Annotated in this window: 275 protein-coding genes, 1 tRNA gene, 4 pseudogenes and 2 riboswitches (1 of these 282 running past the window's edge); of the genes and pseudogenes, 178 read left to right on the top strand and 102 right to left on the bottom strand. The window is 70.9% G+C overall.

What is annotated here, in order from left to right; translation table 11 throughout:
• Positions 1–270: 270 nt before the first annotated feature.
• Positions 271–343 (top strand) — tRNA-Thr (locus ACFYQ6_RS16235).
• A 65-nt stretch (positions 344–408) separates the two neighbouring features.
• On the opposite strand, the gene ACFYQ6_RS16230 is transcribed toward ACFYQ6_RS16235, so the two are convergent.
• Complete coding sequence (locus tag ACFYQ6_RS16230) at positions 409–888, bottom strand: hypothetical protein (protein ID WP_361586308.1); 480 nt, start codon at positions 886–888, stop codon at positions 409–411.
• A 118-nt stretch (positions 889–1,006) separates the two neighbouring features.
• Positions 1,007–3,634, bottom strand: coding sequence for a SpoIIE family protein phosphatase (locus ACFYQ6_RS16225; protein WP_361586310.1), 2,628 nt, complete (start codon positions 3,632–3,634; stop codon positions 1,007–1,009).
• A 401-nt stretch (positions 3,635–4,035) separates the two neighbouring features.
• Here ACFYQ6_RS16225 and ACFYQ6_RS16220 point away from each other — a divergent pair, with 401 nt between their 5' ends.
• The 11 genes from ACFYQ6_RS16220 (at position 4,036) to ACFYQ6_RS16170 (ending at position 19,271) form a co-directional block, all read left to right on the top strand.
• Positions 4,036–9,468 (top strand): HAMP domain-containing protein, encoded by a 5,433-nt coding sequence (locus tag ACFYQ6_RS16220; RefSeq protein WP_361586313.1) that lies wholly within the window; start codon positions 4,036–4,038, stop codon positions 9,466–9,468.
• 245 nt (positions 9,469–9,713) lie between these two features.
• Positions 9,714–10,394: a response regulator gene (locus ACFYQ6_RS16215; protein WP_356742984.1), complete on the top strand. Its 681-nt coding sequence runs from the start codon at positions 9,714–9,716 to the stop codon at positions 10,392–10,394.
• A 123-nt stretch (positions 10,395–10,517) separates the two neighbouring features.
• Positions 10,518–13,289, top strand: a complete 2,772-nt coding sequence (locus ACFYQ6_RS16210; RefSeq protein WP_361586316.1) for a DNA translocase FtsK — start codon at positions 10,518–10,520, stop codon at positions 13,287–13,289.
• A gap of 212 nt (positions 13,290–13,501) precedes the next feature.
• Positions 13,502–14,302, top strand: coding sequence for a RodZ domain-containing protein (locus ACFYQ6_RS16205; RefSeq protein WP_361586319.1), 801 nt, complete (start codon positions 13,502–13,504; stop codon positions 14,300–14,302).
• Between the two features lie 155 nt (positions 14,303–14,457).
• Complete coding sequence (rimO, locus tag ACFYQ6_RS16200; protein WP_361586321.1) at positions 14,458–15,936, top strand: 30S ribosomal protein S12 methylthiotransferase RimO; 1,479 nt, start codon at positions 14,458–14,460, stop codon at positions 15,934–15,936.
• Entirely contained in the window at positions 15,933–16,763 is an 831-nt protein-coding gene (gene pgsA / locus ACFYQ6_RS16195) for a CDP-diacylglycerol--glycerol-3-phosphate 3-phosphatidyltransferase (protein WP_361586323.1), read from the top strand. Before rimO ends, pgsA begins: the two co-directional genes overlap by 4 nt.
• Positions 16,763–17,272: a CinA family protein gene (locus tag ACFYQ6_RS16190; protein WP_388763418.1), complete on the top strand. Its 510-nt coding sequence runs from the start codon at positions 16,763–16,765 to the stop codon at positions 17,270–17,272. The genes pgsA and ACFYQ6_RS16190 overlap by 1 nt, the downstream gene beginning before the upstream one ends.
• A gap of 109 nt (positions 17,273–17,381) precedes the next feature.
• Positions 17,382–17,765, top strand: a complete 384-nt coding sequence (locus ACFYQ6_RS16185; protein ID WP_388763416.1) for a helix-turn-helix domain-containing protein — start codon at positions 17,382–17,384, stop codon at positions 17,763–17,765.
• Positions 17,766–17,989: 224 nt separating this feature from the next.
• Positions 17,990–18,460 (top strand): DNA starvation/stationary phase protection protein, encoded by a 471-nt coding sequence (locus tag ACFYQ6_RS16180; RefSeq protein WP_361586328.1) that lies wholly within the window; start codon positions 17,990–17,992, stop codon positions 18,458–18,460.
• 84 nt (positions 18,461–18,544) lie between these two features.
• A complete protein-coding gene (locus ACFYQ6_RS16175) occupies positions 18,545–18,736 on the top strand; it encodes a CsbD family protein (RefSeq protein ID WP_361586331.1) in 192 nt (63 codons plus the stop codon).
• Between the two features lie 307 nt (positions 18,737–19,043).
• Positions 19,044–19,271, top strand: a complete 228-nt coding sequence (locus ACFYQ6_RS16170) for a hypothetical protein (protein ID WP_361586334.1) — start codon at positions 19,044–19,046, stop codon at positions 19,269–19,271.
• A gap of 40 nt (positions 19,272–19,311) precedes the next feature.
• Here the strand turns inward: ACFYQ6_RS16170 and ACFYQ6_RS16165 are convergent, their stop codons facing one another.
• Positions 19,312–20,118 carry a DNA-formamidopyrimidine glycosylase family protein gene (locus ACFYQ6_RS16165; protein ID WP_361586337.1) on the bottom strand — a complete coding sequence of 269 codons (807 nt, stop codon included), beginning with the start codon at positions 20,116–20,118 and terminating at the stop codon, positions 19,312–19,314.
• A 254-nt stretch (positions 20,119–20,372) separates the two neighbouring features.
• Positions 20,373–25,076: a DEAD/DEAH box helicase gene (locus ACFYQ6_RS16160; protein ID WP_388763413.1), complete on the bottom strand. Its 4,704-nt coding sequence runs from the start codon at positions 25,074–25,076 to the stop codon at positions 20,373–20,375.
• A 103-nt stretch (positions 25,077–25,179) separates the two neighbouring features.
• Between ACFYQ6_RS16160 and ACFYQ6_RS16155 the strand changes: the two genes are divergently transcribed.
• The 3 genes from ACFYQ6_RS16155 to ACFYQ6_RS16145 are packed head-to-tail and all read left to right on the top strand — an operon-like array spanning position 25,180 to position 27,132.
• Positions 25,180–26,040 (top strand): AraC family transcriptional regulator, encoded by an 861-nt coding sequence (locus ACFYQ6_RS16155; protein ID WP_361586341.1) that lies wholly within the window; start codon positions 25,180–25,182, stop codon positions 26,038–26,040.
• A gap of 10 nt (positions 26,041–26,050) precedes the next feature.
• Positions 26,051–26,830 carry an AzlC family ABC transporter permease gene (locus ACFYQ6_RS16150; protein ID WP_388763411.1) on the top strand — a complete coding sequence of 260 codons (780 nt, stop codon included), beginning with the start codon at positions 26,051–26,053 and terminating at the stop codon, positions 26,828–26,830.
• Positions 26,827–27,132 (top strand): AzlD domain-containing protein, encoded by a 306-nt coding sequence (locus ACFYQ6_RS16145; RefSeq protein WP_388763409.1) that lies wholly within the window; start codon positions 26,827–26,829, stop codon positions 27,130–27,132. The genes ACFYQ6_RS16150 and ACFYQ6_RS16145 overlap by 4 nt, the downstream gene beginning before the upstream one ends.
• A 33-nt stretch (positions 27,133–27,165) precedes the next feature.
• Here ACFYQ6_RS16145 and ACFYQ6_RS16140 read toward each other — a convergent pair whose 3' ends face one another.
• Entirely contained in the window at positions 27,166–28,080 is a 915-nt protein-coding gene (locus ACFYQ6_RS16140; RefSeq protein WP_361586349.1) for a hypothetical protein, read from the bottom strand.
• Between the two features lie 79 nt (positions 28,081–28,159).
• Here ACFYQ6_RS16140 and ACFYQ6_RS16135 point away from each other — a divergent pair, with 79 nt between their 5' ends.
• Together ACFYQ6_RS16135 and ACFYQ6_RS16130 are read left to right on the top strand one after the other, a co-directional pair.
• Positions 28,160–28,354, top strand: coding sequence for a DUF3046 domain-containing protein (locus ACFYQ6_RS16135; protein WP_356743012.1), 195 nt, complete (start codon positions 28,160–28,162; stop codon positions 28,352–28,354).
• Between the two features lie 222 nt (positions 28,355–28,576).
• The gene (locus ACFYQ6_RS16130) at positions 28,577–29,698 is read left to right on the top strand and encodes an AI-2E family transporter (RefSeq protein WP_361586367.1); all 1,122 of its coding nucleotides are present in this window, start codon (positions 28,577–28,579) and stop codon (positions 29,696–29,698) included.
• Between the two features lie 13 nt (positions 29,699–29,711).
• Here ACFYQ6_RS16130 and ACFYQ6_RS16125 read toward each other — a convergent pair whose 3' ends face one another.
• A complete protein-coding gene (locus ACFYQ6_RS16125; protein ID WP_361586352.1) occupies positions 29,712–30,629 on the bottom strand; it encodes an SDR family oxidoreductase in 918 nt (305 codons plus the stop codon).
• Between the two features lie 265 nt (positions 30,630–30,894).
• On the opposite strand from ACFYQ6_RS16125, the gene recA reads away from it, so the two are divergent.
• Together recA and recX are read left to right on the top strand one after the other, a co-directional pair.
• Positions 30,895–32,022: a recombinase RecA gene (gene recA / locus ACFYQ6_RS16120; RefSeq protein ID WP_361586354.1), complete on the top strand. Its 1,128-nt coding sequence runs from the start codon at positions 30,895–30,897 to the stop codon at positions 32,020–32,022.
• A gap of 3 nt (positions 32,023–32,025) precedes the next feature.
• A complete protein-coding gene (gene recX / locus ACFYQ6_RS16115) occupies positions 32,026–32,721 on the top strand; it encodes a recombination regulator RecX (protein ID WP_388763407.1) in 696 nt (231 codons plus the stop codon).
• Positions 32,722–33,202: 481 nt separating this feature from the next.
• Here recX and ACFYQ6_RS16110 read toward each other — a convergent pair whose 3' ends face one another.
• The 9 genes from ACFYQ6_RS16110 to ACFYQ6_RS16070 all read right to left on the bottom strand — a co-directional run bounded on the left by ACFYQ6_RS16110 (position 33,203) and on the right by ACFYQ6_RS16070 (position 40,775).
• Positions 33,203–34,033: a hypothetical protein gene (locus ACFYQ6_RS16110; protein ID WP_361586359.1), complete on the bottom strand. Its 831-nt coding sequence runs from the start codon at positions 34,031–34,033 to the stop codon at positions 33,203–33,205.
• A gap of 256 nt (positions 34,034–34,289) precedes the next feature.
• Positions 34,290–34,688: a rhodanese-like domain-containing protein gene (locus ACFYQ6_RS16105; RefSeq protein ID WP_388763437.1), complete on the bottom strand. Its 399-nt coding sequence runs from the start codon at positions 34,686–34,688 to the stop codon at positions 34,290–34,292.
• Positions 34,689–34,693: 5 nt separating this feature from the next.
• Positions 34,694–35,383 (bottom strand): cysteine dioxygenase, encoded by a 690-nt coding sequence (locus ACFYQ6_RS16100; protein ID WP_388763405.1) that lies wholly within the window; start codon positions 35,381–35,383, stop codon positions 34,694–34,696.
• 74 nt (positions 35,384–35,457) lie between these two features.
• Positions 35,458–35,544, bottom strand: coding sequence for a putative leader peptide (locus ACFYQ6_RS16095; protein WP_311605579.1), 87 nt, complete (start codon positions 35,542–35,544; stop codon positions 35,458–35,460).
• Positions 35,545–35,576: 32 nt separating this feature from the next.
• Positions 35,577–37,211 carry an FAD-dependent monooxygenase gene (locus ACFYQ6_RS16090; RefSeq protein WP_361586365.1) on the bottom strand — a complete coding sequence of 545 codons (1,635 nt, stop codon included), beginning with the start codon at positions 37,209–37,211 and terminating at the stop codon, positions 35,577–35,579.
• 189 nt (positions 37,212–37,400) lie between these two features.
• Complete coding sequence (locus tag ACFYQ6_RS16085; RefSeq protein ID WP_361585049.1) at positions 37,401–38,315, bottom strand: amino acid ABC transporter permease; 915 nt, start codon at positions 38,313–38,315, stop codon at positions 37,401–37,403.
• A complete protein-coding gene (locus tag ACFYQ6_RS16080) occupies positions 38,312–38,980 on the bottom strand; it encodes an amino acid ABC transporter permease (protein ID WP_361585198.1) in 669 nt (222 codons plus the stop codon). The genes ACFYQ6_RS16085 and ACFYQ6_RS16080 overlap by 4 nt, the downstream gene beginning before the upstream one ends.
• 101 nt (positions 38,981–39,081) lie before the next feature.
• A complete protein-coding gene (locus ACFYQ6_RS16075) occupies positions 39,082–39,924 on the bottom strand; it encodes a glutamate ABC transporter substrate-binding protein (protein WP_361585052.1) in 843 nt (280 codons plus the stop codon).
• A 65-nt stretch (positions 39,925–39,989) separates the two neighbouring features.
• Positions 39,990–40,775, bottom strand: a complete 786-nt coding sequence (locus tag ACFYQ6_RS16070; RefSeq protein WP_356743022.1) for an amino acid ABC transporter ATP-binding protein — start codon at positions 40,773–40,775, stop codon at positions 39,990–39,992.
• Between the two features lie 348 nt (positions 40,776–41,123).
• On the opposite strand from ACFYQ6_RS16070, the gene ACFYQ6_RS16065 reads away from it, so the two are divergent.
• Both ACFYQ6_RS16065 and ACFYQ6_RS16060 read left to right on the top strand, forming a co-directional pair.
• Positions 41,124–41,816 (top strand): response regulator transcription factor, encoded by a 693-nt coding sequence (locus tag ACFYQ6_RS16065; protein WP_361585055.1) that lies wholly within the window; start codon positions 41,124–41,126, stop codon positions 41,814–41,816.
• 15 nt (positions 41,817–41,831) lie between these two features.
• Positions 41,832–43,226, top strand: coding sequence for a HAMP domain-containing sensor histidine kinase (locus ACFYQ6_RS16060; RefSeq protein WP_361585058.1), 1,395 nt, complete (start codon positions 41,832–41,834; stop codon positions 43,224–43,226).
• A 22-nt stretch (positions 43,227–43,248) separates the two neighbouring features.
• Here the strand turns inward: ACFYQ6_RS16060 and ACFYQ6_RS16055 are convergent, their stop codons facing one another.
• Complete coding sequence (locus tag ACFYQ6_RS16055) at positions 43,249–44,247, bottom strand: TAXI family TRAP transporter solute-binding subunit (RefSeq protein WP_361585060.1); 999 nt, start codon at positions 44,245–44,247, stop codon at positions 43,249–43,251.
• A gap of 99 nt (positions 44,248–44,346) precedes the next feature.
• Here ACFYQ6_RS16055 and miaB point away from each other — a divergent pair, with 99 nt between their 5' ends.
• Together miaB and ACFYQ6_RS16045 are read left to right on the top strand one after the other, a co-directional pair.
• Positions 44,347–45,867 carry a tRNA (N6-isopentenyl adenosine(37)-C2)-methylthiotransferase MiaB gene (gene miaB, locus ACFYQ6_RS16050; protein ID WP_361585063.1) on the top strand — a complete coding sequence of 507 codons (1,521 nt, stop codon included), beginning with the start codon at positions 44,347–44,349 and terminating at the stop codon, positions 45,865–45,867.
• Positions 45,868–45,881: 14 nt separating this feature from the next.
• Positions 45,882–46,601, top strand: a complete 720-nt coding sequence (locus ACFYQ6_RS16045; RefSeq protein WP_361585066.1) for a class III extradiol dioxygenase subunit B-like domain-containing protein — start codon at positions 45,882–45,884, stop codon at positions 46,599–46,601.
• 91 nt (positions 46,602–46,692) lie between these two features.
• Here ACFYQ6_RS16045 and ACFYQ6_RS16040 read toward each other — a convergent pair whose 3' ends face one another.
• The gene (locus ACFYQ6_RS16040) at positions 46,693–46,938 is read right to left on the bottom strand and encodes an antitoxin (RefSeq protein ID WP_388763400.1); all 246 of its coding nucleotides are present in this window, start codon (positions 46,936–46,938) and stop codon (positions 46,693–46,695) included.
• A 139-nt stretch (positions 46,939–47,077) separates the two neighbouring features.
• Here ACFYQ6_RS16040 and miaA point away from each other — a divergent pair, with 139 nt between their 5' ends.
• From miaA to hflX, 6 genes are all read left to right on the top strand, one after another.
• On the top strand, positions 47,078–48,016 hold the full coding sequence (gene miaA, locus ACFYQ6_RS16035) for a tRNA (adenosine(37)-N6)-dimethylallyltransferase MiaA (protein ID WP_361585072.1): 939 nt from the start codon (positions 47,078–47,080) through the stop codon (positions 48,014–48,016).
• Between the two features lie 107 nt (positions 48,017–48,123).
• Positions 48,124–48,561, top strand: coding sequence for a hypothetical protein (locus tag ACFYQ6_RS16030; RefSeq protein ID WP_388763435.1), 438 nt, complete (start codon positions 48,124–48,126; stop codon positions 48,559–48,561).
• 57 nt (positions 48,562–48,618) lie between these two features.
• A complete protein-coding gene (dapF, locus tag ACFYQ6_RS16025) occupies positions 48,619–49,491 on the top strand; it encodes a diaminopimelate epimerase (protein ID WP_361585075.1) in 873 nt (290 codons plus the stop codon).
• A 140-nt stretch (positions 49,492–49,631) separates the two neighbouring features.
• A complete protein-coding gene (locus ACFYQ6_RS16020) occupies positions 49,632–51,779 on the top strand; it encodes an HD domain-containing protein (RefSeq protein WP_361585078.1) in 2,148 nt (715 codons plus the stop codon).
• A gap of 99 nt (positions 51,780–51,878) precedes the next feature.
• A complete protein-coding gene (locus ACFYQ6_RS16015; protein WP_361585081.1) occupies positions 51,879–53,369 on the top strand; it encodes a M1 family metallopeptidase in 1,491 nt (496 codons plus the stop codon).
• Between the two features lie 133 nt (positions 53,370–53,502).
• On the top strand, positions 53,503–55,023 hold the full coding sequence (gene hflX, locus ACFYQ6_RS16010; RefSeq protein ID WP_361585084.1) for a GTPase HflX: 1,521 nt from the start codon (positions 53,503–53,505) through the stop codon (positions 55,021–55,023).
• Between the two features lie 149 nt (positions 55,024–55,172).
• Here the strand turns inward: hflX and ACFYQ6_RS16005 are convergent, their stop codons facing one another.
• Complete coding sequence (locus ACFYQ6_RS16005) at positions 55,173–56,393, bottom strand: hypothetical protein (RefSeq protein ID WP_361585086.1); 1,221 nt, start codon at positions 56,391–56,393, stop codon at positions 55,173–55,175.
• 337 nt (positions 56,394–56,730) lie between these two features.
• Between ACFYQ6_RS16005 and ACFYQ6_RS16000 the strand changes: the two genes are divergently transcribed.
• Genes ACFYQ6_RS16000 through ACFYQ6_RS15980 form a run of 5 tightly spaced genes read left to right on the top strand, consistent with a single transcriptional unit; the run spans position 56,731 to position 64,802 of the window.
• A complete protein-coding gene (locus ACFYQ6_RS16000; RefSeq protein WP_361585089.1) occupies positions 56,731–58,122 on the top strand; it encodes a diaminobutyrate--2-oxoglutarate transaminase family protein in 1,392 nt (463 codons plus the stop codon).
• 28 nt (positions 58,123–58,150) lie between these two features.
• A complete protein-coding gene (locus tag ACFYQ6_RS15995) occupies positions 58,151–60,052 on the top strand; it encodes an IucA/IucC family protein (protein ID WP_361585092.1) in 1,902 nt (633 codons plus the stop codon).
• 39 nt (positions 60,053–60,091) lie between these two features.
• Positions 60,092–60,817, top strand: a complete 726-nt coding sequence (locus ACFYQ6_RS15990; RefSeq protein WP_388763395.1) for a GNAT family N-acetyltransferase — start codon at positions 60,092–60,094, stop codon at positions 60,815–60,817.
• A gap of 60 nt (positions 60,818–60,877) precedes the next feature.
• Entirely contained in the window at positions 60,878–62,785 is a 1,908-nt protein-coding gene (locus tag ACFYQ6_RS15985) for an IucA/IucC family protein (RefSeq protein WP_388763392.1), read from the top strand.
• A gap of 49 nt (positions 62,786–62,834) precedes the next feature.
• Positions 62,835–64,802: an ATP-dependent DNA helicase gene (locus ACFYQ6_RS15980; protein ID WP_361585100.1), complete on the top strand. Its 1,968-nt coding sequence runs from the start codon at positions 62,835–62,837 to the stop codon at positions 64,800–64,802.
• A gap of 225 nt (positions 64,803–65,027) precedes the next feature.
• Here the strand turns inward: ACFYQ6_RS15980 and lexA are convergent, their stop codons facing one another.
• A complete protein-coding gene (lexA, locus tag ACFYQ6_RS15975) occupies positions 65,028–65,825 on the bottom strand; it encodes a transcriptional repressor LexA (RefSeq protein ID WP_356743058.1) in 798 nt (265 codons plus the stop codon).
• A 536-nt stretch (positions 65,826–66,361) separates the two neighbouring features.
• Here lexA and nrdR point away from each other — a divergent pair.
• A complete protein-coding gene (nrdR, locus tag ACFYQ6_RS15970) occupies positions 66,362–66,877 on the top strand; it encodes a transcriptional regulator NrdR (RefSeq protein ID WP_361585104.1) in 516 nt (171 codons plus the stop codon).
• A 155-nt stretch (positions 66,878–67,032) separates the two neighbouring features.
• Complete coding sequence (locus ACFYQ6_RS15965) at positions 67,033–69,942, top strand: vitamin B12-dependent ribonucleotide reductase (protein WP_361585107.1); 2,910 nt, start codon at positions 67,033–67,035, stop codon at positions 69,940–69,942.
• 765 nt (positions 69,943–70,707) lie between these two features.
• Here the strand turns inward: ACFYQ6_RS15965 and ACFYQ6_RS15960 are convergent.
• A complete protein-coding gene (locus ACFYQ6_RS15960; protein WP_388763389.1) occupies positions 70,708–71,238 on the bottom strand; it encodes a TerD family protein in 531 nt (176 codons plus the stop codon).
• A 193-nt stretch (positions 71,239–71,431) separates the two neighbouring features.
• Between ACFYQ6_RS15960 and ACFYQ6_RS15955 the strand changes: the two genes are divergently transcribed.
• From ACFYQ6_RS15955 to ACFYQ6_RS15930, 6 genes are all read left to right on the top strand, one after another.
• The gene (locus ACFYQ6_RS15955) at positions 71,432–72,037 is read left to right on the top strand and encodes a YdbC family protein (protein ID WP_361585113.1); all 606 of its coding nucleotides are present in this window, start codon (positions 71,432–71,434) and stop codon (positions 72,035–72,037) included.
• A gap of 131 nt (positions 72,038–72,168) precedes the next feature.
• Positions 72,169–72,828 carry a histidine phosphatase family protein gene (locus tag ACFYQ6_RS15950; protein ID WP_361585116.1) on the top strand — a complete coding sequence of 220 codons (660 nt, stop codon included), beginning with the start codon at positions 72,169–72,171 and terminating at the stop codon, positions 72,826–72,828.
• Between the two features lie 12 nt (positions 72,829–72,840).
• Complete coding sequence (locus ACFYQ6_RS15945) at positions 72,841–73,755, top strand: ADP-ribosylglycohydrolase family protein (RefSeq protein ID WP_361585119.1); 915 nt, start codon at positions 72,841–72,843, stop codon at positions 73,753–73,755.
• 515 nt (positions 73,756–74,270) lie between these two features.
• Positions 74,271–76,184 (top strand): DUF4153 domain-containing protein, encoded by a 1,914-nt coding sequence (locus ACFYQ6_RS15940; protein ID WP_388763386.1) that lies wholly within the window; start codon positions 74,271–74,273, stop codon positions 76,182–76,184.
• Between the two features lie 709 nt (positions 76,185–76,893).
• Positions 76,894–77,604, top strand: coding sequence for a ribonuclease HII (locus tag ACFYQ6_RS15935; RefSeq protein WP_361585124.1), 711 nt, complete (start codon positions 76,894–76,896; stop codon positions 77,602–77,604).
• A gap of 57 nt (positions 77,605–77,661) precedes the next feature.
• Complete coding sequence (locus ACFYQ6_RS15930; RefSeq protein WP_388763384.1) at positions 77,662–78,318, top strand: hypothetical protein; 657 nt, start codon at positions 77,662–77,664, stop codon at positions 78,316–78,318.
• A gap of 57 nt (positions 78,319–78,375) precedes the next feature.
• Here the strand turns inward: ACFYQ6_RS15930 and ACFYQ6_RS15925 are convergent, their stop codons facing one another.
• Both ACFYQ6_RS15925 and ACFYQ6_RS15920 read right to left on the bottom strand, forming a co-directional pair.
• A complete protein-coding gene (locus ACFYQ6_RS15925; protein WP_361585126.1) occupies positions 78,376–79,008 on the bottom strand; it encodes a hypothetical protein in 633 nt (210 codons plus the stop codon).
• A gap of 216 nt (positions 79,009–79,224) precedes the next feature.
• Complete coding sequence (locus ACFYQ6_RS15920) at positions 79,225–81,396, bottom strand: RecQ family ATP-dependent DNA helicase (RefSeq protein WP_388763382.1); 2,172 nt, start codon at positions 81,394–81,396, stop codon at positions 79,225–79,227.
• Between the two features lie 110 nt (positions 81,397–81,506).
• On the opposite strand from ACFYQ6_RS15920, the gene ACFYQ6_RS15915 reads away from it, so the two are divergent.
• The 6 genes from ACFYQ6_RS15915 to ACFYQ6_RS15890 all read left to right on the top strand — a co-directional run bounded on the left by ACFYQ6_RS15915 (position 81,507) and on the right by ACFYQ6_RS15890 (position 89,728).
• The gene (locus tag ACFYQ6_RS15915) at positions 81,507–82,919 is read left to right on the top strand and encodes a DUF4192 domain-containing protein (RefSeq protein ID WP_361585130.1); all 1,413 of its coding nucleotides are present in this window, start codon (positions 81,507–81,509) and stop codon (positions 82,917–82,919) included.
• A 158-nt stretch (positions 82,920–83,077) separates the two neighbouring features.
• The gene (locus ACFYQ6_RS15910) at positions 83,078–83,842 is read left to right on the top strand and encodes an NUDIX domain-containing protein (protein WP_361585133.1); all 765 of its coding nucleotides are present in this window, start codon (positions 83,078–83,080) and stop codon (positions 83,840–83,842) included.
• A 250-nt stretch (positions 83,843–84,092) separates the two neighbouring features.
• Positions 84,093–85,853 (top strand): ATP-binding cassette domain-containing protein, encoded by a 1,761-nt coding sequence (locus ACFYQ6_RS15905; protein WP_388763379.1) that lies wholly within the window; start codon positions 84,093–84,095, stop codon positions 85,851–85,853.
• Positions 85,854–86,034: 181 nt separating this feature from the next.
• Positions 86,035–86,898: a FadR/GntR family transcriptional regulator gene (locus ACFYQ6_RS15900; RefSeq protein WP_361585207.1), complete on the top strand. Its 864-nt coding sequence runs from the start codon at positions 86,035–86,037 to the stop codon at positions 86,896–86,898.
• A gap of 323 nt (positions 86,899–87,221) precedes the next feature.
• On the top strand, positions 87,222–88,769 hold the full coding sequence (locus ACFYQ6_RS15895) for an RNA polymerase sigma factor (RefSeq protein ID WP_356743080.1): 1,548 nt from the start codon (positions 87,222–87,224) through the stop codon (positions 88,767–88,769).
• 128 nt (positions 88,770–88,897) lie between these two features.
• Positions 88,898–89,728 (top strand): S1 family peptidase, encoded by an 831-nt coding sequence (locus ACFYQ6_RS15890; RefSeq protein ID WP_388763376.1) that lies wholly within the window; start codon positions 88,898–88,900, stop codon positions 89,726–89,728.
• Positions 89,729–89,833: 105 nt separating this feature from the next.
• Here ACFYQ6_RS15890 and ACFYQ6_RS15885 read toward each other — a convergent pair whose 3' ends face one another.
• The gene (locus ACFYQ6_RS15885; protein ID WP_014048767.1) at positions 89,834–90,064 is read right to left on the bottom strand and encodes a hypothetical protein; all 231 of its coding nucleotides are present in this window, start codon (positions 90,062–90,064) and stop codon (positions 89,834–89,836) included.
• A 432-nt stretch (positions 90,065–90,496) separates the two neighbouring features.
• On the opposite strand from ACFYQ6_RS15885, the gene ACFYQ6_RS15880 reads away from it, so the two are divergent.
• From ACFYQ6_RS15880 to ACFYQ6_RS15855, 6 genes and pseudogenes are all read left to right on the top strand, one after another.
• Positions 90,497–92,623 (top strand): type IIA DNA topoisomerase subunit B, encoded by a 2,127-nt coding sequence (locus ACFYQ6_RS15880; RefSeq protein ID WP_388763374.1) that lies wholly within the window; start codon positions 90,497–90,499, stop codon positions 92,621–92,623.
• A gap of 145 nt (positions 92,624–92,768) precedes the next feature.
• Positions 92,769–93,284 carry a DUF1453 domain-containing protein gene (locus ACFYQ6_RS15875; protein WP_388763372.1) on the top strand — a complete coding sequence of 172 codons (516 nt, stop codon included), beginning with the start codon at positions 92,769–92,771 and terminating at the stop codon, positions 93,282–93,284.
• Entirely contained in the window at positions 93,281–94,444 is a 1,164-nt protein-coding gene (locus tag ACFYQ6_RS15870; protein ID WP_388763370.1) for a sensor histidine kinase, read from the top strand. The genes ACFYQ6_RS15875 and ACFYQ6_RS15870 overlap by 4 nt, the downstream gene beginning before the upstream one ends.
• Positions 94,441–94,545, top strand: a pseudogene (locus tag ACFYQ6_RS15865) (DNA-binding response regulator); the annotation flags it as partial. The gene ACFYQ6_RS15870 and the pseudogene ACFYQ6_RS15865, both read left to right, overlap by 4 nt.
• A 142-nt stretch (positions 94,546–94,687) precedes the next feature.
• Positions 94,688–95,161 carry a DUF485 domain-containing protein gene (locus ACFYQ6_RS15860; RefSeq protein WP_388763366.1) on the top strand — a complete coding sequence of 158 codons (474 nt, stop codon included), beginning with the start codon at positions 94,688–94,690 and terminating at the stop codon, positions 95,159–95,161.
• Entirely contained in the window at positions 95,158–96,750 is a 1,593-nt protein-coding gene (locus ACFYQ6_RS15855; RefSeq protein WP_361585154.1) for a cation acetate symporter, read from the top strand. Before ACFYQ6_RS15860 ends, ACFYQ6_RS15855 begins: the two co-directional genes overlap by 4 nt.
• Before the next feature lie 15 nt (positions 96,751–96,765).
• Here the strand turns inward: ACFYQ6_RS15855 and ACFYQ6_RS15850 are convergent, their stop codons facing one another.
• Both ACFYQ6_RS15850 and ACFYQ6_RS15845 read right to left on the bottom strand, forming a co-directional pair.
• Positions 96,766–97,443 carry a response regulator gene (locus ACFYQ6_RS15850; RefSeq protein ID WP_361585156.1) on the bottom strand — a complete coding sequence of 226 codons (678 nt, stop codon included), beginning with the start codon at positions 97,441–97,443 and terminating at the stop codon, positions 96,766–96,768.
• Positions 97,440–99,404 (bottom strand): ATP-binding protein, encoded by a 1,965-nt coding sequence (locus ACFYQ6_RS15845; RefSeq protein WP_388763363.1) that lies wholly within the window; start codon positions 99,402–99,404, stop codon positions 97,440–97,442. Before ACFYQ6_RS15845 ends, ACFYQ6_RS15850 begins: the two co-directional genes overlap by 4 nt.
• Before the next feature lie 469 nt (positions 99,405–99,873).
• On the opposite strand from ACFYQ6_RS15845, the gene ACFYQ6_RS15840 reads away from it, so the two are divergent.
• Positions 99,874–100,881, top strand: a complete 1,008-nt coding sequence (locus tag ACFYQ6_RS15840; protein ID WP_361585162.1) for a LacI family DNA-binding transcriptional regulator — start codon at positions 99,874–99,876, stop codon at positions 100,879–100,881.
• A 75-nt stretch (positions 100,882–100,956) separates the two neighbouring features.
• Here the strand turns inward: ACFYQ6_RS15840 and ACFYQ6_RS15835 are convergent, their stop codons facing one another.
• Positions 100,957–102,357, bottom strand: a complete 1,401-nt coding sequence (locus ACFYQ6_RS15835) for a citrate/2-methylcitrate synthase (protein ID WP_388763433.1) — start codon at positions 102,355–102,357, stop codon at positions 100,957–100,959.
• Between the two features lie 245 nt (positions 102,358–102,602).
• On the opposite strand from ACFYQ6_RS15835, the gene ACFYQ6_RS15830 reads away from it, so the two are divergent.
• Entirely contained in the window at positions 102,603–103,766 is a 1,164-nt protein-coding gene (locus ACFYQ6_RS15830) for a citrate synthase/methylcitrate synthase (RefSeq protein WP_361585167.1), read from the top strand.
• Between the two features lie 21 nt (positions 103,767–103,787).
• Positions 103,788–104,942: a CobW family GTP-binding protein gene (locus tag ACFYQ6_RS15825; RefSeq protein WP_388763360.1), complete on the top strand. Its 1,155-nt coding sequence runs from the start codon at positions 103,788–103,790 to the stop codon at positions 104,940–104,942.
• 213 nt (positions 104,943–105,155) lie between these two features.
• Here ACFYQ6_RS15825 and ACFYQ6_RS15820 read toward each other — a convergent pair whose 3' ends face one another.
• Complete coding sequence (locus ACFYQ6_RS15820; protein ID WP_388763358.1) at positions 105,156–107,606, bottom strand: DNA topoisomerase (ATP-hydrolyzing) subunit A; 2,451 nt, start codon at positions 107,604–107,606, stop codon at positions 105,156–105,158.
• Between the two features lie 246 nt (positions 107,607–107,852).
• On the opposite strand from ACFYQ6_RS15820, the gene ACFYQ6_RS15815 reads away from it, so the two are divergent.
• The 4 genes from ACFYQ6_RS15815 (at position 107,853) to ACFYQ6_RS15800 (ending at position 112,757) form a co-directional block, all read left to right on the top strand.
• Positions 107,853–109,205, top strand: a complete 1,353-nt coding sequence (locus ACFYQ6_RS15815; protein ID WP_361585176.1) for a pitrilysin family protein — start codon at positions 107,853–107,855, stop codon at positions 109,203–109,205.
• A gap of 26 nt (positions 109,206–109,231) precedes the next feature.
• Complete coding sequence (locus ACFYQ6_RS15810; RefSeq protein WP_388763431.1) at positions 109,232–110,614, top strand: M16 family metallopeptidase; 1,383 nt, start codon at positions 109,232–109,234, stop codon at positions 110,612–110,614.
• A 209-nt stretch (positions 110,615–110,823) separates the two neighbouring features.
• Positions 110,824–110,995: riboswitch (cyclic di-AMP (ydaO/yuaA leader) on the top strand.
• A 13-nt stretch (positions 110,996–111,008) separates the two neighbouring features.
• Positions 111,009–111,803, top strand: a complete 795-nt coding sequence (locus tag ACFYQ6_RS15805; protein ID WP_361585178.1) for a M23 family metallopeptidase — start codon at positions 111,009–111,011, stop codon at positions 111,801–111,803.
• A gap of 255 nt (positions 111,804–112,058) precedes the next feature.
• Positions 112,059–112,757, top strand: coding sequence for a GntR family transcriptional regulator (locus ACFYQ6_RS15800; protein ID WP_388763355.1), 699 nt, complete (start codon positions 112,059–112,061; stop codon positions 112,755–112,757).
• A gap of 165 nt (positions 112,758–112,922) precedes the next feature.
• On the opposite strand, the gene ACFYQ6_RS15795 is transcribed toward ACFYQ6_RS15800, so the two are convergent.
• Positions 112,923–113,204 carry an HPr family phosphocarrier protein gene (locus ACFYQ6_RS15795; RefSeq protein ID WP_356743106.1) on the bottom strand — a complete coding sequence of 94 codons (282 nt, stop codon included), beginning with the start codon at positions 113,202–113,204 and terminating at the stop codon, positions 112,923–112,925.
• A gap of 164 nt (positions 113,205–113,368) precedes the next feature.
• On the opposite strand from ACFYQ6_RS15795, the gene ACFYQ6_RS15790 reads away from it, so the two are divergent.
• The 7 genes from ACFYQ6_RS15790 (at position 113,369) to ACFYQ6_RS15760 (ending at position 123,096) form a co-directional block, all read left to right on the top strand.
• The gene (locus ACFYQ6_RS15790) at positions 113,369–116,347 is read left to right on the top strand and encodes a GNAT family N-acetyltransferase (protein WP_388763352.1); all 2,979 of its coding nucleotides are present in this window, start codon (positions 113,369–113,371) and stop codon (positions 116,345–116,347) included.
• Between the two features lie 106 nt (positions 116,348–116,453).
• Positions 116,454–117,050 (top strand): DUF5998 family protein, encoded by a 597-nt coding sequence (locus ACFYQ6_RS15785; RefSeq protein WP_356743110.1) that lies wholly within the window; start codon positions 116,454–116,456, stop codon positions 117,048–117,050.
• Positions 117,050–118,240, top strand: coding sequence for an alkaline phosphatase family protein (locus ACFYQ6_RS15780; protein ID WP_388763350.1), 1,191 nt, complete (start codon positions 117,050–117,052; stop codon positions 118,238–118,240). Before ACFYQ6_RS15785 ends, ACFYQ6_RS15780 begins: the two co-directional genes overlap by 1 nt.
• Positions 118,241–118,298: 58 nt before the next feature.
• On the top strand, positions 118,299–118,949 hold the full coding sequence (locus ACFYQ6_RS15775; RefSeq protein ID WP_361585191.1) for a thymidine kinase: 651 nt from the start codon (positions 118,299–118,301) through the stop codon (positions 118,947–118,949).
• A gap of 90 nt (positions 118,950–119,039) precedes the next feature.
• Positions 119,040–120,302, top strand: a complete 1,263-nt coding sequence (locus ACFYQ6_RS15770) for a DUF6357 family protein (protein ID WP_388763348.1) — start codon at positions 119,040–119,042, stop codon at positions 120,300–120,302.
• Positions 120,303–120,682: 380 nt separating this feature from the next.
• Entirely contained in the window at positions 120,683–121,126 is a 444-nt protein-coding gene (locus tag ACFYQ6_RS15765; protein WP_361585195.1) for an SRPBCC family protein, read from the top strand.
• Positions 121,127–121,302: 176 nt separating this feature from the next.
• Positions 121,303–123,096 carry an ABC transporter ATP-binding protein gene (locus ACFYQ6_RS15760; RefSeq protein WP_361575807.1) on the top strand — a complete coding sequence of 598 codons (1,794 nt, stop codon included), beginning with the start codon at positions 121,303–121,305 and terminating at the stop codon, positions 123,094–123,096.
• A gap of 173 nt (positions 123,097–123,269) precedes the next feature.
• On the opposite strand, the gene ACFYQ6_RS15755 is transcribed toward ACFYQ6_RS15760, so the two are convergent.
• Positions 123,270–124,046, bottom strand: coding sequence for a VOC family protein (locus ACFYQ6_RS15755; RefSeq protein WP_361575810.1), 777 nt, complete (start codon positions 124,044–124,046; stop codon positions 123,270–123,272).
• A gap of 240 nt (positions 124,047–124,286) precedes the next feature.
• Between ACFYQ6_RS15755 and ACFYQ6_RS15750 the strand changes: the two genes are divergently transcribed.
• A complete protein-coding gene (locus ACFYQ6_RS15750) occupies positions 124,287–125,114 on the top strand; it encodes a sulfurtransferase (RefSeq protein ID WP_388763345.1) in 828 nt (275 codons plus the stop codon).
• 161 nt (positions 125,115–125,275) lie between these two features.
• Here the strand turns inward: ACFYQ6_RS15750 and sepH are convergent, their stop codons facing one another.
• A complete protein-coding gene (sepH, locus tag ACFYQ6_RS15745; protein ID WP_361575816.1) occupies positions 125,276–126,340 on the bottom strand; it encodes a septation protein SepH in 1,065 nt (354 codons plus the stop codon).
• A gap of 493 nt (positions 126,341–126,833) precedes the next feature.
• On the opposite strand from sepH, the gene ACFYQ6_RS15740 reads away from it, so the two are divergent.
• Entirely contained in the window at positions 126,834–127,880 is a 1,047-nt protein-coding gene (locus tag ACFYQ6_RS15740; RefSeq protein WP_388763343.1) for a hypothetical protein, read from the top strand.
• A 78-nt stretch (positions 127,881–127,958) separates the two neighbouring features.
• Here the strand turns inward: ACFYQ6_RS15740 and ACFYQ6_RS15735 are convergent, their stop codons facing one another.
• Together ACFYQ6_RS15735 and ACFYQ6_RS15730 are read right to left on the bottom strand one after the other, a co-directional pair.
• Positions 127,959–129,278 carry a D-arabinono-1,4-lactone oxidase gene (locus ACFYQ6_RS15735; RefSeq protein ID WP_361575822.1) on the bottom strand — a complete coding sequence of 440 codons (1,320 nt, stop codon included), beginning with the start codon at positions 129,276–129,278 and terminating at the stop codon, positions 127,959–127,961.
• A complete protein-coding gene (locus ACFYQ6_RS15730) occupies positions 129,238–130,482 on the bottom strand; it encodes an MFS transporter (protein WP_388763341.1) in 1,245 nt (414 codons plus the stop codon). Before ACFYQ6_RS15730 ends, ACFYQ6_RS15735 begins: the two co-directional genes overlap by 41 nt.
• Before the next feature lie 127 nt (positions 130,483–130,609).
• Between ACFYQ6_RS15730 and ACFYQ6_RS15725 the strand changes: the two genes are divergently transcribed.
• Both ACFYQ6_RS15725 and ACFYQ6_RS15720 read left to right on the top strand, forming a co-directional pair.
• Complete coding sequence (locus tag ACFYQ6_RS15725) at positions 130,610–131,734, top strand: ferrochelatase (RefSeq protein WP_361575828.1); 1,125 nt, start codon at positions 130,610–130,612, stop codon at positions 131,732–131,734.
• 119 nt (positions 131,735–131,853) lie between these two features.
• Positions 131,854–132,654 carry an inositol monophosphatase family protein gene (locus ACFYQ6_RS15720; protein WP_361575831.1) on the top strand — a complete coding sequence of 267 codons (801 nt, stop codon included), beginning with the start codon at positions 131,854–131,856 and terminating at the stop codon, positions 132,652–132,654.
• Positions 132,655–132,754: 100 nt separating this feature from the next.
• On the opposite strand, the gene ACFYQ6_RS15715 is transcribed toward ACFYQ6_RS15720, so the two are convergent.
• The gene (locus ACFYQ6_RS15715; protein WP_167359495.1) at positions 132,755–132,928 is read right to left on the bottom strand and encodes a hypothetical protein; all 174 of its coding nucleotides are present in this window, start codon (positions 132,926–132,928) and stop codon (positions 132,755–132,757) included.
• A 359-nt stretch (positions 132,929–133,287) separates the two neighbouring features.
• Here ACFYQ6_RS15715 and ACFYQ6_RS15710 point away from each other — a divergent pair, with 359 nt between their 5' ends.
• The 4 genes from ACFYQ6_RS15710 (at position 133,288) to ACFYQ6_RS15695 (ending at position 136,860) form a co-directional block, all read left to right on the top strand.
• Positions 133,288–133,941, top strand: a complete 654-nt coding sequence (locus tag ACFYQ6_RS15710; RefSeq protein ID WP_014153613.1) for a response regulator transcription factor — start codon at positions 133,288–133,290, stop codon at positions 133,939–133,941.
• A 7-nt stretch (positions 133,942–133,948) separates the two neighbouring features.
• Complete coding sequence (locus ACFYQ6_RS15705) at positions 133,949–135,190, top strand: sensor histidine kinase (protein ID WP_388763338.1); 1,242 nt, start codon at positions 133,949–133,951, stop codon at positions 135,188–135,190.
• A gap of 404 nt (positions 135,191–135,594) precedes the next feature.
• Positions 135,595–135,891: a DUF4193 domain-containing protein gene (locus ACFYQ6_RS15700; RefSeq protein ID WP_003965732.1), complete on the top strand. Its 297-nt coding sequence runs from the start codon at positions 135,595–135,597 to the stop codon at positions 135,889–135,891.
• A 12-nt stretch (positions 135,892–135,903) separates the two neighbouring features.
• Positions 135,904–136,860, top strand: a complete 957-nt coding sequence (locus tag ACFYQ6_RS15695; RefSeq protein ID WP_388763336.1) for a hypothetical protein — start codon at positions 135,904–135,906, stop codon at positions 136,858–136,860.
• Between the two features lie 4 nt (positions 136,861–136,864).
• Here ACFYQ6_RS15695 and ACFYQ6_RS15690 read toward each other — a convergent pair whose 3' ends face one another.
• A complete protein-coding gene (locus ACFYQ6_RS15690) occupies positions 136,865–137,320 on the bottom strand; it encodes a DUF3093 domain-containing protein (protein WP_388763334.1) in 456 nt (151 codons plus the stop codon).
• Between the two features lie 58 nt (positions 137,321–137,378).
• On the opposite strand from ACFYQ6_RS15690, the gene ACFYQ6_RS15685 reads away from it, so the two are divergent.
• From ACFYQ6_RS15685 to ACFYQ6_RS15650, 8 genes are all read left to right on the top strand, one after another.
• Positions 137,379–137,963 carry a PaaI family thioesterase gene (locus ACFYQ6_RS15685; protein ID WP_388763332.1) on the top strand — a complete coding sequence of 195 codons (585 nt, stop codon included), beginning with the start codon at positions 137,379–137,381 and terminating at the stop codon, positions 137,961–137,963.
• Positions 137,960–138,490 (top strand): dUTP diphosphatase, encoded by a 531-nt coding sequence (gene dut, locus ACFYQ6_RS15680; RefSeq protein ID WP_388763330.1) that lies wholly within the window; start codon positions 137,960–137,962, stop codon positions 138,488–138,490. The genes ACFYQ6_RS15685 and dut overlap by 4 nt, the downstream gene beginning before the upstream one ends.
• A 1-nt stretch (position 138,491) precedes the next feature.
• Positions 138,492–139,262 (top strand): DUF3710 domain-containing protein, encoded by a 771-nt coding sequence (locus ACFYQ6_RS15675; RefSeq protein ID WP_145808643.1) that lies wholly within the window; start codon positions 138,492–138,494, stop codon positions 139,260–139,262.
• A 281-nt stretch (positions 139,263–139,543) separates the two neighbouring features.
• The gene (locus ACFYQ6_RS15670) at positions 139,544–140,278 is read left to right on the top strand and encodes an ABC transporter ATP-binding protein (RefSeq protein WP_361575851.1); all 735 of its coding nucleotides are present in this window, start codon (positions 139,544–139,546) and stop codon (positions 140,276–140,278) included.
• A 158-nt stretch (positions 140,279–140,436) separates the two neighbouring features.
• The gene (locus ACFYQ6_RS15665) at positions 140,437–142,980 is read left to right on the top strand and encodes a sensor histidine kinase KdpD (protein WP_361575854.1); all 2,544 of its coding nucleotides are present in this window, start codon (positions 140,437–140,439) and stop codon (positions 142,978–142,980) included.
• 55 nt (positions 142,981–143,035) lie between these two features.
• Positions 143,036–143,743 (top strand): response regulator, encoded by a 708-nt coding sequence (locus ACFYQ6_RS15660; protein ID WP_356743149.1) that lies wholly within the window; start codon positions 143,036–143,038, stop codon positions 143,741–143,743.
• 95 nt (positions 143,744–143,838) lie between these two features.
• Entirely contained in the window at positions 143,839–144,255 is a 417-nt protein-coding gene (locus ACFYQ6_RS15655; RefSeq protein ID WP_361575857.1) for an OB-fold nucleic acid binding domain-containing protein, read from the top strand.
• 3 nt (positions 144,256–144,258) lie between these two features.
• Complete coding sequence (locus ACFYQ6_RS15650) at positions 144,259–145,029, top strand: DUF3159 domain-containing protein (protein ID WP_361575860.1); 771 nt, start codon at positions 144,259–144,261, stop codon at positions 145,027–145,029.
• A gap of 73 nt (positions 145,030–145,102) precedes the next feature.
• On the opposite strand, the gene ACFYQ6_RS15645 is transcribed toward ACFYQ6_RS15650, so the two are convergent.
• Together ACFYQ6_RS15645 and ACFYQ6_RS15640 are read right to left on the bottom strand one after the other, a co-directional pair.
• Complete coding sequence (locus ACFYQ6_RS15645) at positions 145,103–145,780, bottom strand: TrkA family potassium uptake protein (protein ID WP_356743155.1); 678 nt, start codon at positions 145,778–145,780, stop codon at positions 145,103–145,105.
• Positions 145,780–146,448 carry a TrkA family potassium uptake protein gene (locus tag ACFYQ6_RS15640; protein ID WP_073748169.1) on the bottom strand — a complete coding sequence of 223 codons (669 nt, stop codon included), beginning with the start codon at positions 146,446–146,448 and terminating at the stop codon, positions 145,780–145,782. Before ACFYQ6_RS15640 ends, ACFYQ6_RS15645 begins: the two co-directional genes overlap by 1 nt.
• 391 nt (positions 146,449–146,839) lie before the next feature.
• Between ACFYQ6_RS15640 and ACFYQ6_RS15635 the strand changes: the two genes are divergently transcribed.
• From ACFYQ6_RS15635 to ACFYQ6_RS15615, 5 genes are all read left to right on the top strand, one after another.
• The gene (locus tag ACFYQ6_RS15635; protein ID WP_361575864.1) at positions 146,840–148,891 is read left to right on the top strand and encodes an APC family permease; all 2,052 of its coding nucleotides are present in this window, start codon (positions 146,840–146,842) and stop codon (positions 148,889–148,891) included.
• Positions 148,892–149,064: 173 nt separating this feature from the next.
• Positions 149,065–150,453, top strand: coding sequence for a class I SAM-dependent RNA methyltransferase (locus tag ACFYQ6_RS15630; protein WP_388763326.1), 1,389 nt, complete (start codon positions 149,065–149,067; stop codon positions 150,451–150,453).
• Between the two features lie 1,227 nt (positions 150,454–151,680).
• Entirely contained in the window at positions 151,681–155,898 is a 4,218-nt protein-coding gene (locus ACFYQ6_RS15625) for a LamG-like jellyroll fold domain-containing protein (RefSeq protein WP_388763324.1), read from the top strand.
• Positions 155,899–156,012: 114 nt separating this feature from the next.
• Entirely contained in the window at positions 156,013–162,942 is a 6,930-nt protein-coding gene (locus tag ACFYQ6_RS15620) for a polymorphic toxin-type HINT domain-containing protein (RefSeq protein ID WP_388763322.1), read from the top strand.
• On the top strand, positions 162,939–163,481 hold the full coding sequence (locus tag ACFYQ6_RS15615; protein ID WP_361575876.1) for an SMI1/KNR4 family protein: 543 nt from the start codon (positions 162,939–162,941) through the stop codon (positions 163,479–163,481). The genes ACFYQ6_RS15620 and ACFYQ6_RS15615 overlap by 4 nt, the downstream gene beginning before the upstream one ends.
• Positions 163,482–163,571: 90 nt before the next feature.
• Here ACFYQ6_RS15615 and ACFYQ6_RS15610 read toward each other — a convergent pair.
• Positions 163,572–163,934, bottom strand: a pseudogene (locus ACFYQ6_RS15610) (IS30 family transposase); the annotation flags it as partial.
• 1,356 nt (positions 163,935–165,290) lie between these two features.
• Complete coding sequence (locus ACFYQ6_RS15605) at positions 165,291–165,500, bottom strand: hypothetical protein (protein WP_388763320.1); 210 nt, start codon at positions 165,498–165,500, stop codon at positions 165,291–165,293.
• Positions 165,501–165,641: 141 nt separating this feature from the next.
• Here ACFYQ6_RS15605 and ACFYQ6_RS15600 point away from each other — a divergent pair, with 141 nt between their 5' ends.
• The 6 genes from ACFYQ6_RS15600 to ACFYQ6_RS15575 all read left to right on the top strand — a co-directional run bounded on the left by ACFYQ6_RS15600 (position 165,642) and on the right by ACFYQ6_RS15575 (position 172,167).
• Entirely contained in the window at positions 165,642–166,505 is an 864-nt protein-coding gene (locus ACFYQ6_RS15600; protein ID WP_388763319.1) for a polyphosphate polymerase domain-containing protein, read from the top strand.
• A complete protein-coding gene (locus tag ACFYQ6_RS15595) occupies positions 166,502–167,179 on the top strand; it encodes a DUF4956 domain-containing protein (RefSeq protein ID WP_037830460.1) in 678 nt (225 codons plus the stop codon). The genes ACFYQ6_RS15600 and ACFYQ6_RS15595 overlap by 4 nt, the downstream gene beginning before the upstream one ends.
• Complete coding sequence (locus ACFYQ6_RS15590; RefSeq protein ID WP_388763318.1) at positions 167,179–169,017, top strand: CotH kinase family protein; 1,839 nt, start codon at positions 167,179–167,181, stop codon at positions 169,015–169,017. The genes ACFYQ6_RS15595 and ACFYQ6_RS15590 overlap by 1 nt, the downstream gene beginning before the upstream one ends.
• Positions 169,018–169,120: 103 nt before the next feature.
• A complete protein-coding gene (locus tag ACFYQ6_RS15585) occupies positions 169,121–169,870 on the top strand; it encodes a response regulator transcription factor (RefSeq protein ID WP_361575883.1) in 750 nt (249 codons plus the stop codon).
• Positions 169,867–171,378, top strand: a complete 1,512-nt coding sequence (locus tag ACFYQ6_RS15580) for a sensor histidine kinase (protein ID WP_388763316.1) — start codon at positions 169,867–169,869, stop codon at positions 171,376–171,378. The genes ACFYQ6_RS15585 and ACFYQ6_RS15580 overlap by 4 nt, the downstream gene beginning before the upstream one ends.
• A gap of 12 nt (positions 171,379–171,390) precedes the next feature.
• The gene (locus ACFYQ6_RS15575) at positions 171,391–172,167 is read left to right on the top strand and encodes a fumarylacetoacetate hydrolase family protein (protein WP_361575889.1); all 777 of its coding nucleotides are present in this window, start codon (positions 171,391–171,393) and stop codon (positions 172,165–172,167) included.
• A 556-nt stretch (positions 172,168–172,723) separates the two neighbouring features.
• Here the strand turns inward: ACFYQ6_RS15575 and ACFYQ6_RS15570 are convergent.
• The 4 genes from ACFYQ6_RS15570 to ACFYQ6_RS15555 form a co-directional block, all read right to left on the bottom strand.
• Complete coding sequence (locus tag ACFYQ6_RS15570) at positions 172,724–172,942, bottom strand: hypothetical protein (RefSeq protein WP_388763314.1); 219 nt, start codon at positions 172,940–172,942, stop codon at positions 172,724–172,726.
• A 233-nt stretch (positions 172,943–173,175) separates the two neighbouring features.
• Positions 173,176–174,060, bottom strand: a complete 885-nt coding sequence (locus ACFYQ6_RS15565; RefSeq protein ID WP_388763312.1) for a carbohydrate ABC transporter permease — start codon at positions 174,058–174,060, stop codon at positions 173,176–173,178.
• A complete protein-coding gene (locus ACFYQ6_RS15560; protein ID WP_361575898.1) occupies positions 174,057–175,031 on the bottom strand; it encodes a sugar ABC transporter permease in 975 nt (324 codons plus the stop codon). Before ACFYQ6_RS15560 ends, ACFYQ6_RS15565 begins: the two co-directional genes overlap by 4 nt.
• A 93-nt stretch (positions 175,032–175,124) precedes the next feature.
• Positions 175,125–176,444, bottom strand: a complete 1,320-nt coding sequence (locus ACFYQ6_RS15555) for an ABC transporter substrate-binding protein (protein WP_388763310.1) — start codon at positions 176,442–176,444, stop codon at positions 175,125–175,127.
• A 267-nt stretch (positions 176,445–176,711) separates the two neighbouring features.
• Between ACFYQ6_RS15555 and ACFYQ6_RS15550 the strand changes: the two genes are divergently transcribed.
• On the top strand, positions 176,712–179,111 hold the full coding sequence (locus tag ACFYQ6_RS15550; RefSeq protein WP_361575904.1) for a glycoside hydrolase family 2 protein: 2,400 nt from the start codon (positions 176,712–176,714) through the stop codon (positions 179,109–179,111).
• On the top strand, positions 179,108–180,136 hold the full coding sequence (locus ACFYQ6_RS15545; protein WP_361575907.1) for a LacI family DNA-binding transcriptional regulator: 1,029 nt from the start codon (positions 179,108–179,110) through the stop codon (positions 180,134–180,136). The genes ACFYQ6_RS15550 and ACFYQ6_RS15545 overlap by 4 nt, the downstream gene beginning before the upstream one ends.
• A gap of 237 nt (positions 180,137–180,373) precedes the next feature.
• Here ACFYQ6_RS15545 and ACFYQ6_RS15540 read toward each other — a convergent pair.
• From ACFYQ6_RS15540 to ACFYQ6_RS15520, 5 genes and pseudogenes are all read right to left on the bottom strand, one after another.
• A pseudogene (locus ACFYQ6_RS15540) lies at positions 180,374–180,553 on the bottom strand (IS5/IS1182 family transposase); the annotation flags it as partial.
• A gap of 220 nt (positions 180,554–180,773) precedes the next feature.
• A complete protein-coding gene (locus ACFYQ6_RS15535) occupies positions 180,774–181,277 on the bottom strand; it encodes a hypothetical protein (RefSeq protein ID WP_388763307.1) in 504 nt (167 codons plus the stop codon).
• Positions 181,278–181,566: 289 nt separating this feature from the next.
• Positions 181,567–182,760 (bottom strand): mannose-6-phosphate isomerase, class I, encoded by a 1,194-nt coding sequence (gene manA, locus ACFYQ6_RS15530; RefSeq protein WP_388763306.1) that lies wholly within the window; start codon positions 182,758–182,760, stop codon positions 181,567–181,569.
• A 102-nt stretch (positions 182,761–182,862) separates the two neighbouring features.
• Positions 182,863–183,828: an ROK family protein gene (locus tag ACFYQ6_RS15525; protein ID WP_388763304.1), complete on the bottom strand. Its 966-nt coding sequence runs from the start codon at positions 183,826–183,828 to the stop codon at positions 182,863–182,865.
• Positions 183,829–184,077: 249 nt separating this feature from the next.
• The gene (locus tag ACFYQ6_RS15520) at positions 184,078–184,377 is read right to left on the bottom strand and encodes a cellulose binding domain-containing protein (protein ID WP_361575919.1); all 300 of its coding nucleotides are present in this window, start codon (positions 184,375–184,377) and stop codon (positions 184,078–184,080) included.
• Between the two features lie 979 nt (positions 184,378–185,356).
• Here ACFYQ6_RS15520 and ACFYQ6_RS15515 point away from each other — a divergent pair.
• Positions 185,357–186,478 (top strand): cellulase family glycosylhydrolase, encoded by a 1,122-nt coding sequence (locus tag ACFYQ6_RS15515; protein ID WP_388763303.1) that lies wholly within the window; start codon positions 185,357–185,359, stop codon positions 186,476–186,478.
• A gap of 776 nt (positions 186,479–187,254) precedes the next feature.
• Here the strand turns inward: ACFYQ6_RS15515 and ACFYQ6_RS15510 are convergent.
• The 7 genes from ACFYQ6_RS15510 to ACFYQ6_RS15480 form a co-directional block, all read right to left on the bottom strand.
• Positions 187,255–187,680, bottom strand: coding sequence for an SsgA family sporulation/cell division regulator (locus ACFYQ6_RS15510; protein WP_361575925.1), 426 nt, complete (start codon positions 187,678–187,680; stop codon positions 187,255–187,257).
• Positions 187,681–187,803: 123 nt separating this feature from the next.
• Positions 187,804–188,829, bottom strand: coding sequence for a helix-turn-helix domain-containing protein (locus tag ACFYQ6_RS15505; RefSeq protein ID WP_361575928.1), 1,026 nt, complete (start codon positions 188,827–188,829; stop codon positions 187,804–187,806).
• A 207-nt stretch (positions 188,830–189,036) separates the two neighbouring features.
• Positions 189,037–190,290: an extracellular solute-binding protein gene (locus ACFYQ6_RS15500; RefSeq protein ID WP_388763301.1), complete on the bottom strand. Its 1,254-nt coding sequence runs from the start codon at positions 190,288–190,290 to the stop codon at positions 189,037–189,039.
• An 87-nt stretch (positions 190,291–190,377) separates the two neighbouring features.
• A complete protein-coding gene (locus tag ACFYQ6_RS15495) occupies positions 190,378–191,178 on the bottom strand; it encodes an alpha/beta fold hydrolase (RefSeq protein ID WP_388763299.1) in 801 nt (266 codons plus the stop codon).
• A gap of 102 nt (positions 191,179–191,280) precedes the next feature.
• Positions 191,281–194,031 carry an AAA family ATPase gene (locus ACFYQ6_RS15490; RefSeq protein ID WP_388763297.1) on the bottom strand — a complete coding sequence of 917 codons (2,751 nt, stop codon included), beginning with the start codon at positions 194,029–194,031 and terminating at the stop codon, positions 191,281–191,283.
• Positions 194,032–194,412: 381 nt separating this feature from the next.
• A complete protein-coding gene (locus tag ACFYQ6_RS15485; protein WP_388763295.1) occupies positions 194,413–195,405 on the bottom strand; it encodes an alpha/beta hydrolase in 993 nt (330 codons plus the stop codon).
• A 72-nt stretch (positions 195,406–195,477) separates the two neighbouring features.
• Positions 195,478–196,494, bottom strand: coding sequence for a helix-turn-helix domain-containing protein (locus tag ACFYQ6_RS15480; RefSeq protein WP_388763429.1), 1,017 nt, complete (start codon positions 196,492–196,494; stop codon positions 195,478–195,480).
• A 684-nt stretch (positions 196,495–197,178) separates the two neighbouring features.
• Here ACFYQ6_RS15480 and ACFYQ6_RS15475 point away from each other — a divergent pair.
• Positions 197,179–197,904, top strand: a complete 726-nt coding sequence (locus ACFYQ6_RS15475; RefSeq protein WP_361575943.1) for a GPR1/FUN34/YaaH family transporter — start codon at positions 197,179–197,181, stop codon at positions 197,902–197,904.
• A 251-nt stretch (positions 197,905–198,155) separates the two neighbouring features.
• Here the strand turns inward: ACFYQ6_RS15475 and ACFYQ6_RS15470 are convergent, their stop codons facing one another.
• From ACFYQ6_RS15470 to ACFYQ6_RS15460, 3 genes are all read right to left on the bottom strand, one after another.
• The gene (locus ACFYQ6_RS15470; protein ID WP_361575946.1) at positions 198,156–198,764 is read right to left on the bottom strand and encodes an FMN reductase; all 609 of its coding nucleotides are present in this window, start codon (positions 198,762–198,764) and stop codon (positions 198,156–198,158) included.
• The gene (locus ACFYQ6_RS15465) at positions 198,761–199,855 is read right to left on the bottom strand and encodes an LLM class flavin-dependent oxidoreductase (RefSeq protein ID WP_361575949.1); all 1,095 of its coding nucleotides are present in this window, start codon (positions 199,853–199,855) and stop codon (positions 198,761–198,763) included. Before ACFYQ6_RS15465 ends, ACFYQ6_RS15470 begins: the two co-directional genes overlap by 4 nt.
• Positions 199,856–200,096: 241 nt before the next feature.
• Complete coding sequence (locus ACFYQ6_RS15460; RefSeq protein ID WP_361575952.1) at positions 200,097–200,675, bottom strand: DNA starvation/stationary phase protection protein; 579 nt, start codon at positions 200,673–200,675, stop codon at positions 200,097–200,099.
• A gap of 594 nt (positions 200,676–201,269) precedes the next feature.
• On the opposite strand from ACFYQ6_RS15460, the gene ACFYQ6_RS15455 reads away from it, so the two are divergent.
• The 5 genes from ACFYQ6_RS15455 to ACFYQ6_RS15435 all read left to right on the top strand — a co-directional run bounded on the left by ACFYQ6_RS15455 (position 201,270) and on the right by ACFYQ6_RS15435 (position 207,871).
• Positions 201,270–203,144, top strand: coding sequence for an amidohydrolase (locus tag ACFYQ6_RS15455; protein ID WP_361575955.1), 1,875 nt, complete (start codon positions 201,270–201,272; stop codon positions 203,142–203,144).
• A gap of 126 nt (positions 203,145–203,270) precedes the next feature.
• Complete coding sequence (locus tag ACFYQ6_RS15450; protein ID WP_361575958.1) at positions 203,271–203,933, top strand: hydrolase; 663 nt, start codon at positions 203,271–203,273, stop codon at positions 203,931–203,933.
• Between the two features lie 45 nt (positions 203,934–203,978).
• A complete protein-coding gene (locus ACFYQ6_RS15445) occupies positions 203,979–204,503 on the top strand; it encodes a DoxX family protein (RefSeq protein ID WP_388763292.1) in 525 nt (174 codons plus the stop codon).
• A gap of 429 nt (positions 204,504–204,932) precedes the next feature.
• A complete protein-coding gene (locus tag ACFYQ6_RS15440) occupies positions 204,933–206,600 on the top strand; it encodes an MFS transporter (RefSeq protein WP_361575964.1) in 1,668 nt (555 codons plus the stop codon).
• A 434-nt stretch (positions 206,601–207,034) separates the two neighbouring features.
• Positions 207,035–207,871: an alpha/beta fold hydrolase gene (locus tag ACFYQ6_RS15435; RefSeq protein ID WP_388763290.1), complete on the top strand. Its 837-nt coding sequence runs from the start codon at positions 207,035–207,037 to the stop codon at positions 207,869–207,871.
• A 629-nt stretch (positions 207,872–208,500) separates the two neighbouring features.
• On the opposite strand, the gene ACFYQ6_RS15430 is transcribed toward ACFYQ6_RS15435, so the two are convergent.
• The 4 genes from ACFYQ6_RS15430 to ACFYQ6_RS15415 form a co-directional block, all read right to left on the bottom strand.
• Positions 208,501–209,223: an alpha/beta hydrolase gene (locus ACFYQ6_RS15430; protein WP_361575970.1), complete on the bottom strand. Its 723-nt coding sequence runs from the start codon at positions 209,221–209,223 to the stop codon at positions 208,501–208,503.
• A gap of 44 nt (positions 209,224–209,267) precedes the next feature.
• On the bottom strand, positions 209,268–210,239 hold the full coding sequence (locus ACFYQ6_RS15425; protein WP_388763288.1) for an alpha/beta hydrolase: 972 nt from the start codon (positions 210,237–210,239) through the stop codon (positions 209,268–209,270).
• A 387-nt stretch (positions 210,240–210,626) separates the two neighbouring features.
• The gene (locus ACFYQ6_RS15420; RefSeq protein WP_388763287.1) at positions 210,627–212,972 is read right to left on the bottom strand and encodes an ATP-binding protein; all 2,346 of its coding nucleotides are present in this window, start codon (positions 212,970–212,972) and stop codon (positions 210,627–210,629) included.
• Positions 212,973–213,376: 404 nt separating this feature from the next.
• Positions 213,377–213,736, bottom strand: a complete 360-nt coding sequence (locus ACFYQ6_RS15415; protein ID WP_361575979.1) for a hypothetical protein — start codon at positions 213,734–213,736, stop codon at positions 213,377–213,379.
• A gap of 894 nt (positions 213,737–214,630) precedes the next feature.
• On the opposite strand from ACFYQ6_RS15415, the gene ACFYQ6_RS15410 reads away from it, so the two are divergent.
• Positions 214,631–214,969 (top strand): MerR family transcriptional regulator, encoded by a 339-nt coding sequence (locus ACFYQ6_RS15410; protein WP_388763285.1) that lies wholly within the window; start codon positions 214,631–214,633, stop codon positions 214,967–214,969.
• 175 nt (positions 214,970–215,144) lie between these two features.
• Here the strand turns inward: ACFYQ6_RS15410 and ACFYQ6_RS15405 are convergent, their stop codons facing one another.
• Positions 215,145–216,464: an amidohydrolase family protein gene (locus tag ACFYQ6_RS15405; RefSeq protein ID WP_388763283.1), complete on the bottom strand. Its 1,320-nt coding sequence runs from the start codon at positions 216,462–216,464 to the stop codon at positions 215,145–215,147.
• Positions 216,465–216,807: 343 nt separating this feature from the next.
• Here ACFYQ6_RS15405 and ACFYQ6_RS15400 point away from each other — a divergent pair, with 343 nt between their 5' ends.
• The 3 genes from ACFYQ6_RS15400 to ACFYQ6_RS15390 all read left to right on the top strand — a co-directional run bounded on the left by ACFYQ6_RS15400 (position 216,808) and on the right by ACFYQ6_RS15390 (position 218,607).
• The gene (locus ACFYQ6_RS15400) at positions 216,808–217,128 is read left to right on the top strand and encodes a hypothetical protein (RefSeq protein ID WP_388763281.1); all 321 of its coding nucleotides are present in this window, start codon (positions 216,808–216,810) and stop codon (positions 217,126–217,128) included.
• A 142-nt stretch (positions 217,129–217,270) separates the two neighbouring features.
• A complete protein-coding gene (locus ACFYQ6_RS15395; protein ID WP_388763280.1) occupies positions 217,271–217,900 on the top strand; it encodes an RNA polymerase sigma factor in 630 nt (209 codons plus the stop codon).
• Positions 217,897–218,607: a hypothetical protein gene (locus tag ACFYQ6_RS15390; protein ID WP_388763278.1), complete on the top strand. Its 711-nt coding sequence runs from the start codon at positions 217,897–217,899 to the stop codon at positions 218,605–218,607. Before ACFYQ6_RS15395 ends, ACFYQ6_RS15390 begins: the two co-directional genes overlap by 4 nt.
• A 26-nt stretch (positions 218,608–218,633) precedes the next feature.
• Here the strand turns inward: ACFYQ6_RS15390 and lepB are convergent, their stop codons facing one another.
• Positions 218,634–219,290, bottom strand: a complete 657-nt coding sequence (gene lepB, locus ACFYQ6_RS15385; protein WP_361575994.1) for a signal peptidase I — start codon at positions 219,288–219,290, stop codon at positions 218,634–218,636.
• A gap of 649 nt (positions 219,291–219,939) precedes the next feature.
• On the opposite strand from lepB, the gene ACFYQ6_RS15380 reads away from it, so the two are divergent.
• On the top strand, positions 219,940–221,169 hold the full coding sequence (locus tag ACFYQ6_RS15380) for a cation:proton antiporter (protein WP_388763276.1): 1,230 nt from the start codon (positions 219,940–219,942) through the stop codon (positions 221,167–221,169).
• 91 nt (positions 221,170–221,260) lie between these two features.
• On the opposite strand, the gene ACFYQ6_RS15375 is transcribed toward ACFYQ6_RS15380, so the two are convergent.
• Genes ACFYQ6_RS15375 through fxsT form a run of 3 tightly spaced genes read right to left on the bottom strand, consistent with a single transcriptional unit; the run spans position 221,261 to position 229,100 of the window.
• Positions 221,261–222,295: a hypothetical protein gene (locus ACFYQ6_RS15375; protein ID WP_361576000.1), complete on the bottom strand. Its 1,035-nt coding sequence runs from the start codon at positions 222,293–222,295 to the stop codon at positions 221,261–221,263.
• Positions 222,292–223,563 carry a CHAT domain-containing protein gene (locus ACFYQ6_RS15370; protein ID WP_388763273.1) on the bottom strand — a complete coding sequence of 424 codons (1,272 nt, stop codon included), beginning with the start codon at positions 223,561–223,563 and terminating at the stop codon, positions 222,292–222,294. The genes ACFYQ6_RS15375 and ACFYQ6_RS15370 overlap by 4 nt, the downstream gene beginning before the upstream one ends.
• A gap of 5 nt (positions 223,564–223,568) precedes the next feature.
• Positions 223,569–229,100 (bottom strand): FxSxx-COOH system tetratricopeptide repeat protein, encoded by a 5,532-nt coding sequence (gene fxsT / locus ACFYQ6_RS15365; RefSeq protein WP_388763271.1) that lies wholly within the window; start codon positions 229,098–229,100, stop codon positions 223,569–223,571.
• A 491-nt stretch (positions 229,101–229,591) separates the two neighbouring features.
• On the opposite strand from fxsT, the gene ACFYQ6_RS15360 reads away from it, so the two are divergent.
• Positions 229,592–230,158 (top strand): GNAT family protein, encoded by a 567-nt coding sequence (locus ACFYQ6_RS15360; RefSeq protein ID WP_361576009.1) that lies wholly within the window; start codon positions 229,592–229,594, stop codon positions 230,156–230,158.
• Positions 230,159–230,186: 28 nt separating this feature from the next.
• On the opposite strand, the gene ACFYQ6_RS15355 is transcribed toward ACFYQ6_RS15360, so the two are convergent.
• The 3 genes from ACFYQ6_RS15355 to ACFYQ6_RS15345 form a co-directional block, all read right to left on the bottom strand.
• Positions 230,187–231,515, bottom strand: coding sequence for a VWA-like domain-containing protein (locus ACFYQ6_RS15355; protein ID WP_388763269.1), 1,329 nt, complete (start codon positions 231,513–231,515; stop codon positions 230,187–230,189).
• On the bottom strand, positions 231,512–232,852 hold the full coding sequence (locus ACFYQ6_RS15350) for a MoxR family ATPase (protein ID WP_361576015.1): 1,341 nt from the start codon (positions 232,850–232,852) through the stop codon (positions 231,512–231,514). The genes ACFYQ6_RS15355 and ACFYQ6_RS15350 overlap by 4 nt, the downstream gene beginning before the upstream one ends.
• Positions 232,853–232,984: 132 nt before the next feature.
• Positions 232,985–234,415, bottom strand: a complete 1,431-nt coding sequence (locus tag ACFYQ6_RS15345) for a hypothetical protein (RefSeq protein WP_388763267.1) — start codon at positions 234,413–234,415, stop codon at positions 232,985–232,987.
• 286 nt (positions 234,416–234,701) lie between these two features.
• Here ACFYQ6_RS15345 and ACFYQ6_RS15340 point away from each other — a divergent pair, with 286 nt between their 5' ends.
• From ACFYQ6_RS15340 to helR, 3 genes are all read left to right on the top strand, one after another.
• Positions 234,702–235,439: an SDR family oxidoreductase gene (locus ACFYQ6_RS15340; protein ID WP_388763265.1), complete on the top strand. Its 738-nt coding sequence runs from the start codon at positions 234,702–234,704 to the stop codon at positions 235,437–235,439.
• Positions 235,440–235,651: 212 nt separating this feature from the next.
• The gene (locus tag ACFYQ6_RS15335; protein ID WP_388763263.1) at positions 235,652–236,899 is read left to right on the top strand and encodes a glycosyltransferase; all 1,248 of its coding nucleotides are present in this window, start codon (positions 235,652–235,654) and stop codon (positions 236,897–236,899) included.
• A 215-nt stretch (positions 236,900–237,114) separates the two neighbouring features.
• Complete coding sequence (gene helR, locus ACFYQ6_RS15330; RefSeq protein WP_361576027.1) at positions 237,115–239,286, top strand: RNA polymerase recycling motor ATPase HelR; 2,172 nt, start codon at positions 237,115–237,117, stop codon at positions 239,284–239,286.
• Between the two features lie 86 nt (positions 239,287–239,372).
• Here the strand turns inward: helR and ACFYQ6_RS15325 are convergent, their stop codons facing one another.
• Positions 239,373–240,443, bottom strand: coding sequence for a glycoside hydrolase family 43 protein (locus ACFYQ6_RS15325; protein WP_388763261.1), 1,071 nt, complete (start codon positions 240,441–240,443; stop codon positions 239,373–239,375).
• Between the two features lie 896 nt (positions 240,444–241,339).
• Here ACFYQ6_RS15325 and ACFYQ6_RS15320 point away from each other — a divergent pair.
• Positions 241,340–242,911 (top strand): polysaccharide lyase family 1 protein, encoded by a 1,572-nt coding sequence (locus ACFYQ6_RS15320; protein ID WP_388763260.1) that lies wholly within the window; start codon positions 241,340–241,342, stop codon positions 242,909–242,911.
• Between the two features lie 350 nt (positions 242,912–243,261).
• Positions 243,262–244,482 carry a cysteine desulfurase-like protein gene (locus tag ACFYQ6_RS15315; protein ID WP_388763258.1) on the top strand — a complete coding sequence of 407 codons (1,221 nt, stop codon included), beginning with the start codon at positions 243,262–243,264 and terminating at the stop codon, positions 244,480–244,482.
• Between the two features lie 78 nt (positions 244,483–244,560).
• On the opposite strand, the gene ACFYQ6_RS15310 is transcribed toward ACFYQ6_RS15315, so the two are convergent.
• Positions 244,561–245,349 (bottom strand): IclR family transcriptional regulator, encoded by a 789-nt coding sequence (locus ACFYQ6_RS15310; protein ID WP_388763256.1) that lies wholly within the window; start codon positions 245,347–245,349, stop codon positions 244,561–244,563.
• A 106-nt stretch (positions 245,350–245,455) separates the two neighbouring features.
• Between ACFYQ6_RS15310 and ACFYQ6_RS15305 the strand changes: the two genes are divergently transcribed.
• The 3 genes from ACFYQ6_RS15305 to ACFYQ6_RS15295 all read left to right on the top strand — a co-directional run bounded on the left by ACFYQ6_RS15305 (position 245,456) and on the right by ACFYQ6_RS15295 (position 249,249).
• The gene (locus ACFYQ6_RS15305; protein ID WP_361576042.1) at positions 245,456–246,418 is read left to right on the top strand and encodes a 5-dehydro-4-deoxyglucarate dehydratase; all 963 of its coding nucleotides are present in this window, start codon (positions 245,456–245,458) and stop codon (positions 246,416–246,418) included.
• Between the two features lie 116 nt (positions 246,419–246,534).
• Positions 246,535–247,872 (top strand): gluconate:H+ symporter, encoded by a 1,338-nt coding sequence (locus tag ACFYQ6_RS15300; RefSeq protein WP_361576045.1) that lies wholly within the window; start codon positions 246,535–246,537, stop codon positions 247,870–247,872.
• A 48-nt stretch (positions 247,873–247,920) separates the two neighbouring features.
• On the top strand, positions 247,921–249,249 hold the full coding sequence (locus ACFYQ6_RS15295) for an enolase C-terminal domain-like protein (protein WP_361576048.1): 1,329 nt from the start codon (positions 247,921–247,923) through the stop codon (positions 249,247–249,249).
• A 250-nt stretch (positions 249,250–249,499) separates the two neighbouring features.
• Here the strand turns inward: ACFYQ6_RS15295 and ACFYQ6_RS15290 are convergent, their stop codons facing one another.
• Positions 249,500–250,477 carry a hypothetical protein gene (locus ACFYQ6_RS15290; protein ID WP_361576051.1) on the bottom strand — a complete coding sequence of 326 codons (978 nt, stop codon included), beginning with the start codon at positions 250,475–250,477 and terminating at the stop codon, positions 249,500–249,502.
• A 184-nt stretch (positions 250,478–250,661) separates the two neighbouring features.
• Here ACFYQ6_RS15290 and ACFYQ6_RS15285 point away from each other — a divergent pair, with 184 nt between their 5' ends.
• Both ACFYQ6_RS15285 and ACFYQ6_RS15280 read left to right on the top strand, forming a co-directional pair.
• Positions 250,662–252,935 carry a heavy metal translocating P-type ATPase gene (locus ACFYQ6_RS15285; RefSeq protein WP_388763427.1) on the top strand — a complete coding sequence of 758 codons (2,274 nt, stop codon included), beginning with the start codon at positions 250,662–250,664 and terminating at the stop codon, positions 252,933–252,935.
• 74 nt (positions 252,936–253,009) lie between these two features.
• Positions 253,010–253,462: an NAD(P)H-dependent oxidoreductase gene (locus ACFYQ6_RS15280; RefSeq protein ID WP_361576054.1), complete on the top strand. Its 453-nt coding sequence runs from the start codon at positions 253,010–253,012 to the stop codon at positions 253,460–253,462.
• Positions 253,463–253,591: 129 nt separating this feature from the next.
• Here the strand turns inward: ACFYQ6_RS15280 and ACFYQ6_RS15275 are convergent, their stop codons facing one another.
• The 4 genes from ACFYQ6_RS15275 to ACFYQ6_RS15260 all read right to left on the bottom strand — a co-directional run bounded on the left by ACFYQ6_RS15275 (position 253,592) and on the right by ACFYQ6_RS15260 (position 257,230).
• Positions 253,592–255,535 carry an ABC transporter permease gene (locus tag ACFYQ6_RS15275; RefSeq protein WP_388763253.1) on the bottom strand — a complete coding sequence of 648 codons (1,944 nt, stop codon included), beginning with the start codon at positions 255,533–255,535 and terminating at the stop codon, positions 253,592–253,594.
• A gap of 25 nt (positions 255,536–255,560) precedes the next feature.
• Entirely contained in the window at positions 255,561–256,340 is a 780-nt protein-coding gene (modA, locus tag ACFYQ6_RS15270) for a molybdate ABC transporter substrate-binding protein (RefSeq protein WP_388763251.1), read from the bottom strand.
• Positions 256,341–256,392: 52 nt separating this feature from the next.
• Entirely contained in the window at positions 256,393–256,788 is a 396-nt protein-coding gene (locus ACFYQ6_RS15265; RefSeq protein ID WP_388763250.1) for a molybdopterin-binding protein, read from the bottom strand.
• Between the two features lie 211 nt (positions 256,789–256,999).
• Positions 257,000–257,230: a hypothetical protein gene (locus ACFYQ6_RS15260; protein ID WP_361576066.1), complete on the bottom strand. Its 231-nt coding sequence runs from the start codon at positions 257,228–257,230 to the stop codon at positions 257,000–257,002.
• A gap of 358 nt (positions 257,231–257,588) precedes the next feature.
• A riboswitch (cyclic di-AMP (ydaO/yuaA leader) is annotated at positions 257,589–257,774 on the top strand.
• A gap of 5 nt (positions 257,775–257,779) precedes the next feature.
• Between ACFYQ6_RS15260 and ACFYQ6_RS15255 the strand changes: the two genes are divergently transcribed.
• Positions 257,780–258,625, top strand: coding sequence for a transglycosylase SLT domain-containing protein (locus ACFYQ6_RS15255; RefSeq protein WP_388763248.1), 846 nt, complete (start codon positions 257,780–257,782; stop codon positions 258,623–258,625).
• A 215-nt stretch (positions 258,626–258,840) separates the two neighbouring features.
• On the top strand, positions 258,841–259,407 hold the full coding sequence (locus ACFYQ6_RS15250) for a hypothetical protein (protein WP_361576072.1): 567 nt from the start codon (positions 258,841–258,843) through the stop codon (positions 259,405–259,407).
• 66 nt (positions 259,408–259,473) lie between these two features.
• Here the strand turns inward: ACFYQ6_RS15250 and ACFYQ6_RS15245 are convergent, their stop codons facing one another.
• On the bottom strand, positions 259,474–260,373 hold the full coding sequence (locus tag ACFYQ6_RS15245) for an SIS domain-containing protein (protein WP_388763246.1): 900 nt from the start codon (positions 260,371–260,373) through the stop codon (positions 259,474–259,476).
• A gap of 415 nt (positions 260,374–260,788) precedes the next feature.
• On the opposite strand from ACFYQ6_RS15245, the gene ACFYQ6_RS15240 reads away from it, so the two are divergent.
• The 17 genes from ACFYQ6_RS15240 to ACFYQ6_RS15160 all read left to right on the top strand — a co-directional run bounded on the left by ACFYQ6_RS15240 (position 260,789) and on the right by ACFYQ6_RS15160 (position 279,662).
• Positions 260,789–261,781: an MBL fold metallo-hydrolase gene (locus ACFYQ6_RS15240; protein WP_361576078.1), complete on the top strand. Its 993-nt coding sequence runs from the start codon at positions 260,789–260,791 to the stop codon at positions 261,779–261,781.
• Between the two features lie 81 nt (positions 261,782–261,862).
• Positions 261,863–263,332 (top strand): ATP-binding protein, encoded by a 1,470-nt coding sequence (locus ACFYQ6_RS15235; RefSeq protein ID WP_388763244.1) that lies wholly within the window; start codon positions 261,863–261,865, stop codon positions 263,330–263,332.
• Entirely contained in the window at positions 263,329–263,751 is a 423-nt protein-coding gene (locus tag ACFYQ6_RS15230; RefSeq protein ID WP_361576084.1) for a roadblock/LC7 domain-containing protein, read from the top strand. Before ACFYQ6_RS15235 ends, ACFYQ6_RS15230 begins: the two co-directional genes overlap by 4 nt.
• On the top strand, positions 263,748–264,101 hold the full coding sequence (locus ACFYQ6_RS15225; RefSeq protein ID WP_356743275.1) for a DUF742 domain-containing protein: 354 nt from the start codon (positions 263,748–263,750) through the stop codon (positions 264,099–264,101). Before ACFYQ6_RS15230 ends, ACFYQ6_RS15225 begins: the two co-directional genes overlap by 4 nt.
• Positions 264,079–264,693 carry an ATP/GTP-binding protein gene (locus ACFYQ6_RS15220; RefSeq protein ID WP_388763241.1) on the top strand — a complete coding sequence of 205 codons (615 nt, stop codon included), beginning with the start codon at positions 264,079–264,081 and terminating at the stop codon, positions 264,691–264,693. The genes ACFYQ6_RS15225 and ACFYQ6_RS15220 overlap by 23 nt, the downstream gene beginning before the upstream one ends.
• Complete coding sequence (locus ACFYQ6_RS15215; protein ID WP_361576092.1) at positions 264,690–265,997, top strand: cytochrome P450; 1,308 nt, start codon at positions 264,690–264,692, stop codon at positions 265,995–265,997. Before ACFYQ6_RS15220 ends, ACFYQ6_RS15215 begins: the two co-directional genes overlap by 4 nt.
• A gap of 75 nt (positions 265,998–266,072) precedes the next feature.
• Positions 266,073–266,480: a cell division protein SepF gene (locus ACFYQ6_RS15210; protein ID WP_361576095.1), complete on the top strand. Its 408-nt coding sequence runs from the start codon at positions 266,073–266,075 to the stop codon at positions 266,478–266,480.
• Between the two features lie 7 nt (positions 266,481–266,487).
• Positions 266,488–267,717, top strand: coding sequence for an AAA family ATPase (locus ACFYQ6_RS15205; protein ID WP_388763239.1), 1,230 nt, complete (start codon positions 266,488–266,490; stop codon positions 267,715–267,717).
• On the top strand, positions 267,714–268,073 hold the full coding sequence (locus ACFYQ6_RS15200; RefSeq protein WP_361576101.1) for a nucleotide pyrophosphohydrolase: 360 nt from the start codon (positions 267,714–267,716) through the stop codon (positions 268,071–268,073). The genes ACFYQ6_RS15205 and ACFYQ6_RS15200 overlap by 4 nt, the downstream gene beginning before the upstream one ends.
• Positions 268,074–268,208: 135 nt before the next feature.
• Positions 268,209–268,733 carry a DUF6099 family protein gene (locus ACFYQ6_RS15195; RefSeq protein WP_361576104.1) on the top strand — a complete coding sequence of 175 codons (525 nt, stop codon included), beginning with the start codon at positions 268,209–268,211 and terminating at the stop codon, positions 268,731–268,733.
• A gap of 90 nt (positions 268,734–268,823) precedes the next feature.
• On the top strand, positions 268,824–269,747 hold the full coding sequence (locus ACFYQ6_RS15190) for an LLM class F420-dependent oxidoreductase (protein WP_361576107.1): 924 nt from the start codon (positions 268,824–268,826) through the stop codon (positions 269,745–269,747).
• 267 nt (positions 269,748–270,014) lie between these two features.
• Entirely contained in the window at positions 270,015–270,950 is a 936-nt protein-coding gene (mmuM, locus tag ACFYQ6_RS15185; protein WP_361576110.1) for a homocysteine S-methyltransferase, read from the top strand.
• A 576-nt stretch (positions 270,951–271,526) separates the two neighbouring features.
• Positions 271,527–273,002: a 3' terminal RNA ribose 2'-O-methyltransferase Hen1 gene (locus ACFYQ6_RS15180; protein WP_361576113.1), complete on the top strand. Its 1,476-nt coding sequence runs from the start codon at positions 271,527–271,529 to the stop codon at positions 273,000–273,002.
• The gene (locus tag ACFYQ6_RS15175; protein WP_388763237.1) at positions 272,999–275,542 is read left to right on the top strand and encodes a polynucleotide kinase-phosphatase; all 2,544 of its coding nucleotides are present in this window, start codon (positions 272,999–273,001) and stop codon (positions 275,540–275,542) included. The genes ACFYQ6_RS15180 and ACFYQ6_RS15175 overlap by 4 nt, the downstream gene beginning before the upstream one ends.
• Before the next feature lie 66 nt (positions 275,543–275,608).
• A complete protein-coding gene (locus ACFYQ6_RS15170; RefSeq protein ID WP_361576119.1) occupies positions 275,609–276,841 on the top strand; it encodes an arginine deiminase in 1,233 nt (410 codons plus the stop codon).
• A gap of 144 nt (positions 276,842–276,985) precedes the next feature.
• The gene (gene argF, locus ACFYQ6_RS15165; RefSeq protein ID WP_361576121.1) at positions 276,986–278,002 is read left to right on the top strand and encodes an ornithine carbamoyltransferase; all 1,017 of its coding nucleotides are present in this window, start codon (positions 276,986–276,988) and stop codon (positions 278,000–278,002) included.
• 172 nt (positions 278,003–278,174) lie between these two features.
• Positions 278,175–279,662, top strand: a complete 1,488-nt coding sequence (locus tag ACFYQ6_RS15160; protein WP_388763235.1) for an amino acid permease — start codon at positions 278,175–278,177, stop codon at positions 279,660–279,662.
• Here the strand turns inward: ACFYQ6_RS15160 and ACFYQ6_RS15155 are convergent.
• The 3 genes from ACFYQ6_RS15155 to ACFYQ6_RS15145 form a co-directional block, all read right to left on the bottom strand.
• On the bottom strand, positions 279,610–280,068 hold the full coding sequence (locus ACFYQ6_RS15155) for an ATP-binding protein (protein WP_361576126.1): 459 nt from the start codon (positions 280,066–280,068) through the stop codon (positions 279,610–279,612). The two genes, ACFYQ6_RS15160 and ACFYQ6_RS15155, sit on opposite strands and share 53 nt — an antisense overlap.
• A gap of 538 nt (positions 280,069–280,606) precedes the next feature.
• Positions 280,607–281,065 carry a hypothetical protein gene (locus ACFYQ6_RS15150; RefSeq protein ID WP_361576129.1) on the bottom strand — a complete coding sequence of 153 codons (459 nt, stop codon included), beginning with the start codon at positions 281,063–281,065 and terminating at the stop codon, positions 280,607–280,609.
• Positions 281,062–281,883: a GNAT family N-acetyltransferase gene (locus tag ACFYQ6_RS15145; RefSeq protein WP_388763232.1), complete on the bottom strand. Its 822-nt coding sequence runs from the start codon at positions 281,881–281,883 to the stop codon at positions 281,062–281,064. The genes ACFYQ6_RS15150 and ACFYQ6_RS15145 overlap by 4 nt, the downstream gene beginning before the upstream one ends.
• A gap of 367 nt (positions 281,884–282,250) precedes the next feature.
• Between ACFYQ6_RS15145 and ACFYQ6_RS15140 the strand changes: the two genes are divergently transcribed.
• Positions 282,251–282,652: a RidA family protein gene (locus tag ACFYQ6_RS15140; RefSeq protein ID WP_388763230.1), complete on the top strand. Its 402-nt coding sequence runs from the start codon at positions 282,251–282,253 to the stop codon at positions 282,650–282,652.
• 58 nt (positions 282,653–282,710) lie between these two features.
• Here ACFYQ6_RS15140 and ACFYQ6_RS15135 read toward each other — a convergent pair whose 3' ends face one another.
• From ACFYQ6_RS15135 to ACFYQ6_RS15115, 5 genes are read right to left on the bottom strand one after another with little or no spacing between them, the layout of a single operon-like run.
• Positions 282,711–283,844 (bottom strand): FAD-dependent monooxygenase, encoded by a 1,134-nt coding sequence (locus ACFYQ6_RS15135; protein ID WP_361576138.1) that lies wholly within the window; start codon positions 283,842–283,844, stop codon positions 282,711–282,713.
• Between the two features lie 39 nt (positions 283,845–283,883).
• Positions 283,884–284,453 carry an ATP/GTP-binding protein gene (locus ACFYQ6_RS15130; RefSeq protein ID WP_361576141.1) on the bottom strand — a complete coding sequence of 190 codons (570 nt, stop codon included), beginning with the start codon at positions 284,451–284,453 and terminating at the stop codon, positions 283,884–283,886.
• Positions 284,454–284,459: 6 nt separating this feature from the next.
• Positions 284,460–284,816: a DUF742 domain-containing protein gene (locus tag ACFYQ6_RS15125; RefSeq protein ID WP_361576475.1), complete on the bottom strand. Its 357-nt coding sequence runs from the start codon at positions 284,814–284,816 to the stop codon at positions 284,460–284,462.
• Positions 284,817–284,863: 47 nt separating this feature from the next.
• A complete protein-coding gene (locus ACFYQ6_RS15120; protein ID WP_145808438.1) occupies positions 284,864–285,301 on the bottom strand; it encodes a roadblock/LC7 domain-containing protein in 438 nt (145 codons plus the stop codon).
• Positions 285,298–288,168 carry a nitrate- and nitrite sensing domain-containing protein gene (locus ACFYQ6_RS15115; RefSeq protein WP_388763228.1) on the bottom strand — a complete coding sequence of 957 codons (2,871 nt, stop codon included), beginning with the start codon at positions 288,166–288,168 and terminating at the stop codon, positions 285,298–285,300. The genes ACFYQ6_RS15120 and ACFYQ6_RS15115 overlap by 4 nt, the downstream gene beginning before the upstream one ends.
• An 844-nt stretch (positions 288,169–289,012) precedes the next feature.
• On the opposite strand from ACFYQ6_RS15115, the gene ACFYQ6_RS15110 reads away from it, so the two are divergent.
• The 7 genes from ACFYQ6_RS15110 (at position 289,013) to ACFYQ6_RS15080 (ending at position 296,374) form a co-directional block, all read left to right on the top strand.
• On the top strand, positions 289,013–291,925 hold the full coding sequence (locus ACFYQ6_RS15110) for a Na+/H+ antiporter subunit A (protein ID WP_388763226.1): 2,913 nt from the start codon (positions 289,013–289,015) through the stop codon (positions 291,923–291,925).
• Entirely contained in the window at positions 291,922–292,515 is a 594-nt protein-coding gene (locus ACFYQ6_RS15105; RefSeq protein ID WP_361576151.1) for a Na(+)/H(+) antiporter subunit C, read from the top strand. The genes ACFYQ6_RS15110 and ACFYQ6_RS15105 overlap by 4 nt, the downstream gene beginning before the upstream one ends.
• On the top strand, positions 292,512–294,161 hold the full coding sequence (locus ACFYQ6_RS15100; RefSeq protein ID WP_361576154.1) for a Na+/H+ antiporter subunit D: 1,650 nt from the start codon (positions 292,512–292,514) through the stop codon (positions 294,159–294,161). The genes ACFYQ6_RS15105 and ACFYQ6_RS15100 overlap by 4 nt, the downstream gene beginning before the upstream one ends.
• Entirely contained in the window at positions 294,158–294,790 is a 633-nt protein-coding gene (locus ACFYQ6_RS15095) for a Na+/H+ antiporter subunit E (protein ID WP_361576157.1), read from the top strand. Before ACFYQ6_RS15100 ends, ACFYQ6_RS15095 begins: the two co-directional genes overlap by 4 nt.
• Positions 294,787–295,110 (top strand): monovalent cation/H+ antiporter complex subunit F, encoded by a 324-nt coding sequence (locus ACFYQ6_RS15090; protein WP_361576160.1) that lies wholly within the window; start codon positions 294,787–294,789, stop codon positions 295,108–295,110. The genes ACFYQ6_RS15095 and ACFYQ6_RS15090 overlap by 4 nt, the downstream gene beginning before the upstream one ends.
• Positions 295,107–295,520 (top strand): monovalent cation/H(+) antiporter subunit G, encoded by a 414-nt coding sequence (gene mnhG, locus ACFYQ6_RS15085; protein WP_361576163.1) that lies wholly within the window; start codon positions 295,107–295,109, stop codon positions 295,518–295,520. The genes ACFYQ6_RS15090 and mnhG overlap by 4 nt, the downstream gene beginning before the upstream one ends.
• Positions 295,521–295,642: 122 nt before the next feature.
• Complete coding sequence (locus ACFYQ6_RS15080) at positions 295,643–296,374, top strand: CDP-alcohol phosphatidyltransferase family protein (RefSeq protein ID WP_388763223.1); 732 nt, start codon at positions 295,643–295,645, stop codon at positions 296,372–296,374.
• Here ACFYQ6_RS15080 and ACFYQ6_RS15075 read toward each other — a convergent pair.
• Positions 296,343–296,792, bottom strand: a complete 450-nt coding sequence (locus ACFYQ6_RS15075) for an adenylyltransferase/cytidyltransferase family protein (protein ID WP_361576169.1) — start codon at positions 296,790–296,792, stop codon at positions 296,343–296,345. The two genes, ACFYQ6_RS15080 and ACFYQ6_RS15075, sit on opposite strands and share 32 nt — an antisense overlap.
• 166 nt (positions 296,793–296,958) lie before the next feature.
• On the opposite strand from ACFYQ6_RS15075, the gene ACFYQ6_RS15070 reads away from it, so the two are divergent.
• Genes ACFYQ6_RS15070 through ACFYQ6_RS15060 form a run of 3 tightly spaced genes read left to right on the top strand, consistent with a single transcriptional unit; the run spans position 296,959 to position 301,207 of the window.
• Positions 296,959–298,278 (top strand): glycosyltransferase, encoded by a 1,320-nt coding sequence (locus tag ACFYQ6_RS15070; RefSeq protein ID WP_388763425.1) that lies wholly within the window; start codon positions 296,959–296,961, stop codon positions 298,276–298,278.
• Positions 298,275–299,966 carry a lipopolysaccharide biosynthesis protein gene (locus ACFYQ6_RS15065; protein ID WP_361576175.1) on the top strand — a complete coding sequence of 564 codons (1,692 nt, stop codon included), beginning with the start codon at positions 298,275–298,277 and terminating at the stop codon, positions 299,964–299,966. The genes ACFYQ6_RS15070 and ACFYQ6_RS15065 overlap by 4 nt, the downstream gene beginning before the upstream one ends.
• Positions 299,963–301,207, top strand: coding sequence for a hypothetical protein (locus tag ACFYQ6_RS15060; RefSeq protein ID WP_361576178.1), 1,245 nt, complete (start codon positions 299,963–299,965; stop codon positions 301,205–301,207). Before ACFYQ6_RS15065 ends, ACFYQ6_RS15060 begins: the two co-directional genes overlap by 4 nt.
• On the opposite strand, the gene ACFYQ6_RS15055 is transcribed toward ACFYQ6_RS15060, so the two are convergent.
• Complete coding sequence (locus ACFYQ6_RS15055) at positions 301,176–302,690, bottom strand: hypothetical protein (RefSeq protein WP_388763220.1); 1,515 nt, start codon at positions 302,688–302,690, stop codon at positions 301,176–301,178. The genes ACFYQ6_RS15060 and ACFYQ6_RS15055 overlap by 32 nt on opposite strands.
• 133 nt (positions 302,691–302,823) lie before the next feature.
• Here ACFYQ6_RS15055 and ACFYQ6_RS15050 point away from each other — a divergent pair, with 133 nt between their 5' ends.
• Positions 302,824–303,984: a glycosyltransferase gene (locus ACFYQ6_RS15050; RefSeq protein WP_361576181.1), complete on the top strand. Its 1,161-nt coding sequence runs from the start codon at positions 302,824–302,826 to the stop codon at positions 303,982–303,984.
• A gap of 1 nt (position 303,985) precedes the next feature.
• Here ACFYQ6_RS15050 and ACFYQ6_RS15045 read toward each other — a convergent pair whose 3' ends face one another.
• The 5 genes from ACFYQ6_RS15045 to gmd are packed head-to-tail and all read right to left on the bottom strand — an operon-like array spanning position 303,986 to position 311,559.
• Complete coding sequence (locus tag ACFYQ6_RS15045; protein ID WP_361576184.1) at positions 303,986–304,813, bottom strand: glycosyltransferase family 2 protein; 828 nt, start codon at positions 304,811–304,813, stop codon at positions 303,986–303,988.
• Positions 304,810–305,514, bottom strand: coding sequence for a hypothetical protein (locus ACFYQ6_RS15040; protein ID WP_361576187.1), 705 nt, complete (start codon positions 305,512–305,514; stop codon positions 304,810–304,812). The genes ACFYQ6_RS15045 and ACFYQ6_RS15040 overlap by 4 nt, the downstream gene beginning before the upstream one ends.
• Positions 305,511–307,766, bottom strand: coding sequence for a LamG-like jellyroll fold domain-containing protein (locus ACFYQ6_RS15035; protein ID WP_388763218.1), 2,256 nt, complete (start codon positions 307,764–307,766; stop codon positions 305,511–305,513). The genes ACFYQ6_RS15040 and ACFYQ6_RS15035 overlap by 4 nt, the downstream gene beginning before the upstream one ends.
• Complete coding sequence (locus ACFYQ6_RS15030; protein WP_361576193.1) at positions 307,763–310,549, bottom strand: LamG-like jellyroll fold domain-containing protein; 2,787 nt, start codon at positions 310,547–310,549, stop codon at positions 307,763–307,765. The genes ACFYQ6_RS15035 and ACFYQ6_RS15030 overlap by 4 nt, the downstream gene beginning before the upstream one ends.
• Positions 310,546–311,559: a GDP-mannose 4,6-dehydratase gene (gene gmd / locus ACFYQ6_RS15025; RefSeq protein ID WP_361576196.1), complete on the bottom strand. Its 1,014-nt coding sequence runs from the start codon at positions 311,557–311,559 to the stop codon at positions 310,546–310,548. The genes ACFYQ6_RS15030 and gmd overlap by 4 nt, the downstream gene beginning before the upstream one ends.
• Positions 311,560–311,672: 113 nt before the next feature.
• Here gmd and ACFYQ6_RS15020 point away from each other — a divergent pair, with 113 nt between their 5' ends.
• Entirely contained in the window at positions 311,673–312,656 is a 984-nt protein-coding gene (locus tag ACFYQ6_RS15020; protein WP_361576199.1) for a GDP-L-fucose synthase, read from the top strand.
• Between the two features lie 84 nt (positions 312,657–312,740).
• On the opposite strand, the gene ACFYQ6_RS15015 is transcribed toward ACFYQ6_RS15020, so the two are convergent.
• Positions 312,741–314,279, bottom strand: a complete 1,539-nt coding sequence (locus ACFYQ6_RS15015; protein WP_388763215.1) for a sugar transferase — start codon at positions 314,277–314,279, stop codon at positions 312,741–312,743.
• 202 nt (positions 314,280–314,481) lie between these two features.
• On the opposite strand from ACFYQ6_RS15015, the gene ACFYQ6_RS15010 reads away from it, so the two are divergent.
• Positions 314,482–314,859 (top strand): ankyrin repeat domain-containing protein, encoded by a 378-nt coding sequence (locus tag ACFYQ6_RS15010; RefSeq protein WP_361576205.1) that lies wholly within the window; start codon positions 314,482–314,484, stop codon positions 314,857–314,859.
• 216 nt (positions 314,860–315,075) lie between these two features.
• On the opposite strand, the gene ACFYQ6_RS15005 is transcribed toward ACFYQ6_RS15010, so the two are convergent.
• Positions 315,076–316,545 (bottom strand): catalase, encoded by a 1,470-nt coding sequence (locus tag ACFYQ6_RS15005; protein WP_361576481.1) that lies wholly within the window; start codon positions 316,543–316,545, stop codon positions 315,076–315,078.
• Positions 316,538–317,017 carry a Fur family transcriptional regulator gene (locus ACFYQ6_RS15000; protein WP_361576484.1) on the bottom strand — a complete coding sequence of 160 codons (480 nt, stop codon included), beginning with the start codon at positions 317,015–317,017 and terminating at the stop codon, positions 316,538–316,540. The genes ACFYQ6_RS15005 and ACFYQ6_RS15000 overlap by 8 nt, the downstream gene beginning before the upstream one ends.
• A gap of 161 nt (positions 317,018–317,178) precedes the next feature.
• Here ACFYQ6_RS15000 and ACFYQ6_RS14995 point away from each other — a divergent pair, with 161 nt between their 5' ends.
• Together ACFYQ6_RS14995 and ACFYQ6_RS14990 are read left to right on the top strand one after the other, a co-directional pair.
• Complete coding sequence (locus ACFYQ6_RS14995; RefSeq protein ID WP_388763213.1) at positions 317,179–318,660, top strand: AlkA N-terminal domain-containing protein; 1,482 nt, start codon at positions 317,179–317,181, stop codon at positions 318,658–318,660.
• An 18-nt stretch (positions 318,661–318,678) separates the two neighbouring features.
• Positions 318,679–319,182: a methylated-DNA--[protein]-cysteine S-methyltransferase gene (locus ACFYQ6_RS14990; RefSeq protein WP_361576211.1), complete on the top strand. Its 504-nt coding sequence runs from the start codon at positions 318,679–318,681 to the stop codon at positions 319,180–319,182.
• A gap of 235 nt (positions 319,183–319,417) precedes the next feature.
• Here ACFYQ6_RS14990 and ACFYQ6_RS14985 read toward each other — a convergent pair whose 3' ends face one another.
• Positions 319,418–319,600, bottom strand: a complete 183-nt coding sequence (locus ACFYQ6_RS14985; RefSeq protein WP_388763211.1) for a hypothetical protein — start codon at positions 319,598–319,600, stop codon at positions 319,418–319,420.
• A 412-nt stretch (positions 319,601–320,012) separates the two neighbouring features.
• Between ACFYQ6_RS14985 and ACFYQ6_RS14980 the strand changes: the two genes are divergently transcribed.
• The 8 genes and pseudogenes from ACFYQ6_RS14980 (at position 320,013) to ACFYQ6_RS14945 (ending at position 330,048) form a co-directional block, all read left to right on the top strand.
• A complete protein-coding gene (locus ACFYQ6_RS14980) occupies positions 320,013–320,771 on the top strand; it encodes a hypothetical protein (protein WP_361576217.1) in 759 nt (252 codons plus the stop codon).
• Positions 320,772–320,779: 8 nt separating this feature from the next.
• Positions 320,780–320,875, top strand: a pseudogene (locus ACFYQ6_RS14975) (IS5/IS1182 family transposase); the annotation flags it as partial.
• 433 nt (positions 320,876–321,308) lie between these two features.
• Positions 321,309–321,827, top strand: a complete 519-nt coding sequence (locus ACFYQ6_RS14970) for a hypothetical protein (RefSeq protein WP_356743360.1) — start codon at positions 321,309–321,311, stop codon at positions 321,825–321,827.
• On the top strand, positions 321,827–323,221 hold the full coding sequence (locus tag ACFYQ6_RS14965) for a hypothetical protein (RefSeq protein ID WP_388763209.1): 1,395 nt from the start codon (positions 321,827–321,829) through the stop codon (positions 323,219–323,221). Before ACFYQ6_RS14970 ends, ACFYQ6_RS14965 begins: the two co-directional genes overlap by 1 nt.
• Complete coding sequence (locus ACFYQ6_RS14960) at positions 323,218–324,891, top strand: VWA domain-containing protein (RefSeq protein WP_388763207.1); 1,674 nt, start codon at positions 323,218–323,220, stop codon at positions 324,889–324,891. The genes ACFYQ6_RS14965 and ACFYQ6_RS14960 overlap by 4 nt, the downstream gene beginning before the upstream one ends.
• 52 nt (positions 324,892–324,943) lie before the next feature.
• A complete protein-coding gene (locus ACFYQ6_RS14955) occupies positions 324,944–326,056 on the top strand; it encodes an AAA family ATPase (protein WP_325745069.1) in 1,113 nt (370 codons plus the stop codon).
• A complete protein-coding gene (locus ACFYQ6_RS14950; protein WP_388763204.1) occupies positions 326,053–328,854 on the top strand; it encodes a hypothetical protein in 2,802 nt (933 codons plus the stop codon). Before ACFYQ6_RS14955 ends, ACFYQ6_RS14950 begins: the two co-directional genes overlap by 4 nt.
• Positions 328,855–329,448: 594 nt before the next feature.
• Positions 329,449–330,048, top strand: coding sequence for a DUF6058 family natural product biosynthesis protein (locus tag ACFYQ6_RS14945; protein WP_361576231.1), 600 nt, complete (start codon positions 329,449–329,451; stop codon positions 330,046–330,048).
• Between the two features lie 251 nt (positions 330,049–330,299).
• Here the strand turns inward: ACFYQ6_RS14945 and ACFYQ6_RS14940 are convergent, their stop codons facing one another.
• Positions 330,300–330,905, bottom strand: coding sequence for a DUF4396 domain-containing protein (locus tag ACFYQ6_RS14940; protein ID WP_388763202.1), 606 nt, complete (start codon positions 330,903–330,905; stop codon positions 330,300–330,302).
• 407 nt (positions 330,906–331,312) lie between these two features.
• Entirely contained in the window at positions 331,313–332,689 is a 1,377-nt protein-coding gene (locus ACFYQ6_RS14935; RefSeq protein WP_388763200.1) for an acetamidase/formamidase family protein, read from the bottom strand.
• Positions 332,690–333,168: 479 nt separating this feature from the next.
• Between ACFYQ6_RS14935 and ACFYQ6_RS14930 the strand changes: the two genes are divergently transcribed.
• From ACFYQ6_RS14930 to lysA, 3 genes are all read left to right on the top strand, one after another.
• The gene (locus ACFYQ6_RS14930) at positions 333,169–333,813 is read left to right on the top strand and encodes a class I SAM-dependent methyltransferase (protein ID WP_361576240.1); all 645 of its coding nucleotides are present in this window, start codon (positions 333,169–333,171) and stop codon (positions 333,811–333,813) included.
• A gap of 260 nt (positions 333,814–334,073) precedes the next feature.
• Positions 334,074–334,484, top strand: a complete 411-nt coding sequence (locus ACFYQ6_RS14925) for an SAV_915 family protein (RefSeq protein WP_388763198.1) — start codon at positions 334,074–334,076, stop codon at positions 334,482–334,484.
• Between the two features lie 9 nt (positions 334,485–334,493).
• Positions 334,494–335,861: a diaminopimelate decarboxylase gene (lysA, locus tag ACFYQ6_RS14920; protein WP_361576246.1), complete on the top strand. Its 1,368-nt coding sequence runs from the start codon at positions 334,494–334,496 to the stop codon at positions 335,859–335,861.
• Positions 335,862–336,015: 154 nt separating this feature from the next.
• Here lysA and ACFYQ6_RS14915 read toward each other — a convergent pair whose 3' ends face one another.
• Positions 336,016–336,360 carry a hypothetical protein gene (locus ACFYQ6_RS14915; protein WP_388763196.1) on the bottom strand — a complete coding sequence of 115 codons (345 nt, stop codon included), beginning with the start codon at positions 336,358–336,360 and terminating at the stop codon, positions 336,016–336,018.
• 659 nt (positions 336,361–337,019) lie between these two features.
• The gene (locus tag ACFYQ6_RS14910) at positions 337,020–337,586 is read right to left on the bottom strand and encodes an RNA polymerase sigma factor (RefSeq protein ID WP_361576252.1); all 567 of its coding nucleotides are present in this window, start codon (positions 337,584–337,586) and stop codon (positions 337,020–337,022) included.
• A 269-nt stretch (positions 337,587–337,855) separates the two neighbouring features.
• Between ACFYQ6_RS14910 and ACFYQ6_RS14905 the strand changes: the two genes are divergently transcribed.
• The 3 genes from ACFYQ6_RS14905 (at position 337,856) to ACFYQ6_RS14895 (ending at position 340,947) form a co-directional block, all read left to right on the top strand.
• Positions 337,856–338,506: a hypothetical protein gene (locus ACFYQ6_RS14905; protein ID WP_388763194.1), complete on the top strand. Its 651-nt coding sequence runs from the start codon at positions 337,856–337,858 to the stop codon at positions 338,504–338,506.
• Positions 338,507–338,935: 429 nt separating this feature from the next.
• Entirely contained in the window at positions 338,936–339,958 is a 1,023-nt protein-coding gene (locus ACFYQ6_RS14900) for an acetylxylan esterase (protein WP_361576258.1), read from the top strand.
• Between the two features lie 200 nt (positions 339,959–340,158).
• Positions 340,159–340,947 carry an IclR family transcriptional regulator gene (locus ACFYQ6_RS14895; protein ID WP_361576261.1) on the top strand — a complete coding sequence of 263 codons (789 nt, stop codon included), beginning with the start codon at positions 340,159–340,161 and terminating at the stop codon, positions 340,945–340,947.
• A gap of 62 nt (positions 340,948–341,009) precedes the next feature.
• Here ACFYQ6_RS14895 and ACFYQ6_RS14890 read toward each other — a convergent pair whose 3' ends face one another.
• Positions 341,010–343,298, bottom strand: a complete 2,289-nt coding sequence (locus ACFYQ6_RS14890; protein WP_361576264.1) for an FAD-dependent oxidoreductase — start codon at positions 343,296–343,298, stop codon at positions 341,010–341,012.
• Positions 343,299–343,638: 340 nt separating this feature from the next.
• On the opposite strand from ACFYQ6_RS14890, the gene ACFYQ6_RS14885 reads away from it, so the two are divergent.
• From ACFYQ6_RS14885 to ACFYQ6_RS14870, 4 genes are all read left to right on the top strand, one after another.
• Positions 343,639–344,565: a sugar ABC transporter permease gene (locus tag ACFYQ6_RS14885; protein WP_361576267.1), complete on the top strand. Its 927-nt coding sequence runs from the start codon at positions 343,639–343,641 to the stop codon at positions 344,563–344,565.
• Positions 344,565–345,485, top strand: a complete 921-nt coding sequence (locus tag ACFYQ6_RS14880; RefSeq protein ID WP_361576270.1) for a carbohydrate ABC transporter permease — start codon at positions 344,565–344,567, stop codon at positions 345,483–345,485. The genes ACFYQ6_RS14885 and ACFYQ6_RS14880 overlap by 1 nt, the downstream gene beginning before the upstream one ends.
• 61 nt (positions 345,486–345,546) lie before the next feature.
• On the top strand, positions 345,547–346,848 hold the full coding sequence (locus ACFYQ6_RS14875) for an extracellular solute-binding protein (protein WP_361576273.1): 1,302 nt from the start codon (positions 345,547–345,549) through the stop codon (positions 346,846–346,848).
• A 155-nt stretch (positions 346,849–347,003) separates the two neighbouring features.
• On the top strand, positions 347,004–348,308 hold the full coding sequence (locus ACFYQ6_RS14870; RefSeq protein ID WP_388763192.1) for a BNR-4 repeat-containing protein: 1,305 nt from the start codon (positions 347,004–347,006) through the stop codon (positions 348,306–348,308).
• Positions 348,309–348,637: 329 nt separating this feature from the next.
• Here ACFYQ6_RS14870 and ACFYQ6_RS14865 read toward each other — a convergent pair whose 3' ends face one another.
• Positions 348,638–349,777: an aromatic ring-hydroxylating dioxygenase subunit alpha gene (locus ACFYQ6_RS14865; protein WP_361576279.1), complete on the bottom strand. Its 1,140-nt coding sequence runs from the start codon at positions 349,775–349,777 to the stop codon at positions 348,638–348,640.
• A 164-nt stretch (positions 349,778–349,941) separates the two neighbouring features.
• On the opposite strand from ACFYQ6_RS14865, the gene ACFYQ6_RS14860 reads away from it, so the two are divergent.
• The 5 genes from ACFYQ6_RS14860 to ACFYQ6_RS14840 all read left to right on the top strand — a co-directional run.
• The gene (locus ACFYQ6_RS14860) at positions 349,942–350,655 is read left to right on the top strand and encodes a class I SAM-dependent methyltransferase (protein WP_388763189.1); all 714 of its coding nucleotides are present in this window, start codon (positions 349,942–349,944) and stop codon (positions 350,653–350,655) included.
• A 109-nt stretch (positions 350,656–350,764) separates the two neighbouring features.
• The gene (locus ACFYQ6_RS14855; RefSeq protein WP_388763187.1) at positions 350,765–351,913 is read left to right on the top strand and encodes a nucleotide disphospho-sugar-binding domain-containing protein; all 1,149 of its coding nucleotides are present in this window, start codon (positions 350,765–350,767) and stop codon (positions 351,911–351,913) included.
• A 63-nt stretch (positions 351,914–351,976) separates the two neighbouring features.
• Positions 351,977–352,786, top strand: a complete 810-nt coding sequence (locus ACFYQ6_RS14850) for a phytanoyl-CoA dioxygenase family protein (RefSeq protein ID WP_361576288.1) — start codon at positions 351,977–351,979, stop codon at positions 352,784–352,786.
• Positions 352,783–353,940 carry a hypothetical protein gene (locus tag ACFYQ6_RS14845; protein WP_388763185.1) on the top strand — a complete coding sequence of 386 codons (1,158 nt, stop codon included), beginning with the start codon at positions 352,783–352,785 and terminating at the stop codon, positions 353,938–353,940. Before ACFYQ6_RS14850 ends, ACFYQ6_RS14845 begins: the two co-directional genes overlap by 4 nt.
• Positions 353,937–354,191 carry the 5' portion of an activator-dependent family glycosyltransferase gene (locus tag ACFYQ6_RS14840; protein ID WP_388763183.1) on the top strand. Its footprint extends 1,026 nt past the window's final position, so 255 of the gene's 1,281 nt are visible here — the first part of the coding sequence; it begins with the start codon at positions 353,937–353,939; the stop codon falls past the right edge of the window. Before ACFYQ6_RS14845 ends, ACFYQ6_RS14840 begins: the two co-directional genes overlap by 4 nt.

Raw genomic sequence — 354,191 nt, 5'->3', positions numbered from 1 at the left:
CTGCAGGGGGGACCCTGTGGGAGAGTAGGACGCCGCCGAACAATTATTCCGGGAAAGCCCCGTGCCCTTGTGGCACGGGGCTTTTCTGCGTTCCACGGCCAGGCTCGACGGCAGTCGGCCGGCGTGCCCAACGCCCGCCCGGCACACCGGCGTTGGGCCGCCCCGGTGTCCGGACGGGCGGTGGGTACGACGCGGACAGAAGGCCGCACCGATGGTTATGAGCACCCCTGAGTTCGGGGTATGCTTTACCTCGTTGCCGCAAGGCAGCAGGCCCCAATAGCTCAGTCGGTAGAGCGTCTCCATGGTAAGGAGAAGGTCTGCGGTTCGATTCCGCATTGGGGCTCAGCACAGAGAAAGGCCCCCGCCGGCGGCGGGGGCCTTTCTGATATTCAGGGCACGGCAGACCGGCTACGAGGCCGTCTCCTGCTCTTCGGCAGGCATGAGCGACAGCACGTCGTCCGTGGTGCTGCCGTCCGTCCTCCGGCCGAAAGAGGCGGCAAGGACGGAGGGCAGGTCCGCCGCAGGGACCCTGGCGCGCAGCTGCTCCAGGACGCCCGCAAACTCCTCGTCACCTATCGCGCCCAGATACTCCTGCCGCAGCCCGTGGACGACCTCGACGATTTCGGGGCGCAGCCGCATCCAGTAGCGGGACGTGCGGATCTCCGCCTCCACGTGGTCCATGAACCGGCGCATCACCCGACAGGGGATGTCCACATGAGGTCCTGGCGAGTCGAAGCACACGGTGGGTTCACGCGCCGGGTCCTCGTCGGGGACGATCGCGGTCACCAGCGTTCGTCCGAGGCCGGTGTGCTCCAGTTCGACGTACCAGGCGTCGTCGGGCACCGAGTAGATCGAGGTGATCGAGTAGCCGCTGTCGGGGATCGCCATGGCGGCATGATGTCAGCCCGCACGGATACCGGGCTGCTCGATTTCCGTACTGGAGGAGGGCAGGAGCTGGAAGGGGAGGCAGCGGGTGCCGGGGCCCGTGCGGACCCCGGCACAGCCCCTAGAAGTTCTGCGGCTCCGGTACACGCATGGCAAGGATGGCCATGTCGTCGGAAGCGGGCTCCGCGGCGAAGCGCTCGACCGCCCGCAGGATGCGCCCCGCCACCGCGCCTGCGGTCAGGCCCGTACACACGGCCAGGACGTCGGCCAGGCCGTCGTCGCCCAGCATGCGGCTGCCCTCGCGCCGTTCGGTGACGCCGTCCGTCACGCACAGGAGGACGTCGCCCGGGTCCAGGGTGACCTCCTGCTCGTACAGTTCGAGGTCCTCGATGACGCCGAGCAGCGGCTGGGGCTCGGCCGCCGCCTCCACCGATCCGTCCTGGCGCAGCCGCAGCGGGAGGGGGTGTCCCGCGCAGACGACCTTCAGGAGGGCGCTGCCGTCCTCCTGGGGCCACAACTCCCCGTAGAGCAGGGTGAGGAAGCGGCTGCGGGCCCCCTCGTCCAGGATCGCGGCGTTGAGCCGCTCGAGCACCGCCGGGCCGCCGAATCCCTCGCGAGCCAGCAGGCGCAGCGCGTGCCTGGCGAGGCCTGTGACGGCCGCGGCCTCCGGGCCCGTACCGCACACGTCACCGATGGCGAAGCCGTAGGCACCGTCGCGGATGGGGAAGACGTCGTAGAAGTCGCCGCCCACCTCGTTGCCCTCGCCCGCCGCGCGGTAGATGACCTCGATCTCGACGTTCGGCACGTCGGGCAGTCCCGGCGGCAGCAGGCTGCGCTGGAGGGACTGGCTGATGGCCATGCGCTCCGAGTACAGACGGGCGTTGTCGAGCGCCAGAGCGGCACGACGGGACAGGTCCTCGGCGAGCTCCAGGATTTCCTGGCGGAAGTGCTCGTCGGACGGCTTGCCGAGCGTGAGCATGCCGATCACGCGATTTCTCGCCACCAGGGGGAGCACCACGGTCTCACCGCCCACGGCGGCAGCGGTGGCCAGCGTGGTGCGGGCTGCCGCCCCCATGCTCAGTGGCGCGTCCCTGCCCAGGGTGCGCTTGGAGGTGCGCAGCGCGGCCTGCTGGCCGGCCTCCGTCGGCGCGGGCCAGAGACGTGCGCCGGGTGCCGGGACGGGGTCCGGCGGGTCGATGGAGGAGAGCAGGGCCTTCAGGCCGTCGATGCGCTCCTCGTCCTCGTGCAGCACGTAGGAGAGGTACGGCTCCGACGACTGGTCCGCGATCGTGTAGACGGCGCACCAGGTGGCCAGCGTGGGCACGGTCATCTGTGCCATCAGTGCCAGGGTCTGGTCCCTGTCCAGCGTGCCGGCCAGCAGGTCGGACGCCTCGACGAGGAAGGAGAGGGAGCCACGGCGCAGACGCTCCAGCTCGCCGAGTCTCGCGGACTCCACGGCGAGTGCGATGCGGTCCGCGGCGAACTGAAGGCGCAGCGCCTCCTCGTTGGAGTACCGCCCGGCCGCTTCGGCCGCGACCCCGAGCGAACCCGTGAGACGCCCCTCGACCTTGAGGGGGACCGTCACGACCGAACGCATCCCGGTGTCGCTGAGCAGCGGCACGGCTCCCGGTACGACGGTGAGGTCCTCGTGGACGGCCGGCATGCGGGCGGAGCCGTAGCGGCCCGTACCGGCCTCGACGGGCACCCGGGCGAAGCGCTGGCGGGCCGAGGGAAGACCGGTCGTCGCCCTGACCTCCAGCTCCGTCTCGTCGTCGGTGGCCAGCAGCAGGAAGGCGGCGTCCGCGTCCAGCATGTCCCGGGCCCGTTCGACCGTGCGCTGCAGCAGCCCGTCGAGGTCGTCCGGAGCGGGAGAGCCGATGAAGATCTCGAAGGGGTCCGCGCTGCGGTTCTCGGCCGTGGCGTCCGAGACGGGGGCGCGGACCGGTGTCTGGAGCACGGCGCGCTCGTCGTCACGTACGAGGAGACAGACGGTGGAGGGCTCGCCCTCGGTGTCTCTGACTCTGAGGTGCGAGGCGTACACCGGGATCACCCGGCCGTCGGCACCGCGGAGTCCGTAGCTGCCCTCCCAGCGGGAGAGTCGCAGGGCGTCGGCGATGCCTGTGCTGGTGCCCGGGGTGTGCGGCCATGCCACGAAGTCGGTGAACTGCTTGCCGTCGACCTGCTCCGGGGCGTGACCGAAGAGAAAGGCGGCGTCGTCGTTCCACGCGACGATCGAGCCGGAACCGTCGATCTGCACGACGGCCACCCGCACCCGCTGGTCCGCCACGGGGAGAAGGGCCGTCGGCAGGACCGGGCTCGCCGAGCGGATGCCCACAGGGCGCTCGGGAAGATCGAGCTGGAACCACACGTGCTTGTGGGTGGGGGTGTACTCGACGCCCCAGCGCGTGGCCAGAGCGGCGCAGAGCAGCAGTCCGCGCCCGCCCTCCCGGTCCGGGCTGCCGAAGTCGAGCCCGGAGCTCTGGAGCGGGACCTCCCGCTCCGGGTAGTGGTCGGCGACCTCTACGCGTACCCCGTCCTCGGTGCGCAGGCAGAGCACATCGGCGGCCGTACCCGCGTGCACGACCGCGTTGGTCACGAGTTCACTCGTCAGAACGACGGCGTCGTCGACGACGTCGGTGTACCCCCACCCCTGAAGGGTGTCTCGTACGAATGCGCGGGCGGTCGCGACCGAGCGTCCGACCGGATCGAAGGTGGCAGCCGCGCGCGCGGTGATCACAGCACTCCCCATATGGTGTCTCGTCGCTTCCCCGAGTCCTGTGCCCGTTTCTCGCCGCTTCGATTCGCCTGCCAGGCTAGACGCTCGCCGGTTGTCCCGTGCACACGAGGGCAGACTTGGGCGGGCAGGCCTACCGCGGGCGTACGCCGGGCGCACAAATGTGGAGCCCACGGTGAGGGAAATGGGACGACCATGAGATCTTCCTCGTCCTCCCGTTCCGGCCTGGTACGTTTCAACGATTTGACGACCGCATAGTCACCCGTCGACGGTGTGCTGTGGCGGTGAGCCAAAGTGGAAGTGGGCAAGCTTCCGACAACGGCCCGAGCGATACGGTCAACCCCTGCGGGAGGGACACGGTGGAGTCTGGCGTGGCGGCGCGGGGTTCAGGAACGCGCACAAAAGGCGGGCAGTCCGTGAAAAAGCAGCGCAATGGCACCATCGACGTGGACGCGGCAGCCCTGAACAGACTGCTCTCGGCTCTCGTGGCGATGCGTGACGGAAACTTCCGCAGGCGGCTGACCGTCTCCGGCGACGGCCCACTCACGGAGATCGCCGCGGTCTTCAACGAGGTGGCCGACCGCAATCTCCACCTCACGGGCGAGCTCGCCCGGGTCCGGCGAGTGGTCGGACGCGAGGGCAAGCTCACCGAGCGCCTGGAGACCGGTGCCTGTGAGGGCTCCTGGGCCGCCGCGATCGACGCGTCGAACGAACTCGTCGACGATCTCGCACGACCCGTCTCCGAGGTCGGGCGGGTACTCTCCGCCGTCGCCGACGGCGATCTCGAGCAGCGCATGGAGCTGCGGACCCACGCGCCGGACGAGACCGTACGTCCGCTGCGCGGAGAGTTCCTGAAGGTCGCCCGGACGGTCAACAACCTGGTCGACCAGCTGTCGGCGTTCACCGAGCAGGTGACGCGGGTAGCGGTCGAGGTCGGCACCGAGGGCAAGCTCGGAGGTCAGGCCCAGGTGCGCGGCATGTCCGGGTCGTGGAAGGACCTCACCGACTCCGTCAACACCATGGCGTACCGGCTGACCGCACAGGTGCGTGACATCGCCCTGGTGACGACGGCGGTCGCCAAGGGAGACCTGTCGCGCAAGGTCACCGTCCATGTGGCCGGCGAGATGCTCCAGCTCAAGAACACCGTCAACACGATGGTCGACCAGCTGTCGTCGTTCTCCTCCGAGGTCACCCGGGTCGCCCGTGAGGTGGGCACCGAGGGTGAGCTGGGCGGACAGGCGACGGTGCCCGGGGTGGCCGGGGTCTGGAAGGACCTCACCGACTCCGTCAACACGATGGCGGGCAACCTCACCTCCCAGGTGCGCGGCATCGCCGAGGTGACGACGGCGGTCGCCAACGGTGACCTGTCCCAGAAGGTCACGGTGAGCGCCCGCGGCGAGGTCGCCCAGCTCGCCGAGACGATCAACCAGATGACCGAGACGCTGCGCACCTTCGCGGACGAGGTCACACGCGTGGCCAGCGAGGTCGGCGGCGAGGGCCTGCTCGGCGGGCAGGCCCAGGTACCGGGTGCGGCGGGTACCTGGAAGGACCTCACCGACTCGGTGAACACGGTCTTCCGGAACCTGACGACCCAGGTGCGGGACATCGCCCAGGTGACCACGGCGGTGGCCAGCGGTGACATGACGCAGAAGGTCACGGTCGACGTGGCCGGCGAGATGCTGGAGCTGAAGAACACCGTCAACACGATGGTGGACCAGCTCCAGGCCTTCGGCTCGGAGGTGACCAGGGTCGCCCGGGAGGTCGGCGTCGAGGGCCGCCTCGGCGGCCAGGCGGAGGTGCCGGGTGCGGCGGGCACCTGGAAGGACCTCACCGACTCGGTGAACACCGCCTTCCGCAACCTCACGGGTCAGGTGCGTGACATCGCGCAGGTGACGACGGCGGTCGCCAACGGTGACCTGTCCCAGAAGGTCACGGTGGACGTGGCCGGCGAGATGCTGGAGCTGAAGAACACCGTCAACACGATGGTGGCCCAGCTGTCCAACTTCGCCGACCAGGTGACGCGCATGGCCCGTGACGTGGGCACGGAGGGCCGCCTCGGCGGCCAGGCGCGCGTCGACGGAGTCTCCGGTACGTGGAAGGAGCTCACCGACTCCGTCAACTTCATGGCCGGCAACCTCACCTCCCAGGTGCGCCAGATCGCCCAGGTGACGACGGCGGTGGCGCGGGGCGACCTGTCGCAGAAGATCGACGTGGACGCCCGCGGCGAGATCCTCGAGCTGAAGAACACCATCAACACGATGGTCGACCAGCTCTCCGCCTTCGCCGACCAGGTGACGAGGGTCGCCCGCGAGGTGGGCACGGACGGCCGCCTCGGTGGTCAGGCGCAGGTGCCCGGTGTGGCAGGCGTATGGCGCGATCTGACCGACTCGGTGAACGGCATGGCCGGGAACCTCACCGCTCAGGTCCGCAACATCGCGCAGGTCGCCACGGCGGTGGCGCGGGGTGACCTGTCGCAGAAGATCGACGTGGACGCCCGGGGCGAGATCCTCGAGCTGAAGAACACCCTGAACACGATGGTCGACCAGCTGTCGAACTTCGCCGAACAGGTCACCCGGGTCGCCCGCGAGGTGGGCACGGAGGGCATCCTCGGCGGTCAGGCGGAGGTGCAGGGCGTCTCCGGTACGTGGAAGGACCTCACGCACTCCGTCAACGGCATGGCGAACAACCTCACCCTTCAGGTACGCAACATCGCCGAGGTGACCACCGCCGTCGCCAAGGGCGATCTCTCCAAGAAGATCACCGTCGACGCCAAGGGCGAGATCCTCGAACTGGTGACGACGGTCAACACGATGGTCGACCAGCTCCTCAACTTCGCCGACGAGGTGACGAGGGTCGCCCGTGAGGTGGGCACCGAGGGCATCCTCGGTGGGCAGGCCAGGGTCCGGGGCGCGACGGGCATCTGGAAGGACCTCAGCGACAACGTCAACCTGATGGCCAACAACCTGACCAGCCAGGTGCGCAACATCTCCCGGGTGTCGTCCGCCGTCGCCAACGGCGACCTGACGAAGAAGGTGACGGTCGAGGCACGTGGCGAGGTCGCCGAACTCGCCGACACCGTCAACACGATGGTGACGACCCTGTCCTCGTTCGCCGACGAGGTCACGCGCGTGGCCCGCGAGGTGGGCACCGAGGGCGAACTGGGCGGTCAGGCGCGGGTACCAGGCGTCTCGGGCACCTGGAAGGACCTGACCGAGTCCGTGAACTCGATGGCCTCCAACCTGACCGGTCAGGTGCGGCAGATCGCCACGGTCACCACGGCCATCGCGAAGGGTGATCTCACCAAGAAGATCGACATCGATGCCCAGGGCGAGATCCTGGAGCTGAAGAACACCATCAACACGATGGTCGACCAGCTCTCCTCGTTCGCCGAGCAGGTGACCCGGGTGGCCCGTGAGGTGGGCACCGAGGGCCAGCTGGGCGGTCAGGCGCGGGTCCGGGACGTCGACGGCACGTGGCGCGACCTCACCGAGTCGGTGAACGAGATGGCGGGGAACCTGACCCGTCAGGTGCGCGCCATCGCGGCCGTGGCCACCGCGGTGACCCGAGGCGATCTCAACCTCAAGATCGACGTCGACGCGGCCGGCGAGATCCAGGTGCTGCAGGACAACATCAACACGATGATCGCCAACCTGCGCGACACCACCCTCGCGAACAAGGAGCAGGACTGGCTGAAGGGCAACCTCGCCCGGATCTCCGGCCTGATGCAGGGCCGCCGCGACCTGGACGACGTCGCCTCGCTGATCATGAGCGAGCTGACCCCCGTCGTCTCGGCCCAGCACGGCGCGTTCTTCCTCGCCATGAGCACGGGGGACACCGACGAGGTCGGCTCGGACAACGGCAACGAGGGCTCCTACGAACTGCGTATGCGCGGCAGTTACGGATACTCCGCGGGTTCGATGCCGACCTCGTTCCGGCCCGGCGAGACGCTCATCGGTACGGCGGCCGAGGAGAAGCGGACGATCCAGGTGGACAACGTTCCGCCGGGTTATCTGAAGATCTCCTCCGGCCTGGGCGAGGCGCCGCCGGCGCACGTGATCGTGTTGCCGGTGCTCTTCGAGGGCCAGGTGCTCGGTGTCATCGAGCTGGCCTCGTTCCAGCCGTTCACCCACATCCAGCGGGACTTCCTCAACCAGCTCGCCGAGATGATCGCGACGAGCGTCAACACCATCAGCGTCAACACGAAGACCGAGAAGCTCCTCGAGCAGTCCCAGGAGCTGACCGAACAGCTCAGGGACCGCTCGCAGGAGCTCGAGAACCGGCAGAAGGCGCTGCAGGCCTCCAACGCCGAGCTGGAGGAGAAGGCGGAGCTGCTGGCGCAGCAGAACCGCGACATCGAGGTGAAGAACACCGAGATCGAGGAGGCGCGGCAGGTCCTGGAGGAGCGCGCCGAGCAGCTCGCCGTCTCGATGCGCTACAAGTCCGAGTTCCTGGCGAACATGTCCCACGAGCTGCGCACCCCGCTCAACTCGCTGCTCATCCTCGCCAAGCTGCTCGCCGACAACGCCGAGGGCAACCTATCGCCGAAGCAGGTGGAGTTCGCCGAGACGATCCACGGAGCCGGCTCCGACCTGCTCCAGCTGATCAACGACATCCTCGACCTGTCGAAGGTCGAGGCGGGCAAGATGGACGTCAGCCCCACCCGGATCGCGCTCGTGCAGCTGGTCGACTACGTGGAGGCGACGTTCCGGCCGCTCACCGCGGAGAAGGGGCTCGACTTCTCCGTGCGGGTCTCCCCGGAGCTGCCCGCCACGCTGCACACCGACGAGCAGAGGCTGCTGCAGGTCCTGCGCAACCTCCTGTCCAACGCGGTGAAGTTCACCGACAGCGGGGCCGTTCAGCTGGTGATCCGGCCGGCGGGCGCGGACGTGCCGAACTCCATCAGGGAACACCTGCTGGAGGCGGGCTCGCTGCGTGACGCCGACGGGGACCTGATCGCCTTCTCGGTCACCGACACCGGGATCGGCATCGCGTCCAGCAAGATGCTGGTGATCTTCGAGGCGTTCAAGCAGGCGGACGGCACGACCAGCCGCAAGTACGGCGGCACGGGTCTCGGCCTCTCCATCAGCCGCGAGATCGCACGGCTGCTGGGCGGGGAGATCCACGCGGCGAGCGAACCGGGGCGTGGCTCGACGTTCACGCTGTACCTCCCCCTGCACCCCAGCGAACTGCCGCCCCAGGGCTACCCGCAGATGGGACCCGGGCCGATCGAGGCCCACGCGCAGTCCGCCGAAGGGGCCCCGCACCTGGAGGCGTCGCCGCGCGAGGGGACCGAGCCGCCCCTGGGCGACCCGGCCAACTCCGCCGGGGTGTTCAGGCGCCGTCGCAAGGCCCTGGGCGCAGCGGCGCGCCGCCCGGCCCTGCCCGACGGCGGGTCCGGCGCGCAGTCCGCGGCGCCGGAGGAGTGGGTGCAGAGCGCGCAGGAGGAGCAGGAGCCCCGCAGGACGTTCCGCTTCCACGGGGAGAAGGTGCTGATCGTCGACGACGACATCCGCAACGTATTCGCCCTCACCAGCGTGCTGGAGCAGCACGGTCTGTCGGTGCTGTACGCGGAGAACGGGCGTGAGGGCATCGAAGTCCTCGAGCAGCACGACGATGTGACGATCGTTCTGATGGACATCATGATGCCGGAGATGGACGGCTACGCCACGACGACGGCGATCCGCAGGATGCCGCAGTTCGCCGGACTGCCGATCGTCGCGCTGACCGCCAAGGCCATGAAGGGCGATCGCGAGAAGGCGATCGACTGCGGAGCCTCCGACTACGTGACGAAGCCGGTCGATTCCGATCATCTGCTGTCGGTGATGGAAAAGTGGATGCGCGGAGAGTGATCAGGCGGTCGGCGTCCCGGTCCGGAATCCGTCGGCTCCCTCCCGCCGGAAGGGTGTGAGGGAGCGATTTCGGGGAACCTTCTGGACCTCGACCGCGTTTTCGCTCTGTGCACAGTGACATCGCGGTGACAGGGTGTGGTGACGGGCGGGGTGCGGCTACCATGACCGGCACAAGGACGGACGGCGTAAGGGAGTCGTCCCCTGGGGCGGCACCCGGTGCGATTCCGGGGCGAGGAGGACGGGCCATGGTGCAGAAGGCCAAGATCCTCCTGGTCGATGACCGGCCGGAGAATCTGCTGGCGCTGGAGGCCATCCTCTCTGCGCTCGATCAGACACTGGTACGGGCATCGTCAGGGGAGGAGGCGCTCAAAGCGCTGCTCACGGACGATTTCGCGGTCATTCTGCTGGACGTACAGATGCCCGGTATGGATGGGTTCGAGACGGCCGCGCACATCAAGCGGCGGGAGCGGACCCGGGACATCCCGATCATCTTCCTCACCGCGATCAACCACGGCCCGCATCACACCTTCCGGGGTTACGCGGCGGGCGCGGTGGACTACATCTCGAAGCCCTTCGACCCCTGGGTGCTGCGCGCCAAGGTCTCGGTCTTCGTCGAGCTGTACATGAAGAACTGCCAGCTGCGGGAACAGGCCGCGCTGCTCCGCCTCCAGCTGGAGGGCGGCGCCCATCACGGCGTCGACGAGAAGGAGCCCGCCGGTCTCCTCGCCGAGCTCTCCGCGCGGCTCGCCGCCGTCGAGGAGCAGGCGGAGGCGCTTTCCAAGCAGTTGGACGACGAATCCGCGGACGCCGCCGCAGTGGCTACCGCCGCCCATCTCGAACGCAAGCTCACCGGACTGCGCCGGGCGCTCGACGCGCTGGAGCCAGGTGCCGGCGGCTCCACGACCGCGCTGCCCACACAGGGCTGACCCTGCGCCACGGGCCGGAGCGGTTGAGCGTGCGTCAGTTCGGCGCCCCCGCAAGGGCGACACGGACGGGTGATGCCGTGGGCACACGTGTCCACCGGCGTCGGCACCGGTAACCTCAGTCACATGGCCTCACGTACGTCCGGCAAGGGTTCCCTGGGCACGGCGGGCACCGCGAAGCGCTCCGGCCGTACCCAGGGACCGGCGAAGAAAGCCGCGCCCGCCAAGAAGGCGGCGGCGAAGAAGACCGTGCCCGTCAAGAAGGCACCCGCGAAGAAGGCGGCTGCGAAGAGGCCCGCGCCCAAACCCGCGCCGTCGCCCACCGGAGGCGTGTACCGGCTCGTCCGCGCGCTCTGGCTGGGCACGGCGCACGGTGTCGGGGCGGTCTTCCGCTCCATAGGGCGCGGAGCCAAGGGACTTGACCCCGCCCACCGCAAGGACGGCCTCGCCCTGCTGCTCCTCGGTCTCGCGCTGATCGTGGCGGCGGGAACCTGGTCACATCTGCAGGGCCCCGTCGGCGATCTCGTCGAGATGCTCGTCACCGGGGCGTTCGGCCGGCTCGATCTGCTGCTCCCGATACTGCTGGGCGCCGTCGCCGTGCGGCTGATCCTCTATCCGGAGAAGCCGGAGGCCAACGGACGTATCGTCATCGGCCTGTCCGCCCTCGTCATCGGAGTGCTCGGCCAGGTCCACATCGCCTGCGGATCGCCCGGCCGCGAGGACGGCACCGGCGCCATGCAGGACGCCGGAGGCCTGATCGGCTGGGGGGCCTCCCAGCCCCTGGTGTTCATGATGGGCGAGGTCCTCGCCGTCCCGCTCCTGCTGTTGCTGACCGTCTTCGGACTGCTCGTCGTCACCGCCACCCCGGTCAACGCCATCCCCCGGCGGCTGCGGCAGCTCGGCGTGCGGCTCGGCATCGTCGACCCCGTGTACGTGCCCGGGGACGACGAGGACGACGACGAGCGGTACGAGGAGCAGTGGCGCGACGCCCTGCCCGAGGGTCCGGGGCGCTCCCCGTCGCGCCGCTCCGCCGCGGACGGCGTCCATGACCCCGACCGGGCCGAAAGTGAGGCGCTGGCCAAGCGGCGCCGGCCGCGCAGGGCCTCCGCCCAGCCCGCGATGAACCGGAGCATGGACGCGGTGGACGTGGCGGCCGCGGCGGCTGCCGCGCTCGACGGCGCTGTGCTCAACGGCATGCCTCCCTCGCCGGTGGTCGCCGACCTGACGCAGGGCGTCTCCACCGAAAGGGAGCGGACCGCCACCCCGGTCCCCGGCGCCAGGGCGGGGGAGAAGTCCCCTGCCGGTGACGGTGGAACGGAGAGGACGGCGACGCCCTCGGCGGGAGTGCCCGACCTGACCAAGCCGGCCCCCGAGCGTTCGCAGTCTCTTCCCGCCCGTGCCGAGCAGCTCCAGCTCGCAGGCGACATCACCTACGCGCTGCCCTCGCTCGACCTGCTGGAGCGCGGCGGCCCCGGCAAGACGCGCAGCGCCGCCAACGACGCCGTGGTGGCCTCGCTGACCAACGTCTTCACGGAGTTCAAGGTCGATGCCGCCGTCACGGGCTTCACCCGTGGTCCGACGGTCACCCGCTACGAGGTGGAGCTCGGCCCCGCGGTCAAGGTCGAGCGGATCACCGCCCTCACCAAGAACATCGCCTACGCCGTCGCCAGCCCGGACGTCCGGATCATCTCCCCGATCCCGGGCAAGTCCGCCGTCGGCATCGAGATCCCCAACTCCGACCGCGAGATGGTCAATCTCGGCGACGTGCTGCGCCTCGCCGACGCTGCCGAGGACGACCACCCGATGCTGGTCGCGCTCGGCAAGAACGTCGAGGGCGGCTACGAGATGGCCAACCTGGCGAACATGCCGCACGTGCTGGTCGCCGGTGCGACCGGCTCCGGAAAGTCCTCCTGCATCAACTGCCTGATCACCTCGATCATGGTGCGGGCCACCCCGGACGACGTGCGGATGGTGCTCGTCGACCCGAAGCGGGTCGAGCTCACCGCGTACGAGGGCATCCCGCACCTGATCACGCCGATCATCACCAACCCGAAGAAGGCCGCCGAGGCGCTGCAGTGGGTCGTACGGGAGATGGACCTGCGCTACGACGACCTCGCGGCGTACGGCTTCCGGCACATCGACGACTTCAACCACGCCGTGCGCAACGGCAAGGTCAAGGCCCCGGAGGGCAGTGAGCGGGAGCTCTCGCCGTACCCGTACCTGCTGGTCATCGTCGACGAGCTGGCGGACCTGATGATGGTGGCGCCGCGTGACGTCGAGGACTCCATCGTGCGCATCACCCAGCTGGCGCGCGCCGCGGGCATTCATCTGGTCCTCGCCACACAGCGGCCGTCGGTGGACGTCGTGACCGGGCTGATCAAGGCCAACGTGCCGTCACGGCTGGCCTTCGCCACCTCGTCGCTCGCCGACAGCCGGGTCATCCTCGATCAGCCCGGTGCCGAAAAGCTCATCGGTAAGGGTGACGGGCTGTTCCTGCCGATGGGGGCGAACAAGCCCACCCGTATGCAGGGCGCCTTCGTCACCGAGAACGAGGTCGCGGCTGTCGTCCAGCACTGCAAGGATCAGATGGCGCCGGTCTTCCGCGACGACGTGACGGTCGGCACGAAGCAGAAGAAGGAGATCGACGAGGACATCGGCGACGACCTCGATCTGCTCTGCCAGGCGGCCGAGCTGGTCGTCTCCACCCAGTTCGGCTCGACGTCCATGCTCCAGCGCAAGCTGCGAGTCGGCTTCGCCAAGGCGGGCCGGCTGATGGACCTGATGGAGTCCCGCAACATCGTGGGGCCGAGTGAGGGATCCAAGGCCCGCGACGTCCTGGTGAAGCCGGACGAGCTCGACGGCGTGTTGGCCGTCATTCGTGGGGAAACCGCTTCGTAAGAGTTTTGCGGGCAACCGTTTCGCCCGGTCGTACGTCAAGTTGAAGGGAGGAGCAGGGGATGATCGGTCCAGTGCTTCGTCCCCCGCTCTGCCCGAGGGGCTGTCCGGCGAACCCGATGGCGTACAAAGTCGTCGCTCCCGGTTGCCCCACCCTTTCGTCCCACCCCTAGACTGAACATCCAGCAGGTGGCTCACGCTCGAAAGGCGCCCCCGTGTCCATCGGCAACTCCCCCGAAGACGACCGGCCTTCGATCGGTCGCGCGCTTCAGCAGGCTCGAATCGCCGCAGGTCTGACGGTCGAGGAAGTCAGCAGCTCCACCCGGGTGCGCATCCCCATCGTGCACGCGATCGAGGAGGACGACTTCTCCCGCTGCGGCGGCGACGTGTACGCACGCGGCCACATCCGCATGCTCGCCCGCGCCGTCCGGCTCGACCCCGATCCCATGATCGCGGAGTTCGACGCCGAGCACGGCGGACGTCCCGCACCCACGCCCGCGGCGCCGCTGTTCGAGGCGGAGCGGATCCGCTCCGAGCCCCGTCGGCCCAACTGGACCGCGGCCATGGTCGCGGCGATCGTCGTCGTGGTCGGCTTCGTCGGCTTCACCCTCTTCAGCGGCGAGGACGAGGGTTCGGGCGCGGCACAGGTCGCCGAAGGCTCGACCCCCGACAAGCCCACGTCCGAACCGACCACGTCCAAGCCCGCCGACCCCAAGCCGGCACCGTCCGAGAGCGCCATCGCCGCGGCACCCCGCGACAAGGTGACGGTCAGGCTCAGCGCCACCGAGGGCAAGAGCTGGATCTCCGCCAAGGACCACAACGGGCGGCTGCTCTTCGACGGGCTGCTGCTCGAAGGCGACTCCAAGACCTTCCAGGACAAGGAGCGGATCGACCTCGTCCTCGGCGACGCGGGCGCGATCGACCTCTTCGTGAACGGCAAGAAGGTCGACGACCAGTTCGAGCCGGGTCAGGTCGAGCGGCTCTCGTACACCAAGGGTGACCCCGAGGTCGGCTGACCCTCCTCGCACGTCACGCCTGACGGTGAGTGCCCGGCAGTTCCGCTGCCGGGCACTCACCGTTTCGCTTGTCCTGCGGCACCGCCCCGGTCACTCCCCGTAGCGGTGAACCCTGCACGGTGGGGCGAGTGCCCGGACAAAGTAGTCTTGAGCCCATGCCCGAACGCCGTACCGTCGCCCTTGTCACTCTCGGCTGCGCCCGTAACGAGGTGGACTCGGAGGAGCTTGCAGGCCGCTTGGCAGCGGACGGCTGGGAGCTCGTCGAGAACGCCACGGACGCGGACGTCGCCGTCGTCAACACCTGCGGCTTCGTCGAAGCCGCCAAGAAGGACTCCGTCGACGCCCTGCTCGAAGCCAACGATCTGAAGGATCACGGCAGAACCCAGGCCGTCGTGGCCGTCGGCTGCATGGCCGAGCGCTACGGCAAGGACCTCGCCGAGGCGCTGCCGGAAGCCGACGGAGTCCTCGGATTCGACGACTACGCCGACATCTCCGACCGCCTCCAGACCATCCTCAACGGTGGCATCCACGCCTCCCACACCCCGCGCGACCGGCGCAAGCTGCTGCCGATCAGCCCGGCCGAGCGCCAGGACGCGGCCGTCGCGCTGCCCGGCCACGCCCAGGAGATCGCGCCCGCACCGGCGGATCTGCCGGAGGGTGTCGCGCCCGTCTCCGGGCCGAGGGCTCCGCTGCGCCGGAGGCTGGGGACCAGCCCCGTCGCCTCCGTGAAGCTCGCCTCGGGCTGCGACCGACGCTGTTCCTTCTGCGCCATCCCGTCCTTCCGCGGCTCCTTCATCTCCCGGCGGCCCTCGGACGTCCTGGGCGAGACCCGCTGGCTCGCCGAGCAGGGCGTCAAGGAGGTCATGCTCGTCTCCGAGAACAACACCTCGTACGGCAAGGACCTCGGGGACATCCGGCTGCTGGAGACCCTGCTGCCGGAGCTGGCGGAGGTCGACGGGATCGAGCGGATCCGCGTCAGCTACCTCCAGCCCGCGGAGATGCGGCCCGGCCTCATCGACGTACTGACCTCGACGCCCAAGGTCGCCCCCTACTTCGACCTGTCCTTCCAGCACTCCGCCCCCGGGGTCCTGCGCGCGATGCGGCGTTTCGGCGACACGGACCGCTTCCTGGAGCTCCTGGACACCATTCGGGGCAAGGCGCCGCAGGCCGGTGCCCGGTCGAACTTCATCGTGGGATTCCCCGGTGAGACGGAGGCCGACCTCGCCGAACTGGAACGCTTCCTGACCGGCGCGCGCCTGGACGCCATCGGCGTCTTCGGGTACTCCGACGAGGAGGGCACCGAGGCGGTCGGCTACGAGAACAAACTGGACGCCGACGTCATCGCCGAGCGCCTGGCGCACATCTCGCAGCTCGCCGAGGAGCTGACCTCGCAGCGGGCGGAGGAGCGGGTCGGCGAGACCCTCCAGGTCCTCGTCGAGTCCGTGGAGTCCGAGGAGGACGGGCCCGTCGCAGTGGGCCGCGCCGCGCACCAGGCACCGGAAACGGACGGCCAGGTCGTCTTCACCGCACGCGAAGGGCTCGTTCCGGGCCTTATGGTCGAAGCGAAGGCAGTGGGCTCCGAGGGAGTGGACCTCGTGGCCGAACACCACGAGCTTGCGGAGGCAGCCAGATGACGGGAGCCCAGGCATCCGCGGCAGGGGGCTCCGGCGCTACGCCGACGCCCCGTGGCGGCAAGCTGGGCACGGCGGCCGTCAACCAGGCCGGCCTGTGGAACATCGCGAACATCCTCACGATGGTGCGGCTGCTGCTGGTCCCGTGCTTCGTCGTGCTGCTCCTGCACGACGGCGGCTACGACCCGGTCTGGCGGGCCTTCGCCTGGGCGGCCTTCGCCGTCGCGATGATCACCGATGTCTTCGACGGCCATCTGGCACGCACGTACAACCTGGTCACCGACTTCGGGAAGATCGCCGACCCGATCGCCGACAAGGCGATCATGGGTGCGGCGCTGATCTGCCTGTCCTCGCTGGGGGACCTGCCGTGGTGGATCACGGGCGTGATCCTGTTCCGCGAGCTCGGCATCACGCTCATGCGTTTCTGGGTCATCCGGCACTCGGTGATCCCGGCCAGCCGCGGCGGGAAGATGAAGACTCTGGCCCAGGGCATCGCCGTGGGCATGTACGTCCTGGCGCTGACAGGCCCCCTGGCCACCCTGCGCTTCTGGGTGATGATGGCCGCCGTCGTGCTGACGGTCGTCACCGGTCTCGACTACGTGCGCCAGGCCGTCGTCCTGCGCCGCATGGGGCTCGCGGCGGAGCGGGCAGCCGCCCTGGAGGCCGTCGCGGCGGTGGCGGACGTGAAGGACACCGTCGGCGGACAGTGTGTCGCGGACGCGGCGGGCGGCGGCATGGAGCCGGTCGTGGACCCGGTGGCGGGCGTCCGGGGTGGTTCGGAAGCGGCACCCGTGGCGGGCGTCAGGGGCGCCTCGGAGGCCGAGCGGTGATGTCAGGGGCGGCCGAGGTGCTGCGGCGCCTCCAGGAGCGCGGTGAGACGCTCGCCGTCGCCGAGTCCCTCACCGGCGGCCTGGTGGCCGCGGAGCTCACGTCCGTAGCCGGAGCCTCGCGGTCCTTCCGCGGGTCCGTCACGGCGTACGCAACGTCTCTGAAGCGGGACGTGCTGGGCGTCGACGGCGCGCTCCTGGCCGAGCGCGGAGCCGTGGACCCTGATGTCGCCGGGGCGATGGCCGCCGGCGTGCGCCGGGTCCTGGGCGCCGACTGGGGGGTCTCGACCACGGGAGTCGCGGGGCCCGACGCTCAGGACGGCAAGCCGGTCGGAACGGTCTTCGTGGCTGTCTCCGGACCGGGCGGCGTGCAGAATGTCGCCGAGCTGAGGTTGAACGGCGGGCGTGCGGACATCCGTAAAAAGAGCGTACGGAGTCTGCTGGAACTGCTCTCGGGCGAACTCGGCGAAAATGCGAGGGCACAGGATACGGAACAGAACGGGGGGAATTGATGTTTGCAGCCCTGAGTGAACACGACATCGCTCCCCGCACGGCCGCAGCGCGAGGCGGTACGGTGGGGCGTGAAGGATGCGGCTACGCGGTCCGAGGAGGGAGCCACCGATGATTCTGCTCCGTCGCCTGCTTGGTGACGTGCTGCGTCGGCAGCGCCAGCGCCAAGGCCGTACTCTGCGCGAAGTCTCCTCGTCCGCCCGAGTCTCGCTCGGCTATCTCTCCGAGGTGGAGCGGGGGCAGAAGGAGGCATCCTCCGAGCTGCTCTCCGCCATTTGCGACGCGCTGGACGTACGGATGTCCGAGCTCATGCGTGAAGTGAGCGATGAACTGTCGTTGGCCGAGCTGGCCGAGTCGGCAGCAGCCAGTGATGCGGTGCCTGTACCGGTACGCCCGAGGCTCAATTCCGTCTCCGTTGCGTCGGTCGCCGGCGTACCGACGGGACGGGTGACCATCAAGGCGCCCGCGGAAGCGGTGGATGTCGTCGCCGCCTGACCGCACGGTTTGTGGTGAAGGAAGCCCCGGCCGGACCCCCTCGGGGGCCGGCCGGGGCTTTTGCGTATGTGGTGTGTGCGAGGCGTGTAGCCGGGCAGGCGAAGTTCAGGCCGGGTGGAAGTCCTTACCGGGAACCCATCCGAATGACTGTTTTGCGTCATTTGTGCCATCGTGGACGGGTGGTAGGCCCGAACAGCTGAGCAGCTATCCGATCGGAGAATTGCATGTCTGTCGTGAAGAGCGCGTTGACCGAAGACGATCGCAAGGTCGTCGGAGACGCACTGCAGGGTGCGCTGGTCGACCTGATCGACCTTTCCCTGGCGGCCAAGCAGGTCCACTGGAATGTCGTCGGCCCGCGGTTCCGGTCAGTCCATCTGCAGCTCGACGAGGTCGTCGACACGGCGCGGCAGCACTCCGACACGGTCGCGGAGCGGGCTTCTGCGGTGGGCGTCAACCCGGACGGGCGGTCCAAGACCCTCGCCAGGACCACGGCGATCGATTCCGTGCCCGACGGCTGGATCAAGGACGTCGACGCGGTGAAGGCGCTGGTCGAGGCGCTGCGCGTGGTCATCGACCGGATGAGGGAGCGGATCGAGGCGACCGCGGACCCGGATCCCGTCAGCCAGGACATCCTGATCACCCTGACGGCTGACCTCGAGAAGCACGCCTGGATGTTCCAGGCCGAGAGCGCCTGACGCGACCCAGCGGGTGTCCCGCCGGAGCGGATCTCCGGAAGAGGACCCGGTCCAGATACCTGGCAACCAGTGAGGGAGTTCGAGATGACTGACGACAAGGCCAAGGACAAGATCAAGGGCAAGGCGAAGGAAGCGGCCGGCAAGCTCACCGGAGACCGCCGCAAGGAGGCCGAGGGCAAGGCCGACCAGGCGAAGGCCAAGGCCGAGGAGACCATGGGCAGCGCCGGTGAGCGCGCCAAGGGCGTGAAGGACTCCATGAAGGACGACCGGAGCTGAACGACCGGCCGTTCTGCCGGGCGCTCGCGCCTGGTGTCCGCCCGTGTGCCCCCGCCGACGCTTTCGGCGGGGGCACAGGCCTGTGCCGGTGGAGTACGCGCCGGCTGCTGTCCTTGCCGGGCGCGGAGCGGATGCAGTCGGTGACGGCCCGGGGGAGACTGCGAGGAAGGGCCGGGTGCCCTTCCCGACGGAATTCCCGGGAGCGCGCGTTCTGGCGGTCCGCTCCCACCGTGCACGCCGGTGGTGCGTCGATGCGCCCTCCCGCCGGGAGATCGTGCCGTACTAACGTCGGCCGGAGGAGGCAGCCATGGTGCGGCGATGTATACCGGCGCTCGTACTCGGCGGCCTGTGGTGGTGGGCCGTGATGCGGCTGCTCCTGGAGCCGGAACACGCGGGACTGGTCGAGGGCGCGGTCGCTGCCGGGGGATGGGGGCTGAGCCTCCTGCCCGTGCACGTGACAGCCGCCGCCCGGGCCGCGCGGGCCGAACCCGCTGTCGACGAGCCGGGCCCCGACCGGACGGACATATCCACCTGACCTCTCTCGACGGACGGGGCGGGCAAGGTCGAGGGCTGCTTCAGGCGGTGGGCCCGGACTGGCAGTGCGGGCACCAGTAGGCGGGACGGCCGTCGCGGTCCGCCACCCGGATGGGCGTACGGCACCGCAGGCAGGGCCGGCGAGCTCTGCCGTAGACGAACATCCGTTCACGCCCGTGGGCGCGGCGCATGGCCTCGGTGGTGCCGGTGGTGGTCCGCACAGGACGGAAGCGGTTGGCCTCCAGCAGCTGCTTGGCGGTGCTGACCAGGCGGGTCGCGAGGAGCGGAGGCAGTTCGCCCACGGGCACCCAGGGCGTCACCCGGGCCATGAAGCAGAGTTCGCACATGTAGACATTGCCGATGCCCGCCAGGTTGCGCTGGTCCAGCAGTGCTTCCCCCACGGGGCGTGCCGGGTCGGCGAGCAGATTACGCAGAGCGGTCTCCGGATCCCAGCCGGGCCCGAGTAGATCGGGGCCGAGATGACCTACTGCCTGTTCCTCGTCCTCGGTGCGGAGCAGCTCCAAGACGGGCAGCCGGTATCCGACCGCAGTGTGCTCGGCGGTGGCGAGGACGGCGCGGATCTGATGGGCCGCGCCGCCCCTCCAGCGCTCGCCGGGATCGTAGATGCGCCAGGCGCCCTCCATCCGCAGATGGCTGTGGAGCGTCAGGCCGCCCTCGAAACGGGTCAGCAGATGCTTGCCGCGTGCGGTCGCTTCCAGAACCGTCCGGCCTGTCAGATCGGCCGTGGCGAACCTCGGAACCCGCAGATCGGAGACGGTCAGCACCTGACCCGCGAGCGCCGCGTGGAGGCGAGCGGCGGTCTGGAGGACGGTGTCACCTTCGGGCATGCCTCCATCATGCGCGGAAGGAGCCGCCCGTGTCCGTCACCGGGACCGCGTGGTGGACGGTCCGGGACTCCGGTGCGGGGTCGTGCACCCGTGCACTCCCGCCGCCTGCTGTTTGTCGCCGTGTGCCGTGTGCCTTTTGTTGTGATGCCGTCTGCCGTCTGCCGTCTGCCAGTGGCTGCCGGGGCCCGGTGTGGGTGCGCCCGCGCAGGCAGGAATGCGACGCCTCTCCGCGTCCTCGCGCCTCCGGCAGTCCGTCAGGCGCGCAGCCGCAGACCGCGCGGAGTGGCCAGGAAGCCGGCTTCTTCCAAAGTGCGGCCCAGCGGGGAGGTGAGGGAGGAGGCGCCGTTGGTGCGCTCCACGGTGACCGTGCCGAGCGTCCCCGCGCGGGCGGCCGACGCGAGTGCCTCCGCCGCCGCACGGAGCGCTGGGTCGGCGGGGTCGGTGGGCCAGGCGAGAAGAGACTTGCCGCCACGCTCCATGTAGAGCGTCAGCTCGCCGTCGACGAGTACCACCAGTGCGCCTGCCTTCCGGCCCGGCTTGTGCCCCGCGCCGTCCGGTGACTCGGGCCAGGGCAGGGCAGCGCCGTACGCGTTGGCGGGGTCGGCCGCCGCGAGGACCAGGGCGCGGGAGACCGTGCCGGGGTCGGCGCGGTCGCGCGCCGTCGAGGCGGCCCTGAGCCGGTCCACGGCACCGTCCATCGCGAACTGGGCAGCGCCCAGCCCTTCGACGACGTAACCACGGCGAGCCTGTCCACTGTCCTCGAACGCGGCGAGGATTCGGTAGACCGCGGAGAATCCGCCCTCGACACCCTCGGCCTGGACCGCACCGCGCGTCACCACGCCATGGCGGTCCAGGAGGGTCCGGGCCAGGGCGTGGGCCCGGTGGGTCGGCTCCGGCTCGGCCTGGGGCAGCAGCGACCAGCGCCCCGAGACCGTGGGCGGACCCGTGCGGGAGGCGGGACGTGCCGCCGCGGTCAAGGACCCGTAACGGCCGCGCGGCACATTGCGTTTCGCCCGGTGCGCCGTGGAACCGGCCGTGCGCCCCGAACCGAGGAGCGAACGCAGCGGGGCGAGGGTGTCGTTGGTGAGCAGTCCGGCCCAGACCAGATCCCAGAGGGCGTCCGCCAGTTGTGGATCGGTGCAGTCGGGATGAGTGGTGGCACGGACCTGATCGGCGATCTGACGGAAGAAGAGGCCGTACCCCCCGGCGAGGACGGTGAGCAACGACTCGTGCAGGGCGCTCTGTTCCAGCGGCAGAGGCGGTGGGAGGAGCAGCGGAGCACTGTCGGCGAGGTAGACCGAGAGCCAGCCGTCCTTCCCGGGCAGGGCGCCCGCGCCGGCCCAGACGACCTCGCCGGTGGTCGTGAGCTCGTCGAGCATGGCGGGGGTGTAGCCCATGACGCGGCTCGGGAGGATCAGCTTCTCCAGTGCGGACGCCGGGACTGGTGCGCCCTGCAACTGCTCGATGGCGCGGGCCAGCCCGTCGATCCCGCGCAGGCTGTTGTCGCCGATGTGCTGCCACTGGGGGAGGAAGCCGGCCAGGGCGGCGGGCGGGACCGGCTCCAGCTCCTGACGCAGCGCGGCGAGCGAACGGCGGCGCAGCCGTCGCAGAACCGTGGCGTCGCACCATTCCTGTCCGATGCCGGCCGGATGGAATTCACCCTGGACGACACGACCCGACGCGGCGAGCCTCTGCAGGGCCCCGTCCGTGACGGCGGTGCCGAGACCGAAGCGATGCGCGGCCTGGGTGGTCGTGAACGGGCCGTGCGTACGGGCATAGCGGGCGAGCAGGTCGCCGAGCGGATCCTTGACCGGCTCGGTGAAGGCCTCGGGGACCCCCACGGGAAGCGCGGTGCCGAGCGCGTCGCGCAGTCGCCCGGCGTCCTCCACGGCCGCCCAGTGCGCCGACCCGCCGATGCGGACCTGGATGGCCCGCCGGGCCGTCGCCAGCTCCGGGGCCCAGGTCTGTTCCGCACCGCGCTCCGCCAGCTCGGCGTCTGTGAGCGGTCCGAGGACACGCAGCAGATCGGCGACGCCCTCCGCGTCCTTGATCTTCCTGTCGTCGGTCAGCCACTGCAGCTCCCGCTCCAGTTCACCGAGGACATCGGCGTCGAGCAGCTCGCGCAGCTCCGCCTGGCCGAGCAGCTCGGCCAGCAGGTGGGAGTCGAGCGACAGAGCGGCCGCTCGCCGCTCGGCGAGCGGCGAGTCGCCCTCGTACAGGAACTGGGCGACATAGCCGAAGAGGAGCGAGCGGGCGAACGGTGACGGTTCAGGGGTGGTCACCTCGACCAGGCGGACGCGGCGCGCTTCCAGATCCCCCATCAGTTCCGTCAGGCCCGGGACGTCGAAGACGTCCTGGAGGCATTCCCGGACGGCTTCCAGGACGATCGGGAACGAGCCGAACTCGGAGGCGACCTGGAGGAGCTGGGACGCGCGCTGGCGCTGCTGCCAGAGGGGCGTGCGCTTTCCCGGGCTGCGCCGCGGCAGCAGAAGGGCGCGCGCCGCGCACTCGCGGAACCGGGAGGCGAACAGGGCGGAGCCGCCGACCTGTTCGGTGACGGCCTGCGCGATCTCGCCCTTGTCGAAGACCACATCGGCAGCGCTCACGGGGGGCTGCTCGCTGTCGTAGCCGGCGGCAGGGAAGACAGGAGCCGAGGTGCCGCCCGCGGACGCACCGCCCGGGTCCGCCTGGACCGGATCGAAGTCGAGCAGGTCGAGGCCCATCAGATCTGCGTCGGGCAGCCGCAGCACGATGCCGTCGTCCGCGTGCATCACCTGGGCGTCCATGCCGTAACGCTCGGCGAGCCGAGCGGACAGGGCGAGCGCCCAGGGGGCGTGGACCTGCGCGCCGAACGGCGAGTGCACGACCACCCGCCAGTCGCCCAGCTCGTCCCGGAACCTCTCGACGAGGACGGTCCGGTCGTCGGGCACATGGCCACAGGCTCTGCGCTGTTCGTCGAGGTACGCCAGGATGTTGTCCGCAGCCCAGGCGTCGAGCCCCGCGGCGAGCAGCCGGAGCCTCGCGTCCTCGGCGGGCAGCCCCCCGATCTCACGGAGGAACGCTCCCAGCGCACGGCCCAGCTCCAGCGGGCGCCCCAGCTGGTCGCCCTTCCAGAACGGCAGCCGGCCCGGGACCCCGGGGGCGGGAGAGACCAGGACCCGGTCCCGGGTGATGTCCTCGATCCGCCAGGACGTGGTCCCCAGCGTGAAGACGTCCCCCACCCTGGACTCGTACACCATCTCCTCGTCCAGCTCGCCGACGCGGCCGCCGCCCTTCTTCGGGTCGGCGCCCGCCAGGAAGACGCCGAAGAGCCCGCGGTCGGGAATGGTGCCGCCCGAGGTGACGGCGAGCCGCTGGGCGCCGGGGCGGCCCGTGACCGTACCGGAGACGCGGTCCCACACCACCCGGGGGCGCAGCTCCGCGAAAGCGTCCGACGGATAGCGCCCGGCGAGCATGTCGAGCACGGCGGTGAAGGCGGACTCCGGCAGCGAGGCGAAGGGCGCGGCACGGCGGGCCAAGGCCAGCAGGTCGTCCGCCTGCCAGCTGTCGAGCGCCACCATGGCGACGATCTGCTGGGCCAGCACGTCCAGGGGGTTGGAAGGGATCCGCAGGGCCTCGATGGCACCCTCACGCATCCGCTCGGTGACGACCGCCGCCTGCACCAGGTCGCCGCGGTACTTCGGGAAGACGACACCGGTGGACACGGCGCCGACCTGGTGCCCCGCGCGGCCGACCCGCTGCAGTCCCGAGGCGACGGACGGCGGCGACTCGACCTGGATCACCAGGTCGACCGCGCCCATGTCGATGCCCAGCTCCAGACTGGAGGTGGCCACCACGGCGGGCAGCCGCCCCGCCTTGAGGTCCTCCTCGACCTGCGAGCGCTGTTCCTTGGACACCGAACCGTGGTGCGCGCGGGCGAGGAGCGCCGGGGCCCCCTTGGCGGCCCCTGACTGCGCCATGATCTCGGCGGGCGAATGGGCCTCCGGCAAGGGGGTGCCACCCGCGGCCTGTTCCTCGAACGCGGTGCCGGTCGCCCGCTCGTAGGCGATCTCGTTCAGCCGGTTGCACAGGCGTTCCGCCAGCCGCCGGGAGTTGGCGAAGACGATCGTGGAGCGGTGGGACTGGACGAGATCGGCGATCCGCTCCTCGACATGGGGCCAGATCGACGGCTTCTCGGCCTGGCCGCTCTCGCCCTCCGTGGCCGGGGACCCGCCCAGCTCGCCGAGATCCTCGACCGGCACGACGACCGAGAGGTCGAACTCCTTCGCCGACGGAGGCTGGACGATCTCCACCTTCCGCTGCGGCGACAGGAACCGCGCGACCTCGTCGACCGGGCGGACCGTCGCCGACAGCCCGATACGCCGCGCGGGCCGCGGCAGCAACTCGTCAAGACGCTCCAGCGACACGGCGAGATGAGCCCCGCGCTTGGTGCCGGCCACGGCGTGCACCTCGTCCACGATCACCGTCTCGATCCCCGCCAGCGCGTCACGGGCGGAGGAGGTGAGCATCAGGAACAGCGACTCGGGTGTGGTGATGAGGATGTCCGGAGGCCTCGTCGCCATGGAACGGCGCTCCGCCGCAGGGGTGTCCCCGGAGCGGATGCCCACCCGCACCTCCGGCTCGGGCAGGCCGAGGCGCACCGACTCCTGACGAATCCCGGTCAGCGGCGAACGCAGATTGCGCTCCACGTCGACCGCCAGAGCCTTCATCGGCGACACGTACAGCACACGGCAGCGCTTCTTGGCCTCGGCGGGCGGCGGGACGGCCGCCAGCCGGTCCAGGGAGGCGAGGAAGGCCGCGAGCGTCTTGCCCGAACCGGTCGGGGCGACGACCAGCACGTCCGACCCCTCGCCGATGGCCCGCCACGCACCCTCCTGCGCCGCCGTGGGCGCGTCGAAGGCGCCCGCGAACCATCCGCGGGTCGCGGGCGAGAACGAATCGAGTGCGGAACCGGCCATGCCCCCCATCGTGCACCCAGGGACTGACAACGGCCGGGAACGTGCCCGGCTGCCCACCTGTCCGGACTGCGGTCACCCGCCCGGACCTGCGAGAATGTCGAGTATGACGGCGGGCGCGGAACGCGAGTGGGCGAGGTACTGGCAGTACGCGGAGCTGCCCGACCTCGACCTGCTCCGCGCACGCTACGTCCGCCACACCTTCCCCCGGCACAGTCACGAGGGCTTCGTCTTCGGCACGATCACCAGCGGCGTCGAGGACGTCGGACTCCCCGGCGGCACCGTGCACGCGGGCCCCGGCACCGTGGTCATGATCAACCCCGAGGTACCGCACACCGCCCGCGCCGGAGTGCCCGAGGGATGGGTGTACGCCACGCTCTATCCCTCGGCCCAGGTGATCAACGACATCGCGGCGGACCTGACGAGCCTGCGCGGTACGGTCGGCTTCGCCGAGACCGGCGTACGGGACCCGCACGCCGCCGGGCTGATCACCGAGGTCCACCGGGCCGCCGAGGAGGGCAACGCCCTGGCGGCCGACAGCGTCCTGCGTGTCCTGGTCGCCCGCCTGCTCGACCGCCACGGCAGCGTGTTGCCGACCAGGACGCCCCACTCCGCCGGTGCCCGCGCCGCGGCACGCGCCCGGGCCGTACTGGAGGAGCGGATGGACCGGCCCCCCACCCTGGCGACGCTCGCCGCCGAGCTGGGCACCAGTCCGTTCGCCCTGCTGCGGGCCTTCAAGAAGCAGTACGGAATGCCTCCGCACACCTGGCTCACCGACGCCCGGGTGCGCCGTGCCCGGCGCATGCTCGACGCCGGAACCGCGCCCGCCGCAGCCGCCACCGCCGTCGGCTTCACCGACCAGCCCCATCTCAACCGTCACTTCACCCGGATCGTCGGGGTGCCTCCGGGCGCCTACCAGCGCGACCGTGCAAGAACGTACAAGACCGGCCCGGCCCCCTCCCCGTAGCGTTCCGGGCGTGGCAGAACAGACAGCACCCCCTCAGGGCACCGGCGTCCCCGACGCGCGGGTCACCGGCCCGGACAAGCCGGACTCCGCGGTCGTCCGGGACGCACTCGGCGTGGGCATAGCCGTGGGTCTCTCCGGCTTCGCCTTCGGAGTGACCTCGGCAGGCTCCGGACTGACCCTCCTCCAGACCTGCGCGCTGAGCCTCTTCGTCTTCACCGGCGCCTCCCAGTTCGCCCTGGTGGGAGCTCTCGCCGCCGGGGGCAACCCCTACACCGCCGCGGCCGGGGCGTTCTTCCTGGGCATCCGCAACGCGTTCTACGGACTCAGGCTCTCCCAGCTCCTCGCGCTGCCGCGCTCACTGCGCCCCCTCGCGGCCCAGTGGGTCATCGACGAGACCACGGCCGTCACCCTGCCCCAGCCCACCCGCCGTGCCGCACGCATCGGTTTCACCGTCACCGGGTTCACCCTCTACGTCCTGTGGAACCTGACCACACTGGCCGGCGCGCTCGGGGCCGAGGCGCTCGGCGACACCGGTGCCTGGGGGCTGGACGCCGCCGGTCCCGCGGTCTTCCTCGCCCTGCTCGCGCCGATGCTCCGCAGCGGCACGGAGCGCGTGACGGCCGGACTGGCGGTTCTGCTGCTCCTCGGCCTCCTGCCGGTGCTGCCGGCGGGCGCGCCCGTACTCGTGTCCGCGCTGGCGGCTCCCGTCGTCCTCTTCCTGCGGGGCCGGGGCAAGGACCCTGACGAGACGCGCCCCGAAGCCCCCACGACACCCCGGGAAGCGCGATGAACATCTGGATCGCCATCGGGCTCACCGCGGCCGGCTGCTATCTCGCGAAGCTCCTGGGACTGCTGGTGCCCGCGGGAGTGCTGGAACGCCCTCTCGTGCAGGGGCTCGCCGCGCTCCTGCCGGTGGCGCTGCTCGCGGCCCTCACCGCCCAGCAGACCTTCGGCGACGGGCAGCACCTGGTGCTGGACGCCAGAGCGGCCGGGCTCGCTGCCGCGGCCGTCGCCCTCATGCTGCGGGCCCCGTTCCTGGTCGTCGTCGGCTCCGCCGTCGTGGTCACGGCGGTGCTGCGCGCCGTGCTGTGAGAACAGTCCGGGCTGCGGGCTCCGGCCTTCGGGTCAGCTGATGTCGCGCCCGTACGCCCGCAGTGTCTGCAGCGCCTTCAGCGTCACGATCGGACGCCCTTCCAGGGCCGTCCCGGGCGCCCACTGACGCCAGTTGACCGGCCAGCCTCCGTCCGCCTGCTGCTCGGCCGCCAGATGGTCGAGGGAGCGCTCCAGCTCGGCCTCGCTGAACCAGCGACGGGCGAGGGAGCCGGGGGTCCTGGCGTAGTCGTAAGGGAAGTGGTGCTCGCCGGGGGCGTAACCGGGCGCCACGGGGTAGTCGGCGCGGTGCCTCGGATCCAGCACCACCAGCCGCTGGTCACGGACCAGCTGCCCCAGCCGTTCGGCGGCGGCCTCGGCACGGGCCCGGTCGGGGACGCCGTCCAGGAAGGCGACGGCCGCCTCGATCTCGTACGGATGGGACCGGACCAGTGAGTCGACGGCGGCCCAGCAGAAGTCGGTGGCCCTGAACAGCCAGGCGTGCCACACCTCGTTGCGGTGGAGCAGCCCCACCACCGGGCCCGTCGCCAGCAGTTCGGCGGGCGGGTCGTCCACCACGGGGACGAAGGGCGCCGCGGGGTAGCCGCGTTGCGAGGGGTGCAGCGCGGGCAGAGCGCCTTCCTTGGTCGACACGTCGGTGAGGTAGCGGCAGACCCGCTCCACACGCGGGCCACCGCAACGACCGATCGAGTCGAGGACGCTCAGCGCGTGAGCGGTGTGCAGCGGCTGGCTCACGGGCCCCCGGAGATCGGGTTCGAGCGCATGGCCGTAGCCCCCGTCGTCGTTCAGATAGGCGGCGAGCGCGGTTTCGACGGGATCCGCACCACCTTCCAGGAAGAGATGGGCGAACCGCCGCTGTTCGAGGACACGTGCGGTGAGCCAGACGAACTGCTCGGCGCGGGCGAGGGCATGTGCTCCGGTTCCAGCCATGGACAGACCGTAGAGGGGAAAGCGCCCTCCGCAGTGGGCTCCCGGCCCGGCTGCACCCGTAGAGCGGGATACTGGGGGCATGCGGTTGACGATTTTCTGGGAACGGATGGCAGAGCACTTCGGCGAGGCGTACGCGGATTCCTTCGCGCGCGACCACGTCATGTCCGAGCTCGGCGGCCGCACGGTGCACGAGGCCCTGGCCGCGGGGTGGGAGGCCAAGGACGTGTGGCGGGGCGTCTGCACGGCGGTCGGTGTACCGCCCGACAAGCGCTGACGGGCCCGGAAGGATGACGGGCGCCGAACGGGCTGACGCCGGGGCCGCCGGCCCCCGTACGGCCATCTCGGCGCCACCTGCCGGTGCCGGGCTGTCACAGCGGTGAGCGAGACTTGTCCCGTGGCACCGACAGACGAGACCGCCCAGACCCAGCCGCCCGCCTCACCACCCGTCCCGCCGGCCGCTCCACCCGGTCCGCCACCCGGCGCCGGCCCCGCACGCATGCCCGCCTGGCTGCCCCGCGCCATGGTCATGGCCCTCGCGCTCTACGGGTGTTTCCGGCTGGGCAGCTGGGCCTTCGACCAGCTCATCGGGCTGCTGACCAACATCCTGATCGCCTTCTTCCTGGCGCTGGCGATCGAACCCGCCGTCGGCCGCATGGCCGGACGTGGGATGCGGCGGGGACTCGCCACCTTCCTGGTCTTCCTCGGTGTGCTCGTCGCCGGGGTCGGTTTCGTCGTCCTGCTCGGCTCGATGCTCGCGGGGCAGATCGTCGACATGGTCGAGGAATTCCCCAAGTACCTCGACTCGGTGATCAACTGGGTCAACCAGACCTTCCGCACCGAGCTCTCCCGGGTCGAGGTGCAGGACAGCCTGCTGCACTCGGACTGGCTCCAGCGCTATGTGCAGAACAGCGCGACCGGCGTGCTCGACGTCTCCACGACGGTGCTGGGCGGGCTCTTCAGGCTGTTGACGATCTTCCTGTTCTCGTTCTACTTCGCGGCCGACGGCCCCCGGCTGCGCAGGGCGCTGTGCTCCGTGCTGCCGCCCGCCCGGCAGGCGGAGGTCCTGCGCGCATGGGAGATCGCCGTCGACAAGACGGGCGGCTACATCTACTCACGCGGGCTCATGGCACTGATCTCCGGAGGCGCCCACTACATCCTGCTGGTGGTCCTGGGCGTGCCCTACGCACCGGCGCTCGCGGTCTGGGTGGGCCTCGTCTCGCAGTTCATCCCCACGATCGGCACCTACCTCGCCGGTGCGCTGCCCATGCTGATCGCCTTCACCGTCGATCCCTGGTACGCGCTGTGGGTTCTCGGTTTCGTGGTGGTCTACCAGCAGTTCGAGAACTACGTGCTCCAGCCCAAACTGACGTCCAAGACGGTCGACATCCACCCGGCGGTCGCCTTCGGGTCGGTGGTCGCCGGCACCGCGCTCATGGGTGCCGTCGGGGCGCTGGTGGCCATCCCGGCGGTGGCGACGCTCCAGGCGTTCCTGGGCGCGTACGTGAAGCGCTACGCGGTGACGGACGACCCGAGGGTGCAGGGCGGCCACCGCTCGCGCCGGGGCGAGCCGGTGCTGTCGAGGATCCGCCGGGCGGTGCGCGACCGGACCCGGCGGTGAGGCGTGCCCGTCGTCACCGGTATCCGGTGACATCGGCCGGGAGGCCCCGGTCCTGGACCTCCACGAGGTATCTCCAGGCGTCCGGGCTGCTGCCGTCGAGATCGGTGAACCCGTAGACCCGCGCGAGTTGTCCGCTCGACAGCGACATACCGTTCCAGCGCGCCGCACCGGGGTCGCCCGCGAGGGCGGCCACGGCCCGTCCCACGTACGCCGGCGACTCGGAGATGGCGAAGTGGGGTGACCGGGCGATTGCGTCGCGCCAGTTCGCCTCCGTGACCCTGTGGGCCTGGAGCATGGCCTCGGACCGCAGCCAGCCCGGAGTGAGCGCCACGGCGGTGGCCCCGTGCGGCTCCAGCTCGTGTGCCAGCGCGAAAGCCATCCGGTTCACCGACGCCTTCGCCAGGTCGTAGAAGAAGGACACCCGGTAGTGGCCGGCGTTGTACTCGTCGGTACCGTCCGTCATCTCGACGACCAGGCCGCCCGGCGTCTCGATGAGAAGCGGAATCGCGAAGTGGCTGGTGATCGCATGGGTGTCCACGGCCAGGCGCAACGTGCGCAGACCGACGTCCAGGGTGGATTCCCACACCGGCCTGTCCCACTCGATCTCGGCGCCCCAGATGTCGTTCACGAGCACGTGCAGCGCCCCCTGCTCACTGCGGATGCGTGCCACCAGCGCGCTGACCTGTGAGGGAACGAGGTGGTCCACCTGTACGGCGACTCCGCGGCCACCCGCCTCGTCGACGAGCGCCGCGGTCTCCTCGATGGTCTCGGGCCGGTCCATCTCCGACCGCTCGGAGCCGCTCGTGCGTCCCGTCACATACACGGTGGCCCCGGCTGCTCCCAGCTGGACCGCGATTCCCCGGCCCGCGCCGCGGGTGCCTCCGGCCACCAGGGCGACTCTTCCTGCCAGGATGCGCGTGTTTGTCCCCATACGGCCTGAATTTAACAGGGCGGCTGCGGGTCTTCGGCGCGCTCGTCGCCGACCGGTGCGAGCCACTACCCTCGGCCGTGTCGGCCCGGCGTGGTGCGCTTGACACTAAAATCGAACATCCATTCTCATGGGATTCCGGCCGGGTTTTCCCGGGCCCGGCCGTGGAGTTGTCCACAGGCCGGGGGGACGTCGAGGCCCATTGTCAGTGGCAGGGGTTAGCGTCTGTGACGTGAAGCGATCGACTCAAGCAAATCGGGTGGAACCCATGGCAGGAACCGACCGCGAGAAGGCGCTGGACGCCGCACTCGCACAGATTGAACGGCAATTCGGCAAGGGCGCGGTGATGCGCCTCGGTGAGCGGCCGAACGAGCCGATCGAGGTGATCCCCACAGGGTCCACCGCGCTCGACGTCGCACTCGGCGTCGGTGGTCTGCCGCGCGGCCGCGTGGTGGAGGTGTACGGACCGGAGTCCTCCGGTAAGACGACGCTGACGCTGCACGCCGTGGCCAACGCGCAGAAGCTCGGCGGCTCGGTGGCCTTCATCGACGCGGAGCACGCTCTCGACCCCGAGTACGCGAAGAAGCTCGGCGTCGACATCGACAGCCTCATCCTCTCCCAGCCCGACAACGGTGAGCAGGCGCTCGAGATCGTGGACATGCTGGTCCGGTCCGGCGCGCTGGACCTGATCGTCATCGACTCCGTCGCGGCCCTGGTGCCCCGTGCGGAGATCGAGGGCGAGATGGGCGACTCGCACGTGGGTCTGCAGGCCCGTCTGATGAGCCAGGCGCTCCGCAAGATCACCAGTGCGCTCAACCAGTCCAAGACCACCGCGATCTTCATCAACCAGCTCCGCGAGAAGATCGGCGTGATGTTCGGCTCCCCGGAGACCACGACCGGTGGCCGGGCGCTGAAGTTCTACGCCTCGGTGCGTCTGGACATCCGCCGGATCGAGACGCTCAAGGACGGCACCGACGCAGTCGGTAACCGCACACGCGTCAAGGTCGTCAAGAACAAGGTCGCGCCGCCGTTCAAGCAGGCCGAGTTCGACATCCTCTACGGCCAGGGCATCAGCCGTGAGGGCGGCCTGATCGACATGGGCGTGGAACACGGCTTCGTCCGTAAGGCCGGTGCCTGGTACACCTACGAGGGTGACCAGCTCGGCCAGGGCAAGGAGAACTCCCGCAACTTCCTCAAGGACAATCCCGACCTCGCCAACGAGATCGAGAAGAAGATCCTCGACAAGCTCGGCGTAGGGGTCCGTGCGGAGGACGCGGCTGAGCCCGCCGCCGACGCTGCGGCTGCCGCAGGTGCTCCGGCCGACGGTGCCGCGAAGTCGGTGCCTGCTCCCGCGAGCAAGGCCAAGACCACCAAGGCCGCGGCGGCCAAGAGCTAGGCCGTGACGCGTCGCACGGAGTGGCCGGACGCCGATGATGCCGGTGCGGGTTCCGGCCCGGAGTTCGCCGCGGAGCCGTCCGGGGACGCAGCGGAGCCCGGCCGGGGGGCCGGGTTCGGCGAGGGGGCGGGCCGTCGTTCCCGCTCCCGCTCCAGAAGCAGCGGTTCCCCCTCCTCGTCGAGGGCCGAGAAGGGGGAACCGCGAGATTCGGTCGAGCAGGCGCGCAACATCTGCCTGCGGCTGCTGACCGGGACTCCGCGGACCCGGAAGCAACTGGCGGACGCACTGCGCAAGCGAGAGATCCCCGACGAGGCGGCGGAGGAGGTCCTGTCGAGGTTCGAGGATGTCGGGCTGATCGACGACGCCGCGTTCGCGGACGCATGGGTCGAGTCCCGGCACCACGGCAGAGGGCTTGCCCGTCGCGCTCTCGTACGGGAGCTGCGTACCAAGGGGGTGGACTCCGCGGTGATCGACGAGGCGGTCGGGCAGCTCGATTCCGAACAGGAGGAGGAGACCGCAAGGGAACTTGTCGCCCGGAAGCTCCGCTCCACCCGGGGGCTGGACCGCGACAAGCGCCTGCGCCGGCTCGCCGGCATGCTCGCCCGCAAGGGGTACGGGGAGGGGATGGCCCTGCGCGTGGTGCGTCAGGCGCTCGAGGCTGAGGGGGAGGACACGGAGGGGCTGGACGAACCGTTCTGATGCGGGCGGGAGCGGGCGACCGGATGGGGGACGGGGGCTGGATCGAGGGGCGCAAGGGGCGCAAGGGGCGCGAGGGGTGCGAGGGGTGCGAGGGGGAAGGGCAGCCGGGACCGGACCGACGGACCGACGGGGAGGCCGGCGCGGTGCTGACGCGGGCGGGTGACAGCGCCGTGCCGTGCGCACGGGAGGTCGGGGGACCGTAGCCGACTGGGTGCACGGGGCGGACGGGGCGGGTTGTCGGATGACGCGTGAGCGACGGCGCGGCCCGCAGCGGCACGGGTCGTGACGGTGGCGGAGGGGGCTACCGTCACAACCGGTGGGCGCCATGACTGCCTGCCTGCGACGCTTGATGGGCGCCATGACTGTGGAGGATGCCCAGTGAGCGCCGTGACGCGCCGCGACTGCCTGAGATGCCCGGTGCGCGCCGTGAGTACCTGCGATCCCGGGTGCGCGCCGTGAGCACCTGAGATTTCCGGTGGGCTCAGTGGCCTGCCTGAGCTGCCCGGTGGATCGTGGCGTCGAGCAGGGCCAGAGCCTCAGCGGCCGTGCGGCCGGGCTGGCGGTTCCAGGGGCCGATCAGGCCGGTCCATCCTTGGGAGCGCAGCTCGGTGATGAGCCAGGCGCCGGCGCGGTCCACCGTGTCGAGGGACCCGTAGCCGAGCCGGTGTGCGGTCAGCATGGCCCCGCACAGACAGCGCGCACCGCGGGCGTTTCGCAGGCGGTACGGGGTGTTCTGCCAGCCCCACTCGGTGAGGATCCGCCGTGCGTGGCCGAGATGGGTGGACGGGGACACATCGGGCTGTCCGATGCGGCGCCACGCGTGAAGTCGTTCGGGCAGCACGGCGCCGAGACGTCCGGGCAGGGGCCGTTCCCCAGGGGCCGGAGCGGGCAGCGCCCGCAGGGACTCGTCGATCAGCTGGTCGACGGGCACGGACAGCAGGCCCCGCCAGTCGGCCTGAGGTACTGGCCTCGCCCCACCGCCCCGCGCCGCCGTGACGGGAGGCGGGCCGGAGGGCGCGAGCAGTGCGGACGGCGGGCCGGCAGGCGCCGCCGCAACGGGAGGCGGGCACGCAGGCTCAGACTCCGCGAGCTCAGGATTCGCGAGCCCCGGCTCCGCCAGCTTCGGATACGCGAGCTCAGGATCCGCGAGCTCCGGATCGAGCGGCACGGGTGGCGGGTCCGCTCCCTCTGGGCCCGCAGGCTCCGGGGCGGTGCGGTCCCAGCCTGTGACGATGCGTTGCCAGGCCTCCGTCGCGTGCAGGCGGGAGACTTGTGCGTCGAGCTGGTCCGGGGTGAGCTGAGAGGTTTCCATCGGCGCGACATCTCCGTACATTCCGGTCCTCAGTGATGAGGCGAATGTCCGTCGCGCGCGGCGATTGCTCCACCGGGGAGCAGCGTTCGGGTGTGTCAGGTGCGCATTCGGGCTGCCGAAGGCGGGGGAGGCCGACGGAAGCCGCGACCACGTGCAGCCCGGTATCGGGTCGACCGGTACCGGGACGATCGGTGCCGGGGCGATCGGTACCAGGTCGACCGGTACCGGGCTGCACGGGGGAAGCCGTGCACTGCTGTCAGGGAGTGACCGGGAGCCCGGCGGCGCGCCAGGCCTGGAAGCCGCCGGTCAGATCGGTGGTCCGGTGGAGCCCCAGCTGGTGCAGGGAGGCGACCGCGAGACTCGACGCGTAGCCCTCGTTGCAGATCACCACGATCCGCAGATCGTGGCTCACCGCCTGGGGGGCGCGGTGACTGCCCTGGGGGTCGAGTCGCCACTCCAGCTCGTTGCGCTCGACGACCAGCGCCCCGGGAATCACGCCGTCCTGCTCACGGAGAGCCGCGTAACGGATGTCGACGAGCAGGGCGCCCTCCGCGGCCTCGGCGGCGGCCTGTTCGGGGCAGATGCGCTCGTAACCTTCCCGGACCCGTTCCAGCAGTTCGTCAATGCCTGACGGCCTCGGCCGGTTCTCTTCCACGGAGCTCACTGCCAGTCCTCGGGGCGCTCGGTCTGCTCCAGGCGCAGCACCGCACCCGTGCGGCTGTACCTGCGGATCTGCGGAAGCGGCGGGTAGTAGGCGTGCACCGACACAGCGTGCTCGCGCCCGGACTCGTTGAGCACCTCGTGCACGTGGTGCCGCCCGAACGCCCTGCCCTGTCCGGTCGCCAGCAGCCGGGTCCGGTCGACGCCCTCGCTCAGCTCAAGGGTCTTCCAGCCGTCCGTGGGGAGCCGGGCGGCCAGCGAGTGTTCCCTGAGGGCGCCGGCGGCGACGGTGAACGCTCCCGTCGACTCCGCGTGGTCGTGCCAGCCCGTGCCCGTGCCGGGCGGCCAGCTGATCAGCCACGCCTCGCTCCCGCCGGGGCCGTCCAGCCGGAGCCAGGTACGCCCCTCCGGGTCGAGCGGCAGCGAGGAGACGAGCGCGGTGTCCTGCGCGGTCCGGCGGACGAAGTCGAGCAGCTCCGCGGCGGTAGGTGCCGGAGCACCGGCGCCGCCCTCCGGAGCACCGGCGCCGCCCTCCGGGGCGACGGCGCTGCTCGTGCCGCCGGAGTCGGAAGCGGGGCCGCCGACCGCCGCAGTGGCGTCCGGGGCAGCGGCGACCAGGGGAGCGCTCGCGGGCGCGTCCACGCCGGCGGTGGACGCGGGTGTGGCGGAGGAAGGAGAGGGTGCAGACACAGGGGCCGTCCTGAGAAGTTCGCAAGGAAGCACGGTCGCGCGGAGAACAGCACGACGTGCCGGAGGTCAGCGATTCAGCAGGACGGGCGACACACGCAGCCCGCATAGCGGACGAGGTCCATATGGACCCTCCGCCACAGGCGCACATCGGTGTCGGTCATGATCTGGAGTACACCATGCGCGCCTGTGGCGGTCAATTGACGTCCGCGGTCCGGTCGGAGCGCGTAGTGGTGCGGGCCGCGTCCGCGTGCGCCGGGCCCGTACCACCCCCGCGCACGGCGTCGGCCGCGGCGAAGAGTTCCGCCGGCCGCACGCCGCTGAAGGCGGCCACGAGGTGCCCGTCCGGCCTGACCAGCAGAACCGTGTGGGCCGTGGCTCCGGGGTAGCTCTCGGTCACCAGCAGCTCGGCCTTCACGGGCAGGGCGTCCACCGCGTCGACGAGCCGGGGCATGACACCCGCGGTCAGCCAGTGCCTCCGGTCCCACACCCCGGTGCCCGGTGCCACCAGGATCACCAGCAGGTGCCCCTGGTCCAGCCGCTCACGCAGCCGGACCGCCGTCCCGTCGGGCGCGGTCACCCGCACGTCGGCGACCGGCGCACCAGGTGCCGTACCCACCGCGACGTGGCCCTCGGCGGGTTGAGGCGAAAGAGGGGAGTGCGTGTACGAAGGGGGCGCGCCCAGAGGGCCGCACCCCAGGTGCCCGTCTGCCAGCAGGGTGTCGTGCCCGCGCGCGCTGCCGGGCACGAGCGTCCGGAGGCCCGGACCGCCCCGCAGTATCGGCAGCGACTGGTCGGCCGCCCGGAGCCTGGCGGCGACCGCGGCCCGGCGCTCGGCCTGGTAGCTGTCGAGCAGCAGCTCGCCGGCGTCCTGATGCCAGGCCCGGGCCAGCTTCCAGGCCAGGTTCTCGGCGTCCCGCAGCCCTTCGTCCAGCCCCTGGGTTCCGAGCGCACCCAGCAGATGCGCGGCGTCCCCGGCCAGGAAGGCGCGCTTGGACCGCCAGCGCCGGGCCAGCCGGTGGTGCAGCGTGTAGACGCCGGTGTCCAGCAGCTCGTAGGCGGGTGTCTCACCGCACCAGCCCGCGAGCGTGTCGCGGATCCGGGTGATCAGGGCGTCGGGGGTGACGAGTTCGCCGCGTGGCGGAAGGAGCCAGTCCAGCCGCCAGACGTTGCCCGGCAGCGGCCGCGCGGTGACCTCCGCGCCCCCGGAACGCCACGGCGGAGCCCGGTGCAGCACGGCCTCGCCGGGCCAGGGCAGCTCGGCGCGGAGCGCGGCGACGGCGTGCCGTTCCACCGCCGTACGGCCGGGAAACCTGATGTCCAGCAACTTGCGCACGGTGGAGCGAGCCCCGTCGCAGCCCACGAGGTAGCTTCCGCGCCACCACGTCGAACCGGGCTCCCGGGTGTGCACCGTGACCCCGTGATCGTCCTGCTCCAGGGTGTCGATCCTGCTGAGCGGCACCATGCTGACCAGATCCCGCGCTGCGACCGCGGCACGCAGCCCCCGGGTCAGCGCGTGCTGGGGAAGGTGTACGGGGGAGGGGAGCGGGACGGTGCCCTGCCCCTCGCCCAGCGGAACGGCCCGCACCAGTTGCTTGCGGCGGACCGATCGCCAGCCGGTCCAGCGCAGCCCCTCGTGGGGCAGGGCCGAGCAGCCGAGACGTTCCATCAGGTCCGCGGTGTCCTCGCGCAGGACCACGGTGCGGGCGGGGCGTAGCTCGTCGTTGCCCGGCCCCTCGTCGAGCACGACGGACGGGACGCCCTGGGCGGCGAGGGCGAGCGACAGCGACAGGCCGACCGGCCCGGCGCCGACGATGATCACCGGGTCCACGGGGTGAACCCTCCGGCGCCGTTCGTCGAGGTCGAGAGGGAGGAGGGGGTTGCGGCGGCGGTGGTTCGGGGCGGGATCACAGAACGTATGCAACCTACTGGCGGTGCATGCGTCAAGTGACCAGGGAACGTGGCGGGGGGCGCGGCGTGAGCGCCGCGCCCCCCGGGTGGAGACGGTGTGGACTTCCCGTCAGACCTTGTCCACGTCACCGGACTTGACCGGCGGGGCTTCGATCGTCTGCAGGCCACCGCCGGGCGCGGCACCGACGACGGCACCCGTGCCCTTCTTGGCCCGTCGCAGCCTGCGCTCCAGCCAGCTCGCGAAGGAGGTCAGCGCGAAGTTCAGCGCGATGTAGATCAGCGCGATGATCGTGAAGCACGCGATGGTGTTCGCGCCGTAGTTCGCGCTCATCGGACGGACCGAGGCCAGCAGCTCGGGGAACGTGAGCACGGCGCCGCCGAGGGCGGTGTCCTTCACGATGACCACGATCTGGCTGACGATGGCGGGCAGCATCGCGGTGACCGACTGAGGCAGCAGCACATACCGCATGGTCTGGCCCTTGCGCATGCCGATGGCCTTCGCGGCGTCGGTCTGCCCGTGCGGAAGGGAGAGGATTCCGGCGCGCACGATCTCGGCGAGCACCGAGGCGTTGTACAGCACCAGTCCCGTGACGACCGCGTACAGCAGGCGCTGGTCGGTGGCGATGTCGGTGAACTCCGCGTACGCGGCGTTCGCCGTGATCATCAGGATCAGGACGGGGATGGCGCGGAAGAACTCCACGACGACGCCGGCGGGCATGCGTACCCAGCGGTGGTCGGAGAGCCGGCCGATGCCGAACAGCGCCCCGAGCGGCAGGGCGATGAGCAGGGCGAAGAACGCCGCCTTGAGCGTGTTCTGGAAGCCGGGCCAGATGTACGTCTCCCACGGCTGAGGGCTCGTGAAGAACGGCTCCCACTTGACCCAGTCGAGCTGGTGCTTCTCGTCGAGACTGGTGTAGACCCACCACGCCACCGCGGCGAGGACCGCGACGAAGACGACGGTGTACAGGATGTTGCGCTGCTTGGCGCGGGGCCCCTGCGCGTCGAAGAGGACGGACGTCGTCATCGCTTCACCGCCACCTTCTTGCTCACCCAGCCGAGCAGAAGCCCGGTCGGGAGGGTGAGGCAGACGAATCCGAACGCGAAGACGGCGGATATGAGGATCAGTTGGGCTTCGGCTTCGATCATGTCCTTCATGAGGTACGCCGCTTCGACCACGCCGATCGCCGCAGCGACCGTGGTGTTCTTGGTCAGCGCGATCAGCACGTTGGCCAGCGGGTTCACGACCGAACGGAAGGCCTGCGGGAGAATGATCAGTCGCAGGACCTGGGTGAAGTTCAGCCCGAGCGCACGTGCCGCCTCGGCCTGCCCGGTCGGCACCGTGTTGATGCCCGACCGCAGCGCTTCGCACACGAAGGCGGCGGTGTAGAGGGCGAGCGCGAGTACGGCCAGCCGGAAGTTGATGACCTCGAAGTTGCCGCCGCCACCGAGCTCGACCTGCATGGTCTGGAAGAGGCCCAGCGAGGCGAAGACGATGATCACGGTCAGAGGGATGTTGCGGACGATGTTCACATAAGCGGTACCGAAACCGCGCATCAGGGGGACCGGGCCGACCCGCATACCGGCCAGCAGCGTTCCCCATATGAGGGAACCGAGGGCGGAGTAGACGGTGAGCTTCACCGTCACCCAGAAGGCCCCCAGTAGGTCGTAACCTTCAAGAAAGTCGAACACGATCTCCCGTGCTTCCACGTGTGGGGAGGGCTCGGTGCGCCGCCGCCTCTGCGGCGGCGCACCTCGTCAGCCCGTCTTCGGACCGCCTGTGAGCGGGAGACCTACTTGACGACGTCGCCGATCTTCGGCGCGGCCTCGTTCTTGTAGTTGGCGGGGCCGAAGTTGGTCTCGACCGCCTTGTCCCAGGAGCCGTCCGAGACCATCTTGGTCAGCGCGGCGTCGATCTTCTTCTTGAGGTCGGCGTCGCCCTTCTTCAGGCCGATGCCGTAGTTCTCGTTGGTCATCTTGAAGCCGGCCAGCTTGAACTTGCCCTTGTGGACGTCCTGCGCCGCGTAACCGGCGAGGATGGAGTCGTCCGTCGTCAGGGCGTCGATGGCCTTGTTCTCCAGGCCGGTGAGGCACTCGGAGTAGCCGCCGTAGTTCTGCAGCTGGGCCTTCGGGGCCAGCTTCTCCTTGACGTTCTTCGCGGAGGTCGAACCGGTGACGGAGCAGAGGCGCTTGTTGTTGAGGTCCTCGGGCGACTTGATGGTCTTGTCGTCGGCGCGGACGAGGACGTCCTGGTGCGCGAGGAGGTACGGACCCGCGAAGTCGACCTTCTGCAGGCGCTCGTCGTTGATGGAGTACGTCGCGGCGATGAACTTCACGTCGCCGCGCTCGATCGCGGTCTCGCGGTCCGCGCTCTTCGTCTCGACGAACTCGATGTTCTTCGCCTCGTAGCCGAGCTCCTTGGCGACGTACGTCGCGACGTCCACGTCGAAGCCGGTGAACTTGCCGTCCGGCGTCTTCAGGCCGAGACCGGGCTGGTCGATCTTGATGCCGATGGTGATCTTGTCGCCACCACCGGAACCCGCGGCGTCGTCCTTCTCGTCGGAACCACAGGCGGTGGCGGTGAGGGCGAGGGCGAGCACGGCGGCCGAGGCGGCGGTGACCTTGCGAAGCTGCATGATGGGATTCCCCTGGGTTGGAACGATGTGAGTGATCAGCTGGTCCTGAGCCCAGCCGTGCGGGATCAGTGGTGAAGGATCTTCGACAGGAAGTCCTTCGCCCGGTCGCTGCGCGGGGCGCTGAAGAACTGGTCCGGCGTGGCCTCTTCGACGATCTTTCCGTCGGCCATGAAGACGACCCGGTTGGCCGCCGAGCGGGCGAAGCCCATCTCGTGGGTGACGACGACCATCGTCATCCCCTCCCGGGCCAGCTGCTGCATGACCTCCAGGACCTCGTTGATCATCTCCGGGTCGAGCGCCGACGTGGGCTCGTCGAAGAGCATGACCTTGGGGTCCATGGCCAGCGCGCGGGCGATCGCCACACGCTGCTGCTGACCGCCGGAGAGCTGCGCCGGGTACTTGTCGGCCTGCACCCCGACGCCCACGCGGTCGAGCAGCGCCCTGGCCTTCTCCTCGGCCAGCTTCTTGTCCGTCCTGCGGACCTTGACCTGGCCCAGCATCACGTTCTCGAGCACCGTCTTGTGCGCGAAGAGATTGAACGACTGGAAGACCATGCCGACATCGGCACGCAGCCTGGCGAGCTCCTTGCCCTCCTGGGGAAGCGGCTTGCCGTCGATCGAGATCGCGCCCGAGTCGATCGTCTCCAAGCGGTTGATCGTGCGGCACAGCGTGGACTTCCCGGACCCGGAGGGCCCGATGACTACGACGACCTCGCCACTGGCGATGGTCAGGTCGATGTCCTGGAGCACATGCAGCGCGCCGAAGTGCTTGTTGACGTTGCTCAGTACGACAAGGTCGTCACCCGCGGGCGCGGCATCCTCGGCGGCCTTGTTCACTGAAACTCCGCTCATCGGCTTCTTGCTCCGTCCTCCTCGGTTAGGGAAGGACCCTAGTGACGCAGTGCGATCAGCGTCATTACATCTGAGCGGAAATTGAGCATAACGATCCGGCCGCAACCGGACACACCGTGTGAACGGGACGCCACGGGCTGCTCGGAGGGGTACCGGGTGGGTAACGGAAACCTGGTGGTAACGGGCCGGGGCTTGACTGTCGTACCCGTCATCGGCGTGGATGCCTGGTGCGGGATGACGTGAATCGTCGGCGTACGGGAAGATTCGCCGGGCTGAACACGGTGTACGGTCACGCACGGTTCGCGGACCGCGTGAGGACCTACGAGAACGAGGCGGAGAGGGGGACCCATGAGACTGCTGCTCGTCGAGGACGACGACCACGTCGCGGCGGCCCTGTCCGCCGTGCTCGCACGGCACGGCTTCCAGGTCGTCCACGCCCGCAGCGGCGAGGAGGCCCTGCAGGCGCTGCTGCCTGCCGAGCGTGAACCCTTCGGAGTCGTGCTCCTCGACCTCGGGCTGCCCGACCAGGACGGCTACGAGGTGTGCGGGAAGATCCGCAAGCGCTCGGCGATCCCCGTGATCATGGTGACCGCCCGGTCCGACGTCCGCTCGCGGATCCACGGCCTCAACCTCGGCGCCGACGACTACGTCGTGAAGCCCTACGACACCGGTGAGCTCCTGGCCCGCATCCACGCGGTCGCCCGGCGCAGGCCGTCCGCTGAGGACACCGGCCCGACCCCGCTCGCCGCCCTGCTGCTCGGCCCCGTCCGGATCGAACTGCCCACCCGCAGGGTCAGCGTCGGGGATCACGAGGTCCAGCTCACCCGCAAGGAATTCGATCTGCTCGCGCTGCTCGCCCAGCGCCCCGGTGTCGTGTTCCGCCGCGAGCAGATCATCAGCGAGGTGTGGCGGACCAGCTGGGAGGGAACGGGCCGCACCCTCGAGGTGCACGTGGCGTCGCTGCGCTCCAAGCTCAGGCTGCCCGCCCTGATCGAGACCGTACGGGGCGTCGGCTACCGGCTCGTCCCGCCGCCGGCCTGAGGACGTACGTACCCGGTGCGCACCCGCCTGCTTCCCCTGCTCCTCATCCTGATGGCCGCCGTGCTGCTGGCCCTCGGCTTCCCGCTGGCCGTGCGGGTGGCCGCCGCCGAACAGCAGCGGGTCGTCATCGACCGCATCGACGACACGGCGCGCTTCGGCGCACTGGCCCAGTTCGTCAGCGAACCCGTCGGGGGGACCGACGACCGCCATCGGACCCTGCAGACCGAACTCGAGGCCTACGACTCGGTGTACGGAATCCGTGCCGGGATCTTCTACCGGGACGACCGCGCCCTCGCCAAGGCCCCCGCCACCTGGTCCCTGCCCGCCGAGGGCGAGGGGCGCGAGGCGTTCCAGGAAGCACTGCTCGGCCGCCGCTCGCACGATCCACCGCAGGTCTGGCCCTGGCAGAGCGACCGCATAGCCGTCGCCTCCCCGGTCGTACGCGACGGCGACGTGGTCGCCGTCGTGGTGACCGACTCACCCACCGGGGACATGCGGTCCCGCATACTCCGCGGCTGGCTGCTCATCGCCCTCGGCGAGGCCCTGGCGCTGCTCGTGGCCGTGGGAGCCGCCTTCCGCCTCACCGGATGGGTACTGCTGCCCGTACGCATCCTGGACGCGGCGACCCACGACATCGCCAGCGGGCGCATGAGGTCCCGCGTCGTGGCATCCGGCGGGCCCCCGGAACTGCGCCGGCTCGCACGCTCCTTCAACGAGATGGCGGACAACGTCGAGCAGGTGCTGGAGCAGCAGCGCGCCTTCGTCGCCGACGCCTCGCACCAGTTGCGCAACCCGCTGGCCGCGCTGCTCCTGCGCATCGAGCTGCTCGCCCTCGAACTCCCCGAGGGCAACGAGGAGATCGCCTCCGTGCGCACGGAGGGCAAGCGCCTCGCCCAGGTCCTCGACGACCTGCTGGACCTGGCACTGGCCGAACACGCCGCGGCGGATCTCCAGCTCACGGACATCGGCGCGCTCACCGGTGAACGCGTCGCCTCATGGAGGCCGCTGGCCGAGGAGAAGGGCGTACGGATGACGCTGGACGGGACCCCCGCGGTGACCGGCTGGGCCGATCCGATCGCCCTGTCCAGCGCCTTGGACGCCGTCATCGACAACGCGCTGAAGTTCACCCCGGCAGGGGAGGAGGTCCGAGTCACGGCGGGTACGGACGGCACCACCGCCACGATCGTCGTCGCCGACCGCGGGCCCGGGCTGACCGAACAGGAGCTGGAGCGCGTCGGTGACCGGTTCTGGCGCAGCGGCCGGCACCAGAACGTCAAGGGGTCGGGGCTGGGACTCTCGATCTCGCGCGCCCTGCTCGCCGCGGGCGGCGGATCGATCGGCTACTCCACGCACGAACCGCACGGCTTGCGCGTCACGGTCACCGTGCCGCGCAACCCCCCGCACGCGTGAGCCGGGCCGCAGCGGCGGTCGGTCAGGGCTTGGCCGAGCGGTAGTAGCGCTTGGCGCCCTCGTGCAGCGGCAGCGGATCGGTGTAGATCGCCGTCCGCAGATCCACCAGCTGCGCCGAGTGCACCTCACGCCCGATCTTGTCGCGGCTGTCTATCACGGTGCGGGTGAACGCCTCCGTGGTCAGCGCGTCGGTGCGGTCGGTGGTGATGAGCAGGTTGGAGACCGCGACCGTCTGCACGGCCTGCCCCTGCTGGGCGTCGTGGTAGGCGTCGGCCGGCATCACGGCCGAGCGGTAGTAGCGGGTGGACCCGCCGGCCGCCTGGAGCTTGCTGATCACCGGGTCCTCCAGCGGGATCAGCCGGATCGCGAACTTCTCCGACAGATCCTGGACCGCGGCGGTGGGCAGCCCGCCGGACCAGAAGAACGCGTCCAGCCGGCCGTCGGCCAGCCTCTTCGGCATCGTGTCGATCCCGGCATGGACGGGGGCGATGTCCGCCGCCGGATCGAGCCCCGCCGCCTTCATCAGCCGGTCCGCGACGAGCAGGACCCCGGAACCCTTCTGCCCCACGCCCACCCGCTTGCCGCGCAGATCGGCGATCCGGCGCACGTCGGAGCCCCTGGGCACGACCAGCTGGACGTAGTCGTCGTACAGCCGGACACAGCCCCGCAGCCGCTCGGCGCCCGGCTTCCCGCTCTGCAGATACGTGGCGACGGCGTCGGCGGTGGCTATCGTGAAGTCCGCCTTGCCCGTCGCGACCCGCTCGACGTTCTGCTGGGAGCCCTCGCTGTTCTGCAGCTCTATCGACACCTTGGGCATGTCCTTGGCGAGCGCGCGTTCCAGCCGCTGGCCGTAGCGCTGGTAGACCCCGCTGCGCACGCCCGTGGAGAACGTGAGCGAACCGCTCGGCTCGTCCTCGCCGATCGGGAGGACCCACCACAGCAGCAGTCCGAGCACGACGGCGACGGCGGCGCCTCCCCGAAGGGTGCGTCGCCGGCCGAACCGGGACAGTGCGTGCAGCATGGCGCGATCCTGCCAGCCCGTGCCCCCTCCTGGCCAGGCCGGATCATGGCCACGGGCTCCGGCGGAGGGACAGGCGCCGTCACCGCCTACCCTTGTCCCATGACCAGCGGCAACCGGAGCGAAGCAGTGGACGTCCAGAAGAGCTACGAGGTACGCACTTACGGGTGCCAGATGAACGTCCACGACTCCGAACGCTTGTCGGGGCTGCTGGAGGGCGCCGGATACGTGCGCGCCCCCGAGGGCTCCGACGGCGACGCCGACGTGGTCGTCTTCAACACCTGTGCGGTGCGTGAGAACGCCGACAACAAGCTCTACGGCAACCTCGGCCGCCTCGCCCCGATGAAGACGAAGCGCCCCGGGATGCAGATCGCCGTCGGGGGCTGCCTGGCCCAGAAGGACCGCGACACCATCGTCGCGCGCGCTCCGTGGGTGGACGTCGTCTTCGGAACGCACAACATCGGCAAGCTGCCGGTGCTCCTGGAGCGCGCCAGGGTCCAGGAGGAGGCGCAGGTCGAGATCGCCGAATCCCTGGAGGCGTTCCCCTCCACGCTCCCCACCCGCCGCGAGTCCGCCTACGCGGCCTGGGTCTCGATCTCCGTGGGCTGCAACAACACCTGTACGTTCTGCATCGTCCCGGCCCTGCGGGGCAAGGAGAAGGACCGCCGCACCGGCGACATCCTCGCCGAGATCGAGGCGCTCGTCGCCGAGGGCGTCAGCGAGATCACGCTGCTCGGCCAGAACGTGAACGCCTACGGCTCCGACATCGGCGACCGCGAGGCGTTCTCCAAGCTGCTGCGCGCCTGCGGCACCATCGAGGGCCTGGAGCGCGTCCGCTTCACCTCGCCCCACCCCCGTGACTTCACCGACGACGTGATCGCCGCCATGGCCGAGACGCCGAACGTCATGCCCCAGCTGCACATGCCGATGCAGTCCGGTTCGGACACGATCCTCAAGGCCATGCGCCGGTCGTACCGCCAGGAGCGGTTCCTGGGGATCATCGACAAGGTGCGCGCCGCGATGCCGGACGCCGCCATCTCCACCGACATCATCGTGGGCTTCCCCGGCGAGACCGAGGAGGACTTCGAGCAGACCATGCACGCGGTGCGCGAGGCGCGCTTCGCGAACGCCTTCACCTTCCAGTACTCCAAGCGCCCCGGGACCCCCGCGGCCGACATGGAGGGACAGATCCCCAAGGAGGTCGTCCAGGAGCGCTACATGCGCCTGTCCGCCCTCCAGGAGGAGATCTCCTGGGAGGAGAACAAGAAGCAGGTCGGACGCGTGCTGGACGTCATGGTCGCCGAGGGCGAGGGCCGCAAGGACGGCGCGACGCACCGGCTGTCCGGCCGGGCTCCCGACAACCGGCTCGTCCACTTCACCAAGCCGTCCCAGGACGTACGGCCCGGGGACGTGGTGACCGTCGAGATCACCTACGCCGCCCCCCACCACCTCCTCGCCGAGGGTGCGCCCCTGGGCGTCCGGAACACCCGCTCGGGAGACGCCTGGGCGAAGCGCACCGCGGCTCCCGCCGCCCGGCCCGCCGGAGTCATGCTCGGCCTGCCCGGCATCGGCGCCCCCGCCCCGCTCGCCGCAGCCGCCACCCCGGGGTGCGGCTGCGACTGAGTACGCTGACCGGCATGCTTGCCGCCGCCGCCGTCTGTCCCTGCCCGCCGCTCCTGGTCCCGGAGGTCGCCGAGGGCGCCGGGCCCGAGCTCGACGCGGCGAGAGCCGCGTGCCTCGACGCCCTGGGTGTGCTCGCAGCGGCGGAACCGGATCTGCTCATCGTGACCGGGCCCGCCGGGCCGGAGGGACGCGGTCCGTTCCCCCGGGGTTCGGCGGGCTCCTTCGCCGGATTCGGTGTCGGCCGCACCGTGCGGCTGGGGGACACCCCCGCCGGTTCCCCCGCACCGGAGCGCGCGCTGCCGGCGTCCCTCGCCGTCGGGGCCTGGCTCCTGGAGCACGCCCGGTGGACCGCCGCCCCCGTCGAAGGGCTCGGAGTGGGTGAGGCGCTGGCCCTCGACCGGTGCCTGACGGCCGGAGCGGACCTGGCGGCCAGGGCGGAGCGCGTGGCCCTGCTCGTCATGGGTGACGGCAGCGCCTGCCGCACGGTCAAGGCACCCGGATATCTCGACGAGCGGGCGGTGGACTTCGACACGGCGGCGGCCCGTGCGCTGGGCAGCGCCGACCTGCCCGCGCTGAAGGCCCTGGACGAGTCGCTCGCGTACGAACTGAAGGCGTCGGGCCGGGCGCCCTGGCAGGTCCTCGCGGGCGCGGCCGAGGGCGCCGGCCTCGACGGGAAGCTGCTGTACGAGGAGGCCCCCTACGGCGTGGGATACATGGTCGCCGCCTGGTCCTGAGCCCGCACGGGGACGACCGGGCCACCGGGAAACGGATGAGGGCCGTGGAGCGGTGATCGCTCCACGGCCCTCGACTCCGTCGGTGCCCGGGTCAGGACGCGGGCGGCGGCGGTGGCGTGCCGCCCTCGTTCCTGTGCCCCAGGCGGTCGACCGCGTCCTTGGCCTTCTGCGTGCCGGACACGATCTTGTCGCTGTACTTTCCCTTGGTCTTTTGGTCGACCGTGCGTGCGGCCTTGTCGAGGCCCTGGTCGATCTTGCCCCCGTGCTGCTGCGCGAGGTCGCCGACCTTCTCCTTGGCCGGGGCCAGCTTGGCCTTCAGGTTGTCCAGGAAACCCATGGGTCACCTTCCGTGCTGGGGGACTGTCGTCACATTTTACTCGCCACAGGGCAAACGTGCGTGACTCGCCGTGTCCGCGCGCGTGGGAGGAGTGTGCGGTCCGGTCGGGAGGGGTGTCGAAGTGCGGGAGACTGTGCGGGTGAGAAGAGCAGCTGCCGCCCCCCGCGTGATCACCGTCGTCGGTCCCACCGCGGCCGGAAAGTCCGATCTGGGGGTCTTTCTCGCCCAGCGGCTCGGCGGCGAGGTCGTCAACGCCGACTCCATGCAGCTCTACCGCGGCATGGACATCGGCACGGCGAAGCTGTCCCTCCCCGAGCGTGACGGCGTCCCGCACCACCTGCTGGACATCTGGGACGTGACCGAGGCCGCGAGCGTCGCCGAGTACCAGCGCCTGGCCCGTGCGGAGATCGACCGGCTGCTGGCGGAGGGGCGGACGCCGGTCCTGGTGGGCGGTTCCGGCCTCTACGTGAAGGGCGCCATCGACGCACTGGAGTTCCCGGGCACGGACCCCGGCGTGCGCGCCAGGCTCGAACAGGAACTGACCGAACAGGGCTCAGGCGCCCTGCACTCCCGGCTCGCGGCCGCGGACCCCGAGGCGGCCCGCGCGATCCTGCCCAGCAACGGGCGCCGCATCGTCCGGGCCCTGGAGGTCATCGAGATCACCGGAAAGCCCTTCACGGCCAACCTGCCGGGCGAGGAACCCGTCTACGACGCCGTGCAGATCGGGGTGGACGTCGAGCGGCCCGAACTCGACGAGCGGATCAGCACCCGGGTGGACCGGATGTGGGAGGCCGGGCTCGTGGACGAGGTGCGCGCGCTGGAGGCCGAAGGGCTGCGCGAGGGCCGTACCGCCTCGCGCGCGCTCGGCTACCAGCAGGTGCTGGCGGCGCTCGCGGGGGAGTGCACGCAGGACGAGGCGCGCGCCGAGACCGTACGGGCCACCAAACGCTTCGCGCGCCGTCAGGACTCGTGGTTCCGGCGCGACCCGCGCGTCCGGTGGCTGAGTGGTGCCGAGGAACAGCGTGCGGAACTCCCGCACCGGGCGCTGGCGTTGGTCGAACGAGCGGTTACAGCCTGATCACGTGATGGCATCGGGAAGCTCCGCCCGTCATTTCGGCGGCCGGGACCGTGCCATCATCGAGCATCGATCGACCAGTGGAGTCCGAGTTGGGAGGGCGCGTGGCGATGGAGGCCGGCCCTCGCGACACAGACCGAGACGCACCGGATGTGCGGCACGAGGCAGGACGTCTGAGCCCTGACGGGCCCGACGAGCACGACGTGGCCCCCGAGGTCGAGGTCGAGCTCCGTCCCGCCCGCCGCATGCGCATCTGGCAGATCGCGCCGATCGTGGTGCTGGCCGCTGTCGGCTCCCTGATGTTCGCCTTCCCGCTCGCTTTCGAGTTCGGCGACGGCGGTGCCGTCGTGGCGATGCTGGGACTCCTGATCAGCTCCTGCGCCGCCGGCTGGGGCATGATGGCCGCCCGCCGGGTGGGGCACACCTGGCCCGGCTTCACGGACAAGGAGACGGGCGGACGCCCCGACTGGCGCGTGATCACGCTGTACGTGATCCTCTGCGCGGTGCTCGTCGCCCTGGCCGTCTGGCGCGTGGCGCGCCTGCGCTGATGCGCCGGTGCGGGGCCGGACCGGCGGACCACCGGCGGAGCCTCGTACAGTTGCCTCGTGAGCACTTCGCAGATCGCCTTCCTCAAGGGTCATGGAACCGAGAACGACTTCGTGATCGTTCCCGACCCCGACAACGCCCTCGACCTGCCGGTCTCCGTCGTCGCCCGGCTCTGTGACCGCCGCGCGGGCATCGGCGGCGACGGCCTGCTGCACGTCGTGCGGTCGGCGGCGCACCCCGAGGCGCGGGACATGGCCGACGAGGCCGAGTGGTTCATGGACTACCGCAACGCGGACGGCTCCGTCGCCGAGATGTGCGGAAACGGCGTGCGCGTCTTCGCCCACTACCTGCAGCGCGCCGGGCTCGTCGCCGAAGGCGATCTGGCCGTTGCCACCCGGGGCGGCGTCAAGCGGGCGCACCTCGCGAAGGACGGCGACATCACGGTGTCCATGGGGCGGGCCGCGCTGCCCGAGGACGGTGTCACCGTCTCGGTGGACGGCCGCAGCTGGGACGCCCGTAACGTGAACATGGGCAATCCGCACGCGGTCGCGTTCGTCGAGGACCTGGACCACGCCGGTGACCTCCTCTCCGTACCGCCGTTCAGCCCGCCGTCCGTCTACCCCGACGGCGTCAACATCGAGTTCGTGGCGGACCGGGGCCCACGGCATGTCGCGATGCGTGTCCACGAGCGTGGCTCCGGCGAGACCCGCTCCTGCGGCACGGGCGCCTGCGCCGTGGCCGTCGCCGCCGCACGCAGGGACGGCCTGGACCCGGCGCTGACCGGCACTCCCGCGACGTACACCGTGGACCTCCCCGGCGGCACCCTGGTGATCACCGAACATCCGGACGGTGGGATCGACATGACCGGGCCCGCCGTGATCGTCGCCGAAGGCGTGATCGACTCCTCCTGGCTCGAAACGATGATCGGTTAGAGCTTCGCTCGAATGGGTGATCCGTTTCACGCTGGGCGAGAGCTGGACTGCGCCACGTGGTGGGGTCGATAGCATCAAGCACCGGCCCGGGGGTGTATCCGCACCTCTCCACCGCCGGTCGACGTTGCCGGAGGTGCCCCATGAGCGCAGAGGCCACCAATCCAGGTGCTCCCCTTCGCAAGCGCGGTCGTCCACGGATCGATCTGCGCAGGCTGGGCCGTGTCGCCCTGCTCGGGCCGGTCTCCCGTGACCGGCTGCCCGATGCCATCGGGCACGTCGCGGAGGCCCACCGGGCACACCATCCGGACGCCGACCTGACCATCCTGCACAGGGCCTACGTCCTGGCCGAGTCCTCCCATCGCGGCCAGATGCGCAAGAGCGGCGAGCCCTACATCACCCATCCGCTCGCGGTGACCCTGATCCTCGCCGAACTCGGCGCGGAGACGACCACCCTGACCGCCTCCCTCCTCCACGACACGGTCGAGGACACGGATGTGACGCTGGATCAGGTGCGGGAGGAGTTCGGCGACGAGGTCTGCTACCTCGTGGACGGCGTCACCAAGCTCGAGAAGGTCGACTACGGAGCCGCCGCCGAGCCGGAGACCTTCCGCAAGATGCTGGTCGCCACCGGCAACGACGTGCGGGTGATGTCCATCAAGCTGGCCGACCGGCTGCACAACATGCGCACCCTCGGCGTCATGCGTCCCGAGAAGCAGGCCAGGATCGCCAAGGTCACGCACGACGTACTCATTCCGCTCGCCGAACGCCTCGGGGTGCAGGCGCTCAAGACCGAGCTGGAGGACCTCGTCTTCGCGATCCTCCAGCCGCAGGAGTACGAGCGGACCCAGGCCCTGATCGCCGCGTGGGCCGACGCGCAGGATCCGCTCACGGACATCGCCGACAGTGTCAGGACGACCCTCCGCGAAGCCGGTATCAGCGCCGAAGTCCTCATCAGACCCCGGCACTTCGTCTCGGTCCACCGGGTGAGGGCCAAACGGGGCGAGATGCGCGGCACTGACTTCGGCCGGCTCCTGGTGCTCGTCGGCGACGACGCCGACTGCTACGCGGTCCTGGGCGAACTGCACACCTGTTTCACACCGGTGATCTCCGAGTTCAAGGACTTCATCGCGGCTCCCAAGTTCAACCTCTACCAGTCGCTGCACACCGCCGTCGTCGGCCCCGAGGGCGCGGTGGCCGAAGTCCTCATCCGTACGCACCGGATGCACAAGGTCGCCGAGGCCGGTGTCGTCGCCCTCGGCAATCCCTACACCCAGGACGGCAGCACCGCCGCGCACCAGGCGGAACCCTCCGACGGCGAGCGGGCCGACCCGACCAGGCCCGGATGGCTCTCCCGGCTCCTGGACTGGCAGGAGTCCGCCACCGACTCCGACACCTTCTGGACCACCCTGCGCGCCGATCTCGCACAGGACCGGGAGATCACCGTCTTCCGGACCGACGGAGGGACGCTCGGGCTGCCCGCCGGCGCCAGCTGCGTGGACGCCGCCTACGCGCAGTACGGCGACGAGGCGCACACCTGCATCGGTGCCCGCGTCAACGGGCGGCTGGCCACGCTGAGCACCGTGCTGAACGACGGTGACACCGTGCAGCTGCTGCTCGCCCAGGACAGTTCGTCCGGCCCCTCCCCGGAGTGGCTCGACCATGCCCGTACCCCGGCCGCCCGGATCGCGATCACCGCGTGGCTCGACGCCCATCCGGCCACCGCGCAGGGGCCCCACGGAAACCGCCCCGCGACCCCGAGGCCGCCGAGCCAGCCGGCCGACGAGGCGGCGAACGACCGCGCAAGGGCGGGCGGCCGGCCCCCCAGTGTGGTCGTCGACGCCCCGGGCGCACAGGTCCGGCTCGCCGGCTGCTGCACCCCGGTGCCGCCCGACGTCATCGTCGGATTCACGGTCCGCGGCGGGGCCGTCACCGTCCACCGCGAGGAATGCCCGGCGGTCGGGCGCATGCGCGCGCTCGGCAGGGCCGCCGTCGGGGCCCGGTGGAACGACCCGGGCGAGTGGAGCGCCACCACCGACTACCGGGTCACCCTGGTCGCCGAGTCCTTCGGGCGCCCCCGGCTGCTCGCCGACCTCACCGAGGCCATCGCCACCGCGGAGGCGGCCATCGTCGCCGCGACCGTCGAACCGCCCAGCGAGCAGCGCGTCCGGCACACCTACACGCTGCAACTGCCGGACGCCGCCGGACTGCCCGGGCTCATGCGGGCGATGCGCGACGTGCCAGGGGTCTACGACGTCAGCAGGGCGCAGCAGCCCGCCGCGACGGGCTGAGCCCGCCCCGCCGCTTCTTGCCGGTCCCCGGGCACCCCGTTCGGGTGGTGCGGCGCGCGCCACCACGGTGTGGACGGTGTGCGCTGGTAGCCGTAGTCCATGCCGCTCACCTCCCGCCGACTGCGTGCCGCTCTCCTCGCCACCGCATCGGTCACCCTCGTCGCCGCCACCCTGCCCGCACCCGAACCGCTCGGCATCGGCGACCGTCTCTTCCCGCACCTCGGCAACCCCGGCTACGACGTGCTCGCCTACGACGTCTCGTTCACCTACAAGGGCAGCAACAGCAAGCCGCTCGACGCGATCACCACCATCGACGCGCGGACCACGGCACCCCTGCGGCGCATCAACCTCGACTTCGCCCGGGGCACCGTCCGCTCCGTCGAAGTCGACGGACTGGACGCGGAGTTCGCCTCGGTGGGGGAGGACCTGGTCGTCGACGCCCCCGCCCGGCTCCCGGCCGGCGCGCCCGTGCGGATCACCGTCCGGCACACGAGCGACCCCTCGGGGGACGAGGCCAACGGGGGCTGGGTCCGGACCTCGGACGGGCTCGCGATGGCCAACCAGGCCGACGCCGCGCACCGGGTGTTCCCGGGCAACGACCACCCCGCCGACAAGGCGTACTTCACCTTCCGGGTGACCGCACCGAAGGACCTCACGGTCGCGGCCGGCGGCCTCCTCGCGGGAAAGCGCGACGCGGGGGGTGCGACCACCTGGACCTACCGGACCCATCACCCCATGGCGACCGAGCTGGCCCAGGTGTCCATCGGCCGCTCCGCCGTCCTGCGGCGCACGGGGCCCGGCCGGCTGCCCGTACGCGACGTCGTGCCCGCCGCCGACCGCGCGAAGCTGGAGCCCTGGCTGCGCAAGACCCCGGGGCAGCTCGCGTGGATGGAGGAGCAGGTCGGGTCCTACCCCTTCGAGACGTACGGGCTCCTGGTCGCGGACACCGAGACGGGCTTCGAGCTGGAGACACAGACGCTCTCCCTCTTCGAACGCTCCATGTTCACCGGAACCGGTCACCCCGAGTGGTACGTCGAGTCGGTCATGGTGCACGAGCTCGCCCACCAGTGGTTCGGCAACAGCGTCTCCCCGATGTCCTGGTCCGACCTGTGGCTCAACGAGGGACACGCCACCTGGTACGAGGCGCTCTACGCGGAGCAGCACGCCCGCAAGCCCATGGAGCGGCGGATGCGGGAGGCCTACGCGCGCTCCGACGCCTGGCGCGCCGCCGGAGGCCCTCCGGCCCGTCCCCGGGTACCGTCGCCCGACCACAAGATCAGCCTGTTCAGGCCGGTGGTCTACGACGGCAGCGCCCTCGTCCTCTACGCGCTGCGCGAGGAGATCGGAGCGGCCGCGTTCGACCGCCTGGAGCGGACCTGGGTGCGTGCGTACAGGGACACGTCGGCGACGACCCGGCAGTTCACGACCCTGGCGTCGAGGATCGCGGGCCGGGACCTGACGGCGTTCTTCGATGGCTGGCTGTACGGGACGAAGACCCCGCCGATGCCGGGGCACCCGGACTGGCGCAGCGGGACGCCCCGCGCCGCGACGGCCCCGCAGAGCCCGGCCCGCGCACCGAAACCGGAGTGACGGGGCGGGCGGGGACATGCCACTATCGACGCGTCGGCACGGCGGCCGGCCGGTGGCTCCCACCCTCGGGAATCATCTGGCGGCGTCACACGTTGTGACTGGCGTAACGGACTTCTATCGACGTAAGGATCCAATGACCTCCTCTTCTTCCCTTCCCCAGGACGCGCAGGACGCGCAGAGCGCCACGGAAGTCAACTCCGAGAGCCTCACCGAGAGCCTTCGGGCCGACGCCCTGATGGAAGAGGACGTCGCCTGGAGCCACGAGATCGACGGCGAGCGGGACGGCGACCAGCTCGACCGTTCCGAGCGCGCGGCCCTGCGCCGTGTGGCAGGACTCTCCACAGAACTCGAGGACGTCACCGAGGTCGAGTACCGGCAGCTGCGCCTGGAGCGCGTGGTGCTCGTCGGTGTCTGGACCTCCGGGACGGTCCACGACGCGGAGATCTCCCTCGCGGAGCTCGCGGCGCTCGCCGAGACCGCGGGTGCCCAGGTGCTGGACGCGGTGTTCCAGCGTCGTGACAAGCCCGACCCGGCCACCTACATCGGCTCGGGCAAGGCGCTGGAGCTGCGCGACATCGTTCTCGAATCCGGGGCCGACACCGTCGTCTGCGACGGTGAGCTCAGCCCCGGCCAGCTGATCCATCTGGAGGACGTCGTCAAGGTCAAGGTGGTCGACAGGACCGCACTGATCCTCGACATCTTCGCCCAGCACGCCAAGTCCCGTGAGGGCAAGGCACAGGTCTCGCTGGCACAGATGCAGTACATGCTGCCGCGGCTGCGCGGCTGGGGTCAGTCGCTCTCCCGGCAGATGGGCGGTGGCGGTTCCAGCGGCGGTGGCGGCATGGCGACCCGTGGCCCCGGTGAGACCAAGATCGAGACGGACCGGCGGCGGATCCGCGAGAAGATGGCGAAGATGCGCCGGGAGATCGCGGAGATGAAGACCGGCCGCGAGATCAAGCGCCAGGAGCGCAAGCGCAACAGGGTGCCCTCGGTCGCGATCGCCGGATACACCAACGCGGGCAAGTCCTCACTGCTCAACCGCCTCACCGGTGCGGGCGTCCTCGTGGAGAACGCCCTGTTCGCCACCCTGGACCCGACCGTGCGCCGGGCCGAGACCCCGAGCGGCCGGATCTACACCCTGGCCGACACCGTCGGCTTCGTCCGCCACCTCCCGCACCACCTGGTCGAGGCGTTCCGCTCCACCATGGAGGAGGTCGGTGACTCCGACCTGATCCTGCACGTGGTGGACGGCTCGCACCCGGTGCCCGAGGAGCAGCTCGCCGCGGTGCGGCAGGTGATCCGCGAGGTCGGCGCCGTGGACGTCCGCGAGGTCGTCGTGATCAACAAGGCGGACGCGGCGGACCCGCTCGTGCTCCAGCGCCTGCTGCGCACGGAGAAGTACGCCATCGCGGTGTCGGCGCGGACCGGCGCCGGGATCGACGAACTGCTCGCGCTCATCGACGCCGAGCTGCCGCGGCCGTCCGTCGAGATCGAGGCCCTCGTTCCCTACATCCAGGGCGGGCTCGTCTCCCGGGTGCACGCCGAGGGCGAGGTCATCTCCGAGGAGCACACCCCGGAGGGCACGCTGCTCAAGGCGCGGGTCCACGAGGAGCTGGCGGCGGAACTCGCCGTGTTCGTGCCGGTGGCGCACTGACGCAGGACCGCTCTGCACGGCGAAGGCCGGGCTTCCCCTCGCGAGGGGAAGCCCGGCCTTCGCCGTGGGTCCTGCCGGCAGGTGCGCGCGAGGACGAGCCGGGCCCCCGCTCGGCTTCGGCCGTGCGGGGGCCCGACGTGCGTGCGGTCCTACCGACCCGCGTACTTCTTGCTGACGGCCTCGTAGATCCCCTTGGCCTCGTCACCGAGCCTGGGCCCTGCCAGCCAGCCCGCCGTCACCGGGCCGATGGACGTGTTGGAGACGAGTGCGGGCTTTCCGTCCTGTCCCTTCGCCACCCAGCCACCGCCGGAGGAACCGCCGGTCATCGTGCACCCCACGCGGTACATCGTCGGCTGGTTCTCGAAGACGGTGAGGCGGCCCGGCTTGTCGGTGCAGCTGAACGCCTTCTGGCCGTCGTACGGCGGGGCCGCCGGGTAACCGGTGGCCTTCATGCTGTCGATCTCCGGCACGGCCGGGGCGTTGAACTCGACCGGAAGGGCCGAACCGACCGTCTCCTCGAGGGACTTGCCCGTGGAGCCCTTCTCCGGGGCGACCTGCAGGACGGCGAAGTCGTAAGGAGCGCCCTGGCCGCCGGTCGAGGCACCCTGGTCGATCCACTGCTGCGAGGTCTGCGCCCACTGGCCCCACCACACACCGTACGGAGCGATCTCCTCCTTGGAGGCGCTCTCCAGTTCGGCCGTCGAGAGGTTGCTGTCGTTGTACGACGGCACGAAGGCGATGTTGCGGTACCAGCCGCCGTTCTTGCCCGCGTGCACACAGTGCCCGGCGGTCCACACCATGTTGGACTTGCCCGGGTGTGCCGGGTCCTGCACCACGGTCGCCGAGCAGACCATCGATCCCTCGGGGCCGTCGAAGAGAAGCTTCCCTGACTCGGGGGTGTCCTCGTGGTAGGGCGAGTTCAGCGCCGCCGCCTCGACCGCGTCCGGGGTCGGGTCCGTCACGCCGTTGTCACCGGAGATGTCGGGAGCGACCGGGTTCTCCGGGGGCTTGTCCGCCTCCCGCATCCGGTCGGGGTCCCAGAGGTCCTCGATGATCGGGTTGACGTAGTCCTTGGCCTCCCGCAGCCAGGTGTCCTTGTCCCAGTTCTTCCACTCGCCGTCCCGCCACTTGTCGAGATCGATCCCGTGCTCCTTGAGCCGCTCCTTCAGATCGTCCGGGATGACGACCTTCCCGTCGGAGGACTGGCCGGCGGAGCTGCTGGGCTCGCTGATCGCCCCGTCCTCCTCCGGTCCGCAGGCCGTGGCGGTGAGCGTCAGCACAGCGGCGAGGGCTGCCGCGGCGAACACCCGGGGAGCCCGGCGGGCGCTCCTCCCCCGGAGTGCGGTGTCGATCGGGCGGATGGGTCGCATCTGGTGATCCCCCTGGGACTTCGTCACTGACTTCGGTACTGCACCGCGGACTTGGAGCCGGCCTCGCCCTCCGGTGAACCGCGGCGGCTCCCGAGGACGTCGGAGCGACGGCTCCCGTCCCGGGTGCGGCACCCACTATGCCGGTGCCGTGGGGGACGGTGCGCGGCAGGGCCACGGTTCCGCGCGCGCAAGGATCTTCCGATTTACCCGTGATCTCCCGCCTTCCACGTCGTTGGTACGTACGGGGGACACCAGGACGGCGTTCATCCGCGCGGTCCGGCCCCGTGGGGCCGCATCGATGTGCAACGCAACTGTTACAGCAGGAGGACCGACAGCCGTGGCCGTGACCGAACCAGCTCCGGTGGCACTCCCCGCTGTGCACGAGGGCATTCTGAGGCGGCAGGCGCAGCGGGAATCGTCCGCCCGCACCTACGCGCGGTCCCTGCCGATCGTCCCCGTACGCGCGCGGGGCATGACCATCGAGGGCGCGGACGGGCGGCGTTATCTCGACTGCCTGTCGGGGGCGGGCACTCTGGCGCTCGGCCACAACCACCCGGTGGTGCTCGAAGCCGTGCGGAAGGTGCTCGACTCCGGGGCGCCGCTGCATGTCCTCGACCTCGCCACACCCGTCAAGGACGCGTTCACGACCGAGCTCTTCGCCACCCTGCCGCGTGAGCTCGCCGACGACGCCAGGATCCAGTTCTGCGGACCGGCGGGGACGGACGCCGTCGAGGCCGCGTTCAAACTGGTCCGCGCGGCCAGCGGGCGCAGCGAACTCCTCGCCTTCACCGGCGCCTATCACGGCATGACCGCCGGGGCACTGGCCGCATCGGGCGGTGCCCCGGACGTGCGGGTGACGAGGCTGCCCTTCCCGCAGAGCTACCGCTGCCCCTTCGGCGCCGGCGGCGAGCGGGGCGCCGACATCGCCGCGCGCTGGACCGAGCATCTCCTGGACGACCCCAAGGGCGGGGTCCCCGCCCCGGCCGCCATGATCGTGGAGCCCGTCCAGGGCGAGGGCGGGGTGAATCCGGCTCCGGACGGCTGGCTGCGCAGGATGCGGGAGATCACCCGGGAGCGTTCCATCGCGCTGATCGCCGACGAGGTGCAGACCGGGGTCGGCAGGACCGGCACGTTCTGGGCCGTCGAGCACAGCGGTGTCGTGCCCGACGTGATGGTGCTCTCGAAAGCCATCGGTGGCTCGCTGCCCCTCGCGGTGATCGTCTACCGCTCGGGGCTCGACCTCTGGCAACCGGGCGCCCACGCGGGCACCTTCCGGGGGAACCAGCTCGCCATGGCGGCCGGTGCCGCGACCCTCGCGTACGTGCGGGAGAACCAGCTCGCCGAACGCGCGGGGACACTGGGCGCGCGCATGCTCGCCCGTCTCCAGGCGCTGAGCTCGGACCATCCGTCCATCGGCGACGTACGGGGTCGCGGTCTGATGATCGGTATCGAGCTCGTCGACCCCGAATCCGAGCCGCTCACCGTGACCACCGAGAACGGCTCGGCGCCGCCGCCGAATCCCGGCCTCGCCGCGGCAGTTCAGCAGGAATGCCTGCGCCGTGGTCTCATCGTCGAACTCGGCGGACGCCACAATGCCGTGGTCCGGTTGCTCCCTCCCCTCACTCTCACCGACGAGCAGGCGACGGCGGTCGTCGACCGTCTCGCCGACGCGCTGAGAGCGGCGGAGCGGACTCCGCACCACCGGGCCGCTGCCGGGCCGACCCGCTGATCCCGGACCCCTCACAAGGAAGACCGCCGTGAACCCCACCCCCGCGCCCGAGGGCGACGGCCCTGTCACCAGCCAGCAGCGAGGACAGGACCTGCCGGACGGCGCCCTCGCCGTCGAGTCGACGACCGTGCCGCGGCAGAAGGCCGGTCCGCACGGAACCCCGCGTGCCGGACTGGACACCGTCACGGCGCTCCTGCCGGGCCACACCGCGCCGGACCCGCTGGACCATCCCGACCCGCTCCGTGCGGCCGACTCGGCCGGCACCGAGAATCTGCTGCGCTGCTGGGCCAGGGAGCACGACCTGCCCCGGCCGCAGGGGAGCACCCTGCGCGTTCCGCTCCCCGCGAGTGGCACCGCCCTGCTCGTACCGGTCTCCCACTGGTCCGCGACCGGATGGCACCGCTTCGGCACACCGGCCCTGGAGAACGCGCCGGCCGGCGCCCCGGGCGTGGACGCCGTCACCGTGGCCGCCCTCCTCGGCCGCGAGAGCGGGCGCGACGCCGGAACCGACCTGGTCGCCAGGGTGGCCGACTCCGTCCGGCACACGGCGGCCTTCATCGCGGAGCGGCGCCGTACGCCCACCGCGCTGTCCGAGGCCGACCTCTTCCTCACAGCCGAGCAGTCCCTGGTCCTCGGCCACCCCCTGCACCCCACACCCAAGAGCCGTGAGGGACTCACCGAGACCGAATCGCTGCTCTACTCACCCGAGTTGCGCGGCTCCTTCCCCCTCCACTGGATGGCCGTGGACCGTTCGGTGCTGGCCACGGAGTCGTCCTGGACGAAGGCCGGACGCACGGTCCCCGCGGAGGCACTGCTCGCCCCCCACACCGAAGGGCTGAGCCTCCCCGACGGCACCGCCGCCCTCCCGCTCCACCCCTGGCAGGCGGCGGAGGTGCTGCGCCGTCCCGAGGTCGCCGCGATGTGCGAGAAGGGACTTCTCCACGACCTCGGCCCGTACGGCGAGCGCTGGCATCCCACCTCCTCCGTGCGCACCGTCCACAGGCCCGGGTCCGACCTCATGCTGAAGCTCTCCCTGGGCGTACGCATCACCAACTCCCGCCGGGAGAACCTCCGCAAGGAACTCCACCGCGGAGCCGAGGTCCACCGGCTGCTGCGCACCGGGCTCGCCGAGCGGTGGCAGCGGGAACACCCCGGCTTCGACATCGTCCGGGACCCCGCCTGGCTTGCCGTCGACGGCACGGACGGCAGCCCCGTCCCCGGCCTCGACGTGATGCTGCGCCACAACCCCTTCGGCCCGGCGGACGACGCGGTGTGCATCGCCGGGCTCACCGCACCCCGGCCCTGGCCGGGCAGGCCCGGCACGCACTCGCGGCTCGCCGACACGATCTCCTCGCTGGCCGCCCGGACCGGCAGGACGACCGGAGCGGTCTGCGCCGAGTGGTTCCTCCGCTACCTCGACCGAGTGGTCCTGCCCGTGCTCTGGCTCGACGCCCACGCGGGCGTCGCCCTGGAAGCCCATCAGCAGAACACCCTGGTCATCCTCGACCCGGACGGCTGGCCCGTCGGCGGCAGGTACCGCGACAACCAGGGGTACTACTTCCGGGAATCCCACCGCGCCGCACTCGAGCAGCGGCTCCCGGGCATCGGCGCCGTCAGCGACACCTTCGTCTCGGACGCCGTCACCGACGAGCGCTTCGCCTACTACCTGGGCATCAACAACGTCTTCGGGCTCATCGGAGCCTTCGGTTCGCAGCGGCTGGCCGACGAGCGGCTGCTCCTGGCCGCGCTCCGCCGGTTCCTCGAAGGCGCGGTGGCGCTGGGCTCCCCACTGCCCGAGTATCTCCTCGGGACACCTCAACTGCGCTGCAAGGCCAACCTGCTGACGCGGCTGCACGGCCTCGACGAACTGGTCGGACCGGTGGACACCCAGTCCGTGTACGTCACCATCGCCAACCCCCTGCGCAGCTGAGAGACACGGCCGCCCGACCCACGAGAGGAGAGCGTCACGGTGCACCAGGCCGACGCGCACACCGAGGCCGCAGCCGACGCCGTCCCGGCGGACGGCGCGGGCACCGAGGACACCCTGGAGCTGCGGCTCACCGAGGAGCTCCTCGCCGTGCTCGGCCCCGAACGCGCGTCGCCCGGAGCACCGCCCGACGCCTCCGCCCTCGTGGGCAGCCCGGGTGACTGGAGCCCGGTGACGACCCCGGCGGGCGTCTTCCAGCTGGTTCCCGTGGAGCTCGCACGCGATCTCGCGGTGGTCAGCCGCTGGATGAACGACCCGGCCGTCGCGGCCTTCTGGGAGCTCGCCGGCCCCGAGTCGGTCACCGCCGACCACCTCCGCGCCCAGCTCGCAGGGGACGGCCGCAGCGTCCCCTGCCTCGGAGTGCTCGGCGGAAGGCCGATGAGCTACTGGGAGATCTACCGGGCGGACCTGGACCCACTGGCCCGTCATTACCCCGCCCGGCCGCACGACACCGGCATCCACCTCCTCATCGGCGGGGTGACCAACCGGGGGAGAGGCATCGGCTCCGTACTGCTCCGGGCGGTCTCCGGCCTCGTGCTCGACAACCGCCCGCTCTGCGCCCGTGTGGTCGCGGAGCCGGACCTGCGCAACACCCCGTCGGTCTCCGCGTTCCTGAGCGCCGGCTTCCGCTTCTGCGCGGAAGTGGAACTCCCCGACAAGCGAGCCGCCCTGATGATCCGAGACCGAGCCCACCGAGACCACCTGTGAACGATTCGCCGCACCGCACAGCCCGCTCGAACCCCATCGGTCCCACCCGGAGGAGTCCCCGTGCCGACATATCCTGCGAGCCAGCACCAGGCAGCGCCTCGAACGCCGCTCGAGACGCCTGAACTCGACCGGGCCGTCTGGGACCGGGCCGCGGCCAGGCTCCTCGCGAAGATGCTCGGTGAGTTCGCCTACGAGGAGGTCATCGAGCCCGAGCTCCAGTCCCGTACCGAGCCCGGTCCTGAAGTCCTGCCCGGCCCTCCTCCCGGGGCCGCACCCAGGACGGAGAGTCGTGGGGGAACGGCCGGTGCGTACACCCTGCCGCTGGACGACGGCGGCGTCCTGAGCTTCCGCGCCAGGCGCGGTGTCTACGGCAGCTGGCGCGTCGACCCCCTGTCGATCCGCGAGGTCACCGCCGGGACCGGCGGTGACGGCACGCCCTTCGGGGACCCGCTGCGCTTCCTCGCCCGGGGCCGGCGCCTGCTCGGTCTCGACGGTGCCACCCTCGGCCACCTCATCCGCGAGCTCACCGCCACCCTCACCGCCGACGCGCGCCTCGACCACGACGCGCTCAGCGCCGCACAGCTCGCCGAACTCCCGTACGCGGAACTCGAGGGCCACCAGACGGGCCACCCCTGGCTGGTGGCGAACAAGGGACGGCTGGGCTTCTCGGCCGCCGACGCCGCCCGCTACACCCCCGAAGCGCGTACCGCCACCACACTGCCCTGGATCGCCGTCAGCACGCGCATAGCGGGCTACCGCGGCGTGCACAGGCTCTCCGCACCCGGGGACCTCTACGACCGGGAACTGGACCCGCACGTCCGGGCATCCTTCGACACGATCCTGCGTGGCCGGGAACTCGTCCCCGAGGACTACCTGTTCCTCCCCGTGCACCCGTGGCAGTGGGACGAATGGATCGTGCCGCTCTTCGCCCCGGCCATCGCCGCCGGCGACATCGTGCCGCTGCACGCCGACGGCGACCTCCGGCTCCCGCAGCAGTCCATCCGCACCTTCACCAACGTCGGCAGGCCCGACCGGCACACCGTCAAGCTGCCCCTGTCGATCCTCAACACCCTCGTCTGGCGTGGCCTGCCGACCGAACGCACGCTCGCGGCACCGGCCGTCACCGCGTGGGTCCAGGGTCTGTGCGACGGCGATCCGTTCCTCCGCGACACCTGCGGCGTCATCCTGCTCGGCGAGGTCGCGTCCGTGACCGTCGAGCATCCGCTCTACGACCACCTCCCCGAGTCGCCGTACCAGTTCAAGGAGATCCTCGGTGCGATCTGGCGGGAGCCGCTCCAGCCGCGGCTCGCCCCCGGCGAACGCGCCCGCACGCTGGCCTCGCTGCTGCACACCGATCCCGACGGGCGTGCCTTCACCGCCGAGCTCGTCGCACGCTCCGGACTGACCCCGGTCACCTGGCTGACGAGGCTCTTCGCGGCCCTGCTGCCACCGCTGCTGCACTTCCTCTACCGCTACGGCACCGTGTTCTCCCCCCACGGCGAGAACGCCATCGTGGTCTTCGACGAGAACGACGTGCCGGTGCGCCTGGCGATCAAGGACTTCGTGGACGACGTGAACGTCAGCGGCCGGCCGCTGCCCGAGCACGGCACCATGCCGGAGGACGTCCGGGCCGTCCTGCTCACGGAGGACCCCTCCTTCCTCACCCAGTTCATCCACTCCGGTCTCTTCGTGGGGGTCTTCCGCTATCTGTCCCCGCTCTGCGAGGAGCAACTCGACGTCCCGGAGGGTGAATTCTGGTCACTCGTCCGTGCGGAGATCCTCCGGCACCACGGGCGCTTCCCGGAGCTCAAGGAGCGTTTCGAGATCTTCGACATGCTGACTCCGACGATCGAGCGTCTCTGCCTGAACCGCAACCGTCTGCACCTGGACGGTTACCGTGACCGGCCGGAACGCCCGCACGCCGCCGTCCACGGCCTCGTGCCCAATCCGCTGCACCCCTCCGCCTGAGTCCGGAGCGCGTACCGATGTCAGTGGGGCGCCGTAGGGTGGACGGGCTATGACGAAGCCATCTCTCCCCGACCTCCTCCACGCCGCCGTCACCGCTGTCGGCGGTACGGAGCGGCCCGGCCAGGTGTCCATGGCCGAGGCCGTCGCCGAGGCCGTCGACGACAACGCCCACCTGCTCGTGCAGGCCGGTACCGGCACCGGTAAGTCCCTCGGCTACCTGGTGCCGGCGCTGGCCCACGGCGAGCGCGTCGTCGTCGCCACGGCGACGCTCGCCCTCCAGCGCCAGCTGGTGGAGCGGGACCTCCCGCGCACGGTCGACGCGCTGCACCCGCTGCTGCGCCGCCGCCCGCAGTTCGCGATGCTGAAGGGCCGGTCGAACTACCTCTGCCTGCACCGGCTCCACGAGGGCGTGCCGCAGGACGAGGAGGAGGGGCTCTTCGACCAGTTCGAGGCCGCCGCGCCGTCGAGCAAGCTCGGCCAGGACCTGCTGCGTCTGCGCGACTGGTCGGACGACACGGAGACCGGCGACCGGGACGACCTGACCCCGGGCGTCTCGGACCGGGCCTGGGCCCAGGTCTCGGTCTCCTCGCGCGAGTGCATCGGCGCCACCAAGTGTGCGTACGGAGCCGAGTGCTTCGCGGAGACGGCACGGGAGCGGGCCAAGCTCGCGGACGTGGTCGTCACGAACCACGCCCTGCTCGCGATCGACGCGATCGAGGGCGCCCCGGTGCTTCCGAAGCACGAGGTGCTCATCGTCGACGAGGCGCACGAGCTGGTCTCGCGGGTGACCGGTGTGGCCACGGGAGAGCTCACTCCCGGCCAGGTGAACCGCGCGGTGCGCCGGGCGGCCAAGCTGGTCAACGAGAAGGCGGCCGACGCCCTGATGACCGCGTCGGAGGGGTTCGAGCGGGTCATGGAGCTGGCGCTCCCGGGCCGGCTGGAGGAGGTGCCGGAGGATCTCGGCTACGCCCTGATGGCGCTGCGTGACGCCGCGCGCACGGTGATCTCCGCCCTCGGCGGCACCCGGGACAAGTCCGTCCAGGACGAGGACGCGGTGCGCAAGCAGGCCATGGCGTCGGTGGAGTCGATCCACAGCGTGGCCGAGCGCATCACCCAGGGCTCCGAGTACGACGTCGTGTGGTACGAGCGCCACGACCGCTTCGGCGCGTCCGTGCGGGTGGCCCCGCTCTCGGTCTCCGGGCTGCTGCGGGAGAAGCTCTTCGCCGAGCGGTCGGTGGTCCTGACCTCGGCCACCCTGAAGCTCGGCGGCGACTTCAACGGCGTGGGGGCGTCGCTGGGACTCGCGCCCGAGGGCACCGCGGGGGACGACATCCCCCAGTGGAAGGGGCTCGACGTCGGCTCTCCGTTCGACTACCCGAAGCAGGGCATCCTGTACGTCGCACGGCACCTGGCCACGCCCGGCCGTGAGGGGTCCCGCACCGACATGCTCGACGAACTGGCCGAGCTGGTGGAGGCCGCCGGCGGCCGCACCCTCGGGCTGTTCTCCTCGATGAGGGCGGCCCAGGCCGCCGCGGAGGAGCTGCGCGGCCGACAGGACAAGCCGATCCTGCTCCAGGGCGAGGAGACGCTCGGGGAGCTGATCAAGAACTTCGCCGCCGATCCGGAGACCTGCCTGTTCGGGACGCTCTCGCTCTGGCAGGGCGTCGATGTACCGGGTCCGAGCTGCCAGCTCGTGGTCATGGACCGGATTCCGTTCCCGCGGCCGGACGACCCGCTGATGAGCGCGCGCCAGAAAGCGGTCGAGGAGGCGGGTGGCAACGGCTTCATGGCGGTCGCGGCCACCCATGCCGCACTGCTGATGGCGCAGGGCGCCGGTCGCCTCGTCCGCGCCATGGGGGACAAGGGCGTGGTGGCCGTGCTCGACCCCCGTCTCGCCAATGCCCGGTACGGGAGCTATCTCCGGGCCTCGCTGCCCGATTTCTGGTACACCACGGACCGTAATCAGGCGCGCCGCTCGCTTGCGGCCATCGACGCGGCGGCCAAGGCGGCTGAGTGAGGGCGGGACAGGCGACGGGATGAGTGCCGGGGCAGCCGCGTAGCCAGCGCGGTCCAGGCGCAGCGAGCGCGGGCCAGGCGGCGCGGTAATTGCGGTGCGGGCCGCTCCCCGATCCCCGGAGCCGGTGGCACGGTCTCACCTGGTGCGCTCAGGCCGGGGAGGCGGACATGCCAGGGCCCCGGGACCGGCGCAGGGATCCCGGGGCCCAGTCCGGACCGGCGGAGCTCACACCCGCCGCAGCACCGCCACGACCTTGCCCAGGATGGTGGCCTCGTCGCCGGGAATCGGCTGGTACGCGGAGTTGTGCGGCAGCAGCCACACATGGCCGTCCTCGCGCTTGAAGCGCTTCACGGTGGCCTCGCCGTCCAGCATGGCCGCGACGATGTCGCCGTTCTCCGCGACGGGCTGACGACGGACGGTCACCCAGTCGCCGTCCATGATCGCGGCCTCGATCATCGAATCACCGACGACCTTCAGCACGAAGAGCTCGCCGTCACCGACGAGCTGGCGGGGAAGCGGGAAGACGTCCTCGACGGACTCCTCGGCAAGGATGGGCCCACCGGCCGCGATACGGCCGACCAACGGCACGTACGACGCGGCCGGCTTCCCCGTGGTGTCGGTCGGCTGGGTGCTCGGCTGGTCCGAGCCCCGGACCTCGTACGCGCGGGGGCGGTGCGGGTCACGGCGCAGGAAGCCCTTGCGCTCCAGAGCCATCAGCTGGTGTGCGACGGACGAGGTGCTGGACAGTCCCACCGCCTGGCCGATCTCGCGCATCGACGGGGGATAGCCACGCCTCTGCACGGAATCCCGGATCACCTCGATCACGCGCCGCTGCCTGTCGGTGAGCCCCGAGCTGTCCGCCCGGATTCCTGGAGGGCGGCCGGGCAGGGAGCGCGCGGGTCGCGCGGACTCTGGGCCCTCCGCGTTCATGACTGACTCATTCATGGCATGCACCGGCTCAAGTCGGCTCTGGGGGCGGTGGTCCTGGGCGGTGATGGTGGCACTGTCTGCGGTGGTGGTCACGTCGGCGGCCCCTCTCGAATGGTCTCCCTAGTTAGGCAACGGTAGTAGCTTTCGAAAGGTTGCGCCAAACACACGTTCGAGTGAAAAACAAATAAAGGGCTGCCGCGCGCCTGCTGCGGGGTGTATGAGCTGCTGCGGCCGACTGGCGGGCCCGCTTCGGCTCGGGGGTCCACGCTAGCGTTCCCCTGGCCTGTTCCCGTGCGCGGGGGGTGTGTCCCGAGGGCGTGGCGGAGTGCCGTCCGGGGCGTCGTGGCGGTCTGTGGGCGGGGGGTCCGTGGACTCGGCGCCCGCGCGTTTCCCGTACCCTCGTGCCGGGCCGTAGGCTGCCTCCCGACCCCGCGAAGAGCGCGACACGCGCGGGGGTGTTAGGTGGGGGCAAACCCTAGATGTAGTGGTTGGATCGTCACGGCCACCCACAAGTAGTGGTCCCCGGTCCATCAAGGTCGAGTTCATCGCCTATGCTTGTGGCTGTCCTCGAGGGCCTGTTCCGGGCCCCGGAGGGCTATTCGGACGTGCCGTGAAGGAGGGTTGGAGACATGCACTGCCCCTTCTGCAGGCACCCCGACAGCCGGGTCGTCGACAGTCGCACCACGGACGACGGGACGTCGATCCGGCGACGCCGCCAGTGCCCCGACTGCTCCCGTCGCTTCACGACGGTGGAGACCTGCTCGCTGATGGTGGTCAAGCGCAGCGGCGTGACCGAGCCCTTCAGCCGTACCAAGGTCATCTCGGGCGTCCGCAAGGCGTGCCAGGGCCGCCCGGTCACGGAGGACGCGCTCGCGAAGCTCGGCCAGCGGGTCGAGGAGGCGGTGCGTGCGACGGGCAGCGCCGAGCTGACGACGCACGATGTGGGCCTGGCCATACTCGGCCCCCTGCAGGAGCTCGACCTCGTCGCGTACCTGCGCTTCGCATCCGTGTACCGGGCGTTCAACTCGCTCGAAGACTTCGAGACAGCTATCGCGGAGCTGCGCGAACAGCGGCCCCGCGCCGAGCAATGCGGGAACGGCGAGCCCTTGGAGGCTCCCGCTCCCGCCGCTGTCGCCGCTGATTGATCACCGGGCCGGCCGGCAGGGTGGGAGAGCCGGCGGCGAGCGGCACCAGACCTGCTCCCGGGCGCTGTGCGTGGCGTCCGGAGCATAAGAAACAGACTGTGCCCTGGGAAGAACTGGGCACTTCAGGGCGTTTTTGCCCACATATGGGAGGCGGCATGACAGAGACGGCGAGCGGCCCGGCACGAGGTTCCCGTACCAAGGGAGCCAAGTCGACTGCGACCAAGCAGGGCCTGCGCATCGAGCGCATCCACACGACCCCTGGCGTGCACCCGTACGACGAGGTCGCGTGGGAGCGCCGTGACGTCGTCATGACCAACTGGCGCGACGGCTCGATCAACTTCGAGCAGCGTGGCGTCGAGTTCCCCGACTTCTGGTCGGTGAACGCGGTCAACATCGTCACCAGCAAGTACTTCCGGGGTGCTGTCGGCACGCCGCAGCGCGAGACCGGGCTGCGGCAGCTGATCGACCGGATCGTGAAGACGTACCGGAAGGCCGGCGAGGACTACAACTACTTCGCTTCCCCCGCCGACGCCGAGATCTTCGAGCACGAGCTGGCCTACGCCCTCCTGCACCAGATCTTCAGCTTCAACTCGCCGGTCTGGTTCAACGTCGGCACGCCCCAGCCGCAGCAGGTCTCGGCCTGCTTCATCCTGGCCGTCGACGACTCCATGGAGTCCATCCTCGACTGGTACAAGGAAGAGGGGATGATCTTCAAGGGCGGCTCCGGTGCCGGCCTGAACCTCTCCCGCATCCGCTCGTCCAAGGAACTGCTCTCCTCCGGCGGCAACGCCTCCGGCCCGGTCTCCTTCATGCGGGGCGCCGACGCGTCCGCAGGAACGATCAAGTCCGGTGGCGCCACCCGCCGCGCGGCCAAGATGGTCATCCTCGACGTCGACCACCCCGACATCGAGAACTTCATCGAGACCAAGGTGAAGGAGGAGGAGAAGATCCGCGCCCTGCGTGACGCGGGCTTCGACATGGACCTGGGCGGCGACGACATCACGTCCGTCCAGTACCAGAACGCCAACAACTCGGTCCGCGTGAACGACGAGTTCATGAAGGCCGTCGAGTCCGGCGGAAAGTTCGGGCTGCGCGCCCGGATGACCGGTGACGTCATCGAAGAGGTCGAGGCCAAGTCCCTCTTCCGCAAGATGGCGGAGGCCGCCTGGGCGTGTGCCGACCCGGGCATCCAGTACGACGACACGATCAACCACTGGCACACCTGCCCGGAGTCCGGCCGGATCAACGGCTCGAACCCCTGCAGCGAGTACATGCACCTGGACAACACCTCGTGCAACCTGGCCTCGCTGAACCTGATGAAGTTCCTGAAGGACGACGGCGAGGGCCACCAGTCCTTCGAGGTCGAGCGCTTCGCCAAGGTCGTCGAGCTGGTCATCACCGCGATGGACATCTCGATCTGCTTCGCGGACTTCCCGACCCAGAAGATCGGCGAGAACACCCGCGCCTACCGTCAGCTGGGCATCGGTTACGCCAACCTCGGCGCCCTCCTGATGGCGACCGGCCACGCGTACGACAGCGACGGCGGCCGCGCGCTCGCCGGAGCCATCACCTCGCTGATGACCGGCACGTCCTACCGCCGCTCCGCCGAGCTGGCCGCGGTCGTCGGCGCGTACGACGGCTACGCCCGCAACGCAGAGCCGCACCAGCGCGTCATGAAGCAGCACTCCGACGCGAACGCCGTGGCCGTCCACGTGGACGACCTGGATTCGCCGATCTGGGCCGCCGCCACGGAGGCCTGGCAGGACGTGATCCGCCTCGGCGCGAAGAACGGCTTCCGTAACGCGCAGGCGTCGGTCATCGCCCCGACCGGCACCATCGGTCTCGCGATGTCCTGCGACACCACCGGCCTCGAGCCGGACCTCGCGCTGGTCAAGTTCAAGAAGCTCGTCGGCGGCGGCTCGATGCAGATCGTCAACGGCACGGTTCCGCAGGCGCTGCGCCGCCTCGGCTACCAGCCGGAGCAGATCGAGGCGATCGTCGCCCACATCGCCGACCACGGCAATGTGATCGACGCCCCCGGCCTGAAGACCGAGCACTACGAGGTCTTCGACTGCGCGATGGGCGAGCGTTCGATCTCGGCCATGGGTCACGTGCGGATGATGGCGGCGATCCAGCCGTGGATCTCGGGCGCCCTCTCCAAGACGGTCAACCTGCCGGAGACGGCGACCGTCGAGGACGTCGAGGAGGTCTACTTCGAGGCCTGGAAGATGGGCGTCAAGGCGCTCGCCATCTACCGCGACAACTGCAAGGTCGGCCAGCCCCTCTCCGCCAAGACCAAGGAGAAGGAGAAGGAGGCGGTCACCGCCAAGGCCGAGGACACCATCCGTACGGCCGTCGAGAAGGTCGTCGAGTACCGCCCGGTCCGCAAGCGCCTGCCCAAGGGCCGTCCCGGCATCACCACCTCCTTCACGGTGGGCGGGGCCGAGGGTTACATGACCGCCAACTCGTACCCGGACGACGGTCTCGGCGAGGTCTTCCTGAAGATGTCCAAGCAGGGCTCCACCCTCGCGGGCATGATGGACGCCTTCTCGATCGCCGTCTCGGTCGGTCTGCAGTACGGCGTGCCGCTGGAGACCTACGTCTCCAAGTTCACCAACATGCGCTTCGAGCCGGCCGGTATGACGGACGACCCGGACGTGCGGATGGCGCAGTCGATCGTCGACTACATCTTCCGCCGCCTGGCGCTCGACTTCCTGCCCTTCGAGACGCGTTCGGCGCTCGGCATCCACTCGGCCGAGGAGCGTCAGCGCCACCTCGACACCGGTTCGTACGAGCCGGCGTTCGGCGAGGACGACCTCGACACGGAGAGCCTGGCGCAGTCCGCGCCCGTGCACGTCGAGCCGCTGAAGGCGGTCGCCTCGCCCGAGGAGACCGCTGCCGAGAAGCCGGCCCCCAGGGCCGCGCACACCTCGGCCGAGCTGGTCGAGATGCAGCTCGGCATCAGCGCGGACGCCCCGCTCTGCTTCTCGTGCGGTACGAAGATGCAGCGCGCCGGATCCTGCTACATCTGCGAGGGCTGCGGCTCGACCAGCGGTTGCAGCTGACACCGGGCGGATCACGTCCGGTGCGGGTGTGAGCACCTGCCACCGACGCGCTGATCCGCACACGGAGAGGGTGCCGGCCACGGGCCGGTGCCCTCTCCTGCGTCCCGGGCCTCGGAGTTCCAGGCGCCGCGTGACGGCTTCGACCGGCCCCCTCCCCGGAGAGTGCTCCCCGGGGAGGGGAGCGTCGGCGAGCGACCGGGACGTTGCGCGAGCGCCGGACACGCCCGCGCGCGACGGGGGGATCGTGCGCGAAGAATTGGCGCGCCACGGGGCCGGGACAGGCCGGATCATCGGCTGGTGACTGACGAGAAGAGTTGTCTCACCCTCCGTGTCGTCGTCCCCCAGCGGTCCCAGACGGGGGAGCCCGTGCAGGTCAGGCCGCTGGTCGACGGTCTGGACATCCTGGACGACGCGTTCACCGGGGGCCGCGCGAGGACCCCGCGTACCTCCTGTCGCCGGACAGCCCCCTGGTCGCCGGCGCCGATCCGCGTGAGGTGCGGCTGGCGCAGGCGAAGAGACTTGCCGAACAGGTCCTGGCGGGCGATCCCCGCAGGGTGGCCGAGGTCTGCGGCGGATCACCGGACTTCCCCCGCAGCTCGGTCAGGCCGCGGGCCACGAGGGCGCGAACGCCGGCCCGCGACGACCGCGCGGACGCGGACGGGGCGGCCTCGCCCCGTCGGCTCGCCACCCGGCGGGCGTACTGGTGCCCGGGCGCACCGGAACGGGGAGCCGCCCGGCGTCACGCGCCTCGTCGCCCGCCGCGTGTCAGTCGGCGCTGCTGCCCATCGTGGCGGCGAACGAACCTGGGTCGCCGTCGAAACCGCGCACGGCCGCGCGGAAGCCCCAGGAGCCCGAGGCATCTCGTACGAACTCGGCGACCACCGCGGCGGTGGCGGTGGCCACGGCGGAGAAGTCGTCCTCCGCCAGGCTGGTGTAGCCCTCCCGGATCTGTACGGCGGTGTGCTCTATCTGACCGAAGGTCTTGTGACCGTCCCGCTGCTGGATGGCGACGCCGACGACGACCCTGGCGTACGCGTCCGACAGCCGGTCGAGTTCGAGCGTCATGACCTCGTCGAAGCCGTAACCCTGCCCCGTCCGGCTGTCCCGGTTCAGCGTGATCGTCCCGTCCGGGGACCTGCTGTCGAAGTGGACGAGGTAGGCAGGGCTGCCGTACGGCGCGTCCGCCCTGTAGGTGGCCGCGATGATGTCGAGGTCGTTGGCGGGCTCACCGGCAGGGCTCGGATCCCACTTGACCCGCACTTCCACCTTCTCGATGTCCTTGTTGGGAGTGCTCACCGGACGTGCCTCCTCGCTGCCGGGCCGACTGGCCGCTTCCACCCTCAGATCATGTCCGTAACTGTCGGTGATTCCAACCGCGTTGGTGTCCGCCGTCGTTTTCGGGCCACGGCATGGCCGGGGTTGAGCGGTCATCCGCTGCCGACCGCCCTGAGCGTGACCCGCGCCACGCCGGGCGCCGTACGATGGCGCAGTGCTGGTCAAGTGGATTCGCTGCACCGTGGTGGACCGCCGCGGTTTCGAGCGGGGGCAGCGGAAGTGGGCGGGGCTGCTCGACGAGCCCGGATTCCGGGGGCAGGGCGGCGGATGGAGCCGAGGGCAGCCCGATGTGGCCCACGTGTTCGCCTTCTGGGAGAACCGGGTGTTCTACGACTCCTTCATGGCCAGTGGACACGACCGGCTGGCCGCCGGGCAGTCCGGCTTGTGCAAGGACATGCGGGTCAAGCTCTTCGAATACCGCTTCGACGTGAAGACGGGATTCGAGCCCCACTTCACCGACGCGGACGTGGTGAGAGTGGCGCACAGCCGCGTGTACGAGGATCGCGTGGACCACTTCGCCCTCATGCAGCAGAGGGTGTGGAACCCGGCCATGGCCGGCTCCCCGGGAATGCTGCGCGGAGTGTTCGGGGAGGCGCCGGGGCACGAGTTCCTGGTGCTGTCGATGTGGCAGTCGAGCGCGGAGCGGGGCAAGTACCGGCCCGAGAGTATCGCCCGGCTCTCGGCGCGCGCGGAGACCGAGAGGGACGTCGAGACACTCACGGGCGACGTGGTCCAGCTGGAACCGTCGTGGACCGTCTGACACACGCCCCTGCCACCGTCCCCGCGGGGGCGCCTGCCCGCCGCCCGCGGACCGCAGTTCTCTCGGTCACATGCACCCGATGGAGTCCGCACAATTGCTCGATCCGGCCGTACGCCATCTAGGGTCGGTACATGGCACGACCGCAACGCATCGTTCTCGTCCGGCACGGTGAGTCCGAGGGAAATGTCGACGACACGGTCTACGAACGCGAGCCCGACCACGCGCTGAGGCTCACGGCGAAGGGCTTGCGCCAGGCAGAGGAGACGGGCGCCCTGCTGCGCGAGCAGTTCGGGGACGAACGGGTCAGCGTGTACATCTCGCCCTACCGGCGGACCCACGAGACGTTCAGGGCCTTCGGCCTCGATCTTGCGCGCGTCCGGGTCAGGGAGGAGCCCCGGCTGCGGGAGCAGGACTGGGGCAACTGGCAGGACCGGGACGACGTCAGACTGCAGAAGGCCTATCGGGACGCCTACGGCCACTTCTTCTACCGCTTCGCCCAGGGTGAGTCGGGGGCGGACGTGTACGACAGGGTCGACGCGTTCCTGGAGAGCCTCCACCGCAGCTTCGAGGCCGCCGACCATCCGGAGAACGTCCTGCTGGTCACCCACGGCCTCACGATGAGGCTCTTCTGCATGCGGTGGTTCCACTGGTCGGTGGCGGAGTTCGAATCGCTCTCCAACCCTGGAAACGGCGAATCCAGGACCCTGCTGCTCGGCGGGAACGGCCGCTACACACTCGACCGGCCCTTCGAGCGGTGGCGGACCCCTGAGCCGTACGGCATCACCGGATAGAGTGGCAGGGCCATGACCGCTGACTCCGCTTCCGACCGGCGCTTCGAACGCGCTCTGGCCAGCCTGCGTGGACTGTCCGTGGGCGATGCCCTGGGCTCCCAGTTCTTCGTACCGGCCAATTACCCGCTGCTCAAGGACCGGGCTCTGCCGCCCGGCGCCTGGCAGTGGACCGACGACACCGAGATGGCCTGCTCCGTGCTCGCCGTGCTGGCCACGCACGAGCGCGTCGACCAGGACGCCCTCGCGCAGTCCTTCGCCCACCACCACGACTTCGACCGCGGCTACGGGCCCGCCGTGAACCGGCTGCTCAGGCTGGTGAGGGAGGGCGGCGACTGGCGTGAGCTGGCGTCCGCGCTCTTCCAGGGCCAGGGCTCCTGGGGAAACGGCTCGGCGATGCGCATCGCACCGCTGGGCGCCTGGTACGCCCACGACCCGGAGCAGGCCACGCATCAGGCCGAGATCTCCTCCTACACCACCCACCAGCACCGCGAAGCGGTCGTCGGGGCCATGGCCGTCGCGGCAGCCGCGGCCCTCGTCGCCGCGCCCGAAGGACCGCCCACGCCGGAGGACCTGCTCGACGGCGTCGTCGCGCTCGTCCCGCGCAGCGCGGTCGGGGCCGGCCTGCGCCGTGCGCGCGACATGCTGGACTACCGGGACGCGGGGACGGTTGCCGCGGTGCTCGGCAACGGCCGTCGTACGAGCGCGCACGACACCGTGCCGTTCGCCCTCTGGTCGGCCGCCCGGAGTCTCGGCGACTTCGAGGAGGCCTTCTGGGTGACGGCGCAGGCGGGCGGTGACGTGGACACCACCTGCGCGATCGTCGGCGGCATCGTTGCCTCCGGTCCGGGTGGCGCCCCTCCTGCGGACTGGTTGGGACGCACGGAGGGACTGCCCGGCTGGGTCCCGCTCGCTCGGGCGAGTCGCTGACGTACGACGGGCGGCGCCGCCCCAGGAGCGACCGGCGGCCGATCGGCTGGCACCGGTCGTTCGGCGGGCCGGTTCTTCCTGACGCACCCGGTCGTTCGACGGGCGCCGGTTCTTCCTGAGGCGCGGGTCGTTCGATGGGCGCCTGTCGTGGCGGCGCGGAGGTGCCGGGCCTTCTCGGTGCGGAGGCTGTGCAACGGGTGCGGCCTCGATCTTGGCTCGGACCGGCGTCGGTGACGTTGCTGCTGATGGGGCGGTGCTGGGCAGGGCCTGGCTGTAGTGCTTTCCGGCCCTGGGGAGGGCCTCCGCTCCGCCGACGGGCGCCCGTTGCACTGCTTTGTCATGTCTACTGTCACGGTCCTGCCACAGGGGCCGCCCCGACCGGCCGAAGAGCCCGGAGCGGACTTACGCTTCGGCCACGCCGCCCTCAGCGATCTTGGTGGGTGTGCGCCTAAAGACTCCGGGGCCGGCGCGCCGCGATGTGGCCGCGCGAGCGGACCCGGGTGGGGAGGGGTCCCATGTCCGATCAGCAGCCCGAGGCTTCCGCGCCCAAGGCGTCCGAGCCCGAGGCTTCCACGCCCGAGGCGTCCGCGTCTGAGGTGTCTGTGCCCAAGGCGTCCGTGCCTGAAGCGTCCGAGCCCGAGGCCGCCGAGGCGCCTGGGTCCGAGCGCAAGGAGTCGTCCGGGTCCGTCGACGCCGGGGTGGGTACGCCCGTGGGTATGCCCAGCAGCTCGCCCGGGTCCGGGGGAGAGGCCGCTCCTGAGAATGCCGGCCGGGCGAAGGCACGGAGCGCGTCCGCGCAGGCGCCTGCCTCGTCCGTGCCGCCGCAGGACCCCGGCCCGGACGTGCCCAAGGTGCCCGCCTACCTCCAGGCACCGCCCCCGCCGGACGTCTGGCAGCGACGGGCACAGCAGCAACCGCCCAGCCTGCTGTCCCGGCTGCGGCCCCCCGCCCCGTCGTCGATCGACGCCGCGACGCTCTGGTCGGTGCTCGCCACGGCGCTGCTCAGCGGGCTGCTGCTCGGCGACGGCCTGGGAGTGAACCTTCTGATCGTGGCCGTGCCGGCCGCTCTCGCGGCGTACTTCGCCGCGAGAGCGGCGGGGCGCGGACTGCGCCCCTGGACCGCTGTATGGGCGGTGGGCGGCCTCGCGCTCCTGGCGATCCCGGCTCTTCGCGACGCGGGCTGGCCGGTGTTCCTCGCCGTCGTGTCCGCGCTGGCCCTCGGCTCGCTCGCCCTCCACGGCAGCCGTAGCTGGCCGGGAGTGTTGCTCGGATCGGTGGGACTGTTCCCCTCGATCGCGGCGGGCTTGCGCTGGGGATGGCGTGGAGTGCGCGCCCGTGCGGACGACTCCAAGGGCCGGGTGCGCACCGTGGTGCGCACCTCGGCGGTGGCAGTCGTACTGCTCGTCGTCTTCGGCACCCTCTTCGCCAGCGCGGACGCCGCCTTCGCCGATCTGCTGGGCAGCCTGACCCCCGATGTGTCGGTCGGCGACAGCCCGTGGCGTGTCCTCCTCTTCGTGCTGGGGCTCGTCGGAGCACTCGCGGCCGCCTACACCGCTGCCGCCCCGGTGCGGTGGGACCGCATCAGCGTCCGGCCGGGCAAGGCCAGAAGCCGGGCGGAGTGGGCCCTGCCGCTGATCGTGCTCAACCTGCTCTTCGCGGCGTTCATCGCACTTCAGCTCGTCGTGCTCCTCGGCGGGTACGACAAGGTGCTGGAGGAGACGGGCCTTACGCCCAGCGCCTACGCCCGCCAGGGCTTCTGGCAGCTCCTCTGGGCCACCGTACTGACCCTGCTCGTCATCGCCCTCGCTCTGCGCTGGGCACCGCGCGGCGGACCCCGTGACCGCACACTGGTCCGGAGCGTGCTCGGCGTCCTGTGCGTACTCACACTGGTGGTCGTGGCCTCCGCGCTGCGCCGCATGGACCTGTACGTGGACGCGTTCGGGCTGACCAGGCTGCGGATCTCGGTGGCGGCCGTGGAACTCTGGCTCGGTGTGGTCCTCGTGCTCATCCTCGCGGCGGGTGTCTTCGGTGCGCGGATGCTGCCCCGTGCCGTCGCGGTCAGCGCGGCCGCGGGAGTGCTTGCCTTCGGGCTGGTGTCGCCCGACGGGCAGATCGCAGAGCAGAACGTCCAGCGGTACCGGAGCGACAGGACCATCGACATCCAGTACCTCAAGGGGCTCTCGGCCGATGCCGTACCCGCTCTGAACGAGTTGCCGGAGCCATTGCGGTCCTGTGCGCTGAAGAACTTCCAGCGTGACTTCGCCGTGGAGGACGCTCCCTGGTACTCCTCCAGCTGGGGCGAGACCCGAGCCAGGGACATCCTGGAGAAGAACCCGCTGCATGAGGACGGGACCGACTGCTACGGCGTCGGACGGGAGGCCGACGAGCGCGACGGCTACGAGGAGGAGGACTCCTACGACCCGTACTGAGTCCTCCCGTCCATGACGCGACGCGCGGTGCCCCGGCTCTTTCGCCGTTCCGGCCTCGGCGCCCGTCCGCGGCCGGACTCCGCCATCCGTTCCCGTTCCGCCCCCGACGCCCGGCCGTTGCAGGCTCCGGCATCCGTCACCGTTCCCGCCCCGGCGGCCCGGCTTCGGCCCCCGAATGTCTGCCCGCTTGCCGCGCTTCGGGGAAGGGCCGTGGTGAGAGCCGATGGCGGCCGTCCGGTAACTCCCCGGCGTTCCATGCAAGTCGGCCGAGGAGGGGCCGAGTGCGCAGAGCTGGGTTCACAAGTGCGACGCGCGTGAGGCGGAACGTGTGCAGACGGTGCCGCGGAGGGAGCGCTTCAGGCGCCGCGGCCGAACGTGCCGTGCTGTGTCCGGTCAGAGGCGGCGCCGGTCGGCGGCCGTTCGACGGGGGCGGGTGCTGATGGGGGCCGGCCCGCCGCGACAGCTCGCGGGCCAGCCCTCGCGGGGGTGACGTGCCGTACCGGGGTGTGCGACAGCGAATCGTGGGACTCCGGAATGGCCGGGGCCGACCTGTCGGCTCACGGTGGCCTGCGGCTGCCTCCCGAGTCGTCGGCACGCCCCGTCGGACCCGGGCCCGCCAGGTCCCGGATACGACGGGAAGAGCCCTCGGTCGCCGGACGGTGCCCCGGGGTGTTCTTGCCGTGCCCATCGGCGTAACCTGGCAGGCGCCATGCCGTACGAACCACCCACGCACACCGTCGAGCGCTCACTGCGCGCTACCTCCGGTGCCAGAACCGTCGCCGGTGTCGACGAGGTCGGACGCGGAGCGTGGGCCGGCCCCGTCACCGTGTGCGCGGCCGTCACCGGTCTCCGCAGACCTCCCGAGGGCCTGACCGACTCCAAGCTGATCAGCCCCAAGCGCCGGGCGGAACTCGCCCCGCTGCTCGAGAAGTGGGTCACGGCCTACGGTCTGGGGCACGCCTCACCGCTGGAGATCGACGATCTCGGCATGACGGCGGCTCTCCGTCTGGCGGCGGTCAGGGCACTCGACGCACTGCCCGTGCGTCCCGACGCCGTGATTCTCGACGGGAAGCACGACTACCTCGGAGCGCCCTGGAAGGTCCGTACGGTGATCAAAGGTGACCAGTCCTGTATCGCCGTCGCTGCGGCCTCGGTCATAGCCAAGGTCCACAGGGACACCATGATGGCCGAACTGGGCGCCGACACAGGGCAGTACGAAGACTTCGCCTTCGGCGCGAACGCGGGTTATCCGTCACCGGTGCACCGGGCCGCGCTGGAGGAACAGGGGCCCACGCCCCACCACCGCCTCAGCTGGTCCTACCTCGACGCGCTGCCCCGGTGGCAGCACCTGAAGAAGGTCCGATTCTCCGCCGAGGCGGCCGCACTGGAAAGCGGGGGCCAGCTCGGCTTCGACTTCTGATCGCACAGGCGCATCCACCCGCCGGCGTACGAGCCGGCCGTGACAGACAACCTATTCATGCCTCTCATCCCCGAGGAGCCTCAGATTCCCGAGAGCGCCCAGGGTCCCCGCGTAACTCCGGCCGCCGGCCGCACCGCGCCGACCCCCCGTCCCGTACCTGGCCCGCGTTCCGCGGCCACGCCGCGTCCCGGAAACCCGGGCCGAGGCCCCGCGCGCCCCGCGCCCCCGGCGCAGCGCCCGCATCCCGCGCCCCCGGTGCCCGCCGCTCCGGTGCCGGCCGCCGCCAAGGCGCCGACCGCCCGGCAGCTGCCGGACGCCGGCGCCGCAGCACAGTTCCAGCTGATCCCGGCCCCCGTGGGCGGTGCGGTCGACGCGGCCGACGAGGCCGTCGACCTGCTGCTCGACTCCGGACGCGCCCCCGGCGACATCCTGGTGCTCACCACCGGCGAGCAGCACCCCTGGGCCGCGCACGAACTCTCCTTCGGGGAGGCCGCGTACTGGGCCCAGCACGACGCGGGCGACGACGTCTTCTTCGCCCGCACGGCGAACGCCGACCGCTGTGCCTCGCGTTCCGTGATCGTCGTCGCGGTCAACGGCGACCTCGACGAGACGTCGGCCCGCGCACTGTCCGACGTGCGTGAGCGCGCCGGCGCGCTGCTGATCGTCTGCGGCGACCCGCAGAAGGTCAACTCGGCGCTCGGCGCAGGCGTCTGAGCTGTGTTTCGCGTGGGTCCCGGCCGTCCATGAGGACGCTCGGGGCCCACGTCTGCTTCAGCGTGCGGCGGTCCGCCTCAGGGCGTCCGCCGCGCCGCCACCGGTCCGCAACGGAACCGGATCGTGGTCGGCCGAGGTGTCGGCCAGAGCCGAAGGCCTGGACGACAGCGTGGGGCTGCGCCCGCCCCTGCCCTCGCCGAGGACCTGCCAGCCGCCGTGCGTCAGGGTGATGTAGGCCCCGCACCGGAGGCCGTGCAGTGTGCAGGCGTCCCGCAGCCCCCACATCCAGGCACCGTCCTCCTCGGTCCAGCGCTCGTCGCCCTCACGGCAGTAGAGAAGGACGGCTGTACGCACCGGGGTGCGGCGGCGCAGGTCGTGCGGGATCACCCTGCGCAAATGCGCCAGCAGGGCATTGCGGAACTCCCATCCGTCCGTGGACACCGTGGCTCGCCGGGCGAACGACGCGCTGGCCGTCAGGCGTTCCTCATGGTCGAGGACGGCGACGACAGCGGTGGCGGGTGTCGGACGGTGTCGGGCATGGAGACCGCTGACGACTTCACGTGGGCTGCGGAGCAGTGGTATCCCGGCCGCCGCCCACTCGGCCGGTTCGAGCATCCTGGCTACGTGGTTGACGGAGCCGGCGGATGCCGACAGCGATGTGGCTGCGGACGGAGCGAATCCGAAGGTCACGGTCCTCCCTTCGCTACGCGCCCACGGTGCGGGCAGGGTCGAGTGAGGGCGCGCCGCGGCACAGCCCTTCCGGGCCCGCGAAAAGACCGTGCGGGGAGCGACTCCAATTCTTCCTGTCGTACCGGCGGGCGGCAACGAGCAATTGATGCGGCTGACGGGAATCGGACGGAATGGTACGGATATCCCTGCCCGTTCGGCGCCGGACGAAGCCACCCGTCATGCCTGGACGGCAAGGACCAGCGGAAACACCCCCTCCGCTCCGGCGCGGCGCAGCAGACGTGCGGCGACGGCGAGAGTCCACCCGGTGTCGGAGAGATCGTCCACGAGCAGCACGGGACCTCTCGCGGCGGCGAGCGCCTCCGCCAGGGCGGGTTCGACGACGAGTGCCTCGTGCAGCGCTTTCACCCTCTGCGCGCTGTTGGTCTGCGACATCCGCAGGTCCTCGCTGCCGGGCGTGTAGCTGACCGTGCCCAGCAGGGGCATCCGGCCGATCTCCGCGATACGGCTGCCGAGCGACCGGACCAGCTGCGGCCTTCGGCGCGAGGCGACCGTGACGACCCCCACCGGCCTCGGGGCGGCGTCCGGGGCGCCCGACGCCCAGCCGCCGGGCCCCTTCGCCCAGTCGCTCACGACGGTGACCACGGCGCTCGTCACGTCGTCGGGAACAGGGGCGTCCGGGGCCTGCGGCGCCAGGAGCGGACGGAGTCTGTTGCCCCAGCCGATGTCCGAGAGGCGGCCGAGCGCCCGGCCCGGTAGGGCGATCTCGCCCGCAGGGATACGGCCCTTGAGGTCGACCCCCACAGCGGACAGGCCCGTGGGCCACATCTTGCGCGGCTCCACCTCGACACCCGGCCTGCCGAGCTCGCCCCGTGCCCCGTCGAGAGCCGCGGTGGAGACCTTGTCGTCGAACCGCGGACCGGCGCAGTTGTCACAGCGCCCGCACGCGGTGGCCTCCTCGTCGTCCAGCTGGCGCCGGAGGAACTCCATGCGGCACCCGGTCCCCGACGCGTAGTCACGCATGGCCTGTTGCTCGGAGGCACGCTGCCGCGCGACCCACGCGTAGCGCTCGGAGTCGTAGACCCAGGGTTCACCCGTGGAGATCCAGCCGCCCTTCACCCGCTTCACCGCACCGTCGACGTCCAGCACCTTGAGCATCGTCTCGAGACGGGTGCGCCGCAGATCCACCAGCGGTTCCATGGCGGGCAGTGAGAGGGGCCGACTCGCCTGCGCCAGGACGTCCAGGGTGCGGCGCACCTGCTCCTCCGGAGGGAACGCCACGGAGGCGAAGTACTGCCAGATGGCTTCGTCCTCCTTGCCCGGGAGCAGCAGTACCTCCGCATGGTCCACTCCACGCCCCGCGCGGCCGACCTGCTGGTAGTAGGCGATGGGGGACGACGGCGAACCCAGATGCACGACGAAGCCGAGATCGGGTTTGTCGAATCCCATACCGAGCGCCGACGTCGCCACGAGAGCCTTGACCCTGTTGGCCAGCAGATCGTCCTCGGCCTGCTGGCGGTCCGCGTTCTCGGTCCTGCCGGTGTAGGACGCGACCGGATAGCCGCACTGGCGGAGATAGGCGGTGATCTCCTCGGCCGCCGCGACCGTGAGCGTGTAGATGATGCCCGACCCGGGGAGTTCCCCGAGGTGATCGCCCAGCCAGGCCAGCCGGTGCGCCGCGTTGGGCAGTTGCAGCACGCTCAGACTGAGGCTCTCGCGGTCCAGCGCGCCCCGCAGGACCAGCGCGTCCGTGCCCGCACCCGTGCCGAGCTGCTCCGCGACGTCCGCTGTCACGCGCGCGTTGGCGGTAGCCGTCGTGGCGAGCACCGGCACGCCGGCGGGCAGATCGGCGAGCATGGTCCGCAGCCGACGGTAATCCGGCCGGAAATCATGCCCCCAGTCGGAGATGCAGTGGGCCTCGTCGACCACGAGCAGCCCTGTCGCAGCGGCCAGCTGAGGCAGCACCTGATCCCGGAAGTCCGGGTTGTTGAGCCGCTCCGGACTGACCAGGAGCACGTCCACCTCTCCCGCCGCCACCTCCGCCTGCACGGTTTCCCACTCCTCGGTGTTGGAGGAGTTGATCGTGCGTGCGCTGATACCGGCCCTCGCCGCCGCCGCCACCTGGTTGCGCATCAGCGCCAGCAGTGGCGAGACGATCACCGTCGGCCCGCTTCCCCGCGCACGCAGCAGCGAGGTCGCGACGAAGTACACCGCCGACTTGCCCCAGCCCGTCCGCTGGACGACCAGCGCCCTGCGCTTGTCCGCGACGAGAGCCTCGATGGCCCGCCACTGGTCCTCGCGCAGCCGGGCGGCGCCCGTGGCGTCCCCGACCAGGCGGGCGAGTACGGAGTCGGCCGAGGCCCTGAGCTCTGCGCGGTCTGCGTTGGTCATGCCCCCATGCAACCTGATGCCTGCGACAACTGCGAACGGCCCTGCTGTCCCTGTGGACAAAGTTATCCACAGGGGTCGCGGAAATCGGCGTCTCGCGGGACGGTCATGCCATGAACAACCACCACGAATCGATCGGCTCGTCCGACACACAGCAGATCACCCTGCGCGGTCCCGCCGAGCTCGCCGACGCGCTCCCGTACCTGATGGGGTTCCATCCGAACGACAGTGTGGTCATGGTGGCCCTGCACGGCGGGCGGGGCCGTTTCGGCGGGCGCCTCAGGATGGGGATTCCGAGTGCGCCCGGCGAGTGGGCGCCGGTGGCCGACCAGCTTGCGCAGTGCCTCGTCGCCGGCAGCGAGAAGCGTGAGGCCCGTCCCGACGCCATCGTCGTGTTTCTGTGCCAGGACCCGGTCGAGGGGGAGAGCGCCTCGCAGACCATGGAGCGGCTCAGGCCGTTCGCACAGCTCCTGCGCACCGCGTGCGGGGCGCTCGACGTTCCCGTACTCGAGGCGCTCTGCATCTCCGACGGCCGGTACTGGTCCTACTGCTGTCCCGATGCGCGCTGCTGCCCGGTCGAGGGGAACCCGTTGGCCCTGCCGGGCACCACGGTGATGGCAGCGGCGGCCGCGTACGCCGGGGTCCGGGTCCGCGGGACGCTCCGGGACATGGAGGCGCGGCTCGCACCGGGGGAGCCGGCGGAGGCGCAGGAGCAGGAACGGGCGCTGGACTCTGCGGGAGCCGTACTGGTGTCCCGCATCCTCGACGTCCACGGGCGGGGCGAGGTGTCGAGCGAGACCCTGGCGCTCGCCCGTGTCCTCATGGGGCGCCTCGAAGGCGCCCCGTCCGCCGGCGCCGCCGGACCGGACGAGGCCGACGACGCCCTGATCACCCCGGAGGAGGCCGCGGCAGTGATCCTCGGCCTCCAGGACCGGGAGACCAGGGACAGGGCCGCCGAATGGATGGAAGGCCGCGAGGCCGAAACGGCGCTGAGGCTGTGGCGGGTGCTCGCCCGGCGGTGTGTCGGCCCGTACGTGGAACACTCCGCCGCTCCGCTCACACTGGCGGGCTGGGTCTCGTGGTCCACCGGCGACGAGGCCGCCGCCAGGGTGGCGCTGGGGCTCGCCCTTCGGGCCGACCCGCACTACACGTTCGCGCAACTGCTGCATCAGGCGTGCAACCAGGGCCTGGACCCGGAGACACTGCGTCGCTGCCTGCGCGAGGAGCGCGGCTCGCGCGAAGCAGGGGAGGGACACGGAAGCGGCACTCGGGAGCCCGCTGTTCGGCGGCAGGAGCCCGCCACAGGGAAGCAGGAGCCCGGTGCCGGGCGGCAGGCGGGCACCCCCGGGCATACGGAGACGGGAAGGGGTCGGCCACCGGCGCGCCTCCGGGCCGCGAAGCGGCCGCGGCGGGCCACGGCCCGTCCCGCCCGTGCCGAGGCCCCTCGGCCGCGCTCTGCCACGACCAGGCGCCGGGCACGGGAGACCCGGCGCCGTGGGCATCGGACCGCCGAGAACAACGGCTGAGGACGGGCTTCCGCCGGTCGGAGGCGGCCCGGGGGCCGTGGGGCGGCCTGGCGTGCGGAGGTCAGGCCCGGGCGTCACACGGCGAACCGGCGTCGCGCGCCAGGAACCAACATCGCGAAGGGCGTGTTTATCGTCAGGAAGACGACTATGATTTCGGCATGCCGCCCTACGACCCGTCGACCTTCCCGCCCTTCGCCGTCACCGTCGACCTGGTTGTCCTCACGGTGCGCCGTCACGCACTCTGTGCACTGGTGGTGCGCCGTGGTGAATCGCCGTTCCAGGGCCGGTGGGCACTGCCCGGCGGTTTCGTCAGGACCGACGAGGACCTCGGTGCGGCGGCAGCGCGCGAACTGGTCGAGGAGACCGGCCTCTGCGCCCACGACCCGGCCGCCCCCGCTGTGGGCAACGGCGCTCACCTCGAACAACTGGCGACCTACGGAGACCCCGGCCGCGATCCCAGGATGCGGGTCGTCAGCGTCGCGCACCTCGCGCTGGCGCCCGACCTTCCGGCCCCGCGAGCGGGTGGTGACGCGAACAGCGCGCGCTGGGCCCCGGTCGGAGACCTGCTCGGGCCCGGGGGTGACTTCGGGCGTGACGGCGAGCAGTCCGCGCCTCTGGCCTTCGACCACGCGAGGATCCTCGACGACGGGGTGGAGCGAGCCCGCTCGAAGATCGAGTACTCCTCGCTGGCCACGGCTTTCTGTCCACCGGAGTTCACCGTCGGCGAGCTGCGGAGGGTCTACGAGGCTGTGTGGGGAGTGGTCCTGGACCCCAGGAACTTCCACCGCAAGGTGACGGGCACGCCCGGCTTCCTCGTTCCGTCCGGCGGCACGACCACGCGGCAGGGTGGCCGCCCTGCTCAGCTCTTCCGGGCCGGTGCGGCCACGGTGCTGAACCCCCCGATGCTGCGACCGGAAGTCTGACCCCTGGTCCACGGGCCGGCAGTTCCGAACGCCGTCGCGAATCGGGCCGGCGTCGCAGACCGCACGGGGACAGGTCCAGGCTGCCGACCCGGCTGCGTCGGGCCGGGAGAGCGGGCGCCCCGCGCCCTTCGCCGTCGAACCCACGGAACGCCCCAGAGGCATCGGTGCACCAAAAGTCTGAAATGTCGCGTTATCTTGCTGGGGTACTCCACCCTGCCGCCGAGCGGTCACACCCTCTGCGAGAGAAGCGATGCTCCAGGCCATCGGACTCACCAGCGTTCCCCGTCGCGACGCACTGCCCGCCGTTGACGACCTGACCTTCGAAGCTCCGTCCGGCAGCGTCACGGTGCTGCTCGGCGCTCCCGGCTCCGGGAAGAGCACCGCCCTTCGTCTGATGCTCGAACTCGAGGCCGGAAGGGGCGTCACCTATTTCCGGGGCCGCCCGTTGCACCGCATCGGGCACCCCGCCCGCGAGGTCGGGGTGCTGCTCGGAGACGTGCCTGGCCATCCCGCTCGCACAGCCCGGGGGCAGCTCCGCATGCTCTGTGCGGCGGCGGGGGTCCCCGCGTCGCGAGCCGACGAGCTGCTCGAGGTCGTCGGCCTCGCGGGCCTCGGCGATCAGCGCATCGGGACTCTCTCGGCGGGCATGGACCGGCGGCTCGGCCTCGCCTCGGCGTTGCTCGGCGATCCTCACACGCTCGTCCTGGACGAGCCTGCCGAAGGCCTCTCGCCGCGCGAGAGGAGCTGGCTCCACGGGCTGCTCCGGGCACACGCGGCCGAGGGCGGAACCGTGCTGCACACGACCAGTGACCCCAAGGAGGCCGCCCGGGCGGCCGACCGTGTGGTGACCATCGACGACGGGCGCCTAGTCGCCGATCAGGGCGTCGCCGACTTCTCCCGTACGCGCCTGCGGCCCCGTGTCGCGGTGCGGACCCCGCATGCCGCACGCCTGGCCGCCGTGATGAACCGGGAGGCGCGCGCTGCCCGGCGGTCCGTCGAGGTGGTCGCGGAGGACGGAAGCCGGCTGTCGGTGTACGGCAGCAGTTGTGCCGAGGTCGGTGACACGGCGTACCGGCACGGGGTCCCGGTGCATCAACTCGCGGACGAGACCGGGGACGCCGGGCCGGTCGCACCGCCGGGTCGAGCGACGGCGGGCGGTCACGTGAGGCCGGTTCCGTCCGGGCCCGCGTCGGCAGTGGCGATCTCGGAGCTTCCCCCTCCCATTCCCGTGCGCCCGGCCCGTGGCCCGCTGCGGCCCTTGCGGTACGAACTGCGCCGGCTCTTCGGGGTGCGGACAACCGCCGTGATCATGATGGCGGTTGTGCTTGTGTCGGCAGGTCTCTCCGTGGTGCTGGCGCGCTCGGGCCGGACGCCGTTGCCCGATCTGCTGGTCGCCTGGCCGGACCTGCTGCCCCTGCCGCCCGCCGCCTTCGCCGCCGGGCTGCTGGGCGCGCTCTCCTTCGGTGACGAGTTCCGCTACCCGGCACTGGCCGCCGGGCGCGGGACGGTTCCCCGCCGACTCGGTCTTCTCCTCGCCAAGCTGGTCGTGTCGGCAGGCGTCGCGCTCTCGCTCGCTCTGTTCTGTGTACTGGCGGACGCCGAAGCTCTCCGGCTCGTCTACGGCGCGGACTTGGTGTCGATCCCCGCGAATGTCGCGCAACTGGCGCTCAGTTGGGCCGGCCTTTCCGTCGGCTGCGCCTGGGCGGGGCTCCTGGCGGCCGGCGTCTTCCGTCTCACGGGTGCCGGAGTCGCCGCGGTGCTGGCGGTGCCGGTGCTCGTCGTACCACTGGTGCAGAAGCTCCTCGCTGTTCCGGCCGCCCGTTCGATCGCAGGGCTGCCGGGACGGCTGCGTGAACTCACCTGGCTGCAGTGGCCGAGCGAGACGGACCGGTGGGTCATGGCCGTCGTGAGGGTCCTGGGGCAGCCCGTGGGACTGGCGCTGTCCCTTTCCCTCGGTGCTCTGATCTGCGCGTATGCCGTCACCAGCCTGCGCGGCAGGGCGCGTTGGTGACGCAGGGAACCGGAGCCCATGACCGTCGGCGGTCAACTCACCCGATAACGAGCGATTTCCGCACATAGGGCGTCAATTGCAAGGCGGGTGCCGATCACCCTTTCGTGTGCTTTTCAGCAAAGACCTCAAGGGGTGGCTGAGCCGCGCCGAAAAAGACTCCGTGAGTACCCTTGCGCACACCATGATGACCGCCGCCCGCTCCGCCGACTCCGGCCTCGCCGGGCCGGGCGAACTCGACCGCTACCCCTACACGGAGGCGCCGGCCGGCGAGCGTGCCGCGCTGCGTTCCTGGGGCGGTGCCGAATCCGACTTGGGACGGGCGAGCCGGCGCGGAGCCAGCCGAGGCCGTGGACTGCATGGCCAACTGGTCCAGCAGCTCGGCCAGATGATCGTTTCCGGTGACCTCGGTGCGGACCGGCCGCTCGTCCCCGAGGAGATCGGGCAGCGATTCGAGGTGTCCCGCACCGTTGTGAGGGAGTCCCTGCGCGTTCTCGAGGCCAAGGGCCTGGTCAGCGCCCGGCCCAACGTGGGCACCCGCGTCCGGCCGGTGAGCGACTGGAATCTGCTGGACCCCGACATCATCGAATGGCGGGCTTTCGGGCCGCAGCGGGAGGATCAGCGCCGGGAGCTGGACGAGCTTCGCTGGACCATCGAGCCGCTGGCCGCCCGGCTGGCAGCCGGACATGGCCGGGAGGACATTCAGCAGCGCCTCGGCGACATGATCGAGATCATGGGCCACGCGATGGGGCAGGGGGACGCCATCACGTTCTCCCGGGCCGACGCGGAGTTCCACTCACTGCTGATCCAGGCGGCGGGCAACCGCATGCTCGAACACCTCTCCGGCATCGTGTCGGCTGCCCTGCACGTCTCGGGTGGGCCCGTCACGGCCTGCGACCGCCCGGCGGAGACGTCGCTCGGCCACCATGCGCGGATCGTCGAGGCCCTGGCATCGGGCGACGCCGCAGGCGCCGAAGCCGCCATGCGGCAGCTGCTGCTCGGCCACCTGGACGGAGAACGGGTGGTTCCCGCCCCCCGCGAGCACTGAAGCACCACAAACCGGGGTATGCGGACCGTGTGCCGCCGGGCCTCCCGGTTCGGCGGCATAGTTGTACGGAGATGTGACCTCTGGTTCGGTTTGTCGCGAATGAGGTGTGACTGGGGCCACGCGAATTGGGCGTAACACTCCTCGAAACAGTGCGATGACCTAAGAGGTGACCGCCGCGGAAGGAATACAGCAGCCACGTAGTGCGCTGTGCAGTTCTGAGGCCAAGCCCGCGCCGTCGGCAACATCCCCAGCCGCCGGTCGTCGGTTCCAGCCCCCTCCAGGGCCGGACCGGAAGCCGTTTCCATCGTTCCGAGAGGTTGTTCGTGTCGGCCAGCACATCCCGTACGCTCCCGCCGGAGATCGCCGAGTCCGAGTCTGTGATGGCGCTCATCGAGCGGGGAAAGGCTGATGGGCAGATCGCCGGCGATGACGTGCGTCGGGCCTTCGAGGCTGACCAGATTCCGCCAACCCAGTGGAAGAACGTTCTGCGCAGCCTCAACCAGATCCTCGAGGAAGAGGGTGTGACGCTGATGGTCAGTGCCGCGGAGTCGCCTAAGCGCGCCCGCAAGAGCGTCGCAGCGAAGAGCCCGGTCAAGCGCACCGCCACCAAGACCGTCGCGGCCAAGACAGCCGTGACCCGTACCGTCGCGGCCTCCGCCGCCCCGGCGGCAGAGAGCGCGGATGTGGCGGCCGACGACGCTGCCGTCGCCGCTCCTGCGAAGAAGACGGCAGCCAAGAAGACGGTTGCCAAGAAGACCGCCGCGAAGAAGACGGCGGCCAAGAAGACCGCCGCGAAGAAGTCCGGCAAGCAGGACGACGAGCTGCTCGACGGTGACGAGGCTGTCGAGGAAGTCAAGGCCGGCAAGGGCGAGGAAGAGGAGGGCGAGGGCGAGAACAAGGGCTTCGTCCTCTCCGACGACGACGAGGACGACGCGCCTGCGCAGCAGGTCGCCGTCGCCGGCGCCACCGCCGACCCGGTCAAGGACTACCTGAAGCAGATCGGCAAGGTTCCCCTCCTCAACGCCGAGCAGGAGGTCGAGCTCGCCAAGCGCATCGAGGCCGGCCTGTTCGCCGAGGACAAGCTCGCCAACGCCGACAAGCTCGCGCCGAAGCTCAAGCGCGAGCTGGAGATCATCGCCGAGGACGGCCGCCGGGCCAAGAACCACCTGCTGGAGGCCAACCTCCGCCTCGTGGTCTCGCTGGCCAAGCGCTACACCGGCCGCGGCATGCTCTTCCTGGACCTCATCCAGGAGGGCAACCTCGGTCTGATCCGCGCGGTGGAGAAGTTCGACTACACCAAGGGCTACAAGTTCTCCACGTACGCCACCTGGTGGATTCGTCAGGCCATCACCCGCGCCATGGCCGACCAGGCTCGCACCATCCGTATTCCGGTGCACATGGTCGAGGTCATCAACAAGCTCGCGCGCGTGCAGCGCCAGATGCTCCAGGACCTGGGCCGTGAGCCCACGCCGGAGGAGCTGGCCAAGGAGCTCGACATGACCCCTGAGAAGGTCATCGAGGTCCAGAAGTACGGCCGCGAGCCCATTTCCCTCCACACCCCGCTGGGTGAGGACGGGGACAGCGAGTTCGGTGACCTGATCGAGGACTCCGAGGCGGTCGTGCCGGCGGACGCCGTGAGCTTCACGCTGCTCCAGGAGCAGCTGCACTCGGTGCTCGACACGCTCTCCGAGCGCGAGGCGGGCGTGGTCTCGATGCGCTTCGGTCTCACCGACGGACAGCCGAAGACGCTCGACGAGATCGGCAAGGTCTACGGCGTGACGCGCGAGCGCATCCGTCAGATCGAGTCGAAGACGATGTCGAAGCTGCGCCACCCGTCGCGTTCGCAGGTGCTGCGCGACTACCTCGACTAGATCGAGGACAGACATGGGCGGGGCCCGGAACCACTTCAGGTTCCGGGCCCCGCCCATGTCCGCATGCGGCTCGCACCGGCTCGGATGACGCTGAGTAGGCAATGCTCACCTCGGCGTCAGGAGTCCCCATGCCCCGCCTTCTCGTACGCGCCCTTCCCGCCGCATTCCTGCTGGCGGCTGCGGCGGGCGCGATACCGATCGGCCCCTCGCACCGTGCCGCCGCGGACAGCATCATCGTCGGTGGGAAGCCCGTCTCCGTCGCGGACAGCCCGTGGGCAGTGGCTCTGTCGAGCCGTGACCGGTTCGGAGGAACCCGCGGCGGTCAGTTCTGCGGCGGAGTCGCTGTCGGGCCCACCAAGGTGCTGACGGCCGCACACTGCCTGAGGGAGGAGGTGCTGGGCGCACCCGTCCCGGAGATCCGCGATCTGAGGGTCATTGCCGGACGGGACGAATTGAGCGGTCCGGGTGGCCGGGAGATCTCCGTGCGTTCGGCGTGGGTCAACCCTGGCTACGACCCGCACACCAATGCCGCGGATCTCGCCGTACTCACTCTGGCACAGTCGCTGCCGGCAGGGAGCGTGGTACCGATGGCGGGAGCCGGTAGTGCGGCCTACGAGCCGGGCACGAAGGCCACGGTGTACGGCTGGGGGGACACGACGGGCTACGGCGCCTACTCGTCCGGGCTGCGTGCCGCCGCGGTGCGCGTACTCCCGGACGCCGACTGCACGCGGGCGTACCCGGGCGGCTCACAGGGCCTGTACGACGCGTCGTCCATGCTCTGCGCCGGCGACCCCGCCGGGGGGCGTGATGCGTGCCAGGGGGACAGCGGAGGCCCGCTGGTGGCCCGTGGGCGCCTTGTGGGCCTCGTCTCGTGGGGCAGCGGCTGCGGAAGCCCAGGAAGCCCCGGTGTGTACACCCGCATCTCCGCGGCGATCCGGTGGATGGCCGACCGGAACTGACCGCGGACGGGCCGAAGGGTATGAGAACGGGCGGCTTTCCCTGCTGGGAGGCCGCCCGTCGGCCGGTCCGGGACCGTACCCATGGCTCGTCGTGGATGCGAGGTGTCAGTGTTCCTCGTCGGCAGCACTGGCCTGGGCGGCAGTGAGCCGATCCGTCTCATCCTGTATTTCCGCGGCGATCTTCTTGAGTTCCGGCTCGAACTTGCGCCCATGGTGGGCGCAGAAGAGCAGTTCACCGCCGCTGATCAGGACGACGCGCAGATAGGCCTGGGCGCCGCAACGGTCACAGCGGTCTGCTGCGGTCAGCGGGCTCGCGGGGGTCAGAACAGTAGTCACGTCGCCTCTTCTCTAGCTCGACGAGCTGTCGTACCAGGGTCAACATCCAACCAGGCCGAAAACGTTCCCGCTCGTGGCATTTCTTCGAAACTTCTTCTGGGGATGGCTGTCTGTTGCCGGTTGGCGGCGAATGTGCCGTATTGCGTAGCGCTACGGTTTCGCGTTGCTTGTGTGGGCCGGTCCGCCGGCTGGCTTGCCGGTTGTTCATGAGGACGTGCCCGGAGCCTAAATGGTTCATGCCTCGAAGGGAACGTGATGTGCACGTCACTCCAACGAATGATCGAACGCGTATGCGAGGCTGCACTAGCATGATGATTCCCCCTGGGTGGCGTTACAACCGCTCTACCAGGCCTCGGTAGGCTCTCAGCGGCTACCGAGGCCGAGCCCGTTACCCACTGGGCCCCAAATGAAATTCAGCGAGGAGCGAACCGCGTGACCGCCGATTCCGTGCCGTCCACTGCGCTGCTGACCGGAGCAGGCGGCGCAGACAGGGACAGCTCCAACTACACCGCGCGGCACCTTCTCGTCCTCGAGGGGCTCGAAGCGGTGCGCAAGCGCCCCGGAATGTACATCGGGTCCACGGACAGCCGTGGGCTCATGCACTGCCTCTGGGAGATCATCGACAACTCCGTCGACGAGGCCCTCGGCGGCTACTGCGACAGCATCGAGGTCATCCTCCACGACGACGGTTCCGTGGAGGTGCGGGACAACGGCCGGGGCATCCCGGTCGACGTGGAGCCCAAGACCGGGCTCTCCGGCATCGAGGTCGTCATGACCAAGCTGCACGCCGGCGGAAAGTTCGGTGGCGGCTCCTACGCGGCGTCCGGCGGCCTGCACGGCGTGGGTGCCTCGGTCGTGAACGCACTCTCGGCCCGGCTGGACGTCGAGGTCGACCGCAACAGCGCGACCCACTCCATCAGTTTCCGGCGTGGCGTCCCGGGCATGTTCACCGAACAGGGTCCGGACAGCCCGTTCGACCCCGCCAACGGGCTCCGCAAGGGGAAGCGGGTCCCGAAGACGCGTACGGGTACCCGGGTGAGGTACTGGGCGGACCGCCAGATCTTCCTCAAGGACGCCAAGCTCAGCCTGGAGACGCTCTACCAGCGGGCCCGCCAGACCGCCTTCCTCGTCCCCGGCCTCACCATCGTCGTGCGTGACGAACGGGGCATCGACGGTGAGGGCAAGACGGAGGAGACGTTCCGCTTCGACGGCGGGATCAGCGAGTTCTGTGAGTACCTCGCTCAGGACAAGGCCGTCTGTGACGTCCAGCGGCTGAGCGGGACGGGCACGTTCAAGGAGACCGTGCCGGTCCTGGACGACCGGGGCCACATGACGGCCACCGAGGTCACCCGCGAGCTGGGTGTCGACATCGCCCTGCGCTGGGGCACCGGCTACGACACCAACGTCAAGTCCTTCGTCAACATCATCGCCACCCCCAAGGGCGGCACCCACGTGAGCGGCTTCGAGCGCTCCCTCACGAGGACGGTCAACGAGGTCCTGCGCTCCGCCAAGCTGCTGCGCGTCGCCGAGGACGACATCGTCAAGGACGACGCGCTGGAGGGCCTGACCGCGGTCGTCACGGTGCGGCTCGCGGAGCCGCAGTTCGAGGGCCAGACCAAGGAAGTGCTGGGCACCTCGGCGGCCAACCGCATCGTGGCCAACGTCGTAGCCAAGGAGCTCAAGGCGTTCCTGACCTCCACGAAGCGTGACGCGAAGGCTCAGGCCAGGGCGGTGCTGGACAAGGCGGTCGCGGCGGCCCGCACCCGCATCGCCGCCCGTCAGCACAAGGACGCGCAGCGTCGCAAGACCGCGCTCGAGTCCTCGTCGCTGCCCGCGAAGCTCGCTGACTGCCGCAGCGACGACGTGGACCGCAGCGAGCTCTTCATCGTCGAGGGCGACTCGGCGCTCGGTACCGCGAAGCTCGCCCGCAACAGTGAGTTCCAGGCGCTGCTGCCGATCCGCGGGAAGATCCTCAACGTCCAGAAGTCGTCCGTCTCGGACATGCTCAAGAACGCGGAATGCGGCGCCATCATCCAGGTCATAGGAGCGGGCTCGGGGCGCACCTTCGACATCGACGCCGCGCGCTACGGCAAGGTCATCATGATGACCGACGCCGACGTCGACGGTTCGCACATCCGCACGCTGCTGCTCACGCTCTTCCAGCGGTACATGCGGCCGATGGTCGAGGCGGGGCGGGTCTTCGCGGCCGTGCCCCCGCTGCACCGGATCGAGCTCGTCCAGCCCAAGAAGGGGCAGGACAAGTACATCTACACCTACTCCGACAACGAGCTGCGTCAGACCCTGCTGGAGCTCCAGCGCAAGAACGTCCGCTTCAAGGACTCGATCCAGCGCTACAAGGGCCTCGGCGAGATGGACGCGGACCAGCTCGCGGAGACGACCATGGACCCCCGGCACCGCACCCTGAGGCGTATCAACATCGGCGATCTGGAGTCCTCCGAGCAGATCTTCGACCTGCTGATGGGCAACGAGGTCGCCCCCCGCAAGGAGTTCATCACCAGCTCCGCCGCCACGCTGGACCGCTCACGCATCGACGTCTGACGCTCTCCACCCGTGGGTGGAGAGCCTTCTCCACCCACGGTCAACCCGCGAGCCGATCCCTTGATCCCCTGGCATCCGTAGCGTCGAAGACATCGAATCTTCGCGCCAATCGGAGGCTGCAAAGTCAGGGCTCTTCAACGTTCTGGTGATCGTTGCTGTGGTCGCGCTCGCCGTCACACGCCAGTTCTCGGCCCGTCGGATCCGAGACGAGAAGCGGTGGTGGTTGCTGCCGACGGTCCTGCTGCTCGTCGCCCTACGCAATGACGAAGTCGTCGATCCGCGTCATGAGGCCTTGTCCGCGGTGCTGCTCGTGGCCGGAATTCTGGCGGGGCTGGTCACCGGTGCCGGGTGGGGCTGGACCTCCCGGGTGTGGCGGCAGCCCGACGCCTCGGTGTGGAGCCGGGGCACGAAGGCCACCGTCTTCGTCTGGGTGGGCGGGATCGGTGTCCGGGGGTTGCTGGGAGGGGGCGCCTTCCTGCTCGGCGTACATCAAGGGCCCGCTGCTCTGCTCCTGTCACTCGCGGCGATGCTGCTCGCCCGCAGCGGTGTGCTGGTGCTGCGAGCTCGCAGCATGAGTGAGCAGCACACAGTGCCTGCCGGCGCTCCGGCGACCGGCATACCGTGGGGGGCCGGGCAGGCCGTGGCGAAGGGCCGCGCGTGAACGGGAGTACGTGGACGAGCTGGCCGTCCCGGGAGGCTCTGACCAGAGCACCCCAGGGCAGGACCCGGGCCGCGATCGCACGGTTCGTATGGGCCGCTGTGCTCGCCGGCCTCCTCTGGAACGCTTTCGCGGACGGAAGGTTCGCGCTCTGGCAGGTAGCGATCGGCCTGGCGGCGGCGGTGAGCTGCGGGTTCGCCGGCAGGACGTACTTCCGCACGACCCGGGAGCACAGTCTGTGGCCGTCCCTGGGGATGCTGGTGGTGCTGATGGCCGTGGCGTTCGTGGCCAGGGAGGCGGGCGCCGAAGCGCTCGGGGTCACCCTGTGGTGCGGATGCGCCGTCGTCGCTCTGGAGCGGCTGCCGCTCTCCGCAGCGGTTCCGCTCACGGCGGCGGCGCTCATCGCCTACGCCGTCGTCAAGGGTGACGGATGGCAGACCACCGCGATCACCACGGGCAGCCTGTGCCTGGGAGGGTACGTGCTGCGGCTCGACGCAGAGGCCCGCGGAAGCTCTCAGCGGCTCCTCGCCCAGGAGCGGGCCGCGAGGGAGGCGGAAGCCGGGGCGGCCGCCCTGGCCGAGAGGTCCAGGATCGCCCGTGAGATCCACGACGTGCTCGCCCACAGCCTTTCTGCCCAGCTGGTTCATCTGGAGGCTGCCCGGCTGCTGATCGAGCGGGAGCCCTCCACCGAGTTCCGTGACCAGGTGCTGGAGAGAGTGGTCGCGGCGCGCTCCATGGCCCGTGAAGGCCTGGCCGAGACGCGGCAGGCGCTGTCCGCGCTCCGAGGGGAGATGACACCGGTGGAGGAGTTCCTGCGGCAGTTGGTGGCGGACGAGCCGGCTGCGGTGACAGTGTCCGGGGAGCGAAGACCGCTGAGCGCCGAGGCGTCGCAGGCGGTACGCAGGGTGGCACAGGAAGCGCTCACCAATGCACGGAAGCACGCTCCCGGAGCCGCCGTCTGCGTCCGCCTCGCGTACGAGGCGGACGCAGTGGCTCTGGAGGTGCGGGATTCCGGCGGGCACCGCCCCGCCGGCGAACTCGCTGTCAGTGGCTCCGGTTACGGTCTTCTCGGGATGAGGGAACGCGCCGAACTGCTCGGCGGGACACTGGAAGCAGGGCCGGAGGAGGAGGGGTTCGTGGTGAATCTTCGGGTTCCCGCGTGACCGCGCGGGTGGTGGTCGCGGACGACCAGGCGGTGGTGCGCGAAGGCATCGTGATGCTGCTGGGCCTGCTGCCCGGTATCGAGGTGGTGGGAGCCGTACGCGTACGGGCGTGGTCTTGCACAGCCGCCCGGCAGTTCCGTCACCTGAAATGGTGAAGCCCGGCGAATGATGTGCCCGGGATCTTCCCGATCTGCCCATTCTTGACTACGCGGCCGAAAAGGCGCGTGGACAAGGGAGTTGTCGGTGGAGAAGGAAGCAGGGCCGGACGCCGCAGTGATGCGGCTCGACGACCCGTGGGACGAGACGACGGCCACCGGGTGGGGCGATCCGGAGGGTGCGGGAGGCATCGCGGCCGACGGACGGTCCCGACCCGCCGGGCAGTCAGGTCGCAGCGCGGCCGAGATCTATCTGGAGGTGCAGAGCAGCCCGGTTTTCCGTGAGGTGCGGCGCCGGTACAGGCGGTTCGTGGTCCCCGCGACGACCGCCTTCCTGCTCTGGTATATCGCCTACGTCATCGCGGCCACCACTGCGCATGACCTGATGGCACGTCCCGTGGCGGGAGTGGTAAACGTGGCCATGATCGCCGGGCTCGGGCAGTTCCTCACCACGTTCCTGCTCACCTGGGCGTATGTGCGTCATGCGCGACTGCACCGGGACCGTGCGGCGCTGGAGCTGCGGTGGGAGACGCAGGAGATGACAAGAGGGGCCGGCCGGTGAGAGGGGACCATCAGACACTGGCGCTCGTGCTGTTCAGCGTCTTCATCGCCGTGACCCTCGGGATCACTACGTGGGTGAGCCGGAACAGGCACGGGTCCGCGGAGGAGTTCTATGCGGGCGGACGGCTGTTCTCACCCATGGAGAACGGATTCGCCATCGCCGGTGACTACATGTCCGCGGCGTCCTTCCTCGGCATCTCCGGCCTGATCGCCCTCTTCGGCTACGACGGCATGCTGTACTCGGTCGGCTTCCTCGTGGCCTGGCTGGTGGTGCTGCTCCTCGTCGCCGAACTTGTGCGCAACTGCGGACGGTTCACCCTTGCCGACGTGGTCGCGGCCCGCATGGCGGAGCGTCCGGTGCGTACGGCGGTGGGAGCCTCGTCCGTCACGGTCTCGGTGATGTACCTGGTGGCCCAGATGGTCGGCGCGGGAAGCCTGGTCGCCCTCCTGCTGGGCGGCACGAGTGGCACCGCGCGCTCATGGACCGTCGTCGGGGTCGGAGCGCTCATGGTGATCTACGTGTCGTTCGGTGGCATGCGGGCCACGACCTGGATCCAGATCGTCAAAGCCGTCCTGCTCATGGCCGGCGCGGTCGCGCTCACCGTGCTCGTGCTCGTGCGGTTCCACGGCGACTTCAACGCCCTGCTCACCTCCGCCGCCGAACGCAGCGGTCACGGGCGGGACTTCCTCTCGCCCGGACTCAGGTACGGCGAGAGCTGGACGGCGCGCTTCGACTTCATCAGCCTCGGCCTGGCGCTCGTCCTCGGCACGGCCGGTCTGCCGCACATCTTGTCGCGCTTCTACACCGTGCCCACCGCCCGCGCGGCCCGTCGCTCGGTCGTCTGGTCCATCGGGCTGATCGGCAGCTTCTACCTGATGACCATCGTCCTGGGGTTCGGAGCGGCGGCACTGGTCGGCTCCGCGGAGGTCCGGGCCTCCAACGCGTCGGGGAACACGGCTGTTCCCCTCCTCGCGCTCGTGCTCGGGGGAGGGGAGGGCTCCACGGGCGGAACCCTGCTGTTCGCCGTCGTGGCCGCCATCGCCTTCGCCACGATCCTCGCGGTCGTCGCCGGTATCACCCTCGCCTCCTCCGCCTCGGTCGCTCATGATCTCTACGCCTCGTTCCGGCGTCCGGGTGCCAAGCAGCGCAGCGAGGTCGGCGTCGCCAGGGTGGCCGCGGCGGCCGTCGGTGTGGTGGCCATCGGGCTCGGTCTGCTCGCCCAGAACCTGAACGTCGCGTTCCTCGTGGGCCTGGCCTTTGCGGTCGCGGCCTCCGCCAATCTTCCGGCGCTGCTCTACTCGCTGTTCTGGCGCGGCTTCACCACGCGGGGAGCGGTCTGGGCCGTGTACGGCGGATTGATCCCGGCCGTGTTGCTCGTTCTGCTCTCACCCATCGTCTCGGGAAGCCCCACCTCACTTTTCCCGGGAGTGGACATCGCCTTCTTCCCGCTGGAGAACCCGGGGCTGGTGTCGATTCCGGCCGGTTTCCTCGCCGGGTGGATCGGCACGGTCACCTCCTCGGCACCGCCGGACGTGGCGAAGCATGCGGAGACGGAGGTCCGTTCCCTCACCGGAGCGGGCGCGGCGTAGGCGTGGAGGGGCGCTTCAGGACCCCGTGGCCAACGTGTACCGGTGTTCCGGGCGGCCCGTATCGCCGTACTTGAGGGACAGCCGCACCCGCCCGGTGCGCTCCAGCAGCTTCAGATAGCGCTGAGCGGTCTGCCGGCTCATCCCGGCACACTCAGCGACCTCCTGTGCGGACAGCGGCCCTTCGGCCGCACGTAGGGCCTGGCGGACCAGTTCCGCGGTGGTCTGTGAATGTCCCTTGGGCAGGTCGGACCCTCCGGTGGCCCAGAGGCCGCCGAACAACCGGTCCACCTCCGTCTGCTCGGCCTCGCCGCCGCTCTCGAAGGTATGGCGCAGTGCCGCGTACGCCTCCAGTTTGGTGCGGAGTCCGGCGTACGCGAACGGCTTGACCAGATACTGGAGCGCCCCGTGACGCATCGCCGCCTGTACGGTCGCCACGTCGCGGGCCGCCGTCACCATGATCACGTCGGCGTGGTGCCCGAGGCCGCGCAGCTCACGCACCACGGCCAGGCCGTTGCGGTCCGGCAGGTAGTGATCGAGCAGGATCAGGTCGATGGGCAGCTCCCCGATCATGGTGAGAGCTTCGGTCGCGGAGTGAGCCATGGCGGCCACCCGGAATCCGGGCACTTTGGAGGCGTAGGCCGCGTTGATCCGGGCCACCCGGACGTCGTCGTCGACGACGAGGACCTCGATCACGGGGCGTCTCCTGTCGTCGTCGGTCGTACAGAGGCCGGAGGCCCGCCGGGGACGGGCGGGACGGGCGCCCCTGGCCCGCGCGAAGTCTCCGGCCAGGCTGACGTTCGGGGTCGGCCCGAGGCCTGCTGTCCGCGTGATGACACCGGTTCGTCCGACGACACGGGTCGGCCTGACGACACCGGCTCGCATGGGGATGCCGGCTCGCCCGGGTGCACCGGTTCCCCCGGAGAGGGCATCGGCTCGCGACGCGGCTCCGGTCCGGAAGGGGTTTCGGATCCTGGCAGGGCGTGGGGTCCTGTCGCTGCCTGGGCTCCTGGCGGAGTCTGTGGTCCTGGCGGCGTCTGCGGGTCGCTCAGGGCGTCGGGGAGGACGACGGTGAACGTAGCCCCGTCCTCGGGGGCGCCCGATACGGACACGGTGCCGCCCTGCCGCTCCGCGAACCGCCGTACCAGCGGCAGTCCCAGACCGCGCTTGCCGTGGGCCGGGAGTTCCTTGGTCGACCAGCCCTCGGTGAAGATGGACTCGTGGTCGCCGGCCGGTACGCCGGGACCGCTGTCGCGCACCCGCAGCACCACCGTGCGGCCCTCGGCCCGCAGGTAGACCTCGATCCGGGCCTCGGCCGACCCCGCCGCCGCGTCCATGGCGTTGTCGACCAGATTGCCGAGGACCGTGACCAGGCCGCGAGGGTCCACGAGGCGATCCGGCAGCAGTGTCTCGGGGGCCATACGCAGGGCGACCCCTCGCTCCGCGGCCACGGTGGCCTTGCCGACGAGGAGCGAGGCCAGCAAGGGGTCGTGGACCTTCTCGGTGACCTGTTCGGCCGTCGCCCGGTGGACGCCCACCACTTCCGTGACGAACTCCATGGCGTCCTCGTGCATCTCCAGCTCCAGCAGCCCCAGCAGGGTGTGCAGCCGGTTGGCGTGCTCGTGGTCCTGGGCGCGGAGGGCGTCGATCAGACCCCGGGTGGAGTCGAGTTCGCGGCCCAGGTGCTCCAGCTCCGTACGGTCGCGCAGGGTGGCCACCGCCCCACCGTCGTCGGTCGGCATCCGGTTGGCGAGAAGCACCCTGTTGCCCCGGACCGTCACGAGGTCGTCCCCGACCACCCGCCCGGCCAGCACATCGGCGGTCCTGCCTTCCCCCAGAGCCTCATCGAGCTGTTTGCCCGAGGCGTCGGGACCGAGGCCGAGCAGACGCTGCGCTTCATCGTTCAGAAGCCTGATGCGTCCCGCGCCGTCGAGGGCGACGACGCCTTCGCGGATGCTGTGCAGCATCGCCTCGCGCTCTGTCAGGAGCGCCGAGATGTCGGAGAACGCCAGGTCGTGGGTCTGGCGCTGGAGGCGGCGTGAGATGAGATAGGCGGCCAGGGCTCCCACGGCCAGCGCCCCGCCGGCATACGCGAGCAACCCGGGGATGGCCGCGAGCAGCCGGGCCCGGACGCTGTCGTAGGCGATGCCGACCGATACGGCGCCGACGACCCGGTCCGTCGAGTCGAGGAGCGGCACCTTGCCACGGGCCGAACGCCCGAGCGTCCCGCTGTCGATCTCCATCACGGACCTGCCCGAGAGAGCGGTGCTGGGGTCCGTGGAGACGACACCGCCGATGCGGGACACGTCCGTGTGTGACCAGCGCACCCCACGCCGGTCCATGATCACGACGTACTCGGCGCCGGTCGACCGCCTGATGCGCTCAGCCGCGATCTGGACGGCACCGTCCCGGCGCGGCTCGGTGCTGAGCAGCGAGGCGGCGATCTGTGGTTGCGCAGCCGTGCTCTGCGCGATCGCCAGGGCGCGGCGCATCGCCTGGTCGTCGAGCTGAGCACTGAGGGGTGCCAGGAACAGGCCGGTGACAAGCACCGTGACGCCCGTGACGATAGCCAGTTGCATCAGCAGGACCTGCGAGAAGACCCGCTTCGGCCAGCCGAACCTGCGCGGTCCCCGTGGGGCGATCGGTGGGACGCTCATCGTATGAACGGTAAGGGGCGAATCGTCCTGACCGAAATTCCGTCCGCGTCAGGTCCGCATACCGTCCAGCACCAGGTTCGGTACCCCGGTCGGTCACGCCGGGGACGCGCGTCGATCGGTCCCCACCCCGGGCCGCGCGTCGGCCCGCGCGTCGGTCCCCACCGCCGGGCCGGGCGTCGGCCCACCCCCGGGCCGGGCGTCGGCCCACCCGGTCCGCGCGTCGGCCCGGGGGGTGGGACCACCCCGGGCCGCGCGTACGCCGGTCCGGCTCCGCGGGCCGGACCGTCAGGTCCCCAGGCGCAGCCGGCAGGTCCGCGGTTCGGGGGCAGCATTCGCAGGTCGGCCCGGGCCGACGGGCCCGAACCCCGCGCGGACCGGCTCTTGCCTCCGAGGGTGGTCGTCTGTGAGCGTTCTGTGGGTATCCACAGTCGCGCAATCTGCTTGCGTTTCTTGCGCTAATCTTGCGCGCATGACGCGACGACTTGCTCAGGTTGCCCAGAAAGTTGGAGTCAGCGAGGCCACGGTCAGCCGCGTGCTGAACGGGAAGCCAGGCGTCTCCGACGCCACACGGCAAGCCGTCCTCTCCGCCCTCGACGTGCTGGGTTACGAGCGTCCGACGCAGCTCCGGGGTGAGCGTGCCCGGCTGGTCGGGCTCGTCCTGCCGGAGCTGCAGAACCCGATCTTCCCGGCCTTCGCCGAAGTGGTCGGCGGCGCGCTCGCCCAGCAGGGGCTGACGCCCGTGCTCTGCACCCAGACCAAGGGCGGGGTGTCCGAGGCCGACTACGTGGAGCTGCTCCTGCAGCAGCAGGTGTCCGGTGTCGTGTTCGCGGGTGGGCTGTACGCCCAGGCCGATGCCCCGCACGACCACTACAAGGTGCTCGCCGATCGCAAGATCCCTGTCGTCCTGATCAACGCGGCCATCGCCCACCTCGGTTTCCCCGCGGTCTCGTGCGACGACTCGGTGGCTGTCGAGCAGGCCTGGCGCCATCTCGTCTCCCTCGGCCACGAGAAGATCGGGTTCGTCCTCGGCCCGGCCGACCACATGCCCTCGCAGCGCAAGCTCACCGCCGTGCGCGCGCTGGCCGCGCAGTCGGGGATCACGGTGCAGGACGAGTGGGTCGCCCGGGCGATGTTCTCGCTCGAGGGCGGTCAGGCTGCCGCCACGCGCCTGCTCGACCAAGGGGTCACCGGCATCATCTGCGCCAGCGACCCGTTGGCGCTGGGCGCGGTGCGTGCGGCCCGGCGGCGGGGACTGTCGGTGCCCGCGGACGTCTCCGTCGTCGGTTACGACGACTCGGCGTTCATGAACTGCACCGAGCCGCCGCTGACCACGGTGCGCCAGCCCATCGAAGCCATGGGCAGGGCAGCGGTCGAACTGCTCTCGGTCCAGATCAGCGGGCGCAAGGTGGCGTCCGACGAGCTGCTCTTCGAACCCGAGCTCGTCGTACGCGGATCGACCGCCCGGCCTCCCCGATGACCCGGCTGATCCAGGGAGCGCTCTGCCCGGCCGGGTCGGGCCCCTTTCGGCCGTGAGATCTTGCGCAGGCTGTAGTTAATTTGCAGAGCCTCGCCCAGGGTCGGTGTCGGCCCTGGGCAAGGGGTGTACTGCCTGGGCCGACCTTGACCCCGGTACGGGCAGCGGCTGTGGCGGGCGGGGGCCCTCGTACTGCCCGCTGGGCCGCATCCGCAGGGGCCGTTCCGCGTACTCCTCCATCGCGTGGGCGATCCAGCCCGCCGTGCGCGCCACGGCGAAAACCGTCTCGCCCGCCTCCGCCGGCATGCCGGCGGAGACCGAGAGAACGGCCAGGGCCAGGTCGACGTTGGCGTGCAGGGGCGTGTGGCGGGCGGTGGTCGCGATGACGTCGCGGGCCGCCGCCAGGGCGGCGGCAGCCTGAGGCACCTCTTCCAGCAGTGCGAAAAGCGCGGTCGCCCTCGGGTCCTCGCCTGTGTACAGACGGTGCCCGAGTCCCGGTACTCGGCGTCCTGCGCGGAGGTGGTCGGCGACGACAGGGGCGGCGCTGCCACGGTCCACCACCTCGGAAAGCATCCGGTGCGCCAGCCCGCTGGCGGCGCCGTGCAGCGGTCCCTCCAGCACGCCGAGTCCCGCGGAGACCACTGCGTAGGGATGTGCGTGGGTCGACGCCGCGACCCGTGCCGCCAAGGTCGAAGCGGCCAGATCGTGATCGGTCAGCAGGGCGAGCGCGGTGTCCAGCACGGCCAGTGACGCCGCGTCCGAGGAGCGCGGCGACAGCCTCGGCCACAGCCGTGCCGCGAGAGAGCCGGCCTCGGCATCTCGCTCCCCGGCCGTCGGCAGCGCACCCACCAGGGTCGGGATCAGGCTGCGCGCGCTGTTGAGGACCCCTTGGGGCGAGAGGTCGAAGCGCAGAGGGTCGGCGACCGCGGCGGCGGCGACAGCGACCCGGAGACGGTCCGTCGAACTGCTGTGGTGTGGCAGTGACGCGGCGGCCCGCCGCGCCGCGTCGAGGAACTCGGGCGCCGCGTCGAAGCGGATGCCCGGACGGAGCTCGCCGGTCCAGATCCACTCGGCGACCTCCTCGAAGCTGTGGCGGCGCGCCAGCTCGGTCGCGTCGACGCCGCGGAAGAAGTAGCGGTCGGGCTCGATGAGCGTGAGACCCGTGCGGAAGACGAGGCCGTTCGCGGCCACCGGGGACGGCTCCCTGCGCCCGGTACGGCGGGCCAGCGCCTCGACCTCGTCCGCGTCGAACGTACTGCCCCTTCCGCCGGGGGTGCGCCTGCTCGCCAGCTGGCCGCGGCTCACGTAGGCGTACACGGTCTCGGGCTTCACGCCGAGCAATTCGGCGGCCTCGCGTGTGGTGAGCCGACGTCCTTCGTCCCCTTTCCGCGTGGCCGCTCGGGGCTCCTCGTCCTTCTCCCGTGCGGCCGGCCGCCGCTCCCCGGTCGCCTTCGGTGCCGGTCGGCGTCGCCCCGTCACCTCCGGCGCCGGCCGGCGTTCCCCGCTCGCCTCCGGTGTGCCGGGCTCAAGTCGCCCCGCCTTCCCGCCCCCCGTGCCGGCTCCGTGCACCGCCTCATGCGTCATGGGCCCACCGTATCCATGCCTTGTCCATGCGCGCTTCCATCTGTCGCGATGACACGTTGATTAATCAATATTGACACCCTTTGCATCAATCATGGACAGTCGAATCAATGTGCAACTCGTCCAGGGAAGAGAGACCTGCCATGTCTGCCTCACGTACAGAAACTGCGCCGCTCGACGTGCCCAGGGGCCTCGCCGGTGTGATCGTCACCGAGACGGCCCTGGGCGACGTACGCGGACGCGAGGGCTTCTACCACTACCGGCAGTACTCGGCGATCGACCTGGCGCGCAGCCGCAGCTTCGAGGACGTCTGGTACCTGATGTTCCACGGCGAGCTGCCCGGCCGGGAGGCGGGCATCGCCTTCGCCGCGCGTACCGCCGGACTGCGCCGGCTGCCCGCCGAGGTGCGGGAGGCGTTGCCCGCCATCGCCCGCGCGGGTGTGGTGTCCGGCCCGCTCGCCGGGCTGCGTACCGCGCTCTCGCTGCTCGGAGCGTCGGCGGGGTTCCGGCCGGTCTACGACATCGGCGCCGACCGTCGCCGCGAGGACGCGCTCGCCGTCTGTGCCGCGGTGCCCACGGTCCTGACGGCTCTGTACCGCCTCGGCCAGGGCCTCGAACCGGTCGAACCCCGCGACGACCTCCCGTTCGCGGCGAACTACCTCCACATGCTCACCGGCGAGGAGCCGGACGCCGCACGGACGGCCGCCGTCGAGCGGTACCTCGTCTCCACGATCGACCACGGGTTCAACGCCTCCACCTTCACCGCGCGCGTGATCGCCTCCACCGGCGCCGACGTCGCCGCCTGCCTCGGCGGAGCCGTGGGCGCCCTCTCGGGACCGCTGCACGGTGGCGCGCCCAGCCGGGCACTGGACACCCTGGACGCCATCGGCACGCCGGACCGCATCGACGGCTGGATTCGTGAGCGGGTGCTCGCGGGGGACCGGATCATGGGATTCGGACACCCCGTCTACCGCACCGAGGATCCACGCTCACGCATGCTGCGCTCGGTCGCGCAGGACTTCGGCGGACCGCTCGTCGACTTCGCCGTCGAGGTGGAACGGCAGGTCGAGGCCATCCTCGCCGAGCTCAAGCCCGGGCGTGAACTGCACACCAATGTGGAGTTCTACGCGGGCGTCGTCATGGAGCTCTGCGGACTGCCCCGCGAGATGTTCACTCCGACCTTCTGTGCGGCGCGGATGGTCGGCTGGAGCGCCAATATCCTGGAGCAGGCGGAGGACTCGAAGATCATCCGCCCGGCGGCCCGCTATGTCGGTACGCCGCCCCCGCAGCCCGTGCCGACGCTCTGAAACACCCCGAGGAAGGCCACTTTGACCCCGCCCCACGCCTCGCAGATCCCGGTCGTCGTCCTGGCGGGATTCCTCGGATCCGGCAAGACGACCCTGCTCAACCACCTGCTCCGGAACAGGGCGGGCAACCGTGTCGGCGTGATCGTCAACGACTTCGGTTCCATCGAGATCGACGCCCTGACCGTCTCCGGGCAGGTCGGTTCCACGGTGTCGCTGGGCAACGGCTGCATGTGCTGCGCCGTGGACGCGAGCGAACTCGACACCTATCTGGAGACCCTGACCAGGCCCTCCGCCCGGCTCGACGTGATCGTCATCGAGGCGAGCGGACTGGCCGAGCCCCAGGAACTCGTCCGGATGCTGCTGGCGAGCGACAACCCGAACATCAGGTACGGGGGCCTGGTGGAGGTCGTGGACGCGGCCGAATTCGGTGCCACCCGGGAGCGTCACCCCGAGATCGACCGCCATCTCACGGTCGCGGACCTGATCGTCCTGAACAAGACCGACCGGGTCTCCGACGAGGAACTGCTGCGCGTGCGGGAGGCCGTCGCGAGGGCCGGCGGCAGGGGGGCCGTCATCAGCGCCGCCTACGGGAGGATCGATCCGGAGATGCTCCTCGATCCCGTTCTCCGGCCGGACGACGACGACCTCGACCGCCAGCTGAGCTTCGAGGACCTGCTGCCCGAGGCGGACCGCACGCACGACACACACCTGCACGCGGCGTACGAGAGCGTCTCCTTCACCACGGGCGTACCGCTCAGCCCTCGCCGCTTCATGGCGTTCCTCGACTCGCGGCCCGAGGGCCTCTACCGGATCAAGGGGTTCGCCGACTTCGGGGCGGGCGACCGGAACAACCGCTACGCCCTGCACGCGGTCGGCAGGTTCCTGCGGTTCGTCCCGCAGCCCTGGGGCCGGGGTGAGGAGCGCCGGACCCAGCTCGTGCTGATCGGCTCCGGCGTCGACGCCGAGGCGCTGCACAAGGAGCTGGAGAACTGCCAGGACCACGGCCGCGTCGCCCCGGAAGAGCTGGTGCCCGGCCAGGACGTCACGGAGGAGCTGGAGCGCAGCATGTGGGGCGTATTGAGGTACGTGCGACAGCCGGACGACGACGAGGCCAGACCGCCGGCCTCGGACGATGACGAGGCCAGACCGCCGGCCCCGGACGGCGACGAGGCCTGACCGCCGGCCCCGACGGCGAGAGGGCCGGACCACCCGGGGCCCCGGGGCGGGACGGCGAACGCGGAACCCCCGGGCGGGACGTGGAACTCGCCACCCCCGGGCGGGGCGGCGGACGCGGAAGACCCGGGCGGGACGGCGAACCCGCGACCCCCAGGCGGGACGGAACCCCCGGACGGCGACGAGGCACGTGGCCCCGCGCCGTCCGGACGGGCCCTACAGCGATCCGGCGACCACCGCGACGGGGCTCGTCGACGGTGTGCCCGAGCCGTCACGGCGCGGATCCGGAGCCGGCAGCTCGGCCGGCGAGCCGTTCTTCTGCGCGGCACGTGCCGGGGCCCCGCCCGCCCAGGCGAACACCAGTACGTCCTCCCCCTTGAGGAAGCGCTGGCAGCGCACCCCTCCGGTGGCCCTGCCCTTGCGCGGATACTGGTCGAACGGGGTGAGCTTCCAGGTGCGCTCCGAGTCGTCCAGCGTGCCGTGCGACCCGGCGACCGTGAACACCACGGCGTCCGCCGCCGGATCCACCGCGGTGAACGACAGCACCGTGGCGCCGGCAGTGAGCTTGACTCCCGCCATGCCGCCCGCCGGGCGCCCCTGCGGACGCACCGACGCGGCCGGGTAGCGCAGCAGTTGGGCGTCGGACGTGATGAAGACGAGGTCCTCCTCGCCCGTACGCAGCTGCGTCGCCCCGACGATACGGTCACCGTCCTTCAGCGAGATGACCTCCAACTCGTCCTTGTTGGCCGGGTAGTCGGGCACCACACGCTTCACCACCCCCTGAAGGGTGCCGATGGCCAGGCCCGGCGCGTCCTCGTCCAGAGTGGTGAGGCAGACCAGCTCCTCGTCCGTCCCCAGCGTGAGGAACTCCGAGATCTGAGCCCCGCCCGAGAGGCTGGGGGCCGCGTGTGTATCCGGCAGCTGCGGGAGGTCGATCACGGAGAGCCGCAGCAGCCGTCCCGTGGACGTCACCGCACCCACGTCCCCGCGTGCTGTCGCGGCGACCGCCGAGACGATCACATCATGCTTGGTGCGCCTGGCGTCCTCGGTCTGGACGACCGGCTCGGCGTTCGCCGTACGGGCCAGCAGACCGGTCGAGGAGAGCAGTACCTGACACGGGTCGTCCGCGACCTCCAGGGGGACGGACGCGACCTGCGAACCCGCCGACTCCAGCAGAACGGTGCGCCGGTCGGTACCGAACTTCTTCGCCACGGCGGCGAGTTCGGACGAGACGAGCTTGCGCAGCTCGGCGTCCGACTCCAGGATCGCGGTCAGCTTGGCGATCTCGTCGTTGAGGGTGTCGCGCTCGCTCTCCAGCTCGATCCGGTCGAAGCGGGTCAGCCTGCGCAGCGGGGTGTCCAGGATGTACTGCGTCTGGATCTCGCTGAGCGAGAAGCGCTCCATCAGGCGCGCCTTCGCCTGGGCGGAGTTGTCGCTGTCCCGGATGAGTCGGATGACCTCGTCGATGTCGAGGAGCGCGACGAGCAGGCCCTCGACCAGGTGCAGCCGGTTGCGGCGCTTGGTCCTGCGGAACTCGCTGCGCCGTCGCACCACGTCGAAGCGGTGGTCGAGGTAGACCTCGAGGAGCTCCTTGAGCCCCAGGGTGAGCGGCTGCCCGTCGACGAGAGCCACGTTGTTGATGCCGAAGGACTCCTCCATCGGCGTCAGCTTGTAGAGCTGCTCCAGGACGGCCTCGGGCACGAAGCCGTTCTTGACCTCGATCACCAGGCGCAGACCGTGCGCCCTGTCGGTGAGGTCCTTGACGTCCGCGATGCCCTGGAGCTTCTTCGAGCCGACGAGGTCCTTGATCTTCGCGATCACCTTCTCCGGACCGACGGTGAAGGGCAGTTCGGTGACGACGAGGCCCTTGCGGCGCGCCGTGACGTTCTCTATGGCGACCGTGGCGCGGATCTTGAACGTGCCGCGCCCGGCGGCGTACGCGTCCTTGATGCCACCGAGTCCGACGATCCTGCCGCCTGTCGGCAGGTCGGGGCCGGGGACGAAGCGCATCAGGGTTTCGAGGTCGGCGCCCGGGTGCCGGATGAGGTGGCGGGCCGCGGCGATGACCTCGCCGAGGTTGTGCGGTGGCATGTTGGTCGCCATGCCGACCGCGATCCCGGACGCACCGTTGACCAGGAGGTTCGGATACGCGGCGGGAAGGACGACCGGTTCCCGCTCCTGGCCGTCGTAGTTCGACTGGAAATCGACGGTGTCCTCGTCGATCGACTCCGTCATCAGGGACGTGGCGTCGGCCATCCGGCACTCGGTGTACCGCATGGCGGCCGGCGGATCGTCGTTTCCGAGCGAGCCGAAGTTTCCGTGTCCGTCGACGAGAGGCAGGCGCATCGAGAACGGCTGTGCCATGCGCACCAGTGCGTCATAGATCGACGCGTCACCGTGCGGGTGCAGTTTGCCCATCACCTCGCCCACGACACGGGCGCACTTCACGTAGCCGCGGTCGGGACGCAGCCCCATCTCGTTCATCTGGGACACGATGCGGCGGTGCACGGGCTTCATGCCGTCGCGCGCGTCGGGGAGAGCCCTGGAGTAGATCACCGAGTACGCGTACTCGAGGAAGGAGCCCTGCATTTCGTCGACGACGTCGATGTCGAGGATCTTCTCCTCGAAGTCGTCCGGCGGCGGGGTTTTCGTGCTGCGGCGGGCCATCGCGGCTGCGACTCCTTCACAGATTCTGTCGGGCAACCTCAGGTTCTGACGCCGACCATTGTGGACCGCCGTACCGACAACCCCGACCTCGACCCGTCCGAAGCGGTCCCGAGGGCCTGTGCCGGGCCCGTGTTTACGGCAGCATCTACGACAACATTCACCCAGCGGGAACTTCGCCAGGTGCCCGTGCGCTTGCTTAGAGTGGCAGGTCCGGCAGGAAATCCTGTACCGATCGAAGGGACGTACATGCCCATGGGTCACACGGCCACAGCCCAGGCCGGTTCCGGCGGCTTGACGGCGACCGAGCACCGTCTGGCCAACGGCCTGCGCGTGGTGCTCTCCGAGGACCATCTGACCCCGGTCGCCGCGGTCTGCCTCTGGTACGACGTCGGGTCCCGCCACGAGGTCGCGGGACGCACCGGTCTGGCTCACCTCTTCGAGCACCTGATGTTCCAGGGCTCGGGCCAGGTCAAGGGGAACGGGCACTTCGAGCTGGTGCAGGGGGCGGGCGGTTCCCTCAACGGCACCACCAGCTTCGAGCGCACCAACTACTTCGAGACGATGCCCACGCACCAGCTGGAGCTGGCCCTGTGGCTCGAGGCCGACCGGATGGGCTCACTGCTCGCCGCGCTCGACGAGGAGTCCATGGAGAACCAGCGCGACGTCGTCAAGAACGAGCGCCGCCAGCGCTACGACAACGTCCCGTACGGCACCGCGTTCGAGAAGCTCACCGCGCTCGCCTACCCGGAGGGCCACCCCTACCACCACACGCCGATCGGCTCGATGGCCGACCTGGACGCGGCGACGCTGGAGGACGCGCAGGCGTTCTTCCGTACGTACTACGCGCCGAACAACGCGGTGCTCTCCGTGGTCGGGGACATCGACCCGGAGCAGACGCTCGCCTGGATCGAGAAGTACTTCGGCTCCATCCCCTCCCACGACGGCAAGCAGCCCCCGCGGGACGGCACGCTGCCCGCCGTCATCGGGGAGCAGCTGCGCGAGGTGGTCCACGAGGAGGTTCCCGCGCGTGCGCTGATGGCCGCCTACCGGCTGCCGCACGACGGCACCCGGGAGTGCGACGCCGCGGACCTGGCGCTGACCGTGCTCGGCGGCGGCGAGTCCTCACGGCTGCACAACCGCCTGGTCCGCCGTGACCGTACGGCGGTCGCAGCGGGGTTCGGGCTGCTCAGGCTCTCCGGCGCGCCCTCGCTGGGCTGGCTGGACGTCAAGACGTCCGGCGGCGTCGAGGTGCCGCAGATCGAGGCCGCCGTCGACGAGGAGCTGGCCCGCTTCGCCGAGGAGGGCCCCACGCCCGAGGAAATGGAACGGGCGCAGGCGCAGTTGGAGCGCGAGTGGCTGGACCGGCTCGGCACGGTCGCAGGCCGTGCCGACGAACTGTGCCGCTACGCCGTCCTGTTCGGTGACCCGCAGCTCGCCCTGACCGCGGTGGGCCGCGTGCTCGACGTGACGGCCGACGAGGTCAAGGAGGCCGCCCGGGCGCACCTGCGTCCCGACAACCGCGCGGTCCTGGTCTACGAGCCGGTCGAGCCGGCCGACGAGACGGACGGCACCGACGCGCACGAAGGGGCCGACAAGTGACCGACGCCGCCGTGACTGGAGTAGCGATGCAGTACCACCCGCAGCCCACCGCCGGCGAGGCCAGGCCGTGGGCCTTCCCCGCGCCCGAGCGCGGCGCCCTGCCCAACGGCCTGACCGTGCTGCGCTGCCACCGCCCCGGCCAGCAGGTCGTGGCCGTGGAGATCTCCCTCGACGCGCCCCTGGACGCCGAGCCCGAGGGCCTGGACGGCGTGGCCACGATCATGGCGCGGGCCCTGTCCGAGGGGACGGACAAGCGCTCCGCGGAGGAGTTCGCCGCCGAGCTGGAGCGCTGCGGCGCCACCCTGGACGCGCACGCCGACCACCCGGGTCTCCGGGTCTCCCTGGAGGTCCCGGTCTCCCGGCTGGCCAAGGCCCTCGGCCTGGTCGCCGAGGCGCTGCGGGCCCCCGCCTTCGCGGAGAGCGAGATCGAGCGCCTGGTCGGCAACCGGCTCGACGAGATCCCGCACGAGCAGGCCAACCCGGCCCGCAGGGCCGCCAAGCAGCTCTCCAAGGAACTCTTCCCCGCGACGGCACGGATGTCGCGTCCGCGCCAGGGCACCGAGGAGACGGTCCGGGGGATCGACGCCGCGGCCGTGCGCGCCTTCTACGACGCCCATGTCCGTCCGTCCACCGCGACCGCGGTCGTCGTCGGCGACCTCACGGGGGTGGACCTCGACGCCCTGCTCGCCGACACCCTCGGTGACTGGTCGGGCAACACCGCCCAGGCCCGCCCGGTCCCTCCGATCACCGCGGACGACACCGGCCGCGTGGTCATCGTGGACCGTCCCGGAGCCGTGCAGACGCAGCTCCTGATCGGCCGTATCGGGGCGGACCGGCACGACAGCGTGTGGCCCGCGCAGGTCCTCGGCACGTACTGCCTCGGAGGCACGCTCACCTCGCGGCTGGACCGCGTGCTGCGTGAGGAGAAGGGCTACACCTACGGTGTCCGGGCGTTCGGCCAGGTGCTGCGCTCCACCGCCCCCGGTTCCTCCTCCGGAGCGACCGGCGCCGCGATGCTCGCGATCAGCGGCTCCGTGGACACCGAGTCCACCGGGCCCGCGCTCGACGACCTGTGGAAGGTCCTGCGCACTCTCGCGGCCGAAGGGCTGACCGACGCCGAGCGCGAGACCGCCGTGCAGAACCTGGTGGGTGTGGCCCCGCTGAAGTACGAGACGGCCGCGTCGGTGGCCGGCACGCTCGCCGACCAGGTCGAGCAGCACCTGCCGGACGACTACCAGGCCCAGCTCTACGCGCGGCTGGCCGAGACCGGCACGGTCGAGGCGACCGCGGCCGTGGTCAACGCGTTCCCGGTGGACCGGCTGGTCACCGTGCTCGTGGGGGACGCGGCGCAGATCGCCGAGCCCGTCCGGGCACTGGGTATCGGTGAGGTGTCGGTCGTCAGCGGCTGAAAGCGGAGATTTCGCTTCGGGGCGTGACAGAACGGACCCCGGTGGGCACATGCCCGCCGGGGTCCGTTCGTCTGTCCGGTTTGGCATCGAAGATGCGTATATGCCCTGTGGGATGTGCGACATAAGGCCCTTTCCGTTTGGTTCCCCGAAGCGGCCCGACCTACCGTCAGCGCGGCTGTTCGTCAGACGTATGCCGCGCCCGCGGCGCCGGACAGTCATCGCCGAGTCCCCGTCAGGCGCGAGCCTGGGGAGCCGGGGACCCATGAAGTCCCTGGGGTGAATCGGGCACCCCCGCGCCTCGCACGAGACGCGGAGGGGCTCGTAGGAGACCTTCCTGCTCCGAACCCGTCAGCTAACCCGGTAGGCGAGAAGGAAGGAAAGGACCAGCCCTTACATGGCGTTCATCCGTGCCACCGGGAAGCACCGTGCCCCGAGCCGCCTGACGCGCAGGAGCGCCCACGTCGCCGGCATCGCGGCCCTGGCCACCACCGGCGTCATCGGCGCCACGGCCTCCCCGGCCCTCGCCGCGGATTCCGAGTCCGTCACCGCGAGCAGCACCGGTCTGACCCAGACCGTCTCCCTCGACCTCACGCTCGCCGCCCAGATCGACGCCCAGGCGGATGCTCAGCAGCACCAGGCCGAGGTCGCCGCCAAGGCGAAGGCGGAGGCCAAGGCGAAGGCCGAGGCCAAGGCGGAGGCGAAGCGCAAGGCCGAAGCCCGCGCCAAGGAGGCCCGCGCGGCCGAGGCCCGTGCGGCCCGCGCCGCCGAGCGCGCCCGGCTGAACGCCTTCCACCTCCCGGTCGCCGGCTCCCACGTGACCACCGGCTACAAGTCGGGTGGCGCGCTGTGGTCCTCCGGCAGCCACTCCGGAGTGGACTTCCAGGCGGCGTCCGGCTCCTCCGTGGTCGCGGTCGGCGCCGGTACGGTCGTCGAGGCGGGCTGGGGCGGTGCGTACGGCAACAACATCGTGCTCCGGATGAAGGACGGCACCTACACCCAGTACGGCCACCTCTCGTCGATCGGTGTCTCGGTCGGCCAGAGCGTCACCTCGGGCCAGCAGATAGGCCTCTCCGGCTCGACCGGCAACTCCACAGGCCCGCACCTGCACTTCGAGGCCCGGACCACCCCCGACTACGGGTCCGACATGGACCCGGTCGCCTACCTCCGCGCCCACGGCGTCCAGGTCTGACCGGTCTCCGCACGACGACGCTCCGCACGAAGTTCCCCGCTCGTCGCCGGAGTTCGGCACGAAGGCCCCGGCTCACCCGCCGGGGCCTTCGCCGTGCCCTGGCGGGTGCCCTCGGAGCATGCGCGGAAGTGTCCGACGGCCAAAAGCAATCCACGGATTCCACCCCGCCATCGGAAATTCCCGCGGATTGCAATAGAGTCACAGAACAGGCGTCGATCGGCCGCGTTTCGCGGGGATTAAGGCGGAGGTTCGGACATGCGCATTCCCGCGCATTCGGTATGCACGGCGATCCGTGACGACATCGTCTCCGGTGTCTTCGAACGCGGCAGCCGCCTCACCGAAGAGGTGCTCGCGCGACGTTACGGCGTCTCACGCGTCCCGGTGCGCGAGGCGCTGCGCACCCTGGAGTCCGAGGGGTTCGTCGTCACCCGCAGGCACGCCGGGGCCTGCGTCGCCGAGCCGACGGAGCAGGAGGCCGCGGACCTCCTGGAGATCCGCATGCTCCTGGAGCCCCTCGGGGCGGCCCGGGCGGCGCAGCGACGCACCGACGCCCACCTCAAGGTGCTCCGAGGCCTGGTCAGGCTGGGGCAGGAGCGGGTGCGCCGCGGCGAGGGGGAGGATCTGCGCTCGCTGGGCAGCTGGTTCCACGAGACGCTGGCGCAGGCGTCGGGCAGCCCCGCCCTGATCGCGCTGCTCACCCAGCTCCGGCACAAGATCACGTGGATGTACTCCGTCGAACAGCCCGCCCGCCCCGCGGACTCCTGGGCGGAGCACGGTGCCCTCGTGGACGCCGTGGCGCGCGGGGACGCCGAACGGGCCAGGGCGCTCGCCGCCCAGCACGCCGAGCGGGCCAGCGCCGCGCACCGGCTGCGCCGGCCGCCCGGCGGGACGGCGGGCGGCGTGCGGGTGAGGACTTCGCAACACCCCGTAAACATCGCGGGAGCACGTCATTAACAATTGCGCCGTATACAAAGAAGGTAATTGTCGCGGGGCTTTGTTTCTGCTGCCCTAATTCGGGTGCGAGGTGTGCCGCTGCCCGTTTGTGAAACAGAAAAGCCGCGGCTCCCGGAGAGGGGGTGCCGCGGCTTATCCGCAGAAAGGATTCCGGACCGGCCGGATTCAGACGGTCTCCGGGAGCTCCTCCAGCCCCTCGGCGACCAGCTTCGCCAGACGGTCCAGAGCGACCTCGGCGTTGTCCGCCTCGGAGGAGAGCACGATCTCCTCGCCACCCTGGGCGCCCAGGCCGAGCACCGCGAGCATGGAGGCGGCGTTCACGGGGTTGCCGTCCGCCTTGGCGATCGTCACCGGGACGCCGGAGGCCGTGGCGGCACGGACGAAGATGGAAGCGGGGCGGGCGTGCAGGCCCTCGGCCCAACCGACGTTGACGCGGCGCTCAGCCATGGTTCTGCCCTTCACGTATCAATGGTTGTCTAGACCAGTGTCTCATGCGGTGTGCACTGCCTGCTCTGGGCTCGCCGCCGGCCCGCGCACCGCCCGCCGGCACCCTCAGCGTGCCCCCGCCGCAATGCCGACGCGACCGGTGCGACGAGCCGTAGGCTTTGCCCATGGAGCCCTCGCCCTCGCCGGAGCAGAGTCCGCACCACGCGTACCCCGACCACTGGGAGGCGGACGTGGTGCTCCGTGACGGTGGCACCGCGCGCATCAGGCCCATCACCACGGACGACGCCGAGCGTCTCGTCAGCTTCTACGAGCAGGTGTCCGACGAGTCGAAGTACTACCGCTTCTTCGCCCCGTACCCGCGCCTCTCCGCCCGCGACGTGCACCGCTTCACCCATCACGACTACGTCGACCGGGTGGGACTGGCTGTCACGGTCGGCGGCGAGTTCATCGCGACCGTGCGCTACGACCGCATCGACGGGCAGGGCAGGCCGGCCTCCGCCCCCGCGGACGAGGCGGAGGTCGCCTTCCTCGTCCAGGACGCCCACCAGGGCCGGGGCGTCGCGTCGGCCCTCCTCGAACACATCGCGGCGGTCGCCAGGGAACGTGGCATCCGCCGCTTCGCCGCGGAGGTGCTGCCCGCCAACAACAAGATGATCAAGGTCTTCCGGGACGCCGGGTTCACCCAGCAGCGCAGCTTCGAGGAAGGGTCCGTCCATCTCACCCTCGACATCGAACCCACGGCGGAGTCCCTGGCCGTCCAGCGCGCCCGTGAGCAGCGGGCCGAGGCCCGCTCGGTGCAGCGCCTGCTGACGCCCGGCTCCGTCGCGGTCGTGGGCGTCGGACGCGCGCCCGGGGGAGTGGGCCGCACGGTGCTGCGCAACCTCCTGGGCTCGGGCTTCACCGGGCGCGCGTACGCGGTGAACACGTCCTTCGACGCGGGTCAGGAGAGCGTCGACGGGGTGCCCGCCTACCGTTCCGTGGGCGAGATCGGCGCACAGGTCGATCTCGCGGTCGTGGCCGTCCCCGCCGACCGGATCCCGCAGGCGGTCATGGACTGCGGAGAACACGGGGTCCAGGGACTCGTCGTCCTCTCCGCCGGTTACGCGGAGCAGGGCGCCGAAGGGCGGGAGCGGCAGCGCGAACTGGTCCGGCAGGCACGCTCGTACGGCATGCGGATCATCGGCCCCAACGCCTTCGGCATCATCAACACCTCCGCATCGGTCCGCCTCAACGCCTCGCTCGCCCCCGAGTCCCCGCAGCCCGGGCGCATCGGCCTCTTCACCCAGTCCGGCGCCATCGGGATCGCCGTCCTCTCCGGTCTCCACCGGCGCGGAGCCGGGCTGTCGGCCTTCATCTCCGCCGGTAACCGGGCCGACGTCTCCGGCAACGACTTCCTGCAGTACTGGTACGAGGACCAGGGCACCGACGTCGCCCTGCTGTACCTGGAGTCGCTCGGCAACCCGCGCAAGTTCACCCGGCTCGCCCGCCGCACGGCCGCGGTGAAGCCCGTGGTCGTGGTGAAGGGGGCGCGGCACAGCGGATCCACCCCGCCGGGCCACGCCGTCCCTGTCAGCCGGATCCCGGACGCGACGGTCTCCGCGCTGATGCGGCAGGCGGGCGTGATCCGTGTCGACACCGTGACCGAGCTGGTCGACGTGGGCCTGCTGCTCGCGGGCCAGCCACTGCCGGACGGGCCTCGGGTGGCGATCCTGGGCAACTCCGAGTCCCTCGGCCTCCTCACCTACGACGCCTGCCTCGCCGAGGGGCTGCGCCCACGGCCGCCGCGCGATCTCACCACGGCCGCCGGACCGCAGGACTTCCGGGACGCACTCGAGGATGCGCTCGCCGACCGGACCTGCGACGCGGTGATCGTGACCGCGATCCCGTGGGTGGGGGAGAACGGCGAGGCCGAGACCGGTGACGGCGAGACCCTGGCTGCCGCGCTGCGCGAGGCCGCGGCCGGCGGCCCGGCCAAGCCGGTGGCCGTGGTGCACGTGGAGATGGGCGGCCTGGCGGCGGCCCTCGCCGCCGCCACGAGCACGGCGGCGCCCCGGCCCCGCACGACCGCCCCCGGCACGACGCAGGAACCACGACCCGGACCCGAGTCCCCCGCGACGGCCCTGGGCGCCGTGGCGGAACCGGCGGCGCGGCTGCGGACGCCGGCGCCGGACGCAGCCCGTGCCACGGCCCCCGCCCGGGGGACGGGCGACACCGCGGCCACCGGCGATCCGGCACCGGCGGGTACGGGCGGCCCCGGCTCCTCCGCCGGCCGGATCCCCGCCTACCCCGCCGCCGAACGAGCCGTACGCGCCCTCGCCGAGGCCGTGAAGTACGCACAGTGGCGGCGCCAGGCAGCGTCCCCCGGCAAGGTTCCCGAATTCCTGGACGACACGATCGACGAACCGGGGGCCGCCGCGTTGATCGACACATTGCTGGGCCCCGGCCCCGACCCGCGGGGCCGCCCGCTCACCCCGGACGAGGCAAGCGAACTGCTCGCCCGTTACGGGATCGCCGTCCGGCCCGCCCTTCCCGCCCCGGATCCCGAGGAAGCCGTGGCTGCCGCCTCCGAGTTCGGCTACCCGGTGGCACTGAAGACCACCGCCCCCCATCTCCGCCACCGCGCCGACCTCGGTGGCGTCCGGCTCGACCTCGCCGGCGAGAACGCGCTGCGCCGGGCCTACGGGGAACTCACCGAGCTGCTGGGCACACCGGCCGAACTCCGCCCCGTGGTCCAGGCCATGGCACCCAGGGGGGTCGACACCGTCGTCAAGGCGTCGATCGACGCCGCCGCCGGCGCCGTCCTCTCCTTCGGGCTGGCCGGCGCGCCCTCCGAACTGCTCGGCGACACCGCGCACCGTCTCGTACCCGTCACCGACCGCGACGCTGCCGAGCTGATCCGCTCCATCAGGGCGGCTCCGGTGCTGTTCGGCTGGCGCGGGTCCGCGCCGGCGGACACAGCGGCGCTCGAAGAGCTGCTGCTGAGGGTGTCCCGGCTGGTCGACGACCACCCCGAGGTGGTCTCGGTCACCCTGGAGCCCGTCGTCGTCGCCACGAAGGGCCTGACCGTCCTCGGAGCGAGTGTGCGGCTCGCCCCGCCGCCCGCCCGCAGTGACCTCGGCCCCCGCCGGCTCCCCAGCTACTGACCCGTGCGGTGACGTCGGCCCTCCCGCTGGTTCCCTGCCTGCTGACCGCCCGCCGACCCGCGCACAGCGTGCCCGGCAGCCACCGGCCCCCCGTAGGATGGTCCCTATGGCAAAGACCGGTACGACGACCCAGGGGCTGCGCGCGGCGATCGAGCGCAGCGGCTACTACCCGGCCCTCGTGGCCGAGGCGGTGGAGGCCGCCGTCGGCGGGGAGCCGGTCGCGTCGTACCTGGTCCACCAGGAGACCACCTTCGACTCCAACGAGGTGCGACGCCACGTCACGGTCCTCGTCCTGACGGACACCCGCTTCATCGTCAGCCACACCGACGAGCAGGCCGCCGACACGAGCTCCCCGACTCCGTACGCCACGACGTCCACCGAGTCGGTCAAGCTCGACCGGATCTCGTCCGTCGTGGTCAGCCGTGTGGTCGCCAACCCCGAGAAGTACGTGCCCGGCACGCTGCCCCGCGAGGTCGTCCTGACGATCGGCTGGGGTGCCGTCTCCCGCATCGACCTGGAGCCCGCCGCCTGCGGTGACCCCAACTGCGAGGCCGACCACGGCTACACCGGCAGCTCCACCGCCGACGACCTGAGCCTGCGCGTCAGCGAGGCCGGGGACGGCCCGGACACCGTGCGCCAGACCCTCGCCTTCGCCCAGGCACTCTCCGAGGCCACGGCCGCCACCGCGGCCACCACCCGCTGATGACGCAGCCGCCGGCCTGGCAGGACCCGGTCCTGCTCGATCCCGAGACCGCGCCCGTTCCCGAGTACGGCAGCGGCTCGCTCGCCGACCTCCTGCCGACGCTGGCCGCGGGCCAGGGCGTCCCGGGCTTCGAGGCGACGATCCCGGAGCTCACCCCGGCCGACCGCAACTGCGTCTTCCTGATCGACGGTCTCGGCTGGGAGCAGATCAAGGCCCACCCGGACGAGGCGCCCTTCCTGCACTCCCTGCTCCCCACGTCCCGCGGCGGCACCGGCAGGCCGCTCACCTCGGGTTTCCCGTCCACCACGGCCACCTCGCTCGCCTCGGTCGGCACGGGCCTGCCCCCGGGCGAGCACGGCCTTCCCGGATACACCGTGCGCAACCCGGAGACCGGCGAGCTGATGAACCAGCTCCGCTGGAAGCCCTGGACCGCGCCCAAGGTCTGGCAGCCCTACCCCACGGTCTTCGCCCTCGCGGACGCCGCCGGCGTACGTACCGCGCAGGTCTCCGCCCCGGACTTCGAGCAGACGCCCCTGACCAAGGTCGCGCTCAGCGGCGGTTCCTTCCTCGGCCGGCTCTCCGGCGAGGAACGGATGGACGTCGCCGCCGAGCGCCTCGCCGCCGGTGACAGGTCCCTCGTCTACACCTACTACAGCGAGGTCGACGGCCAGGGCCACCGCTTCGGTACGGACTCCGATGCCTGGCGGGGCCAGCTGATGTACGTGGACGGGCTCGCCCAGCGTCTCGCCGAGCAGCTCCCGCCGCGCTCGGCGCTGTACATCACCGCCGACCACGGCATGATCGACATCCCGTTCGGCGAGCAGTCCCGTATCGACTTCGACGAGGACTGGGAGCTGGGCGCGGGCGTGGCCCTGCTGGGCGGGGAGGGCCGGGCCCGCCATGTGTACGCGGTTCCCGGTGCCCAGGCCGACGTACTCGCCGTCTGGCGCGAAGTGCTCGGCGAGCAGTTCTGGGTGGCGAGCCGAGACGAGGCCGTCGCGGCGGGCTGGTTCGGGCCGCGGATCGACGAGCGCGTGTACGGCAGGATCGGCGACGTGGTGGCCGCGGCTCACGACGACGTGGTGATCACCGCGTCGGTCAACGAGCCCCATGAGTCCCGGATGGTGGGGATGCACGGCTCACTGACCTCCGTGGAACAGCTCGTTCCGCTCCTCGAAGTACGCTCCTGACCCCCCTCGCGCACCCCCCCGCACACCGCATCCGCACCCGAAAGGCGCGCTTCTCCTCATGCCCGAGCTCGTGTTCTTCTCCGGAACGATGGACTGCGGAAAGAGCACCCTGGCGCTCCAGATCGGGCACAATCGCTCCGCCCGAGGGCTTCAGGGCGTGATCTTCACCCGGGACGACCGGGCGGGTGAGGGCAAGCTGTCCTCACGGCTGGGGCTGGTGACGGAGGCTGTCGAGGCGGACGAGGGGATGGACCTGTACGCGTACCTGGTCGCACAGCTGACCAAGGGGGGCCGGGTCGACTACGTCATCGTCGACGAAGCGCAGTTCCTGGCTCCGGCCCAGATCGATCAACTGGCGCGCGTCGTGGACGACTTGGACATGGACGTCTTCGCCTTCGGCATCACGACGGACTTCCGCACGAAGTTGTTCCCCGGTTCGCAGCGGCTGATCGAACTGGCCGACCGGGTCGAGCAGTTGCAGGTCGAGGCTCTCTGCTGGTGCGGGGCCCGTGCCACGCACAACGCGCGGACCATAGACGGTGAGATGGTCGTCCAGGGGGCGCAGGTCGTGGTCGGTGACGTGAACCGGCCGATGGGTGAGATCGGCTACGAGGTGCTCTGCCGCCGTCATCACCGGCGCCGGATGACTGCCTCCTCCGTTCGCGCGGGCGCACTGTCCCCGGATGTTCTGCCCGTGTCATCTCCTTGACGCGCCGGCGGCGCGGTGCGAACGGGAGCGGCCGGTCGCAGCGGTGCAGGCGGGGCTCGCCGGTCCCGTCCGATGGGGAACACTGAGCCCATGAGAGACATCGTTTTCACGCGCGCGAGCGGCTGGATCCCGAACGTGATCCGCGAGGACGGTGAACTCAGGCTGATGCTCGGCGCCGGGGCCGACGCCAACCACGAGCCCCGCACGTTCACCTTCTCGATCGGCGAAACCCATCTCGTGGTGATCCGTGAGGACCTGGCCAGACACCTGCTGCTGTGGAGCGCGGTCCTTCCGCTGTGCGACGAGGCCGGGACCCGGGGCCCACTCGACGAGGCCGCTGCCGTCGCGCTCCTGGACCCGATCCTCCTCTCCGAGCCGGCGGACGTCGACGCGTTCTTCCGGCGCATCCCCTGGGACAAGGGCCGGCTCATCGCCCATGGGGCCGACATCGATCTGCTCGAGCGCGGTCAGGTCTGCGCGGCGATGCGCGCGGCGACGGAGACGTCCGACGGCAAGCGGGCTCAGAAGTACCACGCGGACCGCCGTCGCGCCGAGCGCGGAGTGGTGCTCGGTCCGCTCGACGCCGCGATCCTGAAGTACACGGGCCAGTACCTGCACGGCGCGACCGTTCCGAGGCGGACGCCCGATGCCGTCGACCCCACGCTGCTGCCGGAGGTCATGCGGGTGATCGCGACCGCGGAGCAGGCGTGCGCCGGGATGCGGATCGGCCGCGATCCGCGACGGGGGAAGCGGGCCACGGACAAGCGCGACTGGGACCGGATGACGACGGCGGTCGACGCGGCCGTGCGCCGCGCACACCCCGAGCTCGTCGATGACGCGCTGCGTACGGTCAGCTTCCTGATGTGCTCGGAGGCAGCGGACCGCTCAAGGAGCGCACCCATGGACGATGAGGAGGAGCCCGCCGACGGCCTCGCACGCGCCGGTGGGGGCGCGAGGAGGACGGCCCTGTCGTTCACCGACGACAAGGGCGCCGAGAAGAAGTGGCGCCCGGGCGGATCCCGCACCGCCACCGCGGAGTTCTGGGAGTTCGTCGGTGATCGCTCCGCCTCGGACAACGAGGTGTTCACCATCGAGGACGAGGAGAAGGGCGAAGGGATCCAGCTCCACTTCTACGCGGACTCCATCGCCCGGATCACGACGGTGCGCAAGGGGAGAGGCGGGGCGGATCCGGAGTACCGGGTCGAGTACAGCCTGGTCGACGGGATGGGCGGGTACCGCAAGCTGGTGAGCGCCTTCGTCCGCGGCGGCTGCGCCGCACTCGAACAGCACGGCCCGTGGATGCCGGACGCCGCCGAGTTCGAGCGCGCGCGCCGGCAGCGCGACGCCCGGTAGAGCCGGCGGGAGCGCGCGTGCGAACCGTCCGAAGGACCGCTGCGGCCGAGTGAGGGCGTCCGCACGCGCCGTCGGAAGGACCGGCGGAGCAGCGGTTCCGGGAGTTCCGCGCTCCGGCCGACGCAGCCATGTTCGAGGCGGGCTCGCGGGCGGATGAGTACGGCTGTCCCGTGAACGGCTGCCCGGGAGAGGGGCGGGCACGCGAGCGTGGACGAGGCGGGTGCGCGGTCACCGGACGTCCTTCCGGTCGCCCAGTGCGCTACGTCCTTCCGGTTGCCCAGGGCGCTGACGCGCTCGGGTGCCGGTGGCCATGCGTGCATCGCCGAAGGCCGGGTAGGCGGCAGCGCAAGCCGCAACCGAGTGAAAGAAGGATGATCTCCATGTCCTCCTCCCTCGTCGAGACCGTCGACATCAAGGCGCCCCTCGCCGTCACGTGGGCCCTGTGGAGCGACGTGACGCAGTGGCCGAAGTTCCTGAGCCACGTCCGCCGCGTCGACCCGATGGACGAGCGCCGGTTCTCCTGGCAGTTGTCCCTGCCGGGCGCCGACAAGGGCTTCGTCGCGGAGCTCACCGAGGTCGTCCCGCAGGACCGCATCGCCTGGAAGACCATCGAGGGTGTGCACCACGCCGGTGTGGTCACGTTCCACCGGCTCGACGACACATCGAGCCGGGTCGCCCTGCAGATCGAGTACGACCCCAACGGCTTCGTGGAGCACCTCGGTGCCTTGACGAACCTCGATTCGGTTTTGGCCAACTACGACCTGGGCGAGTTCCAGAAGCTGGCCGAGGCGACGGCGGCGGGCGACGGTCCCCGGGGGCTGTGACCCCTGGGGCGCCTCCCGCCGCACGGCAGCGGCCCGTACACACCCGGGGTGTGTACGGGCCGCTGCCGTGCGGGCGTCCGTACCCCGTGCAACGGGGAGCCCGTTTCGCCCGTCGGCCGTCTCTTTGTGTGGACGGGGGTTGTCGCCGGAGGGGGGGAACAGGTGGGATGATCCCCATGAAGAAAGCGCTTTCCCCGCTCTCCGCCGAACCCCTGGCACCCTTCGACCACCTCGATCACCGCTACCGCGGCGAGAACCCGGTCCGTACCCTCGGCCACCTCTTCCGGCCCGACCGCGGCCGACTGGCCCTGGCGGTCGCCATCTTCGTCGTGAAGCACAGCCCCATCTGGCTGCTGCCACTGATCACCGCGACCGTCCTCGACGTGGTCGTCGAGCACGGTCCCGAGTCGGGGATCTGGAAGTCCGCCGGCGTCCTGCTGTTCATCCTCGTGATCAACTATCCGCTCCACCAGTGGTACGTCCGCTTCCTCGGCGGGAGCATCCGCCGCATGGGCATCACCCTGCGCTCGGCGCTGTGCCGGCGGATGCAGCAGCTCTCCATCGGCTACCACTCGCGGGTCAGTTCGAGCGTGCTCCAGGCCAAGGTCGTCCGCGATGTGGAGGCCGTGGAGCAAATGGTGCAGCAGAGCTCCGACATGGGGCTCGGAGCCGTCGTCACGCTGATCGGCGGACTCGTCGTCATCGGCGTACGCGTGCCCGAATTCCTGCCCGTCTTCCTCGTCGTGGTGCCCGCCGCGGGCTTCCTGGTCATGAAGCTGCGCGGGCGGCTGCGCAGCCACAACGAGTCCTTCCGCCGCGAGGTCGAACAACTCTCCTCCCGCGTCGGCGAGATGACCACCCTCATCCCCATCACCCGCGCCCACGGCCTCGAAAGGACCGCGCTCGGCAGGGTCGACGGCTCACTGCGTCAGGTGTTCGCGGCCGGGCTGCGTCTGGACATGATCAACGGCCGCTTCGGCTCGCTGGCCTGGGTCATCCTGAACACGCTCGGCGTCCTGTGTCTCACGGGGTCCGCCCTTGTCTCGTACCACGGCTGGATGGCGATCACCGCCGGTGACGTGGTGATGCTCAGCGCGTTCTTCACCGTGCTGACAGGCTCGGTGACGACTCTTCTGGGTCTGGCCCCCATCCTCACCAAGGGCCTCGAGTCGGTGCGTTCGGCGGGCGAGGTGCTCCAGGCGCCCGACCTGGAGAACAACGCCGGCAAGGCCCGGGTGGAGAGCGTCACGGGCCGGATCGACTTCGAGGGTGTCGGATTCGCCTACGACGGGGAGCCCGCGGTCGAGGGGTTCACCCTGTCCGCGCGGCCCGGCGAGACCATCGCGCTGGTCGGAGCCTCGGGGGCGGGCAAGTCGACGGTCCTCAACCTGCTCATCGGCTTCATCCGGCCGACCTCCGGCCGCATCCTGCTCGACGGAACCGACATGGCCGGCCTCGATCTCCGCACCTACCGGCGCTTCCTGTCGGTGGTGCCGCAGGAGTCCATCCTGTTCGAGGGCAGCATCCGCGACAACGTCACGTACGGCATGGGTGACACGGACGAGGAGACGCTGATGCGTGCTCTCCGGGACGCCAACGCGCTGGAGTTCGTGGAAGGCCTGCCGCAGGGCCTGGAGACGGTCATCGGGGAGCGTGGCGCGCAGTTGTCGGGCGGTCAGAAGCAGCGGCTGGCCATCGCCCGGGCGCTGATCCGCGATCCGCGGGTGCTGGTGCTCGACGAAGCCACCTCCGCGCTCGACAACCGCTCCGAAGCGCTCGTCCAGGAGGCCCTGACGCGGCTCGTGCACGGCAGGACCGTCTTCGTCGTCGCCCACCGGCTCTCCACGATCCAGGGCGCCGACCGCATCGTGGCCATGGAGGGAGGCAGGATCGCCGAGGTGGGAACGCACGAGGAACTGCTCGGTACCGGCGGTGTGTACGCGGGGCTCCAGCCGGCCCAGCCGAGGTGACGACGGAGGTTCCCGGAGCCGGAGCCGGAGCCGGAGCCGGAGCCCGGCGGCCTGCGGCGTCCTGACGCGCGGGTCGCCCCGGCCGGCCCCGCGAGGAAGGCGGCCACCACCTCGCCCGGGCCGCGCCCCGCGTCACGCAGTGAAGAGTGACGGGGCATGGCCACGCCGGGCCCTCAACGGTCCGGCGGCCGGACGATCGTGAACACGGCACCCTCCGGGTCCGCCACCGTGGCCAGTCTCCCCGTCGACCCCTCACGCGGTGGCTGGAGTACGCGTCCGCCGAGCTCCACCACACGTGCCGCGGTCTCGTCGGTGTCGGCCACCTGGAAGTAGGTCATCCAGTGCGGACCCCTGTCGCGTGGCAGGGCATGCCCCACGCCGTGCAGGGCGGCAACGGGGCGGCCCTGGAGGTGCAGCGTCTGGTAGTCGAAATCGGCCGAGACGACCGCCTCGATCTCGAACCCGAAGACGGCCTGGTAGAACTTCGCGACCGACGAGGTCTCGCGCGTCACCAGTTCGTTCCACACCGGGGTGCCGGGTGTGCCCGCGAGGGCCGTACCGAGGTGCTCGGCGGCCTGCCAGATGCCGAACACCGCTCCGCCCGGGTCGGAGGCGATCGCGAGCCGGCCGGCGTCCCCGGCGTCGAGCGGACCGACCGCCACCGTCCCGCCGCAGGAACGGATCGCCTCCGCCGTGGCGTCCGCGTCGACCGTGGCGAGATAGGTCGTCCAGGCGACGGGCAGGTGCCGGTCCGGCGGCAACTGCCCGATGCCCGCAACCTCCTTGCCGTTCAACAGGGCCCTGACGTAAGGCCCCAGTTGTTCGGGCCCGGGCCGGAACTCCCAGCCGAACAGCGTGCTGTAGAACTCCTGCGTGGCGGTCAGGCCGTGCACGATCAGACTCACCCAGCACGGTGCTCCGGGCGGGCGCCGGGTGGCAGCCTCGGTCATCTTCTTCTCTCTCCTCGTACCATCGGGGTGGCCGTACGGGGGGACGGGAACTGCACGGCGTCCAGGGGTACGGATACGGGTGCACACGCTCCGTGCAGATGCTTGCACCCCTCAGGCCCCGAGGCACCCCGGCCGCGCCGCGTTTCGGGGCTTCCGATTGTCCCGAAGTCCGTTTTGAGGCGGTACATGCGTATCGGTGGGGCGCCGGGCTGGGGGGGTCGCTGCGCGAAGATGGCCCCCATGAAGCCCATCATCACCGCATCCGAATACCAGAGCGAGTCGACCGGCCCGCGCCCGCCGGTGCTCCTGGACGTCCGCTGGCAGCTCGGCGGCCCGCACGGCCGTGCCGCTTACGAAGCCGGGCACCTCCCGGGAGCGGTGTTCGTCGATCTGGACGCGGAGCTCGCCGGACCGCCCGGAAGCGGCGGCCGTCACCCCCTGCCCGACCCGGAGGCCTTCGGGGCCGTCATGCGGCGCGCCGGAGTGCGCCGGGACGCCCCGGTGGTGGTCTACGACGGCGGCCAGGGCTGGGCCGCCGCCCGCGCCTGGTGGCTCCTGCGGTGGACCGGTCACGCGGACGTCCGCGTCCTGGACGGCGGTCTCGCCGCGTGGACCGGTGAGCTCACCACCACGATCCCGGCGCCCGCCGAGGGGGACTTCCGGCCCCAGCCGGGAGCGCTCGGGCTGCTGGACGCGGACGGGGCCGCGGAACTGGCCCGCTCCGGCCTGCTGCTCGACGCGCGTGCCGCGGAGCGCTACCGCGGGGACGTGGAGCCGATCGACCGCGTCGGCGGTCACATCCCGGGCGCGGTGTCCGCCCCGACCAGCGAGAACGTCGACGCGGAGGGCCGCTTCCTGGCCGCCGGAACGCTCGCCTCCCGGTTCTCGGCCCTGGGCGCCGACGGCACGACCGAGGTCGGCGTCTACTGCGGCTCCGGTGTCTCGGGCGCCCACGAGGTGCTGGCGCTGGAGATCGCCGGGCAGCGGGCCGCGCTGTACGCCGGCTCCTGGTCGGAGTGGTCCGCGGACGAGTCCCGCCCCGTCGCCACCGGTCCGGCCCCGCACTGACAGAGAGGGTGACGGCCGGCTGTACGTCCCGGACCTCCGAGCCCAGGGCGCCTCGAGCGTCCCGGTGAGGGACCGCGGCGTCCGTGCACGCAAAGGAGCGAGGGCCCGGACGCCTCGGCGTGCGGGCCCTCGCCCAGGTCACGGAAGATCCGTCCGGGACCTCAGTCCTGCTTCTTACGGCGGGTGCCGAAGACGATCTCGTCCCAGCTCGGCACCGCCGCCCGGCGACCCGGGCGCACCCCGTCCGCCTCGGCCTGCCGGTCCGTGGTTCCGGTCAGCCGGTCGCGGTGGCCGGCCACGGCGCGAGGCATCAGCACATCCGCGTAGGCGGAACCGGCACCGGCGGACGCCGCCGCGGCCGGAGGTTCGTCCGCCTCGGGCTCCTCCTGCGAGGCGGGCTCGAGCGCGGGCGGTTCCGGCTGCGAGGGCCGTTCCGGCACGACCATGTCCCCGCGGAAGCTGGGTACCGCCTCCAGCAGGCTGGTCAGCGAGTCGCGCTCACCGGCGGACACACCGCTCACCCGCTCCTCCGGTTCGACGGGGGAGGGGGAGGGGCGCTCGATCTGGCGGTCGAGAGCCCGGTCCAGCGGCCGGTCGCGGGGCAGCCGCGCGATCCGGGGCACGAACGGGAAGCTCGGCTCCGGCGCCGCGACGTCGTCGGTCTCGCCGATCAGCGAGCGCGCCTCCTCGTCCACGGCCTGGACCAGGCGGCGCGGCGGGTCGTACGTCCAGCTCGCGGAGTGCGGCTCGCCCGCGACGCGGTAGACCAGGAGGACCTCCCAGGTGCCGTCGTCCCGGCGCCACGAGTCCCACTGGACGGTCTCCCGGTCGGCTCCGCGCAGCAGGAGGCGCTCCTGCACCGCCTCGCCGAGCTGAGGGCCGGTGTTCTCGCCCGGGCGTCGCACCGGAGTCTTCCGGGCCCGCTCGGCCATGAAGGCACGCTCCGCGAGCACAGGGCCCTCGAAGCGGCGTACCCGGTCCACCGGGATGCCGGCGAACTGGGCGACCTCCTCGGCGGAGGCGCCTGCGCGTATCCGCGCCTGGATGTCGCGGGGGCGGAGATGGCTCTCCACCTCGATCTCGATCTGGCCGAGCCGGGCGCGGTCGTTGCGCACGGCGGCACGCAGCCGCTCATCGATCGGAAGCGTGTACTCCGTGCTGTCCGCAGCCTTGAGCACCAGTCGTGTGCCGTCGTTCGAGACGGCCACGACACGCAGTTCGGGCATGGGAACCTCCCGGGTGGTGCCTGCCGACGTCACGTGCGTCGCTGCTTCCGCTAGTCGAGTGTGACCTGCCCGGGTTCAGCCTGCCACAACCTTGCCAAGTTACCCGGCGTGTCGGGCCTTGGCCCTGGACCGCCGCGATGGCACGGTTACCTGTTCACAACGCGGAGCGACCGGTTGGTCGCTCCATGTAGCAGGCGCCCGTGCGATGCCGCGGCGCCGCCGGTTCGGGTGCCTTTCGGCTCCCTCCCGTAGGTTCCGGATACCCGTGTGGGAGTCCGGCCCCAGGGCTCGCCACAGTACTCCATTCGGGCCACCAGGGTGGACGGCGCGCCGTCCAAGTTCTCACCGGGTACGGGAGTTGGGTACCCCGCCGTCCGTGACATGCCCTTGGCGCGTGTGCTGCTTCACAAAATCTCCAGAAATGGAACTATCTGATTCGCTCAAATGTCCCTTCCTGGTGCAAGGTGGGGTAGTTGTCGAGCAGGGGCTGATCATGGTTCAGAAGCCGCAGAGTGATGCGGAACGCAAGGAAAGGCGCATAGATCTGAGCCTGCCGCAGGTGGCGGGCAGCGCGGTCGCCGCGGTGGCGGCGGCGGTGATGGCCTCGCAGCTCGGTGTGTACGGGACGATCGCGGGCGCCGGCGTGATGAGCGTGGTGGCCACCTGCGGGGGATCCGTCTTCCAGCACTTCTTCCGCCGCACGGGCGAGCAGATCCGTGAAGTCACCGTCCAGGTGAAGCATCCGGCGGGCCGTCAGGTCACGGTGCGCACGCGCGAGACGACGCCCGCGCCGCGGCGGCCCGAGGACGACCCGACGACGTTGCTGCGCGCGGTGGAACCCCACGCGGAGTCCACCACGGTGCTGCACGCGGTCGAACCCGGCGCGGACCCCACCACGGTGCTGCGCCGCGCCAGGCCCGGCGACCTGGACGCCACGACGCTGCTCGGGCAGGTCCCCCGGGACGCGGGCCCCGGCGGCCCGCACTCCGGTGTGCCGGGTCCCAAGGGAGCGCTGCCGGACGACGCCTATTCCGATGCCCGTACGCACGGCACCCGCGTCCGCGGATGGAAGCGCTCGGCGCTCGCCGCCACCGGCGTATTCGTCCTGTCCATGGCAGGAATCACGGTGTACGAACTGGCCTCGGGGCACGACCTCGGGGGCAACGGAGGCACGACCGTCGGTTCGGTCGTGCGCGGCGACAGCGGTGCGGGGGCGACCTCGCCCGAACCCTCGTCCGACACGGGCGGCACCGGCGAGGAGGGGAACGGCGACGACGGGGGCCGCCCGGACGGAGGGGAGGCGACCACGCCCGGTACGGACACGGGGGACGGGCGGAGCGCGCAGCCCGGCACGACCGGTGGCGACGGTTCGACGGCGGACCCCACCCCGACGCCTTCCGTCTCCGGCGGTGCGACACCGGAGACCACCGCCCCCGCGACACCTGGCGAGGACGCTCCGTCGGTCGCGCCGGACCCCACGGTGACCGACGGGGCCCCGGCCCAGGAGGACGGCGCGGCAGGAGCGGACGCGGAGCGGTGACCGGCTGACCCCTCCAGCCGCCCCCGGCTCAGGCGCGGCGCCGGTCCCTTCGCGGCGCGGCGGCCGGTGGCGGCGCGGTCAGTCCCCGAGCACCCGGCGCAGGTAGTCGTTGGCGAACAGCCGGCCCGGGTCGAGCCGGTCGCGCAGTGCGGTGAACTCGCCGAACCGGGGGTAGGTGCCCGCGAGGGCGGCGGCGTCCCGGGTGTGGATCTTGCCCCAGTGCGGCCGGCCGTCGTAGCCCGTCATGATGCGCTCGACGGCGGTGAAGTACGCCTGGTAGGGCGTGCCCCGGTACATGTGCACCGCGATGTAGGCGCTCTCCCGGCCGGAGGCGGTGGAGAGCGTGATGTCGTCCGCCGGAGCCGTGCGCACCTCGACGGGGAAGCTGATCCGTAGCGGCGAGCGCTCGACCATGTCCTTGAGTTCGCGCAGCGCCTCGACCGCGGCCTCGCGCGGCAGGGCGTACTCCATCTCGACGAAGCGCACCCGCCGGGGGCTGGTGAACACCTTGTACGGGATATCGGTGTACGTGCGCGCCGACAGTGCGCGGCTGGAGAGCGCGGCTATGGAGGGGATGGCGGCGGGGACCGCCCGGCCCACCGAACACGCGACCTGGAAGATCCCGTTGGAGAGCAGCTCGTCCTCGATCCAGCCGCTGACCCGGCCGGGAGGGGCCGCAGGGCCCGCGCTGCGGTTGTTGCGCTTGGTGTTGCAGTTCCCGGTGTGCGGGAACCAGTAGAACTCGAAGTGCTCGTTCTCGGCGACCAGCTGATCGAAATCCGTTGTGACCCGGTCGAAGGTCATCGGCTCCTCGCGGGCCGTCAGGAGGAAGACCGGTTCCACCGCGAAGGTGAGGGCCGTGATCACGCCGAGCGCCCCGAGCCCCACGCGCGCCGCGGCGAAGACGTCCGCGTGCTCGTCGGCGGAGCAGCGCAGCACCGTGCCGTCGGCCGTGACCAGCTCCAGGCCGCGTATCTGGGCGGCGATCGAAGCGGAGTCCCGGCCGGTGCCGTGGGTGCCCGTCGAGGTGGCCCCGGCGACCGTCTGTTCCATGATGTCGCCCATGTTGGTGAGGGAGAGCCCCTCGCGGGCGAGCGCGGCGTTGAGCCGCTTCAGCGGGGTGCCCGCCTCGACCGTGACGGTCATGGCCGTACGGTCGATGTCCCGGATGCCGGTCAGCAGGTCCGGGCGCACGAGGACCCCGGAGGTGGCGGCGGTCGCCGTGAACGAATGGCCGGTGCCGACGGGCTTGACGGTCAGACCGTCCTCGGACGCCCTGCGGAGCACCTCGGCGAGCTCGCCGACGGAGGCCGGGGACGCCACGCGCGCGGGCCGGGCACTGACGTTGCCCGCCCAGTTACGCCACGTGCTCGTCGTCCGTGCGTAGGTGTCGGTCATCTTCCCCGCGCCCTCCCCTAGGAGCCGGCCCCGCGAGCCGGCGATACCCCAGGAACGCCACCGCGGCCGCGAGCGCTCCCGCCACGGCGGGCACCGCGTACCCCGCCTCGGCCCCCGAGGCGTCGACCACCCAGCCCGCGGCGGAGGAGCCGAGCGCCACTCCGACCGCGAGTCCGGTACTGGTCCAGGTCATGCCCTCGGTGAGCTGCGTGCGCGGTACGTGCTGTTCGACGAGGGCCATGGTGGTGACCATCGTCGGTGCGATGGCGAGGCCCGCGACAAAGAGCGCCACGGCCAGGAACGGCAGGCTCCCGGCCAGTTGGAGGGGGATCATACTCACGGCCATCGCACACACCCCCACCAGCCACCGGGTGGACGGCTTGCCCCGCAGGTGCAGCAGCCCGAAGACGGCTCCCGCGAGACAGGAACCGAGCGCGTAGACCGCCAGCACGAGGCTCGCCGCCGCCTTGTGGCCGAGCTCCTCGGCGAAGGCCACCGTCACCACGTCCACCGCCCCGAAGATCGCCCCGGTGGCGACGAACGTGACCACCAGCACCTGGAGCCCGGACGAACGCAGCGCCGATCCGCCCGTGTGGTGCTCCTTGGGGTGCGGCCTGGGCTCGGTGGCGCGCTGGGCCGTCAGCCAGAAGACGCCGATCACCAGGAACACCCCGGCGATCAGCGGTCCGGCCTCCGGGAACCAGGCGGTGGACAGGCCGATGGAGACGATCGGCCCGAAGATGAAGCACACCTCGTCGACGATCGACTCCCAGGAGTACGCGGCGTGCAGCTGCCGGCCCGAGCCCCGGTAGATCTCCGCCCAGCGGGCCCGGACCATCGAGCCCACGCTGGGGACGCAGCCGGCGCCCGCCGCGAAGACGAACAGCGTCCAGTCGGGCAGCCGCTGCTGCGCACAGACCAGCAGCCCCGCGACCGACGCGGCGGCGAACAGGGTGAAGGGGCGCAGTACACGGCGCTGCCCGTGGCGGTCGACCAGCCGGGACACCTGCGGCCCCACGACCGCTGCCGCCATCGCGAGCGTCGCCGACAGCGCACCCGCCAGCCCGTAACGGCCGGTGAGCTGGGAGATCATCGTGACGACGCCGATCCCCATCATGGACAGCGGCATCCGCCCGAAGAATCCGGCCGCCGAGAATTCCCGGGCGCCGGGGGCGGCGAAGATGGCGCGGTAGGGGCTGGGCAAGGGAGAGCTCCGGTGAAGCCTGACAGGTGTACGGGGGGCCGATACAGCTTACGGGCGCCCACCGAACGTCCATGACGCGCCGACGGCGGTTGCCGGGCTGTCGGAGGGGGGTGGCAGGATCGGGTGCATGTCCGATCTGCGCGGTCCCGCTCCTTACGACGCTCTGCTGCTGCTCTCCTTCGGTGGTCCCGAAGGCCCCGACGACGTGGTCCCGTTCCTGCAGAACGTGACGCGTGGCCGGGGCATCCCCGAGGAGCGGCTCAAAGAGGTCGGCAAGCACTACTTCCTCTTCGGCGGCGTGAGCCCGATCAACGCGCAGAACAGGGCCCTGCTCGACGCGCTGCGCAAGGACTTCGCGGAGAACGGCCTGGAGATCCCGGTGTACTGGGGCAACCGCAACTGGGCTCCGTACCTCACCGACACCCTCCGCGAGATGGTCGCCGACGGCCGTCGGCGCATCGCCGTGCTCGCCACGAGCGCCTACGCCTCGTACTCCGGCTGCCGCCAGTACCGCGAGAACCTCGCGGAATCACTGTCCGTGCTGGAGGCCGAGGGACTCCCCGTGCCCCGCGTGGACAAGCTGCGGCACTACTTCAACCACCCCGGCTTCGTACGGCCCATGATCGACGGCGTGCTGGACTCGCTGGCCGGCCTGCCCGAGGACGTGAGGGCGGGGGCGCACCTCGCGTTCACCACGCACTCCATCCCGACCTCCGCCGCCGACACCTCCGGGCCGGTGGAGACGCACGGCGACGGCGGTTCCTACGTGGCCGAGCACCTGGACGTCGCCCGGCTGATCGCCGAGGCCGTGCGCGAGGAGACCGGCGTCGACCACCCCTGGCAGCTCGTCTACCAGTCGCGCAGCGGCGCACCGCACATCCCCTGGCTGGAGCCCGACATCTGCGACCACCTGGAGACCCTGCACGGCGAGGGCGTCCCCGCGGTCGTGATGGCCCCCATCGGCTTCGTCTCGGACCACATGGAGGTCCTCTACGACCTCGACACCGAGGCCACGGCCAAGGCGGCCGAGCTGGGGCTGCCGGTGCGCCGGTCGGCGACGGTGGGCGCCGACCCCCGGTTCGCCGCGGCCGTGCGTGAACTCCTCCTGGAACGCGCCGCCGCCGAGCAGGAGCGCCCGGTCGCGCCGTGCGCCCTGGGTGCCCTCGGCCCCTCCCACGACCTCTGCCCGGTCGGCTGCTGCCCGGCCAGGGCCCCCAAGCCGGCCGCCGCGGGAGCCGACAGCCCCTTCTGACGACCCTGCCGCCCCGGGGACGGCCCAGCCGCCGTCCCCGGGCGCGAAAGCCCGCCCGTGCCCGCCGTCCGCGTGAGCCGACAGCCCGTCCGGCCCCGCGACACCACCTCTGGAGCGCTGTGACCGACCCCCTCCTGCCCGAACTGCTCGACCTCGCCCTGGAAGCGGCCCGCCGGGCCGGAGCCCTGCTGCGGGACGGCCGCCCCGCCGACCTGGGGGTGGCCGCGACGAAGTCCAGCCCCATCGACGTGGTCACCGAGATGGACATCCGGGCGGAGAAGCTGATCACCGGCTACCTCTCCGAGCACCGGCCCGCCGACGGCTTCCTCGGCGAGGAGGGGGCGAGCGCCGAAGGCACCAGCGGCATCCGCTGGGTCATCGACCCGCTCGACGGCACGGTGAACTACCTCTACGGCCTGCCCACCTGGTCCGTCTCCATCGCCGCCGAGCGCGACGGCGAACGGGTCGTGGGGGTGGTCGAGGCCCCGATGAGGCGCGAGACGTTCCACGCGGTCCTCGGCGGCGGCGCCTACGGCAACGGGCAGGCGCTGCGCTGCCGCCCCACTGCACCCCTCGACCAGGCCCTCGTGTCGACCGGTTTCAACTACGTCACCGAGGTACGCACCCACCAGGCGGCCGTCGCCCAGCAGCTGATCCCGCGGCTGCGCGACATCCGTCGCGGGGGATCCGCCGCCATCGAGCTGTGCGACGTCGCGGCCGGCCGGCTCGACGGCTACTACGAGCGCGGGCTGCACCCGTGGGACGTGGCGGCCGGCGATCTCATCGCACGCGAAGCCGGTGCGCTCACCGGCGGCCGGCCCGGCCTGCCCGCCGACAACGACCTCACCGTCGCCGCGACCCCCGGCGTGTTCGAGCCCCTGCAGGCGATCCTGGAGGAACTGGGTGCCTGGCACGACTGAGCCCCCCTGTCGATGGCCCTGACGGCACCGTGGGGAGCCCAGGACACGAGAAGGCCCCGGGAGAGTGCCAGTGCGGCTCCCGGGGCCTTCTCGTGGCGGCTCAGACGCTTGTGGCGCTGATTTCGACGCCGTGCTCGGCGGCGAGACGGTGCAGGTCGTCGAGCTCTCCCTGCTCGACGTCCGCGAGGAAGTCGTCGCCCGTCTCGCGAGCCCTGGTGAGGTCGGACTCGGTGGTCTTGATTCGTTGCAGCAGACCTGCGGTGAAAGCGTCCATGTAGCGCCCCCTCATCGTGGGTCGGTGGCACGGGGGTGTGCCCGGAGATCCCCGGCGCTGAGACCGGGTGCGGGTGATCACGCAGTCCCTCTGGATGCGGGACGGGCTGTGGTACGCCCCATGCAGGGCGTGATCGCGGGTGTGAGGTCGTCCTCCCCGTGGGCGGCCCGCGAGAAACCTCAACTTGCATAGGAATCCGATCAATTCCCCGGAGTGGCGGCCGTCCCCGCGTCGTCTTACCGCCGGTTTATGCGCGTTACGGGCAGGATGGACGCGCACAGTCGGTGCCGCTGACGTGCAGCGAGCGGCCGGAACGAGGGCCGCTCGCCGTATTTCTGGATCTAGGGAAGGACTGCGCCGTGCGCGTACTCGTCGTCGAGGACGAGCAGCTGCTCGCCGATGCGGTGGCCACCGGACTGCGCCGGGAGGCCATGGCCGTCGACGTCGTCTACGACGGGGCCGCGGCTCTCGAACGCGTCGGTGTCAACGACTACGACGTCGTCGTGCTGGACCGGGACCTCCCCCTGGTGCACGGCGACGACGTCTGCCGGAAGATCGTCGAGCTCGGCATGCCCACCCGGGTGCTCATGCTCACCGCGTCCGGCGACGTCAGCGACCGGGTCGAGGGCCTGGAGCTCGGGGCTGACGACTACCTGCCCAAGCCCTTCGCCTTCAGCGAGCTGACCGCGCGGGTGCGCGCCCTGGGGCGCCGTACGACCGTCGCGCTGCCGCCCGTGCTGGAGCGGGCCGGGATCAAGCTGGACCCCAACCGCCGCGAGGTCTTCCGGGACGAGCAGGAGATCCAGCTCGCCCCGAAGGAGTTCGCCGTGCTCGAGGTCCTGATGCGCAGCGAGGGCGCGGTCGTCTCGGCCGAGCAGCTGCTGGAGAAGGCGTGGGACGAGAACACCGACCCGTTCACCAACGTCGTGCGGGTGACGGTCATGACCCTGCGCCGCAAGCTGGGCGAGCCACCTGTCATCGTCACCGTCCCCGGCTCCGGCTACCGGATCTGAGGGCGTGATGGCAGCCTCCCCGAGGCCTGTGAAGGCACCCCCCAAACCGACCTGGGAACCCAAGGCCCAGGAATCCCCGTACCCCTGGCTGCGCCCGACCATCCGGATACGGCTCACGCTGCTGTACGGCGGCATGTTCCTGATCGCGGGCATCCTGCTGCTGTCGATCATCTACATGCTGGCGGCGCAGGCGCTGCACGACGCCGGAGGGCTGGAATTCCAGGTCAAGGGCACGAACGTCCAGATCTCCAGCGACATGTGCCCCCAGCTCGCCTCGGCGCTGAACAACACCCAGCTCAACGAGATGATCAAGGACTGCACCGCCGCCCAGCGGCAGCACGCCCTCGACAGCCTCCTGAACAGGGCGCTGCTGGCCCTCGTGGGACTCAGCATCATCGCCTTCGCGTTCGGTTACGCGATGGCGGGCCGCGTCCTGTCCCCGCTGGGCAGGATCACCCGCACCGCCCGCAGGGTCGCCGGGACGGACCTGACCCGGCGGATCGAGCTGGACGGGCCCGACGACGAGCTCAAGGAGCTCGCCGACACCTTCGACGAGATGCTGGACCGCCTGGAGCGGGCCTTCACGGCGCAGCAGCGGTTCGTGGGGAACGCGTCGCACGAGCTGCGCACGCCGCTCGCGATCAACCGCACGCTGCTGGAGGTCCATCTCTCCGACCCGGAGGCTCCCACGGAGCTCCAGCAGCTCGGCAAGACGCTCCTGGCCACCAACGAGCGCAGTGAGCAGCTCGTGGAGGGGCTCCTGCTGCTGGCCCGCAGCGACAACCAGATCGTCGAACGCAAACCCGTGGACCTGGCCGAGGTGGCCGACCGCGCCATCGACCAGACCCGGTCGGAGGCGGCGGACAAGGGCGTCGAGATCCGCGGCGAGCGTGCCCCCGCGGTGGTGCAGGGCAACGGCGTGCTCCTGGAGCGCATCGCGCTGAACCTCGTGCAGAACGCCGTGCGCTACAACGTGGCGGAGGACGGCTGGGTGGAGGTCACCACCGAGCTCCAGCCCGGTCAGGCGCTCCTGGTGGTCTCGAACACCGGTCCCGTGGTCCCCGCCTACGAGATCGACAACCTCTTCGAGCCGTTCAGGCGGCTGCGTACGGAGCGCACGGGCAGCGACAAGGGGGTCGGGCTCGGCCTGTCGATCGCGCGGTCCGTCGCGCGGGCACACGGAGGCCGTATCATCGCGGAGCCCCGCGAGGGTGGTGGTCTCGTGATGCGCGTCACCCTGCCGGTCTGAGAGGCTTCACGGTGTGAAGCCGTATTGGATCGCTCTGTTCGCTTTGGGCGGAATTTTAGAACCTGTTCACCGTTCCGACCCTGTGTGATCGATCACAGGCGCGATTTCCCGTCCCTCCACTCTCCGTGATCACATCTGAGCCCGAAAGCCTGGAAACGTCCGGGTTTCCGGGGGTCGGTATCACGGGAAGTACACGGGGTGGCGCCCGTGAAGTGCAGCAAACGGACCGTGTACGGTCCCCATCGCCACCCAAGCTGATCGCTCACGAGAGATCCGGTTGGGTGTCGATTGAGTAACAGACCTTGATGTGAGGCAAAATCTCCGCCTCAGGTCGGGCACAAGTCCGGCCTCTCACGCGTTACGTGCGCTGAGACACCGCAGACACCCATGAGGGGGAGAGCGACATGGCAACGGATTACGACACCCCACGCAAGACCGACGACGACGTCGATCAGGACAGCCTCGAGGAGCTCAAGGCTCGTCGGAGCGACAAGACGGCATCCGCCGTCGACGTCGACGAGTTCGACGCGGCAGAGGGACTTGAGCTGCCCGGCGCAGACCTGTCCAACGAAGAGCTCGCCGTGCGGGTCCTGCCCAAGCAGGCCGACGAGTTCACCTGCATGAGCTGCTTCCTCGTGCACCACCGCAGCCAGCTGGCACGAGAGAAGAACGGCCAGCCCATCTGCCGCGACTGCGACTGAGGCCGGCCGGCCGTGGCAGGCGACACACCGTTGTGGAAGCGGCGCTTGCGGCGTACGAAGTCGTCGGAGGCACATCAGGGCGGCACACGCCCGGCAGAGGGCACAAGCCCCGCTGCCGAGCACGGGACCGCCCTGCCGGCCTCCCCCGGCGCATCTGACGACGAGCGGGGCCTTCCGGCCTCGCTCGAAGCAGTACGCGCCGCGGGCTCCCAGGAGCCCGGGCAGGACGGCCCGGACGGGTCCCCCAAGGGAACCGGCCGGCTGAACACGCTGAAACGGGGCGTGCTCAAGAGCAGGGAGAGCGCCGTCGCGGCGGTCGGCGTCGTCGCCGACCGGATCATCGACATCGCGCCCCGGGTCCCCGTGCGGGACCTCGCCACCCTGCGCAGACAGTTCCCGGGGCTCGGCCCCGAAGAGCTCGCCGACAAGCTCGTCGCGGGCGCCTGCAAGGCCACGGCGGCCGTCGGCGCCGGCATCGGGGCGGCGGCGATGATGCCCGTACCGCCCGCCATGCTCGCGGAACTCGCCGCCGAGATCACGGGCGTCGCGGCCGTCGAGATGAAGCTCGTCGCCGAGCTCCACGAGGTCTACGGCCGACGGCCCCCGGGCAATCTCGGGCAGCGCAGCACCGCGTACCTGACCTCCTGGACGGAGGAGCGCGGGATCGACGTCTCCCGGCCCACCACGCTCAACGCGGCTCTGGGCGGGCAGATGAAGCGTGAGCTGCGCCAGCAGATCATCAAGCGCACCGTGCGCGACCTGCCGAACCTCATCCCGTTCATGATCGGGGCCGCCGTCGGCGCCATGATGAACCGGAGGGACACCAAGAAGCTCGCCGACCGGGTCAGGAACGACCTGCGGCGCGATCAGATCTCCTGGGACCGCCTCGCGGAGCTCCCGCCGCTGGAACAGCCCGCAGAGCCCGTGAAGGAGCTGCCCAAGGGCCTCGAAGGCCCCGACGGCAACTGAACCCTCAGGCGGCGACGGGCGCGAGGGCCGCGGCCAGCGCCTGCGGCTCCCTCGTCGACAGGTAGATGTACGGCGTCGGGTCGGCCGGGTCCGTGACCTCCACCCGCACCGCCGTCGGGATGTAGCTGCGCAGCAGCATGTGGGCGCGCGGGTCCGCCTTGTACGAGCGCCAGGCGCGCGCCTCCTCCCCGTCCAGCACCTCGACCTCTCCGAGTGCTTCCAGAGGGATCCGGGCATCGCCCGCGACGAGCGCGCCGGCCACGACCCTGATGCGCGCCGAGCCGTACGAACTCACGCCCGCGCACGCCGCTGCGGTCCCGGCGACCAGGCCGCCGAGCATGGGCAGAAGGCCGAGGGGCAGGAGCATCAGCGCACAGGCGACGCCGATCCCGAAGGCGATGAGCCACCAGCTGCGAGGCGCGGTGAGACGTTCGTCGAAGGGAGGTGCGGAAGGCTGCATGAAACCAAGCTTGGCACGGCGCGACCCGTGGCCGGGCGCGCGGGTAAGGTCTGCGCCTGTGAGTGGAACATCTGCACGTCTGACACCCCCGGCCGGAGCGGTCGCACCGGTCCGCCATCCCGACGCCCCGGCCCCCGGTGAGCTCCTCGGCGCCCACTACGAACACTGTTTCGGCTGCGGTGGGGCACAGCCGCACGGGCTGCACCTCCAGGCGCGGGCCGGAGAGGGCGTCGACGTCACCGCCGAGTTCACCGTGAAGGCCGCCCACCAGGGCGCTCCGGGGCTCGCGCACGGGGGCGTCCTGGCCACGGCGATGGACGAGACGCTCGGCTCGCTGAACTGGCTGCTGCGGGTGATCGCGGTGACGGGACGGCTGGAGACCGACTACGTGCTGCCGGTGCCGGTGGACACGGTGCTCTTCCTGGAGGCCGAGGTCACGGCCGTGATGGGCCGGAAGATCTTCTGCCGCGCCACGGGGCGGATCGGGGGCCCCGAGGGGCCGGTCGCGGTCCGGGCGGAGGCGCTCTTCATCGAGGTCAAGGTGGACCACTTCATCGACAACGGGCGGCCGGAGGAGATCCAGGCGGCGATGTCCGACCCGGACCAGGTCAGGCGTGCCCGGGCCTTCGAGGTGAACCCGTGACGCGCCACCCCGTCGACGTACTCATCCGCCGGACCGACCCGGACGTGCCGATTCCGTCCTACGGGCACCCCGGTGACGCCGGTGCCGATCTGGTGACCACCGAGGCCGCCGAACTCGCCCCAGGAGAGCGGGCGGTGTTCCCCACCGGCGTGTCCATCGCCCTGCCGGACGGGTACGCGGCCTTCGTGCACCCGCGCTCCGGCCTCGCGGCCCGCTGCGGAGTGGCTCTCGTGAACGCCCCAGGGACGGTTGATGCCGGGTACCGTGGGGAGATCAAGGTCATCGTGGTCAATCTCGATCCGCGCGAGACCGTGAGGTTCGAACGGTTCGACCGGATTGCCCAACTGGTCGTCCAGCAGGTCGAGAAGGTGCGCTTCCACGAGGTGACGGAGCTCCCCGGCTCGGCGCGTGCCGAAGGGGGCTTCGGATCCACCGGCGGCCACGCCGCTGTGGACGGCGTCACGGGCGGTAACACCCAGGGTGGGAACAGCTACGCTTCGGTCGTATCCGACCGGGAAGGACGTTGACGTGTTCGGACGTCGCAAGAACAGTGGTTCCGCCGAGGACACGGCGGACGAAGCGCGCGAGGCCGAGCAGGTCGCCGACGAGCTCGACGACGCCGGGACCGGCAGCGGCTCGCGCCGTGCGAACCTGCCTCCCGCGCCCCGCCCCGACGGGCCGTGGGACATCTCCGAGGTCTCCCAGCCCGGCGAGGGCCGGGTGGACCTGGGCGGCATCTTCGTGCCCGGGGTCGAGGGCATGGAGCTCCGGGTGGAGGTCGCCGGCGACGCGATCGTCGCGGCCACGGTCGTGCTGCGCGACAGCGCGGTCCAGCTGCAGGCCTTCGCCGCCCCCAAGCGGGAAGGCATCTGGGGCGAGGTGCGCGAGGAGATCGCCTCGGGCATCACCCAGCAGGGCGGGATCATCGACGAGGTCGAGGGCCCCCTGGGCTGGGAGCTGCGCGCGCAGGTCCCCGTACAGCTCCCGGACGGGAAGAACGGCGTACAGCTGGTGCGCTTCGTCGGCGTCGACGGGCCGCGCTGGTTCCTGCGCGGAGTGATCTCCGGCCAGGGCGCCGTGCAGCCCGAGGCCGCCGGACTGCTGGAGACGATCTTCCGCGACACCGTCGTGGTGCGCGGCGAGGGCCCGATGGCCCCGCGCGACCCGATCGTCCTCAAGCTGCCCAACGACGCCCAGATGGTGCCGGAAGGCGTGCAGCAGGAGGACCAGGAGAGCTCGAAGTTCTCCGGTGGCATGGGACAGCTCCAGCGCGGTCCCGAGATCACCGAGGTGCGCTGACCGCGCCCAGGACCGCACACGAGGGGCCGGTGGGCCGCGCCCGGACAGGGACGCGGCCCTCCGGCCCTCGCGCGTTGCCTTCACCGGGCGGCGCGGCGCCCTCCGGCCCTCGCGCGTTGCCTTCACCGGGCGGCGCGGCGCCCTCCGGCCCCTCGCGCGTTGCCTTCACCGCGCGGCACGGCGCCCTCCGGCCCGTGCATTGCCTCACCGGGCGGCACGCGCACATACTGGCGGCTGCCGAGGGAGCGGTACGCACGGCCGCGTACGCACGGGGGAGAACGATGACACGCAGCACCGGCGCGCAGAGCGGCACCACCCTGGCCGGGAGCCCGGCCGACGGCCCCATGGTGCGGGTCGAGGACCTGCACCGGTCGTACGGGACCGGGGCCGCCGCCGTGCACGCGTTGCGGGGCGTCTCCTTCGAGATCCCGCGCGGCGAGCTCGTCGCGCTCAAGGGGCGCTCGGGGTCCGGCAAGACAACCCTCCTCAACCTGGTCGGCGGCCTCGACACCCCGGACAGCGGCCGGATCACCGTCGGCGGCACCGACCTCTCCGGGCTCGGTGAGGACGGGCTCCTGGGCCTGCGCAGGGACCGTATCGGCTTCATCTTCCAGTCCTTCGGCCTGATCCCGATCCTCACAGCGGCGGAGAACGTCGGCGTACCCATGCGGCTGCGCGGGGCCGACCCGGGCGAGCGCGAGGACCGGGTGGCACTCCTGCTGTCCCTCGTGGGCCTCGGCGACCACGCCCAGCAGCGCCCCGGCGAGCTCTCCGGCGGCCAGCAGCAGCGGGTCGCCATCGCCCGCGCGCTCGCGAACCGGCCCGCGCTGCTGATCGCCGACGAACCCACCGGGCAGCTCGACGCGGAGACCGGACTCGCGGTCATGCAGCTCCTGCGGGCCGTCGTCCGCAGCGAGGGCGTCACCCTCCTCGTCGCCACCCACGACCCCCAGCTGCTCGGCTTCGCCGACCGGGTCCTGGAGCTCAGCGACGGGCACATCGTCGAGCACGCGTAGGGCCACGGCCAGGGGCGGCGCAGCACGCCGGCCGCATCAGAATCCTGTCAAGACGGACCCCGCGCCCGCCCCTGACCCCATATGCCGGAAATTATCGGGGTAACTTCGAGACGGGCTTCCGCAGCTGCGGAAGCCCGTGCAGAGAAGACAATGGGGCCATGGCGCGCGGCAAGCTTCGGATCTACCTGGGTGCGGCACCCGGCGTCGGCAAGACGTACGCGATGCTCTCCGAGGCCCATCGCCGCGTGGAACGCGGCACCGACTGCGTGGTCGCGTTCGTGGAGCACCACGACCGCCCCCGCACCGAGGTGCTGCTGCACGGCCTGGAGCAGATCCGCCGCCGCGACATCGAGCACCGCTCCGCCGTCTTCGCCGAGATGGACGTCGACGCCGTACTGGAGCGCGCGCCCGCCGTCGCCCTGGTGGACGAGCTGGCCCACACCAACGTGCCCGGCTCCCGCAACGCCAAGCGCTGGCAGGACGTCGAGGAGCTCCTCAAGGCCGGCATCGACGTGGTCTCCACCGTCAACATCCAGCACCTGGAGTCCCTCGGCGACGTCGTGGAGTCGATAACCGGCGTGCGGCAGCAGGAGACCATCCCCGACGAGGTCGCCCGGCGGGCCGACCAGATCGAGCTCGTCGACATGTCGCCCGAGGCGCTGCGGCGCCGCATGGCCCACGGGAACATCTACCAGCCCGACAAGGTCGACGCGGCCCTGTCGAACTACTTCCGCCCCGGCAACCTCACCGCCCTGCGCGAGCTGGCCCTCCTGTGGGTCGCCGACCGGGTCGACGAGTACCTCCAGCAGTACCGGGGCGAGCACGACATCAGCGCCCCCTGGCAGGCCCGCGAGCGCATCGTCGTCGGGCTCACCGGCGGCCCCGAGGGCCGCACCCTCATCCGCCGTGCCTCCCGGATGGCCGCCAAGGGCTCCGGCAGCGAGATCCTCGCGGTGTACATCGCGCGCAGCGACGGACTGACCTCCGCCTCGCCCAAGGAGCTCGCGGGCCAGCGCACCCTCGTCGAGGACCTGGGCGGCACCTTCCACCATGTCATCGGCGACGACATACCCACCGCCCTCCTCGCGTTCGCCCGGGGCGTCAACGCCACCCAGATCGTCCTCGGGTCAAGCCGCCGCAAGACCTGGCAGTACATCTACGGCCCCGGGGTGGGCGCCACCGTCGCCCGGGAGTCCGGCCCCGACCTGGACGTCCACATCGTCACGCACGAAGAGGTCGCCAAGGGGCGAGGGCTGCCCATCGCCCGGGGGGCCAGGCTCAGCCGCACCCGGATCATCTCGGGCTGGCTGGCCGGCGTCGGCGGACCTGCCCTCCTCACGCTGCTCCTGCACGGCATGGAGAACGGGCCGGGCCTCGCCAACGACGTCCTGCTCTTCCTCTTCATGACGGTCGCGGCCGCCCTGCTCGGCGGCCTGACCCCCGCTCTCGCCTCGGCGGCCGTCGGCTCCCTGCTCCTGAACTACTGGTTCACCCCGCCCACCCACACCCTGACGGTGCAGGACCCGGAGAACTTCGTCGCCATCGTGATCTTCTTCGCGGTGGCGGTCGCGGTGGCCTCCGTCGTCGACCTCGCGGCCCGCCGTACCCACCAGGCCGCCCGGCTGCGCGCCGAGTCGGAGATCCTCTCCGCCCTCGCCGGGAGCGTCCTGCGGGGCGAGACGGCCCTGGACGCCCTGCTGGACCGGGTGCGCGAGACCTTCGGCATGGAGTCCGTCGCCCTCCTGGAGCGGCAGAGCGACGTCGAGCCGTGGACCTGCGCGGGCTCCGTCGGGCCCGCCCCGGTGGCCCGGCCCGACGACGCGGACGTGGACATGCCCGTCGGCGACCACATGGCCCTGGCGCTCTCCGGCCGGGTCCTGCCCGCCGAGGACCGCCGGGTCCTCGGCGCCTTCGCCGCGCAGGCCGCCGTCGTGCTGGACCGCCAGCGCCTGGTCGGCGAGGCGGAGGCGGCCAGGCGGCTGGCCGAGGGCAACCGCATCAGGACCGCACTCCTCGCCGCCGTCAGCCACGACCTGCGCACCCCGCTGGCCGCCATCAAGGCCGCCGTCAGCTCCCTGCGCTCCGACGACGTCTCCTGGTCCGAGGAGGACGAGGCGGAGCTCCTCGCGGGCATCGAGGACGGCGCCGACCGCCTCGACCACCTGGTCGGCAACCTGCTCGACATGTCACGCCTGCAGACCGGCACGGTCACCCCGCTGATCCGTGAGATCGACCTCGACGAGGTCGTCCCGATGGCGCTCGGCGGCGTACCGGAGGGCAGCGTCGACCTGGACATCCCCGAGACGCTGCCCATGGTCGCCGTGGACCCCGGGCTGCTGGAACGGGCGGTCGCCAACATCGTCGAGAACGCGGTCAAGTACAGCAACGGCCGTGAACGCGTCACCGTCGCCGCCAGCGCCCTCGGCGAGCGTGTCGAGCTGCGGGTGGCCGACCGGGGCCGCGGGGTCCCGGACGAGGCCAAGGAGCGCATCTTCGAGCCCTTCCAGCGGTACGGTGACGCCCCGCGCGGCGCCGGGGTCGGTCTCGGGCTCGCCGTCGCCCGCGGTTTCGTCGAGTCCATGGGCGGCACGCTCGGCGCCGAGGACACCCCCGGCGGCGGGCTCACCATGGTCCTGACGCTCACGGCCGCGCCGGGGCAGGTGCACCCCGGCTCCCTGCATCCCGTGCAGGTCACGTCATGAGGTCCCCGGGGCGTACCCCCGCCCCGTACACGTATTCCGGAAAGGCAGGTCCGAGATGACCCGGGTGCTCGTGGTCGACGACGAGCCGCAGATCGTGCGCGCCCTCGTGATCAACCTGAAGGCGCGCAGGTACGAGGTGGACGCGGCGCCCGACGGGGCGACCGCCCTGCAGCTCGCCGCGGCCCGCCACCCCGACGTGGTCGTCCTCGACCTCGGGCTGCCGGACATGGACGGCGTCGAGGTGATCAAGGGCCTGCGCGGCTGGACCCGGGTGCCGATCCTCGTGCTCTCCGCCCGCCACACCTCCGACGAGAAGGTCGAGGCCCTGGACGCCGGAGCCGACGACTACGTCACCAAGCCGTTCGGCATGGACGAACTGCTGGCACGGCTGCGCGCGGCGGTGCGCAGGGCGGAACCGGTGGGCCCGGACGGCGCCGACGACCAGGTGATCGTCGAGACCGAGGGCTTCACCGTCGACCTGGCGGCGAAGAAGGTCCAGCGCGAAGGCCGCGACGTACGCCTCACCCCCACCGAGTGGCACCTGCTGGAGGTCCTCGTACGCAACGCGGGCCGGCTCGTCAGCCAGAAACAGCTGCTCCAGGAGGTCTGGGGGCCCTCGTACGGCACCGAGACCAACTACCTGCGCGTCTACATGGCCCAGCTGCGCCGCAAGCTCGAGGCGGACCCCTCGCACCCCCGGCACTTCGTCACCGAGCCCGGGATGGGCTATCGCTTCGAGCGCGGGAAGCAGGTTCCCGAATGAGCGCGCAGACAGGAGTTCCCGGCGCGAGGCTTCACTCGTTCGAGTGAGACCCCCGCCACCCCGCCCCTGACACAGGAGACCGGTACGCTTCGGGTATGACCGCTGTTCCCCGATTCGAGAAGCCCGGCAGGACGGACAAGCCGTCCGGCCGCTTCCGACGCATGCTCGACCGGCTGTCCAGCTCCCAGGAGGATCTGGAGTCCGAGGAGCTGCAGGAGGACGCGCACGCTTCGGGGTGCACGCGCATCTCCGAGTGCTCGGACCGGCAGATCGTCAAGGTGACTGGTACCTTGCGGACCGTCACCCTGCGCCCGCGGGCAGGAGTCCCCGCCCTGGAGGCGGAGCTCTTCGACGGCACCGCGCCGCTCGACGTGGTCTGGCTGGGCCGGCGATCCATCGTCGGCATCGAGCCGGGCCGCAAGCTCATCGCGTCGGGCCGTATCGCCATCAGCCACGGTCGCCGGGTGCTGTTCAATCCCAAATACGAACTCCGACCGCTCGGCAAGGAGTAGCCGGTGACGTCTCTCGACAAGCCGACGTCCGACACGGACCAGCCCCACCGCACCGACCAGCAGGCCGACGACGCGAGGGCGGTCACGGAAGCCGCGCTCTTCGAGGCCTTCGGCGGTGTGCGAGGCATGGTGGAGACAGTCCTGCCCGGGCTGCTCTTCGTCACGATCTTCACCATCAACAAGAACCTGACGGCCTCGGCGATCGCCGCGCTGGCCGTCTCCCTGCTCCTCGTCGTCGTACGGCTGCTCCGCAAGGACACCGTCAAGCACGCCTTCAGCGGCGTCTTCGGCGTGGCCTTCGGTGTGCTCTTCGCGAAGATGACGGGCAACGCCAAGGACTTCTACCTGCCGGGCATGATCTACACGCTCGGACTGGCCCTCGCCTACCTCGTCACGACGCTCGCCGGGGTGCCGCTGATCGGGCTGATCCTCGGTCCGGTCTTCAAGGAGAACCTCTCCTGGCGCACCAGGAACCCCGGCCGCAAGAAGGCGTACGCCAAGGCCAGTTACGCCTGGGGACTGATCCTGCTCGCCAAGTGCGCGATCCTCTTCCCGCTGTACTGGTGGGCCGACACCACCGAGCTCGGCTGGGTGCTCGTCGCGCTCAAGATCCCGCCGTTCCTGCTCGCGGTGTACCTGACCTGGGTCTTCCTCGCCAAGGCGCCGCCGCCCATCGACGTGTTCGCCGAGATGGAGGCGGAGGAGCAGGCCGAGAAGGACCGCGAGGCGGCCCGGCGCGCCGAGGCCGCGGAAGTCCGCAACTCCGAGTTCTGACGCACGACGACGCACATGTGCGTGGGCCCCGGACCGTCGACACGGTCCGGGGCCCACGCACACCTGCCCCCGCTCAGTCCTCGGCGGGCTCGCGACGGACCGACAGCAGGTCCTCCAGCTGCTCCTCGCGCGCCTGGGCGGCCACGAACAGCAGCTCGTCACCGGCCTCCAGGGTCTCCTCGGGGCTCGGCGTCAGCACACGGGTGCCGCGGATGATCGTGACGAGCGAGGTGTCCTCGGGCCAGTCCACGTCACTCACCCTGATGCCGGCCAGCGCCGACTCCGGGGGCAGCGTCAGCTCGACGAGGTTGGCGTCGCCGTGGCTGAAGCGCAGCAGCCGGACCAGATCACCGACGCTCACCGCCTCCTCGACCAGGGCGGACATCAGCCGCGGGGTGGAGACCGCGACGTCGACACCCCAGGACTCGTTGAACAGCCACTCGTTCTTCGGGTTGTTCACCCGGGCCACGACCCTCGGGACGCCGTACTCGGTCTTCGCGAGCAGCGAGACGACCAGGTTGACCTTGTCGTCACCCGTCGAGGCGATCACGACGTTGCACCGCTGGAGCGCCGCCTCGTCGAGCGAGGTGATCTCGCAGGCGTCCGCGAGGAGCCACTCGGCCATCGGGACCCGCTCCACCGAGATGGCGGTCGGCGCCTTGTCGATCAGCAGTACCTCGTGCCCGTTCTCCAGGAGCTCGGCCGCGATGGAACGCCCCACCGCACCGGCCCCGGCAATCGCGACGCGCATCAGTGACCGCCCTCCTCGGGACCTTCGGCAAAGGCCTCCTCGACCTTCGCGATCTCGTCCGTACGCATCATCACGTGAACGAGGTCGCCCTCCTGCAGAACCGTCTGCGACGTCGGCAGTATGGCCTCACCCAACCGGGTGAGGAAGGCGACACGGACGCCCGTCTCCTCCTGCAGTGTGCTGATCTTGTGCCCGATCCAGGACGGGGTCGTGTGCACCTCGGCGAGCTGCACCCCGCCGCTCGGGTCCCGCCACAGCGGCTCCGCGCCCGACGGCAGCAGACGCCGCAGCATCTGGTCGGCCGTCCAGCGGACCGTGGCGACCGTCGGGATGCCCAGCCGCTGATAGACCTCGGCACGCCGGGGGTCGTAGATACGCGCCGCGACGTTCTCGATGCCGAACATCTCGCGCGCCACCCGGGCCGCGATGATGTTGGAGTTGTCACCGCTGCTGACGGCGGCGAACGCTCCGGCCTCCTCGATCCCCGCCTCGCGCAGGGTGTCCTGGTCGAAGCCGACCCCGCTGACACGCCGGCCGCCGAACCCGGCACCGAGGCGCCGGAACGCCGTCGGGTCCTGGTCGATCACGGCGACCGTGTGCCCCTGCTGTTCCAGGGTCTGCGCGAGAGCGGCTCCGACACGCCCGCAGCCCATGATGACGATGTGCACCTTGCGCCTACCTCGCCGTCCTGGTCATCCGGATGACCTGCGAAAACACCCTGCTCACACTTCTCTCTCAGCTTGCGGGGCAAACAATGGGGCAACCACTTCCGTCGTTGCCCGGGGATGAGCTTATGCGGCCGTGCCCGCACCGCCTCATCCGAGTGTGCGTATCCCACGGCCCGATGAGCAAAGGGGGGCGGCCGACGGAGAACCGGCACCCTTCGGCGGGTGGGCCCGCCCACTCCCCGGCACCGGGGCCCCCAGCTCCCGTACCGCAAGGATTTCGTTAAGGATTCCATGGACTTTTGCGGTGAGGGCGGGTGATTATGAAGGTTTTCCGGTTGCGGAGCGGGTGGTGACGCTCTGGCGTGTCTCGCCAGCGCTTACGATCCTCTGCGTGTCCAAACTGACCGACGTGCCCAAACGGATCCTGATCGGCCGGGCGCTGCGCAGCGACAAGCTGGGGGAAACGCTCCTCCCCAAGCGCATCGCGCTCCCCGTCTTCGCGTCCGACCCGCTGTCCTCCGTTGCGTACGCACCAGGAGAAGTCCTCCTCGTGCTCTCCATCGCGGGTGTGTCGGCGTACCACTTCAGCCCGTGGATCGCGCTCGCGGTCGTGGTCCTGATGTTCACCGTCGTCGCCTCGTACCGGCAGAACGTGCGCGCGTACCCGAGCGGAGGCGGCGACTACGAGGTCGCCAACACCAACCTGGGCCCCAAGGCCGGTCTGACCGTCGCCAGCGCCCTCCTCGTCGACTACGTCCTGACCGTCGCGGTGTCGATCTCCTCCGGCGTGGAGAACCTCGGCTCCGCCGTCCCCTTCGTCGTCGAGCACAAGACGTTCTGCGCCATCGGGGCCATCGTCCTGCTGACGCTCATGAACCTGCGGGGCGTCAAGGAGTCCGGCAAGCTCTTCGCGATCCCCACCTACCTGTTCGTGGCCGGCGTCTTCGCCATGATCCTCTGGGGTGCGTTCCGCGGGCTGGTCCTCGGCGACACCATGCACGCCCCCACCTCCGACTACGAGATCAAGCCGGAGCACCAGGGCCTCGCGGGCTTCGCGCTCGTGTTCCTGCTGCTGCGCGCCTTCTCCTCCGGCTGCGCGGCCCTGACCGGCGTCGAGGCGATCAGCAACGGCGTGCCCGCCTTCCGCAAGCCGAAGAGCAAGAACGCCGCGACCACCCTCGCGGCGATGGGGCTCCTGGCAGTCACCATGTTCTGCGGCATCATCGGCCTCGCCATGGCCACCGACGTGAAGATGGCGGAGAACCCGGCGAAGGACCTGATCCACAACGGCGCCGCCGTCGGCGCGAGCTTCGTCCAGGACCCCGTGATCTCGCAGGTCGCCGCAGCCGTCTTCGGCGACGGTACGTTCTTCTTCGTCTTTCTGGCGGCGGCCACCGCCCTCGTGCTCTTCCTGGCCGCCAACACCGCGTACAACGGCTTCCCGCTGCTCGGCTCGATCCTCGCGCAGGACCGTTACCTCCCTCGCCAGCTGCACACCCGCGGCGACCGGCTCGCCTTCTCCAACGGAATCGTGCTGCTGGCCGGGGCCGCGATCCTGCTCGTGTGGATCTACGGGGCCGACTCGACCCGGCTGATCCAGCTCTACATCGTCGGCGTCTTCGTCTCCTTCACCCTCAGCCAGACCGGCATGGTGCGGCACTGGAACCGTCATCTGCGTACCGAGAAGGACCCGGCGGTGCGGCGGCACATGATCCGCTCGCGCGCGATCAACACCTTCGGGGCGTTCTTCACCGGGCTCGTCCTGGTCGTGGTCCTGGCCACCAAGTTCACCCACGGTGCCTGGGTCGCGCTGCTCGGCATGGTGATCTTCTTCGGCACGATGACCGCGATCCGCCGGCACTACGACCGGGTCGCGGAGGAGATCGCCGCCGGCGACACCCCGTCCGACGACACCGTCAGGCCCTCGCGCGTCCACTCGATCGTCCTGGTCTCCCGCATCCACCGCCCCACGCTGCGCGCGCTCGCGTACGCCAAGCTGGTGCGCTCGGACCAGCTGGAGGCCCTCTCCATCAGCGTCGACCCGGACGAGACCAAGGCTCTCAGGGAGGACTGGGAGAGGCGTGGCATCGACATCCCGCTCAAGATCCTCGACTCGCCGTACCGCGAGGTCACCCGCCCGGTGATCGAGTACGTGAAGAGCCTGCGCAAGGACCGCCCCCGCGACGTGATCAGCGTCTACATCCCGGAGTACGTGGTCGGCCACTGGTACGAGCATCTGCTGCACAACCAGAGCGCGCTGCGGCTGAAGGGCCGACTCCTGTTCACCCCGGGCGTGATGGTGACCTCGGTGCCGTACCAGCTGGAGTCCTCCGAGGCCGCGAAGGTGCGCGCCAGGAGGCGCGCGGACTGGAACGCGCCGGGCTCGGTGCGCCGTGGTCCCGTCGAGCGGCGGAACCAGAAGGAGTCCGGCACCAAGAGCTGACGCGGGCGATCCCGCTCGTGGTGAGCGGTCGGCCGACACCCACGTAGACTCGTAGGTTGTTGTCCGGCCGCTTCGCGGTTCCCGGGTTCCGGTGCACACCGGCTCCCCGTGGTCCCGTCTCCGGCCCGCCGTTCACGGTCACCCGTTTCCCTGATCTCTGGAGCCACCCCCTCATGCAGAACGAATCCATCTCGTCGCGGACCGGGGAGCATCAGGCCGGGGAGAAGCAGGCCGCGGCGCCGCAGGCCGGGGAATCGCTGATCGGGACGGAGTACGAGGTCGAGGTCGGCCCCGTCGCCCACGGCGGCCACTGCATCGCCCGCACCGCCGAGGGCCAGGTCCTCTTCGTACGCCACACCCTTCCCGGCGAGAAGGTCGTGGCGCGGGTCACCGAGGGCGAGGTCGGCTCACGCTTCCTGCGCGCCGACGCGATCACGGTCGTCGAGGCCTCCAAGGACCGTGTCGAGGCCCCCTGCCCGTACGCCGGACCCGGCAAGTGCGGCGGCTGCGACTGGCAGCACGCCAAGCCGGGCGCACAGCGCCGCCTCAAGGGCGAAGTGATCGCCGAGCAGCTCATGCGCCTCGCGGGCCTCACCCCCGAGGAGGTCGGCTGGGACGGCACGGTCATGCCCGCCGAGGGCGACAAGCTCCCGCCGGGCGAGGTCCCGGCCTGGCGCACGCGCGTCCAGTACGCGATCGACGAGGACGGCCGGGTCGGGCTGCGCAAGCACCGGTCGCACGACGTCGAGGTCATCGACGAGTGCCTGATCGCCGCCCCGGGCGTGTCCGAACTCGGCATCGAGAAGCAGGACTGGCCGCAGATGGCCGCGGTGGAGGCCATCGCCGCCACCGGCTCCCACGACCGCCAGGTCATCCTGACCCCGCGTGAGGGAGGCCGGCTCCCGCTGGTCGAGCTGGACAAGCCCGTCTCCGTGATGCGCGTCGAGGAGAAGGACGGCGGCGTCCACCGCGTCCACGGCCGCGCCTTCGTACGCGAGCGCGCCGACGACCGTACGTACCGCGTCGGCTCGGGCGGCTTCTGGCAGGTCCACCCGCAGGCGGCCGACACGCTGGTCCGCGCGGTCATGCAGGGCCTGCTGCCCCGCAAGAGCGACATGGCGCTGGACCTCTACTGCGGCGTGGGCCTGTTCGCCGGCGCCATCGGCCAGCGCATCGGCGAGAAGGGCGCGGTGCTGGGCATCGAGTCCGGCAAACGCGCTGTCGAGGACGCCCGGCACAACCTGAAGGACCTGGACCGGGTCCGCATCGAGCACGGAAAGGTCGACCAGGTCCTGCCGCGCACGGGCATCACCGACGTCGACCTGATCGTCCTGGACCCGCCGCGCGCGGGCGCCGGCAAGGCCACCGTCAAGCACCTGTCCTCTCTGGGCGCGCGCCGCATCGCCTACGTGGCGTGCGACCCGGCGGCGCTGGCCCGGGACATCGCGTACTTCCGGGAGGGCGGGTACAGGGTGCGGACGCTGAGGGCGTTCGACCTGTTCCCGATGACTTCGCACGTTGAGTGCGTGGCGATTTTGGAGCCTGCGGCAAAGGGCGTCTGACCTGCTGTTTTGTGGTTTGGATGGGTCGCTTGACATGTTTCACTCCGCGCAACGGGTCGAGTAGGCGGCATGTCCCTTTCAGGCCATCTCACCTGCGGCTTTGCGTGGGGCGGGAGTGTAGCGGCGACGTCCTCAAATCCCTTCCGGAATATCTTGACGCTCGGATGACGCTCGCAGCGGAAGTAAAATCTGCCGCATTCCTTCGGCCATTGCTGTGCTCGAGGTATCCGCACGAGGAGGAGTCTGCCCGCACGGTGTGGGACTCCTGGTGTCGGCAGTCGCATGGCCCGGGCGGCTGTGGCGCTGCTGCACTCCGTTGGTGATGCTCTGGTCGTTTGCCGAGCGCGTGTCGCTTGCCGCTTCCTGACGTCGGAGTCGTGAGGTCGGATTGGGGTTGCAGCCGAGCACGCATCACCACTGGCTGGCACAGATCTTCCCGCCCAGCCAGCCGTTGTCTCGGGATCCACGACATCAGCGCTGGTCCGGCCGACGCGTCCAACCTCCGCAAGCTGGCTGAGAGGTAGATGGCTGCACTGGGCTTCCCCGCGCGCCGTCCCGCTGCCGCCCCTCAGATGCAGCAGGCGACTCGGCCCGCTGGTTGCGGACCCTGCGGAAGATAGGGGTGGGTGAGAGTGGGCACTAACCGCGCCCGCTCCAACCGGTAATCGATCCCTCCGCCACGCGACGCGGACCCATGCGTGCGTGCAGCCGCCACCGGGCCCGTGACCTCGGGCCTGTTCGCTTCGCCGATGGCCGGCAAGAACGTGCAAGTCGTGGACTCATAGCGACGCTCGGCAGTCACAGAACTATCCCGGTCCGCGTGGTGGTTGAGCCTTGCCACGAGTCGAGTCTGGCGCTGCCGAGGAAGGGGTAGGGCCAGAACCTCAAGCTTCCCGGCCTCCTCTTGTGGTGCTCGACTGCTGCACAATCGTGAAGATCTCGTGTGGCCTCTTCACGAAGGGGCTTCCGAATGCTGCAACCTGCAGGGCAACGCCCTCCGTTGGCCCGCTCAAGGCCCTCGCAAACGTGACTTCAATCACGGGACGGTCGTCCGGTTTGGCGCGTGACGCCAGCATTTTCCCTCTGGATATTCACCTGCCCACTACATAAAGTCCCCATCAGGTCCCGCTCTCAGTGGATCTTCATCTCCTTGGAGCCGGGGTGGGTTTTGTGTGGAGTCATGTGTCTCGCCGACGTCGGGCGATGGCCGCAACTGCGCTGCTCAGCATGGTTGTCGTGATGCTGCCAACTTCGACAGCTGCTTCCTCCGGGAGCGCCCTTGCGGCCGAGGCAACCGCATCCGAACCTGACGCTGGAGAGGCAGGCGTAGCCGCCGCCAGAGCCGCCGCAAAACGAACCGGCCAGCCGGTTGAGGTCCTGTCACTGAGAGCCGAGAACAGCGATGTCTTCGCCACCAGTGACGGAAACCTGGAAGCGCGCGAGTACCTACGTCCTGTGCGCGCCCGTGTGGACGGCGAGTGGAAGCCTGTCGACACCGACCTGGCGCAAGCCGGTGGAGGTGGAGTCGCACCCGAGGTCACTACGGTCGGCCTGACGTTTTCCGGCGGTGGCGACATGCCTCTGGTGAAGATGACGAAAGCAGGCCGCGAGCTTGCTCTGTCGTGGCCGGGAGAACTGCCGGCACCTGAACTGAACGGTGCGACTGCCACCTACCGCGATGTGCTCCCGGACGTGGACCTGCGAATGCAGGCGCAGGAAGACGGCTTCACTCAACTCCTGGTGGTCAAGACCGCGGCTGCGGCAGAGAACGAGGCGCTGTCGAAGCTGCGTCTGCAGCTTGCCGCTGAGGGCATGGACGTCAACGAGACGCAGGACGGGGGTCTCGAGGCGGTCGACAAGGGCGCGCAGGGGGCAGTCTTCGCCGCCCCGAAGCCGATGATGTGGGATTCCAGTACGGGACCTGCCGCAGCAACGGCCAAGGGCGCCGAAGACGTGCCTGAACGCGAAGCGCGAGCCGCTGCCGCTGATGCAGCATCGTCGACGGAACCAGCGGCGGGGGAGTCGGGAGCGCTCGCACCGGTGGACGTGGATGTGCCGGCCGGCGGCGACGAACTGGTACTGACGCCGAACGCCGAACTGCTGCGGGGCCCGGACACCACATACCCAGTGTTCATCGATCCGCAGTGGTACTCACCCAGAGCATCGTCATGGACGATGGCATCCAAGTACTGGGCATCGTCGCCGCAGTGGAAGTTCAACGGCGAGTCCACGTCAGGCATGGGCTACTGCAACTGGTCCTACTGCGCTCCGCACGACACCAAGCGGATCTTCTATCAGATACCGACGTCGAAGTTCGCGGGCAAGTCGATCCTCTCGGCGGAGTTCGTAGTCCGGAACACCTGGTCCGCTTCTTGCTCGGATCGGAGCGTCGAGCTGTGGAGGACGAAGGGCATCTCCTCGTCGACGACCTGGAACTCGCAGAACGCTTCAGGGTTCTGGATCGAGAAACTGACATCCTCGTCCTTCGCGTACGGCTACGACGGCTGCGCTGCCAAGGACGCAGAGTTCAACGTGCGCACCGCGGTGCAGAAGGCGGCCAACGACAAGGCGTCCTCGCTCACGTTCGGGTTGCAAGCTGCCAGCGAGACCGACGGCTACGCCTGGAAGCGCTTCTCCGACAAGGCATTCCTCCGGGTCAAGTACAACCTTGCGCCGACACAGGTCAAGATGTCCCAGCTCACCATGGAATACGGGGGCACCTGCAAGCGACCGGAGAGCGCCCCGCGTGTCCGCACCCTCGGCAAGGTGTACGCGAACAACATCACAGACCCGGACGGCGACAACGTCGCCGTGCAGTTCCAGGCGATGTGGGACACGGGCGATGGACAGGGAGCGATCGCCCGATGGAAGCCCGCACTGACGTCCTACAAGGCGTCGGGTTCGAGCTTCGTGGTCAGCCTGCCCACGTCGATCCCGCAGAACAAGACGGTGAACTGGTACGTACGCAGCTATGACGGGGCGCAGTACTCACCGTGGTCGTCGGCAGGCGATCCGACGGGCTGTTACTTCGTTTACGACACCACCGTTCCCAAGGCACCCGCTATCACCTCGGGCGACTACCCGGCATCGGACCCGGAGAACCCGGACGATCCCTGGTTCGACGGCGTAGGCCGCTACGGCTCGTTCCAGATCAAGGCCGCAGACAGCGACGTCACCAAGTACTGGTACGGAATCAACGGTGATCCCTCGTCGAAGAACGTCATCACCACCGCAGCCGGCGCCGCGCAGGCCGTGAAGGTACTGCCGTCGAAAGCCGGACTGAGCTTCATCACCGCGCAGGCATTTGATGCCGCTGGCAACGGCTCGGAGGTGCGGACCTACCAGTTCAGAGTGAAGGCAGGCCAGCCAGAGAGAGCGAACTGGAAGTTCGACGATGCTGCTGACGCGACGTCCGCTTCTGGAGGCTCTGGGGCCAGGACGGCCAAGCTCTATGGAGGAGCTACCCCCGGTGCCCCAGGAGCAACCGGGACAGCGGTTCACTTCGACGGCACGAGCGGCTATGCCGCGACGGACATACCCACGGTCAACACAGCCAACGGCTTCAGCGTCTCGGCATGGGTGAACCTGGACAGGATGCCCACGGACGCTGCAGTAGTGGCTGCACAGCCCGGCAACTATTCTCCAGGGTTCGAGCTGTACTACTCGAAGGGGTACGACCGCTGGGTCTTCAACCAGTACACCTCTGACACGGCAGGCGCCTCCATCGTCCGGGCCATGGCCCCCGCGGCCGGCGGAGTAACAGCCGGACGGTGGACCCACCTGGTCGGCGTCTACTCAGGTGGTGCGAACGAGCTGCGGCTCTACGTCGACGGTTCTCTGGCGGGCAGTACCCCGTACACCACAGCCTGGGACGCGCGCCGCGGGCTCCAGATCGGGGCAGCCAACCTGCTCGGCACCCCTACCAACTACTTCCCCGGCAGCATCGACGACGTCCGAATCTTCGACAAGCCGGTCTCCGACGCGGAGGTCACCAACCTTCATCAGAAGAAGCCGATCGGCAGTGGTCGCACCGCCCGCGCGATCTTCCCACTGGACGAAGCAGCCGGAGCCACCGAAGTGACCGGGCACGCGGACACCCAGCACCTGGCACTGACGGGTAACGCCAAGCTGGGCGCTGCCGGAGTGAGCGGCCGGGCACTGCAACTGGACGGCGATGGAGACTACGCGCGCACGGCAGCCCCACATGTGGACACCGAGCGTCCCTTCACGGTCTCGGCCTGGGCGAAGCTGGACCGACTCCCTGCCACAGGCGCGACGGTCGTTGCGCAGCTCGGGGTGAACAGGCCGGGCCTCGAGCTGGCCTACTCCAAGACCAGCAATCAGTGGGGATTCTTCCAATACTCCGCGGACGTGGTGGGCGCAACCCAGATCAGAGTTGTGCAACCCCAGGGAACGACAGCACGCGTGGGCGAATGGGCACACCTCGTCGGCGTACATGATCCAACTGCCGGCACCCTGACCCTCTACGTGAATGGCGAGAAGGCGGCGACGGTCGCTCAGACCAATTCGTGGTATGCGGGTAAGCAGGTCCAGGTCGGTGCTCTGACCATCGACGGCGGCAACATGATCCAGCACTTCCCCGGGCAGATCGACGACATCCGGTTCCTGGACCGGGTGGTCGCTGCCGAAGAAGTGCAGCAGTTGTTCCGGCAGAGCCCCATCCTGAAGGGCCGTTGGAACTTCGAGGAGATGGGCACGGGAACTCCGGTCACCTCTCCGGACTCCACTGTCGAGAAACGCCCCATGAACCTGTACGGGGGCGCCCAGCTCGGCGTTGGCACGGTCGACTTCAACGGTCTGCAACTGGACGGCGTCGACTCCTACGCGGCAACTCCGACCATGCCCGTCGACACGGGAGCCAGTTTCACCGTCACGGCCTGGGCCCAGGCAGCGGCTCTGCCCGACCACAGCATGTCCGTCGTGAGCGCCGAAGGCGCCACGCGCAGCGCTTTCGAAGTGCGCTTCCAGCCCGAGTCCGGGGATGCCGTTGGTCCGGGGATATGGGAGCTCAGCCTTTCAAGTAGTGACAGCTCCACAGCACCGGTCAAGAAGGCGGCAAGCACTGAGTTCTACGACGTCCGCGACTGGAATCATCTCGCGGTGGTCTACGACGGCTTCGCCAAGGAAGCCCGGCTGTACGTCAACGGTGTCCTCCAAGAGGTGGCCTGCGGCGATGCGGACGGAGATGGCAGCGCTGACGACGGAGCCTGCCAGGATCTCATCGCGTGGGCGGACAACGTGCTGACCTTCAAGGCATCCAAATCCATCCAGGTCGGGCGTGCCTCGGGGGATGCCACCGGGGAGTACTTCGCCGGTTCGATCGACGATGTATGGGCTTTCCAAGGTGCACTGAACGACGTCCAAGTCGGCCTACTGGCCGGATCTCTGTTCGATATTCCAACAGAGGTTCCTAACGGCAGCTGACCCCCGCACAGTCAGCGGGCCAGGCACGTCAGCAGTGCCCGAAACCCTGAAGCTTCAGTCCCGCGCCGCAGCCCGACAGGCACCCGGCGCCCGGCAGTGACGGACACCCCTCGCATGAAACTCTCGAAAGCGTTCACGCCCAAGAACAGGGCATTCCGCCGAGCATCGCTAACAGTCTCGGCAGTCCTGGTCGCCACCCTGCTGCAGACGGCCGCAGCGCAGCCAGCGTCGACCACGTCTACTGCAATAAGCAATCTGCCTGGGCTTCCAGCGGCAGAAAAGCCCGTAGCGAGAGGCCGCGACGTCGCGGTCAAGCCGCGCGTAAAGAACAAGGGGCCCAGAGTGCCGGCGGGTGCCCCGCGGGCCGAGCAGCCCGACCCTGCTGAGGTCACGCTGACTCTGCCGCCGTCAGGTGCCAAGGGCGGCGAGCGCTTTACCTCCGCCAAGGGACAGCCTGTTGCTGTCGGCCGGGCTCAGGGCAAGGCTGATGCGAGCGAGACGTCGCAACGCGGTCCCCGCACGGTGAAGTCGGAAGTGCTTGAGGGTAAGAAGGCTGAGCGAGCCGGGATCGATGGCCTGCTGTTCACCCTCGGGGTCGGCGAGCCGGCCCAGGCCACAAGCGCGTCAGCCGAGAGCACGAAGCAGCCGGTCGCTGTGGCGGTCGAATACGCACAATTCAGTGAGCTCTTCGGTGGCGCCTACGCGTCGCGTATGGGCCTGGTCCAGTTGCCCGTGTGCGTGCTCACCACGCCAGAGGTGAAGGCGTGCCGGTCCGGAGAGCCTGTTGCCGCTGTCAATGACACAGAACGCAAGACGCTGACCGCGGAGTCGGTGAGCTTGCAGGCCGGAGCGCCCACGGTCCTGGCCGCGACTGCTGCGGTCGGTGGTGACAAAGGGGACTACAAGGCGACTCCGCTTTCTCCCTCCTCCACCTGGAACACCGCGCTCAACACCGGCGACTTCACATGGTCCTACGACATGGAGGTCCCCGAGGTACCGGGGGCATTGAAGCCGAGCGTGGGGCTCTCCTACTCATCCGGCGCGATAGACGGTCGAACCGGTGGGACCAACAACCAAGGTTCATGGGTGGGGGATGGGTTCGACCTATGGCCCGGCTTCATCGAGCGCAGCTACAAGCCTTGCGCCGATGACGGGGTCAAGAACGCGGACGGCAACAAGCCCGGCGACATGTGCTGGGCCTACGACAACGCGACCATCTCCTTCAACGGCGCCGGCGGTGAACTGGTCCCCGCGGGCAACGATGAGTTCAGGCTGAAGCGCGATGACGGTACTCGGATCAAACGTCTGGAGTCGGCCGACCGAGGCAACGGCGACAACGACGGCGAGTACTGGCGGCTCACCTCACCAGACGGAACGCGCTACTACTTCGGCTACAACCGTCTGCCGGGCTGGAGCACAGGTAAGAGCACGACCGACTCCACCTGGACGCTTCCCGTCTACGGAAACGACTCCGGCGAGGAATGCCACGCGGCGACATTCGCCGACTCATGGTGCCAGCAGGCATGGAGGTGGAACCTCGACTACGTCGTCGACACGTACGGCAACGCGATCAGCTACCACTACACCAAGGAGACCAACTCCTACGGCCGCAACCTGAAGTCCGAGGACGACACCCCGTACACGCGTGGTGGATACCTCACGCGTATCGACTACGGACAGCGAACCCCTGACCTGTATGCGGCCAAACCCCTGGCACAGGTCGTTTTCGACAACACAGAGCGCTGCATACCAGCGGCCGGTGTCACCTGCGCCGCCGATACGATCGACACCAAAGCCTTCTACTGGTACGACACCCCGTGGGACCTGAACTGCAAGGCCGAGACCACCTGTGACAACGGCCGGCTGTCACCATCCTTCTGGACCCGCAAGCGACTGACCGACGTCACCACACAGGTTCTCAAGACCGACGGCACCTACGGCAAAGTCGACTCCTGGAAGCTCGGCCATCGATGGGGCATGGCCGACACGGACTACCAGCTCCTCCTCGACAGTGTCCAACACACGGGTCAGTCAGCGACCCCGACCATCACCCTGCCGAAAACCACCTTCGCCTACACCCAGCTCGCCAACCGGCTGGACAAGACAGGGGACGGATTCGCCCCGTTCATCAAGGACCGCCTCTCCTCGGTGGACGACGAGTCCGGTGGCCAAATCAGTGTGAACTACTCGGCTGCCGCCTGCGACTGGAATGCGCTGCCGACTCCAGCGACGAACACCACCCGCTGCTTCCCCCAGTACCTCGGTGGCAGTGACACAGAAGCCGCAGAACAACACTGGTTCAACAAATACGTCACCAACTCTGTCACAAGCACCGACCGCACCGGTGGCGCGCCCGACCAGGTCACCACGTATCAGTACCTCGGTAATGCGGCCTGGCACTTCGACGACGATGACGGCTTGACCAAGGAGAAGGAAAAGACCTGGTCCCACTGGCGCGGCTACGGCCAAGTCAGGGTTCAGACCGGCGGGCAGGGAGGCGCCGCCGCAATGAAGTCCCAGGAGGACCACTATTTCCTACGCGGCATGGACGGCGACCGGGCCACCACCACCGGCGGCACCAAGAGCGTCTCGGTCAGCCTGGGTACGGATGAGGGGGAGCCGATAACCGACCACGAGTCGGCGAACGGCTTCCCGTACAAAACAGTCACCTTCGACAAGCCGGGTGGCAAAGTTCTGGAAAAAAAGGTTGACAGGCCCTGGCACCACCAAACTGCCGAGAAGAAGCGCAGTTGGGGCACCGTTACCGCCAATCTCACAGGAACCGCGAGCGCAAAGACCTGGACCTCCCTCGACAACGGGGCCGGCTCCCAATGGCGCATAACCTCCACGTCCAATACCTACGAAACAGTGGCCGGGCGGGTCACCGAGACCGATGACCGCGGTGACAACTCAACCGCATCAGACAATCAGTGCACACGGACCACGTACGCCACGAACAGCACCGACAACATCCTGTCGCTGCCGTCACGTGTCGAGACCGTAGCCAAGGCATGCGACGTCGCACCCGACCGGGCCAAGGACGTCATCTCCGACGTGCGCACCGCCTATGACGGCGGCGCTTACGGAGCCGAACCCACCAAGGGCGACGCCACCGCGACGGCCACGCTGAAACAGCATGACGGAACCAAGGCCACCTACCTGGAGAGCGGTGCCACGTACGACTCCTACGGCCGTCAGCTGAACATGACCGACCTGACCGCGAACGTCACGGCGAGCGGTGACGCGGCACCAGTGCGAACCGTGCGCAACGACGGGCGAACCACCGTCACCACTTACACCCCGGCCACCGGGTTTGCCACGCAGACCAAGGTGACCACGCCACCAGCTGTCTCCGGAAACAGCGGGACCTCCCAGAGCACCACCTCGGAACACGACCCTCTGCGCGGCCAACCACTACGGGTCACGGACACCAACGACAAGGTGACCGAGTTCGCATACGACGCACTCGGCCGCTCGGCAAAAGTCTGGCTCGCCAACCGATACACCTCGCAAACACCGACCTACGCCTACACCTACACCATCACCGACGGCAAACCGGTCGCCGTCACGACCAGCACCCTGAACAACGCCGGCGGCCAGATCACCGCCTACACCCTCTACGACGGCTTCCTGCGCGAACGCCAGACCCAAGCACCGGGCCCGGACGGCGGCAGCCTCCTCACAGACACCTTCTACAACGAGCGCGGACTGACCGCTAAAAACTTCAGCACCTACTACACCACGCAGGCCCCGTCGACTGAACTGTTCGCTCCCGCTGACGCGCTGAGCGTGGAGACACAGACCCGCAACCTCTACGACGGGCTCGGCCGCATTACCGAGTCCCGGCAGATAGCGGGCAACGGTGACGGCGGCCAAGTCCTCGGCATCACCCGCACCGTCTACAACGGCGACCGCACCACCGTCATCCCCCCTGTAGGCGGCACCGCCACCACCACACTCACCGACGCCCGGGACCAGACCACCGAGCTGCGCCAGCACCACGAACGCACCCTCGACGCTCAATACGACACCACCCGCTACGCCCACACGCCGAGCGGCAAGCTCGAAAAGGTCACCGACCCGGCTGGCAACTCCTGGACATACACATACGACCAACTCGGCCGCCAGGTGCGGACCACCGACCCTGACAAGGGCACGACCGACAGCTCGTATGACGACCGCGGGCAACTCGTCTCCACGACGGCCGCCTCCACCACGGCCGCCCGCAGCACCCTCCACCACACCTACGACAACCTCGGACGAGAGACCGAGCTGCGCAAGGATTCGGCGACCGGAGCAAAGCTCGTCGACTGGACCTACGACACGATCAGCGGAGCCAAGGGTCAGCTGGCCTCCACTACCCGTTATGTGAACGGCAGCGCATATACCAGCTCCGTAAGCGTCTACGACCCGCTCTACCGGGCCACCCGCACAGCAATCACGATTCCCGCGGCGGAAGGAGCGCTGGCCGGCACCTATCAGACGGCCACGGTCTACAAGCCCAGCGGCTTGCTGCAGAGTGTCAACTACTCCAAGGCAGGCTCTCTGCCGGGCGAGGTCATCACCTATAGCTACGACGACATCCTGCGCCCAACCGGAGTCACAGGACAGGGTTACAGCGCTGCCACCAGCTACAGCCTCACCGGCAAGCCGCTGCAAGTGAAGATGACCAGTGGTGGCACCGGTAAGCAGACTCAGGTCACCAACACCTACGAGTGGGGTACTCAGCGTCTGGCCACCAGCCGTGTCGACCGGCAAGACATCGCAGGCGTGGACAAGTACGCCACCTACCGCTACGACGAGACAGGGAATGTCCAGTCCGTCGCGGACGTCTCCCGGGCCGGCACCGACACCCAGTGCTTCACCTACGACCACCTGCGTCGGGTGACGCAGGAGTGGACAGAGCCGGCCTCCACCTGCACGAGCGCACCCGCGGCGGGAAAGGTCGGTGGGCCGGCGCCCTACTGGAACTCCTACACGTATGACAAGGTCGGCAACCGCCTCAGCGAGACCGCGCATGACCTGACAGGCAACCAGGCCAAGGACACCGAGCGCACTTACGCCTATCCTCCCCCCGGTGGGGAGAAGCCGCACGCTCTGACCTCGGTGACCAGCGTCGGTCCGACGGTCACCTCGCGCGACACCTACGCCTACGACGAGGTAGGCAACACGACCAGCCGCACAGTCGCCGGCACCACGCAGACGCTGAGCTGGGACTCCGAGGGCCACCTGGCCACGGTTACGGAACCGGTCGAGGGTGCCGCTGACAAGACCACCGCGTATCTGTACGACGCCGACGGAAGCCGCTTGATCGGCCGCACCAACACCGAGACCACGCTCTACCTCGGCCACACCGAGATCGTCCTGCCCAAGGGCTCCACGGCACCGAAAGCCACCCGGTTCATCGACCTGGGCAACGGCCAGCAGGCCGTCCGAAACGATAACGGCAGCATCGCCTTCACGATCGGCGACCATCACGGCACCGGCCAACTCGCAGTCGATGCCGCAAGCCTCGCCCTCACCCAGCGCCGCACCGACCCCTTCGGTAGTGCCCGCGGCGATGTCCCGACGAGCTGGCCCAGCACCAAGGGCTTCGTCGGCGGCACCACCGACACCAGTACGGGACTGACCCACCTCGGTGCCCGCGAGTACGACCCGGGCATCGGCCGATTCATCAGCGTCGACCCGATCATGGACCTCGCCGACCCGCAACAGATCAACGGCTATACCTACGCCAACAACGCTCCGGCCACCCTTTCCGACCCCACCGGTCTGCGTCCGGACGGAATCTGTGGCGGAAACAGCAGCACGTGCGTACCAAGCAACTCGGTATCAAAAACTACTGTCACCTACAACGAATCCTGGACCAAGAAAAAGAGCGGCTGGTACTGGAAGAAGTACGACGAAAACAAGGCCGGAAAGCGCTACTACACCCATGGGTGTCTCGGCTGCAAGAACTGGATCGACAGGACCCGGGTCATTCCGTGGACCGAAGTCGTCGAAGCTGTGGGAATCTTCGTCCCCGTTCTCGGGCCGGCCGCTGATGCCGTCCTGGGAATCAACGATCTCATTCAGGGGAACTATCAAGCAGCAAGCGAGAGAGCAGCAAGCGCCGTTCCTCTGGTAGGCGAGGCGCGGCTAGCGAAAAGCCTGCTCAAGAAGACGAGATGTGAGCCCAACAGCTTCGTGCCCGGCACGAAGGTGTTGATGGCTGACGGCAGCACCAAGCCGATCGAGGAAGTCAAGAACGGCGACAAGGTCCTGGCAACCGACCCCAAGTCCGGCAAAAGAAAAATCGAGACCGTCACTGCCGAGATAAAGGGCGAAGGTACCAAGCGCCTGGTTGAGGTCACCATCGACATCGACGGTGACCAGGGATCTAACACGGCAAGCATCACCGCCACTCACAACCACCCCTTCTGGGTCCCGGATATCGGGGAGTGGATCGACGCCACCGATCTTGAATCCGGCCAGTGGCTCAAGACCAGCGCCGGCACCCGGGTCCAGGTCACCGCCATCAGCCGCTGGACGGCCCAGCAGGCCACCGTCTACAACCTGACCGTCAGCGACCTGCACACGTACTATGTTGTGGCCGGGCCTGCATCGGTCTTGGTTCACAATTGTGGCGGGTACGGAGAGCTCGACGAACATGGGCGAGCCACCGGCATCAGCGTCACGCTTACCCGGGACAATATTGGTGGCACTACCAATCCCAGCGTCGATCCGGCCGGTTGGGTCAGCGGAATGGGATACAACCGCTCCCACCTCTGGGGTGCGCAGCTCGGTGGCTCGAACAGTGACCGCCGGAACTTTGTAACGCTGCATCAGTACGCCAACCATCCAGGGATGCGACGTCTCGAAAATCGAGTGCGGAGGGCCGTCGAGAGGAATGGGGAGACTGTGCAGTACACCGTCACGCCGATCTATGCACAACATATTGGTGAGGGCCCGGCCAACCCGTATCCGCTCGGTGTGACCATCCGAGCCAACGGATCAGGGGGACTTGACATCTTCCAGACAGTTCTGAACAGGCCAAGGCAGTGAACGCGCATATGCAAAGGTTGATCCGACTGGCGGCTCCCCTGCAAGGCGCCGCACGTCCCCGAGACTGGGGTGACGTTGCCCGAGAGCTGAGAATCCAGCTGCCAGCGGACTATCGAGAACTGATCGATACCTACGGCGGGGGATGCTTCGACAACTACTTGTGGCTTCTGGAGCCTGATTGCCAAAAGCGTCCCTATGACCTCCTCTCCTCTGTCGAAGAGCGTGACGAAAGCTTCAAAATGCTTTGGGAGGAGGGCGAGGAAAAGCCAGCGCAATTGCTCGAGGTGCCCGAAAACAGGCTGATTCCTTGGGCCTCCACGGACAACGGAGAATTCATCTACTGGCTGGCGTTGGCAGGGGCTCACCCTGATAGCTGGACAGTGATGGTGAACGAGGCCAGGGGTGCCTGGTGGGAGCATTTCGAGGTGGGCTGTGCGGAGTTTCTGGTATCGCTCCTGACGGGGGAAATCAGGTCGGAGATTCTCTCCACTTCATTCCCATTGCCGGATCATGAGTTCAGGTCCATCGCGAGCTTCTGACGGTGGGAAGTAAGCTGTCCTGCCACTTCACAAGAAGCCCTGCCCTCGTTGATGGTTTCTAGGGATCGTCGCAACACGTGGTCGGTCGTGTCAGACGGCGACTAGTTTATGCAGGCGCTCGGCTGGAGTTTCCCAGCCGAGCGTTTTGCGCGGGCGGCCGTTTGAGCTTGGCAGCAACGGCGGCAAGGTGCTCGATTTCCGAGCCTTGGTCCCAGGTCAGCGAGCGCGCCACATTCGAGGGCAGACTCTGCACGGGCTTCACCAGTGCGTCGCGCATGTGTTCGGTGATGCGGTCGTCGGGCAGGTGTACCAGCATCACGTAGTGGGTGGCGCGTACGATAAAAGTGCCGATTGCGGGGCGTTGTCCTTCCCGATTATGAGGTCGCATTCCCAGTGGCCGGGCACCGCCCGGTCCTCCGCCTCGGCCGGCCGTTCGCTGACCATGACCATCGGATGTCTGAGCTATGGGCCTTCGTGGCCCTTGTACTCGACACGCGCGGCCGGGCCGCTGGTGCACGCTGAGGGCGCTCCCGTCTGTATGTGTCTGCGCGGCCGTGTCCGGGGCGACGAATGTTGACGGATTGCCTCGAGTGGCCCGCGGGCACCGTGTCGATGGCCATCGGTACCTGCCCATCCACTCCAGTGGCGCAGTGCCCCTTGCGGACCACGATTGGTCGGGTGCTGGCAACTGCCGCTGGAGACGCCCTCGACCGGGTGGTCGGCGTCTTGCCTGCCGACCCCGACTGGCGGCATGAGGCTGCCGGGAACAGGGCCGTACCGCGCCGAGCGATTGCCGTCGACGGCAAGGCGCTGAAGGGCTCGGCCCGCATGGCCGCCACCCACAGGTAGCTGCTCTCCGTGATGACCCATGCCATGCCGTCATTCTCGCCCAGGCGGAGTCCGGTGTGATGGGCTTCTGCTGGTACAGCGCGAGATCTTGGTGCCCGTGCCCTAAAAGGGTTTCCGCTCGGGTGTGGGATGTCGTCGGCTGGCGGGCATGACTTTTGATGGCGGTCGGCCAGATGGTGCGGGGCTTGGTGTGTGCCCCCGCGTCCGATGCGGGCGGGGACGGACCCGCTGGGTGAGCTGGCATTGGCCACTCGTTCGCGGCTGTCAGCCGTGACGCTCGTTTGACGCTCCGGGTTCCCACGGACAGGACGATGAGCTGAGAAGGGGTCTCTGACCTGGGCTTTTCCATCACGTGCTCCGGCCGACATCTTTTCGATGACGCACCATGTGGAGTGCGTGGCCATCCTGGAACCCGCCGAAAAGGGTGCCTGACCTGCAGCTTCCCGGGATTCCCGGGCATGGCGGGATGCGCTCGACATGTTTCCCACCGGACACGAGGTGGAGCGCGCGGCCGTCCAGGCACACTGCTCTGACCTGCGGTTTCACCCAAGAGTGCAAGGGCAAGCGGTCTGCGGCGGCCTTCGTCGGGCATGGTGCACGACGGGCTCGACGCTCATCTGACGCTCGTTCTTTTGGTGCGTCAGGTGAGCCTCGAACCCACGGCGCAGTACGGTTCGTCGCGTCATCGTGGAGGAGAGGATTCTTGGCCGCCGCGAGCCACTTGGCCGCCCGGGTGGCCAGGTCGGTGTAGCCGTCTTGGCCCCGGTCGGTGCGGTCGGGGCGCTGAGATACATCCGCCTTCGGTAAGCCGGAAACTGGTGAATTGCAACCCGGTGTCCGAGTAGTCCACGAGTTCCTTCGGCCAGGGTGGGCGGCCTTCGCGATCGCGCTGCCATAGCGCCATCTCCACTGCGCCCACGACGGGTTGGGTCTACGTGGAATGCGATGCGGGCCGGCCCGTCATCCGGAGGTGAACGTGTTGGCAACGAAGGCGACGTAGACGATTCCGGACCAGGTCTTGACGTAGGTGAAGTCGGCGGCCCAGCAGCGGTTCGGTGCCGGCGCGACGAACTTGCGGTCCACGAGGTCGGGGCCCGCTCGACGGATCCGCCCGGGATTGTCGTGATCACCTTTGCCCCGGATCGCGCCGGTGATGCCGAGGTCGCGCATGGGTGTCGCTCGCTTCGGATTAACCGCACAGGCAACTGGAGTTCTCCTGGAATGCACCCGTGATTCTCACGGGGTCCTCATGTGGGGTTGATTGCGTTCCTTCTCGTCGGCCGGTCCTGGCCGTACGACAAGGAGGCGCAGGTGTCACAAGCCGCAGGAGCAGATGAGGACGGGCGGCCGCTGCGTGTGGCCAGCAGACTGCACGCCTTCAACCGGTTCGAGCTGAAGTATCTGGTGCCGGTCGAGCAGGCCGCGGAGATCCGGGACGAGTTGGGTGAGCGGATGGACCGCGATCTCAACAGCCCGGTGGGCGGCTATGGCGTGTGGAGCCTTTACTACGACACCCCTCAGCTGCGTTTCTACTGGGAGAAGATCGAGGGTCTGAAGTTCCGCCGCAAGCTGCGCATCCGCCACTACGGGGATCTCGACGGAGTCACTGATGACTCGCCGGTGTGCGTGGAGATCAAGCAGCGCGTCAACCGGGTCACGCAGAAGCGGCGGATCACTCTGCCGTACGGGGTGGCGCGGCGCTTGTGTGACGGCCGCGAGATGGTCGACCACAGCGTGAAGGAGAGTGCCTTCATCCAGGAGGTCCTCGAACTGGTCGTGCGGCTGAATCTGCAGCCCACCGCGATCACGGGCTACCAGCGCGAAGCCCTGGTGGGCCGGGACGCCGATACCGGGCTGCGGGTCACCTTCGACCGGCGCGTCCGCGGCCGGGACCGGGACTTCCACTTCGGCACGCCCACCCCGGAGAACCGGTTCACCATACCGCCGCACATGTCGGTGATGGAGGTCAAGGTCAACGAGCGTACGCCCCATTGGATCACCGATCTGGCCGCCCGGCGGAACCTCAACCTGGTCCGGATCTCCAAGTACGTGCAGTCGATCGAGGCGTTCGGCCTGGCGCCGCGCTCGGTCTTCCACATCAACGAGGCGGACTGCCCGCCGCCCGCCCCCATCGAGCAGCAGCGGCAGACGTTGCTGAAAGCAGGAGCACAGTGAATTTCGATCTGCAGGAACTCAGCGGGACGTTCAGCGTCACCGACGTCGTGGTGGCGATGGCGCTGTCGTTCATCCTGAGCACGGTGATCGGCTACACGTACCGGTACACGCACCGCAATGTGTCCTACAGCCAGTCCTACGTCCAGACCCTCGTGATCGTCGGAATGGTCGTCGCGCTGATCATGCTGGTGGTCGGGTCCAACCTGGCCCGGGCGTTCTCCTTGGTCGGCGCGTTGTCGGTGGTCCGGTTCCGTAACGCGGTCAAGGAGACCCGGGACGTCGGCTTCATCTTCCTGACCATGGCTATCGGCATGGCGTGCGGCGCCCGCTTCTACACGCTGGCCGTGGCCGGCGCCATAGTGGTCTGCGTCGTCATCCTGGTCATGTTCAAGTTCAACTGGTTCGCCCTGAACGTGCAGCGGCAGGTCGTCAAGGTCCAGGTCCCGCCGGGCGAGGACTACGGCCCGGCGATCAGCGACGTCCTGATCAAGTACACCACTGAGTACGAGCTGGTGAGCACTGAGACGATCCGCGGCGGCGCGCTGACTGAGGTCTTCTACACCGTGCGGATGAAGAAGGGGACCGAGCCCGGTGATCTGGTGGCGGCGCTCCAGGAGCGGACGTCCGGGCAGCGGGTGACGGTCCTGACCGGTTACGACACCACGGACCTGTGATGACCGGCGACAAGCGGGACCCGGTGGTGGTGCCGGTACGCAAGCGGCGGTTGAAGGACCGGCTGCCGGTGCGGCTGCGCCACCACTGGAAGCCGGCCGGGGCGCTATGCGCGGGACTCGCGGTGGCGGTCTACTTCTTCGGCGACGCCCGCGTGTCGCCGTACGTGACCTCCTCCTCGCGGGTGGAGGCTGACGCCATCACACAGAGCATCGAAGGCACTGTCGACCTTTACGATGCGTCGGTGTCCCACTCGATCCAGCTCACCTACGAGCAGACCGACTTCAACAAGATGATGAAGGAGTTCGAGGACGAGGGGACGAAGGACTATATCTCGGCCGACCTGACGATCGACGGCGTCCATCTGGAGGACGTCGGGATCCGTCTCAAGGGGAACTCCACCCTGATGTCCCTGCGGGGTAACGGCAAGGGCATGCCCGGTGGCGGCCGGAACATGCCCGGCAACGCCGGTGACCAGCAGGGCGCCCCGCCCGCCGCCGATCAGGGCGCGGGCGGGGGCCGGGACCGCGGCCAGAACACCGGCGGCGGTCCCGGCACCACCGAGCAGCAACCCGGCCAGAAGGCCGAGAACGGCGCCACCGGCGGCCCGCCCGCCGCCACCGCAGGCCAGGACGGTACGGCCGGGGCTCCCGCAGGTGGTCAGGGCAACGCCGGTGGGGGTCCTGGCGGGATGGTGCAGTACGACCTGTCCGCGAAGAAGCCCGAGGAACTGCCCTGGCTGATCAAGATCGACGAGTACATCGAAGGACGCGCCTACCAGGGGGAGCGGGAGATCTCGCTGCGCCCCGGTGCGAATGAGCAGGTGCCGTTGAACGAGGCGCTGTCGCTGTCGCTGACGGAGTCCTCCGGGCAGCCCGCCGAGGCGTACAGCTTCACTTCGGTGCAGGTGAACAACCGGCCCGCGGTGACCCGCCTGATGGTCGACAACCCGGACACCGATTACGCAGAGGCCATCGGCGACGGAAACGGGGTGTTGTACAAGGCGCGGGCCGGGGGAAGTTTCGCTGATCGCGGGGACGACCCGTCCGACTACGAGACGTCCTTCCGCCAGCTCAACAAGGTCGGCAGCCAGGACCTGAAGCCGGTCATGAAGCTGATCAAGTGGGTGGACGAAGCCTCCGACAAGGAGTTCGAGGAGGAACTGCACAAGTACGTGGACGTCGACTCGCTCGCCGCGTACATCGCCACGCAGAACCTCCTGCTGAACTTCGACGACATCTCCGGTCCCGGTAAGAACTACATGCTCTATTACGACCTGGACACCAAGAAGTTCTCCGTCCTGGGGTGGGACTACAACCTCACCTTCTCCGGCGACACCGCTGCAGGCCCGGACGACAAGGTCGGCATGGGGGACATGGGCGGCGGCCTTGGACGGGGAGGAGACGGACAGAACGGCGAAGGCGGCCCCGGCCGGCCGGAAGGCGGACTGCCGGAGGGCATGCCCGCGATGCCGGAAGCAATGCCGGAGATGCCCGAAGGGATGGAGATGCCCGAGGGAATGCCGGAGGGAATGCCGGAGGGGATGCCGGGCGGTGGGAACGGCGAAGCGGGCCGGGGAGGCTCGATGGGCGGGAACGCCCTGAAGGACCGGTTCCTGGAGTCCGACGCCTTCGACGCGGTCTACAAGGCGGCGTACAAGAAGGTGTACGCGAAGACCTTCGGTTCCGGCACGGCGACCGAGGCCCTGGACACCATCGCGGCGCAGGCCCGAGAGGCGGCCGGTCCTTCGAAGGAGCTGGACGCCGCCGTGGAGAAGTTGCGTACGACGGTGACCGAGCGCACCGCGGCGCTCGCGAAGAACAAGCAGGTCACCGGATGACCCCGGAGCTCGGGGCGGCCCAGCCGTCCTGGGCTCCGGCCTCCTCCCACAGGTGGTGCCGCTACTCTCGCGCGGCACCACCTTCTACCCCAGTGAGCCGCACATGTCCCGCCCCGTCTCCGGGCCGGCTTCGGCCCGGTCCACGATCCTCGTGGTCGAGGACGACTCCAGTATCCGCACCCTGCTCACCTCCGCCCTGGGAGCCGCCGGATACGCCGTCGTCGCGGCCATCACCGGCCAGGAGGCCATGTTCAAGGCGGGCGACAGACGTCCCGACCTGATCGTCATGGACGTCATGCTGCCCGATGCCGACGGCTTCGACCTGACCCGGCAGCTTCGCGCGCAGGGCCTGTACACACCGGTGCTGTTCCTCACCGCCCGCACCGAGGTCGAGGACCGGATCATCGGCCTCAGCTCCGGCGGCGACGACTACGTCACCAAGCCCTTCCACGTCCAGGAGGTGCTGCTGCGCATCCGCGCGATCCTGCGCCGCGCCGCGGCCCCGGCCGCGCCCGGCCGCACCCGGCCGCCTCTGCGCTACGCGGACCTCGTCCTGGACGAGGACGCCCACACCGTCCAGCGCGCGGGCCGCCCCCTGAAGCTGTCACCGACGGAGTTCCGGCTGCTGGCCTGCCTCATGGCGCAGGCCGAACGGGTACTCGGCAAACGAGAGATCCTGCAGGAGGTTTGGCAGTACGACTTCGCCGGCGACACCCGGATCGTCGACACCTACATCAAGAACCTGCGACGCAAGATCGACGCCAACTCGTCCCCAATGATCCACACGATCCGTGGCGTCGGCTACTGCCTGCGTCTGACGGACAGCGACAGCACCGAAAGACCTCGCTCATGAGGAACCGCGCAAGCCCTCCGCGTTCGTTGCGAACCCGTCTCGTGCTCATCGCCACCGTCTTGGCGACCTGTGCCGTGCTGCTGTGTCAGACCGCCGGACTGAGTGTGCTGCGCTCCTGGCTCACCGACCAGGTCGACGATCGACTCACCGGCTTCCGGCCGCCCACCCGCGTCTACGAGGACATCGCCGACGGCGGCCGGCTACGCACACCCGAGAGCGACGACGCCCTGCCCTCGGACTACCGCGTCTACTTCTACGACTCCGACGGCCACCTGATGGACGACTCACTGGGCCGCACCGACGACCGGGGGCCCAACCTCCCCGCCCGCACCAACGAGTTGAGCCTGCGCAACGGCGATCCCGCCACAGTCGAGGCCCGCGACGGCAGTGCCACCTGGCGTGTGGTCACCGATTCCGGGCCCGACCGCATGCGCGCTGTGGTCGCCCTGCCCCTGGACACCGTCGACGGCGCCACCACCAAGCTGCTGTGGTTCAGCGCGTTCCTCGGCGTGGTCGTCGCCGCCGGTGTCGCCCTGCTCGGCAACGCCGCCGTGCGCCTGGGTCTACGGCCTCTTTCCCGAGTCGAGGGCACCGCGCAGCGGATCACCGGAGGGGACCTGAACCTGCGCGTGCCCGACACCGACCCCGCCACCGAGGTCGGACGGCTGGGGCAGGCCCTGAACACCATGCTCGACCGGCTGCGCACCGCCCTGCACCACACCGCTGCCTCCGAACGGCAGATGCGCCGATTCATGGCCGACGCCGGACATGAACTGCGCACCCCACTCACCGCGATCCAGGGATTCGCCGAACTCCTCCACGACGACCCCCGCATGTCCGCCGAGCGCCGCACCGAGGCCCACGCACTGATCGCCGCCAACGCCAACCGCATGAGCCGCCTGGTCGACGACCTCTTCCTGCTCGCCAAACTCGGCCACGCCCCCGCACCTCACCCCGAACCCGTGGACCTGCTCTCCCTGGCCGCCGACAGCATCACCAGCACGGCTGTACGCCACCCCGAGCGCGCCATCACCCTCGAACCTCTCCACGCCGGCTCCGCCGACACCAGCGATCAGGAACTCGACGTCGTCGAAGCCGTCGGCGACGCCGACCAGCTCGCCCAGGTCGTTACCAATCTGCTGGCCAACGCCTGTGCCCACACCCCGGCCTCTGCACGCATCCACGTACGCGTCGGCACCATCGGCACGAGCCCCGCCGCCGGAGGCGTCGAACGGCCCGGCCGCACCAGCGCCACCCCCGCCCTTCCCCCCGGCACCACCGCCGCCGTGATCGAGGTCGCCGACACCGGCCCCGGTCTCACCCCTGACGACGCCCGCCACGTCTTCGACCGCTTCTACCGAGCCGCCCCCGCAGTCTCGGACGAGCCAGGCAGCGGCCTCGGCCTCGCGATCGCCTCCGCTATCGCCGAAGCCCATCAGGGCCGCCTGGAGCTCGACACCCGACCCACAGCCGGATGCACCTTCCGCGTTCTTCTGCCCGCGCACTGAGGAAGCTCACCGATGAGACTGACCACCCTGCGTATCACCAGCACCCGCACCGCCGCTGCACGCCTGGACAACAACCGCCGCACGCTCCTGCCCTTCTCCGATGTCGGCGCCCTCCTCGCCACCGGCGAGTCCTGGCAGGACCATGCCGCCGACCCCGGAGAACTCCTCACCCCCACCCACGCCCCGACCGCCACCGGACCACTCACCACACGGCTCGCCACCATTAACCAGGTGTACGTGAACTACGCCACGCGCGCCAAGGAACTGAACGCTCCACAACCGCCGATACCTCAACTGCTGACAACCCCCCTCGCCGCTCTCGTCGGCGACCGGGACAACCTCCGTCCCACTCCTGAAACGGACATCCAGTGGGGCGTCGAACTCGGCGTCATGATCGGCCAGTACACCTCCCGCGTCCCCGAGGCCAAAGCCCTGCAGAGCATCGCCGGGTACACCGTCGTCAATACCGTCGCTGCACATGGCCGGCCCGCCATCGTTGCCGTAGGACCGCAGCTCGTCACCCCCGACGAACTGCCACCCGGTGCCCGCGGACTTACCTTGACCGCGACGCTCGACGGCCACCTGAGGCAGAAGGCCAACACCTCCGACCTGCTTTTCGACGTCGCCACCCTCATCGCGCGCATCAGCACCCGCACCACACTCGTGCCCGGCGACCTGGTCACCACCGGGACCCCCGCAGCGACAAGCCCCGGCCAACTCCACGACGGCAGCCGCATCACCGTCGCCATCAAAGGAATCGGTGAACTCCGCAACACCATCATCCTGTGACGTCCACAGGCTCTCGATGAAGCGCGGCCCACCGCAAACTGCCGACCGGTCGGCGGCAGAAGAACTCGCGGACCGCGTCTCCAGCTCCCAGGCGTCACGCTCCGGCGAGGTCCAGGCCCTCTGTTGACCGTGACGCTCCGGGCCCCGAGATACCCCCTCCCGAGCCGAGATACCCGCTTTGACCTGCGGTTTCCGCCGCTGCGCTCGCTGCGACATCTTTCCGATGACCCACCATCTCGAGTGCGTGGCGATTCTGGAGCCTGCGGCAAAGAGCACCTGACCTGCGGTTTTTTGACCGGGTGGGGTGCTTGACCTGTTTCCCTCCGCGGAACGGGCCGGTAGGGCGGATCGCCCTCGCAAGCCTCCTGACCTGCGGATTCACGAGAGAGGCGCTTACCTCGGCGACGCCATCAAGGTCTCGCTCCGAAACTCTTGACGCTCGGGTGACGTTCGAAGTGGAGGTCTGCCCCCCCCGGATCCCACCGACTGGGGCCGCACGGCCGGGCCCTCGGCGCGGGGTACGGCAACTCAGGCACGGGCATCCCTCTGCCCCTCCTCAGCAGCCGCGCGAGCTGCCACGTATGTTTCGTCCAGCTCGGACCCGTGCGGGGGTGCGGCCCAGGCCGTAGCTGTCGTGCCGGCGGGTGGCCCATTGCGCGAAGTCCGGCAGGGTCTGTTCCATGCCGAGCGCGTAGCGGCGCAGGCCGTGGCGGTCGAGGTGGGTGTCTCCGATGTCGCTGTCGGGCATGATCCGGTCGGCGTGCTCGGGGAACATCGACGCGTAGGCGGAGCCGAGTGCCGTGCCATAGGAAGTAGCCCAGGCAACTGGTCGTCTCCTCGTCGGGCGCGGCCCGGATTTGGTCCCGGTCGCGGGCGGTGTTCGCAGTGCCGGCTCGCTTGCCGCGTTGTTCTCTCAGCCCCCGGAAGGTCAGCCCACTGTCTCTTGCTGTGTCCAGTGGGCTGACGGTGGTCCTGACCAGACGGTCATGGGGGCGACGGCCCGAGCCTCTACTTGGTCGCGCCTTGGGCGAAGCCGTTGTAGATGTAGCGCTGGAGGAACAGGAAGATGACCAGCGTGGGGATGATGACGAGAACCGCTCCGGCCGAGATGTTTTCCCAGTGGGCTCCGAACGGCCCTTTGAACCGGAACAGGGCGGTGGAGACCGTTCCGAGTTCCTGGGAGGGCATGTAGAGGAAGGGGATGTAGAAGTCGTTGTAGACGGTGATCCCCTTGATGATCACCACGGTCGCGATTGCCGGCTTGAGCAGCGGGAAGATGATCTTTCGGTAGATCGTGAAGGAGTTCGCCCCGTCCAGCCGCGCGGCTTCGTCGAGCGAGACAGGGATGCCGCGGATGAACTGCAGGAACACGTAGATCGAGACGATGTCGGTGCCCATGTAGAGCAGGATCGGGGCCCAGCGCGTGTCGAACAGCCCGAAGCTGTTCACCACCTGGAAGGTGGCGACCTGCGTGGTGACCCCCGGCACGAGGGTGGCGATGAGGAAAAGGCCCATGACGAGCTTCTTGGCCCGGAAGCGGAAGCGGTCGATGGCGTAGGCCGTCATCGAACCGATGATCACGGTGCCGCTGATGGAGAACAGCAGGATGAACGCGGTGTTGCCGAAGGCCGTCAGCATCGCGCCGTGGGAGAACGCGGTCCCGTAGTTGCTGAAGTTCAGCCAGTTGCCCGGCAGCGACAGCGCGCCGCCGTCCGAGGCTTCCTTGGAAGTTTTCAGAGACGTGAGGAAGACGACGCTGAGCGGGAGAAGGACCACCAGTGAGGCGATGACGAGCGACAGGTAGATCAGCGCCTGACCGATGCGGCCACGGCGTCGGACGCGTCGCGTGTCGGACGCGGAGCGGGTGGCAGCGGTCTGCTGGGCCGTGGTCATACGAGGTCCACCTTTTCGTCGGGCACGAGACGGCGCTGGATCCAGGTGATCAGCAGGATGATCATCAGCAGCACCACCGCGGCGGCCGAGGCCAGCCCGGTCTTGTTGAACTGGAAGGCGAGCTTCACCGTCTGGATGACGAACGTCGACGTGCCGGTCGCGCCGCCGGTCATGATGTACGGGATCTCGAAGACGGCGAGGGAGCCAGAGATCGCCAGGATGATGCTCAGGCTCAGTACGGGCCGGATGCTCGGCGCGATGATGTGGCGGAACTGCTGCCAGCGGGTCGCGCCGTCGAGTTGGGCGGCCTCGTAGAGTTCGCCGGGAATCGACTGGATGGCGCCGAGGAACAGGACGAAGTTCAGGCCGGTGAAGCGCCAGACGGATACGCCGGCGAGTGAGGTGTTCGCTGATTCGGGGTCGCCCAGCCAGGCGTGGTCGGTGTCTGCTCCGAACCAGGACAGGACCGAGTCCAGGGTTCCGCCGTCCTGGAAGAAGTACAGGAAGACGAATCCGATCGCCACGCCGTTGATGAGGTAGGGGAAGAAGAGCAGGCCCTTGAACAGGTTGCGGAACCGCAGATCGAAGCTGAGCACTGTGGCGAAGTAGAGCGCGATGGCGATCTGCGCCACGGAGGCGGCCAGGTAGTAGAAGCTCACGAAGAACACCCGGAAGAGCTCGGGCCGGGTGAAGATCTGGACGTAGTTGTCCGCTCCGGTGAAGTTCCGGTCGGGGCTGATGCCGTCCCAGTCCGTGAAGCTGTAATAGATCATGTTCCCCACGGGTACGTAGGTGAACGTGATCAGCAGTACCAGGGGGGCTGCCAGGAACAGCCACGGAGTCGCGCGGCGGAGCAGTTGGCCCCATGCGCGGCGTCCGTGAGGGTGACTGGTGCCGCTCGCTTTGGTGCTGGGACGGGAGGTCGCTGCGCGGTGCGTGTTCACGCTCGCGACCTCGGTCGTCTTGGTCATGTCGGGCCTTTCGTCATCCGCGTCTCGATTCCTTGTGCGCGGGAGGGAGTGGGCCCCGGCCGGCGTCGTTCGGCCGGGGCCTCCCTCGCCGGGTCAGGATCCGGCGGTCTTTGCTGCCTCGTCCCACCGCTTGTTCAGGTCGGTGAAGTAGTCCTCGAGGCTGCCCTTCTGGGCTCCGCGGGCGATGTCGATCAGCTTCTGGCGGTAGTCGGGCTTGTTGAGCCCGATCTCGGCGGCGTTGTCGATGTCGTTGACCTTGCCCGTGCCAGTCTCCGAGCGCTCCACGTAGGTGACATCGTTGTCAACGAAGTCCTTGAGGGTGGCGGGCATCGGGGCCGACTTGAGGGTGGGGACGGCGCCCTCCTTGGCGGAGTAGCCCGACTTCTCGGTGAACCAGTCGATCCATGCCCGTGCCGCCTCCTTGTGCTTGGAGTGGGCGTTCACGGCCTGCTGGTAGTCGGAGACGAGGGTGGCGCAGTGGCCGTCGCCCTTCAGGACCGGGAGGGGCATGTAGCCGATGTCGTCCGGGTTCTTGCCCGCCTGCTCGGCGGCGTCCTGCATCTGTGTGATGGACCAGGAGCCCACCATCATGGATCCGATCTCGCCCTTGGCGAGCTTGGTCTTGGAGGCTTCCCAGTTGGTGGTGCTGGGGTCCTTCTCCGAGAGCTCTCCCTTGACGATGTCGTGCAGCAGGGTGTCGATCACCTGGAGTTCGCTTCCCCGCTTCCACGGGGAGACGGGACCGGCGAGCTTGTTGGTGGCGTTCTTGTCGCAGGTGACGGAGCCGATGTTGGTGGTCCACTGGACGAGGGGCCACCCGTCCTTGAAGTTGGTGTAGTAGGGGGTCGCGCCGGTCTTGGTCTTGATCGCCTCCAGTCCGGCGAGGAACTCGTCCGGCGTGGTGGGCCAGGCGGTGACGCCTGCCTTCTTCCACAGGGCCTTGTTGTAGACGAAGCCGTTGGCGGTGCCGAACTGGGCGATGCCGTAGACCTTTTTGTTGACGGCGGCTTTGTCGCTGAAGCGGTACTTGTCCGCCATCTTGATGGAGGTGCCGAGGGGGGCGAAGAACTTGGGGTAGTCGTTCTTGGAGACGGAGGCCGGGATCATGAGGACGTCGCCGTAGTCCTCGGTGTTCATCCGGATCTTGACTTCGCCCTCGTAGTCGGTCAGGCCCTCGAACTTCACCTTGACCTTCGGGTAGATCTTGTTGAACTCCGCCGCGTACGCGTCCATGGCCCCGCTCTGGACCAGGTCCGTCCGCTGGGTGAGGACCGTGATGGAGCCGGTCGCCTTGCCCGGGTCGGCTGGGGCCTCGGCCATCTCGGTCGAGGGCGCCCCTCCGCCGCTACAGCCCGTCGCGGTCAGCGTTGCGATGGCCAAAAGTGCACCTGCGAGCGTCTTGGTCTTCCCCATGTGCCCAACTCCTTCAGATGGCGGCTCAGGTCTGCGGTGGGATGTTGGCACTATGACAGCCAGTGTGTGAACCGGTAAAGCTTTCATTTCCCGGACGATGCCTAATCGTTACCAGGCGATGCATTGGTGCAGGTGGGAGGGCCTGAAGGTGTTCAGTGCGTTACGACTCCGTAACTAGACCGGTTTATAGACAGTGATCGAGTGGAGGGCTAAGTTGTGCGACGTCATACATCCGCCAGCGCGCGCACTGGGCGATTGGAGCCGCACATGAAAGACGTCACCCCGCTTACCGATGGCTGGACCCTGCGTCACGGGCAGGATCAGCTCCCCGCTCAGGTCCCGGGCTGCGTCCACACGGATCTGCTCGCCGCCGGAGTCATTCCGGATCCGTTCCTGGAGCTGAACGAGGCCGAGGTCGCCTGGGTCGGACGGCGTTCGTGGACCTATGCCACCGACGTGCTTCACGACAGTCGGCACGAGCGCACCGACCTCGTCTTCGAGGGCCTGGACACCGCTGCGCGGATCACCTTCGACGGACGGGAGGTGGGAGCGACCCGGAACATGCACCGCACCTACCGGTTCGACGTCACGGGGCTCGCCGGCAGGCTGGAGGTGAACTTCGCCTCCGCCTACACAGAGGCCGAAGCGGTACGGGCGATCACCGGAGACCGGCCCAACGTCTACCCCGAGCCGTTCCAGTACATCCGGAAGATGGCCAGCAGCTTCGGCTGGGACTGGGGGCCGACCCTCGTCACCGCGGGCATCTGGCGGCCCGTACGGCTGGAGCACTGGTCGACGGCGCGCCTCGCGTCCGTACGGCCGCTCGTCACCGTCGACGAAGCCACGGGAAGCGTCGAGGTCAGACTGCAGGTCGAGCGCACCACCGGAGGTGCGAACGCGAGCCTGCTGGCTCGCGCCACAGTGGCCGGCGAAACGGCAGAAGTCCGCTTCGAGGGCGACGAAGCCGTGCTGCGCCTGTCGGTCGACGCGCCACAGCTCTGGTGGCCGCGCGGATACGGTGACCAGCCGCTGTACGACCTCGACGTCACTCTGTCCGACCATGAGGGGCAGCTGGACACCTGGCACCGGCGCATCGGCTTCCGCACCATCGAACTGGACCGCACGGCCGACGCGCGGGGCTCGGGTTTCACCTTGGTCGTCAACGGCGAGCGCGTGTTCGCCCGGGGGGTCAACTGGATCCCCGACGATGTGTTCCCCTCCCGCGTCACGCCGGAGGGCTACCGCACCCGGCTCGGCCAGGCCGCTGACGCCAACGTCGACCTTGTGCGCATCTGGGGCGGCGGCATCTACGAGGACGAAGCGTTCTACGACGTCTGCGACGAGCTCGGGCTGATGGTCTGGCAGGACTTCCTCTTCGCCTGCGCCGCCTACCCGGAGGAGCAGCCGCTGCGAGGAGAGATCGAGGCAGAGGCGCGCGACAACGTTGTCCGACTGATGCCGCACCCCAGCCTGGTCCTGTGGAACGGCAACAACGAGAACCTCTGGGGCTTCCGCGACTGGGACTGGGAGCCCGGCCTCGCGGGCGACTCGTGGGGCGAGGGCTACTACCTGGGTCTGCTGCCCCGTCTGGTCGCCGAACTCGACCCCACCCGGCACTATGCCGCAGGCAGCCCCTGGTCCGGAACGTGGGACCACCACCCGAACGACCCGGACCACGGCACTTATCACTCCTGGGAAGTGTGGAACCGCCAGGACTACGCCGAATACCGCGCGAACGTTCCCCGGTTCGTCGCCGAGTTCGGATGGCAGGCCCCCCCGGCGATGGCCACCCTCCAACGCGCGCTTCCGAACGAGGTGCTGGCCCCCGACTCCCCGGGCATGCTGCACCACCAGAAGGCCGAGGACGGCAACGGCAAGCTCAACCGCGGCGTCGCCCGCCACTTCACCCTGCCCGAGGGCGACTTCGACCGGTGGCACTACCTGACCCAGGTCGTCCAGGCCCGTGCCGTCGCCGCAGGCATCGAGCACTGGCGCTCCCACTGGCCGACATGTGCCGGCACCGTGGTCTGGCAGCTCAACGACTGCTGGCCGGTGAGCTCCTGGGCCGCGATCGACGGGGACGGCCGCCTCAAGCCGCTCCACCACGAGCTGCGCCGTGTCTACGCGGACCGGCTGCTGACCCTGCAGCCCAGCGACGAGGGCCTCGTCCTCGCAGCCATCAACCAGGCCCCCACCGAATGGCGCACCACGGTGACACTGCGCCGCCTCGAAGCCGACGGTGCCACAGTCAGCCAAGGCACGCACGAGGTGACCGTAGCCGCGCGTTCCGTCGCGCGGCTGCCGGTTCCCGCCGAGCTGGTGCCGGACGAGCGCAGCGCCAAGGAGTTCCTCGTCGCCGACGCCGACGGCCTGCGGGCCACGCACTTCCCTGTGCCCGACAAGGAGTTCGCCTACGCCCAGCCGTCCTTCGCCGTCGAGGTGGAGACGGTCACGGGCAGCGAAGGTAAGGTGGACATCGTGGTTGACGCACACACCCTCGTCAGGGACCTCCTGCTTCAGGCAGACCGGCTGAGCCCCAGCGCCGCCGCCGACCGCGGTCTCACCACCCTGCTCCCCGGAGAGCAGGTACGGATCCGGGTCGACGGCTGTGGCGAGATCAGCGCGGAGGACGCGCGGTCCGCCTTGTACTGCGCGGATACCAAGTGACCGGTCCGGCACGCATCACCATCAAGGACGTCGCGGCCCGAGCTGGCGTCTCCAAGGGTGCCGTCTCGTTGGCGTTCAACAACAAACGGGGCGTATCGGATACCACGCGCGAGCGCATCTTCGCAGCCGCGCGGGAGCTGAGCTGGGCGCCGAATCAGACAGCACGCAGCCTCTCCAGTCAGCGAGTCGACATCATCGGGCTGGCCCTGTGCCGGCCGGCCCGGCTGCTGGGCCTGGAACCGTTCTACATGGACTTCATCTCCGGCATCGAGAGCGTGCTGGCCGAACGGTCGTGTTCGCTGCTTCTGCGGCTGGTGCGCGATGTCGACGAAGAGATCGACGTGTACAAGACGTGGTGGCGCAGCCAGACGATCGCCGGCGCCGTCCTGGTCGACTTCAAGGAGGACGACGCGCGGGTTCCGGCGCTTCAGGCAGTAGGTCTGCCCGCGGTTGCGGTCGGACACCCGTCACTCACAGGATCCTTCCCCGCAGTGTGGACCGACGATGCCACGGCGACAGCTGAGGCCGTCCGCTACCTGGCCGCGCTCGGCCACCGGCGGCTGGCGCGGGTCGGCGGTCCAGCCGAGTTCGGGCACAGCGCGATCCGGACGGCAGCCTTTGCCGCGACGGTGCGTGAGCTCGGACTGGAGGAAGGACACCAGATAGCGACCGGCTTCGACGGGAAGGAAGGGGCGCGTGCGACCCGCGCACTCCTCCTGGCGGGGGAACGCCCTACCGCCATCATTTATGACAACGACATCATGGCGGTCGCCGGCGCGGGAGTCGCGGCGGAGATGGGCTTCGTGGTCCCGGACGACCTCTCTCTGCTCGCCTGGGACGATTCCCACCTGTGCCGGATCACCCACCCGCCACTGTCCGCCATGAGCCACGATGTTCACCACTTCGGTGCGGAGGTTGCTCGGTCCCTCTTCGCTCTGATAGGGGGCACGCCCACCGGAGCCCTCCAGGTCCCGACTCCTACACTCACTCCTAGGGGATCCACCGCACCGGCGCCGCAGCAGTAGGCCATTGCGGATCGGCCGAGGCCGTGTCCCCTGAACTCCGGGGCACGGCCTCGACCTCTTTGCGGCGCTCTTGTCCGGTTCGGAGTCACCCTCGCGCTGCTCGTGTCCCGGCACTGACGGGACAACCGAGGGTTGCCTGTGCCGTCCACGACATCGAGGCCGCACGCACCCACGGCATCATCGAAGCGCTCACCCGTGCCGGCATCCGGACGTGGGCCGACAGGGATATCAGGCAGCTCAGAGGACGATTCGGGCTGCCGTGGCGAGGTGCAAGGCCAGGACGGCTTTGACGATGCGGGTGGTGCTGCAACGTAGTTTGCGCTGGAGCCGCCACTTGGCGTGAGAGGAGTTCACCGCCCGCTTCCCGGCTGGGGCCGGCGACCACCACCCTGCGGCCGCGACGGCGCCTCCGGCACCACCCGCTGGAACAACTCCCACAACGCATCCGGCGCAAGCCGCTCAACCATCCCCACCACGGCCGGCAGCCTACGATCCCATCGATGTAGCTTTGCAGTTGCCTCCGGCACGGGCGCGCTCCTTGGGGGTGAAGGCCCCCTTCGGGGGTTCCGTCCGTCAGTGGGCGATGGTGCCGTCGTGTGCTTGTGCGTAGACCGAGCCTGTCGGTGTTGCTACGGGGTTAGAGCGAGGTGATTTCGAGGGTGACGGTCGAGTAGACGCTGGCGACTGTGCCGAGGCCGAGGGTGCAGGCGAGGATGTCGGTGGCCGGGCCGATGCTGGTCTGGACCACGGTGTCACCGTTGAAGAGCCCGGAGGTGACGTTGCCGGTGACGGTCACGACGAGGGTGGCGCCGACGACGGTGGCAGTTCGGTTGCCGGTGATCGTGCTGGTCTGGCCGGTGTTCCAGGTAATCGTGTAGTTCGAGGGGGCGGTCTCCAGGAGGGCCAGGCACGTCCGGTTGGGAACGTTGGCCTGCAGAGAGCGGGAGCCGGACGTCACGTCGGGGTGGCTGAGCGAGACACAGGGACCGTACTGAACGGTGGAGGAGAACGCCACGGTCTGCGGGGTGAGGCTGAGCGGAGGGCTGTAGGTGGTCGCCTCACTACTGGGCACCGTGCAGGTCACGTCGAGAAGCCCGCTGGGAGCGCCGTGGGCCGGCGCCGCGACCAGCACTCCGCCCATCAAGAGACACACGACCGCCAACGCGGCGGTCAACCGAGACCTCAAGCGGGGCTTGGCCCGTATGGACTGGAACATGCGGTCCCTCATTCCTGTCCGCCGTGCTGCGGCGCAGTTACCTGCGAAAATCAGAGCGTCGCAGCTTGGCACTGGCATGTGGCTGTGGCACTGCTCCTGCCGCATCCCACCGAACAGGGCGTGCAATCAGGGCGCAGATGCTCCGCAGTGCTCCCACCCGAACAGCACGCACCGGCGTACGCCCCTGTAAGTCGCTAAAGGGTCCCTGACCGCGTCATGGGAAGCTCACGTCCACGGTGGCACGGTAGACCGTCCCATTTCCGGCCACCGTCACGGGCTCGCCGGCAGGCGCGTACACGGAGCTGCCGACGGGCAACGCGATCTCGCCCTCCGGACCGATGACGGAGACCGTGCCGGCTGTGCAGAGGAGGATCTGCGGGGCAACGAAACCAAGCGTCACGGCTTCCCGGTGGTAGCCGGGGCGGACGACGGACAGCCGGAAGTCGTCCACAGGGGTGGCGAACACTTCTTCGCCACTGTCCGTAGCGGTGGGCCGCAGGGTGCGTACGGGAGTGGCCGAGAACGCAATCACACGGAGGAGTTCCTCGGAGTCCACGTGCTTGGACGTCAGCCCGCAACGCAGCACGTTGTCCGAACCCGCCATGACCTCCACTCCCAGGCCCCGTATGTAGGCATGTGGGATTCCGGCCCCGAGGAACAGCCCTTCACCGGGATCGAGCCGGAAGTGGTTGAGCATCAGGGCCGGCAACAGCCCGGAGTCAGAGGGGTGCGCCCGTGCGATGGAGTCGTAGCCCGCGAACGCGGCTTGGTACGGGCCGGCCGTGCGTGCCTCGCGTGCCACGGCCCGCGTGACGTCGTCCACGAGCACGGGCCCCTCGGCCAGGAACTCCGAGAAAACCTGGCGGAGCGCGGATTCCTCGGGTACCGAACGCAGCGTCGCGGAGTACTGATCCATGCGGTCGAGATGCAATGCACTCAGAAGCCCGGCACAGTCCCGCGCCGTGCGAAAGCCGCAGAGCCCCTCGAACGAGCCGAGGGCGACGATCATCTCAGGCTTGTGATTGCCATCGCGATAGTTGCGCTGGGGGGCGTCGAGGGGGATCCCTTGCCCGTTCTCCCGCTTGAAGCCGGCGGTGGCCCCGGCCAGGTCAGGGTGCACCTGGAGTGAGAGCGGTGCCTCAGCGGCCAGCAGCTTGAGCAGGAACGGGAGGCGAGGGCCGAAGCGTCGAAGAACCGGCTCACCCAGCTCGGTTTCGGGCCCCTCCTCGATGACCCGGTCGAGGGGCTGAGGCTCCCCGTGGCGCCGGACCAGGGAAGGAGCCGTCGGATGTGCCCCCATCCACAGTTCGGCCTGCCGAGACCCGTCCGGTTCCACTCCGGCCAGTTCCGGAATGGCTGTGGCGGAGCCCCAACTGTAGTGACGAACGGTATTGATCATGCGGTCCATGCGATGGTCCCTCTCATGGGCGTCACCGGCCCGACCTCACGGCCGCGGTGCGCCCCCTGGCGTTGCTGTACGGGCTACGGATTGACGACACGGAGAGACGCGCTACGAGCGTGTCCCTGCCGCCAGCGCGGTGGTTCCAAGCTGCGAGGAGGCGACGGCAGCCGCCCCGATCAGCCCGGCATCCAGGGCCAGGAGTGCCGGCACGACGGGCAGCCCTCGTGTGAAGTCGAGGACTGTGTAGTCGGCCATGCGCCGCCGCAAGGGAGCGAACAGCGTGTCACCGGCCTGTGCCACGCCGCCACCGATCACGACGACATCGAGTTCGACGAGCGCCGCCGACGCCGAAATGGCCGCTGCCAGTGCCTGGGCCGCCCGCTCGTAGGCACCCAGCGCCTGCGGGTTCCCAGCACGCGCCGCGTCCGCGACCGCAGCCGCGGTCGGAGCCACCCCGGCCGGCGCGGACCACCCGGCCGCCCGCGCGTGCGCGGCTATTGCCGTACCGCTTGCGAAGCCCTCGACGCAGCCGGGAGCACCGCACGGGCACAGCGAACCGTCGAGATCGACCGTGATGTGCCCGATGTGGCCGGCGTTCCCCGTCCGGCCGGTATGGAGCCGACCGTCGAGGATCAGGCCGCCACCCACCCCGGTGGACACCACCATGCACAGCGCGTTCTCGAACCCCCGCGCCGCGCCCATCCAGTGCTCCGCCGCAGCCATCGCCACGGCGTCCCCGACCAGCACCGGCCTCAGTCCCACCGGCAGTCGTGGGTGGGCGGCCACCTTGTCGACCAGCGGAAAGTGCCGCCAGGCCGGAATGTTGACCGGGCTGACCGTGCCCGTGGCGGTGTCGACCGGACCCGCGCTTGCGATGCCGAGGCAGGTCATCTCGTCCCACACCGGATGGGCCGTCAGTTCGTCGACGACCGAGACCACCGCCGCCATGAGTTCCTCGGCGGACTTCTGTGCCGGCGTCGGCCGCTGCGCGCGCACCAGCACGGTGCCCGCTTCGTCCACCAGCGCTCCGGCAGTCTTCGTGCCGCCGATGTCCAGTGCTCCGTACACCGTCACGTCGCACACCTTTCGTGAGGGGAGCTGCTTCGTCATTTCGGAGGACACTCTGACTGCTTGTGACAACGTTGTCTACTTTTTGGTTTAGTTAAGGTCAAGGTTTAGTAATGGAGATGGAGGTGCGAAATCATGTCGAGGGAGCGACGCGTCCACGCCGTGTGCCGACGGCACCCGCCGGCACACGGCACAGGACGGCCTTCGTGGCTCAAGCGCACTCCGCTGTTGAGCCGGCGAGGTGTTCGGGTCGTGTCAGGCAGATGTGCGCGCCGTGCCGTTCAGGGTGAAGGCCGCCGGAGCGCCGTAGGCACCGGTCTGTGAGGTACCGCTGAAGCCGAAGTTCACGCTGGACCGTGGGGCGATGGACGTGTTGTAGCCGGTGGGGTGGGTCACGGTCACGCTCCGGCCGTCCTGGGTTCGGGTCGCGTTCCAGGTCTGGGTGATGGTCTGCTCGCCGGGGAAGCGGAACGACAGCTCCCAGCGGTCGACCGCGGTGGTGCCGGTGTTGTGGATCGTGACGTCCGCGTTGAAGGTGGGCCCCCGGTCGGACATAGGTGACCTCGCATGGGGCGGCGGTCGTGGGTGAGGTGGCGGGGTCGGCGTGGGTGAGGGAGTGGTGGGCGGTCTGCGGCCACTCTTGGTGGCCAAGCGCGCTCGACACCGTCGTCGCCCATGCGTGCGAAGTGGGCGTCGATGCGCGCCGCAAAGTGTCGCGAAGGAGTCGGCGGCCGATGCCGGGACGGGGCGCACAGGCAGATGCCCGCCAAAGCGGCCAGGAGCAGGAATGCCGGAGGCCATGGACGCCTGGTCCGAGCGTGAGGGTGGGTACGCATCGCGCCTCTCTCGTCCGAAGGGAGCGGGCCGCAGCCTCGGAAAGGCCGGCGGGTGGGCGAGCTGGCCTCGGCGGCTCGACGAGGTGAACGCCGCTCCTGTACCGGTTTATCGATCAGGAACGTATGGCGGTGCCGTATGACTGTCAATCAGTCCGGCAAACCATGTTTCCGCTGGTGGGTCACGTCGTTCGGTTCGTAGCGGCGCTGGCCAGGAAGTTTAGCGGTTTAGTTCTGTGAGGTTTTTTGTGCATGGTGGACGGATCGCGAACCCGCTATTGACAGGGACGTAACACCCGGTGCCTCATGGTGGGGCGACGACTCGTTCGAGCCACATCTGGCCGAAGTCGCGGCTGGACGACGTCAGTTGCCCGGCGCTACCCCCACCATCACGACACCGGCGAAGCCTGCCCTCGGTGCCACCCGCGCCGCAGTGCGCCCGGCGCTCACCAAGCGCGCCCAAAGGTCGGCAGACATCGTTGTCAGGTGAGTGTTGCCCGTCCTACGGCCTCGTCCCGCTCAACCTGGCCACGCACCCGCATGCAAATCCGAGGAGAGAAGATGCGAAAGCCGAGAAGTACCCTGATGACGACGGCGGGCATGGCGTTCGCCGCCGCACTGGGCCTGCTGGGATCGATCGTCGGTCCCTCCGTCGGCGAGGCCCAGGCCGCGCCCACGGCATCCGTGTCAGCGACGGACGTGTGGTCGAGGCGAACGGCAACGAGTTCGTCATGCGCGGGATCAATCACGCCCACACCTGGTATCCCGAGCAGACGACCGCCATAGCCGACATAGCGGCCAAGGGCGCCAACACCGTCCGCGTCGTCCTCGGAAGCGGCGACCGGTGGACGAAGACCAGTGCCTCCCAGGTCTCCGGTCTCATCGGGCAGTGCAAAGCCAACAAGGTCATCTGTGTGCTGGAGGTGCACGACACCACCGGCTACGGGGAGGACGGCGCCGCCACCACCCTGGACAAGGCCGCCGACTACTGGATCAGCGTGAAGAGCGCACTGGAGGGGCAGGAGGACTACGTCGTCGTCAACATCGGCAACGAGCCGTACGGCAACACGAACGCTTCTGCCTGGACCGGTGCCACCAAGAGCGCGATCAGTAAGCTGCGGAGCGCCGGACTCAACCACGCCCTGATGGTGGACGCCCCCAACTGGGGCCAGGACTGGTCCGGAACGATGAGGGCCAACGCTGCCTCTGTATTCGCGTCCGACCCCGACCGCAACACCATCTTCTCGATCCACATGTACGGCGTGTACGACACAGCCGCCGAGGTGCAGGACTACCTCAACCACTTCGTCAACAACAGACTGCCCATCGCCGTGGGCGAGTTCGGCGACGCACACAGCGACGGCAACCCGGACGAGGACGCCATCATGGCAACCGCCCAGTCCCTGGGCGTGGGCTACATCGGCTGGTCCTGGAGCGGCAACGGCAGTGGCGTCGAGTACCTCGACATGGCCAACGGATTCGACCCGAACTCCCTGACGAGCTGGGGCAACCGCTTCATCAACGGAGTCAACGGCATCGCCGCCACCTCCGAGGCCGCCTCCATCTACGGCGGCGGTGGCGGCACGGGCAGCGGCACCGCGCCCAACGGATACCCGTACTGCGCCAACGGAAGTTCGTCCGACCCCGACGGCGACGGCTGGGGCTGGGAGAACAACCGGTCCTGCGTCGTCCCGGGCAGCGGCACCGCGCCCAACGGATACCCGTACTGCGTCAGCGGAAGTTCGTCCGACCCCGACGGCGACGGCTGGGGCTGGGAGAACAGCCGGTCCTGCGTCGTGGCCGGCAGCAGCGCGGACAGCTGACAGCAGCCGCGCGTGCGTGAGGGGCGGGCCACACCGGACCCGATCAGTCGGCTGCTCGTGGAGAGTGGCAGCCCGGTTACTGAGAACGGGCTGCCACCGCGACCTGCTCGCAGAGCGGCCGAGTCCGCCGGGCGGACGGTCGACGGCCGGATGCGTGCGCGAGGAGGCGGTGCACCAGTCCGCTGACCGGCCGGCGAAGGTTCGAGCAGGGATATCCGCACTGAGCGACGCGGCCCCGGCGGAGGCCGTTGAGCCGCTGCCGGGGCCTCTTGCCGTGTCGTGGCCGTCCTCTGGCCGCTGCACGGGACCGGGCCGAAACGTCTCCGCTACGGAATGCTCTCCCGAATATGAGTCAGGCGTCGATCAGGTCGCTGCTGGCTTCGGTGGTCTGCCCCGTCAACGGCTCCGGCAGGCACTCGCCTTCGACTTCGACGTCGGGGAGAGCCCGGGCCGATCGGTTCATCGCGGGCACCAGGATCAGCCCGTTCCTCTACCCGCACGAGACTGCACGGGTGCGCACCGACAGTTGGTCCAAGAGTCTGATGGGCCGGGCCGGAAACGCCGCGCACCCTCGGAACCCGTGTAGGCCCCTCGACCTTCGAATTCGTGAGGGGCGGGACAACAGCGGCGACCTCCTCAGGCGCTCATTCGGCCATTCCTGCCGCTCGGATGACGAGGGAGCCTGGAGCTTCGGCCCCACGGCCTCGTCGGCCGGGGCCGTGCGGGCCGGACCCTCGGCAGGGGGAGCGACGAACTGCTCCCGGCGGCGGGGGGCCTCACTCCCTCGTGCCCGTGAGCTCGGCGAGCGCACGGTCCATGTCGATGTGAAGGCTCTCGGTTCCCGGGGGCGCGAGTTCCTCGGTCCGCCGCAGGAACGCCGCGACCACGGATGCCGCGATGTCGATCAGCGCCGTGCCGGCGGCCGATCTCAGGACGATGCGCACGGAGTCGGAACGGCAGCGCCGCAGAGGGATCACCACCACGTCCCCGGTACCGGTGGGCCGGTCCAGGCCGCCCGCGAGCAGGGAGCGGGCGAACACCCAGTCGACGGGTCTCGTCGCAGGACCCCCGATGGACAGCCGCACGGCGTAGGGGTCGCTGATGTCGTAGTGCAGCTCTGCGGGCAGCGGGGCGGGCATCTCGTCGGGGACGCTGACGTGCGCCACGGCCGTGTAGATGACCGTAGGAGCAGGCTGGATCATTTCACCCTCAACAATGGCTGCGGGAACAGGCTTTCTCTTTCGCGCGACCCTAGAACCGCACACGGGCCGCGGTTTGCCGGTGGACGCATCGGACGTGTTCCGAGAAGGCACCGAGAGCCGTTCTCAGACGCTTATCAGCCGCGTGGCGGACGGGGTGCCCGGCCCCGACGCCTGGGTGTCACGCCATTCGCGCGGCGAGATCCCGTAGGCGGACCGGAACACCCTGCTGAAATGCGCCGCGCTGGTGAAGCCGCATCGGTGCGCCACCGCGGCGATGGCAGGGCAGTGGGGCCGCGCGAGTTCACGGCGGCATGCCTCCAGGCGGCGCCGCTGTATCCATCGGCCCACGGTGGCGTCCTCGGTCTCGAAGAGCTTGTGCAGGTAGCGCAACGAGATGTGGTGCGCCTGGGCGATCACGTGCGGGGTGAGGCCGGGGTCCGCCAGGTGACGGTCGATGAACGCCTGGATCTGGAGAAGGAGCGCCCTGTTCCCGGCGGACGTGTCCCTGCTCGCCCGGTCGAGCTGCTCGTCGGTCAGGACCCCGATCAGGTCCACCACGTTCCGGGCCATCAGCTCGCTGGCGCGGGGCGGATAGGTTCCCGCGCTGTCGACCAGCCTGGCCAGGAGGGGAGCGAGAAGGCCGCCCAGAGGGGAATCCGCGCCGAGCGGGGAGGCCGTGACGTGGACCGTGTCGGACTCGCTGAGGCCCAGCACGTCCTTGGGGACACGCAGGGACTTGGTCCTGAACGCCTGGGACAGGTGCATCCGGACCGGGCGCGCCAAGTCGTAGATGAAGATGTCTCCCGGCCCGAGGGACGCCGTACGGCCGTCCTGCTCCAGTTGCGCGGATCCCCTGTCCAGCAGTTTCACGACCACGTAGTCGTCCGCGCCGCCCTGCGCGACGAGCCGGCGGGTCCGCAGGGCGGAAAGGCAGTCGCCGTCCACGGTGACGGCTTGGAGCCGGCCGAGCGATGCCGTGTGTATCGTGCCCGAGCGCACCTCGTCAGGGACGGTCATGTCCACGGCGCCGAACGTCCGGGCCAGCGCTTCGCGCCAGTGCGCCCGCCTGCGGTCGAGGGGCTGCGACTCGGTGGTGTAGTGGGAGCCCGGGAGCTGTCCGGGCTCCGCTCTCGAGGAATCCGGCAACATGGTCTCTGTCCTTCGCTCGGTGTCTTCCGCACACCGTGCCACCGGGCAAGAGCTCCGCACATCGCGTGAATCCGCTAGATCCGCACACCTGGCCGGGCCAGGAGAGAGCGGGTGAAGCCGCCGTCCTGGGACGGCCCACGGCCGGCCCGCACGAGCGTGGCTCGCAGCGCGGGGGTCGCCCTCCCGTGCAACCGGTGCGAGGACGGATCAGGAGCGGGTCGCGATCTGCTGTGCACGTTCCAGGGCCTCCTGCGGGGTCTTCTCGCCCGTGAGCGCCAGCTGGATCGCGGTGTATACACCGGTTGCCGCCGCGGGCCACTTCACCCCGAGTCCGCTGGTCCGGGCACGGGCCGCTTCGAGGCTGTGGACGAAAGCCCCCATCGACGGGACCTGTTCGGCGTAGCGGGCGGCGACCTCGGGCCGGGAGGGCACGGTGAAGTGCTGTTCGGCCAGGGTGAGCATGCTGGCGGGGGTGTTCAGGCAGGCGAGGACCTGGGCGGCCTTCTTCTGCCGTGCCCCGGAATCGCTCCTGGGTATGGTCCACACCTCCCCGCCGAGGGGTGTGACGAGGGTCTTCCCTGCCTGCGGGACGGGGATGGGGGCCACTCCCCAGCGCAGGTCCTCGTCCTCGTGCAGGGCGGGAATGCGCCAGGGGCCGTTGATCATCATGGCTGTCCTGCCGGCGGCGAACTGGTCGTGCACGTCCGCCTGCGTCCAGTTCAGCACCGACCGTGACATGGATCCGCTCTTCACGAGGTCGACCCACAACTGGAGTGCCTCCGCGGCCTGCGGGGTGTCCAGCCGCTCCTCGTTCCCGCCGTTCGACCACAGGAAGGGCATGAACTGCCAGCTGCCCTCGAAGGTGGCGTTCGCGTCGACCGCCATGCCGTAGTGCCCGTCGCCGGTCAGCTCGGCTGCCGCCGCCTTCAGTTCGTCCCACGTCCTCGGCACGGCGACGTCCGCTCGGGCGAGCATGTCCTTGTTGTAGAAGAGCGCGATCGTGCTGACGTTGGGCGCCAGTCCGTAGACCTCGCCCTCATGGGTTCCCGCCGACAGGATGCCCTCGCCGAAGCCGCTGGAGTCGATGCCGAAGCCGTCCAGCGGACTCAGGGCGCCGGACCGCGCGATCTGCTGCACGTCGGGGTTGTCCAGCATCAACAGGTCGGGAAGGGTGCCCGACGACGCCTGCCGAAGGACCGTGGGGACGAGCGAAGCGCCCGGCACACTCGTGTGCTCGACCGTCGTGCCGGCCTTCTCGGCGCAGGCGGCGAGCAGCTCGCCCCACTGGGCGTGTTCCTCCGCGTCGGTGTAGTAGTCGAGGACCGTGATCGAGGTGACCTTGTCCGTGGAGCCGCCGTCAGCCTCACCGCCGCATCCGGTCGCAGCCAGTACCAACGCCGCGGCTGCGGCCCTCCAGAAGCGGTTGTTCCGCGATGCCCGCGGTGTGACCGACCGGATCATGGTGATGCCCTTACCGAGTGAGATGCGCCGCTGGAAGCCGGTCGCAAGGCCGGGGGATGCGTGACGTTCCGGCGCGACCCGAGCATCCTAAGCCCTCGGGGCGTTCACCTGGATCGGGTGTTCTCCCTGCTCAGGAGGCTCGTCGCCGTCGACGGGGGCGGAGCCGTGCGCGACGGCTTCCCGGATCATCCCCGTCACGGCGCCGGGCTGGGACAGGAGGACGGCGTGCGAGCCGTCCAGGAGGTGTTCGGCGGCTGCCATCCGCTGTGCCATGAAGTGCTGCGCGGTGGGGTTGAGCAGCTGGTCCGCGGTCGCGATGGCGTACCACGACGGCTTGGAGGCCCATGCGGGCGGGCCTGACACGCCGGTCAGCGCGCTCGACGCGATGGGGCGTTGCGTCACGGCCAGCACCCTGCTGACGCGGGGCGGAAGGTCGGCCGCGAACACGTCCGCGAACCGTGTCCTGCGGATGTACAGCTCACTTTCCGGACTGCCGGGGGACCGGGCGGGCAACGGGGCGGTGACGGTCGCGTATGCCGAGGGCATCGGGGCGAAACGGCGCGTGATGTCCAGCACGCACTCGCGGGCGTCGAGGCCGAACGCCGCCACGTAGCACAACGCCACGACGTTGTCGTTGTCGGCGGCGGCGTGCGTGATCACCGCACCACCGTAGCCGTGTCCGACGAGCACGACGGGGACAGCGATGTCGCGCACCACGCTCCTGATGTAGGCGGAGTCCTGGCGCAGGCCGCGCAGCGGGTTCGCCGGGGCACGCACGCGCAGTCCGGCGCTGTGAAGGAGCCCGGCGACCGCCGCCCATGACGAGGCGTCGGTGAACGCCCCGTGCACGAGCACGACGGTCGGCGGTACGCGGGTGGGCACGTGCATGTCGGTGACCTCCGACTGGAATCGGGGGACCAGCCAAGCGCACCCGGGCGCCGCGTGGCATCGCGTGAACGTACCAACCGGCACGGACGGACCCTCCACCGATCAGCTGTCGGGCAAGGACCTGACCACGTTCGCGAGCTGGACCCGGGAGTTGACCTCCAGCTTGCGGAAGACGGACGTCAGATGCGTGTTGACCGTGTGCGGGGAGACGACGAGCAGGTCTGCGGCCGAACGGTTGGTGTGGCCGGCCGAGACCAGTCGCGCGATCTTCTTCTCCGAGGCGGTGAGGGCCTGCCACCCCTGGACCGGGCGCCGGGTGGCCGCCGTCCTGTGGCTGCCGCTTCCCGCGCGGTCCAGATCACGCCGTACGCGTGCGGCGGCGCCGGAGGCGCCTGACGCGGTGAACGTGCCATGGGCCCGGGTCAGGGCGGCCACGGCCTGGGGCCTCTGGCCCGCGGTCAGGAGCGCCTGTCCGAGGTCGGCGTGGGCGAAGGCGCGGACCAACGGGCGAGGGCTCTCGTCGAGCAGTGCCACCGAGCGTTCCAGCAGGGAGAGGTCGTTCCTCACGAGGCCGAGGGCCTGCGCCGCCATGCCCGTGGCGGTGGGGACGGCCGGGTTGCGTCCGGCGTGGGCCCCGGCCTGTGCGGCCAGATCCTCGGCGAGCTCGTGATCCCCGTCCCGCAGGGCCATACGTATCGCGGAGTCGACCCAGTCGCGCAGCAGCCGCCAGCGCATGAAGGGGCCCGTCCGCTGAACCTGCCGGATCTTGACGGTGGCCTGCCGTACGTCGCCGTCGGCCTCGGCGTGGAGCGCCTCCAGGAAGCGCACCGCGGCCGTGTTGCCCGGATTCGGCTTGGCTGTCAGCGCTTCCCGCGCCGCGACCAGGTGCTGCCGTGCCGCGTCCCGGTCGTCGCGCAGGAGGGCGATCCGGGAGCGGATCACACGGGCGTTCACCTGCTGGACGAAGACCTGCACGTCGTCCTCCAGGCGCTCCAGCGTCGTGAACCCGGCGTCGGCGTCGTCGAGCCTGCCGAGCCCCAGATGGTGCTGGGCCTGTGCCCACAGCAGCATGGCGGGACGCAACGACCCCGCGCCGTCCGCCGCCTGAAGGAGCAGCCGTTCGCTGGAGCCGAAGTCGTCCGTGTGCTGGTGCGCGACGATCTCCTCGGGGAGGAAAGCGGCGTCGACGGCGCTGAGCGCGGTGAAGTGGCCCCGTGCGACGGCGTTCTCACCGGCGTTCAGCGCGATCTCGCCGAGCGCGGACAGGGCCAGGACGTGCGCCTCCCGGTCACCGGTCGATGTGGCGGCCCGCAGCGCCGCCGCGCCGGCCTCACGCGCCGCGACGAGATCGCGGTCCCGGGAGAGGGCCAGCGCACGCAGGGCGGCCAGCCGCGCCGCGATCTCCGGGTCGGCGCCCCCGATCGCGAGGGTGGCATCGGCCCGGCCGCGCAGCTCGTCGGCGAGATCCATGTTCCACAGCGTCCCCCCGAGGGCGGCCTGAAGCCGGCTGAACGCCTGCAGCGGTGGCCTGCCGGCCAGGAGCCGGTCGCCGGTCGACAGCGCCTCCCTGTGCCTGCCGGCCCGCGTCAAGCAGACGATCGCCTGCTCACCCAGGGCGAGGCGCAGCGGCCGTGCGGCCGGAACCATGTCGAGGGCACGCGTCATCAGGTCGGCCGCGAGGTCCGGAGTGACCGGGAGCACGTCCTCAGCGGCTCTCCGCAGCAGCGCCACAGCTTCCTCGTCCCCGGGGACGGCACCCTTGAGGAGATGCGGCACCACGTCGATCGGCGGGTGGCCCGCGGCGACGAGCAGGCCGGCGGCCTCTCGGTGCAGGGCCTTCCGCGCTGACGGCGGGATGTCGACGTAGACGGCCTGGCGCAGCAGGTCGTGCCGGAAGACGAGATGATCGCCGTCGTCGTCCAGGATTCCCGCTCGCACCGCCTCCTCCAGCTCCGGTATCAGATCGGTGGTCGGCCGGCCGCACAGCGCGGCGGCTTCGTGGAAGCCGAACCTGCGCCCGCACACCGCGCCCATCTGCAGGAAACGCAGGGTGCCGGGCAGCAGGGACCGGAGTCTGCCGCGCACGCCCACCACGAGCCCCTGCGGAACGAGTTCACCCGAGGCCGATTCGACGGTCCGCAGTCCGGTGAGCATCTCGACCGCCAGGAACGGGTTCCCGCCTGCCCCGCCGAGCAGGCTGGTCAGCCGCTCGTCGAGGGCCGTCCCCAGGGCGTCCCCGGCCAGCTGGCCGATGGCCGCACCGGACAGCGGTCCCAACGGCACACTCAGCGTGGGGAGTTCGCCGGCCGCCGCTGCGAGGATCTCTTCCGCCGGACCGGCGGGTTCCAGCCGTCCGGTCAGCGCCCAGAGGACGGGCGAGGTCCGCAGGCGTGCCGGGAGCTGCTTCAGGGCGAACCGGCTCAGCGGGTCGCTCCACTGCACGTCGTCCAGGGCGATCAACACCGGCGTCTCGCCCGCCCTCGCCTCGATCGCTTCCGCCAGGCGCTCGACCAGCCAGATCCGCTGGTCGTGACTGCGTGCGAGATCGGCGAACGTGCCGTCGGACAGCAGCGGCCGATCACCCCGCATCACGCAGGCCGCCAACGACGAGAGGGGCACGATGTGATGCAGCTCGTCGGCCTTGCCGTGACCCACCGAGTATCCCGCCGCCGTCGCCCGGGTGACGGCTTCGGTGAGGAGCGTGCTCTTCCCGATGCCGGGCTCGCCCTGGATCAGGGCCAGTCCGCCGCTGCCGGTGCGCGCCACCGAGGCGATCAGTGCGCTCAGTTGTCCGAGCTCCGTCTCGCGACCGCGCAGGCCGGCACGGGACAGCGACGCGCCCCTACTCGCCACTCACGCCTCTCCCTGTTCACGCGCGTCGGCCGGAGCCGGGCGCACACCGTGCACGGCGCGTGGCAACCGGCCGGAGCGGGCCGGGCCCGCGAAGCCACGCGCACGAGCCATGTCGGAGACCTTCCTGTCGCTGCCGGCGCACCGGGCGAGACACCTGCCGCCCCGCGACCGACGACGGACTTCGGGCGGGCGAGCCCTTCTCCTCCACGGGTCTGTGGAGCGAGCGGGCGACAGCGGCCGACGACGATGTCGGGGCCGGGCCCTGGACCCCGAGACGGAGCCGTCGGCGGGGGCTTCCCGGGGGTGAGTGTATCCGCCACCCGGTCGTGCCGCCCACATCGTGTTTTCAGGGCCTATTACGGACACGAGCGTCGTTCGGGTTCAGCCGTGGTGACGGTGGAGGGCGACGTGGACGGTGTCGAGGGCCTGGACGAGGGCGGCGCGGGCGGCGTAGGTCTCGCGCAGCGGGTCGAGGACCATGAAGTCGTGGATCGTCCCGTGGTAGCGCATGGAGACCACCGCGACGCCGGCCGCGCGGAGTTTCGCCGCGTAGGCCTCGCCCTCGTCGCGCACCACGTCGGCCTCGCCGGTGACCACGAGCGCCGGGGCCAGCCCGGTGAGCTGCTCCAGGGTCGCACGCAGGGGCGACGCGGTGACCTCGCCCCGCCGCCGCGCGTTGGGCAGGTACTGGTCCCAGAACCAGCGCATGTTCTCGCGGCCCAGGTAGTAACCCTGAGCGAACTCCCGGTAGGACGGGGTGTCGAAGTCGGCGTCGGTCACCGGGCACAACAGCACCTGCTGCACCAGGTGCACCTCTCCGCGCTCCTTGGCCAGCAGGGTCAGCGCGGCCACCAGATTGGCGCCCGTGGAATCGCCCACGGCGGCCATCCGGCTGCCGTCCAGACCGATCTCGCCGCCCCGCTCGTACACCCACTTCGCGACCGCGTAACACTGCTCGACGGCCACCGGATACCGCGCCTCGGGAGCACGCTCGTACTCCACGAACACCACCGCCGCGTCCGCGCCCGACGCGAACGCCCGCACCAGCCGCTCATGCGTCGACGCGTCACCCAGCACCCACCCCAGACCGTGCAGGAACAGCACCACCGGAATCCGGCCGACGCTGCCGACAGGCCTGACCACCTGCACCCGCACATGCCCGGTCGGCCCTCCGGGCACCGTCAGCCACTCCGCCCATGTGGCTCCGTCGTCCAGGACGGCGACCTCACCCTGGACCTGGGTCAACGCCAGGCGCGCCCGCTCCAGGTTCCGGCCCGCTCCGTCCCCAGCGGGGCAGGCGTGCTGTGCCACGAACGCGCTGGACGGGCCGTCCAGGATCGGCTGTCGGTCCGACGACGGAAAGGCGCCGGTCATACGGCCTCCTGAAGAGAAGGCCGTAGCGGCCTGAGGGGGAGTGGGGGTCATACGGAGCGCGGTGAGCAGCGGCTACTCGTGGGCGACGGGCGGGGGAGCGAGGGCCGGCAGGGCGTCCGGCACCGGAGCCGCGGAGCCTTCGGCGGACGTACGCAGGGTGCGCCACTCGCGGGGCGACAGGCCGTAGGCGGTACGAAACGCACGACTGAAGTGAGCCGGGCTGACGAAGCCCCAGCGCTGGGCGACGGCGGACACCGTGGGGGCCGTCCTGCCGCGACGGGCCAGTTCACGTGCGCACTCCTCGAGGCGGCGCTGCTGGATGAGCCGTCCGACGGTGATCCCCTCGCCCTCGAAGAGCCGGTGCAGATACCGGACGGAGATGTGGTGCGCCCTCGCTACGGCCTCCGGGGAGAGAGCAGGGTCGCCGAGCCTGCTGTCGATGTGGGTGCGGACGCGCAGCACCAGGTCGCTCCGGGACGTGTCCGCGTCCACCGGAACGCTCCGGGTGCCCTCGGTCACGAGCGTGGCGACGAGGTCGATGACGCTGTCGGCCAGTTTGTCCCCCACGGCGCCGGAGTACGAGTGCGCCGAGCCGGCCAGAGTGCTCAGGAAGGGCCGCAGCACCGCTCCGAAGCCGTTCCCCGGGCCGACGACTGTGCCCGAGGCCTGGCGGATACCGGCCTCCGTAACGCCCAGTGCGCGGTGGGGCACCTGGAAGACGTGGGTCGAGAACCGCTCCGGATAGTCGAAGGAGTACGGCCGCGCCGTGTCGTACACGACGAGGTCGCCCTCTCCCACCTCGGATCGCCGGCCGTCCTGGATGTGGGTCGCCGAGCCCGACACCTGGACGCCGACCGCGACGAGAGCCTCGGGTGAACGCGCGATGAGCTCCGGCGTACGGCTGATCCGTTTCGCGTCGGCCTGCATGGTGCACACCCGCACGCAGCCGAGGCGGTCGGTGGTGATCCGGCCGGAGAAAGGACGGGCACCGCGCGGGGTGACCGTCATCGGTACCAGCTCGCTCCCCACCGCGTCACGCCAGTAGGCGAGTTTGTCCCGGTCGGGAACCGAAGCGGTCGTCAGGACCACACTCAACTGTTTCTCCCCTCCACTCGTGCGGTACCGGTGGAAGGGCCGCTCTGCCCTGATCCCCCTCGACGCACAGCCAAGCAGCTGGGCGTGCGCGGCCTCCAGGCAGAACACAGGCAGAAACGTGCGAGGGAACGGTCGGTTCGGCAGCGCACCCGAACGCTGCGTCCTCACCGGTCACCTTGCTGTTTCGCACCTCTGGTCCGTTCGGAACGCCCGAGCACGACCGGAGTGGTCTCAGGAGGGGCGTGGTCCGGCCTCGGGTGAGCGGCGGCAGCCGGCCTGGCCAGGACACCCCGGCCCCGCGCCCGGCCCGGATGCCGGGCGTCCCTGCCGGGTGGAGTGCTCCCACGGTCAACGCCCTGTGCGCTGGGGACACACCACGGACCGCCGCCCGTGCTTACGGTGCAGTCGTCCCAGGGCGACCGGGGCGGGTTGCGCCGCCGGTGCCGCCGCCGAAGGGCGGGCCACGTCGTCAGCACGCCGGTCGCGGCCATGGCGCGGACGCCCGTTGCGCTCGGCCCCGCTGCTCGTGCACGGGCCGGCGCCCGCCCGGCTTCCCACGCCCGCGACGGCGTGGCGCGTCTCCGCCCCGGCCAGGCGCAGCACCGCACACAGAACTGCCAAGCGCAGCACCGCACACAGAACCTGCCAGGCACAGCACCGCACACAGAAGAGGTAGACATGAGCCACAGTCCGCAGCCGTCGCCGAATCAGGCCGATCAGGCCGAGCAGGCAGGCCGGCACTTCGAACCGGACCTGCGTCAGATGACCCGCATCAACCTCCGTCCCATCGCCTCGCCGATGCCGGTCGGATTCTTCGCGGTGGCGATCGCCTCCGTCATCGTCGGCAGCATGCAACTGGGCTTCTTCGGTGACGACGCCCACAGGGCGGTGGCGCTGACGATACTGCCGGCCTTCGTCCTCCAGCTGATCGTCAGCATTCTGGCCTTCGGAGCGAGGGATGTGCTCGCCGCGTCCCTCATGGCCTGCTTCTCCGGTACCTGGCTGGCCAGTTCACTCGTCCTCGCCCTCGCACCGCCGTCCGGCTCCGACGTGCTGGGGGTGCTCAACCTGGTGTTCGCGATATTCGCCCTGCTGATGGCGACCGTCGCCCACCGCAAGCGCGCGATGTGGCTCGTCCTGTGCGTGGCCGTGCCGCGATTCGCGGTGGGGTCGCTCTTCAACCTCACCGGTGTCACCTGGGTCGGACATCTGTCCGGCGCCCTGGGTCTCCTGCTCGGGTGCGTGGCCATGTACGCGGCGTTCGCCCTCATGCTGGAGGACATGCGGGGCGTGGAGGTCCTGCCGATCGGGCGCAAGGGCCCGGCGCGCACGGCCGTGGAAGGCGACCTGGCCGTCCAGCTGCGCGACATCGAACGGCAGGCAGGTGTGCGGCGCACACTGTGAGCGGCTGAGGGGGCCGGGGGAGACTCCGGCGCTTCGGGCGCCGCCGCCATCAGCTCGACACGTCTGCTGCCTCACGGCGCAGCGGATCGTCGCCAGGCGGGTGGCGGTTCTCCGTGTGGCTACGGACGGGTCGTGCACGCGCTGCGCCACTCCTGTTCCGGCTCCTGGCACGGCTGCCCTCACCGGAGGCACCGTTAGTGCGGCGTCCGGTGAGGGGGCGGGCCGTTCCGCCGGCGTGCGCCGGCCCGGGCTCAGTCGAGGCGCAGGTCGGAGAGCTGCTTGCCGTCAGCGGCACGTCCTTGCACCGGGCCGGTCGCCCCGGAGACCAGCATCGAGGCCATCTCCGCGCCGGCCCGCCGCACGCGTGCGGGCAGGCCCTGTGTGTACGTGTCGCTGCCGGATCCCCAGTCCTCGGACGCGGCGTAGACAGCGGTGGGAAGCGTGACGGCCCGCAGGAAGGCGAAGAGCGGGCGCAGGGCGTGTTCCAGTACCAGCGAGTGGCGGCCCGTGCCCCCCGTCGCCGCGAGCAGGACCGGCTTGCCGGCGAGGGCATCGGGGTCGATCAGGTCGAAGAAGGACTTGAACAGACCGCTGTACGACGCGGAGAACACCGGTGTCACGGCGATCACGCCGTCGGCCCCCGTGAGCGCGGTGATCGCGGCGGCGAGCGGCGGCGGAGGGAAGCCGGTCACCAGGTGGTTGGCGATGGCGACGGCCAGCGTACGCAACTCGATGACCTCGACCTCCAGCGTGCGGTTCTGGTCGCCGAGCCCTTCGCGGACCGCTTCGGTGAGCCGGTCCGCAAGCAGCCGGGTGGAGGACGGGACGCTCAGTCCCGCCGATACGGCGACGAGTCTCATGCGGCGGACACCTCTTCGGGCCTCGCGGCGGAGAGCAGGGACCGGTGGGTCGGCGCGTCCGGCACTCCGGCCGGGCGCAGGCGGGCGAATTCCTTGCGCAGTACGGGCACGACCTCCTCGCCGAGGATGTCGAGCTGTTCGAGGACCGTCTTGAGCGGCAGCCCGGCGTGGTCCATCAGGAACAACTGGCGCTGGTAGTCGCCCGCGTACTCGCGGAAGGACAGGGTCCGCTCGATGACCTCCTGCGGGGAACCGACGGTCAGCGGGGTCTGCTGGGTGAAGTCCTCCAGCGAGGGGCCGTGACCGTAGACGGGAGCGTTGTCGAAGTACGGGCGGAACTCGCGCACGGCGTCCTGGGAGTTCTTCCGCATGAAGACCTGACCGCCGAGGCCGACGACGGCCTGCTCAGGGGTGCCGTGACCGTGGTGCGCGTACCGCTCGCGGTACAGCTCGATCATCCGCTTCGTGTGGTCGGGCGGCCAGAAGATGTTGTTGTGGAAGAAGCCGTCGCCGTAGAAGGCGGCCTGCTCGGCGATCTCGGGGGAGCGGATGGAGCCGTGCCAGACGAACGGCGTCACCCCGTCCAGGGGGCGGGGTGTGGACGTGAACGCCTGCAACGGCGTACGGAACGTGCCCTCCCAGTCGACGACGTCCTCCCGCCACAGCCGGCGCAGCAAGCCGTAGTTCTCCAGGGCGAGGTCGATACCGTCCCTGATGTCCTTTCCGAACCACGGGTAGACCGGTCCCGTGTTGCCGCGGCCCATGATGAGGTCCACACGGCCGTCAGCCAGGTGCTGGAGCGTCGCGTAGTCCTCCGCGATCTTCACCGGGTCGTTGGTGGTGATCAGCGTGGTGGCCGTGGAGAGGATGAGCCTCTCGGTCCGCGCGGCGATGTAGCCGAGCAGGGTGGTCGGCGACGACGGCACGAACGGCGGGTTGTGGTGCTCTCCCGTCGCGAAGACGTCCAGTCCGACCTCCTCTGCCTTCAGGGCGATCTCGACCATGGCCTTGATGCGCTCGCGCTCGGTCGGTGTCCGGCCCGTGGTCGGATCCGGTGTGACATCGCCGACGCTGAAGATCCCGAACTGCAAGGCTCCTCCATCTCTCAGGTGCCCGAGTGGTCCTCGAGCGTTCCCCGAACGGTAGGAGCGCACTCCAGAGCCGGAATGTCTGTGCGTGCACGGAAAGAGGCTCCACAGTGTCCTGCTCAGGTGCCGGGTCCGACGCTCGCTGGCGGGGAGCCCGCACGGTGCTCGGCGGGGCGCCCCGGAGCACGCGCATGGCCCGTCCTCGCCGTCCCGCCACGGGGCGGCGAGGACGGGCCATGCGGCTTCAGGAACGGACCAGCGGGGTGTCCACCAGGTGTTCGGCGAGGAACCACGCCTGGAGTTCACCGGTCCTGATGACCTGCGAGACCAGCACGTCGTTGGTGCCGTCGTCACCCAGCTCCCCGGTGCGGGTGGCGGCGTCGTGGCTGTCGACGAGGATCGTCTCGTGAGCGGAGAGCAGCCGGGACAGCATGGCCGGCACCTCCTCCACACCGTCCGGGGGCCGCGGGATCGAGGTGATCTCGGTGACGTGCCGGGCGTCACCGACCGCGACACCGCCGAGGGACTGGACGCGTTCGGCGAGGGTGTCGACGAGTTCGAGCTGCTCCTTCGCGTGCTTGTCCAGCACGAGGTGCAGTTGGTAGAACGTGGCACCGCGCATCAGCCAGTGGTGCTTCTTGTAGAGGCCGTAGAGGACCTGCGTGTCCGCGAGGACCTTGTTCAGGCGCTGACAGGAGTACATACGGGCCTCGTAGGACAGCCCGATCGGGAACTGCTTGACGGTGCCGAACTCCTGGATCACCGCCCCCTTCTGGTGCAGCCACGGCTGGCTGCCGGTCCCGGGCGCGGAACGTGTGGTCATGGTTGGCCTCCTGCTGTGCCGGGTGGTGTGTGCACCGGTGACGCTATGCAGCCATGCGGAGGGCGGATTGCCCACCAGTGCACCGGACGGTGCCCGTCGGCGCACACCCTGCGTCGCCGGGGCAGTGCGGCGAGGCGACGCCCTTCGGTGACCGTGCGGTGCGGTCCCCAGGGTGGTGACAGTCGGCGGGACGGCGGCCTCGGCCGCATGGGTCTCCGCAACGCGTCGAGCATACGAAGTCGCCGGAGGGATTCAGGAAGCGGGAATTGACCGTCAGCGCACCGCTTCTGACCCGACAGTGCATGTGAAGTGTCCGCAGTGCACTGTGAGAACGAATGCGGTGCACTGCGGGGACACATGAACGCCTCGGCCCGAAATAGTGTGGCGACCAAGCAGTTGCGGACCTTCGGGTCCTGGGAATGCTCCGGTGAATTCTTCGGGAACCACGTCGACGGAATGTGGGCAGGGAATTCATGAATTCCGGAATCGTGAAGTCCCCTTTCTCTCCCACCGTGACTGTCGTACCGGTCCGAAGTCGACGCAGACGCATGTCGACGCTGTCCACGCCGCAGGAGGTTGTCAAAGGTGTCCCCTATGCCGGTCGGTGGGCTTGTTCCCAGTGCCACCGACCATGCCGCGGACCTCGTGGTCCGCAATGCCAAGATCCACACCGGAGACCCGGGCCGCCCGCAGGCTTCGACGATCGCCATACGCGACGGCGTCATCACGGTCGTCGGTGACGACCGGGACGTGGCCCCGCACATCGGCCCCGCCACGAAGGTGGTCGACGCCCTCGGGCGCCGGATGATCCCGGGCCTCAACGACTCCCATCTGCACGTCATCCGGGGCGGACTCAACTACGTCTTGGAGCTGAGGTGGGACGGCGTTCCCACGCTGCGCCAGGGGCTGGCGATGCTGCGTGAGCAGGCGGGCCGTACCCCGAAGGGCCAGTGGGTGCGGGTGGTGGGGGGCTGGTCCGCGGAGCAGTTCGCCGAACGGCGGCTGCCGACCGTCGCGGAACTGAACGCCGTGGCGCCGGACACCCCGGTGTTCGTCCTGCACCTGTACCAGTCGGCGGTGCTCAACCGGGCGGCACTCGAGGCCGCCGGCTTCACCAAGGACAGCCCCGATCCCAAGGGCGGTCAGATCGTGAGGGGCAGGGACGGTGAGCCCACGGGCATGCTGCTGGCCGCCCCCAGCGCCCTGATCCTGTACTCGACCCTGGCCAAGGCCCCGGTGCTGGAGGGCGAGGACAAGAAGACCTCCACCCGTCATTTCCTGCGGGAACTGAACAGGTTCGGGCTCACGTCGGCGATCGACGCGGCCGGCGGATTCCAGAACTTCCCCGACAACTACAGCACGGTCATCGAACTGGCCGAAGCCGGTCAATTGTCTCTGCGTATCGCCTATCACCTCTTTCCGCAGACCGCCGGACAGGAGATCGACGATCTTGCCCGCTGGATCGAGACGGCCCGGCCCGAGGACGGTGACGAATGGTTGCGTCTCAACGGCGCGGGTGAGAATCTCACCTGGTCCGCAGCCGACTTCGAGAACTTCTCCCAGCCGCGTCCGGAACTGTCTCCCTATGAAGCAGAATTCGAGAAGGCCGTACGGCTCCTCATGGAGAACGGCTGGGGATTCCGTCTCCATGCCACTTATGACGAGACCATTCGCAGGGATCTCGCGGTATTCGAGAAACTGGCTGCGGAAGGGCTCTTCCCGGCCGGCAACCGGTGGCTGTTCGACCACGCGGAGACCGTCTCCGCGGACAGTCTCGACCGCATCGCGGCCCTCGGCGGTGCCTTGTCCGTGCAGAACCGGCTGTCCTTCCAGGGCGACGCGTTCGTACGGCGCTACGGCCCCGGGGCGGCGGCGGACGCTCCGCCGATCCGGGCCATGCTGGAGCGAGGCCTGACCGTCGGCGCCGGCACCGACGCCACCCGGGTCTCCACGTACAACCCGTGGGTCGCCCTGCACTGGCTGGTCTCCGGCCGGACGGTCGGTGACCTGATCGTCCGTCCGCCGCAGAACCGCGTCGACCGGGGCCCCGCGCTGGCGATGTTCACCGAAGCGGGTGCCGCGCTGACCGGCGAGGAGGACCTCAAGGGCGTACTGCGGCCCGGCTGCCTCGGAGACCTGGCGGTCCTGTCGGAGGACTACTTCTCCGTCCCCGAGCAGGACATCGCGCACATCGAGTCCCTGCTGACGGTCGTCGGCGGCCGGATCGTCTACGCCGCCGCCGAGTACGAGGGCCTCGACGAGGAGCTGCCTCCCGTGAGTCCTGCCTGGAGCCCGGTCGCGCGCTTCGGCGGGTACCGGTCCACGCCTCGCACGGGTCTGTCGGGCGCCCGCCAGGCCGAACTGCTCGGCGAGGCGGCTGCCGAGTCCGAGCAGCACCGCCGGTGGCGTGCAGGGCGCGGGCTCGCTCCGGAGACCGGAAACACCTTCGTCGACCCCTGCTTCCTCTGATCTTCCGGGACGGGCCCGGTCACGCACCGCCCTTCCCGGAACACCACCCCCGCGCACCGTCCTGCGGACGGTCGTTCCACAGCGGACACCGGTCCGCGAACACACCACCGATGGAAAGGCTTTCTCATGGTCGACATCTCCGAGGTCACCGCCGCTCCCAGCCCCGACCTGCTGACCCCCGACAACTGCGCGGTGCTGTTCGTGGACCACCAGCCGCAGATGTTCTTCGGCACCGGCAGCGGCGACCGCACGTCCATCATCAACTCGACCGTGGGCCTGGCGAAGTCCGCCAGGGTCTTCGACGTCCCGGTCGTGCTGAGCACCGTCGCCGCCGAGTCCTTCTCGGGGCCGCTCATGCCGCAGCTGGCCGATGTCTTCCCCGAGCAGAAGATCATCGACCGCAGCACCATGAACGCCTGGGAGGACACCCACTTCGTCGAGGCGGTCAAGGCCACGGGCCGCAAGAAGCTCGTCATCGCCGGGCTGTGGACCGAGGTCTGCGTCGTCCTGCCCACGCTCTCCGCCATCTCGCAGGGCTACGAGGTGTACGTGGTCACCGACGCGTCCGGCGGTGTCAGCCCGCAGGCACACGAGCACGCCATCCAGCGCATGGTCCAGGGCGGCGCGATCCCGGTCACCTGGGTGCAGGTACTTCTCGAGCTCCAGCGCGACTGGGCGCGTGCCGGGACGTACGTCCCCGTCACGGAGGTCGTGAAGGAGCACGGCGGCGCCTACGGCCTCGGGCTCGTCTACGCCCAGGCGGTCATCGGCGAGCACGCGGCCGGCTGACCCTTTCACGCTCACCGACGGGACGTCAGGAACAGGCAACACTGAATGGACACCGGACTGTTGGTCCTCCGGCTGGTGGCGGGTCTCCTCCTCGCCGGGCACGGAGTGCAGAAGGTCAGTTTCCGGCTGGGCGGCAACGGCCTGGCGGGCGGAACCGCGGAGTTCCGGCATGACGGGTTCCGTGGTGGCCGGCTCACCGCGCTCGCCGCGGGCGGCAGCCAGATCGGGGCCGGCCTGTTCCTGGCATCCGGACTGCTCACGCCCCTGGCTGCGATGGCCGCCATGGGAGTGATGACGGTCGCCGGAACCGTCAAGTGGCACAACGGGCTCTGGGTGCAGAACGACGGGTACGAGTACCCCCTGGTCCTCGTCGTCGTCGCCGCGGTGCTGGCCCTGACCGGCCCGGGCCGCTGGTCGGCCGACGCCCTCATCGGTCTGACCCCCTGGCCGCTGTGGATCTGCCTCACTGCCATGGTCATCGGCCCGGCCGGCGGACTGCTCACCCGAGCGGTGCTGCACCGCCGGCCCGCCGACGGCGCGACGACCGTACCCGCTGGAGCCGCGGACTGACGCGGCCCGCACGTCGGCCCGCTCGTCGGTCTGCACGTCGGTCTGTACGTCGGTCTGCTCGTCGGTCCGCATGTCGGTCCGCACGTCGGCCCGGGGACGAGAAACGCCCACGGGTCGTCGCCCCATGACGCCGGTGCTGCTCGTGGTCACCTCCCGCGGGCACCCGTCGTCTCCCGGCCCACGGCCGGGGTCCGGATCGGACCGCAGCCGTGAAGCCGGTGCCGGCCCTCCGTCCGCAGTGCGGGCGGGGGGCCGACGCGTGGCTCGGCCCGCCCCCGAAGCCCACTGCGTCCACAGGCCACAGACGGTGCGTTCTCGGTCAACGGACGACGTCCGGGCGCGCCTACCGTGGCGTCCGGTCACACCCGAACGGCGCCGGGGACACCGCCGGATGCATGGTGCCGTCTCCCGAACCCGGCATGGATCGGTATGAGCACGAAACCCTCACCCCCAGGCCGTCGCCCGGCGCCGGACTCCGCGTGGGCCCCCCTCGCCGGGCGCGTCTTCCGCGCGTTGTGGATCGCGCAACTGGTCTCCAACACCGGCAGCTGGATGCAGATGGTGGGAGCACAGTGGCTGCTGGTCGGGGAGAGTGCCGCACTGGTGACGCTCGTGCAGACGGCCTCGAGTCTGCCCGTCGTGCTGCTGGCCCTGCCCTCCGGAGTCCTGGCGGACCGTTACGACCGCCGTGGGGTGCTCCTGACCGCGCAGGGCGTCATGCTCGCCGTCTCCACCGTGCTCGCCGTACTGGCCTTCTCGGACGCGCTCACTCCGCCCCTGCTGCTCGGCCTCACCTTCCTGCTGGGCTGCGGAACCGCTCTGATGGGCCCCGCCTGGCAGGCGATCCAGCCGGAACTCGTGGAGCGCCGGCACCTGGGGGAGGCGGCTGCTCTCGGAGCCATGAACATGAACCTGGCGCGGGCCGTCGGCCCGGCCATCGGCGGGGCCGTGGTCGCGGCGGCGGGCACGGGCTGGGTCTTCGCCTTCAACGCGGTGTCCTACCTCGGCACAGCGGCGGTTCTCGCGTTCTGGCGGCGGCCCCCGACGCAGTCGCCTCCCGTTCAGCGCGAGCGGCTCCTGACGGCCCTGCACGCCGGCCGCCGCTACGTGTGGCACGCGCCCGGCGTCCGCCGGGTTCTGCTGCGGACAGTGCTGTTCATCCCCGGTGGGGCCGCGTTGTGGTCGCTGCTGCCTCTGGTCGCGAGCCGCTCACTGGGTCTGGGCTCGCAAGGGTACGGGGTGTTGCTCGGGGCGGTCGGCGTCGGCGCGGTGGGCGGAGCCTTCCTGCTCCCCGCCGCCCGCCGCTCCCTCGGCGCCAACGGCGTACTCGCCGCGGGCGCGGCCGTCTACGCCGTCGTGCTGGTGGTCCTGGCCACGGTGCGGATCCCGTGGCTCGCGGTGGTCGTCCTGCTGCCGGCGGGTCTGGCCTGGATCGGCGTGCTGTCGACCCTCAACGCCGCCCTCCAGACGAGGCTGCCGGGCTGGGTGAGGGCCCGGGGACTGGCCGTCTACCTCCTGCTCTTCCAGGGCGGGCAGGCACTGGCGGCACCGGTGTGGGGTGCGCTGGCCGACGGTCCTGGGCTCACCTTCGCCCTCCTGGCAGGCAGCGGGGTGCTGCTGGCCGGCGCGGTGAGCGTGCGCCGGTGGCCGCTGCACGGCATGGAGGGCATCGACCCCAGCCCGTCCGATCACTGGCCCGTTCCGCCCCTGGTGTTCGTGCCCGGCCCGGCGGACGGCCCCGTGCTGGTCTCCGCCGAGTACCGGGTCGCCGCCGGGAACAGGGCCGCCTTCACGGAGTGCATGGAGCAGGTGGCCCGTTCACGCCGGCGGACGGGAGCCCTCACCTGGGGGCTCTACCAGGACGGCAACGATGCGGAGAGGTTCGTCGAGCACTACCTGGTCGCCTCGTGGTCGGAGCATCTCGCCCAGCACCACGGCAGGCTCACGGCGACCGACCGGCGCCACGAGGAGCGCGCCCGCCGCCTGCTCGTGGAGGGCACGGCCCCGGTGGTGACCCACGCCTTCGACGCCGCCGCGGGTCCGGCGGTGCCCGGCAGGCAGGCGACGGCGGTCGCGGAGCAGACGCCGGCCCGCTGAACCGGCCCTGTGGTGCGCGCACGCGCGCTCCGGACCGCGGTCGGCGGGGTCGCCCCTGCCGGACGGGCACCCACGCGTTCCGGGCCGCGCGAGTGGACCCAGGCGTGCCTCGCACATCGGGGCCGGCGAGTGAGGGCACCCGGACTGCCGGTGCACCACAGGTGGCCTGTCCGTGTTTCCGGAGCGAGAGCCCGGTGCGAGGCGAGTGGCCTGCGGGGGCCCGTCCTCCTCCCGGCACGTGCGGACAACGAGCGGTGCGCGGAGGGTCAACGGGCGGTGAGACGTCCGTCCTAGCGTGAGGCAACGCATGTCACGCGTGCCGCGGATGCTTCGGCGCCGATGCCGAGAAGCCGAGCCCTGCCGCTTCGGCCCGCCCCGAACGAGGGGACCGCGGTCACGCGTGAACCAGTCACTTCCACCGAAGGAACGAAACCTTGCCGTACATCACCGTGGGTCAGGAAAACTCCACCGCCATCGACCTCTACTACGAGGACCACGGAACCGGGCAGCCGATCGTCCTGATCCACGGCTTCCCGCTCGACGGCCACTCCTGGGAGCGGCAGAGCGCCGTACTGCTCGAGGCGGGCTACCGCGTCATCACCTACGACCGCCGGGGATTCGGACAGTCCAGCCAGCCGACGGCCGGCTACGACTACGACACCTTCGCGGCGGACCTGAACTCCGTGATGGAGACACTCGACCTCAACGACGCCGTCCTGGTCGGGTTCTCGATGGGCACCGGTGAGGTCGCTCGCTACGTTTCCGCCTACGGCTCCGCCCGGGTGGCCAAGGTCGCCTTCCTCGCCTCGCTCGAGCCCTGCCTGCTCAAGAGCGACGACAACCCGGACGGCGTCGCGCCGAAGGAGTTCTTCGACGGGGTCGTCGCCGCGGTCAAGGCGGACCGCTATGCCTACTACACCGCGTTCTTCGAGGACTTCTACAACCTCGACGAGAACCTCGGCGGCAGAATCAGTGCGGAAGCGGTCCGCAACAGCTGGGACGTCGCAGCTGGCGGCGGCTTCTTCGCCGCCGCAGCCGCGCCGGCGACCTGGTACACCGACTTCCGGCCCGACATCCGGGCCATCGACGTGCCGGCTCTGATCCTGCACGGCACGGCGGACCGCATCCTGCCCGCCGAGGGCACGGCGCGGCCGTTCCACAAGGCACTCCCGTCCGCCGACTACGTGGAGATCGAGGGTGCCCCGCACGGCCTGCTGTGGACCCACGCCGAGGAGGTCAACGCGGCACTCCTCGCCTTCCTGGAGAAGTGACCCCGTAAGGACGGGTGACGACGGGGAGACGCACCGCGCGGGTCGGCGCCCGTGACGCTCATGGATCCCCCGGGATCCCGCAGGGGCCCGGGCGGGACGCGGGCGCCGGGGCCGTCCTTCGGTGAAAGAGACAGCACTGCGGCCGGACCGAGCGGTCCGGCCGCAGTGTCACGGACCAGGCGGACGCCATGGTCGCGCGCACCGTGGAGACCTTCGGCCGCCTGGACATGGCCTTCAACAACGCCGGCAGCTCTGCATGGGCGGTGTGCCGGCAGGCACGGAGCAGCCGAAAGGCGAGCAGACGGCCTACCGGGTTGGCGCGGACGGGCTCACTGGGGGGGCGTGAAGCCGCCGTCAACGGGGAGGGCGACGCCGATCACGAAGGCGGCGCCCGAGCCGGACGCCCGAGCCGGACGCCCGAGCCGGACGCCCGAGCCGGACGCCCGAGCCGGACGCCCGAGCCGGACGCCCGAGCCGGACGCCCGAGCCGGAGGCGTGACCGGGGTTTCGTTCAGGTCCGCCGAAGTGCCGAGGTACGTCCGCCGAAGCGGTGCGGAGCAGCCTACGAGTGTGGGCGTCCTCCGCGGCCCGCTCCGGCGGACGTGGGCCGGGCGCGGACGCGCTTCCCGTCAGCCCGTCGCGCGCACGGCGTCGAGGATCAGCTGGGCGACGGCCTTCGGCCGGGAGACCGCGACGGCGTGCGAGGCGCCGTCGGCCTCGACCACGGTCGCCCCGGCCCGCTCGGCTCCGAAGCGCTCGACGTCCGGGTTGATGGCCTGGTCCGCACCGGCCACCAGAGCCCAGGACGGCTTGGTCTTCCACGCGGCTGCCGCGGCCGTCTCGGTGAAGGCGCCGGCCGCCAGAGGGCGCTGTGCCACGGCGAGAACCTTGGTGACGGACTCGGCGACGTCCGCGGCGAAGATCTCGGGGAAGGCCTCGGCCTTGATGGTGACCTCGACCGCGGGCTCCGCACCCGGTACCGGATATGTCGATTCATCGAGATTGCTGACCAGCGGCGAGAGCGGGAAGCGGCCCTGCAACTCGCCCAGGCTCTCACCCTCTTCGAGTACGTAGGCCGCCACGTAGACGAGGCCGACCACGTTCTCCGCCGTACCCGCCACGGTGATCAGCGCACCGCCGTAGGAGTGCCCCACCAGTACGACGGGGCCATCGATCCGGGAGACGGCCGAGGCGATGTAGGCGGAGTCGGCGGCCAGTCCCCGCAGCGGGTTCGGCGGTGCCACCACGGCGACGCCGTGGTCCTGCAACTCGGCGACGACTCCGGCCCAACTGCCGGCGTCGGCGAAGGCGCCGTGGACGAGGACGACCGTCGGGGGCTGCTGAGTGGTCATGTCTGTTCTTCTCCTCGGTGGAACCGGAGTGGGGTCGGTCGGGGTCAGCGGGCGGCGAGAGCGGTGCGGAGCGTGCTGACGGCCAGGTCGATGGCTGCCTGGGCCCCATGGGTCTCACGCAGGGCGTCGAGCATCACGAAGTCGTGGATGACGCCCTGGAAGCGCACGGCGGTGACCGGGACGCCTGCCGTGCGCAACTTGGCCGCGTAGGCCTCGCCCTCGTCGCGCAGTACGTCGGCCTCGCCGGTGATGACGAGAGCCGGGGGCAGACCGGTGAGCTGCTCGGTGGTGGCGCGCAGCGGCGAGGCCGTGATCTGCGCCCGCTCGCTCTCGTCGGTCGTGTACTGGTCCCAGAACCACTGCATGCCGTCGCGGCGCAGGAAGTATCCGGTGGCGAACTGGTGGTAGGAGCCCGTGTCGAAGGAGGCGTCGGTGACCGGGTAGAACAGCACCTGCTGGACCAGCGGGACATCTCCCCGCTCCTTGGCCATCAGGGTCAGCGCGGCGCTCATGTTGCCGCCCACCGAGTCGCCGGCCACGGCCAGCCGGCCGCCGTCCAGCTCCTTGGACGCGCCCTGCGTCACGATCCACCGGGCGACCGCGTAGTTCTGTTCGATGGCCACCGGGTAACGGACCTCGGGGGAGAGGTCGTACTCCGGGAACACCACCGCGGCGCCCGTACCGACGGCGAGCTCGCGCACCAGCCGGTCATGGGTGTGCGCGTTGCCGAACACCCAGCCCGCACCGTGGATGTAGAGGATCACCGGCAGCGGGCCCTCGGCGCCGGCCGGCCGTACGATCCGCGTCCGGACACTGCCCGTGGGGCCGCCCGTGACGGTGATCCACTCCTCGTCCACCGCCGGCTTCTCGATCTGCCCGGACTGGACTTCGTCGACGGCCTTGCGCCCCTCCGCGGGTGCCAGGTCGAAGAGGTACGGCGGGTTCGCGGTCGCTTCCGCGAACGCCGCCGCCGCGGGTTCGAGTACGGGCACGACGGGTTCCACGGCGTGGGACATTTTGCATCTCCTGGAGGTGTACCGAAGAGGGGGTACCGAAAAGGGGTACCGAAAGGGGTGCTTTCGAGGGATGGCCCGCCACCGGAGAGTGCGGTGGCGGTGCGCGACGGCAGCCGCCCGATCCCTGCCCCCCACGCTAGGGCCGCCCGAACCGGGCGAATTGTTCGCCGGTGCACTGGTTCTGTACCGGCAGTGCACGGACGTGACGCCCGACCGGACCCGGTGTCGTGCACGGCACAGAAGGACAGCACGGTGGGAACCGTTCTTGTGCACGGAGAGAAAGGAACTCGACGCGAGGCCGCCTACCGTGGGCGACATCGCGATCGGACGCGCGAGGGGACCTGACGTGCCGCCGGCACGGGACGGACGTGAGGGATGAGTGACGGCTCAGGTGCTACGGAGCCCGTCGAGCTGTTCGCGTGCTTCGGCGACGGCCCGCGGGTCGGCGTCGGCGCCCAGCGCCGCCACACGGGAAAAGACGTCCTGGGCTTCGGCCGGCCGTCCGGCATCGAGCAGTACGCGGCCCAGATCGACCAGCCGACGGCTCTCCAGCGAGGTGTTGCCCGTGTCGTGACACACCCCCAGGGCCGTCCACAGCTGACTGACAGCCTCGTCCCACTGCTGAAGCTGGGCGTACGCCCAACCCATGTTGGAGTGCAGTTCGAGGCGGGTGATGTCGGCGATGTGCGGCTCGACGCGATCGCCGTTCGCCTCCAGGAAGGCGTAGGTGCGCCGGTAGGAGGCCAGCGCCTCCTCCGGCCGTCCCTGTGCGGTCAGGATCAGGGCATCGTTGTGCATGCACTGGAGGCTGCCGTGCACATCTCCGGCGGCGTCGAAGAGCTCGGCGGCCCGGCGGAGGTCCTTCCTGGACCTCGCGTGGTCGCCCATCTTGCGGAGAGCCCAGGAGCGGTACTGGTGTGCCCATGCCTGCTGCATCGGGTCGTCCGCCCGGCGCGCGGCGGTGAGCGCCTGGTCCGCGCGTGCCACGGCGTCCTGGAAGCGGCCCTCGCACACCAGCAGCGCCCAGGCGTGGTAGTTGAGCTGGGTCGCTTCGAGCAGGGGGTCTCCGAGGGCCTGTGCGCTCGCGGCAGCCGTGGCGAAGACCTCCGGCCAGTGCACCCAGGAGATCCACTGGTCGGAGAACCAGTGCAGCGCCTCGGCCACCTCCACCACGGACGCGTGCTCGCCGCTCACCGCCGCCGTGCGCACCGCGGCGAGCCAGCTGGCACCCTCGGCCTTCAGCCACCGCAGGGCCAGGTCTGCCGACGACAGGTCGACCGTGCCGTGCCAGCCGGCCGGGGGAGCCCCGTGGCCGGGTTCGAACCACCGGCCCGCCACGACCGTGGTCCGCAGCAGCCAGTCGTCCAGCGCCGCCGCCGCCCGGCCCGCGTCCTCGGCGCTCTCGTCGGCCGTCAGCCGGGTACGCGCGAACAGGCGCACCAGGTCGTGCAGCCGGTACCGCTCCCCGTCCGAGCTCAGCAGCCCTGCCTCTACCAGTTCCTCCAGGGTGTCCTCGGCGTCGAACAGCTCCTGTCCGGTCAACTGCGCGGCGCCGGCCGCTCCGGCGTCCGGACCCGGGATCAGCGCGAGCCTCCGGAACAGTCGGGCGGCGGCGGGCGTGAGCTGTCGGTAGGAGAGGTCGAAGGCGGCGGAGACCCGGAGGTCTCCGGCGGCCAGCGCGTCCAGTCGCCGGTCCTCCAGCGCGAGGCGGTCGGCGAGTCTGCGCACCGACCAGCCGGTGCGGGTGGCCAGCCAGTTGCCGGCCACCCGCAGGGCCAGTGGCAGGTGTCCGCACAGCCGGGCGACGTCGGCGAGCGCGGCGGGGTCCGCCGCCGCCCGTTCCGCTCCGATCAGCCCCGCCAGGAAGTCCGCGGCCTCCGGCGGTGTCAGTTCGCCGAGCGGCAGCCGGTCCACGCTCTCCAGCCCCGAGAGCATGCGCCGGCTGGTGACCATCACCATTCCCGCTCCGGTGCCGGGCAGCAACGGGCGGACCTGCCCCTCGTCCCGGGCGTTGTCCAGAACGAGCAGGCAACGCCGCTCGGCCAGCAGCCGCCGGTACAGCCCCGGGTGCCCCTGCGGCCCGGCCTTCGCCAGCTCGCGGTCCGACACGTGGAGAGCCTTGAGCACCGTGAGCATCAGTTCGGCTGGGCCCGGCGGGTCGTCGTCCATGCCGCGCAGGTCCACGACCAACTGCCCGTCCGGGAAGCGGCCGGCCAGTTCGCGTGCCGCGTGCAGTGCGAGTGTGGTCTTCCCCGTACCCGGCGGGCCCGAGAGCGCCACGGTCACGGGCGGGGCGGACAGAGTGCCCGCCTCGTCGCCGTTCCGGACACTCCGGGCGGCGGCGGCTTCGGCGAGCCCGGTGAGTGACGTCAATTCGCCGGCCCGGCCCACGAAGTCGTCGATCCCGCGTGGAAAGGCACGTACCCCGGCCGGGCTGTACCCCGTACTCCGGCCGGCGCGGGCGGCCGTCAGCAGCCGTTCGCGGTCTTCCTCGCCCAGTCCCAGCCCGTCCGCGAGCGCTGCCACGGTCCGCCTCTGCGGGGCGGCCCGTCGCCCGCGCTCGAGGTCCCCGATGCCCCGGACGCTGACCCCCGACGCCTCGGCGAGCGCTTCCAGGGTCAGCGAGGCGGCAACCCTCATCTCGCGCAGCGCCGCTCCGAAAGCTCCATGATCACCGGTCACTACGGGTTCCTTCTCCCACCAGGCCCTGCCGTCGGCCCGGCGAACGGTCACCAGATTTTACCAGCGTGACTTCGCAGGCCACGGGCGTCCGGCCCCCGTAGGCCGCCCGGGGAGCCCACCCGCGGCCTCGGCGCTCGAGCCGACTCGTCCGGGGCCGGCCGGCAACAATCCCGGGACGCTGTGGCCGTGTCCTCGTCCTGAACCCGTCGAGGACGAGGACGGCGCCCGTCGAGACCACGAGGCAGTGGAGTTTTCGCCGCTTGTCCTCGATTGCGGTGTTTCCGGGCCAGGTGCGGGCGAGGCCGCGAGTCAGGGCCGAGCCGAGCGCGGCGGCAGGGCCGTCACCCGGTGCCGACGCGCAGTGCGGGGCCGGGCGCGGCGGCAGCGGAACGGGCCGGAACGGCGAGTGCCGTTCCGGCCCGTTCCGTCTGCGTCGGGCTTTCTCGAATGGTTGCTCAGTGGTCGGAATAGCTGAAGTCGCCCACGGTCCAGGCGCTGACGTCCTCGATCGCGACCCGGTACATTCCGCCGGTCTCCGGGATGCCCACCGTGCCCTGCAGGATGCGGGCCACGTGGAAGTGCAGGTGTGTGGGTGGTGCGTCCTCCTCCGTGGGGGCGGCGAAGACGGTGGAGAACTCTCGCAAGTGGTCCGAGTCCGTCAGTACGTCCGACACCCTCAGCCTCCATACGGCTTCGGGAGCCAGGCGACCGGTGATGACAGCGCCACCGGTGACCACGGTCAAGGACATCTGATTGCTCTGCCCGGATTCCACCAGTGCGGCGATCTCGACGAGCAGCTCGTCAGGCTTCGACATGACGCAGATTCTATTCATCGACCGTTCGGCTGGTTCAACGGTGGTGCTTCAGGGCCGAACCGGCGTGCGCTCGCGCCCCTGCGGACCGCGCCCGACCGGTCGTGTGCCGGTGCGGTCCCCGGCGCAGCCGTGCAGGTCAGGGGCGTGTGCCAAGGCCGTACACAGTCCGAGCCGGGCGCAGGCCCTCGCGGGGAGGGGTGATCCCTGAGCTTCCGTAGACGGCCGTGGCCAACTATGTCCCCTTCGGCCGATCGGAAATCTACGTCGCCGAGAGTAGACTTTGGGTAGTGGTGCAGCTATGGTTTCTCTCGTAGCCCAGAGAGACAGAAGGGCTCGGCAGAGACGAACTGCCGGGCAGCAGGTGCAGTACGCAGGACGGTGCGGTGGTGGAGTTCCGGAGCCATGGAAGTCGCAGGACGGTGACGGGACTGACGACCGGACCGGGGGGCCCGCAGTGTCAGGGGCCGCCATGAGCAGTACCAGAGGCAGTACCCGAAAGTGCAGTTCGCAGTAGTGCGGTTCGCAGTACTCAGCAGTGAAGCAGGTGCAGTACCTCGGTGAAGGCGTCGGCTGCGGGCGCACGCACCGGGAGGTCGGACAGCAGGAGAGTGATCTCAGGTAAGTGAGTGATCTCCGAGGAAAGAACGGAGGAGCAAGGCGCCATCAGGATCGCCCGGGAGGAACTACAGGACCCGGGTACCGCAGGACATCGACAGTGAGGTGGTCTCCGGTCAAGCAACCGCGATCCCCGCGCCCCCGACAGCATGTTGGTCGGGCCCGCGGAAACAGAGGGCCGGCGCAGCAAGACGCCCGGCAGATGGTGTAGCAGTTCCTTCGGGGCCCTGGTGCCGTACGGCACCAGGGCCCCTCGACGCGGTTCCGCAGAGAGGTGCGATGACAGCAGAGGACTTGTACGGTCGTCTGGACGACGACGACTACCCCGCCTACACCATGGGCAGGGCCGCCGAGATGCTCGGCACCACCCAGGGCTTCCTCCGCGCCGTGGGCGAGGCCCGTCTGATCACGCCGCTCCGCTCGGCGGGCGGCCACCGCCGTTACTCCCGCTACCAGTTGCGCATCGCTGCCCGCGCCCGGGAACTCGTCGACCAGGGGACCCCGGTCGAGGCCGCCTGTCGCATCGTCATCCTCGAGGACCAGCTCGAGGAGGCCCGGCGCGTCAATGCCGAACACGACCGCACCGCCCAAGCGGCCGGCCCTCCGGACGGAGCCTGAAGCGGCTGCACCCGATGGGTGGCGGCGGGTCCGTCGGCGGTCCGTCGCCACGGGCCGCGTGTACTCCGGGCAGCGGGCTCGGGGCGTTCCGGGCCGGGCGTAGCGCACGACGGGCCGCCGATCGCGATGTCGCCACGCCCAGGGCCCCGGGCGGCGGTACCGGGGCCCGGCGCGTTCACAGCATGTCGAGCTGGACGTCCAGTTCCGGGTGGCGCGTGACGGTGGGGTGGTCGATGATCCTGCCCCGAGCGACGACCATGACCGGGTCGATGAAGGCGCGGAAACCGTCGAGCGGGTTGGCGTCGAGGACGACGAGGTCGGCCGCCTTGCCCACCTCGACGGAGCCCGTGACGGCGTCCAGGCCGAGGATCGCCGCGTTGGTCCGGGTCGCGGAGGCGAGGGCCTCGGCGCGGGTGAGCCCGCCGTGACGGACGAGCAGGTCCAGCTCGCGCCAGGTGTTGTAGTGCGTGACGAAGGTGAGCGACGAGTCGGTGCCCACGCCGATCGTGATGCCGTTCTCCCGTGCGTCCTGGATGCCCTGCAGCGTCTCGTCCAGGACCATCTCCGCGTTGGCCTTGACGATGCGGTCGGTGCCCGTCGTGCGCCGGTCGAGCCTGGCCAGCGGCAGGCAGGCCTGGAGGGTGGGGACGAGGGCCGACGAACCCGCCAGCGACCGGGGGTTGTCGTGGAAGAGGTCGATGATCTCCGGGGTCATGCCGGCCCCGTGCTCGATCGTGTCGACACCGGCGCGCAACGCGGCGAGGATGCCGGCTGCGCCCTGGGCGTGCGCCGCGACACGGATGCCCGCGTTGTGCGCCTCCTCGCAGATCGCGGTCATCTCCTCCTCGGTCATCTCCTGACGCCCGGCGTGACCGACCGCCCGGGCGTCCGTGACACCGGCCGTCGCCGCGATCTTGATGGCCTTGACGCCGCGTCGCAGGTTGATGCGCGTGTTGCGGCGGGCCTCCCAGGGCGAGTCGCTGATGAGCGCGATCTGCGGTGCGCCGTGCCCGCCGGTCACCGCGAGGAGCGGCCCGGACGCGAGCACCCTCGGACCGGGGTACTTCCCGCTGTCGATCTCCGCCGCGACCTCGACCACCTCGTAGGCGACGTCGCCCAAGCTCCGCAGCGTCGTCACACCGGAGTGCAGCTGGGTGCGCACGTTGGTCCTGGCGCGCTTCTTGAAGACCAGCCTGCCGATCGGGCTCCTGCCCACTGCGGCGACCAGTCCGCTGGTCTTCTCTTTCACCAGGTACGGGGGCAGCGGCAGCCCGTCGGAGAACAGATGGGCGTGCGCGTTGATCAGCCCCGGTACGACGAAGTGCCCTGTCACGTCCAGGTTCCGGTAGCGCGCGGGGACGTCGGTGGTGCCGGCCGGCCCGACGGCCTCGACGCGCCCGTCACGACCGACGACGACCGTACGTCCGGGGAGCACGGTCCCTTCCTTGTCACCTTCGACGAGCGTGGCACCGGTCAGCGCGAAAGGCTTGGGCACGGTCACACTCCTGGGCTGTGGGAACGTCTTCGCACGCTACCCGAGGGTGCCTCGGCGGGCGCGCGGAGACGAAGGCCGGCGCGGCCGTGTCCTGCCCGGCTCCGTGCTGTCGCGGATCGGCGCTGTGACGTTTCGAGCCGTGCGATCGCTTGGCTGGAGAGGGGGTCGATCGGGCCCCTCGCCGGGTGATCCAGGAGGAGCCCGGCCGGGCGTGGGACGTGGGGGCACGGTGGGGGCGAACGGGAACACGGGGCGGCGGCTGTCGGCCGGTCAGATGCGGCCGGGGGTCGCGGAATTCGTACGGAGGGTCACCGCGCGGAACCGGTTGCCCCTGGACTATTCGGTGGCGAGCCTTCGTGTGGTGGACCGCATCACCGACGGCCTGCGTGCGGACGGGCCCGGGCGGGAGACCGTGGCGCGCGAACTGTTCTGGCTCGGGGCCTACGCGGGCGAGGTGTTCGTCCGCCGAGCAGGTGCCGAGTGGGTGGATCTCGACCGGGGACAACAGGAGCTGTTCGGGCAGCCGGTGGGGATCCGGATGCCCGACGGGCGGGTGTGGAACCCGCTCGGGAAGGTGGCCAACCGATTCGCCGTCGGACCGGAGGAGTCCGTGCGGCAGATGTACTTCCTGCTGCACGGGCGCGCGCCGGTGAAGGTGCGATGACCCCGTCCCCGCGCGCGGAGGAGCGGTGGAGCCTCTCCGCGCGCGGTGGAGCTGTGGAGCGGCGGTCCGTCCGCTGTGACGTTTCTGTGCGTCGCAGCGCAGAGGGGACGGGGGGCAGGCGCGGACGACCGAAGAGGCATGTGTGGTCAGGGGTGGGGACGAGCGACGGGTGCCGGCGGGCGACCCGGAGCTCGGCAGGGCTGTGTCGCTCGCCCAGCAGGGGGACGAGGGCGCGTTCGAGACGGCGTACCGGATCGTCCATCCCGGACTTCTCGGTTATCTGCGGGGGCTGGTGGGGGCCGACGCGGAGGACGTCGCCTCGGACGCCTGGCTGCAGATCGCCCGGGACCTGCGAAGGTTTCGGGGCGACGGGGCGGGCTTTCGCGGCTGGACGGCGACGATCGCACGCCACAGGGCGCTCGATCACCTGCGGAAACAGAAGCGCAGCCCCCGCACCTCGTTACTCGAGGAGACGGCGCTGGACCTGCCCGGACGGGCCGACACGGTGGAGGCCGCGCTGGAGTCGCTGTCGACGCGGTGGGCGCTCGCGCAGATCGCCGCGCTGCCACCGGACCAGGCGGAGGCGGTGCTGTTGCGGGTGGTGGTGGGACTGGACGGCCCCGCCGCGGCGCGGGTGCTCGGCAAGCGGCCGGGCGCCGTGCGGACGGCCGCCCACCGAGGGCTGAGACGGCTGTCCGAGCGGCTGACCGCCGCCGGCAGGGCGCGGGACGCGACAGGGACAGCGCGGCGCACATCGAAGGACGAGGTATGAGGCGCAAGGTGCACGTGACGGACGCGGCGTTCACCACGCCCGAGATGGGGCGGTTCGCCGATGCCGTCCGCGGCGGTGCCGAGCCCGAGGGCGTGGACCGGGCGCTCACGGCGTTCCGCGAGGCGCTCGGCGCCACGGACGGGAGCGGTCCGCGGCGTCCCCGCCCGCGCGACGACTGGCGTCCGGTACGCGACCGGCGCTGGGCCCGTGTCCCGCTGAGGGCGGCGCTCGGTGCGGCCGTCGCGGGCGTGACGCTCGGGGGAGTGGCGCTGGCGGCCGGTACCGGGATGCTCCCCGGGCCGGCCGGCACCGACGGTCCCGAACGGAGGCCGACGCGGCCGCCCGGCGTGGACGCCCCGCGAACCCCCTCCGCGACCCGCCCGGACGGGGCGCCCGGGAGCACGGGCCCCGGACCTTCCTCCCCTGTGCCCCCGGAACCCGGGACGCGCGACGCACCGGCCCCTGACCAGGTGGCGCTGTGCCGTGCACGGGGCAAGGGGAACGGCCCGAACCAGGGGGCCGCCTTCCGGCGACTGGTGGAGGCGGCAGGAGGGGCGAGCGCCGTCGACGCCTACTGCGCGACGGTGGATGCCCCGGCGCCCACCGGGCCGCCTTCAGCGGCGCCCGGCCGGTCGAAGGAGCAGCAGGCGGCTCCCCCGGCGAGAGGCCGGAGCGGGAAGACCGCCGGCGTCGGCAAGGGGCGCTGACCGGGTCGGCCGGGCGGAGACCGGCGCTACACGTACCCGCCGGGCCCCGTGGCGGCCACGCGCCGCCGGGCCCGCAGGCCCACCAGCGTGCAGATGCCGCCGCCGACGAGGAGGAGTACGCCCAGGATCACGGCGAGTCCGAGCGTCGCCGGGGCGCTGCTGTCCGCTGCACGGCCCTGAACCGCGGTGGTGGGCACGGTGCCTGAGTCCTCGGACAGGAAGTACCGCGAGTCGTTGGAGTTCCCCCGGTTGTCCCCCAGCAGGAACATGCGCCCTGGAGGCACCACCACGTCGACCTCGGGGCTCACCGGTTCGAACTGCGACGGCTTCAGGTACGGCTCGTCGACCGGACGGTCGTTGACGGTCAGGACGCCGTCCGCGAGGACGACGTGATCGCCACCCAGTCCGACGACGCGCTGCAGCACCGCCAGTCCGCCGTACCGGTTCGGGAGCGCGTAGAGGACGACGTCGCCCCGCCGGACCGCGCTTCCGCCGATCCTCTCCACGGGGACCCGTGTCCCTTCGCGATAGGTGGGGTCCATCGCCCCACGGGCGGTCACCGAGGTGTACGAGGTCCGGAGGGACCAGACAGCTCCCGCGACCGTGACGAGCCCGAGTACCAGAAGGGCCGTTCCCACTATCAGTACAACGCGCCCGGCGGACGAGCGCCGTTGCTCCTGCATCGCATTTCCTTCGCTTGCCCGTATGCCGTGGGCCGGACCCCTGGGCGGGGCTTCGGGGTGAGGACCGCGCATGCCGATGGGCAGCGCGCGGACAGGTGTCCGGCCGGCTCAGCGCTCTGCTGCCGCCGCTCCCGGAGCGGGCGGCGGGTGAACCGGCTGGTTTATACCCCACGCCGGGCTTCGTGCGAAAACCTGCGGACAATTCGCTCGGCCCGGCTGCCGCACGACGGTGACCTGCGGAACCTCGGGTCACACGCAGCGCGTCGACGTCGAGCCGCGCGGCGCTCCCGCGCCTCGCACGCGGCCTCGCCGACGGCTCTCTGCCGGGCCGACGTCGTGAGCCGCTGTGACCCCGACACGCTGCGGCAGCTGCGGTGGGCGAACGGCAAACTGAAGGAGTCGTCCACCCAGATCCTCGTCAGCTGAGGGCGGGGACCGGCCGGGTGGAGGTGAGCGGGCCCCACCCCCGGCCCACGCATTCCTCCGTACGGCCCACACCCGGTAGTCCCGGCAGCCGCGGCAGGCGAGAGTGGCGCTCGCCGTACGTGCCGGTCACGGCCCCGGCCTCCGCACGACGTCTGCGAGGGAGATCGCGATGTCCGCCGCCTTCTCCTCCGTCACCCCCTGACCCGGCGACCGGAGGCCGCGCATGACCCATCCCGGCACCCTCATCCTCATCCTGGCGGCGGCCGTCCTGGCGCCGCTGCTCGTCCATGTCACAGGGCGCCGGGTCCGTGTCCCCCTGGTCATCTTCGAGATCGCCCTCGGCATCCTCATCGGCCCGCAGGTGCTGGGCTGGGCGCACCCCGACGACGTCGTGGACACGCTGGCCGACCTCGGGCTGTCCATGCTGATCTTCCTGGCGGGCTACGAGATCGAGTTCGCCGCTGTCCGGGGTGACACACTGCGCCGCTCACTGTGGGCCTGGCCGGTATCGCTCGTCCTCGGCATCGGGCTCGGCTTCCTGATCAGCGAGGGCGAAGTGTTCGAGGCCTTCGTCGTCGGCACCGCGCTGACCAGTACGGCGCTCGGCACGATCCTGCCGATGCTCAGGGACCGGGGGGAACTCGACGGCCGCTTCGGCACGGTCGTGTCGGCGTTCGGCGCGGTCGGGGAGTTCGGCCCCGTCGTGGCCATGGCGCTGCTGCTCAGCGGACGCAGGCCCGCCGAGTCGGCGGCCCTGCTGATCGCGTTCGGCGCGATCACCGCCGCTGCCGTCTTCTGGGCGCTCCGCCCGCGTCCGGCCTGGTTCGGTCAGTTGACCGAGCGGACCCTGCACAGCAGCGGGCAGTTCGCGGTCCGGTTCGTCATGCTGCTGCTGGCCTGCATGCTCGGCCTCGCCGAGGTCTTCGGCCTCGACGTGCTGCTGGGCGCGTTCGCCGCGGGCGTCCTGACCCGTCTCGTCCTGCACCGGACGGACCCGGCGAGCAGCGAAGAGGCACTGGGCAAGGTGGAGGCCATGGGGTTCGGCTTCCTCGTCCCGCTGTTCTACGTTGTCACCGGCATCGAGTTCGACCTCGACGCGCTGATCGACAACCCTGTGGCACTGCTGCTGATGCCGGTGTTCCTGCTGCTGTGCCTGCTCGTACGCGGCGGACCGGTGTACGTCCTCGCCCCGAAGGACCTGCACCGCACGGACCGGCTGGCGCTCGCTCTGTTCGCCTCGACGTGCCTGCCGCTCGTCGTCGCGATCACGACCATCGGCGTGGACCAGAAGATCCTCGGCACGGAGCTGGCCGCCGCGCTGGTCGGCGCGGCGATGATCTCCGTACTCGTCCTTCCCCTGCTCGCGACGCGGCTGCGTGCCACCCGTGCCGGAGCCGACCGGGACGGGTCCCGGCCCGGACCGGGGGAGGCGGAGGACGCGGAGGCGTGGTGAGCCACGGTCAGGCCCGGCCGGGCCCCGGTCCGAGGATCCGGTGGCGCGGGCAGTGCTACGCCCCCGAGCGCCCCGGCCGCCGGGCCCGGGGTCAGCGCGAGCGCTCCGCCAGGGTCAGCAGCAGGTGGGCGGACTCGGGGCGCAGGAAGTCGGAGTGCGCGCCTGCCGGGGAGAGGCGGGTGAGGCGGCTGCCCCGGTACACCCGGTCCGCGTTGACGTTGACGACCCGGTGGTCCAGGACCTCCTGGGGGTAGCGCGCCTGTGCGGTGAGCAGCCTGGTCGAGAACTGCGGAACGGGCGCGGGGCCCGCCCCCGAGTGACCGATGCCCGGCTCGCCCTCCGCCCGCAGGTGCCAGAAACCGGTGGCACGGTCCCAGCGCGAGTGGGTCAGGACCAGCGGTCCCCGGAGCGGGGCGCCCGGATGCCCGGCGGACGGGAAGAGCGTGGCGAACTGCCGGACGAAGGCGTCCCGTGGCGCCGCCATCTGGAAGATGAGCGCACTGTCCACGGTGAACGGCCGGCGGGAGTCGTACGGGGTGCTCCACGAGAGGACGGGAGGACGCTCGGCGGCGCGCTGCATCGCCTCGCACAGGAACCGGCCGCCGAACGAATGGCCCACCAGATGCAGGTACTGCCCGTTGCGGTTGGCGAGTACGGCGGAGGCGCGCGGATCGGTCCGTCCGGCGTCGAGGTAACCGAGCAGGTGCCCGATGACGTACGGGGCGTGGCCTGCGCCGTCGGCGCTCATGGCGTGGGCGCGGTCCCGGATCAGGCGGTAGCCGCCCAGGGTCGGACGGCTGGAGGACGGCCAGCGCACCACGACGCTCCAGGGCCGGTAGGCGTCCGCCAGCCCGGGGTAGAGGTCCGGACGGCCCGCCCAGAGGCCCACGGCCTGGGCGAGGAGCTTCGTCGCGTTGCGCGCGGCGGTCTCGGGAGGTGTTCGCCATCCGTGCACGTAGACGTGGATGTCCGTCGCCCACTCGGGGATCCGCAGCCGCCTGGCCAGGTGGGCGGCGACCTGGCCGACGGGCACGGCCGCGCCCTCCGGGGTCCGTAGCCGGCCTTGTTCGTCCAGGTCGACCACGACCGGTTCCGGGATCGCGCGCAGGAGCGCGTCGGCGGTCATGAGGCGAGGTCCAGCCGGCTGTGGAGGCCGCAGTGCAGCGAGTAGGTGAGAGCGAGCGGGTTGCGGAACTTCGCGGCGAAGGCCCTGACCAGGATCTGGCTGATCTCCCCCGCGGTGTGCCGCCCCGTCAGGTACATCTCCAGGAAGGAGTAGGCGTACTCCGACGCGAAGACCTGCGGTATCTCGATCTGCGGGCCGAGGACGCCGTCCGCGCCGAGGTCTATCAGCGCCGCGCCGAGATGGTCGACGTGCGTGCCGGTGGCGGCCTGGCCGGTGTGGCAGGCGTTGAGCAGGACGAACGGCTTGAAGCGCTGGGGCCTGCCCCGCAGGGGCCTGCGCCTGCGGCGCACCTTGGCGCTGTCGATCAGGTCCGCGTCGGACAGCTTGATGACCAGGCGCCGGTCGGGGGTGCCCTCGTCCATGAACGTCCCGTGGCACCAGAAGTACATCAGGTCCTCCGGCAGCACCTCGTTGTTGAGGGCGTCGAGCAGGTCCTCCGCCCGCGTACGGACGGTGAGACGGGAACGGCTGTCCAGGAGGTCCCGCACGTCCGACGCCCGTCCCACCCGCTCGAGGGTGGTGTCGGTGTTCAGGCTGGTGACCGCCCGGCGGCGCGGCCCCAGGGCCATCTGGTCCACCCACGAGTAGGCGGGACTGGCCTGTTCGACCTGGTGCCGGTGCCCGAGGAAGGCGTCCCACGGGTCCGCGCAGCGGGACGGGTCGACGGCCAGCATGGGCCAGGGAAGGGGGAGGTCCGAGTCGAAGCTGACGCGCAGGTTCTCCTCCTCGGCCAGGGTGTCCAGGAGGAACGTACGGAAGCTCCGCAGTCCGGGGTCGTTGCCGTCGAGCATGACGTCGAGTACGTCGAAGCCCTCCTCGGCGAGATTCTTCACCAGGGTCTCGACCAGTGCAGAGTGCCCCGTCAGATCGGTCTGTTCGGACAGCGGACGGCCCCCTATCCGCATCCCCGGTCCCGGCGTCTCGTCGATGTGGTCCACGACCAGCCGCTTCCATTCGAAACGCAGCGTGCCGGCCTTGCTGACCAGGGTCTGGGGCGTCGTCTCCAGGCGCGCGCCGCGCCACTGCTCCCGGGGCGGGAGCCACGACGCGAAGGCGGTGACGGTCAGGCCGTCGCGCTCGGCGTGGCGCAGCAGGACGCGGAGGTCACGGGGGGCCCCGGCAGCCGGGTCCCGCTCGCCGCGGGGCGGGGGGACCGTGTAACCGGACGACGGGTTGCGCACTATCTCGACGGTGAGTTCCTGTGCCATCCGGGTCAGTCGCTCCCTTGCTCGCGCGCACTGCCGCGCTCTTCGGCATCGGGTACGTGGACCGCCGTCTCCAGTTCCTGGAGCGCGTGCCCGGACGCGTGGTCGTAGAGGGTGAAACGGAGCTTGTGCGCCCCGTGCTCCCGTGGGGTGAACGAGAACACGGCGGGCGGGCCACCGGGTGTGTACTCCACGACGACGGGGAGTACGACCGCGTCGGTGCGGCAGTCCGCCACCACCTCGATCCGGTCGAGATCGGGCGCCGCCACGTCCGCCTGCCGCTCCAGACGCACCTCGACGGACGATGTCGTGCCCACGGCGGCGTCTTCGAGGAGCGTGAGTCTGGGCTGCCAGGCGGGCCGTGCGGTACGCAGGCGCCAGCGCAGTTCCCCGGTCTCGGGGTGGTCCGCCCCGAAGACCCGCTCCCAGCGGCGCAGCAGGTCGTCCTGCCGGCCGGGGTCGACGGGATCGTCGGTCTCCAGGCGGGCGAGCACCAGCTCCGCCTCGCTCTCCAGGGTGTCCGGGTGGTCGGCCCCCAGCACCCGGGAGCGCCCCGCGTGCACGGCTTCCAGCAGGGTGACGGCGTCGGCGCGGTGCTCCAGGTCGGAGAGCAGGCGGGAGAGTTCGACGGGGAGGCTCGGCAGGCGGGCGCCCCGGCGGTCGGCGTAGAACTCGACCACCAGGCGCAGCCGGACGAGATCCTCCTCGGCCTCCAGCGACTCCGGCGTGAACCCCTCGGTCCCGTACTCCCCGGAGGGTTCGAGGGCCGCCGCCCGCAGGTGCACCCGGACCAGTCCGCCGATGTCCTGCGGCCAGTCGGTGCCGGGCTGCCGCCGGCCGACGTCGCGGAGCAGGCCCTCCAGCACCGTCCTCGCCTCGTCCGGTTCCCCTGCCTGCAACAGCGCGTGCCCCAGGACCGCCGAGGTGTCCCAGGTGCGGCGGTGACCCGCGCCGAAGAGCCTTACGGTGTCCCGCGCCGCCTGCCTCGCCAGGTGCACCGCGCGATCGGTCAGCCCCGAATCGGCGAGTACCCAGGCCACGTTGCCGCGCACGTGCGAGGTCCACCCGTGTTCCTCGGCGAGGACCTCCTCGCACTGCTTGAGCAGCTCCTCCAGGACGGGGAGGGCCCAGGCGAGGTCGCCGGTCTCCCAGATGGCGAAGGCCAGGTTCGCGCGGCAGGCCACGCTCGCGACGTGGTCCGCGCCCCGGATCCGGTCACTGTCCTCGGCCAGTTCGAGCAGATGCCGCACGGCGCGCTGCCGCTCACCCGCCAGACGCAGCGAGTAGCCGAGGTCCAGACGGGCGAGAAGTGTCGAGGCGTGGTCGGGCCCGAGCGCCCGGCCGAAGTCCCGGACGAGTTCCTCGCGGAGCCGCAGCCCTTCGCCGATGTCGCCGGCGTACGTGTGCGTGCGGGCCAGCTTGGCACGGGCTCGGAGCGTACGCGGATGGTTCTCGCCCAGGGCCCGGCCGCACACCGCCACGAGATGTAGGGCGGCGCGCAGGCCGGGCTGGGCGGTGGAACCGCCCAGCAGGACCCAGACGAGGTCGTCGCGGACCTCCAAGGTGTCGGTGTGCTCGGTGCCCAGGAGCCGTTCGTGGTCCGCCAGCAGCCGCGAGAGATCCCGGAGGGCCCCGGTGCGGTCGCCCGCGAGCTCGCGCTGCCTGGCCAGGACGGCCCGGGCGGCCAGGGTCTCGGCGTGCGACGTGCCCTGGACGCGGGTCCGGTCCGCCACGACCGACTCGTTCAGCGCGATGGCCTGCTCGTACTCCTCCGACTCCTCGAAGGCGAAGGCGAGCATGGCGCGTGTGTTGATCGCCGCGACGTGCGCCTGCCCCTGGAGTCGCACGCGGTCGTCCAGGAGGGAACGGTAGCCGGTGACGGCGCGCCGAACCTGGCCGGATCGCGTCCATGCGTAGAGCAGCCAGGAGCGCGCGTTCAGGGTGTCCGTGTGGTCCTGGCCGCGTACGCGGACGTAGTCGTCCACCAGTGGCCCGGCCAGCTCCTCGGCGAGGAGGTGGTTTCCCGCCGCGACGTGGCCGGCGACGATGTCGAGTCTGAGGCCGAGTGTGCCGGGGTGGTCGTCGCCGTCGCGCTCCGCATGCTTCTCCAGCACGGCCATCAGCGTGGACAGCGAGGCCTCGTGGCGTCCGGCCGCCCGCTGGGCGAGGCCCAGGTCACGCCGCGCGGAGAGGGTGCGCTGATGGCCCGGCCCCCAGGCCCGGCTCCACGCGGTGACCACCTCTTCGTACAGGGCGATGGCCTGCTCGTGGTCCTGGGCGGCTGAACGGGTGTCCGCCAGGTTCTCGGTGACGAGCAGGGTCGCCGGCGCCTCGTCCCCCAGCAGCCGGCGGCGTGTGGCGAGCAGCCGGGTGAACACCTCGATGGCCTTGCGGTGTTCGTCCGCGCCCAGGTGGGACAGCGCCAGCCAGTTGTACGTGTCCAGAGTCGCGGGCGCCTCCGGGCCGAGCAGCCGTGTCCGCTCGTCGATCAGACGCTCGCACTCCGCGATCGCCCGGTCGTGACGGCCGGCGGACCGCAGGACCCAGGCGCGCAGGTCACGGGTGCCGAGGGTCTGCGGGTGGTGAGGGCCGCGCGCACGGGCACGGTCCGCGACGAGGGCGTCCAGCAGGTCGAGTGACAGGTCGAACTCGGAGGCCGCGTGGTGGGCCACGCCGAGCCGCTCGCGGATGTGGAGGGTCCTCGGGTGGTCCCGGCCGTGCACCCGTGTGTGGTCCTCGATCAGTGTGCGGTAGGCCCGGACGGCGTCCGTGTGGCGGCGCTCCGCCGCGTACAGCTCGGCGAGTGAGCGCCGGACCGCGAGGATGCGTGGGTGGTCGGAGCGCAGGAACCCCTCCATGTCGGACAGCAGGCTGCGCAGTTCCCCGACCGCCTGGGCGTGCCGCCCGTCGTCCTGGAGGGTGAAGGCGAGGAGTTCACGCGTCCCCAGGACGTGCGGGTGCTCCGGTCCGAGCAGTTTGGTCCGGTCGTCCCGGACTTCCGTGAGGAGCCTGATGGCGTCCTTGAACTCGGTGGCCGCGCGCAGGGTGGTGGCCAGGCCCCCGCGTGCCGTGAGCGTCGCCGGATGGTCCCTGCCCTGCGCCCTGGTCCGGTCGGCCACCAGTTTCCCGCGCTCCTCCAGAGCGCGGCGGAGGTCCCCGGACAGCTGCAGGGCGTAGGCGAGGGCTCCACGGGCCCGCAGGGTGTCCTGGTGGAACTCCCCCCGGACCCGCGTGTAGTCCGCGATCACCGCGTCGTAGCAGGCGGTCGCCTGCGCGTAGTCCTCCCGGAGCCGGTGCACCACGGCGATGTCGTTGCGGTAGTCCAGCGTCGCGGGGTGGTCCGGGCCCTGCGCCCGCGCGCTGTCCTTGGCCAGCGACTCGAAGGAGGGCAGCGCCGCGTCGGGCCCGTCGGCGTCGACGACGGCGTAGGCGAGGTCCTGCCTGCTGCGCAGTGTGTCCGGGTGATCCGCCCCCTGTACGCGTGTCCGGGCGCTCACCACCTCGGTGTAGATCCCGACCGCGGCCCTCGGGTTCTCCGCCGCGAGATGCGCGGAGGCGAGCCAGCCACGGCTGGTGAGGGTGTCGGGGTGGTCGGGGCCGTGCACGGAGCTCCGGTCCTCCACCGCCTGCGCGTAGAGGCGCAGCGCCGTCGCGTGGTCGCCGGCCGACCGGTAGGCGTAGGCGAGGTTGGTGCGACTGGTGAGGGTGTCCTTGTGCCGCGGGCTCAGGATGCGTTCACGGTCGGCCACGACCGCCTCGAACTCCCTGACCGCGTCCACGTGACGCCCCGCGGTCTGCAGCGCGTACGCCAGGTCGTTGCGGCTGCGGAGCGTGTCCTCGTGGTCCGGGTCCTGCACGCGCAGACGGATGGTGACGACCGCCTGCAGCTCCCTGACCGCACGCATCACCTCGCCGGCCTTGCGGTAGGCGTACGCCAGACGTTCACGGCTGGCCAGGGTCTCCGGGGCCTCGGGACCGGAGACCGTCGTGCGGTCGAGGAAGAGGTCCTTGCACAGGCTGATGGCCGCGACCGGATCGCCCGCCTTCGCGTGGAGTTCGGCGAGGCGGTCACGATGGCTGAGCACGGGCTCGCGGTCGATGCCCAGCAGGCGCGTACCGCAGTCCACGACCCTCTGCATCAGCGGGATGGCCAGGACGTGCTGCTCGCGGGCGACCAGCTCCTCGGCGCCTTGGCGGTACATGGCGACCAGCCCGGCGTCCGCCTCGGCGTCGTCGGCCGTTCCCGTGGCCGCCAGTGCCTGGATGTGGGTGAGGAACGGGCGTACGCCCCCCGGCGCGGCGCTCACCGCGGCGGCCAGGGCCCGCTCGGCGCGTCCCCGGGCGTCCGGCACCTGGGTGGCCGCCGCCTCCCGCAGCGTCCGCTGGAGCAGCCGGTGCAGGGCGATCCCGGCGGGCCCCATGGTGACGAGGTGATAGTTCCGCAGCGCCTGGAGGGCCGCGTCCGTCTCCTTCGGGCTGCCGTCCATGTGCTTGAGCACGGAGAGGGGGAGGGCCTCGGGGGCGTACCAGGCCAGCGTGTGCAGCATGGACACCGCCAGCGGGTGCCGGGTCCGGATGGCCTCCAGACTGGTGCGGCAGATCCTGGCGACGGCGCGGGCCGCCGCGCTGTCACCGCTGAGCCCCACCTCCGCCTTGTGGGTCAGCTTCGTCCGGTAGGCGGCGAACCCGGTCCTGGTCTCGCGCAGATAGGCGCGCGCCTGGGCGAGCGCCAGGGGCAGATATCCGAGGTCGTCCGCGAGTAGTTCCGCCTGCGCGCGGTCGGCCGGGGTGCGCCCCGCCGGGGCGGCCCCCAGCCCGTCCTGGCCCGTCGCGGGCGCGCACAGCAGGTCCACGGCCGCCTGGTGGCTGAGCACGTCGAGGCTGATCAGCTCGGCGCCCTCGGGCCAGCCGGTACGGCACCTGCTCGTCACCAGCTGGTGTCCACGGGACAGGAGTCGCCCGAGGAACGGGGTGAGGTGCTCGGGCCGTTCGACGTTGTCGTAGATGAGCAGCCAGCTGGGGTGCTCCTCCAGCCAGACCAGCGCCCACTCGGTGCGTTCCACCGGTGTGGCCTGCCTGGCCCAGTCCGGGTACAGGGTCAGCGCGAGGTCGGCCAGCCCGGAGGCGATCTGCTCCTCGCTCTCGGAGGTGATCCACCAGACGAGGGTGTACTCGTCGCGGCGCTCGTGTGCGTAGTGCAGGGCCAGCGCCGTCTTGCCGATGCCGCCCAGGCCGCTCACCGTGGTCGTCGACTTCTGGGTGATGACCCCGCCGCCGTCCGCCAGGGAGGCGGCCAGCCGCGCGAGGGCTTCCGTACGGCCGACGAAGGGCTGCTTCGAGGAGGCCGGCAGATTGTCCAGGGGCTGGTCGGGGGTGATCCGTGCGGCGGCCGCCTTCGCCTCGCCGGACAGGACCGTCGTGTGCTGCTCCGCGTGCGGATCACTGCCGGGGCGGGAGCTCTCGCCCTCTTGGCCCAGCAGGGCCTGACCGCTGCGGACGACCTCTTCCGCAGCGGCGCGCGACTGCTCGGTGATGATCATCGCTCCCCCAGGCTGCTGACCACCTCGTGCACGTCTCTCCCTCTCCGTGCCGCATGCACCGCCAGGTGGCGGGGCGCCGGGCAATCCCGAGAACGCGTGAGACGTGGGAAGGTCACTGTAGGGAGGCGGCGCAAGGCTGTCACGCACGCCGGCCCGCCACCGGAGAGAACCGGCCAACTCCCCTGATCGCGACGTGCGTTCGCGTGCATCGCCGGCGCCTTCGGCTCACTCGTCCCCCGGCGGGACGGCGCCCGGGTACGTACGGGAATCCCGGCACTCGGCCGTGGGACCGGCGGCGGGCAGCATCTCCCGCCCTCGTGCCGGGCGGGACCCCCCGGTCACCGGGTACCGTGCCCGACGGGACCGGGGCCTGTCGCGCCGGGACCGGCGCTGTGCAGTGATCCGCAGGCGGACGCGCGGCGTAGCGGTGTGCCGGGCGTGGAGCGCGCGGTCCGCCGGCGCCTGCGACCGAGACGGAGGCGGGTGCGGCCATGGGTGACATGTGGACCGGGGAGCGGATACGTCTGCGAGGCGTCGAGCCCGAGGACTGGGAAGGCTTTCGCGACCTGGCCCGGGACACGCACGACGCCCGCAACGCCGACCTCGTCGAACCTCCGCGCTCCGCCGAGAGTTTCCGCGCCTGGACCGCCGAGCGGGCCGGGCGCCCTCCGGGTGGCGACGCCTTCCGGCTGGTGATCGAGGAGCTGGCCGGCGGGACGTTCGCGGGGGCCGTGACGGTCGGCGAGACCGACAGCCGCGCGGGCCGGTTCAGGACGGGCATCGAGATCAGCCGTGCGCACCGCCGCATGGGGTACGCGGCCGAGGCGACCGCACTCGTCCTCACCTACATGTTCGCCGAACAGCGCTGCAACAAGTGCGAGGTGGAGGTCTACGCCTTCAACGAAGCCTCCCTCGCCCTGTACCGAAAGCTCGGCTTCGTCGAGGAGGGGCGGCTCCGCCGGCACGAGTACTTCGCCGGCGCCCACCACGACGTCGTGCTGTTCGGCATGACCGCCGACGAGCACTGGGCCGCCCACCCGCGCCCGTCGCTGCGCTGACCCCCCGGGTGCTCACCCGGACGGACACCTAGCCGATGGTCACCACCCGTGCCCAGGGCGGCGGCCCGTCCGGGACGTACTCGGGGTCGGACTCGTCGTAGGACGAACGCCCGTGGAGCCGGCCGAACAGGCCCACCACCGTCCGGCACTGCGGGCGCTGTGACGGCCACGGAGTCTGGCCGTCGGTCAGGAGGACCACGACGTCCGGGCGGGGGCGGGTCTCCAGAGCACGGGCGAACCCCGCGCGCAGGTCCGTCCCGCCCCCGCCGAGCAGCTCGACCCCCTCGGCCCCGCCGCACAGGGGACGGACGCGGCCCGCCGCGGCGTCGCACGGCAGCACGCCCACCAGGTCCCGGCGCCCGCCCAGGGCCCGGGAGATCGCCGCCACCTCCAGGAGCGCGCTGCCCAGTTCGGCGTCGCTGACCGAGCCCGAGGTGTCGATCACGACGACGACCCGGGTCGGCCTGCGCCGCAGGCTCGGCAGGACGGCGCCGGGAACCACCGCGGAACGCCGCGCGGGCCTGCCGTACACGTAGTCCTCGCCCGCACCGGGCGCGGACGCCGCCGCCCGGACCGCCGATCCCAGCAACTCCCGCCACGGCTGCGGTGGGTGGAAGGCCCCCTCCGCCCAGCGCCGCCACCCCCGGGGCGCGTTCCCAGGGTGGCCGACGATGCCCTGCGCCACCCTGAAACGCACCGCGTCCCGCTCCTGCGCGCTCAGTCCGTGCGCGCCGTCCGGCCCGAGGTCCCACGCCCGCCGCAGCCCGTCCGCGCCGCTGCCGCACTCCAGCCACGCGAGGTGAGCGGTGTGCGGGCCGAGCCGGAACTGGCGGAGGTAGTCCTCCATCAGCTCGCCGTCCTGGAGCCCGAGGGACGCAGGACGGACAGCGCCCTCGGGAGCCACCAGGCCGTCGCCGAAGATGTCGTCGTTGATCTCGCAGTCCGCCGCGATGTTCATCCGCAACCGCTCCGCCGCGCCGCTCAGTTCGTGCCGGCGCGCGTACCGGTCGCTGCGCCCGTGGTGGTCCCGCAGCAAGTGCGACACCTCGTGCACCCACACCCCGGCCAGCCTCTCCACAGAGGTGCGGTCCACGAAGCCGGGGGAGACGTAGCACCGCCAGTACGCATCGACGGCCATCGTCGGCACCTGCCGGGACTCCACCGGCTGCAGGGCGAACAGGGCCGTCGCCAGGTACGGCCGCACGCGGGCCGCCTGCAGCCGGGCAGCGAAGAGCTTCGCGGTGTCCAGGGTGCCCTCGGGAGAGTCATGAGGGGGCCGCGTGGAGCGGGCCGGCCCGGGGGCGCGGGGGAGCGGGGGCCGGGGTGCGGCGGACGGGCCGGGGGATGCCGCGCTCATCGGCCCGCCCCGGTCATCGTGAAGGCGCGGGCCTTCGCCAGGTCGGCGCGCCGGGACACCGACACCGCTCCCGCGAGTCCCTCGATCGAATCCGGCACCTCCCAGTCGTCACGGCGCAGGGACGCGAGCGTCTGCGCGGGAACGACCAGCAGGTCCGGAGCACCGGTGTTCGCCGCCCGTGCCAGCAGCGCCCACGCGGCGTCCCACCGCTCCCGCTCCGGGCGGGCGCGCACCGCCGCGACCACCGCGTCCAGCGCCGCCTGGCGCAGGTCCCCGCGTTCGGGGAGTTCCGCGTTCTCCGGGTCGGCCAGCAGGTCCTCCGGATCCGGCAGGTCCATCCGGTCCAGGTAGGACAGGAACTCCAGGCCGGGGCCGTCCCCCACCGTCCCCCTGACCAGCATGGACAGGACGTCGCGGGAGGCGCCTGCGGCGGTGGCGAAGGCCGTCAGGCACAGAGCCATGTCCCAGCTGCGCGGCGACGGCCACGCCCCGCCGCGCCGGGCTTCGGTGGAGGGCAGCTGATGCACGAGAGCGGGCCGCGCGCCCAGCAGTCCGCACACGGCGCGGCGGGCGAAGGCGACGGCCTCGGGCAGCCTCTCGGCGTCGAGCGTCGGCAGCACGGCCCGGGGCCAGACTCCGCCCAGGCCCCGCACCACGACATCGGGGTCGTGCGCCCACTGGAGATGGACGAACCGGTTGGCGAGCGGCGGGCTCAGCTCCCAGCCGTCGGCCGCAGAGGACCGCGGATTGGCGGCGGCCACGATCCGTACGCCCGGCGGCAGACGCAGCGCGCCGACCCGGCGCTCCAGCACCAGCCGCAGCAGCGCCGCCTGCACCGCGGGCGGGGCGGTGGACAGTTCGTCGAGGAAGAGCAGGCCGCGCCCCGCCCGCACCAGCCGTACCGCCCAGTCCGGCGGGGCCATGGGGACGCCGTCGGTCGCGGGATCGTCCCCGATGACGGGCAGACCGGAGAAGTCCGAGGGCTCGTGCACGCTGGCGATCACCGTCGTCAGCGGCAGATCCAGCGTGGTGGCGAGCTGGGTGAGGGCGGCGGTCTTCCCGATGCCGGGCTCACCCCACAGCAGCACGGGCAGGTCGGCCGCCACCGCGAGGGTCAGCGCCTCCAGTTGGGGGTCCTGGCGTGGAGCGGTGGCCGTGTCGCGCAACAGGGCCAGCAGCGCCCCGGACACCTCCAGCCGGGAGGCCGGTCCGGACGGGGAGTGCGGCCGATCCCCGGCCGTGTCGGCCGAGGGGCCCTGCGGGACAGCCGCAGGCGGGGTGCCGGGCGCGGATCCGATCGGCGGCGTGGCAACGGGCAGCGGGGTGTACGTGGTCATGAGGCATCACCTGAGGGGTCGTCGAAGGAGACCGCGGCCCGGAGGTACGGGCACGCGAGAGGGGTGTACGTCACGTTGTGTGTCACAGGTGCGGGCCGGGCGGCGGCCCCGCGGAGCCGTCGCCCGGTGCGGTCAGTGGTAGAACGCCTGCCGGGGGCGCGAACGGTGGACGCCGGCGCGGAAGCGGGCCCGCTCACGCGGACCCTCCTTCGGTCGCGGATCGGCCAGCCCGGCCCTGAACAGGCCGTAGGCCACACGCTGCTGGGCGGCGTCCCGCAGCATGTCGCGCAGGTCGCCCTCCCTCAGACGCGCCCCGGTGCCGACCAGGTCCTCGATCCGCGCCAACGCGCCCGCCGTGTCCCCGTGTTCCAGCCGGTCACGGATGTCGGTGAGCCCGTCCGGCCGGCGGTGCGCCGCGTCGATGGCCTGGAGACAGGGGAGCGGCGTGCCGGTCAGCGCGGCCAGCAGCTCCTCGCGCCGGATCTCGGCCGGTCCGTGGTCCAGCGCGACCAGCTCCCCGTCGACCAGAGCGATCCGGTGACGGGCGCCCCGGCAGTCCACGACACGCGGTGGCGCGAGGCCGTCCGCGTCCACCCCGGAGCCGGCGGGCGGTTGCCCTCCCGGAGCCAGTGCCGCCGCGACCAGCGGATGCAGCCGGTCCGCCCCGATGCTGCCGCTGCGCAGCAGCGCGAGGTCGGGCAGCACCCAGGTGGCGGCGTCCGGCAGGACCGGCAGCCCTGTCCGGGCGCTCGCGAGGACGACCTCGGCCGACCTCACCTCGGCCGTTCCACCGCCCGCCCCTGAGGCGCCGGGGGAGACGCGTACGTCCAGCAGCACGCGGCGCCGGGCTCCGACGCGTACGGAGACCCGGCCCCCTCCGGGACGTCCCTCGGCGGCCAGCAGCAGTGCCGCCTCGTCGGCCCACCGGTCGAGCGCGAACCGCTCGGGACCGGGCACCGGCCAGGCCCACGGCGGTGCGGGCGCGGGGGAGCCGTGGTCGCCCGGTGGACCGTCGGCCCCGGAGCGGCTGCGCAGTTCGGCGCTGCGGCTCGCGTCCCACAGGTGCCGGTGCAGGTCCAGACGGAAGCGCCGGTCCGGTGTCCGGTAACGGCCGGCTGGCCCCCCGTCCAGGCCGGCCGGGTCGTGGCCGTCCCGGACCGCGAGACTGATCCGCTGACCGGCGTCCGCCCACGCGGGGGCCGTGCGCACCACGAGGTGCACCGGGCCGGCCCGTCCGGGCTCGTCGTACCGGGCGAGGGTGAGGGCCGTACCCGGTCTCAGGAAACCGCCGGGTGCGGTTCTGGGCATGTGCCACCGCAGCAGATCCGGCGCCAGACGGCGCAGGTCGGCCCGGATACGGGCGGCCGTGCCGCTGCCGTGCACCCGGGTCACGGTGCGCAGATCGAGGTCGACGTCGACTCCGGCGGCGGCGCACGCGCCCGCCCAGTCGCCGGCGGTACGCCGGGCCGTCGCGGTCTCGATCATGGAGGGCGGCACGGCGACGTCACGCACGCGCAGCCAGAAGGAAAGGCGGGAATCCCCGAACGCGGTTCCGGTGAGCATCAGCACTCACCTTGCGCGGTAGGGACCCCCAATCCGTGAACACATCGAGTAGTCATCGAGCGGGAGCGTAGCCCGGAGCCGCGGGAAGGTCCACATCTTTTTCCCGGGTGGTCCTCGCTGCTTCCCGTCGCCCGCTCCGGGCACGGCCGCCGCGACGCGTGAGCGCCTTTCGGCCGTCCGGGGCGCCCACGCGTGTCCCTGCCGGACACACCGGCCCCCACAGGCTGGCATGGGGCCCACGGCGGACGACAGGTCCGGTGACCGGCGAGGAAGGGCAGGGCGCGAGATGAAGTTCGCAGTTGTGGGAGGTACCGGGCTGATCGGCTCGCGGGTGGTCCAGGACCTGAACGAGGCCGGGCACGAAGCGGTGCCGCACTCGCTCTCCACCGGGGTCGACGTCCTCAGCGGCCAAGGACTGGACGCGGCGCTGTCGGGTGCCGACGTGCTCGTCAACCTGACCAACTCCCCGACCTTCGACGACGACTCCCCGGCGTTCTTCCGTACCTCGATGGAGAACCTCCTCGCCGCCGCCGAACGGGCGGGGACCGGGCACTTCGTCATCCTGTCCATCGTCGGCGTCGACCAGGTGCCCGACCTCGACTACTACCGGGCCAAGACGCTCCAGGAGAACATTCTCGAACAGGGCGCGGTGCCCTACTCCATCGTCCGCGCGACCCAGTTCATGGAGTTCATGGACGCCGTCCTGTCCTGGACGGCCGACACCGACACGGTCCGCCTGCCCCGCACACCGATCCAGCCCGTCGCCGCGGCGGACGTCGCCGCCGCCGTCGCCGACGTAGCGGCGGGGCCCCCGCTCGGCGGCATCCTCGACATCGCGGGCCCGGACGTCTATCCCCTGGACGAACTCGGGCGGCTCACCCTCACCTTCAGGGGTGACGGGCGAACGGTGACGACCGACGACACCGCGGGTATGTTCGCGGCCGTCCCCGGTAGCGTGCTCACCGCCGGTGGCGGCGCCCGCATCGCCACCACCCACTACACCGACTGGCTCGAGAACGCCTGACAGGGCTTCGGGAACGGCGGCGGCGCACACGACGCTTCGGAGCGTGAGGGGACGGGAGAGGGCCCGGTCGAGGGGCGCGGAGATTGGAAGGAGGAAGACCCACTCCTTTCCATGCTCAAGGTATAGCGCACAGGGGGCCTTGCGGCAAGGCCCCCTCAGTGGCGCAGAATCGGCGGCCGAACCCGGAACCGAGGGAAATCGAGGGTCACGAATTGCGTGTGCTGCTGGTGGCGTACGGGTCACGCGGAGACATCGAACCGATGGTGGGACTCGCGCTGTGTCTGCGGGGCCTCGGATGGGAGGTGCGGGTCTGCGCACCGCCGGACTTCTCGGAACTGCTGGAGGGTGCCGGCCTCCCGTTCGCGCCGCTCGGCGCCCCGTTGCGCCCGATGGTGGAAGGGGAGGTGACGGGGACGAAGCCCCTGGCGCCCGCGGGCCTGCCTCAGCGGGCGGCGGCGCTGACCGCATCGGCGTACGAGTCGGTCGCCGCCGTGGCCGACGGGTGTGACGCGGTCCTGGCCACCGGGCTGATCCCGGCCGGGGCGGGTGCGCGGGCGGCGGCCGAGAAGCTGGGCATCCCCTATGTGTGGGTGGCCTACTTCCCGACCTACCTGCCGTCCCCGCACCACCCGCCGTTCGCGTACGCGGGACGGCCGTTCCCGCCGGAGGTGACCGGCAACCTGGACCTGTGGGACCTGGACGCCGAGAACATGAACGCGCTGTTCGGCGAGGGGATCAACACCCACAGGGCCTCGGTCGGCCTGCCCCCGGTGACCGACGTGCGCGGCCACGTCTTCACCGGCCGTCCGTGGCTGGCCGCGGACCCGGTGCTGGCCCCGTGGACCGAGTCCCAGGGCTTCGAAGTGGCGCAGACGGGCGCCTGGTTCCGGGCCGGAGAACTCCCGCTCCCCGACGACGTGGAGAGGTTCCTCGACGCCGGGACCCCGCCCGTCTACGTGGGCTTCGGCAGCATGCCCATGCGGGACCCGGAGGAACTGGCCCGGGTGACGGTCGGGGCCGTACGCGCGCAGGGCCGCCGCGTCCTGCTCTCGCGCGGCTGGGCGGACCTCGCCCTCGTCGACGGGCAGGAGGACTGCCTCGTCGTCGGTGAGATCGACCAGAAGGCGCTGTTCCGCCGGGTGTCGGCCGTCGTGCACCACGGCGGGGCGGGTACGACGACGACAGCCGCGCGGGCCGGCGCGCCCCAGGTGGTGGTGCCGCAGATCGCGGACCAGCCGTACTGGGCGCAACGGGTGGCCGCGCAGGGCATCGGCGTGGCCCACGACGGCCCGGCTCCCACCCTGGACTCCCTCTCCGATGCGCTCCGTGCGGTCCTCACCCCGGAGACCCGCGTCCGGGCCGCCGACGTGGCGCGGACGATCCGCACCGACGGGACGAGCGTGGCCGCGCATCTGCTGACGCGGGTGATCGGCGGGGAACGGCCGCCTGCCTCCGCCTGACCCCTTCCACGGGCAACCCGTGCCGTGCCGCACGGCCGTCCGGACATCACCTCCTTGAGTCACCTCCGTGAGTCCGTGACCGGCGCCGTGCCGCACGGCCGCCCGCACCTCCCGTCCGTCTGAACCACCCGCCCGCCCGCACCCCCTCCCACGCCGGTCACCCACGCGAGGCCTCCACGCCACGAGCGTGGCCGGCCCTCATCGGAGCTGATGCTGTGAACACCCACCCCCTGACCACCAGTGCGTTCGACCTTCCCGACCGTCTCTCCTCCAAGGCCGACGCGACGCTCATCGCCCGTGACGAGGAGCACTTCGCGGCTGTCGCCGAGTGCCTGAAGGAGTCGGTCGCCGACCTTTCCGACCGCCTCGACGCCGCGCGAAGAGCGCCCGGCGGTGTGGGCCGGGAGGCCATGGAACGGGACGTGGAGATCCACCGCCTGACCAGCCGCCTGCGCACGCTCCGCCGGTTCGGCCTCGACCTCTGCCTCGGGCACATGGCAGGCGCGGACGGCTCCGAGCCCCTGTACGTCGGCCGTCTCGGCCTCACGGACAGCACCGGCCGCCGGCTGCTGATCGACTGGCGCTCCCCGGCGGCCGAGCCGTTCTTCGGGGCCACCCACGCCAACCCGATGGGCCTGGCCAGCCGGCGCAGGTACCGCTGGAACAGCGGCCGGATCAGCGACTACTGGGACGAGGTGTTCACCCCGGAGGGTTTCGCCGGGCACGCCGCGCTGGACGACCAGTCCGCGTTCATCGCCAGCCTGGGCAGCAACCGGTCCTCCCGCATGCGCGACGTGCTCGGCACCATCCAGGCCGACCAGGACGCCGTCATCCGCGCGGGGTCCAAGGGCGCTCTCGTCGTCGACGGCGGTCCGGGCACGGGCAAGACGGTCGTCGCCCTGCACCGCTCGGCCTATCTCCTGCACTCCGACCCGCACCTCGGCCACCGCAGGGGCGGCGTGCTGTTCGTCGGCCCCCACCAGCCCTACCTGGGTTACGTCGCCGACGTCCTCCCCAGCCTCGGGGAGGAGGGTGTGCAGACCTGCACCCTGCGCGACCTCGTGGCCGAGGGGGCCGGGGCCGGGACCGAGCCCGACCCGGACGTGGCACGCCTCAAGTCGTCCGCCGATCTGGTGAAGGCTGTCGAGGCGGCCGTGAGGTTCTACGAGACGCCGCCCGACAAGGGGCTGAGGGTCGAGACCCACTGGTCCGACATCTGGCTGAGCGCCGCCGACTGGGCCGCCGCGTTCGACGCGGCCGATCCGGGCGCCGCGCACAACGAGGCCCGCGACCAGATCTGGGAGGAACTGCTCACGATCCTCGTGGACAAGCACGACGGCGACGCCCCCGAGGAGGCCCTCCGCACGTCACTGCGCCGGAACAGGGACCTCTTCGCGGTCCTCGACCGTGCGTGGCCGCTGCTCGACGCCGCCGATCTCGTCGGAGACCTGTGGACGGTCCCCGCCTACCTGCGCATGTGCGCCCCGTGGCTCGGGCGCGACGACGTGGCACGGCTTCAGCGGGCAGACGCCCGCGCCTGGACCGTGTCCGACCTGCCGTTCCTGGACGCGGCGCGGCAGCGGCTCGGGGACCCCGAGGCGTCGCGGCGCAAGCACCGGCACAGCGCCGCCGCGGCCGCCGAGCGCGCGCGGATGGCCGATGTCATCGACTCCCTCCTCGCCGTCGACACCCTCCGCGACGCCGATGCGGACAGCGAGGGCGCGGTGGCGATGCTGCACGGCCAGGACCTGAAGGACGCCCTGGTCGACACGGACGGTGCCGGCGAGCTCGAACCGGACCTGCTCGCAGGCCCGTTCGCGCACGTCGTCGTGGACGAGGCGCAGGAACTGACCGACGCGGAATGGCAGATGCTGCTGATCCGCTGCCCGTCCCGGAGCTTCACCGTCGTCGGGGACCGCGCCCAGGCGAGGCGTGGGTTCACCGAGTCCTGGAAGGAAAGGCTGGAGCGGGTCGGCCTGGACCGGATCACCCTGGCCTCCCTCGGCATCAACTACCGTACGCCGCACGAGATCATGACGGAGGCCGAGCCGGTCATCAGGGCCGTACTGCCGGACGCCAACGTGCCGTCCTCCGTCCGCAGCACCGGCGTCCCCGTCACCCACGGCTCGGCGTCGGAGCTGCGCGCCGTCCTCGACGGCTGGCTCGCCGGCCACGCGGAGGGAACCGCCTGTGTCATCGGCGCTCCCGGGTTCCGGGAGACGCTTCGTGTCCGTTCGCTCACCCCGGAGCTGTCGAAGGGGCTCGAGTTCGACCTGGTCGTGCTCGTCGACCCGGAGGGTTTCGGTGAGGGCGTGGAAGGGGCGGTCGACCGTTATGTCGCGATGACCCGCGCGACTCAGGAGCTCGTGATCCTCACGAGCTCCTGAGTCACGGGCTGGAGCCGGGAGCCTGTGAGGCACGCGCCTCCCGCCCCTGGGTCACGGGCGGGCCACCGAGGCGCTGACCTCCCGGCTCACTCGAAGAACTTGAGGCTCCAGCCGGTGTCCGTGTTCGGCCCGGGGACGTTCGCGCGGCTGTAGGCGGTGCCGCCCCACCAGGCGAAGGTGCCGGTGTACCAGTACCGGTTCTCCCATGTGTACGGCGTCCCCTTCGGGACCGCGTGGAACATCAGCGGGAAGCGGGGGCCGGCCGGCGGGCTCGTGCCGATGCCGCCGTCGAGCAGGACGAAGCTGTGGTGGCCGGGGCCGTTGACGTACAGCGTCGGGTCCCAGCCGGACATCATCGTCGCGCGGTGGGAGCCGAACAGGCAGCCGTTCGACTTGTACCAGTCCCACACGTACGTCGGATCGCCGCCCGCACGCAGCCGGAGGTCGGCCAGGCAGTACTGGTCGCTCCAGCTGCCGTTGGCGGAGTACACGATGTGCAGCTGCCCGTTCGGGTCCTTGATCGCCTCGGGAGCCTCGTTGATGAAGGGGTTGCCCACCACCCTCTCCCAGCTCTCCCGGGGCTGGGAGATGACGTACCGGGCGCCGGTGGGTGTCGTCGGGCTGGTCATGCGGGCGATGTAGAGGTTCTGCTCGACGTTCGTGTCGCCCGCCCAGCCGGACCACACGAACCAGCGCTGCCCGCCGAAGGTGAACAGGGTGCCGTCGATGGCCCACTTGTCGTCCGGGAGGGCGAGCTTCGTCTCGGCGGTGTACCCGCTGTCGGGAGCGGCGGAGCTGATGACGTACATCCGGTGGGCGGCTCCCCGGCCGGCCGCGAAGTAGACGTAGTAGCGGCCGCCGTCCCGCACGATCTCGGGGGCCCAGACCTCCCCGAGACCGCGGGCGTCCGACCACACCTGCCGGGCGGGGGCCGAGGCCAGCCCGGCCGTGGAGGTGGCCTGCCGTACGGCGATACCGCCCCCGGTCGACTGCACCGAGATGTAGGTGCCGCCGACGCGGAGCACGCTGGGATCCGCGGCGCGGAGACCCGTCTGCTCCGCGAGGGCGGGATCGGCGGAGGTGAGGGAGACCGTCGCGGCGAGGATCGCGGACAGGGCAAACGCGGCGATACCGGAAAGGCAACGAGAAAGCTTCATCATCCCGCTCCATGAGGGCCGGTTGTACATCGATGAAAAGAGCGCTCTCACAGCATCCTGACTGGGCCTGAACATGTCAATGGACTGGGTCCCGGCCGGCCCCCGCCTGCTGTGCGGCGTACAGCGGTGCCCGGCCGTCCGGGGTCGGCGCCCGGCGCGCCGCCTTCGCTCCGTACGGCACCAGCGCCGGGGTCGACGGCGCGGGCGTGCCGCTCTCGGCCGCCCAGGAAGCGCTCGCGCGGGGCGGCCCATTTTCGCGCTCGTCCTGCATGGCGGGAAGCGGCTCCTGGGTCGCCTCTGCCGGCGGGTAGGCAGCTCTGGCGGGAGGTGTCACTGCCCGGCGGTGCGGCGGTGTGCGACGGGCGCGGGACGGCGCGTGGACATGGAGGCGCCGCATGGCCGAGCTCTTCGCCCCGGCGGCGGCCGTGCGGATCTCCGGCGCGGGCTCAGTGCGCGTGGACCACCCGCCCGCTTGCGTCAACTGCCCTGTTTGCGGGGGTGGTTGTGCGTGCTTCTGGGCCGGAATCCGAGCGCTCCGGTGGCGTCGGCCTCGCCCTGGGGGGCACGGCGGGCCGTCATTTCTTACGTGTCATGAACCTTGTCAGCTCGCCGGGGGTCGCTCTATTGTCGCCGACAGAAAGCGCTTTCCCCTCCTGATCCGGTGCCGGTGGAAGCGTCCGTCGCGGCGGCTCCCGTGACGGGCGCGCATGAGCCGCCACCGGCCCGGATCAGGGCTTCACCCAGGACGTCGACTCACCGCGCACCGCATGGCACACCCCATCGCGCGGCCGATGCCGACGGACTCGCACGTCCGGGCCGCGGCGTACGCGCCGCCCCGATCGCATTCAGCGGCACCTCCCAGCATGCGAAGACGAATGACGAATGGGGACACGAACATGAGACGACCAGTCGCACGGCGACTTCTCGCGGCCATGGCCACGATGGCCGTGGCGGGAGCCACCGGTGTGGTCCTGACGATGCCCGAGGCATCGGCGGCGGTCACCGGCAGCGCCACCGGTTACGCGACGCAGAACGGCGGCACCACGGGGGGTGCGGGCGGGCAGACCGTGCGGGCCACCACCGGCACCGCGATCCACACGGCCCTGTGCACCCGGGCCAGCAGCAGCACCCCGATCATCATCGAGGTCGAGGGGACGATCAACCACGCCAACACCGCCAAGGTGTCGGGCGACAGCTGCAACACCGCCGCGGGTGTGATCGAGCTCAAGCAGATCAGCAACGTCACCATCGTGGGCGTCGGCAGTGGAGCCGTGTTCGACCAACTCGGCATCCACATCCGCCAGTCGAGCAACATCATCATCCAGAACGTGACGGTCAAGAACGTCAAGAAGTCGGGCTCGCCCACCTCCAACGGCGGTGACGCCATCGGCATGGAGAGCGACGTCCGCAACGTCTGGGTCGACCACACCACCCTCGAGGCGTCGGGCGGTGAGTCGGAGGGCTACGACGGCCTCTTCGACATGAAGGACAACACGCAGTACGTCACCCTCTCCTACAGCACCCTGCGCAACTCCGGGCGCGGTGGCCTGGTGGGCTCCAGCGAGACCGAGCTGTCCAACGGCTACATCACCTACCACCACAACCTGTACGAGAACATCGACAGCCGGGCGCCCCTGCTGCGGGGCGGCATCGCCCACATGTACAACAACTACTACGTGAAGCTCAACGAGTCCGGCATCAACTCCCGTGCCGGAGCCCGTGCCAAGGTGGACAACAACTACTTCAAGGACTCCAAGGACGTCCTGGGCACGTTCTACACGGACGCCGCCGGATACTGGCAGGTCAGCGGCAACACGTTCGACAACGTGACGTGGTCCGCGCGCGGCACCGAGAACAACCCCGCGGGGCCCAACCCGACGTCCAACACCACCGTCAGCATTCCGTACGCCTTCACCCTCGACGCCGCGAGCTGCGTGCCCTCGATCGTGGGCCAGACGGCGGGCGCCAACAAGGGCCTGAAGGTGTCGGACGGCAGCTGCACGCCGCAGACGCCAAGCCCCACGCCGACCACGCCCACGCCCACTCCCACGACCCCGACGCCGGACCCGACCACGCCGACCCCGGACCCGACGCAGCCGAGCGGCACCAACCTCAGCCTCGGCGCCGGCGCCGACGGCTCCAGCAAGGCCGACGGTTCGAGCTACGGCAACGTCCGTGACGGCAGTCTGAGCACCTTCTGGTCCCCGGCGGGCTCGACCGGCTCCATCTCGATCAAGTGGGGCACCGCCACCGCCGTCTCGAAGATCAACATCCGGGAGGCCTCCGGCTCGGCCGGCAGCATCGGATCCTGGCGGGTCCTCAACGGTGACACCGGTGCGGTCCTGACCTCGGGCAGCGGGGCGGGCGCCATCTCCTTCGCCAAGACCTCGCTGAAGAAGGTCACGTTCGAGATCACCAGCTCGACGGGGACCCCGAAGGTCGCCGAATTCGAGACGTACGCCGGCTGACGGCGCGGCCCGGCCGTACGCCCTGCCACGGGGTGGCCCTGAGTCCGGGGTCCCACCCCGGCCGGGACATGCACAGGGGACGGAGGCTGTCGGACGCGACGGCCTCCGTCTTCGTTTCCGTTTCCGTCTTCGGCATCCGCTGTGGCAGCGTCTGCGGCGTCCTCGGCTGCGGCGTCCGCTGTGTTCCCGGCGTCTCCGGTGTCTGCGGGGCGAGGCGGGGTGGGGCGGGACCGGACAGCGACCCCGTGGGCCGGACAGCGAGCCCGTGGGCCGGGCCACGACGCCACCCGCCGACGCTGCCATCATGGCTCCGAGCAGCGAGCAGTCCCTTCCGCACCCCGGAGTCCCCTTTGAGCAGTGAGACCAGCGACACCCTCGACGTGCAGGCGATCCGCGCCTGCTTCCCCGCGCTGAAGGCGGGCACCGCCCGGTTCGACGGGCCCGGAGGCACCCAGACGCCCCAGCAGGTGATCGACGCGATCGCCGAGTCCCTCACCCGTCCGCTCGCCAACCGGGGGACGCTCACGGAGGGGGCTCGCAACGCCGAGGCGATCGTGACCGGCGCGCGCCGGGCGCTCGGCGATCTGCTCGGCTCGGAGCCGGAATCGGTGGTGTTCGGCCGCAGCGCCACCCAGCTCGTCTACGACCTGGCGCGCACCCTGGCCAAGGAGTGGGGTCCCGGCGACGAGGTGGTGGTGTCCCGGCTGGACCACGACTCGAACATCCGGCCCTGGGTACAGGCCGCCGAGGCGGCGGGCGCGACCGTCCGCACGGCCGACTTCGACCCCGCCACGGGCGAGCTGGGCACCGAGCACATCGAGGCCGTGCTGTCCGGGCGCACCCGCCTGGTCGCCGTCACCGCCGCCTCCAACCTGATCGGCACGTGCCCCGACATACCCGCCATCGCGGCGCTGGCGCACCGGGCCGGCGCGCTCTTCCACGTCGACGCGGTGCACTACGCCTCCCACGTCTCGGTCGATCTGACCGGACTCGGCGCGGACACGCTGGTCTGCTCGCCGTACAAGTTCCTCGGCCCGCACCTCGGCGTGCTGACCGGCCGGCCGGAACTGCTCCACAGCCTGCGGCCGGACAAGCTCCTGCCCTCCAGCGACGCCGTACCCGAGCGTTTCGAGCTGGGCACGCTGCCCTACGAGCTGCTGGCCGGGGCGACGGCGGCCGTCGACTTCCTCGCCGGTCTCGTCACCGCCGGTACGGAGGGCCGGCCGGAGCGCCTGCGCCGGGCCTTCACGGCACTCGCCGCGCACGAGGACCGCCTGCGGGGGCGCATCGAGGAGGGGCTCGCGGCTCTGGGCGGTGTCACGGTGTACTCCCGTGCGGCGCGGCGCACCCCGACCACGCTCTTCACGGTGGCCGGGCAGCGGTCCGACGACGTCTCGCGGCGCCTGGTGGAGCACGGCGTGGACGCACCCGCGGGGTCGTTCTACGCACGGGAGGCGTCCCACCGGCTCGGGCTGGGCGACGAGGGCGGCGTGCGCGTCGGACTCGCGCCCTACACGAACGACGAGGACGTGGACCGGCTCCTCGACGCACTTGCCGCGGCCTGCGGCTGACGTACCGTCATGCGAGCGGCGCGGTGGGGGTCCATGCCTCCCGCGCCGCTTCCCGCTGTCGGACGTGTGCCGGCCGGTTCAGCGCCAGTCGGGTGCGCCCGGCGCGGGCGCCCGGGCGGTCTCGATCTTCGTCCGGATCTCCCGCATCACCGCCACCACCTTCGCCTCGTGCTCGGCGCTCAGCCGGGCCACCGGTACGGAGCAGCTGATGGCGTCCACGGCCGGTGTGTCGTGGCGCAGGGCGAAACCGAAGCCCGCGATGCCGGTCACCGTCTCCTCGCGGTCGACGGAGTACCCGCGCTCGCGTATCGCGGCGAGGTCGGTGATCAGGGTGGCGTACCGGGTGTGCGTGTTCTCCGTGAAAGCCTGCAAAGGCCCCTCGGGCAGCGGTAGTCCGTCGTCCGGGCGCTCCGCGAGCAGCGCCTTGCCCAGTGCCCCGGCGTGGGCCGGGACGCGGCGGCCGACCCGGCTGATCGTGCGCAGGTACTCGTGGGACTCGCGCGTCGCGAGATAGACGACGTTCGGTCCGTCGAGCCGGGCCAGATGGATGGTCTCGCCGAGCGCGTCCGAGGCCTCGTCCAGATACGGTCGGGCGGCGCGCACGAGCGGGTCGCTGTCCAGGTAACTCGTGCCCGTGTGCAGTGCGCGGATGCCGATGCCGTACAGCGAGCCCGTCGTGTCGGTGCGCACCCAGCCGCAGTCCACGAGGGTCCGGAGCAGCTGGTACATGCTGCTGCGCGGGACGCCCAGCTCCTCGGCCAGTTCGTCCAGGCGGGCGGGCCGGTCCCCCCGCGTGGCGAGCAGTTCGAGCAGCGCGACGGTGCGGGACGCCGATTTCACGCCACGGACACCACTGTTCTCCGGCATGCGCACATCTTAAATCCGCGCTGCCGCACCCATTGACCGTGCGGTGTTCACCCGCTTAGCCTCCGTTCTCATACATGTACGCCATCTGCATATGGGGATGAGATTCGTGGAGCGGTTCAGTGCGGAAACCGACGGGGTCGCCCAGCGGCTGCGCGAGGGCATGGCGGGCGGCGTGCTGTCCTTCCCGCTCACGAGCTTCCGGGACGACGGACGTCTCGACCTGGACGCCTACCGGACGTATCTGACCGCGCAGTTGGCCACGGACCCCGGCGCGGTGTTCCCCGCCTGCGGCACGGGGGAGTTCGGCGCGCTGGACGAGGACGAGTACCGCGCGGTCGTCGCGGCGACCGTCGAGATCGCCGACGGTCGCCTGCCCGTCGTCGCGGGCACCGGCTACGGCTGGGCGCAGGCGCTGCGCTTCGCCCGCATCGCGGAGGAGGCCGGTGCCGACGCACTCCTGGTCCTGCCGCACTACCTCGTCGCCGCCCCGCAGGACGGTCTGGTCGAGCAACTGCGCCGGATCGCGGACGGCACCAGGCTGCCGCTGATCGCCTACCAGCGCGGGCAGGTCACCTTCACGGCGGACGGCGTACGCCGGATCGCGCAGATCCCCGGGGTCATCGGCCTCAAGGACGGGCACAGCGATCTCGACCGGCTCCAGCGCCTCACCCTCGCCGCGCCCGACGGCTTCCTCTTCTTCAACGGCGCGGCCACCGCCGAGATCCAGGCGCGGGCGTACGCCACCGTCGGAGTCCCGGCCTACTCCTCGGCCGTGCACGCCTTCGCCCCCGAGATCGCCGACGCCTTCTTCACCGCCCTGCGTGCGGACGACGGTGCGACCGTGACCACCCTGCTGCGGGAGTTCTACGTCCCGCTGGTCGAACTGCGCGACCGGGCCCCCGGGTACGCCGTCTCCCTGGTCAAGGCCGCCGCCCGGCTGCGCGGGCTGCCGGTCGGGCCCGTACGCGCCCCGCTCACCGACCTCGGTCCGGCCGACCTCGCCGACCTGGAGAGGGTCCTCGACACCGGTCTGGGGCTGGTCGGCGCCGTGCGCCGGCGTACCGCCTGAGGGGCGCCCGCCCGCCTGTCCGCCCCGCCTGCTCCGGCGCGTAGCCGGAGCAGGCCGGCCGACAGCTCGACCGTTCAGACAGCTCGACACGTTCGACAGTTCGAAGGGGAACTGACATGCCGCTCCTCGTGGTCGGGATCAGCGTTCTGGTGCTGCTGCTCCTGATGACCCGCCTGAAACTCAACGGTTTCGCCGCGCTCCTGCTCGTCGCGGTGGGTGTGGCCCTCGTGCAGGGCATCCCGGTGGTCGAGATCCCGGACGTGCTCTCCACGGGCATCGGGGACCAGATCGGTGACACGATGCTCACCATCGGGCTCGGCGCCATGGTCGGCCGGGTGATGGGCGACTCCGGAGCCGCCCAGCGGATCGCGGGCCGGCTGCTCGACGCCTTCGGTCCGCGCGGCGTCCAGTGGGCCATGGTGGTCACGTCCATGCTCATCGGTGTGACCATGTTCTACGAGGTCGCCTTCATCATCATCGTGCCCATCGCGTTCACGCTCGTCAGGGTCACCGGGGTGAACCTGCTCTGGGTGGGCCTGCCGATGTCGATCTCCCTGTCCACGATGCACAGCTTCCTGCCCCCGCACCCCGGGCCCACCGCCGTGGCCACGACCTTCCACGCGTCCGTCGGCCACACCCTCTTCTACGGCCTCTTCATCGCCGTACCCGCCGGCGCGCTCGTCGCGCTCCTGTGGCCGCGCCTGCCGTTCGTCCGGGCCATGAACCCCTCCATACCCAAGGGCCTGGTCAGCGAGCGCGAGTTCACCGACGAGGAGATGCCCGGCATGGGCTGGTCGCTCTTCGTCGCCCTCTTCCCGGTGGTCCTGATCGCCGGGGCCGCCGTGACCGACATGGCCGTCTCCGGCGAGAGCCCTCTCCTGCACGTCGTCGCCTTCGTCGGATCGGCGCCGATCGCGCTCCTGCTGGCCCTCCTGCTGGCCCTCTGGGCGTTCGGACCCCGCATCGGCCGGAGCCTGGCCGACGTCAGCGCCTCCTGCACCTCGGCCGCCCAGGCCATGGCGATGATCCTCCTGGTGATCGGCGCGGGCGGCGCGTTCAAGAACGTCCTGGTCGAAGGCGGGATATCGGACTACATCAAGGACGTCACGGAGAACTGGTCGGTCTCGCCGATCATCCTGGCGTGGCTCATCGCCGCCATTCTCCGCGTCGCGCTGGGCTCGGCGACGGTCGCCGTCGTCACGGCCTCCGGGGTGGTGCTGCCGCTCCTGGCAGGCAGCGGGACCCACCCCGAGATGATGGTGCTCGCCGTCTCCTGCGGGTCGATCGCCTTCTCCCACGTCAACGACCCCGGATTCTGGCTGTTCAAGGAGTACTTCAACCTCTCCGTCATCGAGGCGATCAAGGTCCGCACGGGCTACACGACGGTGCTCGCCGTCCTCGGCCTCGGCGGCGTACTGGCGGCCGAACGGACCCTCGACGTCCTCGGCCTCTGAACCACCCGACCTCAAGCCCGCCCCTCGCGACCAAGGAACCCGACCAGCATGAGCCAGCCCACCGTCACCCACTACGCCGTCTACCCCGTCGCGGGCCGCGACAGCATGGAGCTCAACCTCTCCGGCGCCCACGGCCCGTTCTTCACCCGCAACATCGTCGTCCTCACGGACTCCCAGGGCCGCACGGGCCTCGGGGAGGTGCCCGGCGGCGAGAAGATCACCCGGACGCTGCGGGACGCCGAGTCACTGGTCGTCGGCGCGAAACTGGGCGACCACCAGCGTGTCCTGCGTGAGATCGGCAGCCGCTTCGCCGACCGGGACTCGGGCGGGCGCGGTGCCCAGACCTTCGACCTGCGGACCACCGTGCACGCCGTCACCGCCGTCGAGTCGGCGCTGCTCGACCTGCTCGGCCAGCACCTCGAGGTGCCGGTCGCGGCCCTGCTGGGCGACGGTCAGCAGCGCGACTCCGTACGGGTACTGGGCTACCTCTTCTACGTGGGCGACCCCGACCGCACCGACCTGGACTACGTCCGGGAGCCGGACTCGGACGTCGACTGGTACCGCGTCCGTCACGAGGAGGCCCTCACTCCGGAGGCGATCGTCCGCCAGGCCGAGGCGGCGTACGACCTGTACGGTTTCCGGGACTTCAAGCTCAAGGGCGGAGTCCTCCCGGGCGCGGAGGAGGTCGGGGCGGTGCGCGCGCTCAAGGACCGCTTCCCCTCGGCGAGGATCACCCTGGACCCGAACGGCGCCTGGTCCCTGCGCGAGGCGGTCGAGCTGTGCGCACCCCTGGCGGGCACGCTCGCCTACGCCGAGGACCCCTGCGGTGCGGAGAACGGCTACTCGGGGCGCGAGGTCCTCGCCGAGTTCCGCCGCGCCACCGGGCTTCCGACGGCGACCAACATGATCGCCACCGACTGGCGGCAGCTGACCCATGCCCTGGCCCTGCAGTCGGTCTCCATCCCGCTGGCCGACCCGCACTTCTGGACCATGCGGGGCTCGGTGCGGGTGGCCCAGCTGTGCAACGCCATGGGGCTGACCTGGGGCTGTCACTCCAACAACCACTTCGACATCTCGCTGGCCATGATCACGCACTGCGGTGCGGCGGCCCCCGGTGACTACAACGCCCTGGACACGCACTGGATCTGGCAGGAGGGCCTGGAGCGGCTCACCGTCACCCCGCCCCGCATCGCCGACGGCGAGATCGCCGTCCCCGAGGCCCCGGGCCTGGGCGTCGAACTCGACATGGACCGCCTCCTCGCGGCCCACGAGCTCTACCGGAAGGAGGCGCTGGGGGCCCGCGACGACGCGGCCGGCATGCAGTACCTCGTACCAGGCTGGACGTTCGACGCGAAGCGGCCCTGCCTGGTGCGGTAGGCCCGGCCGCGGGCCGGGTTGCGGAAGCGCCGGCTGCCCTGCTCGACCTGCGCTCGGGGGACCCCGGCCACGGCGACGAAGGCCATGCCGCTCTGGTGGACGCCGTGGTGCGGGCGACGGCGACGCGGCCGGTCGCACGCTCCGCGAGGAGCTCGAACGGACGCTCGCTCAACTCCGCTCCCTCTAGCCGGCATCCACGAGGCGGAGACGGCGCCGCCGACCGGCCGGGCCGAGCAGTCCGGTGAGGCCCTCAGTGCCCGTGCGGTGTCCCCTCCTCGTGGCCGTCCGCCGGAGCGGTGGGGGCGGGGGTCTGCGCCGCTGTCCCCGCGTGCACCGTGAAGGCCACCGTGCGGACGGTGCCTTCGTGCTTGAAGTCGAGGAACAGGCGGTACGCCGCCGAGCCGGGCGCCGTGGCCGAGAAGGTGACGCCCGGGCCGGGCTCGGTGGCGCCGTCCCCGGGTTCGCCTTCCGGGTGGACATGGAGATAGGCGAGGTCACCGGCCCGCAGAGCGACGAGGTGCCCGTACGCGCCCAGATAGGGCTGCAGATCGGTGACGGGCCGGCCGTTCTTGCGCACCGTGAAGGTGAGGCGCTCCGGCGCTCCGGGGTGCAGGGTGCCGTTCAGCGAGACCGTGTAACCGTCGACGGTGGCCGTACGGGCGGGCTTCGGGAGTTCCGCCGGCTTGTACGGACCGGAGACGGCGAGCTCCGTCCCCAGGGTGAGCCCGGTGGCCTTCTTCCCCGCGGGGGTGAAGTCGGCGAAGACCCGGTAGGGGCCCGCCTCGGGCAGGCTCACGGGGGTGCTCCAGGTGCCGTCGGCCGCCCGGGTGGGGTGCAGGTGCCGGTAGGTGGTCAGATCGCGGGACGCGAGGATGAGGTGCAGTTCCTTGTCGTGCTCGCGCTGGAACGCGGTGACCTGTTCGCCGTCGCGGTCGCGGATCGCGAAGCGCAGCTCGCCCTCGCGGTCCGCCTCCACGCGCGGGGTCTTCAGGTCGAAGGTGTAGCCCCCCTCGGAGGCGCGGAGGCCGCCGGCCTCGGACGCGGCGCCGCCGTCCTCGTCCCCTGAGTGCCGGGACGTGCTCTCCGTATGGGACCCGGTCCCGGTGTGCGCGGCCTTCCCGGGGGGCCCGGACGGCTCGGGGCCGACGGTGGCCCCCACTCCCCAGGCCACGCTGAACGACGCGGCGAGCGCGGCGGTGAACGCGGTCATCTTCGCGGCGGTTCTCATGACTGCTCCTGACGTCTGCGCGGAGGGGTCCCGCGATGGTCCGACGCATCTGAGCGTATACCCTTGGGGGGTATGTGCAAGTGACCTCGCCGGGACTTGCGCAGATACGGGTGGGGGGTATATCTCTTGAGGCGAAGGATACCCAGGAGGGGTATACTGTCATCGTATGGACGAGGAGCAGGACATGACTCCCACGACTCCCGGCACCACCCGGGTCGAGCTCGCCATCGGCGGCATGACGTGCGCCTCGTGCGCCGCCCGGATCGAGAAGAAGCTCAACCGCATGGAGGGCGTCGAGGCGTCCGTCAACTACGCCACGGAGAAGGCCGGAGTCACCTTCGCCGAGGGCGTCTCCGTCGACGACCTGATCGCCACCGTCGAAGCGACGGGCTACTCCGCCCAGCCGCCCCCGCCCCGCCCCGAACCCGGTACGCAGGGAGCGCCGGCGGCCGGAGAGCGGGCCGAGGACGAGCGCGCCGATGACGAGCTGCGGTCGCTGCGCGAGCGGCTGGTCACGGCAGTCGTGCTCGCCGTCCCTGTCATCGCGATGGCGATGGTCCCGGCCCTCCAGTTCGAGTACTGGCAATGGCTCTCGCTCACGCTCGCCGCCCCCGTCGTCACCTACGCGGCCTGGCCCTTCCACCGTGCCGCTTGGACCAACGCCCGGCACGGCGCGGCCACGATGGACACCTTGATCTCGGTCGGCACGTCGGCCGCCTTCCTGTGGTCGCTGTGGGCGCTGTTCCTCGGCACGGCCGGGATGCCCGGCATGACGCACCCCTTCGAATTCACGATCAGCCGTGGCGACGGCGCGGGGAACATCTACCTGGAGGCCGCCGCGGGTGTCACGGCCTTCATCCTGGCCGGGCGGTACTTCGAGGCGCGGTCGAAGCGCAAGGCGGGGGCCGCCCTCAAGGCGCTCATGGAGCTCGGCGCCAAGGAGGTCACCGTCCTGCGCGACGGCCGTGAACTGACCCTGCCCACGAGCGCGCTGAACGTCGGGGACCGCTTCCTGGTACGCCCCGGAGAGAAGATCGCCACGGACGGAACGGTGGTCGAGGGCGCCTCCGCCGTCGACGTCTCGATGCTCACCGGCGAGTCGGTGCCCGTCGAGGTCTCCAGCGGGGACTCCGTCACCGGTGCGACCCTCAACGCGGGCGGGCGCCTGGTCGTCGAGGCCACCAGGGTCGGTGCCGACACCCAGCTGGCCCGGATGGCCGAGCTCGTCGAGGAAGCACAGAGCGGCAAGGCCTCGGCCCAGCGCCTGGCCGACAGGATCTCTGCCGTGTTCGTGCCCGTCGTCATCGGGCTGGCGCTCGCCACGCTCGGTTTCTGGCTCGGCTCGGGCGCAGGGCTCACCTCGGCCTTCACGGCCGCCGTCGCCGTCCTGATCATCGCCTGCCCCTGCGCGCTCGGGCTCGCCACTCCCACCGCCCTGCTGGTCGGAACGGGGCGCGGCGCCCAGCTCGGCATCCTGATCAAGGGACCCGAAGTGCTGGAGACCACCCGCAGGGTGGACACGATCGTCCTCGACAAGACCGGCACGGTCACCACCGGCCGCATGACGCTGCTCGGGGTGCACACCGCGGGGACGACGCGGGAGGCCGAAGTGCTGCGCCTCGCGGGAGCGCTGGAACACGCCTCGGAGCACCCGATCGCCCGTGCGGTCGCCGCGGGCGCGGCGGCGGCGGTGGGCCCGCTGCCGACCCCAGAGGACTTCTCCGGCATCCCGGGCCTCGGTGTCCAAGGAGTCGTCGACGGTCACGCCGTGCTCGTCGGTCGCGAGAAGCTGCTGACCGAGTGGGCCATGGAACTGCCCGACGAACTCAAGGACGCCAAGGACCGCGCCGAGAAGGCCGGCAGGACCGTGATCGCGGTGGCGTGGGACGGTGAGGCCCGTGCGCTGATCGAGGTCGCCGACGCGGTCAAGGAGACCAGCGCGGAGGCGGTCCGGCGGCTCCGCGGTCTCGGGCTGACGCCCATCCTGCTGACCGGTGACAACCGAGCGGTCGCCGCCTCCGTCGCCGCCGAGGTGGGCATCGACGAGGTCGTCGCCGAGGTCATGCCGCAGGACAAGGCCGACGTGGTCAAGCGGCTCCAGGCGGAAGGACGCAGCGTGGCCATGGTCGGCGACGGCGTCAACGACGCTGCCGCGCTCGCTCAGGCGGACCTGGGGCTCGCCATGGGCACGGGCACGGACGCCGCGATCGAGGCCGGCGACCTGACGCTCGTACGCGGAGACCTCAGGGCCGCCGCCGACGCGATCCGGCTCTCGCGCAGGACGCTGAGCACCATCCGCTCGAACCTGTTCTGGGCCTTCGGCTACAACGTGGCGGCCCTGCCGCTCGCCGCGGCAGGTCTGCTCAACCCCATGATCGCCGGAGCGGCCATGGCTCTCTCCTCGGTCTTCGTCGTCGGCAACAGCCTGCGGCTGCGGGGATTCCGCGCGGTGGACTGACCCAGGACCCCGGTGGGGCCGGCCGCCCTCCTCCGGTTTGCTTCCGGCGGGCCGGGGCGGCAGGGTTCGGGGGTGTGGCCACTCTCCTGATCGTGCATCACACCCCCTCGCCGAACTGCCAGGCCCTGTTCGAAGCCGTCGTCTCGGGGGCGACGACGGACGACATCGAGGGCGTACGGGTCGTCCGGCGGGCGGCGCTCGCCGCCACGGCCTCCGACGTGCTCGCCGCGGACGGTTACCTGCTCGGCACCCCGGCGAACCTCGGCTACATGTCCGGCGCCCTGAAGCACTTCTTCGACCAGGTCTACTACCCGTGCCTGGACGGGACGCGGGGGCGGCCCTTCGGTTACTACGTCCACGGGGGCAACGACGTCACCGGCGCCGTACGCGGCATCGAGTCCATCACGACCGGGCTCGGCTGGCGCCGAACGGCCGACGCCGTGACCGTCACAGGTGCACCGGGCAAGGCCGACACCGAGGCGTGCTGGGAGCTGGGCGCGACGGTCGCCGCCGGACTGATGGACTGACGCCGCCGCCGGGCGGAATCACAGAACCGCCGCCGGGCTGATGGACTCACGCCGCCGCCTGGCCGAATGGCCGAACCGCGGCCGGGCTGACGCAGGGAGGCCCTCGCCGGTGGGCGCGCCGGGCTTCGGTCACCGTGGGACGAGCGTCGCCTCGGTCGCCTTGACGCTCGTCCAGACCGGCACCCCGTCGGCCAGACCGAGTTCGGCGGCGGCCTGGGGGGTGATCTCCGCGACGAGGTCGGGCGCCTCCGCCGAGCTGACCAGGACCCGCAGCCGACTGCCGCTGGCGGTGATCTCGCGTACGGTGCCGGGCCAGACGTTGCGCGGGCTGCCGCTCGGCCTGTCGCGGTGCACGGAGACGGCTTCGGGACCGATGACGGCGAGTGCTGGGGTCCCGGCGGGCAGCGGTTCCGCCGCGACGAGACTCCCGCCGCCGGAGAGCAGGAGGCCGTCCGCGGTCGCCGTACCGGGCCAGGCGTTGCGGCCCAGCATCCGCGCCACCCAGGGGGAGCGCGGGTGGCGGGTGACCTCGTCGGGCGGCGCGTCCTGAAGGGCGCGGCCCTCGTCGAGGACGAGGACCCGGTCGGCCAGCGACACCGCCTCCACGGGGTCGTGCGTGACGATCAGGCAGACGCCCCCGAAACCGGCGAGATGGGTGCGCAGCGTGTGGCGCACGCGCGCGCGTGTCGTCTGGTCGAGAGCGGCGAGCGGTTCGTCCAGCAGCAGGAGGCGCGGGCGCGCGGCCAGCGCGCGGGCGAGTGCGACACGCTGGGCCTGGCCGCCCGAGAGCTGCGCCGGCTTACGGGCGGAGAGGTGGCCGACGCCGAGCCGGCCGAGCCAGAGCCGGGCGTCCGCCCGGGCCTCGGCGCGGGAGACCCCGTGGGCGCGTAGCCCGTAGGCGGTGTTGGCCAGGGCGGAGAGATGCGGGAAAAGGGCACCGTCCTGGGGCACCCAGGCGACACCCCGCCGGTGCGGGGGCAGGCTCCCGGTGTCGGTGCCGCCCAGGCGCAACTCCGCGTGCGCGCGGGGAGTGAGGCCGAGCAGCGCGCGCAACAGGGTCGTCTTGCCCGCCCCGTTGGGCCCGACGACGGCGATCGTCGTACCGGGTTCCGCCTCGATCGTGAGCTGGTCGAAGCCCGTGACCTCGGCGCGCAGGGGCCACCTCTCCCGGGGCGGTCCTTCCGCGGACGGTCCGGCTGCCGGTTCCGGTTCCGGTTCGGGTCCGGGTTCGGGCCCGTCGTCGGGGCGGCGCGGGGCCCCGGCCTTCCGGGGTGCGCCGGCCCATCGGCCGCGCAGCGCGACGAGCACCGCCATGGCGATGGCGAGCAGCAGCAGCGACACGGACGTGGCCGTCTCGGGGGAGTCCTGGAGCAGCAGGTACACCTGGAGCGGGAGGGTCTGCGTGGTGCCCGGCAGGTTCCCCGCGAAGGTGATGGTGGCGCCGAACTCGCCCAGCGCCCGCGCCCAGGTCAGCGCGGCGCCCGCCGCCAGTCCGGGCGCGACCATGGGCAGGGTCACGGTGAAGAACACCCGGACGGGGGAGGCACCCAGGGAGGCCGCCGTCTCCTCGTACCGCGGATGAAGACCTCCGAGCGCGCCTTCGAGGCTGATGACGAGGAAGGGCATCGCGACGAACGTCGCGGCGAGCACCGCCCCCGAGGTGTGGAACGGCAGCGTGATGCCGAAGGTCTCCTCCAGCCAGGGCCCCAGCAGGCCGCGCCGCCCGAAGGCGAGCAGAAGCGCCACGCCTCCGACGGTCGGCGGCAGCACCATCGGGAGGAGGACGAGCGAGCGTACGAGGGCCTTGCCGGGGAAGTCGACGCGCGCCAGCAGCCAGGCCAGAGGCACACCCAGCACGAGCGAGAGCCCCAGCGCCCAGCCGGACACCAGCAGCGACAGCCTCAGGGCCTGCGTGGTCGCGGGGCCGGTCAGATGGGTGCCGAGCTCGCCCCAGGAGGTACGCGCCAGGATGCCGGCCAGCGGCAGCATCAGGAACACGACGGCGAGCAGCGCGGGGACCGCCAGGGTGAGGGGAGCACGGGGGCCCGACGGGCGGGTGCGGAGCTGTTTCATCGCGGTTCCCTGGGGCTGCCTTCGGTCACGGCTTCTGGAAGCCCGCGTCCTGGAGGATCTTCTGAGCCTCCGGGGAGGACAGCCAGGAGACGAAGGCGGCAGCGGCCTCTGCGTGCTCGGACGACTTCAGTGTGGCGGCCGGGTAGGACGCGATCGCGTTCTGCGCGTCCGGGATGTCGACCGCGTCGACCTTGTCGGTGGCCACCGTCGTGTCCGTGCGGTACACGAGGCCCGCGTCCGCCTCGCCGAGCTCGACCTTGCTGAGCACGGCGCGGACGTTGGGTTCCTGCGAGACCGGCTTCACCTCGATCCTCTGGGCGTCCAGGATCTGCTCCGCGTACCGGCCCACCGGCACCTCGGGGGCGGCCAGGACCACCTTGAGGGAGGGATCGGCCAGGTCCGGGAGACCTTGGACCTTCTCCGGGTTGCCCTCACCGGTGACGATGACCAGGCGGTTCTTCGCGATGACGGTCGGGGTGCCGGTCTCCGGCTCCAGACCGTCCATCGTCCGGGTGTCGGCGGTGACGAGGGCGTCCGCGGGCGCGCCCTGACGGACCTGGGCGGCGAGCTCCTGCGACCCGGCGAACGAGAAGGTCAGCTTCGTGCCGGGGTGCTCCTTCTCGTAGGCGGCTTCGGCGGTCGTGAAGACATCGGTGAGCGACGAGGCGGCCAGCACGGTCAGTTCGGTCCTCGGGGCCGCGGCGTCCTTGTCCCCGTCGTCACCGCCGCACGCGGCGAGGGTGAACAGCAGCGCCGCGGTCGACGCGGCGGCGACGCCCCGGCGGCCGGTGGGAGGGAGAGACATCGGAGGGAACTCCTCGGTGAGGGCCGCCACTCGCCGGCGGACGTGTACGGCTTCAGGTGCGGTCGATGTGCACGCTGGTCGACTTCACGCGGGCCGTGGCCCGCATGCCGACCTCGAGGCCCAGCTCCTCGACCGCCTCGCGGGTCAGCAGGGAGACGAGCCGGTGCGGCCCCGCCTGGATCTCCACCTGGGCGGCGACGTCACCGAGCTTCACCGCGGTGACGATGCCCGGGAAGGCGTTGCGCGCCGAGGTGTAGGGGACCTCCTCCTCGCCCGTGCCGACCTGGGCGACCTCGACCGAGAACGCGGCCAAGTCGCGGCCGTCGATGAGGCGGCGCCCGCTGTCGTCGCGATGGGTCGCGACACGTCCGGCGTCCGCCCAGCGACGGGCGGTGTCCGGGCTCACGCCGAGAAGACGCGCGGCCTGCCCGATGGTGTAGGACTGCATGTGCGACACGATATGGGGCTGTGGCTCGCATCTGCAATGCTCTGGCGTTCGGCACTTGGCAGATGCGTATCGCGCCGGGCGTTTCTGAGACTCGGCGCACCGCTCGAGCCGGACCGCGGTCGGTCCGTGAGTGCGGCCGGACCGCACTCGGCCCGTCAGTGCGGCCCGACCGCAGTCGGCCCGTCAGTGCGGCCCGACCGCAGTCGGTCCGTCAGTGCGGCCGCCAGCTGAGCTTGCCGCCGCCCACCCACCTCACGACGGCCGGATCGTCGAGATCGTGGATGTGGATCCCTGCTGCGGCAGCCGCGATCAGCACGTCCGTCATGGCGGTCGCCCGGCCGATGACCTCGCCGTCGATCTCGACGATGCGGAAGGGCGGGTCACCGGGCTGGACGGGCAGCACGGTGATCCGCGGGTACGAGGCGTACGGGTTGTCGGTCATAGCTGGATCGATTCCACACAGACTCAGCTGGTATGCCCGCGGGTACGCGTTGTGAGCCTTATGCCCGATTTAGGCAACTTTCTTGGAATTAGTCCCGTAATCCATAAAAGGCCATTTCGTGTGACCTGGGGACCTTCAAGGGAGAGCAAAACGCCCTTTTCGGACTCCGTGACCAGCGTCACTGGTCACCTCGGGGACGCCCGCGCGGAGCGGCCGGTTCCCTTCTGTGCCAAGAAGAATGGCCGACGCAATGTGCGATGGATTACACGAATTCCGAAGAATCGATCTTGCGGGCGAATTTTGATCACGAGATCGGGCTTGTTCCTTTCGCTATTCCTCGCCTACGGTCACCATCACTCCGGATGGAACGCCTAATCCTGCCGCCGTCCGGTTACCCGACCACTTCTCGTACGGCAGGAGCGGGGGACCCAGGTAAGCGCCGATCCGGTATCCGGATCGGCTCGGGGTGAAGTCGCATCTCTATGCGGCCGGGCATCTCCAGTCCGAACCCGACAGCTCACTTCGTAGGCGGCGGAGAGGAAATCCAGCATGCCCGAAAACGGTAAGTACCGTCGTTCCAGGACCAGTTCGCTGACTCGCGGCATCATCGTCGTGACCACGGGCGCTCTCGCCCTCCCTGTCATCGGAGCGACCGGTGCGTTCGCCGCCCCGGCCGCCTCCACCGTCGAAAAGGCGGCGGCGTCGACTTCCGTGACCGGTAAGGGAATTGCCGCACAGAAGTCCGGCTCCACCACCTATTCCGTGATCTTGGGCGACACTCTCGCCAAGATCGCTCGCGAGCATTCCGTGAACGGTGGCTGGAAGGCCCTGTACGAGGACAACCGGAAGGCTGTCGGCGAAAACCCCGACCTCATTCACCCCGGTCTGAAGCTGGCCATAGGCGCCAAGGCCGAGAAGAAGTCGGCCGACACGTCGGAGAAGAAGGCCGACAAGGCCGCCGACCGTGCCGAGCAGAGTGCCGAGCGCGCCGACCGTTCGGAGCGCACGAGCACCTCGGTCGCCGCGCAGGGCGCACCCGCCGAGGCTGCTCCGGCCGCCGCGCCGGTCGCGTACACGAACGACCTCGACGGCTGGATCAAGGAGTCGCTCGCGATCATGGCCGAGCACGGCATCCCCGGCAGCTACGAGGGCATCCACCGCAACATCATGCGCGAGTCCTCGGGCAACCCCCAGGCCATCAACAACTGGGACTCGAACGCCGCCGCCGGCATCCCGTCGAAGGGCCTGCTGCAGGTCATCGACCCGACCTTCGAGGCCTACCACGTGCCCGGCACGTCGACGGACAGCTACGACCCGGTCGCCAACATCACCGCCGCGTGCAACTACGCCGCCGACCGGTACGGCTCGATCGACAACGTCTTCGGGGCCTACTGAGCCTCGCGGATGCGTGACCTGCTGACGCGCGAGGCGTGACGGCGGGGACAGAGGGACATCACCGACGGGTGGTGCGGGTTCGGCGGAACCCGCACCACCCGTCGTCCGTGTGCGCGCTCCCGGGCCTGCCCCCGGGCGGCCGTGGGCGCGGAACCACGGGCAGCCGGCGGCCGGGCGACTGGTCTCGTACAGGTTCGTCGTCCATACTGCCCGCCGTGGAGCAGCGCATAGATTCGAACACCAAGCCCGAGTTCGCCGCGGGGACAGACCCGGCGTACATCCCCGGCCTGACGGCCCCAGTTGCCGCCCGGACGGGGGCGGAGAAGGCGGAGGCGTCCGAGGAGGTCCGGGACCCGGAGGACGCCGTCGTGCACGCGGACGACGTGGCCGAGGTGACCGACGCCGAGCCGGCGGCGCCCGGTGGCGAGGCGTCCGCGGAGGAGGAAGCGGCTTCCGAGGACGAGGCGGCTGTGGAGGCCGGCGCCGCGCGCGACGGCGCGGACGGTCCCGTCTTCGAGGTCAGCGACCGGCGCGGGTCGATCCGGGTCGACGCCGAGGGTGTCCGCTTCCGGCTGGACGACCAGGAAGCGGAGTTCGACTGGGCCGAGATCGGCGCGGTCGAGGTCAAGACGGGCCGCTTCGGACGCCGGTTCACCGTGACCGTCCACCTGTCGAGCCGCCGGTGGTTCAACGCCGAGGTCGAGGCGGGGGCCCGGAGCAGCCTCAAGCAGTGGACGGCGGAACTGGACGCCGTGCTGGACACCTACTTCGAAGAGGACTGACCCGCACGGTCACGGCGCGCACCGGGCTGTCCGCCGGCCCGGTGCGCGGCATGCCCTGACGCGTGCTCAGACCTCCGCCGCTCCGTCCAGCACCACCGAACGCGTCAGATGGCGCGGCAGGTCCGGATCGAGACCGCGGGCCGCCGCGCGGGCGATCGCCAGCCGCTGGACGCGGACCAGGTCGGCCAGCGGGTCCAGCGTGCTCTCCACCCACCGCGCGCCCGTCGACCGCACCTGCTCCGCCAGCCCCTCCGGCGCGGCGCCGAGCATCCACGTCGCGGTTCCGGCCGTCGCGATGCTGATGGGACCGTGGCGGTACTCCATCGCCGGATAGGACTCCGTCCAGGACAGGGACGCCTCCTTCATCTTGAGCGCCGCCTCGTTGGCGAGCCCGACGGTCCATCCGCGCCCCAGGAAGCTGAACTGGGAGCACTCCAGAACCCCGTCGGGCAGCGGCTGCGCCAGCGCGGTCTCCGCATCCCGCACCGCCTGGTCCGTGTGCAGCCCGAGATGGGCGCGGAACAGGGTCAGCGCCGTGGTCGCGAAACGCGTCTGCACCACGGACCGTTCGTCGGCGAAGTCGAGGACGACCATCTCGTCCGCCGCGCCCTCCACCGGAGTGTGCGGATCGGCGGTCACCACGACGGTCCGCGTGGTGCCCCGCAGCCGGCTCAGCAGGCCGAGTACCTCCGTCGTCGTTCCGGACCGCGTCAGGGCGACGACCCGGTCGTACACCCGGCCGAAGGGGAACTCCGAAGCGGCGTAGGCGTCCGACTCGCCCTGCCCGGACGCCTCGCGGAGCGCGGCGTAGGCCTGCGCCATGTAATACGACGTTCCGCAGCCGACCACGGCGACGCGCTCACCGGCGGCGGGCAGTGCCGGTGCCGCCGTCCGGCCGACGGCGACCTCCGCGGCGCGGCGCCAGCACTCCGGCTGACTCGCCGTCTCGTTCTCCACATGGGACATGTGCGCACTCCGCTTCCACTGCTGCTCGCACCTGAGGGGTGGACTGGGGGAAATCGTCGCCACTTTGTTCAATTCTGCATGTTACATGGGGCAATCGAGCAGAAACAAGCAAATGGCCTTCAGTTCGGCGATCCGTGGTACGGCGGTTTTCGGCCATGCTCAGTGGGTAGTCGGCTCGATCCGGTTCCGCTGTTCCAGGCTGGGTAGGCGTAGCGCGCTGCGAGCACAGAGGGGTACATGCCGCCCAGCAGGCGGCAAACCAGCCGAAAACCCGCCGACCGGACGATCGGTGGCGACCCCGGACGGTCACCGGAACCGCGCCCCGACCCGGGTGAAGGGGCGATTTTGCGTCACGGTGCCCATATGTTGGCCGAGTTCGAACGCGCGGCCGGATCCCGGTCGGCATAATCGCTCCATGCCGATCACGGTGGGGGACGTCGTTGACCTCGGCGGGGGCCTGTACGCCTGGCTGCCGCCGAAGCGGGGCTGGGGCCTGGCCAACTGCGGCCTTCTCGTGTCGCGGCGCGGCGCACTGTGGATCGACGCCCCGTACGACCCCTTGCTGGCGGGGCAGTTCCTGGCGGAGAGCACCAAGCGCCTGCCCGACGGGGTGAGCGTCGACCGCGTGATCGTCACCCATGCCAACGGCGACCACTTCTGGGGTGCCGGCGTGCTCCCGCACGCGGAGATCATCGCGACCCGGGAGGCCCGGGAGCACATCCACTACGACCCCACGCCGCGGCAGCAGCACGCGCTCGTGAGCGGGAGCGACCCGGCGACGCCCCTCGGCGCGTATCTCGGGCGTCACTTCGGGGCCTTCGACTGGTCCGCCACCGAACAGGTGCTGCCGACGACCTACTTCACCGGGGAGCTCGAACTGACCCTGGGGGAGCACACGGTCCAGGTGTCCTCCCTGCCGCCCGCCCACACCACGGGTGACCTGATCGTCCATCTTCCCGCGCACCGCGCGGTGTTCAGCGGCGACATCATCTTCGCCTCCACCGCGCGGCAGCCCGGGGACCACCCGGTGCACTGGGCGGGACCCCTGAGCAATGTGATCGACGCCTGCGAACGGGTGCTGGCCACCGGGGCCGAGGTGATCGTCCCCGGTCACGGCCCGCTGCTCGACCCGGCCGGGGTGCGCGAGCACATCGGCTACCTCGCGTACGTACGAGAGCGCGCCCACGCCCTGCACGCCGCCGGCGTGCCCGCGCCGGAGGCCGCGCGCCGGGTGATCCGGGAGGGCCGCCACCCGGAACTCGGTCTGCCGGAGCGCCTGGTGGTGACCATCGGCAGCGAATACCGTCACCTAGACGGCTCCGAGCTGCCCGAAGTGCTCCAGGTGATGGCCGATGTGGCGGCCGTCGCCCACGAGACCGGCACGATGTGTACCGACGAGCCGGCATGACGGCCGGCCGGCCCGACGGCCCGACGTCCTGCCGCCGCGCGGGACACCGGCCGTCCCCGACAACAGAGACGCGGTGACGCCGTGGTGGCATGGATCCTGGCCCTGACAGCCGTCGTGACGGCCATATGGTCGGCCGTCCGCACGGACCGGGCCATGCGCGAGTCGCACCACGCCGCGGCGCGCGCCGAACTGGCCGAGCGCCAGTTCAAGGCAGCCGAGGCGCGCACCCTCGCCCTCACCGAGGAGATACGACAGCTCGCGCAGAAGCGGATACCGGCAGCGGCCACCGCGCTCTCCCACCGCTCCGCGCCCGTCCCCGGACTGCGGGAGGCCGCCGGGATCGAGGGCGACGCCGCGCGCCTGCTGACCGAGGCGGTGCAGGCCGCGCGCACGGCGGTGCTGGAGGAACGCGGACGCGTCGACGCCGCCGCCCGCTCGGCCATGCGCGGTACCTCGGCCAAGATCCAGTCACTGCTCAACCAGTCGCAGCACCTGCTGCACGAACTCCAGCACGAGTACGACGACCCGCGGATCCTGCAGCTCGACTTCCGCAACGAACTCGCGCTGCGACGCACCCAGGCCACCGCCGTGCTCTGCGACGCCTGGCCGGGACTCGCCCGTCAGAACTCCTCCCTCGTGGAGATCGTGCTCGGCGCCCAGTCCCGGGTCGCGGGATACGAACGCATCAAGGTCGCCAACCACCTGCGCCAGGAGCGGCTGGCCCTGGTCGCCCGGGCCGCCGAACCCCTCGCGATCGCCCTCGCCGAACTGCTGGCCAACGCGACGGCGTACTCGCACCCGGACACCGAGGTGCCGGTGACGGTGCAGCAGACACCGGGACGAGGCGCCATGATCCTCGTCGACGACGCCGGGATCGGCATGGACGAAGACGCGCTCAAGAGGGCCCGTACATTGCTCTCCGGGCCCTCCGAGGTCCTGCTCACCGAGCTGGGGGACCCCCCGCAGACCGGCTTCGCCGTGGTCGGGCGCCTGATCGCACGCTACGGCTTCAGCTGCCACATCGAGTCGTCCCCGTACGGAGGGATGCGCGCGATGCTGCGCATCCCGGCCCACCTGCTGACCGTGATCGACGACGACCGCACCCTGTCCGTGCTCGCACCGAAGCCCGTACACGCGCGCGTGCCCGTCGCCGAAGACCCCGAGCCCGTCACGACTCCCGCACCCGCAGGGCTCCCCGGGCCTCCGGCAGGTGCAGATCCCGCCGGAGACCCTGGACCCGCCGTGCCCGCCGAACCCGCCCCCCGTGCCGAAGAGGCCGCGACCGCCGAGGACGGTGAGCAGCGCCCGGCCGGGCTGCCCAGCCGACGGCGCAGGAGCCGCCGGGCCGCCTCCCCGGACGCGCCGTCCTCCCCGCGCCGGCCGGTGGAGGAGGAGCCCGCGCCCCGCACGCCCGAACAGGCCGGAGCGGCCTGGTCCTCCCTCCAGGAGGGCACCCTCAGCGGCAGGAGCGCCCCCGCGGTCCCGGGCCCCGCGGCCGTGGCATCACCCTCAGCATCCTCATCGGACGACCAAGGAGACGACGAGAAGTGAGCACCACTCCCACCACCGGTGATCTCGCCTGGGTGCTGACCCCGCTGCTGGAACTGCCCGGCGTGCAGCATGCCGTGGTCGCCACCGGGGACGGGCTCGTCGAGGGCGCGTCACCGGGCCTGGAACGCGCGTCCGCCGAGCGCGTCGCCGCGATGACGGCGACCCTGCACGCCGCTGCCCGTGCCTTCACCACCGCGTTCACCGACGCGGAGTCCCCGCGCCTGGCGCAGACGGTGGTGGAGTCCGACCTGGGTTTCGCCATCGTCGTACCCGCGGGCAGGAACACCACGCTGGCCCTGTTCGCGGCCCCCGACGCGCACCTGGGGAACATCGCATACCAGATGCAGGTGCAGGTCACCGCGCTGACCCGCGCCATGCACGCCCCCACCCGCCGACCGGACGCCGCCGACCAGCCATGAGCCCCGGCCCAGGGCGCCGCCTGATCCCCGCCTATCTGGTCACCGGTGGCCGCCTCGCGCCCACCGGCCCCGCGCTCGACCGGCTCGCCGTGCTCCTCCGCACGGATTCGGCCCTGCCGCCGGAGACCGGGACGGAACAGCGCAGACTGTGCGAACTCCTGGATCCGGGAGCCCTCACCGTCGTCGAATGCGCTGCCCACCTGGACCTGCCGGTCAGCGCAACGGTCTTCCTGGCCACGGATCTCGTGGCCGCAGGACATCTGCTCGCTCGACCACCGATCCCCAGCGCCGGTGAGATCGACCGGTCGCTCGTCGAGAGGCTGCTCGTTGGACTCCGTTCCCTCCACTGACCGGGGCGGCATCGGCTATCTGCCGAGTGCCGCCGAGACCCTGATGAAGCTCGTCGTCACGGGTCCCTTCGGCGTGGGAAAGACGACCCTGATCCGTACGCTGTCGGAGATCCCGACCCTGCACACGGAGGAGGCGATGACGCAGTCCAGCACCCGACTCGACGACACCGCCGGACTCCCGGAGAAGACCACGACCACCGTCGCAGTGGACTTCGGACGGCTCACCGTCCAGGACGACCTGGTGCTCTACATGTTCGGCACGCCGGGCCAGGAGCGCTTCCTCCCGCTGTGGGAGGACATCGCACGCGGCGCGCTCGGTGCCCTGGTCATGGTCGACACCCGCCGCCTCGAGGACTCCTTCGCCGTCATGGACATGGTGGAGGAGCAGGGCCTCCCGTACGCCGTCGCCGTGAACCGCTTCCCCGACGCCCCCGCCCACGCGGACGAGGTCCTGCGCAAACACCTCGACCTCGATCCCCGCACTCCGCTGGTGCAGTGCGACGCCCGCGAGCGCCGGGGCAGCATCGACGCCCTGATCGCCCTCGCCGAGCACGCGCTGACCTGCCTCCCCGTCTCCCAGGAAACGCCATGACCCCGCCCGTGCCCGGCACATCACCCCTCGTCGCCGTCCCGCCCGAGGAGCGGCTCGCGCTCTACGGCCCCGACTTCGCCGCCGATCCGCACGGCCACTACCGCAGGCTGCGCTCCCAGGGGCCGCTGGCCAGGGTGCGGATCGCCCCCGACGTCGACGCCATGCTGGTCACCGACTACCACGCGGCGGTCGACCTCCTGCGGGACACCGACACCTTCACGAAGGACCCGCGCGCCTGGCAGGCGGGGGTACCGGCCGGCTCACCGGTCCTGCCCGTGCTCGGCCACCGGCCCACCGCGCTCTTCAGCGACGGGGACGTCCACGCCCGCTACCGCGGCGCCATCAACGACACCCTCGCGCTGATCGAACCCCACCTGCTGCGCGCGGAGGTCGCCCGGGTCGCCCAGCGGCTCATCGCGGACTTCTCGGCCACCGGCTCGGGCGACCTCATCGCCCAGTACGCCCGCCGCCTGCCGCTGCACGTGTTCACCGCCGCCTTCGGCGTGGCCCCGGAGGACACCGAGCGGGTGGTCAGGGGTACCGCGGCGATGATGGACTCCGCGGCGGACGCCACAGCCGCCTACGACGACCTCGTCGGCGTCGTCACCGGTCTCGTCGCCCGGCGCAGGGCCGCCCCGGGACGCGATCTCACCACGTACCTCCTCGCGCACCCGGCCGGCCTGGACGACAACGAGACGGTGCGCCAGATCACCCTGATCATGAGCAGCGGCCACGATCCCACGACCAACCTGATCGGCAACGCGCTGCTGCGCATGCTCAGCGACAGCGGCTACGGGGGATCCCTGCACGGCGGGGCGGTCACCGCCCAGGAGGCGGTCGACGACGTGCTCTGGCGCGATCCGCCGCTGGCCAACATGGGAGCGCACTTCCCGCGCCACGACACCGAGTTCCACGGGGTCGCGCTCCGTGCCGGACAACTGGTCCTGGTCTCCTTCGCCGCCGCCAACACGCAGTCACCGCCGCCCTCCTCCGACGCCGCGGTGCGTTCCGGGGACGGCGCCCATCTGGCCTGGTCCACCGGCCCCCACCGGTGCCCGGCCAGACAGCCCGCCCTGCTGATGGCCACGACGGCGATCGAGCAGCTCACCAGCCAGCTCTGCGACCTCGAACTGGCCGTCGCCCCCGAGGCGCTGATATGGCGTCCGGGCCCCTTCCACCGCGCTCCGGCCCATCTCCCGGTCCGCTTCACCCCTCTCGACACCCTGCCCGACCCCGAGGCCTCCGGCGCCCCGGACGCTGTCGATCACGTTCCGGCCCGTGTCGGTGGTACGCCGAACGGGTGAGGGGCGAGAGAATTGCCCGATGAACAGCGAGCGCAGCCGGCGCACAGCCAACCGGCGCACGGACGGGGTGGATCTGTGAGCAGGTACGACAGGTACGACAGGTACGACGCCACCGACGAACAGTGGGAGGGTCTCGCCCAGGTCGTACCCCTGAGGGGACGCAACGAGTGGCCGTCCCGGGTGGACCACAGGGCCGTCCAGGACCGTCAGGAGTCGGTCGAGCAGCGGCGACTGGTCGTGCTGAGGGTCCAGGTGTTCGCCGACGCGCGCGAGGTGGCGGAGTACCTGGTGGCGCAGATCCCGGTCCTGCTGGACCTGACCGGCGCCGAGAGCGACGTGGCCAAGCGGATCCTGGACTTCAGCAGCGGCGTGGTCTTCGGGCTCGGCAGCGGGATGCACCGGGTGGACCGTAACGTCTTCCTGCTCGCGCCGGTCGGTATGGAGGTCGAGGGGGTCACCGCGGCGGGCGTACCTCAATCGTAGGAAGGTCGTGCGGACAAAACGGTTCGCCGCTCCGGGGCGTGCGTACGGTCCGCTCATGACTGTGATCTCCACGACTCCCACGGGGACGACGGCCCCTTCGCCGTCCGGAGCGCCCCGTCCGGCCCGCCCCTTCGTCGGTGAGCTCCGGCTCGACGCCTTCGCCTCGCACAGGCGCACCGTGATCCCCCTGGGGCCGCTCACGCTGATCACCGGCACCAGCGGCAGCGGGAAGTCGACCGCCCTGCGGGGGTACGAGGCGCTGGCGCGGCTGGCGGCGGGTGATCCGCTGGAGGAGGTCTTCCCCGACCCGGCGGCCTGGGTGCCGGAAGGAGCGGCTGCCGACGCGCAGGGGCGGCGCGGATTCAGGCTCGGCTGCACGGTGGAGGGCCCCGTCGGGCCGGTCAGGCTGGACCTCGCCGTGCAGGCCGAGCCGGCGCTCCGCATCGTCGGCGAGCGCCTGACGGACTGCGGCGAGACCCTCCTGAGCACGGCCCTGCTCGATCCGCGGCGCTCCGCCGTGCAGGCCGCCTGGCACACCGCGGGGGCGGTGGCGGTGACACGCGCCCCCTTCCCCGACGACCGGCTGGGCACCGCCCTTCTGCCGTTGCGCGTCGCGGGCACCACGGACGGTCAGCTGAGGGTGCTGGCCGCTGCCGAACAGGTGGTGGTGGCGCTGCGGTCCGCCTTCGCGTGCGACCCGCAGCCCCGGCGGATGCGTGCGGCGGTTCCGGTCGGGGAAGGGCGGCTGACGTCGTCCTGCGACAACGTGTCCGATGTCCTCCACCGGACCCGCAGCCAGTGCGCGCAGCGCCATGCCCGGCTCGTCGCCGGCGCGGACGCAGGGTGTGCGGGGCGGGTGACGGGTCTGACCGCCGAGCGTCTGGAGGACGGGACCGTACGGGCCATGGCCGAGCGGGGAGAGCGGGAGAGCACGCCTTTCGCCCGCCTCGGGGACGGGGAGCTGCGGTATCTCGCCTTCGCCCTGGTGCTGCTGACCGGCCCTCATGTCCTGGTGGTGGAACCGGCAGCCGAGGTTCCTTCGGCCATACAGGGACTCACGGTGCTGGCCGACGGGTTCGACCGCAGCCTGGACGCGCGCCAGACGGCGGAACTGCTGGCGCTGGCGGCGTCGATCTGCGCGGACGGCCACATGCGCCTGCTGGGGACCGTCGGGGAGGCGGCCGCCGCGGCCGCCCGCGGAACGGCAGGTGTGACGGTGGTAGACCTGGCCCCGTGACAGAACTGGATGTGAAGCAACTGCAGCGGCGGCTCGCCGACTTCGCGGCCACCCGGGCCTGGGAGCCGTACCACACCCCCAAGAACCTCTGCGCGGCGCTGAGCGTCGAGGCGTCCGAACTGCTGGAGATCTTCCAGTGGCTGACGCCGGAGCAGTCGGCGAGGGTGATGGAGGACCCTGGCACGGCATTCCGGGTCGAGGACGAGGTGGCGGATGTCCTGGCGTATCTGCTGCAGTTCTGCGAGGTCCTGGGTGTCGACCCGCTGGCCGCGCTCGCGGCGAAGATCGAACGGAACGAGGCGCGCTTCCCGGCCGCCGAGAGCAGTGGGCCTATCGACCGTCACTCTTCGGAGTGATCGACTTATGCACAACCGGACTCCTGTCCACAGATTTCCGATTTCCTCTGGCTTTCGTGTGCCGCACACCTCACTGTGGGTAATGAAGAGGTGAGCGGGTTTCGTATGGGCGGTCCGGGCGACGGGGGACATTGCATGGAAGCGGAGCGGTTGATCGAGGCGGGCCGGAGCGCACTGGCGGACAGCCGGGAGGTGCCGGCCGTCATGGCGGAAGCGTGGCAGGCGCAGGCACTCGCCCGTGCGGTGGGCGGGCAGTTGGCGCGCTGCGGGCCGGCGGAGTTACGCACGGAGGCGCGAGGGCTGAGCGAGATCTGCGCCCTGGGCAGCGCGGTGTTGGACCATCCGATGGTTCCGGCCGGGGGCGTTCGGGCCTCGCAGCTCACCGAAGTGTCCGACGTGCCACGGGCGCTGGCCGCACTCGCGCAGCTTTTGGGCGAGGCGGGTATCGCGCTGGTGGGCGTGGCCTGCGGCACGGAGGAGGAAGCGCTCTACTGGCAGTGCATCGAGGCGATAGATGCCGTGGACGAGTCGGTGGACCGGATCCACGGGATGGTGCGGCGGCTCGCGGAGATGGAGCGTGAGCAGGAGGGGGACCAGGAGCGCGACGGTCCCTACGGGGTGATCCGGGGACCGGCGGGTTTCGCCGCCGGTCAGCCGTGAGTCCGGCGGGTGGCGGGGGTGAGGGGCGGGGCCCCGGCGCGAGGCGAGGGCAGGGGAGGCGCGGCGGTTTCGAAGGTGCAGGATGGATGCATGGATCTTCGAATCTTCACCGAGCCCCAGCAAGGGGCGAGCTACGACACCCTGCTCACCGTCGCCAAAGCCACCGAGGACCTCGGCTTCGATGCCTTCTACCGGTCCGACCACTATCTGCGCATGGGATCCGGGGACGGGCTGCCCGGGCCGACCGACGCGTGGATCACTCTGGCCGGTCTGGCCCGGGAGACCAAGAGGATCCGCCTCGGCACGCTGATGACGGCCGGCACCTTCCGTCTGCCCGGTGTGCTCGCCATCCAGGTGGCACAGGTCGACCAGATGTCCGGAGGCCGGGTCGAACTCGGCCTGGGAGCCGGTTGGTTCGAGGAGGAGCACAAGGCGTACGGCATTCCGTTCCCCAAGGAGAAGTTCGGCAGGCTGGAGGAGCAGCTGGCGATCGTCACGGGCCTGTGGGAGACGGAGACGGGCAAGACCTTCAGCTACGACGGGACGTATTACCAGCTCACCGACTCGCCTGCGCTGCCCAAGCCCGCGCAGGCCAAGGTGCCGCTGCTGATCGGAGGCCACGGTGCGGTCCGTACCCCGCGGCTGGCCGCGCGGTACGCGGACGAGTTCAACATTCCCTTCGCGTCGATCGAGGACAGCGAGAAGCAGTTCGGCCGTGTCAGGGACGCCGCTGTGGCGGCCGGCCGGGCCGCCGACGACCTGGTGTACTCCAACGCCCTGGTGGTGTGCGTCGGGAAGAACGACGCGGAGGTGGCACGCCGCGCGGCCGCCATTGGACGCGAGGTCGAGGAGATCAAGGCCAACGGGCTCGCGGGCTCCCCCGACGAGGTCGTCGAGAAGATCGGCCGGTACGCGGCCATCGGCTCGTCCCGGATCTACCTCCAGGTGCTGGACCTGCACGACCTGGAGCACCTGGAGCTCATCTCGTCGCGGGTGCAGTCCCAGCTGAGCTGACGGGCGCGGCCCACCGAGCCCCTCCGGACGGGGCGCCCGCGCGGTGGGCTTCCCGGGCCCGAGCCGGCTCCGGACGCGACCGCCGACCTGACCCCGTCGGGTCCGGTCCGGAGCCCGCGCTTTCCGGTCCGGCTCGGGGTCCGCGCCTTCCGGTGCGGACCGGTGGCCTCCAGGGCCGGACGCGGGAGGTTCCGGCCTTGAGGGAAGTCGCCACACAGTCAGGCAGCAGAACGCCCACAGCAGCAAGCCGAAGCGCAAGGAGCAGTTGTGTACCCCGCCCGGACCCAGGACGTACCACCCGGCCGCACGCTCGGCGACGCACTCGCCGAGGGGACCGTCCTGCTGGACGGCGGTCTCTCCAACCAGTTGGAGGCACAGGGCTGCGATCTGTCGGACGCCCTGTGGTCGGCCCGCCTCCTGGCCGACGCTCCCCAGCAGATCGAGGCCGCGCACGCGGCGTATGCGCGGGCGGGAGCGCAGGTGCTCACCACCGCCAGCTATCAGGCGACGTTCCAGGGGTTCGGGCGGCGCGGGATCGGGCGGGCGAGGGCCGCGGAGCTGATGGCCGGGAGCGTGGTGTCGGCGCGCCGGGCGGGTGCGGCGACCGGGCGGGAGTTCTGGGTGGCCGCCTCCGTCGGACCGTACGGCGCGATGCTCGCGGACGGCAGCGAGTACCGCGGCCGCTACGGGCTGACGGTGCGGGAGCTGGAGCGCTTCCACCGCCCCCGGGTGGAGGTGCTGGCCTCGGCGGGCCCTGACGTACTGGCCCTGGAGACGGTGCCGGACATCGAGGAGGCGGAAGCGCTGCTGCGGGTGGTCGAGGAGTTCCAGATCCCCGTCTGGCTCTCGTACAGCGTGGCCGGCGGGCTGACCAGGGCAGGTCAGCCCTTGGCAGAGGCCTTCGGGCTCGTCGCGGGCATCGACCAGGTGATTGCCGTCGGGGTCAACTGCTGCGATCCCGTCGACGCGGACCGTGCGGTGGAGATGGCGAGCGCCGCGACCGCCAAGCCGGTCGTCGTCTACCCCAACAGCGGTGAGCAGTGGGACGCGGAGGGCCGCACGTGGACCGGTGACCGCACGTTCGAGCCGTCCAGGGTGCGGGACTGGCAGAGGGCGGGCGCTCGGCTGGTCGGCGGATGCTGCCGGGTCGGGCCACCAGAGATCGCGGCGCTCGCCGGTCAGCAGGCGCCGCCCGTCCGGTGAGCGGGTACCTCCGGCCCGAACACGCCGCGCCGGGCGCCCCGGGGATCGAGCGCGCCGCGCCGGACGCCGCGCCCGGGCGGCCCGCCGCGCACACGCCGCGCCGGGCGCCCTGGACCGCACATGCCGCGCCGAGCGCCTAGCCCGGGCGGCCCGCCGCGCACACGCCGCGCCGAGCGCCTTGCCGGGGTGGCCCGCCGCGCACACGCCGCGCCGAGCGCCTCGCCCGGGCGGCCAGCCGCGCACACGCCGCGCCGGGTGCCTGGCCCGGGCGGCCCGCCGCGCACACGCAGCGCCGAGCGCCTCGCCCGGGCGGCCAGCCGCGCACACGCCGCGCCGGGTGCCCTGGACCGCACACGCCGCGCCGGACGCCTCGCCCGGGCGGCCAGCCGCGAACACGCCGCCACGCCCCCGGCCCGGGCGCCCTCGCCGCAACGCGCCGGCGGTGAGGGGGTGAGCGGTGATGGACGGAGCGCACCACCCGGCCGCCCCGCGCGGTGCGTGTCCGCTCCCAGGTCCGCTCCCGTGTCCCGCTAATTTGCTACCGCTGTGGGCGCACCGGCGCCCATAATCGGACGGGTGTTCCTGACTATCAGCACCACCGGCACCCCTGAGCGTCCCGCCACCGACCTGGGCTTTCTGCTGCACAAGCATCCCGACAAGGCGCAGACGTTCTCCACCTCGCACGGAACCGCGCATGTCTTCTATCCCGAGGCATCCGCGGAGCGCTGCACGGCCGCCCTCCTGCTGGAGGTGGATCCGGTGGCGCTGGTCCGGCGCGGCAAGGGCAAGGGCCGGGGCGGGGCCCCCGACGCGGCGCTCGCGCAGTACGTCAACGACCGTCCGTACGCGGCGTCGTCCCTGCTCTCGGTCGCGATGACCACGGTGTTCAAGTCCGCCCTGAACGGCGCCTGCCGCGCGATGCCCGAACGAGCCGAGGCGCCCCTGCCGCTGCGCATCGAGGTACCGGCGCTTCCCGCGCGCGGCGGCGCGGAACTGGTGGGCAAGCTCTTCACGCCGCTCGGCTGGACCACGGTGGACGCCGTGGCCGTGCCGCTGGACGAGCGGTTCCCCGAATGGGGCGACTCGCGCTACGTACGGCTGGTGCTGGAGGGCGAGCTGAGGCTCGCGGACGCGCTGCGCCAGCTGTATGTGCTGCTGCCTGTGCTCGACGACGCCAAGCACTACTGGGTCGCGCCGGACGAGGTGGACAAGCTGCTGCGGGCCGGCGAGGGCTGGCTGGCCGGCCATCCCGAACAGAAGCTGATCACCAGCCGTTATCTCTCCCGCCGCTGGGGGCTGACCCGGCAGGCGATGGAGCGGCTGGAGCTGGTGCGGCTCGCCGAGACCGACGACCTGGAGGTGGAGAGCGTGGACAACGCCGTCGACGAGACCACCGACACGGAGGAGAGGCCCGTACCGCTGGCCGAGCGGCGCCGCGCGGCGATCCTGGAGGCCCTCCGTGCCGCCGGAGCGAACCGGGTGCTCGACCTGGGCTGCGGTCAGGGCCAGTTGGTGCAGGCGCTGCTCAAGGACGTGAGCTTCACGGAGATCGTCGGCGTCGACGTGTCGATGCGCGCCCTCACCGTCGCCGCCCGCCGGCTGAAGCTGGACCGCATGGGGGAGAGGCAGGCCGGGCGGGTCACCCTCCGCCAGGGCGCTCTCACCTACACCGACAAGCAGCTGAAGGGGTACGACGCGGCCGTGCTCAGCGAGGTGATCGAGCACCTCGACCTGCCGCGGCTGCCCGCGCTGGAGTACGCGGTGTTCGGTGCCGCGCGACCGCGCACCGTGCTCGTGACCACGCCCAACGTCGAGTACAACGTCCGCTGGGAGACGCTTCCCGCCGGGCACGCCCGGCACGGCGACCACCGCTTCGAGTGGACCAGGGCCGAGTTCCGGGACTGGGCGGAACAGGTCGCCCGGCGCCACGGGTACGCCGTGGAGTTCGTACCGGTGGGACCGGAGGACCCCGAAGTGGGGCCTCCCACACAGATGGCCGTGTTCACGATGACCACGGCTCAGGAGACGACGAAGGAGGCGAAGGCCGCATGACCGGTACCCCTCGCACGCTGCCGGTGACCGACCTGTCGCTCGTCGTGCTCATCGGAGCCAGCGGATCGGGCAAGTCCACCTTCGCCCGCAAGCACTTCAAGCCGACCGAGGTCATCTCCTCGGACTTCTGCCGCGGCCTGGTCGCCGACGACGAGAACGACCAGAGCGCCAGCAAGGATGCCTTCGACGTGCTCCACCACATCGCGGGCAAGCGTCTCGCCGCGGGCCGGCTCACCGTCGTCGACGCCACCAACGTGCAGTCCGAGAGCCGTAAGCAGCTCGTCCAGCTGGCCCGGCAGTACGACGTGCTGCCCATCGCCGTCGTGCTGGACATGCCGGAGGAGCTCTGCCAGGCCCGCAACGCCGCCCGCCCCGACCGCGCGGGCATGCCCCGCCATGTCGTCCAGCGCCACCGCCGTGAACTGCGACGCTCCCTGCGCGGCCTGGAGCGCGAGGGCTTCCGCAAGGTCCACGTCCTGCGCACCGAGGAGGAGGCGGACACCGCCGAAGTCGTCCTGGAGCGCCGGTACAACGACCTGCGTCACCTCACCGGCCCCTTCGACATCATCGGTGACATCCACGGATGCAGCTCCGAACTCGACACGCTGCTCCACAAGCTGGGGTACAAGGACGGCGCGCACCCCGAGGGCCGTACCGCCGTGTTCGTCGGCGACCTCGTCGACCGGGGCCCCGACAGCCCCGGCGTGCTGCGCCGCGTCATGTCCATGGTGGCGGAGGGCAACGCCCTGTGCGTCCCCGGCAACCACGAGAACAAGCTCGGCCGTTACCTCAAGGGCCGCAAGGTCCAGCACACCCACGGGCTCGCCGAGACCATCGAGCAGCTCGAGAGGGAGGACGCCGAGCACCCCGAATTCCGCAGGGAGGTCGCGGAGTTCATCGAGGGACTCGTCAGCCACTACGTCCTGGACGAGGGCAGACTGGTCGTCTGCCACGCCGGGCTGCCCGAGAAGTACCACGGGCGCACCTCCGGCCGGGTCCGTTCGCACGCGCTGTACGGGGACACGACCGGTGAGACCGACGAGTTCGGCCTGCCCGTGCGCTACCCGTGGGCCGAGGACTACCGGGGCCGCGCCGCCGTGGTCTACGGGCACACGCCGGTGCCCACCACCTCCTGGGTCAACAACACCCTCTGCCTGGACACCGGCGCGGTCTTCGGCGGGAAGATGACCGCGCTGCGGTGGCCGGAGCGCGAGATCGTCGACGTGCCCGCCGAGCGTGTCTGGTACGAGCCCACGAAGCCGCTGGTCACCGAGGCTCCCGGAGGCCGTGAGGGCCGTCCGCTCGACCTCGCCGACGTGCAGGGCCGCCGTGTCGTGGAGACCCGGCAGATCGGCCGGATCGCGGTGCGCGAGGAGAACGCCGCGGCGGCGCTGGAGGTCATGAGCCGGTTCGCCGTCGACCCGAGGCTGCTGGCCTACCTCCCGCCGACCATGGCGCCGACCGCCACCTCCCGCGAGGACGGCTTCCTCGAGCACCCGGCCGAGGCCTTCGCGCAGTACCGCGCGGACGGCGTCGGGAGGGTCGTCTGCGAGGAGAAGCACATGGGATCGCGCGCCGTGGCGCTGGTCTGCCGCGACGCCACGACCGCCCGCGAACGCTTCGGCACCGACGGTCCCACCGGCGCCCTGCACACCCGGACGGGCCGGCCGTTCCTGGACGACGTGGCACTCACCGAGGTCGTCCTCGGCAGGCTCCGCACGGCGCTCACCGCTGCCGGGCTCTGGGAGGAGTGGGACACCGACTGGGTGCTGCTCGACGCCGAGCTGATGCCCTGGTCCCTCAAGGCGGCCGGGCTGCTGCGCTCCCAGTACGCCTCGGTGGGAGCCGCAGCCGGTGCGGTCCTGCCGGCGGCCGGGGACGCGCTGTCCGCGGCTGCAGCCCGCGGTGTCGACGTCCGCGACCTTGCCGGCCGTCAGGCGGAGCGAGCCGAGGACGCCGCCGCCTTCACCGACGCCTACCGGCGCTACTGCTGGAGCACCGAGGGCCTCGACGGCGTCCGGCTCGCACCGTTCCAGATCCTCGCGGTGCAGGGCCGCTCGCTCGCCTCCGTACCGCACGACGAGCAGCTGGCCTGGCTGGACCGGCTCGTCGAGCACGACCCCACGGGTCTGCTCCAGGTCACCCGGCGCCTCGTCGTCGACACGGGTGACGAGGACTCGGTGCGCTCCGGTGTCGACTGGTGGCTGGAGATGACGGGCCGCGGCGGCGAGGGCATGGTCGTCAAGCCGCTCGGCGCTCTGGTGCGGGACGCGAAGGGCAGGCTGGTCCAGCCGGGCATCAAGGTGCGCGGCAGGGAGTACCTGCGGATCATCTACGGCCCCGAGTACACGAGGCCGGAGAACCTCGAACGCCTGCGCTCGCGGTTCCTCGGCCACAAGCGGTCGCTGGCCCTGCGGGAGTACGCCCTCGGACTGGAGGCGCTCGACCGGCTGGCCGAGGGGGAGCCGCTGTGGCGGATCCACGAGGCGGTCTTCGCGGTTCTCGCCCTGGAGTCGGAGCCCGTCGACCCCCGGCTGTGAACCACTGCCCGGAATCGGCTGGCGGTTCGCGGGGTGAAGGGCGCTCCGCGCGGTGAGGATGAAGGCATGGGATTCCATGTCGATTCCGAGGCCGGGCGGCTGCGCCGCGTCATCCTGCACCGCCCCGATCTGGAGCTGAAGCGGCTCACCCCCAGCAACAAGGACGCGCTGCTGTTCGACGACGTGCTGTGGGTGCGCCGCGCCAGGGAGGAGCACGACGGCTTCGCCGACGTGCTGCGCGACCGGGGGGTCGAGGTCCACCTCTTCGGTGATCTGCTCCGTGAGGCCCTCGGCATCCCCGTCGCGCGGCGGCTCGTCCTGGACCGGGTCTTCGCGGAGAAGGAGTACGGCCCGCTCGCCACCGAGCATCTGCGTGCCGCCTTCGAAGTGCTGCCCGCCGCGGAGCTGGCCGAGGCCCTGGTCGGCGGGATGACGAAGCGGGAGTTCCTGGAACGGCACCCCGAACCGACCTCCGTCCGCTTCCACGTCATGGACCTGGACGACTTCCTGCTCAGCCCACTGCCCAACCACCTCTTCACCCGCGACACCTCGGCGTGGATCTACGACGGCGTGTCCATCAACGCGATGCGCTGGCCCGCCCGGCAGCGCGAGACCGTGCACTTCGAGGCGATCTACCGTCACCACCCGCTGTTCACCGGCCCCGAGGCAGGGGTCTTCCACCACTGGTCCGAGGGCCAGGACGACTATCCGTCGACCATCGAGGGCGGCGACGTCCTGGTCATCGGCCGGGGCGCCGTACTGATCGGGATGAGCGAGCGCACCACCCCGCAGGCCGTGGAGATGCTGGCCAGAGGTCTCTTCGACGCCGGTTCCGCGCGGACGATCGTCGCGCTCGACATGCCCAAGAGCCGGGCGTTCATGCACCTCGACACGGTCATGACGATGATCGACGGAGACACCTTCACCAAGTACGCCGGGCTCGGAATGCTCCGCTCCTACACCATCGAACCCGGCAGCGGACCCCGTGAGCTCAAGGTCACCGACCATCCGCCCGAGCACATGCACCGGGCCGTCGCCGCCGCACTCGGCCTCGACTCGATCCGGGTGCTCACCGCCACCCAGGACGTGCACGCCGCAGAGCGTGAGCAGTGGGACGACGGCTGCAACGTGCTGGCGGTGGAGCCGGGGGTCGTCATCGCCTACGAGCGCAACGCCACCACGAACACCTACCTGCGCAAGGAGGGCATCGAGGTCATCGAGATCCGGGGCAGCGAGCTGGGCCGGGGCAGGGGAGGCCCGCGCTGCATGAGCTGCCCGGTGGTGCGCGACCCCGTGTGAGCGCTCGCGGTGACCGGGGGTGACCCCGGCCCGGCCCAGGGGCCATGGGGCGGGGCGCACGTCTCTGTATAGCAATACGGGGCGTCGTATAGACTTCCAGAACAGTCTTCACGTACGCCTCAGCCCGCCCCAGGAGCAGTCACCATGGCCATAGACCTCACAGGCCGCCATTTCCTCAAGGAGCTGGACTTCACGGCCGAGGAGTTCCGCGGCCTGATCGCCCTGTCCGCCGAGCTCAAGGCGGCGAAGAAGGCCGGTGAGGAGGTGCAGCGGCTGCGCGGCAGGAACATCGCGCTGATCTTCGAGAAGACCTCGACGCGGACCCGCTGCGCCTTCGAGGTGGCCGCCGCCGACCAGGGCGCCTGTACGACGTATCTCGATCCTTCCGGCTCCCAGATGGGGCACAAGGAGTCCGTGAAGGACACCGCCCGGGTGCTGGGCCGGATGTTCGACGGCATCGAGTACCGGGGTGACAGCCAGCAGGCCGTCGAGGAGCTGGCCGCGCACGCGGGGGTCCCCGTCTTCAACGGGCTCACCGACGACTGGCACCCCACCCAGATGCTCGCCGACGTCCTCACGATGACCGAGCACAGCGAGAAGCCCCTGGAACGGATCGCGTTCGCCTACCTCGGCGACGCCCGCTTCAACATGGGCAACAGCTACCTGATCACCGGGGCCCTGCTCGGCATGGACGTCCGCATCGTCGCTCCCGCCGCGTACTGGCCGGGGCAGGAGGTCGTGGACCGGGCCCGTGCGCTCGCCGAGTCCAGTGGTGCGCGCATCACCCTCACCGAGGACATCACGGAAGGCGTCCTGGGCGCCGATTTCGTCCTCACCGACGTCTGGGTCTCGATGGGTGAGCCCAAGGAGGTCTGGGACGAACGCATCACCTCCCTCGCGCCCTACGCCGTGACCATGGACGTCCTGCGCGCCACGGGCAACGCGGGAGTGAAGTTCATGCACTGCCTCCCGGCCTACCACGACCTCGGCACGAAGGTGGCCCGGGAGATCCACGAGCGCCACGGACTCTCGGAGCTCGAGGTCACCGACGAGGTCTTCGAGTCCGCCCACTCGGTCGTCTTCGACGAGGCCGAGAACCGGATGCACACGATCAAGGCCGTCCTCGTCGCGACCCTGGCGGGTGGCACGAAGACCGTATGAACATGCACCTGATTGGGTGAACATGCGGGCAAGTGGCTACCATGGTGCCACTTGGTGGGGTTCGGGCTCGCACGTCCGGACCCCTTTTCGTGTGCTGGGTCACGAGCCCACGCGCACGTCCGGGCCCCCACAGGCTCATTCCTGCACCACCAGAGAAGAGACCCGTCCCCCCATGAGTTCCACACCCCCCGCCCCGCGACGCCCGGTGATCCCGAGCCGCGGACCCGGGGCACGCATCAAGAGCCCCGAACTGCTGCTCGCGGAGTCCGGAGCCGACCTGGAGGGCCACGGCCTGCGGCGCAGCATGGGGCTGTTCCAGCTCGTGTGCTTCGGGGTCGGCGCAATCGTCGGTACCGGCATCTTCGTCGGCCTCTCCGACAGCGTCGCCGAGGCCGGCCCCGCAGTCGTGATCTCCTTCGTCCTCGCCGCGATCACCTGCATCTTCACCGCCTTCTCGTTCGCCGAGCTCGGCGGTGCCATCCCGGTGTCCGGCAGTTCCTACTCCTTCGCCTACGCCACCCTCGGGGAGCGCGTCGCCTTCCTCGTGGGCTGGTGCCTGCTGCTGGAGTACGGCGTGTCGGTCTCCGCGGTGGCGGTCGGCTGGAGCCAGTACGTCAACGAGCTGCTCGGCAGCCTCACCGGCTGGACCCTGCCCGCCGCGGTCTCCTCGGGGCCCGGCGACGGTGGCGTGATCAATCTGCCGGCGATCGTCGTGGTCATGATGGCCGCCACGCTGCTGGTACGGGGCGTCAGGGAGAGCGCGACCGCCACTGCGGCGATGGCGGTGCTGAAGATCAGCATCCTCGTCGCGTTCTGCGCGATCGCCTTCAGCGCGTTCCAGGACGGCAACCTCTCGCCCTTCGCGTCGCACGGCATGGCCGGCGTCACCGCGGGCGCGTCGGTGGCCTTCTTCTCGTACATCGGCTTCGACGCCATCACCACCGCGGGTGAAGAGGTCAAGAACCCCCGCCGGAACATCCCGATCGCCATCATGATCTGCATCGGCGTGGTCACCCTGCTCTACTGCGCGGTCGCCCTCGGTGCCATCGGTGCGCTGGGCGCGGACGCCGTGTCCGACCAGCCCGCCGCGCTCTCGCTGGTCGTCGACCAGGTCACCGATTCGAGCGTCGGCGGCGGGATCATCGCCTTCGGCGCGGTCGTCGCCATCGCTTCCGTGGTGCTCGCGGTGATGTACGGGCAGACCCGGATCCTGATGTCCATGTCCCGCGACGGCCTGATCCCCCGGGTCTTCGAGAGGGTCTCGCCGAAGACCCGCACCCCGGTCGCCAACACCTGGATCGTGGCGGTCGTCTTCGCGGTCCCGGCCGCCTTCTCGTCCCTCGACGTCGTCGTGAACCTGACGACCATCGGCACGCTCGCCGTCATGGCCGTGGTCAACATCGCGGTGATCGCGCTGCGCCGCCGCAACCCGGAGCTCAGGCGTTCCTTCAGGGTGCCGCTCTATCCGCTGAGCCCGGTCCTGGGTGTCGGCTTCTGCCTGTACCTGATGTACGGAACGGGCTGGACGACCTGGGTGCAGTTCGTCGTGTTCCTGGCGGTGGGCGCCCTCGTGTACGCGGGCTACGGCCGCAGCCGCTCCCGGCTGGTCAGTCCGGCGGAGCCCCGTGACCCGGCGACGCCGGGGCCGACGGCAGGGTGAACCAGACCGCCTTGCCGTGCTCCGTCGAGCGGTGACCGCAGGCCGAGCTGAGGGCGCGGATCAGGAGCAGTCCGCGGCCGTGCTCCTGCCACGGGTCCGGCGTGCTGCCGGGCAGCAGGCCGGACAGGTCCCCGGGGAGACCGGGGTCGTGGTCGTGGACCTCCACCTGGCACCCGGACGCCATCAGCTCGACCACCAGCTCGATGGGGCCCGAGCCGTCGGTGTGCTCCACGGCGTTGGCGACGAGTTCCGCCGTCAGCAGCTCGGCGGTGTCGCTGTCCGCGGGCGCGTCGAGCTCCGCCAGGGCCGTGCGCACCAGGGCGCGGGCGATCGGCACCGCGGCCGTGGAGTGCGGCAGGGCGATGCGCCAGGAGGCGGGCGGGGGCGCGGGGACGTCTGACGGCAAGGCGGGAGTATCCGTTCAGGGAGCGAGGCATCCGGCGGAACCGCCGTTCCGGGGGTGCTGCGTCCGGACCGCGGGATCCGCCACCGGAGGGTACGGCGTTCTGTACCGGGATTTCCTGTCCTCAACCATACGAAGTGCCCCGGCGCAGACATAGGGGCAGCCGACCGTCGCAAAAGGGACCTTCGCCACATCGGCCCCGTCGGCTGTCGCGTCCTCGTGACGCGGGTCACGCAAGGGCGCCCGCTTCGAAGCGGATCAGAAGCAGTCCGACGGCTGGAGGATGCCCCTTCCACCAGCCCGTTCACCGGCTCCGTACCGTGCGGCGGGGCAGGGAGTGCGATGCCCTCCTCGGGCCGGGACGGAGTGCGGCCTCAGGTCCCGTCCATCCCGTACCGCGCGGGCAGCCGCACATCGTCGGCCGACCGCACCGACCGCACCGACCGCACCGACCGCACCGACCGCGCCGACCGCACCGATCGCGCCGACCGCACCGATCGCGCCGACCGCGCCGGCCGCACCGACGGCCCGGGGCCCTGGTTCACGCCGGGCCGAGCGTCAGGCACTCGTGGCAGCGGCACGGCGTGGGATGGGGCGCGGCCCAGTGGGTGGCGCGGTGCTCGGCGGCCAGCACACCGAGCCGCGCGGCGAGTTCCTCCGCGTCCCCGCGGTTCGTCCAGCAGCCGCCCACGTTCGCCTCCTCGCACAACCGCAGCACGGCGGGGCTGTACACCGGTACGGCCCTGAAGGTGTGCAGATTGCGCGTCGACATGTCGATCCTGATGTACGTGCCGGTGTGCCGCCCCCGCCCGATCGTGGTCAGCTGCTCGTGACCTGTCCCGGGGTAGGTCTCGATCACGTACACCTTCGAGCCGCCCCGGTACGACTTGGTCCCGGGCCGGAGCTCCTGGCCGCCCTCGCCGTAACGCCGCCATCGCACCACGTTCGCGGCGATCAGCCATCTTCCCTCCGCCGGTGTCCCTCCGGCCCCCGTGCTCATTCCGGCTCCGCCGTGATCAGCACCCGGTCGGCCACGGGCTCGTAACCGATGCGCCGGTACACACCGTTGCTCGTCGGGTTCGCCAGATCGGTGAAGAGCAGCACCTCGCGGGCGCCCTCCTCCCTCGCCACGTGGCTGACCCGGGCCGTCACCGCTGCCGCGTACCCCCGGCCCCGGTGCTCGGGCGGTGTGTAGACGCTCATCACGCGTACCGTGCCCGCGACCTCGCGCGAGACGCCCGCCAGCGAGACCGGCACTCCGCCCGCCTCCCAGAGAGTCAGGCCGCGGTGTGCCGTCCTGTCGTCCACGATCCGTTCCGCGTGGTCGCCCGACTGGCCGGTCTCCGCACCGAAGGCGCGTATCCAGTCGATCAGGAGCGCCCGGTCGGCGGTGGTGGCGGTCCTGGGTGTCCCCGCCGGTGCGGGGGAGGGCGGCACGAGCGTGCCGAGCCGGTACAGGCGCTGCTCCCCGTCGACGCGGTGCCGTGGCCACCCGGAAGCCAGGGCCGCCGCGGCCCCGCGTTCCGCGTTGATACCGGGCAGCGGCAGCGCGTCGGGCAGCGCTTCCACGGCCTCCGGGGCGGCCGTGCCCAGGATCGGCACGAAGGGCGGCGTGCGCACCAGCGTCCCGGCCACCTCGCCGTCCGCCCCGCGCCACCAGCCGAGCACCGGCACCCCCGAGCCGTAGGCGTGCGGGCCGCTGTCCCGCAGGGTGGCCGTGACGGTCAGTACCAGCGTGTTCTCGGCGGGCCGGGCGGCGAGCGACGCTCCGGCGGCGTCCAGGAAGACGGCGACGTCCTGCGTGAAGGTCCAGGTCATGTCTCATCCTGTCCGCTCACCCCGCCCCGGGTCATCCCGATTTCCCCGGTGCGTCAGCGGCAGGAAGCGCCGCCCCCTTGTCGGTCCCGGAGCGTATCGTTCGAGTGACGGTAGTCAACGTCCGTGATACGTCGTGACAAGAGAGGCGCCGGTATGACGGCTTACTCCCTCGATCCCGCGGCCGTGCCGGCGGCTCCCCGCAGAGCCGCCCCGGTGCGACGAGCTGTACGCGCCCGCCCGTGACGGGCCGGGCCGACCGCGGGAACAGCTCTGCCGCGAGGTCCGTGCTCCCCGGGACCACGAGGGCGCCGCCGAGGTCGGCGCACCGTCATCGCCAAGGAGCTGTAGCGACCCAGGAGATACCCGCATGAACCCCCTCACCCGGATCAACCCCGCCGAACTGGCCCCGCCCACCGGCTTCTCGCACGCCGTCACGGCCACCGGCGGGCGACTGGTCTTCCTGGCGGGACAGAGCGCGCTGGACGGCGACGGGAAGGTCGTCGGAGGAACGCTCCCCGAGCAGTTCGAGGCGGCACTGGCCAATCTGTTCACCGCCCTGCGCGCCGCCGGCGGCGCCCCCTCCGCGCTGGCCCGGGTCACCGTGTACGCCACCGATGTCGCCGCCTACCGCGCCCACGCCACCGAACTGGCCGAGATATGGCGGCGGATGGCGGGGCGTGAGTATCCCGCCATGGCCGTCATCGGGGTGGCCGAGCTCTGGGACGAGCAGGCCGTGGTCGAGATCGACGGCATCGCCGTCCTGGACTGAGCCGGCACGCGGGAGGGGCGGGACGGCCCGGCCGCCCCGCCCCCCTCCGCCGCGCGGATCAGTACGGCTCGACCAGCACGTGGGCGGCACCGGGCATGCCGACCTTCAGCAGTTCGTCCTCCTCGGGCGTCGTCGGGCTGCCCGTCTCCTCCTTGAGGATGGCGCGCGAGAGGTTCTGCACGAACATCGCGCGGGCACGGCGGCGCTCCTCCCAGGCGGCCAGCGCCGAGGGCACGTCGTCGGACGCGTCCAGCGAGCGGACCAGGACCAGCGCGTCCTCCACGGCCATCGCGGCGCCCTGCGCCAGGTTGGGGGTGCTCGCGTGCGCGGCGTCACCGGCGATGACCACCCGGCCGACGTGCCAGGGCGCCTCCACCGTCACCTGCGAGATGCGGGAGTACACGACCCCGTCCGGCGACGTGACCTCCCGCAGGGCCTCGGCGACGGGTCCGCCGAACGCGGCGAGGCGCTCCCTCAGCTGTTCGTGCGCCCGCGCCGGATCCGGCCGGAAGTCCGCCTCCTCGGCCGTCACCGCGGCCAGATACATCAGCTCGTCCGTGATCGGCGTGAGCAGCGCCTTGGTGGACGTCCTGCCGGCGCTCACCACCACACCCTGGACCTCGGGCAGACGGGGCACGGTGACCCGCCAGTTGGCGAAGCCGGTGTACTCCGGGGCGTAGCGGTCCCCGTAGAGCCTGTTCCGCAGGGGCGAGCCGATGCCGTCGAAGCCGACGACCAGGTCCCAGCGGGCACGGGAGCCGTCGGACAGGGTCGCCTCGACCCCGGCGCCGTCGTCGGTCAGCTCGCTGATCGTCGTACCGAAGCGGATCGGGACCCCGGCGGCCGTGGTCGCGTCGCCCAGCACCCTGGCCAGCTCCGGGCGCGGGATGCCGTTGCAGGCGGGGGCGTCGCCCATCCGGGGCTGCGGGATCTTGGCGAGCGTGGTGCCGGCCGGGTCGCAGATGGTCAGCACCTCCCACTCGAAGCCGGCCGCCACGCAGGCGTCGAGCACACCGATCTCGCCCATGACGTGCAGGGCGTTGGACGGCTGGATGATGCCGACGCCGAGCGCGTCCAGCTCGTCACGGAGCTCGACGACCTCGACGGTGTGCCCGCTCCGGGCGAGTGCGACGGCGAGCGTGAGCCCACCGATGCCACCGCCGTGTACCAGTACACGCAAGGGTGTTGCCATATCGGTTCTCTCCAGGCGAAGGAAGGAAAGGGGGTGCGGTCAGCCGACGGCCGCGGGCAGGCTCATCAGATGGTCGACGAGCGCGAGCAGCACATCGCGGCCGAAGGGGCGCTGCCGTACGTCACCGATCAGCAGCGGCACGTGCGGATCCAGATCCAGGGCGGCCCGGATCTCTTCCGTCGAACGGGTGTTGTGCCCGTGGAAGCAGTTGATCGCCACCACGAAGGGGATGTCCCGGCTCTCGAAGAAGTCGATGGAGGCGAAACTCGTCTCCAGACGCCGGGTGTCGGCGATCACGACTCCGCCGAGCGCCCCGTTGACCAGGTCGTTCCACATGAACCAGAAACGCTCCTGGCCGGGTGTGCCGAAGAGGTAGACCACCAGCTCCGGACTGACCGTGATCCGGCCGAAGTCCAGCGCCACCGTGGTGGTGTTCTTCTCACCGACCCCGGCGAGGCTGTCGACACCGATGCTCGCCTGGGTGAGGTACTCCTCGGTGCGCAGGGGAGCGACCTCGCTGACGGCGCCCACGAGCGTGGTCTTTCCGACACCGAAGCCACCGGCTATGAGGATCTTTACGGCGGAAGGCGCCGTCTGACTGTTTGTCATCTCGGTTCAGAGTCTCCGGAGTCCGTCACGTACGGCGGCCAGCAGTCCCATGTCGGCCCCGCCGGACGCCCGCGCCACCGTCAGGGGGGCCCGCGCCAGCAGCAGGCCCTGGCCGACCAGGTCGGCCAGCAGGATCTTGGTCACCGAGACCGGCAGATCGAGGCCGGCGGCGACCTCGGCGACCGCGGCCGGCCTGCGGCACCGGTCCAGGATCATGCGGTGCTCCGGCTGGAGCCGGCCCACGCGCAGGGGCGTACCGTGCTCGTCCACCGCTGCGTCGGCGGTGGTGAGCACGGTGATGAGACTGAAGTCGTCCCGTTCGGGAGCGGTCCGGCCACGGGTGATCGTGTACGGGCGCACCATCGTGCCCGCACCGTCCTCCTCCGCCTCCTCCTCGTCCCAGTAGGGCCTCACACCCGCTGCCCGTCCCCGGTGCCGAAGGCGTCGAAGTCCCCGCGCGCCGGGGCGGTGAGCTTCTGGCCGACCTGCTGGACGAGGTTGTGCATCGCCAGCGACATCACCTCGGCGTCGACCTCCTGCGAGGCGACGACGGCGAGGTGGGTGCCCTGGCCGGCCGCGATGATGAAGAGCCACAGATCGGCCAGTTCGACGATCACCTGGTGCACCGAACCGCCGTCGAACAGCTGGCCGACCCCACGGGCGAGGCTCTGCTGGCCGGTGCATATGGCGGCGAGCCTTTCGGCGTCGGCGCGTTCGATGGTGCGTGAATGGCTCACCACCAGTCCGTCGTCGGACAGGAGCACGGCGTTCAGTGTCTCGGCGACCGAGTCCACGAGACCGTCGAGCAGCCAGTCCAGATCCTGGAGGGTGGCCGTTGTGCGTGTCATGACCGTTCTTCTCTCGTAGGGGAGGGTGCGGCGGCGGGGCCCGGCGGCTCCTGTGCCGCACGTGCCGCGCGCGAGCGCCGCTGGAATGCCCCGATCGCCGCACCGGCCCGCCGGGGGACGGGGCGCAGCAGCGGGTTCTCGTCCCAGCTCGGGGGCTTGGGCGGAGCGGTCCGGGAGGCTGGGTCCACCCGGAGCTCGTCCACCAGGCTGGCCTGGCGTACGCGTCGGGGGAGCGGTGGCTCCCCGCCCGCCGGAAGGGCGTCCGGCTGCCGGCCCGGGACCGCGGGCGCGGCCTCCGGCCCCGTCGCGGCCGTCCCGCCGTAGGCGTGCGCGGCGGGTTCCGTCGCGGCCGGGTAGGGCTGCGGGTAGGACGGCTCGGGCACCGGATACGGCTCGTCGGAGGCGTCCGCGTACGCGTGCCCCGGTACGGGGTACTGGCCCGCGGCCGTCATGTACGGCTGCTCCCGGCCGGTGTACGTGTCGTCCGCGTACGGCTGCCGGGGCCCGGGGTAAGGGTCCTCGGCGTACGGCTGCTCCTGCGCCGGGTAGGCGGAGCCGTCCGTGGGGTAGGGCTGTCCGGCACCGGCCGTGGGATACGGCCGGTCCGCTTCGGCGTAGGGCTGCTCCAGCGCCGGGTAGGTGGTGTCCGCCGCGTAGGGCTGCGCCACCTCCGTGTACGGGGTCTCGCCCGGTGTGTAGGGCTGCTCCGCCTCCGGGGGGAAAGGCCGGCCGGGCACCGGGAACGGGTCGGCGGAACCGCCCTCGTACGGCTGCTCGGCGGCCGGCTGCCCCTGTTCCGCGGGCCGGGTCCTCGCGGCGTGGTCGGACAGGGCCGTCACCCCGGCCATCGCCCTTCCCTGCACCCGGGTCGGCAGCGCGCCCGGAGCGGCGGGGGCCGCAGGGGGCGTGAGGGCCTGTTCCGCGGGTGCCGGCACGGCCGTCGGCACGCCTGTGGGGCGGCTTCCCGGCTCGGGCACGGTCAGGGAGTCGGGGACCAGGACGACCACCCGGGTCCCGCCGAACGCGGAGGGACGGAACTCGACCCGCAGACCGTACTGGTCGGCGAGGCGCGCGATGACGTACAGGCCGAGCCGGATGTCCTCGGAGTGGGCCAGCACGTCCATGCGGGGCGGACGGCTCATCAGTTCGTTGGCCTCGGCGAGCTGTTCCTCGTCCATGCCGAGGCCGCGGTCCTCGACCTCGATGGCCAGACCGCGGCTCACCTTCGCCGCCCGGACCTCGACCGGGCTCGGCGGACGGGAGAAGGTCAGCGCGTTCTCGATCAGCTCGGCCAGCACGTGGGAGACCGGGCCGACGGCCCGCTCGGCGAGCCACGGGGCGCCGTCGAGGTCCAGCACGACACGGCGGTAGTCCTGCACCTCGCCCTGCGCGGACCGCATGACGTCCAGCAGCGGCACGGGCTTGCGCCAGCGCCGGTGCGGTGTGCCCCCGGCGAGGATCACCAGGTTCTCCTCGTACCGGCGCAGGCGCGCCGTGAGGTGGTCCAGGTCGAAGAGCCCGTCGAGCACCTCGGGGTCCTCGTGCTTGCGCTCCAGCTCGTCCAGCTTCTTGAGCTGCTGGCCGATCAGCTGCTGGGTACGGCGCGCGATGCGCTGGAGCAGCCGTTCGAACCCGCGGTGCTGGTCGGCCTGTTTGACGGCGGCCTGGAGGGCGCTGGTGCGGGCCTGGTTGAGCGCGCCGCCGAGCCGGGTGAGTTCGTCCCCGCCCTCGCCCGGGGTGTCGATCGCGCGGGCCTCGGCCTCGACGTCGATCTTCTCGCCCTGGGCCAGCCGCTCGACGACGTCCGGCAGCGCCTTCTCCAGCTCCTCGGCCCGCTCCTGGAGTCCGGAGATGCGCCGGCGCAGGTTACGGGTGAGACGCCAGGTGGTCCAGACTACCGCGACGACGGCGAGGAGACCGATCACCGAGGTGACGATCATCTTGACGAGCAGGGACATGACGGTGTCCTTGCCGGTGACCATGACCGCTTCGGTGCGCTTCTCCAGCAGGTCGACCAGTTGCGGGGTGACCCCGTCCATGGCCGTGCGCCAGGTCTCCTCGTCGGCCTCCAGCGTGACGAAGCCGGACCTGTCGGCCTTCGCCGGGCGCAGGACCTGCTCCTCGACCTCGGTCTTGGCGGCCCAGGCGGAGCTCTCGGTCAGCTTCTGCCATTGCTCCCGCTCCTCCGCGGGGAGGTAGGGAACGACCTTGGTCCCGGCCTGGAAGGCCTGACCCGAGACCGCGTTCCGCACCTCCCGCAGGTCCTCGGTGCTCAGCTTGCCCGTGGGCCAGCCGCGCGCCAGGATCGCGTCCGAGCGGGAGATCATCTCCTTGGCCCAGAACAGGTCCACGAGGGGCTGACCCAGCGTGGTCACCTCGCCGTTGTCCACGTGGCTCAGCGCCGAGAACAGCTTGAGGTCCACGGCGATCAGGTCGGTGTAGTAGCCGTAGACCACGGCCTGCTGGTCCTTGTCGCCCTCGTCGACCAGGCTGCGCTGGGCCGGCAGCTGGTTGATGGCCTCCCGCGCCTTGCCGACCGCGTCCCGCACCTCCTGGGGCGCGTCGTCCGCGGTCACGTCCGAGAGGGACTGGAAGGTCTTGATCGCCTCGTCGGTGAGCGTGCGCTGCTGCTTCAGCGCCGTGGTGGAGTCACCGGGCCGGGCCAGCGCCTGCGCGCTGAGCCGGCGCTCCTCCTGCAGGTTGTAGTACACGATGTTGGACGGTTGGCCCGCTTGTTCGGCCAAGAGTCCCTGGGCTGCCTGGCGTTGGAAGTCCAGGAGTGTCTGGCCACTGGTGACGGCCCACAGGGCGGCCAGTGCAACTCCGGGGACGACGGCCAGTACGAGAAGGGCTGTCCGCAACGACATGGGTGCCGAGTCGGTCCGCCGTGACGCGCGCGTGCGCAGGGGAGGCTCCTTGACGATGATGCCAGTCGGTGACTGGTCAAATACGTTAAGAACTTGGACGCGTTGATATTAGTCACAGTGCAAAAAAGAAAAGGAAGTGGCCTCACATGTGCAACACGGCGCGCACACAGGGTGCATACATATGCCTGCCGAAGTGTCGGGAAGGCCTGTCATGCCCGGGTAGCGGTGTGCACGCTCCGGAGTGAGGCTGAGGGTGCGGGTATACCTTCCGCACCACGGAGGCGCAGCTTCCGCACCTGCGGAGGCGGCACGGCCCCCGCGACGAGGAGGCGGCACGACCCCCGCGACGAGGCGGGGGCGTGGCTCCCGCAACGAGTGGTGGGGCGGCTTCCGTACCGCGGAGGCGGCACGACGGGCACGACGGGAGGCGGCGGAGATGAACGGTCACCGGCCGGACGCCGTCACCGGCCCCCCGGGCGCCGCGGCCAGGTCGCACGAGGGTGACGGCGTGACCGTTCGCGACGGCGCGCACTGCCGGTTGCGCGTCCCCCGAGGGAACCGCGGAATGACGGACGAGGTGCCCGACGAACCGTCACACCTCTCCGTGAACGCCGACCGGGTGTTCCGGCCCCGGGAGGGCGTCGTACCGGAAGAGCCTCACGTCATGCCGTGTGGTCATCGGCGAACAGGGCAGACGCCGTTCTGTGACCACGACGGGACGAGAGCGGACCCTCACCGAGGCGGACCGTAACCAGCGGGGCGGGCGCCGCGCGGCGCGCCGGACGGGTGAACCGCGCCGGGGGATATATCTGTATTCGGTGCTCTTTGTTCCGGATCCCCCGTCGTGATCGTACTCATCCTCAGCCATTTCGCCCTGGCGGCCTGCGCGGTACCGCTGGTGCGGCGCCTCGGCAGGTACGCCTTCGCCGTGCTCGCACTGCCCCCCGCTGCGACCACCGTGTGGGCGGTCACCGAGTGGACCCGGGCCGAGTCCGGCCGTGCCGTCACCTGGTCCTGGGAGTGGATCGGCACGTACGACGTGGCGGTCGCCCTGCGTCTGGACGCCCTCGCCGAGCTGATGGTGCTGCTCGCCGCCGGGGTGGGCATGCTCGTCCTGCTGTACTGCGTCTCCTACTTCGGTGACGACTCGCCCCAACTCGCCTCCTTCGCAGGGAACCTGCTGGCCTTCGCCGGCGCGATGCTCGCGCTCGTGCTCGCCGACGACCTCATCTCCCTCTACGTGTTCTGGGAACTGACCACGGTCTTCTCCTACCTGCTCATCGGATACAGCAGCGAACGCAAGAAGAACCGGCGCTCCGCCCTCCAGGCGCTCACCGTCACCACGCTGGGCGGCCTCGCGATGCTGATCGGCTTCCTGATCCTCGGCGAGGCCGCGGGCACGTACCGGATCTCCGCGATCGTCGCCCACCCGCCCGAGGCCACCCTCGCCGTGTCCGTGGCGGTCGTCCTCGTGCTGTGCGGGGCCCTGTCCAAGTCGGCGATCTGGCCGTTCAGTCTCTGGCTGCCGAACGCCATGGCCGCGCCCACCCCCGTCAGCGCCTATCTGCACGCCGCGGCGATGGTCAAGGCCGGGGTCTACCTGATCGCGCGGCTCGCGCCCGGCTTCGCCGACGTCCCCGTCTGGCGGCCGGTCGTCCTGGTGCTGGGCGGTGCGACCATGCTCCTCGGAGGCTGGCGGGCCCTGCGCCTGCACGACCTGAAGCTCGTGCTCGCCTACGGCACCGTCAGCCAGCTCGGCTTCCTCACCGTGCTCGCCGGCGCGGGGAACCGGAACGCGGCCCTCGCCGCCGTGGCGATGATCCTGGCGCACGCCCTGTTCAAGGCAGCTCTCTTCCTGGTCACCGGCATCGTGGACCACGCGGCCGGAACCCGGGACCTGCGCGTGCTCTCCGGCCTCGGCCGCACCATGCCCTGGACCTGCGCGGTCGCCGTGCTCGCGGGCGCCTCGATGGCCGCCCTGCCGCCACTCCTCGGGTTCGCCGCCAAGGAGGCCGCCCTCGACGCCCTGCTGCACGGTGACACCGCCGATCGCTGGACCCTCGCGGTCGTCGTCGCCGGCTCGGTGCTGACCGTCGCCTACACCCTCCGCTTCGTGTGGGGGGCCTTCGCCCGCAAGCCCGGTGTCGCCGACACCCCCGTCCACCGCGTCGGCGCGCTCCTCGCGGCGCCCGCCGTACTCGCCGTCGCCGGGCTGGTGCTCGGCCCCGGCGTCGGATGGACGGACCCCCTGTTCGCCGCGTACGCCGACGCCTTCCCCGCCCCGGACCACCCCTACCACCTCGCGCTCTGGCACGGATTCGGGACGGCCCTGCTGCTGTCCGCCGTGACCTGGGCCGGCGGCGCCGTGCTCTTCGCCGGACGCTCGCAGGTCACCCGCTTCTCCCGCCGCGTCGCCTGGCCGACCGCGGACAGCGTCTTCGGGCACCTCCTGCTCGGCCTGGAACGCCTCGCCCTCCAGGTCACCGGCTTCGTCCAGCGAGGTTCCCTCTCCGGCTACCTCGCCATCACCCTGCTCGTGATGCTGGTGGGCCAGCTGGCGGTCATGGTCACGGACCGGCCCTGGGAAGGGGCGGTCGCCCCCCGGCTGTGGGACGTCCCGCTCCAGGGCGCGGTGGCGGTGCTGACCTGCGCCGCCGCGCTCTCCTGTCTGACCGTCAGCCGCCGGATGAAGGCCGTCGTCCTGGCCGGACTGACGGGCTACGGAGCGGCGCTGCTCTTCGTCGTGCAGGGCGCGCCCGACCTGGCGCTCACCCAGTTCTGCGTCGAGACCGTGTCGATGATCGTGTTCGTGCTGGTCCTGCGCCGGATGCCGGTCCGCTTCGAGGAGTCGATCGGTACCTGGCGGCGGGCCCTGCGCATCCCGGTGGCCCTGGGCGCCGCGGCGACGATCGGTGTGGCCGTCTGGGTGAGCGGAGCCGCGCGCATCGCCGAACCCGCCGGCGCGGCGATGGTCGAGGAGGTCGCCCACCACGGGCTGAAGGACGTGGTGGCCACCATCCTGGTCGATCTGCGGGCCTGGGACACCATGGGGGAGTCAGCCGTACTCGCGGCGGCGGCGATCGGGGTGACCAGCCTCATCTATCTGCACCGCCGCAGCGAGAACTCCTCCAGGAGGGAGGAACTGCGCGGCGAGACCGCCTGGGCGCTGTCGGCGTCGAAGCTGTCCGGTCTGCCGCAGGGCGACGACACCGCGCCCGAACGCGACTGGCTGGCCGCCGGGTCCACCCTCGCGCCCGAACACCGCTCCGTCGTCTTCGAGGTGGTGGGCCGACTGCTCTTCCACCCCATCCTGGTGCTCTCGCTCTATCTGCTGTTCTGCGCGGAGAACATGCCGGGTGGCGGCTTCGTCGCCGGACTCGTGGCGGGGCTCGGTCTCATCACCCGCTATCTGGCGGGCGGCAGGTTCGAGCTCGCGGAGGCCGCGCCGCTGCAACCCGGACTCTTCACCGGACTCGGCCTGTTCGTGTCCACCGGGGTCGCCCTGGGCGGCCTCGCCGAGGGCACGGTGCTGCACGCCTGGACCTACCACGGGCACCTGCCCGTCTTCGGCGACTACCACCTGAGCACCTCGGTCCTCTTCGACTTCGGCGTCTACCTGCTGGTCCTCGGCGTGGTCCTGGACATCGTGCGGGCGCTGGGCGCCAAGATCGACCGGCAGATCGAACGGGCGGCCGGCGCACTGGTCCCCGCCACGGACACAGGACCCGGCACCGGGACGGGGGAGCCGAACCGATGACCATGAGCGCCTCGCTCCTCGCCACCGCCGTCGTCCTCTGCGCCGTCGGCGGCATCCTCATGCTCACCCGGCCGCTCACCCGCATCCTGCTCGGCGCCGTCATCGCGGGCAACGGCATCAACCTGCTGGTCCTCTCGGCGACCGGTTCGGCGGGAGCGGCGCCCCTGCTCTACGGAGTGCCGCTGCGCCGCGTCACCGACCCGCTGCCCCAGGCCATCGCCCTCACCGCCATCGTCATCACCCTGGCCACCACCGCCTTCCTGCTCGCCATGGCCTACCGCAGCTACCAGCTGACCGGCACGGACGAGGTCCACGACGACCTGGAGGACCGGCGCATCTACCTGCGCGCCGAGGTGCTCGGGGAGCGGGCCGAACTCCGGGAGGAGTACCGGGCGGGGTCCGGCCGTACGCGTTCGGACCGGGCCCGCTACCGCCAGGAGCACCGCCGGCTGGTCGCCCGGCTGCGCGCCGACCGCGCCCTGCAGGCCCGGGGCCGGGACGCCAGTGGCGACCTGTGGCACGACGTGCTCGGAGCCGACCCGGAGGACTACGTGAACGACCAGGACCACGACCGAGGAGCCGCCGGATGAACGCGCTCGTTCCCCTGCCGGTCCTGCTGCCGCTCTGCGCCACCGGGCTGAGCCTCGCCTTCGGGACCCGCCTCGCGCGCTTCCAGCGCTTCATCAGCGTCGCGGTCCTCACCGCCGTACTCGCCCTCTCGGTGACCCTGATGATCGCCGCCGACCGGCAGGGGCCCCTCTCCGTCCACCTCGGTGACTTCGCCCCTCCGCTCGGCATCACGCTGGTCGCCGACCGGCTGTCGGGGCTGATGCTGACCGTCTCGTCGGCGGTCACCCTGTCCGTCCTCGTCTACTCGCTCGGCCAGGGCATGGCGGACCGGGACAAGGAGACGCCGGTCGCCGTCTTCCACCCCGCCTACCTCATCCTGGTCGCCGGGGTCTCCCTCACCTTCATCGCCGGCGACCTGGTCAACCTCTACGTGGGCTTCGAGATCATGCTCGTCGCCAGCTTCGTCCTGCTCACGCTCGGCGGGACCGGGCCGCGCATCCGGGCCGGCTCCACGTACGTGATCATCTCGCTGTTCTCCTCGATGCTGTTCCTGACGGCGATCGCCATGACGTACGCGGCCACCGGCACGGCCAACTTCGCCGAGCTGGCGCTCCGGCTGCCCGATCTGCCTCTGGGCGTGCAGACCCTGGTGCAGGCCATGCTGCTCACCGTCTTCGCCATCAAGGCCGCCGTCTTCCCCGTCGCCGCCTGGCTCCCCGACTCCTACCCGACCGCTCCCGCGCCCGTCACCGCCGTCTTCGCGGGTCTGCTGACGAAGGTCGGCATCTACTGCATGCTGCGCACCGAGACCCTGCTCTTCCCCGGCAACCGGCTGGGTGATCTGCTGATGGCCGTCGCCCTCGCCTCGATGATCGTGGGCATCCTCGGGGCGGTCGCCCAGACCGACCTGAAGCGGCTGTTCTCCTTCACGCTCATCAGCCACATCGGCTACATGGTCTTCGGGATCGGGCTCGCCACCCGGGAGGCGTACGGCGGCGCCATCTTCTACGTGGCCCACCACATCACCGTCCAGACCACCCTCTTCCTCGTCGCCGGGCTGATCGAACGCCGGGGCGGCACCAACGAGCTCACCCGGCTGGGCGGACTCGCCAGGGCCGCCCCGCTTCTCGCCGTCCTCTTCTTCCTCCCCGCGATGAACTTCGCGGGCATCCCCCCGCTCTCCGGCTTCATCGGGAAGCTCGGGCTCATGCGGGCCGGCGTCGCCGACGGCAGCGTGTGGGCCTGGATCCTCGTCACGGGAGCGACGGTGACGAGCCTGCTCACGCTGTACGTGATGGCCAAGATCTGGAACCTCGCCTTCTGGCGCACCGAGCCGCCCGGACAGGCCGCCTACGGCACCGTCCTCGAGACCTCCGACGACAGCGACGACGAGGACGCCGACACCGGACCCGACCGCATCCCCGGCACCGGCGACGAAGGAGTGGGGCCGCCCCCGGCCGGGCAGCCCGTCGCCGCCACCCTTCAGGGGCGGGCCGTCACCACCACCATCCATCCGCCGCGGGCCATGACCGGCGCCACCGCGGGCGCGGTCCTGCTCGGCCTCGCCTTCACCGTGCTGGCCGGTCCGCTGACCGCCTTCACCGACCGTTCGGCAGCCGAGCTCATCGCGCGCCGCCCCTATGTGGAGGAGGTGCTCGGCCCGTGAAGCGCCTGATCACCCTGTCGTACCGCAATCCCGATCTGCCCCCGTACAGCGTCGAGTTCGCCGGCCGCAGGCGACGCGTGCTCGACCTTCCGCTGATCGCCTGGCTCACCCTGATCTGGGTCCTGCTGTGGTCCACCCTGACCTGGGCCAACGTCGTCACAGGCGTGGTCGTCGCGATCTCCGTCTGCCTCGCCTTCCCGCTGCCGCAGGTGGATCTGGGGCTGCGGCTGCACCCCTGGGGCATCCTCCGGCTCGCCGGCTATCTGCTCTACGACATGTACACCTCGGGGGTGAAGGTCACCCGGCAGATCTTCGCCGACCGGCCGCACCGGCCCGCCGTCATAGGTGTACCGCTGCGCTGCCGGAGCGACCTGATGCTCGCCGCCACCGCCGTCACCGTGTCCAACGTGCCCGGCGGCTCCGTGGTCGAGGTCCGCAGAGCCACGGCCACGCTCTTCCTGCACGTCCTGGACGCGGACGAGCCGGCGGAGCTGGAGGAGGCCCGGCAATCGGTCTGGAAGCTGGAGGAGCTGACCGTGCGGGCGTTCGGCACGCCGGACGAGATCGCGCGGGTGGGCGAGCCGCCGCCGCCGGTCCCCGGCTCCGACCACGCGGGGGAGGACGCATGAGCGGCCCCGAGACCGTCGACCGGGTGCTGATCACCGCCGCCGTCGTCTTCGTCGTCGTGGCGGGCGCACTGCTCTTCGTCCGGATCAGCCGCGGCCCCTCGATGCTCGACCGGGCCATCGGCCTCGACGTCTTCGCCGCCGTGATCATCGCGGGCCTGGGCGCCAAGTCCGCCTTCGCCCGGGACTCGTTCTACTTCCCGATCATGCTGGTGCTCGCCTTCCTGGGGTTCACCGGGTCGGTGGGCATCGCCCGCTTCATCGCCGTACGGGACAAACCGCTGTCGCACCGCAGGCCCGCGGACAGGGAGGGGAAGAAGTGAGCGTCTGGGTGCAGGTCACGGACACGGCAGGGGCGGTTCTCGTGTTCTTCGGCGCGGCGATCTGCCTGCTCGGGGCGGTCGGCATGCTGAAGCTGCCGGACGTCCTCTCGCGCAGCCACGCGGCGACCAAGCCGCAGACCCTCGGGCTGCTGCTCGTGCTGGCCGGGGTCGCGCTGCGGCTGCGCAGCGGCATGGACCTGGCGACGCTGGCACTCATCGGATTCTTCCAGCTGATGACGAGCCCGGTCGCCGCACACCTGGTGGCGAGGTCGGCGTACCGGACGGGCCAGATCGAGCGGGGCGAGCTGCTCTTCGACGACCTGGACGCACAGCTCACCCGGCCCGACGCGGAACGGGAACGGGAACGGGAACGGGACGGGGATACGGACACGGAGGACGGGCGGAGCTGAGGGAGCGAGGGCAGGGGCGGGGGTGCCGGGGGTGTCACGGGCGCCCGCGTTCGCGTATCCCCCCGCACGTCACATCGTTTCTGCGATGATGCGACGGGGAACCACCGGGCGCTGGGGGGCGTATGTCGGGTACGGGTACGGTGCTGCGCGAACTGCGCGGCGCACAGAAGTCGTCCAAGGGTGTCTCGCTCTACTCGCGGTACGTGAACCGGCCGGCCGGCCGCCTGCTCGCCGCGGGGGCGTACCGCGCAGGGCTGACACCCAATCAAGTCACGCTGATCAGTGCCGCGTTCACCTTCTCCTCGATCGCCGCCGTGGCGCTCGTGGAGCCGTCCTGGTGGCTCGGAGTACTCGTCTACGCCGGCCTGGCCGTCGGCTTCGCCTTCGACTCGGCCGACGGGCAGCTCGCCCGGCTGACCGGGCGCGGAGGGCCGGACGGCGAATGGCTCGATCATGTCGTGGACTGCGCGAAGATGATCCTCGTCCACGGCGCCGTGCTGATCTCGTTCTTCCGCTTCGCCGAACTGCCGGACGAGGGCTGGCTCCTGCTGCCTCTCGGCTTCCTGTTCGCGGCCGTGCTCACCTTCTGCGCCGGACTGCTCAGGGAGCAGCTCGGCAAGGCGGCGGCCCCTGCCGCACCCGCGCCCTCGAGTTCCGCTGCTCCGGTGTCCCGGGTGCGGGCCGTGGCACTGCTGCCGGCGGACTACGGGGTGTTCTGCCTGGTCTTCCTGCTGCTCGGCGCACCCGGGGCGTTCCGCGCCGGGTACGCCGTCCTCGCGGCCGTGCACGCCGTGTTCCTCGCGGCGTTCCTGGTCAAGTGGTTCAGGGAGCTGAAAGCGCTCCGGGCCGGCTGACGAGCACGTCCAGAGCCCGGCGCAGCTGGGTGCTGGACGTGTGCACGGTGTAGGGGAAGTAGACGACCTCCACACCGACCTCGGCGAAGTCCCGCTCCAGCCGTTCGCCCTTCTCCGTGCCCCGCCAGTCGTCCCCCTTGAAGATCACGTCGAAGCGGACCTGCTGCCAGGTCTCCACCTTGTCCGGAACTGTCTCGACGAAGGCGGCGTCCACATGACGCACACTGCGCACGATCTCCAGCCGCTCGGCCAGCGGGATCACCGGCTTGTGTCCCTTGGCCAGCGCCGCCATCTCGTCGGAGACCACCCCGGCCACCAGGTAGTCGCACTGGCTGCGGGCATGACGCAGGATGTTCAGGTGCCCGACGTGGAACAAGTCGTACACCCCCGGCGCGTATCCGACTCTGTGCTGCACCATCCGTTCTCTCCCCCCACGGTGGAACTGGTGCAACGACCTTACTGTGAAGAACACTTGTGCATCCCGTGAACGGATAAGCTCACAGAAGAGGCTGTTCCGGGGGGAAGGCGATCATCCGTTGTCCGCTGATGAGCATCAGAGACCGTTCGAGAACCGCAGACTTCTTGTGGTCTCCACGAACTACGCCCCCGAGGTGACGGGCATCGGCCCGTACGCCACCCAGCTCGCCGAGCACTGGGCCGCGTCGGGGGCCAGGACCGAGGTCCTGACCGGGATGCCGCACTACCCTGCCTGGCGCGTGGACGAGCGGTACCGGGGGGTGTGGAGCAGGGTGGAGACCCGCGAGGGCGTACGGGTGCACCGGCGTCGCCACTACGTGCCGCCCCGTCAGACGGCCCTGCGCAGAGCGGCGTTCGAGGCGTCCGTCCTCGCCCACGGCATCCTCGCCCCGCCGCCGGGCCGCCCCGACGCGGTGATCTCCCAGATGCCGAGCCTCGCGGGCGGTGTCATCGGCGCCCGCCTGGCCCGCCGCCACGGTGTGCCCCACATACCCGTCGTCCAGGACCTGATGGGCGCCGCGGCGGCGCAGAGCGGGATACGGGGCGGGGGCAGGGCCGCCGCCGTCGCCGCGAAGGCGGAGCGTCACGCGCTGCGCGGCGCCGCTCTCGTCGGTGTGATCCACGAGAGTTTCGTGGAGGGCGTCACCGCTCTCGGCGTGGACCCCGGTCGCATCCGTGTCGTCCCCAACTGGACGCATGTGGAGAGCCCTTCGGCCGACCGGGCAGCCACCCGCGCCCGGCTCGGCTGGCGCGAGGGAACCCCCGTACTGCTGCACTCCGGCAACATGGGCCTCAAGCAGGGCCTCGACGTCCTGGTCGGCCTGGCGCGACTGGCCCCCGACATCCGGGTCGTGCTGATGGGCGACGGCAACCAGCGCGACGGACTGCGCGAGCGCGCCGCCGGGCTGCCCAATCTCGACTTCCTGCCGCCCGCGGGCGCGGACGAGTTCACCGACGTGCTGGCCGCGGCGGACGTGCTCGCGGTGACGCAGCGGGCCTCCGTGCTCGACATGAGCGTGCCGTCCAAACTCACCTCGTACTTCGTCTCAGGCCGCCCTGTCGTCGCCTCCGTGGCGGGCGAGGGCGGCACGGCCGACGAGGTGCGCCGCTCGGGGGCGGGGGTCCTCGTGGCCCCCGAGGACCCTGCCGCGCTCCTCGCCGCCGTACGCGAACTGGTCCGGGACCCGGGGGCTGCGTCCGCCCTGGGCGCCCACGGGCCGCGCTACGTCGCGGACCATCTGAGCAGGGAGGCGGGCCTCGCCCGCTTCGACGCCCTGCTCCGCGAGGCGCTCGGAGACACGAAGGCGCGGGAAACAGGGCCCGGGGACGCGCGGGCAGGGGATACAGGGCCCGGGGACGCGCGGGCAGGGGAAGCAGGGCCCGGAGGCGCGGAGCCCGGGGACGCACGAGGGAGAGCACGCCGATGAGCCATCCGATCCGTCCCCTGGACGACCAGGACGAACCGGCACTGCTGCGCGACCAGTTCCGCCAGCTCCTGCGCTACCGGGCCCTCCTGGCCGGGGGAGTCGTCGTCGGCCTGCTCGGCGGTGGTTTCCTCGCCCTGAGCGGCGACGACACCTTCACCGCGACCGGTGAGGTACAGGTGCGTTCCGCGACCTCCGACCCCTTCGCCACCGGTGCCTCGGCCGACAAGGGCATCAACATCGGCTCGGAACGGCAGACGGCGGTCAGCGACACCGTGGGCGACCTGGCCGCTGCCACCCTGCTCAAGAAGGGCGACGACGTCACCGCCCGGAAGCTGCTGGCCGGCCTCCAGGTGACCAACCCGCCCAACACCCTCACCCTCCGCTTCTCCTACACCGGTGCCGCCCCGGAGCAGGCCCGCTCCCGTGCCGAGGCCCTGGCCAACGCCTACCTCGCGCACCGCAAGGCGCGCACCCAGGAGAGCATCGACAACATGGCCAACGGGTACCGCGCCCAGCTCGAACCGCTGGAGGAGAAGCGCGACCTGCTGGAGGAGCGGACCGGGGTCGACGCGGCCGACGACGTCAGCAGCGCCCGTGCCAACATCATCGTCTCCATCTCCGAACTGAGCCGGAAGATATCCGAGCTCAAGGCGCTCGACACCACCCCCGGCTACCTCAACAAGAAGCCGGTCGCCCCCACCGAGCCCACCGGAGCAGGGCTGCCGCTGCTCCTCGGGCTCGGCGCCGTGGTCGGTCTGGCGCTCGGGCTGCTGCTGTCCTGGGTACGCCTCGTCTTCGACCCCGCCGTGCGTTCGCCCCGCGAACTCGTCCGCTCGCTCGGCGGTCCGCTGCTCGGCACGCTGCCCAGGGAACGCGCCGCCGTGGGCACCCTGCTGGCCATCGGGCGCAGCGGATCGCGGCTGGCCGAGGAGTACCGGGCGGTCGCGTTCCGCCTCGCCTACGACCCCGCCTTCGCGGAGAGCCGCCGCCTCCTGGTCACCGCCCCGCGTGGCGACAACGCCGCCGCCGCGGCCGCCGCGGTCAACCTGGCAGCCGCCTTCGCCGAGATGGGCCGGGACGTCCTGCTCGTCGAGGCGGACCTGCGCACCCCCTCGCTCGCCCGCGATCTCGGTTCCTCCGCCCACGAGGTCCGGCCGCCGCGCTGGGCCGCCGGCGAGGAGGGTGACGGCAGCTGGCCGACCGGCGCCCGCTACAACGTGGACGTGCCGGGCTCCGGCGCGTTCGCCCTGGTCGCCGGGGTCACCGTGGACAACGTGCCACGCGCCCTGACGTCCGTCCCCGTCGGCCGCATCGTCGCCGAGGCCGACCGCCCCGGCGCGGTGGTCATCGTGCTGGCCCCGCCGGTCCTGTCGTACGCCGACGCGGTCGCTCTCGTCGACCGGGTCGAGGGCGTCATGATCGTCTGTGACCCCCGCGAGGTGCACCGCAGCGACCTGGAGCGCATCCGCGAGATCATCAGCGCCTCCGGCGGCTCGGTGCTCGGCGCGCTGCTGCACCCCGGCCGGGGCCGGCTGCGTCGCGCGGAGCGACGGCCGCGGTCCGCCCGGCGCCGCGCGGGCGGCGGGTCCGGGACCCCGGCCGCCGGACCGGACGGGCCCGAGACCACGGGGGACCCCGCCGAGACCATGGGCCTGCGCTCCTTCACCCTCCCGGGGGCGCGCCGGTGAGAGCCCGCACCGCGATCCTCTGCTCGGTCGCGGACCAGGGCGTGGCCGCGCTCACCAACATCCTGGTGCTCGTGGCCGCCGCCCGGCTCTCCACCGTGGCCGACTTCGCCCGCTTCTCCGCCGTCTACCTCGTCTTCACGGTGCTCCTGGGCGTCTCGGGGGCGTACACGGGGCAGCCGCTCGTCCTGCGTCGCGGCGAGGGCAAGGCCATCGGGGGCGCCTGCCGCTCGGCCGTCGTCCTCACCGTGGGCGCCTCGGCGGCGCTCGGCGCACTGCTGGCAGCCGTCTGCCTCGCCGTTCCGGGGGAGACCGCCCGCGCGCTGACGATGCTCGGCCTCGTCCTGCCGGTGGTGCTCGGGCAGGACGCACTGCGCTATGCCTTCTCCACACTCCAGCTGCCCCACCTGGCCCTGGGCGCCGACCTGGTGCGGCTGCTCTGCGTCCTCGGCGCCCTCTCCGTCCAGGAGTACGGGGCGCCGCCCGCCCGTCTGATCCTCGTCTGGGGGCTCTCAGCCCTGCCGGCCCTCGTGCTGTCCGCCCTCCTGCTGCGCCGCTCGACACCGGGGGCGTCCCTGCTGCTGCGCCCGATGCTGCGGCGCGGTCACCTCGGGGGGCGCTTCGTCGTCGAGTTCGGGGTGGGCAACGCGACCAGCCAGCTCTCCGTGCTCGGCCTGGGCGCCGTCGGCAATCCGCTCCTGGTCGGCGCCCTGCGCGGGGCGACCACCCTGTTCGGGCCGCTCAACGTGCTGTTCACCTCCGCCACCTCCTTCGGGCCGCCCCTGCTCGGCCGCATCGGCGAGGAGCGACGCAGGGTGCGGGCGACCGCAGGGCTCGCCGCCGTGCTGGCGGCCACCGCGGCCCTCTGGGCCACGGTGCTCGCCCTGCTGCCGGACCGGGCGGGACGCGAACTCCTCGGAGACACCTGGCCCACCGCCTCCGCCCTGCTCCCCGCGACCGGCAGCCAGTACGCGGCGATGGCCGTCGGCACCTGCGGGCTGCTCGCCCTGCGCATGCTCGACCCGCGCACCACGCTGAGCATCCAGGTCGTGTTCTCCCTGACCGCCGTGGCTTTCATGGCCGGGGGTTACGCCCTCGGCGGCGTCCCCGGGGCCGCCTGGGGCCTGTGCCTGGGATCGCTCTGCAAAGCCGTCGCCACCTGGACCAGGGTCGCCCGGCTGCGCAGACGGGGGCCGGTGGCGGAGGACGCCCTCAGCGCCGACGCGCTGCCTTCTGCTCCCTGAACGTGGTGATCAGCAGCAGGCACAGGGCGGCGATCGCCAGCTTCCCCGCCGCCTGGAGCAGCGGACCGCGCAGCAGGATGAAGGTGTAGCCGGCGATCAGAGGCGCCGCGATCGCCAGCACGCTCCCCGGCCCGGGACCGGCACGGGTGACGGCCAGGGCGTACCTGCGGTCGGTACGGGCCGCCGCGTAACCGATCAGCGCCAGCCCGCCGATCATGCCGGACGCGCCGAAGTCGACCCAGAACTCGGTCCACAGCGGGGCCGAGAGGTTGGTCATGTTCATCCCCATCCACTCGCCCACCCGCACCCCGGTGTCCTCCGGCTTCCCGCTCCACACCGCCCTCGGGACGAAGAAGAGCGCGGAACCCGCGAGCTGGCGTCCGTACGTGTGGCCCCGGGTGTCGACCCAGGAGATGGTGTTGGCGAACATCACCGTCTGGTCGTAGTCCTTGGTGGCCAGAGGCTCGAAGACGGAGGCCGACTGCACCGGCCGGTAGCCCTCGTCGTCGTAACGGAAGCGGTCGGCGTACGGGAACAGCACCAGGGCGCCCACCACGCCCATGGTCAGCACCGAGCGGTACATCGCCGCGCTGCTCGGGAACGCGGTGAAGAGCAGGGACACCAGCACCGTCAGGAACCAGTAACGCGCATTGGAAATCGGGTTGTTCACCACCAGGTTCACCGCTGCCAGCGCCACCCACACCAGCGCCGTCGACGGGGATCGCCGGGCGCGGCGGGAGGTCACCAGGCGGCGCGTGTAGAAGAGGAACGCGAGCAGCGCCGGGACGGTGCCGAAGCCCTTGAGGAACGCCGAGCCGACGTTGGACTCCTCCGAGACCACCCCGCTCTGCGCGACGGTGGCGCTGATCTCCTGACGGCTGGAGAAGAAGACGGCCGGGCCGCCGAGCTTGACCACGTAGTAGCCGCTCGCGAGCAGTGCGATCAGCACCAGCAGCCGCAGCCTGACCGGGTGCGCGACGGCGGGACCGCCCGTGGCCCGGGAGGCCGCACGCCGCCGCAGCGGGCGCCGTGAGGCCAGCAGCGCCCCGAGGTCGAAGGCCGCACAGCCCACGAGGATCATGGCGATGGCCGTCACCAGGTCCGAGCGCGGTCCCACCATCGGCGTCGGCGTCTGCCCGATCACCACCTGGGCGAAGGGCGCGACGCCCATGGCGATGTACACGAACATCCAGAAGACGCCCTGGAGCAGCCGCCGCCGGGTGGACAGGATCATCGTGGCGAGCCGCGCCCCGGCGTAGCAGGTCAGGACCAGTTGCAGCCAGTAGGCGGTGTCCCGGACCCCCGAACCCGGCTGGGCGGCGATCAGGGCCGGCAGGAAGCAGACCAGCCCGAGGATGAGCGGCACGGACACGGCACGCGAGAGCATCGCCCACGTCAGGGGCCTCGCCGGAGGCTCGACCGGCGGACGTGCGGCGCGCTCCCGCGCGGGGGCGCCCCCCACCGTCTCGTGCACGGACGTCATGACCCCCCGATCACCGGCCCGCAGGCCGCGCTCGCCTGGCCGTACGGCCGATGAACACTCTAACGAATCAGCCCACTTGGGGTGATGCGATGACTAGTCTGTGAACAACCGGCCGAGGTCGAGGGGAACCCTGGTGAAGATCCTGCACATCGTCACGCTGCACACTCCGGACCACGCCTTCGGCGGTCCGACCCGGGTGGCGCTCAACCTGTCCAAGGTCCAGCGGGCCCACGGGGATGACGCCCGCATCATGGCGCTGGGCGACGGCTTCGGCGGCCCGCTGCCGGGCGAGGTCGAGGGAGTGCCGGTGCACCTCTTCCAGGCCCGCCACCTGCTCCCGATGTTCGAGGTCAGCGGCATCACCTCGGGCGCCCTGCTGAACACCGCGCGCCGGATGATGCGCGGTGCCGATCTCGTCCACGTCCACCTGATGCGCGACCTGGTGACCCTGCCCGCAGCCCTGCTCGCGCTCGCCACCCGTACCCCGCTGGTCGTGCAGACGCACGGCATGGTCGACCCGACCGAGAAACGCGTCGCCCAGCTCACCGACCTGCTGGGGGTCCGCACCGTCCTGCGCCGTGCCGACGCCGTGCTCCACCTCACCGAGACGGAGCGCCTCGACGTGAACGCGGTCGCGGCCCCGGTCGCGCTCACCAACACCGTCCGGCTCGTCAACGGTGTGCGCCCGCAGGAGCGCAAGCCCGCCCGTGACCCGGACCGGCCCCCGACCGTGCTCTTCCTGGCCCGCATCCAGGAACGCAAGCGCCCCGAGGACTTCGTCGCCGCGATGCCCGCCGTGCTGGCGCGGTACCCCGACGCCCGCTTCGTCCTCGCGGGACCGGACACCGGAGCCCTGCCCGGCACGCTCGCGCTCGCCCGCCGGCTCGGCGTGACGGACTCGCTCGACCATGTCGGGCCGCTGGACCACGAGGGGGTCCTCGACGCCGGGCGGCGGGCCGACGTGTACGTCCTGCCGTCGATCGAGGAGCCCCTCGGGGTGTCGGTCCTGGAGGCCATGTCGGTGGGCACCCCCGCCGTGATCACCCGTACCTGCGGGCTCGGCCCCGACGTGGCCGCCGCCGGGGCGGGGCGGGTCATCGACAGCCGGCCCGGCGAGGACGCCGCCAACGCGCGGAAGGTCGCCGACGCCGTGCTGGAACTGCTCGAACCGGAGGCCAACGACCGTGCGGGCAAGGCCGCATGGGATCTCGTCTGCGAGCACTTCACCATCGACGTCGTGACACGAACCCTCCGGGAGACCTACGAGGACGTGGTCCGCCGGAGGGCACGCTGACTCAACCCGTCTTTCCCTCACGCGACTTGAGAGCGATCTGCCAGCGGTAGAAGCTCATCGCGAGCGCGAAGTCCAGGCCCGCCCGGCCGTCGAGGAAGCCCCGCCGGTAGACGTACATGTAGGCGAAGGACACCAGCGGTTTGAACGGCGCCTTGTGGAAGAGCTGTCCCTGGCGGGACTTCACCTTGCGCACCTGCTCCTTGACCTCGGGGTGGTGCTCCAGCCACGCCTCCCAGTCCGAGTAGCGGTTGTGCCGCTCGAACCAGGCGGTGACGGGGTCCAGGTCCTGGTGCTCGATGGGGTTGCTCAGCGCCTGTGCCGTCGTCGCGACCGGCTGGTAGTGCCCCTCCACCTCGCCGATCCCCGGTGCGGCGAGGTCGCCGACCTCCGGGTAGTAGCACCTGGTCCGGTCGGTCAGGGACCGCTTGCGGATCGTGTAGCCGTGCCGCAGCCGCTTCCCCGAGAACCAGTAGCCGAGCGGTATGTCGTAGGCCGCCGGCTTGGGGCTGTCCCGGTCCGCGAAGATCCGCCGCAGCTCCGCGAGCAGCCCCGGGCTGAGCCGCTCGTCACCGTCGAGCAGCAGGATCCAGTCCAGGTCCGTCCGGACGTTCTCCAGACACCACTGCTTCTTGCGCGGGTGTCCTCCGTCCCAGGTGTACGGGACGACTTCCGCCCCGCACTCCTCGGCGATCTTCGCCGTGTCGTCGGTGCTGTGGGAGTCCACGACGACGACCGCCTCGAAGTGGCCCAGGACCGACTTCACCGCCTCGGCGATGTTCAGGCCCTCGTTCTTCGTGGGGATCGCCACGGCTATGGGCAGCTTGTTCATCCGTTGTCTCCCTGGGGCAGCCAGGCGTAGCAGCCTGTGGAGGTGAAGGCGCGGGCGGAGCGGGCGACGGTGATCTCCACCTGCCCGCCCGTGGCCGAGGAACCGGACGCCAGCTGTTTGCCGCCCGCCCCCGTGACCTGCCAGCTGCAGGCCTTGGTGGGGGAGGGGGCCCTGTACCGTCCCGGCCGGAGCCCGTCGCCCTTGTGCGTGCCGTCGGCGTAGCCGAGTGCCGCCTCGTCGATCAGGACCTGGTGCTGGGGGCAGAGGTGCGTCACGGCCGGTTCGGCGTCGGCGACCTCACCGGAGACGATCGCACCGACGGCGATGTCCCGGTCGGCCTTGACCAGATACCGAAGCCTGTCGCAGGTCTCCTGCCCCGTCTGCAGCACCGCGGCCGGGTCCATGCCCTTGGGTACGCGGTCGGTCAGATACTCCTTCTGCTTCTCGGTGAAGGACCCGGTGGCCGGGGTGACGTCCCCGGCGGGGGCCTTGGACGTGGCACCGGACTTCGTGGCCCGGGGGCCCGGAGTGGAGGCCGTGGGCCCGGCGACGGACGGCGCGGAGGAAGCCACCGCGGACGGTGTGCCGGCCGCGGCGGCCTTCTTCCCGCCCTCGTCGCCGGACCCGCCGGACGAACCGCAGGCGGCCAGCGCCGCCGTCGCGAGAGCGACGGCGGCGCCGGCCAGGAACGGATACCTCATTCAACCGTCCTCAGGGCGTAGTGCGCGCTGACCGTCGAAGCGCTGAGCGCGGTCGGGTAGACCGCCGTCTCGTCGATCTGCCCGGCGAAGAAGTTGCTGGTCGGACGGTTGGCCCAGTTGGCCAGGTTGTCGCCGCCGACCCGCCAGTAGCCCGGGTAGTTCTCGTTGCTCGTGTACAGGAAGTTCGACGCGCGCAACTGCCCGTCGACGTACAGCGCCACGCCGGCGGGGCCCTGCGTGGCGACCACGTGGTGCCACGCCCCGTCGTTGTAGGACCCGGCCGTGGTCACGGTGCGACGGCCGCCGCTGTAGACACCGAAGACCAGCCGCCCCGTGTCGGTCATGTAGACGTGCTTGTCGAAGCGGGTGCTGTTCTGCATGGTCAGGTTGCCGAACCCGATGATCTTGCCGCCGCGGGTCGTGGTGGTCTTGATCCAGGTCTCCACCGTGAACCGGGTCGGCTGGGTGTGGCGCTTGTTGCTGTACGCGTACTCGCTCGCCCCGTCGAAGCCGATCGCGGTCGAGTCTCCCGCGATCGCGGCCGGGGTCTGCCGGTAGGCCGGAGCGTTGCGCAGGAAGCCGTTGTTCAGGCCTCCCGTGGTGTCCGCCGCGAAGGTGGACGTGCCCTCGTCGTAACGCCAGTAGAGCGAGGCGCCGTCGGCCAGCACCCGCGCCGGATAGGCCTGGGTGGACGAGGCCACCGTCGCGGACTGGGCCGGGGACTTGGCACTGGTGTTGGTGCCGTCGCTCGCGGTGATGCGGTACGAGTGCGTCTCGCCCACCGCCACGTCGGTGTCGGTCCACTTCAGCTGCGGACGGTCCCAGAAGAGCGAGTAGCCCGTCACCGTGTGGACGGGAGTGCTCGCCCCGTCCTTGTAGATCCGGTAGGTCAGCTCACCGTCGTCGGTGTCGAAGCTGGTCTGCCACTGGACGTCGATCTGCCCCGGGGTGACCGTGGAGAGACTGACGTTGGGCACCCAGGGCGCACCGGTGTCCGGGCCGTCGGCGAACCGGGTCAGACCCTGCTGCCCGGCCCCGTTGACGGTGGTGAACTCCCCGCCCACCCACAGGTAGTGGCTGCCGCCCTTGTCCGTCTGCGCCATCACCCGCGGCCCGACCGGCTCACCGATGCCGTCGTTCGTGTCGGGGAACCAGGGCAGCAGCGTCGGGTCGTCGACCGACTGGGCCAGCAGGTGCTTGCGCGGCTGGTCGGGGAACCCGCCCATGCTGGCGCAGTCGTGGGCGTGACTGCCGCTGTACAGCACGCCCGAGTGGACCAGGACGGCCTGGGTGGCGCCCAGGCAGGTGTCCCGCCAGCGCTGCTGGTAGTCGTTCAGGTCGATGGCGATCCGGCCGTCGAACACCCCGCCGCCCGTGCCCTCGTTGGCGGTGTAGAGCCCGGTGGCGTCCGTGGTGAGGTCCTGCACCGTGGAGGTGTTGGGGATGAAGCCCGGGTAGCTCGTGGTGAGCGCGCCCGTGGTGGCGTCGACCACGGCCAGGGCGTGCGAGGTGGTGCCGTTGACCGTGAAGAAGTCACCGCCGAGCGCCACGTGCTGCCCGTCCGGGGTCACCTCGACCGCCCGGGCCACCTCGTCGGCGTTGGCGGTCCAGGGCAGCAGATCGGCGCCCGTGGTGACGGCGGCGAACTTGTTCCTGGTCTGGCCGCCCACGCTGTTGAAGTCACCGCCCAGGTAGACCGTGTCCTCGGTGACGTCCAGGGCCCGTACCGTCGCCGAGACCGAGATCTTGAAGTCCTGCCGAGGCGTGCAGGTCGCGGTGTCGACGGCCGCGATGTTGCTGACGCCCACCCCGTTCACCGCGCCGAACTGCCCGCCCGCGTACAGGGTCCCGCCGTCCGGCGACAGCGCGAGGGCCCGTACGGTCGCCGTCCCGGAGGACAGGGTGAACGACAGGTCACAGCCCGTCGGAGCACCTGTCGCCGCGTCGAACGCGGCGAAGTTGACCGCGGGTTGCTCCGAGGTCCCGGCCGCCGCGTCCGGCGGGCGGACGGTGGAGAAGGTGCCACCCGCGTACACGACGCCGTCCGTCGCGGCCATCGCCCAGACGATGCCGTTGGTCTGCCAGGTCGTGAGGTCGTCCGCGGTGATCGCGACCGGCGGTGTCAGCGCCGCCGCCGGTGAGGCCCCGGCCGCTGTCGCGGTCAGGGCGCCGGCGAACAGGCAGAGCGCGGCGGACGCGGCCCGCACACGGCCGCTCCCCCCAGGTCTCCGCCCCGTGCTTCCGTTCATCATTCATCTCCGAAGGTGAGGACGAGCTGCGGCCGGTAGGCCGCGGTTGCCTCGCTCGACCAGATGCGGAGACTGTCAGTCCCGCTGCTGGTCAGGGCGAGTGAGGAGACGGAGCCGAGGGCTCCGTCCAGTGCGGACGCGTCCAGTGCCGCCGAGTAGCCGGTGGAGACGGAGGACGCGCCGGTGATGGTCCCCAGCACGGACGTGGAGAGCGCCGGCCGGGTGTTGTAGGTGACCGCCGATTCGGTCCATGTGCCGGTGACCGGCACGATGCTGTGGCTCTCGGCCGACCCCGCCGTCGAGTCCGACGAGGTCCGGAAGGTGAGCCGCGCGCTCTTGAGCACCTGGCCGGCCGGAGCGGACGGCAGCGTGAACCGCAGATAGCTCAGGTAGGCCGTGCTGCCCCGCGAGGCGAGCTGGGTGTCGTCGTAGTTCGTGTTAGCCGCCACGCCGTTGACGTACGCGTCCTCGTCCGGGGTGAGGGTGACGGTGCTGTCGCCGGGGCCCTGCGGGGCACCGGCCAGATCGTGGTGCGCGGCGACCTGGGCGGCGGTCAGTGCCGACGGATAGACCGCGGTCTCGTCCACCTGCCCGGCGAAGTAGTCGCTCGTGGGACGGTTCGGCCAGGCGTTGTTCATGGCGTCCCCGCCCACCCGCCAGAAGCCGTTGTACGAGCGGTTGCCGGTGGCCGGATTCGTGCCGACCACCTCCCCGTCCACGTACAGCACCATGCCGGACGGTCCCTGCGTCGCGACGGCGTGGTGCCAGGTGCCGTCGTTGTAGGAGTCCGCCGACGTGACGGTGGGACGGGCGCTGGTGCTGCCGGTCTGGACGCCGAAGGCGACCCGTCCGTCGTCCGTGAGATAGATCAGCTTGTCGGAGATGCTGCTCGTGTGGCCGCGCTCCGTGCCGATGTTGTTGCCGTGGCCGACGATCCGCCCGCCCCGCGTCGAAGTGGTGCGGAACCACGTCTCGACCGAGTACGGCGAGGGCGAGGTGTAGTGGTGCAGCCGGTCGCTGTAGACGTACTCGTCGGTGCCGTTGAGGGACAGGGCCGCCGAGCCCTCCACCGCGGAGGGCGTGGCGCGGTAGGACGGCGCGTTCATGTACACCCCGCCGTCCTCGCCTGCCGAGGCGTCCGCGGCGAAGGCGCCGCCGGCCTCGTCGTAGCGCCAGTACAGGTCCGCCCCGTCCGCCAGGACCTTCTCCTGGTAGGGGGAGGCCGAGGACGCGGCGGCCACCGAGGCGGTGGCCGAGAGGGCGCTGGTGTTCGTCCCGTCGCTCGCCGTGATCCGGTAGCCGTAGGTCCGGCCCGCCACCACGTCGCGGTCGGTGAAGGTCAGCTGCGGCCTGCTGAAGAACAGGGAGGAACCCGTCGTGGTGTGCACGGGGGCCGAGCCGCCGTCGCGGTAGACCCGGTACGTCAGCAGGCTGTCGTCCAGGTCCAGGGCGCTGCGCCAGCTGACCTTGACCTCACCCGCTCGCGGCGCGGACACGCTCACGGCGGGTGCGGCGGGCGCCCCGGTGTCCGGGGTGTTCGCGAACCGGGTCAGCGCCTGCTGGCCGACCCCGTTGACGGTGGTGAACTCGCCACCCACCCAGAGGAAGTCCCGTCCGCCGCGTGAGGCCACGGTCAGGGCGCGGGGCCCGACCGGCTCGCCGATGCCGTCGTTGGTGTCGGGGAGCCAGCCCAGCAGGTCCGGGTCGTCGACCGACTGAGCCGTCAGGTGCTTGCGGACCTGGTTGGGGAAGCCGCCCATCGTGGAGCAGTCGTGCACATGGCTTCCCGCGTACAGCACCCGCCGGTGGACCCGGAGCGCCTGCGTCGCGCCCTGGCAGGTGTCCCGCCAGCGCTGGCCGAACCCGTCCAGTTCCATGGCGAGTCGGCCGTCGAACGACGCGGGGCCCGAGCCCTCGCCCGCGGCGTACCAGCCGTCGGACTCCGCGTCGGTCACGATGTCCTTGATGACGGCGGACGCCGGGATGAAGGCCGCGCCGTAGGCGTGCGTCACCGCACCCGTGGCGGGGTGCGTCACCGCGAGCGCGTGCGAGGCGGTCCCGCCGACGGTGAAGAAGTCCCCGCCGATCAGGACGCTCTCCCCGTCCGGCGTCACCTTGAGGGCGCGGCCGGGCTCGTCGGCGGCCGGATTCCAGCCGGTCAGGGCGCCGGAGGCGGTGACCGCTCCGAAGAAGCGCCGCGCGGCGCCGTTGACCGTCTGGAAGTCACCGCCCGCGTAGACGGTGCCGTCCGCCCCGACGTCGAGCGCCCGGACCGTCGCCCCGAACTGCGGTGCGAAGCCGGGCCGCGGGCGGCAGGTGGCGGTGTCGATCGCGGTCAGGCCGTTGGCGGCCGTCCCGTTCACGGAGTTGAAGTATCCGCCCACGTAGAGCGTGGACCTGTCGGGCGATACGGCGAGTGCCCGGACCGTCGCGGTGCCGCTGCTGCGGGTGAAGGAGAGCGAGCAGCCGGTGGGCGCGCCGGTCGCCGCGTCGAACGCGGCGAAGTTGACGGCCGGCGTGGTGTTGCTCCCGGCGGGGGAGCCGGCCGGCCGGATGCCCGAGAAGGTGCCGCCCGCGTAGACGACGCCGTTCGCCTCGGCGAGCGACCACACGATCCCGTTGGTCTGGTACGTGGACAGCGCGTCGGCCGTGAAGCCGACCGGCGGGGTGAGCGCCGCGGCAGGGGGAGCGGTGGCCGACGCGGCGCCCAGCGCTCCCGCCGTGAGGGCCAGGACCGCGAGGAGGACGCCGCCCCGGGTGCGTCTGAGACGTCCGGGGCCTCTCACCGGTCCACCCGGACCGCGGATCCGGCGAGCTGGTCGTTCAGCAGCCTGATGTCGGCGTCGACCATGATCCGCGCCAGCTCGCGCGACTTCACCTCGGGCTTCCAGCCGAGGAGTTCCTCCGCCTTCGACGCGTCACCGATCAGCGCGTCGACCTCGCTGGGGCGCTCGTACTTCGGGTCGTAGCGGACGTGCTCCGCCCAGTCGAGGCCGGCGTGCTCGAACGCGTACTCCAGGAACTGGCGGACGCTGACCCCCTCCCCGGTGGCCACGACGAAGTCGTCGGGCGTGTCGCACTGGAGCATCCGCCACATCGCCTCCACGTACTCGGGGGCGTAACCCCAGTCCCGTACGGCGTCGAGGTTGCCCAGGTGCAGGCGGTCCTGGAGGCCTGCCTTGATCCGGGCGACACCGCGGGTGATCTTGCGGGTCACGAAGGTCTCGCCCCGGCGTGGGGACTCGTGGTTGAACAGGATGCCGTTGGTGGCGAACATGCCGTACGCCTCACGGTAGTTGACCGTCGCCCAGTACGCGTACACCTTGGCCACGCTGTACGGGCTGCGCGGGTGGAACGGGGTCTTCTCGTTCTGCGGGGGCGGGCTCGCTCCGAACATCTCGGAGGAGGACGCCTGGTAGATCCGGGTGTCGATGCCGCTGGCCCGCACCGCCTCCAGCAGCCGCACGGTGCCGAGGCCGGTGACGTCACCGGTGTAGAGCGGGGCGTCGAAGGAGACCCGGACATGGGACTGGGCGCCGAGGTTGTAGACCTCGTCGGGCCGTATGTCACGCAGCAGGTTCACCAGCGCCACCCCGTCGGCGAGGTCGGCGTGATGGAGCACGAAGGAACGATTCGCTTCCTCGGGCCCCTGGTAGATGTGGTCGATCCGCTCGGTGTTGAAGCTCGACGACCGGCGTATCAGCCCGTGGACCGTGTACCCCTTCTCGAGCAGCAGCTCCGCCAGATACGAACCGTCCTGTCCGGTCACACCCGTGATGAGTGCGGTCTTTGCCATGAGTCCCCCTCTGTGGTCGCCCTACGGGCTTTTTCGTTCACCGAAATATCTGGATCTGAGCGGAATGAGGCAAAGGGTCACCCGGCCCCCGTGCTGCTGGCAGAATCCGAGCCATGACGCCTGCCATCCCCGGCCCTTCCCAGGAATCCGTCCGGCCCCTGCTGCTCCCGGGCTCCCGCATATTCGTCGCGGGCCACCGCGGACTCGTCGGCTCGGCGCTGGTGCGCCGCCTCTCCGCCGACGGTCACGAGGTGCTCACCCGCGGCCGGGACGAACTCGACCTGCGTGACGCGGAGTCCACCGCGGCCTTCCTGCGCGACGCCCGCCCGGACGCCGTCGTGCTGGCCGCCGCCAAGGTGGGCGGCATCATGGCCAACAGCACCTACCCGGTGCAGTTCCTCGAGGACAACCTCCGCATCCAGCTCGCCGTGATCTCCGGCGCGCACGCCGCGGGGGTCCAGCGGCTGCTCTTCCTCGGCTCCTCGTGCATCTACCCCAAGCACGCACCGCAGCCGATCCCCGAGGACGCGCTGCTCACCGGCCCGCTCGAACCCACCAACGAGGCGTACGCGCTCGCCAAGATCGCCGGAATCGTGCAGGTCCAGTCCTACCGCCGGCAGCACGGCGCCTCGTACATCAGCGCCATGCCCACCAACCTCTACGGCCCCGGCGACAACTTCGACCTGGAGACCTCGCACGTCCTGCCCGCCCTGATCCGCCGGTTCCACGAGGCGAAGCGGGACGGGGCAGAGGAGGTCACCCTGTGGGGGTCCGGCAGCCCCCGGCGCGAATTCCTCCACGTCGACGACCTCGCCGCGGCGTGCGTGCGGCTGCTGGAGTCCTACGACGGCGACGAGCCGGTCAACGTCGGCTGCGGTGAGGACCTCACCATCCGTGAACTTGCCGAGACGGTACGCGCGGTGACGGAGTATCAGGGCCTGATCGTGTGGGACACCTCGAAGCCCGACGGCACCCCGCGCAAGCTCCTCGACGTGTCCAGGCTGTCCTCCCTCGGCTTCAAGCCGCAGATCTCCCTGCGGGACGGCATCGCCCGCACCTACGCCTGGTGGCTCGGCGCACACGCCACCGGCCGCTGAACCTTCGCCCCCACGGCTGCGGTACGTCCTGAATGCGTGCACACGACCCCCCACGCGATCCCCCTCGTGTCCCCCTGTCACGTCTCAGTACGCCCCGCGGCCGTCGGTGACGGCGCGGACCGTGCGGGCGAGCAGACCCATGTCCGTGGCCACCGACCAGTTGTCGACGTACCAGAGGTCGAGCGAGACCGTCTCCTGCCACGACAGGTCGGAACGCCCGCTGACCTGCCACAGGCCGGTCAGCCCCGGGCGGACCGCGAGCCTCCTCAGCTCCCGCTCGTCGTAACGGGACACCTCCTCCGGCAGCGGAGGACGTGGGCCTACCAGGGACATGTCACCCCGCAGCACGTTGAGGAGCTGCGGCAGCTCGTCCACGGACGTCCGGCGCAGCGCATGGCCGATCCGGGTCACCCTCGGGTCGCGGCGCATCTTGAACATCGGGCCCTCGCTCTCGTTCACTGCCGAGAGCTGCTCCCTGCGGGCCTCCGCGTCCGCCACCATCGTGCGGAACTTCCACATGGTGAAGGGTGTGTTGTGCTGCCCGTGCCGGATCTGGCGGTGGAAGACGGGGCCGGGTGACGACAGCCGCACGGCCAGCGCCACCGCGAAGAACAGCGGGGCGAGCAGAAGCAGCCCGAGCGCCGCGCCCGCCCGGTCCACCACGGTCTTGAGCGCGGCCTGCGCTCCCCGGCGCAGCGGCGGTGTCACGTGCAGCAGCGTCAGGCCCGCGGCGGCGACGGGCCGGACCCGGGACGCCGCGACGCCGGTCAGCTCCGTGAGCACGCAGAGCGCGAGCCCGCTGTCGTGCAGACCCCACGCGAGCCGGCGCAGCCGGTCGTCGTCCAGTTGCGGCCCCGGCGCGACGAGTACCAGATCCGCGTCGTGGGCGAAGGCGCTGCCCAGCACCGTGGACACGTCGTCGTCGGCGGGTTCGGGCGCGAGCCGCCCCGGCACCGGGGTGCCGCAGTCGGGTGCCGCCGGCCCCACCGGGACCACGGCCACGGCCTTGAACGGGTGATCCGTGCGGGAGTTGAGCAGATTCACCGCCCGGTCCAGCCCGGCGGCCCCGCCGACCACCAGGACCCGCCGCCCCGCTGTGGACCGACGTCGGCCCACCACCCCCACGAGTACGGCGACCAGCAGCCCTGGTGTCAGCGCCACGACGCCTGCGGCCGGGTCGAGCCCTCCGCCCGTCAGCGCCACCAGCACGGCCAGCATCCCGAGGAGCGCCAGCCAGTCGCCGAACGAGCCCAGGGCGGCCCCGGCCGCTTCCCCCGGCGGCCGGTGGGCGTACCGGCCGCGCGCAGCGCGTACACCGGCCCATACGAGGGCGGCCGACGCCGCCGTGACGAGAGGGCCCGGCTGGTCCCCGGCCCGCAGCGCGAGCCAGGCCGGAACTCCCAGTCCCAGCAGATCGGTCAGGACGAGCAGCGGTACACGCGGATCGGGCCTCTTCCTCGCCCGCGGTCTCTCCGTGTGGTCGCGCTCCACGGTCGTCGGTGGTCTCCACACATGCTCCGGAGCCACCGTGCGGTTCCGGGACCCGCCGGTACGCGGTCGTGGTGCTTCCACGATCCCAGCGGGCCCGGATATATCCGTTTCAGGTATTTCGACATGCCCCATGAACCCCCCAGCCACAGTTGCATCCCCACAAACGGGACGCATCCGCCGATCCCATGGACTGACGGATGCGCCCTCGCTCGGTGCACGATATCCACACACGTGCCATTTCGCTGGAGTTCCCGTGAAGTTCAGACAGCTCGGACGTAGTGATCTGCGTCGCGCCACCCGGCCCGCCGGAGGAGGGCACACCTAGAGTGGAGTCATGGAACCGCTTTCCGAGGAACAGACCGGCCAACTCGTCGCGATCGTGATGGATCTGGCCAGGCAGGGCCGCTCGGAGGAGCTCCTGGAGTTCTTCGACCACGGGCTGCCGCTCGACGTCCAGGACCCCGAGGGCAACACGGCGCTGATGCTCGCCGCGTACCACGGACGCACGGAGACGGTACGGGCGCTCGTCGCGCGCGGTGCCGACGTCGATCTGCGCAACGGCCGGGACCAGTCCCCGGTGGCCGGCGCCCTGTTCAAGGGCGAGGACGAGATCGTCTCCGCGCTCGTCGCGGCGGGCGCCGACCTGGACGCGGGGACCCCCAGCGCGCGGGCCACGGCCCAGATGTTCGGGAGGACGGCGCTGCTGCCGTAGGCGTCACGGGCACCGAGCGGTGCCGTCGTGGCCGGCGCGAGGAGCGGTGCTGTCGTGGCCGTCACGGCTGCTTCGCGGCTGCCCCGCCGTGCTGCCGTCGTGGCCGTCCCGGCTGCCCCGCGGTGTTGGCCGTCGTGGCTGCCTGCACGCACCGCGCGGCCGAGGGGCCCCGGACGACCGTGTGGCGTCCGGGGCCCCTCGTGTACAGCTTCGGGATCAGCCCTGCTTGGCTGCCTGGAGAGCCGCGATCGCCTTGCGGACACCCTCGCCGTAGGCCGGGTCGGCCTGCGTGCAGTGGTGGATGTGCCGCTCGATCGTGGCCTGCGAGGCACCGTCGATGGCCCGGGCGGTGTTGCCGAACAGGGCGTCCTGCTCGTCCGGGGTCATCTGCCGGAACAGGTTGCCCGGCTGCTCGAAGTAGTTGTCGTCGTCCTCGCGGTAGTCGAACCGGTCGGCGCCACCGTCGAGCGCCAGACCCGGCTCGGCGAACTGCGGCTGCTCCGCCCAGCGGCCGTAGCTGTTCGGGGTGTAGCCCGGCACGGCGCCCTGGTTGCCGTCCACGCGCAACTGGCCGTCGCGGTGGTAGGTGTTGACGTTCTTCGCGCCGCGCGGCTGATTGACCGGAATCTGGTGGTGGTTGACCCCGACGCGGTAGCGGGCCGCGTCACCGTACGAGAACAGCCGGCCCTGGAGCATGCGGTCGGGCGACGCGCCGACACCGGGGACCAGGTTGGCCGGGGTGAAGGCCGCCTGCTCCACGTCCGCGAAGTAGTTCTCCGGGTTGCGGTTGAGCTCGAGCTCGCCGACCTCGATGAGCGGGTAGTCCTTCTTCGACCAGACCTTGGTGAGGTCGAAGGGGTGGTAGCGGTACGTCGCCGCGTCGGCCTCCGGCATCACCTGGATGTAGAAGGTCCACTTCGGGTGGTCGCCGCGCTCGATCGCGTCGAACAGGTCCGCCTGCGAGGACTCGCGGTCGGCCGCGACGATCGCGGCGGCCTCCTCGTCCGTCAGGTTCTTGATGCCCTGCTGCGTGCGGAAGTGGAACTTCACCCAGAAGCGCTCGTTGCTCTCGTTGATGAACGAGTAGGTGTGCGAGCCGAAGCCGTGCATGTGGCGGTAACCGTCGGGGATGCCACGGTCCGACATCACGATGGTGATCTGGTGCAGCGCCTCGGGGAGGTTGGTCCAGAAGTCCCAGTTGTTCTCCGGGGAGCGCAGGTTCGTGCGCGGGTCGCGCTTCACGGCGCGGTTGAGGTCGGGGAAGTGGTGGGGGTCCCGGTGGAAGAAGACCGGCGTGTTGTTGCCGACGACGTCCCAGTTGCCCTCCTCCGTGTAGAAGCGGAGGGCGAAACCGCGGATGTCGCGCTCCGCGTCCGCCGCGCCGCGCTCACCGGCCACGGTCGAGAAGCGGGCGAAGAGCTCGGTCTGCTTGCCGACCTCGGAGAAGAGCGCGGCCCTGGAGTAGCGGGTGATGTCCTGCGTCACCGTGAAGGTGCCGAAGGCACCCGATCCCTTGGCGTGCATACGGCGCTCGGGGATGACCTCGCGGCTGAAGTGGGCCAGTTTCTCCAGGAACCAGACGTCCTGGAGGAGCATCGGGCCGCGCGGGCCGGCGGTGACGGCGTTCTCGTTGTTCGCGACAGGTGCGCCGGCGGCAGTGGTCAGCGGCTTCAAGTTGTCAGAAATCTTCCTGCTCCTCAGTGTGAGAACTTGCGTGCACCGGCTCCGGTTCCCGCTGACCACGTTCGGTCCGACACACCGGGCACAGACCCCAGTACGTCACCTCCACGTGGTCGATCGTGAACCCGTGATCGTGTCGCGTGTCGAGCCGCGGGGCGGCCGGGGGCGCATCGACGTCGGCGATCGTGCCGCACGAGCGGCAGACCACGTGCTGATGGTCGTCCCAGGTCTGTCCCTCGTACCGTGCCGGGGAATTCGGCAGGTCGATCCGTCGCGCCAGCCCGGCGTCGACGAGCGTCTTGAGCACGTCGTAGACCGCTTGGGTCGAGACCGCGCCGATGCGTGTCCGTACCAGGGTGAGGAGGGTACTGACATCGGCGTGGGGGGCCTCGTGGATCGCCGACAGCACGGCGACCCTGGGTCGGGTCACCCGCAACGACGCTCCGCGCAGGAGAGTCCTGGCCTCGGTTTCGATCACCTCCGCAGTGAAGCACTTTTCTGGAATGATTCCAATCAGTGCCACGTAAAGGCCTCCCGCCGCCGATGGACGCGGCGGGCGACGGCCCGGCGGGACGGGCCGGCAGCCATGTCCGATTCCCGCCAGCGCGGCCCTCCGTCATGCCGCACTCTTGAAGCGTGATGAGCGACGACAGCAGGTACGAGGCGGTGTGCAGCCGCGATGCCCGGTTCGACGGCGAGTTCTTCTTCGCCGTGTCGACGACCGGGATCTACTGCCGCCCGAGCTGCCCGGCCACCACACCCAAGCGGCAGAACGTGGCCTTCTATCCCACCGCCGCCGCCGCACAGGGCAGCGGATTCCGTGCCTGCCGGCGCTGCCGCCCGGACGCCGTCCCCGGCTCCGCCGGCTGGAACGCCCGCGCGGACCTGGTGGGCCGGGCCATGCGGCTGATCGGCGACGGAGTCGTCGACCGCGAGGGCGTGGCCGGGCTGGCCTCGCACCTCGGCTACAGCGCCCGGCAGGTGCAGCGCCAGCTGAACGCCGAGGTCGGCGCGGGTCCGATCGCCCTCGCCCGTGCGCAGCGGGCACACACCGCACGGATCCTGCTGCAGACCACGACGCTGCAGGCTGCCGAGATCGCGTTCGCCGCGGGCTTCGCCAGCGTGCGGCAGTTCAACGACACGGTGCGGGAGATCTACGCCCTCACCCCGGGCGAGCTGCGCGCCGCCCGGACCGGCCGCGCGCCGCGCCGGGTCGCCGACAGGGCCGGGGGAGTGCCGCTGAGGCTCGCCCACCGGGGCCCGTACGCCGCCGCTGAGGTCTTCGACCAGCTCGCAACCCACGCCGTCGCCGGTGTCGAGGAGATGACCGGCGACCGGGGCGGGCGTACGTACCGGCGTACCCTGCGCCTCCCCCATGGCACCGGCGTCGCGGAGGTCGGCGAGAGGACCGGCGACGGCTGGCTGGAATGCAGACTGCATCTGAGCGACCTGCGCGACCTGACGACCGCCACCCAGCGCGTGCGCCGCCTCTTCGACCTCGACGCCGACCCGCACGCGGTCGCGGAGCGACTCGGCGCGCACCCCGCCCTGGCCCCGCTGGTCGCCCTCAGGCCCGGGCTGCGTGCCCCCGGGGCCGTCGACCCCCACGAACTGACCGTCCGGGCGGTACTCGGCCGGCAGGTCTCCGTCTCCGCCGGGCGGCGGCTGGGAGCCGCGCTGGTGGCGGCCTACGGCACCCCGCTCAGGACTCCTGACGGCACCCTCACCCACACGTTCCCGGAATCCGGCGCCCTGGCAGGAGCGGGCCTTCAGGAGCTCGAGCTGCCGGACTCACGGCGGTCCGCCCTGCGCGGTGTCGCCGCGGCGCTCGCGGACGGCCGGATCTGCCTCGACCCGGGCGCGGACCGCGACCGGGCCGAGAGGCAACTGCTCGGCCTGCGCGGCGTCGGTGCCTGGACGGCCGGATATGTTCGCATGCGGGCGCTGGGCGACCCGGACGTGCTGCCGGCCGATGACGTCGCCGTCCGCGCGGGGATGCGGCAGGCGGGTGCCGATGCGGTGGATGCCGAGGACTGGCGGCCCTGGCGGACGTACGCCGTGCACCACTTCTGGAGCGCGGCGACGGACCGGCGCCGCACCGCAGCGGCGGGACTGATCTGAACGATGGAGGACGGGAAGATGACCTACTGGACCACGATGGACAGCCCGCTCGGGGAGCTGCTGCTGGTCGGCGAGGAGTCCGCCACCGCGCCGGGGGGCACCGCCCTCGCCTCACTCTCCGTACCCGGCCAGAAGGGCGGCGCGACGGTCCAGGACGACTGGACCGAGAACGCCGGGGCCTTCACCGAGGTCGCCGCGGAACTGCGCGCGTACTTCGACGGGAACAGGACGAGCTTCGGCATCGAGTACGCCGTCGGACGGGGCACCGATTTCCAGCGGCGCGTGTGGGCGGCCCTGGAGGCCATCCCGTACGGCACGACCCTCAGCTACGGGGAGGTCGCGGCGCGGATCGGCGCGTCGCGCGCCGCCGTGCGTTCGGTCGGCACCGCGATCGGCGCCAACCCGCTGCTGGTCGTGCGCCCCTGCCACCGCGTGATCGGTGCGAGCGGCGCGCTGTCCGGATACGCCGGGGGGATCGACCGCAAGCGGCAGTTGCTGGAGCTGGAGCAGAAGCGTCCGTAGACGGCGCCGCGCGGTGCCGAGCCGCGTAGGGCATCGGCGACAACGGCAACCGGCCGCCCCGCCCCGCAGCGATGCAACACCGGGCGTATGACCGACCGTTCGCACAGAGCCCGTTTGACGGTGTTCCCGCGAACGCCGTGTCCGCCATCGCTGCCCCGCCGGCCTGACGCCGTACGCACTGTTGTCGACTGAGGAAGCTTGCCCCCGCGACCGGTCGTCGCGAGGGCTCGGAGCGTTACTTCCTGCGGAAGAAATCGAACGACTTCATGGTGTCGCCGACTGCGTTGACGATGTCGGCACGGTCGACACTCCTGGTGTTGCGAACGCTGAGGTGGAGCACCCAGATGAGCGTGCCGCAGCGGGCAAGGAATGCCAGAAACGCGATGATGATCACCGCGGCGAACGCGTACGGAGACATGGCAAGAACGTCAACAAGAGAGATGGACAACGAAACGGACCCTTCGCCTACACGACGGAGGCCCTGGAAAGGGCATACTCCGTTGCGGTCGAACGACTGCAAGCTTGACGGCCTCCTGCGTGGAGGCGTCCACGTGGGGTCCGCCCGTGGTGGCGTGTCCGGAACAGAGTTCCGTTGCGGCTGCGCGTTGCGATACAGAGCTCGAAGTGGATCTCAATACTCAGCGTGAGAAGGTTCGGTGATCAGCTGTCAGGGGATGTACCGAACTTCAGATGCGGCACCCTCATATTACCAGTTCGCGTCTCGGACTTGAAGCCTGGACGTAACACCTGAGGGCTGCTGTCCCGCAAAGATCGGCTGGTGCGCCGCCCTGCCTCAAGGGCGCGGAGACAGGGCGGCATGATGTCCTCTCATGAACAGTGCAGAGCTGCGGCCTGCCCGGATAGCGGGTTACGACGGTGGTCCCCTCACGTACCAGGTCAGGCTCCTGGACGAGCCGCTCTTCTGGCTGGGGCACCTCTCCTCGTGTATCCAGAGCGAGGAGACCGAGGAGTTGTTGTTCGGCGCGGACCATGACGCAGCGGGCGACTTCCAGCGACGGCTCTGGGAACGGGCCGAGTGGCCGGCGTTCACGGTGCCGCTCGCTGCTGATCACCGTCTTCACGTGGTCTACCGGACTATCGCGGACGACACCGGAACTGACTACCTCCTCCACCACCCCGACTGGGGCCAGGCCGAGATCCTCGCCCGGGATGACGGGCACTTCATGGGTCCAGGTCTGTCCTGGCCCGAACTCGTGGCAGCTGCGGACAACATGCTGCCCGGCGGCAGCACCACCGATCCCCACTCCCGACTGTTGCTCCTGCTGCCTGCGTTCGGCGACGATGCAGTCCCCGACGACGCTGTTGGTCGCCTGGCGGATGCGCTCAGCGCCCGCATGATCGTGGATGATCCCGAGACCCTCGCCTCTGCTCTACTGGAGGATCAAGGGGCGTCCGGCCCAGCGCGCTGGACGGTAGCCGGGCACGGACTCTCCGTGAACGATGGCGAGTACTCCTTCCGCAACCCCACCAACCTCTTCGCCCTGCCAGTTGACCGCTTGGCTCGGGTGGCCACCGCGCTGGCGCCTGGACCCGCCCAGCAATCCCCAACGGCGAGGGGTGGTGTTTGAAACCATGCAGCCGTGCCTGCTGTGATCACGGCTACGCAGCCGGCGAGCCGGTCGACCATGCCCTCGGCCGGTCCCGCGGCGGGCTGACTACCAAGATCCACCTCGCTGCCGCCCGCTTGCGTTCGTCGTTACCCTGCGACGCCGCCGACCGGCTGGCGGCCGAAACGGTCCGTCACCGACGTCAGGACGAGGAGCAGGCTCCCGCTCTCTGACGTCCCGCAAGCCCGTGAGGTGCCGCTCGCGCAGCAGCGCACGGTGAGCCCGCGGCTGAGGCCCGCATACCCGCCGTGCGGCTCGTGAGTCCCGTTTCCCCACGTGAGAGGCGGGGCTCTGCTGTGCCCGTCCCCTGTCCAAGGAGCACGAGGGCACCTGCGACCCCGCCACCGGGCCGGCCTCGGACAGGCTGAACATCACCACGCGGGTCACCGGGCTGTCGTAGCCGAAACGCTTCTCCCCTGTCATGACGGCGTTGTCAGTGGGCCCACGTAGGTTGATCAGTGTTCCGCCGGTCCGGCGGGGACAACCCCTTCGTTGTGCATGGGAGATGGCACGTTGTCGGATTGGGAGAGGTCGAGCACGGCCCGGGTGATACCACCCGCGCGGTCGCGCAAGCTCGCCAAGGTGCCGTTCGTCGAGCTGGCCGACGGACGTCTGCAGGGTGTGGTGTCGAGTGGTTCGGACATCGGGCGCGTCTACGTGTCCTCGGTCGCCGCCGGGAGCTACGCGTTCGCCTGCAGCACCAACAACAACCGTCCCTGCGGCGGCGCGCGGGGATCGTTCTGCAACCACATCGGGGCCCTGATCAACGAGTCGGTCCTCCAGTACGGCGCCGAGCGCGTCGTCCGCTACCTGAAGGCAGAGGTCCCGGAGGGGGAGGTGGACGGGGCAGTGCTGGCGTCGGCCATGCGGAGCACCCGGCCGCAGATGGACGAGACGAAGGCCGCCGCCTCCGTCTTCAGCCGGTTCCTGCGGCACCTGGCCTACCTCGAACACGGCCCGGTCACCGCGCCGTTGCCCGAGATGCACTTCTTCCCGCCCACCAGGGCGGTGGCGTGATGCGCGCCGACCTGTTCGCCGAGCCCGTCGAAGGGCTGGACGAGGCGCTCGCCGCCGTCGACGCCTTCGACCACGCGCTCGTCGCCGGTCTGCTGCGTGCTCAAGCCGCCGAGCCCGCCGGCCCCACGGTACTGGCTCAGGCGCTGGCCGGTACACCTCTGGCCGGCCGGGTCGCCGAGGCGGCCGGAAAGGCCGCGGCCGGAGCGGCGGGTGAGGACCACTTCGTGGCCCTGGCCGCCGGGCGCACGGCGCTGCTCGGCTCGGTCCACGACGCGTTGCTGACCCGGATCGAGGAGGCTGTGGGCCGCTCACGCGGTGGCGAGGCCGCTCCGGTGGCGTCCGCCGGCCGGCCGGCGGCGAATCTGCTGACTGCGGCCCGGGCCTGGCTGTCCGATCTGGCGCGCTGCGGATGGCAGGGGATCGACCACGAGGTGGTCTCCGGAGCGGCGGAGGTCGTCTCCGCGATGCTCCCGGACCCCTCCCTGCGCCGCCTCGCGGCACTCCTCGACGGCTTCGCGGCCGAGCTCGCCGCTTCCTGCCCCGGCGCGTCGGCGGAGCGCTTTCCGGTGCGCCGCTGGGCGGACCTCTGGTCGCGAGGCATGCTGCTGACGTTGCCCGGAGCGGCGGTCGCCCCGGTCGCCGGGACCGCCGACGGCCGTCTGCTGCCCCTCGGTATCGACGTACAGGAGCACGCGACCGCCGCACAGGCTCAGGTGCACGCGGTTCTGGAGCCGGCGGACGGCTCCGCGCCCCGCCTCGTGCGGGCCAGTGTGTCGGTGCCGAAGCCGGACACGGTCGTCGGAGCCGGGATCTGGCAACTGCTGCGACCGCACTTGTCCTTGCTGGCAGCCGCGGGCGAAGGCCGGTCGATGCAGCTCACGGGCATGCCGGTCACTGCGGAGGGCGACCTCGTCTGGAGCGACGACCACGCGCGTCCCGGCGAGCCGGCGGAGGCGTTCGCGACCGCCCGTGTGGCCCTGCCCTCGGCGGTCGCAGCGGCGACCGCGCCTCTGGACCGGCATCCCGCGCGCATCGCCGTACCCGTCTTCCTCGAGGGCTACACCGCCCGCACGGACGACGACGGCGCAGTCACCTTCACGATCGCAGGGCTCGAACTGCCCGTCGACACCGACCGCATCCCTGCCGCGGGGCCGCTCACACCCGAGAGCGTCGCCAGGTCGAGCGCGTGCATCGCGCTGGTCCGCTGGGACGCGGGCACGTTCGGTGTGCAGCCGCTCGCCGTCGAGACCACGGTGCGGAAGAAGGTGACCGCGGTGCACGCGGGGGCCTGGGCCGGGGGGACGGCCGACAAGGCAGGAGTCCGGGCCGAGAAGGCCGCCACGGACGCCGCGAAGGTGCTGAGCGAGCGCGCGGGAAGGCTGTTGCGGAAATGACCGGACAGCAGAGCCCCGGCGTCCCCGGGCAGACCTCGCACGACAACCGCCGCCAGGTCATGTACTGGCGCCTCCTGGCCCAGCTCTTCGACCACGAGGAGCAGGCGGCCCTGGAGTCGGCGAGCCTCGCCGTCGTCCAGGACATCGGGCTTCCGACGGCGCTCCTGGACCCGAAGACGTCCGTCGACTCGGTGGTGCAGCGCCACCCCGGACTTGCCGCGGAGTTCGAGGGTCTGATGGTGCCGGAAGCGGCAGCGCAGGAGACTCGTGGTCCGGGCACGGAGGTCGATGACACTGTCGATCCGGCTCCGGGCGCGGAGGCCGACGAGAGCGCCGACTCAGCTCCGGCGGAGGTCGAGGAGAGCGCCGACCCCGCTCCGGGCGCGGAGGCCGACGAGAGCGCCGACTCAGCTCCGGCGGAGGTCGAGGAGAGCGCCGACCCCGCTCCGGACGCGGAGGCTGACGAAAGCGCCGACTCGGCCCGGGACAAGAGTCCGAAGCCGGGTGCGCACGAGGGCGCCGGCGCCGACGCACGCGACAAGGCCGCCGAGGTGCGGCGCGCCGCGCTCGTGTCGAAGGTGCTGCTTAACGTCTTCCACTCCCCGCCGGGCACCGTCACCGCGGGCCAGCTCTCCCGATGGCAGTCCGACGCCGGCTGGCTGGAGCGGGCGCTCGGCTGCAAGCCCGGCGAGCTGCGCGGCGGGCGCTCCGCAGGCGCCGGCGTCAGCCCGACCGGCACCGGCGGTGACGGCCGGACACCCGACCTCAGCCGGCTGATTCCCGAGATCGGACCGGAGCTCGGCGCCATCGAGGCCGGGCTCGTCAAGCGGATGCGGCTGCGCGAGGTGCTGGCCGATCCGCAGCTGGCGGGTCAGCTGACCCCGAGCATGTCGCTGATCGAGCAGCTGCTGCGTGACAAGGACAACCTGTCCGGCGTGGCCCTGGCCAACGCCAAGGCGTTGATCCGCCGCTTCGTCGACGAGGTCGCCGAGGTGCTGCGCACCCAGGTGGAGAAGTCGACCGTCGGCGCTCTGGACCGCTCCGTCCCGCCCAAGCGGGTCTTCCGCAACCTGGACCTCGACCGCACCATCTGGAAGAACCTCACCAACTGGAGCCCGGAGGAGGAGCGGCTCTACGTCGACCGCCTCTTCTACCGCCACACCGCGCGCAAGACCACACCCCAGCGGCTGATCGTGGTCGTCGACCAGTCGGGCTCCATGGTGGACTCGATGGTCAACTGCACCATTCTCGCCTCGATCTTCGCGGGGCTGCCCAAGGTGGACGTCCACCTCATCGCGTACGACACCCAGGCCCTCGATCTCACACCATGGGTGCACGACCCGTTCGAGACCCTGCTGCGCACCAACCTCGGAGGGGGCACCGACGGCACGGTCGCCATGGCGCTGGCCCAGCCGAAGATCGCCGAGCCCCGCAACACCGTCGTCGTGTGGATATCGGACTTCTACGAATGGCAGACCGAGCCGCTCTTCGAGAGCATGGCCGCCATCCACCGCTCCGGCGCCAAGTTCATTCCGGTCGGTTCGGTGACCAGCTCCGGCCGCGCCAGCGTCAACCCGTGGTTCCGGGAGCGCTTCAAGGACCAGGGGACGCCGGTGCTCTCCGGCCACATCCGCAAGCTCGTCCACGAGCTCAAGACCTTCCTCACCTGAAGCCTCTCGGCCCCGGTGCAGTCAACCCCCATACTCAGAAAGGCTCACAGACATGTCCGACCTGTTGCGCGCCCCCGCCGAGATCAAGTACGCCGAGGAGCTGGACTGGCTCGAATCGGTCGACGACGGCCCCAAGCCCTTCTCCTGGCGCCTGTCGCCCAAGATGGTCCGGCTGTTCATCCTGGGATCCGAGCGCTCGGACGGCCTCGACCGGGAGATCTCCCAGAAGTGGTACGGCGACCGCAGCTTCGTCGAGCGTTCCATCGTCACACTCGCCTCCGACCGCGGCCTGCTCCTCATCGGCGACCCCGGTACGGGCAAGAGCTGGCTGGCCGAGCTGCTCTCCGCCGCCATCTCCCGCAACAGCACCCTGGTGGTGCAGGGCACGGCGGGCACCACCGAGGACCACATCAAGTACTCCTGGAACGTGTCCATGGTGATCTCCAAGGGGCAGTCGCGGGAGTCGATGATCCCCTCGCCGATCATGACCGCGATGGAGACCGGCGCGATCGGCCGGTTCGAGGAGCTCACCCGCTCCACCAGCGACGTCCAGGACGCGCTGATCTCGATCCTCTCCGAGAAGTACATCTCGGTCCCGGAGATGGACAGCGACAACATCGTGTTCGCCAAGCCCGGCTTCTCCGTCATCGCGACGGCCAACAGCCGTGACCGTGGCGTCAACGACCTGTCCTCAGCGCTCAAGCGGCGCTTCAACTTCGTCCGCATCCCGGTGGTGACGAACAAGAAGAGCGAGGCCGAGATCGTCCGCTTCCGCACCGAGGAGCTGCTGCGCCGCCACCAGATCGAGCTGGACGTGCCGCCGACCCTGCTGGACGTCCTGCTGCAGAGCTTCGCCGATCTCCGTGCCTCCGCCGCCGCGGCCGGCAGCGACGACGAGAAGCTGGAGTCCGCACTGTCCAGCGCCGAGCAGATCGGCGTCCTGGAGGACGCGATCCTGCACAGCAACTTCTTCGGTGAGAGCGCGCTGACCGCCCGCACCCTCGCCTCGTCCCTCGTGGGGTCGCTGGCACGGCGCGAGCCCGAGGACCTCGCCATCCTCAACAAGTACCTGCACGGCGTCGTCGAGCCGCGCAGCAAGGAAGAGGGCGGCTCCTGGCCGGAGTTCCTGGAGGGCGGTCGTGACGCGATCGCCACCCTGTCATGAGCGGCGTGGACGGGAGCACGGCGTTCGAGGCGCTGCGAGGGCAACTCCAGGGCGCGGCATCCGAATTCGCCGACGGTCCGGACGCGCTGCAGGGCATCCTGCTCGGCATCGTGGACGACGTCGACCGCGCCGTGCGCGAACCCCTGGAGATCTTCCCCGTCTGCCACCACTCGCCCGCCTCGGCGGTCGCCATGGCGCGGCGGCTGCGTGAGAAGCAGCCGAAGGTCGTCTATCTGGAGCTGTGCGAGGACATGGCACCGCTCCTGACGGAGCTCAGGAACTGCCGTCTCCCGGTGGCGGTCCAGGCGTTCGCGAGCGAGGTCAAGGGCTTCCCCGCGGAGTGGGCGCCCCTCTCGGTCGTCGCCCCGATCACGGAGGCCTCGGCCGAGTACCAGGCCATCGCCTACGCCCTGGACACCCCGGGCGTGGAACTGGTGCTCGTGGACCGCTCCTCGGACCACGTGTTCCAGTGGCAGGCGGCGGGCCGGGCCGATGCCGCGGACCAGGACACACCGCCCGCCGAGGAGGAGGCGGCGCTGCACGGTGACGCCGTCGGAGTGGAGATCGGCGATCTGCGTCCCCGCTTCGCCGAACTGGAGGAGCACCTCCTGCACCACGGCCGCGTGCGCCACTGGTCGGAGTGGTGGCACCAGTACGTCGAACTGCCGCTCGGCGACAGCGACCACGACACCTACCGCCAGGTCATGCTCCTGATCGGCAGCCTCTTCCGCCGCCTGGCCCCTGGCGACGCCGACCGGCTCCGTGTCGACGAGGACCGCGAGCGTCACATGTGGACCCGGATGCGCGAGCACCTCGCCGCGACGGGCACCGACCCGCAGGACTGCCTCTACGTCTGCGGAGCGTTCCACGCCTCCAGCCGTGTGGAGGAGTTCGGTGTCCACGGCAGCGGTTCCTTCGAGATCACCCCGCCGAGCGAGAGCACCTGGCAGTACGGGCTCATCCCCTCCAGCCACTCGGCGATCGAGGCGCAGTTCGGCCTGGCCGCCGGGTCCGTGTCGATCGCGGCAACCCAATGGGCGAAGAACCTCAAACGCACCCGGGTGAAGCCGTACCGGCTGGCGGGCCAGGCGGGCGCCAGGAAGACGGCCGGGGCCAAGAAGTCCGCCGTTCAGGCCACCCCCACGGCCCCCGAGGCGCCTTCCGACAAGCTCTCCGGATTCCTGCAGAGCCCGCCGGCCCTCGACCGCCTGGACGAGGCCGAACTCCTCGGCTGGTCCGTGGAGATCGTCCGTTCCGCCCGCCGCAACGGCTACCTCGCCTCGACCGCCGACGCCATCGCCGTGTTCGAGACCTCGATCCTGCTGGCGGGCATGCGCGACCGCGCGAGGCCGACCCCGTACGACTTCCAGGACGCGGCGGTCACCTGCATCGAGAAGGAGACCGTTCCGGGCCGGCGCGACGTGCGCCGCCTCGTCGAGATCCTGATGGGCGGTGACCGGGTCGGCCAGGTCGGTTACGACGCGCTGCCGCCCCTGGCCCGCGACGTGCACGACCGGCTCGCTCCGCTGAATCTCAAACTCCAGCAGCGGGGCGTGCAGCGGGCGTTGCTGGACCTGGCCTCCAGGCAGGAGCTGCGCCGGTGCTCCGACCTGCTCTGGATGCTGCGCCGCCTGATGCCGCACGGGGCCGCACGGCCCATCATGGGGGAGCGGGAGCTCGGCAAGCAGTCGGTGCAGGAGTCCTGGGACCTCGCGCTGGGCACCCACCAGCGGGCGCTGATCGAGCTCGGTTACGAAGGCGTCAGCGTCGAGCAGGTCCTCGAACAGCGGCTGCGTCGCGTGGCGTACGCCCCGAACGCCACCACGGCGCAGGTCCTCGAAGCGGTCGAGGACGCCGAGCTCCATCTGCGCGGCGGCCGGCTGGCCGACGAGCTGGGCACCCGGGCCCTGGAGGTGCTGGCCACCGAGCGCAGCGTCGACGGTGCGCCCGAGGTGCTGCGCCGGGTGCGACGGCTCCTGGCGTACTACCGCATCAGCCGGCCGGAGCTGCCGTCCTGGATCGAGACCTTCGCCAAGACGGGCTACGCGCACTACTGCACGCTCCTGCCCACGGCGTTCACCGACGAGGACGCGACCGTACGCCAGGTCGCCGCGATGCTGGGCTTCCTCTTCAGCATGGAGAGCCTGGCGCTCTCGCTCGGCTGCGACCGGACCCAGCTGGACCTGGCCTTCGCGCAGTCGCATCCCCAGGAACCGTCGAGGGTGGCGCTCCTCTGGGCGGCGCGGGTGCACCTCGGGCAGCTCTCCCGCGCCGAGCTGCGGGAGCGGTGCGACGCGCTGCTGGACAACCCCTTGGTGGTACCCGCCTATCCGCGCTACCTCAGCGGGTTCCTGCACGCCCTGGAGCCGGTGCCGCAACTGGCCGACTTCGTGGTGGAGGCGGTGTCGAACGCCTTCGCGCGGCTGCCCGACCCGGTGCTGCTGCCATGGCTGCCGAAGCTCATCACCACGCTGCGCTCCGAGGGAGCCGATCTGGCCCCTCTGCTGATCCGTGAGGCCGGACGCGTCTTCCCGGGCCGGCTCGCCGCACTGGACGCCTGGGTGCCCCCGTGGCAGGCCGCCCCGGAAGCCCCCGCTCTCCCAGCGGCGACGGACGGCGGCGCGGCAGGCCGCGCCGTGCTGCTCGCCGCCCACCCGGAGACGTGCGACAGCCTGGCGGAGCTGCTGGGCTGTGAGGACCCCTGGGAGACGGAGACAGCAGCTCCCACCGGATCGCTGCTCACCGCCCGCCACCCCGAGACCGCCGAGGCACTGGAGGCCCTGCTGGCGGGAGTCTGACGTGTGGAGGCCCTGCCGGTGTGGGTCTCACGCACCGGTCAGCGCCGACGGCCCGGCGCAGACTCAGACGGGAGCGCCGATGGCCCCCCCGCGCTGAGGCACGGCGGGCGCCGGTGGCCCCGTGCTGTGACGTACGGCGGGCGCGGGGGCGTTCCGCGCGAGCACCGTGCGGCCGGCGCAGGCGCAGGCGTTCCGCGCGAGCACCGTGCGGAACGCCTGCGCGGGCCCTTCCGCCCCGGACGGGTACGTGACCAGGCGGCCCCGGCCAGTGCGGGGAGCATGTGGCCGGGCCTGCCCGCTCGGTGACGCATGCGCCCCGCCGGGGCCGCCCGCCCGGTGACGCATGCGCCCCGCCGGGCCTGGCCGCTCTGTGATGGATGCGCCCTGCCGGGGTTGCCCGCTCTGTGATGGATGCAGCCTGCCGGGGCCGGCCACCCAGTAACGGATTCGCCCCGCCGGGCCTGCCCGCCCTGCGATGGATGCGCCCTGCCGGGCCGGCGCACGCACACTTCGGCCGATACCGAACCACCGGGCCCGTAGCGTGCCGGGAGTCGCGTGGGAGACGCCCGCGCGGGCGACAGCGAAGGGCCGAGCATGCCGGGGACAGACCTGAAACAGCGCCTTGCCGAGAGGTTCCGCGCGGTCAACGGAGACCATCCGATGACCGACGCGGACGACGCCTACGTCGATACGCAGTTCGTCGCGCTGGAGGACCTGTGCGCGGCCGAGGGCCACGACGTGGAAGAGGTCCGCCGGCTGATGCTGGAGCGGCTCCTGCCACTTCCCGGATACCTGCGCTCCGACGGTCGCGAGATGGTGCCCGCCGACCTCTTCGCGCTCGCCGCCGAAGCGGGCGGACCGGAGAGGCTCGAAGCGTGGTTCACCGCCCACTGGACCGACCCGGCCGCCGGCCGGGACGAATGGGACGCCTACCTCAGCGGACAGTACGTCTGCCTCCACTCGGTGACCCCTGCCACGATCCGGCGCAAGGACCACCTGACGGCTGCGATCACGACCGCGCCGGACGAGCCGGACGCCGGATCGGCGCAGTGGTCGGCGCGTCTGCACCACCTGATCGACGAACTCGACGCGCTGGAGCCGGCGTTCACCGAGTACGACCGCCTGCGCTTCGGTGGTCCCACCTCACGGGACGCCTGCGTCGTCGCGATGCGCGCACGCTTCCCGCGCCCCTGACCAGGCCCCCCGGAGCATGCCGCCTCGGCGCCCCCGGCATGAACCTCAGACGTCGCCCGCACGGCCGTCACGCGGCGCGCTACCCGTGTCACGCGGACCAGGGCGCAATTGCGAGGGCCGAGCGCGCGGGGTGCGCCCCGGGCCCCCGGCCGTACGACCGGGATGCCCGGTCCGGGCCTTCTGCTGGGGGACGACGACCGACAGGGCTCGCCACCACTGCGCGATCGGCGCCGCGTACGGGGGTTCCGTGGTCAGTGGTGGGCGTGGACCACGGCGTGGCCTTTGCCGCGGCCGATCATCCACTTGTTGACCGGTGTGGTGATCAGGAAGGCGACCGCGAAACCGCCCAGCAGCGCCGACCAGAAGAGGCCGTCCGACAACTCGGCGTCCATCGCGCCGGGGACGAGGGCGATGATGCCGTTGTCGACGAGTTCCATCACGGCGATGGAGACGGTGTCCGCCGCGAGCGCGACCTTGACGGCGGCCTTGAGGCCCAGCCCGGCGCGGCGGACCGCGAAGAGGGTGAACGAGTAACCGAACACGAAGGCCAGGGAGATCGCCAGGATCATGGTGGACACGTTGCCCCACATCAGGGCGGTGCCGATGACCATGCCGAGGATCTCGCCGATGGCGCAGCCGGTCAGGCAGTGCAGCGTGGCTTTCGCCGCGGTTGCCCACGAGGCCCCGGCGCTGTGGCTCGTACGGTGCCCCGTCTGGTCGCCTCCGGCGCCGGGGCCCGTGCGGTGTCCAGGGTGGTGGTGTCCGGTGCTGTGGCTTGTACGGTGTCCCGCGTTTTCGTGCCCTGCGTCGTGGTCGTGGTGGTGTGCGTTGCCGGTGTGACGCGTGCTGTCGTCCATGGCCGCTTCCCCGTTCCCGTCCGTGTGGCCCGTCGCGAGCCCTTCTCACTTCGGAACCATATACCCCCCAGGGGTATTCCCTCTCGTGTTTCGGCTGACGCGCGGCCGTGTTTTCCCCGCCGGGCGCCGGGCCGTGTAGCCATAGGCGGCCGGGCGACGGGATTCGCGGAAGGGGTGGCCTGGGCGGCGCGGCCGGAGCACGAGTTCCCGCCGCCCAGGCACGAGTTCCCGCCGCCCAGGCACGAGTTCCCGCCGCCCAGGCACGAGTTCCCGCCGCCCGGGCACGAGTTCCCGTCGCCTGAGCAGGGCTCCGGGCTCACCCCCCGGCGCGGCTTCCGGGCCACGCGGCGCCGATGCGGTACGGAATGCCCCGCACCGGCGTCCGGGCGGCCCGGCCCGGCGCGGCATCAGTCGCGGAAGTGGGCCTTGCTGATCACGCCGTGCACCCCCGTGGTGCGGTCCACCACCTGCGAGACCTCGAAGTCCGCCGCCGCCGACAGATAGGCGTAGGCCGTCGAGCGGTCCATGCCCAGGTCGTCCTGGAGGAAGTCCAATGCGTTCACCACCGCGCGGCGCATCGCCACGTCCAGGTCGCCCAGATTTCCCGACGCCGAGCCGTCGGGGTCGGAGAGGCCGACGGGAATCCAGGTGTCCTTCGTCTCGCCGAACGGATAGCGGTGGGCGACCGACGGGGCGTCCCCGCTGCCCGGCTTGCACACGGTCAGCCGGAAGGTCGCGCGGAGCGAACCCTCCAGCGCGGTGAGCGCGGCCTCCCCGTTGCCCATCGCGAGGTGCGGGTCGCCCAGGTAGAAGAGCGCCCCCTCCGCGAAGACAGGGAGGTAGAAGGCCGAGCCCTCTCCCAGGTGACGGATGTCGATGTTGCCGCCGCCCAGGGTCGGCGGGATCGAGTTCAGCAGCGGGTCGGTCGCAGAGCCCGCCTCGGCGAAGGCGACACCCATCATTCCCATGTGCGGGGCGAGCGGGAACCGTACCTTCCCCTTCCGGCCGACGGGCAGCACTGCCTGCGCGCCCTGTGCGCTCCGCTCCACCGGTGTGAAGACGGAGACGTTGCCGTACTTCTCCGGGTCACCCGACGCCCTGCCGTCCGACTCCAGCGGTGGCATGACCTCGGCCGCCGTGACGCCGTCCGGGGCCCCGCCGTCCGCGCGGCGGGCCAGCGCGCCCTTCCCGTGCCGGCTCGAGATCACGCCGTACGGCACGCGGGGGAGCAGCGACAACGGCTCCACCTTCAGGACGTCACCGGGCTCGGCGCCCTCGACCGCGACGGGGCCGATCACCACGTGCGGGCCGTCCACGTCGAAGTTCCGCGCGGTGCGGGCGTAGTCGCGGGCCACCGCCACCGCGTCACGGAGTACCCGGTCGGCGGGCACGCCCTGGGAACGGAAGTAGGCGAGCGGATCGCGGCCCTGGTCCTCCAGCAGGCCCTCGTGCGAGAGCGTGTCCACGGTGAGCGTCTCCCCGGAGCGCATCCGGAGCACGGGCTCACTGCCGCGCGACGGTACGTATCCCCAGCGCACCTCGTCCGCGTCGGCGCGCAGATAGTGGCGCCCGTGCACCGGGCCCTTGCCCGGCTGGAGTATCTGCCCCGGATAGGAGACGTGCGGACCCTTCGAAGGTGCCGCCGATGCCCGGCCCTGTGCCGCGAGCGTGGCGGCGGCGGTCAGTGCGCCCGCGCCCGCCGCGGCCCGCAGCAGACCACGCCGGCCCAGCCGGTCCTTCAACTGCTCGTGCAGACCATGAAGTTCGCCGGTCACATCAGCCACGCGCAACTACCTCCAGAACACCGTGCCGTCCCGGCTCCGGTACTTGCCGGAACGATGTTGTGCCTGGTCTACGGGGCGGGTGTTACGAGGAGCGCTCCGCTCGAATTCCGCCCGGTAACGGGGATCCTGCCGACGGAACGGGCGGCCTGCGGTCCCCCCCCGCCCCCGCACCGCTGCACCTGCACGACCCGTTCCCGGCCCAGGGACGGCCCTGCGACGGCACGGCTCCCGTGTATACGTCGCTCGGCGTCGAGCAGCCGGCCACGAGCAACTGCTCCGAGCAGCTGCGCCACGCCCGCGTGCCACTGCCGTGCCCGCGTACCACACCCGGGCCGGGTGCCCCTGCCGTGCCCGCGCACGTCACCGCGCCCGCGTACCACCGTCATGCCCGTGAACCACCGACACGGCCGGGAGACCCACCGCCACGGCCGGGAGGCCGGCCTTCAAGGGCGGGCGGACCGCGACTACGGTGTCCGAACATGACCGACGACGCGTGGCTGACGGACACCAGGAACTCCTACGACACGGTCGCGGACAGCTACGCCGACCAGCTGCGCGAGGCCCTGGCAGAGGAGCCCTACCTGCGGGCGGCGCTGGCACTCTTCGCCGAGACGGTCCGCACGGCAGGGGGTGGGCCCGTGGCGGACATGGGCTGCGGTCCCGGGCACGTGACGGCACACCTGCGGGACCTGGGAGTCGACGCGTTCGGCATCGACCTCTCACCCACCATGATCGACGTGGCCCGGCGCGACCACCCCGGCCTGCGGTTCGAGGTCGGCTCCATGACGGACCTAGACCTCGCCGACGCGTCGGCCGGCGCCCTGCTCGCCTTCTGGTCACTGGTCCACGTCCCCGACGAGGCGATCCCGACCGTGTTCGCCGAGTTCCGGCGAGTGCTGCGCCCCGGCGCACCGGTGATGCTGGGCTTCCACATGGGCGACGAGTCGCGACTGAAGACACAGGGCTACGGCGGCCACCCGATGAAGGTCCACGTCCACCGCCGCCGGCCGGACCGCGTCACCACCTGGCTCCACGACGCGGGATTCACGGTCGAGGCGCAGCTGCTGCTCGACCTGGACGAGAGCTTCCCGGGAGCGATCCTCTTCGCGCGCCGCGACTCCTGAACGGCACCCTGCCCGCTTCTGCCGCCGTCAGCCGCGCGTCAAGGAACGGGCACGCGGGATCAAGGGACCGCTAACGGACCGGCCCGGGGCGGGGGAGCGGGCATAGCGTCACCGGTACGTCCCGTCGCACCGGCAGTCGAGGGCGGCACACCCGTCGCACCGGCAGCCGGGGGCGGCACACCTGTCGCGCCGGCAGCCGGGGGCGGCACACCTGTCGCGCCGGCGACCGGGGCGGCACACCCGTCGCCACAAGGAGCGCAATGAACGACACCCAGCGTCCCGAGGAGCCCGACCCCCTTCAACCGGACCGGAAAACGGCGCTGTTCGTGCCCGTCCGGCCCGGCCCGCTCTGCTACCGCGCCCGCCTCTTCCGTACGCCCCTCGGCGCCCGTACCGCGGTCGCCTTCACCGACGAGCGGCAGCTGACCTCCGCCCTGGGAGAGCAGCAGGCCTGGGTGCGGCTGTGCGAACCCGCGATACGCGCCCTGGTCGCACCCCTGGGAGTGGTCACCCTCACCGTCGATCCGCTGCTCGCCGTTCCCGGGCCGGGCACCCCGTCCGCTGCCGCACGCGCCGTGCGCGCGTGTCCGCCGGCCGCCTCGGGAGGCCGACGCGCAGCGCGTGACCGGCGCTCGGTCGTCGTCCGCCGCACCGACCTCCTGACCGGCTGAGGGCACATCATGGACGCAACAGTGCCCGCACCCTTCGCACCGTCCGCGCCGGTCACAGCATCGGAGCCGTCGGGAGGCGCCGCCGATCTCACCGTCTGGCCCGCCTCGGCCCGGCTCACCCCGCTCGGCGATGTCACCGTCGCGGGCGTCTCGCTCGCCGAGTCGGCCGAGCGGTTCGGCACGCCCGTCTACCTCCTCGACGAGGGAGAGGTGCGGCGGCGCTGCCGCACCTACCTCCAGGCCTTCCCGGACACCGACGTCGTCTACGCGGCGAAGGCGTTCCTGTGCCGCGCACTCCTGCACTGGGTGCGGGAGGAGGGCCTCGGCCTGGACGTCTGCTCCGCGGGCGAGCTGGAGTTCGCCGTCACCAACGGCTTTCCTCCCGAACGCATCGTGCTGCACGGCAACGCCAAGAGCCCGGAAGACCTGAACGCGGCGCTCCGCCTCGGCGTCGGCAGGATCGTCATCGACAGCGCGTGGGAGATCGCCAGGCTGTCGGCGCTCGTCCCGGACAGCACCCGCCAGAAGGTGCTCGTACGGGTCGTCCCAGGCGTCGGTGCGGGGGGCCACGCGTCGATCCGCACCGGCACGGAGGACCAGAAGTTCGGGCTGTCCCTGACCGACGGGAGTGCCCGGCACGCCATCGCCAGGATCCTCGGCCAGCCGCGCCTGGAACTCGTCGGGCTGCACTGCCACATCGGCTCACAGATCACCACGGTCAAGCCCTACCTGACCGCACTCCGGCGCATGGTCGGGCTGCTGGCCCAGGTGCGCGAGCAGCACGGGACCGCGCTCCCCGAACTGGACATGGGAGGCGGCCACGCGGTCGCCTACCGGCCGGGCGAGACCCCGCTCGACGTCCCGGCCCTCGGCGCACGCATCCGTCGCGAGCTGGTCAGGAACTGCGCGGCGGCCGGCCTCCCCGTCCCCCGGCTCACCGTCGAGCCCGGTCGCGCAGTGGTCGGGCCGGCGGGCGTGGCGCTCTACCGGGTGCTCGCCGTCAAGACGTCGGGCGGCCGTGTATTCGTCGCCGTGGACGGCGGGATGAGCGACAACCCGCGCCCCGCCCTCTACGGCGCCCGCTACACGCCCCGGCTCATCGGCCGCCGCTCGACGGCCGGGGCCCGCACGGCGACCGTCGTCGGCCGGCACTGCGAGGCGGGCGACGTGCTGGCCGCCGACGTGACATTGCCGGAGGACATCCACCCCGGTGACCTGCTGGCCATTCCGGTCGCCGGGGCGTACCACCTCGCCATGGCGTCCAGCTACAACGCGGTCGGCCGCCCACCCGTCGCCGCCGTCCACGAAGGCCGGGCCCGGCTGCTGATCCGCCGCGAATCCCTCGCCGACATCAACGGACGCGACATCGGACTGTGAACCGCTCGCCGCCTCTGCCGGGTTCGCACCCGCCGAGGCGGCCGGAGGGCGGTGGAAGACCGTCCGCCGTGGCGCGTGAGGCCCCGACCGCACCGGTCAGGGCCTCAGGCGTACCCGTACGTGTCACCGCCGGCGCTCCCCGGACGGCCGCGCGCTACCCGGACTGCCCCAGCATCACCGCGAGGGCCCAGAACGCCCCGGCCGCACTGAGCATGTCGGCCGCCTGCTGGTGACCCCGGGCGAACATCACGGTGCTCGCCACGAAGGCCAGCGTGCCGAGCACCGCGCAGCCGGCACGGAACGGTACCTGCGTGTCACGCACCACGCGGCGGTAGGTATCGGCCCTGCGAGCGCGGCGCAACCGACGTACCGCGCGACGGGAGACGCGCATGTCCGCGGTGCGCAGGGCGAGTTCGTGCCGCGCCGCGAGAAGGAGGGTCTCGTACGCGACGGCGGCCTCGCGAGGGTGGTGCGCGTACGGCTCGGGCAAGGTGTTCATGGGGCTCCTTCAAGAGCGCTGCCGGTCTGCCGCGAAGCCGGGCCTCGTGCGAACTCCGTCGCGGCAGCGCGGTGTTGTCCTGTCCCCCAGAAGGAGGAGCCGGACCCCTCATGTGCATCAGAGGTGTCCGGCTCCATCGGTGACCCCGGTCACAGCCTTGGCGTCCCCCCTGCACTCCAAGGCTGCGACACATCCGTCACCGAACTCGCGGTCCCGTGCCGCCGATGCGTCCAGGAGCCCGGCCACCGTTCCCGGCCGGGACGCCGGGACACCGGCGTTCCGTTCACGCTTCCCGCGGGTCCAGCGTCCGTGCCCCGTTGCGTGCGGACCTGCCCCCGTCGTTCCCCCCGTCGGCCCGCCTTCCCGGAACGTCCTGGTCCGCCCGAAGCGGTAGCCAGGACATCACGGCAATCAGCGTCCGGTCGTACCACCGGTACGCCGCCCCCCGAAACGCGGCCAGCAACACGATCACCCACCGCCCCGAGCTGCGCATAGCCCCCCCAGACTCGTCGTTCATCTGCGACCAACTTCCTCTTCTTCCGGTTCTGCGCAGTTGCTCCCTGCGCAGGTCTGGGCCTGATGTCGGACGGCCCACCCGGGCCCGCGTCCGTACGCGGCGGCGGTCGTACGGACGCGGACCGTGGAAGGCATTCCGGGCTTCAGTCGGTGATGCCCAGCCGTGTGTGCACCTGCTTCCTCACGCCGGGCTTCCTCATCTCCCGGCGCGCCCTGCTGGCCCGGTTGCGCACCACGGTATGAGTCGTGCCCGTCAACTCGGCGACGAGCTTGGAGTCGAGGCCGTACGCGTCGACGAGGATCACCGCCTCCGCCTGCTCCGGGGTCACCAGCCCTTCGAGTTCCTTGGCGAGGCGCCGGGCGCGCTCGTGCAGATCCGCCAGATTGTGCGGCACGTGCGCGTCGTCCTCCGCCGGGAGCTGGACGTCCTGACCCAGAACCGTCAGTGTGTGCTCCTTCATCCGCTTGATGTAGCGGGCCACCTCGCGCCTGTGGACCGTGCTCACGTAGGCGCTCACGCTGCCCACCGGTCCGTGGTCCCGCAGGGTCCGCCACACCGAGAGCAGAACGACCTGCCAGATGTCCTCGGCATGCTCCTTCGTGAGCCGCTTCCGCGTCATGAAGAACCAGCGGTCGCCGATGGCGAGCGCCTCGTACCACTGCTCGGCCGCCTCCGGCGAGAGCTGTTCCTCCCCAGTGCCGCCGATCACCTGGAGAACTCCACGGCGGGGTCCGGACAGAACCGGTCGGAAGTGCTTGAGCAACCCCGGGATTCCGCCGGGCCTGCCATTTTGCTGTGCCATCGCGCTCCTCGATCGCACGCGAGCCGGTCCCGCGGACCTGATGCGCTCGCCTCTCTGCGCTGTCACCGGTAGAGAGGCGCAGACCTCCCGGATCGCATCCCGCTTTTCAAGATTCTTTCCGGCGGTGACGGGCGGAGGCGCTGTGGCCGCCGGCACAGGCGGTCCAGAATGCTGCTGTGGCCGAAGACGAACAGAGCGGCGCGGAACCGCGTTCATTCCTGACCTGGGTGACGGAGGTCGCTCGGCAGCTGGGCGTCGGAGACGTCGCCATGGAGCCGGACGGCCGGGCCCGCCGCCTCGCCCACGCGGTGCGCAAGCCCCTGCTCGAACGTGCGACTCTGCCGGAGGAGTTGTTCGCCCCGCTGATGGCTGCGGCCGTGTACGACCCGGACCCCAGCTTCTGCCGCTGGTTCGTCGAGCCGGCGGTCTACGCATTCGGACGCCGCCGCGTGATGGCGGCCTTGGCCGACCACCTCAGGCACGGCACGGATGCCGAGCGCGCCGGCGCCGTGCGGGCCTGGTACAGCGCCCACGTGCCCGTATACGCGGGCCGTTCCCCGGCGTACGGGCCCGGCGGGGTGCGCGATCCCGCTCTGGACGAGTCACGGGACGTCCGAGCCGCGTGGATGGAGGCGTGCATGGGGGTGTTCGCCGAGGTCACCGATCTGCGGATGCGTCACAGGGTCCTGCTGGACCTGCCCACCTCCCGTGCGGCGTACCCGCCGTCACTGCACGAACTGCTCGACTGCACCCTCGCATCCGCCCGGCTCCATCCCGACCCGCACATTCGCCGCTGGGCCGCGGCAGCGGACCAGGAGGGTGGCTGAGCCCGGTATTGCACGGTGCAGGCCGATCACCGTATGGTCTCGCGGGCGACGACGATCACCTCGGGGATCTTGCCGACCGGGCGCCGCGAGGTTCCCCGGGCTGATGACCGGCGACGGAATCGCGACGCGCACGGCGGGCCGACGGCCATGCCCGTCCGGCCGGACCGGGAGAGGGAACGGCGGGCCTGCGCCGCCCCGGCCTCCTCCGCACCGCCACCCCCGACCGACCACCACCGTTCTCATCGAATCAGCTGCCCGTGACCCCAACCCCCGGCTGGCTGTGACCGTCGAGTCGGCAGGTCGGGCGCGAAGCGGGGGCTCGGCGCCGACCGGACTCGGGTACGTCGCGCCGAGAACGGTTCCGCACGACGTGCGGGGCACCTCGCACACCGAACGCGGGGCACCTCGCACACCGAACAAGGAGAGATCTTGTCCACCCATCCGCTCACGACGGCCACCGGCGAACTCGACCCGCTGCCCCACGACTTCCCCTTCGACCCCACCCACGGCTACGACCTGCCCCGCCTCCTCGCGGTGAAGGCGCCGCCCGGGCCGGACGACTTCGCCGACTTCTGGCGTGAGCGCCACGCGCGTGCGCTGCGCGTCGACACGGCGCCTCGGATCGAGGGGCCGTGGACCACGGTGGACGGCATACGGGTCGCCGACGTCTCGTACACGTCCGCCGACGGTGTCCGGATCGGCGGGTGGCTGACCGTCCCCGCCGACGGCCGGGTCACCCAGGGCTGTGTGGCGGCACACGGATACGGAGGCCGCGCGGCCCCGGACCCCCGGCAGTCCCCGCCGGAGACCGCGACCATCTGGCCCTGTCTGCGCGGGCTCGGAACGCGGAGCCTGCTGCCCGGCGTTCCCTCGAAGTCGGCGGGGCACGTCCTGCACGGCATCGGCGCCCGGGAGTCGTACGTCATCGGCGGGTGCGTGGCGGACGTCTGGTGCGCGGCCACCGCGCTGCAGCTGCTGGTGCCGGAGGCTGCCGGACGGCTGACGTACCTGGGCACGAGTTTCGGCGGCGGCATCGGGGCGCTCGCGCTGCCGTGGGACGACCGTTTCGACGCCGCCGGCCTGACGGTGCCGACCTTCGGGAACCATCCGCTCCGGGTGACACTTCCGTGCACCGGCAGCGGGGAGTCGGTGCGTACGCGGTTCGCCGGGGAGCCCTCCGTGCTGGACGTCCTCGCGTACTTCGACGCCGCTACGGCAGCCCGGTACCTCGAGATACCCGTACATGTGGGCGCCGCCCTGTTCGATCCTCATGTGCCCCCGCCCGGCCAGTTCGCCGTGCACAACGCACTGGCCGGGCCGCGTGAACTCCTGGTGCTGCGGGCGGGCCACTTCGAGTATCCGGGCGAGCGGGCCGAGACGGCGATCCTGGAAGAGGCGCAGCGACGCTTCCTGTCCGGGGCGGACCCCGTGGTGGCGTGCCCCACCGCTTGACCGCCTGCCGCACCAAGGGATCCGCCAGGCCGGGGCATTCACGGGTTCTGCCCTGTGACCTGGTGGTTCCGTGACGCCGGAGACGTCCCGCCCGCGGGACGCCGCGGAGCTGCCACGGTCGCGGATTTCAGGTACGGGCGTCGGACGGACGCGATATGCTGATGCAGAATGTGCAAGGGATTTGCAGAACGAGGAGGGTCATGGCTACGCGGGCGACTGATGCAGGGACGAACCAGAGCGTCGAACGAGCGGTGTCCGTGCTGCGCGCGCTCGACTCCGGCCGGCCCGAACTCCGTGTCTCCGACGTCGCCGAGCTCACCGGACTGGGCTCATCGACCACCTCCCGCCTGCTGTCCACCCTGGAGCGCCTCGACATGGTCGAACGCGACCCCGTCAGCAACCTCTACCGCCTCAGCCTGGGGCTCCTCCCTCTGGCCGCCACGGCCACGAACCGCCACCCCGTGCACCGGGCCGCCCGCATGGTGCTCCAGGGCCTCGCCACCCGCACCGGGCTCGGGGCGAACGTGGCCGTACGCCGCGGTGGCGAGCTGATGTTCCTGTGCAATTTCGAGGGCACGCGCGCCCCCAAGTCCTATACGCAGGCCGGGCACACCGCCCCGCTGCATGCGACGAGCATCGGCAAGTGCCTGCTCACCGGTCTCGCCCCCGAAGAGCGTCGCAAGCTGCTCGGAGATCCTCTCGACGCGCACACCGAGTACACGACCACCAGTCACGACCTTCTCGACGCCGAGATCGACACCGTCCGGCGCACCGGTTACGCCGTCGAGGCCGAGGAGCGCGCACTGGGGCGTGCGTCCCTTGCCGCGCCGGTCCGTGACGCCTCGGGGGAGATCGTCGCCGCCATCTCCCTCTGGGGCCCGACCTCGGTGCTCGGGGACCGCTCCGACACCGAAGGGCAGCGGCTCGCCCTCGTACGCGAGGTCATCGAGGCCGCCGACGCCATCAGTCAGGCACTCGGCGCGCTCTGACGCGCACGGCGAAGGGGTCCGGGGGAGCCGACCGGCTTCCCCCGGGCCCCTTCGCCGTGCGGCTACGCGCCGTACGCCTTGAAGGCGATCACGTGCGCGTGCCGTGCCCCGTGCGTCGCGTCGACCACGAGGCGTAGTGCGCCGGTGCGCAGGGGACCGCCGTCCGGGGCCCGCAACGCGTGGACGCGGTGGCGGCGCCGGTTGTCCTTCACCGTCAGGAGCGTGTGCCATGTGCCCGCGGCGTCGCACCTCTGGACGCGGTAGTCGCGTACGAGTTCCGGCATGACCTCGTACGGGGTGCGGTGGCGGTGCAGATTGTTGAGGTACTCGTCGACGTCGTCGTCGAACACCAGGCGGATCTCGGTGAGTTCCTGGTCGGCAGGCCAGTCGAGACGGAGCCACCGGGCGTCGTCCTCCGGCGCGGACGACCACATGTTCGGGCCGCCGTAGGGACGCTGGTACCCGCCTACGGCCCGTTCGGGGTGGAACGCCCTGGTGCCCGGGGCCGCCCGGAAGGCGAAGGTCTGCCGGCGCAGGCCGCGGGCCTGCCACTCCAGGACCGGCTGGCCGTCCTCCTCCGGGATGTCGTGGTCGACGCCCGCGTCCCCCTCGGCCTTCCGGCGCAGGGCGAGGACACCGTCGGTGCGTTCGGGGAGGAGGACCAGGGCCGTGCCGGCGCAGGCCCGGACGATGACGATCGCGTTCCGGAGTGTGTCGGGGCGGTGGTCGAGGCGGGCCGTGACCCAGTGGGGGCCGCCGGGCGGGACGGTGACGGTGGTCGTGAGGAGGTGGCCGGCGGGCACCGCGTTCTCGGGTCGGCCCGTGCTCCACAGCTCCACGGTGAGTTCGCTGTGCCGGCCGTCCGGATTCCCGTGGACCAGCAGGTCGACCGTGTCGAGCGCGGGATCGACCGGTAGCAGGAGGGCGAGGTCGCGGGTGAGGGGGTACGGGGTGCCGGGCGCGTCCCGCGTGGGTTCGGCGGCCAGGCGGGTCAGGCTGGACGAGGCGGTGACGCGGGCCGCGCGCGCCAGGTTGCCGGGGTCCTCGTCGGCGAGGCCGATCACGGAGGCGTCCTGGCGCAGCAGGGTGCGGCGCACCAGGTCCGCCCGCTCGGTGGCGAGTTCCCGCGGCGTGAGGTCCTCGGCGACGCACAGGGCCGCGGCGGTACCCGCGGCCTCGCCGAGCGTCGCGCAGGTGGCCATGACACGGGTGGCCCCGAAGGCGATGTGGGTGGCGGAGATGTTCCGCCCGGCGAAGTGCAGGTTCGTGACGTTCGCCGAGTAGAGGGAGCGCAGCGGGATGTGGAAGATGCCGTCCGCGTACCGCTGCCGCGCGCCGGGCTCCTCGGCGTACATGCCCTGTACGGGGTGGAGATCGACGGACCAGCCGCCGAAGGCGATCCGGTCCTCGAACTGGCGCTGCTCGAGGATGTCCTGCTGGGTGAGGACGTGATCGCCGAGGAAGCGGCGGTACTCGCGCTTGCCGGGGAGGCTGCCGACCCATTCCAGCGTGAGGTTCGCCGCGTCGGGGAACTGGCCGGAGTTCTTGATGTGGTCCCAGACACCCATGATCACGGCCTGGAGCTCGTCGCGGATGCGCTCGTTGTCGTGGACGGTGTCGAGCTCGCCGCCCCACTCGATCCACCAGTAGTCGCAGCCGTTGTCGCCGGTGCGCAGGATGCGGTTGCGCAGGATGGGTGTGGTCGACAGGTCCTTGGCGTAGGCGGGCGGTACGAACTTCACCGGCCGGCCCGCGTCCCTGGTGTGGAAGAGGGTCGTCGAGCCGAGCAGCGCCTGGTCCGCCTCGGGCGGCGCCCAGGGCTCGTCGAACTCGGTCCGCGCCTCACGGCCGATGCGGTAGCGGGCGCCGGCGAGGTGGCCGAGCAGGCCGTCGCCGGTGCAGTCGAGGAACTGGCGCGCGTGGAAGGTGATGCGCCGCTCCGAGCCCATCATCCAGCCGGTGCAGGAGTGCACCTCGCGGCTGTCCTCGGGGCCGCTCGCGTCGACCTCGCGTACGTCGGTGTTGAGGTAGAGATCGATGTTCGGTTCTGCGCGCACGGCGTCGAGGACGACCTGGTCCCAGTAGTAGGGATTGCCCTCGGGGTTGCGGTACTGGTTCTCCGTGTACAACTCGCCCATGATCCCGGTCTCGCGGGCCCAGCGGTGCACGCCGTGTGCGGAGGCGCCGCAGACCCAGACACGGATCTCGCTGCTGGCGTTGCCCCCCAGGACGGGCCGGTTGTTGACCAGGGCGACGCGCCGGCCGAGCCGGGCCGCAGCGATGGCCGCGCAGGTCCCCGCCAATCCGCCGCCGATCACGGCGATGTCGTAATGGACCTCTTCTTCCCGCACGGTGCGGCCTCCTCGGTGTGAAGCTCGGATACTCCCCGCCACAGCGGGCGGCCTCGAACGTACATCACATCCATATTGTGCAACCACTGTTCAACCACTGGGATCCGCTGTAAGTTCCGTTTGCGGCCGCCGACCTGGCCGTCGTGGGCCGACGTGCGTGTTCGGGGCAGGTGGGGCGTGTTCGCCGGTCCGGCACAGAATCGGTGATTCACCGACGAAAAGGGTTGACGCCATCGCGCGATATGGAGAACGATCCCGCATGCTGCAACTTGTGTTCATCGCAGTGGCGGCACACACGCAGGGCCCCGGCGCTCCCGCGACCACTTGAGAGGACAGACCCATGAGTACGGCCGCACCTCCCCAGAAGGCGCCCCCGCCGCGCGAGCAGGCCGGGGGACGGCTCTCCAACGGTGCGTTCGCCCTGCTGCTGACCGCACCGGGACTCGCCCTGTTCGCGGCGATCATCTTCTACCCGCTGCTGTCGGCGCTGTTCACCGGCTTCTTCAGGCAGGACCTGCGGCTCGCGGGCCGGGAGTTCGTCGGCCTGGACAACTTCGCCTACTGGCTCGACGGCGACTTCCTCACCATCCTCGAACAGACGCTGGTCTTCACCGTCGGCGCGACGCTCCTCCCCTTCGTGATCGGCTTCGCACTCGCGCTCGCGTTGAACACGGGACTGAAGGGCAGTGGCTTCCTGCGCGGCCTGTTCCTGTTCCCCTGGGTGATCCCGGGCGTGGTGGTCTCCTTCCTCTGGATGTGGATCTTCAACGCGAACTACGGGGTGCTCAACGGCGTCCTCATGGAGGCCGGGTTCATCGACGAGTCCGTGGCCTGGCTCGGCCGGCCCGGCACCGCGATGCTCGCCGTCATCGTCACCAAGACCTGGGCCAGCTTCCCCTGGATGATGGTGATGCTCCTCGCCGGTCTCCAGACCGTGCCCAGGGAACTGCACGAGGCGGCCTCGATGGACGGGGCGGGATCGATCCGGCGCTTCTTCGCCGTCACCTGGCCGCAGGTCCGCGGTGTCGCCTCGATCGTGCTGCTGCTGGAGTTCATCTGGAACTTCCAGCACTTCGACACCATCTACGTCCTCACCGGCGGCGGGCCCGCCGGCACCACCGAGACGTTCGCGACCGCCGTGTACCAGACCGCGTTCAAGGGCTTCGACATCGGCCGGGCCACCGCACTGGGCGGACTGTGGATGCTGCTCCTGCTCCTCCTCGTCGCCGTCTACCTCAGGATCACCGAGCGGAAGGGCGACGCCTGATGACCTCCACCACCTCCACCCCCGTGCCCGCCGTCGGCCGGCCGCAGCCCTCGGCCACCCGGGCCGGGCGCAGCACCCGGCGCCGTGTCCGCAAGGACCTGCTGCGCTCGCGGATCGCCGCCTGGAGCGCGGTCGTCGTCATCGGTGCCTTCGGCCTGCTGCCGGTCTACTGGCTGCTCGCCACCGCGCTGAGCACCCCCGAGTCGACCTTCCAGTTCCCGCCGAGACTGATACCCACCGATCTCACCCTCGGCAACTTCACGGCCCTGGCCGAGAACGACCAGCTGATCGACTACATGATCAACTCGCTCGTCGTGGCCTCGATCACCGCCGTGCTGAGCGTGGTCGTCGCCACGTACATGGGCTACTCGTTCTCCAAGTTCCGCTACCGGGGGCGGCGCTCGCTGATGCACCTGGTGCTGGCCTCCCAGATGTTCCCCCAGGCGCTGCTGCTGGTGACGCTGTACACCGTCTTCTCCAGCTTCGGCATGCTCAACACGTACACCGCCCTGGTGCTCTCCTTCACCACGTTCACCATGCCGCTGTGCGTCTGGATGCTGAAGGGCATCTTCGACACCATCCCGGACGCACTGCTGGAAGCGGCCTCCATCGACGGCGCGTCCCGGTGGCGGACGCTGCACTCCATCGTGGCGCCGCTGGCCGCGCCGGGGATGATCGCCGCCGGGCTCTTCGCCTTCGTACGCGGCTGGAACGACTTCATCTTCGCGCTGACCCTGGCCGACAAGGAGAAGCAGACCCTGCCCCCCGGACTCGTCTCCACCTACATCGGCGAGTTCCAGACCGCCTGGCCCCAGCTGATGGCGGCCTCGCTCGTGGTGTCGGTCCCGGTGATCGTCGCCTTCATGTTCCTGCAGCGCTACCTCGTCGGCGGCATGACCGCCGGCTCGGTCAAGAGCTGAACCCGCAAGGTCAGCCCGCCCCCCACCACCTCCCCTCCCGCTCACTCCCCATGGAGAGATCATGACCACCTCTGGCATCAGCCGGCGCGGCGCGCTGCGCTTGTTCGGCATCGGCGCGCTCGGTGTGGCGGGCGCCGGTGTGCTCGGCGCCTGTGCGCCCTCCGGCGCCGGCTCCCCCTCCAACGGCGGCGACCCGAAGTCCAAGGACTTCGACTTCACCTCCTGGTCGCTCAACGAGGAGGCTGCCAAGCCCTCGATCGAGAAGATCATCGCGGCGTGGGAGAAGGCCGAGAAGTCGAAGATCCGCGCGGTCTCGTACCCGTACAACGAGTACCTGAGCCAGCTCACCCTCAAGCTGGGCGGCGGCGAGACGACGGGCGCGGTGCACCTCGACATCGCCTGGCTCGCCGCGATGGCGCAGATGGGCAAGCTGGTCGACCTCGGACCGGTGGCGGGTCAGGCCGGCTACACGGACGTGGCGCTCAAGAGCGGCGTGTACGACGGCACGCAGTACGGGCTGCCGTGGAACACCGGATCGATCGGTGTGATCGCCAACTCCAAGCTCCTGGAGAAGGCCGGGATCAAGAAGCACCCCACCACCGTCGAGGAGTTCGAGGCGGCGCTGCGTGAGCTGAAGGGGCTCGGCGGGGGAGTCGTGCCGTACGCCGCCGCCACCAAGGTCGCGCAGCTCAAGGACATCTTCCCGTGGATGCAGACCTTCGGCTGCAAGCTGTTCGACGGCGGGAAGGTCACGATAGGCGACGACGCCTCGGTCGACGCGGTCACCTGGTACAAGAAGCTGCACGACGAGAAGCTGATCGCCGCCGACGTGGACCGCTTCGACGCGCGCGCCCTGTTCGGGCAGGGCAAGGCGGCCTTCTACGACGACGCGATCATCGGCAAGGGCGTGACCTCCGCCCAGTCGAAGGACAAGACGCTGGCCGACGCCATGCAGCCGATGGAGCGTCCGGTGATCGAGGCCGGGGACACACCGCAGGCGCTGCTGTGGGGCGGCGTGATCGCGATCGTGCAGGGCAAGGGGCAGGACGCGGCGACCGAGTTCGCGCTGCACACCACCACCGACCAGGCCACCACCTCCGAGTACTTCGCCGCACGCGCACTGCCGCCGTCCACCACCGCGGGTCTGGCCGCTCCCGAGGTCGCCAAGGACACCTTCACCACGGAGTGGACCGAGAAGATCACGAAGACGGCGACCGGCAGCCCGTTCTGGCAGTTCGCGCAGAACGCCCAGATCGAGGAGGCCGTCGCCAAGCAGGTTCAGGCGGTCCTCGTCGGCACGTCGAAGCCGAAGGACGCGATGAAGCAGGCCGGCGAGGAGGCCGCCGCACTCATCAAGCGCTGAGGCCGAGGCTGTGGTCCGGGCCCGGCGAGCGCCGCAGGCCACGCCGGGCCCCGCTTCGTGCCCCACCCCGCACGACGACCGCGCCGGCCGGCCCCCGGGCCACGCCGTGCGCGTCACCTCCCGCGCCCACGCCCGCACACGCGAAGGAGCTCATCTTGCGACGTCCCACGGTACGCACGTACACCGCATCGGCCGCGGCCCTGGCCGCTCTCCTCCTGCCCGCCCCGGCCGCCGTGGCCGACACCGCGCGGACCACGGCAGCCGCAGCGACCGTGATCGAGAAGGTCCCGTACGCGATGGACGCGTCGAACCAGGCTGCCTGGTGGACGCCGGTCGCCACGTACAAGGGCCGCGGGCAGTACACGTACTTCGCCTTCAACGAGCCGGGTACGACGACGGCGACACACCGGCCCGCCATCGCACGGCGCGACCCGGACGGGCTCTGGAGCCGGCTGCCCCTGCTGAACAGCGACGGGCAGCAAGCGGAGTTCCCCGACGACAACGGCCACAACCAGCCCTCGATCGCCCGCGACGGCAACGGCCGCCTGCACGTCTTCACCTCCATGCACGCCGACTCCTGGCGTTACTTCCGCACCGAGGCCCCCGGCGGCGACGTCACCGACCACGCGTCCGAACTGCCCGATCAGGGTGTGGGCATCACCTACCCGGTCGTCACCACCGCGCCCAACGGCGACCTGTACCTGGCCGCCCGCGTCGGCACCGGCTCCGACCAGCGCCCCGGCAAGCTGTACCGCTGGGACAACGCCAACTCCCGCTGGAGCGTCGCCGCCACCTTCGCGAGCGCGCTGTACCGGTCCGTGTACCCCGACGACATCACGGTCGACGCCTCCGGCCGTGTGCACCTGCTCTACGAGTGGGCGAAGGCGCCGGCGACCGCGTTCCGCCACCAGCTCTCGTACCTGTCCTACGACCCGTCGACCGGCGCCTTCGCGGACAGTACGGACACGACCGTCACCGCCCCGGTCACGCCCGCCACCTCCGACGTCGTCCAGGACCTCACCGCAGGCGAGGAGTGGAGCGCCGACAACGCGTACACCGGCCCCGCGGTGCAGAGCGCCAAGCTCACCCTCGACGGCTCCACCCCGAAGATCGCCTACCGCTACCGCTCGGCGGACAGCGGTGGTCACTTCCGCGTGTACTACGCCTATCCGAGCGGTGGCGGCTGGGTCGGCAAGACCGTGTACGCGGGCGGACAGACCGCGGCCACCCTCGGTATCACCTGGGACGAGACGGACACCAAGCGGATCTACTACGTGACCACCTCCGGCACCGACCGGGTCTTCTCCGCGACGCAGTCGGCAGCCGGGGCCTGGACCGCGCTGTCCGTCACCCCGGGCGTGAGCGCGGACCGGCTCGCGGTGCGCCGGGACTCGGACGGTCACGATGTGCTCTACGTTCCGGACACGGCACACAACACCCTCTATTACGCGCGCCGTTGACGCTTCCTGCCGCTTGTCGCTGTCCGTACGGGGACGAGGCCGCGGCCCCCACGGACAGCGCAAGGGGGTGGAGTCGGGGCCCCATGTGGGTCCCACTCACCATCGTGGCTCCGGTTTTCGCGTCGGTGGCGCGGCCGGGGCCGGCGGGTTGTGGTGGGTGAACCGACCGCTCGAAGCCGGATCTCCGGTGCCGGAGCACAGGCCGCCAGGCGGCACGGCCCCGGCGGCCGGGTCACGACGACGGGGCCGGGGCACGACGACGGGGCCATGGGTACGACGACGCGGCCAGGGCACGACGACGTGGCCGGGTCACGATGACGGCGCCGGTCTCAGAGCTCACCGGGCCAGTCCGTGTCCTCGCGCACCAGCGCGCGGGCCAGCGACCGGTAGAAGAGCACCACCCCGGGCTCCTTGGGTGAGAGGTGCCCCCGCTCGGCGAAACGTGACCCGGCGCCCCGCTGGACCTCCTCAAGGCCGCGCCGGTCCTCGCCGTTGATCACGGCGGCGTAGGCCTCGGCCTCCTTCCGCACGGCCTCCCGGTCCTGCCCCTCGATCATGGCCGCGGGCATCAGGACGCCGCCCCTGACCGTGGTGCGGTCGAGGGCCGAGGGGATGAGGCTGAGCCAGATCACCATGTCGCCGGAGGCGGCGAGGCTGCCCGAGGGGAAGACGAAGAAGCCGTACAGATGGGCCCGTTCCTCCTCGGTGAGGTCCAGGACGAGGGGCTCCAGCGGGGCCGAGTACCGCACCCGCATGCTGTCGGCCCACGGCGAGTCCGCCCGGACCCGGGTCTCCGCGCCCCCCGGCGTGGTGGGCTGGAGGGTCTCCGGATGGAAGCCCATCACGTGGTAGTTCTCGTGGGCGTTCTCGACGGCGATCTTCCAGTTGCAGTGCCACTCCTCCGTCCAACCCGCCACCTGGGTCAGCTCCGGCAGGCGGTAGTTGGCCAGGTCATCGCCGATCCGCAGCAGATGCGGGCCCAGCGGTTCGGCCGAGACGTCAAGGTTGACGAAGACGAAACCCTGCCACTCCTCGACCGCGAATGGCGGTAACCGGCACGCGGCGGGATCGAACGCCGGATTCCGCTTCATGTGGGTGGCGCCGACGAGCCGCCCGTCGAGTCCGTACCGCCACAAGTGGTACGGACACGTGAAGACGTCCGTACGGCCCGACCCCTCTTCCACCACCGGCATCAGCCGGTGACGGCACACCGGTGACATCCCGCGCAGTTCCCCGTCCTCACCCCGGACCACCACCACCGGCTCGCCTGCGACCGACAGGGAGACGTACGCCCCGGTCTCCGCCAGCTCGTCGATGTGCGCCACGAGGATCCAGGACCGTCCGAAGACCCGTTCCCGTTCCCGCTCCCACAGCCCGGGCGAGGTGAACGCCGCCGGAGGCAGGCTCAACTCCTGCGCGCCCGGCCCCAGATACCGCTCCAGCTCCGCCACGATCTCCCCGACGTCCACGTCGGCCCTCCACTCGTTCCGGCTCTCGTCCCGGGTCTCGTTCCGGTCCGGCCGAGGGTGACCACGCGCCCTGGTGAAACGGTCGCCCCACGATCGACGCGCCCCGGCCGCCCCCTCCACCCGTTCTGGGCGATTTCTCCAGCCCTCCTTCCGACGATCCGACCATGTACGGCGCTGACCTCACCGAGATCCACGACCTGATCCACGAGAGCCGCGGCAAGGACTACGGGACCGAGGCGCGCGAGCTGACCCGGCACGTGCGCCGGCTGCGGCCCGACGCTCGCTCCCTCCTCGACGTTGCCTGCGGCACCGGAGCCCATCTGCGCCACTTCGCCGGGCTCTTCGAGACCGTCGCGGGCCTCGAACTGTCCGAGCCCATGGTCCGTACCGCGCGCCGCGCGCTGCCGGACGTCCCCGTGCACACCGGCGACATGCGGACCTTCGGCCTCGACGACCGGTTCGACGTGGTCACCTGCATGTTCGGCTCCCTCGGATACGCCACCACCGAGGCCGAACTCCACTCAGCCCTCGCCGCGTTCGCCCGGCACCTCAATCCCGGGGGTGTGGTGGCCGTGGACCCCTGGTGGTTCCCCGAGAACTACCTGGACGGGCACGTCTCGGCGGATGTCACCACCGTGGCGGGGCGGACGGTCGCCCGGGTGTCGCACTCCGCGCGGGAGGGGGAGGCGTGCCGGATGGACGTGCACTACGTGGTGGCCGAAGCGCAGGGGGGTGCCCGGCACTTCACGGAGACCCACCGCATCTCGCTCTTCCCCCGGACGGTCTACGAGAAGGCGTTCCGGGCCGCCGGGCTCACCGTCGAGTACGTCCCCGGCCTGCACCGCGGCCGGGGCCTGTTCCTCGGGACCGCTCCATGAGCCGGGGCCATCCCGTGGCCTCCGGCCCCGCGGTGCGGTCCGGCCCCGTCACACCCGGGCCCACGAGGCCCGTCATCACCCGTCCGCCCACCCTCGTCTGGGGGCAAGCATGCGCGTCCTGTTCATGACCTCGCCGGGCCTCGGCCACCTCTTCCCGACCGTCCCCCTCGCTCAGGCCTTCCGTGCGGCGGGCCACCGGGTCCGCTACGCCACCGGTGGACTCAGTCTGGCCGCCGCCGAAGCCGGCTTCGACGTCGTGGACGTCACCCCCGGCCTGGACTACCTGCCCGTCTACATGCCCCAGGAGCCCGGGACCGACCGCGCGGCCGACCACCCCATGTTCGCCGAGGACCCCGAGGACGCGGAACTCGCCACCCTCTTCGCTCGGGTCTCCGGGGTCATGGTGGACGGCGCCCTGAAGGCCGCCCGGCACTGGAAGCCCGACTTGGTGGTCGCCCCGCCCCTTCAGGGCGCGGGCCGGCTCGTCGCCGCCGCGCTCGGGGTGCCCCTGGTCGAACCCCGACTCGGCTCGTACGACAGCGGAGCCCGGCTCCGTACCCTGCTCCACGCCGGCATGACACCCCACCGGACCCGGCACGGTGTCACCGGCGATCCCCCGAGGACGATCCCCCTCACCACGCTCCCGCCGAGCCTCACCGCCCTCCTCCCCGAGGACCGCAGGACTCCCGAGGCCCGGTCGGTGCGCCCGTTGCCCTTCAACGGAGGGGCGATCCTGCCGGGCTGGCTCGCCGAGCCGCCCCGGCTGCCGCGCATCGCCGTCACCCTCGGCACCATCGAGGCCCAGTGGGGCGGGCTCGCGATCCTCGGCCCGCTCATGGAGGCGGCCCGGGGCGTGGACGCAGAGTTCGTCGTCACCCTGGGCGGCGGCGACCCCGCCCTTCTGGCTGACGCGCCGCCGAACGTCCGGCTGGTCGACTGGGCACCGCTCGACCTGCTGCTCGACACCTGTGCCGCGGTTATCCACCACGGCGGCAGCGGGACCATGCTGACGGCCGCCGCGGCCGGGATCCCGCAGTGCGTCATCCCACGCGGTTCCTACCAGCAGACGGGCGCCGACCTGCTGCCCGCCCGGGGCATCGGGATCGTGGCGGAGCCCGGGACGCTCGGTGCCGCCGAGTGCCGGACGCTCCTCAAGGACGAACGGCTCCGTGACACCGCCCTCCGGGTCAGGGACGAAGTGTTCGCCATGGCCACCCCGGCCGAGACCGTCGAGTGGCTCGCGGGCTCCCTCGACTGACAGCCGTTCCTCCCGCACGGCTTCCACCCGACGAGGAAAGACGACCAGAGGAAGGACGACCCCATGCTGACACCCTCCGATCTGACGGAGAGCGGCCTGCCGACCCAGGAGTCCGTCCGCCGCTTCCACGACCAGGGCTACGTCCACCTCCGGGCGGTGCTGTCCGCCGGGGAGGTCGCGGGTTTCCGGGCCGCCGCTGAAGAACTCCTCGCCAAGGAGGGCCCGGAGATCTGGGGCGCCTCCGAGGACGAGACCCAGGTCCACTACGTCGAGGCCGCCTGGCGCAAGCACCCTGACCTGCGCGCCCTGGCCCTCCACCCGGTGATCACCCGGTCCGCCGAGCACCTCGCGGGCGGGCCGCTGCGGCTCTACGGCACCGACGTGCTCAAGAAGGACCCCGACGTCCACCTCCCCACCGTCGTCCATGACGACGAGCCCGGCCTGCCGCTCGCGGGACTGACCCGGACACTGACGGCCTGGGTCCCGCTGGTCGACGTGCCCGTCGAACGGGGTTGCCTCATCTACGTGCCAGGCTCCCACCGCCGCCCCCTGGAACACCGCCAGGTCCACCTGGCCGGGTTCCAGGACTACCGGCCGATGGAGGAGGTCTGGCCCGACTTCCCCTTCAGCCCCAGGGTGTCCGTCCCGATGCGCGCCGGTGACGTGGTCTTCCACGACTTCCGCACCGTGCACCTGGCCGCGGTCAACACCGGCGGCGAGCGCCGGCTCGCCTTCGCCTCCGTCTACATGGACTCCGACGCCACTTACCGGCCTGGCGTCCAGGACCACCCGGTAGCACACCTGGAGCCCGGCGCGCCCGTCGACGGAGAGCTGTTCCCGCTCATCGCCGACGGTCCCGGTGCCACCCGGTGACCGAGGAGCGGGAGGAGCTCGCCGCGCTCGGTGAGCGGCTCCAGCGCGAGCACGGCACGCTCTGGTTGCACCGGCTCAAGGGCGACCCGTACGCCGCGCTGCTCTGTGACGTCGACGACGACCCTGCCCCGCTGCGCGAACGCGTCCGGGCCGCCGGCCCGCTGTGGCGCTCCGGAGCGGGGGTCTGGGTCACCGCCGACCCGCGTACGGCCGCCACACTGTTCGCCCATCCCGGCATCGGACACCTGACGGCCCCGCCGGAGGAGCTGCCGGGACTGGGGGAGGAGACCGTGACGCCCGTACGGGTCCAGAAGGGGCTCGGCCCCCTCTGCGCCCGGCTGCTGGACGCCGCGGGCCCCGAGTTCGACCTGGTGACCGAGGTGGCCGAGCCGCTCGCGGCTGCGGCCCTCGCCGAGGCCTGCGCGATCCCCGAGCGGGAGCGCGGCCGGTTCGCCGAGGCCCTCGCCGCCTGCGCGGTCCTCCAGGACGCCACGGTGGCCCCGCAGCGGCTCGCGGCCACCCGTCGACTGCGGACCGGCCTCGACGCCCTGCGGCCCCTCCTCGACGGCGCTCCTCCTGGGGCGCCCGGCCCGCTGGCGCTCGCCGTCGCCGCCCGGACCGGCGCCGATCTCGTCGCCCGCGCCGTCCTGAGGGCGCGGTTCCCCCTCTCCGCCCGCGACGCCGGACGGGCGGCCGACGAGGTGCTCCGCGCGGAGCCTCCCGGACGGATCGCGCCCTTGGTGGCCCGTACCGAGACGGAGGTGGCGGGAGCACGGATCGCCGGCGGCGACCGGCTCGCGGTCCTCCTCGGCGACGGCGCCGGCATGGCGACAGCTCCCGCCCACCGCACGCTGGCCCCGTTCCACCGTGCCCTCGCCGAGGCTGCCCTCACCGCGCTCTGGGACCGCCGGGCCAGGGTCCGTCCCACCTCCCCCGTGGTGCGGCGCGCCCGCGCCCCGCTGACCCGCGGGCCCGCGCGGGCCCCCGTCGTCGTCACCCCTGCCACGGCCACCGGCCCCGGAGAAAGCGGCATGACCACCGCGACGACGGCCGACCGCCGGACGGACGCGACCACCACCCCGACGGTCCCACCGGAGGCGGCCCCGTCCCCGGCGGCGGCCGCCTTCGGGGCGAGAAGAGGAGAAGCGCGATGAAGGTTCTGTTCACCTCGCTGGAGGGCAGCCACTTCCAGCTGCTCGCCCCGCTGGCATGGGCGCTGCGCACCGCCGGCCACGAGGTGCGCGCCGCCTGTGTCCCCCACGTGGTCGAGACCGTCACCCGGTCCGGGATAACCGCCGTACCCATCGACAGCCCTCCGTGGTACGAGGCACTGGACGCCTTCCACCAAGAGGGCATCGCCCACTTCGGTACCGCCGACCAGGACCGTGCCCCGGACCAGGAGGAC

Origin of the sequence: Streptomyces sp. NPDC005494 (assembly GCF_042872025.1) — a bacterium.
In the GTDB taxonomy this organism is placed as follows: domain Bacteria; phylum Actinomycetota; class Actinomycetes; order Streptomycetales; family Streptomycetaceae; genus Streptomyces.
The sequence above is the reverse complement of the archived record's forward strand: the minus strand, read 5'-3'. Positions and strand labels throughout refer to the sequence as shown.

What these genes read in the sequence shown, in the direction of transcription:
- ACFYQ6_RS16230 (WP_361586308.1), bottom strand. Translation starts at nt 888, where the DNA reads ATGGCGATCCCCGACAGCGGCTACTCGATCACCTCGATCTACTCGGTG.
- ACFYQ6_RS16225 (WP_361586310.1), bottom strand. Translation starts at nt 3,634, where the DNA reads ATGGGGAGTGCTGTGATCACCGCGCGCGCGGCTGCCACCTTCGATCCG.
- ACFYQ6_RS16215 (WP_356742984.1), top strand. Translation starts at nt 9,714, where the DNA reads ATGGTGCAGAAGGCCAAGATCCTCCTGGTCGATGACCGGCCGGAGAAT.
- ACFYQ6_RS16210 (WP_361586316.1), top strand. Translation starts at nt 10,518, where the DNA reads ATGGCCTCACGTACGTCCGGCAAGGGTTCCCTGGGCACGGCGGGCACC.
- rimO (WP_361586321.1), top strand. Translation starts at nt 14,458, where the DNA reads ATGCCCGAACGCCGTACCGTCGCCCTTGTCACTCTCGGCTGCGCCCGT.
- pgsA (WP_361586323.1), top strand. Translation starts at nt 15,933, where the DNA reads ATGACGGGAGCCCAGGCATCCGCGGCAGGGGGCTCCGGCGCTACGCCG.
- ACFYQ6_RS16190 (WP_388763418.1), top strand. Translation starts at nt 16,763, where the DNA reads ATGTCAGGGGCGGCCGAGGTGCTGCGGCGCCTCCAGGAGCGCGGTGAG.
- ACFYQ6_RS16185 (WP_388763416.1), top strand. Translation starts at nt 17,382, where the DNA reads ATGATTCTGCTCCGTCGCCTGCTTGGTGACGTGCTGCGTCGGCAGCGC.
- ACFYQ6_RS16180 (WP_361586328.1), top strand. Translation starts at nt 17,990, where the DNA reads ATGTCTGTCGTGAAGAGCGCGTTGACCGAAGACGATCGCAAGGTCGTC.
- ACFYQ6_RS16175 (WP_361586331.1), top strand. Translation starts at nt 18,545, where the DNA reads ATGACTGACGACAAGGCCAAGGACAAGATCAAGGGCAAGGCGAAGGAA.
- ACFYQ6_RS16170 (WP_361586334.1), top strand. Translation starts at nt 19,044, where the DNA reads ATGGTGCGGCGATGTATACCGGCGCTCGTACTCGGCGGCCTGTGGTGG.
- ACFYQ6_RS16165 (WP_361586337.1), bottom strand. Translation starts at nt 20,118, where the DNA reads ATGCCCGAAGGTGACACCGTCCTCCAGACCGCCGCTCGCCTCCACGCG.
- ACFYQ6_RS16160 (WP_388763413.1), bottom strand. Translation starts at nt 25,076, where the DNA reads ATGGCCGGTTCCGCACTCGATTCGTTCTCGCCCGCGACCCGCGGATGG.
- ACFYQ6_RS16155 (WP_361586341.1), top strand. Translation starts at nt 25,180, where the DNA reads ATGACGGCGGGCGCGGAACGCGAGTGGGCGAGGTACTGGCAGTACGCG.
- ACFYQ6_RS16145 (WP_388763409.1), top strand. Translation starts at nt 26,827, where the DNA reads ATGAACATCTGGATCGCCATCGGGCTCACCGCGGCCGGCTGCTATCTC.
- ACFYQ6_RS16140 (WP_361586349.1), bottom strand. Translation starts at nt 28,080, where the DNA reads ATGGCTGGAACCGGAGCACATGCCCTCGCCCGCGCCGAGCAGTTCGTC.
- ACFYQ6_RS16135 (WP_356743012.1), top strand. Translation starts at nt 28,160, where the DNA reads ATGCGGTTGACGATTTTCTGGGAACGGATGGCAGAGCACTTCGGCGAG.
- ACFYQ6_RS16130 (WP_361586367.1), top strand. Translation starts at nt 28,577, where the DNA reads ATGCCCGCCTGGCTGCCCCGCGCCATGGTCATGGCCCTCGCGCTCTAC.
- ACFYQ6_RS16125 (WP_361586352.1), bottom strand. Translation starts at nt 30,629, where the DNA reads ATGGGGACAAACACGCGCATCCTGGCAGGAAGAGTCGCCCTGGTGGCC.
- recA (WP_361586354.1), top strand. Translation starts at nt 30,895, where the DNA reads ATGGCAGGAACCGACCGCGAGAAGGCGCTGGACGCCGCACTCGCACAG.
- ACFYQ6_RS16110 (WP_361586359.1), bottom strand. Translation starts at nt 34,033, where the DNA reads ATGGAAACCTCTCAGCTCACCCCGGACCAGCTCGACGCACAAGTCTCC.
- ACFYQ6_RS16095 (WP_311605579.1), bottom strand. Translation starts at nt 35,544, where the DNA reads ATGACCGACACCGATGTGCGCCTGTGGCGGAGGGTCCATATGGACCTC.
- ACFYQ6_RS16085 (WP_361585049.1), bottom strand. Translation starts at nt 38,315, where the DNA reads ATGACGACGTCCGTCCTCTTCGACGCGCAGGGGCCCCGCGCCAAGCAG.
- ACFYQ6_RS16075 (WP_361585052.1), bottom strand. Translation starts at nt 39,924, where the DNA reads ATGCAGCTTCGCAAGGTCACCGCCGCCTCGGCCGCCGTGCTCGCCCTC.
- ACFYQ6_RS16070 (WP_356743022.1), bottom strand. Translation starts at nt 40,775, where the DNA reads ATGAGCGGAGTTTCAGTGAACAAGGCCGCCGAGGATGCCGCGCCCGCG.
- ACFYQ6_RS16065 (WP_361585055.1), top strand. Translation starts at nt 41,124, where the DNA reads ATGAGACTGCTGCTCGTCGAGGACGACGACCACGTCGCGGCGGCCCTG.
- ACFYQ6_RS16055 (WP_361585060.1), bottom strand. Translation starts at nt 44,247, where the DNA reads ATGCTGCACGCACTGTCCCGGTTCGGCCGGCGACGCACCCTTCGGGGA.
- miaB (WP_361585063.1), top strand. Translation starts at nt 44,347, where the DNA reads ATGACCAGCGGCAACCGGAGCGAAGCAGTGGACGTCCAGAAGAGCTAC.
- ACFYQ6_RS16045 (WP_361585066.1), top strand. Translation starts at nt 45,882, where the DNA reads ATGCTTGCCGCCGCCGCCGTCTGTCCCTGCCCGCCGCTCCTGGTCCCG.
- ACFYQ6_RS16040 (WP_388763400.1), bottom strand. Translation starts at nt 46,938, where the DNA reads ATGGGTTTCCTGGACAACCTGAAGGCCAAGCTGGCCCCGGCCAAGGAG.
- ACFYQ6_RS16030 (WP_388763435.1), top strand. Translation starts at nt 48,124, where the DNA reads ATGGAGGCCGGCCCTCGCGACACAGACCGAGACGCACCGGATGTGCGG.
- ACFYQ6_RS16020 (WP_361585078.1), top strand. Translation starts at nt 49,632, where the DNA reads ATGAGCGCAGAGGCCACCAATCCAGGTGCTCCCCTTCGCAAGCGCGGT.
- ACFYQ6_RS16015 (WP_361585081.1), top strand. Translation starts at nt 51,879, where the DNA reads ATGCCGCTCACCTCCCGCCGACTGCGTGCCGCTCTCCTCGCCACCGCA.
- hflX (WP_361585084.1), top strand. Translation starts at nt 53,503, where the DNA reads ATGACCTCCTCTTCTTCCCTTCCCCAGGACGCGCAGGACGCGCAGAGC.
- ACFYQ6_RS16005 (WP_361585086.1), bottom strand. Translation starts at nt 56,393, where the DNA reads ATGCGACCCATCCGCCCGATCGACACCGCACTCCGGGGGAGGAGCGCC.
- ACFYQ6_RS15980 (WP_361585100.1), top strand. Translation starts at nt 62,835, where the DNA reads ATGACGAAGCCATCTCTCCCCGACCTCCTCCACGCCGCCGTCACCGCT.
- nrdR (WP_361585104.1), top strand. Translation starts at nt 66,362, where the DNA reads ATGCACTGCCCCTTCTGCAGGCACCCCGACAGCCGGGTCGTCGACAGT.
- ACFYQ6_RS15965 (WP_361585107.1), top strand. Translation starts at nt 67,033, where the DNA reads ATGACAGAGACGGCGAGCGGCCCGGCACGAGGTTCCCGTACCAAGGGA.
- ACFYQ6_RS15950 (WP_361585116.1), top strand. Translation starts at nt 72,169, where the DNA reads ATGGCACGACCGCAACGCATCGTTCTCGTCCGGCACGGTGAGTCCGAG.
- ACFYQ6_RS15945 (WP_361585119.1), top strand. Translation starts at nt 72,841, where the DNA reads ATGACCGCTGACTCCGCTTCCGACCGGCGCTTCGAACGCGCTCTGGCC.
- ACFYQ6_RS15940 (WP_388763386.1), top strand. Translation starts at nt 74,271, where the DNA reads ATGTCCGATCAGCAGCCCGAGGCTTCCGCGCCCAAGGCGTCCGAGCCC.
- ACFYQ6_RS15935 (WP_361585124.1), top strand. Translation starts at nt 76,894, where the DNA reads ATGCCGTACGAACCACCCACGCACACCGTCGAGCGCTCACTGCGCGCT.
- ACFYQ6_RS15930 (WP_388763384.1), top strand. Translation starts at nt 77,662, where the DNA reads ATGCCTCTCATCCCCGAGGAGCCTCAGATTCCCGAGAGCGCCCAGGGT.
- ACFYQ6_RS15920 (WP_388763382.1), bottom strand. Translation starts at nt 81,396, where the DNA reads ATGACCAACGCAGACCGCGCAGAGCTCAGGGCCTCGGCCGACTCCGTA.
- ACFYQ6_RS15915 (WP_361585130.1), top strand. Translation starts at nt 81,507, where the DNA reads ATGAACAACCACCACGAATCGATCGGCTCGTCCGACACACAGCAGATC.
- ACFYQ6_RS15910 (WP_361585133.1), top strand. Translation starts at nt 83,078, where the DNA reads ATGCCGCCCTACGACCCGTCGACCTTCCCGCCCTTCGCCGTCACCGTC.
- ACFYQ6_RS15905 (WP_388763379.1), top strand. Translation starts at nt 84,093, where the DNA reads ATGCTCCAGGCCATCGGACTCACCAGCGTTCCCCGTCGCGACGCACTG.
- ACFYQ6_RS15900 (WP_361585207.1), top strand. Translation starts at nt 86,035, where the DNA reads ATGATGACCGCCGCCCGCTCCGCCGACTCCGGCCTCGCCGGGCCGGGC.
- ACFYQ6_RS15890 (WP_388763376.1), top strand. Translation starts at nt 88,898, where the DNA reads ATGCCCCGCCTTCTCGTACGCGCCCTTCCCGCCGCATTCCTGCTGGCG.
- ACFYQ6_RS15845 (WP_388763363.1), bottom strand. Translation starts at nt 99,404, where the DNA reads ATGAGCGTCCCACCGATCGCCCCACGGGGACCGCGCAGGTTCGGCTGG.
- ACFYQ6_RS15840 (WP_361585162.1), top strand. Translation starts at nt 99,874, where the DNA reads ATGACGCGACGACTTGCTCAGGTTGCCCAGAAAGTTGGAGTCAGCGAG.
- ACFYQ6_RS15830 (WP_361585167.1), top strand. Translation starts at nt 102,603, where the DNA reads ATGTCTGCCTCACGTACAGAAACTGCGCCGCTCGACGTGCCCAGGGGC.
- ACFYQ6_RS15820 (WP_388763358.1), bottom strand. Translation starts at nt 107,606, where the DNA reads ATGGCCCGCCGCAGCACGAAAACCCCGCCGCCGGACGACTTCGAGGAG.
- ACFYQ6_RS15815 (WP_361585176.1), top strand. Translation starts at nt 107,853, where the DNA reads ATGCCCATGGGTCACACGGCCACAGCCCAGGCCGGTTCCGGCGGCTTG.
- ACFYQ6_RS15810 (WP_388763431.1), top strand. Translation starts at nt 109,232, where the DNA reads ATGCAGTACCACCCGCAGCCCACCGCCGGCGAGGCCAGGCCGTGGGCC.
- ACFYQ6_RS15805 (WP_361585178.1), top strand. Translation starts at nt 111,009, where the DNA reads ATGGCGTTCATCCGTGCCACCGGGAAGCACCGTGCCCCGAGCCGCCTG.
- ACFYQ6_RS15800 (WP_388763355.1), top strand. Translation starts at nt 112,059, where the DNA reads ATGCGCATTCCCGCGCATTCGGTATGCACGGCGATCCGTGACGACATC.
- ACFYQ6_RS15795 (WP_356743106.1), bottom strand. Translation starts at nt 113,204, where the DNA reads ATGGCTGAGCGCCGCGTCAACGTCGGTTGGGCCGAGGGCCTGCACGCC.
- ACFYQ6_RS15790 (WP_388763352.1), top strand. Translation starts at nt 113,369, where the DNA reads ATGGAGCCCTCGCCCTCGCCGGAGCAGAGTCCGCACCACGCGTACCCC.
- ACFYQ6_RS15785 (WP_356743110.1), top strand. Translation starts at nt 116,454, where the DNA reads ATGGCAAAGACCGGTACGACGACCCAGGGGCTGCGCGCGGCGATCGAG.
- ACFYQ6_RS15780 (WP_388763350.1), top strand. Translation starts at nt 117,050, where the DNA reads ATGACGCAGCCGCCGGCCTGGCAGGACCCGGTCCTGCTCGATCCCGAG.
- ACFYQ6_RS15775 (WP_361585191.1), top strand. Translation starts at nt 118,299, where the DNA reads ATGCCCGAGCTCGTGTTCTTCTCCGGAACGATGGACTGCGGAAAGAGC.
- ACFYQ6_RS15770 (WP_388763348.1), top strand. Translation starts at nt 119,040, where the DNA reads ATGAGAGACATCGTTTTCACGCGCGCGAGCGGCTGGATCCCGAACGTG.
- ACFYQ6_RS15765 (WP_361585195.1), top strand. Translation starts at nt 120,683, where the DNA reads ATGTCCTCCTCCCTCGTCGAGACCGTCGACATCAAGGCGCCCCTCGCC.
- ACFYQ6_RS15760 (WP_361575807.1), top strand. Translation starts at nt 121,303, where the DNA reads ATGAAGAAAGCGCTTTCCCCGCTCTCCGCCGAACCCCTGGCACCCTTC.
- ACFYQ6_RS15755 (WP_361575810.1), bottom strand. Translation starts at nt 124,046, where the DNA reads ATGACCGAGGCTGCCACCCGGCGCCCGCCCGGAGCACCGTGCTGGGTG.
- ACFYQ6_RS15750 (WP_388763345.1), top strand. Translation starts at nt 124,287, where the DNA reads ATGAAGCCCATCATCACCGCATCCGAATACCAGAGCGAGTCGACCGGC.
- sepH (WP_361575816.1), bottom strand. Translation starts at nt 126,340, where the DNA reads ATGCCCGAACTGCGTGTCGTGGCCGTCTCGAACGACGGCACACGACTG.
- ACFYQ6_RS15740 (WP_388763343.1), top strand. Translation starts at nt 126,834, where the DNA reads ATGGTTCAGAAGCCGCAGAGTGATGCGGAACGCAAGGAAAGGCGCATA.
- ACFYQ6_RS15735 (WP_361575822.1), bottom strand. Translation starts at nt 129,278, where the DNA reads ATGACCGACACCTACGCACGGACGACGAGCACGTGGCGTAACTGGGCG.
- ACFYQ6_RS15725 (WP_361575828.1), top strand. Translation starts at nt 130,610, where the DNA reads ATGTCCGATCTGCGCGGTCCCGCTCCTTACGACGCTCTGCTGCTGCTC.
- ACFYQ6_RS15715 (WP_167359495.1), bottom strand. Translation starts at nt 132,928, where the DNA reads ATGGACGCTTTCACCGCAGGTCTGCTGCAACGAATCAAGACCACCGAG.
- ACFYQ6_RS15705 (WP_388763338.1), top strand. Translation starts at nt 133,949, where the DNA reads ATGGCAGCCTCCCCGAGGCCTGTGAAGGCACCCCCCAAACCGACCTGG.
- ACFYQ6_RS15700 (WP_003965732.1), top strand. Translation starts at nt 135,595, where the DNA reads ATGGCAACGGATTACGACACCCCACGCAAGACCGACGACGACGTCGAT.
- ACFYQ6_RS15690 (WP_388763334.1), bottom strand. Translation starts at nt 137,320, where the DNA reads ATGCAGCCTTCCGCACCTCCCTTCGACGAACGTCTCACCGCGCCTCGC.
- ACFYQ6_RS15670 (WP_361575851.1), top strand. Translation starts at nt 139,544, where the DNA reads ATGACACGCAGCACCGGCGCGCAGAGCGGCACCACCCTGGCCGGGAGC.
- ACFYQ6_RS15665 (WP_361575854.1), top strand. Translation starts at nt 140,437, where the DNA reads ATGGCGCGCGGCAAGCTTCGGATCTACCTGGGTGCGGCACCCGGCGTC.
- ACFYQ6_RS15660 (WP_356743149.1), top strand. Translation starts at nt 143,036, where the DNA reads ATGACCCGGGTGCTCGTGGTCGACGACGAGCCGCAGATCGTGCGCGCC.
- ACFYQ6_RS15655 (WP_361575857.1), top strand. Translation starts at nt 143,839, where the DNA reads ATGACCGCTGTTCCCCGATTCGAGAAGCCCGGCAGGACGGACAAGCCG.
- ACFYQ6_RS15645 (WP_356743155.1), bottom strand. Translation starts at nt 145,780, where the DNA reads ATGCGCGTCGCGATTGCCGGGGCCGGTGCGGTGGGGCGTTCCATCGCG.
- ACFYQ6_RS15630 (WP_388763326.1), top strand. Translation starts at nt 149,065, where the DNA reads ATGCAGAACGAATCCATCTCGTCGCGGACCGGGGAGCATCAGGCCGGG.
- ACFYQ6_RS15625 (WP_388763324.1), top strand. Translation starts at nt 151,681, where the DNA reads ATGGTTGTCGTGATGCTGCCAACTTCGACAGCTGCTTCCTCCGGGAGC.
- ACFYQ6_RS15620 (WP_388763322.1), top strand. Translation starts at nt 156,013, where the DNA reads ATGAAACTCTCGAAAGCGTTCACGCCCAAGAACAGGGCATTCCGCCGA.
- ACFYQ6_RS15605 (WP_388763320.1), bottom strand. Translation starts at nt 165,500, where the DNA reads ATGCGCGACCTCGGCATCACCGGCGCGATCCGGGGCAAAGGTGATCAC.
- ACFYQ6_RS15590 (WP_388763318.1), top strand. Translation starts at nt 167,179, where the DNA reads ATGACCGGCGACAAGCGGGACCCGGTGGTGGTGCCGGTACGCAAGCGG.
- ACFYQ6_RS15585 (WP_361575883.1), top strand. Translation starts at nt 169,121, where the DNA reads ATGTCCCGCCCCGTCTCCGGGCCGGCTTCGGCCCGGTCCACGATCCTC.
- ACFYQ6_RS15580 (WP_388763316.1), top strand. Translation starts at nt 169,867, where the DNA reads ATGAGGAACCGCGCAAGCCCTCCGCGTTCGTTGCGAACCCGTCTCGTG.
- ACFYQ6_RS15575 (WP_361575889.1), top strand. Translation starts at nt 171,391, where the DNA reads ATGAGACTGACCACCCTGCGTATCACCAGCACCCGCACCGCCGCTGCA.
- ACFYQ6_RS15570 (WP_388763314.1), bottom strand. Translation starts at nt 172,942, where the DNA reads ATGTTCCCCGAGCACGCCGACCGGATCATGCCCGACAGCGACATCGGA.
- ACFYQ6_RS15565 (WP_388763312.1), bottom strand. Translation starts at nt 174,060, where the DNA reads ATGACCACGGCCCAGCAGACCGCTGCCACCCGCTCCGCGTCCGACACG.
- ACFYQ6_RS15560 (WP_361575898.1), bottom strand. Translation starts at nt 175,031, where the DNA reads ATGACCAAGACGACCGAGGTCGCGAGCGTGAACACGCACCGCGCAGCG.
- ACFYQ6_RS15555 (WP_388763310.1), bottom strand. Translation starts at nt 176,444, where the DNA reads ATGGGGAAGACCAAGACGCTCGCAGGTGCACTTTTGGCCATCGCAACG.
- ACFYQ6_RS15550 (WP_361575904.1), top strand. Translation starts at nt 176,712, where the DNA reads ATGAAAGACGTCACCCCGCTTACCGATGGCTGGACCCTGCGTCACGGG.
- ACFYQ6_RS15535 (WP_388763307.1), bottom strand. Translation starts at nt 181,277, where the DNA reads ATGGGCGGAGTGCTGGTCGCGGCGCCGGCCCACGGCGCTCCCAGCGGG.
- manA (WP_388763306.1), bottom strand. Translation starts at nt 182,760, where the DNA reads ATGGACCGCATGATCAATACCGTTCGTCACTACAGTTGGGGCTCCGCC.
- ACFYQ6_RS15520 (WP_361575919.1), bottom strand. Translation starts at nt 184,377, where the DNA reads ATGTCCGACCGGGGGCCCACCTTCAACGCGGACGTCACGATCCACAAC.
- ACFYQ6_RS15510 (WP_361575925.1), bottom strand. Translation starts at nt 187,680, where the DNA reads ATGATCCAGCCTGCTCCTACGGTCATCTACACGGCCGTGGCGCACGTC.
- ACFYQ6_RS15505 (WP_361575928.1), bottom strand. Translation starts at nt 188,829, where the DNA reads ATGTTGCCGGATTCCTCGAGAGCGGAGCCCGGACAGCTCCCGGGCTCC.
- ACFYQ6_RS15500 (WP_388763301.1), bottom strand. Translation starts at nt 190,290, where the DNA reads ATGATCCGGTCGGTCACACCGCGGGCATCGCGGAACAACCGCTTCTGG.
- ACFYQ6_RS15495 (WP_388763299.1), bottom strand. Translation starts at nt 191,178, where the DNA reads ATGCACGTGCCCACCCGCGTACCGCCGACCGTCGTGCTCGTGCACGGG.
- ACFYQ6_RS15485 (WP_388763295.1), bottom strand. Translation starts at nt 195,405, where the DNA reads ATGACCGGCGCCTTTCCGTCGTCGGACCGACAGCCGATCCTGGACGGC.
- ACFYQ6_RS15475 (WP_361575943.1), top strand. Translation starts at nt 197,179, where the DNA reads ATGAGCCACAGTCCGCAGCCGTCGCCGAATCAGGCCGATCAGGCCGAG.
- ACFYQ6_RS15470 (WP_361575946.1), bottom strand. Translation starts at nt 198,764, where the DNA reads ATGAGACTCGTCGCCGTATCGGCGGGACTGAGCGTCCCGTCCTCCACC.
- ACFYQ6_RS15460 (WP_361575952.1), bottom strand. Translation starts at nt 200,675, where the DNA reads ATGACCACACGTTCCGCGCCCGGGACCGGCAGCCAGCCGTGGCTGCAC.
- ACFYQ6_RS15455 (WP_361575955.1), top strand. Translation starts at nt 201,270, where the DNA reads ATGCCGGTCGGTGGGCTTGTTCCCAGTGCCACCGACCATGCCGCGGAC.
- ACFYQ6_RS15450 (WP_361575958.1), top strand. Translation starts at nt 203,271, where the DNA reads ATGGTCGACATCTCCGAGGTCACCGCCGCTCCCAGCCCCGACCTGCTG.
- ACFYQ6_RS15445 (WP_388763292.1), top strand. Translation starts at nt 203,979, where the DNA reads ATGGACACCGGACTGTTGGTCCTCCGGCTGGTGGCGGGTCTCCTCCTC.
- ACFYQ6_RS15440 (WP_361575964.1), top strand. Translation starts at nt 204,933, where the DNA reads ATGAGCACGAAACCCTCACCCCCAGGCCGTCGCCCGGCGCCGGACTCC.
- ACFYQ6_RS15430 (WP_361575970.1), bottom strand. Translation starts at nt 209,223, where the DNA reads ATGACCACTCAGCAGCCCCCGACGGTCGTCCTCGTCCACGGCGCCTTC.
- ACFYQ6_RS15425 (WP_388763288.1), bottom strand. Translation starts at nt 210,239, where the DNA reads ATGTCCCACGCCGTGGAACCCGTCGTGCCCGTACTCGAACCCGCGGCG.
- ACFYQ6_RS15415 (WP_361575979.1), bottom strand. Translation starts at nt 213,736, where the DNA reads ATGTCGAAGCCTGACGAGCTGCTCGTCGAGATCGCCGCACTGGTGGAA.
- ACFYQ6_RS15410 (WP_388763285.1), top strand. Translation starts at nt 214,631, where the DNA reads ATGACAGCAGAGGACTTGTACGGTCGTCTGGACGACGACGACTACCCC.
- ACFYQ6_RS15390 (WP_388763278.1), top strand. Translation starts at nt 217,897, where the DNA reads ATGAGGCGCAAGGTGCACGTGACGGACGCGGCGTTCACCACGCCCGAG.
- lepB (WP_361575994.1), bottom strand. Translation starts at nt 219,290, where the DNA reads ATGCAGGAGCAACGGCGCTCGTCCGCCGGGCGCGTTGTACTGATAGTG.
- ACFYQ6_RS15380 (WP_388763276.1), top strand. Translation starts at nt 219,940, where the DNA reads ATGACCCATCCCGGCACCCTCATCCTCATCCTGGCGGCGGCCGTCCTG.
- ACFYQ6_RS15375 (WP_361576000.1), bottom strand. Translation starts at nt 222,295, where the DNA reads ATGACCGCCGACGCGCTCCTGCGCGCGATCCCGGAACCGGTCGTGGTC.
- ACFYQ6_RS15370 (WP_388763273.1), bottom strand. Translation starts at nt 223,563, where the DNA reads ATGGCACAGGAACTCACCGTCGAGATAGTGCGCAACCCGTCGTCCGGT.
- fxsT (WP_388763271.1), bottom strand. Translation starts at nt 229,100, where the DNA reads ATGATCATCACCGAGCAGTCGCGCGCCGCTGCGGAAGAGGTCGTCCGC.
- ACFYQ6_RS15360 (WP_361576009.1), top strand. Translation starts at nt 229,592, where the DNA reads ATGGGTGACATGTGGACCGGGGAGCGGATACGTCTGCGAGGCGTCGAG.
- ACFYQ6_RS15355 (WP_388763269.1), bottom strand. Translation starts at nt 231,515, where the DNA reads ATGAGCGCGGCATCCCCCGGCCCGTCCGCCGCACCCCGGCCCCCGCTC.
- ACFYQ6_RS15350 (WP_361576015.1), bottom strand. Translation starts at nt 232,852, where the DNA reads ATGACCACGTACACCCCGCTGCCCGTTGCCACGCCGCCGATCGGATCC.
- ACFYQ6_RS15345 (WP_388763267.1), bottom strand. Translation starts at nt 234,415, where the DNA reads ATGCTCACCGGAACCGCGTTCGGGGATTCCCGCCTTTCCTTCTGGCTG.
- ACFYQ6_RS15340 (WP_388763265.1), top strand. Translation starts at nt 234,702, where the DNA reads ATGAAGTTCGCAGTTGTGGGAGGTACCGGGCTGATCGGCTCGCGGGTG.
- ACFYQ6_RS15325 (WP_388763261.1), bottom strand. Translation starts at nt 240,443, where the DNA reads ATGAAGCTTTCTCGTTGCCTTTCCGGTATCGCCGCGTTTGCCCTGTCC.
- ACFYQ6_RS15320 (WP_388763260.1), top strand. Translation starts at nt 241,340, where the DNA reads ATGAGACGACCAGTCGCACGGCGACTTCTCGCGGCCATGGCCACGATG.
- ACFYQ6_RS15310 (WP_388763256.1), bottom strand. Translation starts at nt 245,349, where the DNA reads ATGCCGGAGAACAGTGGTGTCCGTGGCGTGAAATCGGCGTCCCGCACC.
- ACFYQ6_RS15300 (WP_361576045.1), top strand. Translation starts at nt 246,535, where the DNA reads ATGCCGCTCCTCGTGGTCGGGATCAGCGTTCTGGTGCTGCTGCTCCTG.
- ACFYQ6_RS15295 (WP_361576048.1), top strand. Translation starts at nt 247,921, where the DNA reads ATGAGCCAGCCCACCGTCACCCACTACGCCGTCTACCCCGTCGCGGGC.
- ACFYQ6_RS15290 (WP_361576051.1), bottom strand. Translation starts at nt 250,477, where the DNA reads ATGAGAACCGCCGCGAAGATGACCGCGTTCACCGCCGCGCTCGCCGCG.
- ACFYQ6_RS15285 (WP_388763427.1), top strand. Translation starts at nt 250,662, where the DNA reads ATGACTCCCACGACTCCCGGCACCACCCGGGTCGAGCTCGCCATCGGC.
- ACFYQ6_RS15275 (WP_388763253.1), bottom strand. Translation starts at nt 255,535, where the DNA reads ATGAAACAGCTCCGCACCCGCCCGTCGGGCCCCCGTGCTCCCCTCACC.
- modA (WP_388763251.1), bottom strand. Translation starts at nt 256,340, where the DNA reads ATGTCTCTCCCTCCCACCGGCCGCCGGGGCGTCGCCGCCGCGTCGACC.
- ACFYQ6_RS15265 (WP_388763250.1), bottom strand. Translation starts at nt 256,788, where the DNA reads ATGCAGTCCTACACCATCGGGCAGGCCGCGCGTCTTCTCGGCGTGAGC.
- ACFYQ6_RS15260 (WP_361576066.1), bottom strand. Translation starts at nt 257,230, where the DNA reads ATGACCGACAACCCGTACGCCTCGTACCCGCGGATCACCGTGCTGCCC.
- ACFYQ6_RS15255 (WP_388763248.1), top strand. Translation starts at nt 257,780, where the DNA reads ATGCCCGAAAACGGTAAGTACCGTCGTTCCAGGACCAGTTCGCTGACT.
- ACFYQ6_RS15245 (WP_388763246.1), bottom strand. Translation starts at nt 260,373, where the DNA reads ATGTCCCATGTGGAGAACGAGACGGCGAGTCAGCCGGAGTGCTGGCGC.
- ACFYQ6_RS15240 (WP_361576078.1), top strand. Translation starts at nt 260,789, where the DNA reads ATGCCGATCACGGTGGGGGACGTCGTTGACCTCGGCGGGGGCCTGTAC.
- ACFYQ6_RS15225 (WP_356743275.1), top strand. Translation starts at nt 263,748, where the DNA reads ATGAGCCCCGGCCCAGGGCGCCGCCTGATCCCCGCCTATCTGGTCACC.
- ACFYQ6_RS15215 (WP_361576092.1), top strand. Translation starts at nt 264,690, where the DNA reads ATGACCCCGCCCGTGCCCGGCACATCACCCCTCGTCGCCGTCCCGCCC.
- ACFYQ6_RS15195 (WP_361576104.1), top strand. Translation starts at nt 268,209, where the DNA reads ATGGAAGCGGAGCGGTTGATCGAGGCGGGCCGGAGCGCACTGGCGGAC.
- ACFYQ6_RS15190 (WP_361576107.1), top strand. Translation starts at nt 268,824, where the DNA reads ATGGATCTTCGAATCTTCACCGAGCCCCAGCAAGGGGCGAGCTACGAC.
- ACFYQ6_RS15175 (WP_388763237.1), top strand. Translation starts at nt 272,999, where the DNA reads ATGACCGGTACCCCTCGCACGCTGCCGGTGACCGACCTGTCGCTCGTC.
- ACFYQ6_RS15170 (WP_361576119.1), top strand. Translation starts at nt 275,609, where the DNA reads ATGGGATTCCATGTCGATTCCGAGGCCGGGCGGCTGCGCCGCGTCATC.
- argF (WP_361576121.1), top strand. Translation starts at nt 276,986, where the DNA reads ATGGCCATAGACCTCACAGGCCGCCATTTCCTCAAGGAGCTGGACTTC.
- ACFYQ6_RS15160 (WP_388763235.1), top strand. Translation starts at nt 278,175, where the DNA reads ATGAGTTCCACACCCCCCGCCCCGCGACGCCCGGTGATCCCGAGCCGC.
- ACFYQ6_RS15150 (WP_361576129.1), bottom strand. Translation starts at nt 281,065, where the DNA reads ATGAGCACGGGGGCCGGAGGGACACCGGCGGAGGGAAGATGGCTGATC.
- ACFYQ6_RS15145 (WP_388763232.1), bottom strand. Translation starts at nt 281,883, where the DNA reads ATGACCTGGACCTTCACGCAGGACGTCGCCGTCTTCCTGGACGCCGCC.
- ACFYQ6_RS15140 (WP_388763230.1), top strand. Translation starts at nt 282,251, where the DNA reads ATGAACCCCCTCACCCGGATCAACCCCGCCGAACTGGCCCCGCCCACC.
- ACFYQ6_RS15135 (WP_361576138.1), bottom strand. Translation starts at nt 283,844, where the DNA reads ATGGCAACACCCTTGCGTGTACTGGTACACGGCGGTGGCATCGGTGGG.
- ACFYQ6_RS15130 (WP_361576141.1), bottom strand. Translation starts at nt 284,453, where the DNA reads ATGACAAACAGTCAGACGGCGCCTTCCGCCGTAAAGATCCTCATAGCC.
- ACFYQ6_RS15125 (WP_361576475.1), bottom strand. Translation starts at nt 284,816, where the DNA reads ATGGTGCGCCCGTACACGATCACCCGTGGCCGGACCGCTCCCGAACGG.
- ACFYQ6_RS15120 (WP_145808438.1), bottom strand. Translation starts at nt 285,301, where the DNA reads ATGACACGCACAACGGCCACCCTCCAGGATCTGGACTGGCTGCTCGAC.
- ACFYQ6_RS15115 (WP_388763228.1), bottom strand. Translation starts at nt 288,168, where the DNA reads ATGTCGTTGCGGACAGCCCTTCTCGTACTGGCCGTCGTCCCCGGAGTT.
- ACFYQ6_RS15105 (WP_361576151.1), top strand. Translation starts at nt 291,922, where the DNA reads ATGACCATGAGCGCCTCGCTCCTCGCCACCGCCGTCGTCCTCTGCGCC.
- ACFYQ6_RS15100 (WP_361576154.1), top strand. Translation starts at nt 292,512, where the DNA reads ATGAACGCGCTCGTTCCCCTGCCGGTCCTGCTGCCGCTCTGCGCCACC.
- ACFYQ6_RS15090 (WP_361576160.1), top strand. Translation starts at nt 294,787, where the DNA reads ATGAGCGGCCCCGAGACCGTCGACCGGGTGCTGATCACCGCCGCCGTC.
- ACFYQ6_RS15080 (WP_388763223.1), top strand. Translation starts at nt 295,643, where the DNA reads ATGTCGGGTACGGGTACGGTGCTGCGCGAACTGCGCGGCGCACAGAAG.
- ACFYQ6_RS15075 (WP_361576169.1), bottom strand. Translation starts at nt 296,792, where the DNA reads ATGGTGCAGCACAGAGTCGGATACGCGCCGGGGGTGTACGACTTGTTC.
- ACFYQ6_RS15065 (WP_361576175.1), top strand. Translation starts at nt 298,275, where the DNA reads ATGAGCCATCCGATCCGTCCCCTGGACGACCAGGACGAACCGGCACTG.
- ACFYQ6_RS15055 (WP_388763220.1), bottom strand. Translation starts at nt 302,690, where the DNA reads ATGACGTCCGTGCACGAGACGGTGGGGGGCGCCCCCGCGCGGGAGCGC.
- ACFYQ6_RS15045 (WP_361576184.1), bottom strand. Translation starts at nt 304,813, where the DNA reads ATGAACAAGCTGCCCATAGCCGTGGCGATCCCCACGAAGAACGAGGGC.
- ACFYQ6_RS15040 (WP_361576187.1), bottom strand. Translation starts at nt 305,514, where the DNA reads ATGAGGTATCCGTTCCTGGCCGGCGCCGCCGTCGCTCTCGCGACGGCG.
- ACFYQ6_RS15035 (WP_388763218.1), bottom strand. Translation starts at nt 307,766, where the DNA reads ATGATGAACGGAAGCACGGGGCGGAGACCTGGGGGGAGCGGCCGTGTG.
- gmd (WP_361576196.1), bottom strand. Translation starts at nt 311,559, where the DNA reads ATGGCAAAGACCGCACTCATCACGGGTGTGACCGGACAGGACGGTTCG.
- ACFYQ6_RS15020 (WP_361576199.1), top strand. Translation starts at nt 311,673, where the DNA reads ATGACGCCTGCCATCCCCGGCCCTTCCCAGGAATCCGTCCGGCCCCTG.
- ACFYQ6_RS15015 (WP_388763215.1), bottom strand. Translation starts at nt 314,279, where the DNA reads ATGGGGCATGTCGAAATACCTGAAACGGATATATCCGGGCCCGCTGGG.
- ACFYQ6_RS15010 (WP_361576205.1), top strand. Translation starts at nt 314,482, where the DNA reads ATGGAACCGCTTTCCGAGGAACAGACCGGCCAACTCGTCGCGATCGTG.
- ACFYQ6_RS14995 (WP_388763213.1), top strand. Translation starts at nt 317,179, where the DNA reads ATGAGCGACGACAGCAGGTACGAGGCGGTGTGCAGCCGCGATGCCCGG.
- ACFYQ6_RS14990 (WP_361576211.1), top strand. Translation starts at nt 318,679, where the DNA reads ATGACCTACTGGACCACGATGGACAGCCCGCTCGGGGAGCTGCTGCTG.
- ACFYQ6_RS14985 (WP_388763211.1), bottom strand. Translation starts at nt 319,600, where the DNA reads ATGTCTCCGTACGCGTTCGCCGCGGTGATCATCATCGCGTTTCTGGCA.
- ACFYQ6_RS14980 (WP_361576217.1), top strand. Translation starts at nt 320,013, where the DNA reads ATGAACAGTGCAGAGCTGCGGCCTGCCCGGATAGCGGGTTACGACGGT.
- ACFYQ6_RS14970 (WP_356743360.1), top strand. Translation starts at nt 321,309, where the DNA reads ATGGGAGATGGCACGTTGTCGGATTGGGAGAGGTCGAGCACGGCCCGG.
- ACFYQ6_RS14965 (WP_388763209.1), top strand. Translation starts at nt 321,827, where the DNA reads ATGCGCGCCGACCTGTTCGCCGAGCCCGTCGAAGGGCTGGACGAGGCG.
- ACFYQ6_RS14960 (WP_388763207.1), top strand. Translation starts at nt 323,218, where the DNA reads ATGACCGGACAGCAGAGCCCCGGCGTCCCCGGGCAGACCTCGCACGAC.
- ACFYQ6_RS14955 (WP_325745069.1), top strand. Translation starts at nt 324,944, where the DNA reads ATGTCCGACCTGTTGCGCGCCCCCGCCGAGATCAAGTACGCCGAGGAG.
- ACFYQ6_RS14950 (WP_388763204.1), top strand. Translation starts at nt 326,053, where the DNA reads ATGAGCGGCGTGGACGGGAGCACGGCGTTCGAGGCGCTGCGAGGGCAA.
- ACFYQ6_RS14945 (WP_361576231.1), top strand. Translation starts at nt 329,449, where the DNA reads ATGCCGGGGACAGACCTGAAACAGCGCCTTGCCGAGAGGTTCCGCGCG.
- ACFYQ6_RS14940 (WP_388763202.1), bottom strand. Translation starts at nt 330,905, where the DNA reads ATGGACGACAGCACGCGTCACACCGGCAACGCACACCACCACGACCAC.
- ACFYQ6_RS14930 (WP_361576240.1), top strand. Translation starts at nt 333,169, where the DNA reads ATGACCGACGACGCGTGGCTGACGGACACCAGGAACTCCTACGACACG.
- ACFYQ6_RS14925 (WP_388763198.1), top strand. Translation starts at nt 334,074, where the DNA reads ATGAACGACACCCAGCGTCCCGAGGAGCCCGACCCCCTTCAACCGGAC.
- lysA (WP_361576246.1), top strand. Translation starts at nt 334,494, where the DNA reads ATGGACGCAACAGTGCCCGCACCCTTCGCACCGTCCGCGCCGGTCACA.
- ACFYQ6_RS14915 (WP_388763196.1), bottom strand. Translation starts at nt 336,360, where the DNA reads ATGAACACCTTGCCCGAGCCGTACGCGCACCACCCTCGCGAGGCCGCC.
- ACFYQ6_RS14895 (WP_361576261.1), top strand. Translation starts at nt 340,159, where the DNA reads ATGGCTACGCGGGCGACTGATGCAGGGACGAACCAGAGCGTCGAACGA.
- ACFYQ6_RS14885 (WP_361576267.1), top strand. Translation starts at nt 343,639, where the DNA reads ATGAGTACGGCCGCACCTCCCCAGAAGGCGCCCCCGCCGCGCGAGCAG.
- ACFYQ6_RS14880 (WP_361576270.1), top strand. Translation starts at nt 344,565, where the DNA reads ATGACCTCCACCACCTCCACCCCCGTGCCCGCCGTCGGCCGGCCGCAG.
- ACFYQ6_RS14875 (WP_361576273.1), top strand. Translation starts at nt 345,547, where the DNA reads ATGACCACCTCTGGCATCAGCCGGCGCGGCGCGCTGCGCTTGTTCGGC.
- ACFYQ6_RS14860 (WP_388763189.1), top strand. Translation starts at nt 349,942, where the DNA reads ATGTACGGCGCTGACCTCACCGAGATCCACGACCTGATCCACGAGAGC.
- ACFYQ6_RS14855 (WP_388763187.1), top strand. Translation starts at nt 350,765, where the DNA reads ATGCGCGTCCTGTTCATGACCTCGCCGGGCCTCGGCCACCTCTTCCCG.
- ACFYQ6_RS14850 (WP_361576288.1), top strand. Translation starts at nt 351,977, where the DNA reads ATGCTGACACCCTCCGATCTGACGGAGAGCGGCCTGCCGACCCAGGAG.